At 40.7% G+C, this 461,373-nt stretch carries 409 protein-coding genes, 3 tRNA genes, 2 pseudogenes and 1 riboswitch (1 of these 415 running past the window's edge); of the genes and pseudogenes, 246 read left to right on the top strand and 168 right to left on the bottom strand.

The annotated features are described in order from the left end of the window. On the top strand, positions 1 to 337 hold the 3' portion of the coding sequence (locus MTF68_RS12370; protein WP_004588568.1) for an SIS domain-containing protein. It extends 254 nt beyond the left edge of the window; only the last 337 of its 591 coding nucleotides appear in the window; the start codon falls outside the window, past its left edge; it ends in the stop codon at positions 335 to 337. Then, entirely contained in the window at positions 337 to 1,776 is a 1,440-nt protein-coding gene (gene hldE / locus MTF68_RS12365) for a bifunctional D-glycero-beta-D-manno-heptose-7-phosphate kinase/D-glycero-beta-D-manno-heptose 1-phosphate adenylyltransferase HldE (RefSeq protein ID WP_029773562.1), read from the top strand. The genes MTF68_RS12370 and hldE overlap by 1 nt, the downstream gene beginning before the upstream one ends. A gap of 98 nt (positions 1,777 to 1,874) precedes the next feature. Here hldE and MTF68_RS12360 read toward each other — a convergent pair whose 3' ends face one another. Further along, positions 1,875 to 3,380, bottom strand: a complete 1,506-nt coding sequence (locus tag MTF68_RS12360; RefSeq protein ID WP_248462678.1) for a capsule assembly Wzi family protein — start codon at positions 3,378 to 3,380, stop codon at positions 1,875 to 1,877. A gap of 211 nt (positions 3,381 to 3,591) precedes the next feature. Between MTF68_RS12360 and MTF68_RS12355 the strand changes: the two genes are divergently transcribed. Beyond that, positions 3,592 to 4,665 (top strand): glycosyltransferase family 1 protein, encoded by a 1,074-nt coding sequence (locus MTF68_RS12355; protein ID WP_248462677.1) that lies wholly within the window; start codon positions 3,592 to 3,594, stop codon positions 4,663 to 4,665. Then, the gene (locus MTF68_RS12350) at positions 4,662 to 5,744 is read left to right on the top strand and encodes a glycosyltransferase (RefSeq protein WP_248462676.1); all 1,083 of its coding nucleotides are present in this window, start codon (positions 4,662 to 4,664) and stop codon (positions 5,742 to 5,744) included. The genes MTF68_RS12355 and MTF68_RS12350 overlap by 4 nt, the downstream gene beginning before the upstream one ends. Here the strand turns inward: MTF68_RS12350 and MTF68_RS12345 are convergent. Then, on the bottom strand, positions 5,727 to 6,455 hold the full coding sequence (locus tag MTF68_RS12345) for a 3-deoxy-D-manno-octulosonic acid kinase (protein WP_248462675.1): 729 nt from the start codon (positions 6,453 to 6,455) through the stop codon (positions 5,727 to 5,729). The genes MTF68_RS12350 and MTF68_RS12345 overlap by 18 nt on opposite strands. A 124-nt stretch (positions 6,456 to 6,579) precedes the next feature. On the opposite strand from MTF68_RS12345, the gene MTF68_RS12340 reads away from it, so the two are divergent. From MTF68_RS12340 to glpG, 6 genes are all read left to right on the top strand, one after another. Continuing rightward, on the top strand, positions 6,580 to 7,641 hold the full coding sequence (locus tag MTF68_RS12340) for a glycosyltransferase family 9 protein (protein WP_248462674.1): 1,062 nt from the start codon (positions 6,580 to 6,582) through the stop codon (positions 7,639 to 7,641). Then, positions 7,638 to 8,201 (top strand): D-glycero-beta-D-manno-heptose 1,7-bisphosphate 7-phosphatase, encoded by a 564-nt coding sequence (gene gmhB / locus MTF68_RS12335; RefSeq protein ID WP_248462672.1) that lies wholly within the window; start codon positions 7,638 to 7,640, stop codon positions 8,199 to 8,201. The genes MTF68_RS12340 and gmhB overlap by 4 nt, the downstream gene beginning before the upstream one ends. A 168-nt stretch (positions 8,202 to 8,369) precedes the next feature. Further along, the gene (locus tag MTF68_RS12330; RefSeq protein WP_024034359.1) at positions 8,370 to 9,566 is read left to right on the top strand and encodes a glycine C-acetyltransferase; all 1,197 of its coding nucleotides are present in this window, start codon (positions 8,370 to 8,372) and stop codon (positions 9,564 to 9,566) included. 49 nt (positions 9,567 to 9,615) lie between these two features. Further along, positions 9,616 to 10,641, top strand: coding sequence for an L-threonine 3-dehydrogenase (tdh, locus tag MTF68_RS12325; protein WP_004588559.1), 1,026 nt, complete (start codon positions 9,616 to 9,618; stop codon positions 10,639 to 10,641). A 64-nt stretch (positions 10,642 to 10,705) separates the two neighbouring features. Continuing rightward, complete coding sequence (gene glpE / locus MTF68_RS12320) at positions 10,706 to 11,023, top strand: thiosulfate sulfurtransferase GlpE (RefSeq protein WP_004588558.1); 318 nt, start codon at positions 10,706 to 10,708, stop codon at positions 11,021 to 11,023. Next, the gene (gene glpG, locus MTF68_RS12315) at positions 11,020 to 11,841 is read left to right on the top strand and encodes a rhomboid family intramembrane serine protease GlpG (protein WP_248462670.1); all 822 of its coding nucleotides are present in this window, start codon (positions 11,020 to 11,022) and stop codon (positions 11,839 to 11,841) included. Before glpE ends, glpG begins: the two co-directional genes overlap by 4 nt. A gap of 2 nt (positions 11,842 to 11,843) precedes the next feature. Here the strand turns inward: glpG and MTF68_RS12310 are convergent, their stop codons facing one another. Next, the gene (locus MTF68_RS12310; protein ID WP_024034357.1) at positions 11,844 to 12,242 is read right to left on the bottom strand and encodes a flagellar basal body-associated protein FliL; all 399 of its coding nucleotides are present in this window, start codon (positions 12,240 to 12,242) and stop codon (positions 11,844 to 11,846) included. Positions 12,243 to 12,396: 154 nt separating this feature from the next. Between MTF68_RS12310 and MTF68_RS12305 the strand changes: the two genes are divergently transcribed. Then, a complete protein-coding gene (locus tag MTF68_RS12305; protein WP_004588555.1) occupies positions 12,397 to 12,936 on the top strand; it encodes a chorismate lyase in 540 nt (179 codons plus the stop codon). After that, positions 12,933 to 13,811: a 4-hydroxybenzoate octaprenyltransferase gene (gene ubiA / locus MTF68_RS12300; protein WP_248462668.1), complete on the top strand. Its 879-nt coding sequence runs from the start codon at positions 12,933 to 12,935 to the stop codon at positions 13,809 to 13,811. The genes MTF68_RS12305 and ubiA overlap by 4 nt, the downstream gene beginning before the upstream one ends. A 63-nt stretch (positions 13,812 to 13,874) precedes the next feature. Here the strand turns inward: ubiA and MTF68_RS12295 are convergent, their stop codons facing one another. The 3 genes from MTF68_RS12295 to MTF68_RS12285 form a co-directional block, all read right to left on the bottom strand. After that, positions 13,875 to 14,495, bottom strand: coding sequence for a 2OG-Fe(II) oxygenase (locus MTF68_RS12295; protein ID WP_248462666.1), 621 nt, complete (start codon positions 14,493 to 14,495; stop codon positions 13,875 to 13,877). A gap of 245 nt (positions 14,496 to 14,740) precedes the next feature. Further along, positions 14,741 to 15,625 carry a LysR family transcriptional regulator gene (locus MTF68_RS12290; RefSeq protein ID WP_096042148.1) on the bottom strand — a complete coding sequence of 295 codons (885 nt, stop codon included), beginning with the start codon at positions 15,623 to 15,625 and terminating at the stop codon, positions 14,741 to 14,743. A gap of 446 nt (positions 15,626 to 16,071) precedes the next feature. Then, positions 16,072 to 16,509 carry a DUF2721 domain-containing protein gene (locus MTF68_RS12285; protein ID WP_096740037.1) on the bottom strand — a complete coding sequence of 146 codons (438 nt, stop codon included), beginning with the start codon at positions 16,507 to 16,509 and terminating at the stop codon, positions 16,072 to 16,074. Between the two features lie 83 nt (positions 16,510 to 16,592). On the opposite strand from MTF68_RS12285, the gene MTF68_RS12280 reads away from it, so the two are divergent. From MTF68_RS12280 to tsaD, 3 genes are all read left to right on the top strand, one after another. Further along, complete coding sequence (locus MTF68_RS12280) at positions 16,593 to 16,952, top strand: DUF2007 domain-containing protein (RefSeq protein ID WP_248462664.1); 360 nt, start codon at positions 16,593 to 16,595, stop codon at positions 16,950 to 16,952. After that, positions 16,936 to 17,526, top strand: coding sequence for a YjaG family protein (locus MTF68_RS12275; protein WP_248462662.1), 591 nt, complete (start codon positions 16,936 to 16,938; stop codon positions 17,524 to 17,526). The genes MTF68_RS12280 and MTF68_RS12275 overlap by 17 nt, the downstream gene beginning before the upstream one ends. Before the next feature lie 172 nt (positions 17,527 to 17,698). Further along, complete coding sequence (gene tsaD / locus MTF68_RS12270; protein ID WP_248442934.1) at positions 17,699 to 18,712, top strand: tRNA (adenosine(37)-N6)-threonylcarbamoyltransferase complex transferase subunit TsaD; 1,014 nt, start codon at positions 17,699 to 17,701, stop codon at positions 18,710 to 18,712. Between the two features lie 9 nt (positions 18,713 to 18,721). Here the strand turns inward: tsaD and plsY are convergent, their stop codons facing one another. After that, positions 18,722 to 19,330: a glycerol-3-phosphate 1-O-acyltransferase PlsY gene (gene plsY, locus MTF68_RS12265; RefSeq protein ID WP_138578361.1), complete on the bottom strand. Its 609-nt coding sequence runs from the start codon at positions 19,328 to 19,330 to the stop codon at positions 18,722 to 18,724. A gap of 230 nt (positions 19,331 to 19,560) precedes the next feature. Here plsY and folB point away from each other — a divergent pair, with 230 nt between their 5' ends. The 8 genes from folB (at position 19,561) to MTF68_RS12225 (ending at position 25,721) form a co-directional block, all read left to right on the top strand. Then, positions 19,561 to 19,920, top strand: coding sequence for a dihydroneopterin aldolase (gene folB, locus MTF68_RS12260; protein WP_004588546.1), 360 nt, complete (start codon positions 19,561 to 19,563; stop codon positions 19,918 to 19,920). Then, complete coding sequence (gene folK, locus MTF68_RS12255; RefSeq protein WP_055252923.1) at positions 19,921 to 20,409, top strand: 2-amino-4-hydroxy-6-hydroxymethyldihydropteridine diphosphokinase; 489 nt, start codon at positions 19,921 to 19,923, stop codon at positions 20,407 to 20,409. It begins immediately after the preceding gene. Further along, positions 20,406 to 21,206, top strand: coding sequence for an undecaprenyl-diphosphate phosphatase (locus MTF68_RS12250; protein ID WP_004588544.1), 801 nt, complete (start codon positions 20,406 to 20,408; stop codon positions 21,204 to 21,206). Before folK ends, MTF68_RS12250 begins: the two co-directional genes overlap by 4 nt. Positions 21,207 to 21,381: 175 nt before the next feature. Continuing rightward, positions 21,382 to 22,737: a UDP-N-acetylmuramate:L-alanyl-gamma-D-glutamyl-meso-diaminopimelate ligase gene (gene mpl, locus MTF68_RS12245; protein ID WP_248462660.1), complete on the top strand. Its 1,356-nt coding sequence runs from the start codon at positions 21,382 to 21,384 to the stop codon at positions 22,735 to 22,737. A gap of 1 nt (position 22,738) precedes the next feature. Further along, positions 22,739 to 23,359: a flavin prenyltransferase UbiX gene (locus MTF68_RS12240; protein WP_004588542.1), complete on the top strand. Its 621-nt coding sequence runs from the start codon at positions 22,739 to 22,741 to the stop codon at positions 23,357 to 23,359. Continuing rightward, the gene (locus tag MTF68_RS12235) at positions 23,359 to 24,288 is read left to right on the top strand and encodes an ABC transporter ATP-binding protein (protein ID WP_004588541.1); all 930 of its coding nucleotides are present in this window, start codon (positions 23,359 to 23,361) and stop codon (positions 24,286 to 24,288) included. The genes MTF68_RS12240 and MTF68_RS12235 overlap by 1 nt, the downstream gene beginning before the upstream one ends. Further along, entirely contained in the window at positions 24,289 to 25,056 is a 768-nt protein-coding gene (locus tag MTF68_RS12230) for an ABC transporter permease (RefSeq protein ID WP_004588540.1), read from the top strand. Next, positions 25,056 to 25,721, top strand: coding sequence for an SAM-dependent methyltransferase (locus MTF68_RS12225; RefSeq protein ID WP_054983169.1), 666 nt, complete (start codon positions 25,056 to 25,058; stop codon positions 25,719 to 25,721). The genes MTF68_RS12230 and MTF68_RS12225 overlap by 1 nt, the downstream gene beginning before the upstream one ends. Here MTF68_RS12225 and MTF68_RS12220 read toward each other — a convergent pair. Beyond that, on the bottom strand, positions 25,718 to 27,598 hold the full coding sequence (locus tag MTF68_RS12220; protein WP_248462658.1) for a GGDEF domain-containing protein: 1,881 nt from the start codon (positions 27,596 to 27,598) through the stop codon (positions 25,718 to 25,720). The genes MTF68_RS12225 and MTF68_RS12220 overlap by 4 nt on opposite strands. 274 nt (positions 27,599 to 27,872) lie before the next feature. On the opposite strand from MTF68_RS12220, the gene panP reads away from it, so the two are divergent. Further along, positions 27,873 to 29,501 carry a pyridoxal-dependent aspartate 1-decarboxylase PanP gene (panP, locus tag MTF68_RS12215; protein WP_248462656.1) on the top strand — a complete coding sequence of 543 codons (1,629 nt, stop codon included), beginning with the start codon at positions 27,873 to 27,875 and terminating at the stop codon, positions 29,499 to 29,501. Positions 29,502 to 29,580: 79 nt separating this feature from the next. On the opposite strand, the gene argE is transcribed toward panP, so the two are convergent. After that, positions 29,581 to 30,732 (bottom strand): acetylornithine deacetylase, encoded by a 1,152-nt coding sequence (gene argE, locus MTF68_RS12210; RefSeq protein WP_248462654.1) that lies wholly within the window; start codon positions 30,730 to 30,732, stop codon positions 29,581 to 29,583. A 218-nt stretch (positions 30,733 to 30,950) separates the two neighbouring features. On the opposite strand from argE, the gene argC reads away from it, so the two are divergent. The 11 genes from argC to MTF68_RS12155 all read left to right on the top strand — a co-directional run bounded on the left by argC (position 30,951) and on the right by MTF68_RS12155 (position 40,049). Further along, on the top strand, positions 30,951 to 31,961 hold the full coding sequence (gene argC, locus MTF68_RS12205) for an N-acetyl-gamma-glutamyl-phosphate reductase (RefSeq protein WP_096042143.1): 1,011 nt from the start codon (positions 30,951 to 30,953) through the stop codon (positions 31,959 to 31,961). Then, complete coding sequence (gene argB, locus MTF68_RS12200) at positions 31,961 to 32,728, top strand: acetylglutamate kinase (RefSeq protein ID WP_024034342.1); 768 nt, start codon at positions 31,961 to 31,963, stop codon at positions 32,726 to 32,728. Before argC ends, argB begins: the two co-directional genes overlap by 1 nt. 7 nt (positions 32,729 to 32,735) lie before the next feature. Continuing rightward, positions 32,736 to 33,668 carry an ornithine carbamoyltransferase gene (locus tag MTF68_RS12195; protein WP_024034341.1) on the top strand — a complete coding sequence of 311 codons (933 nt, stop codon included), beginning with the start codon at positions 32,736 to 32,738 and terminating at the stop codon, positions 33,666 to 33,668. Further along, the gene (locus tag MTF68_RS12190) at positions 33,665 to 34,867 is read left to right on the top strand and encodes an argininosuccinate synthase (RefSeq protein ID WP_004588532.1); all 1,203 of its coding nucleotides are present in this window, start codon (positions 33,665 to 33,667) and stop codon (positions 34,865 to 34,867) included. Before MTF68_RS12195 ends, MTF68_RS12190 begins: the two co-directional genes overlap by 4 nt. 51 nt (positions 34,868 to 34,918) lie before the next feature. Next, a complete protein-coding gene (argH, locus tag MTF68_RS12185) occupies positions 34,919 to 36,784 on the top strand; it encodes an argininosuccinate lyase (RefSeq protein WP_248462652.1) in 1,866 nt (621 codons plus the stop codon). Between the two features lie 310 nt (positions 36,785 to 37,094). Continuing rightward, the gene (locus tag MTF68_RS12180; RefSeq protein WP_248462650.1) at positions 37,095 to 37,289 is read left to right on the top strand and encodes a hypothetical protein; all 195 of its coding nucleotides are present in this window, start codon (positions 37,095 to 37,097) and stop codon (positions 37,287 to 37,289) included. A gap of 11 nt (positions 37,290 to 37,300) precedes the next feature. Further along, the gene (locus tag MTF68_RS12175) at positions 37,301 to 37,825 is read left to right on the top strand and encodes a hypothetical protein (RefSeq protein WP_248451705.1); all 525 of its coding nucleotides are present in this window, start codon (positions 37,301 to 37,303) and stop codon (positions 37,823 to 37,825) included. A gap of 112 nt (positions 37,826 to 37,937) precedes the next feature. Next, entirely contained in the window at positions 37,938 to 38,369 is a 432-nt protein-coding gene (locus MTF68_RS12170) for a hypothetical protein (protein WP_248462648.1), read from the top strand. A gap of 204 nt (positions 38,370 to 38,573) precedes the next feature. Then, positions 38,574 to 39,017, top strand: coding sequence for a hypothetical protein (locus tag MTF68_RS12165; RefSeq protein ID WP_054983179.1), 444 nt, complete (start codon positions 38,574 to 38,576; stop codon positions 39,015 to 39,017). Continuing rightward, entirely contained in the window at positions 39,017 to 39,529 is a 513-nt protein-coding gene (locus tag MTF68_RS12160) for a hypothetical protein (protein ID WP_248462647.1), read from the top strand. The genes MTF68_RS12165 and MTF68_RS12160 overlap by 1 nt, the downstream gene beginning before the upstream one ends. Then, a complete protein-coding gene (locus MTF68_RS12155; RefSeq protein ID WP_248462645.1) occupies positions 39,522 to 40,049 on the top strand; it encodes a hypothetical protein in 528 nt (175 codons plus the stop codon). The genes MTF68_RS12160 and MTF68_RS12155 overlap by 8 nt, the downstream gene beginning before the upstream one ends. Before the next feature lie 43 nt (positions 40,050 to 40,092). Here MTF68_RS12155 and coaD read toward each other — a convergent pair whose 3' ends face one another. Further along, positions 40,093 to 40,584 carry a pantetheine-phosphate adenylyltransferase gene (coaD, locus tag MTF68_RS12150; protein WP_004588523.1) on the bottom strand — a complete coding sequence of 164 codons (492 nt, stop codon included), beginning with the start codon at positions 40,582 to 40,584 and terminating at the stop codon, positions 40,093 to 40,095. Positions 40,585 to 40,909: 325 nt separating this feature from the next. On the opposite strand from coaD, the gene MTF68_RS12145 reads away from it, so the two are divergent. Both MTF68_RS12145 and thiI read left to right on the top strand, forming a co-directional pair. Beyond that, on the top strand, positions 40,910 to 41,563 hold the full coding sequence (locus MTF68_RS12145) for a TetR/AcrR family transcriptional regulator (RefSeq protein ID WP_004588522.1): 654 nt from the start codon (positions 40,910 to 40,912) through the stop codon (positions 41,561 to 41,563). Positions 41,564 to 41,660: 97 nt separating this feature from the next. Beyond that, the gene (thiI, locus tag MTF68_RS12140) at positions 41,661 to 43,118 is read left to right on the top strand and encodes a tRNA uracil 4-sulfurtransferase ThiI (protein WP_248462643.1); all 1,458 of its coding nucleotides are present in this window, start codon (positions 41,661 to 41,663) and stop codon (positions 43,116 to 43,118) included. 26 nt (positions 43,119 to 43,144) lie between these two features. On the opposite strand, the gene MTF68_RS12135 is transcribed toward thiI, so the two are convergent. Together MTF68_RS12135 and MTF68_RS12130 are read right to left on the bottom strand one after the other, a co-directional pair. After that, positions 43,145 to 44,047 carry a 2-dehydropantoate 2-reductase gene (locus MTF68_RS12135; protein WP_248462641.1) on the bottom strand — a complete coding sequence of 301 codons (903 nt, stop codon included), beginning with the start codon at positions 44,045 to 44,047 and terminating at the stop codon, positions 43,145 to 43,147. Continuing rightward, positions 44,040 to 44,393 (bottom strand): VanZ family protein, encoded by a 354-nt coding sequence (locus tag MTF68_RS12130; protein ID WP_004588519.1) that lies wholly within the window; start codon positions 44,391 to 44,393, stop codon positions 44,040 to 44,042. Before MTF68_RS12130 ends, MTF68_RS12135 begins: the two co-directional genes overlap by 8 nt. Positions 44,394 to 44,543: 150 nt before the next feature. On the opposite strand from MTF68_RS12130, the gene MTF68_RS12125 reads away from it, so the two are divergent. The 3 genes from MTF68_RS12125 to MTF68_RS12115 all read left to right on the top strand — a co-directional run bounded on the left by MTF68_RS12125 (position 44,544) and on the right by MTF68_RS12115 (position 48,192). Then, the gene (locus MTF68_RS12125; protein WP_004588518.1) at positions 44,544 to 45,026 is read left to right on the top strand and encodes a YajQ family cyclic di-GMP-binding protein; all 483 of its coding nucleotides are present in this window, start codon (positions 44,544 to 44,546) and stop codon (positions 45,024 to 45,026) included. A 267-nt stretch (positions 45,027 to 45,293) separates the two neighbouring features. Next, positions 45,294 to 46,076, top strand: coding sequence for an ABC transporter substrate-binding protein (locus MTF68_RS12120; RefSeq protein WP_248462640.1), 783 nt, complete (start codon positions 45,294 to 45,296; stop codon positions 46,074 to 46,076). An 86-nt stretch (positions 46,077 to 46,162) separates the two neighbouring features. Continuing rightward, positions 46,163 to 46,326: riboswitch (cobalamin riboswitch) on the top strand. Positions 46,327 to 46,362: 36 nt separating this feature from the next. Next, positions 46,363 to 48,192 carry a TonB-dependent receptor gene (locus MTF68_RS12115; RefSeq protein WP_248462639.1) on the top strand — a complete coding sequence of 610 codons (1,830 nt, stop codon included), beginning with the start codon at positions 46,363 to 46,365 and terminating at the stop codon, positions 48,190 to 48,192. 245 nt (positions 48,193 to 48,437) lie between these two features. Here the strand turns inward: MTF68_RS12115 and msrA are convergent, their stop codons facing one another. From msrA to MTF68_RS12100, 3 genes are all read right to left on the bottom strand, one after another. Then, entirely contained in the window at positions 48,438 to 48,974 is a 537-nt protein-coding gene (msrA, locus tag MTF68_RS12110; protein ID WP_248462638.1) for a peptide-methionine (S)-S-oxide reductase MsrA, read from the bottom strand. Between the two features lie 89 nt (positions 48,975 to 49,063). After that, positions 49,064 to 52,171 (bottom strand): efflux RND transporter permease subunit, encoded by a 3,108-nt coding sequence (locus MTF68_RS12105; RefSeq protein WP_248462637.1) that lies wholly within the window; start codon positions 52,169 to 52,171, stop codon positions 49,064 to 49,066. A 3-nt stretch (positions 52,172 to 52,174) separates the two neighbouring features. Further along, complete coding sequence (locus MTF68_RS12100) at positions 52,175 to 53,227, bottom strand: efflux RND transporter periplasmic adaptor subunit (protein WP_054983189.1); 1,053 nt, start codon at positions 53,225 to 53,227, stop codon at positions 52,175 to 52,177. Between the two features lie 246 nt (positions 53,228 to 53,473). Between MTF68_RS12100 and MTF68_RS12095 the strand changes: the two genes are divergently transcribed. The 6 genes from MTF68_RS12095 (at position 53,474) to MTF68_RS12070 (ending at position 59,119) form a co-directional block, all read left to right on the top strand. Further along, positions 53,474 to 54,178: a DUF2982 domain-containing protein gene (locus MTF68_RS12095; protein ID WP_248462636.1), complete on the top strand. Its 705-nt coding sequence runs from the start codon at positions 53,474 to 53,476 to the stop codon at positions 54,176 to 54,178. A gap of 20 nt (positions 54,179 to 54,198) precedes the next feature. Beyond that, positions 54,199 to 54,531, top strand: coding sequence for a hypothetical protein (locus MTF68_RS12090; RefSeq protein WP_024034321.1), 333 nt, complete (start codon positions 54,199 to 54,201; stop codon positions 54,529 to 54,531). A 217-nt stretch (positions 54,532 to 54,748) separates the two neighbouring features. Continuing rightward, complete coding sequence (locus MTF68_RS12085) at positions 54,749 to 56,404, top strand: DUF1566 domain-containing protein (RefSeq protein ID WP_248462635.1); 1,656 nt, start codon at positions 54,749 to 54,751, stop codon at positions 56,402 to 56,404. 9 nt (positions 56,405 to 56,413) lie between these two features. After that, positions 56,414 to 56,932: a DUF1566 domain-containing protein gene (locus MTF68_RS12080; protein ID WP_248462634.1), complete on the top strand. Its 519-nt coding sequence runs from the start codon at positions 56,414 to 56,416 to the stop codon at positions 56,930 to 56,932. A gap of 175 nt (positions 56,933 to 57,107) precedes the next feature. Continuing rightward, positions 57,108 to 58,025: an AAA family ATPase gene (locus tag MTF68_RS12075; RefSeq protein ID WP_004587173.1), complete on the top strand. Its 918-nt coding sequence runs from the start codon at positions 57,108 to 57,110 to the stop codon at positions 58,023 to 58,025. An 11-nt stretch (positions 58,026 to 58,036) separates the two neighbouring features. Continuing rightward, the gene (locus MTF68_RS12070) at positions 58,037 to 59,119 is read left to right on the top strand and encodes a general secretion pathway protein GspB (RefSeq protein ID WP_248462633.1); all 1,083 of its coding nucleotides are present in this window, start codon (positions 58,037 to 58,039) and stop codon (positions 59,117 to 59,119) included. A gap of 49 nt (positions 59,120 to 59,168) precedes the next feature. Here the strand turns inward: MTF68_RS12070 and MTF68_RS12065 are convergent, their stop codons facing one another. After that, positions 59,169 to 60,362, bottom strand: a complete 1,194-nt coding sequence (locus MTF68_RS12065; protein ID WP_248462631.1) for an HD-GYP domain-containing protein — start codon at positions 60,360 to 60,362, stop codon at positions 59,169 to 59,171. 119 nt (positions 60,363 to 60,481) lie between these two features. Next, complete coding sequence (gene putA / locus MTF68_RS12060) at positions 60,482 to 64,285, bottom strand: bifunctional proline dehydrogenase/L-glutamate gamma-semialdehyde dehydrogenase PutA (RefSeq protein ID WP_029773864.1); 3,804 nt, start codon at positions 64,283 to 64,285, stop codon at positions 60,482 to 60,484. Between the two features lie 207 nt (positions 64,286 to 64,492). On the opposite strand from putA, the gene MTF68_RS12055 reads away from it, so the two are divergent. Then, positions 64,493 to 64,975: a winged helix-turn-helix transcriptional regulator gene (locus tag MTF68_RS12055; RefSeq protein ID WP_004587169.1), complete on the top strand. Its 483-nt coding sequence runs from the start codon at positions 64,493 to 64,495 to the stop codon at positions 64,973 to 64,975. Between the two features lie 112 nt (positions 64,976 to 65,087). Here the strand turns inward: MTF68_RS12055 and MTF68_RS12050 are convergent, their stop codons facing one another. After that, positions 65,088 to 65,693, bottom strand: a complete 606-nt coding sequence (locus tag MTF68_RS12050; RefSeq protein ID WP_024034313.1) for a TIGR04211 family SH3 domain-containing protein — start codon at positions 65,691 to 65,693, stop codon at positions 65,088 to 65,090. 215 nt (positions 65,694 to 65,908) lie between these two features. On the opposite strand from MTF68_RS12050, the gene MTF68_RS12045 reads away from it, so the two are divergent. The 3 genes from MTF68_RS12045 to MTF68_RS12035 all read left to right on the top strand — a co-directional run bounded on the left by MTF68_RS12045 (position 65,909) and on the right by MTF68_RS12035 (position 70,635). Beyond that, on the top strand, positions 65,909 to 67,429 hold the full coding sequence (locus MTF68_RS12045; RefSeq protein ID WP_024034312.1) for a CYTH and CHAD domain-containing protein: 1,521 nt from the start codon (positions 65,909 to 65,911) through the stop codon (positions 67,427 to 67,429). Positions 67,430 to 67,592: 163 nt separating this feature from the next. After that, positions 67,593 to 68,402, top strand: a complete 810-nt coding sequence (locus MTF68_RS12040; protein WP_248462629.1) for a phosphate/phosphite/phosphonate ABC transporter substrate-binding protein — start codon at positions 67,593 to 67,595, stop codon at positions 68,400 to 68,402. After that, the gene (locus MTF68_RS12035; RefSeq protein WP_248462627.1) at positions 68,389 to 70,635 is read left to right on the top strand and encodes an ATP-binding protein; all 2,247 of its coding nucleotides are present in this window, start codon (positions 68,389 to 68,391) and stop codon (positions 70,633 to 70,635) included. Before MTF68_RS12040 ends, MTF68_RS12035 begins: the two co-directional genes overlap by 14 nt. A 24-nt stretch (positions 70,636 to 70,659) precedes the next feature. Here MTF68_RS12035 and MTF68_RS12030 read toward each other — a convergent pair whose 3' ends face one another. Beyond that, positions 70,660 to 72,177 (bottom strand): carboxypeptidase, encoded by a 1,518-nt coding sequence (locus MTF68_RS12030; RefSeq protein WP_248462625.1) that lies wholly within the window; start codon positions 72,175 to 72,177, stop codon positions 70,660 to 70,662. Between the two features lie 337 nt (positions 72,178 to 72,514). Here MTF68_RS12030 and MTF68_RS12025 point away from each other — a divergent pair, with 337 nt between their 5' ends. The 5 genes from MTF68_RS12025 to MTF68_RS12005 all read left to right on the top strand — a co-directional run bounded on the left by MTF68_RS12025 (position 72,515) and on the right by MTF68_RS12005 (position 81,504). Further along, the gene (locus MTF68_RS12025; RefSeq protein ID WP_029773860.1) at positions 72,515 to 73,735 is read left to right on the top strand and encodes a response regulator; all 1,221 of its coding nucleotides are present in this window, start codon (positions 72,515 to 72,517) and stop codon (positions 73,733 to 73,735) included. Between the two features lie 221 nt (positions 73,736 to 73,956). Next, positions 73,957 to 74,295, top strand: a complete 339-nt coding sequence (locus tag MTF68_RS12020) for a P-II family nitrogen regulator (RefSeq protein WP_004587162.1) — start codon at positions 73,957 to 73,959, stop codon at positions 74,293 to 74,295. A gap of 12 nt (positions 74,296 to 74,307) precedes the next feature. Continuing rightward, positions 74,308 to 75,537: an ammonium transporter gene (locus tag MTF68_RS12015; protein WP_004587161.1), complete on the top strand. Its 1,230-nt coding sequence runs from the start codon at positions 74,308 to 74,310 to the stop codon at positions 75,535 to 75,537. 149 nt (positions 75,538 to 75,686) lie between these two features. Beyond that, a complete protein-coding gene (mrcB, locus tag MTF68_RS12010) occupies positions 75,687 to 78,029 on the top strand; it encodes a penicillin-binding protein 1B (RefSeq protein WP_096042118.1) in 2,343 nt (780 codons plus the stop codon). Positions 78,030 to 78,483: 454 nt separating this feature from the next. Further along, positions 78,484 to 81,504 carry a TonB-dependent receptor gene (locus MTF68_RS12005; protein WP_024034306.1) on the top strand — a complete coding sequence of 1,007 codons (3,021 nt, stop codon included), beginning with the start codon at positions 78,484 to 78,486 and terminating at the stop codon, positions 81,502 to 81,504. Positions 81,505 to 81,580: 76 nt separating this feature from the next. Here MTF68_RS12005 and MTF68_RS12000 read toward each other — a convergent pair whose 3' ends face one another. From MTF68_RS12000 to MTF68_RS11980, 5 genes are all read right to left on the bottom strand, one after another. Beyond that, positions 81,581 to 83,422: a methyl-accepting chemotaxis protein gene (locus MTF68_RS12000; protein ID WP_248462624.1), complete on the bottom strand. Its 1,842-nt coding sequence runs from the start codon at positions 83,420 to 83,422 to the stop codon at positions 81,581 to 81,583. Between the two features lie 157 nt (positions 83,423 to 83,579). Continuing rightward, positions 83,580 to 84,860 carry a glutamate-1-semialdehyde 2,1-aminomutase gene (gene hemL, locus MTF68_RS11995; RefSeq protein WP_248462622.1) on the bottom strand — a complete coding sequence of 427 codons (1,281 nt, stop codon included), beginning with the start codon at positions 84,858 to 84,860 and terminating at the stop codon, positions 83,580 to 83,582. Positions 84,861 to 84,895: 35 nt separating this feature from the next. Further along, positions 84,896 to 85,912 carry an aspartate carbamoyltransferase gene (locus MTF68_RS11990; RefSeq protein WP_248462620.1) on the bottom strand — a complete coding sequence of 339 codons (1,017 nt, stop codon included), beginning with the start codon at positions 85,910 to 85,912 and terminating at the stop codon, positions 84,896 to 84,898. Positions 85,913 to 86,028: 116 nt separating this feature from the next. Then, a complete protein-coding gene (locus tag MTF68_RS11985) occupies positions 86,029 to 86,463 on the bottom strand; it encodes a CopD family protein (RefSeq protein WP_248442964.1) in 435 nt (144 codons plus the stop codon). 7 nt (positions 86,464 to 86,470) lie between these two features. After that, positions 86,471 to 88,153: a chloride channel protein gene (locus MTF68_RS11980; RefSeq protein WP_055252948.1), complete on the bottom strand. Its 1,683-nt coding sequence runs from the start codon at positions 88,151 to 88,153 to the stop codon at positions 86,471 to 86,473. Between the two features lie 248 nt (positions 88,154 to 88,401). On the opposite strand from MTF68_RS11980, the gene erpA reads away from it, so the two are divergent. Beyond that, on the top strand, positions 88,402 to 88,740 hold the full coding sequence (erpA, locus tag MTF68_RS11975) for an iron-sulfur cluster insertion protein ErpA (RefSeq protein WP_002958911.1): 339 nt from the start codon (positions 88,402 to 88,404) through the stop codon (positions 88,738 to 88,740). Positions 88,741 to 88,788: 48 nt separating this feature from the next. Here the strand turns inward: erpA and MTF68_RS11970 are convergent, their stop codons facing one another. Next, positions 88,789 to 88,977 carry a hypothetical protein gene (locus MTF68_RS11970; protein WP_004587152.1) on the bottom strand — a complete coding sequence of 63 codons (189 nt, stop codon included), beginning with the start codon at positions 88,975 to 88,977 and terminating at the stop codon, positions 88,789 to 88,791. Positions 88,978 to 89,476: 499 nt separating this feature from the next. Between MTF68_RS11970 and MTF68_RS11965 the strand changes: the two genes are divergently transcribed. Next, positions 89,477 to 89,716 (top strand): helix-turn-helix transcriptional regulator, encoded by a 240-nt coding sequence (locus MTF68_RS11965; RefSeq protein ID WP_004587151.1) that lies wholly within the window; start codon positions 89,477 to 89,479, stop codon positions 89,714 to 89,716. Between the two features lie 71 nt (positions 89,717 to 89,787). On the opposite strand, the gene MTF68_RS11960 is transcribed toward MTF68_RS11965, so the two are convergent. The 4 genes from MTF68_RS11960 to MTF68_RS11945 are packed head-to-tail and all read right to left on the bottom strand — an operon-like array spanning position 89,788 to position 93,538. After that, complete coding sequence (locus MTF68_RS11960; protein WP_004587150.1) at positions 89,788 to 91,167, bottom strand: MFS transporter; 1,380 nt, start codon at positions 91,165 to 91,167, stop codon at positions 89,788 to 89,790. Between the two features lie 46 nt (positions 91,168 to 91,213). Further along, positions 91,214 to 91,831 (bottom strand): peptidylprolyl isomerase, encoded by a 618-nt coding sequence (locus MTF68_RS11955; RefSeq protein WP_004587149.1) that lies wholly within the window; start codon positions 91,829 to 91,831, stop codon positions 91,214 to 91,216. 2 nt (positions 91,832 to 91,833) lie between these two features. Continuing rightward, positions 91,834 to 92,394 carry a YajG family lipoprotein gene (locus MTF68_RS11950; protein WP_096042114.1) on the bottom strand — a complete coding sequence of 187 codons (561 nt, stop codon included), beginning with the start codon at positions 92,392 to 92,394 and terminating at the stop codon, positions 91,834 to 91,836. 1 nt (position 92,395) lies between these two features. Beyond that, positions 92,396 to 93,538: a methyltransferase gene (locus MTF68_RS11945; RefSeq protein WP_024034301.1), complete on the bottom strand. Its 1,143-nt coding sequence runs from the start codon at positions 93,536 to 93,538 to the stop codon at positions 92,396 to 92,398. Between the two features lie 42 nt (positions 93,539 to 93,580). On the opposite strand from MTF68_RS11945, the gene MTF68_RS11940 reads away from it, so the two are divergent. The 17 genes from MTF68_RS11940 (at position 93,581) to cyoE (ending at position 110,137) form a co-directional block, all read left to right on the top strand. Further along, positions 93,581 to 94,192, top strand: a complete 612-nt coding sequence (locus MTF68_RS11940; RefSeq protein ID WP_004587146.1) for an alpha-ketoglutarate-dependent dioxygenase AlkB — start codon at positions 93,581 to 93,583, stop codon at positions 94,190 to 94,192. 55 nt (positions 94,193 to 94,247) lie between these two features. Next, positions 94,248 to 94,559, top strand: coding sequence for a BolA/IbaG family iron-sulfur metabolism protein (locus MTF68_RS11935; protein ID WP_029773850.1), 312 nt, complete (start codon positions 94,248 to 94,250; stop codon positions 94,557 to 94,559). Between the two features lie 124 nt (positions 94,560 to 94,683). Further along, the gene (gene fabV / locus MTF68_RS11930) at positions 94,684 to 95,877 is read left to right on the top strand and encodes an enoyl-ACP reductase FabV (RefSeq protein WP_024034299.1); all 1,194 of its coding nucleotides are present in this window, start codon (positions 94,684 to 94,686) and stop codon (positions 95,875 to 95,877) included. A 353-nt stretch (positions 95,878 to 96,230) separates the two neighbouring features. Beyond that, complete coding sequence (locus tag MTF68_RS11925) at positions 96,231 to 97,574, top strand: Na(+)-translocating NADH-quinone reductase subunit A (protein WP_004587143.1); 1,344 nt, start codon at positions 96,231 to 96,233, stop codon at positions 97,572 to 97,574. 3 nt (positions 97,575 to 97,577) lie between these two features. Beyond that, positions 97,578 to 98,780, top strand: coding sequence for an NADH:ubiquinone reductase (Na(+)-transporting) subunit B (locus MTF68_RS11920; RefSeq protein WP_004587142.1), 1,203 nt, complete (start codon positions 97,578 to 97,580; stop codon positions 98,778 to 98,780). Further along, a complete protein-coding gene (locus MTF68_RS11915) occupies positions 98,773 to 99,525 on the top strand; it encodes a Na(+)-translocating NADH-quinone reductase subunit C (RefSeq protein WP_004587141.1) in 753 nt (250 codons plus the stop codon). Before MTF68_RS11920 ends, MTF68_RS11915 begins: the two co-directional genes overlap by 8 nt. Continuing rightward, complete coding sequence (locus tag MTF68_RS11910; protein WP_004587140.1) at positions 99,525 to 100,157, top strand: NADH:ubiquinone reductase (Na(+)-transporting) subunit D; 633 nt, start codon at positions 99,525 to 99,527, stop codon at positions 100,155 to 100,157. The genes MTF68_RS11915 and MTF68_RS11910 overlap by 1 nt, the downstream gene beginning before the upstream one ends. Before the next feature lie 10 nt (positions 100,158 to 100,167). Next, on the top strand, positions 100,168 to 100,776 hold the full coding sequence (nqrE, locus tag MTF68_RS11905) for an NADH:ubiquinone reductase (Na(+)-transporting) subunit E (RefSeq protein ID WP_004587139.1): 609 nt from the start codon (positions 100,168 to 100,170) through the stop codon (positions 100,774 to 100,776). 18 nt (positions 100,777 to 100,794) lie between these two features. Continuing rightward, positions 100,795 to 102,024 carry an NADH:ubiquinone reductase (Na(+)-transporting) subunit F gene (gene nqrF / locus MTF68_RS11900; RefSeq protein ID WP_004587138.1) on the top strand — a complete coding sequence of 410 codons (1,230 nt, stop codon included), beginning with the start codon at positions 100,795 to 100,797 and terminating at the stop codon, positions 102,022 to 102,024. 98 nt (positions 102,025 to 102,122) lie between these two features. Next, the gene (locus MTF68_RS11895) at positions 102,123 to 103,154 is read left to right on the top strand and encodes an FAD:protein FMN transferase (protein WP_248462618.1); all 1,032 of its coding nucleotides are present in this window, start codon (positions 102,123 to 102,125) and stop codon (positions 103,152 to 103,154) included. Positions 103,155 to 103,316: 162 nt separating this feature from the next. Then, the gene (gene nqrM, locus MTF68_RS11890) at positions 103,317 to 103,529 is read left to right on the top strand and encodes a (Na+)-NQR maturation NqrM (RefSeq protein ID WP_004587136.1); all 213 of its coding nucleotides are present in this window, start codon (positions 103,317 to 103,319) and stop codon (positions 103,527 to 103,529) included. A gap of 1,050 nt (positions 103,530 to 104,579) precedes the next feature. Beyond that, entirely contained in the window at positions 104,580 to 104,999 is a 420-nt protein-coding gene (locus tag MTF68_RS11885; protein WP_055016845.1) for a hypothetical protein, read from the top strand. 311 nt (positions 105,000 to 105,310) lie between these two features. Next, positions 105,311 to 106,264: a ubiquinol oxidase subunit II gene (gene cyoA / locus MTF68_RS11880; protein WP_154945878.1), complete on the top strand. Its 954-nt coding sequence runs from the start codon at positions 105,311 to 105,313 to the stop codon at positions 106,262 to 106,264. A 2-nt stretch (positions 106,265 to 106,266) separates the two neighbouring features. Continuing rightward, the gene (gene cyoB / locus MTF68_RS11875; protein ID WP_004587446.1) at positions 106,267 to 108,255 is read left to right on the top strand and encodes a cytochrome o ubiquinol oxidase subunit I; all 1,989 of its coding nucleotides are present in this window, start codon (positions 106,267 to 106,269) and stop codon (positions 108,253 to 108,255) included. Next, the gene (cyoC, locus tag MTF68_RS11870) at positions 108,252 to 108,887 is read left to right on the top strand and encodes a cytochrome o ubiquinol oxidase subunit III (protein ID WP_004587445.1); all 636 of its coding nucleotides are present in this window, start codon (positions 108,252 to 108,254) and stop codon (positions 108,885 to 108,887) included. The genes cyoB and cyoC overlap by 4 nt, the downstream gene beginning before the upstream one ends. Continuing rightward, complete coding sequence (cyoD, locus tag MTF68_RS11865) at positions 108,887 to 109,243, top strand: cytochrome o ubiquinol oxidase subunit IV (protein ID WP_004587444.1); 357 nt, start codon at positions 108,887 to 108,889, stop codon at positions 109,241 to 109,243. The genes cyoC and cyoD overlap by 1 nt, the downstream gene beginning before the upstream one ends. Positions 109,244 to 109,252: 9 nt before the next feature. Beyond that, entirely contained in the window at positions 109,253 to 110,137 is an 885-nt protein-coding gene (cyoE, locus tag MTF68_RS11860) for a heme o synthase (RefSeq protein ID WP_064386876.1), read from the top strand. 55 nt (positions 110,138 to 110,192) lie between these two features. Here cyoE and MTF68_RS11855 read toward each other — a convergent pair whose 3' ends face one another. After that, the gene (locus MTF68_RS11855) at positions 110,193 to 110,786 is read right to left on the bottom strand and encodes an FMN-binding negative transcriptional regulator (protein WP_248462617.1); all 594 of its coding nucleotides are present in this window, start codon (positions 110,784 to 110,786) and stop codon (positions 110,193 to 110,195) included. Next, positions 110,786 to 111,361 (bottom strand): GNAT family protein, encoded by a 576-nt coding sequence (locus MTF68_RS11850; RefSeq protein ID WP_248462616.1) that lies wholly within the window; start codon positions 111,359 to 111,361, stop codon positions 110,786 to 110,788. The genes MTF68_RS11855 and MTF68_RS11850 overlap by 1 nt, the downstream gene beginning before the upstream one ends. 103 nt (positions 111,362 to 111,464) lie before the next feature. On the opposite strand from MTF68_RS11850, the gene MTF68_RS11845 reads away from it, so the two are divergent. Then, a complete protein-coding gene (locus MTF68_RS11845) occupies positions 111,465 to 112,925 on the top strand; it encodes a PLP-dependent aminotransferase family protein (RefSeq protein ID WP_248462615.1) in 1,461 nt (486 codons plus the stop codon). Position 112,926: 1 nt separating this feature from the next. Here the strand turns inward: MTF68_RS11845 and MTF68_RS11840 are convergent, their stop codons facing one another. The 4 genes from MTF68_RS11840 to MTF68_RS11825 form a co-directional block, all read right to left on the bottom strand. Then, on the bottom strand, positions 112,927 to 113,592 hold the full coding sequence (locus tag MTF68_RS11840) for a hypothetical protein (RefSeq protein WP_248462614.1): 666 nt from the start codon (positions 113,590 to 113,592) through the stop codon (positions 112,927 to 112,929). Positions 113,593 to 113,725: 133 nt separating this feature from the next. Next, complete coding sequence (locus tag MTF68_RS11835) at positions 113,726 to 115,684, bottom strand: phytase (RefSeq protein WP_248462613.1); 1,959 nt, start codon at positions 115,682 to 115,684, stop codon at positions 113,726 to 113,728. 11 nt (positions 115,685 to 115,695) lie between these two features. Then, positions 115,696 to 116,670, bottom strand: a complete 975-nt coding sequence (locus tag MTF68_RS11830; RefSeq protein WP_248462612.1) for a metallophosphoesterase — start codon at positions 116,668 to 116,670, stop codon at positions 115,696 to 115,698. A 64-nt stretch (positions 116,671 to 116,734) separates the two neighbouring features. Next, a complete protein-coding gene (locus MTF68_RS11825; protein ID WP_248462611.1) occupies positions 116,735 to 119,029 on the bottom strand; it encodes a TonB-dependent receptor in 2,295 nt (764 codons plus the stop codon). A 285-nt stretch (positions 119,030 to 119,314) separates the two neighbouring features. Here MTF68_RS11825 and MTF68_RS11820 point away from each other — a divergent pair, with 285 nt between their 5' ends. Then, positions 119,315 to 120,232 carry a diguanylate cyclase gene (locus tag MTF68_RS11820; protein ID WP_248462609.1) on the top strand — a complete coding sequence of 306 codons (918 nt, stop codon included), beginning with the start codon at positions 119,315 to 119,317 and terminating at the stop codon, positions 120,230 to 120,232. Beyond that, the gene (locus MTF68_RS11815; RefSeq protein ID WP_248462608.1) at positions 120,216 to 121,214 is read left to right on the top strand and encodes an AraC family transcriptional regulator; all 999 of its coding nucleotides are present in this window, start codon (positions 120,216 to 120,218) and stop codon (positions 121,212 to 121,214) included. The genes MTF68_RS11820 and MTF68_RS11815 overlap by 17 nt, the downstream gene beginning before the upstream one ends. A 22-nt stretch (positions 121,215 to 121,236) precedes the next feature. Here MTF68_RS11815 and MTF68_RS11810 read toward each other — a convergent pair whose 3' ends face one another. From MTF68_RS11810 to ettA, 3 genes are all read right to left on the bottom strand, one after another. After that, on the bottom strand, positions 121,237 to 122,145 hold the full coding sequence (locus tag MTF68_RS11810; RefSeq protein WP_248462607.1) for a histone deacetylase: 909 nt from the start codon (positions 122,143 to 122,145) through the stop codon (positions 121,237 to 121,239). Positions 122,146 to 122,207: 62 nt separating this feature from the next. Then, positions 122,208 to 122,564, bottom strand: a complete 357-nt coding sequence (locus tag MTF68_RS11805; protein WP_029773844.1) for a PilZ domain-containing protein — start codon at positions 122,562 to 122,564, stop codon at positions 122,208 to 122,210. 119 nt (positions 122,565 to 122,683) lie between these two features. Continuing rightward, positions 122,684 to 124,357: an energy-dependent translational throttle protein EttA gene (gene ettA / locus MTF68_RS11800; RefSeq protein WP_029773845.1), complete on the bottom strand. Its 1,674-nt coding sequence runs from the start codon at positions 124,355 to 124,357 to the stop codon at positions 122,684 to 122,686. Between the two features lie 331 nt (positions 124,358 to 124,688). Between ettA and MTF68_RS11795 the strand changes: the two genes are divergently transcribed. The 9 genes and pseudogenes from MTF68_RS11795 (at position 124,689) to MTF68_RS11760 (ending at position 134,749) form a co-directional block, all read left to right on the top strand. Beyond that, positions 124,689 to 125,336, top strand: a complete 648-nt coding sequence (locus MTF68_RS11795) for a porin family protein (protein WP_248462606.1) — start codon at positions 124,689 to 124,691, stop codon at positions 125,334 to 125,336. A gap of 221 nt (positions 125,337 to 125,557) precedes the next feature. Beyond that, a complete protein-coding gene (metA, locus tag MTF68_RS11790) occupies positions 125,558 to 126,505 on the top strand; it encodes a homoserine O-succinyltransferase (protein ID WP_121637124.1) in 948 nt (315 codons plus the stop codon). Then, a complete protein-coding gene (locus MTF68_RS11785) occupies positions 126,495 to 127,568 on the top strand; it encodes a homocysteine S-methyltransferase family protein (RefSeq protein WP_248462605.1) in 1,074 nt (357 codons plus the stop codon). The genes metA and MTF68_RS11785 overlap by 11 nt, the downstream gene beginning before the upstream one ends. 8 nt (positions 127,569 to 127,576) lie before the next feature. After that, positions 127,577 to 130,207 (top strand): methionine synthase, encoded by a 2,631-nt coding sequence (metH, locus tag MTF68_RS11780; RefSeq protein ID WP_248462604.1) that lies wholly within the window; start codon positions 127,577 to 127,579, stop codon positions 130,205 to 130,207. A 208-nt stretch (positions 130,208 to 130,415) separates the two neighbouring features. After that, positions 130,416 to 131,042 (top strand): DUF2971 domain-containing protein, encoded by a 627-nt coding sequence (locus tag MTF68_RS11775; RefSeq protein WP_096042096.1) that lies wholly within the window; start codon positions 130,416 to 130,418, stop codon positions 131,040 to 131,042. A gap of 10 nt (positions 131,043 to 131,052) precedes the next feature. Then, positions 131,053 to 131,808 (top strand): hypothetical protein, encoded by a 756-nt coding sequence (locus tag MTF68_RS11770; protein WP_248462603.1) that lies wholly within the window; start codon positions 131,053 to 131,055, stop codon positions 131,806 to 131,808. Positions 131,809 to 131,993: 185 nt separating this feature from the next. Further along, positions 131,994 to 132,491, top strand: coding sequence for a (2Fe-2S)-binding protein (locus tag MTF68_RS11765; protein ID WP_024034278.1), 498 nt, complete (start codon positions 131,994 to 131,996; stop codon positions 132,489 to 132,491). 34 nt (positions 132,492 to 132,525) lie between these two features. Further along, a pseudogene (locus tag MTF68_RS19765) lies at positions 132,526 to 132,579 on the top strand (hypothetical protein); the annotation flags it as partial. Positions 132,580 to 132,607: 28 nt separating this feature from the next. Then, the gene (locus MTF68_RS11760; protein WP_348983622.1) at positions 132,608 to 134,749 is read left to right on the top strand and encodes a molybdopterin cofactor-binding domain-containing protein; all 2,142 of its coding nucleotides are present in this window, start codon (positions 132,608 to 132,610) and stop codon (positions 134,747 to 134,749) included. Positions 134,750 to 134,838: 89 nt separating this feature from the next. On the opposite strand, the gene MTF68_RS11755 is transcribed toward MTF68_RS11760, so the two are convergent. The 4 genes from MTF68_RS11755 to MTF68_RS11740 form a co-directional block, all read right to left on the bottom strand. Next, positions 134,839 to 135,282 carry a hypothetical protein gene (locus tag MTF68_RS11755; RefSeq protein WP_248462599.1) on the bottom strand — a complete coding sequence of 148 codons (444 nt, stop codon included), beginning with the start codon at positions 135,280 to 135,282 and terminating at the stop codon, positions 134,839 to 134,841. A 9-nt stretch (positions 135,283 to 135,291) separates the two neighbouring features. Beyond that, the gene (locus MTF68_RS11750; RefSeq protein ID WP_248462598.1) at positions 135,292 to 135,804 is read right to left on the bottom strand and encodes a M15 family metallopeptidase; all 513 of its coding nucleotides are present in this window, start codon (positions 135,802 to 135,804) and stop codon (positions 135,292 to 135,294) included. Between the two features lie 66 nt (positions 135,805 to 135,870). After that, complete coding sequence (locus tag MTF68_RS11745) at positions 135,871 to 136,191, bottom strand: peptidoglycan-binding domain-containing protein (RefSeq protein WP_248462597.1); 321 nt, start codon at positions 136,189 to 136,191, stop codon at positions 135,871 to 135,873. A gap of 271 nt (positions 136,192 to 136,462) precedes the next feature. After that, a complete protein-coding gene (locus MTF68_RS11740; protein WP_002958133.1) occupies positions 136,463 to 136,660 on the bottom strand; it encodes a CsbD family protein in 198 nt (65 codons plus the stop codon). 272 nt (positions 136,661 to 136,932) lie between these two features. Between MTF68_RS11740 and hrpB the strand changes: the two genes are divergently transcribed. Next, positions 136,933 to 139,359 carry an ATP-dependent helicase HrpB gene (gene hrpB, locus MTF68_RS11735; RefSeq protein ID WP_248462596.1) on the top strand — a complete coding sequence of 809 codons (2,427 nt, stop codon included), beginning with the start codon at positions 136,933 to 136,935 and terminating at the stop codon, positions 139,357 to 139,359. A gap of 94 nt (positions 139,360 to 139,453) precedes the next feature. After that, positions 139,454 to 139,918, top strand: a complete 465-nt coding sequence (locus MTF68_RS11730) for a nuclear transport factor 2 family protein (protein WP_154944839.1) — start codon at positions 139,454 to 139,456, stop codon at positions 139,916 to 139,918. An 82-nt stretch (positions 139,919 to 140,000) separates the two neighbouring features. Here the strand turns inward: MTF68_RS11730 and MTF68_RS11725 are convergent, their stop codons facing one another. Continuing rightward, entirely contained in the window at positions 140,001 to 140,216 is a 216-nt protein-coding gene (locus tag MTF68_RS11725) for a hypothetical protein (RefSeq protein ID WP_004587424.1), read from the bottom strand. Positions 140,217 to 141,089: 873 nt separating this feature from the next. Here MTF68_RS11725 and MTF68_RS11720 point away from each other — a divergent pair. From MTF68_RS11720 to MTF68_RS11685, 8 genes are all read left to right on the top strand, one after another. After that, positions 141,090 to 142,817 carry a DUF4856 domain-containing protein gene (locus MTF68_RS11720; protein ID WP_248462595.1) on the top strand — a complete coding sequence of 576 codons (1,728 nt, stop codon included), beginning with the start codon at positions 141,090 to 141,092 and terminating at the stop codon, positions 142,815 to 142,817. Positions 142,818 to 142,902: 85 nt separating this feature from the next. Continuing rightward, on the top strand, positions 142,903 to 144,177 hold the full coding sequence (locus tag MTF68_RS11715; protein WP_248462594.1) for an imelysin family protein: 1,275 nt from the start codon (positions 142,903 to 142,905) through the stop codon (positions 144,175 to 144,177). Between the two features lie 8 nt (positions 144,178 to 144,185). Next, positions 144,186 to 146,420, top strand: coding sequence for a TonB-dependent receptor (locus MTF68_RS11710; protein WP_248462593.1), 2,235 nt, complete (start codon positions 144,186 to 144,188; stop codon positions 146,418 to 146,420). A gap of 10 nt (positions 146,421 to 146,430) precedes the next feature. Continuing rightward, positions 146,431 to 147,471: a sterol desaturase family protein gene (locus tag MTF68_RS11705; RefSeq protein ID WP_248462592.1), complete on the top strand. Its 1,041-nt coding sequence runs from the start codon at positions 146,431 to 146,433 to the stop codon at positions 147,469 to 147,471. A 110-nt stretch (positions 147,472 to 147,581) separates the two neighbouring features. Continuing rightward, positions 147,582 to 149,489, top strand: a complete 1,908-nt coding sequence (locus MTF68_RS11700) for a DUF1800 family protein (protein ID WP_248462590.1) — start codon at positions 147,582 to 147,584, stop codon at positions 149,487 to 149,489. A 9-nt stretch (positions 149,490 to 149,498) separates the two neighbouring features. After that, a complete protein-coding gene (locus tag MTF68_RS11695) occupies positions 149,499 to 150,839 on the top strand; it encodes a DUF1501 domain-containing protein (protein WP_248462588.1) in 1,341 nt (446 codons plus the stop codon). A 256-nt stretch (positions 150,840 to 151,095) separates the two neighbouring features. Next, positions 151,096 to 151,809 carry a DUF1499 domain-containing protein gene (locus tag MTF68_RS11690; protein ID WP_055252973.1) on the top strand — a complete coding sequence of 238 codons (714 nt, stop codon included), beginning with the start codon at positions 151,096 to 151,098 and terminating at the stop codon, positions 151,807 to 151,809. Positions 151,810 to 152,012: 203 nt separating this feature from the next. Then, on the top strand, positions 152,013 to 153,062 hold the full coding sequence (locus MTF68_RS11685) for an NAD(P)-dependent alcohol dehydrogenase (protein ID WP_004587419.1): 1,050 nt from the start codon (positions 152,013 to 152,015) through the stop codon (positions 153,060 to 153,062). Between the two features lie 69 nt (positions 153,063 to 153,131). Here the strand turns inward: MTF68_RS11685 and MTF68_RS11680 are convergent, their stop codons facing one another. Continuing rightward, complete coding sequence (locus tag MTF68_RS11680) at positions 153,132 to 154,334, bottom strand: MFS transporter (protein WP_004587418.1); 1,203 nt, start codon at positions 154,332 to 154,334, stop codon at positions 153,132 to 153,134. A gap of 370 nt (positions 154,335 to 154,704) precedes the next feature. Between MTF68_RS11680 and MTF68_RS19705 the strand changes: the two genes are divergently transcribed. Further along, on the top strand, positions 154,705 to 156,006 hold the full coding sequence (locus tag MTF68_RS19705) for a PAS domain-containing methyl-accepting chemotaxis protein (RefSeq protein ID WP_282448270.1): 1,302 nt from the start codon (positions 154,705 to 154,707) through the stop codon (positions 156,004 to 156,006). A 98-nt stretch (positions 156,007 to 156,104) separates the two neighbouring features. Further along, positions 156,105 to 158,240, top strand: coding sequence for a TonB-dependent receptor (locus MTF68_RS11665; protein WP_248462586.1), 2,136 nt, complete (start codon positions 156,105 to 156,107; stop codon positions 158,238 to 158,240). A gap of 42 nt (positions 158,241 to 158,282) precedes the next feature. Here MTF68_RS11665 and MTF68_RS11660 read toward each other — a convergent pair whose 3' ends face one another. After that, a complete protein-coding gene (locus tag MTF68_RS11660; protein ID WP_248462584.1) occupies positions 158,283 to 158,456 on the bottom strand; it encodes a DUF2986 domain-containing protein in 174 nt (57 codons plus the stop codon). Positions 158,457 to 158,671: 215 nt separating this feature from the next. On the opposite strand from MTF68_RS11660, the gene MTF68_RS11655 reads away from it, so the two are divergent. Further along, positions 158,672 to 160,159 carry a dipeptidase gene (locus MTF68_RS11655; protein WP_248462583.1) on the top strand — a complete coding sequence of 496 codons (1,488 nt, stop codon included), beginning with the start codon at positions 158,672 to 158,674 and terminating at the stop codon, positions 160,157 to 160,159. Between the two features lie 74 nt (positions 160,160 to 160,233). Here the strand turns inward: MTF68_RS11655 and MTF68_RS11650 are convergent, their stop codons facing one another. Beyond that, complete coding sequence (locus MTF68_RS11650) at positions 160,234 to 161,019, bottom strand: putative porin (protein ID WP_248462582.1); 786 nt, start codon at positions 161,017 to 161,019, stop codon at positions 160,234 to 160,236. 238 nt (positions 161,020 to 161,257) lie between these two features. On the opposite strand from MTF68_RS11650, the gene MTF68_RS11645 reads away from it, so the two are divergent. Beyond that, a complete protein-coding gene (locus MTF68_RS11645) occupies positions 161,258 to 161,446 on the top strand; it encodes a 2TM domain-containing protein (RefSeq protein WP_248462581.1) in 189 nt (62 codons plus the stop codon). A gap of 58 nt (positions 161,447 to 161,504) precedes the next feature. Here MTF68_RS11645 and MTF68_RS11640 read toward each other — a convergent pair whose 3' ends face one another. The 3 genes from MTF68_RS11640 to MTF68_RS11630 all read right to left on the bottom strand — a co-directional run bounded on the left by MTF68_RS11640 (position 161,505) and on the right by MTF68_RS11630 (position 163,731). Further along, the gene (locus tag MTF68_RS11640) at positions 161,505 to 161,942 is read right to left on the bottom strand and encodes an OsmC family protein (RefSeq protein WP_126008718.1); all 438 of its coding nucleotides are present in this window, start codon (positions 161,940 to 161,942) and stop codon (positions 161,505 to 161,507) included. A gap of 147 nt (positions 161,943 to 162,089) precedes the next feature. Further along, positions 162,090 to 162,227: a DUF2256 domain-containing protein gene (locus MTF68_RS11635; RefSeq protein WP_024034255.1), complete on the bottom strand. Its 138-nt coding sequence runs from the start codon at positions 162,225 to 162,227 to the stop codon at positions 162,090 to 162,092. A 1-nt stretch (position 162,228) separates the two neighbouring features. Then, positions 162,229 to 163,731, bottom strand: coding sequence for a deoxyribodipyrimidine photo-lyase (locus MTF68_RS11630; protein WP_248462580.1), 1,503 nt, complete (start codon positions 163,729 to 163,731; stop codon positions 162,229 to 162,231). 84 nt (positions 163,732 to 163,815) lie between these two features. Here MTF68_RS11630 and MTF68_RS11625 point away from each other — a divergent pair, with 84 nt between their 5' ends. The 4 genes from MTF68_RS11625 to MTF68_RS11610 all read left to right on the top strand — a co-directional run bounded on the left by MTF68_RS11625 (position 163,816) and on the right by MTF68_RS11610 (position 168,825). Continuing rightward, positions 163,816 to 164,424: a flavin reductase family protein gene (locus MTF68_RS11625; protein WP_248462579.1), complete on the top strand. Its 609-nt coding sequence runs from the start codon at positions 163,816 to 163,818 to the stop codon at positions 164,422 to 164,424. A gap of 71 nt (positions 164,425 to 164,495) precedes the next feature. After that, positions 164,496 to 166,424, top strand: coding sequence for a prolyl oligopeptidase family serine peptidase (locus MTF68_RS11620; RefSeq protein WP_248462578.1), 1,929 nt, complete (start codon positions 164,496 to 164,498; stop codon positions 166,422 to 166,424). 262 nt (positions 166,425 to 166,686) lie between these two features. After that, entirely contained in the window at positions 166,687 to 168,141 is a 1,455-nt protein-coding gene (locus MTF68_RS11615) for an ATP-binding protein (RefSeq protein ID WP_248443043.1), read from the top strand. Positions 168,142 to 168,150: 9 nt separating this feature from the next. Continuing rightward, positions 168,151 to 168,825: a response regulator gene (locus tag MTF68_RS11610; RefSeq protein WP_029773415.1), complete on the top strand. Its 675-nt coding sequence runs from the start codon at positions 168,151 to 168,153 to the stop codon at positions 168,823 to 168,825. Between the two features lie 18 nt (positions 168,826 to 168,843). On the opposite strand, the gene MTF68_RS11605 is transcribed toward MTF68_RS11610, so the two are convergent. Then, positions 168,844 to 169,698 (bottom strand): PA4780 family RIO1-like protein kinase, encoded by an 855-nt coding sequence (locus MTF68_RS11605; protein ID WP_024034251.1) that lies wholly within the window; start codon positions 169,696 to 169,698, stop codon positions 168,844 to 168,846. 254 nt (positions 169,699 to 169,952) lie between these two features. Here MTF68_RS11605 and MTF68_RS11600 point away from each other — a divergent pair, with 254 nt between their 5' ends. Both MTF68_RS11600 and MTF68_RS11595 read left to right on the top strand, forming a co-directional pair. Continuing rightward, on the top strand, positions 169,953 to 170,228 hold the full coding sequence (locus tag MTF68_RS11600; RefSeq protein WP_004587403.1) for an EF-hand domain-containing protein: 276 nt from the start codon (positions 169,953 to 169,955) through the stop codon (positions 170,226 to 170,228). 11 nt (positions 170,229 to 170,239) lie between these two features. Next, positions 170,240 to 170,692: a hypothetical protein gene (locus MTF68_RS11595; protein WP_248462576.1), complete on the top strand. Its 453-nt coding sequence runs from the start codon at positions 170,240 to 170,242 to the stop codon at positions 170,690 to 170,692. Between the two features lie 128 nt (positions 170,693 to 170,820). On the opposite strand, the gene MTF68_RS11590 is transcribed toward MTF68_RS11595, so the two are convergent. The 5 genes from MTF68_RS11590 to MTF68_RS11570 all read right to left on the bottom strand — a co-directional run bounded on the left by MTF68_RS11590 (position 170,821) and on the right by MTF68_RS11570 (position 176,513). Next, entirely contained in the window at positions 170,821 to 172,122 is a 1,302-nt protein-coding gene (locus MTF68_RS11590; RefSeq protein ID WP_096739964.1) for an MFS transporter, read from the bottom strand. Between the two features lie 4 nt (positions 172,123 to 172,126). Further along, positions 172,127 to 174,067 (bottom strand): bifunctional diguanylate cyclase/phosphodiesterase, encoded by a 1,941-nt coding sequence (locus MTF68_RS11585; RefSeq protein WP_029773418.1) that lies wholly within the window; start codon positions 174,065 to 174,067, stop codon positions 172,127 to 172,129. Positions 174,068 to 174,213: 146 nt separating this feature from the next. Then, on the bottom strand, positions 174,214 to 175,053 hold the full coding sequence (yghU, locus tag MTF68_RS11580) for a glutathione-dependent disulfide-bond oxidoreductase (RefSeq protein ID WP_004587400.1): 840 nt from the start codon (positions 175,051 to 175,053) through the stop codon (positions 174,214 to 174,216). Positions 175,054 to 175,143: 90 nt separating this feature from the next. After that, positions 175,144 to 175,725: a rhomboid family intramembrane serine protease gene (locus tag MTF68_RS11575; RefSeq protein WP_248462574.1), complete on the bottom strand. Its 582-nt coding sequence runs from the start codon at positions 175,723 to 175,725 to the stop codon at positions 175,144 to 175,146. A gap of 104 nt (positions 175,726 to 175,829) precedes the next feature. Beyond that, positions 175,830 to 176,513 (bottom strand): type 1 glutamine amidotransferase domain-containing protein, encoded by a 684-nt coding sequence (locus MTF68_RS11570; protein ID WP_248462572.1) that lies wholly within the window; start codon positions 176,511 to 176,513, stop codon positions 175,830 to 175,832. Positions 176,514 to 176,677: 164 nt separating this feature from the next. On the opposite strand from MTF68_RS11570, the gene MTF68_RS11565 reads away from it, so the two are divergent. Next, a complete protein-coding gene (locus MTF68_RS11565; protein WP_024034243.1) occupies positions 176,678 to 177,601 on the top strand; it encodes a LysR family transcriptional regulator in 924 nt (307 codons plus the stop codon). A 12-nt stretch (positions 177,602 to 177,613) separates the two neighbouring features. On the opposite strand, the gene MTF68_RS11560 is transcribed toward MTF68_RS11565, so the two are convergent. The 5 genes from MTF68_RS11560 to MTF68_RS11540 form a co-directional block, all read right to left on the bottom strand. After that, a complete protein-coding gene (locus tag MTF68_RS11560; protein ID WP_248462570.1) occupies positions 177,614 to 178,348 on the bottom strand; it encodes a dienelactone hydrolase family protein in 735 nt (244 codons plus the stop codon). A gap of 77 nt (positions 178,349 to 178,425) precedes the next feature. Further along, positions 178,426 to 179,757, bottom strand: a complete 1,332-nt coding sequence (locus tag MTF68_RS11555; protein WP_248462568.1) for a glycerophosphodiester phosphodiesterase family protein — start codon at positions 179,755 to 179,757, stop codon at positions 178,426 to 178,428. 55 nt (positions 179,758 to 179,812) lie between these two features. Continuing rightward, on the bottom strand, positions 179,813 to 180,676 hold the full coding sequence (locus MTF68_RS11550) for a carboxylate/amino acid/amine transporter (protein ID WP_248462566.1): 864 nt from the start codon (positions 180,674 to 180,676) through the stop codon (positions 179,813 to 179,815). Positions 180,677 to 180,779: 103 nt separating this feature from the next. Continuing rightward, complete coding sequence (locus tag MTF68_RS11545) at positions 180,780 to 182,915, bottom strand: M3 family metallopeptidase (protein WP_248462564.1); 2,136 nt, start codon at positions 182,913 to 182,915, stop codon at positions 180,780 to 180,782. A 212-nt stretch (positions 182,916 to 183,127) separates the two neighbouring features. Further along, positions 183,128 to 183,334, bottom strand: coding sequence for a hypothetical protein (locus MTF68_RS11540; RefSeq protein WP_004587392.1), 207 nt, complete (start codon positions 183,332 to 183,334; stop codon positions 183,128 to 183,130). A gap of 197 nt (positions 183,335 to 183,531) precedes the next feature. Between MTF68_RS11540 and MTF68_RS11535 the strand changes: the two genes are divergently transcribed. The 6 genes from MTF68_RS11535 (at position 183,532) to yegD (ending at position 190,482) form a co-directional block, all read left to right on the top strand. Further along, positions 183,532 to 184,395, top strand: a complete 864-nt coding sequence (locus MTF68_RS11535; RefSeq protein ID WP_024034237.1) for a mechanosensitive ion channel domain-containing protein — start codon at positions 183,532 to 183,534, stop codon at positions 184,393 to 184,395. Between the two features lie 410 nt (positions 184,396 to 184,805). Continuing rightward, positions 184,806 to 187,064, top strand: coding sequence for a TonB-dependent receptor (locus tag MTF68_RS11530; protein ID WP_248462562.1), 2,259 nt, complete (start codon positions 184,806 to 184,808; stop codon positions 187,062 to 187,064). A 106-nt stretch (positions 187,065 to 187,170) separates the two neighbouring features. Further along, positions 187,171 to 187,470, top strand: coding sequence for a hypothetical protein (locus tag MTF68_RS11525; protein ID WP_004587389.1), 300 nt, complete (start codon positions 187,171 to 187,173; stop codon positions 187,468 to 187,470). Positions 187,471 to 187,523: 53 nt separating this feature from the next. Further along, positions 187,524 to 188,180, top strand: coding sequence for an HAD family phosphatase (locus MTF68_RS11520; RefSeq protein WP_248462560.1), 657 nt, complete (start codon positions 187,524 to 187,526; stop codon positions 188,178 to 188,180). 33 nt (positions 188,181 to 188,213) lie between these two features. Continuing rightward, a complete protein-coding gene (locus MTF68_RS11515; RefSeq protein WP_248462558.1) occupies positions 188,214 to 189,056 on the top strand; it encodes a DNA ligase in 843 nt (280 codons plus the stop codon). Positions 189,057 to 189,117: 61 nt separating this feature from the next. Then, positions 189,118 to 190,482 carry a molecular chaperone gene (gene yegD / locus MTF68_RS11510; RefSeq protein ID WP_248462556.1) on the top strand — a complete coding sequence of 455 codons (1,365 nt, stop codon included), beginning with the start codon at positions 189,118 to 189,120 and terminating at the stop codon, positions 190,480 to 190,482. A gap of 11 nt (positions 190,483 to 190,493) precedes the next feature. On the opposite strand, the gene MTF68_RS11505 is transcribed toward yegD, so the two are convergent. The 3 genes from MTF68_RS11505 to MTF68_RS11495 are packed head-to-tail and all read right to left on the bottom strand — an operon-like array spanning position 190,494 to position 192,850. After that, positions 190,494 to 190,958: a methylglyoxal synthase gene (locus tag MTF68_RS11505; protein ID WP_004587385.1), complete on the bottom strand. Its 465-nt coding sequence runs from the start codon at positions 190,956 to 190,958 to the stop codon at positions 190,494 to 190,496. 60 nt (positions 190,959 to 191,018) lie between these two features. Beyond that, the gene (locus tag MTF68_RS11500; protein WP_248462554.1) at positions 191,019 to 191,660 is read right to left on the bottom strand and encodes a LysE family translocator; all 642 of its coding nucleotides are present in this window, start codon (positions 191,658 to 191,660) and stop codon (positions 191,019 to 191,021) included. Further along, complete coding sequence (locus tag MTF68_RS11495; RefSeq protein WP_248462552.1) at positions 191,657 to 192,850, bottom strand: multidrug effflux MFS transporter; 1,194 nt, start codon at positions 192,848 to 192,850, stop codon at positions 191,657 to 191,659. The genes MTF68_RS11500 and MTF68_RS11495 overlap by 4 nt, the downstream gene beginning before the upstream one ends. 183 nt (positions 192,851 to 193,033) lie before the next feature. Between MTF68_RS11495 and MTF68_RS11490 the strand changes: the two genes are divergently transcribed. Beyond that, positions 193,034 to 193,507: a hotdog fold domain-containing protein gene (locus MTF68_RS11490; RefSeq protein WP_029773430.1), complete on the top strand. Its 474-nt coding sequence runs from the start codon at positions 193,034 to 193,036 to the stop codon at positions 193,505 to 193,507. Between the two features lie 7 nt (positions 193,508 to 193,514). On the opposite strand, the gene MTF68_RS11485 is transcribed toward MTF68_RS11490, so the two are convergent. From MTF68_RS11485 to MTF68_RS11475, 3 genes are all read right to left on the bottom strand, one after another. Beyond that, a complete protein-coding gene (locus MTF68_RS11485) occupies positions 193,515 to 194,006 on the bottom strand; it encodes a polymer-forming cytoskeletal protein (protein WP_004587381.1) in 492 nt (163 codons plus the stop codon). After that, positions 193,996 to 195,159, bottom strand: coding sequence for a M23 family metallopeptidase (locus MTF68_RS11480; protein ID WP_029773431.1), 1,164 nt, complete (start codon positions 195,157 to 195,159; stop codon positions 193,996 to 193,998). Before MTF68_RS11480 ends, MTF68_RS11485 begins: the two co-directional genes overlap by 11 nt. 138 nt (positions 195,160 to 195,297) lie before the next feature. Next, on the bottom strand, positions 195,298 to 195,612 hold the full coding sequence (locus tag MTF68_RS11475) for a YebG family protein (RefSeq protein WP_248462550.1): 315 nt from the start codon (positions 195,610 to 195,612) through the stop codon (positions 195,298 to 195,300). 345 nt (positions 195,613 to 195,957) lie between these two features. Between MTF68_RS11475 and MTF68_RS11470 the strand changes: the two genes are divergently transcribed. Beyond that, positions 195,958 to 196,254 (top strand): ComEA family DNA-binding protein, encoded by a 297-nt coding sequence (locus MTF68_RS11470; RefSeq protein ID WP_054982150.1) that lies wholly within the window; start codon positions 195,958 to 195,960, stop codon positions 196,252 to 196,254. A gap of 11 nt (positions 196,255 to 196,265) precedes the next feature. On the opposite strand, the gene MTF68_RS11465 is transcribed toward MTF68_RS11470, so the two are convergent. Both MTF68_RS11465 and dsbB read right to left on the bottom strand, forming a co-directional pair. Continuing rightward, a complete protein-coding gene (locus tag MTF68_RS11465) occupies positions 196,266 to 196,568 on the bottom strand; it encodes a DUF6170 family protein (protein WP_248451076.1) in 303 nt (100 codons plus the stop codon). 1 nt (position 196,569) lies between these two features. Beyond that, on the bottom strand, positions 196,570 to 197,088 hold the full coding sequence (gene dsbB, locus MTF68_RS11460; protein ID WP_248462549.1) for a disulfide bond formation protein DsbB: 519 nt from the start codon (positions 197,086 to 197,088) through the stop codon (positions 196,570 to 196,572). Between the two features lie 520 nt (positions 197,089 to 197,608). Between dsbB and fadR the strand changes: the two genes are divergently transcribed. Both fadR and MTF68_RS11450 read left to right on the top strand, forming a co-directional pair. Beyond that, positions 197,609 to 198,322, top strand: a complete 714-nt coding sequence (gene fadR, locus MTF68_RS11455; protein ID WP_004587375.1) for a fatty acid metabolism transcriptional regulator FadR — start codon at positions 197,609 to 197,611, stop codon at positions 198,320 to 198,322. A 235-nt stretch (positions 198,323 to 198,557) separates the two neighbouring features. Then, entirely contained in the window at positions 198,558 to 199,163 is a 606-nt protein-coding gene (locus MTF68_RS11450; RefSeq protein ID WP_004587374.1) for a peroxiredoxin C, read from the top strand. A gap of 87 nt (positions 199,164 to 199,250) precedes the next feature. On the opposite strand, the gene MTF68_RS11445 is transcribed toward MTF68_RS11450, so the two are convergent. Next, the gene (locus MTF68_RS11445; protein ID WP_024031815.1) at positions 199,251 to 201,842 is read right to left on the bottom strand and encodes a TonB-dependent receptor; all 2,592 of its coding nucleotides are present in this window, start codon (positions 201,840 to 201,842) and stop codon (positions 199,251 to 199,253) included. Between the two features lie 378 nt (positions 201,843 to 202,220). Continuing rightward, entirely contained in the window at positions 202,221 to 202,700 is a 480-nt protein-coding gene (smpB, locus tag MTF68_RS11440) for an SsrA-binding protein SmpB (protein ID WP_004587371.1), read from the bottom strand. A gap of 145 nt (positions 202,701 to 202,845) precedes the next feature. Between smpB and MTF68_RS11435 the strand changes: the two genes are divergently transcribed. Continuing rightward, positions 202,846 to 203,283, top strand: coding sequence for a type II toxin-antitoxin system RatA family toxin (locus MTF68_RS11435; RefSeq protein WP_055253005.1), 438 nt, complete (start codon positions 202,846 to 202,848; stop codon positions 203,281 to 203,283). Then, positions 203,283 to 203,600 carry an RnfH family protein gene (locus tag MTF68_RS11430; protein WP_029773434.1) on the top strand — a complete coding sequence of 106 codons (318 nt, stop codon included), beginning with the start codon at positions 203,283 to 203,285 and terminating at the stop codon, positions 203,598 to 203,600. Before MTF68_RS11435 ends, MTF68_RS11430 begins: the two co-directional genes overlap by 1 nt. 66 nt (positions 203,601 to 203,666) lie before the next feature. On the opposite strand, the gene bamE is transcribed toward MTF68_RS11430, so the two are convergent. Beyond that, positions 203,667 to 204,026: an outer membrane protein assembly factor BamE gene (bamE, locus tag MTF68_RS11425; RefSeq protein ID WP_004587368.1), complete on the bottom strand. Its 360-nt coding sequence runs from the start codon at positions 204,024 to 204,026 to the stop codon at positions 203,667 to 203,669. A gap of 107 nt (positions 204,027 to 204,133) precedes the next feature. On the opposite strand from bamE, the gene MTF68_RS11420 reads away from it, so the two are divergent. After that, complete coding sequence (locus tag MTF68_RS11420; RefSeq protein ID WP_004587367.1) at positions 204,134 to 204,448, top strand: GIY-YIG nuclease family protein; 315 nt, start codon at positions 204,134 to 204,136, stop codon at positions 204,446 to 204,448. On the opposite strand, the gene MTF68_RS11415 is transcribed toward MTF68_RS11420, so the two are convergent. From MTF68_RS11415 to ilvC, 3 genes are all read right to left on the bottom strand, one after another. After that, positions 204,434 to 205,612 (bottom strand): tetratricopeptide repeat protein, encoded by a 1,179-nt coding sequence (locus MTF68_RS11415; RefSeq protein ID WP_248462547.1) that lies wholly within the window; start codon positions 205,610 to 205,612, stop codon positions 204,434 to 204,436. The genes MTF68_RS11420 and MTF68_RS11415 overlap by 15 nt on opposite strands. Positions 205,613 to 205,691: 79 nt before the next feature. Beyond that, on the bottom strand, positions 205,692 to 207,611 hold the full coding sequence (locus MTF68_RS11410; RefSeq protein WP_024031820.1) for a methyl-accepting chemotaxis protein: 1,920 nt from the start codon (positions 207,609 to 207,611) through the stop codon (positions 205,692 to 205,694). Positions 207,612 to 207,775: 164 nt separating this feature from the next. Beyond that, positions 207,776 to 209,248 (bottom strand): ketol-acid reductoisomerase, encoded by a 1,473-nt coding sequence (gene ilvC / locus MTF68_RS11405; RefSeq protein WP_029773436.1) that lies wholly within the window; start codon positions 209,246 to 209,248, stop codon positions 207,776 to 207,778. A gap of 139 nt (positions 209,249 to 209,387) precedes the next feature. Between ilvC and ilvY the strand changes: the two genes are divergently transcribed. The 6 genes from ilvY to MTF68_RS11375 all read left to right on the top strand — a co-directional run bounded on the left by ilvY (position 209,388) and on the right by MTF68_RS11375 (position 214,796). Next, positions 209,388 to 210,293, top strand: coding sequence for an HTH-type transcriptional activator IlvY (gene ilvY, locus MTF68_RS11400; protein WP_121637162.1), 906 nt, complete (start codon positions 209,388 to 209,390; stop codon positions 210,291 to 210,293). A 121-nt stretch (positions 210,294 to 210,414) separates the two neighbouring features. Next, a complete protein-coding gene (locus tag MTF68_RS11395) occupies positions 210,415 to 211,461 on the top strand; it encodes a GGDEF domain-containing protein (RefSeq protein ID WP_248462546.1) in 1,047 nt (348 codons plus the stop codon). Between the two features lie 165 nt (positions 211,462 to 211,626). Then, positions 211,627 to 212,436, top strand: coding sequence for a MipA/OmpV family protein (locus tag MTF68_RS11390; protein ID WP_248462544.1), 810 nt, complete (start codon positions 211,627 to 211,629; stop codon positions 212,434 to 212,436). Between the two features lies 1 nt (position 212,437). Further along, positions 212,438 to 212,818, top strand: a complete 381-nt coding sequence (locus tag MTF68_RS11385) for a DUF3019 domain-containing protein (RefSeq protein WP_024031825.1) — start codon at positions 212,438 to 212,440, stop codon at positions 212,816 to 212,818. Between the two features lie 14 nt (positions 212,819 to 212,832). Beyond that, positions 212,833 to 213,525: a response regulator transcription factor gene (locus tag MTF68_RS11380; protein WP_024031826.1), complete on the top strand. Its 693-nt coding sequence runs from the start codon at positions 212,833 to 212,835 to the stop codon at positions 213,523 to 213,525. A gap of 23 nt (positions 213,526 to 213,548) precedes the next feature. Beyond that, positions 213,549 to 214,796 (top strand): ATP-binding protein, encoded by a 1,248-nt coding sequence (locus MTF68_RS11375; RefSeq protein WP_064386818.1) that lies wholly within the window; start codon positions 213,549 to 213,551, stop codon positions 214,794 to 214,796. A gap of 313 nt (positions 214,797 to 215,109) precedes the next feature. Here MTF68_RS11375 and MTF68_RS11370 read toward each other — a convergent pair whose 3' ends face one another. Both MTF68_RS11370 and MTF68_RS11365 read right to left on the bottom strand, forming a co-directional pair. After that, entirely contained in the window at positions 215,110 to 215,331 is a 222-nt protein-coding gene (locus MTF68_RS11370; protein WP_004587357.1) for a DUF3820 family protein, read from the bottom strand. Positions 215,332 to 215,736: 405 nt separating this feature from the next. Then, positions 215,737 to 217,311, bottom strand: a complete 1,575-nt coding sequence (locus MTF68_RS11365; RefSeq protein WP_096042058.1) for a cation:proton antiporter family protein — start codon at positions 217,309 to 217,311, stop codon at positions 215,737 to 215,739. A 266-nt stretch (positions 217,312 to 217,577) separates the two neighbouring features. Here MTF68_RS11365 and MTF68_RS11360 point away from each other — a divergent pair, with 266 nt between their 5' ends. Further along, entirely contained in the window at positions 217,578 to 218,321 is a 744-nt protein-coding gene (locus MTF68_RS11360) for a sporulation protein (protein ID WP_004587355.1), read from the top strand. A gap of 58 nt (positions 218,322 to 218,379) precedes the next feature. Beyond that, complete coding sequence (locus MTF68_RS11355) at positions 218,380 to 218,829, top strand: GNAT family N-acetyltransferase (RefSeq protein ID WP_004587354.1); 450 nt, start codon at positions 218,380 to 218,382, stop codon at positions 218,827 to 218,829. 101 nt (positions 218,830 to 218,930) lie between these two features. Here the strand turns inward: MTF68_RS11355 and MTF68_RS11350 are convergent, their stop codons facing one another. The 6 genes from MTF68_RS11350 to MTF68_RS11325 all read right to left on the bottom strand — a co-directional run bounded on the left by MTF68_RS11350 (position 218,931) and on the right by MTF68_RS11325 (position 225,090). After that, on the bottom strand, positions 218,931 to 220,283 hold the full coding sequence (locus MTF68_RS11350) for a sodium-dependent transporter (protein ID WP_248462542.1): 1,353 nt from the start codon (positions 220,281 to 220,283) through the stop codon (positions 218,931 to 218,933). Between the two features lie 471 nt (positions 220,284 to 220,754). Continuing rightward, positions 220,755 to 222,047, bottom strand: a complete 1,293-nt coding sequence (locus MTF68_RS11345) for a HAMP domain-containing sensor histidine kinase (protein WP_248462540.1) — start codon at positions 222,045 to 222,047, stop codon at positions 220,755 to 220,757. Between the two features lie 17 nt (positions 222,048 to 222,064). Continuing rightward, a complete protein-coding gene (locus tag MTF68_RS11340) occupies positions 222,065 to 222,772 on the bottom strand; it encodes a response regulator transcription factor (RefSeq protein ID WP_248462538.1) in 708 nt (235 codons plus the stop codon). A 196-nt stretch (positions 222,773 to 222,968) separates the two neighbouring features. Then, positions 222,969 to 223,352, bottom strand: coding sequence for a DUF3019 domain-containing protein (locus tag MTF68_RS11335; protein ID WP_004587350.1), 384 nt, complete (start codon positions 223,350 to 223,352; stop codon positions 222,969 to 222,971). Then, the gene (locus tag MTF68_RS11330; protein ID WP_004587349.1) at positions 223,342 to 224,199 is read right to left on the bottom strand and encodes a MipA/OmpV family protein; all 858 of its coding nucleotides are present in this window, start codon (positions 224,197 to 224,199) and stop codon (positions 223,342 to 223,344) included. The genes MTF68_RS11335 and MTF68_RS11330 overlap by 11 nt, the downstream gene beginning before the upstream one ends. A gap of 87 nt (positions 224,200 to 224,286) precedes the next feature. Then, a complete protein-coding gene (locus MTF68_RS11325; RefSeq protein WP_248462536.1) occupies positions 224,287 to 225,090 on the bottom strand; it encodes a hypothetical protein in 804 nt (267 codons plus the stop codon). A gap of 115 nt (positions 225,091 to 225,205) precedes the next feature. Here MTF68_RS11325 and MTF68_RS11320 point away from each other — a divergent pair, with 115 nt between their 5' ends. Then, positions 225,206 to 226,351 carry a serine hydrolase domain-containing protein gene (locus MTF68_RS11320; RefSeq protein WP_039972217.1) on the top strand — a complete coding sequence of 382 codons (1,146 nt, stop codon included), beginning with the start codon at positions 225,206 to 225,208 and terminating at the stop codon, positions 226,349 to 226,351. Between the two features lie 135 nt (positions 226,352 to 226,486). On the opposite strand, the gene yhbY is transcribed toward MTF68_RS11320, so the two are convergent. Beyond that, positions 226,487 to 226,783, bottom strand: a complete 297-nt coding sequence (gene yhbY / locus MTF68_RS11315) for a ribosome assembly RNA-binding protein YhbY (RefSeq protein WP_248462534.1) — start codon at positions 226,781 to 226,783, stop codon at positions 226,487 to 226,489. An 88-nt stretch (positions 226,784 to 226,871) separates the two neighbouring features. Here yhbY and rlmE point away from each other — a divergent pair, with 88 nt between their 5' ends. The 8 genes from rlmE (at position 226,872) to MTF68_RS11275 (ending at position 234,947) form a co-directional block, all read left to right on the top strand. Then, entirely contained in the window at positions 226,872 to 227,501 is a 630-nt protein-coding gene (gene rlmE, locus MTF68_RS11310) for a 23S rRNA (uridine(2552)-2'-O)-methyltransferase RlmE (RefSeq protein ID WP_004587345.1), read from the top strand. A gap of 66 nt (positions 227,502 to 227,567) precedes the next feature. Further along, positions 227,568 to 229,511, top strand: a complete 1,944-nt coding sequence (gene ftsH / locus MTF68_RS11305; RefSeq protein ID WP_064386937.1) for an ATP-dependent zinc metalloprotease FtsH — start codon at positions 227,568 to 227,570, stop codon at positions 229,509 to 229,511. Positions 229,512 to 229,581: 70 nt separating this feature from the next. After that, positions 229,582 to 230,427: a dihydropteroate synthase gene (gene folP, locus MTF68_RS11300; RefSeq protein WP_039972216.1), complete on the top strand. Its 846-nt coding sequence runs from the start codon at positions 229,582 to 229,584 to the stop codon at positions 230,425 to 230,427. Continuing rightward, positions 230,427 to 231,767 carry a phosphoglucosamine mutase gene (gene glmM, locus MTF68_RS11295; RefSeq protein WP_004587342.1) on the top strand — a complete coding sequence of 447 codons (1,341 nt, stop codon included), beginning with the start codon at positions 230,427 to 230,429 and terminating at the stop codon, positions 231,765 to 231,767. The genes folP and glmM overlap by 1 nt, the downstream gene beginning before the upstream one ends. A gap of 80 nt (positions 231,768 to 231,847) precedes the next feature. Next, entirely contained in the window at positions 231,848 to 232,597 is a 750-nt protein-coding gene (gene tpiA / locus MTF68_RS11290; protein ID WP_055253015.1) for a triose-phosphate isomerase, read from the top strand. A gap of 1 nt (position 232,598) precedes the next feature. After that, complete coding sequence (gene secG, locus MTF68_RS11285) at positions 232,599 to 232,946, top strand: preprotein translocase subunit SecG (RefSeq protein ID WP_004587340.1); 348 nt, start codon at positions 232,599 to 232,601, stop codon at positions 232,944 to 232,946. A gap of 81 nt (positions 232,947 to 233,027) precedes the next feature. Beyond that, positions 233,028 to 233,112, top strand: a tRNA-Leu gene (locus tag MTF68_RS11280). A gap of 209 nt (positions 233,113 to 233,321) precedes the next feature. After that, positions 233,322 to 234,947 carry a methyl-accepting chemotaxis protein gene (locus MTF68_RS11275; protein WP_024031841.1) on the top strand — a complete coding sequence of 542 codons (1,626 nt, stop codon included), beginning with the start codon at positions 233,322 to 233,324 and terminating at the stop codon, positions 234,945 to 234,947. A 225-nt stretch (positions 234,948 to 235,172) separates the two neighbouring features. On the opposite strand, the gene MTF68_RS11270 is transcribed toward MTF68_RS11275, so the two are convergent. From MTF68_RS11270 to MTF68_RS11260, 3 genes are all read right to left on the bottom strand, one after another. Next, a complete protein-coding gene (locus MTF68_RS11270; protein WP_096042052.1) occupies positions 235,173 to 235,580 on the bottom strand; it encodes a phosphate ABC transporter substrate-binding protein in 408 nt (135 codons plus the stop codon). Positions 235,581 to 235,592: 12 nt separating this feature from the next. Continuing rightward, positions 235,593 to 236,747: a porin gene (locus MTF68_RS11265; protein WP_248462532.1), complete on the bottom strand. Its 1,155-nt coding sequence runs from the start codon at positions 236,745 to 236,747 to the stop codon at positions 235,593 to 235,595. A 294-nt stretch (positions 236,748 to 237,041) separates the two neighbouring features. Continuing rightward, a complete protein-coding gene (locus tag MTF68_RS11260) occupies positions 237,042 to 237,632 on the bottom strand; it encodes a LuxR C-terminal-related transcriptional regulator (protein ID WP_248462530.1) in 591 nt (196 codons plus the stop codon). A gap of 413 nt (positions 237,633 to 238,045) precedes the next feature. Between MTF68_RS11260 and MTF68_RS11255 the strand changes: the two genes are divergently transcribed. Then, a complete protein-coding gene (locus MTF68_RS11255; protein WP_029773462.1) occupies positions 238,046 to 240,268 on the top strand; it encodes a TonB-dependent receptor in 2,223 nt (740 codons plus the stop codon). 278 nt (positions 240,269 to 240,546) lie between these two features. Here the strand turns inward: MTF68_RS11255 and MTF68_RS11250 are convergent, their stop codons facing one another. Beyond that, on the bottom strand, positions 240,547 to 241,311 hold the full coding sequence (locus MTF68_RS11250; protein ID WP_024031852.1) for an outer membrane protein assembly factor BamD: 765 nt from the start codon (positions 241,309 to 241,311) through the stop codon (positions 240,547 to 240,549). Positions 241,312 to 241,452: 141 nt separating this feature from the next. Here MTF68_RS11250 and rluD point away from each other — a divergent pair, with 141 nt between their 5' ends. The 3 genes from rluD (at position 241,453) to clpB (ending at position 245,835) form a co-directional block, all read left to right on the top strand. Next, positions 241,453 to 242,430, top strand: a complete 978-nt coding sequence (gene rluD, locus MTF68_RS11245) for a 23S rRNA pseudouridine(1911/1915/1917) synthase RluD (RefSeq protein WP_004587336.1) — start codon at positions 241,453 to 241,455, stop codon at positions 242,428 to 242,430. Further along, positions 242,430 to 243,161 (top strand): peptidoglycan editing factor PgeF, encoded by a 732-nt coding sequence (gene pgeF / locus MTF68_RS11240; protein WP_248462528.1) that lies wholly within the window; start codon positions 242,430 to 242,432, stop codon positions 243,159 to 243,161. Before rluD ends, pgeF begins: the two co-directional genes overlap by 1 nt. Before the next feature lie 97 nt (positions 243,162 to 243,258). Next, positions 243,259 to 245,835, top strand: a complete 2,577-nt coding sequence (gene clpB, locus MTF68_RS11235; RefSeq protein ID WP_004587334.1) for an ATP-dependent chaperone ClpB — start codon at positions 243,259 to 243,261, stop codon at positions 245,833 to 245,835. Between the two features lie 46 nt (positions 245,836 to 245,881). Here clpB and MTF68_RS11230 read toward each other — a convergent pair whose 3' ends face one another. Beyond that, the gene (locus MTF68_RS11230; RefSeq protein WP_248462527.1) at positions 245,882 to 247,429 is read right to left on the bottom strand and encodes a methyl-accepting chemotaxis protein; all 1,548 of its coding nucleotides are present in this window, start codon (positions 247,427 to 247,429) and stop codon (positions 245,882 to 245,884) included. Between the two features lie 600 nt (positions 247,430 to 248,029). On the opposite strand from MTF68_RS11230, the gene gshA reads away from it, so the two are divergent. Next, positions 248,030 to 249,616, top strand: coding sequence for a glutamate--cysteine ligase (gshA, locus tag MTF68_RS11225; RefSeq protein ID WP_126006354.1), 1,587 nt, complete (start codon positions 248,030 to 248,032; stop codon positions 249,614 to 249,616). Between the two features lie 133 nt (positions 249,617 to 249,749). Then, positions 249,750 to 250,361, top strand: a complete 612-nt coding sequence (locus tag MTF68_RS11220; RefSeq protein ID WP_024031857.1) for a transglycosylase SLT domain-containing protein — start codon at positions 249,750 to 249,752, stop codon at positions 250,359 to 250,361. 61 nt (positions 250,362 to 250,422) lie between these two features. Here MTF68_RS11220 and MTF68_RS11215 read toward each other — a convergent pair whose 3' ends face one another. Together MTF68_RS11215 and ccsA are read right to left on the bottom strand one after the other, a co-directional pair. Continuing rightward, positions 250,423 to 251,691, bottom strand: coding sequence for a CNNM domain-containing protein (locus MTF68_RS11215; RefSeq protein ID WP_004587330.1), 1,269 nt, complete (start codon positions 251,689 to 251,691; stop codon positions 250,423 to 250,425). 61 nt (positions 251,692 to 251,752) lie between these two features. Next, entirely contained in the window at positions 251,753 to 252,559 is an 807-nt protein-coding gene (ccsA, locus tag MTF68_RS11210; protein ID WP_024031858.1) for a cytochrome c biogenesis protein CcsA, read from the bottom strand. A gap of 253 nt (positions 252,560 to 252,812) precedes the next feature. Here ccsA and ffh point away from each other — a divergent pair, with 253 nt between their 5' ends. From ffh to tyrA, 6 genes are all read left to right on the top strand, one after another. After that, complete coding sequence (ffh, locus tag MTF68_RS11205; protein ID WP_024031859.1) at positions 252,813 to 254,192, top strand: signal recognition particle protein; 1,380 nt, start codon at positions 252,813 to 252,815, stop codon at positions 254,190 to 254,192. A gap of 250 nt (positions 254,193 to 254,442) precedes the next feature. Beyond that, positions 254,443 to 254,691 carry a 30S ribosomal protein S16 gene (gene rpsP / locus MTF68_RS11200; RefSeq protein ID WP_004587327.1) on the top strand — a complete coding sequence of 83 codons (249 nt, stop codon included), beginning with the start codon at positions 254,443 to 254,445 and terminating at the stop codon, positions 254,689 to 254,691. Positions 254,692 to 254,708: 17 nt separating this feature from the next. Beyond that, positions 254,709 to 255,245: a ribosome maturation factor RimM gene (rimM, locus tag MTF68_RS11195; protein ID WP_004587326.1), complete on the top strand. Its 537-nt coding sequence runs from the start codon at positions 254,709 to 254,711 to the stop codon at positions 255,243 to 255,245. Then, positions 255,245 to 256,012, top strand: a complete 768-nt coding sequence (trmD, locus tag MTF68_RS11190) for a tRNA (guanosine(37)-N1)-methyltransferase TrmD (RefSeq protein ID WP_004587325.1) — start codon at positions 255,245 to 255,247, stop codon at positions 256,010 to 256,012. Before rimM ends, trmD begins: the two co-directional genes overlap by 1 nt. 33 nt (positions 256,013 to 256,045) lie before the next feature. Next, positions 256,046 to 256,405 carry a 50S ribosomal protein L19 gene (gene rplS / locus MTF68_RS11185; protein WP_004587324.1) on the top strand — a complete coding sequence of 120 codons (360 nt, stop codon included), beginning with the start codon at positions 256,046 to 256,048 and terminating at the stop codon, positions 256,403 to 256,405. Positions 256,406 to 256,656: 251 nt separating this feature from the next. Further along, positions 256,657 to 257,790: a bifunctional chorismate mutase/prephenate dehydrogenase gene (tyrA, locus tag MTF68_RS11180; RefSeq protein WP_029773468.1), complete on the top strand. Its 1,134-nt coding sequence runs from the start codon at positions 256,657 to 256,659 to the stop codon at positions 257,788 to 257,790. A gap of 104 nt (positions 257,791 to 257,894) precedes the next feature. Here the strand turns inward: tyrA and MTF68_RS11175 are convergent, their stop codons facing one another. Next, entirely contained in the window at positions 257,895 to 259,052 is a 1,158-nt protein-coding gene (locus MTF68_RS11175; RefSeq protein WP_054982179.1) for a chorismate mutase, read from the bottom strand. A 358-nt stretch (positions 259,053 to 259,410) separates the two neighbouring features. Between MTF68_RS11175 and MTF68_RS11170 the strand changes: the two genes are divergently transcribed. Further along, a complete protein-coding gene (locus MTF68_RS11170; RefSeq protein ID WP_248462526.1) occupies positions 259,411 to 262,425 on the top strand; it encodes an EAL domain-containing protein in 3,015 nt (1,004 codons plus the stop codon). A gap of 12 nt (positions 262,426 to 262,437) precedes the next feature. On the opposite strand, the gene MTF68_RS11165 is transcribed toward MTF68_RS11170, so the two are convergent. Continuing rightward, positions 262,438 to 262,767, bottom strand: coding sequence for a translation initiation factor SUI1 (locus tag MTF68_RS11165; RefSeq protein WP_029773471.1), 330 nt, complete (start codon positions 262,765 to 262,767; stop codon positions 262,438 to 262,440). Positions 262,768 to 262,896: 129 nt separating this feature from the next. On the opposite strand from MTF68_RS11165, the gene MTF68_RS11160 reads away from it, so the two are divergent. The 4 genes and pseudogenes from MTF68_RS11160 (at position 262,897) to MTF68_RS11145 (ending at position 266,837) form a co-directional block, all read left to right on the top strand. Further along, complete coding sequence (locus MTF68_RS11160) at positions 262,897 to 263,202, top strand: STAS domain-containing protein (RefSeq protein ID WP_004587319.1); 306 nt, start codon at positions 262,897 to 262,899, stop codon at positions 263,200 to 263,202. Next, positions 263,202 to 264,851 (top strand): fused response regulator/phosphatase, encoded by a 1,650-nt coding sequence (locus tag MTF68_RS11155; RefSeq protein WP_029773472.1) that lies wholly within the window; start codon positions 263,202 to 263,204, stop codon positions 264,849 to 264,851. The genes MTF68_RS11160 and MTF68_RS11155 overlap by 1 nt, the downstream gene beginning before the upstream one ends. Before the next feature lie 56 nt (positions 264,852 to 264,907). Further along, positions 264,908 to 265,566, top strand: a pseudogene (locus tag MTF68_RS11150) (GAF domain-containing protein). An 80-nt stretch (positions 265,567 to 265,646) separates the two neighbouring features. Further along, positions 265,647 to 266,837 carry an amino acid aminotransferase gene (locus MTF68_RS11145; RefSeq protein WP_248462525.1) on the top strand — a complete coding sequence of 397 codons (1,191 nt, stop codon included), beginning with the start codon at positions 265,647 to 265,649 and terminating at the stop codon, positions 266,835 to 266,837. Positions 266,838 to 267,110: 273 nt separating this feature from the next. Here MTF68_RS11145 and MTF68_RS11140 read toward each other — a convergent pair whose 3' ends face one another. The 9 genes from MTF68_RS11140 to MTF68_RS11100 form a co-directional block, all read right to left on the bottom strand. Next, positions 267,111 to 267,956, bottom strand: coding sequence for a Tim44-like domain-containing protein (locus tag MTF68_RS11140; RefSeq protein WP_248462524.1), 846 nt, complete (start codon positions 267,954 to 267,956; stop codon positions 267,111 to 267,113). 160 nt (positions 267,957 to 268,116) lie between these two features. Beyond that, positions 268,117 to 268,869, bottom strand: coding sequence for a DUF3379 family protein (locus MTF68_RS11135; RefSeq protein ID WP_248462523.1), 753 nt, complete (start codon positions 268,867 to 268,869; stop codon positions 268,117 to 268,119). Beyond that, positions 268,869 to 269,426, bottom strand: coding sequence for a sigma-70 family RNA polymerase sigma factor (locus tag MTF68_RS11130; protein WP_039972214.1), 558 nt, complete (start codon positions 269,424 to 269,426; stop codon positions 268,869 to 268,871). The genes MTF68_RS11135 and MTF68_RS11130 overlap by 1 nt, the downstream gene beginning before the upstream one ends. A 63-nt stretch (positions 269,427 to 269,489) precedes the next feature. Continuing rightward, complete coding sequence (locus MTF68_RS11125) at positions 269,490 to 271,154, bottom strand: BatD family protein (protein WP_248462522.1); 1,665 nt, start codon at positions 271,152 to 271,154, stop codon at positions 269,490 to 269,492. Further along, positions 271,148 to 273,058, bottom strand: coding sequence for a VWA domain-containing protein (locus MTF68_RS11120; RefSeq protein ID WP_248462521.1), 1,911 nt, complete (start codon positions 273,056 to 273,058; stop codon positions 271,148 to 271,150). The genes MTF68_RS11125 and MTF68_RS11120 overlap by 7 nt, the downstream gene beginning before the upstream one ends. Further along, the gene (locus MTF68_RS11115; RefSeq protein ID WP_248462519.1) at positions 273,058 to 274,044 is read right to left on the bottom strand and encodes a VWA domain-containing protein; all 987 of its coding nucleotides are present in this window, start codon (positions 274,042 to 274,044) and stop codon (positions 273,058 to 273,060) included. The genes MTF68_RS11120 and MTF68_RS11115 overlap by 1 nt, the downstream gene beginning before the upstream one ends. Further along, positions 274,037 to 274,471, bottom strand: a complete 435-nt coding sequence (locus MTF68_RS11110; RefSeq protein WP_029773479.1) for a DUF4381 domain-containing protein — start codon at positions 274,469 to 274,471, stop codon at positions 274,037 to 274,039. Before MTF68_RS11110 ends, MTF68_RS11115 begins: the two co-directional genes overlap by 8 nt. Positions 274,472 to 274,473: 2 nt before the next feature. After that, the gene (locus tag MTF68_RS11105; protein WP_004587308.1) at positions 274,474 to 275,418 is read right to left on the bottom strand and encodes a DUF58 domain-containing protein; all 945 of its coding nucleotides are present in this window, start codon (positions 275,416 to 275,418) and stop codon (positions 274,474 to 274,476) included. Between the two features lie 3 nt (positions 275,419 to 275,421). Further along, on the bottom strand, positions 275,422 to 276,378 hold the full coding sequence (locus MTF68_RS11100) for a MoxR family ATPase (RefSeq protein ID WP_248462517.1): 957 nt from the start codon (positions 276,376 to 276,378) through the stop codon (positions 275,422 to 275,424). 329 nt (positions 276,379 to 276,707) lie between these two features. On the opposite strand from MTF68_RS11100, the gene fadI reads away from it, so the two are divergent. The 3 genes from fadI to MTF68_RS11085 all read left to right on the top strand — a co-directional run bounded on the left by fadI (position 276,708) and on the right by MTF68_RS11085 (position 281,037). Further along, entirely contained in the window at positions 276,708 to 278,018 is a 1,311-nt protein-coding gene (gene fadI, locus MTF68_RS11095; protein ID WP_024031879.1) for an acetyl-CoA C-acyltransferase FadI, read from the top strand. After that, positions 278,018 to 280,240: a fatty acid oxidation complex subunit alpha FadJ gene (gene fadJ, locus MTF68_RS11090; protein WP_055253032.1), complete on the top strand. Its 2,223-nt coding sequence runs from the start codon at positions 278,018 to 278,020 to the stop codon at positions 280,238 to 280,240. Before fadI ends, fadJ begins: the two co-directional genes overlap by 1 nt. Positions 280,241 to 280,527: 287 nt before the next feature. After that, the gene (locus MTF68_RS11085; protein WP_248462515.1) at positions 280,528 to 281,037 is read left to right on the top strand and encodes a GNAT family N-acetyltransferase; all 510 of its coding nucleotides are present in this window, start codon (positions 280,528 to 280,530) and stop codon (positions 281,035 to 281,037) included. Between the two features lie 37 nt (positions 281,038 to 281,074). Here MTF68_RS11085 and MTF68_RS11080 read toward each other — a convergent pair whose 3' ends face one another. Continuing rightward, positions 281,075 to 281,461, bottom strand: a complete 387-nt coding sequence (locus tag MTF68_RS11080) for an MmcQ/YjbR family DNA-binding protein (RefSeq protein WP_004587303.1) — start codon at positions 281,459 to 281,461, stop codon at positions 281,075 to 281,077. A gap of 194 nt (positions 281,462 to 281,655) precedes the next feature. On the opposite strand from MTF68_RS11080, the gene yeiP reads away from it, so the two are divergent. After that, entirely contained in the window at positions 281,656 to 282,228 is a 573-nt protein-coding gene (yeiP, locus tag MTF68_RS11075; RefSeq protein WP_004587302.1) for an elongation factor P-like protein YeiP, read from the top strand. Positions 282,229 to 282,633: 405 nt separating this feature from the next. On the opposite strand, the gene MTF68_RS11065 is transcribed toward yeiP, so the two are convergent. After that, a complete protein-coding gene (locus tag MTF68_RS11065) occupies positions 282,634 to 284,892 on the bottom strand; it encodes an EAL domain-containing protein (RefSeq protein ID WP_024031884.1) in 2,259 nt (752 codons plus the stop codon). Between the two features lie 55 nt (positions 284,893 to 284,947). After that, a complete protein-coding gene (locus MTF68_RS11060; RefSeq protein ID WP_248462511.1) occupies positions 284,948 to 287,671 on the bottom strand; it encodes an insulinase family protein in 2,724 nt (907 codons plus the stop codon). A gap of 183 nt (positions 287,672 to 287,854) precedes the next feature. Between MTF68_RS11060 and sixA the strand changes: the two genes are divergently transcribed. After that, positions 287,855 to 288,325, top strand: a complete 471-nt coding sequence (sixA, locus tag MTF68_RS11055; protein ID WP_004587298.1) for a phosphohistidine phosphatase SixA — start codon at positions 287,855 to 287,857, stop codon at positions 288,323 to 288,325. Positions 288,326 to 288,340: 15 nt separating this feature from the next. Then, on the top strand, positions 288,341 to 288,691 hold the full coding sequence (locus MTF68_RS11050) for a RidA family protein (RefSeq protein WP_004587297.1): 351 nt from the start codon (positions 288,341 to 288,343) through the stop codon (positions 288,689 to 288,691). A 6-nt stretch (positions 288,692 to 288,697) separates the two neighbouring features. On the opposite strand, the gene MTF68_RS11045 is transcribed toward MTF68_RS11050, so the two are convergent. After that, the gene (locus MTF68_RS11045) at positions 288,698 to 289,630 is read right to left on the bottom strand and encodes an AEC family transporter (RefSeq protein ID WP_055253036.1); all 933 of its coding nucleotides are present in this window, start codon (positions 289,628 to 289,630) and stop codon (positions 288,698 to 288,700) included. A gap of 15 nt (positions 289,631 to 289,645) precedes the next feature. Beyond that, a complete protein-coding gene (gene smrB, locus MTF68_RS11040; protein ID WP_024031888.1) occupies positions 289,646 to 290,203 on the bottom strand; it encodes an endonuclease SmrB in 558 nt (185 codons plus the stop codon). 151 nt (positions 290,204 to 290,354) lie between these two features. Here smrB and prmB point away from each other — a divergent pair, with 151 nt between their 5' ends. Then, positions 290,355 to 291,290, top strand: coding sequence for a 50S ribosomal protein L3 N(5)-glutamine methyltransferase (gene prmB, locus MTF68_RS11035; protein ID WP_248462510.1), 936 nt, complete (start codon positions 290,355 to 290,357; stop codon positions 291,288 to 291,290). A gap of 58 nt (positions 291,291 to 291,348) precedes the next feature. Next, positions 291,349 to 292,446, top strand: coding sequence for a chorismate synthase (aroC, locus tag MTF68_RS11030; RefSeq protein ID WP_064386798.1), 1,098 nt, complete (start codon positions 291,349 to 291,351; stop codon positions 292,444 to 292,446). 49 nt (positions 292,447 to 292,495) lie between these two features. Here aroC and MTF68_RS11025 read toward each other — a convergent pair whose 3' ends face one another. Next, positions 292,496 to 293,641 carry a lipase family protein gene (locus tag MTF68_RS11025; RefSeq protein WP_138577464.1) on the bottom strand — a complete coding sequence of 382 codons (1,146 nt, stop codon included), beginning with the start codon at positions 293,639 to 293,641 and terminating at the stop codon, positions 292,496 to 292,498. Beyond that, on the bottom strand, positions 293,638 to 294,282 hold the full coding sequence (locus MTF68_RS11020; protein WP_138577462.1) for a DUF6795 domain-containing protein: 645 nt from the start codon (positions 294,280 to 294,282) through the stop codon (positions 293,638 to 293,640). The genes MTF68_RS11025 and MTF68_RS11020 overlap by 4 nt, the downstream gene beginning before the upstream one ends. 333 nt (positions 294,283 to 294,615) lie before the next feature. On the opposite strand from MTF68_RS11020, the gene MTF68_RS11015 reads away from it, so the two are divergent. From MTF68_RS11015 to MTF68_RS10985, 7 genes are all read left to right on the top strand, one after another. Then, entirely contained in the window at positions 294,616 to 294,996 is a 381-nt protein-coding gene (locus tag MTF68_RS11015; protein WP_248462509.1) for a DUF4112 domain-containing protein, read from the top strand. Positions 294,997 to 295,113: 117 nt separating this feature from the next. After that, the gene (locus MTF68_RS11010; RefSeq protein WP_248462508.1) at positions 295,114 to 295,761 is read left to right on the top strand and encodes a glutathione S-transferase family protein; all 648 of its coding nucleotides are present in this window, start codon (positions 295,114 to 295,116) and stop codon (positions 295,759 to 295,761) included. A gap of 1,207 nt (positions 295,762 to 296,968) precedes the next feature. Then, positions 296,969 to 300,664: a S8 family serine peptidase gene (locus tag MTF68_RS11005; RefSeq protein ID WP_248462507.1), complete on the top strand. Its 3,696-nt coding sequence runs from the start codon at positions 296,969 to 296,971 to the stop codon at positions 300,662 to 300,664. 466 nt (positions 300,665 to 301,130) lie between these two features. Further along, positions 301,131 to 301,685 carry an elongation factor P hydroxylase gene (locus MTF68_RS11000; RefSeq protein ID WP_248462506.1) on the top strand — a complete coding sequence of 185 codons (555 nt, stop codon included), beginning with the start codon at positions 301,131 to 301,133 and terminating at the stop codon, positions 301,683 to 301,685. After that, a complete protein-coding gene (locus MTF68_RS10995; protein WP_248462505.1) occupies positions 301,675 to 302,805 on the top strand; it encodes an ATP-NAD kinase family protein in 1,131 nt (376 codons plus the stop codon). The genes MTF68_RS11000 and MTF68_RS10995 overlap by 11 nt, the downstream gene beginning before the upstream one ends. A 4-nt stretch (positions 302,806 to 302,809) precedes the next feature. After that, positions 302,810 to 303,085: a YfcL family protein gene (locus MTF68_RS10990; RefSeq protein WP_004587288.1), complete on the top strand. Its 276-nt coding sequence runs from the start codon at positions 302,810 to 302,812 to the stop codon at positions 303,083 to 303,085. A 151-nt stretch (positions 303,086 to 303,236) separates the two neighbouring features. Beyond that, entirely contained in the window at positions 303,237 to 304,793 is a 1,557-nt protein-coding gene (locus tag MTF68_RS10985; protein ID WP_121637194.1) for an AbgT family transporter, read from the top strand. Between the two features lie 80 nt (positions 304,794 to 304,873). Here MTF68_RS10985 and MTF68_RS10980 read toward each other — a convergent pair whose 3' ends face one another. From MTF68_RS10980 to MTF68_RS10970, 3 genes are all read right to left on the bottom strand, one after another. Continuing rightward, positions 304,874 to 305,464 carry a hypothetical protein gene (locus MTF68_RS10980; protein WP_248462502.1) on the bottom strand — a complete coding sequence of 197 codons (591 nt, stop codon included), beginning with the start codon at positions 305,462 to 305,464 and terminating at the stop codon, positions 304,874 to 304,876. A gap of 132 nt (positions 305,465 to 305,596) precedes the next feature. Continuing rightward, positions 305,597 to 307,414: a DEAD/DEAH box helicase gene (locus MTF68_RS10975; RefSeq protein ID WP_004587284.1), complete on the bottom strand. Its 1,818-nt coding sequence runs from the start codon at positions 307,412 to 307,414 to the stop codon at positions 305,597 to 305,599. A 162-nt stretch (positions 307,415 to 307,576) separates the two neighbouring features. Further along, the gene (locus tag MTF68_RS10970; RefSeq protein ID WP_004587283.1) at positions 307,577 to 307,840 is read right to left on the bottom strand and encodes a GrxA family glutaredoxin; all 264 of its coding nucleotides are present in this window, start codon (positions 307,838 to 307,840) and stop codon (positions 307,577 to 307,579) included. 264 nt (positions 307,841 to 308,104) lie between these two features. Here MTF68_RS10970 and MTF68_RS10965 point away from each other — a divergent pair, with 264 nt between their 5' ends. From MTF68_RS10965 to MTF68_RS10925, 9 genes are all read left to right on the top strand, one after another. Then, on the top strand, positions 308,105 to 309,133 hold the full coding sequence (locus MTF68_RS10965) for a response regulator (RefSeq protein ID WP_096739920.1): 1,029 nt from the start codon (positions 308,105 to 308,107) through the stop codon (positions 309,131 to 309,133). A gap of 21 nt (positions 309,134 to 309,154) precedes the next feature. Beyond that, positions 309,155 to 309,751: an isochorismatase family cysteine hydrolase gene (locus MTF68_RS10960; protein ID WP_004585874.1), complete on the top strand. Its 597-nt coding sequence runs from the start codon at positions 309,155 to 309,157 to the stop codon at positions 309,749 to 309,751. Beyond that, complete coding sequence (locus MTF68_RS10955) at positions 309,744 to 312,563, top strand: PAS domain-containing hybrid sensor histidine kinase/response regulator (protein WP_248462500.1); 2,820 nt, start codon at positions 309,744 to 309,746, stop codon at positions 312,561 to 312,563. The genes MTF68_RS10960 and MTF68_RS10955 overlap by 8 nt, the downstream gene beginning before the upstream one ends. A gap of 539 nt (positions 312,564 to 313,102) precedes the next feature. Continuing rightward, a complete protein-coding gene (locus MTF68_RS10950) occupies positions 313,103 to 313,393 on the top strand; it encodes a hypothetical protein (RefSeq protein ID WP_054982201.1) in 291 nt (96 codons plus the stop codon). A 298-nt stretch (positions 313,394 to 313,691) separates the two neighbouring features. Beyond that, entirely contained in the window at positions 313,692 to 314,513 is an 822-nt protein-coding gene (locus tag MTF68_RS10945; protein WP_235207553.1) for an EAL domain-containing protein, read from the top strand. An 87-nt stretch (positions 314,514 to 314,600) separates the two neighbouring features. Continuing rightward, positions 314,601 to 314,972 (top strand): Hpt domain-containing protein, encoded by a 372-nt coding sequence (locus MTF68_RS10940; protein ID WP_138577442.1) that lies wholly within the window; start codon positions 314,601 to 314,603, stop codon positions 314,970 to 314,972. 11 nt (positions 314,973 to 314,983) lie between these two features. Continuing rightward, positions 314,984 to 316,378 carry a sigma-54 dependent transcriptional regulator gene (locus MTF68_RS10935; RefSeq protein WP_024033792.1) on the top strand — a complete coding sequence of 465 codons (1,395 nt, stop codon included), beginning with the start codon at positions 314,984 to 314,986 and terminating at the stop codon, positions 316,376 to 316,378. Positions 316,379 to 316,636: 258 nt separating this feature from the next. Continuing rightward, positions 316,637 to 317,167, top strand: coding sequence for a peroxiredoxin-like family protein (locus tag MTF68_RS10930; protein WP_248462498.1), 531 nt, complete (start codon positions 316,637 to 316,639; stop codon positions 317,165 to 317,167). A gap of 247 nt (positions 317,168 to 317,414) precedes the next feature. Continuing rightward, positions 317,415 to 317,861 carry an Hsp20 family protein gene (locus MTF68_RS10925; RefSeq protein WP_004585880.1) on the top strand — a complete coding sequence of 149 codons (447 nt, stop codon included), beginning with the start codon at positions 317,415 to 317,417 and terminating at the stop codon, positions 317,859 to 317,861. Positions 317,862 to 317,919: 58 nt separating this feature from the next. Here the strand turns inward: MTF68_RS10925 and MTF68_RS10920 are convergent, their stop codons facing one another. Both MTF68_RS10920 and MTF68_RS10915 read right to left on the bottom strand, forming a co-directional pair. Beyond that, positions 317,920 to 319,476, bottom strand: a complete 1,557-nt coding sequence (locus tag MTF68_RS10920; RefSeq protein ID WP_248462496.1) for a cryptochrome/photolyase family protein — start codon at positions 319,474 to 319,476, stop codon at positions 317,920 to 317,922. Between the two features lie 90 nt (positions 319,477 to 319,566). Beyond that, the gene (locus tag MTF68_RS10915; RefSeq protein ID WP_004585882.1) at positions 319,567 to 320,028 is read right to left on the bottom strand and encodes a globin; all 462 of its coding nucleotides are present in this window, start codon (positions 320,026 to 320,028) and stop codon (positions 319,567 to 319,569) included. Between the two features lie 376 nt (positions 320,029 to 320,404). Here MTF68_RS10915 and MTF68_RS10910 point away from each other — a divergent pair. From MTF68_RS10910 to MTF68_RS10790, 25 genes are all read left to right on the top strand, one after another. Further along, positions 320,405 to 320,481, top strand: a tRNA-Met gene (locus MTF68_RS10910). A gap of 280 nt (positions 320,482 to 320,761) precedes the next feature. Next, positions 320,762 to 321,217: a ribosome maturation factor RimP gene (gene rimP / locus MTF68_RS10905; protein ID WP_004585883.1), complete on the top strand. Its 456-nt coding sequence runs from the start codon at positions 320,762 to 320,764 to the stop codon at positions 321,215 to 321,217. A gap of 38 nt (positions 321,218 to 321,255) precedes the next feature. Beyond that, positions 321,256 to 322,755: a transcription termination factor NusA gene (nusA, locus tag MTF68_RS10900; protein WP_004585884.1), complete on the top strand. Its 1,500-nt coding sequence runs from the start codon at positions 321,256 to 321,258 to the stop codon at positions 322,753 to 322,755. 25 nt (positions 322,756 to 322,780) lie between these two features. Further along, entirely contained in the window at positions 322,781 to 325,438 is a 2,658-nt protein-coding gene (gene infB / locus MTF68_RS10895; protein ID WP_004585885.1) for a translation initiation factor IF-2, read from the top strand. Positions 325,439 to 325,547: 109 nt separating this feature from the next. Then, complete coding sequence (gene rbfA, locus MTF68_RS10890; RefSeq protein ID WP_004585886.1) at positions 325,548 to 325,955, top strand: 30S ribosome-binding factor RbfA; 408 nt, start codon at positions 325,548 to 325,550, stop codon at positions 325,953 to 325,955. After that, complete coding sequence (gene truB / locus MTF68_RS10885; RefSeq protein ID WP_054982205.1) at positions 325,955 to 326,899, top strand: tRNA pseudouridine(55) synthase TruB; 945 nt, start codon at positions 325,955 to 325,957, stop codon at positions 326,897 to 326,899. The genes rbfA and truB overlap by 1 nt, the downstream gene beginning before the upstream one ends. 109 nt (positions 326,900 to 327,008) lie before the next feature. Further along, positions 327,009 to 327,278, top strand: a complete 270-nt coding sequence (gene rpsO / locus MTF68_RS10880; RefSeq protein ID WP_004585888.1) for a 30S ribosomal protein S15 — start codon at positions 327,009 to 327,011, stop codon at positions 327,276 to 327,278. Between the two features lie 500 nt (positions 327,279 to 327,778). Continuing rightward, positions 327,779 to 329,905, top strand: a complete 2,127-nt coding sequence (gene pnp, locus MTF68_RS10875) for a polyribonucleotide nucleotidyltransferase (RefSeq protein ID WP_024033789.1) — start codon at positions 327,779 to 327,781, stop codon at positions 329,903 to 329,905. Positions 329,906 to 330,045: 140 nt separating this feature from the next. Continuing rightward, the gene (gene nlpI, locus MTF68_RS10870; RefSeq protein ID WP_029773956.1) at positions 330,046 to 330,924 is read left to right on the top strand and encodes a lipoprotein NlpI; all 879 of its coding nucleotides are present in this window, start codon (positions 330,046 to 330,048) and stop codon (positions 330,922 to 330,924) included. Then, a complete protein-coding gene (locus tag MTF68_RS10865; protein WP_248462494.1) occupies positions 330,908 to 332,041 on the top strand; it encodes a hypothetical protein in 1,134 nt (377 codons plus the stop codon). The genes nlpI and MTF68_RS10865 overlap by 17 nt, the downstream gene beginning before the upstream one ends. A gap of 154 nt (positions 332,042 to 332,195) precedes the next feature. Next, positions 332,196 to 334,988 carry a monovalent cation/H+ antiporter subunit A gene (locus MTF68_RS10860; RefSeq protein ID WP_024033786.1) on the top strand — a complete coding sequence of 931 codons (2,793 nt, stop codon included), beginning with the start codon at positions 332,196 to 332,198 and terminating at the stop codon, positions 334,986 to 334,988. Further along, positions 334,988 to 335,341 carry a Na+/H+ antiporter subunit C gene (locus tag MTF68_RS10855; RefSeq protein ID WP_004585893.1) on the top strand — a complete coding sequence of 118 codons (354 nt, stop codon included), beginning with the start codon at positions 334,988 to 334,990 and terminating at the stop codon, positions 335,339 to 335,341. The genes MTF68_RS10860 and MTF68_RS10855 overlap by 1 nt, the downstream gene beginning before the upstream one ends. Further along, positions 335,338 to 336,855 (top strand): monovalent cation/H+ antiporter subunit D, encoded by a 1,518-nt coding sequence (locus MTF68_RS10850; RefSeq protein WP_248462493.1) that lies wholly within the window; start codon positions 335,338 to 335,340, stop codon positions 336,853 to 336,855. The genes MTF68_RS10855 and MTF68_RS10850 overlap by 4 nt, the downstream gene beginning before the upstream one ends. After that, on the top strand, positions 336,855 to 337,391 hold the full coding sequence (locus MTF68_RS10845) for a Na+/H+ antiporter subunit E (RefSeq protein WP_029772199.1): 537 nt from the start codon (positions 336,855 to 336,857) through the stop codon (positions 337,389 to 337,391). The genes MTF68_RS10850 and MTF68_RS10845 overlap by 1 nt, the downstream gene beginning before the upstream one ends. Further along, positions 337,385 to 337,654, top strand: a complete 270-nt coding sequence (locus MTF68_RS10840; RefSeq protein WP_004585896.1) for a K+/H+ antiporter subunit F — start codon at positions 337,385 to 337,387, stop codon at positions 337,652 to 337,654. The genes MTF68_RS10845 and MTF68_RS10840 overlap by 7 nt, the downstream gene beginning before the upstream one ends. Before the next feature lie 9 nt (positions 337,655 to 337,663). Continuing rightward, positions 337,664 to 337,996: a Na+/H+ antiporter subunit G gene (locus MTF68_RS10835; protein ID WP_004585897.1), complete on the top strand. Its 333-nt coding sequence runs from the start codon at positions 337,664 to 337,666 to the stop codon at positions 337,994 to 337,996. A gap of 291 nt (positions 337,997 to 338,287) precedes the next feature. Next, a complete protein-coding gene (locus tag MTF68_RS10830; protein ID WP_054982209.1) occupies positions 338,288 to 338,785 on the top strand; it encodes a DUF2059 domain-containing protein in 498 nt (165 codons plus the stop codon). A gap of 150 nt (positions 338,786 to 338,935) precedes the next feature. Continuing rightward, on the top strand, positions 338,936 to 339,373 hold the full coding sequence (locus tag MTF68_RS10825) for a MerR family transcriptional regulator (RefSeq protein ID WP_055253052.1): 438 nt from the start codon (positions 338,936 to 338,938) through the stop codon (positions 339,371 to 339,373). Continuing rightward, positions 339,370 to 341,613 (top strand): heavy metal translocating P-type ATPase, encoded by a 2,244-nt coding sequence (locus tag MTF68_RS10820; RefSeq protein ID WP_248462491.1) that lies wholly within the window; start codon positions 339,370 to 339,372, stop codon positions 341,611 to 341,613. The genes MTF68_RS10825 and MTF68_RS10820 overlap by 4 nt, the downstream gene beginning before the upstream one ends. 10 nt (positions 341,614 to 341,623) lie before the next feature. Continuing rightward, positions 341,624 to 341,974, top strand: a complete 351-nt coding sequence (locus MTF68_RS10815) for a cupredoxin domain-containing protein (RefSeq protein WP_024033779.1) — start codon at positions 341,624 to 341,626, stop codon at positions 341,972 to 341,974. A gap of 101 nt (positions 341,975 to 342,075) precedes the next feature. Continuing rightward, on the top strand, positions 342,076 to 342,291 hold the full coding sequence (locus tag MTF68_RS10810; RefSeq protein WP_024033778.1) for a TIGR02450 family Trp-rich protein: 216 nt from the start codon (positions 342,076 to 342,078) through the stop codon (positions 342,289 to 342,291). A gap of 539 nt (positions 342,292 to 342,830) precedes the next feature. After that, positions 342,831 to 343,043 carry a calmodulin-like protein gene (locus MTF68_RS10805; protein ID WP_004585903.1) on the top strand — a complete coding sequence of 71 codons (213 nt, stop codon included), beginning with the start codon at positions 342,831 to 342,833 and terminating at the stop codon, positions 343,041 to 343,043. A gap of 419 nt (positions 343,044 to 343,462) precedes the next feature. After that, a complete protein-coding gene (locus MTF68_RS10800) occupies positions 343,463 to 343,666 on the top strand; it encodes a hypothetical protein (protein ID WP_064386783.1) in 204 nt (67 codons plus the stop codon). Between the two features lie 73 nt (positions 343,667 to 343,739). Then, complete coding sequence (locus MTF68_RS10795) at positions 343,740 to 343,946, top strand: EF-hand domain-containing protein (protein ID WP_248462489.1); 207 nt, start codon at positions 343,740 to 343,742, stop codon at positions 343,944 to 343,946. A gap of 232 nt (positions 343,947 to 344,178) precedes the next feature. Beyond that, positions 344,179 to 345,123 (top strand): EAL-associated domain-containing protein, encoded by a 945-nt coding sequence (locus MTF68_RS10790; RefSeq protein WP_248462488.1) that lies wholly within the window; start codon positions 344,179 to 344,181, stop codon positions 345,121 to 345,123. 52 nt (positions 345,124 to 345,175) lie between these two features. Here the strand turns inward: MTF68_RS10790 and MTF68_RS10785 are convergent, their stop codons facing one another. After that, positions 345,176 to 346,798, bottom strand: coding sequence for a M28 family metallopeptidase (locus MTF68_RS10785; RefSeq protein WP_248462487.1), 1,623 nt, complete (start codon positions 346,796 to 346,798; stop codon positions 345,176 to 345,178). 155 nt (positions 346,799 to 346,953) lie between these two features. On the opposite strand from MTF68_RS10785, the gene MTF68_RS10780 reads away from it, so the two are divergent. Next, positions 346,954 to 347,106 carry a hypothetical protein gene (locus MTF68_RS10780; RefSeq protein ID WP_171046485.1) on the top strand — a complete coding sequence of 51 codons (153 nt, stop codon included), beginning with the start codon at positions 346,954 to 346,956 and terminating at the stop codon, positions 347,104 to 347,106. A 108-nt stretch (positions 347,107 to 347,214) separates the two neighbouring features. On the opposite strand, the gene MTF68_RS10775 is transcribed toward MTF68_RS10780, so the two are convergent. Then, a complete protein-coding gene (locus tag MTF68_RS10775; protein ID WP_024033770.1) occupies positions 347,215 to 347,454 on the bottom strand; it encodes an RNA recognition motif family protein in 240 nt (79 codons plus the stop codon). A 215-nt stretch (positions 347,455 to 347,669) separates the two neighbouring features. Here MTF68_RS10775 and MTF68_RS10770 point away from each other — a divergent pair, with 215 nt between their 5' ends. Beyond that, positions 347,670 to 348,947, top strand: a complete 1,278-nt coding sequence (locus MTF68_RS10770; protein ID WP_248462486.1) for a VCBS domain-containing protein — start codon at positions 347,670 to 347,672, stop codon at positions 348,945 to 348,947. On the opposite strand, the gene MTF68_RS10765 is transcribed toward MTF68_RS10770, so the two are convergent. Next, positions 348,936 to 349,874 (bottom strand): LysR family transcriptional regulator, encoded by a 939-nt coding sequence (locus MTF68_RS10765; RefSeq protein WP_096042013.1) that lies wholly within the window; start codon positions 349,872 to 349,874, stop codon positions 348,936 to 348,938. The genes MTF68_RS10770 and MTF68_RS10765 overlap by 12 nt on opposite strands. Before the next feature lie 148 nt (positions 349,875 to 350,022). On the opposite strand from MTF68_RS10765, the gene MTF68_RS10760 reads away from it, so the two are divergent. Beyond that, positions 350,023 to 351,255, top strand: coding sequence for an efflux RND transporter periplasmic adaptor subunit (locus MTF68_RS10760; RefSeq protein WP_248462485.1), 1,233 nt, complete (start codon positions 350,023 to 350,025; stop codon positions 351,253 to 351,255). Between the two features lie 2 nt (positions 351,256 to 351,257). Then, a complete protein-coding gene (locus tag MTF68_RS10755) occupies positions 351,258 to 354,386 on the top strand; it encodes a multidrug efflux RND transporter permease subunit (RefSeq protein WP_248462484.1) in 3,129 nt (1,042 codons plus the stop codon). Positions 354,387 to 354,450: 64 nt separating this feature from the next. Here MTF68_RS10755 and lipA read toward each other — a convergent pair whose 3' ends face one another. The 13 genes from lipA to leuS form a co-directional block, all read right to left on the bottom strand. Then, positions 354,451 to 355,416, bottom strand: coding sequence for a lipoyl synthase (lipA, locus tag MTF68_RS10750; RefSeq protein WP_004585911.1), 966 nt, complete (start codon positions 355,414 to 355,416; stop codon positions 354,451 to 354,453). After that, positions 355,413 to 356,066, bottom strand: a complete 654-nt coding sequence (gene lipB / locus MTF68_RS10745) for a lipoyl(octanoyl) transferase LipB (protein WP_004585912.1) — start codon at positions 356,064 to 356,066, stop codon at positions 355,413 to 355,415. The genes lipA and lipB overlap by 4 nt, the downstream gene beginning before the upstream one ends. 19 nt (positions 356,067 to 356,085) lie before the next feature. Beyond that, a complete protein-coding gene (gene ybeD / locus MTF68_RS10740; protein ID WP_024033764.1) occupies positions 356,086 to 356,364 on the bottom strand; it encodes a DUF493 family protein YbeD in 279 nt (92 codons plus the stop codon). Between the two features lie 340 nt (positions 356,365 to 356,704). After that, positions 356,705 to 357,865: a serine hydrolase gene (locus MTF68_RS10735; RefSeq protein WP_004585914.1), complete on the bottom strand. Its 1,161-nt coding sequence runs from the start codon at positions 357,863 to 357,865 to the stop codon at positions 356,705 to 356,707. Positions 357,866 to 358,176: 311 nt separating this feature from the next. Beyond that, a complete protein-coding gene (locus tag MTF68_RS10730; protein ID WP_054982217.1) occupies positions 358,177 to 358,941 on the bottom strand; it encodes a septal ring lytic transglycosylase RlpA family protein in 765 nt (254 codons plus the stop codon). Continuing rightward, positions 358,941 to 360,047: a rod shape-determining protein RodA gene (gene rodA / locus MTF68_RS10725; protein WP_054982218.1), complete on the bottom strand. Its 1,107-nt coding sequence runs from the start codon at positions 360,045 to 360,047 to the stop codon at positions 358,941 to 358,943. The genes MTF68_RS10730 and rodA overlap by 1 nt, the downstream gene beginning before the upstream one ends. Further along, positions 360,044 to 361,924, bottom strand: coding sequence for a penicillin-binding protein 2 (mrdA, locus tag MTF68_RS10720; protein ID WP_004585917.1), 1,881 nt, complete (start codon positions 361,922 to 361,924; stop codon positions 360,044 to 360,046). The genes rodA and mrdA overlap by 4 nt, the downstream gene beginning before the upstream one ends. A gap of 9 nt (positions 361,925 to 361,933) precedes the next feature. Beyond that, a complete protein-coding gene (rlmH, locus tag MTF68_RS10715; protein WP_004585918.1) occupies positions 361,934 to 362,404 on the bottom strand; it encodes a 23S rRNA (pseudouridine(1915)-N(3))-methyltransferase RlmH in 471 nt (156 codons plus the stop codon). Between the two features lie 36 nt (positions 362,405 to 362,440). Then, positions 362,441 to 362,758: a ribosome silencing factor gene (rsfS, locus tag MTF68_RS10710; protein WP_024033760.1), complete on the bottom strand. Its 318-nt coding sequence runs from the start codon at positions 362,756 to 362,758 to the stop codon at positions 362,441 to 362,443. 54 nt (positions 362,759 to 362,812) lie between these two features. Continuing rightward, the gene (gene nadD / locus MTF68_RS10705; RefSeq protein ID WP_248462483.1) at positions 362,813 to 363,448 is read right to left on the bottom strand and encodes a nicotinate-nucleotide adenylyltransferase; all 636 of its coding nucleotides are present in this window, start codon (positions 363,446 to 363,448) and stop codon (positions 362,813 to 362,815) included. 11 nt (positions 363,449 to 363,459) lie between these two features. Next, positions 363,460 to 364,497 carry a DNA polymerase III subunit delta gene (holA, locus tag MTF68_RS10700; protein ID WP_004585921.1) on the bottom strand — a complete coding sequence of 346 codons (1,038 nt, stop codon included), beginning with the start codon at positions 364,495 to 364,497 and terminating at the stop codon, positions 363,460 to 363,462. Beyond that, positions 364,497 to 364,988: an LPS assembly lipoprotein LptE gene (lptE, locus tag MTF68_RS10695; RefSeq protein WP_024033758.1), complete on the bottom strand. Its 492-nt coding sequence runs from the start codon at positions 364,986 to 364,988 to the stop codon at positions 364,497 to 364,499. The genes holA and lptE overlap by 1 nt, the downstream gene beginning before the upstream one ends. Next, positions 364,989 to 367,577, bottom strand: coding sequence for a leucine--tRNA ligase (gene leuS / locus MTF68_RS10690; protein WP_029772179.1), 2,589 nt, complete (start codon positions 367,575 to 367,577; stop codon positions 364,989 to 364,991). It abuts the gene before it with no gap. A gap of 174 nt (positions 367,578 to 367,751) precedes the next feature. Here leuS and MTF68_RS10685 point away from each other — a divergent pair, with 174 nt between their 5' ends. The 3 genes from MTF68_RS10685 to MTF68_RS10675 all read left to right on the top strand — a co-directional run bounded on the left by MTF68_RS10685 (position 367,752) and on the right by MTF68_RS10675 (position 371,188). Beyond that, positions 367,752 to 368,210, top strand: coding sequence for a hypothetical protein (locus tag MTF68_RS10685; RefSeq protein WP_004585924.1), 459 nt, complete (start codon positions 367,752 to 367,754; stop codon positions 368,208 to 368,210). Positions 368,211 to 368,287: 77 nt separating this feature from the next. Then, positions 368,288 to 370,711: an ATP-binding protein gene (locus tag MTF68_RS10680; protein ID WP_248462482.1), complete on the top strand. Its 2,424-nt coding sequence runs from the start codon at positions 368,288 to 368,290 to the stop codon at positions 370,709 to 370,711. Beyond that, a complete protein-coding gene (locus tag MTF68_RS10675; protein ID WP_248462481.1) occupies positions 370,712 to 371,188 on the top strand; it encodes an FKBP-type peptidyl-prolyl cis-trans isomerase in 477 nt (158 codons plus the stop codon). A gap of 137 nt (positions 371,189 to 371,325) precedes the next feature. Here the strand turns inward: MTF68_RS10675 and MTF68_RS10670 are convergent, their stop codons facing one another. Then, a complete protein-coding gene (locus tag MTF68_RS10670) occupies positions 371,326 to 371,778 on the bottom strand; it encodes a DUF302 domain-containing protein (protein WP_248462480.1) in 453 nt (150 codons plus the stop codon). A 453-nt stretch (positions 371,779 to 372,231) separates the two neighbouring features. Here MTF68_RS10670 and MTF68_RS10665 point away from each other — a divergent pair, with 453 nt between their 5' ends. Next, positions 372,232 to 374,367, top strand: a complete 2,136-nt coding sequence (locus tag MTF68_RS10665) for a TonB-dependent siderophore receptor (protein WP_248462478.1) — start codon at positions 372,232 to 372,234, stop codon at positions 374,365 to 374,367. Positions 374,368 to 374,396: 29 nt separating this feature from the next. On the opposite strand, the gene MTF68_RS10660 is transcribed toward MTF68_RS10665, so the two are convergent. The 7 genes from MTF68_RS10660 to MTF68_RS10630 form a co-directional block, all read right to left on the bottom strand. Beyond that, positions 374,397 to 375,476: a mechanosensitive ion channel family protein gene (locus tag MTF68_RS10660; protein ID WP_248462477.1), complete on the bottom strand. Its 1,080-nt coding sequence runs from the start codon at positions 375,474 to 375,476 to the stop codon at positions 374,397 to 374,399. A gap of 169 nt (positions 375,477 to 375,645) precedes the next feature. Continuing rightward, positions 375,646 to 376,047 (bottom strand): DUF6691 family protein, encoded by a 402-nt coding sequence (locus MTF68_RS10655; protein ID WP_029772173.1) that lies wholly within the window; start codon positions 376,045 to 376,047, stop codon positions 375,646 to 375,648. 5 nt (positions 376,048 to 376,052) lie between these two features. Then, the gene (locus tag MTF68_RS10650) at positions 376,053 to 376,466 is read right to left on the bottom strand and encodes a YeeE/YedE thiosulfate transporter family protein (RefSeq protein ID WP_064386769.1); all 414 of its coding nucleotides are present in this window, start codon (positions 376,464 to 376,466) and stop codon (positions 376,053 to 376,055) included. A 1-nt stretch (position 376,467) separates the two neighbouring features. Beyond that, positions 376,468 to 377,727: an outer membrane protein transport protein gene (locus MTF68_RS10645; protein ID WP_024033748.1), complete on the bottom strand. Its 1,260-nt coding sequence runs from the start codon at positions 377,725 to 377,727 to the stop codon at positions 376,468 to 376,470. Positions 377,728 to 377,948: 221 nt separating this feature from the next. After that, the gene (locus MTF68_RS10640; protein ID WP_248462476.1) at positions 377,949 to 379,379 is read right to left on the bottom strand and encodes a sugar porter family MFS transporter; all 1,431 of its coding nucleotides are present in this window, start codon (positions 379,377 to 379,379) and stop codon (positions 377,949 to 377,951) included. 36 nt (positions 379,380 to 379,415) lie between these two features. Continuing rightward, on the bottom strand, positions 379,416 to 380,510 hold the full coding sequence (locus MTF68_RS10635) for a FecR domain-containing protein (protein WP_248462475.1): 1,095 nt from the start codon (positions 380,508 to 380,510) through the stop codon (positions 379,416 to 379,418). After that, entirely contained in the window at positions 380,503 to 381,075 is a 573-nt protein-coding gene (locus tag MTF68_RS10630; protein ID WP_024033745.1) for an RNA polymerase sigma factor, read from the bottom strand. The genes MTF68_RS10635 and MTF68_RS10630 overlap by 8 nt, the downstream gene beginning before the upstream one ends. A 356-nt stretch (positions 381,076 to 381,431) precedes the next feature. On the opposite strand from MTF68_RS10630, the gene MTF68_RS10625 reads away from it, so the two are divergent. The 5 genes from MTF68_RS10625 to MTF68_RS10605 all read left to right on the top strand — a co-directional run bounded on the left by MTF68_RS10625 (position 381,432) and on the right by MTF68_RS10605 (position 388,446). Next, positions 381,432 to 384,725, top strand: coding sequence for a TonB-dependent receptor (locus MTF68_RS10625; RefSeq protein WP_248462474.1), 3,294 nt, complete (start codon positions 381,432 to 381,434; stop codon positions 384,723 to 384,725). A gap of 71 nt (positions 384,726 to 384,796) precedes the next feature. Next, entirely contained in the window at positions 384,797 to 386,353 is a 1,557-nt protein-coding gene (locus MTF68_RS10620; protein WP_248462473.1) for a tryptophan halogenase family protein, read from the top strand. Positions 386,354 to 386,391: 38 nt separating this feature from the next. After that, positions 386,392 to 387,132, top strand: a complete 741-nt coding sequence (locus tag MTF68_RS10615; RefSeq protein ID WP_248462472.1) for a SapC family protein — start codon at positions 386,392 to 386,394, stop codon at positions 387,130 to 387,132. Beyond that, positions 387,125 to 387,844, top strand: a complete 720-nt coding sequence (locus tag MTF68_RS10610; RefSeq protein WP_248462471.1) for a DUF6445 family protein — start codon at positions 387,125 to 387,127, stop codon at positions 387,842 to 387,844. The genes MTF68_RS10615 and MTF68_RS10610 overlap by 8 nt, the downstream gene beginning before the upstream one ends. A gap of 182 nt (positions 387,845 to 388,026) precedes the next feature. Further along, on the top strand, positions 388,027 to 388,446 hold the full coding sequence (locus MTF68_RS10605) for a GNAT family N-acetyltransferase (protein ID WP_248462470.1): 420 nt from the start codon (positions 388,027 to 388,029) through the stop codon (positions 388,444 to 388,446). A gap of 293 nt (positions 388,447 to 388,739) precedes the next feature. On the opposite strand, the gene MTF68_RS10600 is transcribed toward MTF68_RS10605, so the two are convergent. Then, a complete protein-coding gene (locus tag MTF68_RS10600) occupies positions 388,740 to 389,234 on the bottom strand; it encodes a dual specificity protein phosphatase family protein (RefSeq protein WP_248462468.1) in 495 nt (164 codons plus the stop codon). Between the two features lie 89 nt (positions 389,235 to 389,323). On the opposite strand from MTF68_RS10600, the gene MTF68_RS10595 reads away from it, so the two are divergent. From MTF68_RS10595 to MTF68_RS10585, 3 genes are all read left to right on the top strand, one after another. Beyond that, on the top strand, positions 389,324 to 391,561 hold the full coding sequence (locus MTF68_RS10595; protein WP_248462466.1) for an exonuclease domain-containing protein: 2,238 nt from the start codon (positions 389,324 to 389,326) through the stop codon (positions 391,559 to 391,561). A 135-nt stretch (positions 391,562 to 391,696) separates the two neighbouring features. Continuing rightward, complete coding sequence (locus MTF68_RS10590; RefSeq protein WP_248462464.1) at positions 391,697 to 392,599, top strand: hypothetical protein; 903 nt, start codon at positions 391,697 to 391,699, stop codon at positions 392,597 to 392,599. 61 nt (positions 392,600 to 392,660) lie between these two features. Then, positions 392,661 to 393,614, top strand: coding sequence for a hypothetical protein (locus tag MTF68_RS10585; protein WP_248462463.1), 954 nt, complete (start codon positions 392,661 to 392,663; stop codon positions 393,612 to 393,614). Here the strand turns inward: MTF68_RS10585 and MTF68_RS10580 are convergent. Then, on the bottom strand, positions 393,598 to 394,944 hold the full coding sequence (locus MTF68_RS10580; protein ID WP_248462461.1) for a S8 family serine peptidase: 1,347 nt from the start codon (positions 394,942 to 394,944) through the stop codon (positions 393,598 to 393,600). The two genes, MTF68_RS10585 and MTF68_RS10580, sit on opposite strands and share 17 nt — an antisense overlap. A gap of 139 nt (positions 394,945 to 395,083) precedes the next feature. Here MTF68_RS10580 and MTF68_RS10575 point away from each other — a divergent pair, with 139 nt between their 5' ends. The 5 genes from MTF68_RS10575 to MTF68_RS10555 all read left to right on the top strand — a co-directional run bounded on the left by MTF68_RS10575 (position 395,084) and on the right by MTF68_RS10555 (position 402,454). Beyond that, positions 395,084 to 395,575 carry an RNA polymerase sigma factor gene (locus MTF68_RS10575; RefSeq protein WP_054982238.1) on the top strand — a complete coding sequence of 164 codons (492 nt, stop codon included), beginning with the start codon at positions 395,084 to 395,086 and terminating at the stop codon, positions 395,573 to 395,575. Beyond that, positions 395,572 to 396,312: a hypothetical protein gene (locus MTF68_RS10570; RefSeq protein WP_248462460.1), complete on the top strand. Its 741-nt coding sequence runs from the start codon at positions 395,572 to 395,574 to the stop codon at positions 396,310 to 396,312. Before MTF68_RS10575 ends, MTF68_RS10570 begins: the two co-directional genes overlap by 4 nt. Positions 396,313 to 396,337: 25 nt before the next feature. After that, positions 396,338 to 396,850, top strand: a complete 513-nt coding sequence (locus MTF68_RS10565) for a hypothetical protein (protein WP_054982240.1) — start codon at positions 396,338 to 396,340, stop codon at positions 396,848 to 396,850. Positions 396,851 to 397,351: 501 nt separating this feature from the next. Next, the gene (locus MTF68_RS10560) at positions 397,352 to 399,706 is read left to right on the top strand and encodes a TonB-dependent receptor (RefSeq protein ID WP_248462459.1); all 2,355 of its coding nucleotides are present in this window, start codon (positions 397,352 to 397,354) and stop codon (positions 399,704 to 399,706) included. A 351-nt stretch (positions 399,707 to 400,057) separates the two neighbouring features. Then, entirely contained in the window at positions 400,058 to 402,454 is a 2,397-nt protein-coding gene (locus tag MTF68_RS10555) for a TonB-dependent receptor (RefSeq protein ID WP_248462458.1), read from the top strand. A 514-nt stretch (positions 402,455 to 402,968) separates the two neighbouring features. On the opposite strand, the gene MTF68_RS10550 is transcribed toward MTF68_RS10555, so the two are convergent. The 4 genes from MTF68_RS10550 to MTF68_RS10535 are packed head-to-tail and all read right to left on the bottom strand — an operon-like array spanning position 402,969 to position 407,519. Continuing rightward, entirely contained in the window at positions 402,969 to 403,823 is an 855-nt protein-coding gene (locus MTF68_RS10550; RefSeq protein WP_248462457.1) for a hypothetical protein, read from the bottom strand. Beyond that, positions 403,820 to 404,923: an ester cyclase gene (locus MTF68_RS10545; protein ID WP_029772152.1), complete on the bottom strand. Its 1,104-nt coding sequence runs from the start codon at positions 404,921 to 404,923 to the stop codon at positions 403,820 to 403,822. The genes MTF68_RS10550 and MTF68_RS10545 overlap by 4 nt, the downstream gene beginning before the upstream one ends. Positions 404,924 to 404,932: 9 nt before the next feature. After that, the gene (locus MTF68_RS10540) at positions 404,933 to 405,898 is read right to left on the bottom strand and encodes an ester cyclase (protein WP_054982244.1); all 966 of its coding nucleotides are present in this window, start codon (positions 405,896 to 405,898) and stop codon (positions 404,933 to 404,935) included. A gap of 10 nt (positions 405,899 to 405,908) precedes the next feature. Continuing rightward, positions 405,909 to 407,519 (bottom strand): sodium/solute symporter, encoded by a 1,611-nt coding sequence (locus MTF68_RS10535; protein ID WP_248462456.1) that lies wholly within the window; start codon positions 407,517 to 407,519, stop codon positions 405,909 to 405,911. A 238-nt stretch (positions 407,520 to 407,757) separates the two neighbouring features. On the opposite strand from MTF68_RS10535, the gene MTF68_RS10530 reads away from it, so the two are divergent. Then, complete coding sequence (locus tag MTF68_RS10530) at positions 407,758 to 408,771, top strand: ester cyclase (protein ID WP_055255210.1); 1,014 nt, start codon at positions 407,758 to 407,760, stop codon at positions 408,769 to 408,771. A 55-nt stretch (positions 408,772 to 408,826) separates the two neighbouring features. Here the strand turns inward: MTF68_RS10530 and MTF68_RS10525 are convergent, their stop codons facing one another. Genes MTF68_RS10525 through hisD form a run of 5 tightly spaced genes read right to left on the bottom strand, consistent with a single transcriptional unit; the run spans position 408,827 to position 413,610 of the window. After that, positions 408,827 to 409,849 (bottom strand): ester cyclase, encoded by a 1,023-nt coding sequence (locus MTF68_RS10525; protein ID WP_248462455.1) that lies wholly within the window; start codon positions 409,847 to 409,849, stop codon positions 408,827 to 408,829. Beyond that, positions 409,836 to 410,615 carry an aldolase/citrate lyase family protein gene (locus tag MTF68_RS10520; protein WP_248462453.1) on the bottom strand — a complete coding sequence of 260 codons (780 nt, stop codon included), beginning with the start codon at positions 410,613 to 410,615 and terminating at the stop codon, positions 409,836 to 409,838. The genes MTF68_RS10525 and MTF68_RS10520 overlap by 14 nt, the downstream gene beginning before the upstream one ends. Further along, a complete protein-coding gene (locus MTF68_RS10515) occupies positions 410,612 to 411,313 on the bottom strand; it encodes an alpha/beta hydrolase (RefSeq protein WP_248462452.1) in 702 nt (233 codons plus the stop codon). Before MTF68_RS10515 ends, MTF68_RS10520 begins: the two co-directional genes overlap by 4 nt. 14 nt (positions 411,314 to 411,327) lie before the next feature. Beyond that, complete coding sequence (locus MTF68_RS10510) at positions 411,328 to 412,335, bottom strand: LacI family DNA-binding transcriptional regulator (protein ID WP_024033720.1); 1,008 nt, start codon at positions 412,333 to 412,335, stop codon at positions 411,328 to 411,330. Continuing rightward, positions 412,336 to 413,610 carry a histidinol dehydrogenase gene (gene hisD, locus MTF68_RS10505; protein ID WP_024033719.1) on the bottom strand — a complete coding sequence of 425 codons (1,275 nt, stop codon included), beginning with the start codon at positions 413,608 to 413,610 and terminating at the stop codon, positions 412,336 to 412,338. It lies immediately after the preceding gene. Positions 413,611 to 413,739: 129 nt separating this feature from the next. Here hisD and MTF68_RS10500 point away from each other — a divergent pair, with 129 nt between their 5' ends. Together MTF68_RS10500 and MTF68_RS10495 are read left to right on the top strand one after the other, a co-directional pair. Further along, complete coding sequence (locus tag MTF68_RS10500; RefSeq protein WP_248462451.1) at positions 413,740 to 414,480, top strand: SDR family oxidoreductase; 741 nt, start codon at positions 413,740 to 413,742, stop codon at positions 414,478 to 414,480. A gap of 18 nt (positions 414,481 to 414,498) precedes the next feature. Then, entirely contained in the window at positions 414,499 to 415,497 is a 999-nt protein-coding gene (locus MTF68_RS10495; protein ID WP_248462450.1) for a cupin domain-containing protein, read from the top strand. A gap of 29 nt (positions 415,498 to 415,526) precedes the next feature. Here MTF68_RS10495 and MTF68_RS10490 read toward each other — a convergent pair whose 3' ends face one another. Next, positions 415,527 to 416,411, bottom strand: a complete 885-nt coding sequence (locus MTF68_RS10490) for a DMT family transporter (protein ID WP_248462449.1) — start codon at positions 416,409 to 416,411, stop codon at positions 415,527 to 415,529. 105 nt (positions 416,412 to 416,516) lie between these two features. Here MTF68_RS10490 and MTF68_RS10485 point away from each other — a divergent pair, with 105 nt between their 5' ends. Beyond that, the gene (locus MTF68_RS10485) at positions 416,517 to 417,041 is read left to right on the top strand and encodes a hypothetical protein (RefSeq protein WP_024033714.1); all 525 of its coding nucleotides are present in this window, start codon (positions 416,517 to 416,519) and stop codon (positions 417,039 to 417,041) included. A gap of 2 nt (positions 417,042 to 417,043) precedes the next feature. On the opposite strand, the gene rsmS is transcribed toward MTF68_RS10485, so the two are convergent. The 7 genes from rsmS to MTF68_RS10450 all read right to left on the bottom strand — a co-directional run bounded on the left by rsmS (position 417,044) and on the right by MTF68_RS10450 (position 423,678). Continuing rightward, positions 417,044 to 417,196 (bottom strand): pleiotropic regulatory protein RsmS, encoded by a 153-nt coding sequence (gene rsmS, locus MTF68_RS10480; RefSeq protein WP_024033713.1) that lies wholly within the window; start codon positions 417,194 to 417,196, stop codon positions 417,044 to 417,046. Continuing rightward, complete coding sequence (locus MTF68_RS10475) at positions 417,180 to 417,461, bottom strand: late competence development ComFB family protein (protein ID WP_004585951.1); 282 nt, start codon at positions 417,459 to 417,461, stop codon at positions 417,180 to 417,182. The genes rsmS and MTF68_RS10475 overlap by 17 nt, the downstream gene beginning before the upstream one ends. A gap of 49 nt (positions 417,462 to 417,510) precedes the next feature. Then, entirely contained in the window at positions 417,511 to 418,407 is an 897-nt protein-coding gene (locus MTF68_RS10470) for a histone deacetylase (protein WP_248462448.1), read from the bottom strand. Then, a complete protein-coding gene (locus MTF68_RS10465) occupies positions 418,407 to 419,015 on the bottom strand; it encodes a primosomal replication protein (RefSeq protein ID WP_248462447.1) in 609 nt (202 codons plus the stop codon). The genes MTF68_RS10470 and MTF68_RS10465 overlap by 1 nt, the downstream gene beginning before the upstream one ends. Continuing rightward, positions 419,016 to 419,792, bottom strand: a complete 777-nt coding sequence (locus MTF68_RS10460) for a TSUP family transporter (protein ID WP_024033710.1) — start codon at positions 419,790 to 419,792, stop codon at positions 419,016 to 419,018. Continuing rightward, positions 419,792 to 421,867, bottom strand: a complete 2,076-nt coding sequence (dinG, locus tag MTF68_RS10455) for an ATP-dependent DNA helicase DinG (RefSeq protein WP_248462446.1) — start codon at positions 421,865 to 421,867, stop codon at positions 419,792 to 419,794. The genes MTF68_RS10460 and dinG overlap by 1 nt, the downstream gene beginning before the upstream one ends. Before the next feature lie 83 nt (positions 421,868 to 421,950). Further along, a complete protein-coding gene (locus MTF68_RS10450; RefSeq protein WP_248462445.1) occupies positions 421,951 to 423,678 on the bottom strand; it encodes a sulfotransferase in 1,728 nt (575 codons plus the stop codon). Between the two features lie 70 nt (positions 423,679 to 423,748). On the opposite strand from MTF68_RS10450, the gene MTF68_RS10445 reads away from it, so the two are divergent. The 3 genes from MTF68_RS10445 (at position 423,749) to MTF68_RS10435 (ending at position 430,902) form a co-directional block, all read left to right on the top strand. Next, complete coding sequence (locus MTF68_RS10445) at positions 423,749 to 426,091, top strand: DNA polymerase II (protein WP_248462444.1); 2,343 nt, start codon at positions 423,749 to 423,751, stop codon at positions 426,089 to 426,091. Positions 426,092 to 426,335: 244 nt separating this feature from the next. Continuing rightward, complete coding sequence (locus tag MTF68_RS10440; protein WP_248462442.1) at positions 426,336 to 429,194, top strand: TonB-dependent receptor; 2,859 nt, start codon at positions 426,336 to 426,338, stop codon at positions 429,192 to 429,194. 58 nt (positions 429,195 to 429,252) lie between these two features. Then, positions 429,253 to 430,902: a tetratricopeptide repeat-containing sulfotransferase family protein gene (locus MTF68_RS10435; RefSeq protein ID WP_248462440.1), complete on the top strand. Its 1,650-nt coding sequence runs from the start codon at positions 429,253 to 429,255 to the stop codon at positions 430,900 to 430,902. 624 nt (positions 430,903 to 431,526) lie between these two features. Here the strand turns inward: MTF68_RS10435 and MTF68_RS10430 are convergent. Both MTF68_RS10430 and MTF68_RS10425 read right to left on the bottom strand, forming a co-directional pair. Next, positions 431,527 to 433,314 (bottom strand): putative 2OG-Fe(II) oxygenase, encoded by a 1,788-nt coding sequence (locus MTF68_RS10430; RefSeq protein ID WP_248462439.1) that lies wholly within the window; start codon positions 433,312 to 433,314, stop codon positions 431,527 to 431,529. A 55-nt stretch (positions 433,315 to 433,369) separates the two neighbouring features. Next, a complete protein-coding gene (locus tag MTF68_RS10425; RefSeq protein WP_248462438.1) occupies positions 433,370 to 434,548 on the bottom strand; it encodes a DUF547 domain-containing protein in 1,179 nt (392 codons plus the stop codon). Positions 434,549 to 434,955: 407 nt separating this feature from the next. Between MTF68_RS10425 and MTF68_RS10420 the strand changes: the two genes are divergently transcribed. The 3 genes from MTF68_RS10420 (at position 434,956) to MTF68_RS10410 (ending at position 440,133) form a co-directional block, all read left to right on the top strand. Beyond that, positions 434,956 to 437,748 carry a TonB-dependent receptor gene (locus MTF68_RS10420; protein WP_248462437.1) on the top strand — a complete coding sequence of 931 codons (2,793 nt, stop codon included), beginning with the start codon at positions 434,956 to 434,958 and terminating at the stop codon, positions 437,746 to 437,748. Between the two features lie 152 nt (positions 437,749 to 437,900). Beyond that, positions 437,901 to 438,203, top strand: a complete 303-nt coding sequence (locus MTF68_RS10415) for an H-NS histone family protein (RefSeq protein WP_004585960.1) — start codon at positions 437,901 to 437,903, stop codon at positions 438,201 to 438,203. 178 nt (positions 438,204 to 438,381) lie between these two features. Then, positions 438,382 to 440,133 carry a DEAD/DEAH box helicase gene (locus MTF68_RS10410; RefSeq protein WP_248462436.1) on the top strand — a complete coding sequence of 584 codons (1,752 nt, stop codon included), beginning with the start codon at positions 438,382 to 438,384 and terminating at the stop codon, positions 440,131 to 440,133. 16 nt (positions 440,134 to 440,149) lie between these two features. Here the strand turns inward: MTF68_RS10410 and MTF68_RS10405 are convergent, their stop codons facing one another. After that, positions 440,150 to 440,485: a ribonuclease E inhibitor RraB gene (locus MTF68_RS10405; RefSeq protein ID WP_024033700.1), complete on the bottom strand. Its 336-nt coding sequence runs from the start codon at positions 440,483 to 440,485 to the stop codon at positions 440,150 to 440,152. A gap of 213 nt (positions 440,486 to 440,698) precedes the next feature. Here MTF68_RS10405 and MTF68_RS10400 point away from each other — a divergent pair, with 213 nt between their 5' ends. The 3 genes from MTF68_RS10400 to MTF68_RS10390 are packed head-to-tail and all read left to right on the top strand — an operon-like array spanning position 440,699 to position 447,011. Further along, a complete protein-coding gene (locus tag MTF68_RS10400) occupies positions 440,699 to 442,426 on the top strand; it encodes an autotransporter assembly complex family protein (protein ID WP_248462435.1) in 1,728 nt (575 codons plus the stop codon). Then, complete coding sequence (locus MTF68_RS10395) at positions 442,426 to 446,109, top strand: translocation/assembly module TamB domain-containing protein (protein WP_248462434.1); 3,684 nt, start codon at positions 442,426 to 442,428, stop codon at positions 446,107 to 446,109. The genes MTF68_RS10400 and MTF68_RS10395 overlap by 1 nt, the downstream gene beginning before the upstream one ends. Positions 446,110 to 446,129: 20 nt before the next feature. Next, positions 446,130 to 447,011 carry a peptidylprolyl isomerase gene (locus tag MTF68_RS10390; protein WP_248462433.1) on the top strand — a complete coding sequence of 294 codons (882 nt, stop codon included), beginning with the start codon at positions 446,130 to 446,132 and terminating at the stop codon, positions 447,009 to 447,011. 65 nt (positions 447,012 to 447,076) lie between these two features. Here the strand turns inward: MTF68_RS10390 and queF are convergent, their stop codons facing one another. Further along, positions 447,077 to 447,922 (bottom strand): NADPH-dependent 7-cyano-7-deazaguanine reductase QueF, encoded by an 846-nt coding sequence (gene queF / locus MTF68_RS10385; protein ID WP_054982267.1) that lies wholly within the window; start codon positions 447,920 to 447,922, stop codon positions 447,077 to 447,079. A 59-nt stretch (positions 447,923 to 447,981) separates the two neighbouring features. On the opposite strand from queF, the gene syd reads away from it, so the two are divergent. Further along, the gene (gene syd, locus MTF68_RS10380) at positions 447,982 to 448,521 is read left to right on the top strand and encodes a SecY-interacting protein (RefSeq protein ID WP_248462431.1); all 540 of its coding nucleotides are present in this window, start codon (positions 447,982 to 447,984) and stop codon (positions 448,519 to 448,521) included. 225 nt (positions 448,522 to 448,746) lie between these two features. On the opposite strand, the gene MTF68_RS10375 is transcribed toward syd, so the two are convergent. The 3 genes from MTF68_RS10375 to MTF68_RS10365 form a co-directional block, all read right to left on the bottom strand. Then, a complete protein-coding gene (locus MTF68_RS10375; RefSeq protein ID WP_024033695.1) occupies positions 448,747 to 449,520 on the bottom strand; it encodes a Zn-ribbon-containing protein in 774 nt (257 codons plus the stop codon). Between the two features lie 13 nt (positions 449,521 to 449,533). Continuing rightward, complete coding sequence (locus MTF68_RS10370) at positions 449,534 to 449,797, bottom strand: hypothetical protein (protein ID WP_004585969.1); 264 nt, start codon at positions 449,795 to 449,797, stop codon at positions 449,534 to 449,536. A gap of 270 nt (positions 449,798 to 450,067) precedes the next feature. Next, positions 450,068 to 450,307, bottom strand: a complete 240-nt coding sequence (locus MTF68_RS10365; protein ID WP_004585970.1) for a DUF2789 domain-containing protein — start codon at positions 450,305 to 450,307, stop codon at positions 450,068 to 450,070. Between the two features lie 206 nt (positions 450,308 to 450,513). Here MTF68_RS10365 and MTF68_RS10360 point away from each other — a divergent pair, with 206 nt between their 5' ends. Further along, a complete protein-coding gene (locus MTF68_RS10360) occupies positions 450,514 to 451,158 on the top strand; it encodes a GNAT family N-acetyltransferase (protein WP_096041967.1) in 645 nt (214 codons plus the stop codon). Between the two features lie 740 nt (positions 451,159 to 451,898). Here MTF68_RS10360 and MTF68_RS10355 read toward each other — a convergent pair. Then, on the bottom strand, positions 451,899 to 452,198 hold the full coding sequence (locus MTF68_RS10355) for a DUF3301 domain-containing protein (protein ID WP_004585972.1): 300 nt from the start codon (positions 452,196 to 452,198) through the stop codon (positions 451,899 to 451,901). After that, positions 452,198 to 453,226 carry a DUF3549 family protein gene (locus MTF68_RS10350; protein WP_248462429.1) on the bottom strand — a complete coding sequence of 343 codons (1,029 nt, stop codon included), beginning with the start codon at positions 453,224 to 453,226 and terminating at the stop codon, positions 452,198 to 452,200. The genes MTF68_RS10355 and MTF68_RS10350 overlap by 1 nt, the downstream gene beginning before the upstream one ends. A 105-nt stretch (positions 453,227 to 453,331) precedes the next feature. Here MTF68_RS10350 and MTF68_RS10345 point away from each other — a divergent pair, with 105 nt between their 5' ends. Genes MTF68_RS10345 through MTF68_RS10335 form a run of 3 tightly spaced genes read left to right on the top strand, consistent with a single transcriptional unit; the run spans position 453,332 to position 454,858 of the window. Continuing rightward, a complete protein-coding gene (locus MTF68_RS10345; RefSeq protein WP_248462427.1) occupies positions 453,332 to 453,652 on the top strand; it encodes a YqcC family protein in 321 nt (106 codons plus the stop codon). Then, positions 453,645 to 454,409: a tRNA pseudouridine(65) synthase TruC gene (gene truC, locus MTF68_RS10340; RefSeq protein ID WP_248462426.1), complete on the top strand. Its 765-nt coding sequence runs from the start codon at positions 453,645 to 453,647 to the stop codon at positions 454,407 to 454,409. The genes MTF68_RS10345 and truC overlap by 8 nt, the downstream gene beginning before the upstream one ends. Then, positions 454,409 to 454,858, top strand: a complete 450-nt coding sequence (locus MTF68_RS10335; RefSeq protein WP_024033689.1) for a flavodoxin — start codon at positions 454,409 to 454,411, stop codon at positions 454,856 to 454,858. Before truC ends, MTF68_RS10335 begins: the two co-directional genes overlap by 1 nt. A 273-nt stretch (positions 454,859 to 455,131) precedes the next feature. Here the strand turns inward: MTF68_RS10335 and MTF68_RS10330 are convergent, their stop codons facing one another. Both MTF68_RS10330 and gloB read right to left on the bottom strand, forming a co-directional pair. Beyond that, positions 455,132 to 456,709: a LysM peptidoglycan-binding domain-containing protein gene (locus MTF68_RS10330; RefSeq protein ID WP_248462424.1), complete on the bottom strand. Its 1,578-nt coding sequence runs from the start codon at positions 456,707 to 456,709 to the stop codon at positions 455,132 to 455,134. 184 nt (positions 456,710 to 456,893) lie between these two features. Further along, positions 456,894 to 457,667 (bottom strand): hydroxyacylglutathione hydrolase, encoded by a 774-nt coding sequence (gloB, locus tag MTF68_RS10325; protein ID WP_248450995.1) that lies wholly within the window; start codon positions 457,665 to 457,667, stop codon positions 456,894 to 456,896. A gap of 53 nt (positions 457,668 to 457,720) precedes the next feature. Here gloB and MTF68_RS10320 point away from each other — a divergent pair, with 53 nt between their 5' ends. Further along, positions 457,721 to 458,497 carry a class I SAM-dependent methyltransferase gene (locus MTF68_RS10320; RefSeq protein ID WP_248462422.1) on the top strand — a complete coding sequence of 259 codons (777 nt, stop codon included), beginning with the start codon at positions 457,721 to 457,723 and terminating at the stop codon, positions 458,495 to 458,497. Positions 458,498 to 458,575: 78 nt separating this feature from the next. On the opposite strand, the gene rnhA is transcribed toward MTF68_RS10320, so the two are convergent. Then, entirely contained in the window at positions 458,576 to 459,040 is a 465-nt protein-coding gene (gene rnhA, locus MTF68_RS10315; protein ID WP_004585980.1) for a ribonuclease HI, read from the bottom strand. Positions 459,041 to 459,108: 68 nt separating this feature from the next. On the opposite strand from rnhA, the gene dnaQ reads away from it, so the two are divergent. The 3 genes from dnaQ (at position 459,109) to MTF68_RS10300 (ending at position 461,373) form a co-directional block, all read left to right on the top strand. Next, the gene (gene dnaQ / locus MTF68_RS10310; RefSeq protein ID WP_004585981.1) at positions 459,109 to 459,822 is read left to right on the top strand and encodes a DNA polymerase III subunit epsilon; all 714 of its coding nucleotides are present in this window, start codon (positions 459,109 to 459,111) and stop codon (positions 459,820 to 459,822) included. A gap of 8 nt (positions 459,823 to 459,830) precedes the next feature. After that, entirely contained in the window at positions 459,831 to 461,201 is a 1,371-nt protein-coding gene (locus MTF68_RS10305) for a TIGR03503 family protein (RefSeq protein WP_248462420.1), read from the top strand. 98 nt (positions 461,202 to 461,299) lie between these two features. Beyond that, a tRNA-Asp gene (locus tag MTF68_RS10300) sits at positions 461,300 to 461,373 on the top strand.

Raw genomic sequence — 461,373 nt, 5'->3', positions numbered from 1 at the left:
CACAGATACCTCAATATTAACTGCGCACAGTAACGACTACCACTTTGATACGGTTTTTGAACGCCAAGTTCAGGCTTTATGTAAACCAGAAGATTTAGTGATTGGTTTAACAACCTCAGGTACCAGCGCCAATATTAATTTAGCACTGGAAGCGGCTAACAAAATTGGCGCGTTTACGGTTGCCTTAACTGGACGCGAGGGCGGTAAAGTAAAAGACATTGCTAAATTGCCCATTATTATAAAAAATGATGAAACAGCCCGTATCCAAGAGGCACATATGTTTATTGGCCATTGGTTATGTGAAGCTATTGATATGGTTGTTGCGGAGCAGCAGTAATGGATTTATCGCTATTAAAAAACTTATCTAAAGCGCGTATTTTAGTTGTCGGCGATGTCATGCTAGACCGATACTGGTACGGCGATACAGGGCGTATTTCGCCTGAGGCCCCAGTACCCGTTGTTAAAGTAAGCAAGTTTGAAGATAAAGCGGGTGGTGCTGCAAATGTTGCAAAAAACATTGCTAGGCTTGATGCCAAAGTGGGCTTACTTGGTTTAATTGGTGAAGATGAAAGCGGGCAAATCTTAGAAACCATTTTAAAGGGTGAAAAAATACATTCACAGCTTGTTAGTGTATGCGATTTACCCACTATTTCTAAAATGCGTGTAATTAGCCGCCATCAACAACTTGTGCGCCTAGATTTAGAAGAGACCTTTAGCGAGCAGCATAGCCAGTTGTTATTAAACCGTTTAGAGCTGGTGCTTGATGATTACGACTTTGTGGTATTTTCTGATTACAGCAAAGGCTCGCTGAGCTTAATTAAAGAAATGGTTAGCGTTGCTAAAGCGGCGGGTAAAACAGTGCTTATAGATCCTAAATCGCCCGATTTACACTTATACGAAGGCGCAGACTATATTACCCCTAATTTACATGAATTTAATTTGGCTGGGGGTAAAACAGGCTCTGAAGAAATATTAGCACAAAGCGCGCGTGAGCTAATTAGTAAAAATGGTATTAAAGCCATGCTACTTACACGCTCTGAGCAAGGTATGTCATTAATTAACGCTGATGAAAAACACGACTTTGCAGCGCAGCAGCTAGAAGTAAGTGATGTAACTGGCGCAGGCGATACTGTTATAGCCACGCTTGCGGTGATGCTCGGGGCAGGTATGGAGCCTAAAGATGCGGTAGAAATTGCTAATTTAGCCGCAGGCATTGTAGTAAGTAAGTTGGGGGCGGCAACGGTTTCACCAGAAGAGCTTAGCCAAAAGCTTGGCCAATACTTACACACCAATGGCGAGCACTACCAAACTCCGTTTGACGATGTGCTGCAACACATTGAGTTTGCTAAACAAAATGGCGAAACGATAGTGTTTACCAATGGCTGTTTTGATATTTTACACGCAGGCCACGTACGCTATTTAGCCCAAGCCAAAGCGCGTGGAGATAGACTCGTTGTTGGTTTAAATAATGATGATTCAATTACGCGTTTAAAAGGCCCTGAGCGCCCTATAAATCCGCTTGATGAGCGCGCAATGGTATTAAGTGCACTCGCCTCTGTAGATTGGGTAATTCCCTTTGGCAGCGCGGACGAAAACGACACACCTGCTAAATTAATTGAGCAAATAAGCCCCGATATTTTAGTTAAAGGTGGTGATTACACGGTAGAGCAAATAGCTGGCGCCGATCATGTGCTACGCCATGGCGGCAAAGTAGAAGTGCTGACATTTTTAGATGGTTGTTCAACCTCTAAGGTGATTAGCAAAATAAAGCAGTAATATTTGCTGATTAAATAAAAAAGGGTTGAAAACGCAGTTTTCAACCCTTTTTTGTTATAAATAGCTGGCATTTAAAATGCTATTTTTAAATATACGGTTTAAAAATTATATTCGTACTTAGCAAACGCTGATGTGTCGTTTTCTGCGCCATCGTTGTTTGATGCAAAAGCGCCGAGCGTTAAGCGCCCACCCATAGCCAGCTGCCTGTAGCGTAGCTCAACTTGTTTCGAGTTATAACCGGTTTTGGTAATTGTATTACCTAAATCGGGGTTACTAGGGTAACGGTCGAGATTATCGCTGTTGTAATCCACACTACGTAGTTTTACTTGCCAGTCATCACCATTTGAAAGCTGACCTAAAAGTGTTAATACCACTGACTGCGCATCATTATCAAAGGTTGAGCCAATAGTGCGGCCGTGGTAACGATAGCCCGATTTATAATCGGAGTGTTCGTAGTAGCAGTTTTCACTGGTTGATTCGGCCGAGCACGATACACCTGTGTCTATGTATTCAACGTTAACGAGCACATTTTGATTGTAAATGCGCTGCGTAGTTTGTACGCCAAATAAGTACGCTCTGTCGGCTGGTTTGAATTGCGAGCTGGCATCTTCGCCAATTGTACTTGCGTAGATTGCATAGGGGTGACTAAATAAAGTGTCAGACCAACGCACATCTATGCCAGCAAGCTGATTACCAATTTTAGTCTCTAGTGAGCTATCACAATTTTCATTGCCATCAATACAACTAGTTTGCCCAGTAATAACATCAATAAAATCACCTGCTGAGCTTGGTTGGCCTTCACCGGCCCACTGCGCAGACCAACTTAAAGCAATTTCAAGCTGTTGTATTGGGCGAAAGTTAACACGGCTACTCCAAAGCAGCGCATCAGGAATAACGCGGGTCGATTCTAACTTTGCCATTTGCGCGGTAAAGCTCCATTGGCCAAGCCAACTTAACCAAGGTGTTTCAAACGCTGTGCTTTGCTCACGGGTTACACTTAGTGCCGGCAGTGGCTTTGCATTACCTGACATAATTAAACTGTTATCAACACCTGGGCCCCAAAACTGCTCTACGGCACCGGCTCTAAAAATCCAATTGCCCAAGCGGTAGGCTAAATAGCTATCGTCAAATGAGGTATCGTTACAATCTTCAAGCGCTTGTTCGTTAGTGGCTATATCATCGGTTGTTTTGCCATCAACTAAGCATTGCTTACCATCGTTACGGTAATTAATGGCTACCTTCGCCGCAAAGTTATCGCCAAGGTAGGCGTAGGCCGCAGAAAGCTCAGATTCTTGTGTGTTGGTTGCCCCAAAGCTGGTGGCTATAATTGGGTCTGATGCGGCAAACGCTGAGAGTTGTACACTGTGTGAGCTGCTGTTTTCTGACTTATAACGATGTTTTACACGAAGCAGTGCATCTTGCAGGCTGGGAGATAAAAGTTCAAGCTTGCTCGATTCTAGCTCGCCAATAAAGCTTTTCCACATTAGCGGATAGGTGGTTACAGGCGCTAAAATAACACCGGCATCGGCCAGTTGTTGAATGTCAGCTCGTAGACCGTAATCGTCCGGCTTTACCCAGGGCTCTGCCGTTACTGATGCGCTCATAGCGCAAAAAAGAGAAGAAAGTAGAAAGATTCTGTTTCGCAAAGTTCAGATCCTTGTGATTAAGATTGCGGCTAAGTTTACCAATCTAACATGGCTATTGCAGTAAATAATCTATTTTATGGCATTAAATTTGTGTATAAAAATGTAACCTAGCTATCGTAAAAACAATGGGGTTGATATACTGCTGCGCAAATAGGAAATAGAGAATGCAATGAGCAACAAACGACTTTTATTTATACCCGTATCATCGCCACAAGGAATAGGTGAATACATGCGCTCGTTGTTGCTAGCCCAAAGCCTTGAGAGTGAATGTCTAGGTTCACTGACCATCCATTTTGTTTTAAATAAACACGCGAACTACGCTAAAAACTGCCCATATGATACAACCTTGCTTGAGCGCTCTGCGACTAAAGAGCGCGATAAAGTGTGTGAAGTTATAGCCGATTTTAAACCTGACATTGTAATATTTGATTGTGCAGGGCGCGCTGCTCACATGAAAGCTGCAAAAAAAGTGGGTGCCAAAGTGGTGTTTATTTCTCAGCATGCGAAAAAGCGAGCGAAGGGCTTAAAACTTAACCGTATCAACTTAATTGATAGCCATTGGGTGGTACAGCCCGATTACTGCATTGAACCGCTGAGCTGGGCTGAAAAAGCTAAAATAGATATGTTTTCTTTAGCTATGCCTAAAAATGTGGGCCCTTACATAGCATTTTCATCAGCGAACGATACCAAACAGGTATTAAAAAAGTATCAGCTTGATGAACAAGGCTACTTTATTGTGAGTGCAGGCTCTGGCGGTCATGTGCTAAATAATCAAAACTGTGCAGATGTATTTTTTGCTGCCGCAGAGCAAATTTCATTGGAAACAGGGTTAAAGGCGGTGGTGGTATTTGGCCCTAATTATAATAAAGCGTTGCCAGTATCAAATACGGTTATAAATTTGGATACGTTAGAAAATAGTGAGTTTTTGTCGCTTATGGAGCAAGCTAAATTTGCGTTGTTAAGTGCTGGCGACACGCTATTGCAGGCGGTTGCTGTTAAAACGCCTGCTGTGGCATGTGCTATTTCAAAAGATCAAACACAGCGCCTAGCAAGTTGCGCCACAACTGGCGTGGTAATTAAAGCAAACTTTGAGATTGAAGACATAGTAAATAAAGCCAGCGCTTTACTAATAGAGCCGCATTTTAACCAGCTACTAGAAAAATACTCTTTGCTTGAAAGCGCCCATAGCTATGAAGAAATAACGCAAGGGGTTAAAAGCATGCTGATGGTTGCCGATAGATGAATATAGTGATTGTAATAGACTCGTTAGCGGGTGGTGGCGCCGAAAAAGTGATGCTAACCCTTGCTCAGCAGCTAGTAAAAACGCATAGCGTTACTATTTTATCGTTGGCTAATAAATATGAATACACGATCCCTGCGAATATAAAGGTTGAAAGTTTATTCAGTGATAAAGCCACTAAAGTGGATCGCTTTTGGAAAATAAACAAAAGTGTAGCAAAACTAGAGGCGTGGTTTAATAACAAACAAAAACAAATTGGCCCCATAGATTTAGTGCTTAGCAATTTAGATAGAAGCAATAACTTATTGGCTAAAAGCCAAATTAAAAATGTTCACTTTGTTATGCATAACTCTGTTAATGCAGAGCTGGCGAGGCAAAAAAAGTTAGGCCCGTTTTCTTATCACTATCTTAAAAAGTCAAAGCAAAACTTAAACGGAAAATCCTTTGTGTGCGTGTCTAAAGGGGTAGAGCAAGAAATTACCCAAGGGCGTTTAATTAGCCCAAGCGCCATCACAACTATTTATAATCCCTTTAATTTAGTGGATATAAAGCGGCTCTCAAATGAGGTTAATACGCAAATTCCACAATCGCCGTATGTTATTCATGTAGGGCGATTAGCTAAACAAAAGCGCCACGATATTTTATTTGCGGCATTTGCAAAGCTTGATAAAAAATACAAATTAGTCCTTTTATGCAATAAGCCTAGCAAAGCATTTAAGCTTGCAAAAACGTATGGCATTGAGGGACAACTTATAGTGCCAGGATTTGAGCAAAATCCGTATAACTGGATTAAGCAGGCTGAGGCATTAGTATTAAGCTCTGATTTTGAAGGGCTCCCTACAGTGTTAATTGAAGCATTAGCTGTTGGCACGCCTGTAGTAAGTACTAATTGTACGTTTGGGCCGAGCGAAATTTTAACAAACGACTTGGCTAAATATTTAGCGCCTGTAGGGCATAGCGATGAGCTAGCGGCTAAAATTGAGCTGGTTTTAAACACTAAGCCTAATGTAGATAATGCCGATATTTTACAAAAGGTAACGGCCGAACAAGTTGCTAAGCAATATCTAGCTTTGTGTGGTTAATTGCTCTTTATAAATAGCAAATAAAGTTTGCCAGTCATTACTTTGCCAATAAAAAGCGTTGTTACGTCCTTGCTCTTTTAAAAATGAGCGCTCTAAACGTGCCATATTACTTTGTTGCCATTGCTTGTTAGGTGGTTTTATTTCGCCGCGATCAAAGTCGATAATATAAACCTCGCCCGTTTCATTAAATAAAATATTATTTATATTCAAATCAGCGTGGTACACACCTTTTGAGTGAAATAGCGCAACAGTATTGGCAATGCGCTTGAGCTCATCTTCTGTTAGTGGGCGTTCAATTAAAATATCAAGCAGGCTTTTAGCCCCTTTTACAGCCTCTGTAATTATATCGCCACGATAAATTAAGCCAGCGGTTGTTACCTTGGCGGCAATGGGTTTTGGCACATTTAAGCCAAGCTCAATAAGCCTTATCATTAAGCTGAACTCTTTATACACACGGGTGTTTTTAAGCCCAGGGTAGAGGTACTGATCGCTTAACAACTTGCCAACTAAACCGCCACGCCAATAGTGCCTAAGTACAGCGGTTAAATCATCGTGTTTAAAAAACCAGGCTGTGGCGCGGCCTTTTTTAGCACCGACTATTTTATTTTGCTGTTGCCAATAATCTGCATCAAACCAGTTTAAATCAACCTCGTTAAAATAATCTGGGTGGCTTAAAATAGTGTGCTTACCTTGCGTTAGTGTTTTAAACATAGCTCGTTAAAATAATTCAATAATGCGTGTATATTAACGTGTTTTATAGCGCAGCATAAGTGCTTGCATTAGTGCGAGTATAATTTAAGATCGCAGTCTATTATTTAAAGCCAAAGTGGAACGCGTGACTCAAGTGCCTAATTACTCCTCAATTTGTATTTTAAGACTCTCTGCCATTGGTGATGTGTGTCATGCCGTTAGTGCTGTACAAGCCATTCAAAAAGCACACCCCAATGCAAAAATAACGTGGGTAATGGGTAAAATAGAAGCCATGTTACTTGCCGATTTACCTGGGGTTGAGCTGGTGGTTTTTGATAAAAAACAAGGTAAGGATGCACTTAAAAAGTTAGCACATTCTTTTAAAGGGCAGCAGTTTGATGTGCTGCTTAATATGCAAGTCGCATTAAGAGCTGGCTTTGTTGCGCGCTGTATTCCGGCTAAAGTAAAAATAGGCTTTGATTGGGCACGTTCAAAAGAATTACATAGCTTGTTTATAAATAAACGAATAGCCCCACAAAAAGAAGCGCATGTGCTAGAGGGATTTAAAGGCTTTGCGGGTGCCATTGGGGTTAAAGACTATTCACCTACCTGGGATATGCCTTATACCTTAGCGGATGAGAACAAAGCAGATGCATTATTAGGGCCTGCATATTTGGCAAATAAGTTATTGGTAATATCTCCTGCGGCCAGTAAAGCACAGCGAAACTGGTTGCCAGAGCGCTATGCTGCCCTTGCTGATTACGCGCATGAGCAGGGCTTCAACGTGGTACTAACGGGCGGCCCAACTGAGCTTGAGATTAATTTAGCTAATCAAATTATAAAACACAGTCACTGCACTATTTTAAACTTAGTCGGTAAAACAAAACTTAAAGAGCTGCTATGTGTGCTTAAGCGCGCTGATTTAGTATTAGCCCCCGATACCGGCCCAGCGCATATGGCGGTAACGGTAGGTACGCCGGTTATTGGTTTATATGCGCATTCTAATCCTGCACGTACAGGGCCTTATTTATATCAAGACTACGTAGTTGAGGTGTATCATCAAAACCTGCTAAAGCAAACGGGTAAAACAGCTCAACAATTGCCTTGGGGTACGCGCGTTAAGGGAGATGACCTTATGAGCCAAATAAGCGTAGACAATGTTAAAGCTATGTTTGATCATGTGGTACAAAAAGAGTCTATAAAATGAGTGTAACAGAAAAAAACAAAGCGCTTTTTTTAGACCGTGATGGCGTGGTAAATATTGATCATGGCTATGTGTATCAAAGTGAAAAATTTGAATTTATAGACGGTGTGTTTAGTACCTGTAAAGCATTTTATGATGCAGGTTATAAAATTATCATAGTGACTAATCAATCAGGAATAGGGCGAGGTTACTACACTGAAGATGACTTTTTAGCTTTAACTCAGTGGATGAAAACACAATTTAGTAAGCACAATATTAAAATTACAGATGTGTATTTTTGCCCGCACCATCCCAAAAAAGCGATAGCACAATATTTAAAACAGTGCCAGTGCAGAAAGCCAGCTCCAGGTATGCTGTTACAAGCTATGCAAGAGCATAATATTGACCCTTCGAGCAGTGTTATGGTGGGTGATAAACTTAGCGATATGCAAGCGGCACAAAAAGCGGCTATTTGCACGCGAGTGCTAGTTCGCTCTGGCCAACAATTTGACGAAACCGCAAAACAATACGCCGATTTAGTGATTGACTCTATTAACGATTTACCAGCACACTACTTGGCATAAAGTGCGTTTATATTTTCGCAACTAAAGTGTTAAGTATTGCTGCCATTACCTGTATTAGCGACGAGCTGCAAACAGTGCATTTTACTTGTTAAACTTTTACAATACACCTCAACATAAACAGTGGCTTTAATGTTGTTGTTTACCCGTTCATTTAATTGGAGACTACAGATGAGAGCATCTGCTTTTTTTAGCCAACTACAAGAGCAAATTGAAGACGTTAAAGCGCAAGGTTTGTATAAAAGTGAGCGTATTATTACCTCGCAGCAACAAGCTCAAATAGAAGTTGCATCTGGCGATAAAGTTATTAATTTTTGTGCTAACAATTACTTAGGCTTAGCAAATAGCCCTGAGCTAATTAAAGCAGCGCAAGGTGGTTTAGATGACCATGGCTTTGGTGTTGCCTCAGTGCGTTTTATTTGTGGCACGCAAGATATTCATAAAACACTAGAGCAAAAAATTAGCGCGTTTTTAGAAACCGAAGATACAATTTTATACTCGTCTTGTTTTGATGCTAATACGGGCCTATTTGAAACTATTTTAGGCGCTGAAGATGCTATTATTTCTGACTCTCTAAATCACGCATCAATTATTGATGGCGTACGCTTATGTAAAGCTAAGCGTTTTCGTTATGCTAATAACGATATGGAGGATCTTGAAAAGCAACTTATTGCAGCTGATGAAGCGGGCGCTAAAACAAAATTAATTGCCACCGATGGCGTGTTTTCTATGGATGGCGTAATTTGTAACCTTGAAGCTGTGTGTGACCTTGCTGATAAGTATGATGCATTAGTGATGGTTGATGACTCACATGCGGTAGGCTTTGTTGGAGAAAACGGTAAAGGCACGCCTGAGTACTGTAATGTGCTTGACCGTGTAGACATTATTACCGGTACGCTAGGTAAAGCGCTGGGCGGTGCATCAGGCGGTTATACATCAGGTAAAAAAGAAATTGTTGAATGGCTACGTCAGCGTTCGCGCCCTTACTTATTCTCAAATTCATTAGCCCCTTCAATTGTAACTGCGTCAATTAAAGTACTCGAAATGCTTGAAAATGGTGGCGAGTTACGCGCTAAACTTTGGTCAAATGCTAAATATTTCCGTGAGCAAATGGAAGCCGCTGGCTTTACGTGTGCGGGTAAAGATCATGCCATTATTCCTGTAATGCTTGGCGATGCTAAAGTTGCTTCATTAATGGCAGACAAACTACTCGCTGAAGGCATTTATGTAACCGGTTTTTCGTTCCCTGTTGTGCCAAAAGGCCAAGCGCGTATTCGTACACAAATTTCTGCTGCGCACAGTATTGAACAACTAGACACCGCAATTGCTGCCTTTACCCGTATTGGTAAAGAAATGGGCGTTATTTAATTTTTTATAAACCGAAGTATTGCTTCGGTTTTTTAGTTGAGTGTTAACTATGAAAGCTTTATCAAAATTAAAAGCCGAAACCGGCATCTGGATGACCGACGTACCCAAGCCTGAAGTAGGGCATAACGATCTACTCATTAAGATTCGTAAAACTGCGATTTGTGGCACCGACGTTCATATTTATAAATGGGATGAGTGGTCACAAAAAACCATTCCGACCCCTATGGTCGTAGGCCATGAGTACGTGGGTGAAGTGGTTGATATGGGCCAAGAAGTACGTGGCTTTGCAGTAGGTGACCGCGTATCTGGCGAGGGGCATATTACGTGTGGGCATTGTCGTAACTGTCGTGCTGGTCGTGTGCATTTGTGCCGAAATACAACCGGTGTAGGCGTTAACCGCGAAGGCGCATTTGCAGAATATTTAGTTATTCCGGCCTTTAATGCGTTTAAAATTCCTGACAATATTTCTGACGAGCTTGCGTCTATTTTTGACCCGTTTGGTAATGCTGTGCACACCGCTTTATCGTTTGATTTAGTGGGTGAAGATGTGCTTATTACAGGGGCAGGACCAATTGGTATTATGGCGGCGGCCGTTGCTAAGCATGTGGGTGCTCGCCATGTTGTGATTACCGATGTTAACGAATACCGTTTAGAGCTTGCGCGTAAAATGGGCGCTACACGAGCCGTAAACGTTGCGAATGATAAGCTTGAAGATGTAATGAATGAGCTAGGTATGACTGAAGGCTTTGATATTGGCCTTGAAATGTCAGGTGTGCCAAGCGCCTTTAATTCTATGTTAAATAACATGAACCATGGTGGCAAAATTGCCATGTTGGGTATTCCACCATCAGATATGGCCGTAGATTGGAATAAAGTTATATTTAAAGGCTTAGTGATCAAAGGTATATATGGTCGCGAGATGTTCGAAACGTGGTACAAAATGGCAAGCTTGATTCAATCAGGCCTTAATTTAGACCCTATTATTACGCATCAATATTCGGTAGATGACTTCCAAGCTGGCTTTGATATGATGATTTCAGGTCAATCTGGTAAAGTAATTTTAAACTGGGAATAGTTTAAAGTTTGCATACAGAGGCGGCTTAAGCCGCCTTTTTATTATATTTTTAAAAGAGATTTCAATGGCATTTAAACATATATCTATAGCACAAACGCACGAATTGCTTGATAAAGAAGATGTAGTGATCGCAGATATACGCGATCCTAACTCGTACCAAGCAGGGCATATTCCTGGCTCTGAAGCGCTTTCAAATGCCAATATAGCTCAGTTCATGATGGAAAAAGAGTTCGATCAGCCCATTATTATTGTTTGCTACCACGGCATGAGCTCACAAGGTGCGGCTAGTTATTTAGTAGAGCAGGGCTTTGAAGATGTATATAGCATGGATGGTGGCTTTACGGCTTGGGAAGCGGCTTACAGCGAGAAAGTGGAACGATGATTGAGCTAGGTAGTTTAAGTAATCCTCGTGCCGCACAGGGCTTTATAGATTATTTAAAAAGCCAAGGCTTAGAAGGGCAACTGCGCAGCGCTGATGGCAATAATGTTATTATTTGTGTTGCGGGCGAGCACTTTCATCAAGTGCAACCTTTGTGGGCTGAATTTGTACAAAACCCCAATCATGAGCGTTATCAACAAGCCTCTTGGGATGTGGGCAGTACGCAATCTGGCTTAACGTATCAAGGACAATCGCTTAATTTAGTGGCGCGCTTTAAAGCACTAAGCTGGCTAAATAAAACCGTAAGTATTGTAAGCGTTGCTATTTACTTTGCATTTTTATTGGGTGGCTTTGAGCAAATTTATACTGCTTTGCAGTTTAACCCGAGCCAACCACTGAGCTGGTTAACGCCGGCACTTGTTCATTTTAGCGCAATGCACATTGTATTTAACCTAATTTGGTGGATGTCGTTAGGTGATAATATTGAAAAGCAATGCGGCAAGCTGAGCTTAGTAGGGCTATTTGTGGTTACTGCACTTATTAGTAACTGGGCTCAGTTTTTAATTGTGGGGCCTAACTTTGGCGGCTTAAGTGGTGTTGTGTATGGTTTATTGGGTTTTTGTTGGATCCACAGCTATTTAAATCCTAAGCAGCCTGCGCTAGTAAGCACTGCCATTATTGGCTTTATGTTAATTTGGCTGGTACTCGGTTTTGCTGATGTGTTGTTTGTTGGTATGGCTAATTGGGCGCATTTAGGTGGGCTTTTAAGCGGCATGGCTTATGCCGTAACCGCTAATTTATTTAATGCTAAAAAAGACTAAGCTTAGTGGTATAAATACTTAGTAAATAATACTTCACGAATAATCTCTTGGCCTGTTTCTTCTTTTAACAGGCTTTTTAATTTTTCGGCACACTTTGCTCTTATTTCTTCACGCCCAGTAAGCGACTTTATTTTTTCTTCAGGTTCTTTAGATAGTATTTCTACTAACGCATCGCGTAAAAGCGGGGTATGGTGCTCTACAATAGCAATATCTGCATTATTGCTAAGCATTAAATCTATAGTCACGCGTACATAGCCCATTTTTTTACTTGAGGCGCCTATGTAATTGGTAATAATGTCTGGCTCAAAACCAAAATAGCCCACTGTCGATTCCGCTTTTGCCGAGAAGCTAAAACAGTTTAGGATCAGTGCTAAAAAACCTGCGTATACTATTTTTTTCATCTTTAGTGTGTTTCCATTTTCTTAATACAAATAGTTTATACTTAATAGCGCCTAATAAACAGCTCCTGCAATTATTTATCGGCAGTAAAACATCACTTTTTCAAATGCTTTGGCAATGTTATCATCGTCTCGGTTTTAATTTTATTGAGCTATTGTGATTACATTTCCGCTTTCTATATCTGCCAATTGGCAATGTGCTTCTTTGGTAAATAACTTATCTGCGTTAGAGCAAGAGTGGCTATTTGAGCCACATTCATTAACCGCTAAATTAAAAAGTAATGCACAAACTTTTAGTGTAAAAGTGCTTAATGAGCAAACTTTTACTCTAAGCGATGCACAGCAACAACTACTTGGCTCAAATACAAATAAAGCACTTAATCGCGAGGTGCTTTTATTGTGTGACAATACGCCCATGGTGTATGCCCAAAGTTGGCTGCCCAGTACACAAACGCAAACAACACTACATAATATGGGCGCGCGCCCTTTAGGTGATGTTATTTTTCAGCACCCTGAACTTACCCGAAGTAATATTGAAGTAGGGCGCTTTGACTCAGAACATGCGCTGCAGTCACTTGTTAAAGAGTTGAATTTAACTACGCACCCTTTATTAGGTCGTCGTAGTGTGTTTTCTATTAATGATTATCACTTTTTAGTGTGCGAAGTATTTTTACCCGGAGCCTATTTGTACTCATGAAATTAGCCCCTTTGCAATTACAGCATAGCCCTTTTTATATTCAGCTCATGCGCATTGACAAACCTATCGGTACATTACTATTACTGTGGCCTACTTATTGGGCTCTATGGCTTGCAAACGCTGGTATGCCAAGCCTAGTTAACTTTATTGTATTTACCTTAGGCGTAATTGTTATGCGCAGTGCTGGCTGCGTTATTAACGATTTTGCAGATAGAAAAATAGACGGCTCAGTTAAGCGTACAGCAGGGCGGCCTTTGGCCACCGGACAAGTAAGTGCAGGTGAAGCACTGAGTTTATTTATATTACTGATAGCCATTGCTTTTGTATTGGTATTACTACTTAGCATCAACACTATTTTATTGTCATTTGGGGCGTTGGCACTGGCATTTTGCTACCCCTTTATGAAACGCTATACACATCTTCCGCAGGTAGTCTTAGGCGCGGCATTTGGTTGGGCGATACCTATGGCATATATGGCATCAATAGAGTCATTACCGCTGCAGGCGTGGCTGTTATTTGTTGCAAATATTTGTTGGACGGTAGCGTACGACACTATGTATGCCATGGTCGACAGAGATGACGATTTAAAAATAGGGGTTAAATCTACTGCTATTTTATTTGGTAAATACGACCGCCATATTATATTTTTATTAAACGCTAATTTTATAGCGTTGTTGGCGCTTATTGGCTTAATTAATCAGCTAGGCTTAGCGTTTGTTGCAGGTTTATTTACTGCCGCTGGGTTACTTATTTATCAACAAGTGCTTATACATAAACGTGCGCGTGATGCATGTTTTAAAGCGTTTTTAAATAATCACTATGTGGGATTAGCTATTTTTGTTGGCTTGTTCTTGTCATTTGTATTTGCGCGTTAATTTCATCTCAACGCTATTAATTTAACCGCAGCATAGCCACTAGTTGTTGTGGCTATGTTGGTTTTATCGTGGCGGGTCAATTACTCCACTTATTGAGGCGTTCTTTCTAAACCAGCCAGCAATAGAGTAGCGCTCATTAATGGCAGGTAATACCTCATGTGCAAAACGCTCGCTTTCAAACATAACGAGTGTCCCCGCGGTGGGTTTAATTATTATCTCTACTTGCTTACTTTTTGGCTTGAAAATAACAAGCTCGCCACCTTGCTCGGGCGTATTTAAATAAAGGATTGTTGTAAATACGCGGTTAGATCGCCCTTTAAATGCATCAAAATGCTTTTTATAAAAGTCGCCTTGGGTGTATTTAGCGTAGTGGCACTCATAATCAAATAAGCCCATAAAAAACTGCCGATTAAGTGTGGTTTTTATACTTTCCATTGTTGCTTGATAAGTTAGCTGTGCTTGTGAGCTGCCATCAAACCAATAGGTTTTATCTTTACGAATGGTTTTATCTATTTGTAAGTCATTTAAACGGCCAATACCTGCAGCGCTAAAATGCGGGTTAATACGGTGGCAATCGGTGATTAAACTCTCTACTAGCTCGCTAATAAGTGCGTTAGGAATAACAACATAACCATGGATTTCTATTGCATCTAAATAAACATCAGAACTAAAAAGTGTGTTCATTTATGTCTGTTGATTAAAAAAGGTGCGACAGTGTAGCCTAAAAAAATTTAATAGCTAGTGGTTTGTGCTCCGCTATTTAAGCAAATAAAAACCTAACGCGTAAGCATAAAAACTAAAAGGGCTTTTTAGGTTAAGCTGCTGTGCTGCAGGTTTTGGTAACAAGAAGAGTAAATCAGTAAGGGCTATCTAAATTGGTTGCCCTTAAAAGATTTAAGGGCAATGCGGTATGCTATTTTTATCTTGGCTTAAGTAATAGTCGTAGATGCTTTTTTGATAAGAGATAATAAATGGTCAATGTGTTCGCTAACTGCTGCTTGTTGGCTTGTTTGTATAACAAGTTGTTCGTGACTTAAGTCTTTATTTGTTTTTAGCTGTACAAGCTCTGTGTGCTCTGCAAGAGTGCTCGCGTGTTCAATACTTGCAATAGCAAAGTGATCTGATTTAACCAGCCCTGACATTACTTGCTCAATGCTGCCTACCTTAATGCTAGCCGATTTATTGAGCATATCGATGGCTTCGTTAAGCATGCTTTGTACTTGTTTAGACTGAGAAAAACAGCCGTACATAGGGTAGCTATCTAAATCGTGTTTGCTGATATCGCTTTTATTTGCTAACGGATGATGTTTAGAAACAAACAATACCAGTTGGTCTGGCAGGTGTATGTCGCTGCCGATGCTGTTAATTGCCTGCGAATAAACACTGATATCAATCTCGCCCTCTTGCAGTTTGCGTGCAAGTTCGTGCTGCTCTTGCAATTGCATTTCTATTTTTACATGGGGGTATTGTGCTAAAAATTGCCCGCATGAGATAGGCACTACACTGCTGGCTTTGTTGGTATAGCCAATGACTAACTTTTCGTCAGTATTGCCGTTAACCGATTGAGAAATTCGTTTTTTTGTATGCTCAAGTTCGGCAAGGGTGTTTTTGGCGTAATCAAGGAATAGCTCGCCTTCGGGTGTTAACTTTACTGAACGTGTTGAGCGTTTCACCAGTTCGTACCCCATTTCGTCTTCTAGGGTTTGAATGCTGCGCGTTAGCGCTGATGTGCTAATTTGAGTTTGTTCGGCTGCTTGTCTGAAGTGGCGTAACACACCAAGCGCTACAAATTGTTCTAACTGTTCAAATCTCACTTTATAGTCCCTTTTTATAAGTAAGTCGCGTGTGCCGCGAACATCAATAATATTAGATTCGAGCTTTCAAAAAGCGAAGCCTAATATGTAACTGTGTTTGCAAATTTATGACATATTTGCCTCAGCATATCCCTCTTTTAGTATTATTTAAAGAGAAGACGCATTTAAAAGTATTACCAATTAGGCTTATTTATAGTGATTTATTACTCTATTTAAAACTAAGCTATGTTAGCAAGTAAGAACAAATACAATGACTTAGGCGCTTTGATGCTTTTAAAAGTAATACTTTAGACATAATTTAGCATTAATTAATAAAAAAGTATGCCAGAAAAAAGGCTATAGGAAAATCCTACGTAGTGATTTGTAATGAAGTGAGGCATAAACGCTTATAGTTTTAGGTTATGCCATCGCTTTATTATTGTTTAAGATTTTAGAAAAATAAGCCGCTAAGGCTTATTACTTTTGTTAGTAAAGTTTTTAGTAATGCGGTTACTTAAGGGTTTGTCTTCAATACTTTGTAGCTCTATTTCTATGGCGTCGCACGAAATATGAATTTCAAATAACGATGTTAATAACGAAAGGCTTAAGCACGCTAAGCTCACCCCAAACAAAATAATGCCTGTGGTATTAAATTCTATAAATAAGGCAAACATTGATAGCGTACACAATAAAAAAGAGGCCACCCCATACACTTGCATGGTACGTATTAGCTTAATGCGCTTTCTTAAGTTTGTTATTTGAGCCACAACAACGGGGCGAATAGATTCACCTTCTCGTGAATTTAATTCTCGGATTAATTGCGCTAGTACTAAAAAGCGGTTTGTGTAAGCAAGCAGCAACAGTGAGATTGCTGGAAAAAGTAAACCTGGGGTAGTAAGTGTCATTGTTTTATCCTAAAAAGTTACCTGCTATACACTTTAGTAGAGTATCGTAGGATATTGTAAACACAAAATAATTGAGGTGATAATTGCAAAATATTAATACTCATAGTACTCAGCAAGCTTTTCAGTGGGTAACGCTCTACAAAGCAGATAACACATTAGATGCAAATATAATCAAAGGGCTGTTATTAAGCGCGGGAATTGAGTGCCAAATTCAAGGTGAAATGCTTCAAGGCGCCTTAGGCGAAATCCCATTTGAACAAACCCAAGTACGTGTGCAGGTTTATTCGATAAAAGAGCGCCACGCGCGCGAAATATTGGTAAACTACCAACAAGTAAAACAATCCGCTCCAGATTGGGTATGCCCTAACTGTAATGAGCATAATGGATCAACATTTGATTTTTGTTGGTCATGTGAGACGTTAAGAAATGACAAAAGCGAATAACTTTCAACGTATTAGAGAGCTAAACTACTTACAAAAAGCGGTGTTAGCAAGTGCTTTAATTGAGCGTATGTTACCTAATTATGGTTTATTTAGTGAAGCCACCGGTTTTGGTGATGAAGCCTTATTACGCAGTGCGTTAAATGTTTGCTGGGAAAAAATATTACTACCAAAAAGTAAAATAGATCTCGAAAAACAAGTAGAAAAAATTGAGCCAAATGTACCTGAACTTGCCGACTTTGATATGTTTGGTACTTACCCTGCAATAGACGCTGCAACGTCGCTTTTGAGCCTAATGCACGGCTTGATGGGGCAAGACGAGCAAGAATTTATAAGCGTTAGTAAAATATCGCAAGCAACAGTGGCGCGTTTTATTGAATACCAAATGACGGTTGAAGGTGAAGTGGCTGACAATAAAGCCGTACGAGAACACCGATTAATGCAATACGAAATTGAAGTTTTGAGTGAGCTAATCGACTTTGTAGAAAATATGGGCCGAGTGACTTCAGAAAACGTTAAGGCACTTAAAAAGCAGGCCGTTGCAGATGGACAAACCAATATTGGTTTGGCGTTATAGTTGTAATTAATTAACTGTGGTTAATTGCTCTCTAGCAATTTTTAGCGTTTATTACGTTGAACTTAGTAAAAACCTTAGCTAGAGAATGATAAAATTAAATAGTTTTAAATATGTGTGTAAATCTCTTAACCACAGTGCAGGTTAAGCAGTAAATAAAGGCAGGAGAAGTAAAGTGCGAATTTTAGGCATTGAGTCATCGTGTGATGAAACCGGTATTGCAATTTACGATGATGAAAAAGGCTTATTGGCTCACCAGTTATACAGCCAAGTAAAAGTACATGCAGATTATGGCGGTGTTGTACCTGAGCTTGCATCGCGCGATCACGTTCGTAAAACCCTGCCACTTATTGACGCTGCGTTTGCTCAAGCCAGTTGTGGCCCAGAAGATTTAGATGGCATTGCATACACCGCAGGCCCTGGTTTAGTCGGGGCGTTATTAGTAGGCACCTCTATTGGCCGCTCTTTAGCCTATGGCTGGGATATTCCAGCTGTTGCCGTGCATCATATGGAAGGGCATTTACTTGCTCCTATGCTTGAAGAAAACGTGCCTGAGTTTCCCTTTATTGCTTTGCTAGTGTCGGGCGGCCATACCATGATGGTAAAAGTAGCCGGTATAGGCCAGTACGAAGTATTGGGTGAATCTGTTGATGATGCCGCAGGTGAAGCATTTGATAAAACAGCTAAACTGCTAGGGCTTGATTACCCAGGCGGCCCTCGACTAGCTAAAATGGCTGAGCAAGGTGTTGCAAAACGGTTTGTTTTTCCACGCCCTATGACGGATAAGCCAGGCCTTGATTTTAGCTTTAGTGGCTTAAAAACAGCGGCTTCTATAGCGATTCGCGAAAATGATGATGACGCACAAACCAAAGCAGATATCGCCCATGCGTTTCAAACAGCAGTGATTGATACATTGGTTATTAAGTGTAAGCGTGCTCTAAAACAAACTGGGATAAAACGTTTAGTGATTGCCGGCGGAGTAAGTGCAAATACACAGCTGCGCTTACAGCTTGAGCGTGTTATGCAAGGGATGAAAGGACAGGTTTACTACCCACGTACTGAGTTTTGTACTGATAATGGCGCAATGATTGCCTATGCTGGTATGCAGCGCTTAAAAGCAGGCCAGTTCGCCACACTCGACATGAAAACCAAACCGCGTTGGCCAATAGACAGCTTAGAAGCGATTTAGCATCAATAATTATTGATTTTTTTCATTAGTGGGTGCTTTTTTGGCGCCCACTTTTGGTTCTTCACCTTTAAAAAGGCGCATAATATTAGTGCGATGACGAAATATAATTAGCACGGTAATAAAGGTTACCGGTAGGGTGTAAAGCGGTTTAATCAACCACGTATACAGTGGAGCAAGCGACACCGTGACCAAAGCGCCTAATGAAGAAAAGCGCGTAATAGCAACCACAATAATCCAGGTACTTATTAATAGCCCCGCCAGTGATAAACCAATCGGCAATAAAGAACCAAACGCAGTGGCTACCGCTTTTCCGCCTTTAAAACTAAAAAATAGTGGGTACATATGCCCTAAGCACGCGGCAACAGCGACCAAACCAAGTGCTAAAGGCGTTAGGTCTAAAAAATACGCCCCCCATACGGGGATGGTGCCTTTTAAAATATCAAACACTAATACTAAGCACGCAGGAAAGGCTCCACCTAAACGATACACATTGGTGGCACCTGGGTTATTTGAACCGCTGCTGCGAGGGTCTGGCAGTTTGAATAGCCGAGACACTAATATAGCCGATGAAATCGACCCTAATAAGTAGGCTAAAACAAACAGTAAAATGGCTAACACAAAGTCCCTTATTTTTTAATTGCTATACCCATCGATAGCACTTTTACGCTATTATTGGCGGCACAATTTATCGTGAAAATTATTAACTGCTGTATTTTGCAGTTAATCTAGCTATTTGGCTATTGTAGAAGTAATTTTTACATATTTAAACACTGCTTAAAGCATATACAGTATTAATTTAATCAATGCATTGTATGCTTTGAGAGTGCTTATAGTTATTTGGAGTATCAATGGATAAGGTTTTTATATCTCAACTACACGTCGACACAATTATTGGAGTGTACGACTTTGAAAAAGAAAGTAAACAAAGCCTTTATTTTGATATTGAAATGCTCAGCGATATAAAGCCTGCAGCAGCAAATGATGACATTAATTTAGCACTCGATTATGCAAAAGTAAGCGAGCGAGTGATTGAGCACACTACGGCTAAGCCGGTTGAGTTACTTGAAACCTTAGTAGAGCAACTAGCAACTATTATATTAACCGAATTTAATACACCACAAGTAACAATTAGAGTGAGCAAACCGGCCGCTGTAGCGCAAGCAAACACCGTAGGTGTAGAAATAACACGCACAAAGGCTATGAGCTAAATGGCGCAAATTTATATCAGCTTAGGCTCAAATATAAATAAAGCGCATTATATTCGCTGTGCGCTTGATGCACTTGAGCAACACTTTACAGATATTGTGCATTCATCTGTTTTTGAAAGCGAAGCAGTAGGGTTTAAAGGTAATAACTTTTATAACTCGGTGGTGGCTGCTACCACATCAATGCCGCTTGAGCGTGTTTGTAAGTTATTAAAACAAATAGAGCGAGATAACGGGCGTAAAGCGGATGATAAAAAATTTAGCCCCCGTACATTAGATTTAGATCTGCTCTTTTACGATGACGTTATTTGCGACTCGCCTGCACAATTACCTCGCGATGAAATTACCAAAAACGCTTTTGTACTTCAGCCTCTTTGTGAAGTCGCCCCCAATTTTTATCACCCCGTTGCTAAGCAAACTATTGCTGCGCTATGGAGTGCGTATAACAACCCTCAACAAAAACTATGGAAGGTGGAGTTTTCTAACCCATGAGTATTTTAGAAATAATTATTTTAGCCCTGATACAAGGATTTACTGAGTTTTTACCTATTTCGAGCTCAGCTCACTTAATTTTACCTTCGCAAATTTTGGGATGGGAAGACCAAGGCCTTGCTTTTGATGTGGCTGTGCATGTTGGTACGTTAATAGCGGTTGTTATTTATTTTCGTAAAGAAGTGGCTGATATTCTTAGCGCCTGGTTTAAATCGTTTGGCGCCCAAGGCACCACCGACGACAGTAAACTTGGCTGGTGGATTATATTGGGCACTGTACCTGCTGCGTTATTAGGCTTATTGCTAAAAGACGTTGTTGAGCTGTACCTGCGCAGTGCGTGGGTTATAGCAGCTACGACTATTATTTTTGGTTTATTACTTTGGTACGCCGATGCCAAAGGTAAGCAAATGAAAACAATTTATCAGCTTAACTGGAAAACAGCGCTGCTTATTGGCTTTGCTCAAGCGGTGGCTATGATCCCAGGTACCTCTCGCTCTGGCATTACCATGACAGCGGGTTTATTGCTGGGCATGAACAAACAAAGCGCAGCGCGTTTTTCGTTTTTACTCGCTATACCTATTATTTCTATGATGGGTCTTTACTACACGATAGAGCTGGCTTTAGGCGATCATGTGGTTGATTGGAGCACATTAATTTTAGGTGTAGTCCTTTCGTTTTTATCGGCGTACGCCTGTATTTTCATGTTTTTAAAAGTGATAGAACGAATGGGCATGCTGCCGTTTGTAATTTACAGACTTTTACTTGGCGTAGGCTTAATTGTATTTTTAACGCTGTAATTTAGCTTATTACCAGCAAGCCCTCTTACTTAGGTAAGAGGGCTTTTTTATTTTATTAACGCTGTTTTAGCATCAGTGAATTGACGAGACGCGCATAGTCACGAAGCCTAAAATTTGGCATTATAGCGCCATTAAACTTCACAGACGTGCGAAGTACGAAAGGATTTAAAAAGTTATGCATATTCATATATTAGGCATTTGCGGCACCTTTATGGGCGGTATAGCGGCTATTGCTAAATCGCTTGGCCATAAAGTGACGGGCTCTGATCAAAATGTTTACCCGCCGATGAGCACTCAACTTGAGCAGCTGGGCATTGAGCTAACCCAAGGTTACGACGTAAAACAGTTAGAGCCAAAGCCAGACATGGTGGTTATTGGTAATGTAATGAGCCGAGGTAACCCCTGTGTAGAGTATGTATTAGATAAGGGCTTGCCGTATACATCGGGGCCAGAGTGGCTTAAACACAACCTATTGCAAAATGCTTGGGTACTTGCGGTGGCAGGCACACATGGCAAAACCACCACAGCAAGCATGCTGGCGTGGATTTTAGAGTATGCAGGTTTAAAACCCGGGTTTTTAATTGGTGGCATAGTTCAAAACTTTGGTGTGTCAGCGAAAGTGGGCGAAACCCCATTTTTTGTAATAGAAGCGGATGAATACGATACCGCTTTTTTTGATAAGCGCAGTAAATTTGTGCATTACTTACCACGTACGCTCATTTTAAATAACCTTGAGTTTGACCACGCCGATATTTTTGACGATTTAAACGCAATAAAAAAACAATTTCATCACTTAATGCGTACATTACCTCATACTGGCAAGGTAATTTGGCCAAAAGACGATATCGCACTTGATGATGTTATTAAGCAAGGGCTCTGGAGCGAAAGTGAAACCCTAAATGGTGATTGGCATTATGACTTGTTAAGCGCTGATGGCAGCCAATTTAATGTGCTTTTAAACAATGAACTTCAAGGTACGGTTAATTGGCAAGCAATAGGCGAGCATAATGTTAAAAATGCCATTATGGCTATCGCGGCAGCGCGCCACGTAGGTATAGCCGTTGAGCATAGCATTGCAGCGCTTGAAGAGTTTATTAGCCCTAAACGGCGTATGGAGCTTAAAGCCGACATAAATAACATTAAGGTGTACGACGATTTTGCGCACCACCCAACAGCCATAAAAACTACGCTTGCGGGGTTACGAGCAAAAGTGGGTGATGAAAAAATTATTGCTATTTTAGAGCCTCGCTCAAACACCATGAAGATGGGTGTACATCAAAATACGCTACTTGCTTCGTTAAGTGATGCCGATGACGTGCTGTTATTTGAGCCCGATAACCTAAATTGGTCTCTTAAATCGCAAGCCGATAATGCCGGTATGCAGTGTTTTAATAGTACGCAAATGATTATTGACACTGTGCTTGAAAATATAATGCCAAATCAGCACATATTAATTATGAGCAATGGCGGTTTTAATGGCTTACATCAACACTTAGTTGATGGTTTAGCTAAAAAATACAGCGGAGAATAATGTGCAGTTTAAAGATAAAATTACACTGGCGTTTAGTGGTGCTTCAGGCGCGCCTTACGGTTTAAGATTGCTTGAAGTATTACTCGCGCAGCAATTTCAAGTGTATGTACTTATATCAAGTGCTGCGCGTGTGGTGCTAGATACAGAGTCAAACATTAAACTCTCAGCTAATGAAGATAAAGCAACCGAGCAGTTAAGCGCTTTATTTAATGCCAAGCCAGAGCAGTTAAAAGTATTCGGTAAAGATAACTGGTTTAGCCCTGTAGCTTCAGGCTCTGCAGCCCCTAAAAAAATGGTAGTATGCCCGTGCAGTGCAGGGTCTGTGTCTGCTATTGCGCTCGGTGCATCAGATAACCTACTCGAGCGTGCAGCCGATGTGGTTATTAAAGAGCGAGGGCAATTAATTTTAGTGCCACGCGAAACTCCCTTTAGCGAAATTCACCTTGAGAATATGTTAAAGCTTGCGCGTTTAGGGGTCACTATTATGCCCGCTGCGCCTGGCTTTTATCACAAGCCACAACGTATTGAAGACTTAGTTGATTTTATGGTGGCGCGAATTTTAGATCATTTAAACATTGAACATAACCTAACTAAACGTTGGGGTTATGGTGAGGGTAAATAATGAATAAGCAAAATGTTGCTTTAAATATAGAAGGCCTGACCAAGGTTTATAAAAACGGTGTAGAGGCCGTGAAAGGTGTTGATTTACAAGTTTTTGAAGGCGACTTTTTTGCCTTACTTGGCCCAAATGGTGCCGGTAAGTCGACCACTATTGGTGTTATATCGTCCTTGGTAAATAAAACACAAGGTAAGGTGGAAGTGTTTGGTCACAACATCGATACCGACCTTGAAGCTGCTAAAGCGCATTTAGGCCTTGTGCCACAAGAGTTTAACTTTAGTCAGTTTGAAACGCTTGGCCAAATATTGGTAAATCAAGCAGGCTACTACGGTGTTACTCGCGCAGAAGCGCATAAGCGTGCCGATAAATATTTAACTCAGCTTGGCTTATTAGAAAAAAAAGACAAGCAAGCACGTACGCTTTCTGGGGGCATGAAACGCCGTTTAATGATTGCCCGTGCATTAATGCATGAGCCAAAGCTACTAATATTAGATGAACCCACAGCAGGGGTTGATATAGAGCTGCGCCGCTCAATGTGGGACTTTTTACGCCAAATTAATGAGCAAGGCGTAACGATTATTTTAACCACGCATTACCTTGAAGAAGCTGAGCTTTTATGTAAAAACATCGCGATTATTGATACTGGTCGTATTGTTGAAAACACCACTATAAAAGCGTTACTAGCTAAGCTTGATAAAGAAACCTTTGTGCTTGATTTAAAACAGCCAGCACAGCCAGTCACCCTTGAGGGGTACTCGTTTAGCATGCCTGATGAGCACACCATAGAAGTTGAAGTGGCTAAATCTCAAGGGTTAAATGCAGTTTTCAGCGCGCTAACCGAGCAAGGTAACACTGTTTTGAGTATGCGTAATAAAGCAAACAGATTAGAAGAGTTATTTGTAGGATTACTAGAGCAAGGGCGGGGCGAATAAATGTTTAAATATGGCGTAGCCTTAAAGAGTTTATGGATTAAAGAGTGTATTCGTTTTTTACGTATTTGGGTGCAAACCTTAGTACCGCCGGCGATTACGATGAGTTTATACTTTGTTATTTTTGGTAATTTAATTGGCTCACGTATTGGTGAAATGGGTGGTTTTAGCTACATGGAATTTATTGTTCCGGGGCTAATAATGATGTCGGTTATTACCAACTCATATTCTAATGTTGCTTCTAGTTTTTATTCAACCAAGTTTCAAAAAAGTATTGAAGAGCTATTGGTTGCGCCTGTGCCTAATTACATAATTGTACTTGGTTATATGGGCGGCGGTATGACCCGCGGCATGATGGTGGGCTTTATTGTTACCTGTGTATCGCTGTTGTTTGTGGATATTCAAATACACAATATATTTGTAATTATGGCAACGGTAATTTTAACCTCAGCGGTGTTTGCACTAGGTGGTTTAATTAACGCTATTTACGCCAATAGTTTTGACGATATTAGTATTATCCCAACCTTTATTTTAACGCCACTAACATACTTAGGCGGCGTATTTTATTCAATTACGCTACTGCCAGAGTTTTGGCAAAATGTATCGCAAATAAACCCAATTATTTATATGGTTAATGCGTTTCGTTATGGCTTTTTAGGCGTGTCGGATGTTGATTTAAGTGTCGCGCTTGGCGTTATATTAGTATTTATTACGGTGCTATTTACTTTAGCGCTAACGTTAATTAAAAAAGGTGTGGGGCTTAGACATTAATGAGCGATGCAAATTCACGCAGTATTGTATCTAATCAGGCGGGTATACACGAAAAGCTTGATGAAATCGTTAACAAGCATTTAAACGCAGAGTTTAAAAAGCCTATTGCTGAACACACTCAACAAGCGTTCGATGAAGTCAATGAGCAGGTTCAAGCTTTTAATGGACCGCTTATTATAGACTCATGTTGTGGAGTAGGGGAGAGCTCGGCTAATTTAGCTAAGCGCCACCCAGATGCATTAATTATTGGTATTGATAAATCGTCACATCGCTTAGATAAGCACGATGTTGAATATAAACAAACAGACAGCGGCCAGTACATTTTGGTCCAAGCTGACTTAAATGACTTTTGGCGTTTAGCTGTGGCTGCTAATTGGCAGCCTACTCATCATTATTTGCTTTATCCTAACCCATGGCCTAAATCTAAGCATATCCAGCGTAGGTGGCACGGCGCGGCTATTTTTCCGTTTATTGTTAAGCTAGGTGGTCGCTTAGAGGTGCGCAGTAACTGGGATATTTATGTAAAAGAGTTTGCCAGAGCGCTTGAACTAACGGGTCATCCTTGTGAGGTAACGCTGTATGAGTCAAACGAAGCAATTACTCCGTTTGAGCGTAAATACTGGGCCAGCGGCCAACAAAGCCATCGTTTAGTGATAGATCTTTAAACTGCCACTTCCTCTTGGCTTGATGAGTTAACATGTGGCGCTGGGTAAGCAAAGTAATTGCCTTGCATCAGCGCCACATCTACATTTTTAAGCGCATTTTCAATACTTACATTTTCTACCGATTCTGCCATGAGCGTTAAACTAAGTTGCTTTGCAGCATGAACTGTATGCTCAATAAATAAGGCTATATTTTCATCACTTACTGCTTGTTTTACTAATGCGCCGTCGAGTTTTATACCGTTTACTTCAAGCTTTAGCGCATTCGAAATATTTGAATAACCACTACCAAAACCAGTAATAATGACATTCACCCCTTTGGTTTTTACCATAGAAATAAACGTTTTAACCTCTAAAAAATTAGTAATAGCGTGTGACTCTAAAAGGCCAAGCGTTATGTTTTCTGGGTGCGGGTAGCGCTTAAGCTCGCTAGCAATGTATTCACTCAAACTAGGGTCGAGTATATCTTTATCGCTGATATTTAAGCTCCAGCATATATCTGTTTTTCTAAACCGCTCTATACACTGGCTAAATAGCGTGCGCGTTAGCAGTCCGCCCATTCTTGAGCGGCTCACTACATTTAAAAATGAGTCGGGTTTTAAAATTTCGCCATTTTTAGTCACCATTCTGGCTAAGCATTCGTAATGTACAACTTCATTATTGGTGGTGTTAAACATAGCCTGAAAATAAGGCACTATGCGGTTGTTATCAAATGCTTCTTGAACCTCTTTGGCAAGGCTTACATTGTATTGATACTGGTTTTTTACATCGCTCATTACTTTTGAGTAGCTAACAACCTTACCGCGGCCGTGTTTAGCCTGAAGCGTTGCAATGTGCGCGTTTTCAATCAGTAGTGATTTATTACCACTGGCGATACCTGCGCAGTAAGTTATATAAATAAATGGGTTTGTTAATACAGGGCTGTTTGCGTTATACGACTCAACTAAATCGCTCAGTTCGCTGCTTTTAAAGCTTTTAGGGGTAAGTACGGCAATTTTATTAGTAGCAAGGCGATACACCTTACAGCTTTGCGGGCTGCGACTTTGATAATGACTGAGCAAGTTTTTCATTACGTTGTCGCCAACTTGAGTGCCATAAAAGCTATTAATATCTTCAATTTCGTTCACCCAAATAATGGCAAGCTGCATGTGGTGTGAATTACTCTTTTTGATAAAGTACTCAAGCGCAATATGATTGGCAAAGCCCGTACTGGCATCTGTTGCTAGGGTACGCTTTAACAAATATATATAAATAGCTGCAACCAGTACCGCAATAAAAAAGAAAAAACACGCCGTTATTATGGCTTTAGTGACGCTGTATTGAAGCTTTTTATTTAAATCATCTAAGGTTATGTCGGCACCCGTAATGTAGGTGGTACCATATTTATCTACAAAGGGAATAAAAACAGTTTTAAAATCACCCCATTGGTCGCTAGATTGCTCAAAAACAGGCTCGGTAGAATAAAACGCGCCCCTGTTAATGTCGGTGGCCTCTGGGTATAAATCAAGAAATTGTGTAACACGTGCGTTTTCTTGATCGTCTTTAGTGTAGCTGGATGAGGTAAAGTAAACTTTGTTATCGCGCATGATCATCGAATAGACGTAAGCTATATCAAGCGCTTGCGCAAGCTCTGAGAGTTGTTTGCTTTTAGTTTGGTAAACCGAAAAACCAATATCGTAACCTTGGCTAATTCTATCGTGGTAACTTTGCCCTAAGATATGTTTTACGCTGGTGGCGGCATTTAGAAGGCGCTCATCGACAGCGTGCATTATTTCGCTACGCGCTGAGCTATAGGTGTAATAAACATAGACTAATAAACTGACCAAAAACAATGTAAAGCCAGCTATAAACCACTTCCCTTTTAATTTCCCTGTGAGCATACTTGTCCCTTATTGTTACACATATTAAGTATACGCATAAATGCAATTTGCCCAAAACTAAAATGTGACTTTTTAATAAAATCCTATTATTGAAATTTTTTTACAATATTTGTCATCCGTTTAGTCGCTTTTATGGCTTAAAGGGAGACATTTTACTTATATTGCAGTAAAGTTAGCGCAATTTTTAAAAGAAGCACGCCGCTTATAATAGCGCCATAGTTTGGCATTTTTAACTGTTAAACGCGTGTTTTAGCTACACACACTAGGTATAAAGATGGATCAAAAGCGTTGTGCCGTCGCCTCTAAAGAAAGCCTTAAGCGTATATTTACTGTACCTGAAGCGCCAGACTCAACTTTAAGCAAAATTGAGCTTGAAATTTCGAGTAATTTAGCAGGGTTTTTAAACGAAAATATAGCGGCAATTGAAAAACCATTACACGAAATTGAAAAAGATTTTCAGGCTGCGGTGATCCCAGAAAACCCAACGTTTGTATCTGCTTACGCCCAAGATATTATGGAGCAGCTAGTTGCCCATTCGGTACACACGGCTGCGCCTAGCTTTATTGGGCATATGACATCGGCTCTTCCGCATTTTTTACTACCGCTTTCAAAATTGATGGTGGGACTTAATCAAAACCTAGTAAAAATAGAAACCTCAAAAGCATTTACGCCCCTAGAGCGCCAAGTGCTAGGCATGATGCATCATTTAGCTTACTCGCAAGATGAGTCGTTTTATTCTAAATGGATGCACAGTGCTAAAACATCACTCGGTGCTTTTTGTTCCGGTGGTACAGTTGCAAACATAACGGCATTGTGGATTGCGCGTAACCGCTTATTAAAACCCGACGGCAGCTTTAAAGGTATTGCCACTCAAGGGCTCGTAGCCGGTATGCTGCATTATGGCTACAAAGGGCTGGCCGTTTTAGTGTCGGAGCGAGGGCATTACTCTTTAGGTAAATCAATTGACTTACTAGGCATCGGCCGTGAAAATTTAATTGGTGTAAAAACCTGCGAAAATAACAAGGTTGATGTGAATGCCATGCGCGAAAAAGCTTTAGAGCTTGAATCGCAAGGCATAAAAGTTATGGCAATTGTAGGGGTTGCTGGCACAACCGAGACCGGTAATATCGACCCTCTTGATGATATGGCCGATTTAGCGCAGCAAATAAACTGCCATTTTCACGTTGATGCAGCGTGGGGTGGGGCAACGCTTTTATCGCAAACGCATCGCCCATTATTAAAAGGAATTGAGCGCGCAGATTCAATTACCATTGATGCACACAAACAAATGTATGTGCCAATGGGCGCAGGCTTGGTGTTATTTAAAGACCCAACCGCTACGGATGCAATAGAGCACCATGCAGAGTACATATTACGTAAAGGTTCAAAAGATTTAGGAAGCCATACACTTGAAGGCAGCCGCCCAGGTATGGCTATGTTAGTACATGCTTGCTTACGCGTTATTGGCCGCAAAGGCTACGAAATGCTTATTGATCGTAGTATTAAAAAAGCACATTACTTTGCTGATTTAATTAAAGCCGATGAAGACTTTGAGCTGATTTCAGAGCCTGAGCTGTGTTTGCTTACATACCGCTATGTGCCTAAACAAATTAAACAAGCCATAGCCCAAGCAGATGCCGCAACACGGTTAGAAATTTTCGCGTCGCTCAATCGCTTTACTGCCAGTATGCAAAAACGCCAACGTGAATCAGGACGCTCGTTTGTATCGCGTACTCGCTTAACCCCTTCAAAGTACGATAATCAGCCGACGGTGGTATTTAGAGTGGTATTGGCTAATCCGCTCACATCGGGTGTTATATTAAAAGAGATTTTAGCTGAGCAAAAAGAGCTTGCTAAAACAGACCCTGTATTTAAAAAGTACTTAAGTAAGTATATGCAGTAACGCCTAGGTATAAACTAAAACAAAGGCGCCAATGGGCGCCTTTGTTATTTTTGCTGTGAGTTTTAATACAGTCTTCTTTTTAAGCGTTAAAGCAGTTTGCCCTAATAATGTCAGTTATAATTTTTTGCGATGGGTTTATTTTCTCCATTGCTAAAAATTCATCAGGTTGGTGGGCTTGATTAATTGAGCCTGGCCCCATGACTAGTGTTTCACAGCCAAGTTGCTGAATAAACGGAGCTTCTGTGCAATAATTTACTGCAACGGCTTTTTCTCCTGCAATTTTTTCTGCCATTTTAACGAGTGCGCTATCAGTGCTGCCACTAAAAGCTGGAATGGGCTCGTGTAAATCAATTACGCTCACTGCGCTTGGGTATTGCGCGTTTATATCGCTGGTGGCATCAATAAGTAAAGCTTGTAAGTCTTTAATGCTTAACCCTGGGAGCGGACGCATGTCTATATGCATTTCGCAGCAGCCACAAATTCGATTTGCGTTGTCGCCACCATGAATATTACCTAAATTTAAGGTAGGGTAAGGTATTTCAAAATGTTCAACTGAATATTTATTCTTTAACTGCTCTTTTAAGATCAGCAATTTTGTAATCACTTTATGCATGACTTCGATGGCGTTAAGACCACGTTCGGGATCGGAACTATGACCTGAGCGGCCAATCACTTTTATAGCCGTGCTCATATGTCCTTTGTGAGTAAATACAGGAGTCATATCAGTAGGTTCACCAATAATACAACGCGCAGGTTTTAAATTAGGATGCTTACAAATTTGCTGCGCTCCCGCCATGGTGGTTTCTTCATCGGCAGTGGCGAGTATTAAAATAGGTTGTGTTTGCTGTTTTATATCAAGCTCACTAATAGCTTGTAATACAAAAGCAAAAAAGCCTTTCATATCAATACTACCTAACCCATATAAGTTATTATTATGTTCAGTGAGTTTAAACGGGTCGTGGTTCCAGCGGCTATCGTCAAACGGTACGGTGTCTGTATGGCCTGCAAGCATTAAGCCGCCATCGCCTTGCCCCCGCTTTGCAAGTAGATTGTATCGGCCTTTCCCACCTTCTAACTCTATAATTTCGCAAGTAAAACCTAAACTTTCGCACCAACGTGCTAGCAACTCTATTACCCCTTTATTACTCATACAAAGTTCATCTTCTATTGCACTAATAGAGGGGGCTGCAATGAGTTGTTGGTACATAGAGATAAATGACGGCAAAGACATAAAAAAATCCAAAATAATTATTCAATTTAATTGCATAACAATATAAAAGTATTTATGATGAATATCAATTCACTTTTTAAGCATAAATATATTAAGTATAGCCATGAAGATAATGCGACGATAATCAACAATTCATTGAGAAAAGTATTAGCTAGCATCTAAGCTAGTGTAAGCGAACACCACACCTATTTAGTAGTAAATTTATAAACGAGTAACAAATGAATGTAGCGATTATTGGCGCAAGCGGTTATAGCGGCGCAGAATTAGCAAGCTTAGTTGCTAAGCACCCTAATTTAACGTTATCGGGCTGTTATGTCTCTGAGGGAAGTTTAGATAAACATAAATTATTAAGTGATTTATACCCAGAGCATAGAAATCTTCTTGATATTCCTCTACTACCACTGAGCGAATCAGCGTTTGATGACATAAATTCGAGTGCCGATTACATCTGCTTATGTACTGATCACAAAGTAAGTGTTGATTTAGCCCCGCAGTTTTTAGCAATGGGTAAAAAAGTATTTGACCTATCAGGTGGTTACCGCCTTGCTAACAACGACGACTATGTTACTTACTATGGTTTTGAGCACCAACATCCTGAGTTGTTAAACGAAGCAGCCTACGGGTTAGCCGAATGGAATAGCAGTGCAATTGCCAATGCAAATCTTGTGGCAGTAGCCGGCTGTTACCCAACCGCTGCGCTTAATGCATTAAAGCCGTTGCAACAGGCAGGCTTGTTGAGTGATGAAAAAGTGATTATTAATGCTGTTTCAGGTGTTACTGGCGCAGGGCGTAAAGCCAGCGTAGGTACTCATTTTTGTGAAGTATCGCTTGCCCCGTATGGTTTATTTAACCATCGTCATGGGCCTGAAATTGAACAACACCTTGGCCACAAGGTGTTATTTACACCGCACTTAGGTAATTTTCCGCGTGGAATTTTAGAAACTATTTATGTACAGCTTAAGCCAGGCGTTACCAAGGAAAACGTATCTGATGCTTATCAAGTACTTAAGAACGAGCCGTTGATTCGTTTGTTAGCTGATAAAGTGCCATCTATTAAAAGCGTGGTAAAACAACCGTATGTTGATATTGGTTGGCAGCAGCAAGGCTCTCAACTGATTGTTATGGCAGCGATAGATAATCTATTAAAAGGCGCTGCGGGCCAAGCCTTGCAATGTATTAACTTATCAATGAATTTAGATCACACCACTGGCTTAAAAGGAGCCTTTTAATGAGCACTAAAACGTGGGTAATTAAATTAGGTGGTGCTGTACTTAATACAGAAAACGCGGCAAAAGCTTTGTTTGACGTATTAAGCGCTGATCAAAATAATCAGTTTGTTATTGTTCATGGTGGTGGCTCGTTAGTTGACACTTGGCTAAAACAAGCAGGCTTTGCTAGTGCAAAGCACCAAGGGCTGCGTATTAGCCCAAGTGAGCAAATGCCTTACATAGTGGGGGCGCTGGCTGGCTGTGCAAATAAGCAGCTGGTAAGCCAAGCTATTAATGCAGGCCATAAACCTGTTGGCCTTTGTTTGTATGAAGCCGGAGTTATGGCGTCTCAAAAGTTAAAAGCGCTTGGGCAAGTAGGTAAGTGCGAAAGTAATGATGATTCAATTGTTAACGATTTACTTAAGCTTGGTCGGTTACCTATCGTGAGCTCTATTGGGTTTGATGAGCAAGGTAACTGGTATAACGTTAATGCTGATGAAGCTGCCGCAGCGATTGCTAGCAACTTAAATGCAGAACTTATTTTTATGACAGATGTAGAAGCGGTACTTGATGCAAACAAGCAGCCGTTACATCAACTTGACACAAAACACATTGATACTTTAATTGATGAAGGGGTAATTTTGGGCGGAATGGAGGTCAAAGTTAAGACCAGCCTGCACGCTGCCCAACATTTACGACGCGGTGTGTATATTTCCAGCTGGCAAAAGCCAGACAATTTAACTGCTTTGCTACAGGGCGAGCATGTTGGAACAAAAATTACACCATAGGGTTATCATGTTAGAGAATTTTTTAACGGGTCTAGAATTAGACCAACAAGGCGCACTAAATTTACTAAAACTAGCGCGTGATTTAAAAGCAAAGCCAGAAAAGTACAGCCAAGTATTAGCGGGTAAGTCAATTGTTACCTTATTTGAAAAGCAAAGTTTACGTACGCGTTTATCGTTTGATATTGGTATTAACCGTTTAGGCGGCCACGCTGTGTATTTAGATCAGCAAAACGGCGCTATGGGGGCACGTGAATCTGTAAAAGACTTTGCACTTAATATTTCTACGTGGGCTGATGGAATTGTAGCGCGCGTAAACCAGCACAGCACGTTAACCACCTTAGGTGAATACTCTAGTGTACCTGTCGTGAATAGCTTGTGTGATTTATATCACCCGTGCCAGGCATTGGCTGATTTTTTAACGCTACAAGAAGTACACGGCGATGTGAGTGAGCTAAAAGTGGCTTACTTAGGTGAAGGTAACAACGTTACTCATTCACTTATGCTATTAGCGGCAACGCTAGGTACTGATTTTGTTGCTGTTACACCAAAAGGCAGCTCGCCTGATTCGCAAATTCTTAAAAAGGCAGAGCAAATTGCTGCAATGAACGGCGCATCAGTAATGGTAAGCGACCGTGTAGAAGCCGCTGTAGGCGCTAATGTGGTATATGCAGATACGTGGGTGTCTATGGGTGATGATACGCCTCTTGAGCAAGTTAAAGAAAAATACATGCCATATCAGCTAAACCAAGCATTGCTAGAACAAACAGGTGCGACTACGGTATTACATTGCCAACCGGCACACCGTGAGTTTGAAATTACCTCTGAGGTAATGGATGGCCCAGCATCAAAAATTATTCAACAAGCAGAAAATCGCATGCATGCGCAAAATGCTCTGCTAGTTACATTACTAAATCCAAATTTTGTTAAGGAACACCTATGAGTTCAATTAAAAAAGTCGTTTTAGCCTATTCAGGTGGTCTTGATACTTCAGCTATCGTGCCATGGTTAAAAGAAAACTACGGTTGTGAAGTAATTGCCTTTGTTGCCGATGTAGGCCAAGGCGCTGAAGAGCTTGAAGGCGTTGAAGAAAAAGCCATCGCATCAGGCGCATCTGAGTGTTACGTAGTTGACTTAAAAGATGAAATGGTAAGTGAGTACATTTACCCAACGCTTAAAACGGGTTCTATTTACGAAGGTACTTATTTATTAGGTACGTCTATGGCGCGTCCTATTATTGCTAAAGCGCAAGTTGAAATTGCACGTAAAGTAGGTGCCGATGCACTTTCGCATGGTTGTACTGGTAAAGGTAATGACCAAGTACGTTTTGAATCATGTTTTGCAGCGCTTGCACCCGATTTAAAAGTAATTGCACCATGGCGTGAGTGGGATTTATCAAGCCGTGAATCATTATTAGATTACTTGGCTGAGCGTGATATTCCGTGTTCTGCTTCAGCAACAAAAATTTACAGCCGTGATGCTAACGCATGGCATATTTCGCACGAAGGCGGCGAGCTTGAAGATCCATGGTGTGAGCCTAGTGACCAAGTTTGGACCTGGACTAATTCACCAGAACAAGCACCCGATAAAGCTGAGCATGTAACGCTTACGGTTATTGAGGGTGAAGTGGTTGCCGTAAATGGCGAACAGCTTAAGCCTTACGACTGTTTAGTTAAATTAAACGACATTGCTGCGCCACATGGTGTTGGCCGTGTAGATATTGTAGAAAACCGTTTAGTAGGCATGAAATCGCGCGGCTGTTACGAAACACCAGGCGGTACCGTTATTATGGCGGCACTGCAAGCCATTGACGAGCTAGTGCTTGATAAATCAAGCCGTAAGTGGAAAGAAGTACTGGGCGGTGAGTTTTCGCACTTAGTTTATGATGGTCGTTGGTTTACACCTCTAAAAGATTCTATTTTAGCCGGTGCAGAAGCACTTTCTACACTAGCAACGGGTGAAGTTGTACTTAAGCTTTACAAAGGCCAAGTGACAGCCGTTCAGAAAAAATCACCTAATAGCTTATACAGCGAAGACTTTGCTACATTTGGTGAAGACGACGTATATGACCAGTCACATGCTGAAGGCTTTATTCGTTTATTCTCGCTTTCGAGCAGAATTTCAGCAATGGCTAAAAAGTAAATTATTTATAGCCCCTTGTATAAGGGGCATTACAGGGTTTGGAGAGATTTCATGGCATTATGGGGCGGACGTTTTTCTACGGGTCCAGATGAGGCGTTTAAACAATTTAACGACTCACTTCCGTTCGATTATCAGTTAGCAGAGCAAGATATTATTGGCTCTGTGGCATGGGCAGGTGCGCTTGAGCAAGTAAATGTACTTACAAGCGATGAGCACACCAAGTTGGTTGCAGCACTAAATGAACTGCTTGAAGAAGTAAAAGCAGATCCACAAGCAGTGGCAACCTCAGGTGCAGAAGACATTCACTCGCACGTAGAAGCTGCACTAATCGAAAAAGTAGGTGATTTAGCTAAAAAGCTACACACAGGCCGAAGCCGTAATGACCAAGTAGCCACTGACTTTAGATTATGGTGCCGCGATACTGCTGATCATTTGCTTGGTGCTATTGCCGGATTAAAAGCTGAATTTGTTGCCCTTGCAGAGCGTGAACTAGGCACTATTTTGCCGGGTTATACTCACTTGCAACGCGCTCAACCTGTGTTATTTAGTCATTGGTGTATGGCTTATGTAGAAATGCTAGAGCGTGATGAAAGCCGCTTGCAAGATGCCAAAGCGCGTTTTAATTTTTGCCCTCTAGGCAGTGGTGCACTCGCAGGTACTGCCTACCCAATTGATCGCCAAGCTTTGGCGCAAGGCCTAGGCTTTACTGGCGCAACTAAAAACAGCCTTGATGGCGTATCTGACCGTGATTTTGTAGTAGAGCTTTTAAGCTGTGCTTCTATTTCTATGATTCATTTATCACGTATGGCTGAAGATTTAATATTTTATAATTCTGGTGAAGCCGGGTTTATAGAGCTTGCTGATAATGTTACCTCTGGCTCATCGTTAATGCCGCAGAAAAAGAACCCTGATGCACTAGAGCTTATTCGTGGTAAAACGGGCCGTGTATTTGGTGCGTTTAGTGCCATGATGATGACCTTAAAAGCACTCCCTCTTGCGTACAATAAAGATATGCAAGAAGACAAAGAAGGTCTTTTTGACGCTATGCCAACTTGGCTTGCCTGTATTCACATGGCGCAAGCGTGTATTAAAGGCGTAAAAGTAAACGGCGATAAAACGCTTGCAGCGGCAAAAGGCGGCCATGCTAATGCGACAGAGCTTGCAGACTACTTAGTAGCTAAAGGTGTGCCATTTAGAGAAGGCCACCACATTGTGGGTGTACTTGTGCAGCTTGCTATAAGCGAAGGTAAAACCTTAGAGGAGCTTTCGCTTGAGCAGTACAAGTCAGTTAATGACGTATTTGAAGATGACGTTTACCCAGTACTTGAAATAGATGCCTGTATTAAAGCTCGTCAAGCGCTTGGCGGTACATCTATTGAACAAGTTACTAAAGCGGTTAAAGAAGCCAAAAAAAAACAGCAAATAACGGTTCGTGATGCAAATTTAGATGATGTTGAAGATATTGCTAGGCTGATACAGCACTGGGCTACGGTAGGTGAAAACTTGCCGCGTGCTAAAAGCGACATGGTGCATTCAATTAACGAGTTTGCAGTAACAGAAATAGACGGCAAAGTGTCGGGATGTGCATCGTTATACATTTACGACACGGGGCTTGCTGAAATACGCTCTTTAGGCATAGATCCACAAAGCGCGGTAACTGGGCAGGGTAGGCAGCTTGTAGAGCACTTATTAGCAAAAGCCAAAAAATTGGCGCTTAATCGCGTTATTGTATTAACCCGTGTGCCAGACTTTTTTGAACAGCAACGTTTTACTTTTTGTAGTAAAGAATCGTTACCAGAGAAGGTAATGAAAGATTGCGAACTTTGCCTTCGTAAAGAAAACTGTGACGAAGTAGCAATGGAATATATTTTAAAGCCAAGTACACGTGCGGAGATCCCGTGTAAATACGTGGCTTAAATTCCCTGGATATAAAAAACGTACGGTTACCCCTGTACGTTTTTTTATGTGTATAATAAGCTGGTCAGATGAGTTTGGGGTGCGAGTTTTCACTTTAGTTGCAAGGGTTAACTTAAGGCTTAGTGTGAATAAAATACCTTGTTAGCATATATTATGGGTATGTCAAAAAATCTTGGCACGCTGGTTGCTTTGTATAAGTCAGATAGCAAAATAGCTATCACTGCTTAAAACAGGTAATGCAATTACCTACATGATGGTGTGATTAAAAGTTGCGCCAAATAATATTAAAACTTATACAAGGATCAATCACATGCAAGTTTCAGCTAATAGCCAATTACAAATGCAAGCATACAATAAAACACAACAATTACAGCCTGCAACGGAACAAACTGCTAGCCCTAAAACCCTACAATCTGATACAGTAAGTTTTTCTCAAGAGGCGATGAGTGCTGCGAGTGCTGATTTACAGCGTGGTGGGATTATAGTTCCAATTAGACCTAAATAATAAGGTAATGAATGTTTTTAACTGAGTTTTTTGGCTTTTTTTCCTTATCAGCATTTACGATGTGGGGGTTCTTAATGGCCTTCTTATTCAATGTATTTGTTTATTCAATTGGGGTAAAGAGAAAAACTACTCTATTACTCAGTTCAGCAATTATGATGGTATCTTACACAGCTTCAGATTATTTTTTTAATTGGTTTTCGCTTAAAAGTACTGTCTATCTTGATTGGGCTTTATACGACTATGCGACAGTAGGCGCTTTATTATTGGCGTATAAAGCTTCTAAAAATAGTACACCCTCTTTTCTCTACCTTATAACAGGCCTTATTTTAAACTCTATTTTCAGTTTGTTAATTTACTGTGATATTTATATTTACCAAACTAAAGAGCCATGGTTTTTGTGGGATTTTTATACCTTTTCTGTGAATATAATAGATTTCACCATGATCGTTGCTCTAATTGTAGATCGAGACTTTCTTGGCATTCATAAACTTAAGACATTCACAAGCCAGCTTTTTATGAAAAGTTCAAAGCTTTAATAAGCAAATAAAATTTAAATTTAAAAGCTTCACATCATTGGGTATATTTATCTTAATCTCTAACTTCGATTTCGCTTATATATTAAGCGCTATTGTGCAGTGGGGGTTTCTCATGGCCTTTTTATACTCATTCGTATCCTCTATTAATAATCCCTTTAAAGGCTTTGTTGTACTTTCGAGTATTATGGCGATAGGTTATTTGCCTTGGATATTCACAAACTTTCAAACGGTTACTTATTTAGATTTTGCCCTTTTAGATATCGCTATTTTAGTTGCTGTGTATGTAACTCAGCGTTATTTTATTAAAGAGAAAACGACAGCTTATGTCTACTTAATCTTCGGCCTTAGCGTTAACACCTTTTTAGCCCTATGCATGTATCTAGATACCAATATTCTATATAATTACACCTACTGGTGGTTTTGGCGCTTTTATTCATCGGCTGTTATGCTTTCTGATTTGTGTATGATCGCCGTACTAATTATCAATAGAGACTTTTTAGGCTTAATTAAGCTTAAAAGGTGGCTTTTGCAGCTAGCATTTTAAAGACGAAGTATCGATACGTTTATGGCGATGAAAGTTATAGTTTGGATAAGTAAAATACTAAGCTAGGTGCTCAGTTAATGGTGTTGTTTATTATTTTTGAGGTGCTTATTATTAGCGTTTACTTTTAAGATGGATATCATCTCTTTTTTATTAGATGTGAGAATTGCCCATATAATCGGTGTGGTATTGCAATGGGGGTTCCTCATGGCATTTTTATATTCTTTAGTCTCATCTATCAATTCACGCTTTAAAGCGTTAGTTATACTTTCATCGATTATGGCTATTTCGTATTTTCCAGGTGTTTTGTTCAATTACCAAACCATTACTTACCTTGATCTCGCTATTTTAGATGCTATCACCATTGTGGTTTTAATTATTGCCCAATACTTTTATATTAAAGAGAAAACTGTTGCATTTATGTATCTTATGCTTGGGCTGAGTATCAACATGTGCTTTGCTCTAGGTATGTATTTAGACTCTTATATTTTACATAATTACACCTATTGGTGGTTTTGGGGGTTGTATTCATCAGTGGTGGCCATTTCTGATCTGAGTATGATTTTAGTGCTGTTTATTAATAAAGACTTTTTAAAAATTATTTATTTCAAAAACCTTATTTACTCGTTCTTTGCTAAGAAACCACAATAGTGAATAATGTTCTAATCCCTCCTGAAGTGTCAGTTTATATCGGTGCGTTAGTGCAGTGGGGGTTTTTAATGGCCTTTTTATATTCACTAACAACTAGCATTAACAACCCATCAAAACAGGCAGTATGGCTATCTTTAGTTATGGTAGTTTCTTACTGCTTAAGTACAGTTATAGATATTTACAACATTAGTTACATAGAACTGTTTTGCTATGATGTAGGCACTTTATTTTTTATTTTATTTCTGCGGTATTTCCTACCTGAAAAGCGCATATCTACTTACTTATTATTTGGCTTGAGCATCAATTCGTTATTATTTTTAGCTATGCACATAGATGTGTTTGTACGTGGTAATTACGAACCGTGGTGGTTTTGGTCTGTTTATACAGTTGTTATTAATATGATGGATATCATCATGGTTGGTATTTTTTTCGTTAAAAAGGATTTTTTAATGTTAGTGCATGCTACTGATAAGTTGGTGAACGGTGTTATGAGGTTGAAGCAAAGTGGCTGATGTTCTTTGGGGACTGGTCGATTTAGGGTACAACGTAGGTATTTTGTTTACGTGGTTTTTTCTTATTGCCTTTTTGTATAACTTATCTGCAAGTATTAATAAGTCAGATAAGAGCAGGGCACAACTTTCATTTGTAATGATGGTATCCTACATAGCTAGTTTGTTTATGGATCCAATTATAGAAACACCGCACTTAAATTATTTTTATTATGATGCTGTAACTATCTTGGTTTTACTTCTGTGGCGTAATTTCACCAAACAAACTATACCTACGCCCTTTTATTATTTAATTGTAGGGCTGAGCTTTAATGCCTGTTTATTTTTAGGTATGCATTACGACATTGTTATACAAGGTACACTTTACTATTGGTGGTTTTGGGCGGTATATATTTTTGGGATGTATTTTAGCGATTTCACAATGGCAATAGTACTAATTACAGACAAAGATATTTTAGGCTTGGTAAAGCTTAAACGCACTTTATTTAACCGCAATGAATTACAAGTTATGGCTAAAAAGTAGTTAGGTATATTAGCGCACCTAAAGTGCGCTAATTGTGTTTTTTTTAGCTTGCGTCGCAGCCTAACTTTTGTTTTAAAGCATCCACTACAAGTGGGCTTACAAATTCGCTCACATCGCCATTATGGCGGGCAACTTCTTTTACCAAGGTTGATGATATAAACGAGTTGCGCTCAGAAGGTGTTAAAAACACGCTTTCTAAATCTGGATTTAGGCGGCGGTTCATATTTGCGAGCTGAAATTCGTAATCAAAATCAGATACCGCTCTAATACCGCGAATAAGCACATCAGCTTTATGATCAAAAGCTAAATCGGCTAGCAAGCCTGAAAAGCCAATCACTTTTACATTACTCAAATGCCCTAAAATAGTGTTGGCTAAATCAACTCGCTCATCGAGACTAAAGCACGGCTTTTTAGAAGGGTTATGAGCAATAGCAACAATAACCGTGCTAAACATTTTAGCTGCGCGCTGAATTAGGTCGGTGTGGCCGTTGGTTAACGGGTCGAATGTACCAGGATAGATTGCCGTAACGTTCATAGATTTCACTAACTATTATTTTTTAAGTAGTCTATCAGTGTTTGTTCTACAAATCAGCCTAGGAGATCAGGTTGAGCTTTTATGTTTGATATTTAATCAGTAAAAGCACTGTAAATGCGTTACCATTTTTTAAAGTGTAATTACGCTGCTTAGGCTTTGCGTTAGCTAACAGCACTACATTATTGCAAATGTCTGCGTGGAGCATAATCAGACTTCGTTTTTAAAATAGTAAATTATGATGGTATTTAAACCAGCCCGATTTGTTTATACTGCAAGGCTGATATTTAGTGTAATGTAGTTTATAAGTTAATTTGAGTCGTCGCATATGAATACTAAGGATAAAATAATACACACCAGTATTTCGTTATTTAATGAACATGGTGAGCGTGCAATATCAACCAATCATATTGCATCACATTTAGGGATGAGCCCGGGTAATCTTTACTATCATTTTAAAAATAAAGAAGACATTATCCGACATATTTTTGCGCTTTACAGCGAGCATTTACATACTCATTTTAAACCCATTGAAGCAAACGATGATGCGTTTGATCATTTAACTGCTTATTTAGATTCATTATTTGAGCTAATGTGGCGCTATCATTTTTTTTACGACAACTTAGGCGACATCCTCTCAAGGGATGAAAGCTTAAAACAAGCCTACATTGGTTTTCAGTCAACTTTATTAGAGCAGGTTCGCCAAGTTATTTTAGGCCTGCGCGATAACGAAATGATTGCCATAGAAGAGCAAGATGCGCTCGAACTTGCCCATACTCTTAAACTAACCGTTAGTTTTTGGACTCCGTATATTAAAGCGCGTAGGCTCAGTGGTAATTTAGCCGAGCAAGATATTTATCATGGCATTTTAAAAGTATTAGCATTATTTAGGGCTTACAGCACCGAAAAAAGCATACTTAAAATGAATCAGTTACGTGAAAAATACACCCAACTTGCAGAGCAAGCGCCAGCGCTTGCCTAACTGCTGTTAGTTGGTTAGTTCCTAGGCGCAAAAATTTTTGCTATAATCGCGCGCCCAATGCCTGGGAGCGCGAATTCCCGCAGTCTAAGAGTGAACTATGCTTAAATTTATCGTCAAACTACATCCTGAAATTGCCATTAAAAGCCGTTCGGTACGTAAACGCTTTACTAAAGTGTTAGAAAATAACATTAAAATTGTATTGCGCCGTGTTGACGAAAAAGTACAAGTAAGAAACAACTGGGATAATATTTCTGTTGTAACTAAGCTTGATGATGCACAAACACGCCTAAACTTTATCGATAGCTTGCAGCGCATTCCTGGTATTGTGCAATTTATTGAAGTGACCGAAACTGACTTCACAACGCTTGACGATATCTATAAAAAAACCATAGACCTAGTAGGGCATACCATCGTTGGTAAAACGTTTTGTGTACGCGCAAAGCGTATTGGTCAACACGACTTTACTTCTACGGACTTAGAGCGTTACGTGGGTGGTGGTTTAAACCAGCACGTTGAAGGCGCTCGCGTTAAGTTAAGCCGCCCAGAAGTAACTATTCGCTTAGAAGTAAAGGACGATAAAGCCTACATAGTTACGCAAACTCACCTAGGTATGGCAGGCTTTCCACTGCCAACACAAGAAGACGTGCTTTCATTAATGTCAGGCGGCTTTGACTCAGGTGTAGCAAGTTACCAGATGATCCGTAAAGGCGCTCGCACGCACTTTTTATTCTTTAATTTAGGTGGCGCAGCACACGAAATTGGTGTTAAACAAGCCAGCTACTATTTATGGAAAAAATTTAGCTCTACTCATAAAGTTAAATTTATCACGGTTGATTTTGAACCGGTTGTAGCCGAAATTTTAGAGAACGTTGAAAACAGCCAAATGGGTGTTGTGCTAAAACGCATGATGATGCGTGCTGGCAGCCAAGTAGCCGAAAAATTAAATATTCAAGCCTTGGTAACTGGTGAGAGTATAGGTCAGGTTTCTAGCCAAACCTTAGCTAATTTAAGTGTGATTGACCGCGTAACAGAAACCCTGATTTTGCGCCCACTTATTCAGCACGACAAACAAGAAATTATTAATATTGCCCGTAAAATTGGCACCGCAGAAATGGCCGAAACCATGCCTGAGTACTGTGGCGTAATATCTAAAAAGCCAACGGTTAAAGCTAAACTTGACGTTATTAAAGCCGAAGAAGAAAAGTTCGACTTTGATGTGCTTAATACTGTTGTTGAAAACGCTCGCATTATGGATGTGCGTGATATAGACGTAGAAGCTAAGCAAGAACTTAAAGAAGCTGAGTCGGTAGTTGATTTACCAGCGGGTGCAGTGGTTGTTGATATTCGCTCACCAGAGGAAGAGGATGCAGCGCCGCTTGAGATTGACGGTATAGATGTAGTGCATTTACCGTTTTTCCGCTTAGCGACTAAATTTGGTGATCTGCCAAAAGATAAGGATTACTACCTGTATTGTGAAAGAGGGGTTATGAGCCAGTTACAGGCGCTTATTCTTCATGAAGCAGGCTTTACGGGTGTAAAAGTTTACCGCCCGTAAAGGTTAACCGTAATTTAGAGCGTGGTTTATACCACGCTTTTTTTTGCCTTAATTTTAGCAAGTAGAGCATCGTTTAGCGGGGTGCTGATATTTAATCGCTTACCTTGTTGGCTAATATAGCCACAAATGGCGTCTATTTCGGTTTGTCGGTTATGCGCTACGTCTTGATGCATTGATGAGTAGTTTTCAGCGGTTAGCATCATTACGTTATAAGCGTTGTTAAGCGCATCGGCAAGTTTAATATCAAGCTTTAAAGCATGAGCTATTTGGCATGCCTCAGTTAATAAGTTAAAAATAATGCTATTAAAATAAGGGGCACGTAACTGACCATTTTTAATATCATACAGTGCGCTTAATGGGTTTATGGCAATATTTACTAATAGTTTTTCAAACCGTAGCTGCTCAATATTAGTACAGTAGCTTAGCTGCGGCACGTTTTGCAATTGCTCACACATTGCTTGGCAATAACTGTGCGCGCAAGGGTTGCAGGCACCTAATACGCTTTTACCTTCACCGGTGTGCTGTACTATAAAGTCGTTTGTTTTAAAGCCAGCCATGCTGGTGGTTAAAAAGTACAACGCTTGTTGCTTATCGAGTTGCTCATTGAGCGTTTCAACATTACCCATACCGTTGTGCGATACAATAAGTACACTACTTGGCGATAAAAAGGGCTTAATTTGCGTAAAGGCCGATTGCACCTGAAAAGCCTTTACAGCAAAAATAACAATATCAAACGCGGGCTGTTCATTAATTTGCTTAAGCGTAATAAACCGCGCATTAATTTTTTGCGAAGGCTGTTTTGCTTTGCAATAAAAGCGTGTATTTGCAGTGGCTTTGCGTGTTAACACATGAACAGTGTGAGCTTTAGATAAAAAATGGCTTAGCAATAAACCAATAGCGCCGTCGCCAATAATAAGAATATTAGCCATAAGGGTTCTTTTTTCGAGGAGTAAAAATGGTTCTTAGTAAAAAGTACGTGGCTGCACCGGCAAAATCAGCAACAAAATCACCTAACGAGGCCTGCCTGTAGGGAAGCGCATCTTGCATTATTTCTATTGCTGCACCGTAGCCCGCAAGCAAAAGTACTTGCGTGTACAGCGGTAACTTAAAGGCTTTATCCATAATGATGGCAAGTATAAAAAATATCCCAAAGTGGGCAACTTTATCAACATGTGGAAATAAGTTCGTAACGCCGCCTTTTATTTCTTTGGCAAATAAGAGGGTAAACACCACAATACTAATCAAAAAAACTGCTTGGTAAACACGCCTTGTCACGATAAATCCTAAAACCGCTTAAAAAAGAGGCTGCAGTATATCAAACTAAATTAGTATCGCACCTGAACAACTGGCAGAAAAATGTAAAGATTTATAATTTTAGCGTTATAATCGGCGCATAAATTTAGATTTAATAGTTAGGAGAACCCAATGCCTTCATTTGATATCGTATCAGAAGTAGAAATGAACGAAGCTAAAAATGCAGTAGATAACGCCAACCGTGAGCTAGAAACGCGCTTTGACTTTAGAGGTGTTGACGCATCAATTGAGCTAAACGACAAAACAATTAAACTAAAAGCTGAAGCTGACTCACAAGTTATGCAATTGTTTGATATTTTAGCAGGTAAAATTTCTAAGCGTGGTATGGACGTAGCAAGCTTGGAGCTGCAAGACATCACTCGTGCTGGTAAAAACGTGTTTCGTAATGTTGCACTTAAACAAGGCATTGAGAAAGACATGGCTAAAAAAGTAGTTAAAGCCATTAAAGACTCAAAAGTAAAAGTACAAGCTGCTATTCAAGGTGAAGAAGTACGTGTAACGGGTAAAAAGCGTGACGATTTACAAGCTGCTATGCAAGTCGTTCGCACTGCAGATTTAGGTCAGCCTTTCCAGTTTAAAAACTTTCGCGATTAATTAGCTAAGTGTCTTTAGTATTTTAAAGTGAAAATTTAAATGTGTGGTTATTGAATATATTAGCCACACATTTTACCCCGCCCTAATTACAGCCTTTACTTACCCGCAAGCCTAAACCCCTTTTACCTGTGTAAAATTAGACCACTGTTATTCCATATTCTTTTAACGTTATTTAAATGCATTATTAAACCTGCTTATCACGCAGTTGCGTATATTAGGCTATTCTTAATATCAATATTACTTAATAGCGACTGTTAAAGGCTTTGAATGCTTAAGTTTCTTGTTTTTATACTTATTATTGCGTGCAGTAAGTTTAGCTTTGCCAAGCCAATAAATGTAGATGTGTTGGTAGAGGACGGTTACTTTCCAATTATTATTAATGCCGAAAAAGAGCAAGGGTTAGCGCCTGAGTTTGTAAAAATACTCAATGACTCTCAAAGCGAATATAAATTTACTCTTAACTCTTTGCCTGTAAAAAGGCTCAAAAAGTGGGTCGAATGGGGGGAATTCGACATGTTGTTTTTAATGGCTATGCAATGGGTGCCTGAAGTAGCAAGAAGTGCCTTACAGGAAACGAGCTTTTATGTTATTGCTAAAAATGAGTTGTATACGCTGGCACAAAACGCCCAAAAGCAAAGCTATTTCGATGACTTACATGCTTTAACAAAAGCGGGAGTATTGGGGTATTCCTATCGTTTTGCTGATTTTAAAACCGATGCACAGTATTTAAGTGAAGAACACCAAGTTAGTTTAACAATCGATGAGTTTAACGTTGTTAAAATGCTGCTATTAAAGCGTGCCGATGTAGGGGTGTTAAATAACATAGCTTATCAATACTTTAAAAAGAACAACATTTTTAATATGAACCTGCTTTATAAGAGTAATACCCCAGATGCTATATACGATACTCATTTTTTAGTTAATCCTGCGCGCAGTAAAGTTACGGTAAAACAAATGGATAAGCTTTTAAATTCGTCTGAAATAAAACCTAAAATCACAGCGCTTTTAAGTTCATACGGCGTAACATCCAGCTTTACTGAAAATAAATAATATAACCTTTAGCTATATAGACGTCCGTTGACATTTGTAAACAAACTGCTCACAATAACCGCCTATTTTCAAGGTGCTTGCTGGTTGCTAAATACAGGGTTTAAAGTATTAAAACTAACAGCGAGATAATCGGGAAGTTGGTGCGCCTTTATGACAAAAGCAATCCCAACACTGCCCCCGCAACGGTAAAGTATTAACGCATTTATGTGTTTACTGAGTCCGGAGACCGGCCTTGAAGTAATCTTACTTACTTAAATCTTTGCGGTGGGCAAAGATAGGGAACATCATGCTAAATAAAACAACTCTTGGCGTTGCAATTACCGCTGCGCTGTCTTTTTCTGTGTCTGCTACAGATAATTCAATCGAAAAAATTACCGTTACTGCTAATAAATTTGAGCAATCAATTAACGATGTTTTAGCCAGCGTTAATATTATTGAGCGCGCTGAAATAGATGCAAGCAATGTACGCGATTTACCAACCTTACTAAGCACACAAGTGGGTTTTCAAATTAACCCTAATGGTGGTTTTGGGCAAACAGCGGGTGTGTCATTACGTGGTACGGGTTCTGGCGATACATTAATTTTAATTGATGGTGTCCGTACGGGCTCGGCAACGCTAGGCCAAAAAGCACTTAATAATGTACCTTTAAACAGCATTGAGCGTATCGAAATTATTAAAGGCTCACGTGCAGCAGTTTATGGCTCAGACGCACTTGCTGGTGTAATCAATATAATAACGCGTGATGCTAATAACTTGTCGCTTGATGCTACATTTGGATCAGATGATTATCAAAACTATCAAGTAGCGGGCTCTGTTAACTCAAAGGATGTGACAACATCGTTTAATGCAGGATATGAAAAAACAGATGGTTTTGACGCATTACAAGGTGTGGCTCCTGATGACGACGGTTATGAAAATAAAAACTTAGGCTTTAAAGTAAATTACAGTGATGAGCACTACGGCGACTTTAAACTACTCGGTCAGTACAGCGAAGGTTACGCAGATTACGATAGTAGCTTTAGCCCTGCAACGAGCACCGTTGAAAGAGGGGATTTTAAAAACTATCAGTTATCTGCAGGCTGGAATAAACACTACACTAACCAATCTCATGCTATAAATGTTGCTTTTGCAACTGATGATTCACACGATACTTCAGCATTTGGCGAAAATGATTTTATAACTAAACGTGTGCAATTGGATTATAACGGTCAGTATAATTTATCAGAGGTACTTAATATTAGTGGCGGTGTTAACTGGTACAATGATGATGTAAGCCACAGCTCAACACAGTATGATGTACAAGAGCGTGATGTGTTAGCTGTATTTATTGGTGCATATTACAACTCTGAGAAAGTGTTAGCTAATTTAACTGTTCGCCAAGATGATGATGAGCAATTTGGTGACGAAACTACTTACACTGCGGCAGCTGGCTATCACTTATCTGAAGATGCAACCTTTAGAATAAGTCAAAGTACTGGTTTTAAAGCACCTACCTTTAACGATTTATATTTTCCAGCCTTTCCAGGTTTTCCGCCTTCATCTAACCCTGAATTAGAGCCTGAAAAATCATTAAACCGAGAGATTGGATTAAATGTAGATTTTGATGTAGCAAGTGTTGATGTTGCTATTTTTAGAAACGATATTGAGGATAAAATTTCTTTAGATACTAACTTTTTTCCAGTTAACGTAAGTGAAGCACGTTATGAGGGGATTGAGTTTAGCCTTACACAGCAAATTTTAGGTTTTGATAGCCACTTTAATTTTGCATATTTAAGTGCCGAAAACAAAGAAACCGGCGATGAGCTACGCAATGTTGCCAAGCGCACTGTTAATTGGGAGCTCGCAAAGCAATTTGGTGATTTTGATGCTCGCATTGATATGCAATACCGCAGTGATCGCGAGGGGGCAGTAACGCGCCTAGGATCGTATACACTTTGGAACCTAGCGGGTAACTATCATGTAAACGATAATATTGAGCTGTCGCTTCGTGTAGAGAACCTATTTGACAGAGATTACAATGTGGTTGACTCAAGAGCTGACTTTATAAGCGGTGAAGTATATTACTACAACACCCCAGAGCGCCGCTTTTTTGTAGGTGCAAGCTATCAGTTTTAATAGCGTTTTTTAATATACAAAAGCCCGATTTATATCGGGCTTTTTAATGTGTATTTATACCAATTCGCATTAATACTTAATCATTTTCAGGGGCTAAATGTGTCGCTATCTGCGTTAAAAAATTCTCATTTAGAACAACTAAATAGCGAATTTTTTGCCTTGCTATCAACACGTTTATCCATCCTCAAAATAGATCACTTAATTATGCGGATTGGTATTAGAATTATTTTAACAACGAAAATTAGCTAGTTAGCTAAGAATTCTTTAAATACAGTTTCAAACTTGTGTAATTTAGGCGCAATTAAAATACTACAGTAACCCTGCTGTGGGTTTTCGTTGTAGTAATCTTGATGATAATGCTCCGCTGGGTAATATGTGGTAGCAGGGCTAACCTCTGTCACTATTGGTTCGCTAATATGTTTTTGTAGCTGGGCTATCATCTCATTGGTTTGATTTAATTGTGCATCGTTGTGGTAATAAACAACACTTCTATACTGTGTGCCAATATCGTTACCTTGGCGATTTAATTGCGTGGCATCGTGTAACGTAAAAAACATGCTAAGCAGTGTTTCAAAGCTTACTACAGCGCTGTCAAATTCCAGTTGCACAACCTCAGCATGGCCTGTTGTACCAGAGCAGACTGATTTATACGTGGGGTTGTCGGTATGGCCGCCGGTGTAACCTGAACTTACGTTTAGTACACCTTTTACTCGTCTGAATGCAGCGTCTATACACCAAAAACAGCCTCCACCAAATGTTGCTAGTTGTGTTGATGTGCTCATAAGTTGTCCTAATTATGTCTGTTACAGTATTAAGGCGAGCATAAATTGAATACGCCGTAACAGCAAGTTACGGCGCAGTGTAAGCTCAGTTAAATTTCTTCGCTGTCTTTTAACGGGTGAAAGTCGGCTTGCTTATTTAATTTTTGCTGTAAAAATTCTGGCGACTGTGTGTTGCGGGCTAGGGCATAATACGCCGCAGGCACAACATAAAGCGTTAGCAATGTTGATACAATAACCCCTGTAAATACCACCACACCAATTACCATGCGGCTCTCTGCGCCTGGGCCTGATGCCAATACTAAAGGCACTGCGCTCATTACCGTAGTCAGAGAGGTCATTATTATTGGGCGCAGGCGCTGAGTGGCCGCTTGCAAAATAGCCTCGCTAAATTCTACGCCTTTATCGCGCAGTTGGTTGGTAAATTCGACTATTAAAATACCATTTTTAGCGCTTAAACCTATCAGCATTACAATACCAATTTGGCTATAAATATTAAGCGTTAAGCCGGTTGCCCATAGGCCAAACATGGCGCCCATTAGGCCAAGTGGTACTGTTAGCATAATGACAAACGGGTGCATAAAGCTTTCAAATTGGGCAGCTAAAACTAAAAAGGTTACAGTTAGGGCAAGCACAAATACATAGGTCATGGCCGATGCGCCTTCGTAATATAATTGTGATTCACCTTTATAATCTACAGCGCCGTCAATGTCGTTTTCTTCTGCGGCTACTTTGTTTAAAAAGTTAAGTGCTTGTTCAAGTGTATAACCGTCCGCAAGATTAGCGCTTAGTGTAATGGCGCGCATTCGGTTATAACGGTTTAAGCGCGATGCTGTGGCCTCTTCTTTTAAGCTTATAAGGCTATCTAGTGGGACCAGCTCACCACTGCGTGATTTAAGGTAAATATTTGAAATGTCAGTAGGGTTTGTAAAGTCTTGTTTAGTGCCTTTTAAAATTACATCGTATTCTTCACCACGGTCAATAAAGGTGGTAACACGGCGCTGCCCTAACATGGTTTCAAGCGTGGTGCCTACATCTGATACCGACACACCTAAATCGGCGGCTTTGTTTTTATCTATGCTGACTAAAAATTGTGGAAAGGTTTCTTTATAGTCGTGATCGATTCTTACCAAGCCTGGATTTTTTTCTGCGCGCTCTATAATGCGGTCGCGCCAATCAGCAAGTTGCTCGTAATCGTTACCTTGTAGTACAAACTCAATCGGGCGAGAAGAGCCACCACCGCCAATACCACGGCGCATAATAGCAAAGGCACGTACGTCTGTTACTTCGGTCATTTTGGCGCTTATTTCGTCCATAACTTCCCAGGTAGAGCGCTTGCGCTTATCCCAATCGGCCATACCAACGATAGCAACACCGCCACTGCCGCCCCAGCCCGGTACGCGTACTAAAACACGGCTTAATTCGCCAGCTTCTGAGTAAGGAAGCAGGCGCTCTTCTATTTTGGCCATGTTGGCTGCGTTATTTTCATAACTTGCGCCTTCAGGGCCGCTCATCATAATAAAAAAGGTACCGCGGTCTTCTTTTGGCGTAAGCTCAGAGGGCACTTGTAAAAACAACGAGTAGCTAACAAAACCAGCAAGTACTAGGCTTATCATTAAGCCCCATTTTTTGGTCATATTTGAGGTAAGCGATTGGCGGTAACTGTTTTCAACTTTGCTAAAAACACGGTCCATCCATTGGCTAAATTTACTTTCTTTTTCTGACGCTTTTAAAACTTTAGAACACAGCGCCGGCGAGAGGGTAAGGGCAGTAATACTAGAGAAAAACACCGCGGCACTTACAGCCATTGCAAACTCTGTAAACAAGGCGCCAATTCGCCCATCCATAAATACTAAAGGTACAAACACCGAAATAAGCACAAGCGTTGTCGCAATAATTGCAAAGCCTACTTCGCGGGCGCCTCTAAAGGCTGCTAATAAGGGAGGCTCGCCAAGCTCAATACGACGGTGAATATTTTCAAGCATTACAATGGCGTCATCTACGACCAAACCAATTGCTAATACCAGCGCAAGTAAGGTTAATAAGTTGATTGAATAACCCATGGCAAGTAAAAACATAAAGCTGCCAACAAGTGCTACAGGCACCGTAACGGCGGGGATAAGCGTAGCGCGAATATTACCTAAAAAGATAAATATTATTAACACCACTAACCCCATAGAAATGGCAAGCGTGCTATATACTTCGTTGATTGACTCTTTAATAAAAATAGACGAGTCGTAGCTGTCTTGAATAGTGGTGCCCTCTGGCAAATTACGTTTTATTTTTTCAAGTTCACTGCGGGCGTTGTCTACCACTGTTAAGGTGTTTGCTTTAGCTTGCTTTACTATGCCAAGGCCAATCATGTTACGGCCGTTACCACGGAACAGGCTTTCATCGTCGGCGGCTTCTAAATGTACATCGGCAACTTCACCTAAACGCACAAGGTAGCCGTCTTCACCGCGTTTAATAACTAAGTTTTGAAAATCACGTTGGTCTTTATAGCTACGCGCTGTACGTACGGTAAAATCGCGGTCGATAGATTCAATTTCACCTGCTGGTAGCTCTACGTTTTCGCTGCGTAGGGTGTTTTCGATATCACTTGAAGTGATCCCACGAGCAGCCATGGCCTGGCGGTTTAGCCAAATTTTCATGGCGTATTGGCGCTCACCACCAATACGTACATTTGAAACGCCATCTACAACGGCTAATCGGTCGACAATAAAGCGCTGTGCATAATCGCTCAATTGCAGCGAGTTCATGGTTTCACTGTTAAGTACAAACCAGGCTATAGGGCTCTCGTCGCTGTTTGACTTAGATACCTCTGGTGGGCGTACTTGCTCTGGTAGGTTATCTAGTGCGCGGGCAACTCGCTCTCGTACATCGTTTGAGGCTGCGTCAATATCACGGCTTATATCAAACTCAATAACGATATTAGAGCGCCCATTTCTGCTTGAAGAATTAATACTTTTAATGCCTTCAATACCCGATATCCGGTTTTCTAATATTTGCGTTATTTTTGTCTCGACTATTTCTGCCGAAGCACCAGTGTAGTCAGTACTAATACTGACAATAGGAGTTTCAATATCTGGGTATTCTCTAAGTGGTAGCATCGAAAAAGCCACCAAGCCAAATGTTAGCAGTAGTAAGTTAATTACTATGGCAAAAACAGGGCGTTTAACACTCGTGTCTGTAATTTTCACCGATTAACCCTCAACACTTACTTTGCTACCAGGGCGAATTTTAATAATGCCTTCGGTAATCACTTGCTCGCCATCGCTAAGGCCTTCATCAATCGCTACCCAGCCGTTATTTCTGCCAGCAACATGCACTTCTACCTTGTTGGCAATACCCTCTTTTACTTGGTATACAAAATGTTTATCTTGCAGTGGGATCACGGCTTTTTCTGGCACCATAAGCGCCTGATTACTACTAAGCTCCAAAGCGGTGTTTAAAAGCATACCAGGGCGTAATAACCCGGATTTATTAGCAAAGCTTGCGGTTACTTCTACACTGCGAGTAATCGAGTCGATACGAGAACTAATATGGGTCACTTTGCCGGTAAAAGTGCGCCCTGGGTAGGCATCGTTTTGAGTATGTACTTTCATGCCTAGGTTAAGTTGAGATAAATATTTTTCAGGGACTTTAAAGTCAACTTTTATAATACTAATATCATCAAGTGTTGTAATAATTGTATCGCTACTTACATAAGCACCAACCGACACTTCTCGTTTGCCTAATAAGCCAGAAAACGGTGCGGTAATTAGCATTTCATCAAGTTTGGTTTTAGCGCTTTCTAGTTGAGCTTGCGTGGCATCTACGCGAGAAAGCTGCTCTTCTAATAATGATTTCGCGGTAGATTGCGTACGAGAAAGCTCAGTAAGGCGGCTTAACTGACGTTTTTCTTCTTTTAAGTTAATGCCTAGCTCTTTTACAGCGTATTGTTCTTGCTGATTTTGCAGCTGCACAAGGCGTTGGCCTTTACTTACTAAGTCGCCATCTTCAAAATATATGTGTGTAACATAATCGCTTTGTGCGCTTTTTATATAAATTGCTTGGTTTGCGCGTGCACTGCCTATGGCTTCAATCATAACGGTGTTTTCTTGAGACGATACCGTATGAGCCATTACCTGTGTGGGTGTATCACTTGAATTAGATTGTTCACCATGGCTAGATGGCAAATATAAGTACACACTTAAAATAACAAGAAGCGTAATTAAAAATGGAAAAAGAGCTTTACCTGACTGTTTTGAATACATCGTTTTCATACCTGAAAATAAATTGTAAGTATTGTACGAAATAAGACCGTGAAAAGGCGGTTATGTGTCTCATAAATTTGTGCGTTAGGCGTAAAAATTTATGAGACTAATTACTTGTTCCCATTTAACACTAAAATTATGATAAAACGATGAAGCAACCACCGCAGTGTAAAACCTGTTTAACAATGAGAAAAATAATACTTTGGGGTATTGTTATGTTTTTATTTTATATGGCTTTTTACCAATATGGGTAAGCTAAGTTCAATAATAAAATACAGGGCGCAAGGGGCGCGCAATGGCATTGAAGTACTTACTGTAGGCAGCGTAGGTTTAGTATTTATTATGCTGTTTAATTTACTGCGCCCGGGTGAAATTAGCTTAATAGAAATTTTTTTAGTAAGCATGTGCATAGCTGCTATTTTTATTGGTTTTTTAAAAACACAGGAACCTTATTACAGTTTAGTGCTTAGTGAGTCCTTACTTGTGTATCAGCATAAGTATGGCCAGTGGCAGTTACATGTTAGTAACTTACACCACAGCGGTATTCCTAAGGTGGCTGACGGCCTTGAATACCTTGAATTAAACGCAGTAGGTTTAAAACTCAATGATATGGACAAATTTTTAAGCGCTATACACCCACGCATTGCCGGAAAACTACTGATAGAGCAGCGTAATTTATTTATGCAAGCTGTTCAAAAACATTGCAAAAATGGCAATTGCCCATCAGAATGGTTAATAGAAGAGACACAATACACCTCACCTAAAGGATTTAGCTATACTGGACTTATAGCTATGTTTGCTAACAGAGCCAAGCACCTTGAGTTGTTAACGGGATATAATTTACTGTTACCCGCAAGTGTATTAGAGACAGACATTTGGTCGTTCAGTGCCGATTTAAATAAATGGAAACGCGCACCTGAACGGTTTATAGCATCGCAAGTTGGACACTAAATGCGATAGTAGGAAAAATAATGAGCCAAGAAAGATCTTTTATAAAGAGTGGTCGCAATACCATCATCCATAAAGATAAAAAGCTTGATCTAGTCATTGTAAATGCAGAGCAGCACCCACGTATAAAGGTAACTCAAAATGGTTTGGAGCCATTTAAAGAGGACCTACCTAAAAACCGGCGTGATGCCAAAGAGCGTTACCTTGAAATTGTTAATGTAAGTAGCGCTGATATTTTTGGGGAAGAAAAACAGCTGTTGTTTATTCAGGCGCTTGATGGGCGTGAATACAAAGTAGATTACTCAAAAATAGGCACTAAGCTGTTTGTGCGTATTCATCAAGATACGTATATGTAATACCAATCCACAATAATGCTTAATCATTTTGTGAGGCTAAACGTGTTAAAAAGTTCTCATTTAGAACAACTGACTAGCGAATTTTTCGCCTAGCTACCAACAGGTTTTCCAGCCTCAAAATGGAGCACTTAATTAAGCGAATTGGTATAACTCTAAATGGCACCTTTATTGCTAGTGATTACACTATAGTAATTATTTGACATTATAGGTGCGTTTTATGAAAGCGTTTGCTTTTACTCCCCTTATATCTTGTTTTTTATTGGCTGCCTGTGGCGGTGGAGGCGGCGGTAGTGAAGACTCTACTGTTGAAACCTCGGTTAATGCCGGAACCGATCTTCAAGTTGTAGAAAAAACAGAGTTTACAATCACTGCACAAGGCTCACCAGCCGACGGTACCTTTACTTGGCAGCGCGTTAGCGGCCCATCTGTGGACGGCTTCCCGCTTGAAGGTGCAGAGCAAACAATTACTGCGCCCGATGTTAAAGCCGACAGTGAACTTGTACTATCTGTAAGCTATCAAACAGATAACGGCAGCTTAGTTAGTGACAACGTGAGCATATTTATTACCTCAAGTAATCAATTACCGCTTGCTGTTGTTAGTCAAACAGCCCCAGAAACACTGCCTTCAACCTATAACGACATCGTAACGTTAAGTGCTGAAGAGTCGAGCGACCCTGATGAAAATGGCCAAATTAATAGCTATCAGTGGCAATTAATTTCAGGCCCAGATTTAGATGTAACCGACTTTGACAACTCTACGGTAAGTTTTAGCCATCCGCTGCTTGAATCAAATACAAATTTAATATGGCAATTAAGCGTTACCGACGACGAGGGCGGCGAGGCAAGTACTGAATACAGTATGACATTAAATAAAACAGACGAGCTGGTTGTGGCCAATGCCGGAGATGACCAAAACGTTGAAGAATTTGAGGAAGTGATCTTAGATGCAAGTGAAAGTGACACCCTAACAGATACGTTTTCATGTAGCTGGCAACAATTAACAGGCAATGCCGAAACGCTGGCAAGTACTAGCCAATGTACCACGACATTTTTTGCCTCCGACGTTGATTTAGATACCACATTGAGCTTTGAAGTCACTGTTACTGATTCTAAAGGGCGCACTGACACCGATACCGTATTTATTGACGTATCACCAAAAGCATTAGGGTTAATTAACGACAGTGGCCTAGGCGAGTGTTATAACAATACCCAGCGTATCAATTGCCAAAGTAGTGACTTTCCGGGTCAAGATGCAGAGCTTGGTCGAGACAGCTTTGCCAACCAACTCGATAAAGCAGGCCAAGGTAACCTTGCGTTTGACTACACTAAGCTAAATCAGTTTGCCGATGAAGTGGCTGATGATAGTGACGATTTTACTTGCATACGCGACAACGTAACGGGGCTTGTATGGGAAGTGAAAAGTGTAGAATCAGGTACATTACCTAATACCACCTTACGCGATGGCCAAAATCATTACTTTTGGGATTTAGGCACGACAACCTTTACCGATACCAGTACCGCTAATACCACCTGCCCAGATGATACAAGCTGTGGCGTGCAAACCTATATAAATGAAGTGAACGACTTAGATTTTTGCGGCGGTACCAATTGGCGCTTACCAACTTACACTGAGCTGTTGAGCTTAATTGATTATGGCAAGCAGGGCGAAAACGTATTAATTGATGAAGCGTTTTTTCCAAATATGCCAGAAGCAGGCGCTATAGATGATGTGAATTTACCGTACTGGACATCGCAAACTGCAGCAGATGGTACCAGCTTATCGCAAGCGTACATTATCGATATGAGCAACGGGAATGACTTAGCCTACCCGAAAGAAAAATACGCGTATGTACGTTTAGTCAGAAGCCGATAGGAGAAAATCATGAAAACATGCTTACTATTTTCAATGGCTGTATTTAGCGCAAGCTTTCAACTAGCCGCAGCGCAAACGTGTTACGACGGGGCGGATACAACAACACCAACCACTCGCTTCACCCTTAATGAGGATGGCACAGTGTTAGATACAGAAACAGGCCTAATGTGGCAACGTTGTAGCTACGGACAAGTTTACGATAGCGACACTGAAACATGTACAGGCTCTTCTCCGTCACTTAATTGGCAAGAAGCACTCACAGGCGCAGAAAACGACACCACTGCTGATTACGACGATTGGCAGGTGCCTAATATTAAAGAGCTTGCCAGTATTTTAGAGCACAGCTGCACCGAGCCAAGTATTAACGAAGAGGTGTTTTTAGGCACTAAATTGCAAAACTACTGGAGTAATACCTCAGGGGTAAGCACGATGAGCTCAGCATGGGTTTACCAGTTTGATAGCGGGCTTAATAGCTTACATGCTAAAACCAGTGACGTGTATTTACGTTTAGTGCGTTACGAAAACTAAGTAAAATAAAATAGCCAAGCACTTAACTTTAATACAAAAGCGCCGCTAAATTTAGCGGCGCTTTTTTGTTTTACATAAATTTACGTTATTTCAATAATAAAGCGCATACAACGTTGTTACTTTGTCGTTTTTTTTGCCATTATAGGCCGAGTTTTAATGACGAAGGAACATTGCGGTGTATTTAAGCTACTTTGGCTTGAGCGAAAAGCCATTTTCGATCTCGCCCAACCCCCATTATTTATTTTTAAGCGAACGCCACAAAGAGGCACTTGCTCACTTAACCTATGGTTTAGGCGAAGATGGCGGGTTTGTATTGCTAACCGGCGAAGTGGGAACAGGCAAAACCACCATTACCCGCAGTATGTTAGAGCAACTGCCAAAGAACACTCAAGTTGCAATGATCCATAATCCGGCGCTGTCGGAGCTTGAGCTTTTGGCCAGTATTTGTGATGAGCTAAACATTACTTACGATGCCCAAAATGCCACCCTTAAAAGTTTAACCGACATTATTAAGCAGCACCTAGAGGCTAATAACAAAGCGGGCGGGCACACAATTTTAATTATTGATGAAGCGCAGCTCCTTGCCCCCGATGTGCTTGAGCAATTACGACTATTAACCAACATAGAAACTGATCATAAAAAACTGTTACAAATAGTCTTAGTGGGTCAACCAGAGCTTCAGGCATTATTAAAACGTACTGAGCTTAGGCAGTTGGCGCAGCGAATTACAGCACGGTATCATTTATTACCGCTCACCCAAGGGCAAACAGTTGCGTATATAAAGCATCGTTTACATATTGCCGGGTGTGATAAAGGCGTGTTTTCGCTCGATGCTATGCAAGCTGTACATCAGTTAACTGGCGGCATTCCACGCTTAATGAATTTAGTCTGTGAGCGCGCGTTAGTCGGGGCTTTTTCTAAGCAGCAGCTTATTGTTGATAGTGATATTATAAAACAATCAGCCCAAGAATCACTGCCTATGGATTTTGTGGCTGCGCAGAATAATGCGCCTAAATCCACTGGCCGTGTTTATTATTACTTAGCATTTGCTGCTTTGTTTGCAGTAGGTGTTGGCATGTCGTTTATTATATAGTTAGGTAATTTATGTCTTATTTATTAGATGCATTAAAGCAATCTCAACAAGCAGATATGAGCGCCGAGCAATATGATTTGCAGTCAGCGCAGTTAAAACAGCAGCAAGCACTTACGCGCTATAAAAAAATGGTGTGGCTACTTGGTGGCGCAATTGCAGCATTTATTGCCATAGCGGGTGGCTTTACAGCGGGTAAGTGGTTTCAAAGCAGCGCACTATTAAAAACAAGCCAGCCGGTTGACGTTGTTAGCACTGATAGCAAAAAACAAAAACAAGCAGTAACAGATGAGCCAACTACAGCGCAAAATAAAGCCGAAAAGCCTGTAACATCACCGTCTTCAGAGGCTGAAAAAAATAGTAATAAAGCAACGATTGAAGGGCAGTTGGTGTATGTACAAACACCTACCGGGGTACAAAAAATGTTGCTTACCCCACAAGGGCAGTATATCCCTATTAATGATAATCCGGCGCAGCAGCAACCAGGTTACAATGTGCAAACCCCTATAAATGCTAACGGGTATAATCAAAATGCGTTTAATCAGCAAACTTACAATGCACAGCTACCTAATACGCAAAGCTATAATCCACTTGCTTATAATGCACACGGCCAAAACACGCAATTTATGCAGCCGCAAGCACAAAATACAAGCTCAGCAGGTTTAGATATGAGCAAGTACAAAGTGCTTGGAAAACCACTGAATGGTGAAAATACCCCAAGCACGCAAGCGCCGCAAAGTAGTCCGGAGCTTGATGCTGTACCGAGTAAATTAAAAGATGCCTTTGCGCAAGCGATAAAAGACTCGGAGCAAGAACAAGATTACGAAGTAACGCAGGCCTCACGCAGTTCATCTCGAGTTAAACCGGTTGAGCTATTACCAGATGGCTTACAAGCCATGCTGCCAAGCATTAAATACCAAGCACATATATACTCTTCAAGTGCAGATAAACGCTGGATAAAGCTTAATGGCAGAGAGCTACACGAAGGGGAGAGCATTGGGGCACTAACAGTGCGCGAAATTACCCCAGAGCAGAGTGTACTTGATTTTGATGGTTATGAATTCAGTATTAAAGCTTTGCAGGATTGGCCGCAATAAAGCGCAGCTAATAAAGTAAAGCCGCAAAACTGCGGCTTTACTTTTTAACTCAAGGTAAAATAGCGTTTTTGTAAAAGCGCTCTAAATCAATGTTGTAGTCGGTCGGCTTAACGGTTGATTCGAGTTTGTCAGTTGTTTTTTTATTTGCCAAGTTTATATCTTGCATTTCCGTGTAGCGACCGTGTTTAGCACTATAAAATGTTTTAACCACCGGCTTTAAAGGTGTTTCAGGGTTACTCTGTGTAACCAAGCCTACTTTTTGGCTAGATAAGCGCACTAAGGTGCCTACAGGGTGAATGCCAATACATTGGATAAACTTAGTAAGTAGTTCACCATCAAAGCTATCAGGGCAACCATCTTTTAAAATTTTAAACGCTTTTATAGGCTCCATACCTGCTTTATATACCCGCTCTGCCGTGAGTGCATCATATACATCTACAATTGACGCCATACGTACGTATTGGCTTATCTCATCGCCTTTTTTGGCAAACGGATAGCCTTTTCCGTCTAAGCGCTCATGGTGTAGGCCGGCAATGTCTACAGAAATCCCCGTTAACCCCGCTTCTTCTAAAATTTGCTTAGAATACAGAGCATGGTTTTGCATAATTTTAAATTCGTCATCACTAAAGCGGCCCGGTTTATTGAGCACTTCGTCAGGAATTTTAATTTTTCCTATGTCATGTAACAAAGCACCTGTAGTGAGCTCTACAATAATGTCGCGCTCTATGCCTAAGTGCTTTGCAAAAATACCCATTAAAATAGAAACGTTGATAGAGTGCTCTAATAAGTAAGCATCTTTTTGACGCATTTGGGTTAAGCAGGCTAGGGCATCTTGGTTTCTAAAAATAGAGTCCATAAAGCCACTGGCAAGCTCTTTAAAAGGCGCTATGTCTATATCTCTACCCGCTTTTATATCGCCAAAGGCCTTTTGTTGAAGTGTTTTAGCTTCGTCGTAGAGCTTTTTAGCTTTGCCCATTTCTTGTTCGCTACTATGAACTTTAAGCCAAGGGTCGCGTTTTTTAATCTCAGCCTTAGGCGCTGGGGCTTGGGTGTCGGGCTCGGGTGTAGTTAATGTTTTATCTGGATCTATCTCTATTTCTAAAATGCCCGCTTTTTTAAGCTTATCGATACTCGCCTGAGTTTTAACCCAGCCTTGGTTTTTAATTTTAATGCGCCCAGTTTGTTTTGTAACACTTTGAACAAACATGCCAGGCTGTAATTGCGAAATAGAGATAACTTTCAATTTTTTTACTTCTGTAATGGGTCTTTGTTTAAATTAGCATCATTATACGTTGCAGGGTAAAAAAAAAGGCACTTTTAAGTGCCTTTTTTTACATTTTTAGTTAATTAGTACTAGATGGGCTATTCGTCATCTTCTACTAGGGTCATCAGTGAAGTATTACCACCAGATGCGGTAGTATCTATACTGATCGTTTTTTCAGTAATTAAGCGCTTAATTAACGTATCGTAATACTCTGAAGTAATTACTGGCAAAATAGCACCTTTACGCTGTGCAAGTTGTTGGCTGAAGTAACCTAAACGAGACGAACGTGCAGCAACCACTGCACCCGCTAAGTGAGGGTGAGCTAAAATAGCTTGTAGCTGATTAGGTTTTGCAACCTGGAACACGCCCTCAGCAACGCCTGTGGCAATAAACTTATCTTTAAAGGCTACCGCTTCATCGTAAAATAGCTCTGATGCTACGGTAATTACTGTATTACCTGCAGCAAGTGCTGTAATGATTGAAAGCGCCCAAAAGTTAAATGACGTGCTTTTATCTGCATAACATACTACACAACCACGTGCTTCAAGGTGCAAGGTGTTTGATTCACCAGTAGGCCCAGGCAAAGTAGTAAACTTACGCATGTGTTTTTCTAAACGGTTAAGTTGTGCACGCGCTTCTGAAAGCGTTAATGCCAAATCGTCCGCTAGGTCATCAATAATTTCGACCGTTGCTACTTTAGCAAGCAACTGACGAACAGCCGATACACGGTCATTTAGCGGTGTTGCACGCCAAATTTTCTCATCGCGCATTGAGTTAGCCATTAGCTTTTCAACTTGCTCGTTTGCACCGCTGTAATGGTGTAAATCAAGCTCATCTGGCGTTAGGTTAGTCATTTGCACGTTATCAGGTGATGCTTTCTCTTTTACTAAACGCTGCAGGTAGTTAGGGCCACCGGCTTTAGGGCCAGTACCAGATAAACCACGGCCACCAAATGGTTGCACACCTACAATGGCACCAATCATGTTGCGGTTTACATATACGTTACCCGCACGCGACATTTTAGCTAGGTACTCACAACGCTCTTCAATACGTGAATGAACACCCATTGTTAAGCCATAACCTGTGTTGTTAATTTGGTCAATCACGTTGTCGATATCATTCGCTTTAAAGCGAACAATGTGCACACATGGACCAAATACTTCACGCTTAAGTACTGATAAATCTTCGATTTCGTATAAACGAGGGGCAAAAAAGTAGGCGCCATTTTCGGTGTTATCAGGGATCTTACACTCGTAATGAAGTGTTGCATTACCTTTTAAGTATTCAACATGATCATTTAGCGTTTTAAGGGCTTTTTCATCAATTACTGGGCCTACATCGGTAGAAAGTAATGACGGGTCGCCAATATGCAGCTCGGCGAGTGCGCCTTTAAGCATTTCAATAATGCCATCGGCTACATCTTCTTGTATAAATAATACACGCAGTGCTGAACAACGCTGGCCAGCACTTTGGAAACCTGAGCTTATTACATCATCAACAACTTGCTCTGGCAGCGCTGTTGAATCCACAATCATACAGTTTTGGCCACCGGTTTCTGCAATTAACGGTACTTGAATATCGTTACGCGCAGCCAGTGTTTGTGAAATCAGTGTGCCTGTTTCTGTAGAACCGGTAAACATAACAGCCTGAATACGCTCATCAGGTACAATTGTTTTACCTACCTCAGAACCACGGGCAATCACCGGCTGTACTACATGCTCTGGTAAGCCAACCGAAAGCATTAACTCAATAGCGCGAAGTGCAATTAAGCTTGTTTGCTCTGCAGGTTTTGCAATAACAGTATTACCAGTCACAATGGCAGCGGCCACCTGACCTAAGAAAATAGCAAGCGGGAAGTTCCACGGGCTAATACATAAAATTACACCGCGTGCTTCAAAGCGCTCATCGCTTGCAAGTTCTTCTGCACGTGCCGCGTAATAACGACAAAAATCAACGGCTTCACGTACTTCGTCAATACCATCTTGCGCAATTTTACCGGCTTCTTTAATACATATAGCTACGAGCTCATCGTGGTGACGCTCTAGAATATCTGCCACGCGGCGTAATAAATTAGCACGCTCTTTTACAGATGTTTGCGACCATGATTCAAATGCCGCTTCTGCATTGGCCAAAATGTCTTTCATCTCATCGCCAGATTGCAGTTTAACGTGGCCGATGATTTCGTTGTGATTAGCTGGGTTTTTAACTGCTAATGCGCCTTCAGGTACTTGGCTTTGATCAATTAAGTGATCGTTAAACCAGTTTTCAAGGTTTTCTTTGAATGGCGTAATTACATTAATATCGGTTAAGTCCATGCCTTTAGAGTTAGCACGTTCATCGCCGTATAAGTCGATTGGCATTTTAATTTGCGTATTGTACTTATTACGTAAACCTTGCAGTGTTTCTACTGGATCAGGTAATAGCGACTCAACAGGTTTAGTGGTATCTACAATGGCGTTTACAAACGATGAGTTAGCGCCATTTTCTAGTAAACGACGTACTAAGTAGGCAAGTAGGTCTTCGTGCTGGCCAACGGGTGCATAAACACGGCATTGAATTTTTTCTTCATTTACGATTTGGTCAAATAAAGATTCGCCCATACCGTGTAAACGCTGGAATTCAAACCCGGTGTTATCGCCTTTAGCAACTTCTAAAATAGTGGCTGCAGTGTAAGCGTTGTGTGTTGCAAATTGCGGGTACAGTACATCGCGTGCTTCTAGCATTCTAATAGCACAAGCTTTGTAAGATACATCGGTAGTTGCTTTACGCGTAAATACTGGGTAGTGCTCTAAACCATCTTGTTGCGTGGTTTTAATTTCTGTATCCCAGTAGGCACCTTTTACAAGGCGGACCATCATTTTACGGCCTACACGAGTAGCAAGTTCAGTTACCCATTCAATAACAAAAATAGCGCGCTTTTGGTATGCTTGTACGGCTAAACCAAAACCTTGCCAGTTACCTAAATCTTCATCGCTAAATACCGCTTCTATAACATCTAGAGAAATATCTAAGCGGTCAGCTTCTTCTGCATCAACTGTAAAGCCAATGTCGTATTTTTTAGCAGCAAGCGCGAGTTCTTTTAGTTTAGGTACAATTTCGGCCATTACGCGGTCTTTATGCGTGAATTCATAACGTGGATGAATAGCAGAAAGTTTAACTGAAATACCTGGGCTTTTAACTGGGCCACGGCCATTTGCCGCTTTACCAATTGCATGGATTGCGTTCATGTAGCTGTCGAAGTAACGCTTGGCATCTTTCATTGTGCGCGCGCCTTCGCCTAGCATGTCGTATGAGTAAACGTAGCCTTTTTGCTCTTTTTCAGCAGCGCGTTCAATGGCTTCGTCAATGGTGCGACCCATAACAAACTGCTTACCCATAATTTTCATGGCAAAGTTTACAGATTTGCGAATCACAGGCTCGCCTAAACGACCTATGGTCTTTTTAAGCATGCCAAATTGCTGTTCTTTGGTTTTATCTGTGTAGTTAACCATTTTACCGGTTACTAATAATCCCCACGAAGAAGCATTAACGAATAAAGAATCGCTGCTGCCTAAATGAGAACTCCAATCACCTTTAGCAAGCTTGTCACGAATTAACGTATCTTGCGTGGCTTTGTCTGGTACGCGAAGTAGGGCTTCGGCCAAACACATTAACACTACACCTTCCTCACTAGAGAGTGAGAATTCATTTAAAAGTGCGTCTACACCGCTTTGACCGTCTTGATCTTTTCGAATGTTTAAAACAATCTGGCGAGCTCTTTCCCATGCACGGCTTCGTGCTTTAACACCCACTTCTGCAAGTGGTAAAATATGATCAATAACAGCATTTTCATCAATGCGGTAAAAATCACGAATTTTCTGTCTTGTAGGACAGGTTGTTGTCAAATCGCCATTGAATAACATAAGCAACCCTTAGGAATGTTAATATGTAAATAGTAGAACAAAATTTATGTGCTTGGGCTGTTGAGCTAAAGCAACTTTGCTACCAATAAATTACCAGTGATGTAATGCGTGCATTCTAATTAAATTTCAGCAGAATATGCTGGTTAAATTTCACGATTTACGATAATTTACAGGGCATATTTTCAACTTATCCGTATAAAATTCTGTATGACAAGTCCAAATAGATTACGCCTGCTTGATCGTATCGATCTAGCAATATTAGACGTTCTTCAAAAGAACGGCAGAATTTCTAATGTTAACCTAGCAAAACAGGTTAATTTAAGTCCTAGTCCATGCCTTGACCGTGTAAAACGTTTAGAGCAAGAAGGCTATATAGAAGGGTACTTTGCAAAGCTTAGCGAACAAAAGCTGAATCAGAGCTTAGTAGCGCATGTGCAAGTATCGCTGGTGACATCTAACACGGCTGTTTTTAAAGTATTTAAAGAGCATATACTTAAAATTGAGCAAGTTGTAGAGTGCGATATGGTAGCGGGAGGGTACGACTACCTGCTAAAAATTAGGGTCTCGGATATGGATGAGTATCGACAGGTGCTAGGAGATTTGGTCGATATTCCGGGAGTAGGTACTCACCATACTTACATGGTAATAGAAAAAATTAAGCAGGATCCTGGTTTACGTTTGGATGTTTAAAAGCCAAATGCTTATTGCAATACATTACACACACATTAAAAAAGCACCTAAGGGTGCTTTTTTAATGATTAGCCAGCGGCTATTAAACTTAGTTAACCAAGGTTTAGGTTAATTAAGCCCACCCTTCGTAGCGCTTACGGCGCGAAAGTACAACGGTAAGTATAATACCTAAAAACAAACCTATAAAAGCAATAGCGCCACCATAAGTAAGTAGTTGGCGTTTTTCTTTTGCAGTGGCTGCTTGTTTTTGAGCACGTTCTTGCTCAAGTGTTGTTTGCAGCTCAGTAATTTGTTGATTAAGCAATTTGTTTTGATTAGTTAAGCTTTGATTATGTTCTTGTAACTGAGGTAGCTCAACTTGTGCTTGGCGTAGTTTGTTTTGCACTGTGCTCATTTCGCTACTGAGTGTTTGATACTGCTGATGAAGCCCTGGCGTTTGCGATATAAATTTAGACTCAACCCAACCTTCACGGTCTTTATCGTCTTTTATTTTTATAAAGCCGTTTTCTTCTTTTGATAGCACGGTTAATTTAGTACCCGCATCTACAGAGCCAAGTAAGCGGTAGTTTTTACCTGCGCCAGAGCGCATAAAGGTATATAGATTATCGATTATATAAGCTGAATTTGCATCTGATGAATTGGCTGTTTGAGCTTCTTGTGCTTGGCTTATAAACGAGGTGGCTGTTAAAAGTAGCCCTAGTAAACAGTGTTTTAGCATTTATCTACCTTGTTAGTCTATCCGTGTCCGTTGTGGTTGTGATTGAGATTTTCACATAAGTAGTGAGATAGTATGGATTAAACGCGTTAATAGCAAGGTTGATATTGTAACCCAGTGCGGGCGTTGCTCAGCCAAAAAGGTTAAAAAATTTGCAAAATGAGGTGGCTTTGTTTATTTTGAGCACTTATTTATTTTAAAGGTAATCCTCAACCCTAATGGATACTGAGATAGAACTGAAGTTTTTGGTATCAGATGCCGTTGTTCCACTGATCCCCTCGCTAATCACACAATTTGCTAAAACGGTTATTAATAAACCTTCACGTAGTTTGCAAAATGCCTATTACGATACCCCAAGTAGAGAGCTTAGAGCCCTTGATATAGGTTTTAGAACCCGCTGTGCCGACAGTAAATGCGAACAAACAATAAAGCTTGCTGGCGAAGTTGTGGGTGGGCTACACCAACGTCCTGAATACAACTTACCCATTGAATCAAGCCGCCCTGATTTATTAGCATTTAATAATGCTATTTGGCCTCATGGTATGCAAGTAAATGCTATTAGCGATAATTTATATCCTATTTTTAGCACTAACTTTATTCGTCGTACTTGGTTAATAGAAACTCCAAATGGCGCAAAAATTGAAGTCGTGCTAGATAAAGGCGAAATAGCAGCATCGGGTAAGGTTGATATTATTAGCGAGCTAGAAATAGAGCTTGTTGAGGGCAACAGAGACGAGCTATTTGCTTTGGCAGATAAACTTGTTAGCCAAAACTGTATTCGTTTAGGGCTTTATTCAAAAGCAGCTAGAGGCTACCGACTAGCCGATGAAACACCGCTTAAACCAAGTAAGTCTATTGGGTTTGTAAAATTAAAAAAACAAGCAACTCAAGAGCAAGCACTAATAGAGGCCATGAACTTTGGTATTCGTTTTGTGCAAAAGCATGAGCAGTGTTACTTTGACAAGCCAAGTTTAAAAACGCTCAAACGTGTGACTGATGGCATTAGTTTAATTAGGCATAATTTTTGGTTGTTTGACGATATTGTAAGTAAAGACAGTACTGAGCAATTAAGAACAGAGTTAAAGTGGCTGTTAAGTGAATTAGCTTGGGTTGAAAATGCAATTCAGCTAAAAACTTATACATCTAAACGCCATGCATTTTATAAAAAAATAAATGCAGCGCCTGCATTAGCGCAAGTTATTAACGATTTAAAAGAGCTACAGCCAAGCATTGATGATATTAATGCTTTGTTTCAAAGCGCGCGATACAACCGTTTATTGCTGTCGTTGACTACTTGGTTGGTAGATAAACAATGGCGTAAGTTTTGGGGGCAAACTCAACTACAGGCGGCAGAGCAGCCAGTAGCTAAAATTGCTAAACGTTTATTTAATAAAGATTGGCAAAATTTAGATAAGCTACTTCCCAAAGAGCAAACGCTTACAGCACAAGATTATTTAAGCTTACGCACCCAACTAGAAAACAGCTTATTAAGCGGTAATTGCTTAGGGTCATTGTTTGACAAAGAAGAGCGCTTAGAATTTAGACTACCGTGGCTGGATATTTCTCATGGTATGTACGAGCTCAGCACGCTGGAATATTTAAAGCAGCTTTGCGGCGGGCAAGAAGACGAGCAGTTGGCTAAAATTCAACAGTGGCTAGATCAAAAGTCAGATTACTTAGTTAGTGCAATGGAGCAAAGCCGTTTAGCGTCTTTTGATATAGAGCCGTACTGGCAGTAATATATTTAAGCAGGTGTGTATTGGCACCTGCTTTAATCTTTTTGTTGAAACTTTCTTAAACCTCCTTAATTAAATAACCTCTTAATTTCTACGTAATAAAAATGGTGCGTTAGTCACTCGTTAACTATGCTTATAGTCATAAACCTACAACGGTAAGACTAATATGAAGTGTAGTGTTGTTTTGCTTTTTTTATTCAATAGTATGGGTGTCTATGCTCAAACCTTTACTTTTGGTGTAGTTCCGCAATATGAGCCTCAAAAACTCACTGCAATATGGCAGCCCTTTCTTAATAAAGTAACCGAAAAAACAGGCGTGCAACTAAAGCTTGTTACCGTGGAATCAATCCCGGTTTTTGAGCAAGGTTTTGCAGATGGCGATTACGATTTTGCTTATATGAACCCATGGCATAGTGTGATTGCTTTCGACAAGCAAGGCTATTTACCTATAGTGAAAGATGCTGCGCGCCATTTGCAAGGCGTATTAGTGGTCAATAAAAACAGTAATATTGAATCCGTTAAGCAGCTTGAAGGCGCCGAAATTGCTTTTCCTGCGCCTAATGCGTTAGGCGCTTCTTTATTAATGCGGGCGGAGCTTGCCCTATTGTATGGCTTAACAATAAAGCCTGTATATGTACAAACGCACTCATCTGTTTATTTAAATGTGGCACTTAACGCAACGCCTGCCGGCGGCGGGGTAATGGGCACATTAAAGCAACAGCCTCAAAATTTGCAGCAAAAGCTAAAAGTTATTTACAAAACGCGTAAGGTTAGCCGCCACCCCATTGTGGTTCACCCTAGAGTAAATAATCAGGTACAAGCGCAAGTTCAACAAGCAATTATAGAAATAGGGAGCGACCCTAAACAAAAACACTTATTAGCGGGTATTCCTATAATTAACCCAAGTAAAGCAAGCATTGACGATTACAACCAATTAACGCAATGGGGTTTACGCTCGTTTTATGTTGAAAATTAACTGGTGGCGCAGCCTAAGGGTTCAAAGCTTTATTGCGGTAATGGCATTTGGCTTTTTATTAATATGCTTATTTATTTTTTACGCTTTGCCAGAGCAAGCTAGGTGGGTAAACGATGGCCTTTCTAGCGCAGCGCAGCGCTCTTTACAGCAACTATCTACATCAATAAAAACCCCTTTATTAACTCGCCAATACGCACAGCTGTATGAGCAAATAGACGCGCAACTTAATACAAACCCTAATTGGAAAGCAATTAGAGTAGTAGAGCCGACTACAGGTAATCAGTTATATCCTTTAGATGAGTGGCAGCTGTTAGCGCAGCAGGGCAATGTTACGTTAAATGAGCGCATCACTTTTTTAGATAAACCTTTGGCTGAAATAACGTTAGTCGTTAATTTTGAAGACAAAATAAACGAAGCAGCCAAGCTACATTACACGTTAATTTATATTCAGTTTTTTATACTTGTGGTGTTTTTTATTGGCTTAGCTTGGTTGGTCGATTATAGAATTACCAGCCCTTTACGGGCGCTCGAAGTCGCCTTTTCTAAACTGGCTAAAGGGAACTTTGATTGCCACGTTAGCGTTCAGCAAAAAAATGAGATTGGCAGCGTCATAAATGCATTTAATAAAATGGCCGGTGAGGTTGCTACTAATCATCAAAAAGTAAACGCGCTAAGAATTCAAGCCGAGTCGGCCAGTAAGGCTAAGTCTGACTTTATGGCGAGTATGAGCCATGAGCTTAGAACGCCGTTAAATGCGATTTTAGGGTTAGCGCAGCTTTATCAATATGACAGTAAAGCAACCGAGGTACACAAAGACAATGCGCAAAGTATTTACCAAGCTGGGGAGCATTTACTTTTACTAATAAACGACGTGCTAGATTTAACTTCTATTGAGTCGGGGAATATGCAGTTTAATTTTGAATATGCCCCCGTGAAAGACATGCTACAGCATAGTATTGAAATGGTGAGCGAACTTGCCAGAGTTGAGCTTGTTACTATAGACACACACAATATTGACTCCCTTGAAGGTATTTACTTATATGTAGATAAGCGCCGTTTTAAACAGGTACTGCTTAATTTACTTTCCAACGCAATAAAATATAACAAAGTGCGAGGTAAAATAGATATACGCTGCGAGATTGCTGATTCAAGCCGCTGTAATATTGATATTGAAGATACAGGGTGCGGTTTTTCAGAAGATGATATTTTAAGGCTTTTTAAGCCCTTTGATAGACTAGGGGCAGAGACCAGTAAAACACATGGTACGGGCATAGGTTTAGTTATTACTAAAGAGCTTGTAGAGCGTATGCAAGGGCAGCTACAAGTAAATAGTCAAATAAATAAAGGCGCGTGTTTTACCATTAGCTTTAATAGTTTTAAAGAAAGCGCTTTAACCACTATACAAGCTGATGAGCCGATAAGTCACCCCAGCAGTGAGTCCGCAGGCTCTGCCACAGGTAAGCTCCCAGTATTAAATGTGCTGGTGGCAGAAGATCAACTGACTAATCAGCAGGTTTTAAAGCAGCAACTGACCATGCTTGGTGTTAATTCAACGTTTGCAAATAATGGCGAACAGGCCTGGCAAATGCTCCAAGATAAGTCCTTCGATATGCTACTTACCGATATTCAAATGCCGTTGTTAAATGGCCTTGAGTTGGCTAAAAAAATCCGAAAAAACACACAGTTCAATGAGCTAATAATTATTGCTGTTACTGCCAATATAATGAAAAAAAACATACAAGATTGTTACAGCGCTGGGATGAACGGTTTTTTAACTAAACCGATAGAGCTTGAAAGCCTAAAAGCACTGCTGATGAAACACTCGCAAGGCATTGTTCTTTCGGATACACAGCCGCTGCAAATTACAGCGCAAGCAAGCTCTATGTACAGTCAATTAGATATGCCTTTATTGTTTTCGATGTTAGGAAAAGATACGCATGTACATTGTTTAGTCTTTCAGGCGTTTTTACAAACCGCTTATGAGCAAGTTAAATTAATTGAAGCGTATACACATAGTTTAAATTACGCCGATTTATCTTTTCAAGCGCATGGTTTAAAGTCATCTGCTAAATCGGTTGCAGCGTTAAAGTTAAGTGATACCTGCCAGCAGATAGAAAGCTTAGCCGCGCAAAATAAGGTCGATGAAGCGTTATTATTTGCACTACAAACAGGATTTAATGAAGTGGTTACACAGTTAAAAGTGTACTGTAATAAACATGAGGCATCTTCTTAATGCCTCATGTAATGGCCCTTTTAATTAATATTTAGCGGCCTGCCCTTTAGCGGGTAGGGAGCTTAAAATGAAGTCGCGTAAGTCGTTATTAGAAAGCTTAAGATCTTCATGTCTTAGGTACATCATATGGCCGCTGCGGTACCCTTTAAAGCTTAACCTGTCTTTCATTTTTCCACTTGGGTCAAGCTGCCATAACGTGTATTTAGCATCAAAGTAATTTGTTGCGCCATCGTAGTAACCCGCTTGAATCATGACGTTTAAATACGGGTTTTGCGCCATCGCTAAACGTAAGTTTTCGCCGGTATTATTTTTACTGCGATCCCATGGGTGAACATTGCCAAATAAGTTGTATTTTACATCCGTTTTATAGTTGAGCTCTTCACGCAGGTAATAGTTAATTGCAGGCGTAAATGAGTGCAGCCAAGAGGTAAGCTCAGCCCAGTAATCAGGTGATTCGCCAGCATCGCGTTTATCAATACCTAAATAGCGCGAATCTAGACGCCCGACAGTTTGTCCGCGCTCACGTAAAAGTTCTTTCCAAAAAAATCGAGTGGGAATATCTAAGTTGTTTTGCGCTACAAACTGCTCTGAAAGGCCTGCATATTCGGCCATCTTCTTTATTATTTGGCGTTTTTTATCGGCATCGATAAAGCCACCTTTAGCGAGGGCAGGAATAAGCTCATTAATAGTGAACTGTTCTACCTCGGGTAAAAGTTCATTGAGATCTTTTTCTTGCAAGTTTTTATTCAGTGCTTTGTGATACCACGCAGTTGCAGCAAAATAAGGTAAGCGATTAGCCGCTTTTATAGGGCCGTCGCGTTTTATACCAATATCGGTCGGCGATACTAATACCACCCCATTAATGTACATCCATTGACTGTTTTGTAGTTCATGGGCAAGGCCTGATACACGAGTAGTGCCGTAGCTTTCTCCAATTAAAAACTTAGGTGAGCGCCAGCGCTCGTTTCGGTTAACAAAGGTATTTAGCCATTCAGCTAAGTATTTTATGTCGGCATTCACACCAAAAAAGTGCTCTTTTTGTTGCTCTTTCGAAAGCATTTCACCTTTGGCGTTTTCTACTACGCGTGAATAACCTGTATTTACCGGATTTACATAAACAATATCTGCTACATCTAATACTGAGTAGGGGTTATCTTTTACGCCATAAGGCTGAATGGGGTAGCCTTCGTCATCAATTTTTAATACGCGTGGGCCAGTATAGGCTAAGTGCATCCATACAGATGCAGAGCCAGGACCACCATTAAACGATATCAGTAATGGGCGAGCTGCGGTGTTATCGACTTTATCTCGTGTGTAATAGGTATATTGTAATGTGGCAATGGTATCGCCATTATCATTCCACACCGGCTGAGTGCCTGTTTTAACGGTGTAGCTAAAGCGTTCACCATTAATTTTTGCTTTATGCTTAGTGACTACGTGGCTATCAATGTCTATTTTTCGTTGGTTTTCTGCTGTTGCAGTACTGCTAAGCAATACGATGGCAAGCGCTAAGGTGTAACGAGTTAATTGGACAAGCTTCATTGTCGTTCCTTATTTTTGTTTAGATGCTATTTAAAATAAAAAACACACAAATAACAAAAGTATTGAGATTAATGGTCGATAATACTGGTTAAGTCTAAACTTATACACGGCGTGTTTGTTTATTTAGGGTTAATTTATCCTAGCGTGTTTAGCTTAGCTAAAAAATCAAGTATATTTGGTCGACTTTGTATTTGAATTAAATACAAGCCTTGCGCTTACATTAATGGACCTAGCCTACTTACTGGCTACATAAACAGAACTTTACTGGATGTTTTTCATAGCTTGTCGCTTCAGTGCAAGTTTAAGTACGTAAAATAACAAGATTAAAGAGAAGTTTATGCAAAGAGTATTAGTGGTTGAAGACAGTAAAGTAGTGCAGCAGGTGCTACGCCACTTAACGGCTCAATATTTAGATGTCGCTGTCGATTTCGCATGGTCATTAAATGAATGCCAAGACTATATTGAGAAACATAAATACTCGCTGGCTTTAGTTGATTTAACTTTGCCTGATGCACCTAATGGCGAGGTCGCTAAATTTACACTTTCACACGCTATTCCTACTGTGGTACTTACCTCAAAAATTGATGAATATAAGCGCCAACAAATGCTAGAGCTTGGTGTTATTGATTACGTAATTAAAGACAATCGCGATTCATACCATTACGCTATCAAGTTAGTGGCTCAGCTTCTGAGGAATCAAGGCTGTAAGGCCTTGGTTGCTGATGATTCGGTGTTAAGCCGCTCCTTAATGAAGCAAATGCTAGAAAAGCAATTATTTGATGTAACCGATGCGCAAGATGGTCAGCAAGCACTCGAAATAATAAAAAGTAACCCTAATATAAAATTGCTCATGACCGATTATGCGATGCCATTAATGGATGGCTTTGAACTGGTTAAAGCGGTGCGTAATTTTAGAGGGCGCGATGATTTGGCCATTATCGGGCTTTCGGGTGCAGGTAAACATGGGTTATCGGCTCGGTTTATTAAATACGGTGCCAACGACTTTTTAACAAAGCCATTTATGAATGAAGAGTTTCATTGTCGTGTTATGCAAACAATGGAGCAGTTGTCACTGATTGCGGATATTAAAGAAAGTGCTTACAGAGACTATTTAACGGGTATGTATAACCGCCGTTATTTTTACCAATATGCAGAGCAACTATTAAAAAAACAACAGCAAAATACGCTTGCATTACTCGATATAGATTTTTTCAAAAATATTAATGACACCTTAGGCCACGAAGCGGGCGATCAGGCACTAAAGCAGGTAGCCACGCTAATTAAAACTACGTTTTCTAAGTTTACCGTTGCGCGGGTGGGCGGCGAAGAGTTTGCCATTATATTAGATGATATAGACACGGCGCGTGGGCGAGAGTACTTAGAAGGCTTTAGAAAAAAACTCGCTAAACATGAGTTTTTAATCGATGAAAAACCGTTTTCTATCACCATTAGTATTGGTGTTGCTGATTTTCAAAACACTGATTTAACTCAGGCCATGCGCATCGCAGATGCGGCCCTTTACGAAGCCAAAAACAATGGCCGAAACTGTGTTGTGTAAATATAAAAAATAACACTAATTACAAGCTAGTAGGGCATCACTTTTGGTGATGCACCAATGTAGCTAAGTTGTTAAAAAAGCGCACCTTGATGGTGCGTTTTTTTTGTTTTAAATTTACTATTTACGTTTATCTTATTGATATTAAGTGTTTTTTAATAGTGGCACAAAGGTTGGATTATGTAAGCCAACAGGATAACAATAAAGCGTCCGAGGGGGCCACTATGAAAATGATTAGTGCAATCATAAAACCATTTAAATTAGACGATGTGCGTGAAGCGCTCGCTGATTTAGGTATTGAAGGGATGACCGTAGTTGATGTTAAAGGTTTTGGACGTCAACGAGGCCATACAGAGCTGTATCGTGGAGCAGAGTATCAGGTAGATTTTATTCCTAAGATCAAACTTGAAATTGCTACTCGTACTGAAAATTGCCAACGCGTAGTTGAAGCAATTACCAAAATTGCATCAACAGGCAAAATTGGTGACGGTAAAATTTTCGTGTACGACTTAGATCAAATTGTGCGTATTCGTACGGGCGAACTTGATGAAGAAGCAATTTAAGGGGGCTGATTAATGGAAAACACAATTGTAGAACTCAAATTTTCACTCGACACCTTTTATTTTCTGGTGTCAGGTATATTAGTAATGTGGATGGCAGCAGGTTTTGCCATGTTAGAAGCGGGTTTAGTTCGCTCTAAAAACACCACTGAAATTTTAACTAAAAACGTGGCGCTGTATTCTATCGCATGTACCATGTTTTTATTAGTTGGCTACAACATCATGTATGTAGACAACGCTGAAGGCGGCATTATCCCTTCAATTGGCGCATTAATTGGCACGCAAGCGGCCGATGCTGACCACTCTTTAGAATCTGACTTTTTCTTCCAAGTAGTATTTGTTGCAACGGCTATGTCGATTGTATCGGGTGCTGTGGCTGAACGTATGAAGTTATTTGCTTTCTTAGCATTTGCAGTTGTTTTAACAGGCTTTATTTACCCAATGGAAGGTTACTGGACATGGGGCGGCGGTTTCTTATCAGAAATGGGCTTTGTAGATTTTGCAGGCTCTGCCATTGTTCACGGTGCTGGTGCTGCAGCTGCTTTAGCAGGTGTTATTTTACTTGGCGCTCGTAAAGGTAAATACGGTAAAAACGGTGAAATTTACCCAATTCCAGGCTCTAACCTACCACTTGCTACATTAGGTACGTTTATTTTATGGATGGGTTGGTTTGGTTTTAACGGTGGTTCGCAATTACTTCTTTCAGACAAAGAAAATGCAACCGCTGTAGGTCAAATTTTACTTAACACCAATGCCGCAGCGGCAATGGGTGCAATTGCTGCACTGTTTGTATGTAAAGTGTTGTGGGGTAAAGCTGATTTAACTATGGTACTAAACGGCGCATTAGCAGGTTTAGTGGTTATTACAGCAGACCCACTTTCACCATCTCCATTAATGGCCTGTTTACTAGGTATTTTAGGTGGCTCACTGGTTGTATTTAGCATTGTAGCTCTAGATAAAGCGAAGATTGATGACCCAGTAGGTGCTATCTCTGTTCACGGTGTATGTGGCGCGCTAGGTATTATGTTAGTGCCTGTATCTAACGGCGATGCAAACTTTGTAACACAGCTTATTGGTTTAGTGACTATTTTAGCCTTTGTTTTTGTAGCTTCATTTATTGTGTGGGCTATTTTAAAGCAAACTATGGGTATTCGCGTAACCGAAGAAGAAGAGCTAAGCGGTATGGACCAACACGATTGTGGTGTTGATGCTTACCCTGAGTTTGTATCTGTTCGCAGTAACTAATATTAAATAGATTAATCATTGTGTTCACAAAGCCCTACCTTGGTAGGGCTTTTTTTCGTTTCAGGGAAGGTTAACTTTTCAGGTGTTAGGCTATAGCCAATATGCTAAGCTCACACTCGTGAATAAACCTTGGAATAAATTACACTTAAATGGCTGACAACAAAAAAACACCCAGTAGTAAAACCACTCCTAAGCGTGCACCTAAAGCTACCAGCTCGCCACGTAAAGCTAAATCAAAAACGACTAAAAAAACGTCAAGCACTGTTGTTAAACGCACATTTATGCGAAAAACATGGTCTGTTTTTTGGAAATTGAGCTTAGCTGTTTTTATTGCTATGGCCATGTATCTTATTTATTTAGATTCAAAAACAACACGTATATTTGAAGGTAATAAATGGCAGTTACCTGCCCAAGTATACGCACGTTCAATGGAGTTTTACCCAGGGCAGTTTTTATCTAGTCAAGAGGTTGTGTGGGAGCTTGAGCGCCTAAATTATTCATCAGTTAATAGGCTAAGCCGCACGGGGCAGTTTGTAAAAACAGCCGATAGCATAAAAATTTACCGACGCGACTTTGAGTTTTATGATGGCCTTGAAGAATCGCACATTATTGAGCTACGTTTTGCGGGGCAAAAGGTAGCAACCATTAAAGATAAATTTGGCAGGCGCCTAAACAGCGCTCGCCTAGAGCCTGTGCAAATAGCCCGTATTGGAAATGATTCAAAGCAAGATAGAGAGTTTGTACCGCTTGATAAGTTTCCGCCTATGTTGAAAGACACGTTATTAGTAGTAGAAGATCGGGATTTTTATCAGCACCATGGTGTGTCGGTATTTTCTATTTTGCGTGCGCTTTATTCAAACATTAAAGCAGGGCGTACCGTTCAAGGTGGTAGCACCTTAACGCAGCAGCTTGCAAAAAATATATACCTAACGCGTGAGCGTTCTTTAGTGCGTAAAATAAATGAGGCATTTATTGCGCTTATTCTAGATTACCGTTATTCAAAAGATCAGATTTTAGAAGCCTATTTAAATGAAGTTTACCTAGGTCAATCTTATAACCAAGGCGTGCATGGCATGGGCTTGGCCTCTGAGTTTTATTTTTCAAAGCCTGTTGATGAGCTGGAATATGACCAAATAGCGCTGCTGGTGGCTATGGTCAAAGGGCCTTCGTATTACAATCCTCGTCGCTATAAAGAACGCACTATGGAGCGTCGCGACCTAGTACTGCGCTTAATGGTTGAAAACAAGCTACTAACTACAAAAGAATACCGTGCATCACTTAAACGCCCAATTGATATAGCGCCTATGAAAGCAAGTTTACAAAAGTCATACCCTGGCTTTTTAGAACTTGTAAACCGTGAGCTTAAGCAGTTATTACCTGATCAAAAAACACTAGATGCCGGTGTGCGTGTATTTACTTACTTTGATTTGCAAAAACAAACGGCGATGGAAGAGTCCATTCAAAAAAGTTTACCGTATTTAGAAAAACGTCCTAACACCGATAAACTCGAAGCAGCCATGATCTCAGTTAATGTAGAAAAAGGCGGTGTGTCGGCTTTAGTGTCGGGGCGCGATGTTCGCTACTCAGGTTTTAACCGAGTGCTCGATACTAAACGAAATATTGGCTCTTTAGTTAAACCCGCGGTGTACTTAACAGCCCTGCAGTTACCACATTATAACTTAGCCACATTACTTGATGACTCCCCTGTGCAGGTAACAAATGAGCAAGGTAAAGTGTGGCAACCTGAGAACTTTGATCACCAATACCGAGGTGCATTGCCACTTTATAAAGCCTTTAGTAACAGTATTAATATTCCTGCAGTAAATTTAGGCCTAGATGTAGGTGTTGATAAGGTAGCAAATACGCTCAAAGGATTAGGCGCAAAAGGTAATATAGATGAATACCCCTCGCTGCTACTTGGTGCAGTAGAAATGTCGAGCTTTGAGGTTGCTCAGCTTTATACCACTATCGCAGCAGATGGCGAGTATAGAGAGCTTACCTCTGTATCTGCCCTTACAGACTCGGTAGGTAACGTTTTGTATAAGCATAAAGTTAAGTCTGAGCCGCGCTTTGCAAAAGACGCTGTATATATGACTAAATATGCCATGAAGCGAGTGACAAAAGACGGCACCGCTAAGCGTTTAAATTTACACTTTCCATCAATTCAGCTTGCCGGTAAAACAGGCACTAGTAATGATTTACGTGATAGCTGGTTTGCAGGGTTTGATCAAAACACAGTGACCGTTGCGTGGCTTGGTAGAGACGATAATAGAAGCACCGGTTTAACCGGTAGTGTGGGCGCGTTAGAAGCTTATATTCGTTACTTAAAACCGCTCAACCCTGAAGCAATAGCAGATACACGTCCGCCATCAATTAGATGGGCTTTCGTCAATGAAAGAACGGGTTTACAAGCACCGCCCGGATGCGGAAAAGTTATTCAGTTACCACTAAGAGCCAGTGAGTTTGAGCCTAGGCCGCAGTGTATACGCTAATAAAATAAAACCTTAATAATAAAACCGCTAACTCAGCGGTTTTTTTATATTTGCTTCACTATCTAGCAATCAAAATTTGAAACTAAATAAATTTTAATTACTTTTATTAGCTTGTTTTCTTATAAATAAATTAAAAAGCTGTGAGTATAATTAGAGTAAAATAGCACTTTGCGAGATTAAAAATAAGATCATTGTAACGAGTATGTTAATAGTTTAATTAACTGAATTGTTGTTAATTAATTGTCTGTTTTTGTTTCTTTAAATTAACATTGAGAATCTTATATTTCACAAATAAACATGTAAAAATAAATTTAAGTTATTGTTTTTAAATTATTTTTATTTCTATTTTATCTTTATTTAATTAACATATTTACAATTTGTACCCTTTTGTTACCCTCTGTATGCATTTTGTATAAAGTGCAAAAATAATTATAAACTTAACAGGGATAAGAGTATGAAAAATATTTTCAAAAAAAATCTTACGGCAATAGCGGTTCTCGCTTCACTAGGTGTAGCGCTTCCAGCAGTGGCATCTGATGTTGTAGGTTCTATCGATAATATTTCTACTACAGCAGGGTATACCGTAACAGTAAAAAATCCTGCAACAGGGTTAGAAAGAACATTAAATATTTCTGAAGACGGTTCATTTCGATTTGCTTCATTGCCTTCAGGTAGCTATCAAATACAAATCTTAAAAAACGGCGCCGTTGTAGCTGAAGATAGTGTGCGCGTTTCATTAGGTGCTAATGCAAAAGCGAGCTTTGATTTAGCACAAGTCAGTGATTCCGGTCCTGAAGTAATTCAAGTATTAGGCGCTCGTATTTCTTCGATTGATTTAACAACTGCCGATTCTGGCCTAGTTATTACAGATGCTGAAATAGACCGTATGCCGATAAACAGAGACCTTACCTCGGTTGCATTGTTGGCACCAGGAGCTGTTAAAGGAGACAGTGCTTTTGGTAATACTGCGTCGTTTGGTGGCTCATCAGTAGCTGAAAATGCATGTTATATTAATGGCTTAGAGGTTACTAATACACGCCAAGGCCTTGGTTGTGGTGAAGTACCGTTTGAGTTCTATGACCAGTTCCAAGTTAAAACGGGTGGTTACTCTGCCAAATTTGGCCGCGCAACCGGTGGTACCATAAATACAACTACTAAAAGTGGTACAAATGAGTGGGAATTTGCGGCAGTTGTGCAATTTCAACCAGACTCTTTGCAAGAAGAGGGAAGTATTTCTCGTGGTAACAATGGCGCAGGTCAAATATTTAGAGATGAAAGCTTAGACACTGATAGCAAAACAGATGTGACTATTTCTGCTGGTGGTCCTCTGATTGAAGACACGTTGTTTTTCTATGGATTAATTAACCCAAGAGATACTGAGTCTACATACACGTGGGGTGGAGATGAATTTTCGCCAAACGATCAATACCGAAATGAATCAGCTTCTGGTGGCGATAATTTATTTTGGGGCGGTAAGCTTGATTGGGATATTAATGAAAACCATAGGTTAAGCTACTTTGCCTACTCTAATCGTCGTGATATTGAGCGTTCAGTGTACGAATACAATAACGGTACTGTGGGCGATCGTATCGATGGTGCCATTTTAAAGCGTGGTGGTGAAGCGCAAAGCTTAAGTTATACGGGTGTTTTAACCGAAGACCTAGTTGTTACTGCTATGGCTGGTAATATTAAAACAGAATATGAAACGCAATCAGAAAACTTGGTTTGTCCATCTATTACCGACTCTCGAGGTACTGCTAATCCAATCACTGGCTGTGGTGCAGGCGGTAGCTTTGGTGCCAATAATGATGAAAATACCCAATACCGATTAGATGTTGAATATGTATGGAATGACCATGAAATAACATTTGGTATCGATTACCAAGAGCGTAAGTCTGAGAATATAAGTAGTCCTATTGGTGGCCACAGCTATGATTACAGAACTCTTGCAGATAATGGTAGTTGGCAAGCCGATAATGGCGCACTAACAAATAACACTGGTGCCGCGCTTGACTATGTTGAAGACCGTATCTTTGATGGCGGCGGCAGCTTTGAATCAGAGTTAACAGCTTACTACATAGAAGATCAGTGGCAAGTAACAGAGGATTTCTCAGTTAAAGTTGGCTTACGTATTGATGAGTTTGATAGCTGGGGTACGACTGGTAAGTTACTAACTAGCTTTGAAACAGATATTGCACCTAGACTAGGCTTCACTTGGGATCCTACAGGTACAGGCGACACTAAAGTTTATGGTACATATGGGCGTTATTACTTACCCGTAGCCAATAATACTATTTTTAGAGCCGCATCAGGGGTTAGTGATATAACCACAGCTTATACGTATACTGGTGTTGATTCACAAACTGGCGCACCAACAGGCCTAACGCCATTAGCTGACACGCTTGGGAATGGTGGTATTCAAAACTCACAGCAAGTGAGTGGTGTACCGGTTATACCTGAAAAAGATATCTTCCAAGCGCAAGAGGCTGATCCATTCTCTAAAGATGAATATATTATTGGTATACAGCAAGCTTTAAATGATGAATATACAGTAGGTGTTAAAGGTATATACCGCGAAGTTGCAACAGCATTAGATGACTACTGTGGGCGATATGCATACCCTTACTGCGTAATGATAAACCCTGGCGATTCGTCTAGCTGGTACAGTGACGGTTACTACTGGAATGGAACCGATTGGGGAGATTCATCATTCAATAACGACGGTGTTCCAGATAGTGGTTCTTTAACTACCTATTCAGCAGAAACAATAGGCCTACCTAAAGCAAATAATGAATACACCGCTGTAGAGTTTAGCCTTGACTATAAAGCTGACACTATTCGTTATCAGTTTGGTTATACATGGGCTAGAAGTGTAGGTAATTTTGAAGGTGCTGTTAAATCAGATATTGGTCAAGCTGATGCGGGTATTACCCAAGACTTTGACTTCCCAGCAGTTATGGATGGATCTCAGGGCTATCAACCTAATGATAGACGCCATACATTTAAATTCTTTGGTAGTTGGGAGCCAATGGAAGACTTAACTGTAGGCTGGAATGCTACTTTACAAAGCGGGCGTCCTAAGAGCTTATTTGGTCAAGGCTATCCATCTACCGATCCAAATTTAAATGGCGGTTGGGGTGATACTTTCTACATTTATACTAATGAGTGTCCAGATACAAATGGCAACGGCGACTGTGATCAAGATGAGAAAATCTATGAAAAACATAGCCGAGGCACAAATGGCCGTACACCTTGGGTATTTAACTTAGATTTATCTGCTGCATATGATTTCACAGTATCTGATATCGACATGCGTGCATCGGTTAATGTATTTAACATTTTCAACTCGCAAACAGAGTCATCACTGAATGAACACTATGAGCAAAATGAAGGTGAAGTAAATGCGTACCATGATGCTGCATACTCTTGGCAAACACCACGTTACGTTCGTATAGGTTTGGAAGCTCGCTTTTAATACTTATTAATAACTAACCTTAAAAACCCTTCTTAATCGAAGGGTTTTTTGTAATTTAAAAGCACTTTTATTATTTTCAAGATTTAAAAAACTGCATTGATTTAGTTAAGTCATCAGAGAGCTGACTAAGTTGCTGTGCGTCTTGCAGTGTAGATTGCGCAGAGAGAAGAGTTTGATCAGCTAAGTTACTTACTTCTTGTGCATCACTTAATGCTTGGGTGGTTGCGTTAGATTGCTCTTTAACCCGCAGTGCTATCTCTTCGCCTTGATGTTTTATATCGCCCATGCTTTGCTCTGCACTTTGTAAAATATCGTTTGTTTCGGTGGCGGCTTTTACCGATTGTTCCATCTTCTGGACACTTGAGTGCATTTTTTGTTGTGTATCGTCAGAAGCTTGTTGGAGTGAGCTAATTATTTGGTGAATTTCTTGGGTTTGAGTTTGTGTACGCTGGGCAAGGGTTCTTACTTCATCAGCCACCACGGCAAAACCACGGCCATGTTCACCGGCTCGTGCGGCTTCTATTGCTGCGTTTAGGGCTAATAAATTAGTTTGATCGGCTATTTCGCTAATGCCTTTACTTACTTTACTAATTTCTTGGCTATCTTGAGCTAGTCTATCTAAGGCTTGTTGGCTTTCGGTAAATTCAACTTGAAGGTCTTGCATGTATTTGGCAAGTTCCATGGTGTTGTTAGAGCCTTGCTTTACATGCTGCGCGGCATCTTGCGCTGTTAACATCGCTTGATTAGCAGACTCTTCTACACTCACTGCACTTTGCTCCATATTACTTAGTGCATCATGAATAGCGTTTACCCGTATTTGCTGTTTTTCAACATCGTTACTCGTTTGGCTGCTTGCCTGTGAAAGCGATTTTGTGGCGCCGCATAGCTCCACAGTACTTGCTTTTACATTATCTAAAAGTTTTGAAAAGGCATTAAGAAGTGCGTTATATCGCGCTGCAATAATATCCATTTCATCATTAGTACTTGAATTGATAACCGCATTTAAGTCGCCATTTGCTGCTCTTTGCGCAGCTTCGGCAAAGCGATTAATGGTATCAACTACCGCAAAATAAAAACCAACCATTAAGTAAAATGCAATCAATAAACTAATTAATGATGCAGCTAATACAGTGTTTCTAGTCAAGCGTTGCGTGTTCAGTTTTTCATTTATTAGCGATTCAAGGGTAGGGATGCTTTTATCAATTAGTTGGCTAATACGACTAAGCACTTGGCTGGTAAGCCCTGCAAATTCGTTTTGTGTAAGCTGTATATCATCTGGTTCAAGCAGCTTTTTATCAATGGCTGTTTTAAAAGCGGCTATGGCGTTATGTAAATTAGTGAGAGAGGGCGTCAGTGCTTTATTTACAGATGCATCGGCCGTGGTGGCAATTGTAAGTATTTTATCGAGTTGCTGCTGGTACAAAGGTAGCGACTTACTTAAGTTTGAAAGCGCAATAAAAGTCTCTGGTGTAAAACGCTGATTAGTAAGAACAGTATTAGCGCTTTGCGCTGTCGCATTTATCTGCATGATAAGCGCAGGTATAGGTGTAACTAATGCGCGATTAACATAAGCACTCGCAAGTTGGTTATCTAAGGCCAAATTAGACTGTATTGAAACCAGCTCAAGTACGTCATTCATTTGCTCATCTTTTACATTAAAACCACGTGCTTTAGCTACTTTTACATTTTTATAGGTTTCACCCTGCATTTGATTTGCAAGAATGTCTCTGTAGCTCAGTAAACCTTGTTTTTGCATTTGAGAGACGCTTATACTCTCGCTTAATAAAGAGACTAAAAAAAACAAACTAAGCGCAAGGGGTAATAATAAAATACCAAAAACTAAACCAATTTTCGTTTTATATTTTAAGTTGCCCATTAATGATATAGCAGGTGCTGCTAAGTGCCTTAAGCTCGTCATACGTTTCTCTTGTGGGGTAAAAGTGAGTCTAAAAAGTGAGACCGTATAAAGGCTAAAAACCATTCAATTATAAATACGCACAAATAAAAAAAGCCCGTAAGGGCTTTTTTTAACTTTAGAGTTAATAACGCACATTATTAACACATGTGTTGGATGCTTATAGCTTAGCGAAGGCGCGCTCTGCAGCTTCTATAGTCGCTTGTACTTCTTGCTCTGTGTGCGCAGCACACACAAAGCCTGCTTCAAATGCAGAAGGTGCTAGGTATACACCTTCTTCAAGCATTAAGTGGAAAAAGCGTTTAAAGCGTTCTAAATCACATTCTGTAGCTTGTTTATAAGTGGTTACTTTTTCAGCTTCAGTGAAGAAAAAGCCATACATACCGCCAGCGTAGTTAGTGGTTAAAGGAATGCCTGCTTTTTTAGCGCCTGCTTCAAAACCTTCACAAATTGCTTTAGAAATAGCTCCTAACTTATCGTGCAAACCTGGTTCACTTAATAGCTCAAGCGATTTTAAACCCGCAGCCATTGCAATAGGGTTACCAGAAAGTGTACCGGCTTGGTAAACCGGCCCTACTGGCGCAATGTAATCCATAATTTCGGTTTTGCCGCCAAAGGCACCAACAGGCATGCCGCCACCAATGACTTTACCTAAACATGTTAAGTCAGGTTTTATGTTGTAATACGCCTGAGCGCCACCTAAAGCAACACGAAAGCCGGTCATTACTTCGTCAAAAATAAGCACCGATTTGTACTCATCACATACTGCACGCAAGCCTTCTAAAAAACCTTCTACAGGAGGAATACAGTTCATGTTACCCGCTACTGGCTCAACGATGATACAGGCAATGTCGTCTGCGTATTTTTCAAATACAGCTTTTACTTCATCAAGGTTATTAAACGATACGGTAAGTGTGTGCTTTGCAAAATCCTCAGGGATACCAGGTGAATTTGGCACACCCATGGTTAATGCGCCAGAGCCTGCTTTTACTAATAATGAGTCGGCATGGCCGTGGTAACAACCTTCAAACTTAAGGATTTTATCACGCCCTGTATAGCCACGGGCTAAGCGAATGGCGCTCATTGTTGCTTCGGTACCCGAGCTTACCATACGTACTTTTTCGATTGAGGGAACAAGCGCTTTTACTTTTTCGGCCATTAAAATTTCAGCTTCAGTGGGCGCCCCATAACTTAAACCGTTTTCTACCGCTTCGTGAACAGCTTGCTTTATAGCTGGGTGGTTATGGCCCATGATCATCGGGCCCCATGAACCTACATAATCGATATAACGGTTACCATCGGCATCAAAGGTAAAGGCACCCTCGGCTTTGGTAATAAATAGTGGCGTACCACCAACACCGTTAAATGCACGTACAGGCGAATTTACGCCACCAGGAATTGAAGTTTGTGCACGATTAAATAAATCTTGGCTTATTGTCATGAAAAATCCTATTAGTTGTCGCTTGGTAAAAGTGTTTAGCTGTCGCGTTTGCGGCTAAACCAAGGTACGTCTACTTCATATTGCTCGACTTTGTTTTCTACGCCGAGGGTTAAAGCAAACAGTGCCATACGAATTAACACGCCATTTTGTACTTGGCGGAATATAGCTAAATTGTCGTTACTGTTTAAGTCGTTATCAAGCTCATTAGCTTCTAAACGGCTATCGCGTGGGAGCGGGTGCATAAGCACGGAATTTGGCTTACAGTGCGCGTTATAAATTGATTGGCTAATTCTAAAGCCGCCACGGTATTTATTGGCTTCTTCTTGTGAAGGGAAGCGCTCTTCTTGAATACGTGTTTGGTACACAATATCGGCTGCTAAGTTCCCTTCCATTTTGTTGACTAATTGTATTTTATGGCCTGCATTTTCTACCGCATCTAAAATACTCGTTGGCATTTGCAGGCCATCGGGGGACACCATCGAAAATTTTACGTTTTTGTAATGGCACAATAATTTAGATAATGAATGTACTGTGCGGCCATATTTTAAATCGCCAACTAAGGCGATATGCATGCCATCAATGTTTTGGTCAAATCGGTTGAGTTCGCGCTCAATAGTAAGCAAGTCAAGTAGTGCTTGAGTAGGGTGCTCGTTTGGGCCATCACCACCATTAATTACCGGTACGGTACAACCGTCTGCAAATTCGCTTACCGAGCCTGCATCAGGGTGGCGCATAGCGACGGCATCAGCGTAAGCCGAAATAACGCGCGCAGTGTCGTAAAGCGATTCGCCTTTAGCTAGGGCTGAGCTTTGCATGCCGGTTGTTTCGCGCACGCCACCGCCTAGTAAATTAAAGGCAGTACCAAAGCTTACACGCGTACGCGTGCTTGGTTCAAAAAACAAATTAGCTAAAATAGCGCCTTCTAGCACTGTTGTTTGCTTTTGTTTTTTAGCATAAGGCTCCATTTTTTTCGCTACTGCAAAAATACGCTCAATGCAGTCTCTGTCGAGTTGATTTACCGACAGTATATGTTCACCTTGGAAACTTAACATGGGGTTTTTCCTAATCAATCAAAGGGGCGCGATAATCCATAAAAATGGGGCACGCAATCGCGCGTGTTATAGCAAGTATTGTAAATTGCAGCGCAGTTTAACATGCGCTACACAGCTTATAAATTAGGTTTTATTACCGCAAGCGCAACAATAATTAGCAGCGCAATAACTGGGAGCTCATTAAAAATACGATAAAAACGGTCCGTTTTGGTATTTTTGTCGTGTTTAAAGTCGCTCAGTAATTTAAAGCAGTAGCCGTGATATAGATATAAAATAATGACCAGTACCAGTTTGTAGTGCAGCCACATGCTGTATCTAAACCACTCACGGCCATATTCTACAATAGTGAGTACACCAAAAACGGCCGTTAAAATAGCAAACGGGGTAACAAAAAAGAGTAGCCGGCGTTCCATCACTTTAAGCATTGAGTTACAGGCTTTTTCTTCGCTCATTGCGTGGTATACAAATAACCGAGGTAAATAAAAAATACCGGCAAACCAAGCAATCATAAAAAAAATGTGCAGTGTTTTATAAATTAGTAAAGCGCTCATAAGAATCCTAAAGTAGGCTGTTACGAATAGTTAAAATATTATTTATTTGATCCCAGCGTAATAGCCCCATTATTTGCTGATCATCTAGCAAGTTGTATACATACAGGGCGCCGCTGCGTTTATCTTTTAAAATATCAAAGGCATCAGCTAAGGTCGACTGGCTGCTAATGCCTTGTAAACTAATGTAGTTTATATTTATGTTTTCGCCCGACATCAGGGTAAGGTCGTACTCTGCTAGGCGATAGCCGTTTTCTTCATCGTAAACTATTAAAGGGGTTTGGCTGTCCATGGCGTCTAAGGTGTTTTTAATTTGCTCTTTATCGTCTGAATAAAGCAGTTTAAAGTCCTCATCCATATCATCCATTATGCCCACTTTTTGTAGCGCCTCCGTTGCGGGCGATACATGATAGGGTAGCCCCTGAAAATCGAGCTGTTGCAAAAATATAGACCGATTGCCAAATACTTGCAGCGCCGTTACATAGGCGGTTGTTATCACTAACATGGCCGGTACAATAATCTCTGGCGAGGACGTAAGCTCCATCACAGTTGTTAATGCTGCTAAAGGCGCATGTAATGTAGCCGCGAGTAACCCTGCCATTCCTAATACGCCGTATGTGCCTGCAATGTCAGCACCTGGGCTTATAAATTGAGCAAAAAAGGCCATTAAAGTACCTGTTAATACACCTAGCCCAATAACGGGACCTATTAAGCCACCCGGTATTCCTAGGCCAATGGCAAACAGGGTCGCCAGCAGTTTAGCTATTAAAATAGTGGTAAGTAGCTGCGCGTTTTCAGGCGATTCAACCGCAATAGTAATCGCACTCATACCCGAACCCATCGCTTGGGGCACTGCATAGGCAATAATACTCGCAATACAACCTGCAATGAGTAAACGAGGAAACATGCTTAAAGGTTTAAATGTTTTTATGATCAGCATTAAATTTTGATTAAAGCTATAGGCAATTGCCCCTAAGGCCATGCCACATAAAATTAAATATGGGTAATGCCAACCACTCAATGGCGTAATGCTAATAAGTGCAAGCTCTGAGCCTTCACCAAACACAAATTGAGTCGCTAATGCACCAGTTAGTGCGGCAAGCATAATTGGTACAAAAATATGCACTTTGTACTCACGTAGCACCACTTCCATTACAAAAATAACCGCAGCCAGTGGGGTATTAAACGAGGCCGCAATACCAGCGGCGACACCACAGCCACTTAATGTACGCATGGCGTTATGCGGTAAATGAAGTTTATCGGCTAATATACTTGCGCCAGTTGCGCCCATATGAACAGATGGCCCTTCGCGGCCCACCGAAAAACCACTAATAAGTGCCAGTGCACCACCAACAAATTGGTTTACGGTGTTGTAAAGCGGCATTTGCCCGTAGTGGCGTTTAATACGATGAATAACAAAAGGAATGCCTAATCGGTAGTGCTTAAAGCCAGTAAATGCAGCAAATGTAGCAATCAGTAGCGCAGCAATCAACGGCATTAAAACTCGTTCAAGAGTGGGGATAGTAGTAAAATTATCGGGAGTGTCTAAAAATAAGCTTTGAAAAAACAGAATCGTTAAGCGAAATAAAATAATAAAAAATGCAGCAATTAAACCAGCACTTACGCCTAATAAGCATAATTGCACAGAGGTTTTTGGTTTTGCTAATCGACGCCTGAGTTGCTCAAGCCACATGCTGTATTCCCCGCCACATTTTTTCAGCGAGCAGTTTAACAAAAGTGTGCAGGTAAGTCCTTGTGATTTTGCAATTTTAAACACTTATATTAACAAATATTACAGCAATCACTGAAAACACATTTTGCTATCGTATCGGCTAAAGCAATAGTTAAAAGCCTAAGATAGCACAAGAGATGTTTGACTATACTTGATTAAAACACTCGGGTATTAGATAATCACGCCATTGCGATATTGAGGGTTTTAAAATGTCTGAAGAATTACCAATAAAGTTCAGCGATGCAGCTGCTGTTCGTGTTAAACAGTTAATCGACGAAGAAGAAAATCCAGATTTAAAACTGCGTGTTTACGTAACAGGTGGTGGTTGTTCTGGTTTTCAATATGGTTTTACTTTTGATGAAAAAGCAAATCCTGGCGATTTAGAAATAGTTAAAAATGGTGTAACCCTGGTTATTGACCCAATGAGTATTCAGTACTTAGTTGATGGCGAAGTGGATTACACCGAAGGGTTAGAAGGCGCACGCTTTTTTGTATCTAATCCTAATGCAACGACTACCTGTGGGTGTGGTGCAAGTTTTAGCGTTTAAGCAATTTACGCTTAGCTATTAAAGCCGCGTTAGCGGCTTTTTTAATGCCTAAAATTCAATTGGGCTGTAATGGGTAAACTGCATTATTAATACAAAAAAGCCTAATACAAAAGCAGAAAAGGCAAGTATGTATAAAAAGCCTTTTTTACCTTGTTTAATGGGTACTCCGTAGTGACGTAAAAACAAAAACCATAAAAAGCATAGTAAAATAGGCAACAAAAATAAGACTCTAAACATACTTCCTCTTTAGTCCCTTAGTTAGGGAAAAACGTTATTTATGGGAACTTTTTTACCCTTACTGTTGTTTAAACATCAATACAGCAAGGTTATTCGCACGTTAATTTGTAACAAAGTGCTTTTATCTTACAATTAATTTTTTAGGAAAAAACTTAATATTTTTGGTACGTTAACTTAAATATTCAGTATAAGTAAAGGTTAGTGGTTGGGTAAATTTATGCAAACTATGTAATTAATTATTTAACCGAACTGTTAATAGTATATAATGTATCCAAGAGTGAGACGGGCAAAATTTCACTCTTAATAAAAATAAACCTATATCCTATTTTTGCGGGTTAGCACTGAATAGATTGGTAGGTTGAATAAGTAGCAATACCTTTGCTTATTTAAGCAATAGCTTGCTATTGAATAATGTAGTGGGTATCTGCTTATATGCCTCCAATCATTGTGTGACTACTGCTTTGACGGGTATGTCATATCATCTAGTAGGAGATGTAAAATGATGGGCAAGACTGTTTCTTCTGAAGAAAACGAAAAGCTAACTAAATGGCTTAAAACAAAACGCCATGAAAAGGGTCATACAATGCGTAGCCTGGCACAAGTGCTAGGAACACCTCACTCATTTATCGGTAAGATTGAAAATCAAGAACGCCGCTTAGATGTTATTGAGTTTGTACGTTACTGTAATGCACTTGAAGTTGATCCGCATGAAGCGCTAGGCTTAATTAAAGCGGATTAATATTGTTTTGCTTAGGGTGTTATAAGGGGCACTTGAACGGCCTAAGCAAATCACGTTAATGCAGGGATGCATTACATATTTTTATGGTAATTTTGCTCTAACTGATAGAGCTTATGCCTAATCAAATATAAAAACACCAGCGAAGGTATTACCATTAATGCCGTTAACACAAAAAATAATGCCCAATTTCCCATTAGCCAATCATCAATAACCACACCACTGTAACTTGAAAGCAATGTACGCCCTAAATTCCCAAGCGAAGCCAGTAAAGCATAATGTGTTGCACTAAATGCCCGGTCACATAACATCGATATAAATGCCACCATAGCGACTAACGACCAAGCCTGAGTAAAGCCGTCAATTACAATAGCAAAAGCGTATAAGCCTAAATTAGGGCCAACCAGCGCAATAGCCGAAAATGCTAAATTAGACCCCGCCATAGCTACACCACTTATAAATAGCCCTTTTACAATGCCGTACTTTTGATTAAACAAGCTGCCCACAAAGGTAAAAGCAATGGTGAGTACTGCAGTGCCTACTTTTGAAAAAGTGGCTATATCGCTGTTGCTAAAGCCTATTTCTTTATAAAAAACAATCGACATACGCCCTAAAAAAGCTTCGCCTATTTTAAATAAGAAAATAAATGCTAATAAGGCAAGGGCTGTTTTAACCCCATTTTTAGCAAAAAAGGTTTTAAAGGGATCAACCACTGTAACGCCAAGCCAAGCAATCACTTTAGTAAAGGGCGTTTGCTTAATGCTGGCTAGTTTTTCAAGGTATACGCGCTCAAGCTCTGCGTGAACAGCTTCTCGGTTTGATTTAGGCTCTTTGGCAAATAACACGCCGCTCATTAGTATCAACATAACAGCGGCTAAAAAGTAATACACTTGTGGCCAATCTAAAGAGGGGATATCGGCCATGTAAAAAGGTATAGCCCCTAGTAATGCATAACCTGTCCACCAACCTGATGTGGCCATAGCAGCAGCTGCAGTGGCTTTATGAGATTCGTTTTCGCTTAACGTGTCTATTCTAAAAGCATCAATTGCTATGTCTTGTGTGGCAGAGGCGACTGCGATGAGTAAACACAAGCCGGCGGCAATCGCTAAGTTTGCTTTTAAATCAAGCCCCGCTAAAAGCAGGGTGCCAATAAACATAAAGCTTTGGCAAAATAAAATCCAGCTGCGACGTTGCCCAAACCATTTGTACAATAACGGCAGTTTGGTTCTATCAATAAGCGGCGACCACATAAAATTAATGCTATATGCGCCAAATACAATACCAAATAAGCCAATCATACTGCGGCTTAGGCCTTCATCTTTTAGCCAAGCCGACATCACAGAGCCAATCAGTACCCATGGAAAACCACTGCTCATACCAAATATAAAAATATTGATTAAACGTTTATCTTTAAAATACGAGAAATATTCGCTTACTGAGAGGGTTTTGCTCATAGGGCCTTCATTGGCGTTGGGTGCAACTTAGTTGCACCTCAGTGATTTATAATGGGGTTTGCTCAAGTACTTTAATATTTAAAATAACAACAGGCGTTTTTGGTACAAAGTCGTAGCCAATTTTTTCATTAAAGCCGGTTTCTACAGCCATAATTTTATCTAGCGTGTCGTAACCATCCATTACATTGCCAAACACGGCAAAGCCCCAATCTCTACCTGGGTTTAAATGATCGTTATCATCCATATTAAAAAAGAACTGGCGAGTTCCTGAATGCGGTTCACGGTCTTGATACGCCATAGCGATGCTGTACATATCATTTTTTAAACCATTGCCACTTTCGTTAAATATAGGGTCGTTTTCGTGTAAGCCATCAAGGTCTTTATCGTAGCCACCACCTTGTATTACAAAGTCACGGTCGTTTTCAACATCACGTTCTACACGGTGGAATATACTGCCTTGGTAACTTTTATCCATTACGTAGGTTAAAAAGTTATTTACCGTAATAGGGGCTTTTGAGCGGTCTAGCTCAACCACAATGCTACCCAATGACGTGACTATTTCTACACGCGGAAAAATATTGTCTTTTTGAACAAAACGGCCTTCTTGCGCGGCAAAGGTGCTTACACTAAATAGTAGGCTTAAGCAGATTAAAAATCGTTTCATTGTTAACCTTCTAAAAATTCAATTAATTCTGGGTCCGATACAATGCGGGTTATAATTTGTTCCGTCAACTTATTGAGTTGACCTTCAATTTTGGCGCGATCGTGGCTCAGCGGCCCTTCTAAATTAGCACTGCCACGATACACTTTACTAAAATTGCTGGTAGAGCGAATGACCCGTACGCCTAGCTCAATGTGCGCTTCGCTGGTATGGCTCATGAGCTTTTCAGTCACCTGTGCTTGTAAGGCATGAATGTCTAGTTCAAAGCGGGTTGTTGCTAGGTTAGAAATGCTTGCCCCGTTACGGTTTAGCGCGCTATCTAATACGCTTTTAACAGAGGTTACAATATCTTGGCTGGCAAAGGTTTTGGTTTTGTCCGACTCAACAAGCTTAAGGGTGGCGCTATCACCACGTAAATCAATAACGCTGGTACTTAAACTGGCTGAAATAACGCTAATTTGGCCACTTTTATAAACCGGGTTTAATATCACTTGGTTTGGCTGGTTACTGCATGCGCTAAACACCAGCATGGAGCAACAGGCTAAAATAAATTTAGTTAATTTCATTTTATAGCATCCCACTATTTTTAGTTGCGCTGAGCACTACAAACTTTTTGTTTGAACCTAATAGCTTACAGTTACCAAACATACGATTTAATTTATCGTGATAATCTAAATGACGATTACCAATAATACGCAGCTCGCCACCTTCTTTTAATGTATCTTTTGCTTGTTTAAACATTTGCCACGCAATGTGGTCGGTAACAGCTTGGGCTTGGTGAAATGGAGGGTTACACAACACCATATCCACACTGTCTCTTGCAAAGCCGGTTAAACAATCGTTTTCTATAAATTGGCAATCATCAAATTTATTTGCTTGGTTAAGTTCTACATTTAAACGTGCAGATTCGACCGCCATGTACGACTCATCAACAAAGGTTACCGACGCATTTGGACAGCGTGATAACGTCATTAAACCCACCACACCATTACCACAACCTAAGTCGATAATGCTTTTTGCTTTTGAGGTTTGCGGCAAGTAATTAAAAAAGAACCGTGCACCTATATCTAACGAATCGCGCGAAAACACATTGGCATGGTTCGTTATATTAAAATCAGTGCCTTCCAGCTGCCAACTTACCGGGAAGTTAGCTTCTTTATAACCGCCTTTAGCTGTACTTAATATTAAACGCGACTTTTTAACGGCCAAGCTTGTTTTGGTCTCGCCAATAAATTGCTCAAACGCCTTTATAGTTGAGTTATGAATTTCCTTTGTTTTACCCGCGGCAATAACCGGTGTGCCAGGGGCAAGTACTTCACTCAACTCGCTTAATTGAAACTGTAAAAACCCGACGTTACGCGGTATTTTTATAAGTACTAAATCAACCTCTTCAGGCAGCGCAGATAAGCTATCTAACTGTGTAAATTGGGCTGTTGATAGTTTATTTTCTTTTAAATTATAGGCTGCAGCTTGGTGGCTAATATAAGAATCGTTAACTGAACAAACCGTTAATTCACTAAAATAACAGGCAAGGGCACCAAACGCGTCGTTTAAAATTAGTAATGAGCGACAATCAGGGTGATGTTCGTTAACATAATTGATAAGGTACTCGTCGGCCGAATCCCACGCTTGTAAACTGCGGTTTTTTTGATCCAAAGGGAAACGTTCAAGAGTAAATGTTTTATCGCCTAGCTGGGCTTGCGTCGTCATAATGGTTTGTTGATCAGTAATCTAATGTAGGTAAATTCTAACATGCAACGGCAAAACGCCAACCCCCAACAGTTACCAAACGGCTTTTCTTATCAAAGTAAGGCGCTTAGTGCGCAAAAAAGCCTCGATTTATTTTATTATTTACAAAAAAATCTTAATTGGCAGCAGCCTAATGTCACTGTGTATGGCAGAACAGGGCCCATTCCACGTTTGCAATGTTTTATGAGCGACTTAAATATTGAATATGGTTACTCACACAGTAAACAAATAGTAGAGCCGTGGGATGAGGTGCTTTTAGCAATGCGAAAACGTTTAGAGCGACATTTAAATAAGCCGCTTAATTCGTTATTAGTTAATTATTACCGTGATGGTAACGACACCATGGGCTGGCACAGTGATGATGAAATAGAACTAGGCCCTGAACCTACCATTGTATGTATATCACTTGGTGCTGAGCGCGTACTCAAATTAAAACAAAAAGCCACCAATAAAGTCACCGACTTAAAATTACAAAGCGGTAGTTGCTTAGTGATGAGTGGGCATAGTCAGCGCGACTACCAGCACGCAATCCCCAAACAAACAACGCTTGCTCACCCACGGATCAGCTTAACGTACCGCTTTATTGAGCACATTAAACAAAAGCAATTTAGTTAGTTAAATTAACTTGTTATAGTAGCTGCACAAATCAGTGACTAAATATGGTGTTTTAATGTCAATGCAACAACAAATTCAAGACAAGCTTAGTAGCGCGATTGCCTGTAAGCATTTAAACGTAATTAACGAAAGCCATATGCATAGCGCCGGTAGTGAGTCGCATTTTAAAGTAATTGTGGTAAGTGAAGAATTTGCGGGTAAACGATTACTACAGCGCCACCGCCAAATTAACGAAGTACTAAAAGATGAGCTAGCAAATCATATTCATGCCTTAGCGATTCATACGTACACGCCAGATGAATTTTCAGAGCAGGGTGGCGAAGCACCTGACTCTCCAAATTGTATGGGCGGCTCAAAGCTAAATTAACCACAATGTAGGTTAGCCAATATAAATAGGGGTATTTGATCAGCTTTAACTGATCAGATCAGTGTTTTTAGTATTAGCCTTTAAACTAGCGCTAATTTTTATTGTAAAAGATATAGGATGATCAATGGTCATTAAGCCTAAAATTCGTGGATTTATTTGTACTAACGCACACCCTGTAGGATGTGCAGAGCATGTTCAAGAGCAAATTAACTATGTAAAACAACAAGGCGAATTAAAAGATGCGCCTAAAAATGTACTCGTAATTGGTGCATCTACTGGTTACGGCTTAGCGTCTCGTATTACGGCGGCATTTGGCGGTGGGGCTAAAACACTGGGTATTTTCTTTGAAAAAGAAGGTACAGAGCGTAAAACAGGTTCTGCTGGTTGGTACAATACAGCAGCATTTCAAGACGCTGCAGATGAAGCTGGGCTTTGGTCAAAAAATATTAATGGCGATGCGTTTTCTAACGAAATTAAGCAAAAAGCAATCGAGACAATCAAAGCAGATTTAGGCAAAGTAGACTGTATTATTTACAGCTTAGCATCGCCTCGTCGTACCGATCCAAATACCGGTGAGGTGTATTCATCTACACTTAAACCTATTGGCAGTGCTGTAACTACAAAAAACTTAAATACGTCAAAGCGCGAAATTGACGAAGTAACAGTAGAAGCCGCAAGCCAAGATGACATCGACAACACCATTAAAGTGATGGGCGGTGAAGATTGGGAAATGTGGATTGATGCATTAAAAGAAGCAGACGTACTAGCCGATAACTTTAAAACCACGGCTTATACTTATATAGGTAAAGAGTTAACGTGGCCAATCTACGGGCACGCAACTATAGGTAAAGCAAAAGAAGATTTAGACCGAGCAACTGCTGCAATTAAAGAATCGACAAAAGATTTAAATGGTCAAGCCTATGTGTCGTCGTTAAATGCTGTTGTTACTCAGGCAAGCTCTGCTATTCCTATTATGCCGCTATATATCTCTGCTTTATTTAAAGTAATGAAAGCCGATGGCACTTATGAAGGCACCATTGAGCAAATTCATGCTTTATTTAGCGAAAACCTATACGGTGAAAACCCACGCTTTGATGAAGGCGGCCACTTATTTCAAAACTACAAAGAGCTAGAAGACGATGTACAAGCACGTGTGCAAGCTGTTTGGGATAAAGTAGATACGAGCTCAATTGATGAGCTAACCGATTATGTAGGCTACCATAACGAATTTTTACGTTTATTTGGTTTTGGCATTGACGCTGTTGACTATGAGCAAGATGTAGATGCAGTGAAGCCAATTGCAAACATGATTGACTAATCATACTTTGTAATTATAAAAAGTCGCTTATTGCGGCTTTTTTGCTTTTAGTGTTTTAGATATTTTGTGGCAGTTAGGTGCTTAGGCTACCACTTTGGTCTACCTTGATTTTTATTTAAAACACTTAACAAAACTAAATAAGCGTTTCTGTCGTATAATTTTCATAAATACACTCGCATAGTCGTACATAATGATGTTAAAATCGAAGCAATATGTGAGGAGTTTTACTGCGTTGCTTGTTTGATATTCCTAGCAAGTTGTTCTTTTGTACCTTGATATATCTTGGATAACTCAAGTGGCGACGTGGTTGATACGATTTTTCAGTTTCTTTCCGTTAATTAATGCAAGTGCGTATGATCAACATAAAAAAAGGTCTGGATTTACCCATAGAGGGCGCGCCTCAGCAAGTTATTCATGATGGTTCTGCCATCAAACGTGTAGCTGTGCTAGGTGAAGAGTTTATCGGTATGCGTCCAACCATGCATGTTCGTGTGGATGACCAAGTCAAAAAAGGCCAGGTACTTTTTGAAGACAAAAAGAACCCAGGCGTCCTATTTACTGCACCAGCTTCTGGTACAGTAAAAGAAATTAATCGTGGTGCTAAACGTGTGCTGCAATCTGTTGTTATTGAAGTAAACGGCAGTGAGCAAATCACCTTTGACTCTTTCAATGCAGATGAGCTTGCAAGCTTATCGCGTGAAAAAGCCAAAGAAGTACTTGTTCAGTCAGGTCAATGGACAGCACTTCGTGCTCGCCCATTTAGCAAAATAGCTGCGTTGGATGCAAATCCTAGCTCTATATTTGTAACCGCTATCGACACAAACCCTCTTGCTGCAGATCCTGCAGTAATTATTGCCGAAAATGCAGCTGCATTTGAAGCGGGTCTTGCTGTTGTTTCGCGTTTGACCGATGGCAAAGTATTTGTATGTAAGCAAGCTGGCAGTCAAGTTCCTAGCTCGTCTATCGCTCAAGTAGAAGTACATGAGTTCGGTGGCGTGCATCCAGCAGGCTTAGTTGGTACTCATATTCATCACCTTGATGCAGTATCTGTTAATAAACAAGTTTGGCATATTGGTTACCAAGACGTTATCGCGTATGGTCACTTATTCCTTACTGGTGAAATCAACACAGACCGTGTTATTTCGCTTGCAGGTCCTCGCGTTAAAAACCCTCGTTTAGTGAAAACACAACTAGGTGCTTCATTAGATGATTTAGTGGCAGGCGAATTAGAAGACGGTGATAACCGTGTTATTTCTGGTTCTGTTTTATCTGGCGCTATTTCTTCAGGTCCTCATGCATTCTTAGGTCGCTACCACGTTCAAGTATCTGTTTTACTTGAAGGTCGCGAAAAAGAGCTGTTTGGTTGGATTGCACCAGGTAGTGATAAATTCTCTGTAACGCGTACATTCCTTTCTCACCTTGCACCGAGTCGTTTATTTAAAATGACAACGTCTACAGGTGGTTCAAAACGTGCCATGGTACCAATTGGTAGCTACGAGCGCGTAATGCCGTTAGATATTTTGCCAACTCTATTATTACGTGACTTAATTTCACGTGACTTAGACAGTGCAATTTCATTAGGCGCGCTTGAACTTGATGAAGAAGATTTAGCGTTATGTACCTTCGTTTGTCCGGGCAAATACGAGTATGGTTCTATCCTACGCGATTGCTTAACAACGATCGAGAAGGAAGGCTAAGAGATGGGTTTAAAGAAATTTTTAGAAGACATTGAGCCGCATTTTGAACCAGGTGGTAAACACGAAAAATGGTACGCCCTGTATGAAGCAGCCGCGACTATTTTTTACACGCCAGGTTATGTAAATAAAGGCGCAACTCACGTTCGCGATAATATCGACCTAAAACGCATGATGATTTTAGTGTGGATGGCGACGTTCCCAGCTATGTTTTTTGGTATGTTCAACATCGGTCATCAGGCCGCAGGTGCTTTAGCACAAGGTTTTGAACTAGCAAACTCTTGGCAGGTTGGCTTGTTCCAGTTATTTGGTGGTGAATTAACCGCTGAGTCGGGCTGGGGCGCAAAAATGTTCTACGGGGCATGTTTCTTCTTACCAATATACGCCGTTACTTTTGCAGTAGGTGGTTTTTGGGAAGTACTATTTGCTTCTGTGCGTAAGCATGAAGTTAACGAAGGTTTCTTCGTAACCTCTGTATTATTTGCACTTATTTTGCCTGCGACTATTCCTTTATGGCAAGTGGCGTTAGGTATTACGTTTGGTGTTGTTATTGCTAAAGAAATCTTTGGTGGTACAGGCCGTAACTTCTTAAACCCTGCATTAGCGGGCCGTGCGTTTTTATTCTTCGCATACCCTGCACAAATTTCAGGTGACACAGTATGGACTGCAGTAGACTCGTTCTCTGGTGCAACTATGCTAGGTCAAGCGTTTGTAGGCACTCTTGATTACAGCAACATGGAGCTATGGTGGAATGCGTTTTACGGTTTCATTCAAGGTTCTGTAGGTGAGACATCTACGCTTGCTGTGCTTATTGGTGGCTTATTCTTAATTTACGTTCGCATCGCTTCTTGGCGCATTGTACTAGGTGTATTCCTAGGTATGGTGGCAACTGCATTCTTATTAAATGCGGTTGGCTCTGAGAGCAATCCTGTATTTGCAATGCCTTGGCATTGGCATTTAGTACTGGGTGGTTTTGCGTTTGGTATGTTCTTTATGGCTACTGACCCTGTATCAGCTGCATTTACCGATAAAGGTAAGTTCGCATACGGCGCGCTTATTGGCTTTATGGTAGTTATGATCCGTGTAGTAAACCCTGCTTTCCCAGAAGGCATGATGCTAGCAATCTTATTTGCTAACTTATTTGCTCCACTGTTCGATCACTTTGTAGTGCAAGCTAATATCAAGCGGAGGTTGGCACGTAATGTCTAGTAATAACGAATCAATCGGCAAAACGTTAACGGTTGTTGTAGCACTATGTTTAGTGTGTGCAATTATTGTATCGTTTGCTTCTGTACAGCTTCGTCCTTTACAGCAAGCTAATAAAACTCAAGATATTCAACGTAATATCTTAGCAGCAGCTGATATTGAAATCGCAAACTCTGTATCTGACACATTCGATGGCAAAATCGAAGCACGTGTTGTTGATATGGACACTGGCGAATTTGTTGAAGATGCTGATCCAAACTCATTTGATTTCGAAAAATCGAAATTCGACCAACAAAGAAGTTTTGCACTTAAAGCAGAAGGGATTAAGGACATCGCTGGTATTCAGCGTATGACTAAAAACTCACCTGTTTACATCTCTAAAAAAGAAGATGGCTCTACAGATGCAATCATTTTACCTATCCAAGGTTACGGCCTTTGGGGTGTAATGTATGGTTTCTTAGCGCTTGAAAGCGATGGCGAAACAGTTAAAAACATCAACTTTTACAAGCATAGCGAAACACCAGGCCTGGGTGGCGAAATTCAAAACCCACAATGGACAGCTAAATGGCAAGGTAAAGAGTTACCTATTAACATTATGAAAAGCGGTGCTAGCAACGAACATCAAATTGATGGTTTATCAGGTGCTACACTAACTTCTAATGGTGTTGATCACACAGTTGACTTTTGGACTGGTGAAAACGGCTTTGGTCCTTTCCTTGCGAAGGTACGTGAAGGAGCGTTGAAATAATGGCTGATACTAAAGAAATGAAGTCGGTCCTATTTGGTCCGGTTTTAGCTAACAACCCAATCGCATTACAAGTACTTGGTATTTGTTCTGCTCTGGCGGTAACGTCTAGCTTAAAAAATGCCTTAATCATGTCAATTGCTTTGACATTAGTAACGGCGTTTTCTAGCTTGTTCATTTCAAGCATTCGTAACCACATACCTTCATCAGTACGTATTATCGTACAGATGACGATCATTGCTTCACTAGTAATTGTTGTAGACCAAGTATTACAAGCATTCTCTTACGCTACGGCGAAAGAGCTTTCTGTATTCGTTGGCCTAATCATTACTAACTGTATTGTAATGGGTCGTGCTGAAGCGTACGCAATGAAGTCGCCGCCACTTATGTCATTTTTAGATGGTATTGGTAATGGCTTAGGCTACTCAGTGGTATTACTTACTGTTGGTTTCATTCGTGAGCTATTTGGTAAGGGAACACTATTCGGTGTTGATATTATCCCATTAGTACAAGATGGTGGTTGGTATCAACCTATGGGTCTATTGATTTTACCACCGAGTGCATTCTTCATCATTGGTTTATTCATATGGGTACTTCGTACTTATAAGAAAGACCAAGTAGAAGCTAAAGCGTAAGGGGCAAGCAGTGGAACATTATATTAGTTTATTTGTAAAAGCGGTTTTTATTGAAAACTTAGCTTTAGCTTTCTTCCTAGGTATGTGTACTTTCTTAGCAGTATCTAAAAAAGTAACTACATCAATTGGCCTAGGTGTAGCCGTTATTGTGGTACTGGGTATTTCTGTACCAGTAAATAACTTGGTTTACCATGCCGTACTTGCACCGGGTGCATTAGAGTGGCTTGGTTACCCCGAAGCAGACCTTAGCTTTTTACGTTTCTTAACGTTCATTGGTGTTATTGCAGCACTCGTGCAAATTTTGGAAATGGCATTAGATAAGTTTTTCCCTGCACTTTACAACGCATTAGGTATCTTCTTACCACTAATCACAGTTAACTGTGCGATTTTTGGTGCGGTATCATTCATGGTTGAGCGTAACTATAATTTCGGCGAGTCTGTTGTTTATGGTGTTGGCGCTGGTGTTGGTTGGGCGCTTGCAATTACATTACTTGCAGGTATCCGTGAGAAAATGAAATATTCAGACGTGCCAGATGGCCTACGTGGTTTAGGTATTACCTTCATCACTGTTGGTTTAATGGGTCTTGGCTTTATGTCATTCTCTGGTATTTCACTATAAAGGTAGCGAGGATAAATCATGAGTTATGAGATTTTCTTAGGCGTTGGTGTTTTCATCGCTATCGTTGTACTACTAGTTTTAGTTATCATTGGTGCTAAATCTAAGTTAGTTGCAAGCGGTGACATCATCATCGGTATTAATGGCGATCCAGACAAAGCCATTAAAACATCAGCAGGTAGCAAGCTTTTAGGCGCGCTATCTGAATCAGGTATTTTCGTATCATCTGCGTGTGGTGGCGGTGGCTCTTGTGGTCAGTGTCGTGTACACATTAAAGAAGGTGGTGGCGATATCTTACCAACAGAACTTGATCACATTTCTAAAGGTGAAGCCCGTGAAGGCTGTCGTTTAGCGTGTCAGGTAAATGTTAAAAACGACATGGAAATTGAACTTGAAGAGTCAATTTTCGGTGTTAAAAAATGGGATTGTGAAGTTATCTCTAACGATAACAAAGCAACGTTCATTAAAGAGCTTAAGCTACAAATTCCAGATGGCGAATCAGTGCCTTTCCGTGCGGGTGGTTACATCCAAATCGAAGCGCCTGCTCACCATGTTAAATACGCAGATTTCGATATTCCTGAAGAGTATCGTGGCGACTGGAATCACTTTGGTTTCTTCGACCTGGAGTCAAAAGTAGACGACGAAACAATTCGTGCATACTCAATGGCTAACTACCCAGAAGAAGAAGGCATTATCATGCTTAACGTGCGTATTGCTACGCCGCCGCCAAGAAACCTGAGCCTACCATGTGGTAAAATGTCATCGTACATTTGGTCACTTAAAGCAGGCGACAAGGTAACTATTTCAGGTCCATTTGGTGAGTTCTTCGCTAAAGACACCGACGCTGAAATGGTATTCGTAGGTGGTGGTGCAGGTATGGCACCAATGCGTTCACATATCTTTGACCAACTTAAGCGTTTAAACTCTAAGCGTAAGATTAGTTTCTGGTATGGTGCACGTTCTGAGCGTGAAATGTTCTATGTTGAAGATTTCGATGGCTTAGCAGCTGAAAACGATAACTTTGTATGGCATACCGCATTGTCTGACCCACAACCAGAAGATAACTGGGAAGGTTACACAGGCTTTATCCATAACGTACTTTATGAAAACTACTTGAAAGATCATGAAGCGCCAGAAGATTGTGAGTTCTACATGTGTGGTCCTCCAATGATGAACGCGGCTGTTATCGGCATGCTTAAAGACCTAGGTGTAGAAGACGAAAACATCTTACTAGATGACTTCGGTGGCTAACACCCATATCAAAACAGCTTAGTTTTGGTTAAAATACGGGCCTCGTCGCACATTGTGCAACGGGGCTTTTTTTATTTTATTTTACATGGGCTAATTTAATGAACAGAGTAAGCAGTTCTCAAGGCGCTATCAGTATTTTTTTATTAACTATAATGCTATTTATCTCTGGCTGTGGGGCTGATAAAACACCTCAGGAGGTATTTTTAGAAGGCAAAACGATGGGCACCACCTATCATATTAAATACTTTGCCGACGATAAAAGCGTTGATGCCACTAAATTACAGCAGCAAATAGATACGCAATTGAAAGCGGTTAATCAGTCTATGTCTACGTATATCCCCGATTCTGAAATTAACACATTTAATAAATTACCCGCCAACCAGGTTATGCCAATTAGTGAAGACTTTAGGGCTGTGGTGAGTGAATCGATTCGTTTAGGTAAGTCGACCAAAACGCTTGATGTAACGATGGGCCCGTTAATAGATTTATGGGGCTTTGGACCTGATAAAAAACCAACTAAGCGCCCAAGTGATGAAGCACTTGCTGCAATGATTGAAAAAATTGGTGTAGATAAACTAAATCTTACTGAGCAGGGCCTTGCTAAAACAGTTGATGGTTTAGAGCTGTCGTTTTCGGCCACAGCGAAAGGGTATGGCATTGATAAAGTAGCGCAATTACTTGAAAGCCAAAATATTAGTAACTACATGGTAGAAATAGGTGGGGAGCTGCGCATTGGCGGTGAAAAGCCAAATAACCAAGATTGGAAAATCGCGATAGAGCAGCCAGATGCGCCACCAGGCGAGCGAAAAGTTCACCGTGTATTAGCGCCCGGTACGAATGGCATTGCAACATCAGGTGACTACCGTATTTTTTATAAAATGGATGGCGAAACTTACACTCATTTAATTGACCCAGTAACAGGCATGCCAATCAAACATGACTTAGTGTCGGTTACTGTATTACATCCTAGTGCAATGACCGCAGATGGCTTAGCAACCGCATTAACGGTTATGGGAATGGAGAATGCTAAAGCATACGCTGAAAAGCACGATTTACCTGTGTACTTAATGGCTAAATCAGATAAAGGCATTGTGACTTACGCGAGCACTGCATTTAAGCCTTATTTGTAATATAATGGCGTTTAGCTAAAGCTTTATTAGTGCTAAACGCATATTACAACCGATTTTTTGAAATAGACTTCTCTCGCATCTATGTGGGTTTTGGGTGTATAATTTAGCGGTCGCTCAACAATGTTTGAGCATAATTTATTGCTGATCAATAGGGGCTAAGCAATGTCACTTTTTCTTCTTACATTTGGTTTATTAATTTTAATCGTGATAGCTATGGCTGTTGGTATGATCGTGCAAAGAAAATCTATGGCAAGTAGTTGCGGTGGATTAGGCTCGGTAGGTATTGATAAAGCCTGTGATTGTGACGATCCATGTGATAAGCGTAAAAAGCGTATGGCTAAAGAGCAAGCCTGGAAAGAAAACCAAATTATTTAAGCCGTAGCTTAATGACAAAAAGCGCCTTATGGCGCTTTTTTTGTACCTGTGTATTTATTGTCCAACCTCTGTTTTAAATAAACGCAAGCTTAATGTATTAGACCAAGGTCTATAGTTTAGTTTTTTTCACCTATTAGGTTTATTTTTCTCGTTTGTCAAATTGGAGCTAACACTCTAAAGTTTAACCATAGACACAGAGCAAGGCTCTAGTCATAAGCTTGAGGCATAAAAGTTAGCCTCGCTTAAAAGAATCTTTATATTGTGTGTGAAGATGTTGTCAGTGTGAAAGGCAACTCAAGTTCGGTGGTGACTTAGCTTGAGTTGTTTTTATTCCCCTACAATTGCCACGCAGTGTAAACCAAGAATCTTTATATTGTGTGTGAAGATGTTGTCAGTGTGAAAGGCAACTCAAGGTCGGTGGTGACTGGTTTTGAGTTGTTTTTATCCCCTACAATTGCAACGCAGTGTAAACCTAGAATCTTTATATTGTGTGTGAAGATGTTGTCAGTGTGAAAGGCAACTCAAGGTCGGTGGTGACCGGTTTTGAGTTGTTTTTATTCCCTACAATTGCCACGCAGTGTGAACCAAGAATCTTTATATGTGTGTGAAGATGTTGTCAGTGTGAAAGGCGGCTCAAGTTCGGTGGTGACTGAATTTGGGCTGTTTTTGTTTGTGCGGCTTTATTTTTAACTTCATTAATCCCCCTTATCTCTACTCCTCACGCTTCCTAAATATAAAATATTTATAAACTAAGTCTTTATTTTTATTATGTTATTTTTTATTAACAAAATAGCTGCGAAAGCTTAACGCAAAACTTTATATTTTTTGTTGAACCGAAAACTGTCTTTGTTATACTCAGCATCGAACTTTCAGTAAGTTTTGAAAGTTTATTTGATACGGATCAATTCTCACTAGGTAAATGTGTGCTAGCCGGGTTTGATTGTATTTAGCACCTCGTTTTAGGGCTTACAGCAGCAATGTTTTTTAATTTTTCCGTTGCGCGCTTTATTACTCTAATTTTGTTATTAGTCATTTAGTAGGTTAATGTCTTTGAACACACTTTCTTTGCATCATACAAATACGGCTTTTGCTTCTAGCAAACCGCAAACGTGTGAGCGCTTGAATAAAGCGGGCAAGGGCGTGTGTGTCGCTATAACATTATTAGTGTTTAATACGGTAATGCTGCTAAGTGGTGCATTAGAGGATGCCTTTCAGCTTGAAGCGTTGTTTAGCAATGGCTCTATTGTTGAGCCTGTTTTGCTGCACATTACGCAATTTTTAGCTCATCCGATCATATCTAGTCAGTTACTCATTGGCCTTTGCTGGTTATTGTTCCATATTTTTCCGGCGCGTCGTGCTGGAATAATCCTTCGTAAAGCCGCTTTCGCTTTTCGCGAGGCAAAAGTACACCAACCTGTGTCCGCTGCACATGGTTGTCGTGCTCCACCTAGCTTTACAGGTTGTCTGTAAGGCTTCACTTGTTGCTGGTTTTAATTATTTTTTCTTGCTGTAAATAATTAAAGTTTGCATTAGCAATGTAGCCGCGTGTTTTAATCACGTCAGCCAACCAACACTCACCCAAGTTAACTTTTATTACGTTATATAAATGCGTTTAGAAGCTGGGTTTGTTGCTAGGTATTTTTTTGCATCCATTTGCAGCGGGTTCAGTCCCCTTTATTTTTATAATTTAGTTCTAGTTAACTTGGGTTTTTATTGAAAAATCGTTGCTTAATTTTTATTCAAAGCAGCAAATTAAAACTCTAGGTTTGTAGGATACTCCCTTGTTAATTCGTAACCTTTGTAATATTGCTTTAGCTAGTACGGTGCTGGCGTTGTCAGGCTGTAAAGGCGGGATACTCGATCCAAAAGGCCAAATAGGTATTGATGAGAAAAACTTAATCATCATTGCTACTGTCCTTATGCTACTCGTAGTAATCCCCGTTATTGTGATGACTTTGTATTTCGCATGGAAATACCGAGACACACAAGATCATGAAATTTATGCACCAAAATGGGCTCATTCAAATAAGATTGAAGCCGTTGTTTGGGCTGTTCCTATTGTTATCGTTATTATTTTAGGTGTTATTACCTGGCAGTCTACCCAAGACTTAGACCCCTATAAACCTATTGAAGGTAAAGGCGAGCACCTCACTGTAGAGGTGGTTTCATTAAACTGGAAGTGGCTATTTATTTACCCAGAACAAGGTATTGCAACGGTAAATGAATTGGTATTTCCGGCAAATGTGCCGGTGGAATACAAAATCACTTCAGAAAGCACAATGAACTCGTTTTTTATTCCTCAGCTAGGTAGTCAAATTTATTCTATGGCAGGCATGGAAACCAAGCTTCATTTAATCGCAAACGAGCCGGGCACATTTAAAGGCTTTTCTGCTAATTACAGTGGCGCAGGTTTTACCGGTATGAAGTTCAATGCCATTGCCACCCCAACACAAGCTGATTTTGACACGTGGGTAACAAGCGTTAAAGCCAATGCTAATAACCTCACCCATGCCAATTATGTTGAACTTGCAAAAGCCAGTGAAAACAATCCTGTTGCCTATTATGGCAAGGTCGACGACGGCCTATTTCATACCATTGTTATGAAGTATATGCAGGCACATGGCGATATGAACAAAAAACATCAAGCGATGAGCGATCATGGGCAAATGAGCAAAAAGCACCATGAAATGAATGAACACGCAATGCCTTCATCTCACAGCCAGGGCGAGGAATAATAATGTCGTTTTTAGGTAAACTTTCACTCGACGCAATTCCGTTTCATGAGCCAATTATAATGGTTACCATGACGGTGATAGCGATTGCCGGGCTTATTATTGCCGGGCTTATTACTAAATATAAAAAGTGGGGCGTGCTTTGGCACGACTGGATCACCTCTGTTGATCATAAACGCTTAGGCGTAATGTACATCTTTTTAGCATTAATAATGCTGTTTCGTGGTTTTTCTGATGCCATTATGATGCGTGCGCAGTTAGCACTTGCTACTAGCGGTGCACCAGGTTATTTGCCTCCTGAGCATTACGACCAAATATTTACAGCGCACGGCGTTATCATGATCATATTTATGGCTATGCCATTTATGATTGGCCTAATGAACATTGTATTGCCACTACAAATTGGCGCACGCGATGTCGCTTTTCCATTTTTAAATAACCTAAGTTTTTGGTTTACTGCCAGCGGTGCCATTTTAATTAACTTGTCGCTTGTATTTGGTGAGTTTGCAAAAACAGGTTGGGTGGCGTATCCGCCGCTTTCGGAGCTGACCTTTAGCCCTGGGGTGGGGGTTGATTATTATATTTGGGCCTTGCAAATTTCCGGACTCGGTACGCTTTTAACTGCAGTAAACTTTTTAGCGACTGTGTTTAAAATGCGTGCCCCAGGTATGACCCTAATGAAAATGCCAATTTTTACATGGGCATGTACATGGGCAAATATCTTAATTGCAGCATCTTTCCCTATTTTAACTGCTGTGCTTGGCATGCTAACGCTTGACCGTTACCTTGACTTTCACTTTTTTACCAATGCAGCGGGCGGCAACGCCATGATGTACATCAACCTGTTTTGGGCGTGGGGTCACCCTGAGGTTTATATTTTAGTACTGCCTGCTTTTGGTATTTTTTCTGAAATTATCTCAACCTTTGCCGGTAAACGTTTATTTGGTTACAAATCGATGGTGTATGCCAGCGGTGCAATCTCTATTTTAGGTTTTATTGTTTGGCTACACCACTTTTTCACCATGGGGTCGAGCGCCAACGTTAATGCGTTCTTTGGGGTAATGACCATGGTTATTGCCGTCCCAACTGGCGTTAAGCTATTCAACTGGTTGTTTACCATTTACCGCGGCCGTTTACGTATTAGCGTTCCTGTACTTTGGACATTAGGCTTTATGGTTACCTTTACAGTAGGCGGTATGACCGGCGTACTACTGGCTATTCCGGGTGCCGATTACGTGTTGCATAACAGTTTATTCTTAATTGCGCATTTCCATAACACAATTATTGGTGGCGCTGTATTTGGCTACCTTGCAGGTTTTGTATTTTGGTTCCCTAAAGCAATGGGCTTTAAGCTTAGCGAAAAATGGGGTAAAGCGTCTTTTTGGTGTTGGATAGTTGGTTTCTTCGTGGCGTTTATGCCGTTGTATGTACTTGGTTTCTTAGGTATGACACGTCGCTTAAACCACACTAATAACCCAGATTGGAACATGTGGTTATACATTGCCGCAGGCGGTGCTGTCATTATTATGTTTGGTATTATTTTCCAAGTCGTGCAGCTATTTGTTAGCTTTAGAGACCGCGAAGCACTTGACGATACAACCGGCGATCCGTGGAACGGCCATACACTAGAATGGGCAACTAGCTCACCTCCACAAGTGTATAACTTTGCAACTATTCCTCACGTTGATGACATTGATGCCTGGACCGAAGCGAAAGAAAAAGGCCAAGCGTATCAAACAAAAGCAAGCTACAGCCCAATTCATATGCCTAAAAACACAGCATCTGGGGTGTTAATTGCAGCAAGCTTAACTGTATTTAGCTTTGCCATGATCTGGCATATCTGGTGGTTAGCTGCCGTTGGTTTTGTTGGCGCAATTGCCTTATTTATCAAGCGTTGTTACACCAGCGATGTTGATTACTATATACAACCTGATGAAATCGCACGTATTGAAGCTGCGTATAATTCTAGTGGAAATAAGGAGCTAAGCGCGTGAGTACACTATCTGCGAATGTAGAAACTGCCCATTTAGACTCAGTTTCGCACGATGCTCATGCACATGAGCATCACGATACCTCTGGCGATACAATCTTTGGCTTTTGGTTATACCTAATGACCGATTGTCTATTGTTTGCCTCGTTTTTTGCCACTTACGCCGTGCTGTTTATGAACACAGCCGGTGGTGTATCAGGTAAAGACATTTTTGAACTCGACTTTGTTGCTGTAGAAACAGCGGCGCTACTCATTAGTAGTATTACTTTTGGCTTTGCCATGATTGCCGCACAAGGGCAAAAAAAGGCACTAACACTCACCTGGTTGTTTATTACCTTTTGTTTAGGTGCTGTGTTTATAGGCATGGAAATTTACGAATTTCATCACCTAATTGTACATGGCAATGGTCCACAACAAAGTGCCTTTTTAACCTCATTCTTCTCGTTAGTAGGCTTACATGGTTTACACGTAACTGCGGGTCTAATTTGGATGAGTATTATGATGATAGAAGTGGCTAAACGTGGCTTAGGTAAACAAACAGTGACACGCTTAAGCTGCCTAAGCCTATTTTGGCACTTCTTAGACATTGTTTGGATTTGTGTATTTACCGTTGTTTATTTAATGGGAGCAATGTAATGAGCCACAGCGAAGCGCACGCGTTAAAGCAAATGCAAAACGAGCACCATGATGAGTCTCATGGCAGTGTTAAAACGTACTTAATAGGCTTTGTGCTATCAATAATTTTAACCGCGATACCGTTTTACATGGTAATGGAAGGCGACTTTTCAAAAGTAACTACGCTTTGGAGCATTGTTACTTTAGCTATTGTACAAATTTGGGTGCACTTAAAATACTTTTTACACCTTAATTTTACGACAGAAGATGGCCGTGCAAGTACCTTCTCATTTTTATTCAGTGCCCTAATTATCGTCATGGTTGTTGGGTTATCGGTTTGGATAATTTACGAATCTAACGCAATGATGATGTACTAGGAGTTGAAGATGTTTCGTCGTTATTTATCAGTGACTAAGCCAGGCATTATTATGGGCAACCTTATCAGCGTTGCAGGCGGTTTTTTACTTGCCTCACGCGGGGATATAGACCCATGGCTAATGGTTGTTACGCTTATTGGCTTGTCACTTGTGGTTGCATCGGGCTGTGCTATCAACAATGTAATTGATAGGGACATAGATGTAGCCATGGCACGTACTCGTACGCGGGTTACAGTAACAGGCGAAATGTCGGCCTTTGCTGCACTAAGTCACGGGGTTTTATTGGGGGTTGTAGGTTTTGGTTTACTCATTGCTTACACCACACAAGCCGCGGTATTTTTTGCAGCGTTTGGCTATATCATTTATGTTGGGGTTTATAGCCTTTACATGAAGCGCAACTCAGTTTATGGCACGTTTGTAGGTAGCCTTTCTGGCGCAGTGCCTCCTGTTGTAGGTTACTGCGCTGTAACCGGGCAGTTCGATATAGGTGCATTAATATTATTAGTTATGTTTAGTCTGTGGCAAATGCCACATTCATATGCCATTGCTATTTTTCGTTTTAAAGATTACCAAGCCGCAGGTATTCCCGTATTACCCGTAGCGCAAGGTATTGATAAAGCGAAGCGCCATATTGTACTTTATATTGCTGTGTACGCTTTAGTCGTCATGCTATTACCAATAAGTGGCTACACTGGCGCCGCCTTTATGGCAGTGGCGTGTATTACCAGTTTTTGGTGGTTACTTATGGCCCTGCGTGGCTATCGCCGTAATGTTAATTTAACGAGCTGGGCACGCCAAGTGTTTGCTTTTTCTATTATAAATATTACAGCACTCAGTATTGCTATGGCCGTTGACTACCACAGCGCAGCGCCACAACTGCTTACACTGATATAATTTTTTAAAGCTTTATATTTCCAAAGTTAATCCAAAGGCTCGAAAGGGCCTTTTTTCATGTTTGAAATAAAGCGGCAATAGAGTGTTTATGAGCTTGCTTTAGGTTTTCTTTTATTTGGGCTCTAATTTCTGCTGATTTATTTTGGCTTAGCTTAAAGTTTCCACTCCAGTGAGTGGGAGTAAACTCTATAAAGCTTAATTGTTGATACATTGCTTGGCGACTGCGTGTAGGCATATCATTAATATTCCACATGGGCTTAAAGGTTTGCTCAAAATGGGTTGTTAATTGACTCATTATTTTTTCTTTCTCGCTGTCGCTTTTAGTAATCACTACCTTTGCAGTGACTTGTACTGATGAGTAAAGCCAGCTTGGCAGTGTTTTATTATTACTATACGAGGGAGATAGATAGCAGCTATCACCATTAAAGTGTAATTTTACAGAGCGTTTATCACATTGTGTTAGTGGGTTATGTTTAGCTATGTGTGCAATGAATACATTACGAATGGGATCATATAGTACAGGTACATGGCATATATTATTTAAATCACTTTGCGAGCTGGGCGTTAAAATACTCGCTAGCGGAAATTGCTCAACCAATGCCTGCAAACGTTTAATATCATGCTCTTGAAAATGCGAAGGTGGGTACATTAGAGCTTCTCCTCTAGTTGCAATTTTATGTTCGGCCATTGCTCATCAACTATGCTAAATTTTGCTGTGTTTCTATAGCTACCATTGCTGAGCTTTCTATCTTTATAAGCGAGTCCTTCAAAACGTGCACCTAAACGTGCAATAGCATTACGTGATTTTTGATTATATTCATGAGTATTAAATGTAATTCTCACTAAATTAAGATCATCAAATGCGTATTTGAGCAGTAAAAATTTAGCATGTGTATTTATGTAAGTTCGCTGCCAGTCATTACTAATAAAGGTGTGGCCTATTTCAGCACTCAGGTTGTGTTTATCTAATTTAAATAATCGTGTTGTACCTACTATTTGCTGTGTATTTGTGTCAATAATCGCAAAAACAATCTGTTCGTCTTTATTAAATTGCGCCTGTGTTAAAAACCACTCTTTTAGCATTTCAGGGGTTTTTGTGTAGTTAAGTAGTACCCATTGCCATACTTTAGGGTGCTTACCTGCTTTGTATAATCCATTTAAGTGTTTATGGTTTAGTGGTTCTAAAACAACCTTGTTTGTTTTATGTATATGCTGAGTGAACATTATTCGCTCCATTTTTTGCTATTAAAGAACAATAAATGTACGCTTATTTGGTGTAGTAAAAACAACCAGAATATAACTTTTACCTATACCAGATAGAAAATACATGCAGCCACTTAATATAAAATTTAATAAGCAATATAAGGCAAAGTATTTGCAGCTAGCGCAAGCTATTCGTACTGCAATTATTGAAGGTGATATTGCGGTTGGCGCTAAGTTAAGTTCAGCTAGAGAGATGGCGAAAGCTTATCAATTAAATCGCCATACAATAATGAATGCTTTACAACTATTAGTGGCTGAGGGATGGTTAGAGTCTCATGAGCGTAGCGGTTATAAGGTAACGCAAACCTTACCTATCCAAGGCAGCGCTAATACTAAGCAAGTGCCAGCCTTAACACCTAAAGCCTATAAATTTGCCAAAGAGTTAGCAGTTCCAGCTCCTGCAATGAATTTAAATAATTATAAGTATAATTTTGCAGGTGGGCTTCCCGATCTTAATAGCTTCCCATATAAAGAATTTAAACGCTCCTTAAGTCATGTTTTTAACCATGTAGATACCAGTAAATTTCATTATGGTGATATAAGCGGTGTGAGTGAGTTAAAAGTGCAAATAAGCAATTACTTATATAAAGCGCGTAACTTAAAAACAAGCGACCTACTCGTGTGTAATGGCTCACAAGAAGCACTATTTTTAATCTCGAAAGCATTTATTAGCACTAACGATTTTGTTGCTGTAGAAACGTTAGGGTATCCACCAGCCCGTAAAGCTTTTGCGGCTTGTGGCGCACAATTAGTAGATATAAAACAAGATGAATATGGTTTATGTATTGATGATTTGAAAGCGCAACTTAGCCGCTTCTCAATTAAAATGCTGTACTTAACACCGCTGCATCAGTACCCGACAACTGTTACTTTATCGCCTACACGGCGTATGCAAATTTATCAGTTATGTTACCAACATGGCGTAATGATTATAGAGGATGACTATGACCATGAGTTTCATTACCAATGTCACCCGTTACAACCAATGGCGGCGGATGACCCTGCGGGTATAGTTATTTACCTTTCTACATTCTCTAAAATTATGTTTTCCGCAGCCAGAATCGGTTACATTTGCGCTGCCCCTGATGTTATCGCACAGCTTAATGCGTGGAAGCAGTTAATGAATCACAAAAATGATGTGGTTATGCAATTAGCTTTAGCGTACTTTATGAAAGAAGGCGCATTTGAACGTCATTTAAAGCGAATGACTAAGCTATATAAGCATAGGTATGAAGCTATGGATAACTCATTAAGAGCACTGCAGGTGAAAGGTTTACCTATTGAGTATAAAAAGCCCGATGGTGGGATGGCAATGTGGGTTAACTTAAACATAGATACGGCTAATATTAAAAAGCATCTACATAAGCGCAGTATTTATTTGCAAACAGAATCAGAGTTTTATTTCTGCGACTCTTATAGAAGCTTAAAACCTAAACACTTTAGTTACTTGCGTCTAGGCTTTGCTGGCCAGTCAGTGGAAGTCATGCAAGAAGGTATAAACATAATTGCTGAGTATGCTTATTAAGCTATTTATTTAAATTTTCTGCTTCGTAAAACAAAGGTTTTAGGGTGCCGCAGTTTATAAATTTATACGTTAACTCATTCTGGCTAGGAAGGAGGGTTGAGGTTCTAAACTTTTGCATACAGGCATTTACCAAATCTACAAAAATTAAGTGGCTGAAACTAGGTGCTTGGCTAATTTTATGTATGTAAATTCGCTCTGTGCTACCTAGGTCTATCATGTCGTATTCTTGCCACTGGCTAGGTTTAGCTAAATCTTTTAATTGGCGAGCATATAGCTGCTTACTCATTTCTATTGTTCTGTTTGTGTAAATTAGGCTGCCTGCTTTTTTGTAATTGCCTTCGTACACATCTGCGGTAATGGTTATTTCTTCACCGCGCATTAAGCGTTGAATATTAAATGGTTTGGGCTTTAGCGTTATAAGCTCTGCGTTGCGTACAACATCTAAAAAAGCCACATCGGGGTTTTTAATCCTATACACCACTTGTACATCGTGCGGTAATTTATAGCCGGGTAAGTTAAACGCATAAATTCCTGAACCTTTATTCACCAGTGCTATTGCATGCTCAGCCTTGTATTTGGGGTTGAGCGGGGGCAATTCAGCTGCCTCTTCCTCAGCAAAAGCGTATCCGCTTATAGTAATGATCAACAAAGTAAGAAGTAAACGCATAATAATCTCAATTAATTTATGAGCTTAAAGTGTAGTATATAGCTTTAATAACTCTAAATTTACTAGGTTTATTTTAAATACACATAGTAAAAAGGCTCGTAAGAGCCTTATTACGTTTAAATATGGTAGGTTTTTACTTAATCGCTTTTTTTACTTCACGCCAGTCAATAATTTTAAAATTTTGTGGTTGTAGTGGCATACGGTTGTAGCCGTCTTGCACTATAAGCATGCCTTCAGGATAGCCTGGTAAAGGCTTTGCTGTAACGGTTAAGCCGTCTGTTTCACCTGCGCCATCAATGCCTTTATCTAGATTAGCAATCACATTAAACTTACCTGCAAAGCTTAGGCTAGGCTGTGTATTATCTGATATTTTATAAAGCACATAGCTATTATCGCCTTGGCTTGATACTACTAAATAGCGCTTACCATCAGCATGATAGATTTCCATGCCTTCAACATCTGCCACAAGTTGCTCATTTATACCTCGTAGCATGACCGCTTTGTTGCCAGAGGTTGGCTCTGCACCGATATACCAAATGCCTGCATCTTCTTCGCCGGCAAATAATTGGCCTAGTTTATCATCGGCACTACAGCCTTCTGGTTGGCTTGGTAGGGTAAACTCTCTAACCAGTTCACCGCTTAAGTTACCTTGCTCACCGGTGAGTTTATATTGCTGGAATAAACCTGATTTATCATTAACAAATACGTATTGACCAGATTCAGACGAATACATACACATACCATAAATCTCAAGCAGGTTAGTCGCTACTTCTGTTACATGGTTTACTTTGTTCTCGCTATCGACAGTAAACACGCTAATACTGTTAAGCGTGCGGTTGCTGGCTGTGATCCAAGTATGGGTTTCGTTGTTTATATCCTGATGCTGGCGTACATCAACATTATTTAAACGCCCTACATTAAGTGATTGTATTTTGTTGCCATCAAGATCATAAACCATCAAGCCGCGGCGTTTGTCTGTGCCTAAAATTAAGCTGCTTTTAGCGTCGTGTTCATTTATCCAAATTGCAGGGTCATCTGCTGCATCGCCAAATGCTGCAACTGGCGTTGTTTGTGTGCTGGCATAAATGTGAGTCATAGCGACTTTGTTTTGTGAAGTAGCTGTTTGCGCCGTGTAGTTAATATTTGCTTGAATGTAGGCACCTGTTTCATCATCAATTAAAACTAGCTGCGCTTGATTGTTATTGAGCAAACTCGCTGCAACAGATTCAATTGTGTGATCGCCAGAAAGTGACCACTGACTTAGTTTTTCAGTATTTTCGTGGTAAGCATAGATCATATTGCCATCAGTGGCAGTAAGCCATAAAGTACCATCTTGTGATACTGATAATGCCCCGATTTCAGCTTTTAATTCACCGTAAGGCTCAACTAATGCCACTGGCTGTTTATTGGCATCGGATTCAGCATCAGCATTGATAGCCCAAACGCCGAGTTCAGCTTCGCCCACATACAAGGTTTTTGTTTCATCATTAACAGCACAGCCTGAAGCCTCAGTGACTGCAGAGAACTCACGCACTGCAATATTTTTAGCTTGCTTAGTGGCTAAATCATAAATGATGGTTTCGCTGATCAAGCCGCGAACATCTGGCACAAATGCTGATACAGTTGCATTATTATCGTTTTTAAATAAACACACTGCATCTGGTTGTGCTTGTGGTGAACTGATACGTGTAAGCTCAGTTAGCTGCCAAGATGAATCCGTTTTCAGTAATTTAAAAATAGCCACATTGTCTTGATTGTTATCTAGGCTAGCCAATAAAAATTGTTGCTCTGTGATTTTCTTTAGTGAGATAGATTCAAAGTTACCCGCTAATAACACACTGCTTTGGTCTTTATCTGCCACTAATAAGCCCTGGCTTTCGCTGGCAATCAACCATTGGTTATTACCCAGCGCTGCTGCCTGTGAGCCTTGCATATTTTGTTGAGGGCCAAATTTTTCCACAGCTATTGCTGCTTTTACCATAGCTGCGTTGCTTTGGCTGCTAGGTTCCTCATTACTTGTACAACCGCTTATTACAGTAATTAGGAGTGCACTGCCAAGCACCGCTGAAATTGTATTTAGTTTAAAGTTCATTATTTTATCCTTTACTTATCTATGTGCTTTTCAGTGCTAAAACGTACTTCACCAAGGTGATTAATCGCACTTACACTGAATGTTTCGCCATTGATAGATACACTTAAAAAACCAGGTGTTGCTTCTGCGTAGCGGGTAAATTCACGTTGTTTTACAAACCGTGCTTCACTGCCTCCACCAGAGACAAAGTGAGCAACCTTGCTATTTTTTGGTTGGTTGTATTGCAAGTCGTGCTCGTGCCCTGCGATATAAGCATGCACGTTATGACGCTCCAAAATAGGTTCTAAAATGTCGCGAAGCCCTTGGTTACGGCCAAAGCGTTTACCACTTGAATAAAGCGGGTGATGGCCTACCACAATTTTCCATTTTGCTTTACTGACTGCAAGTTGGGTTTCAAGCCAAGTAAGCTGGGCTTTATAGCCTTGCCCTTGGGTTGAGCGGTATTTATCACGGTCTCTGTATTGCGGCTGAATCGGGTTGGTATCTAAAAAAACCATTAACACTTGCTCGTTGTTTTCAAGTGTAAATGTTTTACTGTAGTACCTTGCAGGTAACTGCCAACGCTGGCTTTTTTCTGTGTAGTCAATTTGTGCTTGGGCATTACCCAAGTAATCGTGATTACCTAACACAACATACCAATCTTCAAATGTGTGAGGGCCGTGGTATATGTTCTCAAAGGCTGATTGCCAAAGCGGATCGTTAACGCTTGCCACACCATTTGGGTAAAAGTTATCGCCAGTTGAGACGATAAAGTCAGCATCAGTTTGGTACATGGCTATTTCTAATTGGTGTGCGACTTCTTTTTGATAAAAGTGGCCGTTATGTCCCCAGTCGCCAATTACCATAAAGTTAAGGCTATCTGGTAGCGTATTTAACTTGGCAATTTTTTGCTGTTGATAAAGCTCATCTTTATAAATAACAGGCTCGACAGCACTGAGCGCTGAGGAGCTCAGTAGGGCGGCCATTATGAAAGACAATTTAAACATGTTCTAACTCCAAAAAGGCACGTACTAGCAAGCGATTACGTGCCTAAAATGATGATGCCTGCTATTAAAATGCGTAACGCAACATTAGTTGAATCACAGGACCTGCTTCTTCAGACTCAAGCTCGTACTCATCAAAGTCACGGCTATTTTGGTCATCAAGTGAGTCAAATTTGTTAAAAACTTCATCTTTACTGGCATCAAGTAGGTTTGAACCAACTAGGCGAAGGGTTACGTCATCCCAGCGCTTTTCAACGAAAAGCTCTAAATCAGCACCGTAAGAGGTGGTAACTTCTTCACCTACAAAGCGTCCGTATGCATCACCTTGGTTACGGTAAGTTGCACCAAATGATGCACGCAGTATTGGTAAATCTTGGATAAAGCCAATGTTATAAACATAATCTGATTGGTCGTTAAACTTACGTTTACCAAAGCTGTCTTCAACTTCACTATCAAGCCAAGAGTAGTTTAAGAAAATACCAGTATTTGGCATGTTGATTGCGCTCAGTGGCGTTGATAAATCAAACTCAATACCTTGAACTGACCCATCGCCGGTATTTTGAGGTTGCAGTACAAATGTACCTTCGCCTTCTGAGCCTTCAACACCGGTACTGGCAATTTCAATTAGGTCGCTAACGTCACGGTAAAATACGTTTACACCGACAACGCCACTTTTACCTAAACGGTATTCGTAACCTAAATCGATACCCCAAGAAGATTCTGGCTTAAGATTTGGGTTACCTAAAAAGTCATTATCAGCGAGTTCTTCTTCAAGTAGAGCCGGTGTCATGTAATCAAAATCTGGGCGGCGTAAGCTACGAGCAACAGAGGCGCTGACTCGGCCGTTATCACTGACACTGTAACGAAAGTGAGCTGAAGGTAAGAAAAAGTCATAGTCATTTTTTGCAGTAACGCCTTCATTGGTATCGGTAATGTTTGAGTCAGTTGACTCCCAGCGCACACCCATCTCCCATGAGAACACATCTGCTTCGTGTTTGATTAATGCAAATAAGTCAAAACGGTCTTCTTCGAGGGTGTTCACACCGCCGTCTACTGCTTCAAATTCGTTGTTAAATACAGCTAAAGACATAGGTGTTTGGTTAAACTGATCCCAGCCAGTAAGTGTTTGCTCACTTTCCTCTTCAGCTTCAAAAATTGCTGTGTCTCGCTCTTTTCCTTGAACAAAAGCACCAAATTGAACTTCTTTTGAGTCACCGAGCAGTAAGCTATGTTGCCATTGTAATGACCATTCTTTATCGTCAATCTCAACAGTTTCTTCTGCTTCCTCAAAAACCATTGGGAGCTCAGATGTATCAAGCTCAACTTCTTGCTCGTATACAGATTCTTCAAAGCTGGCATAGCCTACTTTAAACTTGCTGGTACCGCCTAAAAGCGGTAATTCATAACCTGAGTTAATGTTGTAGTTAGTTTGATCAATATAAGCGTCGTTCGCGTTATCTGAGAGCAAGTTGCCACCTTCAACAAGCGATCCTGAGGTTGCAGATGCATCATCATATTCAAAAGAACGCTCGTCTTCGGTACGGTCTGTATCAACCCACATAGCGCTAATATCAAACTTGCCACCGTTATCAAATACCTTTTCAAAGCTGGCATTTAATGATGTGTCATCGCCATCACGAGTATCAGATTGATCTTCACGGTTATCAAAATCATCAGTTGCGTAATTAGGGTTATTTTCAGGGCTATCACCATAACGTATGCTTGATTTTTGTTTTGGGTTATAACGACCTTGAAAATTAGCGCCTAGTAGTAAACGTCCACCTGCAAACTCAGTACCGTAAACGCCCGCAAAGCTTTCTTTTAGTTCACCATCATCATAGCGTAATCCTCCTGCGCGAATATAACCGCCGTCTAAGCTGTAGCCATCTCGAAGTACAATGTTAAGGGTGCCCGCAATTGCATCGGCAGAGCGGTTGGCACTTGATGAACGAATTATTTCTACACGCTCGATTAATTCTGCTGGAATACGGTCAACAAAAAATGAGCGATCAGCACCAGCGCCTGGAACTTCTTCGCCATTGATCAGTACTTTTGTGTAAGCAGGGCTCAAACCGCGCATACGTGCGCCGTCAGACTCAAGCACATCTGATAAAAACGTCACACTAGGAACACGCTTTAGTGCATCACCTGCTGTTAGTGGTTCAAAACGCTGAAAGTACTCTTGTGAGTATTCAAGTGTTGGGGCTAGTTCTTGTGAGCGGTTGCGATAGCCTATTTCGCCATAAACTACTAACTCTTCAGATATTTTTACATCAGTTGTGTGTTCTTCTTGTGCTGCATGTACTGCTAAATTGCAAAGTGATAGCGCTGTTACCAGTGCTTTAAGTTTAAAGTGTGCCATGTAATTTGCTCCTGTTGCTGCTTGGTTTGAAAGCAAACTAATTAAATTAAATGACGCAAATGTGACAACACCCTATTTAGATCAGCAGGTTATTAAGGTTTTAAAAGCTTTACCTTGGCGTGTGAGCTAATCGCACTCCCAAGCAATATAGCGTTAATGGGCCATGTGCAGCTTATAAGTAAGTGCTTATCATTTAGCTGTCACATCATTGAGCTAATATGACCCTGCTACAAAAAATGCACTTCGGGTAGCATAAATACATACGCAATTTAAATAAGACAAACTATGCGATTTAATCCCTTTATTAGCCATCGGCTTTTAACAAACAGTATTATAGCTATGGCGTTATTAGCCATATTTTTATGTGCCTATTTAGGGGAGCTCAAAGAGCTGCAACACATACAATGGCTCGATATTATTGGTGAGGGCGGCATAGTGATTATGACCCTAACTTGGATTGTCGCCTTACTTATTTCGCGCCCGCCGGGCAAAGTTACTCGTTATTTGGTGCTTGGGCTTGGTTTATTTATGTTCTCGGCCACGCTCGATTTGCTCGATGAGTGGTTAATGCAACCTGCGCAGCAGTGGCTAAGCTGGATAGAGTCACTGCCAGCCCCCGTTGGGATGCTACTAACCAGTTTAGGTTTATACCATTGGCACCAAGAACAATATGTTTTAAATAAACAGCTAAGGCGCCGTGAAGCACATTTACGTGAACACGACAAAGTATGCCCCGTTACCGGCGTTTATACAGCCGAATACTTACAAAGCGTTTTAAACACGCAGCTTAAGGCGCCGCAGCCAGTTTTATTAGCCGCTATTGATATACGCGACTTCGCTAGTTTTAATAATGAGTTTGGTTTTAGCGAAGGGGATCGACTGCTACGCGAAATAAGCGAGCTTATACTAATGAACTGTCGGTTAAGCGATGTGGTATGTCGTTATGCGGGAGACTGTTTTATGGTGCTAATGCCAGCCACATCAAAGCAGCAAGGCCAAGAGCTTCTTAGGCAAATAACAGCCGCATTAAAACATTGTGCTTTTAAAGTAGAAGGCTCTGGGCTTGCTAAGTTTCAGTGTGTAACTACCCACATCATACAAGCGCAAAAAAGTGATACAGCTCACATTCTAATGCAACAATTGCACAGGGGCCTACAACTACAAAAACAACAAAGAGCCACCAGCAGTGAACAGTTATGTTAGCTTAAGTGACAAGTATTTAACTGCACAGGGGCTTATAACTGCCGTTGTAGAGCTTGCGCAAAGTAGAGGGGTTGCCTTACATAAGTTGTTACGCGGCACCGGGATTTTTGAACAAGACTTACTCAGCGTTGAACATTGCTTTAGTTTAGAGCAGCAAGTTAAATTACTAAGTCAATTTAAACGCCTAATGAACACCCCCGACAGCGGTTTTTTACTAGGTAGTCAATTAGTTAACGATTCAAGTAGCGCAGCACAAAGTGTATTGTTCAGCGCTAAACTAGGGGCGGCACTGTTACAAATACAGCGAGCGCGTTTACAGCTTTGCCCTTTGTTTTTTAGTCAGCACTATGTAAGTAATCAGCAATTTTATATTTTTTTAAATGCTGCTACAGGGCTTGATGACGACCTACATAACTACATTTTAGAAATTTACAGTGCTGCGTTTTATAGTTTATTAAAGCGTTTAAGCCCGCACTATCCGCAATGTGAGTTCGACTTTAGCTTTAAGCGACCGCGTCATATTCATCAGTACGAGCAACATTTAGGTTTAAAGCTGCGTTTTGAGCAGCCAACGACTCGTTGGGTTATTAGCAAAACATTACTTCGCCAAGCTAACCCGTACGCCAGCGAATTACGCTTTATGCAAGCACGCGCTCAATTGGCTGTAAAATCTCACGAAAAATACACCTTTATAGAGGCTGTTTGGCGCTATTTACACACTTACAACGAGGTAAGTTTAGAGCAAACCGCCCAGTATTTTGCCATGAGCCCAGCCACGTTTAAACGAAAACTAAAATGCCATAGTATGCGCTTTTCGAGCTTAGTTGATGAGCAAAATAAACATAAAGCCATTTATTTACTTACCTTGCGCGCTAAGTGCAATGAGCAAGTTGCTGAGCGTTTGTCATTTTACGATATTCCTAACTTTAGGCGGGCATTTAAACGTTGGACAGGGTTAACCCCAAGCCAGTTAAAAGTATAAAGCGCACAGGTTAATACTTATTTTAAAAACCAGCAGCCTGCTCAATCACTATTGCATGGCGCTGCGCTAAACGCGTATGGTCTCTGTCGTAGCCGCCACCAATAACACTGGCAATAGCGGTGTTATGTTCAAGGCAGCGCTTAAACACTAAATGGTCACGCTGTTTAATGCCGTCCCAGCTTATATCTAGTTTGCCTAAGCCATCGTCTTGCCAAATATCTACACCCGCATCGTATAGGACTAAATCGGGGTTGAGTTCTTTTAGTAAAAACTGCAGCGTATCATCCACAACGCCTAAGTATTCTGCGTCTTGCATATTGTTAGCAAGGCCTATGTCTAAATCGCTGGGGGATTTTCTAAACGGGAAGTTTTTTTCGCAATGTATAGAGCATGTATACGCATACGGTTGATGCGCAAGCATTGCAGCTGTGCCATCGCCTTGGTGTACGTCTAAATCAAAAATGAGCACGTTGGTCACTTCACCGCTTTGTATTAATGTTTGCGCGGTAAAGGCTAAGTCGTTCACCATACAAAAACCTGAGCCAAAATCAGTGTGTGCATGGTGTGTACCGCCTGCTAAATGACAGGCTAAGCCATACTTTAATGCTAAGCGTGCAGTGTGTAATGTGCCTTGTGGGGCGGTGAATGTACGGTTCATTAGCGGTTGCGACCAAGGTAAGCCAATGCGGCGCATAGCTTTTTCGTCTAGACGGTTATGCCATAAATCGTGAATGTAGTTTTCGCAGTGTACCAGTTCAAGTGGTTCAGGGGAGCCCAAAATAGGCTCTACTAAATTATTACCTGCAATGCCTAAACCTTTAACCTGCTCATATAAATGAGCAAATTTACTCATTACAAATCGGTGCTTAGGGTCAAAGCTAAACGAATAATTACTGTGATAGACCAAAGGTAAGTGAGGGTTTAGGCGCATAACCGTATCAATAATAAAGTTTGCGCTATGGTAATAAACTTAACTAAGGGAGTCTATTGCCGCTATTCAATCAATGAGGCAAGCTCGCGATGAAGTAATTGTTCATCGGCTAAATTAAGTTCAACTAACCGTTTTAAATAGGTAATGCTGTTTATATCTATATGGTGGCAATTAAGGCCGATGTGTTTATCTTCTATGTGGCAAATAAACACCTCCATTTTTATTTCTATATCGCTTTGTGGCAAGGTAAAGCGCAAGGTGGCTTCGCTATTTTTTGTGCCACTAAACGCCGCGCATTTAGTAATGAGTGCGCCATGTAAAGATACATCGAGTAATTTGCATGGGTAGCTCTCTCCTGCAAATTCTAACTGGGCCGCGGTTGAAAAAAGAATACGCGAGAATTGACGTCGATTTTCCATAAAACGAGTTGCCTTTATTGTAATATTTAAATCAAGCATAGCGGGAAATAGCCCATAGCGATAAAAAATGGCATAAAAAAACCCCGCATAAATGCAGGGTTTGTTATATCAGTTAACAATTAACCAATTTTTTTATACTTAATACGCTTAGGTTGTGCAGCTTCTGCGCCTAAGGTCTTTTTAAGCCACTCTTCGTATTCAGTGTAGTTACCATCAAAGAAGTTAATTTGGCCTTCGTCGCGGTAATCTAAAATGTGTGTTGCAATACGGTCAAGGAACCAACGGTCATGCGATATACACATTACACAGCCTGGGAACTCTAAAATAGCGTTCTCAAGGGCGCGTAGTGTTTCAACATCAAGGTCATTGGTTGGCTCATCCAGTAGTACTACGTTACCACCCGCTTTTAAAAGCTTAGCAAGGTGTAAACGGTTGCGCTCACCACCTGATAAGTCTTTTACAAACTTTTGCTGATCGTTACCTTTAAAGTTAAAGCGGCTAACGTATGCACGGCTTGGGAACTCAAAGTTACCAATTTTTAGCACGTCTTGCCCGTCAGATATTTCTTGGAATACAGTTTTGCTTTCGTCCATATTGCCACGGAACTGATCAACCGTTGCAAGCTCTACAGTTTCACCTACGCTAATGCTGCCGCTATCAGGTTGCTCTTCGCCGCTTAGCATTTTAAATAGGGTTGATTTACCCGCGCCATTGGCACCGATAATGCCCACTATCGCGCCTTTTGGCATACTAAAGCTTAAATCGTCGATTAATACGCGATCGCCAAAACTCTTGCGTAAGTTATTAACTTCAAGTACTTGGTCGCCTAAACGCGGACCAGGTGGAATAAATAGCTCGTTAGTTTCGTTACGCTTTTGGTAATCAGACTGCTGTAGCTCACTAAACTGCGCCATACGCGCTTTAGACTTAGCTTGGCGACCTTTAGGGTTTGAACGCACCCACTCAAGCTCTTGAGCAATTGATTTTTGACGTGCTTTTTCAGATTTTTGCTCTTGTTGTAAGCGCGCATCTTTTTGCTCAAGCCAAGAAGAGTAGTTACCTTCCCACGGAATACCTTCACCACGGTCAAGCTCTAGTATCCAGCCAGCTACATTATCAAGGAAGTAACGGTCATGCGTTACCGCCACAACAGTGCCTTCGTAATCATGTAAGAAGCGCTCAAGCCAAGCAACCGACTCAGCATCTAAGTGGTTAGTAGGCTCATCGAGAATAAGCATATCTGGTTTTTCGAGTAATAAACGACAAATAGCAACACGGCGGCGCTCACCACCTGAAAGGTGCTCAATTTTAGCATCCCACTCAGGTAAACGAAGTGCATCTGCAGCGCGTTCTAAAACGTTATCGATGTTGTGACCATCGTGCGCTTGAATGATTGCTTCAAGCTCGCCTTGCTCTTTTGCTAGGGCGTCAAAGTCAGCGTCTTCCATTGCGTACTCGTTGTACACTTCGTCAAGGCGGTTAAGGGCATGTTTTACTTCGCCAACAGCTTCTTCAACTATTTCGCGTACTGTTTTGCTTTCGTCCAGTACTGGCTCTTGCGGTAAGTAACCAATTTTAGTACCAGGTTGAGGGCGGGCTTCACCTTCAAAGTCTTGGTCAACACCGGCCATAATGCGAAGTAATGTAGATTTACCAGCACCATTTAAACCTAGCACACCAATTTTAGCGCCAGGGAAAAAGTGCAACGAAATATCTTTTAAAATTGTGCGCTTAGGTGGCACAACTTTAGATACTCGACTCATCGAGAATATAAACTTATCAGGTAAAACCATGGAGGAAAGCCTTCAAATAATAATAAAAATTTCAATGTTGTATTGTAGTGGCTCACGGGTGAAACAGTCAACGAGTGGCGTATAGAACAATACGCTAATCTAAACGGTACTTTATTTTCTTGCCCATTTAAAACACCACTATGACAGGATTTCTATTGTGTAAAATTCTGTAATCTATTGTTTTATATTGTTCAAACACATTTTATTTTTAACAAAAGTGGTACAGTATATTTACAAGCTGTAAAGTATAAGCAAATTATACAGACAGACCACTCTTAGTCGTTGTAAAACATCGCATAATTAAATATTACAAAGGTTTAAAGGAATGAACATGAAAACAGTTACAAAGTTAGGGGCATTACTTTTAGGTTTATACTCATTTTCGAGCCAAGCAGACATACTCCAGGTAAATGGTTATTACCAAGGAGTAGGGATAGGGTCTACGCAAATTGATGTATACGAGAGTGATAGCATACGATTTACAACACTATACGGCCAGTTTGGCTATCAGTTTTCGCGATACTTTGCGATAGAAGGTCGTGTAGGTTTTGGTTTAAATGACGAATCAACGCCTCTAAATGGGCTTGTTTATACTCAAAACCCGCAGGATGGTTCGTTAACCTCAGAATCTATTAAGAGCGAAATTGACTCAAGCCTTGATTTGCAAACAAGTATATTTGTGAAAGCTAATTATCCCATTTCAATTCGGGCAGATGTGTTTTTATTTGGTGGCTATGGTAGAAATAAATTAAGTTACAATGAAGGTGAAATAAGAAACCTTGCAGAATCAATAACTGGCTCAGATACAAATTCTACGTTAATCACTGAGCAAAATTATGACGAAGGCGGTGTAACGTACGGTACTGGGATTGACTATAGGTTAACTCAACGCTGGCAAGTAAGCGCTGAGTACCAATATTTTGATACAGACAAAGGTGATATTTACGCTCTTAATTTATCTGTAAATTATCGTTTTTAATTGAAATAGCGCTACTGGTTTTAGTAGCGCTACCTCAATACAGTTAAACAAAATATTTCAATATAAATGCATTCCTCCTGATCTATAACTTTTTGTAAATCTGATAAAATCATGAATAAATTTCATTTAGACATCTATACATCTAGAGGTTGATATTTTTAGCGTACTGTTCATAATGAGAGCGTATAAATTCTCGGTTTTTATGAGTAGGAGTAAAAAATATGCCAATTACAGTGAAAGACGAGCTACCGGCTATTGCCCGTTTACGTGAAGAAAACGTGTTTGTAATGCCAAAAAGTCGCGCAAAAACGCAAGAAATTCGTCCTATGCGTTTGGCTATTTTAAATTTAATGCCTAATAAAGTAGAAACCGAAGTGCAGTTTATTCGTTTGCTTGCTAATTCTCCTTTACAAGTAAATGTAGAGCTACTGCGCCTAGATACGCACCGTAGCAGTAGCAATTCAGAAGAGCACCTAGATACCTTTTACCGTTATTTTTCAGAAGTGAAAGACAATAACTACGATGCGTTAATTGTTACCGGCGCGCCACTCGCACACCTTGAATACGACGATGTAGCCTACTGGGATGAGCTAAAAGTGATTATTGATTGGGCAGAGCAGCACGTTACCTCTACGCTGTTTTCGTGCTGGGCGGCGCATGCTGCGCTGTATCACCGTTACAATTTAAAACGCGATTTAAAAGAAGATAAACTATGTGGCGTGTTTACTCACCAGTGTTACTTTGATCATGGGGCACTTACTCGTGGCTTCGACGACAACTTTTTAGTGCCGCACTCACGTTATGGCCACATAGATATAAATAAAATAAATGCCTGCGACGATATAGTGGTATTGGCAGGCTCTGAAAAAGTAGGCGCTTACTTAATGAAAAATAAGTCGGGCAGCCAAGTGTTTATAACCGGCCACCCAGAATACGATGCCGACACATTAAAAGCAGAGTACGAGCGCGATTTACAAAAAAGTCCTGATGCGCCAAAACCCGAAAACTATTTTCCAGATAACGATGCAAGCAAAAAGCCGTCAAAAACGTGGCAAAGCCATGCTTTTTTGCTGTTTTCGAACTGGTTAAATTACTACGTGTACCAAACGACCCCTTATGATATTAATTTAGTTAGCCAAGATGTGAGGACTAACAACTATGCAGAATAACGTGCAAAACAATAATAAACACAGCGAATTAAGCGCTGCATTAAAAGAGCGTATTTTAATTTTAGATGGCGCCATGGGCACCATGATCCAAACTCACAAGCTTGAAGAAGAAGACTACCGAGGCGAGCGCTTTAAAGACTGGCACGTACTAATTAAAGGCAATAACGATTTATTAAGCCTTACAAAACCTGAGTTAATTGCCAATATACACCGCAGCTTTTTAGCCGCCGGTGCAGACATTATTGAAACCAATACCTTTAACTCAACCACCATTTCGATGGAAGATTACGACATGGCAAGCATAAGCCGTGAGGTAAACTTAGAGTCGGCCAAACTCGCACGCGCAATATGTGACGAGTTCACCGCTAAAAACCCAGAAAAACCACGCTATGTAGCCGGTGTGTTAGGGCCAACCTCTAAAACCTGCTCAATTTCGCCAGATGTAAACGACCCAGGCTATCGCAATATTACCTTTGATAAGCTGGTTACTGCCTATGTTGAGTCTACCCTTGCATTAATGGAAGGCGGCGCTGATTTAATACTTATCGAAACCATATTCGACACCCTAAATGCAAAAGCTGCCTCATTCGCAGTAGAAGAAGCATTTGAGCAAGCAGGGCGCACATTACCCGTAATGATCTCGGGCACAATTACCGATGCCTCTGGGCGTACGCTTTCGGGGCAAACCACCGAAGCATTTTATAACTCTATTCGCCATATTAAGCCGCTTTCTATAGGCCTTAACTGCGCTCTAGGGCCAGATTTACTTCGCCAATACGTAGAGGAGCTTTCGCGCGTGTGCGAAACCTTTACCTCAGTACATCCAAATGCCGGTTTACCTAACGAATTTGGTGAGTACGACCTAGAAGCAGAGGACATGGCGAAAGAGATTATAGACTGGGGTAAATCGGGCTTTATAAATATTGTTGGTGGTTGCTGCGGCACCACGCCTGCGCATATTCGTGCGTTTGCCAAAGGGCTTGAAGGCGTTAAACCTCGCGCGTTGCCAGAGCTTGATGTTCGTATGCGTTTATCAGGTCTTGAAGCCTGTAACTTAAACTAGGAGCCAACATGACCCAGCAAATTGCAGTATTTACCAATGTTGGCGAGCGTACCAACGTAACCGGCTCTGCCATGTTTAAACGCCTAATCATGGAAGAAGATTACGAAACCGCCCTGAATGTGGCTCGCGAGCAAGTAGAAAACGGCGCCCAAGTTATTGATATAAACATGGACGAAGCCATGTTGGACTCAAAAGCGGCCATGGTTAAGTTTTTAAACTTAATTGCCTCTGAGCCCGATATTTCTAAAGTGCCCATTATGGTCGACTCCTCTAAATGGGAAGTAATAGAAGCAGGGCTTAAATGTATTCAAGGCAAGGCTATTGTTAACTCAATATCGCTTAAAGAAGGGGAGGAGCCGTTTAAACGCCAAGCTAAAATTATTAAACGTTTTGGCGCCGCCGCTGTTGTAATGGCGTTTGATACCGACGGCCAAGCCGACACCGCAGACCGCAAATACGAAATCTGTGAGCGCAGCTACAAAATATTAGTCGAAGAGATTGGTTTTCCGCCGGAAGATATAATATTCGACCCCAATATATTTGCCGTAGCCACCGGTATAGAAGAGCACGACAATTACGCCGTAGAATTTATTGAAGGCACACGCCGCATTAAACAAAACTTACCACACTGTAAAGTGTCGGGCGGGGTGTCTAATGTATCGTTTTCGTTTAGGGGTAATAACCCCGTACGTGAAGCCATTCACTCGGTGTTTTTATACCACGCGATAAAAGCGGGTATGGATATGGGTATTGTAAACGCAGGCCAGCTTGCCGTTTACGACGACATCCCCGAGGAACTTCGCAAAGCCGTAGAAGATGTAATCCTTAACACCGACCCTGGTGCAGGTGAGCGCTTAGTAGAAATAGCCCCTAAGTTTTCGGGTATGGCACAAGCTGAACGCGTAGAAGATTTAGAGTGGCGCACATGGCCTGTTGAAAAACGCCTAGAGCACGCCCTTGTAAAAGGCATTACTACTTTTATAGATGAAGACACAGAAGAATGCCGCGCTGCTGCCGATAAACCTATTCACGTAATTGAAGGGCCATTAATGGATGGCATGAACGTGGTAGGGGATTTATTTGGCGCAGGTAAAATGTTTTTACCGCAAGTTGTTAAATCGGCCCGTGTAATGAAACGCGCAGTGGCCTACCTAGACCCATACATAGAAGCCGAAAAAGAAGAAGGCGCCACTAACGGTAAAGTAGTTATGGCCACCGTAAAAGGCGACGTGCACGACATAGGTAAAAACATTGTAGGCGTAGTACTGCAATGTAATAACTACGAAGTAATCGATTTAGGCGTAATGGTACCTGCCGAAAAAATACTGCAAACCGCCATTGACGAAAAAGCCGACATAATCGGCCTTTCGGGTTTAATTACCCCATCGCTAGATGAAATGGTACACGTAGCCAAAGAAATGACCCGCCGAGGCTTTGAATTACCACTTATGATTGGCGGCGCAACGACCTCTAAAGCGCATACTGCCGTTAAAATTGAGCCGCAGTACGACAAAGGCGTAGTGTACGTAAATAACGCCAGCCGTGCAGTGGGCGTGGTATCGAGCTTATTATCTAAAGAGCTAAAACCGGCCTTTTTAGAAAAAACTAAAGCCGAGTACGAAAAAGTACGCGAGCAACAAGCGCGCAAAAAGCCACGTTCAAAACCAGTTACCATACAGCGCGCCCGCGATAACGCCGCCAAGCTTGATTGGGATAACTATACGCCACCCGTGCCTAAAAAGCTGGGCGTGACCGAATTTAAAAATGTATCAATAGCCACGTTACGTAAATACATAGATTGGACCCCGTACTTTATGACGTGGTCAATCGCTGGTAAATACCCGCGCATAATGGACGATGAAGTCGTTGGCGAGCAAGCACGTAGCTTATTTAAAGACGCTAACGACATGCTCGACGACCTTGAAAAGTCAGGTGTTTTGCAACCTTTAGGTGTAATTGGTTTATTCCCTGCAAACCGCGTGGGCGATGACATAGAAATTTACACCGACGAAACCCGCAAAGAGCTGTTAACTACCTCATGCCATTTACGCCAGCAAACCGAAAAAACCGACTTTGCTAACTATTGTTTAGCCGACTACATTGCACCAAAAGGCACACCAGATTACTTTGGCGCGTTTGCAGTAACGGGCGGTTTAGAAGAAGACGACCTAGCCGACGCGTTCGATGCCAAGCAAGACGACTACAATAAAATAATGGTAAAAGCGGTTGCCGACAGGCTCGCAGAAGCGTTTGCAGAATACTTGCACGAACAAGTGCGCAAAGAGTATTGGGGTTACGCAGCCGATGAAAACTTAAGTAACGATGAGCTAATCCGCGAAAACTACCAAGGCATTCGCCCAGCGCCGGGTTACCCAGCGTGCCCAGAGCACACCGAGAAAAAGAAAATTTGGCAGTTACTCGATACCGAAAAACGCATTGGCATGCAGCTCACCAGCTCATACGCCATGTGGCCAGGAGCTGCGGTTTCGGGCTGGTATTTCTCACACCCAGAGGCAAAATACTACGCCGTAGCATCTATTCAAAAGGATCAGGTAGAAGATTACGCCAAGCGAACTAATATGACGCTCGAAGAGGCTGAAAGATGGCTGTCGCCTAATTTGGGGTATGAGCCGGAGTAAAAGAGCAGCGGTCAGTTTTTAGCTGTCAGCTATCAGTAAAAACAAAACGAGCCAAATTTGGCTCGTTTTTTTATATTAAAGAAAAGAAGTAAAAATTGGTTCATATGTATTCAGTGTTTATTTAGTATAAGTAGTAATAAAAAGCTGAGTAACTTGATTTTTACTCAGGAAAATATTCTTTTCTAAAAATAATAGGATTATAGATTAAATGAAGCTTTATCATTACATGGATGAGGTGTTTGGCTTAAAAAATTTATCAAATAGGAGGATTAAGGCTTCAACTTTTGACAATTTGAATGACCCTTTTGAGTTATTAGGTATCGAAACTAGCACACCTTATATACGTGCAAGCTTAAATAGGATGAAACTAGGTGTTTCAAGAGAATTTGGAATATTGTGCTTTAGTAAAATTTGGTCTAACCCTGTTCAGTGGGCTCATTATGCTAATAACCACAAGGGCATATGTGTGGAACTTGAGCTATCTAATAAAGAGGATGCTCAAGAAGTAAAATATTATTCTGAAAGATTTAAAAGTAATTTAATAGATGATCAAAGCTTCCCACTAAAGTTATTACTTTCTAAATTCAAACATTGGGAATATGAAAAAGAATATAGAACAATTCGGAACCTTAATAACTTTGAAAAAGAAAATGGTCTTTATTTTCAGCCATTCAATGAGGACATGAAACTATCTAAAATAATTATTGGATGCCAATCGAAGTTAACTAGAAGCGAGCTAGAGAAGTCCCTCTGCATTCAGGATAGAGGTGTTGAAATTATATATGCTAGAGCTGCTTTCAAGTCATTTAAGATTGTTAAGTATCAGAATAAATAAAGGACTATTAATGAAGTATCTAAATTACATATTGCTTTGCCTATCCCTATTTTTCACATCGAACACATTTGCGCTTGAGCAGAAGTATCACGAGAGTGTTTTACCTGTTATTGCTGCTTTTAAAGCGGAGGATAAAACTGCGATTGCTGCGCATATTCGCTACCCTCTAAAAAGGCAATATCCATTGCCCGACATTAAAAATGAAGCTGAGTTTATTAACCGCTTTGATGAAGTGTTCGACGATGAACTAGTTGCCGTTATTGGCAGCTCTAATATTAATACCGATTGGGATAAAGTTGGTTGGAGCGGCATTATGCTAAATAACGGCGTGATGTGGGTTAATACTGACGGTAAAATTATCGGTATAAATAGCCACACAGCCAAAGAGCAGGCATTTGCTAAACGCTTAATTGAACAAGACAAGCAATCACTCCATTCAAGTATTAATACGTTTGAAGAGCCAGTGCTTGATTGGAAAACGGCTAGCTACCATATTCGCGTTGATGATTTAGGTGATAGAAATTACCGTTATGCAGTGTGGAGTAGTGATAAAAGGCCAAAGGATAAGCCTGATCTGGTTTTATTTAACGGTGATATTACCTTTGAGGGTAGCGGCGGCAATCACCACTATACGTTTATAAACGGACGCTATAGTTACATATTACACGTTACTATTATTGGCTGCGATACATCGCCACCTGGTTGGCTTGAAGTATATAAAGATGATGAGCAGTTATTAAATGAGCCTGTTATAAGTGCCAAGTAGAGTCAATAAACCCTTCTTATCTCTATCTAATAAAGCTGCCACTTAATAACAGCTATAGATTGGCGGTTCGCCGATAAAAATTTCAATAAACCAATCCTAAGTGGTAGGCTAAAAAAGTAGCAATTATTCAAACCGTTCTCGCGCAACAAGGCATTCCTTTAAAGCGCTTTGCCAAGGAGTTAAATATGATCACGCTTACCGTTAATGGTAATAAACATGAGTTTACAGGCGATCCGTCAACGCCGGTGCTTTGGTATCTTCGAGATGAATTAAATTTAACCGGGCCTAAGTTTGGCTGTGGTATGGCGCAATGTGGTGCGTGCACCATACACATTGATGGCGTAGCGCAGCGCTCGTGCATATTACCTGTATCGGCTGTGGCAGGGCGTGCTATTACCTCTATTGAAGGGTTAAGCGAGCAAGGCGATCACCCAGTGCAAAAAGCCTGGGTTGAGCATAAAGTGCCGCAATGTGGATTTTGTCAGTGCGGGCAAATAATGCAAGCGGCAAGCTTATTAGCCGCAAACCCAAATCCCACTGATGATGAAATAGTGAGTAATATGTCGGGCAATATTTGTCGTTGTGGCACGTATCCGCGTATCCATAAAGCGATTAAGTCGGCGGCTAAAACCATTGCGGGCGTTGAGTATTTTGACCCAAATGAACAAGGGGAAGAGGTATGAAAAACGACAATACGTACTTTGACCTAAACCGTCGCCAATTTTTAAAAACCAGCGCAATAGGCGCATTAGTATTAGGCACTTATTTTGTAGGCAGCGCACCAAAAGCGTTTGCAGGCGTGTTAGAACAACCGTCTGAGCAAGCAAAACGTGCTAACTTATTTATAGCGCTGCGCCCCGATGGCATGGTTGAAATAACCTGTCATCGCTCTGAAATGGGCCAACAAATTCGTACCGCCATTGCCCAAATTGTGGCAGACGAAATGGAAGCCGCGTGGGATAAAGTCGTCGTTATTCAAGGTAAGGGCGACCCTAAATATGGGGATCAAAATACCGATGGCTCGCGCAGTATTCGCTACAACATGCAACGCCTGCGCGAAATGGGCGCAAGCGTACGTTATATGATGCAGCACGCAGCTGCTAAATATTGGAAAGTTGAGCCGCAAACCTGTACAGCTAATCAGCACGTGGTTACCCACAGCTCAGGTAAAACGCTTGCCTATAAAGACTTAATTGACCTCGCGCTTGGTATTACCCCGCCAAAGCCTGACAAGTTAACACTTAAAGCACGTAAAGAATGGCGTTATATAAATACCGGTATGGCGCACATAGATTTAACCGATTTAGTAACCGGTAAAGCCACATTTGCTGCTGATGTTCGCGAGCCAAAAGCGCTGGTGGCTATGATTGAGCGCCCGCCGGTAGTAGGTGGTGTGGTTAAATCGTTTGATGCCAGCGCCGCTAAAGCAATTAATGGCGTAGTTGATGTTATTGAAATGCCTGTACCAAAAGGTGCGCCGCAATTTCAGCCCAAAGGCGGCATTGCTATTATTGCTAAAAATACCTGGGCTGCATGGCAGGCGCGTAAAGCACTAAAGGTGGTGTGGGATGATGGTAAAAACGGCGATTATAATTCAGAAAACTTTAAAAAGTCGTTATTGCAAACAGTGAGTGAGCCGCAAACGCATGTACGTGAGAAAGGCGATGCAGCCAGCGTATTGGCTAAATCAAGCAATAAGTTAGTAGTCGATTATTACGCGCCGCATTTGGCCCAAGCACCAATGGAGCCACCTTGCGCCACTGCAATGTACAATAAAGACAGGGTAGATATTTGGGCAGCAACGCAAAACCCGCAAGCCGATATGAAAACCGTAGCCGCACTACTTGGTATGGACGAGAGCCAAATTAACGTGCATGTAACCATGTTAGGTGGCGGGTTTGGGCGTAAATCAAAACCTGACTTTTCAGCAGAAGCTGCTTACATTTCAATGAAAGTAGGACAACCTATACGCGTACAGTGGACGCGAGAGGATGATATTCAGCACAGTTTTTATCATGCGGTATCGGCTCAACATATTGAAGCTTCACTCAATGAAAAAGGTAATATTGAGGCTTACTTACACCGTACGGCGTTTTCGCCAATTATGTCGACCTTTCAAGAAGGGGCAACGTCGCCTGCAGGTTTTGAGCTGCGCTTAGGCTTTACCGATAACCCTATAAACTCACCTAACTTAAAGCTAGAAAACGGCGAGGCAGCCGCTAAAACAAGAGTAGGCTGGATGCGCTCGGTATCAAATATTTTTCATGCTTTTGCTATTCAGTCATTTATTGCTGAAGCTGCGCACAAAGCAGGGCGCGACCAAAAAGACTATTTACTTGAAACCATAGGCCCTGATCGCATTTTAGATGTAACCGAGCAAAATGCCTCGTACGATAACTATGGCGCCGATAAAGACGTTTACCCATTAGATATTGGTAAATTACGTCATGTTATTGAAAAAGTAGCCGATATAAGCAAATGGGGCCGAAAGCTTCCAAAAGGGCGCGGGTTAGGCATTGCTGCGCACCGCAGCTTTCTAACGTATGTGGCTACTGTGGTTGAGGTAGAGGTATCGGATGCTGGTGATTTAAACGTGATTAAATCGTGGGTGGCTATTGATGCAGGTACGGTTGTAAACACCGATACCGTTAAAAATCAAACCCAAGGTGGCTCTATTTACGGTATTACAACAGCAATAAGCGATGGTATTACCTTTGATAAAGGCCGCGTGCAGCAAAGTAACTTTCATGATTATCGTGTACCGCGTATGAGCGATTCACCACTAGAGGTAGAAGTAGAAATAATACAAAGCGATGCACCACCAGCAGGTGTAGGGGAGCCCGCAACACCGGTTTACGCCCCTGCATTGTGTAACGCTATTTTTGCCGCTTGTGGTAAGCGCATTAGGCAACTGCCTATAGGTAACCAATTAAAAGCGTAAATAAACGTACTTTTATTAAAACACTAAGCTATTAAACAAAAAAACCGCCAAATGGCGGTTTTATCCGTAAGTCTATGTATTTTAAAGACTCATAAATTACATATTTTGCTCACAAAATTTGTATTGATCTGTTCAGGTTTAAAGGCATTAATATGTTTAGGTATATTGGCTTGAGTATATTCTAGAAGGACGTATTCATAAGATTGTGGCTCAATAACTTCCTCAAGTAGGTAGTTCTGCTTAGACTTTTTACTGAATAATACTGAGTAATTTTTTAAATCTGTATGTTTAAATTGGCTGGCTCTATATACATGTAAAAACTCATTGTTTGCGATAACAAAGCTATTGAGGATTGATGACCAGTCTGCATACCACTCAGAATCTTCAAATGGTGTATTTCCTATAATAATAATAGCTTTATCATTATTATAGTCATCGCATAGCTGTTTCTCTGAAGATGTTTGTACAGCAGTTACTACCCCAGTGCAGCCGATTACGCTAAAAGCAAAGCACCCTAATAGGATTTTTTTCATTTTAGTATCCTATATAAAAAGTGGAATCATCTGATTGTTTGCAATTGATGATTGGTTAAAAAAATGCTTGGCTTCATAGTCGAATGTTGAAGCTGAGAGCTGCTTATCGAAGTGAGGAGAATCCATCCTGGTAAAGTCGCCTCCCCATCGAAGCCCTCTTTTTTTCATTATATCAATAAATTTAACCGCTGAAGTCGTAGCACTTTTAGTTTTAAAGGCGGTTGAGTTGTTCCAATTAGAGCCATCAACAATATTTAAATCTAAAGCATGCCCAATATAATGTTGGCTGCGTTTTGCTGGCGTTACTACAGCGCCACTTGGAGAAATTCCAAGCTGTCTTATTGTCTGGTTTAAAACCAATTTTAAGCCTAGTTTTTTTGCTTCAATGTTCATTGCTTTTATCTCAGTAATTAAGGTAGCTGAAACTACAAACTCACCTTTCAATACATTTTGGTTCGCAATTAATTTGAAGTTAGGATTAAGCTCTATATTAGTAAAAGTTGCTTCTCTTAACCTTAGCAAGTCACCTGTACATCGAAAATTGCTAGCGGCCCAGATATTAAGCTCTCGACGAGTTGCTTTGTCAGTTTATCCAGAGGTACTTCCCTTAAAGGTGGGCAGTTGATTAATAACCCTCAAATTTTTTAATCGATACGGTGCTGATTTGGCGTTCCATTGGAATAACTTTAATGCGAGCGCAGTTTTTAAGCCAAAATCACCATCAATTTTTGATTTATATGTTCCTAATTTATTGAGCAATATTTGTAATTCGGATACAAAAGAGTGATTAGCTATGTGACTTTTTCCTTCCCAGATTTGTTTTTTGTCATTGTCTCCTCTTTGAAGAGAAAACCCACCAAATAAATCCGTCACACCACTTAAAGCTGACACTACAGCATTATTATTCATATAAGCTCCTTTAAATTTATAGTTAACCGCATTCATTCCATCGCGATTGCAATATTACCTATAAAAGAATATAACTAAAGATAAAAAATAGGAACAATATTTTTCGTTAAGTCATTATGGATACACCGTAAAATTGTAAAATAGATAGAGTCAAAGCCGTAATTTAAACAAATAATTTTAAATTATTTAAGGAAAGCTTTATTCAATTTAATTTAGGTCGTTACTAGTAAACAAAAAACCGCCAAATGGCGGTTTTTTTAGAAGTTAGCGATTAGTGAGTTTTTTCAAACTCATCTACTTCACGCTCTGCTTCTTCTTTAGATTTACCGTACTGTTGCTGGATTTTACCCACTAGCTCTGTACGGCTACCTTCAATTTTGTCTAAATCGTCGTCAGTAAGATCGCCCCATTTTTGTTGCGCCTTACCTTTAAGTTCGTTCCAATTACCTTTCATACGATCGCTGTTCATAAGTATCTCCTTACTTAGTTTTAAATAACGTTCAGTATAAAAGGAGCAAAGCGTGTACCAACCAGTCAAATTTTTATTTTGTGTTTATAATCATTAATTTATATATTTAAGCGAGGCGTTACTTTTATTGCAGCGCGTATGTTCTTAAAAAATGTACAGAGCGGTCTGTAATTATTTCTGATTATGGATACGCGTAAACTCATCTGCTTTTGCGGCGCGTTTATTATTGGTTTTTGTTACAATGCCTACAAAGCAATTTTGGGTAAATAGCAGTGCTGCCGGTTCAAAACATATATCAACAACTTCTAACTACATTACAAAGTAACCCCATAACGTTATTACAAGCACCGCCTGGGGCGGGTAAATCAACCTGGTTGCCGCTACAGCTTATGCGCGACGGCCATTTTAAACGTATTGTAATGCTTGAGCCGCGCCGCTTAGCTGCACGTAATATTGCCAATTACTTAGCACAGTGCCAAAACGAAAAAGTGGGGCAGAGTGTTGGTTTGCGAGTACGCGGCGAGAGTAAAGTAAGTAGTAATACGCGCCTTGAAATAGTCACTGAGGGTATGCTTACCCGCATGCTACAAAACGACCCCGAATTAAGCGATATAGATTTACTGATATTTGATGAATTTCATGAGCGCTCAATTGCAGCCGACACTTCACTGGCCTTTGCTTTAGAGACCCAAAGTGCGCTGCGCGACGATTTAACCATACTACTTATGTCGGCCACCCTTGATACCGAGCGCTATACGCAATTTTTTGATTGCCCGGTTATACAATCAAGCGGGCGTAGTTACCCAATTGACGAAGTATATATACCAATAAAAGATGAGAGCCGCTGGTTAGATGCCATTCCTAATATCGTTAAGCAAGCACTCAATGAGCAAAGCGGTAGTGCATTAGTCTTTTTACCTGGGCAATTTGAAATAGTACGTGTGCAGCAGGCCCTTAATGATTTACCAAGTAACTGCCTAGTTGCCACGTTATTTGGCGAGCAAGATAAAGCCAATCAGCAAGCGGCGATTGCCCCTGCGCCTGAGGGGATGCGCAAAATAGTGCTTACCACCAATGTAGCCGAAACCAGTTTAACCATTGAAGGCATTCGCATTGTTATTGATAGCGGCAAACGCCGCGCGGCGAGCTATAACTTGAAAACAGGCGTAACTGAGCTTACAACACAAAGTATATCGCGCTCCTCTGCTGTGCAGCGAGCGGGGCGTGCAGGGCGAATAGAGCCAGGGGTTGTTTACAGGCTTGGCTCTAAACAAACATTTGAGCGACGTAATAGCCACGATAGCCCGGAAATACTCACCTCAGACATAAGCCAACTTATGCTGGAGGCAAAACAGTGGGGCGCAAATATTAGCGAACTCACCTTGCTTGATACGCCAACAGCGCAGCAATGCACGCAAGCGGCAAACTTACTAACCATGCTTGAAGCCATCGACTCTAAAGGTAAGCTCACTAAATTGGGCAGCAACATGCTGGGTTTTGGGGCAGATATTCGTTTAGCGCATATGCTTTTAAAAGCGCAAGCGCTTGAGGCAGAACTCCCTGGTATTTATCGCTTAGCACTTTATTTAGTGGCGCTGCTTGAGAGCCGAATAAACAGTGCCAACGAGCTAAGCTTGGCGCTACATAGCCAACAGCAAAGGCCACACCCAGTATTTAAACAGCAGTTAAAATACTGGCAAAGCCGTTTAAAAGTAACCGACAGTAACAGCGAGCTAAACACCGAGTATTTAGGTTTGCTGGTGGCATTAGCTTACCCCGATCGCATTGCAAAAAAACGCGGCAATGGCTACTTACTTGCCAATGGTGCGGGCGCTGATTTAAACACCGATTACTGGCATAACGATGACTACCTTGCTATTGCAAGCATGGGCGGTCATAAAGGCACGCGTATTTTTGCAGCCACCGCACTTAGCCCATTTGAGCTACAAGATTACTTACCGCATTTGTTTACTACGCTTACCCGCTGTGAGTTTGATGAAAAAACCGCGCGGTTTATCCATCAAGACGAAGTAAAGCTCGGCGCCATTACCCTTACAAGCCAACCAAGTAAGCAAAAGCTTGACAAAACCGAGCGTGCCAAAGCGTGGCTTAATTTATTTACCAAACATGGTTTTGCATTATTTAATGAACAACCCGATGCGCAGCAATTATTAATACGCATGAGTTTAGCCAGTCAGTTTATGCCAGATACGTTCCCGGCAATAAGCGAGCAGCAACTTATCAAAACAGCTGATGATTGGTTAGGCGTATATTTACAGGATATAAAAACGCTGGAGCAGCTTAAAAAGTTTAACTACTTTGAAGCACTGCAAAATTGTTTTGACTGGACACAGCAAACAGCCCTAAAAACGCTGTTACCGCTTAGGTTAACGGTACCGAGTGGCTCAAATATAAAAATTAATTACCAGCTAGATGGCCCCGCAAAACTTAGCGTGCGCATGCAAGAAGTGTATGGTTTAACAAGTACGCCAATGCTTGCAAATGGCAAGCTGCCACTGCTTATGGAGTTACTCTCTCCAGGTAAGCGCTCATTACAGCTTACGCAAGATCTTGCGCACTTTTGGGCTAGTAGTTATCGCGATGTACAAAAAGAAATGAAAGGACGTTATCCCAAGCATTTTTGGCCCGACGACCCAGCCAACAGCGTGGCAACCAATAGAGTAAAAAGCAAAATGTAGGTTTATTAACTTAAAAATATTTGTTTTATTTTTGAACATGTGAATATAGTGTACCTATAAATAAATCAATACTTTTAACTACAAGGAAGAAGTGATGAAACGACTATTTACATTAGCTTTGCTATTAGTGAGTACCTTTTCGGTTAATGCTGAAAAGGCACTGGACTTAAACAAATTTGCACAGCATTACTACAACACAATGACCGCCACGCAAGCGCCTAACGCAAGTGAAAAAGAGCTTGAAGCTTACCTTAATTTATTAACAGACGATGTAGGCAGCCAGCACATACCGTATCAAGTAGATGACTCTCGCACTGCAGAGGGTAAAAAACTAATGCGTAAGGGCATGCGTTTTTATTTAGGCGCGCACACCTTATACGAAAGCGAGCTGCTTAATACCTTTGTATTTAACGATAGCGGCTTTGCGATTCGTTATAAAAACCACGCTAAGGGCATTCATCCGCAAAGTAAGCAGCCAATCGAGTACACATCAGTAATGATGGAAGTAATAGAAGTTGAAAACGGTAAAGTGGCGATGATCCGTAAATATCACGAATAAAACGTAAAGTGATAAAACGCGCTAGCCATTAAAGCAAAGTTAATGGCTAATTGGGCTGTAATAGCTTTTTGTTGTTAAGTGCTTAAACTTCTTTACCACCGTGTTGCTCTGCTAAATCATCTAGCTCGGCAGAGGTGTAATCAAACCCGCTTTCATCATACTCGTAAGTGACTTTTACACTGTCGCCGCCATTAAATAGGCGAGTTTTAACTTGGTTTACGGGCCAATCTTTTAGTACATGCACAAAGCGGTTAGCAACTTGCGAGGTTTCAAAGCGGTAGCGAATTTCTGTTTTCATAAAAAGGCTCTGTTATTGTATGGCTTAGCTAAAAGTGAGTAGTAAAATTACACTATTTAATGCATTACCACCTCTCATAATCTCTTGGGTGTGTTGATTTTGGTCGTTGAATTTGCAGCCGTATGTTTGGTTTTTAGGCAAGGCAGAGCCTATGAAACTTGGTTATTCCCCATAAATAGGCGATAACGCAGTATAAAAGCCAAATATGGGCTGCCCGTTGGTTTCTTTCTAGGGCGGTAAGCTCTGTTTATTGGTTTTTACTTATTCTTACATGGATGTAAGTCATTAAAATAACGCAGGAGCCGTTATCGATCCTACTAAGCTACAAACCACGCGCTGCGATTTAATCGCCCCTAGATTGAACAGATTTTATCCGCCAAGGTCAACACGCCCTAGTATACCTTTAATCAATACGCCGATATAAGCCTCTAAAACAGTAAGTGAAGCAAAAAACCACACTTAAACGCTATAAGTGGTGCGTTTTTAAAATAAATAATAATTATTACAAATAGCTTTTATATCTAAAAAGTTAATGTGATTTTATCTTTACGTAATGTTCGCATTTTGCTTTAAGGCGCAGTGTTCCTTTCTAAAAATACTTATCTAGTACAAACCAAGCGTTGTTATAGGCCATTGATAGTAAATTACTTTAATAAGTAGATTAGCTTTGTACAGCGAATGTTTTGCTAAGCAATTTACGCACAGTTTAGCTATGTTAAATAGTATTTTTGCCGATCTCCCTTTGTTCTAAAAACTAAAACTATTTTAAAAATAAAACAAAAAAGCAACATTTAGGTTGATTGTTAGGTATTTGTAATTAGAATAGTCGCTATTACAAATAAGAATGATTCACATACAATATTAGGATTCAACATGAATTTGCGTAAATCTCTCCTTGCTAGTGCAGTAATTACTGCAACTATGGGTTTAACAGCGTGTGGCGGCTCAAGCTCCAGCGATAGCACCGAAACACCAACCACTCCAACTGTGACTAATTCGGCACCTACCGCTATTAGCTTATCAACAGCGGCTGTAACAGAAGATGAAGTAGGCGCAGTAGTCGGTACTTTAAGTGCAACCGATGACGATGCAACAGGCATGGTATTTACACTTTCTGATGATGAACAGTATTTTGAAATTAATGACAGCAATGAGCTAACGCTTAAAAGCACGTTAGCGCTTAATGCTGAGCAAGTAGAAACAGTTGATGTAACAGTTACTGCAACCGATGCTGGCGATTTAAGTTTTACACAAACACTGAGCGTATCTGTAACTGATATTGAAGCGCAAGATGGCGTAAACGTTTACGAATTTGCCTCAACAGTTAATGCTAGTAATTCTGCGGTAAGTTACACAGGCCAAGTGGCTCGTCATGCACTTTCGGCGCAAATTAAAGCTTACATAAGCTTATTAAGTGTTGATTACATTGAAAGCGAAGGCTTAACGGGCGATGCCGTTAAAGCGCAGTTAATGGCTTATTGGAGCGATTACGAAGCCGTAAAAGATAACAGCTTTTTGTTTATTGATGGCGCAACTACATTGCAACAGTCGTTTGCAGAAATTTCGAATTCAGGTAAAACCTTAACAGGTAAAATTGCTGGTAACGATGCGTCTAAAATGGAAGAAGATTGGCTAACAGAAGGTACATTTGAAGGCTGGAGCGACTTCGGCACTCAAGCAAAAACACCAGAAGGGCTTATTTTTCATTACTTTGATTTACTTGCCGCTAATGTAGATGCAATTGCAAGCGGTACGCAGTCTGAAGATGTAAACGGTAATGACATTACTGCGGCATACATCACAACAAGTGGCCTTGATTTAAACCAGCTTATTCAAAAGCACACGCTAGGTGCGTTAATGTTCTCGCAAGGCACTGACGATTACCTAGACGAAGGGCTTGATGAAGATAACACCGATGCAGCAGCCGATGGCACTTACAGTACTTTAGAGCATCAATACGATGAAGGTTTTGGTTACTTTGGCGCAGCACGTCATTATTTAGAATTTAGTGACGAGGCTATTTCTGATGGTAGCGCAAGCGCTGATATTGATGGCGATGGCAAAATTGACTTAGCGAGTGAATACAATTGGGGTAACTCTACCAATGCAGCTAAACGTGATAAAGGCGCGGTAGTAGCAACTGACTTTAGCAGCGCAGCAATGACGGCGTTTATTGCGGGTCGTAAAATTATTAACGATGCTGCACCAAGTGCATTAACCGATGATCAAAAAACGCAGTTATTAGCACAACGTGATATTGCTGTAGCCAATTGGGAAAACGCAATTGCAGCCACCGTTGTACATTACATCAACGACACATTAGCCGACATTGATACAGTACAAGGTACAGAGGCAAGTGCTGACGATTTTGCTAACTTAGCTAAGCACTTTAGTGAAATGAAAGGCTTTGCACTGAACTTTCAATTTAACCCATTTTCACCTTTTTACAGCGACGATAACGCAGGTAAATTTGCCGAGCTACATACATTGCTCGGTGAAGCGCCACTGCTAACAGATGCATACAAAGCGCAGTTAGTAGAGGCACGTGATTTGATGCAGGAAGTTTACGGCTTTGATGCTCAAAACGTTGAAAACTGGTAATAACCACCCGTTTTAGCACCAAGGAAGGTCAGCCCACGGGCTGGCCTTTTGCCGTTTAATTTTCAAAGTTTTTAGGGTTGAAATAATGATCAATTATGCAAAAAAAGGGGTTGTGGTTGCAGCTACTGTATTAACCCTTAGTGGGTGTGGTGAAAGTAGCTCAAGTAGCACAGGTAGTGATTTTCAAAGTAGTGATAGCGGGCAAACTACGACGCCTGCGGTTACAGAGTTTGATGAAGCACAACTCGTTGCTAACTTAGTCGATAATGTAATAACACCGACGTTTGTTTTGTTTAATCAACAAGCACAAACACAAACACAGGCCGTTGAAAATTACTGCCAAGCTGAAATACAAAGCGTACAAGAAAGCTCAGAAGAGGCCATTGCGCTGCGTGCTCAAGCACAACAAGCATGGCTTGATACCATGGCGGGTTGGCAACAAGCCGAAATGATGCAAATGGGGCCGCTTCTTGATAACGCAGGGCAGTTACGTAACCAAATATATTCATGGCCTACTTTTAGCCGCTGTGGGATAGACCAAGACGTGGTGTATAACCAAGACGGTGTTATTAACCAAGATCAAAATCGCCCGTATGCCATTAGCGAAAGAACAGCAACACGCCGTGGCTTATTTGCAATTGGGCATGTGTTGTTTAACGAGCAATTAGCGCATCACTGTAGTGTGGCAAATGATGCCCTTGCAGATTGGAATAACCGCACAGATTTAGCGCGTCGTCAGGCTCGTTGTGAGTTTGCTGTGGTGGCAAGTGAAGATGTTTTAAGTTCGTCAGTACAGTTATTACAAGCTTGGCAAGGGGATAGCGGTTTTGCTAACGAATTAAAAAATACTGGCCAAAGTGGCTCTCGCTTTAGCACAACTCACGAAGCACTTAATCATATTAGCGATGCACTGTTTTATATCGACACAATAGTAAAAGATAAAAAATTAGCAGAGCCGATTGGTATTTTTTCAAATTCGTGTGGCGCATCGGCGTGCCCTGAAGATGTAGAAAGCCTAGATGCAAAAAGTTCTTTAGATAATATTCGTAATAACTTAGCGGCGTTTGAAGCGTTAATTATGGGTAATTTAGACGCTGAGCAAGCAGGCACTGGCTTTGATGACTTTTTAGATGCAGAGCAAGCACAGGCTACTAAAACACGTTTAGTTGAAGGAATAGCAGCCCTTAAAGCCACTTTAAATAGCATAGATAGCTCGCTGGCTGATTTGCTAATTGATAACGAGCAACAGGTACGTGATGTACATGGGCAAGTGAAAGTGCTGACCGATGAGCTAAAAAATGACTTTATTAATGAGCTAGCACTTGAGCTACCCACCACCTCTGCAGGCGATAACGACTAAGGGCGACAATGAAATACAATAAACTTACAATTGCATTGCTTATGGCCGTAAGTTGCCAAGCAGTGGCAGAGCAAAAAAACGAATTAGAACATATTCAAATTATTAGCCATAACGATAAATTGCGCACCGAAGCAGGCTCGGCAACTTTAATTGGCGAAGCGCAACTTGAACAATTTGAGTTTGATGATATTCATCGTATTTTATCGCAGGTGCCTGGGGTAAACATACGCGAAGAAGACGGCTTTGGGCTAAGGCCTAACATTGGTTTTAGGGGCGTAACCCCTGAACGTAGTAAAAAAATAACCATTTTAGAAGATGGTGTTTTAATTGGCCCTGCGCCGTATTCGGCACCGGCGGCTTATTATTTTCCGCTTACTACACGCATGACCGCAGTTGAAGTGTTTAAAGGCCCAGCAGCCATACATTATGGCCCGCAAACGGTGGCGGGTACGCTTAATTTAGTGTCGCGCCAAGTGCCTGATGATGCCAGCGGTATGCTTGATATTTCAGCAGGCTCCGATGGCTATAAAAAAGCGCACGCGTATTATGGTAACCGCGAAGGGCAGTTTGGCTTTTTAGTTGAAGGCGTTCGCCTAGAAAGTGACGGTTTTAAAGAGCTTGATGGCGGACAAGATACTGGCTTTGAAAAAGACGATTTATTAGTTAAATTAGATTACACACTTAATAGCGAGCAGTTTAAGCAACGCTTTGAGTTAAAGCTGGCCTATTCAGATGAGCTTTCTAACGAAACCTACCTTGGGTTAACCGAAGAAGATTACCAGCAAACACCGTATCGCCGTTATGCCGCCAGTGGCCCTGCAAATATGGACACTAAGCATACGCAAGTGATGTTTACCCACCAGCTTAGCAGCGACAATTTTGCCCTTACAACCCGCGCCTACCGCAATGATTTTGAACGTGCATGGCTTAAACTCAACGCGGTTACTAACAGCAGTGGTAGTTTGTCGGATATTTTGGCAGACCCAACACGCTTTGAGCGTGAATACAGCGTTATTAGTGGCCAAGCCGATTCGGTTCAAAGTGGTGAAAGCAATGTGTTTTTAACCATGGGAACGAACGACAGAGCCTTTTTCTCGCAAGGCATACAGTTTGATGGTGATTGGCAAGTCGCTGCGTTTGGGCTAGAGCACTCACTCTCATTCGGGGTGCGTTTTCATCAAGATGAAATAGAGCGCGATCATTTTGAAGACACCTACGCCATGGTTAACGCGGTTAATACCCGTACAGACACCGCGAGTGTATTTACCACACAAAATACCGAATCTACCGATGCGTGGTCGTTATATATTGAAGACAAAGTAACCTTCGATAAGCTAACTCTTGGTTTGGGCGTGCGCGGCGAGTTAATGGATATGTCGTATCAAAATGACGCCCCTGGACAAGCAAACGATTGGCAAGATAAATCGAGCCGTATTTGGTTACCTGGGTTAAGTGGCTTTTACCAATTATCGGCCAATGCAGGGTTACTTTTTGGTGTACACCAAGGATTTGTGCCCTCAAGCCCATCTAGCCCTGTACGTGAAGGAGATGAAGAGTTCGAAAAAAGCGTAAACTATGAATTTGGCGGCCGTTACAACAACGGTAACAGCCAAGTGGAAGTAGTGAGCTTTTTTAATGATTATTCAAACTTAGTAGAAAGCTGTGGCCAGTCAAATTGTGGAATCGAAAACGAAATTGACCGCGAATTTAGTGGTGGGGAAGTGGATGTATGGGGCGTTGAGTCTCAATTTGCACACACTTACGCATTAAATAAGCACATTGATGTGCCAGTACGCTTAACTTATACCTACACGCAAAGTGAGTTTAAAGAAGAGCTATTTAGCGAATTTACGCAGTGGGGGCATATTCGCCCGGGCGATCATTTACCGTACTTGCCTAACCATCAAGCTGCGCTGAGCTTAGGCCTTGCACATAACGATTGGTCGGTTGATGTATTAATAAAATACACCTCAGAAATGCCAGAGGCCGCTGGCGTAGCTTATACCGCTGGCGAGCTTGGTAACACCACAGGGAATGATTTTTCATTACCGTTGGCAGGTGTCGAGGTACCCGCTACAACCGTTGTAGATATTGCTGCGCGCTACGAGCTTGATCAATATGGGCATATTTACGCTAAGGTAGATAATCTGTTTGACCAAGATAACATTGTTAGTCGTCGCCCATATGGCGCGCGCCCGGGTAAACCGCGTAGCGTAGCCGTTGGTTACAAATATCAATTTTAAGAGGTAAGTTATGCTCGAGACTATATGGCAAACGCTTCTTCAAACGCCAAATTATTTGTTTGATGCCAATAAACGTATTTTTATTGGCTATAGCATTGCGGCGTTAGTGATTGCAATGTTGCTGTATTTCTCGGGCCGTGCGCACCAAAAAAAGCGCACGTGGCGTGGGCTGGGGCGCTATTTATTTAGTAAGCGTATTTGGCTGAGTAAAAGTGCCAAGCTCGACTACCAATTATTAATTATAAACCGCTTACTTAAAGCCGCGCTGTGGGTGCCTATAGTGTTAACTATGGTGCCTGTTGCTATTGGCGTAAGTGATGCCCTGCAATGGCTTTTTGGTGAGCGCGCAGTATGGCAGCTGCCAAGTACTGTGGTGTTAGTTATTTTTACCGTTTTATTGTTTATATTTGATGATTTAACACGGTTTTTATTACATTTAGCACTGCATAAAGTGCCGTTTTTGTGGCATTTTCATAAGGTACATCATAGTGCGTTAGTGCTCACCCCAATGACCATTTATCGCAGCCACCCGTTTGAAAGCTATTTATATGCCTGTCGAATGGCGTTAGCCCAAGGTTTTGTAGTGGGCGTTTGTGTGTATTGCTTTGGCCGAAATTTATCAATGTTAGATATTTTGGGGGCTAATGTATTTGTATTTGCCTTTAATGCTTTAGGCGCTAATTTACGCCACTCACATGTGTGGTGGAGCTTTGGTAAAAAAATAGAAAATTGGTTAATTAGCCCAGCTCAGCACCAAATTCATCACAGCGATAACCCAAAACATTTTGACCGTAACCTAGGCTCAGCGTTAGCCATTTGGGATAGAGCCTGTGGCACACTGATAAAAGCGCATCAAGTAGGTAAAATTACTGTAGGCGTTGGCAATAACGACCGGGGGCACAACAGTGTAATGGATGCGTATTGGCGGCCAATTTACGAGAACCTACAAACGCCTTGGCAACGTGTGGCTAAAGCCGCTAATAAGGTGAATGTTTTTAATAAAAAAAAGCCCATTATTGAGGTTAATATTAACGACAAAACAGTTAAATAGCGCTCGGTTACAAAAAATAAAAGGTTAAATTGTAAATTTTGTGTTTCAATAATCGTATCAAACTCGGTACATACACGCGTACCTTCTTTAATTTACGATGACGATTTAACATGCATTACAAATCAGTTTTATTAGCAAGTTGTGCTTTATTGCTAAGCGCCTGTGGTGGCTCAGGCGGCGATGACACGCCCACCGTCAATTCAAATAAAATTCCTACATTGTCGGTTGCCGACATACCTAGCGAATTAACTAAAGGCCAAACCATTGAGCTAATTGCAACAGCAAGCGATGAAGACGGCACAATAAGCAGTGTGGTTTGGCAACAAACTGCGGGCACCACGTTATTGAATGAACCATTAGATGCGTTAAGTACCCGCCTTACTATACCCGCTGCGCAAAGTTATGAGCCTATAACGTATTCATTTAGCGTAACAGCCACCGATAATGAAGGGGCAACAAACACTCAAACCGTTACATTTGTAGCCAAAAACAGCATGGACATACACAGCGCCGCTAGGTTATTACACCAAGCTAGCATGGGGCCAACGCTTGCTGAAATAAACAGTGCTCAAGGTTTAAGTGAGCAACAATGGCTCGATAACCAAATAGCACTGCCAGTTAGCTACCATCGAAACTACTTGGTAAAACTTGAAGATGACGAAGACTTTAAATATATAAGCCGAATAGATGCATGGTGGAAAGCGGTGCTAAAAAGTGACGATCAACTACGCCAACGCGTTGCATTTGCACTGAGTGAAATATTGGTTGTATCGGATGAAAATAGCGATTTGCGTGCACAACCAGAGGGCATGATCACTTACTACGATTTATTACTTAAACATGCGTTTGGCAATTTTAGAGAGTTACTCGAAGAGGTAACGCTTTCGCCAATTATGGGCACGTACCTAAGCCATTTAGGGAACGAAAAAGCTGATGAAGCACTTAATATTCGCCCAGATGAAAATTACGCCCGTGAGGTTATGCAATTATTTACCATTGGCCTAGATGAGTTAAACCTTGATGGCACCGCTAAACTAGATGCAGACGGTAATAGCATAGCAACTTACGGACAGGCTCAAATACAGGGGTTTGCGCGTGTATTTACAGGCTGGACATTTGCCGGCAGCGAAACCTTTAAACGCAAAAGCCGTGATTATATAAACCCTATGCAAGCTTACAGCGAATACCATTCGGATAAAGAAAAAGTTCTATTAAATAATGAGGTTATACCGCCTGGTTATGGCCCAGAGGAGTCGCTAAAAATAGCCCTCGATAATTTATTTAATCACGATAACGTAGCGCCGTTTATTTCTAAGCAGCTTATTCAGCGGTTAATTACCTCAAACCCTACTGCGCAATATGTAGAGCGCGTTGCACGTGTATTTAACGATAATGGAAGTGGTGTGCGAGGCGATTTAGCCGCAGTTGTTAAAGCTATTTATTTAGATGACGAAGCACGCCATTTTGGCAGTGTACTTAGCTATCAAGGTAAAATTAAAGAACCACTTTTAAAAACTGTGCAGTTTTGGCGAAACCTTAACGCGAAGTCGCAGCAAGGTTATTATAAAACGTGGAACTTAGTCGATAGCTACGGGCAAGGCCCCATGCAGTCGGGCTCTGTATTTAACTTTTTTAGACCCGATTACCAAAGTGCGACTTTGCGCTCCCAAGGGCTTGTCGCCCCCGAATTACAAATAGCCAACGATGCGACTTTAATAGGCACAATGAATGCCTTATTTGCAAGTTTGGTTTGGAGTACAGCCGAAGCGCATACCGAGTTAAACCCTGCAGGAATTTATGTTTATGTACAAAGCGATATGGATTACTTGGCGCAAAATGGCATTAGCGCACTGATAGAGCAATATAATACCCTGTATTTTGCCGGCAATATGAGCGCTGACACTACACAAGCTTTACTTGATTTAGATGCCTATTTTGATGAGGATCAGTACCGCGTGAGGGTTTCGTACTTGTTATACATGATTGCTATTTCACCTGAATTTAACGTGCAGTATTAGGAGCGTATAATGAGCCTAAATAGAAGAGACTTTTTGTCATTATGTTTAAAAGGCGGGGTATCGGCAGCCGCTTTAACCAGTTTGCAGCTACAAGCGTTAACGGGGGCAACTAATGCAACAGAACTCGGTGATTATAAAGCCCTAGTGTGTGTATTTTTATACGGCGGAAACGACTCACTTAATATGTTGCTACCACTTGAGGGAGAGCAGCGTAGTTTATACGAGCAAAGCCGGCAAAACCTCGCAGTAGACAATCCGCTAGCGTTAAGTGTTTCTCAGCAGTTTGCAGGTGGCGTGGGTATTCATCCCTCACTTGCGCCTTTACAGAGCGTGTTTGAGTCGGATGATTTAGCCTTTGTTGGTGGCGTAGGCACTTTACTTACCCCCACCACATTAACAGATTACAAAAATAACGCGGTGCCTTTACCTAAGCATTTATTTTCGCATAACGATCAGCAAGCATCATGGATGTACGGCCGAGAAAAAGCCTCTTTAAACAGTGGGTGGGGCGCACGTATGCTAGAGCGATTAGCTGTAGAGGATCAGTTTGCGGCAAATATCTCTCTCGATGGCACTAATTTATGGCAAGCAGGCACAAATACCAGTGCCTTTGCGCTTAACAAAAGTGGCATAAGCACAATTAACGCCTTTGGAGGTTATCAGCCCCGCACTGAGCACGTTACTAACATAATGAACCGCTTGCTAGGCAATGCAAGCCATGTACTAGGGCGTGAATATGCGAATGGCTTAAATAGCGCAATTACCAACACGCAAACGATGAACAGTGCGCTTGAACAAGCCCCAGCGCTTACTACCACCTTTAGCGATACTAGCTTGAGTGAGCAATTAGCCGCGGTGGCCAAAGCTATTAGTGTGCAGTCGTCGTTAAGTACACAGCGCCAAGTATTTTTTGTCTCTATGGGGGGATTTGACACCCACGATGATCAGCTTACTGCGCACCCTGCGTTATTAAATACGCTAGCTCAAGGGCTCAGCGAGTTTAACAGTGCCATGAAAGAGCTAAACATGAATGATAAAGTCACCACGTTTACTATGTCGGACTTTGGCCGCACGCTCACCTCAAACGGCGATGGCACCGACCATGGCTGGGCGGGGAATCAAATAGTAATGGGCGGCGCGGTAAAAGGCCGTTCTATTTATGGCCAGTTACTTACTCAGCAATTAGAGGGCGAATACGATACCGGAGGCGGGCGGTTAATTCCGCAAGTGGCTAACGAGCAATACTTTGCAACGTTAGCGCAGTGGTTTGGGGTGCCTGTTTCTGAGCTGGTTGATATTTTTCCTAATTTAAGTAACTTTAACAGCGCGACCTTAGACTTTTTTGTGTAATGATACTGACACGCCAGCCTAGGTACGTTAGTTTAAGGTTAAAGCGCCGCTGCTTGATAATAAAAATGCGTTATTTAGTTGTTTTAATTAGCTTATTTTAAGGTTTTTGAACAAAGCTTATTATTTAAAGCACTTAATTATCACTATACAGTGGCGTGAGCTGTTAATTGTAATCTAAACCCAGTGCTTGGCAGTATAATGTACTGGTTTCAAATACTTAAAATTAAAGATCACACATGATAAAGGAATCATAATAATGAAAATTTTAGTGAGCTTAGTAAGTTTAATCGCTTTTTTACTCGTTTTACTGCCAGGGCCTTTATATAAGTATGGGGTTGTTGAACTAAGTACTGCGTTTGCAGGGTTTAGATTTGGTGTGTATGTGGGTGGCGCTGCATTAGTGCTGCTTGTTATACAGGTTATTTTTATGCGTAAAACGCTTAGCATGGGCAGCACTTTAATGGCATTGGTGTTTGCAGCCATCGCGATTGCAATGCCACTGAGCATGATGAGCAAGGCTAAAAGTGTACCCGCGATCCATGATATTTCGACCGATTTAATTAACCCGCCAAAATTTGTGGCAATTGTACCGCTGCGAGCGGATGCTAAAAACCCAGCTGAATACGCAGGAGAAGAAACAGCCACGCAGCAACGCAAAGCTTACCCTGAGCTAAAAACACTAAATTATGCACAATCAAAAACAGACTTATTGGCTGCTACCGAGCAAGCGGTTAAAAATTTAGGGTTTGAGCTTGTTAATGTTAATGCGGCTACGGGCATTGTAGAAGCAACGGATACCACCACATGGTTTGGTTTTAAAGACGATGTAGTTGTGCGTATCAATGATGAAGGCAGCCAGCGCTTTGTCGATATACGCAGTAAGTCACGCGTGGGGCGAAGCGATTTAGGAAAAAATGCTGAACGTATACATTCACTCATTGATGAGATAAATACGTTACTGGATAAGTAACCAACATTTAAGTTAAAAAAGCCCAACCTTGTTGGGCTTTTTTGGTCAGGGTGCATTCACAGCGCCAGCGTTAGTGTAAACCATATCAAAGTGCATACCGGTATTATTTTTAGAGGCAGCCCTTATGGGGTTGGCTTTTAAATAAAGCACTTAAATAAGCAAAAAGGTAGACGACTTAAATTTTTACAGACTATGGAGTTGTTATGAAAACAGTAGGATATGCAGCAAAAAGCGAAGGTGCGCAACTAGGTGAATATACTTTTGAGCGCCGCGATTTACGCGATAACGATGTAGAAATTGAAATTTTATATTGTGGCGTATGCCACTCTGATTTACATGCAGTGCGCAATGACTGGGGTGGCAGCCGTTACCCGTTAGTCCCTGGGCACGAAATTGTAGGTAAAGTAAAAGCCATTGGTAGCGCTGTTAAAAACTATGAAAAAGGTGACACAGTAGCGGTAGGCTGCATGGTTGATTCATGTCAAAGCTGCAAACAGTGTGATAACGGCGAAGAGCAATTTTGCCAAGAAGGCATGGTAGGCACATACGCAGGTAAAGACAGAGAAACCGGCGAGATGACCCAAGGTGGCTATTCTAAACATATTGTTGTTCGTGAAGAATTTGTACTATCAGTCCCTGAAAACCTAGAGCTTTCGCGCGTTGCCCCTTTATTATGTGCAGGTATCACTACTTACTCTCCATTACATAAGTGGGGCGTTACAAAAGGCAGCCGTGTTGCCGTTGTAGGGCTTGGTGGCTTAGGTCACATGGCTGTTAAAAATGCCGTAGCCATGGGCGCGAGTGTAACAGTGGTTGGGCGAAGTGAGTCTAAAAAAGATGACGCAGTAAAACTTGGCGCGCAGCATTATTTAGTGTCGACTGACGAAGATGCAATGAAAGCGTCGCAGTCGGCTTTTGATATTATTATTGACACCGTACCTGTTAAGCACGATTTGTCTATTTACACACCCTTATTAGACATAGATGGGACGCTAGTTATTGTTGGGCAAGTTGGCCCCGTAGAAGAGCTAAACACTGTGCCTCTTTTAATGGGTCGTCGGCGCATCGCAGGCTCACTGATTGGTGGGATAGAAGAAACCCAACAGATGCTAGATTTTTGTGGCAAAAATAACGTATTGCCAGAGTGCGAAATGATTAATATTGACCAAATAAACACCGCGTATGAGCGAATGGAAAAATCAGACGTACGCTATCGTTTTGTTATTGATATGGCGTCGTTAGAGGCCCAGTAAGGTGGGTGATTAAATCCCCTTGTTAAAGTAAAAGAGCGGCTAATTGTATTAGCCGCTCTTTTTATATGCTTAACACGTTTGTGCTGCGGGTTGTTGTTTATTAAGTTGCAAGTAGCTTAAAAACCACATTACTAAGCCGCCTAAAAACAACGCTGCTGCGACATAACCTGTTTGGTTAGGCGCTGCACCTTGTGCAATAACAGCCCCGCCAACCCAAGGGCCGATAGCATTTGCGGTGTTAAATGCGCATTGTACTAATGCACCAATCATTGCATGGCCCTCTGGGGCTACATCCATTAATAAAGATTGAATAAGCGTTGCCAAACCCACACTGCAACCAATAAAAAATATAACCGCATACAGCATCCAAATATTGTAACTTGCGCTAACGTAGGCAATTGCAAATACGATGGTGCACACCAGTGCAAGGCCTGTGGTTTTAATGGCCGATTTATCGGCCGCTTTGCCTAATATGTAATTACCTAACGTACAACCAATACCAAACATCACCATAGCGATAGAAATAGTGTAAGGGGCTGTTTTAGTTACATCTAAAATTGTATCGGCAATGTATGTATAAATACAAAACACGCCGCCAAAGCCAATAATAACAATACCTAAAATAGACCACACCAGTTTATTTTTAAGTACGCCAAACTCGTTAAGTAAGTTAGATGGCTTAGCGTTATCGATATTTGGCACTACTTTGTATACAAATATAAACGCAATAAACGCTAAAACCGCAGCGCCACCTAAGCAATAACGCCAGCTTAGGTTTTGCCCCACCAAGGTAACAATAGGCACGCCTACGATGGTTGCAATGGTTAAGCCCATAAATACTTTTGACATAAAGCTTGCGCGTTTACCCGAAGGGGCAATATCGGAGGCAAGCAAAATAGCGGCACCAAAGTAAGCGCCGTGAGGTAAGCCACTTAAAAAGCGAAAAATAACGAGCTGCTCTAATGAGGTTGCTAATGCACTCAAACCATTAGAAATACACATTAGGCTTAAAAAAATCAGCAAAGCTTTGCGTTTTCGCATATTGGCCGTTGTAAGCATTAATACCGGCGCGCCTACCACAACACCAATAGCATAGGCGCTAATTGCATAGCCACTTTGCGAAGGGGTTGAGCCAAACGTTTCACTGATCAGCGGTAGCATAGGCATCATTGAAAATTCTGATAACCCTAAAATAAACGTACCTAGTGCTAACACTAATAAAATAGCAGCTTTATTTAACTGATTAGATGCCGACGCAACATCTGCACTCATAGAAGATCCTTTAACTTTGATTTTAAAAATAGTGAATAGCCACACATTAACTGTGTGGAGAGTAAACATATACTAGGTGTGGAGTGTGTCAGTGAGATGGCTATTTTAAGTTAAAAAGTGTACTACGTCATGTATAAAAAATAGTATTTTTGGCTTGTTTTACTTTTGTTAATTGCTATAAAGTGTTACTTATTAGATTAATTTATAAAAAGTTTTTACAAAGCAACTCACTAGCAAGCTTTTAATTGCTCGCAGAAAAACTAAAAAACACCTATATTTACAAAGTTATTACATTTATTGCTAGCTTACATATTATTTTTATATTTGTTTGTTATTGTCATCCTATTATTATTCCCTAAAGGTTTAACACATGTTTGGTCTACGAAAAGATAACGCCAAAGTTGAAGAATTGGAACATCAACTCAATGAAAGTAAATCAGTACTATCCGCTATTTATAACCATGTAGCGTATATTGAATTTACACCCGAGGGAAAAATTTTAGACGCTAATGAGCTTTTTTTAGATACCGTAGGCTACAAAAGAGAAGAGGTAATAGGCAAGCACCACCGGATTTTTTGCGATTCAGACTACGCTAAGTCGAGTGAGTACAGCCAATTTTGGCAAGCGCTGCAAGGGGCAAACTCAACAAGCGGTACCTTTATGCGCTTTAACGCTAATGGCGAAAAGCTATGGCTAGAGGCTACTTATTTTCCTGTTGAAGTAAACGGGGTGGTTACTAAGGTTATTAAAATAGCGTCGGATATTACAAAAAATTATGTACAGCGAAAATCTCAAGAAGCGCTCACCGAAGCGCTTGATAAGGCGCTGGCTACAATAGAATTTAACCCCGATGGCACCATAATTAAAGCAAATCAAAACTTTTTATCTACGGTGGGTTATTCACTTGCAGAAATTGTTGGCAAACATCACAAAATGTTTTGTACTGACTCTTTTTATCAAAATAACCCTCGGTTTTGGGAAGAGTTAAGCGATGGGCAGTTTAAGTCGGGTAAGTTTAAACGCATAACCTCTGATGGCTCGCAAATATGGCTAGAGGCAACTTACAACCCAATTTTAGATAATAAAGGCAAAGTGACAAAAATAGTGAAGTTTGCCTCTAATATTACCGATCGCATAAAAGACAACGAAGCCGTTAGTGAGGCCGCACAAATTGCGTATGAATCGGCGGTGTCGAGTGCGCAAACGGCTAAAAGGGGCTCAGATATATTACACGATGCAATTGCAAACTCAGATGCAATTGTAAGCCAAGTACTTAAATCGGTTGATTTAATTAAAAACCTGAATGAGCAGTCAGCAGTTATCGGCTCTATTGTGTCGACCATAAGCAGTATTGCCGATCAAACTAATTTATTGGCGTTAAATGCAGCCATTGAAGCCGCCCGAGCGGGCGAGTACGGGCGAGGCTTTGCCGTGGTGGCCGATGAAGTTAGACAGCTTGCAGCAAGCACCAGCAGTTCAACCAACGAAATTGCAACCGTAGTTAAAAACAACCAAGAGCTGACTAACGATATTTCAAAGCAAATCACCTCCGTCTCTGATTCCTCAGAGCAAGGCCGAGAGCTAATAGCGAAAGTCTCAGAAGTAATTCAAGAAATAGAACGCGGCGCAGATGCTGTTTCTGCTACAGTGTCTAAGCTTAACGCGAGTTAAGTGGCAGTAAGTTCTCAAAGTGCGACATTTTGTCGCGCTCTAAACTTGTAACTACATTATATAATTTATGCCATATATAACAGTGGCATAAATTATAAATGGCTCATATTCAACATATCCAACACACTTATTTATTCTCTCCTTTAGCACTTTTATTAACTGGCCTTTTATCTCCTGCAGTATTTGCAGATGATAACACTTTAGAAATTATTGAAGTGCATGGGCAGGTACACAACAAGCACTTATCGCTTGGTTCGTCAGAGGCAATGCTTAGCAATTTAGGTGTTGATTTTTCGGCTGCGGGCGGGGTGTCTAACTTACCTATTTTAAATGGTTTAATGGGCGATAGAGTAAAAGTACTGGTTGATGGCGCAGAGGTTACTGCAGCGTGCGCTAATCAGATGAACCCACCTCTTTCTTATATATCAGCTAATCAAGTAACGGCTTACAATGTAGTTGCTGGTGTTTCGCCAGTGAGTGCTGGTGGCGATAACATTGCAGGTGTAATAAGCGTTAACTCAATTTCACCACAATACAGCGAAAATACTGAGCTTGCATGGCATTCAGGCTATGTCTCGGCTAAGTACAGCAGTGTTGATAACGGCCAAAAACTAGGTTTGGGAGCACGTTTAGCAAGCGATACTGTGAGCCTTAATTACCAAGGGTCGTTTAGTGATGCCAACAGCTACAAAGATGGAAAGGGTAATGTGGTACTTGATACATTATATCGGGCTCAAAACCACAGCCTAACTGGCGCGATACGTGACGATAAACAGCAAGTTGTGATAAAGCTTACGCATCAAAAAATACCGTATCAGGGTTTTGCTAACCAGTACATGGATATGACTGATAACACCAGTTATGGCGCTATTGCCCAATATAAGCGCAGTTTTGAAAACAGCGAGCTACAAGGGCAAGTTAATTGGCACAGCGTTAAACACGAAATGGGTTTTTTTAGTAAAGAAAAAACCGGCATGATGCCCATGAAAACAGATGCAAAAGACATAAGCACACAGCTTAAATGGCGCCTTACACTTGATCAAAATAGCTCATTACTACTTGGACAAGAATATTATAATTACCGCATTGATGATTGGTGGCCGGCGATTGAAGGCTCAACCATGATGGGGCCAAATGATTATATAAATATTAATAACGGTAAGCGTGAGCGTATTGCCTTATTTGCAGAATATGCAAGCCAAATCAATAACAAGCTCTGGTTAAATACGGGTATAAGGGTTGAGCGTGTTAATACACAGGTTGATGAAGTACAAGCCTATAACGATGGCATGAGTATGATGAATATGGGCAGTTTGAGCGCAATGACAACTGCCAATAATGCGCTAGCTGCCAATAACTTCAACAATGCTGATAGAGACAAAACCGACACCTTAGTTGATGTAAATGTATTAGCTAATTATCAAATTACACTTTATGACGAGCTGCAATTAGGCCTAGCCCGCAAAAACAGAGCCCCTAATTTATATGAACGTTACAGTTGGGGTGTAAGTAATATGGCAAGCACTATGATTGGCTGGTACGGAGACGCTAATGGTTATATTGGTGACCCAAACCTCAAAGCCGAAACCGCTCATACCATCAGTACAACGTATTCAAAAACAGCAAAAAATGATGCGTGGCGGGTAAGTGCTAATGTGTGGTACACCGATGTAAACGACTACATTGATGCAGATATTGTACGTAGTTTTAATAGTTATGGATTAGCAAATACAACACGTAACATTTTAAGCTTTACTAATGTCGACGCCACACTTTATGGCGCAAAGCTTGATATAAGTAAGGCACTTTATCAATCAACACAGTTTGGCGAATGGGTATTAACAGCAAACATAACGAGCACTCGTGGTAAGCGCCGCGACACTAACCAACCGCTTTATCAAATTAAGCCGTTACATACAGCGCTCTCATTAAGCCAGCAAATAGGATTATTTGAAAATGCGCTGTCGTGGGAGTGGGTAGATACAAAATCACGCGTTGATGTTAACCGCTTAGAAAACCAAACCGTTAGTTACAGCTTAGTTAATATAAGCTCTAAAGCTTCTTTTGATGCGCTTACGCTGGGTATTGAGGTGGTAAACTTATTTGATACGTTTTACCAATTACCCCTAGGCGGGGTAAGTATTGCAGCGCTTAAGCAAGGTAACAGCACGGGGCTTACTCAATTAGCTGGGCAAGGGCGCTCATTTAATATAAGTGCCAGTTACGCATTTTAAACCCATATAAAGCGTTGAGAATAGGTTTCTTGGCGCTTAAGTTTAATCTGATGTTGGCGTAACTTGCTCGGCGTTGGTTGCTTGCTGCGCCTCTAAAGCTAGTTTTTCACGCTCTGCTTTTGATACATACGCCGGTTTATTACTTTTATGCAATTTAGCATTAGCACGTTTATCTTTTTTCTGAAATTTGGTGACGATTTTTTTGCGGCGGTTCATTAGTACTAATATTCTGATTAATTAAGGTCGCACATTATACAACCAATGCAATGTAAGCCGCTATCTAAATTTAAAGCGCGATTGTTGTAACCCTGCCGCAAAGGTCTATTTAATACTATTGCTTGGCGGTATAATTTAGCTTTAATACCAATTTAATTATTTAAGCGATTTATTATTGCGCATTGGTAGTAATGATTCATACAAAAGGATACGTTTTGAAAAAGTTAGCTTTGCTTTGCAGTGCTTTATTTGCTTTTAGCTCACATGCACAATTACATACAAATATTGATAATGTTGCCGATTACGCTGTTAATACTTATCAACAATCACAAATTCACACGTTAACTAATTTAGTGGCTTTTCCTACGGTAAATAAAGAGTCGATACCCGCGCCACAAAATCCTGACTTTATTAATTTTAAATCAGTATTAAAAATGAAAGCGGCAGAGCTTGGGTTTGATTACCAAGACCTAGGCTACACCGTGCTTATAGGCATGGGAGATCAAAACGAAAAGGTTACCGTTGTAACCCACGGTGACGTACAACCGGCCAATGCCAGTAAGTGGAAACAAAGCCCATTTATTATCGATACCTCAGAGCCTGGAAAATTAGTCGGGCGCGGCACAGAAGACGACAAAGGCGCAATAGCCACCGCACTATACGCCATGAAAGCGATTAAAGATAAAGGCATAGAGCTTAATAACCGCATAGAGCTGATGATTTACCTAGCCGAGGAGTCAGATTGGGGCCCGCTTACTGAATTTATGAAAACCTACGAGCAGCCAAAATACGCCGTAACCATTGATGCATCATACCCAGTTGTAGTAGCCGAGAAAGGCTGGAGCTTAATTGCTCCTACTTTTAATGCTACCTCAAAACAAACCGGTATGTATGTGAGTGATTTAGCGGGCGGCGCGTTTAAAAGCCAAATACCAGAAGATGCAAGCTTAGTGCTGCATAACGCAAGCGCTGTCGTTATTAACTCATTAAAAGCTAAAGCTAAAACACTTAGTGAAGTTGAGTTTAACTTTGAAGAGCTAGCTGAAGGCTTAAAAATAACTGTAAAAGGGGTGTCTGCGCACTCTTCAGAGCCAGAGTCGGGCGTTAATGCTATTGCACACCTGAGCGAGCTATTTAAAGACGTAGCACTTGAAAATAATAGCGATGGGCAGCTTATAAAATTTGTAAATCAATTAATTGGCTTAGATATTCATGGTAAGCAATTTGGTAATATTGCCTACGAGCATGAATTCATGGGCCCAATGAGCGTAGCCCCAACCGTAATTGAACGCGATGGTAACGCACTAACGTTAGCCATTAACGCGCGCCGCCCAGTTGGTAAAGATGAAAACTTACTTAAAGCGCAAATAAACAGTGCGATTAAGGAATGGGAAACGGTAAATAACGTAACGCTTACTAATGTCGAGACCATTATTGGTACACCCATGCTGTTAGATAGCGCGCCGCACGCACAAAAGCTGCTTGATATTTTTAAACATTTTACAGGTGACGAACAAGCTGACTTTGTATCAATAGGGGGCGGCACTAACGCAAAGCTATTTGATAATGCCGTCTCGTTTGGCCCTTCAATGCCAGGCAAACGTTATACCGGCCACTCAGAGCATGAATTTATTACGCTTGAGCAATTAGCGCTTAATTTACGTATGTATACCGCAATGATGATAGAGCTAGGTAATATGTAAGCTATAGCTGTTTTAATATAAAAGCCGCCTTGTTTAACTGAAGTGACTCCAGCAAGGCGGTTTTTTTGTATTTACTAAAACTGAGCTACAAAACTGAGATTGTATATATCGTAGTCATCGTTATCGGTGTAATTAGCTGTAAAATAGTAGTTATCGTTAATAAAGTATTTACCTTCAACAACTAAATCTGAGTCATATAAACCAACGCCTACTGCAACATGCTTATTAAAGTAATAATTTGCCAACACATTAAAAATTGAATCATCGCCAGCATCGAGATAGTCAGCATTTATAGTAAAGTAGCGTTCATCGTAAAGGTGAGCAAAGTAACGTGATGATAAGTCCCACGATTCTATTTCATCATCCGTCTCAACAGTAAAACCAATGTAGTCGGTGTCATTAATTTGGTGATTATATTGCGCTTTAAACAAATAAACTGTGTCACCATATTCGTAATCTACCATGCGTGCAGATACTTTTAACGAATCAGCAAATAAGTAACCTATGCCAAGTGAATAGGTATCAGTATCGCCAATATTAGGCAGCTCTATGGTTGCAAAAGCATTACCGTAAAAGCCTTCTCCAAAAATCCCTTTGCTACTATAACCATCTGAATTAAAGTAATTTAAGCCTATATTACTATCTGTATCTAGGTAGCCATAATCATCCCATACTCCCGAGCTTTGTTGCTCTTCAAAGTAATAATGCGTAGATAATCCGTACACATTATCGCTGTAATAGCGTGAATCAATTTTTGCGTAGTTGATTGTATTAAACCATTGCTTTGATGCTGATTGTTCAGCGTTTACTGATGCTGTACAGATAAGTGCAAGCAAAGAGAGTGGCATTAAGTAGCGCATAAGTATCCTTTCTTATAATTAAATAGGTGTATCTAGAAAAGGTATTATATTAAATACTCTTTAAAATACATTTAAATAATTGTAAGTAACTGTATGTTTGTATAAGTATTTGTAGAGATGCGCTTGAAGGGGCTGCTATAAATTGATGACTAATGTCATATTAACTAATGACAAATAGCACCTTTCAGGCTTAAAAATTAAGGCAATAATAACCTTACATTTTAAGAGGAGAGCAAACATGAATACACCAGCATTTTTTGATAATTTAAAACGTTACTTTGTGGCTTTGGTATTTTTGACCGCGATAAACTTAATTACATCGCCAAATTATTTATGGGTAGTATGGCCTGCTTTAGGGATGGGTATAGCACTGCTAAAAGAGTTGTTAAACTCAAATAACTCAAAAAGGGTTAGGGATGAGTGTTAAGCCAAGTAACAGGTTACCCGGCTTAACGCGAAAAACCGTAAGGTTTAAAAATTACGTTTTATGCGGTTGAGTCGAGCGTTGCTTTTAGGGAGATTTCGGTATTAAGTAGCTTTGAAATAGGGCAGCCTTTTTTAGTTTGCTCACACAGTGCCTGAAATTGCTCGTTAGCAATATCTTTAATACGTGCGTTTACTTCAAGCGCTATATGGGTGACTGCAAAGCCGTCATCAACCTCATCAAGGCTTACGGTGGCTTTAGTATCAATTTTATCGGCTTTAAAACCGGCATCGCCGAGAGCAAGCGAAAGCGCCATACTAAAGCAGGCACTGTGCGCAGCTCCAACTAATTCTTCTGGGTTAGAACCAGGCTCGTCTTCAAAGCGAGTATTAAAACCAAATGGTTGTTTATCAAGTGCGCCGCTTTGTGTAGAAATACTGCCTTTACCTGTTTTAATATCGCCTGACCAGGTTGAGTTTGCCGTTTTTTTAATCGTCATCATCTTCTCCTTGCGTTGCATGTAAGCTTTTCAGGCTGAGTAAGTGCTATTTACTTAAAGCACCTAAATACAGCCTTAAAAGCCGAGTTATTCATACCATTGCAAAATAGACGCCAGCTCACGCATAGCATAAAGGATTAATACCTTTTACTTTTTATTACGTTTACAGCGCTCTGAGCAGTAAATAACGTTATCCCAATCGCGCTGCCATTTTTTACGCCACGCAAAAGGCTTGTTGCAAACAGGGCACATTTTTTGTGGTAAGTGACTTTTTTTATGTGCCATATTAATTACTTTTTGCGGTGTTTTTGTGTGTACGAGTAAGCCCTACATGCTTTTTTAATATGTTAGGAATTGCACGTTTAACATCGGCGCGCTCGCGGTATTGCCATAAACGTTCGCGCGCTTGTTTGGAGGCTTGAGTTAAATCAAGCATTGGCTCGGGGTAGTCTTCACCAAGTTTAAAGTCGTTAAACAGCGCTTCCATTGGTGTTTGTTGCCAAGGCTCGTGTAAATATTCTATCGGCAGCTTTTCAAGTTCGGGGCACCATTTTTTAATAAAGGCGCCGGTTGGGTCTTGATCTTCAGATTGCTTAATTGGGTTGTAATGCCTAATGGTATTAATACCCGTAACTGAGGCCTGCATTTGTATTTGTGGGTAATGAATGCCAGGTTCAAAGTCTAAAAAGTAATTTGCCAAAGGTAAGCTTGCCTGCTGCCAGCTTATATTTAAATGATGCGTTACAAAGCTAACCAACATAGCGCGCATTCTAAAATTAATATAGCCCGTGGTGTTTAAACAGCGCATACAGGCATCAATAATGGGTATACCCGTTTGGCCTTGTGCCCAGCGCTCAATATCGTGTTGTACGTTGTCATCGTTTCTATATGGGAACTGATGATACCCCGCATTGAGCGCTTTAAATTCCATCGTACTCTCACTTTCAAATTTTTGCATAAAATGGCAGTGCCAATGCAAACGCGATACAAATGCAGCAAGCGGGCGCTTCCAGCCTTTTTTGCTTGGGTGTTTTGCATGGTATGCATCAATAGCGGTTTGATAAACCTGTTTAAGGCTAATATTACCCCATGCTAAATAAGGCGAAAGCCTAGAGCAGTGAATACGGCTTAAGCTGGGGCTAGATATGCCTTTTTGATACCCCTTACCGCGCTCAGCAAAAAAGCTTTGCAATATTGTGTGCGCAGTTAAAGGCCCACCTACTTGAAAGTTGTCATCATTTTGCGTGTAGCTGTCGGGTAATTTAGGTGTTTGGTAGTTATTAAGTGTAATGGTTTTTATGTTTTTCCAATTGGGAATAGCAATAGGAGCCTGCATTGTTTGTTGCCAGCGTGCGTTCCAATCTTTACGGTTTTTTTTGCCACGAATAACGCCGCCCGTTTGTGACTCAAGCCAGTTAACTTTGTTAGCTTTACACCATATAGCCACGGCTTTATCGCGCTCAAAAGTATTGTTTAAGCCAATTTCTTGATGGCTAAATATGTTTGCTATTTGGTATGTTTGATTAAGCGTGTTTAACAGTGTCAGCATGTCTTGGTTAAAAATATACAGCGTTGCTTTGTAGCGAGTTAGCTGCTGATTTATTTCGCCTATTGATTGATAAACAAAACGCCAATGGCGCGCATTATAATGTGCATCCTCAAGCATTAGTGGCTCAAAGTTGTATAGCAGTAACGTGGGTAAATCATCACTAAATGCATTTTTAAGTGGTTGATGGTCGCTAAGGCGTAAATCGCGTTTAAACCACACTATGTTTATTTTTTCGCGCATGTTTAAAAAAGTGGCTGCAGTTATGAAATACTGTACGCAATACAGCGCTTTTACGATTTGCAGTACGACGTATAAAGGAAAATTATGTTTTTAGATTTAACGCAAAGCACGCAGCACAATGTTTACTCGTATTTAGTAGGGGGTATTAGCCCGCGTCCTATTGCTTGGGTAAGCACACTTAGTAAGGAGGGGGTTGCTAATATTGCCCCGTACTCTTTTTTTACAGTGGCCAGCTGTAACCCGCCAGTGCTGAGCGTGACCCAAGTAAACCCACGCGACAAAGCCAATAAAGACACGCTTTTAAACCTTCAAGCCACTAACAACTGCGTGGTTAATATTGTTAGTGAAGAGCTAGTAGAGAAAATGAATCAAAGCTGCGCTAATTATCCACATAATGTGAGTGAATTTGAGGCGGCAAATATTGAAACAATCGCCAGTACACACGTAACATCCCCAGGCGCCGCAGCGGCTAAAGTAAGATACGAGTGCACCTTAAGAGACGTTATTCAGATAAGCGACGAACCAGGTGGCGGCAAAGTTATGCTACTTAACGTGGTGGGAATTTATATTGACGATAACGTGTTAGTAAATGGCTATATAGATCCCACGCGTTTAAACAGCATAGGTAAAATGGGTGGAGACTACTTTAGTTCTACTAAAGATAAATTTGTACTAAAGCGGCCACAATTGTAAAATAACAGATTAACTTTATACACTTACTGTTAACTCATTAAGCGTTACTTATAAAAACAAATGGATATTTAATGTCTAAACTTTACCTCACTTTAGTATTTGCCCTACTTAGTTTTAGCTGCCTATCAGCCTCTGATAAAAAGCTACCCATAGAAGCGTTTGCAGGCTTAAAAAGCATAAGCCAAGTTAAGCTCTCACCAGATGGAAATAACATTGCGTATGTTAGAAACCTTGATGGCGATTTAGTTTTAATGGTGCAAAGCCTTACAACAGGCAAGGGCAAGCCGATTATTAAATCGGATAACCACACTGTATTTTTTGACTGGTTTAGTTGGGCAAATAATGATGTTTTGTTATTGGGCGCACGATACATTAAATATCAATTTGGTGGGGTTAAGTATGCGTCTACATTAATGTATTCGTATAATCTAAGTGATGATAAAGGAATAAAACTGGCTTTTAGAGCAAACAACACGCGTGATGAAAAGCAGCCTCAGTTTTCTGACCGAATTATTAGCTTTTTACCGGAGCAAGAAAATAAAATACTCGTGCAGGGCGATTTTAAAATAGCCAATACCCCTGCGGTGTATGAACTTGACCTAACTACCTTACGCAAAAAACAAATACAACGTGCTCGTGCAGATGTAACCAGTTGGTTTGCTGATAGACAAGGCAAGGTTCGTATTGCTAAAAAAATGGATGAAACACAATTTACTTACGAGCTGTACAACGAGCAAAATGAGTCGTGGCAAACACTATTTAGCTACGAAGTATTTAGTGAGCAAAGCATTTCGATACTTGGCTTTGATAAAGACCCTAACTTTTTATACATCACTGCGCTACATGAAGGGCGTGATGCATTATTTAAGCTTAATCTATCAACTAACAAACGTGAGCTCATTTTTAGCGACGACAAGTATGATGTAGATGGCGATATTTTTTACTCCCGTAAAACTGGCGAAGTGGCAGGCTTTACGCATTCGCATTTAGAAGATGGTATTGCGTATTGGGATGAAGACTTAGACAAGCTACATCGCTCTTTACGAGCATCATTACCTAAAGATTCATTTGAAATGGATATTGTTAGCACCAGCGACGATCAGCAAAAATATGTACTGTATGTCAGCTCAGATAAAACATCAGGCGCCTACATGTTAGGTGACAGAAAGCGAGGTGATTTAACATTTTTTGCAGACGTTTACCCACACATTAACGAAAGCGTATACGCCGGTAAAGAACACATTAGCTATAAAGCACGTGACGGGCTTATTATAGAAGGCTACTTAACGCTGCCTGTTGGCTATGAGAAAGGCGATAAGTTACCCACTATTATATTTCCACATGGTGGGCCTATGGCGCGCGACTATGCAGGCTTTGACTATTGGACGGCGCTACTGGCATATAATGGTTATGCCGTGTTACAGCCTAACTTTCGTGGCTCAAGTGGTTATGGTTATGACTTTTTAATGCAGTCGATCCAAGGTTTTGGTTTAGCCATGCAAGATGACTTACAAGATGGAGCTAACTGGTTAATAGACCAAGGGATTGCTCAGGCTGATAAAATTTGTATTGGTGGCGCAAGCTATGGTGGATATGCCGCCTTAATGGCTGTTATTAAACACCCTGAAACATTTAAATGTGCGGCAAGTTTTGCAGGGGTAACTGACCTTGAGCATATTGTGAGTAAAGCCCGACACTTTACAAACAAAGACATAGTACGAAAACAGTTTGGAACAAATAGCGATAAGCTAGAGGCTAATTCGCCGGTCAATTTTGCTAAATCAATCAACAAACCTGTTTTACTTGTGCATGGTAGCGACGACAGTGTTGTCCCTATTTACCATAGTCGAGAAATGGAAGATGAATTAGATGACGAAGATAAAGATGTTACTTACATTGAGCTAGAAGATGGCGACCATTACTTGTCTTATCAGCCGCATAGAATTAAAACGTTACAAGCGTTTCTCGATTTTTTTGATAAGCATTTAAAAAACGATTAATAACAAAGGCGACTTAGGTCGCCTTTTTTGAGCGTAATTTTTCATATAATGCACATTGTTTGCACTTTTACTTGTTAACGTTATACGTTGTTATTAAAGGCGCTATTTATAAGTCGCTATAATAGCACACGCAATTAATACAATTGGTATTACAGGCTATTCTTGAAAGTGCTTAGAGCTTTTAATAATACGTTTTAGCAGTAAAAAAATACGCAATAAATAACAGCTCAAATGCTTTTAGAGTCAGGTTTATAAAAAATAAATGAAAATTCATAACAAACTTTTTTTAATATTATTTAGCTTCACCTTTAGCATTATTGCGGGGCTAGTTGTGCTTATTCAGTACAGTATTGGCCAAGGTATTATTGATTTTGTAAACGCCAAAGAAGTAAAAGCATTAGAGCCATTAGCGGTACAGCTGGCTAATAAATACGCGCAAACTCCCTCGTGGGATAAAATTATAGGTAACGATCAGCGCTTTTTAAGGTTGGTTGAATCGCAATTGCAATCAAGTCAGTTTTTACCTAGTTTACGCGATATGCCACAGCGCCCAGAAATTCGCGGCGAACGCAGACCCAGACCCCCACAGCATATGGCGCAACGAGATCGACGGCCACCGCCCGAGCATGCCGCGCACTATGCACTACTTGATGAAAACCAGCAGCGTATTTTTGGTAAATTATTTGAGGATTTAAAGTACATTAAAACGCCCATAGAGCTTGAAGGTAAAACAATTGCTTACCTTGCTGTTTCAAAAAGAAAAAGCTTAGCAGATGGGTACGAGCTGGATTTTTTAAAGCAACAAACTAACTATTTATGGCTTATTGCGTTAACCGCAGGGCTACTTACCTTAATGTTGTCTTTTTTACTGGCAAGGCATTTAGTTGGCCCTGTAAAGCAAATTGCCAGTGGTATGCATAAGCTAACCAAAGGGCAGTACAGCACCAAACTTTTATTAGATAGAAAAGACGAGCTGGGCCAGCTTAGTGAAGATTTTAATACCTTGGCCTTTACGCTCGCTAAAGATGAGCAAGTACGCAAACGCTGGTTAGCTAATATTTCTCATGAACTAAGAACGCCAATGAGCATTTTACTCGGTGAGCTCGAAGCTATGTTGCTTGGGATACGTGAACCAAATAATAAAAATATTAGTTCTGCTAACGATGAAGCGCTGCATTTAAAACGCTTGATTGACGACCTGCACATGTTAAACAGCGCAGAACTAGGCGGCATGCATTACACCATGCAACCTACCGACGTAGGCTTTTTACTTAACTCCATAGAGCAAAAGTATCACGTTATTTTTGAGCAGCACGCTATTAATTTTTACCTTCTTAATAGTGCTAACAACACCACAGTAAACGCAGATAAAACACGTATACTGCAATTGCTAGATAATATATTAATGAATGCGGTGCATTACGCCCAGTGCTCAACTATTTCTTTAAGTGCCAATAACGTAAATATTAAAGGCCAAGCCTATTTAGAGCTTATAATAGAGGACAACGGGATAGGCGTTGAGCAAACGCATTTATCGCACTTGTTTGAATATTTATACCGTGTAGACAGCTCTCGCAATCGCCAAGAGGGGGGCTCTGGTTTAGGTTTGTCTATTTGTCAGCATATTGTTAAAGGTCATAATGGCGAAATATCAGCCGAAAAAGCCAGTATTGGCGGGCTTGGCATTGTTATTAAATTACCCTTATTAGTTCAGTAGAGGATAAGTATGAGTGAGCAAATACTCATTGTTGAAGATGAAATAAAACTTGCCAATTTAATGAGCGACTTTTTAACAAGTCATCATTATCAAACGCACCTTATTCATCATGGTGATGAAGTACTTAGCTGGCTTGAAAGTAATAAGCCAAGTGTTATTTTATTAGATATTATGTTGCCAGGGCAAAGCGGTATAGAGCTGTGCAAAGCGATAAGAAAGTTTTCTAATGTGCCCATTATTATGGTTTCGGCAAAGGTGGAGGAGATTGACCGGTTACTCGGACTTGAACTGGGCGCCGATGACTATATTTGTAAACCGTTTAGTTATGCTGAGCTGGTGGCGCGAGTAAAAGCAATTTTAAGGCGTGTGAATACCACAAAAGAGCCGGTAAATAATGCCATGACACTGGACGAAAGTACTTACAGTGTTAACTATAAAAATAGCAGTATAGAACTAACTAATTTTGAATTTCAGCTATTTAAGCCTTTGTATTCAAACCCTAACAGAATCTATTCACGCGATAGCTTAATGGACACCATGTACGCAGACCAACGTATAGTTAGCCACCGTACTATAGACAGCCACATAAAAAAGTTACGTAAAAAGCTTGATGAAGTAACGCAAACCGACAGCGTTATTCAGTCGGTTTACGGTGTGGGCTATCGGTTTGTTCACCCTCAATAGCTAAACGTGAGCGCAGTTTTACTCATCGTCAGCGTTTTTAATACGCTCTAAACGGTCGAACTCTTCGTATTCGGCCGCTTGTATTTCATCGAGTACCGCATCTACGTCTGCAGATTCGTTACTGTCTTCAAATTCTCCGCTGAGCACAGTGTTTGGCGTTAAGCTAGCCTCTTCAAACAGTGCCCACATTTCTTTAGCGTAATGGGTGTTTAATAGGCTAGGTGCAAACTGCGCATAATAACGGCGTATGTTGTTTACATCGCGCGTAAACATTGCTTGCGCACTGTTATTGGCTGCGGCGTTTACAGCTTGTGGAAGGTCAATAATTACAGGCCCTTTACTATCAACAAGTACGTTAAATTCCGATAAGTCACCGTGGATAATACCAGCGCACAGCATTAATTTAATATAATGAACCATCATACTGTACTGCTCAATAGCGTCCTGCTGTGTAAGGGTCACATGCCCTAACTGTGGAGCTACATCACCGTCTTCATCGCACACAAGCTCCATTAACAACACGCCATCAATACAGTAATAAGTATCAGGAACTCTGACGCCAGCGCGTGATAAACGTGAAAGCGCGTCTACCTCTGCATTTTGCCAAATTTCCTCTTCTAGTTGCCGCCCATAACTAGAGCGTTTACCCATGGCGCGGGCTTGGCGTCCGCCTCTTACTTTTCGGCCTTCTTGATACTGAGCTGCCTTTTTAAAGCTGCGTTTAACGGCATCTTTGTAGACTTTAGCACAGCGAATTTCGCCACCGCTGCGCACCACAAATACATCCGCTTCTTTACCGCTCATTAAGCGGCTTATCACTTCATCAATTAGGCCATCATCAACGAGTGGCTGGAGGCGTTTAGGTATTTTCACTGCGATACAACTAGAAAAATTGGAAGATTAAACATGTATGTTAATAAGTCCTTAGTATGTTAGCTCTCAAAACAGGTGTTGAAAGTGGTTTTAAGTAATTAGTTATCACAATAACCGAAATACCGAATAAGGTAAAAATAACATGATAAAAATCGGATTTATTTTTATTTCCTTATTGTTTGCACAATGTTTGCATTTTTTAAGCGTACTTTATATTCATACCCTTTATTAATATTTAACCCAAGGTGACCACGATGAAGCATTTTTCTACTTTTGCCGTTGCTGCATTATTATCAATGGCTTTTTCAGCCAATGTTGCAGCCAGAGGCGGTGATAACCCACCACCTAAACCTGATTTTTCAAGCATAGATGCAGATGGTGACGGTGTGATTAGCCTTGCAGAATTTAGCGAAAGTGCGCCACCGCAAGGCGATGCGCAAACTATTTTTGACGAAATAGATGCCGATGGGAATGGCGAAATTAGCGAACAAGAATTAAGTGAACACAAGCCACCACGCCGCGCACGTTAAAGGAGAAAAATATGATCAACAGTATTGGTAGCTCAGCGAGTTTTATGACTCAACAATCTAGCCAAGTAAGCGCTTTAACTTCAGAGCAAACTGAGTTTGTTAAAGAAACACTTGCAGAATTTGATGCACAAAACCTAAGCACGGAAGATGCGCAAAGTATTCAAGCCGCATTTGAAGAGCAGGGGATCTCGCCTACAAAAGAGTTGGCTGATTTGATGAGCGAACTTGATTTTGACGCTAAAAGTATTGGCGATGCAGGGCGCCCTGAAGGGCAGCGCCCGCCACCGCCGCCGCAAAACTCTTTAGAATCTGTTGATACTGACGAAGTGGTTAGCTACTTAGATGAGTTATTTACTGAGTATTCAAGCCAGCTATCTGATGAAGATAAAGAATCAATTCTTTCATCGGTACAAGAAAAATTTGGTTTAAGTGAAGGCGATTCACTGCTAAATGTAACTGCTTAGGTGTTATAACTTGAGGTAAAGCTGACTGTTTATCCTTAGGTCTTAAGTCCAAAGCCCGGCAATTATTTTGTTGGGCTTTTTTATTATACCAATTCGCTTAATTGATTACGTATTATTGCGCATTGGTATTACTCTGCTTGAGGCAAAAAAATCGCGCTAATAGCACCTAACAAACCGAGCAGGCTATACAACAAAATAAGCTGTGCGGTTGATAAAAATGCTTCTAAAAGCCCTATACTCCCTAACATTAAAAGCAAAATGCCAATTACAGTATTACTAACCGACACATAATCAGTGCGTTTATTGCCTTGTGCCATATCTACTAAATAGGTTTTACGCCCGAGCCGTACGCCTTGATGAGCAATGCAAAGCAAAAAATAAAAACCAGGTATTACCCAAGCATATTCAAACAGCTGGCTATACCATGTAGCTATTACAAACACGCTCACGCCGTTTATGGTGACAAGCAACGCACTGATCACAAGCACCTTTTGGCTAGAAAAATCGCTGAGTCTTCCCCATATTGGCCCAGAAATTAAACTTGCTAAGCCAGACACGGCTAAAAATACTGCCAATAATGAAAATTCAAACTGCTGAGAGCTTGCTAAAATAATATAAAAAGGCGCGCTTAGGGCTGAGCAAAGTAAAAAGGCGCGGGTAATTACAAAGTGTGCAAATTGTTTATCTTGATAAAGCAGCTTTAATTTACTTAGCGCATTTAAAAAGCCATTTTTACCGCCTTGTGTCGCGCCTTTGTATTCGTTTATGCGGCTATAAAAAAGTGCAGCAACAACCCACAAAACGGCGCCTAAACACAGCGCAATTAATACCGTATTTTGCTCTTTTTGCCCCGAAAAAAACCACATCATTAAACCAAAAGTGAGTGTTGCAAAGCCAGCAATACTTGCCGCTAGGCCACTAATATTGCCCCGCTTTTTTTTAGGAATAACTTTACCTAATACATCTTTAGCGGCAATAGAATTAAACCCGCGGGCGAGACTAAAGAGCACCAGCAGAGCTAAAATTGCATAGCCAGCCTGAGCGCCTTCTAGCAAAAATGAAACACCAACCATAGCGCCAATACATACAGCTTGGGCAAATGCACCGCAAACCCATACCCATTTTCTTACAGAGAGTTTACGGATAATATTGGCTATCGCTAATTGTGGTAATAAAGAGCCCGATTCTCTTATAGGCACCAGCCACGCTATAAACGCGCTTGGCACGTTTAAGCTTTGCATTAACCAAGGCAGAGTGACTTTAGGGTTGAGGAGGGCATCGGCAAATTTACTAAAAAGCTGACTTGTTAATAAAAGAATAAAGTTACCGGCCACTTCTTTGCAGTCATCTTCGTTTATGTCTTTACAGGCGCGTGCGTCTTCATCGTTGTTAAGGCGTTTATAGACTTGCTCTTTAGTGAGTTTTTTCATACTGCTAGCTACACAATTTGTTTTGCTCTTTGAGGTACGAATCTACAAAGTGTTGTTCCATAGGTTTAGAAAAGTAATAACCTTGTAGGTGAGACACGCCAATTTCTTTTAGCATGTTGGCTTGCTCTAGGGTTTCTACACCTTCGGCGACTACTATAAAATCAAGTGTTGAGGCCATTTGCACAATCGCATGAATTATGCTTAAGCCTCGCTTATCCATGTTTTGAATGAAGCTTTTATCTATTTTTACTATGTCTACACCAATATCTAACATGCTCGACAAGGATGAGTACCCAGTACCAAAATCGTCAATAGAAATACAAAATCCTTGTTTTTGCAGCTCTTTTACTGCTGCTAAAAAGGTGAGCTTATCTTCAGCAAACACAGATTCAGTGATTTCAAGGTGCAGGTTTTCTGGCTTTACGCCGTATTGATCAACGATATTTACAACCTTAGTGACAAAATCAGGGTCTTGAAGTTGTATTACAGATACATTAACGCTCACAGCAATAGGGGGTTGTACGTTTTTAAACGTGCAAGCTTGCACACACGCTTGTTCAATCACCCATAAGCCAAGTTCGGTTATGAGGTTGTATTGCTCGGCAATGGCAATAAATTCATCAGGAAATATCGCTTCGTCATTTAATTGCCAGCGTAAAAGTGACTCAAACGAGGTCACCTTCGCTGTTTGGCTATCCACAATAGGCTGAAACACTAACCGCAAGCCGTTGTCTTTTATTGCACTTGCCAAGCGCTTACTGAGCAATTGTTCGCGTTCTTGTTGGCGCTTTAAGTCATTGTTGTAAATATTTACGCAGCCTTTGGCAATACGTTTTTGATGGTACATAGCTAAATCTGCTGAACGAATTAACGCGCTTAAATCGCCCTCATGCTCAGGAAATAACGCTATGCCAATAGTGGCAGATACCCAGCTTTGGTATTTATATCGTTCATGCTCGGCACGAATGCTTTTAATAACCTTTTTGGCAAAATCAAATAAGTCTTGTTCATCCTCATAGGTTGTTAAAATTAAAAATTCATCTCCGCCCCAGCGGCATTTGTATAAGTGGCGGGTGCAAACGTTAGTGAGTCGCTCGGCTATTTCTTTAAGTACTTGGTCGCCAACTTTATGACCCATAGAGTCATTAATTTGCTTAAAGCCATCTAAGTCTACAAACAGTAAAGCGAGTTTTTCCTCGGGGTGATCTGCCAGCTGTTTATTTGCCACTTTTAAAAAAGCGGTGCGGTTTAACAAGCTTGTTAGCGGGTCAGTATTTGATAAACGGTAAATTTCTTCTGTGCGTGTTTCTACTTTGCTTTCCATTTCGTTAAGTAGTTCGCGGTTTTGATTTCGTAATTTTATGGCTGTTTGGGTAAATGTGGCCGACTTATAAGAAGAGGCGACCATAATTGCCGAAAAAGTAATGCCCAAAAAGCCTAATACATAGTGGTAATAGTCATCAGATAAGGTTAGTACTATAGAGTAAGGCATTAATAAAATAATGCTGTAACACACCGAGGTAAAGCGACTACCCGAGAGCAAATTGGCTGAGCCTCCAGCAAATGCCGACAAAATAGCTATTGTGGTGGTAATTTCAACGGTGGATGAGCTTTTATGAAACCACAGTGCGTAACATGACCACGAAATCGCGGTCGCTATACACCCCACCGAAAAGCGTTTTAAAAAGCTATTTGCATTAAAAGGCTGGTTAACTTCTTTGGTGTAGTTAAAGTAAATAACATCCATTAGCCTTGCTGCTAAAACAACCAGCATAAAAAAAAGCCAAATTATTTTTTCTTGATTTGTTCTCTCATCCGTTAGGTCAAATGCAAATACAAGTACAAAGCTAACTAACGCCGAAACACCAATGCCAGATAAAGCATTAGAATATAAAAGTTTTACGGCTTCTCTGCGTTCATCACTATTTAAATTTTTATATTGCACTCATTAAAGCCTTATGAAAAGTAATGCGGGTATAGCAGGTTACATTTTATAAAAACACAATAATAAATATAGTTTAATGACAGGGAAAATGCAGATTTTAAATAAAAAAATGCCCATAACACAATGTCTTGTTATGGGCTGTTAGATTAAAAGTCGCTGGCGTTATGTCGTTCGCTAAGTTGCTCTTCTTCAGGGCCCCAGGTGCGATTAACACGTTGACCGCGTTTAACAGCGGGGCGTTTTGCTATTTGCTCTGCCCAGCGCATTACATGAGTGTAAGAGGCAACATCTAAAAACTCAGCGGCGTCGTATAATTTTCCAAGCACCAACGAGCCATACCAAGGCCAAATGGCAATGTCGGCTATAGAGTATTCACTACCCGCCATGTATTCGTTTTCACTTAAGTGGCGATTTAATACATCGAGCTGGCGTTTAGTTTCCATAGTAAAACGGTCTATTGGGTATTGCATTTTTGTTGGTGCGTAGCTGTAAAAATGACCAAATCCGCCACCTAAATAAGGCGCTGAACCCATTTGCCAAAATAGCCAATTACGGCACTCGGTCTTGGCTTTAAAATCTTTTGGGATTAGCACATCAAATTTTTCTGCCAAGTATTGTAAAATTGAACCCGACTCAAAAATGCGTGTTGGTGGCGTGGTAGAGTGATCCATTAGCGCAGGAATTTTAGAGTTTGGATTAATATCAACAAAGTCTGAGCCAAATTGGTCGCCTTCGCCAATGTTAATTAAATAGGCATCGTAGTCGGCATCGGTTAGGCCAAGCTCTAATAACTCTTCAAACATAATGGTCGCTTTTTGGCCATTAGGCGTGGCTAATGAATAAAGTTGAAAGGCATGCTTGCCAATGTCTAAGGTTTTGTCATGAGTAGCGCCGGCAATAGGGCGGTTAATATTAGCAAATTTACCACCACTTTCGCTGTCCCACGTCCAAACTTTAGGCGGCGTGTATTCGTGTTCATTACTCATAAATAACCTCAATTTAAAAATGTAATTAATTTATATACTCATAGATAACAAGCTGGGGGCGTAAAAAATTAATTAAAGGCAATGAAAAAATTATCGTGCTTTTAATTTATCTGCTTTGGCAAGTTTATACCCTAAAAAGAAACCACTTAACGCACCAAAAAGGTGACTTTCGAACGAGACATGAAAGCGTTGTGGTAGCACGCCCCAAATAAATCCGCTGTAAAGCACTGCCACTACTAGGGCAATAACAATAGACTTAAACGAGCGCCTAACCACGCCATAGCACAGTATAAATCCCCATAAACCATAAATAACGCCGCTTAACCCAACATGAAAACTACTTCGTCCAAAGGCCCACACTAATAGCCCGCCAATTAACGCTGTAAATACAAACACGGTATAAAAGCGTTTTACACTGTATTGGCAAATTAGCCAGCTAAGTACAGCAAAAGGCAACATGTTGCTAGCAAAGTGCCACCAGCTGCCATGTAAAAATGGGGCGCATAAAATGCCGATTAACCCTTGAACGCTGCGAGGGTAAATACCTAAACCATTAAGCGTAATGCCAGGTAAACTATTGATCACCTGTAGTATTAGGCATATAAAAACTACGCTAAATATTGCAAATCGCGTACTGGTTATCAGTGAATATGATGATGGGGTAGTTGGCATATAAACGCTTTAGTAGGATTGTTTTGTACCAGTATAGGAGTATGTTTTCGCTATTAAAAGCGATTTAATAAGCGCGGCGTTATACGCCGCGCACAGGGGTTATTTTAACCTAGTTTAGTTAATAGTTTTTTCGCAGCAAGCTCTGAACTTGCTGGGTTTTGGCCTGTAATCACTAAGCCATCTTCAAGCGCTAATACGCCCCAGTCGTCGGTTTTTTGATAATCGCCGCCTTTTTTGATTAGCTCGTCTTCCACTAAAAATGGCACTACGTCTGTTAATTGCACGGCGGCTTCTTCTGAGTTAGTAAAGCCTGTTACTTTTTTACCTGCAACTAAGGCATTGCCTTGTGCATCTTTAACATTTAAAAAAGCGGCACTTGCGTGGCAAACAGCCGCTACTGGCTTTTGCTCTTTTACAAACTTTTCAATAAGTGAGATTGAATCTGTGTTATCTACTAAATCCCATAGTGGGCCGTGGCCGCCTGGGTAAAATACCGCGTCAAAGTCGCTGGCGTTTACTTCACTTAACTTTTTGGTGTTTGCCATAAGTGTTTGTGCTGCGCTGTCGTTGTCATAGCGCTTTGTTGCATCGGTTTCAAAGTCAGAAAGCGTGCTAGTTGGGTCAATCGGCGGTTGGCCACCCGCAGGGGATGCAAGTGTTACCTCTGCACCAGCATCAACAAATGCGTAGTAAGGTGCTGCAAATTCTTCTACCCAAAAACCTGTTTTTTCGCCTGTGTTGCCAAGCTCTGAATGTGAGGTAAGTACCATAAGTATTTTTTTAGCCATAACAATATTCCTTCGATTAGTGAGTAAATTAAAGCTTGGTGTTAACCAAGGTGCTGTAATAACTATATGCACTTAAAAGGATTTAAACAACGATGATAAATTTAACTTTATTGGTTTAATTATTGATACAATTATTGAGTTGAATAATCATTGGTGGGTTTGTGATGAAAGTGTCGTTTGAGCAACTTAAAAGCATGGTGGTATTTGCGCAAATTGTCGAGCAGGGCAGTTTAACCGCGGCTGCAAAGCAGTTGGGGTTAACGCGTGCGGTGGTAAGTTATCACCTTAAAAAATTAGAAACGCAATTAGAAGTTACGCTACTAAATCGCTCAACCCGCACTATGGCGCTAACTGAGGCGGGCATTGCGTATTATGAGCGCTGTAGAGTGATCACAGAACAAGCAAACGCAGCTAATCAGCAAATAGAAAACATTAAAAGTGAGCCACAAGGAGTATTAAAAATTAGCTGCCCTGTTAATGTAGGCATGCAACTAATTGTGCCAGCAATTAATACGTTTAAACGCCAATACCCCAAAATTGAAATAGACCTGCAACTAACCGATGATGTGGTTGATATTATAAAAAACGGCTTTGATATTGCTATTCGTGGGGTCGCTTTAAGTGACTCAAACTTACAAGCCACTAAACTAACCACCATGAGTACCTGTATTTGTGGCTCAGCTGAGTATTTTGAACACTTTGGCAAACCTAAAACGCCAGCTGAATTAGCCTTGCATAAATGGGTGGTGTACCAACTTAGCAGTAAAACATTAACCCTTAGCAAAGAGGGCAAAAAATACGATGTAATACTTCAAGGCGGCATTAGCACCAATAATGCCGCGGCGCGTACCGCGTTTGTAGAGGCCGGGCACGGGCTTGGGCGCATTCCGTTGTATGATGCGTGGCCTAAAGTGCAAGCAGGGCTGTTAGAAATAATACTTGATGATTATAAAACAAAAGATATTGAGCTTTATGGTGTGTTTCCACCTGGGGCGGCAGGCTCCAAAAAGCTCAGGTTGTTTATTGATTATTTAAAAGCCTATTTTGTTAAACAGCATACTGCACTGGGCATGCTAAAAAGCACGTAAAACCGCACTTAATTACAAAGTACGATTAAATAATGCAACCGCTTGTTGGTACATAGTAATTGCAAGCGCGGCATCGTAACGCTCGCCCTCATCACGCATAAACGCATGCTGTGCGTTTACTTCTTGCCAGTGATAGTTAATACCCGTGGCTACACATTGCTGGTAAATTTTACTTCGGCCTTGTTGCGGTACATGTGGGTCTTGCTTACCCCAAATAAAGTGTATTTCACCTTGAATATCAGCCATGCGTTCAAACGAATTGTTACCTGCATTAGCAGTTAAGGTATCACTATGAATATCGGTGGCGTATAAACAAAATGCGGCTTTTATGTGTGGGTTTAATGCGGCTCTGTAAGCTAAATGCCCACCAATGCACACACCCATGGCGCCTACTGTGCCAGTGCAGTAATCTTGGCTTTGTACAAAGTCGATGAGTGCTTGTGTGTCGCTGTCGTGGTGCTCAAGTGGCTTTTGCCATTTATCGGCATTGCCTTTATCTTTACCCGCGTCATCGTACGCAAGTGCAGTACCAATCGGGTTTAGCTCATGAAATACCTCAGGCACTAACACAACAAAACCGTGGCTTGCTAAAATAGCAGCGCTGCGCGCAATAGGCGCGGTTTGCTGAAAAATTTCAGAGTAAAAAATAATACTTGGGTATTGGCCAGCTGCTTGTGGGCGGTAAACGGTAGTACGCATTAAGCCTGTTGGGGTGGGTAGGTCGGTATTATGGTGTTGGATTATCATAAAAGCGCTCAGTTAAATAATTAATAAGGTTATGGTAACTGAGCGCAAAAAAATAAACGACCACTGATACTGGTTTTTTAAATGCTTGCAGGCATTTTATTACAACTTGCGTAGTAGCTTACGGTCGCAGGCCAATCCGAAAATATACCCATAACCCCAACATCCTGCGCGAGTACATCAACCACCGTCATCATGTCGCCATCGTTATCGATAACATCGGCGATTGATTGATAGTAGTAGCCACCGCCCTCGTTAAGAGGCCCCGAGCGCTCAAGGCTCCATGCTATCAGTTCAAGCCCTGCAGCTTTTGCGTCAATGGCGTATTGTGAGGGGACAATATTACTTTCGTTGTCTATGGTGAGCATCATCCAAATAGGGGGCGCTAATATTTTAACGCCATCGGCTACTAGCTCTTCCATACTTGGTTGCCACGTTGCAGGGTTACTTGGATCAAAGCCCGCTTCGCTGTCACGGCCATCTAAATATACGCTTTGATTTGCAAAGTCGGGGTTGTTATTTATCCAATATTTCACATCATCAAGATTAAACGATTGCGGGTACACATCACTGCTTGGTACGTCCAATTGCGTGTATTCATCAAGCATTTTTTGCGCGTATTGCTGTTGTGTCATTCCCTCAAAAGGCATGCTAACTTGCGGCGATTTTAGCTCTGGGGTCATTTTTACACCCAGGCTTTTAAATAACTCAATACTTTGTTTATGGGTTACTAATGTTCCACTTGTGGCGTATAAATCGGTGCGCCAGCTGGGCGTGCCTTGCATATATTCACCAACAGTAGTGGCTTGGGTGTTGGCGCCATCCATTTTACCTTCAAGCGTTAAAAATTCGCTCAGGCTGATATCGCTTGTGCAGCATTTAGCGGTGGCAGGCGTGCCGCTGGCTGCGTTAGCTGGAGTAAAAGGCACACTGCATTTAGCGGCAAGTTCAGGAATGGCTAATATATTGGTGGTGGTGTGCAAATCGCACTGAGAGTGGCGACACACGAGCTCTTTGTCGCTGGTAAAGGTTACATCGCACTCGACAATACCTGCGCCCATACGCGCTGCAGCTATATAAGACTCCTTTGTATGCTCAGGGTATTGCATTGGCGCACCACGATGGCCAATAGAAAAATCTGTACGGTAAAATGGCCCATCCGTACACGATTCTAATTTTGTTTTTAAATCGCTCTGTGCCATATCGTTAATTAAGTAGTCGGCACGAGTACCTAATTGAATATCAGGCGCCTCGCCTTTTGCAACTTCAACAATTACAGGCGTCGGTACTTCAACAACCTCAACGGTGGTATTGGTAACGACTACGTCTTTTTCTACAACTTCGACATCGTCGTCGCAGCCGCTCAGTAGTGCAAGTATTACTGAGCTTGTTATTAGGGTGAGATGTTTCATGTTTGTTCCTTAACGTTATTTTATTCAACCCTAATCGCATTCAATGACAAATTAGCTACAAGGATGTGACGTTCTGTTTATTTGTCCCTATTTGATTAATTACCAGTGCCGCTAACATAATTGCACCCCCCATACTTAAGCGCATAATGTCGGCATTTTTATTCCATATAAGCACGTTAACAATAATACCGGCAGGAATAAGCACGTTGTTCATAACGGCTAATGCTCCCACATTTACTTTTGTTGCCCCTTTGTTCCATAAAAAGTAACCAAGGCCTGAGGCTACAATACCTAAATATATTAAAATACCCCACTGGGTAGGTGTACTCGGTAATTTGCTTGTATTGCCAAATAAAGCGTAGCAAGCACTCGCCACCACTAAGGCGCCAATAAAAAACCAACCAAATACGGTTTTGTCATCCAACTGATTAGTGGCCATTAAACGTTTATAAGTTACTTGTCCGGTGGCAAAACTAATATTGGCACCCTGAACCAGTAATAAACCGATGATGAAATGACTATTGAGGCTTTCCCAGCGAATAGCTACCGCGCCCAGTACGGCAATAAGCGCAACCGCAAAAAAGCGAGGGTTAAAATGCTTATTAAATGCATCGTTTAAAAGCGTTATATAAAGCGGCGTCATAACGGTAAAGAGCAACACTTCGGGTACGCTTAAAAATAAAAAGGAGTGATAGTAAAAGCTGTACATAACACCCAGTTGCACAGCGCCTATCAGCATCAGCTTAAGTGCGAGTGGTTTTGAGGTAAGTTTAGGTTTTAAAAAGGGTAAAAAAACCAACGTGGCTAATGCAACTCGTATTAATACACTAAACCACGCATCAACTTGGCCTGCTAAGTACACACCAATTAAACTAAATGAAAAAGCCCAAAGTAGGGTAACTGCAAATAAATAGCCCATAATTGTCGTTTTTTATAATTTATAGTGTGGTTAGTTTATCTGTTATAAACAATAAAAGCCCGCAAGCGGGCTTTTATAAGGTTAAAATTAATAAACGAGGTTATTAATCAACTAAACCACGGCGCTTAAGAAGTGCGTCTGTTGTTGGTTTTTGGCCTCTAAACTCAATGTAGCTTTGCATTAAGTCGCGGCTGTTACCTTTTGATAGGATTTCTTCACGGAACTTGTCACCGTTTTCACGGGTTAGGCCACCGTTATTTTCCATATGTGCAAACGCATCGGCTGCAAATACTTCAGTCCATAGGTAGGCGTAGTAACCTGCTGAGTAACCACCGGCAAAAGTATGGCTAAAGTAGTTTGATTTATAACGCGGTGGCACTGGGTAGTAATCAATACCGTGTGCTTTTAGCGCATCGCTTTCAAACTTTTGAACATCACTGATTTTTTTATCAGAACCAAATGAGTGCCATTCCATATCAAGTAAAGCAGCTGCTAAGTATTCAGTAGTACCAAAGCCTTGGTTGAATTTTTGCGATGCTAATACTTTATCAAGTAATGCTTGTGGAATTGGCTCACCCGTTTTGTAATGCTTAGCGTAGTTAGCAAGTACGGTAGGTTCAATCATCCAGTCTTCGTGTGCCTGTGAAGGAAATTCAACAAAGTCACGTGCTGTAGCAGTACCCGCTAGGCTTGGGTATTTAACATTTGAGAATAAACCGTGCGCAGCATGACCAAATTCATGGAACATAGTCGATACTTCGTCGAAGGTCATTAGCGTTGGCTCACCTTCAGCTGGTTTTGGAATGTTTTGTGCGTTGTAAATAACCGGTTTAGTGCCTTTTAAGCCGCTTTGGCTTACATATGCACTCATCCATGCACCGCCACGCTTACCTTCACGTGCGTATGGGTCCATGTAAAATAAACCAATAGCGCTGCCATCTGCGTTAAATACTTCGTACGCTGTTACATCTTCGTGGTAAACAGGTAAGTCTTTACGCTCTTTAAAGGTGATACCGTAAAGCTTGTTCATTGCGAAGAATAAACCATCATGGATCACAGAGTTCATTTCAAAGTAAGGCTTAACTAGCGCAGGATCTAGGTCGTACTTTTCAGCACGTACTTTTTCTGCGTAAAACGCCCAATCCCATGGCTTAAGCTCAAAGCTTTCGCCAGAATCGTTAATTACTTTTTGGATAGCGGCCGCTTCTGCTTTGGCTTTTTCAACAGCTTTTGGTGCAAGGTCATCTAAAATGCCGTACACGTTGTCGGTTGTTTGTGCCATACGCGAAGTCATTACATACGATGCCCAATCTTTAAAACCTAACAGCTCTGCTTTTTGTGCTCGCAGGTTAGTTTCTTCAATAATGATAGGCCCGTTAGTTTTAGCGGCACGGTTTGTAGAAGCTTTAAAAATTTGCTCGCGTAGCTCACGGTTTTCAAGGCTTGATAAGATAGGCTGCTGAGTGGTATTAACCAGGGTGATCATGTAGCCGTCTTTGCCTGCTTTTTTAGCTGCGGCTGCAAGGCCTGCAATTTCACCTTCAGATAGGCCAGCAAGTTTAGATTTGTCTGTAACAACAATAACGTCTTCTTTAAACGATTTTAAAATGTTTTGAGAGAACGCAGTAGATAGCTCTGCAAGCTGAGCGTTTATTTCACGCATTTTTGCTTTTTCAGCATCGCTTAACTTAGCACCGGCTTTTACAAATTGCTTGTAGTAGAAATCAACTAAGCGTTGATCTTCAGCGTTAAGCGCATCTTTATTGTCGTAAATAGTTTGTACACGCTTAAATAACGGACCATTTAGGTAAATGTCATCAGAGTGAGCAGATAATACCGGCGCCATTTTTTTGCTTATACGTTGGTATTCGTCATCTGAAATTAAACCCGATAGGTTGTAAAAAGCAGCAGATACGCGGTTTAACAACTCACCAGATTTTTCCATCTCAACAAGTGTGTTTTCAAATGTTGCTGGTTCTGGGTTGTTTGCAATAGCTTGAACTTGCGCAGTGTGCTGAGCAATACCTGCATCAAAGCCTGCTTCGTAGTCTTTTGTACCAAACTTATCAAACTCTGGTGCCATGTATTGTAATGGGCTTGGTTTGAATAATACATTGTTTGCGTTCATATCTTGCACTTGTGCTGCGCTCTCTTTAGCTGTGTTCTGAGTTTCGTTAGATGAACAAGCAGATAGGATTAGGGCACTAGCAATAGTAGTGGCGATCAGTGTTTTACGCATAATAACTCCATAAAAAGATGAGCCGAAATAGGCTTTTCGAGTCGAAAACCCAGTTAACTTATCAAATTTTGGCGTTTATACAATAAAGTTTATCGGTATTAAGCGGGATTTAAACGCAAATTAGCTACTAAAAATGCGATTTGGAGGTAAAAGTAGCCTTAAAAATAAACGTAAGGCTACTTAAATATTGTATTGTGTGTGTTTTTTAAAGGCTAGTTATAGCCAAGAACAAAGCGTTTTTCAGAACCAAAGCTATTAGATTGCTGGCCAAATTCTTTATTAATAGTAGCAAGTGTTTGTTCTTGCTCAGCAAGAAGGCACAAAATTTTATTGCGGTAATCTAGGCTGCTTTCAAACAAATTTAAATCTACCTGCGGCTGCAAAGTAGCGAGTCTTTGATTTAGAGTAAGTTGTGACATATGTAATCTCCAGTGCTTGTACACTATTTATATAGCACTCGGTGCAATAAAGAGTTAATAAATTGTTTAAACAAAAACGTTAAACCTATTAACTTAGCGTTTTAACACTATTATGCCGTGCTAAGCTTAGCGAAGACTGAACCACACTCATTTTTACTGAACAAATAACAAACAATAAATAATACTTTGGAAAATACATGACGCTCGAACACATTCAACATTATCTCAGCTTGGTTATTTTTACCTATAACGACGTACACATCACTGTGGCTAAGGTTATACAAGTTCCTTTAATTTTATTTGCTATGTGGTTTGTAGTAACGCGCATTGGCAAACTTATTAAAAAAACACTGCTGGCAAAAAAAATCAGCCAAGACGCGGTTCATCTATTTACGCGCATTTATTTTATTTTGAGTATCGCAATATTAATTTTCACCTCGTTAGAGGTTTTAAGTATTCCGCTTACGGCCTTTGCATTTGTATCAGGGGCCATAGCCATTGGGGTTGGATTTGGTGCGCAAAACATTATTAATAACTTTATTAGTGGCTGGATTTTAATGTGGGAGCGGCCAATTCGTATTGGGGACTTTTTAGAAGTAGGTAATGCAAAGGGCGTAGTAGAAACTATTAATACGCGCTCTACCCGCATTCGCCGTAACGATGGTGTGCATATGTTAATCCCTAATTCGCAACTATTAGAAAACACAGTGACTAACTGGACCTTAATAGACGGTAATGCCCGCTCCTCGGTTAGCGTAGGTGTTGCTTATGGCAGCGATGTATTGTTAGTTAAAACGTTAATTCAACAAGTGCTTGATGATCATGATGCGATACTAACAAATCCAAAAGCCTCTGTTTTATTTGACGACTTTGCTGATAGCTCACTGGTGTTTAATGCAATTTTTTGGGTTTGTGCAGAGTCAGAAACCATGCTCAGAAAAGTACGTAGTGATATCCGTTTTAGTATCTATGCTGTTTTTGAAAAACACGATGTGGTGATTGCGTTTCCACAGCGCGATATTCACATTGATGGAGAAATTGCGTTAAAGCGTACTCAATGAATTTAGCCTTTAAAAATTTAGCAAGCATTAACGGGTTTTAACTGCGCGTTTCTAGTTTGGGTTTATTTGTAAAAATACGCAGTTTGCTACTTTAAAGCGGCTTTTGAAAGAAAGGACATATGTCCGCATTATTAGTCTTTTGCATCTAAAAGCGGGTAAAAAAGCTATAAAATGAGGTTAAATGTTGCAAAAAAGTTTACTTTTTTGTACATATTTATGCAGTAAATTTGTAATACGATGGTATAATCTTCATCGTTCGTTCAGCCTCATTACTCCGTTTTTGTACTCTCGGTGATGAGGTCCGCGCGCCATAAAGCTAGACGCGAAAAATTGTACGAGCCCGCAATGAATACATTGCGCAACACAAAAAACCGTTGAACAAGAGTGCATACAAAAGGTTTATACCCGACATGAAAGCAATCAAAAAAACTGCAATAGCGACCATAATTAATGCTGCTTTTTTATCTGCAGCTGGTACCTCTGTTTCTACTCTTGCTGCTGAAGAAGAAACTGCAAAAAAAAATAACCAATTAGAAGTTATTCAAGTTACTGCTCGTAAACGTGTAGAAAATGCACAAGAAGTGCCTGTTGCTGTATCTGCATTACAAGGTGATAACCTTGATGCTTATAGTTCTGCTGGTATGGATATTCGCTTTATGAGTGCGAAAATCCCAAGTCTTTCAATCGAATCATCGTTTGGACGTTCTTTCCCTCGTTTTTATGTTCGTGGTTTGGGTAATACCGATTTCGATCTTAATGCTTCACAACCTGTTTCATTAGTTGTTGATGAAGTGGTTCAAGAAAATGCCATTTTAAAAGGCTTTCCAGTATTTGATGTTGAGCGTGTAGAAGTACTACGTGGTCCACAAGGTACTTTGTTTGGCCGTAATACGCCGGCTGGCCTAGTTAAATTTGATACTGTTAAACCAAGCCAAGAATTTGAAGGTTACGGTGCTGTTTCTTACGGTAGCCGTGGCGCTGTAGATACAGAAGGCGCTGTAGGTGGTGCATTAACTGACCGTTTATCTGCACGTGTTTCTTTGCTATGGCAAGATAAAGATGATTACATCGACAACCAAGCGCCTGGCTTTGAAGCGAAAGACGAGCAAGGCGGCTACACAGAAAAAGCAGCGCGTATTCAATTTTTATACGAAGGCGATGACTTTACTGCTCTTCTAAACTACCACACGCGTGACCTAGACGGCTCACCAATTGCGTTTCGTGCAAACGTTATTGAATCAGGCTCAAACGATTTAGTAGACAACTACGAACACGATGTTGTTTATCAAGATGCTGCTTCACGTTCAACACAACAAGTTGAATCTGAAGGCGCAAGCTTGAAGCTTGAGTGGGATATTAGCGATGAGTACACTATTACCTCTATCTCAGGTTGGGAAAGTGCAGAAATATACTCACGTGCCGACATTGATGGTGGTTGGGGTTGTGGTTTTTGCCTGCAAGAGAATGGTCCAGGCGATGTACCATTTGAATCTGAAAGTGCGGATGGTATTCCTGAGCAAGATCAATTAACGCAAGAGCTTCGCCTTGCTAGTAACTTTAGTGGCGATTTTAACTACCAAGTTGGCCTTTTTTACTTTGACGAAGAACTAACAATTGAAAACTTTAGTTATAGCACTCCTGATAGCGGTGCTTTAAATGGTTACGTTCAACAACAGCAAGATACAACTGCATGGGCTATTTTTGGCTCAGTAGATTACATTTTCTCAGATAAATTAAAAGTAACTGCGGGTCTTCGTTACTCTGATGACGAAAAAGATTTTGTTGCAGACCGTACTATTAGCCCAATTGGCGGTGGAGCTTTATACGTAGAGCGCAGTGTTAGCGACAGCCATGTAAGCTGGGACTTATCTGCAAACTACAAAGTTAATGACGATGTAAACTGGTATAGCCGTGTTGCCAACACATTCCGTGCGCCTAGCTTACAGGGTCGTATTTTGTTTGGTGATGACGTAACAACTGCTGATTCAGAAACCGTGACTTCATTTGAAACCGGTATTAAATCAGACGTTCTTGACGGTCAAGGTCGTGTAAATGCAACTGTATTTTACTACACAATGGATGACCAACAGCTTACAGCTGTAGGTGGTGGTGCTAACTTTAACCGCTTAGTTAATGCTGATAAAACTACAGGTTATGGGTTTGAGCTAGATACTGAGTGGGTATTAAGCGATGAGTTTAATGCAACATTTAACTTAAGCTACAATAAAACTGAAATTAAAGATAATGATTTAGCAGTGGCTGCTTGTTTTCAATGTACAGTTACTGACCCAATTAATGACTCTGGTTTAGCTGTACTAGATGGCAACAGCTTACCGCATGCGCCAGAGTGGATCTCTAACTTTACCCTTCGTTATACGAAAGAGCTTGAAGATGGTAACTTCTTCGCATTAGGTGATATTTCTTACCGTAGCGAAATTAACATGTTCCTATACGATTCAGTAGAATTTGAAGGTAAAGCATTAACAGAAGTAGGTTTACGTGCAGGCTACGAGTGGGCTGAAGGTGACTACGAGTACCAAGTATCTGCATTTGTTCGTAACTTATTTGATGAGCAACAAGCAATTGGTGCGGTAGACTTCAATAACAATACGGGTATTGTTAATGAAGAGCGCTACATTGGTGCTGAATTTAAAGTTAACTTCTTCTAAAGATAACCTTAAATTTTATTAATTTTTAAAAGCCTGCCTAGTGCAGGCTTTTATGTTTTTATAAAGCTGGTAAAGTAGCGTTAATTAACTTTGATGAGATAGAAAAATGGCTGGATTTTGGAACTACCGTGTAATTTTTTGTGAAGCAACGAAAGATGAAGCAGCGCAATATCAAATACACGAAGTAGAATATAACTTAAATGGCAAAGTAACTAATTGGTCAGAAACAGGCGCAGCACCTTTTGGTACAACGCTAGATGAGTTAGCCGCTGATGCCGATCGTTTAAAAACGGCGCTAGAAAAACCAGTACTTAAGGTTGTGCGCAAAGCCCGAGGCTACGAGCTGGTTGATGTTGAAACCGGTGAAGAAGCATTTGCTGAGCCACCTGCAGGCTTAACAGCATAATATTATAAAGGCGCCTAGGCGCCTTTTTTAACGTTAAAATTTAAGGAATGAGGATGAGCTTAAACGCAGTATTGTTTGATATGGATGGCACGCTAGTTGACTCTGAAAGCATGCACTTTGAGTGTTGGAGCCAGCTGCTTGCACCCTACAATGTAAGTTATAACGAAGTGGAGTTTTGTCAGCGCTTTTCAGGGCGCCCAACGTTAGAAGCAGCAATTAATATTAAAAATGAGCATAATTTAGACGTCAGCGCACAGTTTTTAGCAGATGAAAAATATCGGTTATTTGGTGAATACGTAAAAACTAATTTACCGCCTGTTATGCCTTTTACTGAGCAAACCTTACACGCTGTTAAAAACAGTGGGCTAAAAATGGCGTTAGTTACCGGCAGTGCTCGTAGCGAAGCTATGCCTATTTTAAAAGGGCTAGGTTTTTATGAGTTATTTGATACTGTAGTGACAAAAGACGATGTAACAAATCCAAAGCCAGCAGGCGATCCTTATCTTTTAGCGCTTGAACATATACATGTAGCCCCAGAGCATGCAATTGCTGTTGAAGACACCTTTACGGGCGTTTGTGCTGCAACTAATGCACAGGTTAGAGTCGTTGCGATTGCAAATCATCATACAATTGACCATGATTTTAGTAAGGCGACGTACAAAATGGCTGACCTAGGTGAGTTTTGGCAGTGGGTTGAATCTCAACTATAGTTAAAGCCTTATTTTATTTGCAGGGATGCAGTAATGGCTCAGCTAAAGTACTTACTTTTCATTGTCAGCTTAATTGGCTCATCGCTTGTTTTTGCGGCGCAGCCTCAGGTCTTATTGGCAAAAGTATATGATGAATCTAAACATGGCAATATTAGTGAATACCTCGTCAGTGAAAAATTTGATGGTGTAAGAGCAATATGGACGGGCGATAAATTTATTACCCGTAAAGGAAATGCGATTAACGCCCCGAGTTGGTTTACGGCGCCATTACCAAATGTTTGGTTAGATGGGGAGCTGTGGATAGCGCGCACTCAATTTTCTTTGGTCAGTGGGATTGTAAGAACCAAACGCCCCAGTAATTCAGATTGGCACGCTATACGCTATCAAATATTTGATATGCCAGACTCAACCCTTCCTTTTAGTGCGCGTTATAAAAACTACCAAGCCGTGGTAAAACAAATCAATAAGCAGCATATAACTGCAGTTAAGCAACACCGCTTTACTAGCACAGCCCAATTAACAGCGTACTTTGAAGATTTAACTAAGCAAGGGGCTGAAGGGGTGATGCTGCATTTAGCCAATGCTAAACATAAAAGCGGGCGCAGTAATACATTATTAAAGTTAAAGCCCTATCTTGATGCTGAAGCGGTTGTGATTGCACATTTACCGGGCAAAGGAAAATACACCGGTATGTTAGGTGCATTAAAAGTAAAAACACCTTATGGGCAAATATTTAAAATAGGCACGGGCTTTAGTAATAAACAGCGCCAAACACCTCCGGCTATAGGCAGCACGGTAACGTATCGGTACCACGGGTTAACAAAGCATGGCTTACCACGTTTTGCGAGCTTTTTAAGGGTGAGGGAGGGTCATTAGCGTTTATAATTTTGGCAAAGTATGCTAAATTGCGCGGCCTTTTTCTAATGTATGGTGAAGTATGTTTGTAGGTTTTGATTACGGTAGTTCTAATTGTGCTATGGGTGTTATGGAGCAAGAGGAAGTACAGTTAGTGCCACTTGAGCAAGGAAAGCATTATTTACCTTCTACTCTTTATACGCACCATAGCGCATTAGTTGTCGACTTTGTGGCAAAGCATGTAAAAGGCACAGCCCACGAGCATAACTTTTTAACGCAGCGCCAAGCTTTATTAAATACACTCCCGCGTATTAAGTCAGATCTTGATTTACAACCTACAGATGAAACGCTTTTTATTGGCCGTGAAGCCATTAGTGAATATGTGCAGTTTCCTGAAGAAGGCTACTTTGTAAAATCTCCTAAATCGTTTTTTGGTGCCACAGGCTTAAAGCAAGGGCAAATTAATTTTTTTGAAGATATTGCTACCGCAATGATTTTAAAAATAAAGCAACGCGCAGAGCTTTCACTTAAAACCCCCCTTACGCAAACGGTTATTGGTCGTCCAGTTAACTTTCAGACCGTTGGCGGTGAGCAGTCAAATCAGCAAGCTGTAGGTATTTTAGAGCGCGCTGCTAAGCGTGCGGGCTTTAAAGATGTGGAGTTTTTATACGAACCGCTTGCAGCAGGGATTGATTACGAAAGCAGTTTAGTGGAAGACCAAAAAGTGCTGGTTATTGATATTGGCGGTGGTACCAGCGATTGCTCGTTTGTACAAATGGGGCCAAGCTTTAGAGGTAACAGTGAGCGCGATAATGACTTTTTAGCCCACAGCGGTAAGCGAGTTGGCGGGAATGACTTAGATATAGCGCTTAGTTTTCATGGTTTAATGCCATTGCTTGGTTTAGGCAGTACCTTTAAATCGGGCCTACCTTTGCCAAACCAACCTTTTTGGCAAGCCTGTAAAATTAATGATGTAAATTTACAAAGTCAGTTTTATAGTGAAAGCCACTATCGAGAACTCACTGCCCAATTACGCGATGTCAGTGCACCTGCGCTTTTCAAACGCTTAATTCATCTACAGCAAAATAAACAGGGCCATCAGTTAGTACAGCAAGGTGAGGCGGCTAAAATAGCGCTTTCATCGGCAGATGCTTTTGATTGCGATCTTCGCTTTTTAGATAATGACCTTAGTAAAAACCTATCGGTTAGCGATTTAGCGGTTGCAGTAGAAAGTAGTATTAGCCAAATAGTAACGTTAGCAAAACAAGCAATTACCGATGCAGGAACCACCCCAGACGTTATTTATTTAACAGGGGGGAGTGCACAGTCACCACTTATTAAAGCGGCGTTAAGTGAGCATTTAGGTGATATTAAAATGCTGAATGGCGATCACTTTGGTAGTGTAACGGCTGGCCTAACAAAGTGGGCCAGCATGCTTTATAAGTAGCTTAAAAGGCTTTAAAGACTGATTTGTCGGGTTGCGAGGTATTTTTCGTAATCTGGCAAAGTACGTTCAAGCTCAGTGTCCATTAAGGGCGAGCTTAATAACATGTCGGCGCTGACTTCATTACAGGCCACAGGAATATTCCAAACAGCAGCTAAACGCAGTAATGCTTTAACATCAGGGTCGTGTGGTTGCGATGCCAACGGATCCCAAAAAAACACCAATACATGAATTTCGTGCTCAGCAATTTTAGCACCTAGCTGTTGATCGCCCCCCATAGGACCACTTAATAGCTGAATAACCTCTAGCCCGGTGGTTTTTTCGATTAAATGGCCTGTGGTGCCAGTACCGTATAAGGTGTGTCTGCTTAAGGCTTCTTTGTGTTTTTCGCACCATAATTTAAGCGCGGCTTTTTTACCATCATGCGCAACTAAGGCAATATTTTTATTAGCGGGTAGCGATTGTTTTTTTTGTTCCATGCTGCATCTTATTTTGTTGAGTAACCAAGGCTTTGGTTAAGTAATACCAATTTAGTGTAATTAGTATAATAAATTAATGGCCAGTGCAATAAATACCATGCCGGTCACTCGGTCTATCCAAAGCTGGCTATGTGGGTATTTTTTGAAAAATTGCGCTATTTTGTCGCCAAAATAAATATACGTACAGTCAATTGGGAAAGCAAAAATGGGGTAGAGCAGGCCAAAAAATGCTAATTGAAACGTTGCCGATGATAAGCTTGGGTCTACAAACTGAGGGATAAAAGCAATAAAAAACAACGCGACTTTAGGGTTTAATACCTCGGTCATCATGGCTTGAAACATGACATTTGGCTTTTTACTGGTGCTTACATGGGGCTTATCATCACTAGCGCAATCCATGGTATTTTGCTGCGAAAAAGTGCTTTTAATCATCACAAACCCTAAATAGCACAAATACGCCGCGCCTAAGTACTGTACTGCACTATAAGCGGTGGGCGAGGCTTTTAATACCGCGCTTAAACCAATAACAGCAAAAAATGTGTGTATTACTCCACCTAAAGCAAAGCCAAATGCGCTTTGCATACCTGCCGCTCTGCCATTGGCAAATGTTTGCGCCATTAAAAATGCGTTTGATGGCCCAGGGGCCACCGCCATTAAAAAGCTCGCCAGTAAAAATGATGCTAAAAAATCAGGGTTGATCATGTATTAACCGGGTGCAATGTATGGGCTTTTTTACTCATTAAAATTAGCCAAAGTGGTGCCAATAACAATAAATGAAAAGCAATTAGCCAAGGTGTGCTAAGGCCTAAATATTGCGTTAAAAACACAAGCACACTAGCGCCACTCATTTGCATAGCACCAATTAAGGCAGAGGCTGTACCGGCTTGTTTTGGAAAGCGCGATAACGCCATACCAGCCGCAGAGCCTAAGCTTAGGGCAAAACCAAGTGCTGCAATTAAAATTGGTAGCATAAGCGCAATGGCCGATTCTATATGGCTAAGTGCAATCATTAATATGCCAGAGGCCACCAATACTGTAACCCCAACGCGCAGGGCTTTTTGGCTATTACGTTTAATATAAATGGGCGTAATAAAGCTGGCTACAATACTTAATACGGCATTGAGCGTAAACCAAAAAGTAAAGTCGGCAACGGTGCCCCCTAAGTGCGTAATTATCCACCCAGGTGCCAAGGTGACATACACAAGAATCGCCGACATGGCGACCATACACAGTAAGCTATTAAATAAAAATATCGGTGTTTTTAATATTGGCACAAACCGGCGTAAGTCCAATATATGCCCTTGGTAGTGACTATCAGCAGGGCGGGTTTCTCTAAATAAGGTGAGCGTAATGACCAGGCCCGCTAATGCAAACAAGGTTAAAAACATAAAGTTCATGCGCCAGCCAAATTGCACGGTAAGCCAAGCACCTAAAATAGGCGCAAGCGCAGGAATAAAACACACAATTCCATTTAAATAGGTAATCATTTGCCCGCTGCGTTCGCTGCCGTATTTATCACGTACAATAGCAAAAGCAACCACAAACGTAGCACATGCGCCTAACCCTTGCAGAGCGCGTGCAAACATTAATACAGCAAAAGAGGGCGCCATGTAGGCAAGCAAGGCAGAGCCTGCATACAAGCTAACACCTACAACCGCTACCGGCTTTCGGCCAAACTTATCAGCAAGCGGCCCTGCAATTAATTGCCCTAAACCCACAGTAAGCATAAAAATAGCCACTGTTTGCTGAACCTGTTGTTCGGTTACGTTAAATTGCGTGGCAATAGTTGGAAAAGCGGGAAGATAAATATCAATTGCCATAGGGCAAAATATTACGAGTAACGCTAAGATGAGCAATAAAATTAAGTTAGGTTTAGCGGGCTGTTTTTGCATTAGGTCTCCTTTTGCTGGCTATTTTAGGTGCCCGCATATAAAAAAGAAAGGGCTTATGAGTGAGCCACGCTTTATTGTGATAAATATTTCATGACATTAGGATTAACAGCGCGGTGAATTGCGCTTTTTTTAACTGGTCTGATGTGTTAATTTGAATTTATAAACACAAAATGGGAAATAACAATGAGTAATAAATCAGCCCTTTTAAAAACCTGGCTTAAATTTAAACGCTTACCTTTTGGCAATTGGTTGTTTAGCAAAGCGGTATGCATAAAAGCCCCGTATTTTGGCTCAATGAAACCTTACGTGCTCGATTTAAGAGAAGGGCACTGTAGCGCTGTCGTAAAAAACCGCCGTAGTGTGCATAACCATATTGGGACTATTCATGCTATTGCACAATGTAACTTAGCTGAGCTGTGTGCTGGTGTAATGGTAGATGCCACCGTGCCTTATAAAACGCATCGCTGGATCCCAAAAGGAATGACGGTACACTATTTAGCAAAGGTTGATACCGATGTAACTGCTATTGCAGAAATCGACTTGCCTCGCCAATGGGTAGATAAAGAAGATTTAGTGGTGCCAGTTAAGCTTTACAATACCCGCAATGAACTGGTGTTCACTGCAGATATTACGATGTACATAACCGAAAAAAAGTAATGAGCGCTTAATTAGATTTGGCTTTATCAGCGGCTTGCTTATTAACAAACGACAAGTCGCTATCAGCATCATCAAGCAAAGTTTTTACTTCTTTAGCCGGCTTTAAATCTTCGCTAATAAGTTCCGGTTCTTCTTTTTCAAAGCGCTGTTTTAAGCTGCCTTCAATAATGGCTCCAGCATCAATACTTAGTGTATCGTGAAAAACATCGCCATGTACGTGAGCGCTGCTTTGAATATTCACTTCACTTGCGTTTAGTGAGCCAATAATTTTACCTTTTACAATGACACTTTTAGCCTCAACCACACCTTCAACAATGCCGGTAGAGCCAATTACCAAGTGCTCTGCCTTTATATCGCCATCAATTCGGCCATCTAGCTGAACTTCGCCTTGGCTGGTGAGTGTGCCAGTTAAGCGCACATCTTCAGAAATAATAGAAGGGGTATGATTTACTCTTTTTAACGTAGTTTGACTACTTGGTTGCTTTTTTTTACCGAACACGAGAAAGCGCCTTTGTTATTTTTAGAGGATTGACATGTTTGCCATCGAGTAACACTTCATAGTGTAAGTGTGTGCTGGTACTTCTGCCAGTACTGCCCATTAATCCAATTACCTCATTTTTAGCAATTGTTTGGCCTTTTTTCACTTTAATTTTATTTAAGTGGCCAAAACGGGTGACCAAGCCATTTTTGTGCTCTAGCTCGATAAAGTTACCATAGCCGCCATTTTTACCAGCGCGCAATACACGTGCATCAGCAGGGGCAAAAATTTCGGTTTTATGCCAGCCGGCTAAATCAACACCTTTGTGAAAAGCGCGGCGGTTGTTCATCGGATCTTTACGTAACCCAAAGTTGCTCGAAATATAGTATTTAGCCGCAGGCAAGGGCAGTGAGTTAGGCAGCTCTGTTAAAAAGTTTTCAAGGTTGTTAAGTAATAATAGCTTATCAACAATGGCTAAAAACTGCCCTGGTATTTTAGTTTCGTCAAATACATCTAACGGGCCACCTTGCGCACTGGTTTGTGCGCCCAGTGCTAAATGTTGTTCAAGGGCTGATTCTAAGCCTGCGCCTTTTAACATCGCTAAAATTGCATCATGGCGTTTATTAATTTGCGCATCAATAAGCGCAAAATTGTGCTCGTAGTATTTATTTAAGCGCTCGTAACGTGCGGCAAAAGTGATTGGCGTTAGAAGGCTGGCATGTTTGTCTTTCGGCTCTTCATCTACAAGTGGTTCATGAAACTCGCCTTTGTCTTGATTAACAGGCGACTCAAGTTGTTCTTCTAGTTTTATTGTCTCTTTACTAATAGATGCGGGGAGGGATTCAATCATACCTTGCAAAAGTGCTTGCTTTTGCTCTAGTACAGCAAGTTGTTCTAATTGCTTAGCGTGCAGTGCTTTTTGTTCTTGGACCTGTTTTTGCCACGCTTGTTGTTTGTCAATTTGGCTTTGTTCTATGTCGGTAATTTTATTTGTTTGGCTATAAACACGAAAACTAGAAATACCGACCCAAGTAATAGTGCCTAAAATAAGCAGTACTGTAAAAAGCTGAAACCAAGGCGCCAAAACAACATGCTTAACTTCGCCATTTTGACGAATAAGCAACTGACGGGCTGGGAAAAATTTTTGGTAAAAAGACTTAATAAATACTGACATGGCACATAAACACTCGCTATTAACCGGATTAATGTATCAATTTCAGTCTAAAAAGCCAGAAAAAATTTGTAACTGTTCAAAAATTAATAAAAAAGGGCTGCTATTTAGTAGCAGCCCTTTATTTAAAATAGTCACAAATTAGCTAGCTTGTTGCTCATCGTTATCTTTTATTGATGCTACGTTGTCGGCTTTTTTAGCTTTAGCTGTACCTTTTGTTGTGGGCTCTTTTGCGCCTTTTAACACTGCCATAAAGTCATCTTTACTCTTTGCAATTTCAAGCGCAAGCGATTCAACCTGTTGCTCGCTCAGTGGCACATCTACTTTTTCCAGTATTACTTCAAGCGATTCTGCTATATCGAGCATTTTGTCATAGGCATCCGCTTCTTTTTTAGTAGTAAACGTCATTCGCTCAACTCCGTTTCGTTCTACAACATATTTAACAACAACAGCCATGATCTCTCCTGCTTGATTGCGTGGTAATGTGGTTACTGACCCGTAGGCCACTGTTTTTATATACAGTAAGTGTTTGTGTGTAAAATTGCAAGTATTCGGTGCATTTTTAGCTTGTCATCAATTTGACAAAAAAGCGTAACTTTACTTTAGTTAAGCAATCACTTGTTGTACCAGCTGCATTTTAGGTTTTCGGATTTAGGTGATTATGCACTGGAAATAATATAAGTGATGCGCGTTGCACCTTATTTAGCATTATTTCCTCAAATAAAAATTAAGCACATGTTTAAAGCCAAATTAGCCGTTTAACTATAACGCTTTGGTATAAACAAAAATAAGGAATAACAAATGAAAAATCTATTAACGCTACTTATTATTAGCTTTTTAAGCTTTAGCGCGTTTACCCACGCTAACCCTGTTGAAGATAAGCCTATGGTTGAAATGCCGCAAGCGCCGGTTATTAATATTAATAGTGCCGATTCAGAAATGCTGGCCAAGTTGCCTGGTATTGGTAAGAAAAAAGCGCAGGCTATTGTTGATTACAGGGTTGAAAATGGCGAATTTGACCAGCTGAGCGATTTAGCTAACGTAAAAGGAATAGGTAAAAAGCTTGTAGCTAAACTAGAAGGAAAAGTGTCTTTATAATAGGCAGGGCGCTAAGCGCCCTGTGAATACTGCTCAAGTGCTTTGGCTAAATATTTTTTAGCGAAGTTTATTTCAATCGGGGTTGTTAAAAGCGGGTAACACAGGCCACCTAAAATTAAAAAGGGAATGAGTTCCCACCCTTTAAAAACAGTAAATAATAAAAACAATGGGCTGAGCAATATCAGCTTTACTATTCTTAATAACACTCTATCGGTAGCAGGTAGCATACTTAGTGCAATAGCAACAATGGCTTGTCGCTGCCTCACTTTAAGGTGCTTTAGTTCAGGCAGCTGACTGGTAAAAAACGTAAACATATTAAATAGTCTTTTTAGTAAGTAAGCGAGTGGTAACAATTACAAAAAGCGTGATAGTAAATAACGCAAATAGTATTTCCATCCATGCTGGCATACTTAATCCCGCAAATTGCCAATCGATATTACCGCAATCCCCTGTGGCTTGAAAAAAGCTTGGGATCCATTCATGCAATGGCATAAATGAAGGAAAGTTTGGCTCAAACTCACAGCTAAATGCAAAGGGATCGGTGGTTGTTTGCATTTCAATGTGTTCACGTGCAATAAAGTAGCCCCACACACTTGATACACCCCACACTAAATAAGCGATAGCGCGTACTAATTTACTTTGTGGTTTAGTTGCGCCAATAATGCCTGCCCCTAATAAGCCTAATACCGCAGTTCGCTGGTAAATACACATAATGCATGGAGCAAGGCCCATCTGGTATTGAAAAAACAGTGCGGTGACTTCTAAGAAAAATACAATGCCTGTAAATAGTAGCCATGGAGTACGTTGAGTAGGGAGTTGTGCTAGCCAGTTCATAAAAAATCCGCATTGAAATAAGACGTTGAATTATGTACTAGGATAAAGTAACGAGCAACAAAAAGGGTAAAAAAGCTACCGAAGTCGCTTTTTTTAAGATGAAATTAATAAGCGGTTATGGCCAATCCTATTTAGGGAAAGGTTAAGCTTTTTTGCTAAGTAAACATGTAATATAAGATTGGTTCGCTAAAAAGGCTTGATTAAACGTTACAGTTAACAGGCTCTGCTGTATGCGACTTTTGAATGTGCTTGTTGCCGCACACGGGAATTATTGTAGTAATGTAATGGTTAAGCAAAAACAGCAATAGTATTAATGTACCTACTATGAATAGGATTAATTTATTTAGCTAATTAGGCCTAATTTAAGCATGTTGAATTTTATTATTTACTATTGCGAAATTTTCAGCGGTTGGTTGGCACTTATATCAACGAGTTTACTTGTTAGTTATATTTCATCTGGTACAATCTGTCAGTTATTCGTATAAAACGATGAGTTGTGATTAATTCGAGTGGGAATTGAATGAGAATTTTTAAAGCTAAAAGCCCAGCAGGATTTGCTGAAGAGTATATAGTTGAATCTATCTGGAACGGCGATTTCCCTCCAGGTTCAATTCTACCTGCAGAGCGTGAGCTTTCTGAGTTAATTGGTGTAACCAGAACAACCTTACGTGAAGTACTGCAACGTTTAGCACGCGATGGCTGGCTAACTATTCAGCACGGCAAGCCAACCAGAGTGAATAACTTTTGGGAAACATCGGGTTTAAACATACTCGAAACGCTGGCACGCTTAGATGAAGACAAAATGCCAGAGCTGACCGATCAGTTATTATCTGCACGTACTAATATTAGTGCTATTTATACCCGTGCAGCGATAAAGCTTAACCCTGAGCGTGTTATTGAAATTTTATCAAAAAGCGATGAACTTGAAGACACTGCGCAAGCTTTTGCAGATTACGATTACAAAGTACACCACGAATTAGCTGTCGCTGGTAATAACCGCATATACGTACTTATACTTAACGGTTTTAGAGGGTTTTACTTTAAAATTGGTTGTCATTATTTCTCAGACGCAGGCACTCGCCAGTTAGCACGTCAATTTTATAAAGATCTAACAGTATTGGCTGAAAACCGTGAGCATGATGGCGCGATTTCAATGATGCGTAAGTTTGGCCATCAAACCGGTGAAATCTGGCAAAATATTAAAGGCGATATGCCTTCCGATATCATGGATTAACCCATTTTTAAAACCTGCAAATGCAGGTTTTTTTATAGGCGTAATAAAGTTTTAATATCTGTTCGGTATTTTCGATTGTGCACATCGCTAAATACGATTGTTCTTTTTTCCTTATTAAATTTAAAATGCCACGTAATTATGTGTTGGCGCTATTGTTTTTTTATTTTTAGCGCCCATATAAGTATCAGCATTGCGTATGCAATCGACAACAAACTCAAAATATTTGGAGAATAAAATGGGTGTATTAGTAGGCCGCCAGGCACCAGACTTTACCGCTGCAGCTGTACTAGGTAATGGTGAAATTGTAGATAGCTATAACCTTCATGAAACAATTAAAGGTAAAAAAGCAGTAATCTTCTTTTACCCACTAGATTTCACGTTTGTATGTCCTTCAGAACTTATCGCATTTGATAAGCGTTACGAAGAATTCCAAAAGCGTGGCGTAGAAGTAATTGGTGTTTCTATCGATTCACAATTCTCACACAACGCATGGCGTAACACTGCTGTAGCAGACGGCGGTATTGGTAAAGTTCAATACGCACTAGTTGCAGACGTTAAGCACGAAATTTGTAAAGCATACGACGTTGAGCACCCTGAAGCGGGCGTTGCATTTCGTGGCTCTTTCCTAATCGATGAAGAAGGTAACGTACGTCACCAAGTAGTGAACGACTTACCACTTGGTCGTAACATCGACGAAATGATCCGCATGGTTGACGCGCTAGCATTTCACAGCGAAAACGGCGAAGTATGTCCTGCTGGCTGGGAAGAAGGTAAAAAAGGTATGGACGCAAGCCCTGAAGGTGTTGCTAAGTTCCTATCTGAAAACGAAGGCGAGCTATAATTTAGCCCCTACGTTTTAATAAAAAAACCGCCATATGGCGGTTTTTTTGTTTTTAGCATAGCCCATTTAATAATGGGCTATATTAAATTAAAACGAGAAGGTTACTTTAGTGTAGAAGTAACGACCTCGTGGGTTGTGTACGCCCGATGCATACCCGTAAAGGTCGGCATCGCCATCACCAATGGCAAATGGTGGCTCTTCGTCAAATACGTTATTTACACCAAGCGACACTTTAGTTGCATCACTTACACGGTAAGATGTTTGTAAATCTACCAGTGCTTGCGAGTCAACCATACGCGATGTATTGCTATCAAAGTCTAAATTACCGTCAAAGTCTATATCTGGGGTATCTTCAAACTCGCCTACGTAGCTAATATTTACGTTGGTATTAAATTGGCCAATTTCCCAGTTAGTAGAGAAAATCCAGCGGTGCTCTGGGTAATTGTATTCACCCGTGTAATCGCGGCCGTCTTTTTCAAACTTGTTTTGGTACGCCCATTCTAAGTTAAATTTAAGCAAGCCTAAATCATCCAGCGAATGGTTGTAATTTGCTGATAAATCAACACCTGACACTTCTTGCGAAGAGACGTTTTCAAAGGTGCTGTATATTTTTTGAATGGTGCCTAAGCTATTACCACCACTAGGTGCTAAGCGTACACACACCGTGCTATCTTGGTTATTACACTCAGAGTTATAAATTGGGCCAAATTCTTGTTCATCAATTTTATTATCTTGGGTAATACTCCACACATCTACGCTTAAACCAAACTCAGCAGAAGGTGCCCAAATAAAGCCAACGTTCCATGATTCTGACTCTTCGGCTTCTAAGTCAGGGTTACCCGCAAATTCAATGTTGTAATCTAGCGCGTCACAATCAAGGCCAGTAGCTTCACAGCGATAAGTATCTACAAAAAACTGACTTTCTTGTGATGGACCTAAACCTACTTGTGCAAGCGATGGCGCTCTAAACCCTTGTGCCCACGAACCACGAATGGTTATTTCGTCGGTAGGTGCCCAACGTAAAGCGACTTTAGGGTTTGTTGTATTACCAAAGTCGCTGTAATCATCGTAACGGCCAGCGAGTTGTAGCTCTAGGTTTTCAGCAAGTGGGATTGAAAATTCCACATAGGCTGCGTATTGGTCGCGCTCTGCTGCAGCAGACACAGACTCAGTACCAAAAATTAAACCGCGCTGAAATTGGTCATCCGGTGTATCGGTTACATCTTCTTCACGGTATTCAATACCCGCGGCCATCATAACCACATCATCACCAAAGCTAAATGCTTCACCAGAGATGTTAGCGTCGAATGAGGTCATATGAGACTCACCGCGGCGAACTAAGCTTGTGGTAATTCTGTCAATAACTTCTGGGCTGTTATAGGTGCCACCAAATGGGTTGTAGTTACCGGCATCAATTTCTTGTTGTAAAAAGTCGGTGCGAACCCAACCTTGCGAGCGATCGCCTGTTTGAAGTGATTTACTACGGCCTTTTTGAACTGCAGCTTCCCAGCTCCATTCGTTAATTTCGCCTCTTAGGCCAGCTACAAAGCGAAGCGTGTCTGATTCAATATCCCATTGGCGAGCGCCCGCATCAACCGTACGGTAACGGCCAATTTGAATATCTTCACCAAACGGGTTGTTAGGGTGGCTAGCGGGTACTGTTAAACCTGCATCTTCATCTAGTGGAGTAGGGGCACCGGCTGCAACTGAGGTATTATGTTGCACTGCCATTTCTAAAAAGCCGGTAATACCATTATCAAAATTGTATTCAAATTGAGAAATAGCACCTACGCGCTCAGACTCAGGGGCGATGTAGCCAAATGGGCCGTAATCAAATAAACAACTACCGCTTGATGTGGCGTTTTCAGCAGGGCAATCTGGGTCAATTGTTTTTACACCATCAACATAAAAGTAGCCTGGAAAGCCACGAGAAGAGCGAAAGTCTTCGCCGCCATAAGGCGATTGATTAGCGGTGCCTAAGCTGCCCATTTCATCTGACGAAAGCGAGGTGTTTTTAAAGTAATCAATAATAATTGAGGCGCTGCTTTTTTCGCTAGTTGTACCCCATACTAAACTTGCTGTTGTTTCTTCGTAATTAGGGCCATCGGTACCACCGTAGCCTAAGTTTAGTTCAACGCCATCTATGTCTTTTTTCAAAATAACGTTGACTACGCCCGCTACTGCATCAGAGCCATAAATTGCTGATGCGCCATCTTTTAAAATATCAATGCGTTCAATCGCCGATACCGGAATACTATTAATATCGACAAATGAGTTTGTAATACCTTCGGCAAAGGCACTAATTGCAACACGGCGGCCGTTGATTAGCACCAATGTAGCATCAGCACCTAAACCACGTAGGCTGACCGCGGCAGATCCATTTGCAGTTGAATCTTGGTTGTTGCCGCGTGTTGAGAAAGTACCGCTGCCTGCCACAGGCATTCTTTCGAGGAGTTGTTGAAGGTTATCGTAACCCATGTTTTCGATATCTGCTCTGCCAATAGATTGTACTGGCGAAGGCCCTTCGATATCGGTGCGTTTTATGCGCGAACCTGTTACTTCAATGCGTTCTACTTTTTTTGCTTCTTCAGCAGCATAAGCTGTTGTTGTAAACCCTGCTGAAAGTGCGATTGTAGCACCTGCAATTATGCTAGGTGTAAATGCAATTGATTGCTTCATCCTTAAGTCCTTGTTGATATGTTATAAATTTAGTTGCTTAACAAGCGCTGACATTAATATCATGTAACTTAAGTGTTATCAATCTACACCCTTTGCGATTTTAGTATGAGTTTTTGTAGAGTATTGAGGGAAAAATATTCAATAATAGAAACAACGAAAAGGGATAGACAAGGCTAAATTACTCGCTTTGTATCATAAAATTTGCGCACTAAAATGGACAGGCATCTAAAGAAATTAAAAAAATAAATAAAGTGTAATAATTTATTTATATTACGCACAGGGATGAATTGAATAAAGCTGAGGGTAATTTGATCAGGTTGTTTTAAATTTAACCGGTGAGAAATTAAAAAAAACGCCTAAATAAATTAGGCGTTGTGTTTATACTTTATGTTTCATGAGGCGTTCTTTCTCACGCGACCAATCTTTATTTTTGCCGTCTTCACGTTTGTCATGCATTTTTTTACCTTTTGCTAAGTGAAATTCAAGTTTCACCCAACATTTTTTCCAATACATGGCAGTGGCAACAAGTGAGTAGCCATCTCGTTCAGTGGCACCGACTAATCTATCAAGCTCTTTGCGGCTTAATAACAGTTTACGGTATCGCATTGGATCGCAAATAACATGAGTCGAGGCGCTATTTAAAGGCTGAATTTGACTGCCTAATAAAAAAGCTTCGCCATTTTTAAGATGAATATAAGTTTCTGAGATGTTTACCTTACCAGCTCGGATACTTTTTACTTCCCAGCCCTGTAGTTCAACACCTGCTTCAAACTTGTCGTGTAAAAAATACTCATGACGCGCTTTTTTGTTAAGCGCGATGGTATTACTGTTCGATTTTGATGATTTGTTCTTAGCCATAGTGCCCTATAATATACGTATTAAGAGATGTTTTACATCGATTTTTTATATGTGCCTTTAAAATAATCTGGTGAACTTAAGACCATGAAAATTTGGGGAAACGCGCAAAGCTTGCTAAAATTCGCCCACACAGTTGGGAGTGAGTATGCCACAAATAGAAAAAAGTGCGCTGGTTATGTACAGCACTAAAGAGATGTTCGACCTAGTTAATGATGTAGAAGCTTATCCGCAGTTTTTACCTAATTGCTCAGACTCTAAAATAGTTTCGCAGCACAATAATAACATGACCGCGAGTTTAGAAATATCCAAGGCGGGTATAAAAAAGTGGTTTACCACTGAAAACACCTTTATTGACGAGCAAACCGTGCAATTAAGGCTGGTTGATGGCCCATTTAAAACTCTTAAAGGGCGTTGGCATTTTCAAGCGTTAGATAAAAAAGCCTGTAAAGTTGAGCTTAAGCTTGAATTTGAATTCTCTAGCAAGCTTATAGAGTTGGCGTTTGGTAAAATATTTAATGATGTAGCTAAAAATATGGTTAGCGCATTCACGCAACGTGCAAAAGATGTATACGGAGCAAGATAATGATTAGCGTTGAGATAGTTTTTGCATTACCGACTAAAGCAACCACATTAACAGTGGAAGTAGCGCAAGGAACCACAGCCGAACAAGCTGTTATTCAATCGGGGATCATTGAAAAGTGCCCTGAAATAGACCCAACTGCGCTTACTTTAGGTGTATGGAATAGAACAGTAAAAGCGCATTATGAATTAAAAGATGGCGACAGAATAGAAATTTATCGTCCACTAATTGCAGACCCTAAAGATGCTCGAAGAAAGCGTGCTGAAAAAGCAAAAGAGGAAGGCCGAGCAAATAAAGTTACCGGTGGGCGTCCTTTATAAAGGTCATTAATGTAGTTATTAAAAAAAAGGTGAGCTATGCTCACCTTTTTTTAATAACTAAAGCGTTTACTGCTCTAGCGGAGTATCAAAGTTTTCTGGTTGATCATAATCACCCGAAACAGCAACTAGTTGATCATTTTCAAATTTAACCAGCAACTCTTTATGCTGCTCATTATCGCGACCTTTGTTAAAGCTGTACACATAACGCCAGGTACTATTATCAAACGCATCTTCTGCTATTGGACGACCTAATACATAAATAACTTGCTCTCGTGTCATGTTTACACGAAGCTTATCTACATCTGATTGCTCTAAAAAGTTACCCTGTGGGATATTGATTCTATATACCCAGCTAGAACAACCTGCTAAAGAGCTGAATGTGAGAGCAACGATAAGCCAAAGAGAAAAAGTTTTTAACGACTGCATTGTTAGTTGTGATCCTTATTTTTTATAATCTGCATGATACCGATTAGTCACTGAAGGTAAAACCCTTTTAAGAAATTGTTTTTAGTTACGAGGGTTAGGGCAACGTTTTGACCACAAACACACAAAAAAGTTTAAGTATAAATATAAGCAAAGCACACAAAGTACCCTCAACGTGGTATTTGTATATAGTGCAAACGCGTTTAGGCCACTGGTATACAGGTATAACAACCAATGTTGATAAGCGCTTAGCCACGCATCAAGCGGGTAAAGGCGCAAAAAACTTAAAAGGCAAAGGCCCTTTAGTTTTAATTCATCAACAAAAGGTGGGCTCAAAAAGCGAAGCCAGCAAGTTAGAGTGGCAAATTAAAAAATTAAGTAGGGCCCAAAAAGAGCACTACGTACAACAGCTAATGACTAAGTGAAGCTGTGGCATTTTTTAATGCTTTTAATTTATTACGATAGCGGGCTTTGTCATAGCTAAACTCGGCGTTTATACCCGCTAAACGCATATAATGTGTTGCCTGCTTTATATTGCCGGTAAAATAATATGCTCGCGCAAGGCCAAAGTGGCTTTCGTGTAACTTAGCGTCAATTTTATAAGCGCTTTTAAAATGCTTAATCGCTTGAGAGTAACTTTTAAGTACCAGTTCACTATTACCCAATGATATATGGTAATACGGGTTAGCTTGGCGCTTTTTATTGAGCTGTTTTAGCATTTGCTGACCTTGTTTAGCGCGGTTACTTAAGGTGTACAGCACAGCGAGATTACCTATGGCAGTATGGTTATTTTTATCAAGCAATAAAGCATAGTTATATGCCTGTTCAGCTTCTTTTAAATAATTAAGCTGCCTAAATACAATACCTAAATTCCCCCAGCCACCACTGTATAATGGGGCGGCTTCAACGGCGGCACTAAAATAGCTATAAGCTAAATTATAATTTTTATTTACTAAAGCTTGAGCGCCTTTATTGTTATAAAACATAGCCGTAACAAACTCTTTGCTTATTGGGCTGGTTTTAAAGCGTTGTTTTCTTATATTCGGGTCGAAGTCTATGGTTAACTGTTTATCACGTTGATAAACCATTGTGGCTGGTATTGTTTGCATAAGCGCATTGTCAATTGATAAATTAATATGCCCTGTCAGTAAATTAACCCCTTTATTCATTGCCCAATATTCAGGAATATGAACCTTTTGAAAGCGCGCTTTTATACCTAAATAATCGGCTAAGCTATACGCTAATATCGATAACGACAGGCAATTAGCATTTAAATTAGCGTAGGTTTGCGATGCACTCAATGTGGCGCCACTTTGATAGGTTAATGAGTTATCGCCGTTTTTTAATAAAAAACTTAAAATACTGTTCGCTAAGTAATGCGCGCTTCGCTTACTGGTTAAGTGGGCATCAAGTTGGGAAGTGATTGTTTTGTCGAGCTTAAATATGTCTTGCTCGGTTTCGACGTTAATACGGTTAAATGTTGGATGGTTTGCTAGGGCAAGCGGCGGCGGTTCACGCACCGTGGTGTTACATGCGCTTAAATATAAGCAACTACTTAGTAATAATGCGTTAAAACAAGATATGTTCATAAACCACCTCCAACATATTACATCTATAAGTGTAGATGCAATATGCGCAGGTGGTTTATTAAAGTGTTACAAAACGTGTTTAGTGGTGTTTTTCAAAGGTGGCTACGAGTGCATCAAGGGCTTGAGCGCTATTTGCTAAATCGCGAATTGCTTGCTCGGTGTTTATTTGCTCATTCATAGCACGGTCACTAATTTCACTTATTTGCTCAATATTACGTCCTACATCAGCAACCACGTTACTTTGCTGCTCAGTTGCGGTGGCAATTAAAGTAGCCATGTCGTTTATTTGATTTGCTGTTTCGCTTATCGCATCAAGCAATTCAACAGAGCTTTGCATTGCGCCTACGCTTTGTTGGGCTTTTTGCTTAGATTGACTAATATCGTTTACTACATCTTCAGAAATAGTGGTTAGCTCTTCAATCATTGACTGAATTTCGGTGGTTGATTGCGAGGTACGATTAGCAAGCGCGCGTACTTCATCGGCCACCACTGCAAAGCCTCTACCATGCTCACCAGCCCGTGCCGATTCGATGGCTGCGTTTAAGGCCAGTAAATTAGTTTGCTCTGAAATGCCGCGAATAGAGTCAACAATACTCGCTATATCAATTGTTTTTTTAGAAAGCAGTGTTACTTGTTCGGTAATGCCGTCAATGTCAGTGGCAAGCGCTGAAATTGTAGCTTGGCTTTGCAGTACTTGCTGATGGCTTTGGCTGGTGTTTTCTTGACTGCTTTGCGTTAACTTGGCTGCATTAGCCGCACTTTGTGCTATTTCTTGTACAGTTGCGCCCATTTCGTTAATGGCTGCAGCTACCGAAATGGTTTGCTCTTTTTGATTATCAATAGACTGCGAGTTGTTTTTTGCTTGTTCAAATACATGATTAGAACTTTGGCGTATTTCTGTACTTTCGTTGGCGACTTGCTTTATGGCAGTTTCAATTTTATGAATAAATTGGTTAAAGCCATGGCTTAAATTGTTTAGCTCTGGCTGATTAGACTCTGGCAAACGGTACGCTAAATTAGCATCGCCTGATCCTAAACGTGAGAACAGCTCGGCCATATCCGAAAGCGGTGACGCTAAAGAACGTGCTAACAAGTAACTTAGCATGCTAGCAACGAGGGCTATCACTAGCGTAAAGGTAAATATTTGCCACTCCAATGTACCTACAGTCGCAAACACCTCACTTTTAGGTACTTGGGCTAATACGTATAAGTCGGTATTGGCTATTGGCATGGCTGCTAAAAATGTGGCTTCGTTATTAAGTGATAATTCTGTAATTGCAAAACCAGAGGGGTTATATAAAGTACTATGAACATTACTGCCATAAAGTGTGTCTATGTTTACTTTAGCCACTTTATTTGCATCTTTATGTAACTGAATTAAGCCGCTTTTATCTGCAATAAACACAAAGCCTGTTTGCTCAATTTTAAATTGTTGTAATAGCTTTTGCATGTCGGTGATGCTTTTTGCAAGCCCCGCTAATCCAAGCCCATTTGTTTGTTGATGATTTACAAACATTTTTACATCAGTCGGGGATTCTTGATAAATACTGATTGAGTACGGATTATTTGAGTTGGTAAAGCCAAAAAACCACCCATCAGCCGCGTCGTTTTTAAGCACGCGTAAAAATCCGTGTTGGTTCCAATATTGTGCTGTATCACGGTTAGCCCACGACGCCGTTGCTAAATCAAACTGCTTTGCTACGCGGTTTAATTCTTTAAGCAGTAGTGTGTCGTCTTGGTTATTTGAGCGCGCCCACTCTAAGATAAATTCATTTGATGATAGTTGCTGTGCAGCACCTAGTAGTTCGTTTATTTCGCCACCAATTTGATTGCTAATACTATGTAATTTGCTGGGTAGCTCAGATTCAATCATACGTCGTTCTATAATATCTTCAGAGCTATATAAAGACGTTAAACCAATTAATGCAGCGACACAGATTGCAATGGTACTGCCTAAAATGGTGATTTTTTGAGTGATAGTTAGGTTTTTTATCGTCATATTATTTAACTTTACAACTAGGTAGATAGCCATGTTAGCACATTATTAATTAAGCGCTAATTATTGCAATATATCTAAAAGGGTATACTCGCTTTTTATTATTACTAGCACGAAAAAGCCCACAGCATATGCATGTGGGCTTGGTTTCTAACAAGCGAAACTAGTTATACAATTTTCTTCATTGCTGACATGTAGCCGCGTAGTCTAGCGCCAACAATTTCAACAGGGTGCTCACGTAGTGCAGTGTTAATTTGAATCAGTGTTTGGTTATCTACTTGGTTACTTTGCTCATTTAAGCCTTTACCAATAACATCGGTGTCGATGTTTTTCATAAAATCGGCCAATAATGGTAAACACGCATGGTTGTATAAGTAACAGCCGTATTCTGCAGTGTCAGAAATAGTACGGTTCATTTCGAATAACTTTTTACGTGCTATTGTGTTGGCAATTAACGGTGTTTCGTGTAAAGACTCATAATAAGCCGACTCGTCAATAATGCCTGCTGCAGTCATGGTTTCAAATGCAAGCTCAACGCCCGCTTTAACCATAGCAACCATTAAAATACCGTTATCGAAAAACTCTTGCTCAGAGATTTCTACATCACCAGCAGGGGTTTTTTCAAAGTTAGTTTCGGCAGTTTCTGCACGCCATTTTAGTAAGTTTGCATCGTCGTTTGCCCAATCTTCCATCATTACGCGTGAGAAAGTACCGTCGATAATGTCATCTTGGTGCTTGTTATAAAGCGGGCGCATAATAACTTTAAGTTCTTCGCTTAGTTCAAACGCTTTTACTTTTGCAGGGTTTGATAAACGGTCAAGCATGTTAGTAACGCCGCCGTATTTAAGGGCTTCGGTAATTACTTCCCAGCCGTATTGAATTAGTTTTGATGCGTAACCCGCATCAATGCCTTTTTCAATCATTTTATCAAAACATAAAATTGAACCGGTTTGTAACATGCCACAAAGAATTGTTTGCTCGCCCATTAAGTCTGATTTAACTTCAGCGATAAACGATGACTTAAGTACACCGGCACGATGACCACCGGTACCCGCAGCGTAGGCTTTAGCTTGTGCTAAGCCGTGACCTTGTGGGTCATTTTCTGGGTGAACAGCAATAAGAGTAGGTACACCAAAGCCGCGTTTGTATTCTTCGCGCACTTCAGAGCCAGGACACTTAGGAGCAACCATGATTACCGTAATGTCTTCACGAATTTGCATGCCTTCTTCAACAATATTAAAACCGTGCGAGTAAGCAAGTGTAGAGCCTTGTTTCATTAAAGGCATAATGGCAGTTACAACGGCCGTATGTTGCTTATCAGGTGTTAGGTTTAATACTACGTCAGCGCTCGGAATTAGCTCTTCGTACGTGCCTACAGTAAAACCGTTTTCAGATGCATTTAGGTATGATTGACGACGCTCATCAATTGCTGATTGACGTAACGTGTACGATACATCTAGGCCTGAGTCACGTAAGTTTAAACCTTGGTTAAGACCTTGTGCGCCACAGCCAACAATAACCAGCTTTTTACCTTTAAGTGCATCAACACCATCGGTAAATTCACTTGGGTCCATAAATTCACATTGCGCTAATTGAGCTAACTGCTCGCGTAAAGGTAAGGTATTAAAATAATTCGCCATGTTAGTGTCCTATAATTCGTGTTTGTTAGATGCAAAGCGTATTTGCTTTGCTTAAACACACCATAAAAAAAAACTTTGCTTGCGTAAAATGATATATTTGCACTAAAGTATTTCAAAAAATGAAACGTATAGGCGTGTAATGGATCATAAGCATTTAAATTACTTTTTAGCGTTAGCTAAAACGCTCCATTTTGCCCGTGCGAGCGAGCTGTGCCATATAAGTGCACCTACATTAAGTCGCAATATTAAGCAGCTTGAAGATGAGGTGGGCGTTGCTTTATTTATACGCGATAACCGAAGTGTAAAATTAACTAAAGAAGGGGAGTCGTTTATTGATTACGCCACCTCTACACTGGCTAATTGGCAGCGCTTTAAAGCGAATGTGAAAGACCCAACCCAGCATATTTACGGTAATGTGAGTATTTATTGCTCAGTCACCGCCTCGTATAGTTTTTTGCATCAAATATTAGAACAACTCCGCGCGCAGCATCAGCATATAGAAATAACGCTCAATACCGGCGATCCGGCGTTGGCAATAAACCGAGTACTGGATGCCCATGAATCAATGGCTATTGCTGCACGGCCAAGTAAACTGCCTGCCCAAATTGCTTTTGTTAATATAGGCCACTCTCCACTGGTTCTTATTGGCCCTAAAATTCAATGCCCGATCAGCGAAAAAATAGCGAAAAATGCCCCACATATCGATTGGTCAGAACTGGAGTTTATTGTACCTGAGCAAGGTTTTTCTAGGCAGCGGTTAGAGCAGTGGTGGCGAAAAAATAACGTGCATGGAAAAATTTATGCACAAGTGGCTGGGCACGAAGCTATGGTGTCTATGGTGAGCCTAGGATTAGGTGTCGCCATGGTTCCCAAAATAGTGCTAGATAATAGTCCGCTACAAGACAAGGTACACGTACTGCCCAGTGAAAATTACCAGCCAGAAGGGTTTGATATTGGTTTGGCGGTGCTAAAAAAAGAGCTTAACGACCCTGCAATCAGTGCATTATGGAATATTGCACAAACTTTAGGCGCAAATGTTATTTAAGCTTTTAACGATTAATATAATTCAGTAAATAGTATGATTAACAGTTGCGTATGAGTTTACTATTACTTAACATGAAAGCTTAATAATAAAAAATAATGACGCACGAGAGTTTATAATAATTATGGATCATGCTGTATCGCTCGCTCATTCTGCTCAATGTTTAAAAAAAGCAATTCCTCTGATGGTAAAATACCGAATGCCGGTAACGCCTATCAATTACGCTATTTGGTATTGCTATGTGCAAGGCAGTAAACCAGCATTAAATGCTGAGCTTGATCACGTCATTGCTGAGCAACAAACATGTACTCAAAATAAAGCAAAAGAAATTTTTGATAAGCATTTGAGCGAAGATGACTTAGTGTTTTTTCAAGAAATGGCAGATCGCTTCCATGGCACTATGGAGCAAGTACAGCATGATATAAGCGTTACCCTCGATCATTCTAAAAGCTTTACCACGTCGTTGGTAGATTCTCAAAATGAGTTAGCAAGTTTAGCTAATGTAAATTCGTTTAACGAAATACTCGGTTGTGTTGAACGCTTAACTGACGAGTCGGTGGCTATGCAAGACTATGCGCGAGAATTTCAAACTAAGCTTGCGGTAGCCTATAACGAAATTAAAGATTTAAAAGAAGCACTTAACCTTTCTCAAGAAGCAGCCGATACAGACCCCCTGACAGGCTTTTTTAATAGAAGAAAGTTTGATGATGATATTCAGCAGTTTTGTCAAACCTATTCAGAGCAAGCTGACGAGAGCGTATTGGCGGTACTAATCATGTTTGATATTGATCACTTTAAACGTTTTAACGACGATTTTGGTCATCAAAAAGGCGATGAAGTACTTAAATTAGTAGCCAAAAAAGTTTCGCAAAATATTTCCGATAGCCTGAATGTTTACCGCTATGGTGGTGATGAGTTTTGTATTACCGGGTATTTTGACAGCATCAACGAGATTATGGTGTTTGCTGATAAAATTCGTTTAGATATTGCCTCATTAACTATCCGTAAAAAAGACGATGTAAATTCTAAACGTGCAATTTCTGCAAGTTTTGGGCTCGCTATTTTACGTCCATTCACGAAAGGTTCGGTACTTATTGAGCGCGCCGACCGTGCTTTATATATAGCTAAAACACATGGTCGCAACCGTATTGAAATAGCCTCTGATATTTAAATGTGATACGCATGTATAAAAATTGTGAATGATTGTAACCAGGTGGCGCACATTTGTGCTTACCTTGCTAGTATGGGTTACTTACTTATTTTACTCATTTAGATTAGGTTAATGCGGCTCAATACTTTTATTTACATTTTTTGCTTTGTGGTGTGTCTTGTTTGCGTGCCTAGCACAGCTTCGCAGGCCTACAACGAACAAGAGTATGCACAGCAACATATTACTGTTAAGAAGTGGCATGTAAATCTAAGTGTCGGCGCGGGTGTTATTACCAACCCTCTGCATGGCGGAAAAAACGTCCCGCTCCCTGTGATCCCGCGAATTGCTTTTTATGGCGAGCGTTGGTTTTTCGATAATGGTCGCCTTGGCTTCACACTTGTAGAAAATCAAAAGCATCATTTTAATATCGTTTCAGAACTTAACGCAGAGTCACGCTTTTTTATTGATTGGCATCCTAATAACCTCTTTGTTTTACCAGCAACCGCAGGTGCTTCTGCATTAGCGCAAAATAATCCCCAGCCTAAAAAAATAAATATCGATAATATTGATAATCGCCATTTAGCCCTAGATGCCGGGGGAAGCTATCATTATGTGCAGAAAAACCATGTGCTATCGATACAGTTATTACACGATATAAGTAATGTTTATAACGGTACTCGGGGCGCTATACAATGGCAGTACCACAGTGAAGTAGGGCGTTTAAAGTTAAAACCAACACTTGGGGTTAACTATAAATCAGCTGAATTAAACAGCTACTATTATGGTTTAAAAGCACACGAAACCTCATTAGGTAAAATTGACGTTGGTAGTAGCTGGCAACCTTATGCTAAAATCGACGCCAGTTGGCCATTGAGTGAGGCTAACAGTCTTCGTTTTCATGTAGCATATTACGACTATTCAGCTATGGATGGCAGTCCGCTTTTTGAACGTAACTATTCAATGACTGCTTTTATAGGATTCGATCATACTTTTTAATATGAAGTATTTAATGTTGATTGTGCTTACAGTTTTTCTGTTTAGCCCTCCCGTTGTAGCGCAAAATGCGTCTTTAAAGGTCTCTCCCAAAGTGTGTGTTGTGTCTGAGCAGCAAGCGTTTTGCGATCTCGATTTAAAGTTTAATTGGCAGCAACCATCGCCGAGCGATGCATGCCTGTACCAACAAAACAAACTGATTAAATGCTGGCAACAGCAGGCTGTTGGTGAGTTTGAGTATAAAGCGCGTGTTCAGGTAGAGACCATATACTCCTTAATCAATCCTCATACCGGTGTGTTAATTGCTAAAACACACGTTGAAGTGCAAAGTGCTGATGCTAAAAAAAGTAGGCGCAGGCTTCGCTCTCCATGGAGCTATTTTTAATTTAGGAGCAACTCATGCCAAAAATTTTACTTGTTGAAGATGACCTAGGTTTACAACAACTAACAAAAGATTATCTTGAACATAATGGCTTAGAAGTAGACGTATTAAGCCGTGGTGATGAAGTATTTAGTTATCTTGAGAATAACGCTGCTGATTTAATGATTTTAGATATTATGTTGCCAGGTAAAGATGGCTTTAGCGTATGTCGACAAGTACGTGATAAGTTTTCGTTGCCAATTTTAATGCTTACTGCAAAAGGTGAAGACTTTGACCAGGTGATTGGCTTAGAGCTTGGCGCAGATGATTATGTGGTAAAACCTGCAGAACCGCGTGTTTTACTGGCGCGTGTAAATGCATTACTGCGTCGCGGGCAACCCGTGGTTAAGGCCGCAGAAGAGATTCAGTTTGGTGATTTAGTCATTGATAAAACCAGCCGAATTGTTAAATTAAACGAAAACGAAATAGTACTTACATCGCATGAGTTTGAGCTACTATGGCTACTTGCCTCAAATGCAGGCGAAGTACTAAGCCGTGAACATGTTCATCAACATATGATTGGTCGTCAATACGATGGGCTTGACCGTACCGTTGATGTACGCGTGTCACGAATTCGTAAAAAGCTAGGTGATAACAGCGATAAACCTTACCGTATAAAAACCGTGTGGGGGCAAGGTTACTTGTTTGTATCAGACGCCTGGGAAAAATAATATATGAAGGTAAATAAGGAATAATGGGCAAACTATTTATAAGTTTATATGTTTATATCATTGTTTCTTTATTTATTGTTAGTGGTGTTATAGAACAAATTTGGCCTTACGAAGAGACGCAGCAGCAAGTGCTGTTAGATGATGAGTTTGGCCAAGCACTTTGGTTATTATCGCAAACCGATGATGGGCTAGATAAGCTAAAACACAGCTTTGAAAGCCAAGTTATTGCCCGCAAAGATCTTATTTTACCCCTTAAGCAGCAAGCCTCATTAGATAAAAATCATTACCTGTACCTGTATGATAAAAAGCAGCGCATAGTGTGGTATGTTGAGCTTGGTGATAACAAGCTACTTCAAATTGGTCCAGTAGGCGTTATAAAAGCACCTGAAAGTTCTGTTATCCCGTATTTAATGTTACTGGCTATTGTAGGGTTACCTGTGGGGCTGTGGAGCTTTTTACTATGGCGTGATTTTTCTAAATTAAGCCATGCGTGCGAAGCGGTAGATGGCTCGCAAGACTTTAACTTAAGCAGTCCTTCTAAATCGTTTTTTTTACCCGTTACTGATACTCTAAAAGTAATGCAGCAGCGCATAGAGCATCTTCTTAGTGCGCAACAAGAACTTACCTCCTCTGTATCTCATGAATTTAGAACGCCCCTTGCACGATTAAAATTTGGTATAGCCATGTTAGAAGAAACACTGCAATCGGAAAAAGGGCAACATTACCTAACTAATATGCAGGCAGATATAAGCGAACTTGAAGCGCTTGTGTGTGAAATGCTTGAATATGCTCGGCTTGATTCGCAGCAACCAAGCTTAGCTAGAAGCGACGTTGATTTGGCTGCCTTAACACAGTCGGTCATTAATAAGCTAAATTTTGCAAGCGGCATAGAGTTTAATGCGGTGTTACCACAGGCTTTAGTGTACAAGTGTGATGCGCACTTTATTGCGCGTGTAATGCAAAACCTAGTGGGCAATGCGTTAAAATACGCTGTTAGTCGTGTTGATGTCACACTCAAAGCGCAGGGTGATGCAATTTACTTTATTGTGGAAGATGACGGAGAAGGTATTTTAAAAAGCGACAGAGAAAGCGTATTTAAACCTTTTACTCGTTTAGATAAAAGCCGTGATAAAAGCACAGGGGGCTTTGGTTTAGGCTTAGCAATAGTGGCAAAAATTGTATCGTGGCATAAAGGGCACTATTCAATCACTGACTCATCGCTTGGTGGCGCTAAGTTTATAGTTACCTTACCTAATACCTATCCACAATAATATTTAATCATTTTGTGGGGCCAAATGTGTCGCTAGCTACGTTAAAAAACTCCCATTTACGACTGCATGAATGCAGAAGGTAGAGCAATGCAGGAGCAATTGCCGAGAACAACTAAATAGCAAATTTTTTGCCTAGCTATCAACACGTTTTTCCATCCTCAAAATAGATTACTTAATTATGCGGATTGGTATAAAAGCAATTCACCTAAAAACGCCAGACATAAAAAAAGCGCCTAAGGCGCTTTTTGTGGTTAAAAACCAAAATCAACAAGTAGCAAAATAGTAGACCCGGCTACGTGGAAAAAGTTCTCAATTATTTTTCATTTTTTTTAAGTAGGGGCATCAGCATTTGCTCAAGCCCATTTAATTTAACCTCGTACATCATTGCAAGCTGCGCCCCGAGTTTACTTTCTGGAAACCCTTGCTGTTTAAACCACACTAGGTAGGGCTCTGGCAAAAGCAACAGGGGTCTGCCTGCGTATTTTCCAAAGGGCATAATTGTATTAATGGCGAGCTTGAGTTCGGCTGTATCCATAATAAGTCAGTAATTGATAAAACGTATAATAGTAATACTACTGCTTATTAATAATAAACGCATTAAATAGCGGCTGGGTAAGCGGGCAAGTAAACAGAAATAAAATAGGCTGTGACGGGCAAGAAACAGCCTATTGAACGAGGGAGTAGGCCCTCTGATTGAATAAATTTGTGTTGATAAATAAATGCTTACCTTGCATTAATTAGCTGGAGTCTAATTATGTGACACAGGTGCGAAGGCGTTTATTTAAACAACACCGGTAGTTTATCTGTTTTTTTTACAGATAGAGAGAAGTAATGTAAAGGAATGTAAATAAAATGAGTTTTTAAACTAAAACTAATAAAAAAGCCTTATTAAAAATAAGGCGTTTTCATTTGGTTGCTTTTATTGGTTAGTATAAAAGTACTATTTTTCGAATAGCTCTTGCTTTACGTGCTCGGCAAAACCACTTCCTGCTTCTAAATAAAAGTTATAGGTCGAGTTTACGCCCATTTGTTCAAGCTCTTTTTGTTGATCTGGGTAATTGGCGATAGCCGTTACTTGGCCGTTATAGCCTGAGGCTTGTAATTGCTCTAGTGCAAAAATATTTTGCATATGCTTTGGCATAGCTAACATGACCATTTCAACATGAGAGTGGTTAACGCGCTGCCAAAAGTCAGGGTCGGTGGCATCGGCAAGGAGTACCTTTCTATTGCGTTTAATATGTTTTTCTACCACCTCTGGTTTAATATCAATGCCCGCCACTACATTAGGGTGAGTCGCATTTATTGTTTCGTAGGCACCTGTACCTATGCGGCCCATACCAAATATAACGATTTTAGTGTCGTTTAAATTAACGGGTAGCTCTTCAGCTAAGCGGGTTTTGCTTTCGAATTTTAATAACCAGCGCTCAATTTTTACGTATAACTCGTTTGAGCGTTTATTAAGAGGCGATGCAATAACAAAGGTAATAGACACCGCAATAGCCATTACCGCCAGCCACTCTGAGGTGATCATGCCTGTAGAGGCTGCCACAGCACACACAATAAGGCCAAACTCACTAAAATTAGCAAGGCTAAATGCAGTGAGTAACGAGGTGCGCGCTCTGAGCTTAAAGGTATTCGTAAACACATAATAAAGTAAGGTTTTAACTGGCAGAACAAATATAAGGATTAACGCTACAATTAATGAATTAGCTGTAAGCTCTGCGTTTAAACCAATGCTTAAGAAAAAACCGACCAGCAAAATATCTTTTAAATTAAGCAGCGACTTTGAAAGCTCTCCCGCCTTTTTATGTGGGGCAAACATCATCCCCATAATGAGCGCGCCTAAATCGCCCTTTAAACCTGCAAAATCAAAAGCGTTATAACCGGCTATCAACGCAAAGAAAAAGCCAAATAACGGCAATAGCTCACCATGTTTAGAGCGGTTAAGCACTGCATACATAAGTGGGCGCACTAAAGGGAGTGCAATAATTAAAGCAAGAGCCCACATATTAGGTACTTTGCCAGTGCTAATGGCTAAAAATATAACCGCAAAAATATCCTGCATAACTAAAATGCCAATGGCTATTTTTCCGTGTAGGCTTGCCATTTCACCGCGCTCTTCAAGTACTTTTACCGCAAATACAGTGCTTGAAAAGCTTAGCGCAAACCCAACTAATAAAGCACTTTGCCAGCTTAAATCAACAAACATAGGCACAGCAAAAATACCTAGCAGTAACATAAAGCCACTAAATAATGCACTGCTAAAAATAATGTGTAGGGTAGCGGGTGCCCATACTTGGGGCTTGATTAAGCTGTTTACTTTAAGTTTTAAGCCAATACTAAATAAAAGAAGTGTTACACCCAGTGCCGCAATGGTATCGAGTAGTTCGGTGCTTTTATAGCCAGATAAATTTAATGCAAAACCGGCAAGTAAAAAGCCAATAAGGGGAGGAAGTTTTAATTGATAAACACCAAAGCCACAAACAAACGCGGCGGCAAAATAGATTAGTTCCATAATTCTTAATATCACTTCATTTGGGATTGCAGTGTAGCGAAAATTTTATACCATTGAAAATAAAAATAGCCCTAAAAATGAGCGCGTTTAATCAATTACTTGCCCAGCTACGTATAAAAAATGCACATTAAACACGTATTTAATCGTAAATAGCATGTAAATAACATTTTTTCACTGACATTGGCTTTTAAATATGGTTAAGATGCTTTAACGAAGGAGTTTAAGCTTGAGCAACAAACTGAGCCGCTCAGCTTAAGGAGATAGAAATGTTTAAAAAGATTTTAGCGTCGGTAGGTATTGGCGCTGCAAAAGTAGATACAATTTTAGAAACTGAGCATCTTCAGCCAGGGCAACTTTTTAACGCTAATATCGTTATAACTGCAGGCGATGTGGCTCAAGAAATTGCAGGCCTTGATTTGTTTTTAATGACTCGCGTTAAAGTTGATGGCGAAGAAGGTGAGTACTTTACTAATCACGTAATTGATCAGTGGCGCATAACCGACATAGGCACTGTTGAGCCAGGTGAAGTTAAAAGCATTCCATTTGAAGCGCGCCTTCATCCAGAAACCCCAATTACTGAAATTAATGCCGGCTACAACCAATCACATGTATGGATTGAAACAGGCCTTGATATTGATTTAGCACTAGACCCTACAGATAAAGACCACTTGCATATTTACCCTAACGAAGCTGTTAAAACCTGTATGCAAGCAATGGATAAATTAGGGTTTAGTTTATTAAAAGCAGATGTTGAAAAAGGCCATTTACGTGCGCCTACTTTTCAGTCGGTATCGGGGTGTTATCAAGAGTTAGAGTACAAGCCTAATAGCCGCAGCTTATTTGGGATTCAAGAAATTGAATTATCGTTTGTACCAGAAGCACACAAAACGCATGTTTTAATTGAGCTGGATAGAGCATTTAGAGGCGATGGTTATGTTGATTTGACCATAGAGCACGACCATGTGAATTTATCGCAGTTGTGCGACCAATTAGAGCGTTTGTTTGCCTAAGTGATGCGTAATTTAACTAAACCCAGCTTAGGCTGGGTTTTTTATTTTAGGATTTTATATGTCGTTTAAATGTGCGCATTTTGATGCGCTTGATACGCGTACTTTATTTACGATAATGCGCGGCCGTGTTGACGTATTTGTAGTAGAGCAAACATGCCCTTACCCTGAACTAGATGAGGTAGACATTAACCCTAGTACTCAGCATTTATATGCAATTGCAGATAATAGTTTATTAGCTTATGCCCGCTGCTATGAAAAAAACGAGCAGTACAGTGCAATAGGCCGTGTACTGGTTTGCAAAAGTGAGCGAGGTAAAGGGCGGGCAACTGAGCTTGTAAATGCGGCCATAGCATGTTGTAAAAAGCAGTGGCCACAGCGTCATATTTATATAGGCGCACAAACCTATTTATTAGCATTTTATCGCTCTTTTGGCTTTACAGAAGTAGGGGAGCAATACCTAGAAGATGGCATCCCTCATCAAGATATGGTGTTAAATACACTAAGCTAATTTATTACGAGTAAATTTAAGCTATTAAAAAGCCCACTTAACGCGTGGGCTTTGCTTAATTTAGTACTTAACCTGAACTCGGGTAAGTTAAAAATAACGTTTTAACTTAACACCGAATGTAAAAACACAGCACCAATAGCTATAGGGCACACAAACTTAGTGTATACAGGCCATACTTTCCAAAATAGTGTGTTATGAACCTCAGGGTTACCTTGCTGTATTGCTTTTAGTAGTGAGCCACGGTACCAAATCCAGCCAACAAAAATACAACACATTAAGCCAAGTAAAGGCTGAGCAACTTTAGTTGTTAGGGTGATCACTAAACCAAATAAGCTTCCTAAGTTACATACTATGGTAATGCTCACTGCGCTTATTAGCGCGCCAATTAGCCATGTAGCCTGCAGGCGGCTCATTGCAAAGCGCTCCACAGTATACGATACCGGCGCCTCTAACATTGAAATAGAGGAGGTAAGTGCGGCTATACTCATTAGGGCAAAAAATGCAAAGCCTATAAATAAACCCACAGAGCCCATACCATCAAACAATGCTGGTAGCACTTGAAACACCAGTGTGTCTTCAGAGAGAAGTTTGCCTGTAGATGAAAAAATTTCTACGCCTTGAGCTTGTGCGACATACATGGCAGGTATAATTAAAAGGCCCGCTACAAACGCGATAAACACATCTATTAATGTTACATATGCGCCTAGCGTGACTAGGTTTTCTTTTTTACTTATGTAAGAGCCATAAATAATCATCACGCTGGTGCCTAATGATAAAGAGAAAAACGCTTGGCCGAGTGCACTTACGAGTAAATTTGCATCAAATATAGATGAAAAATCAGGCACTAAATAGGCTTTAAGCCCTTGCATAGCACCTTCTTGGGTCATAACGTAAGCAATTAGGGCAAATAAAATACCTAAAAGAGCAGGCATCAGGCGCTTAGACCATTTTTCTATGCCGTTTTCTACGCCACGACTAATAATAGCCACGGTGAGTATAATAAATATCACTGTAAAAATGATGTTTCGTGAAAGTGACTGCTCACTTAACCACGTTGAAGCTTGGTTTGCACCAGCTAATGTAGTGAGAGGTTCGATTGTTGCGCTGAGCATCCAGCCTGCCACAATGGCATAAAAACTTAAAATAAAGCCCGCACATAAAATCCCGCCAAAACCCACGATAAAAGCAAAGCGCTTTTGCCACGCGTGTGATGTTATTTTTGTTAAAGAAGACACCGCATTAGCTTGTCCGTGGCGGCCAATTATAAGCTCAGCCATAAGTGCGGGGTATGCTAAAAAGAACGCGAGTACCAAATAAGCGACTAAAAAAGCGGCACCACCATTACTTGCTGTTTGGGTAGGGAAACCCCAAATATTACCTAAACCTACTGCAGAGCCTGCGGCGGCCATTATAAATCCAAAGCGAGAGCTAAACTCACCTCTAACTGCGCTCATATTGTTGTACTTCTCTATTTTTTGACGGCGCTGACAATCTACTGGAATTGCAAATAAATAAAAAGTACTTATTTGCTCAATTGTGACAATAATTATCGTCTGGTGTGTCTATCATGCGATGCATTTAATTAATGTTATCAACAGGTTTAGAATAAGGAGTTGATTTTGTGTAATAAATTTTAGGGCCTGTTTACCTTTTGAGGTTAAATTTGCAGCAGTCTGTTTGGTGTTTAGGCAAGGCAGAGCCTATGTAGTGTGGTTGTTCCCCATAAATAGGCGATAACGACGTATAAATGCCAAACAGGCGCTGCCCTAAGGGTTCTGCCTAGGGGCTATTTACTCTTTGTTACTCGGTTTTTACGTAGCCCACTAGGTTACAAACCTCGCGCCGCGATTAAACAGCCCCTAGATAGAACAAATTATAACCCTAAAAGGCCAACAGGCCCTAATTACAGTTGTGTAAATAATATTTTACGAATCGTGATGCTGGCCAATTTTAAGGGTAAAACACGCCCCTTGAAGCCGCGCACTTTTACTAACGCTTACACTGCCGTGATGCCAATCTGCCACTTTTGCAACAATGGCTAAGCCTAAGCCATAGCTTTTATCAGCACGGTTACGGTGGCTTTCTTCTCTAAAAAACGGGCTGAAAACGTTATTAAAGTTCTCTGGTGCGATGCCTGGGCCATCATCTTCAACTGTAATATATAAATAATGCTCATCGCGCTTTGCACTGACATAAATAGTGTCTTTTGCAAAGTCGCAGGCATTGCCAATTAAATTACTAATAGCCCGAGCAAGCCAATGTAAGTCAGCAAAAACCATATCGTCACTACTGTTTAGTTGTATTTTAAGTTGGCTGGTTTCAATTTTAGGCGAAAGCTGTGTAAGTAAATCCTCAAGATAGTGCGATAAATTAGTTTGCGAGTAGGTGAGCTGGTTGGCATTTTGCTCTAGGGTTGCAAAGGCTAAATAGCTTTTAAGCATTGATTCCATATGATCAAGATCGTTTTCCATACGCACAAGGTATTGCTTAACTTTAGGCATATCTGCGCTGTCGAGCGCAGCATCTAAGCCAAAGCGTAAACATGCGATAGGGGTTCTAATATCGTGCGATAAGCTCGATGCCATTAATTTGTTTTCCGCCAGGAGCTTTTCTATTTGGCTAGCCATGCGGTTAAATGTAAGCTCAACATCTCTTATGTAGGTAAAGTGAGAGACCTTTATTCTCGCTTGTACATCACCTGCGGCAAACTTTTTAGCTGCATCGTTTAATACTGTTAAGCGTTTAGCAAGTGGGGCAATAATAAAGCCCATAAAAATGCAGAGCCCAGCATAAAACAACAAAGTTAAAATAATATCGTTGCGCTGATCTGTTTCAAAGCCTTTATCTAGGCGCATGGAAAGATGATAAGGCGACAATACTTCGCTACTGTAGAGCATATAAAAACCTTGCTGGTCTTCTAAAATAAGACCGCTTTGGGTATGCATTTGTAGTATTAATGACGGCGGCAGGGCTAGGGATTCATTATTTTTGTAATCAAGCTTTACATTAAAGTCGTTTGCCAATTGCTTTACATAAGCTGCGCGCTCTGAGGTCGCTACACTACTCAAATGTTTACTAAAGCCGTTGATCATTTGGCTTTGAAGGCTAAATTCATCATGCGGTGTTTGAGTTTGTTGGCTAAATGCATCGATTAGCCAGCCCAATACAACAATAGAAAGCAGCGCACTACCGAGTAGTGAAATGTAAAATTTTTTCATTTAAACCGCCACGGTTACTATTCCCACGCAGTGGCAACAAGTAAATAACCACGCCCCCAAATAGTTTTAATTTTTTCTGGGTTTTGCGGGTCATCATGAAACTTTTTGCGCAGCGCAGATATTAGTACATCAACACTTCTATCAAGCCCATCGTATTCACGGCCTTTGGTTGCTTTAAACACAGCATCACGCGAGACTACTTGGCCTGCATTACTGGCTAAATAGTGCAGTAGGAGGTACTCAGCACTAGAAATAGCCATATCTTGATTATTAAGCGTTACACTGCGTGATTGAGTATCAATACTGAGTGCGCCTACAGTAATCACACTCTCGTTAGTGGTTACTTTAGTCGGTTCGCTGGTAAGGCGCAGTGCTACTTTTATACGGGCAAGTAATGCACGAGGGCGCACTGGCTTCATGATGTAATCACTCGCACCTACTTCTAAACCAATTACTTCATCCATTTCATCATCGCGGGCGGTCAGCATAATAATGGGCGCAGTGTAAAAGCTACGTAGCTCTCTGCACACACTTATACCGTCTTGGCCTGGCAACATAATGTCAAGCAACACTATGTTAGGGTTTAAGTTTTTTACCTGGCTTATTACTTCATCGCCGCGGTGGCAAACATGGGTGGTATAGCCTTGCTCGGTTAAGTACTCTGCAACCCATTGGGCTAAAGAGGTGTCATCTTCAACTAATAAAATAGTGCCGTAATTATCCATAAAGCTTCCTTAGTGCTAGTGGGTTGCCGTGTGTGGATTGAAACTCGCCCTTAAATAACCCTAAGGGCTGCATAGGTTTGGGATTTATGCTGCATTAGTGCCTATATAGGTAAACAACCACACTTTATAAGCGCTGACTTACTTAATTACCAAACACACATTGCTGTAAAATCAATCACGAAGGTCACACCTCTAATTAGAACAAGCGCCAGCGGCGTTTTTTTTGTCTATTTTGATAAACCCACTGCAGTTTAACCTCTGTTGTGGCAATAACTTGGGCTGTATTACTATCAAACAATTCAAAAGAAATACTTTGCTGGGAGTCGAAGGTATATTCAAATACGCCTTGTTGCTGCTTTAACCAGCATTGCATTATATATTTTGATGTTGCGTCTCTTAGGCAGTAATTACCAATAGTTGGTTGCTGCCAGCTAAGCGTTACATCAGCGTAGCAATTACGGCCCTCACGTAGTGCAACACAAGTGTCGGGCAGCGCAATTAATGGGGCCGTTTTATCTGTTGTTTTAGCAGATGAAATAGCAGGGAAGATCAATAATAAACAGATCCATCTAAAATACATAACGTAGGCCTACCTTGGCTTTATGTTGATACCCTTGAGAAATAATGGGGCTGTCGTCTATTTCTTTTGAAAACCACGTTGTTAACCAGCCAGACAAAAACACCCAATCTTGAGAAATAGGGTACTCAGCATGAAACTCAAACATAATACTGGTGCTGCCATTAGGGGTGTAAATAGGGCGATTAGCGGTGGCTTCGTCTGCATCTATACCAAAGTAATAGTTAGTAAAACTGCCCGAATAAGCGCTAATACCCACCCCAGATCTAAACTCCCAATTACGCCATGGCAAAATATGGCTAAAAAAGGTGTTAAACACCCAGCCATTATGTGTACCTGTAATATCATGTAAAAACTCAAACGAAATTTGCGAGTTTTCAAAGCGGCGCGTTAATCTTAGCCCAGCATCAAAATCGTAATTACGCGATTTTATACCCGCAAGCTCTTCTATTACACCGTGGTTGTAAAAACCTAAACCTTTGTCATCAAAGCCAGCCTGAGTATTGGTGCCTAATATATCCAAGCCCCAATCAAATTTATCTATAAGGCTGTAACCCACAACTAAGCCGCCGCTTAATTGGTTATGATCAAAGTCGAGATAAAAGTTTTCGTAGGAAATAGCCAGGCTTAAATCGAGTTCAATGCCATCGTCATAGGAATCAAGGCCAATTAGGTAAGAGTCTTCTACATAATAACCAGCCCCAGCGCTCCAATCCCACGCAAAGCCTTGGGTGGGCTCTAGCGTGTTATCAGCATAGTATCGATTGCTTGCCTGGCTTTGAAAGCTCAAAAAACTGGCGCAAAGCAATACGCTATTAATAAAAGTATGCTGTAAGAAAGCGTTTTTCATCCCTGGGGACCTAATTATTATTTGTTATTAAGCGTATTATATTGGTAAGTGAATCCTTGAATCTGTAAAAAAATGTAGTTTTTCACGTTATTGCACTTTTATTTTGTCAATTAAAATACTGCTTAAGTAATATTGCATCATAGGCGTTAAGGCACTCACCTCTGTACGCGTACATGGGCCTTGTAGTTTAGTTAAGCTGCTTAATTTAGTAATGGTTTTAAAGGGCGGTACAGTTACTTCCTTACCTGCGCGCGCTATACGGGCTTGCTCGGTATTTTGTTGATGTACAAATGTTGCCACTTCTAACTCATTAGTAATTTTTTGCTCTTGGGCAAAGCTAAACAATAAAGGCTCACGGTGGAAGCTTGCGCTGTCTATTGATGATTTTGCAAACCACACCACATCGCCAGAGGCGCGGTGCGTAATGCGCATGCTCACTTGCGCTAGTATGGTGGCGCATTGTTGAGTAGGGTATTGCTGCGCTACTTTGGCAAATAAAGGGTACGGGTTTTCAGGTTGAGTTAACGCATATTTTGTATCGTCAGTAAATGCTAAATCTAACTGATGAATAGCTAACGTGTAGTCACTGTTTTTACTATCAATCACTTCTAAGCCTTTATCGTTCAAGGCTTGGGTTATTTGCTTTAATAGCGTGTCAGTTACGCTTGCTTTATCGGTTGTAATACGCACTGTTTGGCCGCGTGTTACTTTGTGCGCCGGTAACTGTACAGACTTAACTTTTGGCGATGCGTGCTCTGTTTTGTACTCAAGCTGGTAAGTTTCGCTCTTTAATGTTGGCTTTAACGGTAAAGCCAAAGGCTCGGCCGGCTGTTTGGTAATTGCACAACCTGCTGATAATAATATAAAAAGTGATACAACTATAAAACGCATAAATACTTAACATCCACTTAAAAAGCCAATAATCGCAACATTGTACGTTAGTCCTATCAAAACTTCATGATATTATGCACATAGATGTAGTTAAAAAAGAATAAATTTGTAACGAATGAAGTATCTCACTAATTTTATGTATGTTTGGGTCGCTATTTGTCTATCTTTACCGCTTCAGGCAATAGCTAAAGCAGACTCAAGCTGGGATGGATTCGTAAAACAGTATGGACGCTACGCAGAAAAAAAACTCAACAGTAAAGGTATTCCTGGCGCTGCGCTTTCGATAGTGAGTATTGGTAACGCTGATTATATCCACACCATGGGCCGCACTAAGGCAAGAAGTGGCACACAGGTTAACCGCCACACCCGCTTTAGGTTAGCTTCTGTGTCAAAAACATTTGCAGGGTCGTTAACTGCAAAGCTTGCAAGTGAAGGGTTAATAGATTTATTTAAACCGGTAAGTGAGTATATACCTGCCTTTAAAGGCACGGTTTATAAAGATAATTTAAAAGTGTTTCACTTATTAAGCCACTCCAGCGGTTTGGTTCCTAATGCGTATGACAATTTAATCGAATCAAGAATGAATTACCCCGATATTGTCGAAAAGCTATTAACAGTAAAGCCCATTTGCGAACCAGGCCAATGCTATGGCTATCAAAATGTGATGTTTAGTTTAATTGATGATGTCATTTACAGCAGTACCAATAAAAAATATGACCAGTGGCTGCAAGAGGGAATTTTTACACCATTAAAAATGAGCGATACCAGCTTAGGCTACGATGCAATGGTGCAGGATAAAAATTATGCGCTGCCGCACGTTAGAGGCAAAAAACGTTGGTACACAGCCAAGCTGAAAAAAAACTATTATAAAGTCGGCCCTGCTGCGGGCGTAAATGCAAGTGCCACCGATATGGCAAAATGGTTAAATGCGCAATTAGGGCAAAACCTAGATGTACTTTCTTTAGATGCACTTGCTACACAAACACGTCCTTATACACTTACAAAAAAAGAGCGTTATAGACGAGTATGGAAAAAGGAATTAGAACAAGCTTATTATGGATTAGGCTGGCGTGTTTATAACTATAACGATGAAACGCTTTATTATCATAGTGGCTGGGTGCAAGGCTATCGCAGTGACTTAGTGGTTATACCGCATTTAAATGTGGGTTTTAGCTTGATTGTTAACGCGGAAACAGGCGTGATAAATGAATTAACTACTGAATTTTTAGACCGTTTATTAAAATACAAACGCACTAAATAAAACAGGCCTAAAATTGCCTAAAAAGCGCCGTGCTTTAAATTTATTGTTTAAAGGTAAAAAGCATAAATAAGTACATATAATAAAAAAACCAGCTTAATGCTGGTTTTTTTATAAAAAGCTCACTGCACAATTAACTTATGCGCGTGGTAATTGAATCTTTTTTTCTGCACTTTGACGATACAATACAACAGTGTGACCTATTGTTTGTAGCCTAGTAGCGCCGGTTTCACGAACGATTGCATCAAAAATAAGTGCTTTTGTTTCACGATCGTCAGTAGGTACTTTTACTTTAATCAATTCGTGAATTTCTAATGCACTTTGAATTTCGACTACTACGCCCTCGGTTAAACCGTTAGAACCTAGTAAAACTACAGGCTTAAGGCTATGCGCCTGACCTTTTAAAAACTGCTTTTGTTTGTTTGATAATGTCATGTTTATACAAATTTTGCTGAATATGGCTTGAATTAAGGGTATTCTAACGCCATCTAAAGAATATTACTAATTAGTTGCGTGTTAATTTATGACAAATAAAAAACATTCAGCCAGTTCAAAGCGATGGCTGAAAGAACATTTTGATGATCAATATGTTCAGCAAGCGCAAAAAAAAGGCTGGCGTTCTCGAGCTGTTTTCAAATTAGATGAGATCCAAAATAAAGATAAACTGCTTCGCCCTGGTATGACCGTTGTTGATTTAGGTGCTGCACCTGGCAGCTGGTCACAATACTTAGCCGAGAAAGTATCTGATAAAGGTCAGGTTGTTGCGTGTGACATATTACCTATGGACTCACTTGCGGGGGTTGACTTTTTACAAGGCGATTTTCGTGAAGAAGCCGTACTTGATGCATTGTTAAAACGCATTGATGGTAAAAATGTTGATGTGGTACTCTCTGACATGGCACCAAATATGAGCGGTAATAACTCGGTAGATCAAGCGGGTAGCATGTATTTGGTAGAATTAGCACTTGATATGTGTCATCAAGTATTAAAGAAAAATGGTGCATTTGTTGTTAAAGTGTTTCAAGGTGAAGGCTTTGATCAATACTTGCAAGACGTTCGTAATAGTTTTAAAGCAGTGAAAATACGCAAACCTGATGCCTCACGTGCCCGTTCTCGGGAAGTATATATAGTAGCGACCGGCTACAAACTGTAGTACAGTTGCTTGGCGTTTAGTTGAATTTAAATTAATTGGATACAAGAGGTTAACCCCTTGAGCGATATGGCGAAAAATCTAATACTCTGGCTGGTTATTGCAGTTGTGCTAATGTCAGTATTTCAGAGCTTTAATGGCGGCGATCAAGTTGATCGTCAAACAAGTTACACTCAATTTGTAAAAGACGTGCGTAGCGGCTCTTTACAAGAAGTTATTATTGACCGTGGAACGGGTAATATTACAGGTACTAAAAGCAGTGGTGAGCGTTTTCAAACCACAATGCCAATGTACGATGAAGACTTAATTAATGATTTACTTAAAAATGATGTAAATGTGAAAGGCGTTCAGCCTGAAGAACAATCGTTTTTAGCAAGTATTTTTATCTCTTGGTTCCCAATGTTGCTGCTTATAGGTGTATGGATATTCTTCATGCGTCAAATGCAAGGCGGTGGCGGTAAAGGCGCAATGTCGTTTGGTAAAAGCAAAGCGCGCCTGATGAGCGAAGACCAAGTTAAAACAACTTTTGCTGATGTAGCAGGTTGTGATGAAGCAAAAGACGACGTAACAGAGTTAGTAGACTTTTTACGTGACCCTTCTAAGTTCCAAAAACTTGGTGGTAGTATTCCTAAGGGCGTACTAATGGTAGGTCCTCCTGGTACAGGTAAAACATTACTTGCAAAAGCCGTAGCCGGTGAAGCAAAAGTACCGTTTTTCACCATTTCAGGCTCTGACTTTGTTGAAATGTTTGTTGGTGTGGGCGCATCGCGTGTACGTGACATGTTTGAGCAAGCTAAAAAGGCTGCACCCTGTATTATCTTTATAGATGAGATTGATGCTGTAGGTCGTAAGCGTGGCGCTGGCATGGGCGGTGGACACGACGAACGTGAACAAACACTAAACCAAATGTTAGTAGAAATGGATGGTTTTGAAGGTAACGAAGGTATTATTGTTATAGCGGCAACTAACCGCCCTGACGTACTAGACCCTGCATTACTTCGTCCTGGTCGTTTTGACCGTCAAGTAGTGGTTGGTTTGCCTGATATTCGTGGCCGTGAGCAAATTCTTAAAGTACATATGCGTAAAGTGCCATTAGGCGATAACGTAGAAGCGGCAGTTATTGCACGTGGTACGCCTGGTTTCTCTGGTGCTGATTTAGCAAATCTTGTAAACGAAGCCGCACTTTATGCCGCACGTGGTAATAAACGTGTTGTAAGTATGGCTGAATTTGATGCTGCTAAAGATAAAATCATGATGGGTGCAGAGCGCAAGACCATGGTGATGAGTGAGCAAGAGAAAGAAATGACGGCTTACCATGAAGCGGGCCATGCTATTGTTGGCCGTATGGTGCCAGAGCACGACCCAGTTTATAAAGTGTCGATTATTCCACGTGGCCGTGCCCTTGGTGTAACTATGTACTTACCTGAACAGGACCGTGTTAGCCATTCTAAAGAGCTTTTAGAGTCAATGATTTCAAGCCTTTACGGTGGCCGAATTGCTGAAGCACTTATCTATGGCGAAGACAAAGTAACAACGGGTGCGAGTAACGACATTGAGCGTGCAACAGATATTGCACGTAAAATGGTAACGCAGTGGGGCTTGAGTGAAAAACTAGGTCCGTTACTTTACGCTGAAGATCAAAACGAGATGTACATGGGTGGCGGCGGTGGTCGCGCAATGAGCATGTCTGATGAAACAGCTAAAGTAATTGATGCCGAAGTACGCTTATTCTCAGACCGTAATTATCAAAGAGCAGAAGATATATTAAAAGAAAATATTGATATTCTTCATGCGATGAAAGATGCATTAATGAAATACGAAACAATTGATGCTAAACAAATTGATGATTTAATGGCGCGTCAGCCTGTGCGTGAACCACGTGATGCACACGACCGTTTAGACGATAAGCCAACTAAAACAGTCGCACCTCAAGAAAAGCCGGTTGATGAAAGCCAAAAATCGGATGATTCATCGAAAAAAGATGAAACAAACCTTGATGATAAAGCTGAATAATCGTTAAAATAATACTTTAAAAGCCCCGTACTTCGGGGCTTTTTTGTATCAAATAACTAAAAGGTTGGCGATGACTAACATAATAAACCTTCCCCGTGGGCGTAAACTTAATTTAGAAAAACCGTGTGTGATGGGTATTTTAAATGTGACCCCAGATTCATTTTCTGATGGTGGAAAGTTTTTAGATACAGCGCACGCGGTGCAACAGGCAATGCAGTTGCTAGACGAGGGTGCAACTATCATTGATATTGGCGGGGAGTCTACACGCCCAGGCGCGCCAGATGTTAATTTAGACGATGAACTTAATCGTGTGATACCTGCAATAAAAGCAATTAGAGCTAAAAGTGACTGCGTTATATCGGTAGATACCAGTAAAGCGCAGGTCATGGAGCAGGCGATTTTAGCAGGTGCTGATATAGTTAACGACGTACGTGCATTACAAGAGCCCCACGCCCTTAGCACACTCGCTAAGTATCCCGATGTAGCAATTTGTTTGATGCATATGCAAGGGCAGCCACGGACAATGCAAAGTGAACCCACTTATACTGACTTGCTAGCGCAAATTAACCTCTTTTTTGAGCAGCGCATAAGCGCATGCGAAACAGCGGGTATTAAGGTGGAGCAACTTATCCTCGACCCAGGTTTTGGCTTTGGCAAAACCCTAGAGCATAATTTTGAAATACTTGCTAAATTTAATGCATTTAATAAATTTGAACTACCGCTTTTAGCAGGTCTTTCACGCAAGTCGATGATAGGTAATTTGCTAAACAGAAAAACAGATGAGCGATTAGCGGGCAGCTTAGCCGGTGCGCTAATTGCCGCGCAAAATGGCGCAAAAATTATTCGTGTACACGATGTAAAAGAAACAGCAGATGTGCTTGGTGTACTCCAAGCTTGCGAAAAAGGAGCTTTATAATGAGCGAAAGAAAATATTTTGGTACCGATGGGGTACGTGGTTTAGTGGGCACAGCTCCAATTAACCCTGAGTTTGCAATGAAATTAGGCTGGGCCGCAGGTCGAGTTTTGTCTCTAAGTGGAACAAAAAAAGTAATTATAGGTAAAGATACCCGTATTTCAGGTTACATGCTAGAAACCGCGCTTGAAGCTGGTTTAATTGCCGCAGGAATAGATGTCGTACTACTTGGGCCAATGCCAACGCCCGCTGTTGCATATTTAGCGCAAACGTTTAGAGCCGAAGCAGGTATTGTAATTAGTGCATCGCATAACCCTTATTACGATAACGGGATTAAGTTTTTTAATGGCCAAGGCTTAAAGTTGGATGACGACGTTGAGCTACAAATTGAAGCGATGCTTGATGAACCAATGACCTGTGTTGCCTCAGATAAGCTTGGTAAAGCCTCGCGCTTAGTAAGTGCTGATGGGCGCTATATTGAATTTTGTAAAAGCCAATTTCCACAAGGCTTATCACTTGAAGGTTTAAAAGTTGTACTAGATTGTGCCAATGGCGCAACCTACCATATTGCACCGTCGGTAATGCGTGAGCTAGGCGCTGAAGTGATTACTCATGCATGTGAGCCTAATGGGGTGAATATAAACCATGAATGTGGTGCTACACACGTTGATACGTTAAAGCGCAAAGTGCTAGAGCACAAAGCTGATGTGGGTATTGCTTACGATGGCGATGGTGATCGCGTAATGATGGTTGATCACAACGGTCGCGTATTTGACGGTGATGACTTAGTTTACATTATTGCCTGCCAAGCGGCTGAAGATCATATGCTAGGTGGTGGTGTTGTTGGCACGGTTATGTCGAACATGGGGCTTGAAAATGCATTAAAAGCAAAAGGAATTGAATTTGCGCGCAGTAAAGTTGGCGACCGTTATGTAATGGAAATGCTGCAGCAAAAAGGGTGGAGAATTGGCGGTGAAAGCTCAGGCCATGTATTAAACCTCGATTTAATCACCACGGGCGATGGTATCATTTCAAGCCTTCAGGTATTGGCTGCAATGGTGGCTCAAAATCGCACATTACAAGATTTAGGGGCTGGTTTTACAAAGTACCCAATGAAAATGATTAATGTACGTTACACACCTGGCACAGACCCTACACAAGCACCAGAAGTACAAGATGCAGTTGCGCAAGTAGAGCAAGCTTTAGGCGAAAAAGGCCGTGTTTTACTTCGTAAATCAGGCACTGAACCGGTAGTACGTGTTATGGTTGAAGCCGAACAAGAAAAAATAGTCATAGACAGCGCGCAAAAAATTGCAGCAGTTGTCGAATCTATGAGCAAATAAACTGATTGAGAACAATAACCTCTTGTAACTTAGGGCGAGAAAAGTTAATATCTCGCCCGCTTTCTAATCTGGAGTGGAAAATGGCAATACGTAAGGCAATGGTCGCAGGCAACTGGAAAATGAATGGCTCTTTAGAGCTTGTCACTCAACTGTCTGATGCCATTAACAGTGTTAAATCAAATGAGATAGACATTGTTTTATTTCCTCCATTTCCATTAGTATCAGCACTGGTTGACAGTGGTGTTACCACGGGTACCCAAACGCTAAGTGAAAATACCCCAGGCGCCTTTACCGGTGAAGTGGATGCTCAGCTTATTAAAGATTTAGGTGCTAAGTACGTACTCGTAGGTCATTCAGAGCGACGCAGTATTTACAAAGAAAGCAATGCAACCGTAGCCGCAAAATTTGCCCGTGCGCAGCAAGTGGGACTAACACCTATCTTGTGTATCGGCGAAAGCGAGAGCGAACAAGAAAACGGTCAAACCGAACACGTGGTTGCTGCACAAATTGATGCAGTAATTGAGAAATTAGGTGTAGCAGCACTGAAAGATTCTGTGATAGCATACGAGCCCGTTTGGGCCATAGGCACAGGTAAGACTGCATCGCCAGAACAGGCACAAGCTGTTCATAAATTTATCCGTGACAAAATTGCATCATTAGATAGCGATTTAGCACAAGGGCTTACCATCTTGTATGGTGGTAGCGTTAACGAAAAAAATAGCGAATTATTATTTGCACAACCAGATATAGACGGCGGCCTTATTGGCGGTGCTAGTCTAAAAGCAGATTCGTTCACTGCAATCTGTAACAGTGCAAAAGGGACCGTATAAGATGTACGAAATTTTATTAGTAGTTTATTTAGTTGTTGCTTTAGCTTTAGTTGGTATGGTTTTAATCCAGCAAGGTAAAGGCGCAGACATGGGTTCTTCATTTGGCGCCGGTGCTTCGGGCACAGTTTTTGGCTCATCAGGTGCAGGTAACTTCATGACCAAAACAACAACAAGCCTAGCAACAGTGTTTTTTGTTTTAAGTATTGTGTTAGGTAACTTAACTGCCGGTCAAATTAAAAAGACCGATGAGTGGGAAAACCTTGAAGCTGCACCTGCAGTAGAAACTGTAGCGCCAGCAGAAGAAGACGTACCTGTTACTCAACAGCAGAGCTCTGACGTACCAAACTAATTTAGCGTAAAGCTAACGTTAAACGACTTATACTCCTCAAGTAAGTCAATAAGTTTAACACCTAAGCGAAAGCTTAAAAATGCGGATGTGGTGGAATTGGTAGACACGCTACCTTGAGGGGGTAGTGCTTTCGGGCGTGGGGGTTCAAGTCCCCCCATCCGCACCAAATTATAAAACCAGTAGCAGCAATGTTACTGGTTTTTTTACGGCAAATTTTCAATTTGCTCACTTATTAATCGTTTGATCCTTTTTGCGTTTATTAGTTGTTTAAAACTCGCTGTATTTGTAAAAAAAACTAGAAATATTACAAATTTAGTTAACACTTATAGGTAATAAGCCGATAATAGATATAGACAACAAAATAAGGTATACACAATGGCTTCAGGCTTCTCTTTTCAAAACCTCAGCATAAGTAAAAAAATACATGCGATTACCAGCATTGCGGTTGTAGCATTTTTAGCAATCGTTTTGATTAATTACTTTGCAATGAATGACAATAGAATCGCACTTGATGAAATGGAAAAGTCTTCATATCAGGTTGTTAAGTTAACATCAGCAAATGTAAGTCTTTTAGAAAAGCTCGATGAGCTTTATACGCAAGCAGTTACATTTGGAGAGCAGGAGTTAGTAGAGAAAGCAGCTGATACATACAATGCACTAAGCAACAACATAAATGCGGTTGAGCAAATAAACGCTTCGTATATTCATAGTGACACGAAAGTTCAGTTAGCAAATTACGAAAAAATATCAGCCAGTATTGCCAATGGCATGGTAAATGGAACAGCTGACTTCAGTAAAATTCAGCAACAAGCACAAAGAAAAACAGCACTGTATAATGATGTGCTTGAAAAGTTTAAAACCGCTCAAGCAAAAGCTGACGATCGCTTTTTTGAGTTAGTTGCAAGTACTAAAGAGCGTTCTGATCACGCACTAACACTTATGTTGGTGGTATCTATTGTTTCGTTAATTTTACTGCTATTTATGGCTATTTGGATTGCTAAACGTATTGCTGCCTCTGCAAGTGATGCCGCTAATAACCTGAGTCTGCTCGCAAACGGTAAAGGGTCGCTGAGCACTAATTTGAGCGTAAACTCAGAGGATGAAATTGGTCAAGTATCAATTAACTTCAACTCCTTCATCGCTTTGCTGAAAAAAACAGTACTTGAAGTAATCGCGGTATGTGAGCCACTAATGGAGAACTCAACTCGCTTAGTGCAAGGTATGGAGCAGGCTGAACGCGCAACCACAAAGCAAACAACAGAGGCTGAGGTGGTTAAACAGTCTATGGAAGAGATGAAGCAAAGCGTGGGTGATATTTCTCAATCGGCGGCAAGTGCATCAAATGCAGCGCAAACAGCAGAAAAAGAGGTAGAACAAAGCAGAACTCAAGTTCAAATGTCAGTCACCGCCTCACGTACGTTAAGTGATGAAATAAATCAAGCTGCCTCAACTATCAATAAGTTAGCTGATGATACAAAAAATGTGTCTCAAATTCTTAATGTGATCACATCTATTGCTGAACAAACTAATTTATTAGCTTTAAATGCTGCTATAGAAGCGGCTCGTGCAGGTGAGCACGGTAGAGGCTTTGCCGTGGTTGCGGATGAAGTAAGAGAGCTGGCATCACGTACAGCACATTCAACGAACGAAATTCGAGAGTTACTAAGCACCTTGACTGAGGCTGCAAATGAGTCTGTGACGGCGATGACATCAGCGCGAGATATGGCCACAGATAACGCAACAGCCGCAGAGAAAACTGGGGTTTCGATAGAAAAAATTGCAGAGCAAATGCTAGAAATAAATGGTATGAACTCACAAATCGCCGCTGCAACAGAAGAGCAAACATCGGTTGCTGCGATGGTTGTAGAAAATGTGACGAATATGCATGAATCGTTTGAAGACACCATGGACTCACTCGCGGCGGTAAGGGATGTAGCGAAAAATCTACACTACCTTTCAGATAACCTTTTAGATGCCACTGCGAAATTTAAAATTGAGTAATATTACCTGTAATAATACTTAATCATTTTAGAGGCTAAGCTAGGCGCTCGCTGCATAAAAAAATCGTTATTTAGAGCAACTAAATAATAATTTTTTGCTTAGCTTACTACACACTTTGTCTGCCTCTCAATTGCTTATTTATTTAAGGGTATTAGTATAAAGCCGTAATATTTAGATATAAAAAAACCACCTAATCGGTGGTTTTTTTATATCTAGCTACCGCGCTTAAAACGTAGCAACTACCTTAACTTTATCTGTTGCCTTACTGCTGTCTATGTAACCAATTGAGTCGCCATTACTAGCAACAAAATCAATAACAGCCTGGTCAGAATCAAATTTCTCTGGTGGTGTACCTTTACCGGTAAAAACAAGTTTTGACCAATAGGCATTTAATTGGCTACTTGATTTACCAACTACTTTAGAATTGAATTCATCAGCAACAGCGGTACCATTTTGAGTAGCTGGGTTCACTTTATTACCGTTAGCAAATGACTTTGCTTTTCCTAGGTAAATCTTTTTAATAGTATCGCCATCAAGTGCACTTGCATTGCCAGGGTTTACTATTACCGCAACTTCAGCATAGGCGCTAAACGCACATACCGACAGTACACTGGCTAGGATTAATTTTTTCATATTTCGCTCCAATTAGAATACTAAGTCAACGCCGACAGCTACTACATCAGTTTCAATGTTTGTTATGTCGTCATCTAAGCGACTAAAGTCGATTTTAAATGCAGCTGACGGGTGGAAGTCATAACGGGCGCCGATGGTGTATACATTGCTTTGCGCACGAGTACTTTCTAAGGCTCCATTTATTGCAGCATTTAGAGTCGGCACTGACTCTATAGCATTAAACCTTGATGAGTCATGCTTGTCGTCATTACCTTCATAAGTAAAGTGAGCTATGACGTCATCCATACGATACCCAACAGAAGCGTAATATTGAGATTGCTTAGCTAATATACTGTTTTTAACTTCAAATTCGGTATATTCAGCATCAAATAGAATATTGTTGTAGTCTATTGAAATGCCAAAACCTAAGAAGTAGCTATCATCTTCATTTATCGAAATATCGTCTGCTTGGGTTGTGAGCCCATTTTGGCGCAATACATTTTCTAGGGCGTTTATTTGAACTCCCGCTAGATCATTCTCATCTTTTTGCCCAAGTTTCATCGTAGTGTCTGTTACAAGGTAAGCTGCACGAGCACTAAACCAATCATAAGATAGTGTCCAGTTAATACCGGCTACATCATTTAACTCTGCCTGATCGTTATAGGTTACAGCTACTACATCACCCTCAAAGCCACCGTAGATAACCTGTAAAGTTGAATCCCAATCACCTAATTGTGAAGTGTATAACAAACTCAACCCTTCATAGGTTGAAAAAGGCAGTCTGTAAACGGATTGCGGTGGACGAACCCAACGATAGGCATAGCCAACATCTAAAAAATCAGAATAGCGAAAAAATGGTGCGCGCATTTTACCGGCGCTTAGTTGTAGCTCATCAGAGAACTCGTATGTTATGTATGCCCATTCAAAATCAGCGTCAAAATCATTTTCGCCACGAGCTACTATTTGCGCTGTAGCGGATAACTTCTCTTGTAGGTCAGCGGTCAGCTGAAGTGCAAATACGCTTTCATTTTTAAATGAGATATCGTCATCATATCCGTATAAAGTTTGATCACTGTCTAGACTTTTGCCACCCACTATAGATGCAAAGCCATTTATACGAACTTCAGCACTCGTGTAACTAGATGCAAGTGCGGCACATATTGCTACTGCTACAGATAGCTTTTTCATATGTATTTCCTATTTGTTATTTAGATGTTGATTTCATGCGCATTATAGAAGTGATTTTAGTTTTTATCTAATAATTTTAGGAAGTTAGTTAAAAAAAGTTTACCGACCGTGTTTTTCTTTTGGTTACAAGTGTTAAATCATAGAAGTTATTATCTAAAGCAGTATGATTTCATTAGATATTTTTTTATTTCGGTACTAAATGATGATTAAAGAGTGGAATACTATTTTATTAATATAAGCTTATTGCGCATATAAAAGCCTAAAAGCATTTGTCGTTATGCTACATCTTTAAGCTTAATTATTTACTTTATTAAGATTGGCTTGACACCATAACAAGGCCTGCTGCTTGTTTTTAACAGAAATTTTTTGATAAATTTTATGCAAATGTACACGAACTGTTGCTTCGCTAATAAATAAGTTGTCTGCAATGGCGCTGGAGTGTAGCCCCGAGAATAACAAGTTTAACACTTTTATTTCTTTGCTAGTTAAGTTGCTTGATTGAACCGCTGACTGCTTCTCAGTGGCTAGCATTTGCTTCATCCAACAATCAGAAATATCTCGTGGAAACCAGAGCTTCCCTTTTTCAATTGCCTCAAGGCCTTTTTGAAAATATTTTTCATCGGTATTTTCGTAAAATAACCCTTTTAGATTAGGCCACTCTTTTAAAGAAAGTGCATTGCAATTTTTAGGGACATCAAAAATAACTAACCCTTGTTGCTTATTCTGCGCCATAAATTGCGTAATTAAATCATGGGTAGTAATTATGTTAAGTGCTTGGTAGTTAACCAGTAAAATATTGTATTTCGCAGCTACGCAAAATAGCGAGGTGTAATCAGGGCTATTAAAACATTTAAGACTTTTATTACTAGTATTGTCTGATTCCATAACGATTCAATCTATAAGGTTGATAATTATACTATATTGTTATTTATTGACGATTTCAATGAAGTTTAAAGCCGTTATTTGAAGCAACTATTACTATAAAGAAAATTAGTTCACCTATATGTATTACACTGTTTTGCTATGTATTTGAATAAGTTGCTTAAAAGTGAGGCCTTATGGCCTGCCTTAATTATTTATAATGTAAGTAATATTATCCAACAATAATCAAAAGTTATAATTAATTTGTACTTGTATGTTTATTAAATGAAAATTTTTATACATTTCTTCACAAATATGTAATATAATGCCCCTCCAGAGGAAAGATGCTATTAGGCGTCTTTTTTTATGCCCAAAACTTATTGCCCAAGCCAATAAGTTCGCATAACTAAATTATACGGTATCCTTTGGAGAATATTTTGAAACTACGCAAACTCTCACAGTTAAGCCTCGCAATTGTCGCTGCATTAACTACCTCAGTAAATGCTGAAGAAGCTAAAACAACAGCAAAACAAGACGCGTTTGAAAAAATCGAAGTTACAGCTCGTAAACGTACAGAGAGCTTGTTTGAATCTCCAACCGCTATCACATCAATTGGTGCTAACCTAATTGATAAAGCCAATATGAGTAACCTAGAAGATATTGGTAAATACGTTCCAAACTTAAATATCACTCGCTACGGTGTAGGTAATGCGGCGCATGCCTCTGTGTTTATTCGTGGTATTGGTCTACAAGATCACATAATTACAACCGATCCGGGTGTAGGTGTTTATTTAGATGGTGTTTACTTAGGCCGTCAAATGGGGTCAAACTTATCGTTACCAAATGTAGAGCGTGTTGAAGTTCTACGTGGACCACAAGGTACATTATATGGTCGTAATACCTTAGGTGGCGCAGTAAATGTAATTACTAAGCAACCAGGTGATGAAGGGATTGTTTCAACTACAGCTAAAATTGGTAGCCGCGGACGTATTGCTGGCGATGTATACTTTAATAACTCGCTAACAGATGAAGTAAGTATGTCTGCAAGTGCATCATACAAAACGCGCGATGGTGTGGGTGAAGCTGTCAATTTAGCTAACCCAGAAAAAGAAATTGGTGAAGAAGAAGAATTTAGCGGTCGCGTAGCCCTTAAATGGCAAGCCAATAGCGATTTAGCGTTTACTTTTTCACTTGACGGTGTTGATAATGAGTCGGGTCAATCGCCTTACACTATTGAGCTAACTGAGCCGCTTGATGCAAATGATGTATTTAATGGTGACTTTCCTTTATTAACACAGGATATGATCCCATCTGACCCAGATGATTTAGGCACTACCGTTGCTGGTATTGAATCTACGTCTTACTCAGGGTGGGGTACGTCATTTACTGCTGATTGGGCAATTGATGATACGTACACGGCTAAATTTATTTCAAGTTACCGTACTTCTGAATACGAAGGTGGACTTGATGATGATGCCTCACCACTTAATTTATCTGAGTTCCCAGAAGAGGGTGGTGCAGACCAATACTCGTTTGAAATTCAACTAAATGCGACTTACGACAATATGGACTTTGTATCAGGTCTTTACTTCTTTAATGAAGATGGCTTTACACGTTCAGGTCCATTTGTATTTAGCCCATTCAATACTCCTAATGGCTTATTAAACGATGGTGTTACACCTTCATTTGGTGGCTATGGCGATTTTGAAATTAACCAAGAAACAAACTCATACGCTGTATATTTTAATACAAGTTACGATTTAACAGATGATTTAAGTATTGGCGGTGGCCTTCGATACTCAAAAGATGAGAAAGATGCCGATGCGATTTTCCCAACATTTGCTGAACGTAAATACGTAAGTGCAGAGTTTGACGCTGTAACATGGGATGTAAACGCATCATATCAAATCAGCAATAACATGAATGTATATGGTCAAATTCAAAAAGGTTACCAAACAGGCGGTTTCCCTCCACGTCCATTTGGTGGCCCCGATCAGTTTGTATCGTTTGATGAAACTAAAGCAATTAACTACGAAATGGGCTTAAAAGGCCAAGTACATGAAAATGTATCTATGATGTTAGCTGTATTTGTAACAGATTACACTGACCTTGCTTTACCATTTTCTGACCCTACTGCAGGCGGTGGTTTTGTAACGATTGTTGAAAATGCAGGTGAGTCTAAAGCGCAAGGTATTGAGCTTGAAACTACCGTTGCCATTACAGACGATTTCACAATTCGCAGCTCTGTAGGTTACTTAGATTCTGAAATTACAGAAGTAGATGCAGGCGTACAAGGTATTGGTAAAGGTGATTCACCAGCATTAACACCACGTTGGACTGTAATGATTGCCCCTTCTTACTTTATGGATTTAGACAGCGGTGCAACCGTCGCATTTAACGCTAACTACTCTTTCAGAAGCGAAATGCAAGGCCAGTCGGTTTACAATGAAAGCGAGACTATTGATTCGCGTGAATTAGTTGGTTTTAATATTTCTTACACTAACCCTTATGGCGATATGGAAGTAACCTTATACGGTGAAAACGTATTAAATGAGGTTTACGATGTAGGTCGTTTACAACAGTCAGGTTTTGTTGGTGTAATGCGCAGCAATGACCGTAGCGAGTTTGGTTTAAAATTCAAAAAAGACTTTGAGCTTTAATAACCCGCAATGAGTTAATTAAAAGGTAAGCTTAGGCTTACCTTTTTTTTCACCTGTAAAAAGCAAAACTTAGATCCACAGCGAATCTTTTTGTAACAAGCGCTATACAAGCATGTAGTGCAATTGCTATTGATATATTTAGTGTGGTGCGAAGGCTAATCGCTAAGTATTAAAAAGCGCCACAGGCATCAACTAGCCTTATTTTCAGGCAATAAAAAAGCCCTCAGAAAGGGCTTTTCAACAATCAACATAGGTTTAAATAAAAACCTCTGCCATTCTTATTTGTTAGATTCATTGTATTCACGCGTTAGTCTTGCGTGCTCACTTAAATCTGTCAGGCCAAGCTTTTCGTAGCTTTTTTCCATCATCTCAAGTGCAGGCTCTAAATAGCTGCTTTGCGAGTAATGCTCAACAACGTACTTACCACGATTAGCGGCCGCCAGGTAAGCTTCACGTTCGTAGTAGTAATTAGCCACTTTTAGCTCGTAACGCGCCATGCGGTTTAAAAGCCACACTAAGCGACGTTTAGCCTCTGGTGCGTAATCACTCTTTGGAAAGCGTTTTACAAGCGTTGATAAATCGGTAAATGCAACACGTGTACGGTTTGCATCGCGGTCAGCTCTGTCTATGCCAAAATACTCTTGGAAGGCATTTTTATCTGCTTTAATGTTAACCAAGCCACGCATGTAGTACATGTAATCTAAATCTTTGTGGTTTGGGTTTAAACGAATAAAGCGGTCAATGGTCGCTAATGCTTGCTCTGTATTACCTGATTGGTAATGGGCATACACTAAATCCATTTGGACTTGCTTTGAGAAAGGGCCAAATGGGTAGCGTGAATCAATAGCGGTTAATAGCTCAATTGCTCGGGCGTATAAACCTGAGTCGAGTGTTTGTTTTGCATCTTCATACAAAGCGTGTGCAGATTTGTTAGGAACGCGTTGGATATCTTCTTGGTCAGGCGCAGAAGAACAGGCCCCTAAAGTAAGTACAGAAGCTGAAAAAACAATGGCGAATGCACGTTTCCCTATTTTATTTATCATTTTATTTGTTACCTTCGATGTCTTCGGCTAGGCCACGGCGGTAAAACCGAGTAAACTATGCGTATTATATTATGCTTTTATTAAAAGCGATTCTAACCCAGTCAGGCACAGCTTGCACTGGTAAATTGGGTAAAGTTACTAATGTCAGAACAAATTTCACTTCAAGCCGAGGTTCCTACCGAGTTAGGTGGTAAACGTCTAGACCAAGTATTAGCGCAATTGTTCCCTGATTATTCACGTTCACGTATAAAAACATGGATATTGGATGATAAAATCACCGTTGACGGTGAAATCTATAACACACCACGAGAAAAACTACTCGGTGGTGAAGTTGTAAATGTTGAAACCAGCATTGAAGCACCACGCGAATACGAAGCACAAGATATCAAATTAAACATTGTTTATGAAGATGATGATATTTTGGTTATCAACAAACCTATGGGCCTAGTCGTTCACCCAGGTGCAGGTAACCCAGATGGCACAGTGCTAAATGCATTGCTGCATCATTTTCCGGATATTATTAACGTACCGCGTGCTGGTATTGTGCACCGTCTAGATAAAGACACCACAGGCTTAATGGTGGTGGCTAAAACTATTCAGGCGCAAACACATTTAGTTAAAGCACTGCAAAAACGCGAAAACTTTACGCGTGAATACGAAGCTTTATGTAATGGTACTATGACCGCAGGTGGCATGGTTGAAAAGCCGATTGGCCGTCATCCAACGCAGCGTACACACATGGCAGTTCACGAAATGGGTAAGCCTGCCATTACACATTACCGTGTTGCTGAAAAATTCCGTGCTCATACACGTTTACGCCTTCGCCTAGAAACCGGACGTACACACCAAATTCGTGTTCATATGGCGTATATAAACCACCCGTTAATTGGTGATAGAGCCTACGGCGGGCGTCCTCGTCCACCTAAAGGTGCTACGCCAGAGCTGTTTGAAATGTTACGTACATTTAATCGCCAAGCCTTACACGCAGTAAAATTGAGTATTGCGCACCCTATTACGGGCGAGATGATGACCTGGCAAGCGCCTATTCCAGATGACATGGTGGCAATGACTCAGGTGCTTAGAGAAGATACGAAAGCTAACCCTAACATAGAGTATTAATGGCTTTTTTGTCAGCCCCTTGGCCTAATTTAACCTCGGTAGGTACGCTTAGTACCACCCGAGAAGGCGGTGTGTCAAAGCCGCCTTTTAATAGCTTAAATTTAGGCCTACATGTTGATGATGATCCAGAGCACGTGCTAAAAAACCGTGCTTTGGTTGAGCAATCCCTGCCAAACCCGCCACTGTGGCTTAATCAAGTGCACAGCGCCGATGTGCTCTGTGTTGATGCAGATTTTAATTTTCAAACATTACACAGTGCTGATGCGTTGTATACAAAAGTTAAAAATCAGCCTCTTGCTATTATGAGTGCAGATTGCCTGCCTATTCTGTTTGCAAGTCATGATGGCCATGAAGTTGCAGCAGTGCATGGTGGTTGGCGCGGCCTTGAAAAAGGGATCATAAAAAATACGCTTGCCTGTTTTAGCGCGCCTAGTAAGCAAATATATGCGTGGCTTGGGCCTGCTATTGGTGCTGAGCAATTTGAAGTGGGCGCCGAGGTTGCTACGCAATTTATTGCAAAATCCCCGTTGTTTAAACAGGCGTTTAAATTACAAAGCAATAATAAATACTTGTGCGATATTTACCTAATCGCTCTCATTGAGCTTGAGCAATTAGGCGTTATTAATATTAGCGGAGGCGATTATTGTACTGTTTCTCAGCCATCATTGTTTTTCTCTTATCGGCGAGAAGGTAAAACAGGACGTATGGCCAGTTTGATCTGGCGCAAATAAAACACTATTTCCCCACAATATTCTTCTTAACACCTTGAACAATTCTATTAACATACCCATTTATTAAGCAATTAGTTTATTAAATAGGTAAACCCTCATGCGTTTAGATAGATTCACAAGTAAATTTCAATCTGCGCTTTCAGATGCTCAGTCGCTAGCATTAGGGCGCGATCATCAATTTATTGAACCCGTACATTTAATGTATGCGCTTTTACAGCAAAATGGCTCTAGCGTGCGCGCCTTGCTTGCACAAGCAGGCGTGAGTGCGGATGAGCTCAACACCAAGCTTTCTCAAGAAATAGAAAAGCTGTTTAAAGTTGAAGGAGTCGGGGGCGACGTACAGCTTTCTAATAACATGGCTTCGCTTATTAACTTATGTGATAAGTACGCGCAAAAGCGTAAAGATAAGTATATTTCGAGCGAATTATTTGTATTAGCGGCCTGTGACGACAAAGGCCCTTTAGGTGATATTTTTAGAGCGCTTAATATCACTGCAACTAAAATAGAAAGTGCCATAAAAGCAATTCGCGGTGGCCAAAAGGTCGATGACCCTAACGCCGAAGAAACCCGACAAGCACTTGAAAAATACACCATTGATTTAACCGAGCGCGCAGAGCAAGGTAAGCTCGACCCCGTTATTGGGCGAGATGACGAAATTCGTCGCACGATTCAAGTTTTGCAGCGTCGTACTAAAAATAACCCCGTGCTTATTGGTGAGCCAGGGGTAGGTAAAACGGCCATTGCTGAGGGGTTAGCGCAGCGCATTATAAATGGCGAAGTGCCAGAGGGCCTAAAAAGTAAGCGTGTTTTATCGCTAGATTTAGGCGCGCTGGTGGCGGGTGCTAAATACCGTGGTGAATTTGAAGAGCGTTTAAAATCGGTGCTCAACGAGCTGGCTAAAGAAGAAGGCCAAGTGATTTTATTTATTGATGAAATTCACACCATGGTGGGCGCAGGTAAAACCGATGGCGCTATGGATGCTGGCAATATGTTAAAGCCAGCGCTTGCTAGAGGGGAGCTACACTGTGTGGGCGCCACTACGCTTGATGAATACCGCCAATACATAGAAAAAGATGCCGCACTTGAGCGTCGTTTTCAAAAAGTATTGGTTGAAGAGCCCTCAGTTGAAGACACCATTGCCATTTTACGCGGCTTAAAAGAGCGCTACGAGTTACATCACTCGGTGGATATTACTGACCCGGCAATTGTCGCCGCTGCGCATTTATCGCACCGTTATATTAGTGACCGACAATTACCAGATAAAGCCATTGATTTAATTGACGAGGCTGGCTCGTCAATTCGTTTGCAAATAGATTCTAAGCCTGAGTCTTTAGATAAGCTTGAGCGCCGTATTATTCAATTAAAACTTGAAGATAACGCTTTAGCTAAAGAAAAAGACGATGCAAGCCAAAAGCGGCGCAGCGAAATGCAGCAGCTCATTACCGACTTAGAAGCGCAATACCGAGAGCTTGATGAAGTATGGAATGCAGAAAAAGCCTCGTTACAAGGCACGCAAGTAATTAAAGCTGAGCTTGAACAAGCGCGCCTTGATTTAGAGGTTGCCCGCCGAGCAAGCGATTTACAGCGTATGTCGGAGCTGCAATACGGAAGAATTCCAGAGCTTGAGCGAAAACTTGATTTAGCCTCGCAAGCTGAAATGCAAGAAATGAGCTTACTAAAAAACCAAGTAGGCGAGGACGAAATTGCAGAAATACTTTCTCGTTGGACCGGGATCCCAGTATCGCGAATGCTGCAAGGTGAGCGAGAAAAACTGTTAAAAATGGAAGAGCAACTTCACAGTAAAGTGATAGGGCAGGACGAAGCAGTTGTTGCGGTCGCGAATGCGATACGACGCTCTCGTGCGGGGCTTGCCGATCCTAATCGACCAATAGGATCATTTTTATTTTTAGGACCCACTGGGGTGGGTAAAACAGAGCTTACTAAAGCGCTTGCAGGTTTTATGTTCGATACAGAAGATGCCATGGTGCGTATCGACATGTCAGAGTTTATGGAAAAACACGCTGTAGCACGTTTAGTGGGCGCGCCTCCCGGTTATGTTGGTTACGAAGAAGGCGGTTATTTAACCGAAGCCGTTCGCCGTAAGCCTTATTCTGTAATTTTGCTTGATGAAATAGAAAAAGCGCATCCCGATGTATTTAATATTTTATTGCAAGTACTCGATGATGGCCGCCTTACTGATGGACAAGGGCGTACGGTTGATTTTAAAAATACGGTTATTATTATGACCTCAAATTTAGGCTCAGATATTATTCAAGAGCAAGCGGGTACAAACGACTACGCAACGCTTAAGAGCAAAGTTATGAATGTGCTCGTTAATGAATTTAGGCCAGAATTTATAAACCGTATTGATGAAACCGTCGTATTTCATCCACTTGCCAATGAGCATATTAAAGAAATTGCCGATATTCAGCTTGTTAAATTGCGCGAGCGTTTAACAGAAATGGGCTACTTATTAGAGATCAGTGATGCGGCGCTTGAAAAAATTGCCTCTAGCGGGTTCGACCCTGTTTACGGTGCTCGCCCATTAAAACGAGCTATTCAGCAAACAATTGAAAACCCACTGGCTCAGCAGCTATTAGGGGGAGAATACAACCCTGGCGATATTGTCGTGATAGATGCAAACGAGCAGGGCCTGATTTTTTCAAAACGTTAATATAGACGCACAATAAGCCGCCAAGCAGGCGGCTTATTGCCTTGCTTTATACCTTAAATGTATAAAGTAGGTTGTTTACTTTTTGAGAGCCGGCAACTAATTCTGCGGCATCTTTAGCAACGTCATAACTTAAAGCTAAGTTTTCGTTACTCACCTCTTTTATATTATCTACATTATTAGCAATATCATGGCTCACCATCTGCTGCTCCTCTGCAGCCGTCGATATACTATTTGTTAGCAAAGCTATTTCACTAATTTGATTGAATATACTATCGAGCTCTTGGTGTGTTTGCTCGGTTGTTTGTACGCAGCCCTCAGCTTGTAGTTTTGTACTTTGCATTACCTTTGACCAATTAACCAATGTATCCTGTATATCTTTAATCGAGCTGTGAATTTGCCCCGTAGCACTTTGCGTACGAGAAGAAAGAGCACGCACTTCATCAGCAACTACGGCAAAACCACGGCCATGCTCGGCCGCTCTTGCGGCTTCTATTGCTGCATTAAGCGCTAGTAAATTGGTTTGCTCAGCAATACCTTCTATCTCATTCATTACTTGGCCTATTTTATCTGCTTCCTGCGCGAGGTTATTAGCCGTATTGGCAGCATGATCTACGTGAGTTGCCAGCTCAGATACCATTTTTTTGTTATCAGCAATATGTTGTTTTATATCCGCGCAGCTGTGCTGAGTAGAATTAACTTTGTCGGCGGTAGTTGTTGTACTATTCGAAATCTCACCAATAGTGGCGGTCATTTGCGCCATAGCAGTGGCGATTTGTGTAAGCTGTGTGCTTTGCGCCTCAATGCCTTTTTCGGTGAGCGTCGATTTATCATCTAGGTTTTCAGCAATGTTATTAAAGGCATAGGTGGCATCTTTTACGCGGCCCAATACAGTTCTGAGCTTAGCAAGTAACATTTGCTCTTTATAGTCACTCACACTTAGCGGTGAGTTATCGCAAAAAACATAGCGCGAGATAGAGTCAGAATGCTGTTTATAGGTGTTTAATTTAGCAGGGGTTGCCACAAGCTCTTGATAATTTAAGGCCAAAATAAGCACGCAAATTAATACGTTGATAACCGCTGCGATGGTTGAAAAGGCAAACCCACTCATTATTAGCCAGCTAAATACAATGGCTAACGTAAGCATTTGGCGCAAGTGTGTGCGTTCTTTAAAATTAAAAGCGGCTTTACCGCTATTTAATTTTTCGTATAGTTTATGGGCTGTTAAAACATGTTTTTTATCTGGTTTTGTACGTACAGATTGATAGCCAACTAACTGATCACCTTCAAAGATAGGGGTTACAAATGCATCAACCCAGTAATAGCGCCCATCTTTACATCTATTTTTTACTATGGCGCGCCATGAGTGGCCGCTTTTTAGCGTACTCCACATTTCTTTAAATGCTGCTTTGGGCATATCTGGGTGGCGCACAATATTATGATTTTTACCAACGAGCTCCTGGGCACTAAAGCCTGCTACATCGCAAAATGCCTTATTTGCATACGTAATGACTCCTCGTAAATCGGTCGTGGATACCAATTGCTGAGTATCACTAAAGTGAACCTCTTCATTTATTAAGCTTTGATTATGACGCATGTTAGTTTTAACCATCCTTTTTAATTAACTTGTCATTGTATTGGGTAAACAAAAAGAGGTGAAGTAAAGGCGCTGCGCTAAATAAAATTGTCATCAAAATTGCGACTTTTTATGATCTATATCAAATACTGCGTTTAAAATGTTAAAGCTTATGAAGTGTAATCTATTAATTCAGGGTCTTTATGTTTGGGGCGTGAGGGTTTTTGGTGGCTGAATTTACAGCAGTATGTTTGGTTTTTAGGCAAGGGGTATGAGCAGGAAGCGAAAGCTTTGTTCGGTTTTTACTTATTCTTACATGGATGTAAGTCATAAGAATAACGCAGGGCAGTTATCGAGCCCATTCGGCTACAAATATCGCGCTTAGTTCTAACAAATTTCAATTCACAAAGGCCAACACGCCCTAGCAAAGCGATTGTATATTAGCGTGAGCAGTGGCAAGATTAGCTTGCTGGTTGATGCTTATTGTATCAAGCGCATGCTCAACAGGGTAAATAGCTAAAAATTTTGAAAAATTATATTGTTCTTAACAATTTAATCTTGAGTATGGGCAATTAGCCCCCATAACCCTAAGATTAAGCCACGTGGCCGAGGAAGCATTTTTTGACTATACATGATTTATCTAGCGCGCTAAACGCGTTATCAGCAACACCGCATCAGCACGCAATTAAAGGGATCAAACGTGGTATTGAGCGAGAGTCGTTGCGTATTAAAGGTAATGGCGCCATTTCCACTTTAGGACATCCTAAAGGCGTAGGTAGTGCATTAACAAACGGACATATTACTACCGACTTTTCAGAGTCATTACTTGAATTTATTACCCCTGTTAGTGAATCAGCGACAGAAACCTTAGCGCAATTAAAAGACCTGCAAAAGTTTACACTTGAGCACATGGGTGATGAGCTTTTATGGCCCATCAGTATGCCATGCTTTATTGAAGATCAAGATGACATCGTACTGGCTCAATTTGGTAACTCAAATACTGCGCGTATGAAAACCCTATACCGTGAAGGATTAAAAAACCGTTACGGTAGTATGATGCAAGCGATTGCGGGTGTTCATTTTAATATTTCTTTTCCAGAAACACTTTGGCAATCTTTACACACCTTAAAGCAAAGTGAGCAAAGCCTAGAAGCATTTATTTCGGATGGTTATTTAGCGCTTATTCGTAATTTCAAACGCGAGCTTTGGTTAATTAGTTACTTGTTTGGTGCCTCACCTGCATTATGTAATTCTTTTTTACAAGGTCGAAAAACTGACCTACCGTTTAAAAAACTAGGTAAAGGTACACTTTATTTAGAAGTAGGAACCGCGCTACGCTTGGGTGATTTAGGTTACACCAACAGTGCGCAATCTTCATTACGCGTAATGTATAACTCGCTTGATGAGTACGTTGCTGGGCTTAAAAAAGCAATCAACACGCCTTCTGACTTATACGGCGATATTGATGACTACACCACAGCAACACCTAAGCAGCTTAATAAAAATATTCTGCAAATCGAAAACGAATTTTATTCGCCGATCCGCCCTAAACGTAATGCTAAAAGTGGTGAAAAACCAACGGATGCATTATTAAGAGCAGGCATTGAGTATGTTGAAATTAGAGCGCTGGATGTAAACCCGTTTAGTGAAACGGGCATTGATATAGAGCAAATTCATTTTTTAGATGTGTTTTTAACGTATTGTTTGTTGAAAGACTCTCCAGAAATGCAGTGGAAAGAGCAAGCCCGCAGCACTGAGAATTTAGACACAGTGGTTAATCAGGGGCGTCAGTTAGGTGTTATGCTTAACGACAACAACCAACAGCGTACGTTACAAAGTTGGGGGAGAGAAATTTTTGACCAACTAAGTGAAGTCGCTGAGCATATGGATAAGGCGTATGGGGTGACCTATTACAGCGAAACCATCGCACAAATGGCTACTTGGGTTGATAACCCTGCGCTGACTTTTTCAGGGCGTTATGTGCGCGAGCTAGAAAGTGCGGGTATAGATAACGGTTTATTTGCTATTCAATTGGCTAATAAATATAAGCAAAGCCATGCACAAGCCAACTACAATGTGTTTTCTAAAGAATGGCTCGAGCAACAAGTTGTTCTCTCGGATAAAGCGCGAGAAGAAATAGAGCGCGCCGACACGCTAAGCTTTACTGACTTTTTAGATGAATATTTTAATGCCAAAGCATCTGCTTAAGTTTTTTTAAGCAAAAAAAACGCAGCCCAAGGTGGCTGCGTAAATATTCTTCAGGGATGAAACAATGCTATACTGCTGCATTCATATACTCAGACCCACGCTTTTTTAAAAAGTTCAGTGAGATCTTATAAAAATGAAAAAAAATGCAATTATTTTATCTTTTGCCCTCTCTTTAGCTGGGTGTGCCACTGCGCCGCCAAAGCAACCTAATGATCTTTGTAAAATTTTTGAAGAAAAGTCAGACTGGTACTTTGATGCAAAAGACGCACAAGAAAAATGGGGCTCACCTAAACATGTTCTTATGAGCATGATGTACCAAGAAAGTTCGTTTCGTCATGATGCCGCACCACCCATGGAGTATTTTTTATGGATAATTCCAACTGGGCGTGCCAGTGATGCTTACGGGTACTCACAAGCAAAAACTCCAACTTGGTCTGACTATATTCGTGAAACGGGTAACAGTGGGGCTGATAGGGATGATTTTGACGATGCAATCGACTTTATGGCATGGTTTGTTTATAAAACACATAAAGTAAATGGTATCTCTAAATGGGATGCTTACGCCCAATACTTAAATTATCACGAAGGGTGGGGCGGTTATAAACGCGGTACCTATAAAAAGAAAAAGTGGCTAATGAGTGTTGCTAATAAAGTAAAACACCGCGCAAGCCGTTATGGTGCGCAGCTTAAACGTTGTGAAGAGGAGCTTGATAAAGGCTGGTTTGAGCGACTGCTTTTTGGCTAACTACATATCTTAAAAGCAAAAAAAGGAGCCAAGGCTCCTTTTTTTAATGCATTATTTACACTTACAACTTACGTTGATTTGGCTTAATTTTTACCTGTTTTATCATATTCTCTTTTACTTCTAACACCTCAACAGGGTAGCCGGCTATTTTAAGGCTTAAATTAGCATCTGGAATATCTTCTAGGTATTCCACAATTAAACCGCTGAGTGTTTTAGGGCCATCAAGAGGAAACTCCCAGCCCATCTCTTTGTTTAAGTCGCGCACGTTAGCGCCGCCATCAACAAGGTAAGAGCCATCGCTTTGTGTGGTCACTTCTTCACTTGGCGTACGTGTTTGCGTGGTAGTGAAATCGCCAACCACTTCTTCAAGAATATCCTCAAGGGTTACGAGACCTTGTATGTCGCCATATTCATCAACCACTATACCAATACGCTCTTTTGATTGTTGGAACTTTAATAGCTGGGTATTTAGGGACGTCCCCTCAGGAATAAAGTAAATCTCACGTACAGCACGCAATAATGACGGTTTATCAAATTGCTCTTTGGTTAAAAGACGAAGAGCGTCACGCGAATGGATAAAACCTACCGCGTCATCAATATTGTCGCGATAAAGTAATACACGGGTGTGCTGAGCATGAGTTAATTGGCGGCTAATGAGCTTCCAATCGTCGTTAATATCAATCGCCACTATTTCGTTACGAGGGATCATAATATCTTCAACGGTCACTTGCTCTAAGTCTAAAATAGAAGTCAGCATGCTTTGGTGACGAGCTGGCAGTAATGCGCCTGACTCATTCACCACTGTTTTAAGCTCTTCTTTACTCATGCTGTGTTCATCTATTTGTGCTGAGCTGATACCAAATAGACGTAAAATACCGTTGGTCATCCAGTTAACAACAACCACAAATGGGAATAGTATTTTGAGTAACCCTTTTAGAATAATAGAGCTTGGAAAGGCTACTTTTTCAGGGTACAACGCAGCAAGCGTTTTAGGGGTTACTTCTGCAAATATTAGTACCACTAGCGTTAACACACCGGTTGCAATACCAATACCTAAATCACCGTATAAACGAATACCAATGATAGTGGCTACCTGGGCGGCAGCGATATTTACAAGGTTGTTACCAATTAATATTAGGCCAATGAGTCTATCAGGACGGCTAAGTAATTTACTGACTCGTTTAGCTGCGCGATGTTCCTCTTTTGCAAGGTGGCGCAAGCGTATACGATTAATTGACATGATCCCGGTTTCTGAACCCGAGAAATAAGCAGAAAAAAGCACCAATAAACCTAAAATGATAAACAAGGTACTTGTCGATATGTCGTCCAACGATGGATCCTTTTTTTATAAACCAATGCGTATTAAGCTAGAGTGAGCTGACAGAGTCAAGTTAAAACTTATTTAACACCACTTCTTGTATAAAACGGCTGCCAAAATAAGCAAGTGTGAGGATAAATGCAGCGACCATGATGGTAATAACCACAGGTTTACCACGCCAGCCTTTTTTCATGTGCCCAAGCGCAACAGTGACAAAAATAACCCATGCGACAAGCGATAAAATGGTTTTATGGATAAATTCTTTTGCAAACATCCCATCTAAAAACACAAACCCTGTTAATAAGGCAAAGGTAAGTAACACTGTACCTAAGTTTAATAGTTGATAGAGCTGACGTTCTACCACCATTAATGGTGGCAAATGGCTATGCACAATTGCTAAATCTTTACGTTTTAAGCGTTTATCAATAAAGTAAAACTGCACGCCGTATAAAGTGGCAATAATTAACACGCAATATGCTAACAGTGATAGCGATATATGTGTAATAAGGCCTATTTCAATATTAAAGCTTTGTAATAAAATATGGTGCGGTATAAACAAACTCGCAATGGTGAGTAGGGCTGCAAAGCCATAGACAACCGGTAACAGTAATGTAGCAGGGAACTTTAACGACACCGCAGTAACCGACACCACAATAACCCAGCAGGTCAGCAGTGCAACATTAACAATACTTAAATCTTGCCCGTCGGAGCGAAACACCGAATTAACCAACAGCAGCATGTGCGCTAGTATAGCCACGGTACTTAAAATAACCGTTACCTTTTGGCTAGGACCTTGTTGATGAAACAGGCGTGTTAACACGTGAGACGTTGCTAACACATAAAATAAACTGGCAATAATAGTTAAACTAATAATCAGCATTGTGCTTGGGCCACTTATAATTAGAGTCAAATAATTCTTGTTGTTATAAGCACATTGTATTTTATAGCAAAGCAATTGCATAGACCTAAAAAAAGAAACTCAATAAGCTGTGCTTCAATACTGTATTGTGCGCCATCATTTACGGTATACTGTTTTTAATTGAAATTTAATACTATTGCTCCCATCTAATAAGTAAAATGCAAATAAGCGTGAGCTTATTGGGTCAATATAAACGTCTTATCGGAACCGTTACATGTTTGAGAACCTCCAAGAACGATTAGGTAAAACCTTAAAAAATATTAGTGGCCGCGGCCGTTTAACAGAAGACAACATTAAAGATACGTTACGTGAAGTACGTATGGCGTTTTTAGAAGCTGACGTTGCGTTGCCTGTTGTTCGCGAGTTTGTAAAGCAAGTTAAAGAACGTGCCGTAGGTGTTGAAGTAACTAAAAGCTTAAGCCCTGGCCAAGTATTTATAAAAATAGTGCGCGAAGAGCTTGAAAAAGCGATGGGTGAAGCCAACGAAGAGCTTAGCCTAAATGCACAGCCGCCAGCCGTTGTTATGATGGCTGGTTTACAAGGTGCGGGTAAAACAACCAGTGTTGGTAAGCTTGCTAAGTTTTTAAAAGAGCGTAAGAAAAAGTCAGTGCTAGTTGTTAGTGCCGATGTATACCGTCCGGCGGCTATTAAACAGCTTGAAACACTTGCCAGCGAAGTTGACGTGGATTTTTTCCCAAGTGATATTTCGCAAAAGCCAGTAGATATCGCCACCGCAGCTATTTCTCATGCTAAAAAGAAATTTATAGACGTTGTTTTAGTCGATACCGCCGGCCGTTTGCACGTAGATAACGAAATGATGGGCGAAATAAAAGACCTTCATAAAGCAATCAACCCAATCGAAACATTATTTGTGGTTGATGCAATGACGGGTCAAGATGCGGCGAATACCGCTAAAGCATTTGATGAAGCGCTACCTTTAACCGGTGTTATTTTAACTAAAACAGATGGTGATGCACGCGGTGGTGCTGCTTTATCTATTCGTCATATTACCGGCAAGCCAATTAAATTTATGGGTGTGGGTGAGCGTACAGATGCACTAGAGCCGTTCCATCCCGATCGTATCGCATCGCGTATTTTAGGCATGGGGGATGTACTTTCATTAATCGAAGAAGTCGAAATGAAAGTCGATAAGGAAAAAGCAGCTAAGGTCGCCGAAAAAGTATTTAAAGGCAACGGCTTTACCCTTGATGATTTTGCAGAGCAATTAAAGCAAATGAAAAATATGGGTGGCATGATGTCGATGCTAGATAAGCTGCCTGGTATGCAAAACTTACCCGATGCTGTAAAAGGCCAAATGGGTGACAAAACCTTCATTCAAATGGAAGCAATCATCAGCTCTATGACCAAACAAGAGCGTGCGCGTCCTGAGATTATTAAAGGCTCTCGTAAAAAACGTATAGCCGCAGGCTCTGGTACACAGGTACAAGAGATAAATAAACTGCTAAAACAGTTTACGCAAATGCAAAAAATGATGAAAAAAATGAAAGGTAAAGGCGGCATGCAAAAAATGATGCGCGGCATGAAAGGCATGTTACCACCTGGAATGATGGGTGGCGGTGGCCCTAAATTTTAATGTAGCGCTTAAATAGCCGCTATATAATGTATAACAAAAGGGCTAATTGGCCCTTTTTTGTTGAATAAATTATGCGCGTGGTGCATGATAATCTATTAATTGTGGCTCAGATCACAGTTTAACCTACTAAAGTGGCTTTTTGCTTCACTTCTTACTTGCATTGTTGCTAAAAACTCGTACAATTCCCCAGCTCCCCATACTGGGGAGTAAATCTTATTAATGAAAACAGTCAATCTATTTAGAGGACGGTATGGTAACTATTCGTTTGCAACGTGGTGGCGCTAAAAAACGCCCTTTCTATCAAATTGTGGTTGCGGATAGCCGTTTCTCGCGTGACGGTCGCTTCATCGAGAAAATTGGTTTCTTTAACCCAATTGCTTCAGGTCAAGAAGAAAAACTTCGTTTAGATTTACCTCGTGTTGATCACTGGGTAGGTCAGGGCGCAGGTCTTTCTGATCGTGTAGCTAAGTTAGTTAAAGACGCTCGTAAAGCGGCTTAATAGGCGTAAGTGTAACCATGAGTCAAGAGAACACCTCATCAATTATTGTCGTAGGAAAGCTCGGTGCCCCATATGGTATAAAGGGCTGGCTTAAGGTACATTCATTTACTGATGATCCCCAAGGGATCTTCGATTTCAGCCCGTGGTTGATAGGGCAACAAGGTAAATGGCAGACCTTAGAAGTGGTCGACTGGCGTCGCCACAACAAAGGCTTTATCGCTAAAATTGCGCAAGTAAACGACAGAGACGAAGCAATGGCTTATACCCATGCAGAAATATCTGTTGATTCAGCGCAATTACCAGAACTCCCGCAAGGCGAGTTTTATTGGCGAGATCTCATTGGCATGTCGGTTGTAACTGATAAAGGTTATAATTTAGGCACTGTTGATGACCTGATGGAGACAGGATCGAATGACGTACTGGTTGTTAAGGCAAACAGTAAAGATGCATTTGGTCAAGCTGAGCGTTTGATTCCTTTTTTAACTGATTCAGTAATTAAAGAAGTTAAATACGAAGCGAGAGAAATTACCGTAGACTGGGATCCTGGGTTTTAATGACTCAAACTAGTTCATTATGGGTAGGGGTGATAAGCCTTTTCCCAGACATGTTTGATGCTATTACACACCAAGGTGTCACTGGTCGCGCAGTGAAAAATGGCTTAATTGACTTTAACTGTTGGAATCCACGTGACTATGCTTTAGATAAGCACAGAACCGTAGATGACCGCCCTTACGGGGGCGGCCCAGGTATGTTAATGATGGTTGAACCATTAAAACAAGCCATTCTTGACGCTAAAAAAGCGGCAGGTGATGGCGCAAAAGTAATTTATATGTCCCCGCAAGGGCGCAAATTAGATCAGCAAGGGGCTAGCGAACTCGCAAACTCTGAAAAGCTGATTTTGATTGCCGGTCGCTATGAAGGTATAGACGAGAGAATAATAGAGTCATACGTTGACGAAGAATGGTCAATTGGTGATTTTATTTTGAGTGGTGGTGAATTACCTGCCATGACATTAATTGATGCAGTAGCGCGATTAGTGCCAGGCGTGTTAGGTCATAACCAGTCAGCAGAGCAAGACTCATTTTCGGATGGCTTGCTAGATTGTCCTCACTATACACGGCCAGAAACACTGGACGACAAACAGGTGCCTGCTGTACTACTCAGTGGAAACCACCAAGAGATTGCAAAATGGCGGCTTAAGCAGTCATTAGGCAGAACTTGGCTACGACGTCCTGACTTGTTGCATAACCTAGCTCTGACTGAGGAGCAAGCGGTATTACTCGCACAATTTCAGCAAGAGTACCAAAAAGCTTGTGGCTAGAAGACAGTTACACCTAGGAAAGTGAGAAACATAATGGCAAAAGTAAACCAAAATATTATTAAAGCGCTTGAAGAAGAGCAGCTTAAAACAGACGTACCAGCATTCGGCGCTGGTGATACAGTAGTTGTACAGGTACGTGTAAAAGAAGGTAACAAAGAGCGTCTACAGGCCTTTGAAGGTGTTGTAATCGCTAAGCGTAATCGTGGTCTTCACTCAGCATTCACAGTTCGTAAAATTTCGAGCGGTGAAGGTGTTGAGCGTGTATTCCAAACGCACAGCCCTCTTATTGATAGCGTAACAGTTAAGCGTCGCGGTGCGGTTCGTCGTGCTAAGCTTTACTACCTACGTGAGCGTTCTGGTAAATCTGCACGTATTAGAGAAAAACTTAACTAATACGCGCTGTTTATCAACGCAAAGAAAACGGGTTGCAGCCTCACGGTTGCAACCCGTTTTGGTTTCTAAGCATTAAATAACATACTACCTCTTCACAAAAGCATCCCTCTGTATTAAGTAATCTTCACTCGCGTTGCTACATTAGCCTTTTAACCCATACTTGATCCTGTTAGTATTTAACGTATTGATTAGTTTACTTAAATGTAAATATATATTTACGAAATGAGTTGTTTATAGGTGGAATGAGAAACGTGGCTGAATTAAGTGATTTATCACAATTACGAGATGGCATTGATGAATGCGATGCGCAATTAGTTGCTTTACTTGCAAAGCGAAATGCAATAACCCAAAAAATTGGTGCTATTAAGCAGCAAAATGGCGCCCCCCTGCATGCCCCTGAAAGAGAAGCTGCTTTGCTCGCTGCTCGTCGTGATGAAGCGATTAAACAAGGAGTCAGCCCTGAACTTGTTGAAGACATATTAAGGCGCATGATGCGCGAAGCCTATCAAAACCAACAAGCTAAACTTGCCTGTGCAGCTCCTGATTTATCACCTATTGTAATTGTAGGTGGGCAAGGGGCAATGGGCCAGTTATTTGCTCAGCAGTTTATTCGTTCAGGTTATGAAGTTAAGATTTTAGATAAAGATCAGCAAAACGATGCTAAAGCCATTTTAGCTGGCGCAAAATTAGTGATGATCAGTGTGCCTATCAATGCACTTGAGGCCGTTGTTGCTAAGCTACCTAAACTTGATGATGACTGTTTGCTTGTTGATATTACCTCAGTTAAGCAATCACCCATTAAGGCATTAAAGGCGGCGCACTCTGGGCCCGTTGTTGGCCTGCACCCTATGTTTGGCCCTGATATTTCTCACTGGGTTAAACAAACTGTTGTTGTTTGTGAAGGCCGAGCGCATGATGCTGCGAAAGGCTTACTACAGCAGTTGCAAGTATGGGGTTGCCAACTTGTTGAGCTAGATGCTAAAAAGCATGATGAAGCAATGCAAATAATACAAGTAATGCGCCACTTAACGACCTTTGTTTATGGGCAGTTTTTAGCAAAGCAAAGCCATACGCTTGAGGAACTAAGAAGCTGCTCGTCTCCTATTTATCAGTTAGAGCTGATGATGGTAGGGCGCTTATTTGCGCAATCTCCTGAGCTATACTCTGATATAATGTTGGCCCAGTTTGATAATGTTGAGAGTTTATTAGCGCAGTATCAAGAGACCTTTGCACAAACTCTTGAAAAGCTAAAAGCGGGAGATAAAGGCGCACTCATCGATGCATTTGCTGATGCTAAAGCGTATTTTTCAGACTCTACCGCGCACTTTTTGACGCAAAGCCGTAGCCTGCTAAATAAAGCAAATGACGCCAAGGTATTAGATTAAAAGGGTTAAAAATGTGTAGTTACTTAAGCTATACGTTGAAAGCATTTTAAATGAGCGATTAAAAAAGGGCCTACTTAGGCCCTTTTTAGTATTTGCGTGTTAGGTTAGGTATTAACACTCACAGCTTGTAAAGACTCACTTTGATAACAGCCTAAAACGCGCACATATTGAGTATGCTCTTTTAGCTCCTCTAAGGCATGTTGTACTTGGCTATCGGCAAGGTTTGCTTCTAAGTCCACATAAAACACTTCTTCCCACGGGTTACCCGGTACAGGACGAGACTCTAGTTTAACTAAGTTTATTTGATGTTGCTTAAACACCATTAACGCATCAGCCAATGAACCTGCTTGTTGTTTAGTAGCCATTATAAGGCTGGTTTTAGTCGGTATTTGTTTAGATACTTGCAGAGGTTTGCGCGCCACAACGATAAAGCGGCTGTGGTTTTCACTTTGATTCGCAAGGTTTGATTTAATCACTTCAAGGCCAACGTTTTTACCTGCCTGCGCTGAGCCAATAGCCGCACTATTTGGCGTATTTAAAGCTGACTGTAGAGCACTTGAGGTTGAATCACAGGTTTCATGTTGTAAATCACCGAGGCCTTGTAAAAAGCGACTACATTGAGCAAATGGCTGAGGATGAGCATAAATTTTGGTTAATTGGCTTAATTCAGTATCTGGGGTAGCAAGTAAGCAGTGCTCTACACTGTGTGTAACTTCACCTACAATTGATACTTGAGCATGTTGTAATAAATCAAATACTTCGTTAATACTGCCCGAGCTGGTGTTTTCTATAGGCAGCAAACCAAAATCTGCTTGGCCATTTTCTACTTTGCCCGTAATTTCATCAAACGAGGTACAGCCAATTTCGACTAACTTACCAGGGCGGCGGCTAAAGTATTTATGACATGCTAGTTGACTGTACGAGCCTTGCCCGCCTAAGTAAGTAACGCGATGTGTTTCGCTTAATGCATCGGGGTTTAAGTTTTTTTGCAGCATGGCTTGCTGATGCAGCACAGAGTCTTCCAAAATGGTTTGAAAAACGTTATTTACATAATACGCATCTAGACCAAGCGACTTGCCATAACCAATCAGCTTTTCGAGTAAGGCTAGTTCGCGCGCTTCATCACGAATCGGTTTGTTATTCGCAATTTTATACTCAACAACACCATGGCTAATACGGCGGCGCTTAGCTAATAACACCAATAGATCGGAGTCTATTTCGTTAATATCGTGTCTGAGCGCGTTTAAAACATCGTTGGTCATTTTGGTTTCCTCATTCCAAAAATAAGTTGCTTAGTGCAACTAAAACAAAAAAGCCTCCCAAGTGGGAGGCTTTGCTATTCGATTGATTTTATCTCACAAACAGTTCAGCCTCTTTTATATAAAGAAGCTAAAAAAAGAAAAAAAAGTGCAAGATAAGATAATTTTCATGCTGTTAATGTATGAGGTGTTACTAGCAAAGTCAACAAGCAAGCCAGTTTAAATAGACATAATGAATAATTATCAGCTCCTAGCTAACATTTAGATAAAATTTACAAATAGTTTATAAATATGAATAGGGATCTGGTATATTTCAGGTATTAGCTAAAAATAACAACAACTAAAATAGTAAGGTTGGCCTGTGGTGTATAGACGCCCTCCATCGCGTTTTGGACTAAATTCTTTAAGTGTAAAGCTGTCGTTGCTTATATCTGCAATTTGTTTAATTGCCGGTGTGTGCGCTGCCGCGCTGATGCTTAAATCTGAAGAAAAACAATTAGTTTTCGAAGAGCATGAAGTACTTAAAAGCTCCACCGAATTACTTATCAGGCAATTTGACGCACTAATCAAAACAAAATCAGCCGTTGCCAAACAGGCTAATAATGTTGTGTCAGAGCAGCTATTTAGTGATAGTTCAGCAATCAATTTATCTAACAAAACCCAGTTACAATTTAATAGCGACGGCACTATACGCAGTGCATCGAGCGACGGCCTTTCAGCCGCATTTCTTCCTCAGCAGCATTATTCTCCTTTTTATAAGCGTTTATTTAATAACTCAGAGTCGTTATGGAAAGTCATTTCACCAACCTTAATTCACGACTTTTTTAATTTTTATATGATCACCAAAGACGATTTCATCCGTGTCTCGCCTCCCAATTGGGCGTTAAACGCACCGGCTGAACTCAGAGGCTCTAATGGTGCAACATTTAAGTATGTACAAAGTGATTTAAACCCCAGCAGAGAACCCGTTTGGTCTAAGGTTTATTACGATAAAGTGTGGCATAAATGGGTTATTAGTTTGCTTGTCCCTTTGTATGTTGAAAATGAATTTTTAGGGGTGACCGGCAGCGATATAGATTTAAACACGCTGATTTCATTTTTACCTGTGGGCGATAAAGAAAAACATTTACTGGTATTTGATAAAAAAGGCCAACTGCTTGCTCACCCGAGTCTCAACCCCGCGCTACAAGCAAGTTATGGCAGCAAAGATAAAACAATAACAACAAACGAATTCGTTAATCCGCAATTGCAAGCCATTATAAATGAAGCAATTACCATGAAATTACCAGAGTATGCTAATTCGTTTGTACAAAACGATGAAGCACACATTATTAATATTCGTAAAATTGATAAATTAGACTGGTATATTGGGGTTTATAAAAAACGCTCATCAACGCTCTCTGCTCTGCAAGATTTAAAACTGAAGTTTTTTGGCTTGTTTGTGCTTTATGCGGTCTTGGTTGCCTTATTGTTACACCAAGCGCTGTATCAGCTAGTGCTTCGCAGAATTCACACATTAGTACATGCAGTTACTGGATTTGGTAAAGGGCAATTACTAACCGAATTCCCGCCAGAGAACAAAGACGAAATAGGCACGCTAAACGGCTCATTTAGAGATATGACCGTAGAAATTCGTAAGCTTATAGATGGGTTAAACCAGCGAATTACAGAAAAAGAAATTGCCGAGAAAGCCGCTAATAGGCTCTCTAAAGCCGTTGCCTTCTCAGGAACCGGCGTGGTGATCACCGATGAAAACTTTGTTATAGAATACGTTAATCCCAAAATGCTTGAGATGACAGGCTACCCAGAGAGCCACTTTAACCGCGCGCCGCTGTTGAATATTATCGCATCTGAGATGGCCATTTTGGTTGAAGATATCAATATCGACCTTCGCAGTAGAAACTACTGGCGTGGTGATACCTTGATTCAGGGCAATGATAAACAGCCTATTTGGGTATCGTTAAGTGTTTCTCCTATTCGCGAAGATGGCGGTGAGATCACCAGTTATGTAGCCTCCGCACAAGATATTTCGTTTGTTAAAGAAAGCCAGCGCAAAATGGAGCAGCTTGCGTACTTTGACACGTTAACGGGCTTAGCAAACCGAACATTTTTTAGAATGCAGCTGCGTAAATCAATGGCTTTGGCTGAGCGCGGCCATTATGCGTTTGCACTTTTTTACTTTGATTTAGATGAATTTAAGCGCATTAACGATACGTTAGGCCACGATGCAGGCGATCAGTTACTAATTGAAGTTGCTAACCGCCTTAAAGCACGCTTACGCGCCGAAGATACAATTGCCCGCCTAGGGGGCGACGAATTTGCTGTATTACTCAGTGGTATTGAAAGCCAAGAGCATGCCAGTGATGTCGCAAATACTATTCAAAAAACACTTAATGTGCCTATAAAGCTTGGCAATAACGAAGTAATAGTCAGCGCTAGTATTGGTATTACAATGGCCCCTTACGATAGCCTAGAAGAAGATCAGCTTTTAAAACATGCTGATTTAGCAATGTATGAGGCAAAAGCCAAAGGGCGTAATACTTACCACTTTTATAGCCAAGAGCTTAACGCGGCTGCCAATGAAAGGCTGTTCATTGAAAACGAATTACGCCATGCGATTAAAGAAAAACAGTTTGAGGTTTATTATCAGCCGCAAATAAACTCTTTAACTCAGCACGTTGTAGGCTATGAAGCGCTACTACGCTGGTTCCACCCAGTAGAAGGGCTTATATCGCCGACCAAGTTTATTCCTATTGCTGAGGCAACAGGACTTATTGTTGAACTCGGTGAGTGGGTACTACAGCAATCGTGCGAGTTTGCCGTGCGTTTAGCGCAAGATGGACGAGATAACAACGTATCTATTAATTTATCGGCACGTCAGTTTAAAGACGCTAATTTAGTGCCCATGCTCAGCAGTATTATTAAACAAACAGGGGTAAGTGCTAAGCGGTTACACTTGGAGCTTACCGAAAGTATGCTAATGGGCAATGTTGAAGCTGCCATTACGCAGTTACACGAACTAAAAGCACTGGGTATTTCAATATCGATTGATGACTTTGGTACTGGCTATTCGTCGCTAAGTTACTTAAAACGATTCCCGGTCGACATATTAAAAATTGACCGCTCGTTTGTAAAAGATATCCCTGCTGATTCTAATGACATGGAAATTACCGCCGCTATTATAGCCATGGCGCAAAAGCTTAAATTAGACGTAGTTGCAGAAGGGGTTGAAACGATTGAACAAGTAGAGTTTTTGCAAAATAATAATTGTTATATTGTGCAAGGGTTTTATTACAGCAAACCGATTGCTGAGAGCGAACTGCCAGCGTTATACAAAAAATTAAACGATGCGCCTAACATTGCTAGTAGCAAATAAAAGGTTGCGGGTTTAGCCACCCGCAATTTTTACTTTAAATTTAAGGGTTTCTAAAATCCCTTTTAATTTTTCGCGATCATCGCCTTGAACTTCAATAATACCTTCTTTTACCGCGCCACCTTGGCCCATTTTACTTTTTATGGTTTTAGCTAGCTTTTTTAGCTCGTGCGCTTTTGGATCTATACCCACAACCAACATCACACCTTTACCTTTTCGGCCCTTAGTTTGGCGCTCTATGCGGATAAAGCCATCTTTAAATAGTTTTGCGGTGGGTTCTTGCTCAACCTTTGGCTGGCTAATTCGGCCCATATCGGTTGAATATACTAAGCGGTTATCACTCATAATTTACCTAAATAAACGTTTTTATTGATGTATTAAATAATAACAAATTTGCTGGCGAGTGTTTTTATTTTTGCTAAATACTTTTAACAGGTTATATTTAGGTCAAAGGAAATATTATTGGAGTTTATAATGAGTTTAACAAAGAGTTTATCGGTTGATGAAAGTACTTTAACGATACAAATTAAAGGCAAATTTGACTTTAATTTAGTGCAATCATTTCGCCAAGCCTATGCCCAAATTGAGCCTAAAACAAATAAAGTGATTATCGATTTAAGAGAGACCGACTACATGGATAGCTCTGCTCTTGGTATGTTGCTTAACATGAAAAAAACCATTGAAAGCCAGGTACAAACAATAGAGATCAGTAATTGTCAGCCTCAGCTTAAAAAAATACTGCAAATATCACGTTTTGATAAGAAGTTTGATATTAACTAATGACCCACGTACTTATTGTTGACGATCAGGCGCTTAATCGCATCCTGCTCGAAAAAATGCTGCTCGAAGAAAACTATAAAATATCAATTGCGTTTAACGGCCTAGAAGCACTCGAGGTGTTAGAAAAAGAAGCGATTGATATTGTTCTACTCGATGTACTTATGCCGGTAATGGATGGCTTTGAAGCAGCAAAGCTGATTAAGCAGCGATACAACGACGTTTATCTACCCATTATTTTTATTACTTCACTTGAAGATCAAAGCAGCTTTGAGCGTTGTTTAGAAGTAGGCGGGGATGACTTTATTCAGAAGCCGTTTGAAAAAGTAATTTTAAACGCAAAAATTAAAGCGCACAGCCGTACACGCGAATTAAGTAAAAAAGCCCATCAACAAAACACCTTACTTGAGTATCATCGCAATCAAATAGAGCGCGAGCACGAAATAATTGAGCACATTTTTAATAACTCGCTCGAAAACCAAGATAAGTTTAAAGACCATTTAGACTTTAGCCTTTCTCCTGCTTCTATGTTTAACGGTGACATGTTTTTAGTCGCGCAAAGCCCAATAGGCAATTTATATTGCATGTTGGGTGATTTTACCGGGCATGGGTTAGCGGCCGCGATTGGAGCATTACCTGCATCACGGGTGTTTTACACTATGGTGCAAAAAGGCATGGCTGTTAACGATATCGCCTCTGAGATCAATATATTACTGCATAATTTACTGCCAGAGCACATGTTCTGCGCGGCGACTATTATTGAGCTCAGTGCCTCGGGCAAAAGTATTTCAGCATGGCTTGGTGGCTTACCAGATGCGTACTTAATAAATACCGATGGTGAAGTAAAGCAAACGCTTGAGTCGCAACACATGGCACTGGGGATTTTAGACCGCGATGAATTTGAATATGAGCTAATTAATTTAGAAGTTGATAAAAACACCCGCTTGGTGCTTTCAACCGATGGCATAATAGAAACTAACAACGACGCCGATATTTTTTATGGTGAGCAGCGCTTTTTAGCAGCACTTAAAAGCAAGCCGATGATCAGCAGTCAGCGTGTTATAGATAATGTAAATACCTTTGCCAATGGCAGTGAGCAATTGGACGACTTAAGCTTAGTGCTGCTTAATTGTTTGCCGCTAACCCCAGAGCCTGAGGCCAAAGAGGCGTATTCTAATTTGGCATTTAACTTTTCACTTAGCTTGAACGCGCAGCAAATTAAATGCACAGACCCTGTGTATGATGTTGTTAATGTATTAAGCAGTGTTGAGGGGCTTAGGTCGCATCGCTCAAATATATTTTTATTGCTTTCTGAGGCGTATAACAATGCACTTGATCATGGTGTGTTAGGCCTTGATTCAGACATAAAAAAACAAGACGATGGCTTTTTTAAATACTATGAATTAAGAGAGCAAGCACTGAGTAAAATGAAAGAGGCGATGATTATTATTGATATGCGTTATTGCCCAGATACCTTGTGCTTATACTTTATTATTTGTGACTCGGGTAGGGGGTTCTCAAGTGACTCTTCTACACGTACCGAACTCAACGCAGAGTTTGGTCGTGGCTTATCGTTACTCGAAGAAGTGGCAGAAAAAGTCACGTATAACGCAAGTGGTAACCAAGTCGAAATGTGTTACAAGTTGCTATAGCTCAGAAAAAATTTCCATGTTATTATCTAAAAAATTTTAGATGTATGGATGGCCAAATGATTTCTTCTTACCTTGATATTGCGCAATTAAATATAGACCCACAATTAATTGCCAAAGAGCTAGAGCAGCTAGAACAGTATATTGCTGCAAGCGCGCTACCGTCTGTACGTTGGGAATATCAAATTCCTGAACTCGGTGAAGGCGGTGCGTGTAGTTTGTTTGGTTATTTACAAGATGAGCCATTTAAACTTACTGATCACGTGAGCGCGACTTCACAAAACGAGCAAAAACTAGCAAACCTACAAAATATAGTAAATTACATAGAGCAGCAAACACAGGTCGATTGGTATGGTATTTATCAAGCGGTTGACACTGCTCAGGGTCCGCAATTATTAAAGCTGGCGTATCAAGGTGCGCCAAGCCGTCCACTGTTTCCTCTTACTGAAGCATTTGCAGCAGGCAGCAATAATGTACAAGTTGCATTGTCTAAGCGCGGGCGTGTAATTAACAACGTAGAAAACTATTTAGCACAAGGTGGCGAGTATTATACGTGCGACCCTAAAGTGAAAGCTGAAACCTGTTTACCCTTATTTAATGAGCAACATGAATGCGTCGGTATTATAGATGCAGAGGCATTTAGTAACGACTTTTTGATAGCCGTACACTGGCTGTATTAGTTGCGTGCTGCATTAAAATTCCTCACTTTCTAGTGTAAATATCACTAGCCAAGAAGGTAAGCTTTTATGTTAAGCTTACTACAACAGCCAACCCCTAATTAATGATAAGAGATAGCTAATGTTCTCAGAATTAAAACCATTACCAACAGATCCTATTCTTGGCCTTATGGCAGCCTATAAACAAGATACAAACCCTAACAAGATTGATTTAGGTGTAGGTGTCTATAAAGATGAGCAAGGCAACACACCGGTATTAAAAGCGGTAAAAAAAGCTGAAGCATTTCGTTTAGAAAACGAAACAAGCAAATCTTACATTGGTTTAGCGGGTAACTTAGACTACTGTCAAAAAATGGAAAACCTATTACTAGGTGAGCACCAAGCTCTTTTAGCAAACCGCGTACGTACTGCACAAGCACCAGGTGGTACAGGTGCACTTCGCGTTGCGGCTGAATTTGTTAAGCGTTGCAATAAAGAGGCAACAGTGTGGGTAACTACGCCAACATGGGCAAACCACATTAGCTTGTTTGAAGCTGCGGGCTTAAACGTTAAAGAATACCCGTACTACGATTACGAAAACAAAGATCTATTGTTCGACGACATGATAAACACCCTTAAGCAAGTACCAAAAGGGGATATTGTGCTACTTCATGCATGTTGTCATAACCCAAGTGGTATGGACTTAAACGAGACACAGTGGAACACAGTTGCTCAGCTTGCAAAAGAAGTTGGCTTTACACCACTTATTGATATTGCTTACCAAGGCTTTGGCTCGTCACTTGAAGAAGATGCACGTGGACTGCGCATTTTAGCTGATGCAGTAGAAGAGCTAATTATTTGTTCATCATGTTCTAAAAACTTTGGTTTATACCGTGAGCGTATTGGTGCGTGTTCAATTATTGCAAAAGACACTGCAACCGCTGATATTTCAAATTCAGTGCTATTAAGCGTTGTTCGTAGTATTTACTCAATGCCTCCAGCGCATGGTGCTGACATTGTAAACACTATTTTAAGCAGCACAGAGCTTACACAAATGTGGCACAGTGAGCTTGATGAAATGCGTAATCGTATTAATGGTTTACGTAGCTTAATTAAAGAAAGCTTAGCAGCAAAAGAGATAGAGCAAGACTTTTCGTTTATTGAACGTCAACACGGTATGTTTTCTTTCTTAGGTATTAATAAAGAGCAAATTGCGCGCCTACAAAAAGAATACGGTATTTACATTGTTGGTTCTAGCCGCGTAAATGTAGCGGGTATTAGTGATACTAACATTGAGTATTTCGCAAACGCCGTTGCTGAAGTTTGTAAATAATACTACTACATAACAGTAATAAAAAACCGCCCAGCCTAAAGTTTAGGCTGGGCGGTTTTTTTAGCTGTTATTTATACCAATTAGCCAGCGTTTGCCACCAATACCAATCCGCAATAATACTTAATCATTTTACGGGGCTAAACGTGTCGCTACCTGCGTAAAAAAACTCTAAATTAAAACACCTAAATAGCGAATTTTTTTGCCGAGCTCTCAACACGTTTATCCACCCTTATAGTAGATCACTTAATTAAGCGAATTGGTATAACTACAGAACTATTCGCTATCGATTAAGTCTTCTACGCCTACAATCAGCCACGGTGCATCTGAGGCGGTAGCACGCTCAAGGTGCCAAATCTCTAAAATAGGCTCTTCTTTTTTATCGTCTAAGTCGCGGTATTTGCCTTTAAATTGCACACTTACTTGCCACGAATTTGCTGTTGTTTCAGCGCGCACAAGCTCGGCATTAATAAACATCACCTCAGTCGCTACCCGTTCAATCGCTTCGCGCTCAGTTTTAAACTCTTGAGCTAACGATGGGCTTAAATACTCAGCCATCGTGGCGTAATCTGCATTATTCCACGCAGTTTGCATAGTGTGATAGTGGCTACGCGCGCCTTGTAAAAAGCCATTTACGTCAAAATTAGGGGGTAAATTGAAAGGTACTTGCTCAGTGTGTGCGCTTTGCTGGGTAAAACCACTGCTGGTAGGTTGCTCTGGGGCTGCTTGCTTAAAAGCAGAGTGCCCCGTAGCGTGAGTACCGGCTAATTGCGGGGAGTTGCGAGCGCGCATAAACCCCGTAATAAGTTTAAACAAAATAAAGGCAACGCCTGCTAATAAAATAATTTCTAATAGCTGCATGCCCTCAAAGTTATCTCCTAGCATAGCGGCAATTAAACCGCCGGCTAACAATCCGCCTAATACGCCGGCCATAATGCCTTTTTTACTGCTTTTTGTCTTAGCTGCAGGTGCTGTGGTATCGGCTTTTTGCTTTTGTGTGGTTTGTTGTGTTGCTGGGGTTGTACCGCGTTTACTACTACCAAACTTTTTGCGTGCGTGTGCATCAAAACTTGCTGTACACAGTAGTGCAAGTAATGAAAATATAACGATGATGTTCTTCATGTAATTCCCTAAGTTAAACTGAGCGGTGAGTATAATTAACTTTTCAGTAAAAATTAATAATTACATTTAAAATCAATTGTTTTGGATGAAAAATGAGCGCTGAATAGGCACAAAAAAACCGCTCAGTGTTACTCAGCGGTTTTTAGTCGTTAAGCGCTAGTTACAGCCAGCGAATGGCATTGGTAACCCGTTCGTTGTACACATTAATTGGCGCGCCGGAATTAGCCACTAAAATAGTATCGGCTTTGTCGCCTCGATTAATATGACCAGCAAAGCGCGCATCATGAAAATCATCTTCGCCAAACCCAAACGACTTATTCTCAGAAGGAACAATAAAGACCGTCATGGGGCCAAAATCCGACTCAAAAATTAAGTGCAGACCTTTTTCACCTTTAAAGTCGCAAAACATCGCATAAGTAATTTTACCTGGCAGCTCTTCTATATGAGCGCCTAGTAGTGCAAGCTTATCGTTAACGCTTTGTAGGCTAATAGCATTGGTTTTTTTTAGGGCGGTAATCTCATGGTAAACATGGGTTAAAGCATGTTCGCCTGCTTCATGAGCAATGTGTTGCTCTGTGCTAAAAAAGAATGCGCCAATAGCTACAAAAAAAGACGCGGCTAGGGCTAAGTGAACACGGTCAAACTTAAAACGTGAGCGTGCATCTACAACGTTATCCCCAGTTGCTTGCTCTTCTTGCATTGCTTTTTCTTTTAACGAGGTGTTTAAAAGAATACGCTCAGCAAGGTTGTCAGGCACAGGCACATCTAACGCATCTTGAATTTGTTTATCAAAGTCTTTCATATCGCTTATAAAGTTTTGTCGCTCAGAGCTCTCTTTAGCAAACTCTAAAAGCTCCTTATCTAAATCGTTTGGCTGCGCAATAGTGCGTCGACGAAACTCAAGTTCATCCATTATTTTGATGCCCCTTTAAGTTGTTCATCATCACGGCTTAAAGCCTCTTTAAGTTGGTTTCTGGCACGGTACAAACGAGTCATAACCGTGTTTTTATTTAAATCGAGAATCTCTGCTATTTCTTCACCAGAGCACCCCATAACAACTTGCAGAAGTAAGGGTTCTCTGTATTCATCAGATAGCAGCGCAATTTGGCGTTGGATAACCGTTTGCTCCATTTCATCATCTAACGAATGGCTGGTTTCATCGACAAGTGTATCGTTTTCCACATCGCTGTAGTCAAACTGCTTGCGCTCAAAGCGACGTGCATTTTCTCTGCGCAAAATAGTCAGCAGCCACGGCTTGGCGGCTTTTTGATCCAATAATGAGTCAAGCGAGCGCCAAGCACGTAAAAACGTTTCTTGTACTAGGTCATCTGCAATATGTGGGTCACGGCATAACCAATAAGCAAAGCGATAAAGCTCCTTATTATATACATGGACCAAGGCTTCATAGCGCTTTTGTTTCTCTGCCATATCAACTAAGACCTGATTATTTGATTTTTTCTTTCCAAGCATAAGTACTTTTTTAATTAAAATTTATTATTTAATGCATGAAAAGACCTAAATTTATCAAACTAGTTAATAAAGGTCTTTTAATACAGCTTGTTGCGACTTTGTACGTTGAACTTGGTGCTGCTCAATTATGTTAATAATAGCATTAAGATCGACATCCGCACTGCTATTTGCATAAAGAGCTGACTGTAAACGGTTAACCTGAGTCGCCAGTTCATCATTATTGATGTTGTGTATTAACGTATCTATCGCAGTCACTTTTTTGCCCGTTAGCTTAATCGCTACCGCATTTAGTTCGCTATAAAATGCATTGAGATTATTTGATTTAGCTGCATTTTTAAGCGAGTTTAATGAAAGTGGCTGGGCTTTATTTACAGATACACTGTTATTTTTTAGCTCATTATTAGTAGAACGGCTTAACCAATAAAAAATTGCAGTGATTATCCAAAAAATATACCCAAGCACAGCAACAATAATTAACCAAAGCGGAATAACACTTTGTGGCGCGGCTATTGCTGTATTGGGCTGCTGTGTATTACTTACTTTATTAGCAGGCAAAGTTGGCTCACCTGTATTAAGGTTGTCGTTTGCAATAGCACCTGGGTTTATAGCATTGGCGCTTGGTGTTACCGTTATAGTGCGCTCAGGCAATGTAGCGTAGCTAATGCGGTTCATTTTGGTGTTATACCAAGGCAGTGTTATTTCTGGGAGGGTATAAGTGCCTGCTTTTTGTGGTAATAACGCAAATGACGCTGTTTGCTGAGATACAACCCGTCCGTTTCTTACGGCATTGTTTGTTTCTACATCATCGGGGTAACTGCGAATTCCCGCAATGGTTTTCATATCAATTTCAGGCAGTTGCTCTTTAGTAACCCCTAATGCGGTTAAGGTAATAGTGCGTGTAATAGGCGTGCCAACTTCTACTGTATTTTCATCAGGCTGCCACTGCTCATCAATATTAACTAACTCACTGGGTAGCCATGCGCCTTTATAGTTTGCCGGGATAGGTTTTATCTCAAGTTGCTGATCATCCCCTAAAGCCGACACCTCTAATTGGCGGTAATTTTGCTGTACACGGCCTTGAAACGTAGGGCCAACAATGGTGTATACACCACTTTTTTGCGGTTGTAGTAAGTATTCTCGGGTGATCACTAAATAACGTTTACCATCTACAAGCTCATAGCTTTCGGTTTGTTTACCTAATTGAGTAAGCTGTGCATCTTGCATACTGGGCGTACTTAGGCTGCCATCAAGCAGCTCTTTTGCTAGGTAGAGTTTAATCGTATATACGCCAGCTTCTTGAACAAACAACGAGTCACTTGAGAGCGATGTTTTTAAAAAAATATCGTTATTTTTATCAGCATCGGCAGCGCGTTTTGCCACTTTTAATTTTATTGGCTGCGAGCTTAAACCGGCCACGTTAAAAGCCGGAATGGTGTATTCACCTTCATTACGGGTCATTAACTTAACAGACCAGGTTGTTTGCTTGTTAATGCTGCCATTTATAATGTTGGTGCGCGTACTTAAACTTGTTGGCCCAACTACAAAGTCTTTAAGTAACACCGAGGTGTCGGGTTGCTCGCTTTTTATTGTGTCGTCAACTGAAATGTTAAGCATAAAAAATTCGCCAGCAAGGACTGGGTTTTTATCTACACTTGCCTCTAATTTGGTGGCGGCCCATGATGGCATCGCACTTAATAGCAATAAACAGCAAAATAATCGCATTACCATGATTTTTCTACTCCTGTAGGGCGACGTTGATATTGTCTTTTTTGGGCTTCTAATTGCATTTTATTCCGTAATAAAATTGCCGGATCGTCCGGTACTTTTCTTAATAACTGGTTAAGCTGCTGGGCTTTTTCTTTCTCTTCGTTGGTGAGCTCACGCGTTTGTGCTTGCGCGGCTTGTTGTTGAGCGTTTTGCTTTTGCTCATCTGTTAACGTTTGCTGCTGCGCTGTTTGCGGCTGAGTATTTTCAGCTTGTTCTTCGTTTGTTTGCTCAGGCTGTTTTTGCTCTTGGTTAGTTTGCGGCTGAGTTTGTAGTTCTGGCTCATTTTGTTTATCTGATTGTGAACCCGACTCAGCACTTTGTTGGTCTTGCTCAGTGTCAGACTCATCACTTGGCTCACCTTGCTGATCTTGTGATTGCTCGCCTTGACTTTGCTCTGATTGAGAATCGCTATTTTCACCTTGTTGGCTTTGATCTGATTGCTGATTGTTTTGTTGCTCACTTTGATCAGATTGTTGCTGATTATCTTGCGAATCACCCTCTTGCTGTTGCTGCTGTTGCTGCTGTTGCTCGAGCAACTGCTCAACCAAAGCTTGGTTATCAGCGGCTTCGCTAAAGTTAGGTTGTAGCGTTTGTGCTTGTTTGTAAGCATCTATGGCTTGTTCTAGCTGTCCTGATTTGGCAAGCGCGTTGGCATAGTTATAAAAACCAGTGGCTGATTTATCTTTACTAAAGGCTTCTAGTGCGGCATCAAAATTACCTTGTTGGTACAATGCAGACCCTTTTAAGCTGCTTGAGTCGGCATTGACGGCCCGTTCAAAATCTTTATTTTTATAAGCATCAAGCGCTTGCTGATCAGTGTTTTTTAAAAAAGAGGGGAGCTCTAATGCACTTGCCTGTTGGGTTGGCAAAACGCTGAGTACTAAAAAGGCACCTACAAATGCTGCACTTCTAAATAAATAAAGGCCTAAGGGCAGTAAAATAAGTAACCCATATATACCTGCGTCTATGCGCCACAGGGCATGGCTTTGTTTTTCATCTTTTAATAACTCACTATTGGCACTTGGTGCAAAAGTGGCTATGTCACTGCTGCTTGGTTGGTAAAGGGCAAACTTTCCACCACTGCGCGTCGCTAGGCTTTTTAAGCGGCTTATGTTAATGGTGGGGATGACTATTTGACCGTAGCTGTCTTTTAAAAAACCGCCTTCAGGTAATTTAATTGGTGCGCCTTGCTCTGTGCCTACGCCATAAATATTTAGCCGATAAGAAGAATTACTGGTAAAGCTAGTAATATCGCTTTGCTCTTCTTGGTCTATGCCATCGGTGACTAATATTATATCGCCATCAATATAGCCTGCTTGCGTTAAAAGCTCTTTTGCCATATCAAGGCCAGCTAAAACATTAGAGCCTTTGTCGGGCATAATGTTGGGGCTTAAACTCGGAATTAAATTAGTAAGCGTAGTGGCATCATTTGTAAGTGGCGAAATAGTAAATGCACTGCCGGCATAGGCAACTAAAGCGGTGTCGCCTTCTTTAAATAGCTCAATCATATCGAGTGCTTTAAAGCGTGATTGCATTAAACGATTTGGTGCTATATCGGTACTGTACATTGAGTACGACATATCCATTACAATCACACGGGCACTTTTACTTTGAAATACAGGGACCTGTTTTTCTTCAAAACTAGGGCCTGCACTAAAAATAATAGCTAAACAGCAAAATACAGCGACCAGCCAAAGTGGTTGGCTGGCTTTAGTGTTTGACTCGTTCATAATAAACGGCGCCAAATGAGGGGCAATTAGGTTATCTGCGCTTTGTTTTTTATGCTTAATAAAGGCTATAAAAAACAACGCAAGTGCAGGTATTAAAAGCCACAAAACAGCGGGACGAATAAATGTAAAGTCCATTAGTTAGGCTCCTTTAATGCACGTAAGGTGCTTAACATTACTTTTAAACTAATGAGTAAAATAGCAATAAGTAGTGGGTAGTAAAACAATGAGCTTTGCGGGCGAAATGTTTGCTCATCTGCGCTAATTGGCTCTAACTTATCAAGCTCTGCGTAAATTTGCTGAAGGCCAGCTACATCTTTGGCTCTAAAATATAACCCACCGGTTTGTTCGGCAATGTCTTTTAACAAGCTTTCATCTAAGCTGCCTCCACTCATACCACCCATATTAAATAGGCTAAATCCACGGGGGTTATCTGAGCCAACACCTATGGTATATACTTTTATGCCTTCCTCGCGGGCAAGGAGTAGGGCATCTTCAGGTTTTAAATTACCTGCGGTGTTTTGGCCATCGGTTAATAGCACCACAATACGGTTACTTTTATCTTTGTTGGCAAAACGCTTTACTGATAAACCTAGCGCATCGCCAATAGCAGTGGCACGTCCAACTAAGCCTATTTGAGACTCACTGAGCATTTTACTTACGGTTTTAACATCGCGAGTCAGTGGCGTTTGTAAAAATGCGGTGTCGCCAAATAATATTAGGCCTAACCTGTCGCCTTGGCGCTGCTCTATAAAGTCACTCAATACCGCTTTTACCATAGTGAGGCGATCAACATATTGGCCGTTGTAAGCCATGTCTTGTTCGGTCATTGAGCCAGATAAATCGACCGCAAGCATTATATCGCGCCCTTCGTTTGGTAATGAAATAGGGTCGTCTAACCATGTCGGGTTGGCTGCAGCAGTGACCAGTAATAGCCAAAGTAGCCATTCAAAAATAGTTAGTTTACGTGCGCTTTTTTCAAGGCTTTGGCTGGCTAAATTATGTTTGGCAAAGCTTGGAATACGTAACCGGGTATGGGCGTTACTGGCAGTAGGTTTTAATAATAAAAGTAATAAGGGCAGAGGTAGTAATAAAAACAACCATGGCCAGCTAAATTCAAACATGTACTGGCTCCTTTAGTTTAAATTGCTTTATGCCTTGGCGTAATTTTTCGTTAAGCGCGTCATTGGTTTGCTGCGCATTATACAGGCTTAAAAGCTCATGCTCGGTAAAGCTTAAACCGGTTAAGGTATTAAGTGTGTTACACCAGTTAGCTGTTGATTGCGTTGCTAGGCGTTTATCGTAATACTCTATTACTAGGCGCTTTAAAATAATATGAAGTGTTTGCGCGCTTTGCTCGTTGTGGCTTAAATCGATTGCGTAGCGCTTAGGCTTTTTAAATTTATAATTTTTGTAAAACCAAAAAGCAGCTGCACACAGTGCTATAAACAACAGGGTAATAATAACCCACCAAGCAGGGGCGAGTGGCCACCAACTAACTTGGCTTGGCGCTATTATATCGTGCAGGCCATCGAGTGGATTGGTTTGCATGGTTATTTTCTCACTAATTGCAGCTCAAGCGGGCTGGCTGCATTGAATGATATTAAGTTAAGACCCGATTTAGTTAAGCGATTTAGACGTGTGCTAAATGCTTGCTCGGCGTTTTTTGCAAAGCGTTCTCTAAAGCTTTTATCCATAAGCGGTAGCGCAAAATCTTGGCCGTTGGCATTAACCGTGACAGCGTTTTTAAACGCGGGGAGCGTATGTTCAAACGGATCACTTATATGACAGCCTATCAGCTCACAGTGGCGGCTTAGTATTTCTAATTGTTTAAAGCTTGCATCATCTAAGGCATTAAAGTCAGAGACTAAATACACTAAGCTGCCAGGTTTAGCTAAGTGGTTAAGGCGTTTTAAATTATCGCTAAAGTTGTTGGTTGCTTGTTTATCTATATTGTTAAGTGCTTGCTGGTGGCTGTCGCATAGATTATGACACAGCTTTAATACCGCTTTTTCGCGGGCGCTGGGCTTTAGTTCTAAATGCGAGTGTTGATTAAACACAATACCGCCAATTCTATCTCCGCGTTGACACGCCGACCACGCAACTAGCGCGCTAATGTGCGCAGCCTGTACCGACTTAAGCAGCAGCTTTGAGCCAAATAGCATAGAGTTTGAAAAATCAGTAAATACAAAAACAGGGCGCTCTTTTTCTTCTTGAAAAAGCTTTGTATGGGTTTCGCCGGTACGCGCTGTTACTCGCCAGTCAATAGAGCGAATGTCATCACCTTGCTGGTAATGACGCACTTCGGCAAACTCCATGCCTCGGCCTTTATGGGGCGCAAGGTATTGCCCAGTTAAACTGTTTTTAATTTTAACCTTAGGTGCCAGCTCTAATAACTGTGCTTTAGCTTTGTAATACAGCAGTTCTTTTAGCGCTAAATTTACACCGTGGCTGTGGCTTTCTTTTAGCCACGCCTTTGAGTCTAATTGTGTTTGCATAACTTAGGGTACGGCTACAAGTTCAACAATGCGGCTTATAACCTGATCTTTAGTAATGCCATCAGCCTGTGCTTCGTAGCTTAAAATAATACGATGGCGCAGTACATTATGTACAACGGCTTGAATGTCATCGGGTGCTACAAAGTCGCGGCCATGTAACCAAGCGTGGGCACGGGCACATTTATCAAGTGCAATGGTGGCACGCGGACTTGCGCCAAACTCAATCCAACGGCCAAGTTGATCATCAAACTTAGCCCCTTCACGAGTGGCAATAATAAGCTGTACTAAATATTGCTCAAGCGGCTCGGCTAAATACAAGCCTAAAATAGCTTGGCGAGCGGCAAATAAATCGCTTTGGGTAATTTGTTGCATAACCGCTTGTTGTTCATTAAGTGCTTCACCACGGGTTAACCGCAGTATGTCTAGCTCGTGCTCTGCACCTGGGTAATCAATGCTTAAATGTAATAAAAAGCGGTCTAATTGTGCCTCTGGCAGCGGGTAAGTCCCTTCTTGCTCCAGCGGGTTTTGGGTCGCCATTACCATAAACAAATCGCTTAGCGGGTAGGTATTTTTGCCTACCGTTACTTGGCGCTCTGCCATGGCTTCTAGTAGTGCTGATTGTACTTTTGCTGGGGCACGGTTTATTTCATCGGCTAAAATAAGGTTATGAAATAAAGGGCCTTTCTCAAACACAAACTCGCTGGTTTGTTGGCGGTAAATATCGGTGCCGGTTACATCGGCAGGTAATAAGTCGGGCGTAAACTGTACGCGCTGGAACGAGCCTTCAATACCTTTAGCAAGGGCGTTAACAGCACGGGTTTTTGCAAGCCCTGGCGGGCCTTCTACTAATAAATGGCCATCAGCTAAAATGGCAATAAGGAGTGCTTGAGTAAGCTCTGGCTGGCCAATAATTTGTGTATCTAAGTACGTTTTTAATTGTTTGAATGCGTTAGCTGCCATAATAAATAGACTTCCTCGTCAGCTGGGTTTGTACCTAATTTATTTTAGGTGATTAATACTGACCTAGTTATAAGGTTTATAAGTGAGTAACTCAAGAGTTAGACTGTATTTTTAAAAATAGTTCGTTATTTTTTAACGGTTTTTAGCGTACCACAAAACTTTGTAAAAACGCGTAAAAAAGCCTATTGTGGTAGTCAATATTAAGCACTATGTATATATCTACCTTTAGTGCTTTTGTATAAATTTGTGTTTATCTATTGGCTTTAGCACACGGGTTGTTTAGAATCGAGGAAAACAAACAGGTCAGACCTGTCAGCGGGAGAGCATAAATGTCTGAGCAAAACATACTAAAAACACCAAAAGGCGACCGTATTGCCATCGTTAGCGGCTTACGTACTCCTTTTGCAAAACAAGCAACAGCGTTTCACCATGTACCAGCCCTTGATATGGGTAAGTTGGTGGTTAACGAAATGCTTGAACGATTAAATTTCGACAAGTCAGAAATCGATCAACTTGTATTTGGTCAAGTAGTACAAATGCCAGAAGCGCCAAATATTGCACGTGAAATTGTTTTAGGTACGGGTATGCCAGTAGGCGTAGACGCGTATTCAGTATCGCGCGCGTGTGCTACCAGCTTTCAGGCCATTGCTAATGTAGCTGAGTCTATTATGGCAGGCTCTGTAAATGTAGGTATCGCCGGTGGCGCCGACTCATCTTCAGTATTACCTATTGGCGTAAGTAAAAAATTGGCAGGTAGCTTAGTTGATTTAAACAAAGCACGTACCTTAGGCCAGCGTTTACAAATATTCTCAAAACTGCGTTTAAAAGATTTATTACCAGTACCGCCTGCGGTTGCTGAGTACTCAACAGGCCTTTCAATGGGGCAAACTGCTGAGCAAATGGCTAAAACACATAATATAAGCCGTGAAGATCAAGATGCACTAGCGCATCGCTCGCATTCACTTGCAACCCAAGCATGGGCCGACGGCAAGTTAAAAGATGAAGTAATGACGGCGCACTTACCGCCATATAAAAGCTTTATTGAAGAAGATAATAACATTCGTAAAAATTCTACAGTTGAAGGCTACGCTAAGCTTAAACCAGTATTTGACCGCCAACATGGCTCGGTTACCGCTGCAAATGCAACACCATTAACCGATGGTGCAGCCGCCGTACTGATGATGAGCGAAAGCAAAGCAAAAGCACTAGGCTACGAAATTTTAGGTTATGTACGTAGCTTTGCGTTTTCGGCAATTGGTGTAGAAAAAGACATGCTAATGGGCCCAGCGCATTCAACGCCTATCGCACTTGATAGAGCAGGAATTACACTTGCTGATTTAGATTTAATTGAAATGCACGAAGCCTTTGCATCGCAAACACTTGCCAATATGAAAATGTTTGCATCAGATAAGTTTGCGCAAGAGCAACTTGGTCGTAGCAAAGCAATTGGCGAAATTAACATGGATAAGTTTAACGTTAACGGCGGCTCACTGGCATATGGTCACCCATTTGCTGCAACCGGTGCTCGCTTAATTACGCAAAGCTTACACGAGCTTAAACGTCGTGGTGGCGGTTTAGCATTAACAACAGCGTGTGCTGCTGGTGGTTTAGGTGCAGCCTTTGTATTGGAGAGCGCGTAATGACAGATTCAGTATTTAATTTAACGGTAGATGAAAACAAAATTGCCGTAGTAACCATTGATGTGCCGGGTGAGAAAATGAATACCCTGCGCGACTCATTCGCTGATGACTTAAAAGCTTTACTTGAACAAGCAAAACAAGAGTCAGTAAAGGGAATGGTATTTATAAGTGGTAAAAGCGATAACTTTATCGCGGGCGCTGATGTAAAAATGCTTGATAGCGTGCAAAAGCGTGAAGATGCGTTAGCAATTAGTGAACTTTGTCATCAAGCCTTTTTTGATATGACAAAACTACCTTATACAACAGTAAGTGCAATACATGGTGCTGCGCTTGGTGGTGGTTTAGAGTTTGCTTTAGCGTGTGATTACCGCGTAGGCACAGATAGCGATATGACTAAAGTAGGCCTGCCAGAAGTACAACTTGGTTTATTACCAGGTGGCGGCGGTACGCAGCGTTTAACTAAAATTGTAGGCATTCAAAAAGCACTTGAATGGATGCTAACTGGCAAGCAAATTCGCCCTAAGCAGGCTAAAAAAGCAGGCGTATTAGATGATGTAGTACCACAAAGTGTATTGCTAAAAGTCGCTAAAGAATTTGCAGCTAAGAAAAAGCCAGCAGATAAAGAGCCAAAGCTTGATAAAGTAAGCAAATTATTAGAGTCAAACCCGTTTGGCCGCAACTTTATCTTTAAAAAAGCCAAAGAAAACGTCCTTAAAAAAACCGGCGGACATTACCCAGCGCCGCTTGCAATTATTAAGGCTGTGCGTGCAAGTGTAGAGCTGGATAAATTAAAAGCATACAAAACAGAAGCTGAAAGCTTTGCAACACTTGTAATGAGTGATGAATCTAAAGCGCTTCGCGGTATTTTCTTTGCAACCACTGAAATGAAAAAAGAGTGGCGCAACGACGATGCGCCAGCAATCAGTAAAACCGCTGTTTTAGGTGGCGGCCTAATGGGGGCAGGTATTGCGCATGTAAGCGCAGTAAAAGCCAAAGTCCCTGTACGTATTAAAGATGTAGCAGAGCAGGGCATTAGTAATGCCATGAACTACACCTACAAAATTTTAGATAAGCGCCTTAAACGCCGCATTATGTCTAAAGCTGATATGCAGTTAACAATGAACCGTATTACCGGTACTACCGACTACAGTGGCTTTAAACACATTGATTTAGTAGTAGAAGCTGTATTTGAAGATTTAGCCTTAAAGCAAGGTATGGTTGCCGATATAGAGCAGCAATGCCAAAGCAATACTATTTTTGCAAGTAACACGTCATCACTGCCTATTTCACAAATTGCAGCACAGGCACAGCGCCCTGAAAACGTGATTGGCCTGCATTACTTCTCGCCAGTTGAAAAAATGCCATTAGTGGAGATTATTCCGCACGAAGGGACTTCACAAGAGACTATAGCGCGCGTAGTTAACTTTGCACGTAAGCAAGGTAAAACGCCCATTGTGGTAAAAGACATGGCAGGTTTTTACGTAAACCGTATTTTAGCGCCTTATGTAAATGAAGCAGCTAATTTAATGCTTGCCGGTGAGCCAATTGAAAAAATTGATGCAGCCCTTGTAGAGTTTGGTTTCCCAGTAGGGCCGCTTGCTTTACTGGATGAAGTAGGGATTGATATAGGCTCTAAAATTGCCCCAATTCTTGAAAAAGAATTAGGCGAGCGATTTAAAGCGCCTGATGCATTTTCTCGTATGATTGATTCAAAACGCCTAGGCCGCAAAACGGGTCGTGGCTTTTATGAGTACGATAAAAAGAGCAAAAAAGTTGACGAGTCAGTGTATGAGCTATTAGGTGTAACCCCTGCACCGCGTTTAAATAAAAGCGAAATTGCTAAGCGTTGTGTATCACAAATGCTTAACGAAGCCGTGCGTTGTTTAGACGATGGCATTATTGCCAGCCCACGTGATGGCGACATTGGCGCTATATTTGGTATTGGCTTCCCACCGTTTTTAGGTGGACCGTTTAGCTATATGGATAAATTGGGCGCCAGCAAGGTTAGCTCTGAAATGTCTACATTAGCTAATAGCAATGCAAATTTTGCCCCATGCGACACGTTAGTAAGTATGGCTGAATCAGGCGCTAAGTTTTATCAAACGCAGCCTGTTGCAGATGAGCCAAGCCCAGCACCTGTTGCTGAACAAGCAATAGAAGCAGAGCCTGCTGATGAGCAACCTCAAGAAGAGAGCGTTGACTCACCAAAACAAGACTCGTAAAACAGCTTGATTAAAAAAACCGCATTATATGCGGTTTTTTTATATCTGCTATTTGTAAATATAGAATTCTAGGGCGCAATAATACCAACCCGCAATAATACTTAATTATTCTGCGGGGCTAAACGTGTCGCTACCTGTGTTAAAAACGTGCATTTATAAAACCTAAATTGGCAGTTTTTATTTAGTTATCGACAGGTTTTTACCCTCAAATAAGTCTTATAATTAAGTGGCTTGCTATAAAGTATGTTAGCTTATTTTGCAGCTAAGCAGATAAGAGGTAAACCATTATGCAGTTGTTTACAGCACGATTGGCAATGCGCCCGCTTCAAAGCAGTGATTGGCCATTATTTTTGCAGTTACATCAAAATCCTACCGTGATCCGTTATTGCTACGATATGCCCAGCGAAGCGTTTGTACGCAGCCGCTTTGAACAACGTTTAAAAAGCTGGGATAGCACTTCTACTCATCCACTTTGCCTTGTGGTATTTGATAAGCATTCAAATGAGCCCATGGGTGTAACGGGGTTTACATACGAACTTGAGCAAGCTGAGCTAGGCTATTTGTTTTTACCCGCGTATTATAATCAAGGCTTTGCCAGTGAGTCATTGCGTGCCGTGATTGAGTGGGCATGGCAACAATGCGGTATTACACAGTTTAAAGCCGTGGTTACAAAGGGGAATATAGGGTCTGAAAAGGTATTACAAAAGTGTGGATTAACGTTAACTGGCATTAATACGCAAGCGCACACTATTAATAATACACGTTATGATGATTTGATATATACATTAAAATTGTAGCAAATAGGGCTAGCAAGCTAGCCCGTGATGGTGGTTTCTATAGATGTGCTTCAATTGCTTTACGGTCTTTTTCTGGCATATTCTCAACAACTAATTTGAACGAATTATCGATCATTCTTTCAATTTCGCCTTGTGGAATAGAGCCATCTAATATCACCGTATTCCAAAGCCGCTTGTTCATATGATAGCCAGGGATCACCGCAGGAAAAATATCACGCAATTTAAGTGCTTCATCGGGATCGCACTTTAAATTAAGCCACCAAATAGGATCTCCATCATCATTTACGTCTCCATCATTACCTAAGGCAAGGGTGGCAAACATTTTATGATTTACTTTATAAACATCAACCTCTTGAGCAAATGGTTTTGTCACTTGCACCAAGGGCTTCTTTACTAAATACTCATGTACTGTGTTTTGGTCCATGATCCAATCCTTGAAGTCATACTCGGTAGAGATACCATAGCAGTTTTTTTCGCTTTTGATTATAGGTATTTAGTTTTAAATTAAAAATTTGCAAGTCTATATCAAATGCAGCCCCAAATTAACGTATTTTTAGTTGAACAATACCCAGTTCGTGGTATGTTTCTGGCAATCAAAAAAATAATAGGAAAACCCCCATGCCAAAGGCGAGTGAAGTTAAAAAAGGAACCGCGATTGAGTTTAATAATCGCGTGTTGGTAGTTAAAGATATTGTACGTTCAGTTCCACAAGGCCGTGCAGGCGGTAGTTTGTACCGTATGCGTTTATACGATGTAGTAACAGGTGCAAAAGTAGACGAAACCTTCAAAGACAGCGACATGCTAACCCTAGCAGATTTAACTCGCCGCGAAGCAATGCTTTCGTACATTGATGGCGATGAATACGTGTTTATGGATAACGAAGACTACACGCCGTATAACTTAAACAAAGAGGCGATTGCAGAAGAGATTCAATTCGTTAACGAAGAAACGCAAGGCGTACACGTTATTGTGATTGATGGCTCGCCTGTAGGTTTAGATTTGCCATCAAGCGTAGAGCTGGTTGTTGAAGAAACAGACCCTTCAATCAAAGGCGCTTCTGCCAGTGCACGCTCTAAGCCTGCACGCCTGAGCACGGGTTTAACCATTTCGGTGCCTGAGCATATATCTACGGGCGACCGTATCCGTATTAATACGGTTGAGCACAAATTTATGGGTCGCGCTGAAAAGTAACCCAAGCTATACAATAAAGCTGGCGCTATGCCGGCTTTTTTTATGGCTAAATTTTTAAACTAGGTAATAGTAATCTGCATCGATACTTAACTTATATGCGCTGAAAACTAAAATGGCGACTCATTGGCTTATCAAGCCTGCTGCTTTAAAAGTGTGTTATTTGCCGTTAAAATGCGCAGCGTTGTTTTGAGCTCAGTTGGGGTGATGTTTGCTTTTCGTTTTTATTAACGCTCTATGTGCTTTGGTCATTTACATTCAAGCGCTTAAAAAAGGTATGCCAATTAAACGGTGGATTTTATTAGGGGCACTAATCGGCCCTGGCGCATGGTGCTTATTTGGTTTGCATTACAGGCGTGCTTTTATACGCAACGTAGGCGCTGGTGTGTGTATATGGCGCCCGTAACATTACCTTATTTGCGCTAAATGTTTATTAGCACTAATAAGGCTTGGCGTAGAGTTGCTTTGTTGCTGTTTCAAAAAGGCCGTAAACTCATCTTTTGAAAGCGGTTTTGAATAGAAGTAGCCCTGTACGGTTTCACAATTTAGCGTTTTTAGTATGTCAATTTGGCTTGCTTGCTCCACACCTTCAGCAACCACATGTAAATCGAGGTTTTGCGCAATCGTCACGATAGAGTCAACCATGTTGCGGCCACGTTCGGTTTTCATGTCATCAATAAATGCTTTATCTACTTTTAAGGTATTCAGCGGAAATTGTTTTAAGTACGCTAAAGATGAATAACCTGTACCAAAATCGTCCATGGCTAAATGAATACCACGGGCACTTAGCGAGCGCATAATTGCAATGGCTTCTTGTGGGTCGTCCATTACCGTGCCTTCGGTAATTTCCAGCTCTAAAAAGTAAGAAGGTAGCTCGTTTTTTTGCAATATCACGTCAATACGGGTCGTTAAATCTGGCAAGCTAAACTGCTTAGCCGATAAGTTAACTGCAACGCGGCCGCTAAATAGCCCATCGTCTAGCCATTGTTTTACATCGCGACACGCTTTGTTTAAAACCACTTCACCAATTTCTATTATTTGGCCGGTTTCCTCTGCAATAGGAATAAATACACCGGGGCTAATAACGCCTTTTTTAGGGGTTATAAAGCGCACTAATGCTTCCATTCCGGTAAGTTTACCTGTGCGAATATTCATTTTTGGTTGGTAATACACTTCAAAATGGTTTTCTTTTAGACCAAAGCGCATTAGGTTTTCTATTTGTAAGCGTTTAACCGCTTGGCGGTTCATGGTGTCGTTAAAAAACAGGTAACTATTGCCTTTCTTTTTAGCATGATACATTGCGGTATCTGCGTTTTTTAATAACAGCTCTGGGGTACTGCCATCTTCAGGGAATAACACTATGCCTACGCTTGAGGTAATAGCGAGCTCGTGGCCTGCCATTTTAAATGGGGTCGCAATTGCAGCTAAAAATTGCTTTGCCATGCGAGTAATAACATGGATATCATTAGTATCTGCCATAACTAAGGCAAATTCATCACCCCCTAAGCGGTAAAAAACATCATTCTCACGGGTTAATTTATTTAATCGCATAGCCAGTTTTGCTAATAGGCTGTCGCCTAGCTGGTGGCCTAATGAATCATTAATCTTTTTAAAGTTATCTAAATCAAATACCAAAAGGGCATGGTGGGTATTTTGTTTTACTAGCTTTTGTAGGTCAGTAAAAAATAAATTTCTGTTAGGTAAACTGGTCGTACGGTCTCTATTTGATAAATTATGCAGTTGCGATTGTGCATTTTTACGTTCGGTTAAATCTGAATAAACCACTACATAGTTTGTTATTTGGTGTTGATCGTTTTTTATCTCATCAATAGAAATCTCTATGGGCAGTAACACTCGCTCACTATTGCGCAGTTTTACCTCTTGTTGAATTCGCTCCCGCTCTCGTACTATATTTTTAATGTTTTCTGTGTAGCTTTTATCGTAACCAGGTAAGTTAAAAGGCTTTTTGAGATATTGCTCTCTAACGCCACCAAAAAGCGTTAAAAAGCTGGGATTAATATCAACTAAGTTAAAGTTTTTATCATATATAGCAAGTGCATCAGTGAGTGATTCTACACACTTAGCAAATAAATTGAGGCGCTCTTGTGTTGATTTTAACACTGAAATATCGCGCACTGTGCCGGTCATTCTCAGTGGCGCTAAGTTGGCATCTTTTTCTATTATTTTTCCGCGGTCTAATACCCAGTGCCAGTGGCCAAAGGTGTCTTTAATACGGTAAGTGGCTTCAAAAAAAGCAGACTTTTGAGCAAAGTGTTTTTTTAATAAATGCTCTACTGAGGCAATATCGTGTGGGTGGATCAAGCTTTTGTTTGGCGGAAAACCCATTAACGTTGTTGAATCCATCATGTATTTATCGTTAATACGAATAACTTCGCCAGTTTTTATATTCCAATCCCAAAGCGTATCGCCACTGCCTTCAACCGTGCTTTTTAAGCGCTTTTCCGAGAGGCTGTGCTGTAACCGAGAGCGCTTTAATTTATAAATTACAAATAATAGGTATGGCAAAGCCAGCGCAAGTAGGGCACTGGCAATAATTAAAACGGTGTTGGTATTTATATTAAAGGCGTGTTCAAAGGCAACCGCTGCGGGTGCTAGGCTTAGCAGCAACCAGTAAAAACCACATTTTATTGTTGTTATTTTTATCATTTGTTTTATTACTACTAATTAACAAATGATAATTTAAATCATGCCACTTGCAGAGTCAAAGAGATTGCGAGCAAAGCGGCATTTTTTGCGATTTATTTACTTTTGCGCTACTTAATAACTCATACCTTGGCCTATCTTTAGAAAAAGTAGCTATGGCATAGCTTTTCATTTCTTCTAGGCTGAGGGCGTGCAGTGCCTCTAGGAGGCGTTTTTGCATATGAAAGTCATGATCTTTATTGCCTATTGCCAGCCAAAAGCGCTGTGAACGTAACCGTAAGTTTTTATCTTTTTCAGCAATATGAGTTGTCAAACCTTGTTTATGCTGCTGCCATGTTGTTTCATCCAGGGAGTCTAGGTTAGCAATAAACTGGCTTACAAAATGATTATGCCTGTGCAGTAGAGTCTGAGCTTCAAATTTTGGTGATTGAATATAAAAAGCAATACCGGCGCGGGTGTTAAATGGTGCATAGCCAGAGCCAACTAAGTAACCTAGCTGTTGTGTGGTTCTCAGCTCGTTAAAATAGTCTTGGTTAATTATATGATTAAGTGCCATTAATTTAACTTTTTCATCCACTTCTGCACTTTGTGCTTGGTAGTAAATGACCATGGCGTTATCACTGCATGGCAGTTCAAGTTCGCAGCGAGTCACTTGGTCTATCTCGTGCAGCGGGCGTGTTAAATCCTCAATAGCCGTGGCGTTTTTTAAATGCTCTGCCACTTTTTTATGAAATACCTTCGCGTCTGTTTGTTGCCAATTACCGTGTAAAAACGACTCAACATGTAAGGCTTTAAAAAAATCGGCTCTAAATTCGTTAAATTGCTGAAAACATGTATTTTTAAGTGCAGTGGCTAACTCATCGGGTTGTGGGTTCCATGGCATTATTTTGGCACCTAACACGCTAAATAATTCACTCACGGGTTTATTTTGGTTGCTGTTACGCCAGTGCCTTACCAGTTGCTTTTTGTATTCGGCAAAGCGGCGTGCGCAAATATCAACATTAAACAGCGCATCAAGTAATTGCTCCACCAACTCTAGCTGACTAGTCGATAGCCCAGCAGTGTGCAACGTAAGCCCGCCTTGATGAGAGGTTAAATGATAACTTAAACCTGCCAATTCTGCGGGGTAAAATTGCTCGCCAACACTGTCCATAAATAAGTCACTAAAAAGGCGCGTTAATGCCATGTGCTTTACATCTTTTACTGCAAAGTGCGAGTCCATTGCTAAATAAAAATGACCTTTGGCCACTCTAAAGGTGTTGTCTTGTTTAAACCAAAAGTCAAACCCAGGCTCTTTAACTAACAGTAAAGGCTTGGTTTGAGGTTTTTCGACTTCGTATAGCACCACTTCTTTTGTTAAATAGGGGTTTGCTGTGGGCAGCAGCATAGTGCTCAGCGGTTTATTTATATGCGCAAGCGACTCCAGCCAATGCGGCGAAATTGGCTCAACTTTGTAAGGGGTGTTGTACCACGCGGTGGTGTGCTCTGCCTCTACGCCTGGATGAATAAGTACTAAGCGCATATTATGCGGGGTAAGCCATTGCATCGCCATTTCGTGAGTGGCTTTATTAAAGCCCTCCATTAAGTAATCGCCTTGCACATAGTTAGCTTCGTCGTAGTGTTGCATATTAATGCTTAGGTTACTTACCCAATCTATTAAGCGCGATTTTTCTTGGTTATCAAACGCAATTTGTAACAGGTTTTTTTTATCTTGATACAGGCGCGGTAGTTTGTCGGTGTTATCGTTGATTAGGCAAATATACTCAAACACAATTTCTATTATGTCTTCAAAGTATTCAATGCCTTCATCGGTAAGCGCCATGCTAATGTTAAAATCTTTAAAGTTACTGCCATTTATACCGCCGCCGGCAGAAAGTGCGTTAATCCACCCTTGTTCTTTTAAAATAGAGTACAACGAGCCTGCGCCTTCGTAGCCTAGTAAGTGGGCTATAAAGCTGACGGTTTTGTGGCGATAAAAGTCATCGATATTTGGCATAGCAAAACTAATAATGAGTTTTTGCATGTGCTTGTGTGGTTCAATGTGCAGTACTTTGCCAATATCTTGCGCGCGATATAATGGCTCCTCAATAGGGGCTTTAAGCGCACCTTTATGGCCATTAATGCCACTAAAATAACGATGTGTCCACTGCGCGAGTGTATCAAGCGGTTCGTTGGCACAAATTACCAGTGTCATCCACTGCGCTTGATAGTGCTTATTAAAAAAATCTCTTAACTCCTCACTTATACAGCGCTCTCTATCGGCGAGGGTATGTAAATTACCCACCGAAAATTTAGCAAAGGGGTGAGCTGGGTTTACGGTTTCTTTATGAGCTTGATAAATACGACGCCCATCATCTTTTATTTTTAATTTAAACTCAGCCTCTATGGCATTACGTTCTTTTTCGGTTTCCGCTGGGTTTAATAATGGGGCAATAAAAAAACGGCTAAATTGCGCAAGGGCTTTTTCAATGGCTTGATTATTAATATCAAAGTAATAGCACGTGTGCTCAGTGCCGGTCCAGGCGTTGGTGTTACCGCCCGATTGAGACACAAAATTATTAAAGCTTCCAGAATCAGGGTATTGGTCGGTACCTAAAAAAAGCATATGCTCTAAAAAGTGTGCAAGGCCTTGCCTGTCAAGGGGGTCATCAAAATGGCCAGCGTTAACCGCCATAGAAGCAGCGGCTTTAGTTGAATCTTTATCTTGCACTAATAATACTTTTAGCCCATTGTCGAGTGTAATGGCGCGGTATGCTCTGTTATCATTGCGGCTGATATTCAAATGATGCTCCTGAAACTAGACGTTTACTTGTTAACAACAGATGATAGCTTCAGGACAGCGAAAAAATAGCGAAAAGATTTACCTGAATATCATGAGAGAATTATTCTTTGGAATAATAGTTAATATAGCGGACAAATGGGCAAACTGGCTACTGTTTTATATTCATTAATCGGTTGATTTTTTATGAAAACAATCTTAATTATGCGCCACGGCGAAGCGACACCGATGCAAGCTAACGACGCAGCAAGAAACCTAACACCGAAAGGCCATGCAGAAGCAGAAAAAATGGGCTTATGGCTACACAAACACTTTTCTGTTGATGCGTTATTGGTAAGTCCTTACTCGCGCGCGCAGCAAACGGCTAAAGAAGTTGAAAAAAACAATGTATTTAAATTTAGTGAAACCTGTAGCGACATAATCCCCGAGGGAAAGCCACAAATAGCAGCTGATTATTTAGAAACACTTATTGCCATGCATCCTCAGTGTAATACCTGGTTAGTGGTCGCCCATATGCCCATAGTGAGCTATATAGTTGATCAGCTCAGCCCGGGTAATATGCCTATTTTTAACACCGCAGCGGTTGCTGTAATTCAGTATGATGAAACCTCACAGCGCAGTGAATATGTAAATATTAACGCGCCTGCCAACATATAGAGAAAAGAGATAACAATGAGTATAGAACGCCTTGAAACGGGTGCGCGCATGAGCCGTATAGTTAAACATAATGGAACCGTTTATTTATGCGGACAAGTATGCAGCGATGCAGAGCAAAACATTACAGAGCAAACGCAAACTATGCTCGACAAAGTAGAGGCCTTACTTGAGCAGGCGGGGAGTTCTAAAAAGCATATGCTAAGCGCAACTATTTACGTTAAGAGCATGGAATATTTTGCCGATATGAATGCTGTATGGGATGCGTGGGTGCCAGAAGGTTATGCACCAGCACGCGCCTGTGTTGAAGCTAAAATGGCGCGCGATGCGCTATTGGTCGAAATTTCGGTAGTGGCCGCACTTAAATAAGCGATTTTATAAAAGCACAGCAAGCCAAAACGAAAAGCTTACAACACTAAGCACCGTTGAAAGCACCACTGCACCGGCGAGCGTAACTTGATGCGTATTTAATTGGCTTGCAATTAAATACGCATTAACGCCAACAGGCGAGGCGCTCAGCAATACCAGTACGTTACGAATTTGCGTATCTAGTACAAACACCCACGTAGCTGCTACACACACAGCAGCAGGTAAAATCAGTATTTTTAACAGTGAAGAAATAAGGGCCGGCTGCCAATTTGCTGCCACCTTATAAAACACCAAATTAGCGCCTAACACAAATAAAGCACATGCAATAGCAGGGCTGGCGAGTAGCTCTAAGGCATTGGCTAAATTCGCAAATAATGTAATTCCCGACACATTTAAAAGTAATCCACAGCCAATACTTAACACTATAGGGTTAAGGACCATGTTTTTAGCAAATTTTGCCCACGAGAAGTCAGCTGTGTTTCCTTTCGCGCCTATTAAATAAGTTAACGCAAAAAGCAGCGTGCTATGAAATGTGATGATCATAAAGGCGATAGCAATCATGTCTTTGCCAAGTGAAGCAATAACAATGGGTATACCCACTAACACCATATTTGAATAACTACCGGCAAGACCAAACACACTATGCTGTTGATAATTTCCAGCATTGGCTTGTTTAGTTAAATAGTACCTATCAATAAGTATGCCCAAAGCAAATACCGCTAATACAGGAATATAAAAGCTTAAAAATGCTTCGAGGCTAATACTTTGATGCAAATTTATTTGCGACATATTGAGCATTAAAAAGGCGGGTAAGCTCACATAAAAAGTAAATTTACTTAAGCCGGCAATATGCTGCTGATTAAAAAACTTAAAATAACAACAGGTGTAGCCCAGTGCGACAATAAAAATTAAGGGAAAAATAATCGAAAAAATTTGCACGTATTCTTCCTTTAATTAACGTCTAAACTCATCGCTTTGTGGTAAATCAATTAAAATCAGCACGGCACCGCGCCCGCCGTATTCTAGCGGTGCTTGATGCATGGCAATTACATCGGGGTGCTGTACCAAATACTGCGGTACTTTGTGTTTTAAAACACGCTCGCCAATGCCATGCACTATGCACGCGCAGTAATAATGCTGTTTTTTGCACTCGTGAATAAGCCCCGCGAGTTCATCTTTTGCACGTTCTTTATTAAGCCCGTGCAGGTCGAGTGTTAAATCGGGCGCAAAGTCGCCGCGTCGTAACTGTTTTGCTAAAAAAGAGTCGTGGCCATTTTGCACGTAATTAATGGTGCTATTTGTGTCTATATCGGGAATATATTCGTCAGAGAAGAAAAATTCAGACTCAACCTGCTTTTTTTGCTGGGCAAATTGCTTCGCTTGTGACACCTTAGGTTTTGTATCAAACCTATGGGTATCTTGTTTAAACACCTTAGCGCCTGTAATTGTTTGGCGAAAAAGGTCAATGTCGTCATTGCTTAGGGACGATTGTGATGAGATGTCTTTTTTCATAAATTTTACCTAAACAAAAAAACGTAAAAACGCAGCGCAAAAGGCGGTACAATATAAAGGTGAGGGGCAATTGTAATTTGCTCAGCACAGTTAGGCAATGCAATCGTCGCAAAGACTCAAAACAGTCAGTTAGCTAAAACAGGTAAAAAATATGAGTGATTTACAAATAGAAGAAGCAACACTTGATGAAGCTGTTGCAGAACTGTCAACGTTACATGACTGGTTACGCTGGACTACAAGCCAATTTGCAAGTAGTGGAATATTTTTTGGACATGGCACAGATAACGCGTGGGATGAAGCAGTTAGCTTATTACTTCCTGCGCTAAGTTTACCTATTGATGCTCCCAAAGAGTTAATGCATGCGCGGTTAACAAGCACAGAAAAAAACCGCCTAGCAGGGTTAATCGCAGAGCGTATAAACGACTGCACGCCGGTTCCTTATTTAACAAACATTGCTTGGTTTGCGGGCATGCCATTTTATGTTGATGAGCGTGTGCTTATTCCGCGCTCGCCGTTTGCTGAACTTATTGCTAATAAGTTTTCACCGTGGCTTGAGCAGCCGCAAAGCGTTAACCGTATTTTAGATTTATGCACAGGCTCTGCTTGTATTGCTATTGCGCTTGCTCAGGCGTTTGAAACGGCGCAAGTAGATGCGGTTGATATTTCGTATGAAGCGCTTGAAGTAGCAGATATAAACATAAACGACTATATGCTAGGTGACCGCGTACTGCCTATTCAGTCAGATGTATTTAGTGGAGTGCCAGGGCAAAAGTATGACCTAATAGTAGCCAACCCACCGTATGTTGATGCTGAGGACATGGCTGATTTACCACGAGAATTTCATCATGAGCCTGAGCTTGGTTTAGCATCTGGGCATGATGGCTTAGACGTTACACGTACTATTTTAGAGCATGCTAGCAATCATCTAACTGATAACGGTTTGTTATTTGTAGAAGTTGGTAACTCTATGGTACATATGGATGCTTTGTATCCGGGCGCACCATTTGAGTGGGTTGAGTTTGAGCAAGGCGGCTTAGGTGTATTTGTAATAAGCAAAGCGCAGCTTGATACGTATTTTGCAAAATAAATTTTAGGCCGAGCGTATGCTCGGCAACTTTTGTAGTCATTAGGAATGAGGAAAGTTAATGGCAGGTAATAGCATAGGGCAGTTGTTTAAAGTGTCCACCTTTGGTGAGAGCCACGGCGTTGCCCTAGGCGGTGTTGTAGATGGTGCTCCCGCAGGCCTTGAGATCACAGAGGCTGACTTACAAATTGATTTAGACCGTCGTAAACCTGGGCAAAGCCGCTATACAACGCAGCGCCGAGAAGACGATCAAATAAAAATTCTTTCAGGCGTTTTTGAAGGTAAAACCACAGGCACAAGCATTGGTTTACTTATCGAAAATACCGATCAGCGCTCAAAAGACTACGGTAAAATTAAAGATGTGTTTCGCCCAGGTCATGGCGACTACACTTACTGGCACAAATACGGCCTGCGCGATTATCGCGGCGGTGGTCGCTCTTCTGCGCGTGAAACCGCAATTCGTGTAGCGGCAGGCGCAATTGCTAAAAAATACTTAAAGCAGTTTCATGGTATTGAAGTAAAAGCATGTTTAAGCCAACTTGGGCCAATAAAAGCCGAAAGTTACGACTGGGATGAAGTTGAAAACAACTTATTCTTTTTCCCTGATGCAAGTAAGCTAGAAGCGCTTGATGAATACATGCGAGACCTTAAAAAGCAAGGTGACTCAGTGGGCGCTAAAGTAAAAGTAGTGGCTAGCAACGTACCGGTAGGATTAGGCGAGCCTGTATTTGATAGGCTAGATGCTGAAATTGCGCATTCACTAATGAGCATTAATGCCGTTAAAGGTGTAGAAATTGGCGATGGCTTTGATGTGGTTGAGCAAAAAGGCTCAGAGCATCGTGATGAATTAACCCCAGAAGGCTTTACCTCAAACCACGCGGGTGGCGTACTTGCTGGTATTTCTACAGGGCAAGATATTATTGCCTCTATTGCGCTTAAGCCTACATCAAGTATCACTATTCCAGGTAAAAGTATTAATACTGAAAACGAAGCAGTAGAGATGATCACCAAAGGGCGCCACGATCCGTGTGTTGGTATTCGTGCAATTCCTATTGCTGAGGCAATGATGGCTATTACATTAATGGACCATTTACTGCGTCAACGCGGTCAAAATCCGCATGTAAACCACGAACATGGGCCGATAAACGGCTCTGTTTAAGTCATTTCTGGGAGCGCGGTTAGGTTTTACGAACCGCGCTCATTTTAATTTAAATAAGATCAATTGCCTGTTTTGCTACCATATAAAGCTTTTTGATCATCAAACCGAGCACCCACCTGATGAACTGTTTGCTTAGTTCTTTAACCTCGTAAGTTTTTTTTCCTACAAATGCAAGCATATGACCAATTAAGCCTTTTAACTCTTCAGTTAATTCTACAAATTTGACTACAGAATCAAATAAACATCGAGCAAGCGTATCATAGAAAGTTAGGCCGAGGCCTAAACCCGCTTGGACGGAAATAAAAGCGTATTGTCCTGTTTTCTTTAAAAAAGTTATTAAGCCGTCTGTAATTATTCGTTGCCATTTAAGTGAAAAGGTTACGTTATAACGCGATGAATACTTTAGAACAGTATGATTATGATGTAGGGTCTTCAAAGAATTTTCCATACTTGCATAATCACTGTATGCAGCGACGGTATTGACGTAACCAGGTTCACTTTTTTCCATAGAGTGTGCGGCAAGACTAAAAAAAGATCCTTCATTCATAGCAGTTTGGTATTCATTAGAGGTATGGCTGAATGGCCAGGCAGGTACACAAGGAACAGGGTCGGCGCCATGAGTAACTCGATATTGACCGATATTATTTGCTGCTGAATGTATTGAATTACTTAATACCACCCTAGGCGCACCAAACGTATATAAATTAGTAGGTATACCTTTTTTGCTAGCCCAAATAGCAGTAAGCTGAGCAATTGCACCACCTAAACTGTGCCCTACAATATGCAAAAATTCTGGTTTATGCTTTTTTATATAAGAATTAAACATGGGTTCCATACTAGTGAAGGCTTTCTCGAAGCCTGAATGTACTTCCAAATTTTTAGGACCAAGGGTAGTTGCAACATTTAAGTTAGTTAGCCAATCTGCACAAGATGAGAAAACGGTTCCACGAATGCCAATAATATGGTGGTTTTTGAATTGTGATGAAACACCTTCAGCAGTTAAAGCGAAGCCTGTCGTACGGTTCAAAAGCTGATTTATTAGCCCACCACTAACCCCCTGAATTTGATTGTTAGTCACTTTAAAGTTTCTCACAAAGTCATTATGAAACTCTCCGCTGAAGTCATAACTTTTTCTTATATCATAAACTCTATTCGCGACAGAAGCAGCTGTGCTTGGTGATATTGTTTTATTCATAGTTCAACCTTCTTCCCTGTAAAACGTTCTGTTAAATCATTTAAATCGCCATTATGGATTTCGTACTTTTCTTCACCGTTTTCCATAACCCATGTAGGATTGTAATCTTCATCCCATCTGCAAATGCTTGTTGCAGTTCTATTGAGGTATTTATTGGTGTTATTTTTAAATTCAAATCTGACCAATTGATTAGTTATTTCACACTTTAAAAAATCAAGCTTTTTGGTGAATTCAGGTAACTCTGAAATGCCTGGTTGTGTGGCCCCCCACAAACCAATAACTAAGTTGTTATCTTTACGAATAAAAATCTTCTGGTGGACACGGTCTTCGGAAATTAATTTATTCGGGATAGAAGAAAGTATAGTTTTCTTTGATAAATGAAATCGTCCGTCATCTCCTGTCATTACAGAATCAAGTCGTTCAACGCCATCAATATATGTTAATGAACGTATTATTTCTAAATCAGCAATTGGTATGCCATTTTCAGTGACGACGCCGTTGACTTCAGGGCTTAAAAATACTTCTTTCTTTTTTCTGAACCAGCTAAACATATCTTCTCCTTGACTAAGGGCCGGAAAAACAATAGCACAAAAAAGAATCAATAGGATGGCTAATCGAGGTAAATAAATAGATTTATTCATAGGCAATCCTTGCATAATTTTCTTAGATTTTAACTAAGAAAAAAATGTATGTAAAGTGAACTGTACCTGTTTTTATAAGGTGCCTTAATTGCTTATAAAAGTACGCAATTCTTCCTCTAGCACTTTTCTTTTATATAAGTAGTCTTTATAGATTATTAACTCCCAAGGGTACTTTATATTTTGGGCAGATGTTTCCGTATTTATTCTGTAGGCGTACTAATATTTTTTATATTAAATTCATCGTTGAAAGTATTCCATTAGTTTTTAATAATTCATTAAGTATTAATATCCTTAGTGTTTATATATTACAACCTCACATAAAAAGTAGCTATTATGAGTAAAAATATTCAAACTAACCTCTCGCATGCTGAATATGAATCAACATTAAAACGTTTGGAAAAGTTTAGTCATTATACCGATAGCAGCATTGGCATCCCTTTTACTAAATTTAACATAGGGCTAGAGGCGGTGATTGGCTTAATACCCGTAATAGGGGATGCTGCAGGACTTATTTTATCAAGCTATGTGCTAATAGAAGCGCAGCGCTTAGGTGTGAGTAAACATATAAAGAGTAAAATGATTATTAATATGCTCATTGATTTTATAGGTGGCTTAGTGCCATTTTTTGGCGATATATTTGATGCATTTTTTAAAGCCAATACCCGTAACACGCGGCTTTTAAAAAAATACTTGAATAGCCAGTTAGCTAACTGATACTAAACATATTTTTTAGTAATTTAAGTTTTAGCATCAAAAATGAAAAACAAAGTGTTGTTGGTTGTTTAATCACCTAGTAAGGTAGGAGCGTCTATTCACTTTGGTATTTACAATATGCAATTATTTATCGGTAATAAAAACTACTCTAGCTGGTCATTACGCGCATGGTATTTAATGAGTAAATTTGATGTTAAATTTAGTGAAACCCAACTCGTACTCGACACGCCTGATTTTTACAATGAACTAAAAAATATATTTGCTGTACAAAAAGTGCCAGCGCTAATTGATGGTGATTTACAGGTATGGGATTCGCTATCAATTTGTGAATATATTAATGATGCACACTTATCTGGTGCTGCCTGGCCAAAATACATTACCCAAAGAGCTAAAGCACGCGCGTTAAGTGCTGAAATGCATTCAGGCTTTATGGCGCTTCGTAATGAAATGCCAATGAACATACGCGCAACCCGTAAAGTAGAACCATCAAGCGAAGCACTAAAAGACATCGCTCGCATAGATGAGATATTTGCACAGCAACAAGATGTGTTTCCCAATGAATGGTTTTTTGGCGACTTTAGCATTGCAGATGCTATGTATGTGCCTATTGTACTGCGCTTAAAAACCTACCAAATAACGCTATCACCAGAGGCGCAGCAATACTGCGATTTTGTGATGCGCTGCCCCGTATTGCAAACATGGATTACTCAGGCGTTAACCGAGACCGATATTGTAGAATGTGATGAAGCAGGCACGCCAGCATAACTATTGCTTTTATGTGATTTACTTTTTATTATTAAAATCATGATCTTAAAGTAGGCGAGCTGATGTACCTTAACCATCCTAGGTATGGTGATAAACCAATTATTACCAATACATCTTCGACTATTGAAGCAATTGAGAATGCGCACTGGCGTTACTCGAGCCTTAAATACTTCCCTAATACGGTAATATTGGCTGATATAAAAAAGCAAAACTATGCTATTTATCCTCGGGCACTTTATGTTGATATTGAAGAGAAGTGCGGGACTTGCTCTAAGGCATTTATTTTTTTGCTCAAGAGCAGCAATATTGGTTTGAGGTACTTTGTTTTTGGGTCGATTCACACTGTACTCATTACTTTGAATGCCGTAAGCATGCCAGATATATACTAACTCTTCGTAAACGATACGATATGTTAACTAGCTTAGCCAATAAAACCTCAAGTGAAAAAACACAGCGTAAAGAACTTGGTAATACACTTTACTGTTTAGGTATTATTAAAAATATCAATAAAGTGAAAGATTAGTCCGCTTATATTTTACTCTCACGCCTTATTTTTACTTTAGTTGTAAAAAACTATACAATTCATCTCGTTTTTAGTGCGGAAAATAACGGATCTCATTTCTATTTTTTTACAAAACCATAACACAATACTTAATAAGGTGATGTCTACACTCTATTTTGTGCCAGTGCCCTACATGAAATGATAGTAGACGATAACCAAAGATAACTCGAAGGTTATTGTTCTCCTAGAACTATTGCCGATCATTGTTGATGTGTTTTTCAAATCGAATATACTCAAACACTGGATAAAAATAAGCTAAAACAGCAAATAAAAAATATATTAATATAAATTCAATCTTGAAGGATAGACTATGGTTTTCTCTCTCTCGTAATGTTAATGTTAATTAAGTTCGGTTTTTTATTATCAAAAAACCAGTGCTTAATAATTATACAAAGAATTACTCTTTAAATAAGAAATTGATTAGTATATAGAAGTATTAGCTTAACTATATTAAATACTAATCATAGCAACAAGGAAGTTGCACCTCGTCTTCACCATGAACTGTAACTTCCTGCCGCAATCAATCTATTATTTACTCTCGCTATTTTAGCGTGTTTCTATGAGGATTTATCTATCTTTATAGAGACGTAAAATCGTTTTTATTAGCTAAGTAAATATTTATCATGGATTTAAAAAGGAGCAGGAATGCGACAAACTAAATTTGGATTAAATACAGAAGTTAAATATTTTAAAAAATTACTACTTGCGATCACTATAACGTCTTTGGTTGGGTGTGGAAGTGATGATAAAAGTGTCGAACCAACAGCATTACAAAATAAGCCTCCAGCGTTAGTAATGGGAGATGATCAAAGTGTTGATGAAAATACTGAAGTTGTTTTAACTGCTCAGGGAACAGACCCTGAAGGCAGTGAGTTATCATATGAATGGTCTCAAATTGATGGGGCAAGTGTTGAGTTGAACACATCAACAACTGCTTCGACCTCATTTATAGCGCCAGATGTCTCTGAGCAAGCAAATTTAGAGTTTCAGTTATCAGTCAAAGACTCTGCAGGTGAGGTGGTCACTGGTAGTGTGATTATTACAGTTAATCCGGTATTTGCACAGCTAAGCAATACCGCAATTAGCTTTAGTTCTGTGCCAGTACAAAACCAAGAAGTGGCTATTAATTTTATTTCTGACGATGACTTAGGTGAAATCAACTGGCAAGTGGAAATGCAACCAGAGACTTCAGCATTAACGTTAACTAAATCTGAAGATCAATCAGTAACTCTTACTCCAACTGCCGTTGGTGAGTATAAATTAATTGCGCAGTCAAAAGATAATGATAGCGTTAAAAGTACAACATTTAGTATTACTCCAAGTTTTGAATTTGATGTGTTAAAAGTTTCTGGTAATGATGATACTACTGAAGTTAACGAGCTAATAGGGGCGATATCAAATCAATCTTGGGTTTACTCGTCTTCACTTGATAAGGATGCACTTAAAACGCTTGTGGCTAATTATGAGCAGTTAGTTGTAAAAGGTTATGACGAAACACAGGGCTTATTAGTTGAATATGATGAAAGTGATTTAAAGACTAAAGAAGTAATGGAGCTGTTAAAGCTAGAGCAGGGCGTTTCAAGTGTTGATAACCGTGTTTTTGAAGGGCAGAACGTATTACGACAAGAAGATACAATACCAAATGACGGTAGTGACTTCACTGATGGCGGCGATAACTGGCATCTAGAGAAAATATTAGCAACGGCTGCATGGGACTTTTCAACGGGTAGCACTGATGTTTTGGTAGCAATTTCTGATGGTGGCTTTGATACAACCCATCCAGAGCTAAAAGGACGCTACTCTGAAGTATTGACGTCCCAAGTTTCTGACCATGGTACAGCTGTAGCAGGTACTATTGGTGCCGCTACCAATAATGGGTCAGGCATGTCTGGGATTAACTGGTCTTCTCAATTAATCTTAGGTAATTGGGGTAAAGAAAGCCTTAAAGCTTTATTATCAAAAGCAGGTGTTGTGACGGTAAATAGCTCATGGTCAATCCCTGGTTATATTCCAGTTTCTTTCGACCCATCGAACATTGTTAGCTTAGAAGAGCGAAATACGCTTGCTCTAGTCGCTTCTAGACCCTACCGAAAAATAGCAGAAAGTAATTTAGATAAGTTGTTAGTGTGGTCTGCAGGTAATGGCATCGGCAATGGTGCGGGCAACAGCAACAGTGTTTACGGTGTGGATGCACGCTTACATAGCTCAGCTCTTCACTTTACTAGTAACGGTAATTTACAAAAGCAGCAGAACGTGATGTTTGTTGCCGTTGTTGATGATGATAACCGTTTACCTTTTTATAGTAACTATGGGAGCTCAGTAGATATAGCAGCACCGACTTCTTATAAAACCTTGAAGTCAAATTTTCAATATTATACAGATAGTCAATATGGAGATGGTACAAGTGCTTTTTCGGGGACATCTTCAGGTGCTGCTATAGTAACAGGGGTGGCTTCACTCATATATTCTATTTACCCAGATTTTACAGGCGAAGAGGTAAAAAATATATTAATTGATAGTGCAACAGAGTTTGTGACTGAGCGTTATATTACCCCATCAGATAGTGTGGATGAGGGGACTAATATTGCGACGTTAGCTCACCAAATTCCAATTGTTAATGCACAAAAAGCTTTAGAAAAAGCACAGGCAATTATTGATAGCAAAGTGATTATTTCAAATGCTATACCTGATCCTTTTACGGCTAAAACACAACTATTATTTGGCTCTATAGATACTGATTTACAAATAGAAAATATTGATTGGGAACTGCAGTCTTTTGGTGCCTCAGCTAAATGGCAAACGGTTAAATCTAGTTCAACAACTGAAAGCGAATTACTAGTTGATCTTGATACGAGCGCTTCAAGACATCGCTTGCTTGCAACTATTAACTTGCTTAACCCTACGAGTGGATCAGAGGTTACTGTGGTTAAGGAGTATGAATTTGAGTACTCAACAGTCATATTAACCGCAAAAGACACCGTATCCCTTGAGCCGCAAGTGGGCGTGCAAATTAGCCTTGAATCTGACACAGGGCAAAGCTTTGAAATGTCTAGCTACACAGATTCGTTAGGTGTTAGTAATATGTACTTAGAGGCGGGATCATATAAAGCATATGGCACTCAAGAAGGTTACCAAACAGCCGTTATCTCAATCATCGTTAATGATGAAAGTACAATTCAAACAACCTTAAATTTAGCATCTGCTGAAGTTGGTGCTGTTGGCTCTTTAAGTGGTTTTGTTGTTGATGGTAACGGTAATCCATTAGAAGGTGCCTCTGTAAGGATTTCTGGTGGTGAGCAAACAAATGGTTTCTTTGCAGCTTCAACTACTGATAGTAATGGTGAATTTTCTATTTCGAATATTTCAAAAAGTGATTCGGGTGGTGGTGAAATTGAATCTTTCATAATGGAAGTTTCTGCATTTGGTTATACAACCTCATTGCGTGAAGAAGTTATCATATTGGCAGGTAAAGAGCGTCTAGAGAATTTCACACTTGTTAGTCAAAACTTAGAAGAGCAAATAATATTTTCTGATGGCTTTGAAGAAGGTGAAAATAGTTGGCAATTTACAGGGTTTTGGAGTCGGGTTGACCTCGCAAATAATAGTATTACTAATATCCTAGTTGATGGAGGGTATACTTCTCTAGCGCCAGATGAGGAAGGTCCAAAAGCCTTATTACCTAAAGCATCGAGTGGTAACAGTGCGTGGTGGTATGGCCAGGCAGATACGGGGACGTTCATAGGTACACAAGATAGTAATGATTACCTTCTTAGTGGTGGGCGTTCCGAGCAGTCTAATTCAGGACAGCTTGTATCGCCTGCGATTGACTTGACATCAGTTAGTGCCGCGCTTCTTAAGTTTAGAACATGGTGGGAAATTGAATCAGTAAATCCGAATGAGAATGGATTTGATATCATGGAAGTACAAATAAGTACTGATAGCGGTGAAACCTTTGAAACACTTAAGAAGCTAAACCCTTTTGTTGATCCAAATGAGGCAGACCGTAAGGCAAAACCATTCTCATCGGGTGGTTATAATCGTAAACCTGTTTGGGTGCTTGAAGAGCTAGACCTAACTGATTATGTAGGTCAATCAGTTGTCATTCGTTTTGACTTTCAAACGAATGATGGGCTCTACAATGGCTTTAGAGGCTGGATAATTGATGACTTTGAAATGCTTGGTTTTGCTTCTGATTCTGAGCTACTACAGAGCACTAAAGTATTAACACCTTTTTTAACCAAATCAGCTGCATCAGACACATCGGATGTCAGTGAAAATTTTGTAGAAGTACATAAAAAACCACAAGTTTATTCACTTAAGGTAACACCAACTCGCGATTAATAAATACGAAATGGCAGGCAGCCTTTATTAAGGCTGCCTATTTATAGTCGTGCAGCAGAGATACAATAGTCACTTATTTTACTTTTCAACGTAATCAAATTAATACGTAGCTCTTGAGGAATAGAGGAATAGAGGAATAGAGGAATAGAGGAATAGAGGAATAGAGGAATAGAGGAATAGAGGAATAGAGGAATATCAATATAGTTGATACTGATACTTTTTGCTATTAGACATAGCAAGTAATCTTAAAAAATCAATGCGCCGTAGCAAGCAAATAGGTTTGCTTTATGATCGTGAGGTATTGTGTTTTCTATATATGTGTGAAAGCGGTTTGTTTGTAAGCACTGTTGTTTAAGTGGTAAACACTATGGGCTTATTTTTACTTTAGCTCTAAAAGCCCGTACAATTCGTCTCGTTTTTAGTGCGCTAATTTTGCGCTGTAACCGAGACGAATTAATCAGTTTTTATGCATCACATAGCCGATCTTATATCTATTTTCGATAGTGTTTTTTATCAAAGCCATAACACTCGCTTAGTAAAAGGCGATGATGAGCCTGTTTATCTACCTGCCAATAATACCCATGGTTTTAATCAAATTGTATTTGCACACGGCTTTTACGCCAGTGCCCTACATGAAATAGCGCATTGGTTAGTGGCTGGCAATAAACGCAGAGAGCTTGAAGATTATGGGTATTGGTACTGCCCAGATGGGCGAGATAAACACCAGCAGGCTGAATTTGAAAAAGTAGAAATAAAACCACAAGCCATAGAGTGGCTGCTCAGCACCGCTGCTGGCTTTGATTTTAATGTGTCGGTAGATAACTTGAACGGTGAGCAAACTTGCCGGTTTGACTTTCAGGCGCGAGTACACCAGCAAGTATTAATGTTATTAGAGCAGGGAGTTAACGCACGTACCCATGCATTATTAAAAGCGTTAAGTGATTTTTATAAAACACCGTGGCCGTTAACCGCTCAACAATTTAATTGGCACCACCCTCAGGAGTTACAAAATGCAGTTTAAGTTAGGCTTAATTATTAACCCTGTTGCAGGACTTGGTGGCAGCGTTGCTTTAAAAGGCAGTGATGGCGAAAACACTGCTGCAAAGGCAATTGAGCTGGGTGCGCAAGCCAAAGCTAACAGCCGCACACAGGCTGCCCTAGAAGTACTTGTACCCTATAAAGAGCAGTTAACAATTTATACTGTAAATGGCGATATGGGCGAAAAAGCAGCACGCGCACTAGGCTTTAATGTTGAAGTAATTTATACCGCCAATACCGTAACAAGCGCGGATGATACAGAGGCTAGCGCAAGGCTACTTAAAAATTTAGGCGTAGATTTAGTCCTGTTTGCTGGTGGCGATGGTACTGCGCGCAATATTTGTCATGCCATAGAAGATACCGTACCAGTGCTGGGTATACCTGCTGGCTGTAAAATTCACTCTGGCGTATATGCAATTACACCTAAAGCAGCAGGGCGCGTAGTAGAAATGCTAGTAAAAGGCGAGCTAGTTACACTTGCAGATGCCGATGTAATGGATATTGATGAAGAGGCGTTTAGGCAAGGCACCGTAAAAGCTAAGCGCTACGGTGAAATGCAAATACCAAGCGAAGTACGTTATGTACAAGCGGTTAAAAATGGTGGTAAAGAAACAGACGAATTAGTACTTGCCGACATTGCCGCGCATGTGGTGAGCGAAATGGATGAAGACACCTATTACATTATGGGTAGTGGCTCAACTGTTGAAGCAATAATGCAAGAAATGGGGCTGGATAATACTTTATTAGGCGTAGATTTAATTAAAGATCAAACCCTAGTTGCTCAAGACTTAACTGCTAAACAGCTACTTGAGTACACGCACGGGCAAGCTACTCAATTAGTTATTACATTAATAGGCGGGCAAGGCCATATTTTTGGCCGAGGGAATCAGCAGCTAAGCCCTGAGCTTATTCGCACTATTGGCAAAGAAAACATTATTGTGGTGGCAACTAAAACCAAATTACACGCGTTGAATGGGCGTCCACTTATTTGTGACACCGGCGACAGCGCTTTAGATGATGAATTAACAGGTTACATTAAAGTAACCACCGGCTATAACGACCATATTATGTATGCTGTCGGTTATGAAAACCAGGAGAAGTAACACAATGAGTTTAGTGAATTATATTGATGCTGCGCAGCAATACTTTGATGATTTAGTGATTAAAGCAACAGATGATGAGTTGTTCGCTGGTGGTTACTTGCGCGGACATTACGACCTTGCAGTAGGCTATGCAGAAGTAGAAGAGCTGACAATCTCTATTGATGAGCTCAACGAAACCGTGGAGCAAAGCTTAGTAAAAGCATATCGCAATGGCGAGCTAAACGAAGAAGATAAAACCTTGGTTGTTAGGCTTTGGGAAGAAGTGAAAGCCCTCGCTTAACCAATGTTTAGTTCACAATTATAAAAACGCGGCGACGATAATTGAGCCGCGTTTTTTTATGCTCTATTTGTGCCCATAATAGATTTATTGGTTAATTTACTGTTACACATTAATAGTATATTGTTACTTAAACCTATTTTGGGAGCTTTAAATGAACAATAATAATCAAGCTGCGGTACCTACAGGGTTAATCGCGCGTTTTTTAAACTTTGTGGAGCGAGTTGGTAACAAACTTCCCGATCCGGCGATTATTTTCTTATTCGCTATGTTACTTATTTGGTTGTGCTCGTGGTTACTGTCGGGGGTGAGCTTTGACGCGTTAGACCCACGGACAGGCCAAGCCATTGTTGTAAATAACCTATTAGAGGGCGACTCACTCGCCTCGTTTTTATCTTCCATGGTAAAAACCTTTACAGGCTTTGCACCGCTAGGGGTGGTACTGGTTGCCATGTTAGGTGTGGGAGTGGCTGAGCACTCGGGTTATATCAATACGGGCCTTAAGCTAATGCTTAAAGTTACCCCAAGGCAACTGCTAACCCCTTCAGTCATTTTGGTAGCTATTGTAAGCCATACAGCAACCGATGCTGGCTACGTATTAGTGATCCCATTAGCGGGTGTTATTTTCTTTGCCGCAGGGCGACACCCATTAGCGGGTATTGCAGCCGCATTTGCTGGTGTGAGTGGTGGATTTGGCGCTAACTTTATCCCATCAGGAATAGACCCATTACTGCAAAGCTTTACCCAAAGTGCAGCGCAAATTATTAACCCCGATATGTCGATTAACCCCCTTAATAACTGGGCATTCACTTCTGCCTCGAGTTTATTTATTGTGTTATTAGGCTGGTATATCACTGACAAAATAATAGAGCCTCGGTTAAAAAACACAGCACTTAATGAAGACACCCAAAACTTACCCGCGTTTGATGAAGCTAAAAGTGATGAAAAACGCGCTTTTTTTATAGCCAGTAGCGTAATGATTGCAGGACTTGCTTTACTTGCGTTTGTATCCGCTCCTGCCGATTCAGCAATGCGCAGTGCCGATGGCTCACTGACTAATTTTAGATCGCCCCTGATGCAATCTATCGTGCCTTTAATCTTTTTATTATTTTGGATACCCGGTGCCGTGTATGGTTTTACCGTTGGTACCTTTAAAACCTCAAAAGATATGATAGATGCGATGAGTACCGCGATGAGTGGCATGGCCTATTACATTGTAATGGCGTTCTTTTGTGCGTTATTTATTGCTGCGTTTTCTAAGTCTAACTTAGGGGCATTAATGGCCATTGAAGGGGCGCAGCTTTTAAAAGCAATGGAGTTACCCAGCGCCGTAACGGTTGTGGGTATTATATTTTTAACCGGCTTCGTAAACTTGTTCGTTGGTTCAAGCTCAGCAAAATGGGCATTACTAGGGCCTATTTTTGTACCAATGTTAATGCAACTAGGTATATCACCCGATTTAACCCAAGCGGCTTACAGAATCGGAGACTCTAGCTCAAACATAATTACGCCACTTATGCCGTATTTCCCATTGGTTGTGGTGTACTGCCAAAAGTACGTAAAAGATACCGGTATAGGCACGCTCATCGCGCTTATGATCCCTTACTCAATCGCGTTTATGATTGGCTGGAGTATTTTCTTGCTAGGGTATTGGGCACTCGGTATTCCGTTAGGGTTAGATGCGAGTTACGTTTATCCGGCGTTACCTTAACTTAAACCTTAATTTATGAACCTCACTCACTTGAGTGAGGTTTTTATATAAAATTGCTGCAATGTAAAAAGTAGTGTTAATTACCTTTCTAATTCTCTCACTATATAGCCAAACAAACTGGCCTCTCCAACAATATACACATAATCGTTTTTGTTATTCATTATTGTAGATTTATCGTCGTACCATCTAAAATCGTGCGTTTTGTTAGTTGTAGGGTCTTTAAAGTATAAACGAGTACAACTATCTTCATAATCAGACCCACATTCTTGTACATCAGTGAGGATATATTCCTTATACCAATAATCGCCTTGCGTGTAGTAAGCCCATAACTCAATGGGGGCAGAGAGTAAAAAATAGAGAGTTGCATAGATTAACAAAGGGAGTAATGGGTAGATGAAGATTAATGATAACTTCATTTTTGTATCTGAAAAGCTATCTTTAAGGTGCTCTCTATAGTCACTGCAACGTCTATTTTTTTTGATTACAAGTACATGGAGATAGATAAATGATGCCCCGCAAAAAATAGGCAGCGCTATATAAAAAATAGCCTCATAAATTTTATTTTCGATAAATGGCGGGTCGGTAAAATCCATTAACATAAGCATGGCAATGCTCAGTATTGGAAAGCTTATTATTGCTGCAAAGAGCAAGTTGTCATTATATTTTTTCAATTTTAATTCATCCGTGAATTATAGTTTTTTCTTAGTTTACAGAATTTTTATTTTTTACAAAAGCAGTGGCTTTAAAACAAAAAAACCTTGGCACTTTCGTGGCAAGGTTTTTTATAACGTAAGCTATAAAGCTTAGTTAGATGTGAAGCTCACAGGGCGACGTTCTTTACGAGGACCGCCACGCTTATCACCGCGTTGGTTGTCTTTGTTAAAGCTACGCTTTTTATCACCACTTGGGCGCTCAGCGCGTTCACCACGTGGCTCAGCTGGGCCTTGATCTTGTGTTAGTGTCATACCCATTGGGCGTTTACAAATAAACACTTTTTGGAAGTGATCAAGTACATCTTTAGGCATGTTTTGCGGTAATTGAACCGTACTGTGACTGTCGTGTAGACGAATGTCACCAATAAACTTGCTTGAGATATCAGCTTCGTTAGCAATCGCGCCAACAATGTTTTTAACCTGTACACCGTGCTCACGACCCACTTCGATACGGTAAGTATCCATAGGGCCTGCATCGCGGCTGTTACGCTCGCGAGGTTTACGCTCAGGGCGGTCACCACGTTCGTTACGTCGACGGTCATTACGATCGCCACGCTCGTTACGTGTATTACGCTCGTTGCGAGGTTGAATCTTAACTTCTTCAACTTTAATTGGCGACTGTTGCTGTGCTAAACACAGTAACGCACCCGCTAGGTCTTCTAAAGATAAGTCTAGTTTTTGCGCCATGCTAGCAGCAACTTCATTGAAGAACGTAATGTCTTTGTTTTCAAGAGCAAGCGTAAGCTTTTCTTTTAACGCATTAATACGTTTTTCTTCAACTACTTTAGCTGTAGGTAGCTCAACTTGTGCAATTTCAGACTTAGTATGGCGAATAATATTTTTAAGCAAGTAACGTTCGTTATGCTTAACAAATAAAATTGCTTTACCAGTACGTCCAGCACGACCTGTACGGCCGATACGGTGAACGTAGGCTTCTGAGTCTTGTGGAATATCGTAGTTGATAACTAAGCTTAAACGGTCTACATCAAGACCACGTGCTGCTACGTCTGTTGCAATAACAACGTTTAGCATACCGCTTTTTAAGCGATCTACCGTGCGTTCACGTGCTTGCTGGTTCATGTCACCATTGAGTGGCGCAGCAGAGAAACCTTCGCGCTCTAGTAACTCAGCAAGTTGCACAGTGTCGTTACGTGTACGTACGAAAACAATAGCACCTTCGTATTGCTCTGCTTCTAAGAAACGAACAATGGCTTTGTTTTTGTGTACGTGTGCATTCCAAAACACTTGCTCAACAGATGATACAGTTGAGTTACGCGCAGATATATGAACCTGTTCAGGGTTATTCATATATTTGCTGCTGATGTTTTGAATTTGCTTAGGCATGGTCGCAGAGAAAAGACATGTTTGCTTTTCGCGCGGTGTTTTTTCCATGATGTTTTCAACATCATCGATAAAGCCCATACGTAACATTTCATCGGCTTCATCAAGTACAAGTGCTTGTAAAGCATCAAACTTGATAGTGCCACGGTTTATGTGATCGATTAAACGACCCGGAGTAGCAACAATAATTTGTGCGCCACGACGAAGTGCGCTTAATTGAATGCTGTAGCTTTGGCCACCGTACAGTGCTAATACTTCAACACCACGAGTACCTTTTGCATATTGTTCAAATGCCTCAGCAACTTGGATCGCAAGCTCACGTGTTGGTGTGAGTACAAGGATCTGTGGCTGTTTCACAGACGGGTCAATATTGTTTAGTAACGGCAGTGCAAATGCTGCAGTTTTACCTGTACCCGTTTGTGCTAGTCCCAGTACGTCCTTTCTTTCTAGCAATAACGGTATACATTGAGCTTGGATTTCAGATGGTGTCTTGTAACCCAACTCTTCAACTGCCTTTAAAATTGCAGGAGAAAGATTTAGAGATTCAAACGTGACTGGTTCTGACATTAATACGCCTCAACGAATTTAAAGAGGCGCGCATTGTATAGGAAATACGAGGCAATTGCTTGTATAAATTACAACTAATTTGTATGTGGTTGATGTTGGTCGAAATTTAACCAGTTTAAATATTTGATTTTTTAAACTGGTTAACAAGCTATATACAAAGCGTTATTTATATAGGCCTAGATTTTCTTTTGCGTAAGCTTCAAATTCAGTAAATCCACCAATGTGAGTTTGATCTACAAAAATTTGTGGCACAGTTGGGCATGGTTTTCCTGCAGACTTTTCTAAATCCGCTTTGCTAATGCCTTCTTTGATAATATCGATGTAACGAAACTTAAAATCATCACGCTCATTTGATAGTTGCTCGGCAACATCTTTAGCACGTACACAAAATGGGCAGCCTTCGCGGCCAAAAATTACTGTAAGCATAATACTCTCCTCAATTTAGTTGGGTTCATATTAAACGATTAATTAATAATTTAAAGCGCAAAAAATCGATTGGTTAATTCTGTTTTACTGTTAACTTGCTTAATTACTCATTTGCCATGCATTTTGAATTGCAATTTGCAAAAGCGCATTAATGCAAAAGATGTATAATTTTTAAATCTAATGAATTCATCGTATTAGTAAAGGCGCTGCAAGTGGCATGTAAATTGATATTTAACTACAGAGCCATTCTTATTAGGAACGTTGATGAGTAATAACAGCCATGTTTTAGAAATTATTCAAGGGGTAATTGCCCGCTTTTGCAAAGCAGACAACACAAATGTGGCAATTACACTCATCAACAAATTACAGTGTAATTATATTTGTTTACAGGTGTCTCCTGAGCAAATGATTATCCAGTGTGAAGCGTTTATTTTACCTTCGCTAAAAGCCGCTAAAAGCCATTTTGTGCTAACAGTAGAGGCCAATTTACAGGGTATTAATTTAAATTACTGGGTAGATTCGAATCCTGAAATGCACACCATTGATATACACGGTTTACTTGCAACCCGTGAGCCAATTTCATCGGTAGATACAAACAAAGAGTTTATTAGCGCAGCCAATAGTAAAGACGACTTAGAGCAAAGCATTCATTACCTAGTTAATTTAAGTGCGCAAAACTATGGTTTAAAACTCGCCGACAGCAACCACACCAACGCTTTAAAAATTGAAGATTCGCGTCACCTATCTGCAGAGCAACTTGCGAGTAACTTTTTAAATAATGGGGCGTCTCAGAGTATAAAAATTTGCGCATTTGATGCGCTCAGTGAGCTGCAAAGCCATCACGCTATTTCTCAACCTGTATTGGCGTGGCCGTTTTTTGATACTGACTTAGTTAATGCGGTTAATAATTTAAATACCCACAGCAAATTATCTGTATTGGTTGCTGATGACAGCTTGCCAAGCCAAGTTGCGACCAAAGTCATGCTTGAAATGCTTGGCTGCGCAGTAACCTGTGCAGAAAATGGCTCAAGTGCCTTACTTATTGCCCAGCAAGAACCTTTCGATTTACTGCTGTTAGATGAGCGTATGCCAGGTATGTTTGGCAGTGATGTGGCTCAGCAGCTCATTAAACAAAACACCCCAAACGATAACACGCCAAAAGTTATTTTAACGGGCATTACTGAGGAGCAACAAATTGCTCAGTTGTTCGAAAAAGGGGTGACGCACTATCTTCAAAAACCGGTAACAAAAGCTGTATTAGAAGAGTTTATTAAGCCTTGGCAAGCTGCCTAAAGGCCCGTTTAGGAGGACGTTATGAACGATTTATCAAAAACAGCTTTGCTGCTCATTGGTTTTCAAAATGATTACTTTTCGCCTGATGGCATTTTATACCAAGTGGTTGAAGAGTCATCAAGAGTAACCGGCGTGGTAAATAACACGTTAGCGCTGCTCGACAAATACATAGATAAATTTGCATTAGTGCTCAGTACGCCTATTCACTTTACACAAGATTATAGCGAGCTTAAAAACCCAATTGGTATTTTAAAAGTGATTGCTGAAGTAGGGGCTTTTAAAGCCGACTCTTATGGTGCTCAAGGCATTAAAGAGTTTGATAAATATGGCAAACGTATTATGCAAATACCCGGTAAACGCGGGTTAAATGCGTTTACTCATACAGAGCTTGCAAATGTGCTTAATAAAAATGGCATCACTAACATTGTTTTAGCAGGCACGGTGACCTCTATTTGCATTGACTCTACGGCGCGTTCTGCGGTAGAGCTTGGCTTTAATGTGACGGTACTTAATGACTGCACATCAAGCAGAACGCCGTTTGAGCAATCATTTTACTGTGAAGAGGTTTTTCCGCTTTATGCCAAGGTGTGCAGCCATACAGAACTAGTAAATGAATGAGGCGCATATGGAAGAAAAAGACGAGCTACAAGTACAAGTTCATTACGCGCTAATAGAGCAGCTTTCTGCAAATACCCGCAGGCAAACTAAGTTACTTGCCTTACTTGATGAATGTGTATTTGAATGTGATAAACATTTAGTGTTTAGCTACGTGAACGAAGCATGGCTTAATAAGTTGGGTTTTACGCCGGCCATGCTAATAGGTAAAAAAATCACATCACTGTTAGAGACCAAAGATTCGTTAAAGCTGTCAGCGTATATTGAGTCTATTTTTGAAGGCGTTTTTAGTGCCAGTATAGAGCTGCAAGTAAAAAATAATGACGGCCTTACTAACTGGTTTGAAATGCGCTTGGCCTGGGACGATAGCGGCGGGTTTATTGGCTCGTTGCATGACATTCAACGACATAAAGATTACCAATACTTACTCACCCAGCAACAAGAGTACGCTAAGCGACTTTCTTTAGTGGCAAGCCACACCAATAATTTAGTTATAATTACCGACCGATTTGGCAAAATAGAATGGGTTAATAAAAGCTTTGAAACGCTTACTAGTTATAAATGTGAAGAAGTCATCGGGCTTAGCCCCGGTAAACTGTTGCAAGGGCCTAAAACAAGCCTAGAGTCGCGCCAGTTAATGGCTAAAGCGATTAAAAATGCCGAGCCTTTTCAAATAGAAACCGTTAACTATGATAAAAATAAAAACGAATACTGGGTTGCTATTGATGCCACCCCCGTAAAAGATGATGACGGTAATGTTAAGCATTTTATAGCCATAGAAACCAACATTACCCAGCGTGTAAAAGCTGAACAAGCCATGGCTGAAATAGAATATAACTACCACTCTGTGGTCGATAACATCCCTGATATTGTATTGAGGTTAGATGCGCAGGGCGGGTTATTGTTTATGAACAAAGCATGGCAAAATTTTTTCCAAACAGACATAAATAAACACCTTGGCTTACCCATTGCTAATTTTGTAATGGGTGAGGATGTGGAAAAGCTAAACACAGCTCTTACAGGCTACAGTAGTGGCAATCGAGAAGTTAAACGTTTGGATATTAGGTTAACCAACGCGCTTAATGAGCCAAATTGGGTTGAAATGACCCTCACACCCATTACCTCATTTAATGGCACACACTTAACGTCTATAGCGGCGACCGTGGTTGATATTCAAGAACGTGTGATAGCTGAACAAATACTCTTAGATGCTAAGCACCAGGCTGAATCGTTGGCTGAGTCTAAAAGTCGCTTTATGGCCAATATAAGCCATGAAATACGCACACCTTTAAATGCAGTGATTGGCTGTGCAGATATCTTACACGACACTGGGCTTACAACAGATCAAAAACGTTACACCCAAATGATTAAAACAAGTTCAGATGCATTATTGAGTATTTTAGATGACGTGCTGACCTACTCACGCTTTGAAGCGCAAGCAATCTCAATAGATAATCAGCCATTTAGCCTCGATATTTGCTTAGAAGAGGCTATTGATATTGTAAGTGAAAGCGCCGTGCAAAAAGGCCTCGAACTTATTTTTGATCTGCACCCTGATGTTCCTGCGCAGGTGGTGGGCGATCATGGTCGTATAAGGCAAATTGCAATAAATTTACTCTCAAATGCCATTAAGTTTACTCAAAAAGGTTCACTTATAGTGACAGCACAGTGTATTGAGTTTGAAAATAATAAATTTACGTTGCAGCTTAGCTTTAAAGATACAGGAATAGGCATTGCGCAAAACAAGCTCGAGAGTATGTTTAAGCCGTTTATACAATCGGATAACTCTATCACTCGGGAATATGGCGGAAGTGGCTTAGGCTTAGCCATATGTAAGCAAATATGTGATGCTGCAGGGGGCAGTATTACGGTTAACTCGCAGTTTGGTAAAGGGAGTGAGTTTATTGTGAATTACCCTTTATTAATAGATACAAGCGAGCAGGTGCAAAGAGAAGGCTTTTCTGCCAGAGCTAAAAAGCCCTATGTATGTGTGAACAGCAAAAACTTGCCATTAAACAATGCGATAGAGCATATGCTTACTCGCCATTCGATAGATTTTTCACGCCTTGAAAACATCGAAAAGCTAGACAGTATCAATACGCCCGACGCTATTGTTACCATTAACAAAGCCGATTTAGACGCAGCGCAACAATTTTTAAAAAGTCACAAGAGCCTAAATAAACCGTGTTTATTACTCATAGACCTACTGGGTAAAAACCAAAAAACAGAGGCGCCGAGCTCTGGTATGTTGATGTTTAATGGGCCTTTTAAGCCTTCGCATTTACCCAGAGCGATTGCTGCGCTTGAGGAAGAGCTTTTTCATCTTGATATTATTTTTACTAATAAAAAAGAAACTACACTAAACACAACCACTATTAATGCTCAGCCATTTAAAGGTACGCACGTACTCGTGGTTGAAGACAATAAAAATAACCAAATTGTGATTCAGCAATTTTTAGAGCAGCAAGGGTGCTTAGTTAAAATAGCCAGTAATGGGCAAGAGGCGATTGAAAAAGTTAAAACGCAAACAATAGATTTAATATTTATGGATATTCAGATGCCAATTTTAGACGGTATTTCTGCCACTAAAAAAATCAGAGAGTTAGCTATTGTCACCCCTATTATAGCGTTAACAGCGAATGCGATTCATGGTGATAAAGAGCGTTTTATTAAAGCAGGAATGAATGACTATTTAGCTAAACCAATTATTAGCGAAAAACTCAATTTGCTCTTAAATCAATACTTACCAAAACTTAATGACGCTAAACACTCTAAGTTAGAGCGCATTAACGAAATTTGGTCATTATTAAAGTAACAAGCAATGCAACCGTGCTTTTAGGTAAATAGTTATAGATGGCCTTAAGGTATTTATGATTAAAGTTTTTAGTTGTTAAGTAAACAAACATAAATAGTGGGTTTAGCAAAAATTTAACCTCAAAAGGTTAAAATTGACTGTTTTCTCAAAAAAAGCGATGGCATTGAGTAATACGTAGTCAATTACTTTTACTGCCTAAAAAGCCTTAATGTATTAAGCAAAACTGTAAATAATGCTGAAATACTAATCCTTTTTAATTGATTGGGTTGTGTAGGTTGGTTCTTAATAATTATTTTTAAATTGGTTTGCATTTTGCAAATCAAAATGAAATTGAATCTCATAATGCAAATATCCGCTCAGCTATTTTTTATTATCCCTATCAAAGTAATTCATTTACCCATTGATTTATAAAGACTTAAATTTTTTATCATCATTAAATTTATTATGGCATGGCTTTCGCAATATAAACACCAAGTAGAGCGAAGTTATCATTGATATAAATTTGCTAAGTAGTTAAATAAATTTTAAGGGTGTCCATTATGCAAACTAATACTAAAGTTAAACAGCAACCAAAAAAAATGTCTTTTGTTCTTACTCCAGAGTTAATGGTGCTGTCTATTATTATTGTTGCAGCTGTTATTGTTGGTGCAACAGCACTGCGAGGCACCGTTACTATTGAACCTGTTAATAAAGGTAATACCGAGATGTTCACCAATAAATTTAGTAATAGTGATTTAGATAATGCCACTATTGAAAGCAACACATTAAACTACGCTCAAAACATAGATGAGCAACCTGCCCAATCAGGCACACAAGGTTTAAACAACTAAACAATACTTCTCCTTTAGTATTTATTTCGGCTGACTCTAAGCAATTAGGTCAGCCTTTTTATTTTTAAAGCCACTTTATACCCAAACCATCGCTTACTCCTGCTCCCACTTTAAATCAGCTTGCGTGTCAGTGTGATTTGCAAAATGCAAATATACCCATCAATAATTTTTGACTAACAGCCCGCTTTTAACTAATTGAATTTTATGTATTTATTTTTTATTTTGACGGGGCGTTTTGGTCTGCAATTTGCAATTTATGTAACAAGCTTACGGTGAGCCCTTATTTGTGGAGAAATTTATGAATGCTTTTAAAAGTTTAGAGCCTATCAATACGGTCAACATTGCACGCTGGCATGAACTTGAGCAAATTATGGCTCATGCAATGAAAAACCATTGTTTTAATATGGTGTACCAGCCGCTTGTATCTTTAACAAGTGGGCAATTAGTTGGCTTTGAATCATTAGTGCGCTGCGAATCTTCACGCTATGGTGTTGTTGGCCCAGATGAATTTATTCCGCATGTAGAACAGTCAGGTATGATTTTAGATTTAGGTGATTGGATTTTTAAGCAAACCCTAAGCGATTTAAGCCAAATGAGAAAAATAGGTATGAATGATATAACTATTTCATTGAATATTTCGCCGGTACAAATTATTGAAGGGGATGTGTTTTCTAAAGTAATGAGCTTACTTGATAAGTATCAAATAGACCCCGCAGCCATAAAAGTAGAATTAACAGAAACAGCATTAATAAAAAGTCCGCAGCGTATTGCTAAAACATTTGAGCATTTTCATAAAGAAGGGGTAAAAATTTGGCTAGACGATTTTGGAACGGGCTATGCCTCTTTAGGCCTTTTACGGCAGTTTAATATTGATGGGCTAAAAATAGATCGCAGCTTTATAAGTGGCATTACAACGAACAATGAAGACTTTACCCTGTGTAGCGCAATTATTGCTATGGCGCAAAGACTCGGGTTAGAGACCATTGCTGAGGGGATTGAACAGCGCGAGCAATTACAAATATTAGAGCAGCTAGGGTGTGATGTAGCGCAAGGTTACTTACTCGGAAGACCAAGCAGTTTAGCTAATAATACGGCGACATGGGTAAAAATGTACACTTAACTTAATGTTTAGATTTGCAAAATGCGAAAAACGACTTACTCTAAAAGTATAAAAGCTTTGTATCACAATAATAAATAAAGGCCTAATATGCCAATACCTGAAGAATATATTGATAACACCATCACTCAAGCTCATGTGCTAGCGCAATTAGAGCAAGATGTTGGCTCACTCACTTTAGTAAGGCTGGTAAACTTATTTATTAATGAATTAGAAGAAATGCGAGTTCGTCTTAAAAATGCAATTGATGAGCAAGATGAAGATAATATTAAAGATATAATGCACGTACTTAAAAATTCTGCGGCGCTATATGGCGCATTAACTTTGGCAGCCCTTGCCAGTCAATTACATGATTACCCCCCCGTTACCATTGAAGAAAATATTCACGCTGCTCAGATCGTTCAACATAATCTAGAAAAAACCCACGCTGCATACCAAGTTATTGCTAATAATATTACTTAAAAGGCTCTGCCATGAACGATTCTCAAAAAAAATCACTGGTTTATATAGTAGAAGACAGCATTGCAAGCGGGGCTCTTTATGCGAGTCAATTAGAGCAAGCAGGGCACGAATGTAAACACTTTACCGATGGCTACTCGGCCTTGGTAGGTATAAAAGAGATGATGCCTGATGTCATTGTCCAAGATGTTTGTTTACCCGATATTAGTGGCTTAGAAGTGCTGCAGTTTGTTAAAAAGCAAGAAAAGCCCGCTAACGTAGTCATGATCACCTCAAATAGCTCTATTGATGTTGCAGTAGAGGCAATGCGTTTAGGTGGTTTTGATTTTTTAGAAAAACCGTTTTCAGGCCAGCGCTTAGTGAGCGCCGTAGATAGCGCGCTTTCGCAAAAAGCTCCTCCTGCAGTTAAAATTCAAGAACAAAAAGCGCAAAACACTTCCGGGTTTATTGGTGAATCGTTAGCAATGCAAACGGTGTTTAGGCTTTTAGATAGTGCAGCGCGAAGCAAAGCATGTGTTTTTATTACCGGTGAGAGTGGCACAGGTAAAGAGGTGTGTGCGCAAACTTTGCACGACACTAGCCCACGAAGTGAAGGGCCGTTTATTGCAATTAACTGTGCTGCTATTCCAGGAGAGTTATTTGAGTCAGAGTTTTTTGGCCATGTAAAAGGGGCCTTTAGCGGAGCGCTAAGTGACAGGAAAGGGGCTGTAGAAGTTGCAAACGGCGGTACTTTATTTTTAGATGAGCTGTGTGAAATGGAGCTCAACCTACAGGCTAAGTTATTGCGTTTTTTACAAACGGGTGCGTTTAATCGGGTAGGTAGTAGCGAGGTTTTACACAGTAATGTAAGGCTAGTGTGTGCAACAAATAGAAGCCCTGTAGTTGAAGTTGCCGAAGGGCGTTTTAGAGAAGATTTATACTATAGGCTTAATGTTATTCCTGTAAAGTTACCTCCGCTACGCGAGCGAGCTGGCGATATAATGTTGCTTGCAAAGCATATTTTAAAGCAAAAAAGTGAAAGTAACGCTAAGTTATTCCATCGCTTTTCAAAAGAAGTTGAAAACCTTTTTTGTAACTACGATTGGCCCGGTAATATCCGTGAGCTGCAAAATGTTATCGAAAATATCGTTGTTATCAACGAGGGTGAGGTAGTTGAGTTAGATATGTTGCCAAGCTCATTTGGTGTTAATTCTGCTATTCCAATCAAAAACAGCAGCTCGTCTCAATCTGCGGAGCAAATACAAACTAACTCGCTTATGGGAGTACACGACATAGAGCCCCTGTGGCAGGTTGAAAAAAGGGCAATAGAGTCGGCAATAGCCGTATGCGATGATAACATTCCACTTGCTGCGGCCTATTTAGGCGTAAGCGCCTCGACTATTTACAGAAAAATAAAAGGTTGGAGTTAGCTTTACGCTTCTTGCTCACATCTTCTTGGTGTTTATACTGTGCTAATGCTACTTAAAAAGAGCAAGATGCCTGTTTTATCTAACATTTTATTATTCTGCTTACAGCTTATAATTCTCCTAATCATATTAAACAAGGCTACTTAATAAAAGCGAGTCGCCTGCCATTTCGTTCTCAGTTACATTTTCATGGTTGAAATAAACAAAGATACCCTAAGCTCTATTACTACACCCTAAGTTTAATAGTAAAAGGAGATCATAATGAGTAACGTTAATTTACAGCCAGCGAGTGTAATGCAGCCTTTAGTGGTAAGCGATTTAGATAACAATGACGTGAATTTAGTTGACCGCGTAAGCGACAAACCTTGGAAAATGATAGTGGTGTACAGAGGCCAGCATTGCCCTAAATGTACCGAGCAACTCAACGAGCTTGCAACAATGCATGACGATTTTGCCAGCGCAGGTGTAGAAGTTGTAGCAGTAAGTGGCGATAGCGAAGAGCAGCTTAAAAAGCATCTTGAAAAAATAGACGTAAATTTCCCTCTTTATTACAATTTAACCATTGAGCAAATGACTGATCTAGGCTTATACATTAGTGAACCGCGCAGTGATGCTGAAACAGATCACCCATTTTCTGAGCCTTGTATTATTGTTTTAAACGAAGATAACCAAGTACAGATGCTTGATAAATCAAATAGTCCATTTGTTCGCCCAAGCCTTAAACAGCTGCTAGGCGGTATTAAATTTTCACGCGAAAACGACTACCCAATTCGCGGTACTTTTATTAAGTAACGTGTATTGAGTAATTTGATGAATATACGAAGAGGGCACTTTTTTGTGCCCTTTTTTATTTTTTTTCACTTTTTTTAATTTAATTACTTGAAAACTATTTTACTGCCCATAAATAGTTTAGTGAGGACGCCTGATGGGTCCCAAAAAATACAGAAGTTATTGAAATTTATATTATTAATTTAATTATGTTGTACTTGTTCAAACGAAAAGTAACAACATTATATCGCTTAAATATGAGGATATTATTATGCGTACAGTAGACTTATCACCACTTTATCGTTCATTCATCGGCTTTGATCATTTAGCATCTTTAATGGATGCGGCAGCTCGTACAGACAAGCAGCCTAGCTTTCCTCCTTACAATATCGAAGCACTAGATAAAGACAAATACAGAATCACTATGGCCGTTGCTGGCTTTAGTGAAAATGAACTCACCATTGAGTCAGAGAACAACACTTTAAAAGTTGCAGGCACTAAACCAAACAAAGATGAAAATGAAGAGCGCAAGTTTATTCATCAAGGTATTGCGGAACGTAACTTTGAGCGTAAGTTTCAACTTGGAGATCATGTAAAAGTACTCGGTGCCGATTTAGCCAACGGTCTGCTTAGCATTGACCTAGAGCGCGAAATTCCAGAAGCACTTAAACCTCGTAAAATTGAAATTGGCGGTGGAAACCTAATCGAAGGTAAATAATCGCTAATAAACATTTTCCCTGATTGTAGCCGCCTCAACTGAGGCGGCTTTTTCGTTTTTATAACTCGTTTATATGCGTTAAATAATAATTTGCTTGGGCTAAGGTCTGCTGTTGAAGTTGAGGTGTTTGTTTATCCCAGTTTCTATAAACCATGCCAATGCGTGGGTTTTTTTCAAGTAATGCGCGGTGTTTATCCATAAACTGCCAATATAAGCTGTTGTAAGGACACGCCTTCTCACCTACTTTTTGCTTAACATCATAATGACAGTTTTTGCAGTAATCGCTCATTTTATTGATGTAATTACCACTGGCTGCATAGGGTTTAGTGGCGATAATAGCATCATCTGCAAATTGGCTCATGCCACGGGTGTTAGGCATTTCAACCCATTCAATGGCATCAATATAAACCCCTAAATACCACTGGTCGACTTCATTAGGGTCGATGCCTGTTAATAAGCAAAAATTACCAATGATCATTAATCTTTGAATATGATGAGCGTATGCGGTGTCTAAGCTCTGCGTTAATGCGTGGCTTAAACAGTTCATTTTTACATTACCCTGCCAAAAGTACCCCGGTAACGACTGGTTAGCCTGTAATTGGTTTTTTTGTGCATAGTCGGGCATGTTTGCCCAATATATACAGCGAACATATTCACGCCAACCTAGGATTTGCCTAACAAAGCCCTCTACTTGAGAAATCGAAATTGTGTCGGGATGAGCATTAAATTCGTCAATTACACGCCTAATAACGTACAGCGGGTGGATTAACTTGGCGTTTAAAGCAAATGATAAACGGCTATGGTACAAGCTGGGGTTATTTGTAACTTGGTCGGTCATTGCATCTTGAAACTGGCCGAAATTTTTTAGTAGGTGGATACAAAAATACTCTAAACACGTTTTGGCTTGTTTGCGAGTGAGCGGCCATGGCAGCTGCTGAGGATTTATTTCACCAAAGTAATTTACGTTATGTTTTTTAAGTCTGCTAATGATAGAGCTTACATCGTTATTAAATAATTTTGGCGGGGGGATAGCGTTTAAATCTGCTTTTTTAAATTTGTTTCTGTTATTACTATCAAAGTTCCATTGACCTCCTTGCGGGCTACTCCCATCCATAAGAATAGTGTATTGCTTGCGCATAGCGCGATAAAAGTGCTCCATAGTCACATGTTTGTTTTTTTCAAACCGCTCGTTAATACGTTCAAATGGCAGCATAAAATGCTCAGTGTCATAGGCTTTAACAAGAAAACCAGACTCTTTTTTAAATTTACTTAGCTGTGCTTTGAGACGAAATTCATCAGGGTATTGATAATGTATTTCACTGCAACGATACTGTTTAGCTATGCGCGTGAGTAAATCAGGTAAGGTTTTGTCTTGGTGGGTATCATCTAGGGTAAGGTGAAGTGTGCTGTAATCCGCGCTTTGTAAAGCTGTAGCAAAACGCTCCATCGCATAAAAAAAAGCACATAACTTTTGCACATGGTGCTTAACGTAATTGGTTTCTTGTTTTAACTCGGCAATTAAATAAAGCGTATCAGGCTCTTTTTCTTTAAACCACGAATGCGAAGCATTGAGTTGATCACCTAAAATTAGGCGCAACACTTTATAATGAGCCATAAACCACCTAAATTTAGTTGTACGTAAAAAGCGACAACGTGGATCTAGGTAGTTTGCTCATACGTGCATAAAAGCTAAAGCTTGTATTACTTAAAGCTTACTTGTGCGAAGTTGAGTGATTTTTTGCTCAAGCGAAATAACATTTGTTTTGTTAAACAAAGTTGTATTAGCAAAACTTTCAAAATAACGAAGCGCTTTTTGCCAAGCAAACTGTGTTTGTGCGGTGAATAAACGCCCTAAGTGCTCGTTTAAGGTATCGTAAAAGGCATCGCACAGTAGCGATATTTCTTTTGGTGTAACGCCCATCTTTTTTAAGTATTGCAAGTGAAAGGTTAAAAATGGGGCAACAGAAGATGGGTTATCTAAATGCCTAACTATACGTTCTAAAACACAATATAAAATATAACTTTTTTCGTTAAAATAAGCGGCACTTGGGTACTGCATTGTTATATTTGACTCTTCAAGCTTTGCATGAAAGCGCGCGGTAAACGCATGAAAGTTTGGCTTAACTATATGCAAACTTTTAATTAACTGTGGCTGATAAGTATTCATTAGCAATCTCATTAAATTTTGTAATTTTTATTTTTATCCACATCGGTGAGCTTTTAGTATAGTGCGTTGCTCAAATATCGCACGTAATCTAAACGTAAAAAGCACAAAATTGTATCAGTTTTATGAATTTTAGATATTTTATTTATGAATATATGGCTTTTTACGTACATATTAGTGACGTTACGATTACCATTTTAACGTCTGCATAATCATAGTACATACTGGTGAAGCTTAAAATGGGGGGTCACTGATTTTATCAAACTTATTAGTTATTATGGTTGCTAATTACCCCGTATATCCTTATAATAGCCGCCATTGTTTAGCGGTTGATTAACCACTAACAGCGATATTGAATTTTAGGTTTAATATCTATTGGCGCGGGATGGAGCAGCCTGGTAGCTCGTCGGGCTCATAACCCGAAGGTCGTCGGTTCAAATCCGGCTCCCGCAACCAATTTTTATAGTAGGTATATCCTTACTAATTCTATATCGCGCATTCTAAGTAATGCGCGTTTTGCGTTTAAGCTAATGTAGTTTAATTTGGTCAGTGTATTGACCCGCAGCCAAGCTTGGCCTGAGGCCACACAGTTTTATGCTTTATTGGTGTGACGCCCCGCTTGGTTCGGGGCGTTGTTGTATCTGCACCATTGATTTATGGCTTTGTCATTAAATCAAAACTTAAACTCAGTATTTTAGGGCTATAAGCCCTTTTTTTGTTTGTATGGAGGATTTTCGTGACAAAACTTGAGCAAGATTTATTAACCATGCTTACGCCTGCAGTAGAAATGTTAGGCTTTGAATTACATGGTCTTGAGTTTGTACAAGCAGGCCGCCATTCTACCTTAAGGGTTTATATTGACCATGAGGATGGAATATCTGTTGATAATTGTGCGGATGCGAGTCGCCAAATTAGTGCGATTTTAGACGTCGAAGACCCAATTACAAACGAATATGATTTGGAAGTATCGTCTCCTGGTGTTGATCGTCCATTATTCAAACAAGATCATTACGAGAAGGCGCAAGGAGAGGAAGTACGCGTGCGTACTAAGCTTCCACAAGACGGTCGCCGTAATTTTAAAGGCGACTTAGTAGCAGTTAGCAGTGATATGATCACACTTAAAAGCGATGGCGAAGAGCACTTAATCATGCTTAGCAATATCGAACGTGCGAACATCATCGCAAAGTTTTAATTCGAGTGCGAAGGAATAGGGCAAGCGAGGCATTACCCATGGCAAAAGAGATATTATTGGTTGCTGAAGCCGTTTCCAATGAGAAAGCGGTTCCAAAAGAAAAGATTTTTGAAGCGTTAGAGTTCGCTCTAGCAACAGCGACAAAGAAAAAACACGATGGCGAAATTGAAGTACGTGTATCAATCGACCGTAAAACCGGTGATTACGACACGTTCCGTCGTTGGCAGATTGCAGAAGTTCAAGAAGATGGTTCTTTAGAAAACCCTTACAGCGAAATCACATTAGAAGCAGCTCAAGTTGAAGAACCTGACTTGCAACTGGGTGATTATGTTGAAGAACAGATTGAATCTATCAAATTCGACCGCATAACTACACAAATGGCAAAGCAAGTTATCGTACAAAAAGTACGTGAAGCTGAGCGCGCTTTAGTTGTAGAAGCTTATAAAGATCAAGAAGGCGAGCTAGTAACAGGTGTCGTTAAAAAAGCAACACGTGATGCAATCGTACTTGATTTAGGTAACAACGCAGAAGCGGTTATTTACCGTGACGATATGCTGCCACGTGAAAACTTCCGTCCAGGAGATCGTATCCGTGGTCTTCTTTACGAAGTTAAACCTGAAGCTCGCGGCGCACAGTTATTTGTAACGCGTTCAAAACCAGAAATGCTGATGGAATTATTCCGCATTGAGGTGCCAGAGATTGGCGAAGAAATGATTGAGCTTCGTGCTGCAGCACGCGATCCGGGTTCACGCGCTAAAATCGCCGTTAAATCTAACGACAAGCGTATTGACCCAGTAGGTGCGTGTGTTGGTATGCGTGGTGCACGTGTTCAAGCTGTATCATCAGAACTTGGTGGCGAGCGTGTTGATATCGTACTTTACGATGACAACCCAGCGCAGTTTGTTATTAACGCAATGGCACCGGCTGAAGTAGCTTCAATCGTAATGGATGAAGACACTCATTCAATGGATATCGCTGTAGAAGCTGATAACCTAGCACAAGCAATTGGTCGCAATGGTCAAAATGTTCGTTTAGCAAGCCAATTAACTGGCTGGGAACTAAACGTAATGACTGTTGAAGACATGCGCGCTAAAAACGAAGCAGAGTCCGATAAGTTAATTAACTTATTTACTGAAAACTTAGATATTGATGATGAATTTGCATCATTACTTATCAACGAAGGTTTCTCAACACTTGAAGAAGTAGCGTATGTGCCAGCTTCTGAGTTTTTAGAAATCGACGGCCTAGATGAAGAAACGGTTGATTTACTGCGCTCACGTGCAAAAGATGCATTAACCACTAAAGCGCTTAAAACGGAAGAAAGCTTAGAAGGTGTAGAGCCTGCTGAAGACTTACTTGCGCTTGAAGGCTTAGAGCGTCATCTAGCATTTGTTATGGCAAGCAAGGGTGTAATTACACTTGAAGACTTAGCTGAGCAAGGTATTGATGAATTGGTAGATATTACAGAGCTAACACCTGAAAAAGCAGGTGAGCTAATTATGGCTGCACGTAATATTTGTTGGTTCGCAGACGAGTAATTTATTAACGGAGGTATTACACACTATGGCAGAAGTAAATGTTGAAAAACTAGCCGGCGATATAGGTACAACTGTTGATAAATTGCTTCAGCAATTTTCACAAGCGGGTATCACTAAAAAAGCAGGTGATAATGTAACTGAAGCTGAAAAAGCACAGTTACTTGATCACTTAAGCAAATCGCACGGTGGTACTGGTTCAGATGGCCCAGCACGTATGACTTTACAACGTAAGAGCAAAAGCACGTTAAGTGTAACGGGCTCTACGGGTAAGGCAAAAGCTGTTCAAGTTGAAGTTCGCAAAACACGTACTTACGTGAAAAAGAGCGCAATGGAGCAAGAGCAAGAACAGCAACGTCTAGCCGCTGAAGAAAAAGCGCGTATCGAAGAGCAGCAAAAAGCTGCACAAGAAGCCGCTGAATTAAAAGCGAAACAAGAGGCAGAACGTAAAGCAAAAGAAGACGCTGATCGTAAAGCCAAAGAAGAAGCTAAACGCAAAGCAGATGCAGAGCGTAAAGCTAAACAACAGCAGATGACCCCAGAGCAAAGTGCTAAGTCTGAGAAAGATCGCATCGAAGCTGAGCGTCTGCAGAAAGAAGCAGAAGAGGCCGCATTGAAGAAAGCTGAAGAAGAAGCGAAACGTCAAGCAGAAGAGGCAAGAAAGCTAGCTGAAGAAAATGAAGCTCGCTGGAAAAAAGAAGAAGAAGAACGTAAGAAACGCGAAGAAACCGCGGATCACCATCTTACGACTTCTACTTATGCACGTGAGGCAGAAGATGTTGCCGATGCACGTGATGAGCAAGGTTCACGCCGCGCGAAGAAAAAGAAAAAAGCCCCAGCAAAAGATAAATTTGCAGGCGCTAAAGGCCGTAAAGGCAAGCTAAAAGCACCTACATCATTGCAACATGGTTTCCAAAAACCAACTGCCGATGTTAAAAATGAAGTGCGTATTAGCGAAACAATTACAGTAGCTGAGCTTGCATCGCGCATGGCTGTTAAAGGCGCTGAAGTTGTTAAAACAATGATGAAAATGGGTGACATGGTTACCATTAACCAAGTGATTGACCAAGAAACAGCACAACTTGTTGCTGAAGAAATGGGTCACAAAGTTATCATCGTTAAAGAAAACGAATTAGAGCAAACAGTACTAAATGACCGTCATGAAGATGGTAAGTCTGAGCCGCGTGCGCCAGTAGTAACTGTAATGGGTCACGTTGACCATGGTAAAACATCAACGCTTGATTACATTCGTTCAGCTAAAGTTGCATCAGGCGAAGCCGGTGGTATTACACAGCACATTGGTGCATACCACGTTGAAACTAACGGCAACATGATCACTTTCTTAGATACACCAGGTCACGCCGCGTTTACATCAATGCGTGCACGTGGTGCTAAAGCGACAGATATCGTAATCCTAGTGGTTGCAGCTGACGATGGTGTAATGCCACAAACTAAAGAAGCGGTACAGCATGCTCGCGCAGCTGGCGTTCCTTTAATCATTGCTGTAAACAAAATGGATAAAGAAGGCGCAGATCCAGATCGCGTTAAAAACGAGCTAGCTCAGTTAGACGTTATCCCTGAAGATTGGGGCGGCGATACGCAGTACGTTCATATCTCAGCTAAAACAGGCTTAGGTATTGATGACTTACTTGAAGCTGTTCTTATGCAATCTGAGCTTTTAGAGCTTCGTGCTCCATCAGAAGGCATGGCAGCAGGTGTTGTAATTGAATCTCGTCTTGATAAAGGACGTGGTCCGGTTGCTTCTATCTTAGTTCAATCAGGTACCCTTAACCAAGGTGATATCGTACTGTGTGGTCTTGAATACGGCCGTGTTCGTGCAATGAAAGACGAAAACGGTAAAGACATTAAATCAGCGGGTCCTTCTATTCCTGTTGAGATTTTAGGTCTATCTGGTATTCCGGCTGCAGGTGATGAAGCGACTGTTGTTAAAGATGAGCGTAAAGCGCGTGAAGTTGCTTTATACCGTCAAGGTAAATTCCGCGACGTTAAATTGGCTCGTCAGCAAAAAGCGAAGCTTGAAAACATGTTTACTAACATGGCTGAAGGCGATGTATCAGAAGTTAACGTGGTACTTAAAGCAGACGTTCAAGGTTCAATCGAAGCAATTTCAGACTCACTAACTAAGCTTTCTACTGATGAAGTAAAAGTGAAGATTGTTGGTTCTGGCGTAGGTGGTATCACCGAAACTGATGCAACACTTGCTGCTGCATCTAACGCAATCGTAGTTGGCTTCAACGTTCGTGCTGATGCATCTGCACGTAAAGTGATTGATACTGAAAACTTAGACCTTCGCTACTACAGCGTAATCTACGCGCTAATCGAAGAAGTTAAGCAAGCCATGTCTGGTATGCTTGCTCCTGAGTTTAAGCAAGAGATTATTGGTCTTGCTGAAGTACGTGACGTGTTTAAGTCTCCAAAAATTGGCGCAATTGCTGGTTGTATGGTTACTGAAGGTACTATTAAACGCAGCGCACCTATTCGTGTACTACGTGATAACGTGGTTATTTACGAAGGTGAGCTTGAGTCACTACGTCGCTTTAAAGATGACGTTCAAGATGTTCGTAACGGCATGGAATGTGGTATCGGCGTTAAGAACTACAACGATGTTCGCGTTGGTGACCAAATCGAAGTATTCGAAACAGTTGAAGTACAACGTACACTTTAATTGCTCGTAAACTAAGATTGTAAATGGGGGCTTTGCCCCCATTTCTGTATCCATTATTTAATTAACTTATTATTTTAATTCAGTAAGTTATGATTTTAGGAAAACAATCATGAGAGAATTTTCTCGCACTGATCGTGTTGCTCAGCAAATTCAAAAAGAAATTGCTGTAATTTTACAACGCGAAATTAAAGATCCGCGCTTAGGCATGGTGACAGTGTCTGCGGTAGAAGTATCGCGCGATTTATCTTACGCAAAAGTTTTTATTACGGTGTTTAATACCGAAGATGAAAACAAAGCAAAAGAAAGCGCAAAAATACTTAACGAAGCAACGGGCTATATCCGCTCGTTACTGGGTAAGCGTATTCGTGCTCGTATAATGCCTGAGCTTAAATTTGTAGTAGATAACTCACTAATGGAAGGGATGCGTATCTCTAACTTAGTGGACTCGGTTATTCGCGAAGATAACGCTAAACATGTTGATGATGAAACTGATAGCGAAGAAGGCACTAAAGACTAATGGCAAGACGCAGTAAAGGCCGTCCGATTGATGGTATTTTGTTGTTAAACAAACCTCAAGGCATTTCATCGAACAAAGCCCTACAGCAAGCTAAAGGTATTTATTTTGCCCAAAAAGCTGGCCATACCGGTGCGCTAGACCCACTGGCCACTGGCATGTTACCTATTTGCTTTGGTGAAGCGACCAAGTTTACCCAATTTTTGCTCGATACAGATAAAACCTATGTGGTAAGAGCAAAGCTAGGTGAGCGCACAACGACCTCTGATTCAGATGGCGAAGTGGTTGAAACCCGTGATGTAAACGTTACCACTGAACAGTTAGCTGCAGAAATTGAAAAGTTTTTAGGCGAGTCAGATCAGTATCCATCAATGTACTCAGCGCTTAAATATGAAGGTAAGCCTTTATATAAATACGCGCGTGAAGGCATTGAAGTACCGCGTAAATGCCGAAAAATAAACGTGTTTAGCTTAACGCTTGATGAGTTTGATGAAGCAAATAACGAAGTACAAATGACCGCCCATGTATCTAAAGGGACCTACATTCGTACTATTGTTGATGATTTAGGTGAAAACCTAGGCTGTGGCGCACATGTTATTATGCTGCATCGCTCAGCGGTTGGCCATTACCCTAAAGATAAAATGGTATCGCTTGAGCACCTTGAAACCTTGTTAGCTAAGGCTAAAGAAGAAGAGGTTGCCCCTTCTACATACCTTGATGAATTACTATTGCCAATGGATAGTGCATTGGTTGATTTACCCGTTGTAGAAATTAGCAAAGAGCAGGGTGTTTCGTTTAGCCATGGCCAAGCAGTAGTACTAGGCACTGATTTACCCGAAGGGGCAATTAAAGTTCTTGCTGATGGTGTGTTTATTGGCACCGGTGAGCGCAACCCTGACGGGCATTTAAAATCAAAGCGTGGCTTGTCTAATCAGCAACCCGAGTAAACTTTAACTTGTAGTTATTCTCATAGTTGGTAGAATACGCCCGCTTAATCGTTTTGGCTGAATTAGTGATCGGCTAAAGCACCTATTAAATTTAACTTTTGGAGTTATTATGTCACTAAGCAATCAAGAAAAAATCGATATCATTGCTAAATTTGCACGTGCTGAAGGCGACACTGGTTCACCTGAAGTACAAGTAGCTTTACTTACTTTTGATATCAACAAGCTTCAAGGTCACTTTGCTGACCACAAGCATGACTTCCACTCACGTCGTGGTCTGCTTCGTAAAGTAAGTACTCGCCGTAAATTGCTTGATTACCTTAAAGGTAAAGATATCTCGCGTTATACTGCGTTAATCCAAGAGCTTGGCCTACGTCGCTAAGAACTTGATTACGAGAAAAGGAGCTTTATAGCTCCTTTTTTTGTGCCTAAATTTAACGCTTCACACCCCATCGTTAACTTAACCTCCCTTTAATATAAATAACACCAACCTTGTGCTAGCACTTAACAATTAAGGGTAGGCAACGCTTGCAACAACTGCGTTAAAATTATCTTTAAGAACAATTTAATAGCGAATTATTCACCTAGCTATCTAAAGGTTTTTCATAGCTAAAAATTACACGCTTAATTAAACGCTTTGCGATAAAACAATTAAAAAATAATGTGGCAAAAGCGATTACGTTTTATCTTTGGGTAGGCTCGCAATTTTACGTCGCTTTGGTATATACTATGCGCGTAGATAAATAGGTTATCTGCAGTCATTAAAAATTTTGCCAATTGTAGTACTTAATTGATTTCCAACTGAATACAATTATGTACTGTAATTGGCCCTTTTAATGACACTTATTAATGAAATATAAAAACATTTAAGGAATATTTTAAGTGCAAGCAATTATTAAAGAATTTCAACTAGGTCAACACACAGTTACCCTAGAGACAGGTGCAATCGCACGTCAAGCAGACGGCGCAGTATTAGCAAGCATCGGCGACACGTCAGTATTAGTTACTGTCGTTGGTAAGCGTGAAGCTCAACCTGGTCAAGACTTTTTCCCACTAACAGTTAACTACCAAGAGCGTATGTACGCTGCGGGTCGTATCCCGGGTGGTTTCTTAAAGCGTGAAGGTCGTCCTAACGATGGCGAAACACTTATTGCACGTCTTATTGACCGTCCAATTCGTCCACTTTTCCCAAATGGTTTCGTAAACGAAGTACAAGTTATTGCAACCGTTGTATCTGTAAACCCTGAAATCCAACCAGATATGGTTGCGATGATTGGTACATCAGCAGCACTTGCTATCTCTGGTATCCCATTTAGCGGCCCAATTGGTGCGTCACGCGTTGGTTACATCAACGGTGAGTACGTACTTAACCCAACACTAAAAGAGCTTGAAGAAAGCCAACTTGATTTAGTTGTAGCGGGTACTGATAACGCAGTACTAATGGTTGAATCAGAAGCTGACGTACTAGCTGAAGACGTAATGCTAGGTGCGGTTGTATACGGCCATGAGCAATCTCAAGCTATTATCAACGCAATTAACGAATTTAAAGCAGAAGCGGGCAAGCCTACATGGGATTGGTCTGCACCTGAGAAAAACGTATCGCTTGAAGAAAAAGTAGCTGAACTTGCTGCTGATAAAGTAGGTGAAGCTTACCGTATTACCGATAAAGTAGCGCGTAAAGAAGCATTAACTGCAGCAAAAGACGCTGTAATTGAAGCGCTTACAAGCGAGCTTGCTGAAGATGAAACACTTGATAAGCAAGAAGTAGGTAAAGTATTTGGTTCTTTAGAGAAGAAAATTGTACGTGGCCGCATCACTGCTGGTGAAAAACGTATCGATGGTCGCGAACCAGACATGATCCGTGCACTAGACGTAATGACAGGCGTATTACCACGTACTCACGGCTCTGCAATCTTTACTCGTGGTGAAACTCAAGCATTAGTTACAGCTACACTTGGTACAGAACGTGATTCACAGTTAATCGATGATTTAACGGGTACTCACAAAAACCACTTTATGCTTAACTACAACTTCCCTCCATTCTGTGTAGGTGAAACTGGTTTTGTAGGTTCTCCTAAGCGTCGTGAAATTGGTCACGGTAACCTAGCTAAGCGTGGTATTTCTGCTGTAATGCCTACACTTACTGAGTTCCCTTACTCAATTCGTGTTGTATCTGAAATCACTGAATCTAACGGTTCGTCTTCAATGGCATCTGTTTGTGGTACGTCACTAGCACTTATGAACGCGGGTGTACCAATTAAAGCATCTGTTGCGGGTATCGCGATGGGTCTTGTGAAAGAAGGTGAGAAGTTTGTTGTTCTTTCAGATATCTTAGGTGATGAAGATCACTTAGGTGACATGGACTTTAAAGTAGCAGGTACTACTAACGGTATCACTGCATTACAAATGGATATCAAGATTGAAGGTATCACACAAGAAATCATGCAAATTGCGCTTAAACAAGCAAAAGCTGCACGTTTACACATTTTAGGTGTGATGGATGAAGCGATTTCTGCTCCTTCTGAAGAATTATCAATGTTTGCTCCTCGCATCTACACTATGCAAATTCCTGCTAAGAAGATTGCTGAAGTAATTGGTAAAGGTGGCGCTACAATCCGTCAACTTACTGAAGAGACAGGCACAACAATTGAAATTGAAGACGACGGTACAATTAAGATTGCTGCAACAGACGGTGAAAGCGCGCAAAACGCAATTACACGTATTGAGCAATTAACAGCAGAACTAGAAGTGGGTACTATCTACACTGGTAAAGTTGTACGTATTGTTGACTTTGGTGCGTTTGTAAACATTCTTCCTGGTAAAGATGGCCTAGTGCATATTTCTCAAATCAGCACAGAGCGTGTTAACAACGTAACTGACCACTTAAGTGAAGGTCAAGAAGTCAAAGTTAAAGTACTAGAAGTAGACCGCCAAGGCCGTGTACGTCTAAGCATTAAAGAAGCAATGGAATCAGCAGCACCTGCAGCTGATGAGTCAAAAGACGCATAATTGCTAAACTTTAACCCGTTAATATACGCGGGATAATAAAAAAGGGGCTGTTTAGCCCCTTTTTTTATGCTTTAATGAAACCTTATTAGACAAGGTCTGTCTTATTTTTATTGCGATATATCTTGGTATTAAGGATTTTAATGATACTCAAACATTTAGCTTTGGCATCTTTTGCTATTTTGTCTTTAAGCGCTTGCCAAACCACGACTGAATCAAAACCTACGCCGATTGTTAATGTGCCTTTTACTGCACCCCTTGCATCTGACTTTAGAAGTGAAATTGCGATTGCACGTTACTCTGAGCTATTAAATAGAGCCGATTTAAGTACTGAGCAACAAGCTAAGCTTTATTATGACCGTGGGGTATTATTTGATAGCTTAGGAATGACCACGTTATCGCGCATTGATTTTAACCGCGCTATAAAACTAAAGCCTGATTTAGCCGAGGTGTATAACTTTTTAGGTATTCAGCACACTTTAATGCAGCAATACGAAAAAGCGTATGAGTTTTTTGACTCAGCCCTTGAGCTTAATGAAGAGCATGAATACGCTTATTTAAACCGTGGCATTGCACTGTATTATGGTGAAAGAGCAAACCTGGCGCAAAGTGACTTTGATGAGTTTTTAGCGCGTTCACCAAACGATCCTTATCGTGTGTTATGGCTTTACCTTGCACAGTCACAAGAGGATAAACAACAAGCATTAGCGGCTCTTAAAACAAATGCTGCAGCCCTTGATGAATCGCAATGGGCATATCAGTTAATTTCGCTTTATACCGGCGATATGAGTGAGCATACGTTTTTATCGGGTATTAGCGAGGGCGTTAAGTCAGAGCAAGAATACGCACAGCGCTTGTGCGAGGCGTACTTTTATTTAGCCAAAATGCACCAAGCAGCCGGAGAGCAGTTTTTAGCTGCTGATTACTTTAGGTTGGCATTATCCACTAATGTGCATGAGTTTATTGAATACAAATATGCACGTTTAGAGCTTGAGCTTATGGCTGGTGCAGACGCTAGTTAAATACCCGTGTTATCTGATTGGTTTGCTATTTAGCCTGCTTATTGCAGGCTCTAGCAACCAGTTAAGCAGCATTAGCTTTTGGCATGTACTTCACGCGCAGGCTAATCCGCTGCAAAGTTATTGGCAATTTCCCCGTTACTTTTCAAATAATATTGCACATCTTCCCGAGCTGACCTTAGGCTTTTTAGCGCGTAAAAATATCCCATCAGCTCAGTACAATTATTCTTTAAAGCTGATTAATGCAAGCAAAAACGAGCAAGCAAAGTTATTTTGGCTACAAAGTATTGAGCATGTTGGGCACAACAAGCGCCAACAACTCGCGGATGCTCTTTTAAAGCAAGGGCGCTGGAATGATCTTCAACTATTGTTAGCCCAAAACTTACTGCCTAGAGGCGCGGCATTTAACCATCTAGCGCTGCACAAAGGGAGTGACTATGAGCAAGTTTCGCCTTCCTTTTTACATCAACTTGGTTTTGCAGCGTTAAATACACGCCCGCCAATTAACAATAGCTGTAGTTACAATGTGCTGCTATTAGGTGTAAATAGAGAAGCCTTGTTTAAGTTATCAAGTTTTGCCGCGCAGTATAATAAAAAACCTGAGCCGCAAAGCGGGGCGTATTGCTTAAGTAAACCGGTTTACGCTGGGGGCACAATTGACTGCGCTACCACCTCGGGCATGGCTAATTGCCTATGGCAAAACGCGCACTTAAAAGCGCAGTCTACTAACGGCTATGACTACACTGTAATTATGGGTACGAGCGGCAGCGCCAATGTAACAGGTAAAAAAATGCAGCTAAGTACCCAAGCAAACTATAATGTATTTTTGCATGAGCTCATGCACTTTAGTGGTTTTGAAGATGAATATACGCTGCCTATTTCTAAACAGCGCTGGTTGTGTAAACGCCAAGGATACGTAGCCCCAAATTTATATATTTCGCAAGGTGAGGCTGCGCCAAATGGATGGCACAAAAGCTTAAGTTGCCAGCAAGGCGGCGTGGCATATAAGCCAACTAAGCAATGGTCAATTATGCAGTATCAACAACTAGGTTTATCAAAGCGGTACAGGGCTTTGTGGGTTGATCAAATCAATGCTGCTAAAACCGCTCAGCTTGATTAAATTTAAATCGATTAGGCTTGCTATCTATAGACAAAATGGCCGTTTATAAGTATAACTGTACGTATTAATGTCGTTTAAAAACAGACAGTAAAAGCATCTTTTCGTGATGTATAAAACGTAAGGATAAACTTATGATTATAAAAGGCCCTACATTATGACTTTGCTCTGGATACCTTTGTTATCCTTAATTGGCAGTGTTATTTCTTCATGCACCGGCAAACTATCCCGTACGCAAGCTGCAGCTGTCACTGTACTTGCCCCTTTAGCAGCATTAGGTATTACGCTATACCACACCCCCGCTATTTTAGCAGGTGAAACGATTCGTTATGCTGTAACGTGGATCCCCGCTGTTGGACTGGACTTATCATTTCGTCTTGATGGCTTGAGCTTACTGTTTATGTTTATGATTTTAGGCATAGGCATACTGGTAATTACCTACGCACGTTATTATCTGAGTAAAAACGACTCCTTAGCTAAGCTGTATAGTTACTTATTGCTGTTTATGACCGCAATGCTGGGCATTGTTATGTCTAACAATGTTATTCAGCTTTGGCTGTTTTGGGAACTGACCAGCATTAGCTCGTTTTTATTAATTAGCTATTGGTGGCATAAAACAGAAGCACGAAAGGGCGCTCGCATGGCGCTAGCTGTTACCGGTGCTGGTGGCTTAGCATTGCTGGCAGGTTTAATGTTAGTGGCCGATATCGTTGGCAGTTACGACCTAGATGTAATTTTAGCTAGCAAGGCAATTGTTCAATCACATGATTTATACGAAACAGCACTGGTATTAGTTTTGCTAGGTGCATTTACTAAATCGGCACAGTTTCCATTTCATTTTTGGCTACCTCACGCTATGGCAGCCCCAACCCCTGTTAGCGCGTATTTACACTCTGCGACTATGGTAAAAGCAGGTATATTTTTATTAGCGCGTTTTCACCCAGTACTTTCAGGTACAGATACTTGGTTTTTACTGGTTGGTTTAACCGGTTTAACAACGCTTTTATTTGGCGCTTATATCGCCTTATTTAAACACGATTTAAAGGGCCTGTTAGCGTACTCAACCATTAGCCATTTAGGGTTAATTACCCTGTTATTGGGCCTAGATACTGAGCTCTCTACTGTGGCGGCAATATTCCATATTATTAATCACGCCACGTTTAAAGCCTCGCTATTTATGGCAGCAGGTATAATTGACCATGAAACCGGCACTCGTGATATGCGTAAGCTTAATGGTATGTGGCGGTATTTACCGTATACGGCCACACTTGCCATGGTTGCGGCTGCTTCAATGGCGGGTGTGCCATTGCTTAACGGCTTTTTATCTAAAGAAATGTTTTTTGCCGAAACCTTACATCAGCAAGTGCTTGGCTCTATGTCGTGGTTAATCCCGGTGTTAGCCACTATTGCAGGGGCGTTATCGGTGGCTTATTCGTCGCGTTTTATTCACGATGTATTTTTTAATGGCGAACCAATTGATTTACCACGCCAGCCGCATGAGGCTCCGCGTTATATGCGACTCCCTATTGAAGTATTGGTTGTGCTGTGTGTGCTGGTTGGTTTGTTCCCGCATTTTTCAGTCGATGGCATTTTATCTGCTGCGTCTTTGGCTGTACTTGGTCAAAAGGTACCAGAGTACGAACTGGCTATATGGCATGGTTTTAACTTACCGCTATTAATGAGCGCCATGGCGGTAGTGGGTGGTTTGTTTATTTATATAAATCGTAAATACCTATTTCAATTTCAAGCATCATTACCGCCACTTAATGCTAAAAAAACCTTTGAGCTAATTGTGCTTAAGGTTATTAATTGGTGCCAAAGCAGGGTAAACACTATCGAAAACGGCTCATTACAACGCTACATTTTTGTAATGCTGGCGGTGGTATTGTTATGTGCCGGTTGGCCATTATTTGAAATGCAACAATTAGCGGGAAGTATGCCGCGTATTCCGGTTGATGTGCATAACGCAATAGGTGCAGGCCTACTGATTATAGGTGCTTTTGCTACCGTTATTTGGCATCGCTCACGCGTAGTTGCGTTACTAATGATTTCTATTGTAGGACTCATGGTGTCGGTGGCGTTTACGCGTTTTTCTGCGCCCGACTTAGCGCTTACGCAATTAACGGTAGAAGTAGCAACCGTTATTTTATTAATGTTGGCGTTGTTTTTCTTACCACAACATACGCCTAAAGAGTCTAGTTCGTTACGAGTACTCAGAGATTTAGGGATAGCCTCAACATTAGGTGTTGTGGTGGCAAGTATATGTTATGCATTACTTACACGCCCACTCGAATCGATATCAGATTTTTTCATAGCCAATGCCAAAACAGGAGGTGGCGGTACCAATGTAGTAAACGTTATTTTGGTTGATTTTAGGGGCTTTGACACCCTAGGCGAAATAACCGTATTGGGTATTGCAGCGTTGGGTATATTTAAAGTGCTTTCTCGTATTCCATTGTTCATGCCAGCAAGTGATGGTGAAGGGCGCCCATGGGCACGCGAGCGACACCCTATACTACTTGCCAGTATTTCGCATAGCTTATTACCGCTTGCACTATTAGTATCGGCTTATATTTTCTTACGTGGTCATAACTTACCTGGCGGTGGCTTTATTGCAGGGTTAGTAACATCAATTGCCTTTATATTGCAGTATATGGCTCATGGCTCAGCTTGGATAAGCGAGCGCTTTGCAGTCAACTACCGGAAAATTATTGCATCAGGTATCGGTATTGCCTTGTTTACTGGAGTCGGTAGCTGGTTCTTTGAACGGCCGTTTTTAACTACGTGGTTTGATTATTTCGATATCCCATTTATTGGCAAAACAGAACTTGCAAGCGCAATTGTGTTTGATTTAGGCGTTTATTTAACAGTGGTTGGAGCCACGTTAATGATATTAGCAAGCCTTGGCAACATGACAGCAGATACCCAGAAAAAAGAGGTAAATATTTAATGGAGCTATTGTACGCATCTTGCGTTGGTGTATTAGTTAGTTGTGGTGTGTTTTTACTGCTAAGGGCCCGTACGTTTCCGGTAGTGCTTGGCCTTACTATGATTTCCTATGCCGTTAACTTGTTTTTGTTTTCTGCGGGACGCTTAACCATAAATAAAGCGGTTGTACTTGGTACAGGGGCTGAATATGCCGACCCTTTACCTCAAGCACTAGTGCTTACTGCAATAGTGATAGGATTTGCAATGACTGCGTTTGTGGTTATTTTGGCTATACGTGGTAGAGCCGATTTAGGGAGCGATCATGTTGATGGGCAAATCATCAAAAGCGCAGCCGATAGCAAGGAGCAAAAATGATTCAACATTTAACCTCTTTGCCTATTTTATTACCTATGTTGGCAGCGGTAATATTGCTTTTGCCACCCTGTGGTAAAAGTTTACGTATTCGCCGTATTGCCTCATCAATTATGGCGGTGATCACATTTGTTGTTAGTGCATTGCTGTTAATCCATATATGTAACAGTGGTATCAATGTATACGCTATTGGTAATTGGTCTGCTCCTTTTGGCATAGTGCTTGTTGCCGATATGCTTTCTACTTTATTGGTTGCACTTACATCCTTTTTAGGAATGGGAGTCATTTTATATGGCTGTGCCGGCGATGATGCAAAAGGAAACTTTTTTCATCCATTAGTTCATTTTTTAATATTAGGTGTTAATGGGGCATTTTTAACGGGTGACTTATTTAATGTATTTGTATTTTTTGAGGTGTTGTTGATTGCCTCATACTCACTACTTATGCATGCCGGAGATAAACAAAATACCCGTGCAGCGCTCCAATATGTAATATTAAATTTGGTTGGCTCGAGCGTATTTTTAATTGGTTTAGGTATTTTATACGGCGTACTGGGTACATTAAACATCGCTGATATGACGCAAAAAGTAGCCCTGTTGACTGGCGATGATGTCTATTTGGCGAAGGCCGGCGGCTTACTGCTGTTAGTTGTATTTGCTTTAAAAGCCGCATTGCTCCCTTTGCACTTGTGGCTACCAAATACTTATGCCAGTGCAAAGCCTGTGGTTGCCGCTTTATTTGCTATTATGACCAAGGTGGGTGTATACGCCATGCTGCGCGTTTATACCGTTATTTTTGGTGAGCAAGCCGGTGAGCTTGAACATATGGCGCAATCGTGGTTATGGGGCTTAGCCATTGCTACTATAGTGGTTGGTGCAATTGGCGTAATGGCTGCGCAAGATTTACGTAAGTTAACGGCAAATTTAGTTGTTGTATCAGTGGGCACGTTAGTCGCTCTAATTGCACTGCAAAACGTAACCGCAACAGCTGCACTGCTTTATTATTTAGTACACTCCACATTAGTCAGCGCTGCACTATTTTTATTAGCTGATTTAATTGCCACACAAAGGGGCAAAGTAGGGGATAGACTGGTTGCCGGACGAGCCGTAAACCAACCTTACTTATTAGGAGCATGCTTTGTAATTGCTGCATTAACCGTAGTAGGTATGCCGCCGCTATCGGGGTTTGTTGGAAAAGTTTGGATCCTCAAAACAACCTTAAATAGCGAGCAAGCCTTACTATTTTGGCCTGTCTATTTAATTGCTAGTTTTGTTTTATTAGTTGCACTTTCTCGTGCTGGTACAAGTCTGTTTTGGGAAAGAAAAGGCAATAAAACAGAAAGCGCCGAGGGCGAAAATGCTCCCCCATTACAAGTGATGATAATTGTAGGGCTACTTGCGTGCTCACCTTTGTTAGTTGTTTTTGGCGGACCAATAAGTGAATACATGGTTAGTGCTGCTACGCAATTGCATGACATAAGTGGTGGCATTAATGCAGTTATGAAGGGAGGTGAGTAATGAGGTTACAAGCCCGTTATCGTTGGTTGCCAACGCCGTTTCGTAGTTTGTTTTTATTTTTAATTTGGTTGTTGCTTAATAATAGTGTATCCGCAGGGCATATAGTATTAGCTACGTTTTTTGCGATATTTATTCCGCTATTAAGTGTTTCATTACGTGATCCGCAACCTTTAATACTAAAACCAGGTTTGGCACTAAAACAATTGCTCATTGTACTTTATGATATAGTGGTTGCTAATTTACAGGTAGCCTTATTAATCATTGGTCCAGCTAAAAAGTTACGTCCTGCTTTTGTTAAAGTGCCTATAGATTTAATACACGATATGCCCATTACTATTCTTGCCAGTTGTGTATCTCTTACACCTGGTACAGTAAGTGCCGAGGTATATCCTATTCCTGAGTCACTAGATGAAGGCGAAAAGCCTAAACAGCGCTATTTACTTATACATGTGCTTGATTTAAAAGATGAAGAGGCACTTATTAAACAAATTAAACAGCGCTACGAAGCTCCCCTAAAGGAGATATTTCAATGTTAGATACTGTATTACTTATTGTATTTGCCATGATTGGTTTATCGTTACTGTTAAACCTATGGCGATTAATTATAGGCCCCTCAGTGCCTGATAGAGTTTTAGCCCTAGATACTATGTACATTAATGTTATCGCGTTAATTATTTTATACAGCATTAGTATGGGCACTGGTTTGTACTTTGAAGCCGCGTTATTAATCGCGATGCTTGGCTTTATAAGTACTGTTGCAGTATGTAAGTATTTACTACGCGGCGACTTAATTGAATAGGATATTATAATGATAAGCGAGTGGGTTGTATCAATATTACTACTTTTTGGTGGGCTATTTATTTTAATAGGGTCGCTGGGCTTAATTAAATTACCTGATTTTTACATGCGCTTACACGGCCCAACTAAAGCAACAACATTGGGTATGGCCAGCATATTAATTGCTGCAATGGTGTTTTTTGCAACGTCGGTGCACACCATAAGCGTAAAAGAGATTTTAATTACCGTGTTTTTATTAATTACTGCCCCTATTAGTGGGTATATGTTAATAAAATCAGCGATTCATCATAAGCTTAAAGCAAAAGAAGGCACAAAAGGGCTCGATAACGTAGAAGACGATTAGCCCCAGTGCACTGATAAAAAGGCCAAATAAACATGTTTTATTTGGCCTTTTTAGTATGGGTTTACACATGTACAAACTATTTTATACCCGTTCGCATAATTAAGTAATTTATTCTGAGGCTGGTAAAACGTGTTGATAATTTAGTAAAAAATTAGCTATTTAGTTGTTCTGAATGAGCATTTTTTAACGTAAGTAGCTACCCGTTTAGCCCCGTAAAATGAGTAAGTATTATTGCGGATTGATATTAATCATGTGAGTATGGTCTTACTTTTTATATTTAAGGATATGACAATGGCTAAGGCACTATTACTTTCGTTACTTATATTTTCTGGCAGCGTATTGGCTGACGAGGCAACTAAGCAGCAAAAAATAGATGAGCTGATAAACGTGATGAACATGGATGCTATGGTTGACTCTATGTACGGGCAAGTTGAAGGCATGATGAAAAATATGTCTGCACAAATGGGTGTTAAGCCCTCTGAGCAAGCTATTTTTGATAAATACTATGCAGATATGACCAACGTACTTAAAACCGAAATGAGCTGGAAAAAAATGCAGCCGATGATGGTTAACGTTTACGACAAACATTTTAACGAACAAGAAATTGCCGACATGCTGGCGTTTTATAAAACTGAAACAGGGCAAAAAATTCTTCAAAAAATGCCTGTAGTAATGCAAGAGTCTATGCAAATGTCGCAAAGCTTAGTGCAGGATGCAATGCCAAAAATTCAGCAAATAGCCGGTGAGCTAAGTGAAGAGCTAAAAGCCTCTCGCCAACAAGAAAATTAATCTCTCTGCCTCTTTTTAAGCGCGCTCATTAGCGCGCTTTTATTTTATCAGCTCCAGTAAATTTAAATTATGCTTTAATACTCCCCTCTATTGACCTGTGTGTCACACATAGGTTTACAATTGAGCTCTAAAATCTAAGGGGGCTAAATTATGTATGTTAAGCAATTAGCGAAGTTAATGGGTGTAACGCCTGATACAGTTCGTCATTACACACGAATAGGCCTTTTATCGCCCATACGTAGCCAAAGTAATGGCTATCAACAATATACAAAAGCAGACCGCCAACGTTTACAGTTTATTATAAGCGCCCGAAAGCTCGGGTTTTCCCTAAAAGATATACAGCATATCATTGGCGAGTCAGAACAAGGGCATTGCCCATGCCCCCTTACACGGCAAATTATTGCAAAACGTTTAGAAGAAACCGAAGCCTTGTTTCAAGAAACCCTTAAATTACGAGTGCGTATGCAAGCGGCGTTAAAACAGTGGGAAACATCGGCAGACGGCGCTGTTGCAAGTGATGTGTGTAGCTTAATAGAGACGTTTGTTGACCCACTTGTTGAGCCAAATAAAAGCGGAGATGTGCAATGAGTAGCAGTAAAACAACAGAGCAAAACTTTATTATTGAAGGTGCTAATTGTGGCAGTTGTGTAGCCAAAATAGAAAAAGCCCTCAATAGTGTGCAAGGCGCAAACAATGTCGAAATGAACTTTGCAGATCGCACCGTACGAGTAGAGGGCAGCGCGCAGCAAAGCACATTAATTAGCGCCGTTGAAAATATAGGTTACGGCGCAAAACCTATGGATAACACATCAGAGCAAGATGCGCTTGATGAAAAAGCCAAGTCAGACGAGGCACATTACAAAAAGCTAATGCGCAACATGATGCTGGCTTTAGGTGTGGGCGTACCGCTTATGATTTATGGGCTTATTTTTGATATGAGCGTGACAACCACTAACCAGCGAATTGCATGGGGTGTGGTCGGTATTATCACGTTTGTCGTTATGGCTGTAGCAGGTAAGCAATTTTATAAAGGTGCTTGGCAGTCATTTAAAAATCATGGGGCTAACATGGATACGCTTATTGCTTTGGGAACGGGCACTGCGTGGTTATATTCAATGTTTGTTGTGCTTGCGCCTAGCTTACTACCTGAGGTTGCAAGGCACGTTTATTTTGAAGCTTCTTCAATGATAATCGGGTTAATTAGTTTAGGCCTGGCTTTTGAAGTGAAAGCGCGTGGACGTACTTCGCAGGCTATTAAGCGTTTAATTGGCTTACAAGCAAAAACAGCCCGTGTAATACGCGATGGCGCAGAGCAAGATATAGACATTAGTGATGTGCAAAAGGGCGACCATGTAAGGGTACGCCCAGGCGAAAAAATCCCGGTAGATGGTGATGTGCTCGAAGGTAGCAGCAGATTAGATGAATCTATGCTCACGGGTGAGCCTATGCCAGTGAGTAAACAAGCTGGCGATAAAGTGGTTGCTGGCAGCATTAATAAAAGTGGTACATTATTATTTGAAGCCACACATATAGGGCAAGAAACAACCCTTGCCAATATCATTAATATGGTAAAACGCGCGCAAAACTCTAAGCCTTCAATAGGGCGATTAGCCGATGTTATATCGGGCATTTTTGTGCCCACAGTAATGATAATTGCGATACTAGCAGCCCTTGCATGGTTGAATTTTGGCCCAGCTCCTTCAATTGCTTATGCAGTGGTAGCGTTAACCACCGTGCTGATTATTGCATGCCCATGTGCGCTGGGTTTAGCAACGCCTATGTCGGTAATGGTGGGAATAGGTAAAGCCGCCGAGTTTGGCATATTAATTCGCAATGGCGAGTCACTGCAAACGACCTCTAAAATTACTACCATGATTTTAGATAAAACCGGCACTATCACCCAAGGTGCACCACAGGTAACAGATGTTGTAACGTTTAATAACGCAGATGAAAATAACGTAATGCAATTAGTTGCAAGCCTCGAGAGTAGCTCTGAGCACCCACTTGCGGAGGCGATTACACAGTACGCTCAAAAACAAAATGTAACCTTGAGTAAAGTTACCGACTTTGATGCCATTACCGGTAAAGGTGTAAGTGGAGCGGTGAATGGGCAAACACTGTTATTTGGCAATAAAGCGCTTATGGATAAATACGAGATTGCAGTTGATGACGCCACAGAGCAAGCACACACCTTTGCAAATGATGCAAAAACCCCGATGTACTTTGCCTGTAATAATCAACTAATGGCCTTAATTGCGGTAGCGGACCCGCTAAAAGAAGACTCAGTACAGGCAATCAAGCGCCTGCAAAATGAAGGTATTCATCTAGTAATGCTCACTGGCGATAATAAAGCGACCGCACACGCTGTGGCTAAAAAAGTCGGTATTGATGATTTTATCGCAGAAGTGTTGCCAGAGGATAAAGTAAACGAAGTCACTAAACGTCAGCAGCAAGGCGAGATTGTAGGCATGACGGGTGATGGGATCAATGATGCCCCCGCGCTTGCTAAAGCAGATGTCGGTTTTGCAATTGGCACAGGTACAGATGTAGCCATAGAAAGCGCCGATATTACTTTAATGCGTGGCTCACTTCATGGCCTTGCCGATGCTATTGCCATTAGCAGGGCAACAATTAAAAACATTAAACAAAACTTGTTTGGTGCCTTTATATATAACGTTGCGGGCATCCCTATTGCAGCCGGTGTGTTGTATCCGTTTATTGGTGTACTACTAAACCCAGTAGTGGCGGGCGCAGCTATGGCGCTTTCATCACTGACAGTAGTCACCAATGCTAATCGCTTACGTTTTTATAAACCCAATAAGCGCTAAGGAGTCGATAATGTTAATGATAAATTTACTTGGTGCAGTATTAATAGTGGCCATTATTTATTGGTTTTGGCTTTATAAGCCAAAGCAAATACACAGTAATGATAATACGCAAACCATAGTGGTAGATAACGGCGTTTATCAACCAAGTCATATAAAGGTGGCGGCCAATAAAAAAGTAACACTTACATTTGATAGAAAAGACAGTGCACCGTGCGCCGAAACTATGGTGTTCCCGCAGCTTGATGTAAGTGAAAGCCTTGCAATGGGAGATAATAAAATCACTTTGCCTGCACTTAAAGCAGGTGAGTACGACTTTCATTGCCAAATGAAAATGTATAAAGGTAAGTTAATCGCTGAGTAACCAGTGAGTTGATGAAGTAACATTAATACGGCCTAACTTTATGTTGAGCTAAACAACGGGTTATGTCGTATTAGTATTAATTAAGCACACTAGATTATTTAATGAATAACTTAAACCCTAAAAAATTACTAAACAGTAAGTGGACTGCCACTCCAGCTATCAATAAAGAAAAACACTTTATCATTGTAGAAGTAGAATACGATGAAGAGGGTAATGTAATTGAATGCATTACCGAGTCGGTATTTTCTAAAAATCAGTACTCAATACGCTGGCGAGATTTAAAAGACACACAAAAATGGCGTCAAGGCTGGAAGTAGTCAAATTGTTTTTATACTTTAAAAACGCCAATTTGTTATGCCCAACAAAATGCAATGCGCTCCCTTTTTAATCCCTTCCTTTTACTAAATTCGCCATTTGGCAACAAATGCCTGTTTTTTACAGGCTTGCCATGCTTTTAAAAAATAAACGCTAAAAATTTTATAAATATCAATATATTTCAATTGGTTATGTTTTAGGTTTTATGACGTTTAATTGTTTTAATTAAGTTGTTCAGCTTTAGTTTATTCTTAAACTTCCCCACGTTATGTTTTTAGTTAGCTTTTAGCTCGTGTGTGGCTTTTTTATAAATCATAAGCTGTTGATTCTAATGGTTTATTTTAAGTAGCTCATCTAGCTGTTGCTAAAAAGCAACAAAAATACCCCTCGAAACTTAATTTTTTCATATACTTATCGTATAACTCATTGTTTATTAGGTGAAAATAAAACATGGCACTGAAGTTGTAATAGCTAAGCTGTATTAAGCAAAACGTGGGTAACGCCAATTGGCTACTCCCCTAACCCTATGAAGGATTTCATTATGAAAAAGGCACAATCAACATTGGTATTAATGGCTTTAGCCTCTTCATCAGCGGCTTTTGCAGTAACAGATTTTGACACACTCGATAAAGATGGCAGTGGCACATTAAGCCCGTTAGAAGCATCTGCTGATGCTGAATTAATGAGTCAGTTTACAAAACTTGATACTGACAAAAACAACGAGCTATCTAAGAGTGAGTTCGACAAAGCATAAGTGAGTGCTTTGAGTAGTTAACGCCCAGTGGCACGTTAATTCTGAGTTGCCAAAGACAACCTAAGTAGGCAAGGGAGCTTACCATAAAGAATAACAAGGATAGTGTAATACACAGGGCACTTTATTATAAACACATAGCGAAGGAATCGTTATGTAAAAGCGATACCCAACTTTGCTTGCAATAGCGCTGGTATTTTCTGGCACATTTGCAAAGTTTGACACCACAAACGGTAAACTTTTTAAAGCAGAGGTTTTACAAGCGTAGACGATTAATGCGCTGTGGTGTAAGCATAATTCTGAGTTGCCAAAGACAACCTAAATAGGCAAGGGAGCCTATTAAAAAGAATAACAAGGAAGTGAATTGTAACCACCTCAGTGCAAATTTATACAGGTAATGCATATTATTGAAGGATTACATTATGACTAAGCTGAAAACAACACTTGTACTTATCACCTTGGTGTCATCATCGGTGGTATTGGCAAATACAGAGTTTAAAACACCTATGCAAGGCGAAGGTGGTTTAACAAACCAAAGTGATCAATCAGCAGAGCAAATAATGCAGCAATTAAATATGCAAAGCCGAAATAGCCTAACCGAAAACGATTTTTTTGAATACAAATAACCGATTCTCCCTTTATGGATCTCAGAAAAGGATTTCTTCCCCTTTGCCAGGCACTTAGCCTAAGGAAATGATTATGAAAAAATTTATCGCACTTCTAGCCCTTGCCTCTTCATCAGCGGCGTTTGCCGCGGTCGACTTTAACAGTTTTGATGCCAATGGCGATGGCGTAATTAGCAAAATAGAAGCACAAGCCAACGCACAGTTAGCACGGTTATTTGATAAGCTCGATACAGATAAAAATGGTGAGCTTTCACAGGAAGAGTTTTCTAAAGTACAATAATTTTATGGCGTAGTTTTACACGCTTAAAATTTATCAGGTCATACTCACAAAGCAGTTAAGTAACATTTACTTAGCTGCTTTTTTTGTGCGTGGCGCAGGCATAACTGCTTTTTCACCAAATAGGTGCAAATGAGCACAAGTTAAAACCTTAACCTTATGAATAAAAACACTTTTTATACTTGGTTTTAAACTTGCTTAGTTAACGCTATAGCAACTGAGTGAGTACACAATTATGGCGCGAATGAGTTATATAAGTAGTGTTGAGCGCTACCATGAATATGAGCAAGTAATACACAGCTTGCTTGACTCTATTTTAATGAGTATTGAAGATGGGCTTAACAAAAATCGAGATACGCGTTTTTTAGTAAAGCAATATCCCTTTTTAGAGCTGCAATACTGTTTAAACGAATCTGGGCTTCAGCAAGGCAATAACGTTTGCTTTAAGCGTGCCTATAAAAAATTAGCCGAGCAAGGTAATCAGCAAGATTTAAGTGAGCGCCCTTACTTTTTACAATCTAAACAAACCGATTCGGTGTGCTTTACCGATCCGTATATTTCTATCGCAACTAATCATTTATGTATTTCGGCTATTAAAGAGCTAAAAAAGCCAATTAACCAGCAGCATTATTTAGTGTTAGACGTATGTTTAACCCAGTTAATTGAGTTTGTAATGGGAGACAGCGCGCGTGCCGGTATTTCGCCTTATTTTAAAGCGGGTTATGGGGTGATTGTGGCGTGTTTATTTACTTTGGTACTCTTTTTACTGAGCATAGTATTTAACGATATATATGCATTATTTACCCACTTTGACTCAGCGTCTGATCCCCTCGAGCCCTTTAGCATTATTATATATATTACTTTAGCGTTGGCCGTGTTTGATTTAGGAAAGACCATTCTCGAAGAAGAGATCTTAATGCATAAGGATATATTTAGACACTCTTCTACACGGCGCACAATTACCCGGTTTATATCTACCGTGCTAATTGCAATATCTATTGAAGCGCTATTAACCATGTTTAAGGCAGCGTTGGGGCAGGCTGAATACTTATTACCGGCCATTGCGATGATGCTTGCGGTGGTAGGGCTTTTAATAGCCTTGGCTATTTATGTGTATTTAGGAGCAAAAGCCGAAACCTTACTAATGCGGGCGCGCTCAAAATTAAAATCCTCCAAGTAGGAGGATTTTAATGCGATTGGTATGATTATTATTTAGCTTTAAACTTTACCTGCTAATGCGGCTTATCTTGCTCGCGCTTTGCTTTAAAGTCTGAGTCACTCGTCCATGTAGGCCAATCGCCATTGTTAGCAAGCTGTGTGGCTATATCAACAATAAGCTCTATGTCTTGCTTTACGCCACCTAATGACCACTGCGGCGAGTAATCGTCGGCTTCTTTATGGTATTTATGCGCAATGTAATCAGGGTCGGTATCGCCAAGGCTCATAAATAATAAACTCGGCACACCTTGCTTAGCTAAAGAAAAATGATCTGATCTAAAAAACAAACCGTTTTGCGGGCGAGGGTCCATTTTAACAACGCGACCTTGCGCTTTTGCCGCGTTTGCTAGGTAGTTTTCTAGGGTGGATAAATCGTTACCGTATTGCAAAATGTAATCGGTGCCATCTAGCACGTTCATTCCGTCAATATTTAATAGCCCGACCATTTGTTTAGTGGGCACAACGCCACCGGTTGCAAACTCTTGCGAGCCAATGAGGCCAGTTTCTTCTGCGGTAAAATTAGCAAATAAAATAGAGCGTTTAAACGGTGTTTGTTGGTGGATTTGATTCATAATGCGGGCAATTTCAAGTGTGGCCGCTGTGCCAGAGGCATTATCCACTGCACCGTTATAAATTTTAGGGCCGCTGTCGGTTTGCTTGGTACCAAAATGATCCCAATGAGCACCTATTACCACGTATTCATTAGGGGCGTCGCTTCCTGTAATTTGCGCAACTACGTTATGTGATTTGGCATGCGATACTTCGTTTTTAAATGAAAGGTTGGCTGTTAAATTAAGCGCTGTGGCTTTAAAGTCATCACTTAAAGCCTTTTGTTTTAAATTTTGGTAGTTAAGCTGTGCGGCATTAAAAATTTGCTCAGTAGTATTAAGTGTTAGCCAGCCCATAACTGGGAGCTTAGAAGCGTTTAGGTTATTGTCCATCAGGGTGTATTTAGTTCCTGTGTTTGAGCTTTCAACCACGCCCCAAGGGTAAGCCGCAGGGGCAGTTTCGTGCACAATAAATACCGCTTTGGCACCTTGGCGTGCGGCTTCTTCGTATTTGTAAGTCCAGCGGCCGTAGTAGGTCATAGCATTACCTGTAAATAACGCATCGTTTTGTGTAGCAAAGCCAGGGTCGTTTACCAATACAATAACGGTTTTACCTTCAACATTAATGTTTTCGTAATCGTTCCAGTTGTATTCGGGGGCATTAATACCGTAACCCACAAATACAATGTCAGAGTTTCGTACATCTATTACTGGCTGTAATTGCTCTGTACGGGCGGTAAAATCGTTACCTGCTTTAAACTTTAAGTCGCCCACCTGCAATTGCATATTTTGGTTGGCCGTGACCATTGCCATCTTTACCGGCTGTAAAAACTTGCCATTATACGCCCCAGTTAAACCCATAGCTTCGTATTGCTCGCTCAAGTAACCCACGGTTTTTACTTCACCATGAGTAAGTGGGCCGCGACCTTGAAAGTCATCAGAGGCGAGCGTTTTTATATGCTGTTTAACGTTATTTAGGCTTACGTCGGGCGTATTTTCTAAAGAAGAATGCTCGCTTGCAGGTTCAGAGCAACCAAAGAGAGCGACTAGCAGGCTTAGGCTAGCGCTTTTAAAAAAAGTAGAGGCCATAGTTTTCTGAATAGTTTTAAAAATTGGCTTTTAATATAAAGGAAGCACTGATGTGAGTCGAATATTTATCATCTTGCCAGTTCTATTTTTCAAAAATTGAAAATTGCCGGTGTAGGGTGTATAAATAATCGACAACAATAAATGGAGCACACACAATGAGCCAATCTAAAAAAAGCGGATACCTGTTTATAGGCAGCGGCGTAGCATTTTTTGCAGCAGCTTTGCTCGCACAGCAAGCGATGTTTTTTGCTTTAGCTGCATCTTTTGTAGTGTTAGGTACAATTAGTATAAAAAAAGCGGCACCCTAGGCGCTTAATATTTTAAAGCGCCGCGCTAATATTAACCTGTTCTATAGCGTACCTTAAAACGTAAAAAACCAGCAAATAGCTGGTTTTAATCATATAGCAAGTAACTAATTACTCATCTGCGTATTTTACGCGAATTTTGCTTTTATCAACGCTTAATTGATTAAGTGCTTTAATAGCGCTTCTACTTTCTATGTCGTTTGGCATTTCTACAAAGGCAAAACCTTTTGATAAACCAGTATCTTTATCAAGCACTAAGTTACAGGTAGTTACTTTACCGTGTGCTGCAAACAACGTGCGAAGGTCTTGCTCTGTGGTAGCGCGAGACAAATTACGAACTAATAATTTCATATATAACCTAAATAAGGGGTTCGCTGAGGATTATCTCAAGTAACTTGGTTTTAACCTAATTTTATTTTTACCCTTTTATTTAAAGTTGTTTTTCACAAATAGCTCTGCTAACAATTATAAAACCATACTGGTAATAAAGATCTAGTTATTAAAACAAATAATTGGTAAGTTATATTTTACTTTATTTACTTACCATTAACCTGGGCTGGTTGTTTATGTCAAAGTTTGGCTTGCGTATTTTAACTATTACTTCTGTTTGTTCTTTGGGTATTTTAGCTGTAGGGTGCGGTAGCTCAGGGTCAAAAAGTGAGCCTGTAAATGCATCGGTTGTAGCGCAAAGCGCCGCGGTTATTAGCGGTCAAACATTTGTAAGTATTGAAAATACCCGCGATATAGCAATTTCAGGTGAACTATCTATAACTGATGCACAAGCCAATGAGGAAGTATTTAAAACGCAAAGCAATAACACCACAACTTATGGTTCATTTAGCTTAACTGAGGATGGTAATTGGTCATATACACTTAATGGCGAGCATGCCACTGTGAGTGCATTAAACGAGGGCGAAACCTTACTTGATGAAATAACCGTCACATCGGCAGATGGCACCGAAGCGACAGTGTCTATAACCATTATAGGCACTGCAGGCCGTGATGATTTTATAGTAACGCAAGAAACAACCCTCAATGCCGATGGCGAAAACACAGGGCTAAGTGCTTATACATTAATAGAAAATGCGTTTAGTGAAGGTGCAATTGAATCGCCTGATATGTATAGCGGTAATCATCAAGATGTTGTGCATATTATTGAAGATACTGACTCAACTGTAGGTAATCACTTTGTGTTTTTAGCACATCGTGATGAAGACCAAGATAAAGATAAGGGTGCAACCGACCGCCAGCGCAACGAAATAAAAGCCTTTGATAAATCGCCCGCCGCAACACTTGCCTTTAAAGACGAAACCGTACAATACAGTTGGAAGTTTAAAGTCTCTAGCGAGCTTGAGCTGAGCAGTAAATTCAGTCACTTTTTCCAAATAAAAGCCCGTAACGACAGCAACGACAATACCAATGGCAACGACGACCAACCTATTATTACGCTCTCTGGTGCACAAAAAAACAGTACAGGTAATCAGCTGCAAGTACGTTATAGCGCAGGCTTTGATGAAAACGGTAACAGTACAGGGCTTGATAAAAACCTTATCGAAACCGACTGGTCACTCATTACTGATGAATGGATAGCGGTATTTGTACAAGCTACTTTTAGTGAAGCGGGGCAATTTGAAATGACCCTAACCCGCTTAAGTGACAACGAAGAGCTATTTAGCATTAGCGAGCAAAACATAGATATGTGGCGTGGCTTTAGCGATGATGACTTTGCCCGTCCTAAATGGGGTGTCTATCGTTCAATAGTCGAAACCGATAGCCTTCGCGCTGAAGAAGAGCAGGTACGATTTGCTGATTTTGTGATTAAAAAAGGCGTTTTAGCGCAGTAAATATTTGCCTAGTTTTTTATCGTGGCTACTTACACGTTGTTGAATAATAGCCACTATGTGGCGGCGTATCCACTGCAAACCGGCATCGTTGTCTTGGCGCTTATGCCAAATAACAGAGACAGGCGTTGGTGGCGTATCAATAGGGCTTTTTAAAACCACGAGCTTATTGGTAAATATTTCCTGCTCAAGCGCTATTGATGGGAGGACACAAATAAGATCGGTATTTTTAAGAATATTAGGTACATTTGCCGCGTTATTTACCGTCATCGCTACTCGGCGTTTTAACCCTAATACTCTTAGTGCTTGATCAGATGGCCCTAAAATATCGCCCGTAATTGATACTAATAAATGATCTGTATTAGCAAAGTCAGTAATACTTAAAGGGGCATTAGCAAGCGGGTGGTCAGGGCGCATAAGTACAACATATTTAGGCTTTAATAAGTGCTCGGCTCTAATAACGTTTTCAGACAGGGTGTAGCGATTAATTGCCAGTTCGGCTTCGGCGTCTTTAAGTACATTGGCAGCCTCTACCGCCCGATTAGGGATTGCATGGATATTAATGCCTGGGGCCTGCTGCTCAATAATTTTACGAAGAGGCCCCCATATCATTTCTACAAATATATCAGCGGCAGAAATACGAAAAGTGCGCTGCGCTGTCGCTGGGTTAAATTCACTTTGGTTTATAGCATGCTCTAATGATCCAAGTGGCCCCTGTATTTGCCCCCATAAATTGTTAGCAAATGCAGTAGGTTGAATATTTCGGCCATCTTTTATAAATAACTCTTCTCCCCACGCTGCGCGCATACGTGCAAGCGCATTAGATACCGCAGGTTGTGTCAGCGATAATTGCTCTGCTGCACGAGTGATACTGCCTTCAGTCATGATGGCATCAAAAATCATTAGTAAATTAAGCTCTTGAGGACGCATATAGCACCGTTATAAATTTTAAATGTAAGATTATTTTACATCATTTTTAGTGATGTGTTTTATACAGTAATATAATTATTTTTATGCTTTTACCGCGTTCATAATATAAGCAGATTTTAACACAACTCGTACAGCAAGAGAGTTAACCATGTCAGCTATATATAAATTTACATACACGTTTATTATTGCGCTATTAGCGATAATACTGGGTGCATGCAGCGATAAGCCAAGTTCTATTCAAAGTAATGATGATTCTACGCAAGGGGTGGCCGTAGAAGTGGCCGAAGTAATAAGTCAGCGAATAACCGAGTGGGACAGCTTTACAGGGCGGCTAGAGTCGCCGCAAATAGTGTCTTTGCGTCCTCGCGTATCTGGTTATATTGAAGCGGCAGTATTTGAAGAGGGTGAGCTGGTAAATAAAGGCGACACCTTATTTTTAATTGATAGCCGCGAATTTAATGCACAAGTAAACCGCCTAACAGCGCAACTTGATGAAGCAAAAAGCCGCTTAAAACTAGCAAAGCAAGATTTTAATCGAGCTAAAGAGCTATTTAAAAGTAAATCAATATCTAAAGAGTTATTAGAGACCCGAGGCGCAGAGGTTGACCAAGCAAATGCCTACGTAGCACAAAGTAATGCATCCCTTGAGCTTGCACAGCTAAACAAAACCTTTACACGCGTAGAAGCGCCTATTTCTGGGCGAGTGTCTCGTGCGTTAATTACCGAGGGCAACTATGTCAGTGCAGGGCAAACTGTAATGACCTCTATTGTCTCTACAGAGCAAGTATATGCCTATTTTGATATTGATGAAGCAACATGGCTTAACTATCAACAAGCGCACCTTGATAACAATCAATCTACCGCGTTACCTGTGGCGATGCGTTTAGCGAATGAGCAAAATTACCAACACTGGGGCAAGCTTGATTTTGTTGATAACCAAGTAAATACCCAAACCGGTACATTACGCGTGCGGGCTGTATTTAATAATCAAGACGGCGCGATTTTACCTGGGTTATTCGCCCATTTAAAATTAGCAGGGGGCAATACTGAGCAAGGTATTTTAATTGCTGAGAAAGCCATTGGTACCGATTTAAATAATAAATACGTTTTAACGGTTGATGAGCAAAATAAAGTGCAATACCGTGCCATTACTTTAGGCGACAAAGTGGGTGAGCTACGAGTTATTAAACAAGGTTTAAAAAGCGGCGAACGCATAGTAGTTAATGGCTTGCAGCGCGTGCGCTCTGGCGTACTCATTACGCCAGAGTTAATTAATATGGCAAAGCAAAGTACTTTAAACGAGTTACAAGCTTGGCAGCAAAAGGTTGATAATCAAAACCGCTTAGCCAATGCCGAGCCAACACTTGAAATAGGCATGTAATAATGAATTTTTCTCAGTTTTTTATTCATCGACCTATTTTTGCAGCGGTTTTATCTATTCTTATTTTTATAGGGGGTGCCATAGCCATATGGCAATTACCTATTACAGAATACCCAGATGTAGTACCCCCAACAGTTGTTGTTACAGCTAACTACCCAGGTGCCAATCCTAAGGTAATAGCCGAAACCGTGGCCACAGTGCTTGAACAAGAGATAAACGGCGTAGAAAACATGCTGTACCAGTCATCGCTTGCAAACTCTGCCGGCACCATGACATTAACAGTCACCTTTGCGATAGGGAGCGATCCTGACGAAGCAACTACTTTGGTACAAAATAGGGTAAATAGAGCAATACCTCGCCTACCAGAGGAAGTACAAAGGCTAGGTGTGGTCACCGAAAAGTCATCACCTAACCTTACCCTCGCGGTACACATAACTTCGCCTACAGGGCGATACGACAGTTTGTACCTGTCTAATTATAGCGATCAATTTATAAAAGATGAGCTAAAGCGCATTAATGGCGTGGGCCAAGTACGTGTATTTGGCGCAGGCGATTACAGTATGCGTGTGTGGCTAGAGCCTAACAAATTAGCGGCGCTCAATTTAAATCCAAGTGATGTAGTCAATGCTATTCGTTCGCAAAATCAGCAAGCTGCGGCAGGAAGCCTAGGCGCACAACCCATAGGCAACAGTGAGTTTCAATGGCTTATCAATGTAGAAGGGCGCTTAATAGAGCAAGATGAATTTGAAGAAATCATCGTAAAAACGGGTGATAACGGCGAAATTACACTGCTAAAAGATGTTGCTAGAGTAGAGCTAGGTGCAGATAGTTATACCCTTAGGCCACTTCTTAATAATGAATCCATTGCCGCTGTGCCTGTTTTTCAAGCGCCAGGCTCTAATGCATTACAAATTTCTGACGATGTGCGCGCTAAAATGGCTGAACTGTCGGCGCTATTTCCAGAGGGCATGAGCTATGAAATAGTGTATGACCCTACCGTATTTGTAAGGGGCTCTATTGAAGCTGTAGTCGATACATTATTTGAAGCGGTTTTATTAGTTGTGTTGGTCATCGTGCTGTTTTTACAAACATGGCGAGCATCTATTATTCCGCTGGTGGCAGTGCCAATTTCATTAGTGGGCACCTTTGCTTTTATGCACTTAATGGGATTTTCACTTAATGCGTTGTCGTTATTTGGCTTGGTGTTAGCAATCGGTATTGTTGTTGATGATGCCATTGTTGTGGTCGAAAACGTTGAAAGAAACATCAGTGAGGGATTAAGCCCTATTGATGCAGCCACTCAAGCAATGAAAGAAGTAACAGGGCCTATTATTGCCACTACTTTAGTGCTTGCTGCGGTGTTTATTCCTACTGCGTTTATGAGCGGTTTAACAGGGCAATTTTATCGTCAATTTGCTCTTACAATTACTATTTCAACAGTGCTTTCTGCCATTAACTCGCTTACGCTAAGCCCCGCGCTGGCTGCGTTATTACTCAAACCTCATGGGCAAGACAACGATTGGTTAAGCCGTGCCATTAATAAATTATTTGGCCGCTGGTTATTTGCGCCTTTTAACAAAATGTTCGATAAAGCCTCGGGTAAATACACTGGAGCCGTTGGCCGAATAGTGCATAAGGGCGGCATAATTGGTGTGCTATACGTTGGTTTACTGGCCTTAACGTGGCAGCAGTTTGAAAATACGCCAACAGGATATGTTCCGCCGCAGGATAAAATGTATCTCGTCGCTTTTGCGCAATTACCTAATGCAGCATCGCTAGATCGCTCTGAAGCGGTGGTTCGCCAAATGTCAGAGATAATCAGGGCGCACCCAGGCGTTAGTGACGCCGTCGCCTTTGCAGGTTTAAGCATTAATGGTTTATCTATAAACCCAAGTTCGGGGATGATGTTTACACCGTTAGAGCCGTTTTCAAAGCGGCAGGGCCCGCGCATGTCGGCAGCTGAAATAGCGGAAGATTTAAATAAACAACTTAGTCAAATAAAAGGCGCTAATGTTGCTATATTTCCGCCTCCTCCAGTAAGGGGAATGGGCACTATTGGTGGCTTTAGGCTGCAGCTTGAAGATAGAGGCTCATTAGGGTTTGACACCTTGCAGCAAGTAACAAATGAAGTGATTGCTAAGGCTAAAGCCGACCCCGCCCTTGCTAATGCGTTTACCAGTTTTACAACCGACGTACCACAGCTAGATGTAAAAGTAGACCGTAAAAAGGCACTGAGCTTAGGGCTTGAAATAAATACCTTATTTGAAGCGATGCAAGGCTATTTGGGCACAGTTTATGTGAACGACTTTAATTTATTTGGTCGCACGTATCAGGTAAATGTGCAGGCAGATGCACCCTACAGGGAAGATGTAGAGCAAATTAAGCAATTAAAAGTGCGCAATAAAAATGGCGATATGATCCCCCTTGGCGCAGTGCTTAGTATTGAGCATAGTTTAGGGCCAGATAGAGTAATGCATTATAACGGCTATGTTACGGCTGAGGTTAACGGCGTACCCGCACCAGGGTATAGCTCTGACCAAGCTAAAGCCGCAATAGAAAAAATACTCGATGAAACACTGCCAATGGGTATTGCGTATGAGTGGACAGACATAACCTATCAGCAAATTTTAGCGGGCGATACTTCAATGTATGTATTTCCACTTATTGTATTGCTTGTATTTTTGGTTTTAGCAGCGCAGTACGAAAGCTTACGTTTGCCTGTCGCTATTATTTTAATTGTGCCTATGACATTGCTAAGTGCGCTGATTGGTGTGGCTATTTATGGTGGTGATAATAATATTTTCACCCAAATTGGCCTAATCGTGTTGTTTGGACTTGCCACTAAAAACGCTATTTTAATTGTTGAGTTTGCAAAAGAGCTACAAGATACAGGTATGGATGCATTTAATGCCATTAAAGAGGCGAGCCGGTTGCGATTACGCCCAATATTAATGACCTCAATAGCATTTATTATGGGGGTTGTACCTATGGTGTTTTCATCGGGAGCAGGCTCTGAAATGCGCCAAGCTATGGGCGTTGCGGTATTTTCTGGCATGATAGGCGTAACGGTATTTGGCTTAATACTTACACCTGTGTTTTATTATATACTTAAACGCAGTGGTAAAAATTAAAGCGACAAAAAAGCCCTTAGCAACTTAATTGCTAAGGGCTTTTTTAATGCGTTTTAAAAAGTAATTATTTTACTTCTTTACCTGCAGCTTGTTGGTCAGCGTGATAGCTTGAACGAACAAATGGGCCAGAGGCAGCATGCGTAAAGCCAATTTCATCAGCGTATTCTTTCAGTGCGTCAAATTCCGCTGGTGGCACGTAACGTTTAACTGGCAAGTGATGCTTAGAAGGCTGTAAGTATTGGCCAACGGTAAGCATGTCAACGTTATGTGCACGTAGGTCACGTAATACTTCTTCTATTTCACTAATTTCTTCACCTAGGCCAACCATTAAGCCAGACTTAGTTTTTACCTCTGGGTGCGCTTCTTTAAAGCGACGAAGTAATTCTAACGACCATTTATAATCGGCACCCGGGCGCGCAAGCTTGTACAAACGCGGGGCAGTTTCTAGATTGTGATTAAACACATCAGGTGGCGTTTCAATTAAAATCTCCAGTGCGCGGTCCATACGACCACGAAAATCTGGCACTAAAATCTCAATAGTAATGGTTGGGTTGTGTTTACGGATTTCGCGAATACAATCGGCAAAATGCTGTGCGCCGCCATCACGTAAATCATCACGGTCAACCGAGGTAATAACCACGTAGCTAAGCTTCATGTCTTTAATTGTCAGTGCAAGCTTTTCAGGCTCTGCTGCATCAGGTTTTAGTGGGCGACCATGGGCAACATCACAAAATGGGCAACGACGAGTACAAATAGCACCTAAAATCATAAAGGTAGCTGTACCGTGGTTAAAACACTCAGAAAGGTTAGGGCACGAGGCCTCTTCACATACTGAGTGTAAGCCGTGCTTGCGCATAGCTTGTTTTATACCGTCGATACGCTCGGTAGATTTTGGTAAGCGAATTTTAAGCCACTCTGGCTTGCGCAACATTTCAGTTTTTTCTGTAGGTAAAACTTTAACGGGGATCAACGCCATTTTTTCTGCGTCGCGTAGTTTTACACCTGGTTCCATTTTGACTGGTTTATTCATTCGTTTTCAAACCCTTCAGTATGCTTAACCTGTGTTGCATTAAGCTTCTTTATCATGTGTTTTACCAGCCCTTCACCTGCTTGTGCTAAGTTTTGAGGGCCGTTTAATTCTTTCGTTTGCACCATGTTCATGCCGGCATAACCACACGGGTTGATGCGTAAAAACGGGCTTAAGTCCATGTTAACATTTAATGCTAATCCATGAAACGAGCAACCACGACGAACACGTAATCCTAATGATGCAATTTTACTGTCGTTTACGTATACACCGGGTGCATCGGCTTTTGCGTAGGCTTTTATATCATACTCATTAAGGGTATCAATAATGCACTCTTCAAGCCATGTAACAAGCTCGCGCACACCAATTTTTAAGCGGCGCAAGTTAAATAATACATACATCATTTGTTGGCCGGGGCCATGGTAAGTAACTTGCCCGCCACGGTCTACCTTTATGACTTCTATGTCACCAGGGGCGAGCAAATGCTCATCTTTACCAGCTTGGCCTTGTGTAAATACACTCTCGTGCTCTACAAGCCAAATTTCATCTGGCGAGCTGTCGTCACGGGTGTCGGTATAGGCTTGCATTTTTTGCCAAATTGGCATGTAACGCTGACGGCCTAGTTGGCGTACGATTAAAGTGTTTTCGTTCACAACAAGTCTCAACTATGGCTTAAAGCATATGGCGTACGTCATCAATGTTGCTGATCACGTTGTAAATTTCTTCTATGTGTTTACCGCTTGTCACTGTGGCAACAAACGTTACCGACTCATAATTGCCTTTACTGCTTGGCTTTACTTTTGGTGCGTAGTCACCAGGTGCAATAGGTTGTAATTTAGCTAAAATTTGTTCCGTAAGGTTAACGTTTGCTAAACCCATAACTTTAAATGTGAACGGACATGGGTACTCAAGGTACTCATCAAATTTAGTATTTTTAACAGGTTGAACCACGACGGTGACTCCTCAAACAAAAATGTTGGCTACGTGAGATAATATCAATCCGCAATAAGACTTAATCATTTTGCGGGGCTAAACGTGTTGCTACCTGCGTTAAAAATGCTCATTTAGAACAACTAAATAGCGATTTATTAGCCAAGTTATCAACACGTTTTTCCAGCCTCAAAATAGATTACTTAATTAACCGAATTGGTATAACGCTAAGCGTGACTGGCAGGTTTAGGGTGATCCTGCTTATATGGGGCGCATTCTAGCATTTTTCAAGCAAAAAAAAACGCCTCATAACAGAGGCGCTTCGTTTAACAACCCAACGACTGTCGGGTTATTTTTACGTTTACATAATTTGTAAACGTAAGTAGTCGTAAATTTTGCTAAAGAAGCTGCCTTCTTCCACTTCTTCAAGTGTAACTAGTGGGTATTGTGCAATGTCTTCGCCCTCTAGTTGTAAGAATAACGTACCTACTTTAGTGCCTTTCGCTAATGGTGCTTCAAGCGTGTTGTCTAGCTCAAAGTTAGCTTTAAGGTTTTTATGTTGACCACGTGGAATGGTAATTGGGGTATCTTCTAAAATGCCTAACGATACATTTTCTTTATTACCCATCCAAATACGTTGCTCTGCAAAGCTGTCGCCTGCTTTGTAAGGTGTAATTGTTTCAAAAAAGCGAAATCCGTAGTTAAGTAGTTTTTTGCTTTCTACTTTACGTGCGCGCTCGCTTGATGTGCCCATAACAACCGCAATTAAACGCATGTCGTTTTTAGTTGCAGACGTTACTAAACTATAACCTGCCTCTGATGTGTGACCCGTTTTAATACCATCAACATCTAGGCTTTCATCCCATAACAAAGAGTTACGGTTATATTGTTTAATACCGTTGTAAGTAAACGATTTTTGCTTATAAAGTGCGTACTCATCAGGTACATCACGAATAAGTGCAGCACCTAGCGTCGCCATATCACGTGGGGTAGTGTAATGCTCGTCTGTATCTAAACCGTGGCTATTAATAAAATGGCTGTTGCTCATGCCTAATTTAGCGGCATGGGCATTCATTAAATCAGCAAATGCGCTTTCGCTACCTGCAATGTGCTCAGCCATGGCTACACACGCATCATTACCAGATTGAATAATAATACCGTGATTAAGCTCATCAACACTTATTTGCTTGCCTACTTCAATAAACATTTTTGACGATTCAGGGAAGTTTTTAGCCCAGGCTTTTTCGCTCACTGTAACCATATCGGTTGGTGCAATGTTACCGGCGTTTATTTCTGTACCAATTACATAACTGGTCATCATTTTAGTTAAGCTTGCAGGGGCTAGCTTTGTATCAGCCTCACCTTCAGCAATAACTTTACCTGTCGTAAAGTCTACTAAAAAATAACCTTTTGCATTAATTTGAGGTGGAGCCGGAATAATTTGGGCGCTGGCTGAAAATACGGCGGCTGTGCAAACTAAGCCGCATACACCTTTGAGGATTTTATGTTTAATTGATTTCATCATACTCATTAATGGTTAAAGTTAAAAATTCGCGTTAGTCCATCTTATACCCAAACTACCCCGAGATGCGAGCGTCGTTGGAATTAAAAACAACTTAGACAAGGTATTGATTGTCAATAATAGTCACTCTATTGTTCAAATCAATAACGCAGTATAAATCGTTTTTAAACCACGCTTCAGGGCGTTTCACTAAGGCTGATTTTCTGTGTTGTTATTTTTTAAAAGGGATTGCCATTTAAAAAATAATACCTAGATTTTAAGCCCCAATACAACGCTGAATCCTACATTTTGGCGTGGTTTAGGTATTTGTCTTACTGAGTGTAAAGCAAGAACGCGTTTTGAAATTGGTTTTGTTTTAATTTTTTTAATACGTCTTGTGCATGCTGGGCATCTTTAATCGGGCCCAAATGCAAACGATAAATGTTGTCTGCTTTTACTATATTAGTAGGTACTTGATACTGCAGGCGTAATGTAGAAGCTAATGCTTCAATATTGCTAAGCGTACTACCCGCAGCTACCTGTATATATGTTTTACGTGCAGGAATGCTGTCGAGCGTAATCGCCTCTAGCTTAACCTTGGCTGTACCGTGAGTGTAATAGCCTAATTTATAAGCAGCAGCATACGAAAGATCTATTATTCTGTCATCATGAAACGGCCCACGGTCGTTTACACGTACAATCACCGATTTATTGTTGGCAGTATTAGTAACGCGTACAAAGCTTGGCAGGGGTAAGGTTTTATGTGCCGCGCTCATGGCAAACATATCGTAAATTTCACCGTTTGAGGTATGGTAACCATGAAACTTACGGCCGTACCACGAAGCGATCCCTTCTTCTGTATACCCTTTTTCATCAAGCATTGGGGTATAACGTTTGCCTAATACCTCGTACGGGCGACTTGCACTGGCACTTTTTTTAACATCCACCACAACGGCATCTTGCATCTCAAGTGCGGTTGGCGCGCGTAAAGGTGCGGCATCGTGCTCCATATGATAACGACTATTAGAGCCGCTACTACATGCGCTTAACATAAATATTAAGGCTGAAATAAATAACAGCTGGGTAGGCTTATTCATTATTTTAAAAGCATCCTTTTATCTGTCGCAATTGACATAATAATGCCAAATCCGGCCATTAACGTCACCATAGAGGTGCCGCCATAACTAATAAGGGGTAAAGGTACACCTACAACAGGCAACAAGCCCGATACCATGCCTATATTTACAAAAATATAAACAAAAAAGGTGAGGGTAAGGGCGCCGGCCAATAATTTACCAAACGCATCTTGCGCGTTTACCGCAATGTATAAACCACGGCCGATAATAAATAAGTACAGGCTTAATAAAACACATACACCAAATAAGCCAAACTCTTCACTTAATACCGAAAATATAAAGTCGGTATGGCGCTCTGGTAAAAATTCGAGTTGTGATTGCGTGCCTTGCAACCAGCCTTTACCTTCTATACCACCTGAGCCGATGGCTATTTTGGATTGAATAATATGATACCCCGAGCCAAGCGGATCGCTCTCTGGGTCTAAAAACGTTAATACGCGCTGCTTTTGGTAGTCGTGCATACCGTAGTGCCAAAATGGCCATGCTGCCAGTGCGACAATCGAGCTTAAAAAGCCAATTAAACGCCAGCTTAAACCCGATAAAAACAACACAAATATTCCTGAGCTGGCAATCAAAATTGAGGTGCCTAAGTCGGGCTGTTCTTTAATTAATAAGGTAGGCAGCATCACGATGACAAAGCCAATAATTAGGTGTAATGGACGTGGCGGAAGTTGGTTTCGGCCAATATACCAAGCCACCATCATAGGGACTGCCAGCTTCATAAGTTCTGAGGGCTGAAAGCGAGTAATACCTAAATTTAACCAGCGCTGAGCGCCTTTTGAGCTCACGCCAAATAGCAATACGCCCACCAACATGAGTAACCCAACACAGTAAAGGGGGATCACTAAGCGTTTAAGAGTCGCGGGGGAGAACTGTGCAAGCACTATCATGCCTATAATAGCGCCGCCCATACGGGTGATATGGCGGATCATCATGGCCGAGTCTTGGCCGCTTGCGCTATATACTATGGTGATACTGCCTGCCATCATAAGTAATAAGGCAATTAGTAACGGTAAGTCTAAATGCATGCGCATCCATATCGAGCGCTGGGTGTTTAATACGGTCATTGCGCTGTATTCCTAGCAACTTCTATTGGGTTTGCTGCAAAATAGTAATCCATTAGCTCACGTGCAATAGGGGCACCCACAGAGCTGCCGCCACCGGTGTTTTCTACCACAATTGAAACCACAATTTTAGGGTCGTCATACGGAGCAAAACCAATATAAATCGCGTTATCGCGTTGGCGCTCCTTAAGTGATTTTGCATCGTAACGCTCACCTTGGGCAATACTCACTACTTGCGCTGTGCCTGTTTTACCCGCAGGGTCATAATTAGCGCCTTTAAAAGCACGGTGGGCCGTTCCTGTTACTTTTTTTACGGTATTGTGCATGGCATCGAGCGCGATACGCCAGTTATCAGGGTTATTAAGTACCACAGGCGGTTTTTCTTCGTTATTAATTTGCGTCACTTGGTCTTCTTTTTTAGCCACTTGTGCTAAATGCGGCGGGTGGTTTATGCCTTTATTAACCAATATGTTAGTCGCGTTAGCAATTTGAATGGGGGTGGCAGTCCAATACCCTTGGCCAATCCCCACTGAAATAGTATCGCCACGCCACCACGACTCTTTAAAGCGGCCTTCTTTCCACTCTTTTGAGGGCAATATGGCTGTGGTTTCTTCGTGTATGTCTATTCCCGATAAATCACCAAAGCCAAAGCGGGCCATAAAATTACTAATTTTTGTTATGCCTAAGCGGTATGCCGCATCGTAAAAGTAAGTATCGCACGACTCTTCAATCGCTTTGTAAACATCTACGTGGCCGTGGCCCCAACGTTTCCAATCGCGCCATTTATGTTCAACATTCGGTATTTGAAAAAAACCAGGATCCCACACCGAGGTGCTTTCACTGACAATGTTTTCTTCAAGTGCCAGTATAGCCATATGCGGTTTTACTGTGGAAGCTGGCGCATAGCGCCCTTGAGTGGCACGGTTAATTAGAGGGCGGTCGGGGTTTAGCAGTGCTTTATAATCTTTACTGCTAATACCATGGACAAATAAATTAGGGTCGTAACTTGGGTTTGAATAAAGTGCTAATACGCCGCCATCTTTGGCATCCATTACTACAACCGCGCCGCGCATATCTTTAAGCGCATGTTGGGCTATTTGTTGTAAACCTATATCTAAGGTAAGCACTAAATCACTGCCCGGCTGCGGGGGGGTCATACTTAATGTGCGAATAACACGGCCGCGGTTATTTACTTCAACGCGTTGAGAGCCGACTTGGCCATGCAAAAGCTGCTCGTAATATTTTTCTATGCCAAGCTTACCAATATCGTGCGTAGCGCGGTAATTTGTGGCTTGGTCTTCTTGTTCTAACTTATTAAGTTCTTTGCGGTTTAGTTTTGCAACGTAGCCTAATGCATGGGTTAGCGTATCGCCATATGGGTAAAAGCGTGCAAGGCGCGCTTCAATGCTAAAGCCCGGAAATTTATGCTGATTAACCGCAAATTGAGCCACTTCGGTTTCATCTAAGCGGGCTTTTAGTACTTGCGACTTAAAACGACGCGTATGCTTTATGTCATCAATGAAGTCTTTTTTTTGCTGCTCGGTAATCGTAATTATTTTGCTAACTTGCTCAAGCGATTTAGCTAAATCATCGACCTCTTCAGGAATAACCTCGAGGTTATAAACGGGTTTGTTTTCAGCAAGCAGTACACCGTTGCGGTCGTAAATGAGGCCACGGTTTGGCGCAATAGGAATGACTTTAATACGGTTATCGTTAGAGCGGGTTTGATAGTCGGTGTGTTCTTCTACCTGAATGGTATAAAGATTAGAAAGCAAAATTGCCACTAAGCCTAAAACAAAAATAAAACCCACAAATGCGCGCCGTGCAAATAAGTTTGCCTCAGCGGAATGGTCGCGTATTGTGGGTCTTTGCTTAATCATAACAAGGCGTTACTCGCGATGATAAGGATGGTTGTTATTTAAGCTCCAGCCTCGGTATAGGCTTTCGGCAACAATAATACGCACTAAAGGGTGCGGTAACGTTAAGTTAGATAACGACCATTTTTGCTCAGAGGCGGCAATGCACTCAGGGGCTAACCCTTCAGGGCCGCCAATAAGCAAACTAACGTCGCGGCCATCGAGCTGCCACTTTTCCATATTTTTAGCAAGCTGGTGAGTATCAAGTGGTTTACCTGTTACCTCTAGGGTAACAATGCGATTGCCTTTTGGAATAGCGGCTAAGGTTTTTTCACCTTCGGTGTGCAAAATGCGTTTAATATCGGCATTTTTACCGCGTTTACCGGCCGGAATTTCTATTAACTCAAGCGCCATATCTTTAGGAAAACGGCGTTGGTACTCTGCAAATCCGGTTTCTACCCACGCTGGCATTTTTGTGCCAACGGCAATCATTTGTATTTTCACGTAATACTTCCAAGCTCAATTAAAAAATAGTGGCGCTTAGCCCCACAGTTTTTCTAGATCGTAATAGCTACGTGCGTGATCTTGCATCACGTGTACAACTACATCACCTAAATCTACCAGTACCCATTCGCCTTCGTCTTGACCTTCGTAACCTAAAGGTTCTTCGCCAGCGTGGCGAGCTTCTTTTGCTACGTTATCGGCAATTGATTGCACATGACGCTTAGAAGTACCCGAACACACAACCATGTAATCGGTAATGTCTGAGCTGTCACGTACGTCTAGTTGTACCACGTCGCGTGCTTTCATATCGTCAATTTTGTCTAGTGCAAAGGCAAGTAGTTGTTTCGAATCCAAGGTATTGTCTCAATTTTAAATTTAATAGCGTGCATTTTAACATGCTAGGGGGTTTTAATCATCACTTTGATAAAGCTGGTGTTGCTTAATGTAGTGACTGACTGGTTCGGGTAATAGTTCATTATTTTTATTGGTTTTTTTTAATTGCTCTCGAATAGTGCTTGAAGCAGCATCACGGGTCTCACCAGATAAAAAATAAAGCTTACCAAAGTTGTTTGTGGCAAGTTGCTGTGGCGCTTCAGTGTGGGCATTACTGACATAGCTTTTAAGCGCCTTATTTGGGTTACATGTTTGCCCCGGGCGATGATAAACCACTATATGGCATAGCTGTGTAATTGCTTGCCATTCATACCATTTGTCGAGGTTATTAAATGAGTCCATGCCCATTAAAAAAAGAATTGGCGTATCTGGGTGCTCAGCTCTTAGTTCTTGTAAACTCAACAATGAGTAAGAAGGCCCAGTACGATTAAGCTCTCTTAAATCAAGTGCAAAATGAGGGTAAGGGGCAATAGCGGCATTGAGCATATTAATACGGTGCGCTGTACTTATACCTGGCGCAGCTTTGTGCGCGGGAAGTGCACAGGGCATAAAGTACAACGTGGATAAGTTAAATGTATTTACACACTGTGTGGCCATATTTAGGTGGCCTAAATGCACAGGGTCGAAGGTGCCGCCAAAAATTGCAATCATGTTAAAAATCTTTAGTTAAGTGCGTGGCAAGGCATTGGAATATCAAGCGGCTGGCAAAACTTAATACAAATATGGGCAAGCGCTTGGTAAGGCGCAATTAAGTTACCTTGTTTGTAGCTTGAATCAAACAGTGCAAGCTCACTGCTTATTTGCTCAAGGGTATTAATATTTAAGCGGTTAATCGCATTTTGCACTGGGCCTTGCTGGTTTTTCCAAATACCATTTTTTTTAAATAACTGTGCGATAGGCTCGCCATTTAAAAGCCCTTGCTGAATAGTGAGCAAACTGGTGAGCTCTTTATTTATAGCCCATAAAATACTCACCACTTCGGTGTTATCGCTGGCCAGTTTATTAAGTACCTTAATTGCTTGCTTGGCGTGGCCATTTAATAGGGCATCACTTAAGTCAAAAATATCAAACTTGGCTTGATTTAATAGCCCTTGCATCACGAGTTGCTGGGTTATTAAGGCATTACCATGCAGTAGCGAGAGCTTTTCGAGCTCCTGAAAACACGCTAATAAATTGCCTTCGGTAGCGTTAATTAAGCTCAGTTTTGCTTCGTTTTGCATATTTAGAGAAAGGCGCGCTACTTGTTCATCTAACCAGCGTTTTAAATGATTCCCTGCAAGCGGGTAGCACGGTACAAATACACCGTGTTTATCGAGCGCTTTAAACCAAGCGCCACGTTGTACGTCTTGGCTGGCTTTAGCCCCTTTTACAATTAAAATGGTATCAGGGTTAATTAACTCGACTATTTTTTTAAAGGTATTACTTCCTGGGGTGCCAGGTTTTTGTTGGTTTAAATCAAGCTCAATTATAGTGCGCGCACTAAACAAAGACATGCTTTGATATTGAGCTATAATTTCTTGCCAATCAAACCCTTGCATTAGGGTAAATTTAATTACCTCATCAAAGCCTTGGGCTTTTGCCGTGTCGCGTATTTGCTGCACACATTGCGCTTCCTGAAACGGTTCTTCACCAAACACTAAATAAAAGGGTTTTAAACCTTTATTTAATTCACTCGGTAACTGATTAGCATAACAGCGCATTATAGTTGCGACAGCTCTCTAACAATACGACCACTGGCTTGCTTACGAATTTCGCTAATAAGCAGCTCAAGCTCTTTTGCTTTTGCAAGAGCGTGATCGGGGTCGTCTTGGTAGTTACGATAAAGCTCAAAGCGTTTTTCTATGGCTTTTTCGCCTGGGCGTTTAACAACATAGCTTACCCCGTAGGCAAGCTCGTATTCAGCCACCTGACCATTTTGAAACAACGACAAGGTTTGGCGCTCAATACTTTCTTTGCGTAAGTAAAGCTGGGCAACATTTTTAGCCGAAGGCGTCAGTTCTACGTTACTGGCTTTAAGCTCTTTTTTAAGGTTTAAAAATAACGATGATTTTTCATCATCACCTTTAAGTGTAAGCGTTTTAAGGTTATCTGGCAGGCTAGAGGCTTTCTTTAAATGAAAGCCACAGCTAGATAACACAAAACACATTAGCACTAAGGCTAATGTGTTTTTAAGGGTGTTAAAGCTAACCATTTAGTTAGCTACCACGTTAAGTAGTTTACCCGGTACGTAAATAATTTTACGAATGGTTGCGCCATCAGTAAATTTAGTTACGTTAGACTCTGCAAACGCAAGTGCTTCTACCTGCTCTTGTGTTGCATCGGCGGCTACAGTTAGCTTAGCGCGTAGTTTGCCGTTTACTTGTACGATGATTAATTTTTCATCTTCAACAAGGGCAGACTCGTCAACTTTAGGCCATGCTGCATCTAAAATGTCACCCTCTTTACCTAGCTCTTGCCATAACTGGTGCGATAAATGCGGCGTAATTGGCGCAAGCATAATAAGTAGGGCTTCTAATGCTTCGTTAGCAATAGCAACATCTTGTGTATCGTTTAACGGCGCTTTTAATAACTTATTAGAGAGCTCCATAATGGCAGCAATTGCAGTGTTAAACGTTTGACGACGCTCAATATCATCGCTCACTTTTGCAATGGCTTTGTGTAGCTCACGACGCAGTACTTTTTGTGGGTTACTAAGCGCTGATTTATCAAGTGCTTGGTAGCCAACTGTTTTCACATCTACTGCGTATTTCCAAATACGTTTTAAGAAGCGGTGCGCGCCTTCAACGCCTGAGTCTGACCATTCAAGCGTTTGCTCTGGTGGTGCGGTAAACATCATAAATAAACGCACAGTATCTGCACCGTATTGGGCAATTACTTCTTGTGGATCTATACCGTTGTTTTTAGACTTAGACATTTTGCTCATGCCCGATGAGAACACAGGTTCACCATCTTCTTTGTGCCATGCTTTAGTTACGCGGCCTTTTTCGTCAGTTTCGGTATTTACATCGCTTGGCGAAATCCATACGTCACCGCCTTTTTCATCTTTACGGTAGAACGTTTCGGCAAGTACCATGCCCTGACAAAGTAAGCGATCGAATGGCTCGTCTGAATTTACTAAACCAAAATCACGTAATAACTTATGGAAAAAACGCGAATACAATAAGTGTAAAATAGCGTGCTCAATACCACCTATGTATTGGTTTACTGGTAACCAATAGTTAGCTGCTGCTGGGTCTAGCATGCCTTCGTCGTGACGCGGGCTACAGTAACGTGCGTAGTACCAAGATGACTCCATAAAGGTGTCAAAGGTATCTGTTTCGTGTGTTGCTGGTACGCCGTTTACCGTTGCTTTTGCCCATTCTGGGTCTGCTTTGATTGGCGAAGTAACGCCATTCATAACTACATCTTCTGGTAAACGTACTGGCAGCATTTCTTCGGTGGCGGCTAATTCGTTACCGTTTTCGTCGCTCAGCATTGGGATTGGTGAACCCCAGTAACGCTGGCGGCTAACACCCCAATCACGTAAGCGGAAGTTAACTTTACGCTCACCCACACCCAGTGCTTCTAGTTTGTCGGCAATAGCGTTAAATGCGCCTTCAAAATCAAGGCCATCAAATTCGCCAGAATTAACTAACACGCCTTTTTCAGTGAATGCTTCTTCTTTTAAATTTACTTCAAGCTCTGAGCCTTCAACCGGTGCAATTACTTGTTTTATGTCTAGGCCGTATGCTGTGGCAAATTCATAGTCGCGTTGGTCGTGTGCAGGTACTGCCATCACCGCGCCTGAGCCGTAATGCATTAATACAAAGTTAGCAACCCAAATTGGAACTTGCTCGCCCGTTAATGGGTGAGTCGCGTAAAAGCCTGTTGCAATGCCTTTTTTCTCCATAGTGGCCATGTCTGCTTCGGCAACTTTGGTGTTTTTGCATTCTTCAACAAACATTGCAATTGCATCGCTGTTTTTAGCGGCTTCTTGCGCAATAGGGTGGCCACCGGCAACGGCTAGGTAAGTTACACCCATAAATGTATCTGGACGTGTAGTGTATACGCTAAACTTTTCGTTGTTGTCGGTACGCGTAAACTCAATGTCTAACCCTTCAGAGCGACCAATCCAGTTACGCTGCATGGTTTTAACTTGCTCAGGCCAGTCTTCTAATTTGTCTAAGTCATCTAAAAGCTCTTGTGCGTAGTCAGTAATTTTAATAAACCACTGTGGAATTTCTTTTTGCTCAACCACTGCACCAGAGCGCCATCCACGGCCATCTATAACTTGCTCGTTAGCAAGTACAGTTTGATCAACTGGATCCCAGTTAACCGTTGACATTTTTTTGTACACTAAGCCTTTTTCGTACAGCTTAGTGAAAAACCATTGTTCCCATTTGTAGTATTCTGGGTGACACGTGGCTATTTCACGATCCCAGTCGTAACCAAAGCCTAATTGCTTAAGTTGGTTACGCATGTAATCAATGTTTTCGTATGTCCACTTAGCTGGCGCCGTTTTGTTTTTGATAGCGGCGTTTTCTGCAGGTAAACCAAACGCATCCCAACCCATTGGTTGCATTACGTTTTTGCCTTGCAGGCGCTGGAAACGAGAAACAACATCACCAATGGTGTAATTACGCACATGACCCATATGCAGTCGGCCACTTGGATACGGGAACATAGAAAGACAGTAATACTTTTCTTTGCTCTCATCTTCGGTGACTTTAAATACCTGGTTTTCTTCCCAGTAACTTTGGACTTTTGACTCTATGTCTTGCGGGTTATATTGCTCTTGCATCTATGATTCCAGACTTCTTGCAAACTAATAAAAAATTGCCGATAGGATACCCCAAATAAAAGCCTAATCACAGCGTATAAGCACGGTTTTGTTAAAATCTCACTTTCAGTGCAGGTTAACCTATACTTATCTATGTTAAAGGCCAACACGCCCTTGATTTTGATGGAGTATAAAATGGCAGATTATAAAACATGGCTTAGCGATTTAACTAATTGGCTAAAAGATGTAAAAGATCACGAAGTAAAAGATGCAATGACCCGATTTGTTGAATCTGAGCAAGCACTTAAAGACCTAGGCAAAGAAAAATACGGACTCTATAAAAGTTATTTGCAGCGCGACATAGAACACGTTCAAGAAAACGAATCGCACTATAATTCGCTTGCATGGCAAGAGCTTAAAGAGTCGTTATGGTATGAGCTTTCACACATAGAGGACAAAACCCAGCTTGAATGGCAGTCTCTTAGTCAAGATTTTAAGCACAATGGGATGTATCACGCAGGCGAATGGATAGCCATGGGCACATTAGTATGTAAGAATTGCACCCATAGTTTTGATATTTATCACGCTACACAAATTACACCGTGCATTGAATGTGATGGTATTTATTTTAGCCGTAAGGCATTACAACCCTAAATATATGTATTAAGTGGCTTGTAGGCCACTTAATACGCCCAAAGCCAGCGAGTATGTTGGTACAAAAAGAAGTTAGAATGACGAAAAAACTGCTGCCATTATCTGTTTCACAGCTCGCACCGAGCATTTCTACTAATCACGTTAGCACGTGTATGAGCAATCCATACCCAGAGCAACTTACCTTTATAGGCCAACAACGTGCCCAAAGTGCCCTCGACTTTTCACTTGGGATGGAGCTGCCAGGCTACAATGTTTATGTAATGGGTGAGGCCGCGCATGGCCGATTTACACTCGTAAAAGACAAACTTAAACAACACGCAAAAGATCGCCCCACACCTAACGAGTGGTTGTATGTTAATAATTACGACGACCACCGCGAGCCAATTGCGCTATTTATGCAAGCAGGGCAAAGCAAGCAATTAAGTGACGATATAGACTCATTTTTAGATGAAGTACTCGACACATTTCCGGCAGCTTTTGATAACCCAGCTTATCAACGCAAAAAAAAGTCAATCGAGAGCGAATTTAACGACGCTTACGACAGCGCTATTACCGCAGTAGAAGAAATGGCGCTTGAGCAAAGCGTAGCGCTAATAGAAGAGAAAAACGCCGTAGGTTTTGCGCCTTTAGTTGAAGGCAGGCAGTTAAGCGATAACGAATTTGCCGCCCTAGATGAAGAGCTTCGTGATGAGTTTTTTGAAAAAATAGAAAAACTAGAAGATGCCTTAATTGAAGCGCTGATTGAGCTGCCACGCTGGAAACGCGAATCAAAAGAAAAACAGCGTAATCTAAAAAAGGCCACAGCCGAGCAAGCTACAAAGCCGCTATTAAAAGACTTAGAGCATAAATACGCTGCACATATTGGAGTGCTACGCTACTTAAAAGACATTCGCGTAGAAATAATTGATGCAGTACTTGAGTGGCTAGACGATGAAGATGAAAGCGAAGAAAGCAAAGAAGACTTTGACCGTAAAGGCATGCTTACCGACTTTTTTGCGCCTAACATTTTAGTTGAATTTAAAGAAGACGATGCCGCACCTGTGGTGTATGAGCCAAACCCAACCTTTGGCAATATATTTGGCAAAATTGAGTATTCAACATCGCAAGGCTCGCTTATAACCAGTTACCGCTCTATACAGCCTGGTGCATTGCACCGTGCAAATGGCGGTTACTTAATTATGGATGCCGAAAAAGTAATGGCCAACCCGCAAGTGTGGGATGGTTTAAAGCTTTCGCTTAAAACGCACCAAATTAAAAACGACCTACCGTATCAAGACAGCTCAGTAGGCAGCAGTTTTACACTGCGCCCGCAATTAATTCCTCTTGATGTAAAAATTATTTTATTAGGCTCGCGCGATTTGTATTACACCATAGGTGAGTACGATGAAGAATTTGCAGAGCTGTTTAGAGTACTTGCCGACTTTGATTACTATTTACCAAGTAGCGATAAGCTTCAGTACCAATTTATTACTAAAGTGAGTGAGTACTGCCAACAAACGTTAAAGTGCACTACCACAGAGGCCGCCATGGTGCGGTTACTTAAATTTAGCTACCGCCAAGCAGAGCACCATAATAAATTATCGGCGCGCTTTGCCGATGTGCTTGAACTGGTGGCTGAGGCCAGCTTTTACGCCAAGCAAGATAAGCAAACACTGATTGATGCGCATCATATTGATGAAGCCATTGAAGGTAAGCAGTACCGCACCGGCCAAATAAGCGAAAACATGCTAAGCGATATAAAAGAAGGCCACACACTTATAGCCACACAAGGTCAAGCCATTGGTAAAGTAAACGGCTTAACAGTGCTGCACATTGGCGATACGTCGTTTGGTACACCCGCACGCATAACCGCCACCGTATATGCCGGCGCCGATGGTGTAATAGATGTTGAGCGTGAAGCCGAACTAGGTAAAGCAATTCACTCAAAAGGTGTAATGCTACTTACCGGTTATTTAGGCAACAAATACGCCCAGCACTTTAGCTTAACGCTAAGTGCTAACATAGCTATAGAGCAAAGCTACGGGTATATAGATGGCGATAGCGCCTCACTTGCTGAGTTATGTGCGCTTATATCGGCTATTACCAGTTTGCCTATTAGCCAGTCTATTGCCCTTACTGGCTCTATTAACCAACACGGTGATGTGCAAGCCATTGGCGGTGTAAACGAAAAAATAGAAGGCTTTTTTAAGCTGTGTAAAATGCGCGGCTTAACAGGCGAGCAGGGCGTTATTATTCCTAAATCTAACCAAGTTAACTTAGTACTTGATGATGAAATACTTGAAGCGGTTGAGCGCGGTAAATTTAATATTTACGCAGTAGAAACTGTAGACCAAGCACTTAACTTATTAATGGATATTGATGCCGGCGATATTATTGACGGCGAATACCCAGAGGATTCTGTTAACGGTATTGCTTTAGCACGCTTAAAAGACATAGCCGACATAGTTAATGGCGATAGCGAAGAAGATAAAGAAGCCGAAGAAGATGAGGAAAAACACTAAATGATCAATATAATTTTAGCGGTGATCATCGCTATATTTTGTTTTTTAATTTTTCAAAATAGTAAAAAAGCAAAGCAACAAGCTGGCATTAACGCGCAAATTGAAGCCGACTACCTTGTCGCTAACGCAAAAGTAGAGGGCGTAATAGAAACCGCCTCAGGCTTACAGTACAAAGTGCTGCACAAAGGTGAAAGCGAAAATACACCTAACCCTACTAGTAAAGTAAACGTGCATTACCACGGCACGTTAATAGATGGCACCGTATTTGACAGCTCAGTAGAGCGTAAAACGCCAATAAGCTTTGGTTTAAATCAAGTTATTAAAGGCTGGACCGAAGGCTTACAACTTATGAGCCCAGGCGATAAATACATATTTTATGTACCGCACCAATTAGCCTATGGCGAAAAGCGAGTGGGCAGTATTCCACCTGCATCGCTGCTTATTTTTGAAGTAGAGCTTTTGGCTATTGAGTTTTAATACACGCGTAAAAAAGTGTTAATAACTTTATAAAAAAACCCGTTAGCTAACGGGTTTTTTATTGCTTGTCTTTCAGTTATTTAATATTAATACCAATTCGCTTAATTAAGTATTATTGCGGTTTGGTATAACTTTAATTATTTGGCCACTGTTGCCATAGAAAGCTTATTAAGCACCACAGCTATTTTATTAAGTACTTCTTCGCAGCCTTTTATATTGTGGCGTTCTTGCAAATAAGTGGGGCTGTTGTAGGTAAGCCAAACTTGGCCATTGTTGTCTTGAGATATATGTACTTTTTGCGGTAAGTCTATCGCCACACTTTGCTGACACTGCATTAACGGTGTGCCTACCTTTGGATTACCAAAAATAATCACTTCACTTGGGGCCAATTCCATATCAACATTTTGAGCGTTTTTTTGATGATCTACCCGCGCAAAAATGGTTATCCCTTTGTTACTGGCTATTTTTTCAAAACGGTTAGCCGTTTCTTGAACAGAATAATTACTTTGAAAACGTACTAAGCTGTCATTCGCACTCGCCACGGCCGTGGCCGAGAGTAAAATAACCCCTAAAAATAGTCGGTTTAACATGGTTTGCTCCTCATAAAAAGGCTGATACCAATTCGCTTAATTAAGCGGTTTATTTTGAGGCTGGAAAAACGTGTTTATAGCTAGGCAAAAAATTCGCTATTTAGTCGTTCTCGGCAATTGCTCCTGTATTGCGCTACCTTCTGCATCCATGCAGTCGTAAATGAGCATTTTTTAACGCAAGTAGCGACACGTTTAGCCCCACAAAATGATTAAGTATTAATGCGAATTGCTATTATAAAGCGTATGAAAAATACACACTATCTGAGTTCTTTATTTGGTTCAACACTACGCAAAGGGAATAAGTATAAAACGTGAGCATAAACGTCTTTAAGTACCTATTTTAGTTGCGATTAATTCGAAAAATAAGGATGAATATGAAATTATTTGCATTGCATATAGTAATGATAGTCGTTATCATTCGCGGCGTTTTATACACCTCTTTTCAGGATCAACATGTTTAACCAAAAATACTTGGCGCTTAGTATTGCTGCGTCTTTTTCTGCTTTTTCTAATGTGGCATTTGCCGAGCAAAATAACGAAATTGAAACAATAGAAGTAACAGGCCGCGCTCAGCAGTTTTACCTAGAAACCGAAAGTAAAATTGGGACTAAAACGGATTTAGATCTTATTAAATTACCGCAATCTGCGCAGGTATTAACCGAGCAGCTTATTATTGACCAAGCCGCGCGCGATATTACCGATTTATACCGCTCAATAGCCGGGGTAAGTGAGTACAGTTATTCGGGTGTTACTTTTCGTGGATTTAGAGACGATGCCAATGTATTTTACGATGGCGTACGCGGCGACCCTTACTCGGGCTTTGGTGTACCGCAATTATTTAATGTAGCGCGTGTAGAAGTATTAAAAGGCCCAGCCTCTGCGTTATATGGTGGTGGTGAGCCAGGCGGTATGATCAACTACGTGACTAAAAAGCCAAGTTATACGCAAAGTAAAGAGCTAAAACTAACGCTTGGTAATTACAACACACATGGTGCCTCACTTGATATGACCGGCGGTTTAACCGACACCATGGCATACAGAGTAGGTGGTTATTACGAAGAGCAAGACAGCTTTCGTAATAATGCAGATTCAAAAAACAGTGAGTTTACCGCTGGTTTATTATTTGATTTAACCGATTCAACCACACTAACCACCACTGTTGATTACATTAAGCAAGACTTAGGCGGTAACCGCTTACGTGGTGTACCGGTAGATGACAACGGCAACTTTTTAGTTGACCCTAGTTACAACGCAAATGAAGCATTTGACTACCAAGACATGGAAGCGTTAGTGCTGCAAGCCGAGTTAAAGCATTACTTTAATGATGATTTTTCTGTAAGTAGCACACTGCGTTACATGGATAACGAACGCGACCAAGCCTACCATGAGTCGCAAAGCTGGGTAGATGTAAACGGCGATGGTGAAGCAAACATTGATGACGAAACCATTAAACGCGAATACCGAAAGCAATACCGCGCCAACGAAGAAACAAGTTTAACCACCGACTTTGTTTATAGCTTTGAGCAAGGCCAATTAGCACACCAAGTATTATTTGGTGGCGACTACCACATAGTTGATACCGAGTACGATTACTTACGCGCCCGTTATGAAGCGGACGGCGTGGCTAACTTAAACATATTTGACTTAAATTACGGCGAAACCGACCCAAGTACTTATAACCTTACCGACATGAACCGCGATGGTGTTGAAACCGACCGTTTTGGACTATACGTACAAGATGTTGTAAGCATTAACGAGCAATGGACCGTGATTGCCGGCCTGCGTTACGACTATTTTAAAGAGCTAAATAAAGAAACCGGTTACAGTTACTCAGATAACGATGTAACACCGCGCGTGGCCGTTACATACCAACCTGTTGAAAATACCTCGTTATACATAAATTACTCAGAAAGCTTTAATCCAGCATCATCGGGTGACCAAGAAGATGTAGAAGGCGAGGGCAACTTAACCCCAGAAACCGGTAAACAAACCGAAATTGGTATGAAAAACCAATGGCTAGATGGCAAAATTATGAGCACCTTTGCTATTTACCAAATTAATAAAGAAAACGTAGTAATGAGTAACCCCGACGACACGGGCGCGGGTGACGGCATTGCAGCACTTTTAAATATTGGTGAGGTAGAAAGCCGCGGATTTGAAACAACGCTGGTGGGCGATTTAACCGAGCACTGGACGCTAACCGCTAACTACGCCTACAACGATACACTAGTTATTGAAGGTGTGACCGGTGATACTATTTCAAGCACCTACGGTGATGGCTCTCGCTTTGCTAATGCGCCGCGCCACCAAGCAGGTTTATGGTCGCGTTTTGCGCTTGATAGCATCGACTCGTCTATAGCATTTGGCGCAAATTACGTAAGCGAGCAAATAAGCCAAGATGGCCAAAAAGTTAAACCCTTTACTGTATTTGATATGAGCTGGACTACGCGCTTTGACGATGTGTTATTAAGCGTAAATATTAATAATATATTTGATAAAGAATACGCAGTAAGTGGCTTTAGTGAGCGTAACGGTCACTTCCCGGGCAGCCCACGAGAAATAGTAGGCCAAGTAACCTATAAATTTTAAAGCAATTTAAGCGCGAGCTTATCTCGCGCTTAATTTTTATCGCTATTAAAATTAGCGGCTTCTTGCGCTGTGTTAATAGCTGTAATAGGGAAGGGGATCACAATACCTTCTTGGTTATAGCGTTTATGTAGCGCTTTAATAAAAGCAGATTTAACCCAAAACCGATTAAAGTACTCTTTTGCGCGCAGCATTACGGTAAAATTAATGCTTGAGTTATCAAAGGTGTGATACACCACAAAGGTATTGTAATCATCAACCCCCCACTCATGGTCAATTAGTACTTGGCGCGCAACTTCAAGCGTTACTTGCTCTACAAAATCTAAGTCTGAGCTGTAGTGAACGCTTACATCAACAGGTACACTCAGTTCTTTTTCGGGATAAAAGTAATTAATAATACGCGATTTAGAAAGCTGACTATTAGGAATAATAATCATATTATTTGGCAGCATTTTAACCCATGTAGAGCGCCAACCAATTTTCTCTACAAAGCCTTGCTCCTTTGACTCAAGCTCAATAAAATCCCCCACCCGTATGGGTTTATCTATAACAAGTTGTACGCCCGAAAAAAAGTTTTCAAGGGTGGGCTGCAGGGCAAGTGCCACCGCTAATGACGTAATACCTAACGAGGCAATTATAGGCGTAATAGAAATACCCAAGGTGCCTAACAGCACTAAAGCCCCGACCGATAAAACGCTTACCCTAATAATGCCTTTAATAATACTTTGCGAATTAAAAATTACCGCCGACTCTTTGCTGTAGTAATTAATGGTGCCCACAAAAAAGCGGTCAAAAAATAAAATAATAGCCACTAAGCCCAAAATAATATTAATGGTCGAAAACGAAATATAGCTCGCAACCGGCTCGCCTTGTATTAACAACCCTTGCTCTATAATGGTGAGTAGCACAATAATTGTGCAAAGGGTGAGCGGTTTAGAGATAGAGGCGATAAGTAAGCTATCGAATATAAATTTAGTGTGAGAGGTCCACTTTTTAAGCCAGTACATTATAAAAAAGCGGATGCAAAACAAAGCTATAGTTATAGAAACTAAACAAATAGCAATAACAACCCAAGGTTGCTCTGTTAGGTTGTAAAAAGTAGTAGCAGACATTACTTACCTCTCTTTTATAAACTTAAAAGAGTAAGCAGCAAGTTATGTACCTATATGAATAGTTAGCCAAGGCAAGTAAGTTGAGGCTATTTAAATAGCGTTAAACTGGCAAGCTAATACCTGCCAGTTTAAATGAAGGACTAAGGCCGTATATCTTCCGAGGTTAAATTTATACTTTTTTAGCTATCCACATACCGCCAAGTACGGCTGCAAAAAATAACCAAAATTCCATTTTAAGTGAAGTAAGTTGCACAAGGCCAGGGCCTGGGCATATGCCGCTTAATCCCCAGCCTAAACCAAACAGTACAGAGCCAGTGATTAGCCGAGGGCTAATGTTTTTAACATCACTTAAAGTAAACGTTTCACCAAGCAGTGGTTTATCTTTTTTGGCAACCCAAAACCACGCCAGCATCATTATTCCCATAGCCACAGCCATTACAATAATTAAACTGCCATCCCATTGGTTTTGAAAATTTAAAAAGTTAAGTACTTTGTCGGGGTTTGTCATACCACTAATGATAAGCCCTAAACCAAATATAAATCCTAAAATAACATGAATTACTGCTGTCATTTTTTTTACCCTACTAGGTTTGCTGTTATTATAGCCACGGCCATAAATGTACATGTCGAAACCCACGAACGGGTAGAAAAACGCGACATACCACATACGCCATGGCCACTTGTACAGCCATTAGCTAATGAGGTGCCCATACCGACAAGTAGCCCAGCTATCACTATAAGCACAGGCGATAAGCTCAGCTCACCTTCTAATAAAGACGGCGCAAATATACGCACCGCAATACCGGCTAATAATAGCCCTGCAATAAAGTATAATTTCCAACGCGACTCAGCCGTTTGCTTATTAAAAACAGATTTAACAATGCTTGATATACCGGCTATTTTTCCGTATAAAACCAGTAATAGTGCGCACGCTATTCCTATTAAAGCACCCCCTATAGCTGCCGCTATTGGTGTAAACTCTGTAACCATTTTATATTCCCCAAACAACCGACACACCTAGGCCTGATTGCTCCATTTCAATTGATACTTGTTGGTTTGGCGCTAAGTAGTTAGCACCCGATACTTTTTTAGCTGGCGAGTAAAAAGCCATTGCATTTAATTGTACCGTGTTACTAATAGAATGGCTAAACCCCGTAGTAAAATGCCATTCTTGTACACCTGGCGCTAAAATATTAAGTAAAACGTTTGATGAAGGAATAGGTTGCTCTGTATACGAAATACCAAAGCGAATTTTTTGTTTTGCTGTACGCTGCCACTGATAGCCAAGTTTATAAATGGTCATATCGTCCCAACCAAAACCTGCGCCTGCATCGGCACCTAGTGGAGCCGACATTAAATTATCAATCGGGTTAGCAATGCTGTTTACTTCACTGTAATTAATTTTTTGCCAATCAAATACAAGCTGGTTGTTTGGCGTAATTTTATAAGCTGCGCCAATTTGAAGCGAACTAGGTAAATCAAATCCACCTTGCTCAGCAAACAAACCTTTATAGCTATCAAACTCTTGCATAGATACTGATGAGCGGTAACTTGCTCCCCAGCTTAATGACGAGTTTATATCTTGGCTAATACCTAATTGAATACCTAAGCCTGTGCTGGTGTCGGTACCATTATTGGTAAGGGCTTGGGGCGATTGCGAAAAAGGCGCAAAGTTTCCTAGGCCTGTAGCTTTAAACTGCTGCACTGCATAAATTGGTGATACACCAAGGCGTATTTGCTCGTTAAGTTTGTAGCTTATTGTTGGGCTAATAAACATTTGCTTTAAATCAACACCCGTAGTGCCAGCATAAAATGTGCCTTCAGGCTCTGAATCGGCGCTGTAGTCGGTGTTCATACCGCCATTACCATAAACTAATAAGCCAATACTTACTTTGTCATTAAGCTGGTGGCCAATAGCAAATTCAGGAATAGCAAATAAAGTGTTATCACTTTTTTGGGTTTTTGCTTGCAGGTAGAATGCGTCAGGGTAAAAGGTATCTACATCGGATGCTGAGTATTTTCGATCAGGCGAAAAAAGCTCCAAGCCCACAGATAATTGCGTGCCATTAGCTAAAAAGGTAGCAGGGTTATTAGCGCCAGACATTAACTCTTCAGATAGCGCAACACCCGCACCCGCCATGCCTTTGTGGGTCATGCCATAACCATGAGTAAAATACCCATTGGTAGCAAATGCGTTAAACGAACCTAAAGTGAGGGTTAGGGCCAAACCAGATACTAACTTATTTTTCATTTTGGTAGACATACGTAGTGGGAAAACGCGGACAATAGCTAATTTTCTATATTCAAAAAAGGAATTTAAATCGATTACTTATAGTAAAAAGGAATACTGAACGCGAGAGGTAAGCCAATGTTTAGCGCAGTAATTATTAGATGGTTTAATACTGCTATTAAATCAATCACTTACCTAAAAAACACAAAGCGGTGAAATGGGTTCACCGCTTTCAGGGCTAATTACATAGACTCAAGTGTTTTACCACGGGTTTCTGTAATGTATTTGGCCACAAAAAATATGCTAATAAGTGCAGATAAAGCATAAAAGCCGTACGCACCTGCAAGGCCAATGTTAGCCAGCATAATAGGGAAGGTCATGGTAATGGCAAAGTTAGCAATCCACTGCGCGCTTGCAGCAACAGCAAGCGCTGCCCCACGAATACGGTTATTAAACATTTCGCCTAATAACACCCACACAACGGGGCCCCAACTTAAACCAAAAAATACCACAAATAAGTTAGCCATAATAAGCGCGAACGTACCCATGTTATCGCTAAGTGCAAGCTTGCCTGCTTCATCAAGGCCCGCACTGCCAAATATATAAGTAAGCGCGCTTAAGCTGATAAACATACCAATACTGCCTACTAATAGCAGTGGTTTACGGCCAATTTTGTCAACAAGGGCAATAGCAATAAAGGTCGATACAATATTAGTCGTACCCGCTAATACATTTATAAATAACGATTGCGACTCATCAAACCCAGCAGCTTGCCAAAGCTCAGAGCCGTAATAAAACACCACGTTAATACCCACAAATTGCTGAAACACACTCAGCGCAACACCCGCCCATACAATCGGGTGTACTTTTTTACTGCCATCAATGAATAAATCGCGAATACTTGGCTTTTTATCGCTACGTAAGGAGCTTTTAACATCGCTTATTTGCGCAGCAACGTTGTCGTTCGAAATTTTACTAAATACTGTTTTTGCATCGTCCACTTTACCTTGCGCCACTAAATAACGAGGCGACTCAGGAATAAACAACACACCCACTAAAAATAGTATTGCAGGCACAAGCTCAGCCCAAAACATCCAGCGCCAAGCAGCTATATCAAGCATTAAAATATTTTGCGCACTACCTGCTGCATCAGCAATTAAATAGTTACTTAAAAATGCAGCAAATAAACCCAATACAATAGCGAGTTGTTGTAATGTAGCTAAACGACCACGAAGGGCAGGTGGCGCAACCTCTGCAATATAAGCTGGCGCCAATACCGATGCAGCACCAATACCTAAGCCACCAAATAAGCGGTAAAAAATAAACTCGGCCGAGCTTTCGCTAATGCCTGAGCCAAACGCACTAATGGCAAAAATAATCGCGGTGATGATCATAATTGCGCGGCGGCCAAACTTATCAGCCAGCGGCCCCGCAGCAAGTGCCCCCACGGCGCACCCTAATAATACCGAGGCAACATTAAACCCCGTAGCCACACTGCTTGAATCAAACGCATTACCGAGTGCCGACACCGTGCCGTTAATAACACCCGAGTCAAAACCAAATAAAAAGCCACCAATAGCAGCCACGGCAGAGATAAAAATTACGTAAATAAGAGAGCATGTGCCCAATGTGTGCGCCGAGCTATTACTGCTCGGCGAGAGAGGTGATGTCATAATTGTGTGTCCTGGTTTTTATTATTGTGTACTTTACTATATTGAGACGTGTGGTGCTGCGTATTTTAAACGAATTTTATCTGGGCTAACTCTTTCATAATCAATATTAAAATTATTGTTTAATACTTCTAGCAGTCCTTTAATATCGCCCGTTTTGAACATGCCAGCTACTTGTACTTTTTTGAGACGGTCATCCTCTGAAAGCTCGAAATCTATATTGGTATAGCGGCTGATTTCAGCCATGGCTTCAGCAAGTGATTCACCTCTAAATATTAAGCTACCTTTACGCCACGATAATCTAGCGGCCACATCCATAGGATCAACTTTTTCGACCGCTTTAGCAATTTTGCCTTTGAAGCTTAAATCAAGTTTTTCTCCCTTTGACACCGAAGTTGAACTATTTGATAAATACTGACCTTGTTTATTAGTCCCTTGGGAAAGATTTGGTAACGGTTTGGTACTTTGCTCTGCAACAAGGACTTTGCCATCTGTCACAATCAGTTCTATTTGCTTTTGACCTACTTCTACATTAAATGCAGTACCAACAGCCTGAATAACTTTATCACCAGCGATAACACTTAAAGGGCGCATTTTATCGTGAGCTACGTCTATATGAATTTCGCCACGCAGTAAATTTATTACGCGAGCGTGTTGGGTATACCTCACTTGAACAAAGCTATTTGTGTTTAAGGTGATTTTACTTTTATCAGAAAGCAGTATGTCCTTACTTTCACCTACGTCGGTTTGAAAATTAAGCTGTTTAGCAACCACAGCTGATTGATTAACCGGGTAAAAAAATGAAAAGTTAAACGCTTCTTGAAAAAAGCTAAGTGCAACAGCTAATAAAATAGATGCAGCTGTTGCACCTAACCACACAGGGAGGCGTTTTTGTTTTACTGGTGTTTGTGGAAACAGATCTGACAAGCGGCTGAGGTCGTCCATTTTGTCCCACAGCTGTGCTACTTCAAGTAACACCTCTACATTTTTATAAGATTGTGACAACCATTGCTTTAACGCTTGTTCTTCGAGCTTAGACAGTCCACGATCAAGTTTAGCCAGCCACTCACTTGCTTTATCAAGGCGCGCATCGTCGCTAGTGTTTCGCTCGTTTATATGATGAACATTACTCATTCCTCCCTCCTGCATTTAGCTGCGAAGAAGTATTTGGTTGCCCATAAACACTTTTTGTAGATTGACGCATAAATTGCGTACAACGTTTCATGCCTGTTGCTATATGTTTTTCCACGGTACTTTCACTAAGGTTTAATTGAGCAGCAATTTCTCGCTGCGAATAACCATACACTTTTTTTAATACAAACACTTTACGGCACTGCACAGGTAAAAGCCGTATGGCTTCACAAAAATTAGAAAATTCACTATCGGTGAGTGCTTTTTCGTACATTTCGTCTTGCTGGTGTTCCGCTAAGAGTTGCTCTAACGCTTCCATGTTGTCGATCCCATCGACTAGGCGTATATTGGCTTGCTTTTGGTAATCGAGCGCTAAATTTCGCGCCGTTTTATAAATAAAAGATTTTGGTGAGCTTATGTTTTCAGTGTTTTTAATCTGACAAATTCGCACATAAGTTTCTTGCACTATATCTTCAATTTCATGTGGCGGCACTATACGTGCAACTACATTTGAGAGACTTTTGCGCGAGGCCAAATAGACCTTATAAAAAAGTGTGTCTTTCGTCATTTAGTGTGTGTCTCGTGTGTGTGTTTACGGCAATTATTGTTATTGTTTTGCCAATACAAACTAAGACGAATGGTAAGAAAAAATCCGCCATTAAATTTAAAAAATAAATAAGTTTTTTTATTTTTAAATTTAATGTTCACTAACCGCAAAGGGCATAAAGCTTGTAATGTAAAGGCGAAGTGTACTACAGTTTTTGCCATTATAAATACCTTACTAGGTACTGACTCTGTACTTTAGAAACTTTAACTTTTTAATTAATAAGTAAAAAACTGCAATGTGGACTGTATTTTTAATTGTTTAAAAATACAGTTAAAAGCGCAAACAATAAAAATAATAAAGGCATAAAAAAAATTAGCATGGCTAGTCAAAAAAATAATTTATTAAAAAAAAATAAAAAAAATTTATGGAGGAAAATAAAAAGTCACTCGTCTTTGTTCTGTGTATGGCCAAAAACTATACACAAGGAATATTTACATTTGCCGCTTTGTTTACCGCTTTATGCGCTGGTTTTTAGCTTACTCACCACCGAGGTAAAAGCGAGCGCTGTAAACGATAAAGCTGTGTTTAATATTCCAAGACAAAGGGCCGATTTATCGCTAATAAATTTTGCCGAGCAAGCCGATATTACTTTGCTTTTTCCGCTGGATAAAATTCAGCAGTTACAAACAAATACTATTGCTGGCGAGTATTCAATAATAAACGCATTACAGATTTTACTCGATGGCACAGGGTTGCAACCGCATGTTAGCGAAGATGGGCAAATATCTATTTTAATAGACCCAAGTTTCGAGAGAACTGACAACATGGCTAACTATAAAAAAAATGGCGTGTCCAGTGCTGTACTAGCTGTACTAAGCACAATGGCAACGCTCCCTGCAGTGGCAGAGACAGCAGCACAAGAACCAGAAATAATTGAAGTACGCGGGATCAGAGGCTCGCTTGGCCGAGCTATGGATGCCAAAAGAGAAGCGGGCGGCGTGGTCGACTCCATTTCAGCAGAAGATATTGGTAAATTCCCTGACACAAATTTAGCTGAGTCTTTACAGCGAATTACGGGGGTTTCAATAGACCGTTCAGGCGGTGAAGGGCAGCTTATTACGGTGCGTGGTTTTGGCCCGCAGTTTAATACTGTGCTTGTAAATGGTCGCCAAATGGCCTCTGAAAATCAAAGCCGTGCTTTTAGCTTTGATACTATTGCATCAGAGCTAGTTAAAAGCTTAGATGTATTTAAAACCTCAACAGCCACTATGCAATCTGGTGGTATTGGCTCAACAGTAAATGTAAATACAGCGCGACCATTTGCGATTAGCGGTTTTAAAGTGGCAGGTAGCGTTAAGGGTATTTACGATGAAAATAGCGAAGAAACCACACCTGAAATTTCTGGATTAATTAGTAATACATTTAATGATGACACATTGGGTGTGTTGTTCGCTGTTTCTCGCCAAGAGCGCGAAACACGCTTAAACCAGGCGCAGGTAGACGGCTGGTTAGAAAACGTGGGCGTCCCAAACCCGCAAACTCAAAGCGGGCAAGCATACACCGGTAATATTTTTTCGCCGCGTAATTACGATCATAAAGTAACAACAGAAACACGTACACGTACCAATGCAAACTTAGTAATACAGTACGCACCTTCAGATGATTTAGTTATCACTGCTGATGCGCTCTATTCTGATTTTGATGTAGAAGCAGACACAACGTCTTATGGGCATTGGTTTACAGCGCCAAACTTAGAAGGCTTTGGCGGCGCTGCAGGGCCAACTGTTGATGAAAATGGCACTGTGGTTGATTTATATCAAGAGGTAGGCCTTGCCACCGATATGCACGCTAAAAAGTTTGATCGTTTAACTAACTCTAGCGCATTAGGTTTAAACTTTGATTGGCATGTAAACGATAACTTAAATATGAAGTTTGATTTAAGCCACTCAAAAGCTGAGCGTGAGGCTAATAATGGTGGCGGGGATCAGTTATCGTTGATTGGCTATGCTAACCGAGTTCGATTTGAAGTGGATGGCGGTATTTTACCTTATGCAAGTGAGTTTGCCTCTGCTAACCCTAACATTTATAGCGGCCAGCAAGAGCTGGACGGTGTTGCTTATAACCCTGCAGTTACACCTGATGGCGTATCAAACCATTTAGATACAGCCAATAGCCGAGCACATGTAATGCTACGCCGTGGTTGGGCTGTAGAAGATACCGTGGATCAGTTTCGTTGGGATAGCATTTGGCATAACGATGGTACATCAGGCCTAGTCTCGGTCAATTTTGGTGCTATGTATTCAACTGAAACAAAAAATCTTGATCGTTGGGATAACGAAGGTGTTGGTATTCACTGTACTTTTTGTGGTTACCCAGATGACCCAAGTATGGATGGCTTAGCGCAATTTGTATTTGACGCAGGAGATGACTTTTTATCTGATGTGAGCGGCAGCGGTCGTATGCCAACGTCATGGCTTGCACATGATGGTGAGGCAAACTTTGCGTACCTTGAGCAAATAGCTGCAGCGAATGGTCAGCCTATTAGTTTTGATGCAGTTAAGCGTAATAAGTCGTTTGAGATAACTGAAGATACTTTCTCGTTTTATACAGAATTTGATTTTGAAGCTGAACTTGCAGGCATGCCTTTATACGCAACAGCCGGCTTTAGATACGAAAGCACCGATGTAGAAGTAAAAGGCACAGACGAGCCAGTTAGTGCATTAACGATCTTAGATAAAACGGAAATGCTTGCTAACTTTGGCGCCGTAGAAAATATTTCAGCAAGTTCAGATTACGAAGCGATTTTACCTAACTTTAGTGTAAAGCTTGAAATAAGTGATGAGCTAATAGCACGTGCTGCTGTATCACAAACAATTACACGACCAACACTCGATAGTATGTCGCCTGTAACTGTAATCGAAACAACTCGGCAGGGGGGCAATTTAACATCAAGCTCTGGTAACCCTGAACTTGAACCGTTTACCTCTGATAACTTAGATTTATCATTAGAGTGGTATTACGCTGATGCCAGTTATTTATCCGCTGGTTACTTTAGAAAGAATGTTGCTAACTTCATTATCAATACCACTGAAGATTTAACCTTTGAATTGTCTGGTGGCGGATTGTTGACTGACCCTTCAACAGGTAACGATGTAGATAACCCTGATGCAGCCGACTCAACGGCTGTATTTACAAACACCTTACCAAATAATAGCGAATCGGCGATTGTTGATGGCTGGGAAATAGCCTTACAGCATAGTTTTGACAGTGGCTTTGGCTTTATGGTTAATGCAACATTTGTAGACAGTGATGCAGAGCTAGACCCTGCAGATATAACTCAAGTATTTGCATTAACAGGCTTAAGCGACTCTTATAATGTGGTTGGCTTTTATGAGAATGGACCATTTCAAGCGCGTTTAGCCTATAACTGGCGCGATAGCTTCGTACAGTCACTTACACAGCTAAATGGTGATGGTGTGACAATTGTGGAAGATTACGCACAACTTGATGCTAGCGGCAGCTATGACATTACCGAAAATGTGTCGGTATTTTTTGAAGGTATTAACTTAACCGAAGAATATGTGCACAAGCGTGGTCGTTTTTCTAATCAATTATTATTGGTTGAAGATAGCGGACGACGTTTTGCGTTAGGTATTCGCGGTAGTTTTTAACTTTAATTAATAAAGTGGCTTTTACATTTAGTATTAGCCACTTTTTAAATATGCCTTTATAGGTAACAAGTATGAACCAGCAAAATAAAAAAATAAAAACAGTGGTTGTCGTTGGTGGTGGTATAGCGGGCTGGCTAACAGCCGGACGATTAGCGGCGCACCATAAAAGTAATACCCCCGATGGCCTTAATGTTGTGCTAGTTGAATCTCCAAATGTACCAATTATAGGTGTTGGTGAAGGCACTTGGCCTACCATGCGTAGTACATTAATAGCACTTGGTATTAGCGAAACCGACTTTATACGTGAGTGCGAAGCAAGCTTTAAACAAGGTGCAAAATTTGCCAAATGGGTGGATGGCAGCAATGATGATTTTTATTATCACCCATTAGTTTTGCCACAGGGCTTTTCAAAAACAGATATGGCAGGGCATTGGTTAAATAATACCGCTGAGTCAACGTCTTTTTCTAATGCAGTATGTTACCAAGAAGCTATTTGTGAGCAAGGGCTTGCTCCTAAAACAATTCGCACCCCAGAATATGCTGCCTTAGCCAATTATGCCTACCACTTAGACTCGGCGAAATTTGCCGTTTTTTTACAAAAACATTGTACGCAGGAGCTTGGCGTTAAACATTTTTTAGCTGATGTAACACAGGTCAATAGTGCTAAAAATGGCGATATTGCAAGTGTTACCACAAAGCAACAAGGTGAAATTAGCGGTGATTTATTTGTCGATTGTACCGGTTTTTCATCATTGTTATTAGGCGAGCATTATAAGGTTCCTTTTATGCCTTGCGATGATGTGCTGTTTATCGATACCGCCTTAGCAGTGCAAGTCCCCTATGAGAATGAAGATGAGAGCATTGCGTCTCACACAATTTCAACAGCGCAAGAAGCAGGCTGGATATGGGATATAGGGTTACAACACCGCCGTGGGGTAGGTTATGTGTACTCGAGTAAATACAGTAGCGAAGCACAAGCACGAGAAAAGCTTAAAGAGTATGTTGGCGATAAAATAGAGTCGTTAACAATTAGAAAAATCCCTATTAAAAGTGGCCATCGCTCACACTTTTGGCAGAACAACTGTGTTGCGGTAGGGCTTTCGGCTGGCTTTTTGGAACCGCTTGAAGCTTCTGCATTGGTATTAGTAGAAATGTCAGCGCAAATGATAAGCGAACAACTCCCCCACACCCGCGATATTATGGATATTACCGCCAAGCGCTTTAATGAGACGTTTAGCTACAGGTGGGAAAAAATAATCGACTTTTTAAAGTTACACTATATTTTATCAACCCGTGACGATAACGCATTTTGGCGTGATAACAGAGACCTAAAAACGATTCCTCAAAGCCTACAAGATCTAATGAAATTATGGCAATACCGCGCCCCTGCTGACCACGACTTTACAAGTAACAATGAGGTGTTTCCAGCGGCGAGTTATCAATATGTTTTATATGGTATGGGCTTTAAAAGTGACTACAGCACAACTTCCTATATGCTTAAAGACACTGATTTTGCTAAAAGTCAGTTTGATAAAAATAAAAGCATGATAAACCAAGCAGTCACTAACTTACCTAGTAACCGAGAATTGTTAAATAAAATTAAGAGTCATGGCTTTAGCACTATTTAGCTTAAAAATTTACACATAAAAACAATAAAGAGACACGCATGGAAAATTTAGTCGCATTAGAGCAAAGTGCTCATCAGCATATAAAAATAGACACACAAAAAGCACAATCACACGCTGAAAACATTAATATGATCCCTGTTGTTATGGCAGAACTTAATCAAATTGCCGTTCAGCAGCCTATAGTTTTTGCAAAAAACTCAGAAACAGGGGAGTTTACACTCAATGCTTTATTAGGCTTTGAGCAACATGAGAACTTGTTTTATCAGCACTCGCAGTGGCAGGGAGTATATTTACCGCTTCAGTTACAGCGTCAGCCATTTTTTGTTGGTGATACTCATGCAAAGCAAACTCAATACCCTGTGTGTATTAATTTAAATAGCCCAGCAGTCATTAATAACCAAGCGCAAAGCCAGAATGATTTAGAACCAATTTATACCCAAAACGCAGAAGAAAGTGGTTATTTTAAAAAAATAAAGCAGTGTTTAGGGCATTTACTACAAGGCGAAATAGACAATAAAAAGTTAATAGATACCTTGTTACAGCATGAGCTACTGCAGCCATTATCGCTTGAGGTAACGTTTCAGAACAGTCAAAAAACAAAGTTAAACGGCTTATACACTATTAATCAAGAAAGACTCGCACAACTTGATAGTGATCAAATTACGCTTTTACATCAACGCGCTTTATTACCCGCTATTTATACTGTTATAACCTCACTTGGCCAAATATACTCATTGATTGAGCGTAAAAATGCGGTGCTTAATTTAGCCGATGATTGATTTTACACTTAATAAAAATATGGTGTTACAGATACACACTGTTGGGGAGGAGCAAACCCCAATTATTGTTATTGATGATTTTGTAAATAATGTAGATGAACTTATTAATTTTGCTGTGTTTTCTCAAAACGCCAGAGAAACATTTTGCGCACAAGAAAGTGATTTTTATCCAGGAGTAAGAAAAGCAGCACCGCTTAGTTATATCGAGCGGTTAAAAGACCTTGCGCCAATTATTAATTCACACTTTGATATGACAGATAAAAGCGAGTTTGATGTAATACTTTCTGCTTTTTCAATTGCATGCACTGAACCTGATGAGCTAAGGCCAATACAAATGCTCCCTCATTTTGATGCACCTAATATGAATCAACTTGCTATGGTGCACTTTTTATGTGATGAAACGCATGGTGGCACTTCATTTTATAAGCATAGAGCCCTAGGGTATGAACGCATAACAAAAGAGCGACTTATGCCATATAGGCAAACTATTAAGCAGCAAGCCATGGCGCAAAAGCTTCACAAAAACCCACATTATATAAATGGCAGTACAGCTTTGTTTGAGCAAGTTTACAGTGTAGAAGCAAAGTTAAATCGGGTTGTTATATACCCAAGCAACTTATTGCACTCTGGTAATATAAATGCGGCTAACGATTATGCACGCGATCCAATTAATGGGCGTTTAACTATTAGTAGCTTTGCTGTTTTACGTTAGCTTTTTATTAACTGCTAAAACTTTCAAAGTATTCTTTTAAGTTAAAAGTTGAATATGTCCCCTGAAAGCTGGTTAAAACTAATTAACCAATTAGCACGCGTAATTTATAGCACAGTTTAGCTTATTCAATTAAAGTGGCTAATTAGTTTATTGAGTATTAATTCTTTTTTGAGGCTAGATGGATGCTAGAGATTGTTGCTACTGAAGACCTAAAGACTGCCGCACAGTTTACGTTTAACAATATGAAACCCTATTACGAAATGTATGCGGTAGATTGGGATGTAGAAGACGTTTATCAAGCTACCAAAAACCTTAAAAATTTTGATATTTTGTGTAAGGAGCAACACATAGGTGTCGTGCGCTTATCGTTTGATGAAGGGCGTTGTCAACTTCGCGATATTCAGATTGCAGCTACTTATCAAAACAAAGGTTATGGTGCTCACGTTATTGCTAAAGTAGTTGATATAGCTCGACAACACAGCGTCAAATTCATAGACCTCAAAGTATTTCAGCGTAGCCCAGCATTTAAGTTATATAGCCGTATTGGATTTGCAGTCGATAGAAAAGATGATCGTTTCTACTACATGAGCTTGCGAGTCTAATAGCAACAGTATTAAGAGGCGTAAAGTACTTGGTTTCACTACTCTTTAGCTAACTTTAGTCAAGTCCGACTGTATTGCCTTATGCAGGCATTAGTTTTTAGGAGAGCGAGGTGTTCTTAATTGCTGTGTGGTTTGCTCAAAAATTTAAAAGTACATTTAGGCCTGCAGGTTTTGGCTCATTCCTATTTGGTGTTTTTTTGGTTTACATAATTACGATTAGTTACCGCTAATAAGTGGCTAAGCTTACCAAGGGTAACTAAGAATGAGCGTTAACATATTCCCCCGTTTCTCCCTCACACCTCAAAGTTATTAAAGTATTCTTTTTGCAATTCTATAGTGAGTGCTTTAGGGCGAATACCTTGTACTAAGCTGTATACCTCTTCTTTTGTGTAACCTGCCGAATTTAAAATAAGCGCAGCAACCAACCCTGTGCGGCCAGTGCCGCCTTTGCAATGTATGGCAATGGTTTGTTTTTGCTGTATGGCTTGTAGTATATCTGTTTTGTGGGTGTTCCAGCTTGATGTAAAAGGCTGTTTGGGTGCTTCGTCGTCATTTATTGGTAAATGAAACCAGGTTATATCGTGCTTTTTGCACTCATTATTAATTGTTTCTACGTTGTTTTTTTCAAGCTCCTTTTGCGGCATAAGCGATAACAGCATGTGAGTGCCAGCCGCTTTTAATGTAGCGATTGAATCCGCTAGGTTTTGCGTTTTTGTACCAGGGCAAGGCGTAAAAATAATATTTGCGCCGTTATTGAGTGATAAAACATCGTATGGGTGCGCGCTCATGGTAAGTCCTTTATTTTTAATAAATTTACTTTTATACGCTCACTATAGCGTGTTTTAGTTACAAGTTTAAGATTGAATAATAAGCACAAATGCTAGATACTGTTTTTATATACAGTTGTGGCGATGTTATGAAAAAAGAATTACCAGCAAAATACTATTTAGCGCATTTTAGAGAGCTTATTGAGTTTGTAACAAGTAAATGTATGCATTTACTTGAGCCTAAACATAGTGAATTTATTAGTAAAATTAACCAGCTAGATGAGCAAAGCCAATGCATGTTGGCGCGTGTGTATTCGCGCAAGCCTTATTTAGTGCAGGCGCAATCGCTTAATTATGAAGAAATAACTTCGCCGCATCAGGCTATTTATACGCTAAAAACAGCGGGTATTTTATATGAGCCAAACGCACAGCATTACAAGCAGCTTATTGCGCATTTAACCAAGCCCATGTTGGTGGAGTTACTCAGTAATTACAGTGAGCAAGTAAGCTTTAAGAAAAGCGCAGCTAAAGGGGAGTTGGTCACTATTGCATGTCAGTTTTTTAGTGATCGCGCAGATGATTTAGCCCCTTTATATAGCCAATATGTGATAAATAACCGTGAAGTTTATTACGAGTATTTTGAGTTTTTATTTGCAGGGCGCTTAAGTAGTGGCGATGTAAACCATCAAAACCGCTTTGTTATGCGCGATTTAGGGTTAACCGCTACCCGCGAAGGGCACAGCGAGAGCTTATCGCGCTTTAATACACTCGCTGAGGCGCAATCTAATTACGTTTTAAATCGTTACCGTTTAGCGTTTAAAAACATTGGCAAAACAGCCGGTAATACAAAAGATGAAACCTTTGATGACAAAGCCCCTTACACCGAGCTTGCGTATTTAGTATTGGCGCAACCGGCGCACGGCGCACAAGCGCACGACATTAAAAACAAACTGCTGGTTAGGCTGTATAAACAACTTAAAAATACCGATAGCGAACTTGCTTTTAGCTTACTTGAAGGCTGCACCGATTACGCCGAAGCCCAAGAAATTCAAATAAGAGAGCAATACCGCCTAGGTAATAAAGCGTGGGTTAAAGCGCAGCTAGAGCAAATTATAGAAAACCCGCTCACCGACGATTTACTGTACTTTGCTGATGACTTTTTAATGCGTAAGTTTAATAAACAAACGCGTTCGCGCTTAAGTACTATGCTGGCCGACACCCAATGTGTACTTGAAATTGACGAAATTTACCGAGGCGATGTAGAGCAAGGCGTAAATGAGTATTACAGTGCAAAAGGGTTAACGGTTTTTAATACCGAAAACACCTTATGGCAAAGCTTGTTTGGCTTAGTATTTTGGCACGAGTTATTTATTGAGTCGCCATACCCGCCGTGTAATGAATTTGATATTTACCCGCAAGTTTTACAGCTTGGTAATTTTTATGAAGCACAAAGCACGCAAATTGACGCACGTTTAAAAAGCTGTAGCACTAATCAGGCGCTGCTTAATTTGGTATGTAAACATGCCGCGCAGTATTTTGAGCAGCCCAATGGTTTATTTAGATGGCGCAGCAATTTATTAGAGCCACTAGAGGCACTTATTTTAAACAGCCCGCTTGAAGCGTTAATTGCGCACTTAACGGCTATGAGCAAACACTATTTACAGCTAAAAGACGGCTACCCCGACTTAATGGTTATTAATAATGGCCAAGTACATTTTGAAGAGGTAAAAGCCCCAGGCGATAAGCTTAGGCGCAACCAACTTACCACTATTGATAATTTAAAAAATGTAGGCTTTACAGTACATATTGCTGCAGTTAAGTGGTTTGTAGACCCTAACCGTATTTACAGCGTGATTGATATAGAAACCACGGGTGGCTTAAAAGGCGGTAACCGCATTACCGAAATTGGCATTGTTAAAGTGCAGCACGGTAAAGTAATTGATACCTGGACGACACTTATTAATCCGCAGCGCCATATCCCAAGCTTTATTACTAAATTGACCGGCATAAGCGATGGCATGGTTTACAACGCGCCTGTATTTGCCGATATAGCACAGCCACTACTAGATAAACTCGCAGGCAGTATTTTTGTAGCCCATAACGTAAACTTTGATTACGGTTTTATAAAAAAAGAATGCGAGGTTGCAGGGCACTTTTTTAAAATGCCAAAAATGTGCACCGTGGTCGAATCGCGCAGAGCGTTTAAAGGGCTAAAGTCGTATTCGCTTGGTAACCTTAGCGCGCATTTTAATTTAAATTTAACCAGCCATCACCGCGCATTGGCCGATGCTACCGCCACTGCCGAGCTGTTATTGCTGATCCAAAACAGTGAAACGCTTACGCAGTAAACGAGTAATTTATATTTAAGAGTATGAAACTTAAATAATTAAGTAACGTTATTATAATTTTTAATTATTTTTGGAATAAAGTGTTTTTGTAAATCGTCTTCTTTATGTCAATCCGACAAACTAGAGGACAAAACAATGACTAAATTAAATAAAATTGTAAGCGTAATGATGTTAAGCGGTGTGTGTACTTTTACAGGTGCAGTGCACGCCGCTGATATTGAACTATCTCAGTCAACGTCGGCGCAGCAACAAACATCTACATCTATTGTGCTTTCACAAAACGGTTTAACAGCCAGTGGTAGCAACGAGTCAAACGTATCTAACGATACACAAGTATCGGCTGATGATTCGCAAAACACAGATTCGACGGCGAATAACACGCAAACTCCAGCGCAAGAAAGCAGTGAGGCCGCAGAGCCTGCAAATACATTAGTTGCATCTGCAAGCGGATCTTTAAATAATGCATTAAATGCATTGGCCTCGTCTTTAAATACCACAGGCAATTCCACAAGCAATACCACAGCCAATACAGCGCTCGATGCAACAACACAGTTAACTTCATCGGCGGGTAATTTAACAACCGCTGTGAGCCAGTCATCATTACTTTCTGTTACCTCTGAACAAGGCGCTCAGCCAGATACTACCGACGCACCAATAGACGCCTCTTTACTTTCAAATGTGGGCAGCGCTACCGATTCAGTTACACAAGCTGATGCAACTAATGCAACTAATGCGCTTAATACCGGTGAGCTTACAAACCAATTAGCAATTACTAATACGGCTGCAAACTCAGTAAGCTCTGCACTGCAAATGGGTGATGCAATTAACACCAGTAATGAAGTAGTAAGCAGTGTTCAGCAATCTTTAATTGACAGTGTGCAAGACAGTACGGTTAGTAGTTTACAAAGCACGGTACAGCAAAGTGTTAGCGGGCAGGTGAGTGCAGCGGTTACTGATCAAATTAGTAACGATGTAGCACTTAGCACCGCAAGTGAAGTAGTAACCAACATTACTAACGATTTAGATCTAGGGCTTTAATACGCCAAGTGCTTGCACAAATGCCGAATGGGGAAACCTATTCGGCCTGTTGGAGAAAAATATGAAATCAGTTATAACCGCCACAGTGTGTGTTTTTAGTGCCCAAGCGGTGCTTGCACAAACCAACCACGTTAAAACAGCTGAGCAAAATAAACCCTTTAAAAGTAGCTTTGAGCTAAATGCAGATGCAGAAGTTGGGGTATTAAGTAACTCGGCGCTCTCTGTTCAGGAGCTTGACGATATTTCGTCGCAAAGCGACAGCGGCATCAAAACCGCAGCCGGTGTTAATGCAAAATGGCAAGTAACCAAAGGCGCTAAATTAACCTCAAGCTATAAGTTTGAACAACAAGACTACGATGAGTTTGATCAATACGATTTAGACCTGCATCAATACGGTTTAGATGGCAGTTATAGCTTTAATAGCCATGAGCTAGGGGTTCGTTACGATGGCGCAAAAGCAAATGTAGATGGCGATACATTTTTACATTTTAATCAAGCTAGCGCCTACTATGGTCATTTTTTAAACCCGCATACGTATTTGCGTATGAGTGTAAAAACCAAAGCTAAACGTTTTGCTACTGCAAAAGCACGTAATGCCGACGGCGTAGGTGGCGATGTAGCGCTTTATCATTTTATAAATAATGGGCAAACCATGCTAATGGCATCGCTAAGTGCCGATAAAGAAAACGCCGACGACAACCAATACGACTTTAACGGCTACGGTTTTACTACTAAAGTTACGCACAAATTTACGGCCTTTAATGTGGCTAACAAAGTGGGAGCTGGCTGGCGTTATCAAAATAAAGATTACGATGAGCAAACAACGGATGATTTTTTTGAGCAAATACCGTCGCGAGATGAGCACCGAAATGTCGTTAATGCGTTTTATAACCTAGCTGTGTTTGAGCACGTAACACTCATAGCCGAGGCTGAATATGGCGATTATCAATCAAAGCTTAGTAGCAATACCTATACGCAATCGGTTTTATCGGCGTCAGTTAAAGTGCACTTTTAGGTGGGTAAATGGCACCATAACCAAAGGTGGTGTCTTTGCCATGCTCGCCTAAGTCGATGGCAAGCGATGTAAGCTCGTTAAGTGCTTTGGTTTTATTATTACCATGCTTTAACAATAAACAACTTAATGCCGCGCTTACATGCGGCGCCGCCATTGACGTACCCGACTCCCTTCCAAATTTTCCATTGCCTTGGCTTGTAACAACATTTACACCAAGGGCTGCAAAGTCTATGTAATCGCCTTTATTTGACCATCTATAAATTTGGTTTTGTGAATCAATAGCACTTACCGCTATCACGCTTTTATACGCACCTGGGTATAACGGCTGCGACGCCGGCCCTTGGTTACCTGCAGCAGCTACAATTAATACGTTTTGTTTTATTGCTGCAGTAATACTTGCTTCTAAAACTGCGTTATTTGGCCCTGTTAGGCTCATATTTATTACGGGTATTTTATTACTGACTAGCCAGTTAAGTGCTTCTACTATGGCAAATAATGTAGCTCCTTGAGCATATTCAGATTGCCTATAAAACACCTCGGCACTGTAAAGCATGGCACTGCCTAAAAGCGGGTTAAGTTTTGCGCCTTTACCTGTAATTAGCCCTGCAATGGCGGTGCCGTGTAAATTTGGCGAGCTTAACCCTTGTGGTAAAAAGCTTTGCGTAGTGATATTTGCACCTTCAAAAGCACTGTGTTTGGTATTAATGGCGCTGTCGATCATGCCAATTTTTACGCTTTGTGTGCAGTAGGGGGCAATAGAGTTATTTGGTGTTACTTTTGCGGTAGGCTCGCCAGTTTGCGCTTGGTATATGTGGTTTCGGTCAAGTATTGCAGACTCATCTATGTTAAGCGCTTTTAATAACTCACTTTTAGAATTAACACCTTGGGGGGCGTTAAAGCGTACTAAGCTCATGTTAAGTGCGTTGTAATTTTTTACCGATACAATGGTTACATTTTGCTGCTTTAGGGTATTAAGTTGTTGGCTATTTGCCATTAATAACCATTGGCGCTCTATTGCTCTAAAGCCGTTTTCTAGCTCTACTTCAACAAATGCGGTGTTTTGGCTATTTATATTAATGTTAAGCACATTGGGTAAGCTGCTAATTGGCTCACTAATTTGCGCTTTTAGTTCATCAATCGAAACTTGTGGTACAAGCACCGGAAGCGGCAGGCGTTGTGCGCGCTCTATAGTTTGCTCAATACGCTGCTCTATTGGGTTTAGCTGCCCAAGCACTTGATCGACTCTCACTATATTGGCTGAGCTCGTTGCGCTAAATATGCAAAGCGAAGTGGCTATTATGTGTTTAACGCGTGTGTTTTTGATATTCATAGTGGGTTACTTCTATTAAATTTATCATGCTTGTAGTTAACGTGTAACACATAGAAATATTTCATTATTCAAATTATTTTGATTCTTTGGGAATAAATGTTTTTTTGAATCGTCTTCTTTATAAAAGGGGTAAAAATCAATGAACGAAACATTAAAAACCTTATTGCCCATGCTTAGGCGTTTTGCCTATTCGCTAACGGGTAGTAAAGCAGATGCAGACGATGTAGTGCAAATAACAATTGAAAAACTATTAGTAAAAGGCATTCCGGATGACGTTGAGCCTGCTAAATGGGCGTTTAAAATTTGCCGCAATGTGTGGATAGACGAATACCGCTCACGCAAGGTAAGGCAAAATACGGCCCAGGCCGATGTTTTACCAGAGCCAATTACAAGTAATGAGCACCAAACACTCGAAAACAAACAAATGCTTAAAAATGTAAATACAGCACTTGGCCAATTACCCGAAGAGCAACGCGCCATTGTATCGTTGGTGGCAGTGCAGGGCATGGCCTATAAAGAAGTAGCACATACACTCGATATTCCTATAGGCAGTGTAATGAGTAAATTATCGCGAGCACGCAGTACACTTTATAACTTAATAAAACCCGACTTTAAAAAGGAGCAAGTATGAACATTAACGACGAAACACTTAGCGCCTTTTTAGACTCAGAGCTAAGCGAGCACGAAATGGAGCAAGTGCGCAAAGCCCTTGAAACCGATGATGAACTAGTAATGCGACTTGCAGAGCTAAGCGAAGTAGACATGCGAGTAAAAGAGCACGCAACAAGTATTGATGATGCACCCCTTAATGAATCATTAGCTAAAACGGTTGCAAAGCTTGATACAGCAACGACAAAAAACACGTTAAATAGCAATGTAGTAACGTTAACGCCTTGGCAAAGGGTTAAGCAGTCGGCTAATAAAAGCTTAGCAATAGCTGCAAGCGTTGCCGTGGTATTTGGTATTGCAATGACTAGTTATTTACAACCCAATGAGTCGCAAAATTTAGTAGCCAGTAACATAGCCTCTGCCCTTGATACACAGCTAAGTAGTGGTGAGTATAAGCAAAGTGATGGCTCAGTATTTAGCGCGCAGCTTAGCTTTAAAAATCAGCAAGGTGAGCTTTGTAGGCAGTATGCGCTAAGCTCAAACAATACCATGCAAACAAGCATTGCTTGTAAAACGCAAAGCGGCTGGCAAATAAAAGCGCAAACAGCCGCGCAGCAAAGTGATAATGGCGCGCAATATCAAACGGCCTCTAATAGCAGTGAGTTAGATGCTGTTATAGACAGCATGATCAGCGGCGCACCACTAGATAGAGCGCAAGAGCAGCAAGCAATTAGTGCAAAGTGGCAGTTAACCCAATAATAGTTTTTATAAAACGAGGTGAATAATGAAAACATCTATTTTAATTATCAGTATTTTACTTATGGCGGGTTGCGCATCTAAACCCGACTACCGCCCAGCTAATAATGGCTCACAAGGTTATAGCGAGCAAAAAATTAGTGACGATCAATACCGCGTCGAGTTTAAAAGTGTGTCAAACAACGTAGCCGACGCCGGTGACTATGCATTGTTACGCGCGGCTGAACTTACCCAAGCGCAAGGCTACGACTGGTTTGTTGTAACAAATAAAGAAACCTTTGTTGAGTCTAAATCGCAAGCGCCCGCGTCATCTATTAGTGCATCACACAGCCAGCAATATGAGCGAAACTGCGGTTTATTAACCTGCGAAACACGCGTACGCCCGAGCAATAGCGTAGGCGTACAAGTGAGCAACAATGATAAACGAAAAGAAGTACACACCCTGATTGACATTAAAATGGGTAAAGGTATTAAACCCAGCGACAATAGCTATAGCGCACAAGACTTAATTGAAAACTTAAGCAAAAAGACACAAAACTAATTATGAGAATAGTTATTAGCTGTTGTTATTCTACATGTGATTATATTTCAGCTACACACTTACGGTCTAACCTTTAGAGACAGTGGGCACTTAATTATTAGTCGGTTAGGTGCCTACTTTAAATGTGATTACACACCCCCTTGGACTTCGAAGTCTTTTAATCTGTATTTTCTCTACCATACTTCTTTCTTTGGTTGTTATTGTTAAATTAAACAGATCAAACCAGTGCTTTAAAGAATAAACTTGTAAAATAACTTTATAATTTTAAAGAGTTTATTTTTGTTTAAATACGCTGCTTCGTTTTTAGTGTTATGAACATGTAAAACTTTTACATAATCTTTATTGCATTCGAATGCAAAAAGCGATAGTTTTTATAAGTCGAAAAAATAGGCATTTAAACGCGCTTTTAATCATTATAAATACTTAAAATTCGGTTGCGGGTTATTTAGCCCTTAAATGCTTAATAAAATAACTTATATCAACAGGTGGAGAATTAATCTCATGGCCGCACATATTTTACGTAAAACACTTATTTTTGCTGCAGTAAACACGGCGATATTGGGCTCAGTCTCGGTATACTCGCAAGAGGCAAAGTTAAACCCTAACAAAGAGTTGGAGGTTATTTCGGTTACCTCTACTAAGCGTGTTAAAAGTATTCAATCAGTGCCGTTGGCTGTGACCGCTGTATCTGCTAAAGATTTACTAGAAAATGGCGTTACTGATATCTTAAACCTTGATAGCTTAGCGCCAGGGTTAAAGTCGGGTGTGTCGGGCAGTGATGCTCGCCCAGCTATGCGCGGTGCTAGAACAGAGCAAGTAGAGGCTAACGATGTTGCCATCGCGTTTTATTCTAACGGTGTTTATCGTCCTCGTCACGGGCAGGCGCTTGCTGGGTTTGTTGATTTAGAGCGTGTTGAAGTATTACGCGGGCCACAAGGTACATTGTTTGGTCGTAACTCATTTGGTGGTGCGATTGATGTTATAGCTAAAAAACCAGAGCTAGATATTACCGAAGGCGGTATGGCCGTTACATTTGGTAATTATGGTCATTTACGTGGTGAGGGCTTTTTTAATGCAGCGCTTACTGATGATACCGCGGTGCGATTTACTGGCGTTCGAGAAATAAGAGATCCCTACGTTGAAAATACATTTAATGAAGATGCAGGCTTAAAAGATGCTGATATGTATTTTTTACGTGGCCAAGTTTTTACTGAAATTAACGACGATATAAATTTAAATGTAAAAGTAGAAACGTGGCAGGATGAATCAAATGGCGGCGGTGCTTTTGGCTACCATATTTTAGGCGTTCCTATAAACCCTGCAACGGGTAAAACAAGTTTGTCGGCACCATTAACTGAGCGAATTGGTCGTGACGATGTGTGTGGCAGTAATTGTGGCCGCTTTGGCGCAGGTTTAGATAACGCTGCAACACCAGGGCTTGATACAGCACAGGCGGTATCGTCAGACCCATTTACTCAGCAGTTTGACTATAAACCATCGCGTGATGTAAGTGATGTAAGCATTAGTGCAGAGCTTAACTGGTCATTAGAGTCGGTAGATTTGAAAGTGATTGCAGCCTCAATGGATTACGAAGAAACGCGCCTTACTGATGGTGATTTTTCGACTTATGCAACCACGGTTGATGGCAATGCGATTGAATCAAAAACAAACTCGTTAGAAGTGCAGGTTAGCTCAACGTATGAAAGCGACTTTGAATGGGTAGCGGGTATTTATTTGCTTTCAGAAGATTTAGACAACGCATTTTTAAATGGCAGCTATGGGGCTGTGGTTGATAATGTGCCAGATACAACGCAACCCCAAGAATTTCAGTACGCGTCGTGGTTAAATCAAATTCAGTTAGAAACAAGATCAGCTGCTGCCTACTTTCAAGGTAATTACACATTTAATGATGATACACGCGGTATAGCCGGCATTAGGTATACAAATGACAGCCGTGAGTGGGATATTTACGGCCAAAACCCAGATGATTTAAGCACGCTTGATTTTTCTGTACTTGAGGTTGATAACGCAGACGATGATTGGAGTAAAGTAACCTGGAAGCTAGGCCTTGAACACGATTTAGCAAGTTCTCAACTGCTTTATGCTACCGTTTCTACAGGCTTTTTAGCGGGTAATGCACAGGGCGCTTTTAACGGCGAAGATAGCTACGATGAGCAAACAGTAACGGCTTACGAGCTTGGCTTTAAAAGCATGCTGCTTGATAATTCATTAAGATTTAACGCTTCTTTATATTACAACCAGTACGAGGACCTACTTTCTACTCGTTTTCAAAACGTGGGTGGTACGGCGGTGTCGTTTTTTGGTAATGCCGGGGAAATTGATGCTGCAGGTCTTGAGTTAGAAATTGATTGGCAGGCAAGTGATGCATTGCGCTTAGGGGCACGCGCCGCGTTTACAGACTCAACGTATGGCGACTTTGTTACGCCAAATGTATTTGAAGAAGGTGGAGAGACCATTAATGGCGTAGATAACTTACTGCAACTAGATGGTAATGACGTACAGCTAAGCCCTAAATACAATATTACACTATTGGCCAGTTATGAGTTTGATTTAGGTGATAAAGGCCGCGTTGTGCCTGCTACCAGTATTCAATTATCGGATTCGTATACAACCAACGATTTGCCTTTTTCATTTGGTACTCAAGAAAGTTACCAAAAGTACGATGCTAGCCTTGCATGGTATTCGGCAGATAATGAGTGGTCTGTACGTGCGTATGTTCAAAACGCAGGAGATGAGCTTATACTACTTAGGACAGTCCGCTTTGGTGGTAATGTGGCTGCGGCCGATTATGCTAATCCTCGCACTTATGGTGTAAGGGTAGGCTATAACTTTTAGGCATTTTTCAATAATGTATTTTAAGGTTTGAGTAAAAGTGTAAGTTTGTGCATTTTGCTAAAATATAGCATTGAAATTTTAAATTAAACAATCGCTTACATAGAGCCAGTAATAAATTATTACTGGCTTTTTTTGTGTTTCGAAATCACTTTATTTTCATTTTAATATATTGTTTTATTTAGGTTAATTTCGATAAGGTTATTATTCGAGCAAAAAGTTGTTGATCTTTTTGACTTCGAAGTCTATTTTAGAACCATGCATTTTCAATTGATACAACTTGTTTACTGTAATAATTGAAAATGTAGGTTTGGGGAGAACTAAATACGTTTTATACTGGGGAGAATAACTATAATGAAAGCTAAATTTACACGGACTCTCGTTCACTTTGCTGTAACCACCGCTATTGCAGCAACCACAATGAACGCACACGCTGCGCAAGAGCCAGAACAAGCACAAGAACAAACCGCAGAGCCCGCGATAGAGCGTATAGCGGTAACGGCAAACCGTCGCTCACAAGACCTACAGGAAGTATCATCATCAATAACAGCATTAGGGGAAGGGGACATTGCCCGTGCTGGTATTATTGATGTTACGGGTCTTGAACAAGTGGTACCAGGCTTACGTATGGGTTCGTCGGGTGGTGAAGTTAGGCCCGCTATGCGCGGCGCTCGCACTAACGAAGTAGGTGTAGCAGGCACCGGTATTGCTGAGCAAATTGTAGGTATATTTCAAGATGATATTTATGTGCCGACTACCTCATCGGGCTTAGGCGCGCTGGTGGATGTTCAACGCATTGAGGTATTACGCGGGCCGCAAGGTACGTTATATGGCCGAAACACGTTTGCGGGCAGTATTAATATTATTACTAATCAACCTGTTTTTGACGATTTACTGGGGAGTATAAAAGTTGAAACAGGCAGTTATAACCGCAGCGCTTACGAAGGAATTATAAATATTCCAGTAAGCGACACCGTGGCAACCCGTTTTGTAGTGGCCTCTGATCGTCACGATGGTTATATCAATAATTTAGTTGTTCCAGGCCCTTCAGATGACTTGCGCGAGAAAAACCAGTTTTATATGCGTAACGTTACTAAGTGGGAGCCAAACGAAAAGTTTAATGCCACAGTACGCTTTGATTACTCGCGTAAAGACTCTAACTCAGAAGCTATTTGGGGTTACCAACAAATAGCGGGCTACCAAATTGAAGAAACCTCGCCGGGGTCGGGTGTATTTAACACTACGCCTACAATAACCGAGGGGCATATTTATCAGCCAAGTGATGCACAGCACGAAGACCTTGGCCCGTATGATGTTTACCGCAATGGTTTTTCACTTGATAAGCAAGAAAGCTTTTCGACCACATTAGCACTTGAATGGTATACCGACTTTGCTGATATTAAATGGACCACCAACTACTCAACGCTTAGTGGTAAGCAATATTACGATAACGACTACAGCGACGGTGGCATTGATTTTGTAGGTGGTTTTGGCCGTGAGGATGACCAAAAAACACTCTCATCTGAGCTGCAGTTTTCATCTAACGATGAGGGTGATTTTTCGTGGATTGGTGGCCTTTACTACTTTGACCAAGAAGCAGATTGGAGCTGGTTATCGCATGCAGATACCACAGGCGATGGTGTGTCAGATTCTGTTGTAGTGCCTTCATGGGGGAACCCGGATTACGACCCGCATACGGCAAAATCTATTGCGGCGTATGGGCAATTACGCTACCAAGTAACAGAAGATTTGCGCGTGGTAGGTGGCTTGCGTGTAAACCAAGACGACAAAACATTTACCGGCGATACAATTCCTGATTGGGATGACTCAGCGCTACTTTATAAAGCGGCTGCCGAGTACGACATTAATAACGATATTATGGTGTATGCAAGTGTAGCGACAGGCTACAGAACCGGTGGCGCAAACGACTCGCGCGTTGTAGCCCGCGGTGCTGACCCACTTTACGATAACGAAGATGTTATCTCTTACGAAATGGGTATGAAAAGCTATTTGCTTGATGGCGCAATGCGTTTAAACCTTTCGGTATTTATGAACGAATACGAAGATGTAAAAGCACAGTTATTTGCAACCTCATGTAACGATACGACCACTGGCGATACTGTTTTAGAGTGTGTTGCAGCAGGCACTGCTACCACCTTTGAATACTACGAAAACGGCGGCGATGTAGAAACTGTGGGCCTAGAAGCTGATATTCAATGGGTGCCAATTGATAACCTAACACTAACCGGTACTTTATCTCTGCTTGATAGCGAATTTGCTGATGGTTATGCGGTAGGTAATGAGCAGCTTCGCCCATTATTAGCATTAGGTAACTTAGAAGGTCGCCAAGATATAAACGACAGCTCTAGTCAGTTTAGTTTTGAAGGCTGGAGCCCCGCTATGGCGCCTGAGTACAGTGTTGGTTTTTCAGCTCGTTATGAGTTTAGCTTAGGGGGGGATTCGTACTTAGTACCGTACATTCAACTAAATTACTTAGATGATTACTACGCGTTTGATACGAACATCCCAGAGGTGCAAGTAGATGCGCACTTAATGGCTGATGCACGTTTAACCTGGTACATAAACGACAGTGTGCAAGTAGAAGCGTACGTTAAAAACATTGGTGATAAAGCGATTTTAACTCGTGGTGTAGTGCACTCACAAATTGTTGATGGCTTACCTGCAAACTCAGTACAAGCTAACTGGAACAACCCACGTACGTGGGGCGCAAGCTTAAAATATCAGTTTTAAAATTTCCTAAAATGGCCGCTACGGTCATTACTTTCAGCCAGCTATTTATTAGCTGGCTTTTTTTATTTTAAGCTTGTTAATTAGCTCAAGTTAGCTCCCATTTAGCCTTACAGTTGTATTTACCCCACCTTTGCTGGCATTTATTAAGTGCGCTTTTATTGGCTTTAGATTGCAAGCTTAACCCCTCTAACCAGCCCTTCATTTAAGTTTGCTAAATGCATAAGTGTATTCAAGCCATAAGTGCGTAACTTACAATGTGGGGGCTTGGCTGTTGGTTGTATACTCGGGCTTTAGTAAGGCGAGGCTGATACTTTATTTATTGCCTTTAACTATTTTAAAGCGTTATTTTTTAAATAAGTAATACCCACTCGCTTAATTAAGTGAGCTATTTTGAGTTATAAAAGCGAGTCATTAACAAGGTAAAAATTGCTTAAGTATGATTACAGGTTGCTACAAAGGCCATCTATAAAAAAAGCGCTCAGTGAGCGCTTGAAGGGAAGTGGAAAAGGTGACCTTATAATGCAAATTGCTGGTTAAGTGCCAGCGTGTCGAATTGCATTACTTCGTGGGTTATTTGATTATCGCTGATGCTAATAACGCTAATTAGTTGTTGGCGTACACGTACGTTTTTAGCATTAAAGCTGCCATCGAGAGTCCAGCATAGTGTGGCTTGGTTTTGCGTACTGTCATACTCAACGGTTTCTAGCTGGGCATAGCGTCTGCTTAGCGATTGCGTAAAATCTAAGTGGCAATCAAGCAGCGCGCTAATAGATTGTGGCTGTGTGTTACCTGCAAGTACAGCCGTAGCGCTTGGAGTATAAAGGGTTTCAAACTGAGCCAGGTTGTTAGTTTGCCAAATTTGCCACCAGTTATCTAAAGTACGAGCAGTGTGAGAGGGCAGCTCGCAAATAGCGCTGGGGGTTGCATGAAAAGTAGTAGGGTGCAGCTGGTTATCTAAATCGCTAACGATAATTGGGTCACTTTTTGGTAGTTTAGGAATAACCGAGCTGTTATTTACCGTTGTATTTACATACTCGTTATTGGCTAGCGACAATGTATCAACCACACATTTTACTGACTTAATAAAAGTCCCGTTGTGTTTTATTACAAACGTTAAACGCACTGGTTTTTTAAGCTTTTTAGGCTGTAAAACCAGCTGTAGCGTTTCACGTTCTGCGCCTACACTATGGGTGTGCGATACACACTCAGACACACCATATTGAGCTAAAAAGCTAAGCCACAAAGGCTGCGCCTGCAAAGCACCCATGGCGGTAAAGTGGTGCTGCTGCCAACGGCTACTGCGAAGCAACTTGCTGCTTAGGCCTTCAATGTCGGCTTTAGTGTATAAATCGATAATAGCGTTGATCATGCATTTTCCTCCCACTGTGATTTGTTGACTAATGCATGTGCTTTAAATAAGTTTGCATAAAGTGCTACTTCATCAAAAACGGTGATCTCTTCGATGATTTTTTTGTTTTTAATACGCAAATGCGATGCGCCTAAAATAAAGTAAGGCTGCTGTTTAAGCTCACTTAGCTCGCTATTTTGCGGGTTAAAGTGGCCGGCGAGCGACCAACGTATCGCTACATCTGTCGTGGTTTCGTCAAATGGGGTAATAGCTATATGATCAATCGTTAATTTGGCGTCGGGGCAGGTTGCAAAAAATTGTATAAATACGCCATTAATTTGTGCAAGTCCGGTGGCCATTCTGCCGCTAGGCCATTGTTGTGTTGCCGTTAAACTGTAAAATTCGTGTACTTTAGCAAACTGTTTTTGATTAAATAGCGTGTCTAACCAAGTGTGGGCAAATGCCGCAAGCTCACCCTCTACAATGGGCGTACTTGCTACGCGGTGATCTATGGCAATTACACGGTTAAATTCATCGTTTAGCCACTGCGTGTGTTTTTCTTTACTCGGAATGTTAGCCATGTGTTTGGCTACATTAATAATGTTTAAGCCAAGCTGCTTAACTAAAAAGCCGTTGTCGCGCACTAGCCACTCTTTAACTATTTTGTTTTCAAAGCATACGCAGTCGGCAATGGTTGTAACACGGCCTGTTTTATGTGTTGCTGGGCCAAACTCAGAGTTACCAGTGTTGGTCATTACACTGCTAATTAAATGTGATGAGTAATAGTGCTCGTTGGCTTCTTCTGAAAACACCACGTTTTCGCCAATTAGGCTCCTGTCGGGGAAGGCGGCAATAGTTTTAAGGGTGCCTTGAATAACATCTTCTATGTTTTCGCCATAGGCGCCAAGGGTAAAAACAGGACATACATCGGCGTAATAGCGATAGCATAAGCCAATGTTTTTTTGCTCCCAAATACGGTGCGTTATGCGTAAAATGTAATCAACGATATCAACAAATTCGTCATCAAAACCGATTAAAGGCTGTTGTTTGTCACCTTGCGGGTTTAACACGCTCGATAATGGCAGCCAGTAAGGTTGGGTCATATTATTGTGTTTGTTCATGCTCACCTCTTAATTAGCTGCGGCTATTTTGCGTTGCATTTGCTCAAAAATATCAATGCCCATTCCATCTAATAAATGAGGGATATCAATAGCGACCCAGTTTTCTTTTAATATGCCGTTTTCGCAGCGCCAAAAGTCCATGACACGCGGGAACAGCTTATTGCCAGAAGGCGGTAAACCTAACCAGTCTTCACCGGTATGAGTGCCATACATGTGAGGCCAGCCGCCGGTAGCAACAAAGTTATCGTGACTTACTAAACACAGTGTTTTATTAATACCGCGATCAGGAAAGCCTTTTAAAAACGGCCCTTGATGGTGCTCTCTAAAGCCGCTAATTCCGCGGGTTGTACCAATGCCTGCTGGGCCATACCAAATAAAATCTGGGTGCCAGTATTTTTCTAAATTAATGCTGTATAAGTCTTTACCGTCATAGCGGCCAAGCTCTGTGAGCATATCCACTACAAGTTGCTCGTTGGTTTTGCTAAGCGTTTCGTTTTTATCACCTGTTGGTACGCCATCAAGTGTGGTGGGGGGCATAACTAAACCTGGGTAACCTAAGCTTGGGCGTAATGGGTTTACGCCTACTTGGTTCATTACATCAATTAAATCTAAAAAAGTGTAAACATTAACCACTTGGTTGTTTTCTATTTGCGCCATTTCGCTGTAGCGAATAAACACACTTTTGCCACTGGCAGGAATACCCAATAAAGGCTGTGTAAATGTGCCGGTAAAATACCCTGTTGCACACACCCATTGCTCACCTTTGTAGTCGCCCTGGATAGAGATAAACGGTTTGCGCTCTATGTCAGGTAACGAATGTTTAAGTACGCCAAAGTAATCATTAATCACATTTTGCTTTGTGCTAATAGGCTCAAAAGGGTGGCTTACCTGCCATTGAACGGAGTCTGCAAGCAATGCTTGATTTGGCAATTCTGCAGCGCTGAAGTTTTCGAAAAGCTGTTCTAAAATATTCATTTATTTCACCTTACACAAAATATTCAAATAACATGAGAGAGGCAAAGCTCAGTACAAAAAAGCCAAGTAACCAGTAATTGATTGAGTCAAACTTACCCGGAATTAAGTACCAGCCGTTTTCTTTTTCTGGACGTTTTTGAGCTTTAAATGCTTTTAACTGACCTTTAATGGTGTATTCGTTGTAATCCTCTTGATAGCCATCAAATGCAATACTTAACGCAATGCTAAATACAAGGCAGGTTATTGCCCCTATGGCGCAGTACCATGGCCATGCAATGTCGGTAAACAGTGCGCACACAGCAACGGTAATAAACGATACTAAGGTACCTATTAATAAGCCTTTTTCGGTGGTGTGCTTAGAGAAAAACCCAAGGGCAAACATGCCAAGCTGAGCACCTACAAAGTACGAGCCTACTTTAGTGAGTATTTCTAAAATTGAGCCTTCGCTGTATAGGTGATACATAATGGCCGGAATAATAATGATCACCGCCCAACCTAGCGTAAATAAGCGAGTAACATTTAAATAGTGAGCGTCGTTTTTTTCAGGCGCAAAGTACTTTTTATAAAAATCGATAGTACTTATGGTTGAAAGTGAGTTAAGTGCTGAGTCGAGGCTCGACATAGATGCTGCCATTACCGCCGCGGCAATAATGCCCATTAATCCCGGTAAACCATAATCAGCTGCAAACTGTAAAATAATTAAGTTGTCGTTTTCAAAAGTGCGCCCGCCGTAGTAGCTATAAAACAGCACGCCCATAAATATAAAAAACAAGTAAATAAAGAACGCGATAAAGCCCATTAGTAAGTAGGATTTTTTAGCATCGCCAATATTTTTAGCGGCAAGGGTGCGTTGCACCATCATTTGGTTAGTGCCATACACCGTAATGTGATAAAGCGACATAGCCAGCACGCCAGACCACACGGTAGTTACTTGGGTAAAGTCGAGCGAGAAATTAAGTGGGTCTAATTTACCTTGGCTTTTTAGCTCGCTCAGTGTTGAGCTAAATGAACCATCCATAGAGGTAATAAGGGCATACATAATAATACCAGCCCCTATAAATAAGATGGCTGACTGAATTACATCAGTCCATATAACGGCGGTTATGCCACCTAGCATGGTATAAATAAGGGCGATTATGGTAACTAAAAATATCGCAGTTATAACATTTATATCGATAATAAAGGCCAACACTAAGGAGGTTGCATACAGCACTGCGGCTGAACCCATAGTTTGCGATATTAACCAAATAGTAGAGATAAGTAAGCGGGCCTTTTTACCAAAGCGGCGCTCTTGGTATTCGTAAATAGAGGCCACACCCGCGTTGTAAAAAAACGGAAAAAACAAACACACCACCGCCACAATAACCAGTGGGTAGTTAAGGTGTATGGCAATAACCGAGAGCCCCTCTTTGTAAGACCACGCTGGCGCACCTAAAAAGGTGAGCGCACTTACATAAGTAGCAACAACCGATATACCAATAGCCCACCAAGGTGTTGTTTTTCGACCTATGTAAAAGTCGTTAGCACTACTGATCTTTTTACTAATTACAAACCCAAGTATTAGGTTGGCAATTATGTACCCGATGAGAATGCTCCAATTCAACAATCCAAAATCATTCATAATTAATCCTGTTAGATTAGGTTTTACGGGCTTGAGAGCCTATTTGTATTTTTTATTTTGAATCATCATGAATCACTTTGACTTCGAAGTCAATTCTCATTAGTATTATTTTAAAGCAATTTATAACTTACTATTCACAGGCTTTTAATTACTCTTTAAATGCAATACATTTTGTTAAAGTGTGTTTAACGGCGGTTTGAAGACATTAATTTGACTGCGCAAACAATGAGGAATAATCATGGCAGATATACTTAAAGATAAACAACTAGTTCGTCAATTTCATACTGCACTAGAAAAAGCACAAGGCAATGATTTACAAGCCGTATTTAATGAGTTTATGGCCAGTGAATACAGCTTTAAAGGGGTGCATCCGTTTAATGAGCTTGAGTGTGCGAATGATGTAATTGCCCAAGTTTGGCAGCCATTATTTAGCTCGTTTAGTGCGCTGCAGCGCCGTGAGGATATTTTTATTGCAGGGCAAAGCGAAGCCGACGGTGGCCAGTGGGTGATGAGCATGGGCCATTTTATGGGCTTATTTGATAAAGATTGGCTAGGTATTGCGCCAACCCATAAGCTTGCCACTTTGCGCTATGCCGAATTTAACTGTGTTAAAGACGGAAAAATAATTCAGACGGGCTTTTTCGTCGATATTATTGGCCTTATGATGCAAGTAGGTTTAAACCCGCTGCCGCTCTCTACTGGGCAATATTTTACGTATCCTGGGCCGCGTACGCACGATGGTATTCGTTTGGGTAAAAGTAGCGATGAGCAAAGCGAAAAAACAATGGCGCTGGTAAATCAAATGATTGATAACCTAACCGCGCTTAATAAAAGTGGCGTAGATACGTGCCCGCCCGAAGTGCTTGGTAAAACCTGGGATGAAAACATGGTGTGGTATGGCCCAGCAGGCATTGGCGCAACTTACACAATTAAGCGTTATCAGCAGCAGCACATGTATCCGTTTAGAGAAGGGTTAACGGGTAAAGTATTTAACGGCCATATTTGCCGTTTTGCTGAAGATGAGTTTGCCTGCTTTTTTGGCTGGCCTAACTTAACTAACACGGCCATTGGGGGCTTTTTAGGCCTACCGGGTGCTAATACCCCAGCAGATATGCGCGTGGTGGATGTGTATCACCGCGAGGGCGATAAATTAGTAGAAAACTGGGTCATTATTGATATTCCTTATTGGTTAAAACAACAAGGCCTAGATATTTTAAAGCGCACGCAAAGTATTGCGAACCCTGGCGCATAGTCTATTTAAGTAATAAAAAAGCTCTGTTTTACAGAGCTTTTTTTGTTTATACGCCCTAGGGCGCAAAGTTTAAATAGCGCGCTTTGGTAAGCTCTTTCATGCGTGCGAATACATCTACCCCAATTTGATGGTAGACATCGAGTATATCTATTAATACCCAGTTTTCGCGAATTAAGTTATTCTCGGCGCGCCAAAAGTCGAGACTACGCATGGTTATTTGCTGATTTGCAGGCGCAATACCTAACCAACCATCATTACTAATAGTCATGCTCATACCCGGCCACGCGGTAAAGCCAACATAGTTTTCATCGGCAAATAAATAGCCTTTACTTGCATCACCTACTCGGTTTGGCAGTGCATTTAAAAACGGAATTTGATGCCAGTTTCTAAACCCTTTTATACCTCGTGCAGTGCCTATGGTACTTGGCCCATACCAGCTACAGTGCGAGTGCCAAAATTGCTCAAGCTTCATGGCCTCTATACCGCCAGTGGCATAAAAACCAAGGTGCTCACACATGTCGCCCACAAGTTTTAAGCTTTGTGCTGCGTGCTCTTCATTGTATGCGTTTGTGATTAATCCATCTTGCGTTGCAGGGCCTGGTACATGCCACTCTTTACCTAAGCTCACCGAAAGCGGCCATACTTTAGCTTGCATCATTACTTCGGGAATATCCCAAATAGCTTGTACTTCTACCACTTTGTTATTTTTAATACGGTAAAATTCATGAAAACGCATGCTAACTTGGTGCCCTGTAGGGGGGATATCAAGCCATGGCTTTTCAAACGAACCGGTATAATAACCGCAACAACCTACCCAGTCTGAGTCGTTAATTGAGCTACCTGCCATAACGATTGTATCGCGGCGCTCTAAGCCTACAAATGCCTCGCTAAGTGGTAAATAAACTTGCTCAATAAGTGCATTAGGGTTGGCAAGTGTTTCAAACGGGTAACACAGCTGAATGAGCGTGTCATCGCTAAACACGGTATTAATTTGTGTATGCAAGGCGTTTATATCAAAGTTATACAGAGCCTGTCTAAAGTCGTGTATTAACGCTTTATTTTTATTATGAATGTTCATTGTTTTGGGCTCCTGTTGCTGTTTCAAATTGGTCTCGCAATTGCTTAGCGCCGCTTAATAAAAAGCTGTGATCTGAGCCTAATAAATAAAAGCTCACGCCTAATGATTGCCAATGGCTCAGCTCGCTCAAATTACCTACAAACATGCCACAGCATTTATTATATTTAGCCGCTGCCTTGGCTATTTTAGTGACTGCCTCAAGTACAATAGGGGCACTTGGGTTGGTTTCGCCAAGGGAAATGGTTAAATCCATACGGCCTATAAAAATGCAGTCTATTTCATCTATTTGGCACAGTTGTTCTATGTTATCCAGTGCATCGGCATCTTCTATTTGCGCAATAATACAGGTTGATGACTTATTGCTTGCTAGGTTATCGGTTAGGGCATGGGTTGTGTAACCAGCAAAGCGGCTTGAACCGGCATAGCCTCGGCCGTTATTGCCATAAAAGCAGTTTTTAATAATTGCTTTTGCTTGTACGGGGGTTTTTATATGCGGCAGCACAAGGCCATCAGCGCCTATATCTAAGCTACTTAATAAAGTGGCGTGGTCTGTATTACTAACACGTATAAGCGTGGGCATGTTTTTGGTACGTGCTGCCATTATGCAGCTATCTAAATCGCCTCTATCAAAGGGCGCATGCTCTGCATCAAGGCACAGAACATCAAGGTTAGTGTGAGCCAATACTTCTGTATTATGATAATGCGTGCTTTTAATAAAAGTACCTAGCAGTAGCTGTTTTGCATTTAACTTTTGCTTTAAATTCATGATAAAGACTCCAACCAGTCTAATAAAATTGCGTTTACCGTATTACTTCGCTCAAGCGGGGCAAAGTGAGCGCAATGACCAAGCAGTACAAGGTCACTATTAGGCGCTGCTTCATGCATACTTTGCTGAACACTTGCCGGGCATAACGGGTCATGCTCGCCCCCAATAATGAGTAGTTTTTTTGTACTTTGCTTTATTACGCTTAACGTATCTTCGCGGGTGGCAAGTGCACTCAGCTGGGCGTCAAAGGCGTTAATCCCCAGATCGTTTGCCATGCTAAGTACGGTCTCTTCATAGGCTTTACTTGGTTGGTAAAAGTAGTACGGCAAAAAGTCACGTTTAAGCAGGGCTTCTAAACTGCTGCTTTTGGCGTGTTCAATTTGTTTGAGTCTAATTGCAGGGCGCTCAGGTTTATCGGCTAAATAATTGCTCGATATTAAACACAAGGAGGTAACAAGCTCAGGGTTTGATTTTAACAGGGCAAGCGCAACAATTCCGCCCATGGAAAAACCTATAAATGGGCCCGGCTCTTGTGCAATTTTTTTGCAAAGTTCTACCATTTGCAAAATGCTAGATTGCTCGGTGAAGGGTATTACACACGGTGTATAACCTGCATTTTGCAGAGCGTTAATTTGCGCTGCAAACATGCGGTCATTACAGAGTGTACCAGGTAAAATATAAACAGGATTTTTGGCCACAAAAATTCCTTAATTTAACGTTTTTTAATAGAGTTCCCTTCAATTAATGAACCAGTAAATACCCGAACTTCTGCAGCCGCTTGAGGGTTTTCAATGCGCTCCATTAAAATATCAACAGCGGCTTTAGTAAGCTGTTTCATTGGCTGTTGTATTGTGGTTATTTGATAGTTGTACCACGAAGAGGCATTAATACCATCAAATCCTACAACCGACATGTCGTCGGGCACTTTAATGCAAAAGTTTTCTTTTAGTTCATCAATTACGCCAATTGCCATAGCATCATTACTGCATATTATGGCATCGGGCTTGGGGTGTTTTTTTAACCATTTTTTAAGTGCGTCGCGTGCCGATTTATACCCATAATCACCATAAATAACCGGCGTGTCTTTAACGCCTAGGGTTTGTAAATAATTTTCGGCTATTTCTCTGCGCTCGTTTGCAACATCTGAGTCGGTAGGGCCGGAGATAATTAAATACGATTTATGGTTAGCTTCGTGTAATAAATCAATTAACTGTTTAATGCCTTTGTCGTGATTACAGCAAACGGTGTTTGCATTCGACTCAGGCACATGGCGGTTATAAAGCACAATAGGCGTACTGTGTTTAGCAAATAAGTTTAAGCTTTTACTATCAAAGTGAGCAGCTAGGGCAATTACACCATCAACCTGAAAGGTCCATATGTTTTCGAGTAATTCATCTAGCTCTTCTGCGTTATCAAGTGTAAAGAGCAGCACACGTTTATTGTGCAATGCCAGCTCTCTGTTTAGCTCAGAAAGCACCTCTGGGTAATTCAGGTTTGCTTGCGATGACAATATAACCGCAACCATACCCGATTGTTTGGTGATCAACATACGGGCAATAGCATTCGGGCGATAGCCCATTTCATTGGCCGTTGCGATTACTTTTTCACGGGTTTTTTTAGACACACTAAAACCGGGTCTAAAAACACGTGATACCGCCGACTGCGATACGCCCGCTACACGGGCAACATCGTATGAGGTGACTCTTTTTTGCTTCAAGATTTACTTCCTATATCGTCTTACACGAATGTCTGCTTGTTCTTTGTGGCCTGCGAACCCTTCTGCAGCACATAATCGTGAACAATACTCACCAACAACCACCGAGGCTTGCTCTGTTACTTGCTGAAAAGTACATGTTTTTATGAATTTACCTACCCATAGTCCGCCAGTATAGCGCGCAGCTTTACCTGTGGGTAGTGTATGATTTGTACCAATGCATTTATCACCATACGAAACATTAGTTTGCGGACCTAAAAATAAAGCGCCAAAGTTTTGCATGTTCTCTTTAAAGTAATCGGTATTGCTGGTCATCACTTGCACGTGTTCAAACGCTAAGTCGTTAGCAACTTGCAGCATTTCTTCGTAGGTGTCACATACAATTACTTCACCGTGATCTTCCCATGCTACGCCTGCAATATCGGCAGTGGGTAAAATAGTAAGCTGTCTTTGCACCTCAGCTATTGTATCTTTAGCTAGTTGCTCTGAGTTGGTGAGTAAAATAGCCGGTGAAGTCGGGCCGTGCTCTGCTTGGCCGAGTAAATCTGCCGCACATAGCTCGCCATCTACACTGTCATCGGCAATAACTAGGGTTTCGGTAGGCCCTGCAAATAAATCAATACCAACACGGCCAAATAGCTGACGTTTTGCTTCGGCTACAAACGCGTTACCTGGTCCAACTATCATATCTACCGGCGCAATAGTTTGTGTACCAATTGCCATTGCAGCTACTGCTTGCACGCCGCCTAAACAATAAATTTCATCAGCACCGGCCATATCCATCGCGACTACAATTTCAGGTGATGGCTTGCCATTAAACGGTGGAGCCATGGCTATTACGCGTTTAACACCCGCTACTTTAGCGGTTAATACGCTCATGTGCGCAGAGGCTAATAGCGGGTATTTACCACCAGGCACATAACAACCTACGCTATCCATAGCGATATGTTTATGACCAAGGGTTACGCCGGGAAGAGTTTCTACCTCTACGTCTTTCATTGAGTCACGTTGTATTTGTGCAAAATTACGTACTTGGCTTTGCGCCCACTTAATATCGTTAATTAATTGCTCATCAAGTTGTGTATAGCAGGCTTTAATTTCGTCTTCTGAAAGTTTGAAAGACTCCGGAGTCCAGTTGTCGAACTTTTCAGAGTACTCACGAATGGCTGCGTCACCTTCGGTTTCAACATGCGCTAAAATATTCTCTACAATATCTCTTACTGATTGATTTTGTTTTTGTTTTGAGTCAATTGGTTGACCCTTTTTTAAATGCTTTATCATTGCTAGTGTCCTTAGTGAGTCGTTGTTATATACACATTTGATGAGACGTATTGGTTAAATAATGTCTTGCATCTAACTGCACTCTAATTAATAATGACTTCGAATGCAATATAGAATTTAGGTGAACAAATGGGATTTGATAAAACGCTTTTAGTGGGTAAAACCATTTTAGTGACAGGTGCAGGCAAAGGTATTGGTAAAGCATGCGTAGAAAAATGCGTAGATGCAGGGGCCCAGGTTATTGCAGTAGCACGTACCCTTAGTGATTTACTAACACTGCAGCAATACGCGCCTGAGCAAATAGAAATTTGGCCACTAGATATAAATAGCGATGCTTTTTTTGAGCGTTTAAAGGCGCTAAAAACACTTGATGGGCTGTTAAATAACGCTGGTATAAATCGGGTTGCGCCAATGCTTGAGCAAACAGATGAAAATATTGATGACGTAATTGCGATGAATATTCGCAGCGTTTACAAAATTAGCCAAGCGGCACTGCCAGCGCTAATAAATTCTGGCGCTGGGGCGGTGGTTAATATGTCGTCGCAAATGGGGTTTGTTGGTTCACCTAAACGTACTTTGTATTGCATGAGCAAACATGCGGTAGAGGGATTGAGCAAAGCAATGGCGGTTGAACTTGCCGATAAAAATGTGCGTGTGAACACCGTAGCCCCCACCTTTGTAGAAACCCCAATGACCAAACCCATGCTAGAAGATGCGACGTTTAAGCAGTTTGTTTACGACATGATCCCACTGAAAAAAATTGCCCAAACCGATGATATTGCCAATGCTTGTGTGTTTTTACTAAGCGGCCTTTCAGCAATGATCACCGGAACAAGTATTAAAATTGATGGCGGTTGGACCGCACAGTAACCAATTTAGGAGAGAGTAATGAGTGTATTTTCAGATAGGTTAGTACGATACGATGATTTAATTGCGTGTAAAAATGCCTTTATTGATACACGCTCGCCGGGGAGCGATCAAAAAGAAAACTTTACAATTATTGGCCCAGGCGTTGCCGAAAACCCAAATCAACATGTACATATTTCTATTCCTCATGGGTTTAATATTGGTGGTGCGCGCCAACCTGCAGGGTGTTTAAATTCGCAGCATAGCCATTTAACTGAAGAAATTTTTGTAGTACACAGTGGTACGTGGGCTTTTTACACTGGTGTTGACGGTAAAGATGCCAAGGTAATTTTAAATGAAGGCGATATTATTTCGATCCCGATGGATATATTTAGAGGGTTTGAAAATGTTGGCGACGGCGTAGGCTATTTATATGCGGTACTTGGAAGTGATAACCCCGGTAGAGTACTTTGGGCTCCGCAAGTATTCGACATGGCAAAAGAATACGGACTAATTTTGCTAGAAAATGGCAGCTTAGTAGATACCACGTTAAATGAAACCATTCCCGATGGCGTAAAGCCAATGGCCGTGACCAGCCAAGAGCAAATAGCGCAGCACAGAGTAATAACCGATGAAGAGCTGGCACAAACAGTGGTTAAAGCCAGCAACTTTAATTGGAATAAACGCTCGTACCTTAGCCAGTTTGATGGCGTATATGAAGCGCCATTAGTCGGTAATTTAAACGCCAAAACATGTATTCAAACACAACTAAATTGGCCTCATGGCTTTAATATTTCTGCGTTAAAGTTACAACCTGATGCACAGGTTGCGCCTCATATTCGCTTTGAAGAAGAGGTTATATTTGTTCATCAAGGAAGCGTAACAATAGACCTAGGTGATGAAGTATTAACGCTTAACCAAGGTGATACTTTTTCAGTGCCTATTGAGCACGTAAGAGCCTATAGCAATAATAGCCAAACTGACTGTGTGCTTTATATAACGCGCCGCCACGACGCGCCAAAAGACCCACAATTTGTTTAAACTTTAATGCTATATAAAATTTTAGGCACTTAGCTTGCTTTAGCTAAGTGCTTTTTTCGTGGTAAAAAACCAGTAACCAGCATAGTGCCCACAATTACAAATAATGCGCCGAGTAACGTATTTGGCCCTATTTGCTCATCTAAAATTAAATGCCCCCAAAAAATGCCAAATAGCGGAATTAAAAACGTGACCGTTAAAGCTGAGGTTGGGCCTATATCGTCAATAAGTTTAAAAAATAAAATATAAGCAAGTGCGGTACACACCACGCCAAGTGCTAATACGCCGAGCATAACGTTGGTACTAGGTACTTCGCGTATTGGCATAAAAAGTATAAGGGGCAGTACTATAAAACTGGCTGCCCACATAGAGCCGTGTGCGTTATCGAACGGGGCAAGCTTAGGGGCATTTTTTGTATAATGGGATGCAATGGCATAACACAGTGAGGCGCTTAGCGCTGCTGCAATCGCAATAAGTGACTGACTATTTAATACAAAATGATTTTGCCCAACTAAAATTGCCACGCCTATTAAACCCAACAGCAAACCTAACACCATGCTTTTAGTCGGTTTGGTTTTGCTCCAAATTATACCCACCACCGCGCCCCATATGGGCGTTGTAGAATTTAAAATAGATAAAGTAGAGGCGCTAATCGTTTGCGCGGCATAAGCAAACAGTAAAAAGGGTAGGGCGGAGTTAAGTGCGCCAATTATAAAAAAGTGCTTTGTGTGCTTAGTAAACGCCAAGCGGCGTTTTAAGTACAGCGCCACAATAAAGAGGGTGAGTGCGGCAAAGCCAACTCTAAACTCTATTAACACCGCTGGGCCTAAGCTGTTTGCTGCCATTCGCATAAATAAAAATGACGCGCCCCAAATTGCAGCCAGAAAAAATAACCGAAGTAAACTTGCTAAGCTCATGATAGTATTTTAATTATACAAATTAATTTACAGAGTAACAGGCTTTGCATTAACTGTAAGCCAGATTCGGTACTCGCATATAAAAATAATAAAAAAGGAATAGTAATGAGCCGATATTTACTGATCACAGCAATAATGGGAGTGGGTTTATTAAGTGGCTGTGGGTCTACGCCTATTAATTTATATGATGACATAACCATGAAAAAACATGAGTACAATGGCATAAAAGCGTATAAAAAAGGTGATTATAAACAAGCTTTTATGTACCTAAAAGACCCTGCAGCACTTGGCTATAAAAGCGCGCAATACACATTGTCGTTTATGTTTTTAAAAGGGCAGTACTTAACACAATCCACTAACATGGGTATGGGGTGGCTAGGCGTTGCAAAAGAGGCTGGAGTTGAAAGTTGGCAGGCGCAATATAATACCTTTTATAACGCAGCCACTTCGGCGCAACAGCTTAAAATAGACGAAACCGTTGCGTTGTACATAAGCCAATATGGTAGTAAAGCACAAAAAATGACGTGCCGTCGCTCAACAACCCCAAGACGCACGTTTGGCGAGATTAAAATTGATTGTAACAAACACGATGGCACTGTGACTAAATACGAAGTGCAAACAAAAGAGTAATGCTAAGCGGTGGCTTGTTTTTGTTCAAAGTCACTTTTTACAATTTCGAGCGCTTTTAATACATCCTCTGGAGCAACCTCGTGCTGCTCCAAAAGCATAATTAAATCTACTGCCAGTTTTACATGTGTAGGGGCGTTATCAAGTGGGCTGGTCATCTAAATCTTTCTTTTTTGAAATTTGGCTAATAGCAACGTCTATAGCGGTTTGTACGCGCTCTTCCATGTGAATACGTTCACTTTGTGGTAAATAAAAGGCCATATCTACATCGTATCTAATATAACGTGGCGGCAATTGATTAAGTACCGTGCAACAAAAATCGGCCATTACATCTTCACTGTAAACTTTATCTAGTTTACGTTTAATGATTTCTTCAACTACAATTTTTTCGTAAAAGTTATGTATGTCGTCGTGCAGTCGCATCGTGCTAGCGCCTTTTATAGAGTCCGTTTATTTGAGTGTATACTAAGCACTAAAATAAATCGATAACAGCTTTAAATAGTTGTTTATGAACATTAATTAACGCATTTAAATTACGCTGATAACCGCCACCTAAAGCGCACATAAGTGGGATGTTATGGGCTTTGCAGTAGTTAACAATAAAATGATCGCGCGCATAAACCCCTTCAAGCGATACGTTAAATAACCCTAGCTCGTCTTTTTCGTAAATATCAGCCCCTGCGTTATATAAAATAATATCGGGTTTATGAATACGCACGCAAAATTCGAGGGCTTGTTTTAGCGTTGTTAAGTACTCGGTATCTGATGTGTTGGCAGGTAGGGCGAAGTCGTAATCGGAGTGTTGCTTTAGGCGCGGAAAATTTTGCTCGCAATGGATAGAGCAAGTAATTATAGCGTTATTATGTTGCGTAATTTGTGCCGTGCCATCGCCTTGGTGTACATCACAATCAAATATTAATACGGTATCGGCTTGGTTTGTATTGATTAAATGCGCGCCAGCCACAGCCAAGTCGTTAAAAATACAAAAGCCACTGCCGTAATCGCTATATGCATGATGATAGCCACCACTTAAATTAGCGCAAAAACCATATTTTAGTGCGTATTCGCTGCCTTGAATACTGGCCCCGACTGAAAGTAGCGTACGCTCTACTAATTCGCATGAATACGGGAAACCCATTTTTTTAATTGCTTTATTACTGAGCGTGGCGTTTAAAAAATCATTTATGTAGCCTTGGCTATGGCACAGTGCAAGCTGCTCGGGCGTTGCTTTGGTTGGTGTATTAAACTGTGTAGTCCCAAAGCCTAAGCGTTCTATTTCTGCTTTTAGCATTTGGTATTTTTGAATAGGAAAACGGTGGCGCTCAGGAAGCGTTAAAGCACTGTAAAGCGGGTGGTAAAAAAGCTGCATTAGCGTAATTGTTGTTTTTCGACTTGTTGAATTTTATCTTCGGTGGCCGAAATAGCTTTACGGCAGCGGCCTAAACGCGCATGCGTGGTTAAAATTTCCATATTAAGTTTTTGTGCTTGCGCTGGGCTGGCTTTTTCCATTTGTAGTTTACGCTCTTCAATCATTAACACTAAGCGTCGTTCAAACTCGTGGTTTTGTTTAAGCTCGTCGTATAGCTCGTGCGACGATTGCATTATTTTTTTTACGGCTTGCTTATAAACCGTATTTTTGGGTCTAGGTTTGTACTGGCTTTTGTTTTCTTTTGCCCAGATGGGGGTCGATTTAATAACACTAAATACAGCTTGTACTTGATTACCTATGCGCTCGAGTGCATAAGCATAAGCATGGCGATGATCACTGGGTGGTAAGCTGGTAATTTCGTCTTCAATTTCTGTTACGTAGTCAGTTAAGTTCATGCTTTTAGTACTAAATACGCCGCGGTCAAATAAACTTGGCTGCGCCTGCATATAGCGGTTTTTAGAAAACAACTTTGCGCTATCAAATTGCTCAGCTTGTTGTTTAAGCGTAGCAACTTGTTGGCGTAATTTATCTAACGCGTGGGTTTTCATTTACAAATAAGCCTCGTAAATCAGTTTTAATGCTAGCAGTATAACCATAGTGTTAAAAACAGGGCGAATAAACTTACCGCCAAAGCGAATGGCTGAGTGAGCACCAATCCAAGCACCTAACATAATAAAAAAGCCCATGATAAGGCCTAATAAAAAGTTTACATGACCAAGTGCCACAAAGGTAATAAGCGATATAAAGTTAGATACAAAGTTCATTGAACGGGCTAAACCACAGTTAAGCAGTAAGCTCATTTTATAAAATAAACTATTAGATGCTGTCCAAAAAGTACCGGCGCCTGGGCCTGCTACGCCATCAAAAAAACCTAACGCTAAGCCCTGTAACCACTGCTTTAGTTTAAGTATTGGTGTTACTTTTGGTAAATCATCGCCCTGTGTGGTGCTTAAACTACCAAACAAGCTATAACAGGCCACCATAATAATAATGATAGGCAAAAGCTTATTTAAAAATTCAATACTTAAGTGATCGACTATTAACGTACCAATCACAGCGCCTATGGCTGTAGCAAAAATGGAATTTGCCCAAAATTTAGGACTAAATAGATTTTTTTTATAATACGTGTAGCTGGCCGTTAATGAGCCAAAGCTTGCCGCAAGCTTGTTGGTGCCAAGCGTTACATGCGGTGGCAAGCCAGCGGTGAGTAGTGCAGGGACTGTTAATAAGCCACCGCCGCCGGCAATTGCATCAATAAAGCCAGCAGCAAGGGCCGCGGCACATAAAACTGCCAGTGTTGTGGGATCTAAAGCAAGTTCAAACATTAATAATCTATTTGTCTTTTAAAAGGTGGTAAGGTGTCGAGCATGGCTTTGCCGTAGCGCTTGGTAATTAAGCGTCTATCGAGAATGGTTATACGGCCTTCATCGCTCTCTTTTCGCAGCAGTCTACCACAGCTTTGTACCAATTTCTTTGCTGCATCGGGCACCGTTATAGACAAAAATGGATTACCGCCTTTACTTTGTACAAATTCGGCTTGGGCTTCTTCTATTGGTGATGTAGGTACTGCAAACGGTATTTTTGTAATTATTAAGTTTTCTAAATATTTACCAGGTAAATCAAGCCCTTCTGAGAGGCTTTGCGTACCAAATAAAATACTACCTTTACCGCTATCAATATTTTGGGTGTGTTTTTTTAATAATGCCTCGCGCGACATTTCGCCTTGTACTAATAAGTTAAAACCTTTTGTTCTAAGAAACTTAGCCACATGGTCCATTTGCCAGTACGAGGCAAACAATACCAAATTAGCTTTTTTTGTATTTAAGTACTCAGGCAAAGTTTGCGCTATATGGTCACTAAATGCTTTGTCGGTTGGCTCAATTTTACTTACCGGGATACGCAAGGTTGCTTGTTTAGGGTAATCAAACGGAGAGGGCACTTTAATAAACTTAACGCCTTCTTCTTTTGCTAATCCGCTTTCATAGGCAAAGTGGTCAAACGAACCGAGAGCACTTAAAGTCGCCGAGCATAGTACCGCCCCTGCGCATTCATTCCATAGCTTGTCTTTTAAGTAGTAGCCAACTTCGATAGGGCAATCACTTAATAGGTGATCGTGATGGTTTTTATATTCTAAACGCTTGATCCACCTTGCATGAGGTGTGCCTTCGCCTTTATTTGCATAGCTATACCACAGCTTATTTAATTGCTCTAAGCGGTTTATATAGTGTCCGCTTTCGGCCAAAACAGGGTCGGCAACGTAGGGTTTTATATCGCCATCGCTTACATCTTGAGTGAGGGTATCGTGCATTTTATTTAAACAACGCAGTGCATCTAGTGTGGCGTCACTTATATCTTTAGCTTTGTTGTGCAATGATTTTGGTATTTCGCCATGCTCAAAACGGTATGTATCGTCTTTTGAGTATTCAAAGTCGGCGTTATCAAGAATATCACGCACCACTTTTAAGTCTTTATTCGCATCGTTAATGCTATCGCATAGCTTAAAGTTTTGCCCAATGGCTTTTTGACCCACTAATACCTTAGACATTTTGCCACTAAATTTGGTGAGCTTATCGAGCCAATCAATGGTGCCTTTAATAGTGGCCGCTGCCGATGAAAAGTCGCGGGTAATATGCGCAAGGTGGTGCGCTTCATCTATTACATAAATGGTGTTATCGGGTTCGGGTAAAATTTTACCGCCCCCTAAATCCAAATCTGCCAGTAGTAGTGAGTGGTTAATAACAAGCACATCCATTTGCATAAGCTGATTACGGGCAAGCTGAAACGGGCAGGTTTGATGGGCTTTCATTTGGCGTTGGCAAGCGTGTTTATCGCATGCGATTAAGTTCCACACTCTATCGGGTATGGTGTCGGCCCAACTATCTCTGTCGCCTAGCCATTTTTTATTTACATAGGCATCGTAAAGGCCTTTTAAGCATTTAGTTTCCATATCACTTAGCGGCGAGGTAAGTGTGGGCATAAACTCCATTTGCGTTTGGCTATCGCCATTAACAGCGTTATGTAATTTATGGGCACATATATAGCGTTGCCTACCTTTTACTAGGTCAAACTTAAAGTCGAGCCCAGAGTGTTTTTTAAAAAAAGGCAGCTCTTTTGCTATTAATTGCTCTTGAAGGGCCACGGTTGCAGTAGAAATAACCAGCTTCTTTTTTTGAGCAATGGCAAGCGGTAACGCGCCTAAACAATAAGCAAGCGATTTACCAGTTCCTGTGCCAGCCTCAATAACACATATTCGCTGCTTTTTATGGTATTCGCCAGCCAGTGTTTTTGCTATTTCGGCAACAAGGTAGTTTTGGCTACTGCGTGGGCGGTAATCAGTAAGGTTACTAGCCACATGCTGGTGTACTTGCCTAATTGTTTTTTTTAGTTGGTCAGAAAGCATGGGGAGATAAACCTAAAATATGTATATAATTACAGTGTATGGATTTTAGAGTTATAACCGTGTAACTACAAGCAAGGATGAAATTAATTTAGTAATTTCATCAGCGGCTCTAGATAAGGCCTGTAATTTTCCCACTCCTTTAATGCGGAGGTATAAATAGGCTGCCTTACTTGTTCTGAGCTCGGAGTTAAGACAGGGCGTTTAGTAGCATGAAAAGAATAACAACTTTGTTCTATTTCTATAGCGCAAAATTCAGTGATTTTTTTAAGTGCAGAATCAAAACCTTCGACAACCTGTTCATATTCAAGCGTTAAAATATGGTTTGGATATAACTGCTTCCAATGATCCATAAGTTGGTAATATTTCTTTATATACGTCGCTAAATTTTCAAAACTATATGTATATGCATGCCCTTCTGAAAATATATGTTTATAAAGACTCCAAGCTGTTGCTCTATTATCGCGTCTAACGTCGATTATTTTAGCGTTAGGAAATAAAGACATAATTAACCCAATATGCTGATAGTTAGCAGGTAGCTTATCAACAAAAATCGGCTTATTAGTTCTCAAAGGCTCAATAAATTTTAGGTAACGGGCTGATAGTTTGGAAAGCTTTTGCTGTGAAAGGCTATCTAGGCCATATGGAACTTGTGACTTGTTTTGTTGCTCTAAAAAGCTCGCTATAGATATTATTTCTGTTAATTCATAGCTGGTATCAACTTTAGAGTGGCTAGCAAGAATTTGCTCTACTAAAGTTGAGCCACTTCTGGGCATGCCCACGACAAAGACTAATTGTATAGAAGAAGGTTTTACTCTGGGCAAACTGTTTATTAAGTCTTTAGTCAAAAACTTAATACAGCGATAGTCAAATTCACTTTGAGTATATTTGATGTGGTTATTTTTTATTTTATTGCCTGCAGCATAGTGCTTATAAGCAGTGTAAAAGTTGTTTTGCTGCTCGTGGGCTTTTCCCAAAGCAAATTGACCCAGTGCTTTTTTATTTTGGTTTGTTAAGTTACAAATCGAGGCTTGTAAATTTTTTATTTCGCTTTCACTGAATTTATAGGTTTTAAGATTTGCTAGATTCCAGTATGCCTCAGTATTCGTTTTATCTTTTTCGAGAGCCTTTTTATATAACTGCACCGCAGTGGTTGGCTCGCCAATAATTTTTTTTATATTGCCCATTCTTAATAGGCAAGTAGAGGGGTGAAAACTCTTCCTTTCTAAATCAGCGTATAAATTAAATGCTAAATCAAAATTCATTTGTTTTACATGGCATGCAGCTAATAAACTGATAATATGGTTGGGGAGTGTTTTGTTGTCTTTTTTATTAGCTAATTCTATGAATTCATTAAAATGTTTAGTGTGAAAAAGTGCTTCAAAATAACAGTTAACAACAGCAGGTGAGCTCGGGTTACAATGGTAATTGTATTGAGAAACGTTAAGGAAAGTATGCATGTCAGCTGCTTTAAACGCTGCTTTACTAAGCAACAAAAGGCATCGTTTTTCGTTTGGTACTAATTTTAACAATTTCTGGATTTTTAGCTGAGTATTATGAAAGTCTCCGAGTAACAAATCCTTCTTAGCGCAAGATAATTGCTCGTTAAACCATGCTATCATTTCAAATTGGTCATAGGCTGCGGTTTGTTTTTTTAATTCACCAATTTCTTTATAGCATTTTGATAAGTGGAACCAAGCTTGCTCTATCTCTGGATATTGAGATGTTATTTTAACTAACTCAGAGATGGCTAGTTTATATTTTTTTGTACTGATCAAAGCTAATGCTTCTTTTAGAATCGGCTCGTTTATCATTTTTACTCATTTTTTATTGATTAAACTTACATTTTAAAAGCTTACTGTAAAAGCTCATAAAGGTTCCATTTTGTATTTAACATCAGGTTTTTTACTATCAGCTAAGGCTAATGATACCGCACAAGGTGTGCAATATGAAATTTGGTTAAGTACTAAACATGGTCCGGTTAAAAGCGTTTCTTCAACGCAACCTGTTCTTTTTTTTATAAAAAATACGGATGCAAATACAGTAAATGCTATTTTAGCTGCTGAGTCTATTCTTCATGAAATAAAACCGCTTAAATTAAAAAACTTTCAGCAGCAAGATATGTGTGGCTGTTACTTTTACTCACTCAAACACTTTTATAGCGCGAGCAAAGCGTTAAAAAGTCGCGGTGTTACACTTTATGAAGATGATATAAGGCCCATTGAGCGCTATTTAATGGAGCGCTTTATTAAAGGCGGAGCGTGGATCACGGGTAAACGAGTGGATCATGCACATTACACTGAAATTTTAGATGCTAAATTAAAAACCAATGCCGAATATACGCCTGTGCTTTCTAAGTTGTCACTTGATATAGAGTGCAATGAAAGTGGGGTGTTGTTTTCTATTGGCTTGGTAGGCTGTGGTTTAGATTCCGTAATAATGATTGGAGAGCCTGAGCATCACGACCCAGTGATTGGTTATACTATTATATGGTGCGCAGACGAGGTTGCACTATTACAGCAACTTGTAACACTTATTAAGCATTGCGACCCAGATATTATTATTGGGTGGAATGTTATTGAGTTTGATTTTGCAGTTATATATGAGCGCTCTGTGGCACTTGGAGTAAAACTATTACTAGGAAGAGGAAACCTTCCTTTATATGTTCGAAAAGGCCATTTTACACGGGTTTCTATTCCCGGGCGCTGTGTAATTGATGGCATTGATACTCTAAAAAATGCCACTTATAGTTTTGAAAATTTTTCACTTGCTAATGTAGCTAAAGAAATTTTGGGCGAGTCTAAATTAATTGAATCTAGTAACAGCTTACAAGAAATTATTCGTCAATTTAATGAAGATAAAATCGCGCTTGCTAACTACAATCGCCAAGACTGCATACTCGTTAATAAAATCTTCGATAAGCTAAAACTTCTCGATTTTGCTGTTATTCGCACACAATTAACAGGCCTTGAGCTGGAAAAACGCGGCGGCTCAGTGGCGGCTTTTGTAAACATGTATTTGCCTTTATTACATCGCAGCGGTTATGTAGCACCTAATATGGGCGACCATGGGCTGACGTTTGAAAGCCCAGGTGGTTATGTTATGGAGTCGGTACCGGGGCTGTATAAAAATGTCATCGTGCTTGATTTTAAAAGCCTGTACCCCAGTATTATGCAAACCTTTTATATAGACCCGCTTGGACTAATAGAAGGGATTGAAAACCCTGAAAATAGTATTGAAGGTTTTAATAACGCATTATTTTCAAGAGAGCAGCACCATTTACCAGCGCTTATAAAAAGCCTAGCGCTACAGCGCCAAAGAGCAAAAGATAATCACGATTTAATGCTATCTCAAGCGATTAAAATAATAATGAACAGTTTATATGGTGTATTAGGCTCACAAGGCTGTCGCTTTTATGACCCTCGACTCTCAAGCTCTATAACTTTGCGTGGCCATGAGATAATGCAGCAAACTAAAAAGTGGATTGAAGAGCAAGGTTATAGTGTTATTTACGGAGATACCGATTCGACCTTTGTAAAACTAACGGATGATTTAAGTGTTGAGGCGTGTAATAAAATAGGTAAACAGCTAGCTAAACACATAAACACGTTGTGGCAGCAAAACATACACGCTAAACATAATTTAACTAGCCATTTAGAAATAGAGTTTGAATCGCTTTACAGCCCATTCTTTTTACCCACTATAAGAGGTAAAAGCGTGGGGTCTAAAAAACGCTATGTGGGGCAGTTAATAAAGCCGGATGAATCAAAATTGGTTTTTAAAGGCTTAGAAACCGTAAGAAGTGACTGGACTAAACTGGCCCAACAGTTTCAATTTGATTTATTTACCCTCCTTTTTGAGCAACCAGAGCAAATAAATGACCTTGTAAACGATTACATTAGTAAACTTTTACGCGGCGAATTTGATCATTTGCTGGTTTTTAAAAAACGTTTAGGCCAAAACTTAACCGACTATCAAAAAAATATCCCTCCACATGTGCAAGCAGTAAAAAAGTTTCAGAAACAAAATAGTGAATTTACGCTAAAAAGAGGTGAATTTGTTACATTTGTTTACACAACCCACGGTGTTGAGCTGTATCAAGGGCTGCATAGCTACGACTATCAAATGTATTTAGATAAACAGATTATACCGCTTATCGGGATGGTTTCGTTTATTTGTAATATTGAAGTATCAAGATTGCTTCCTAGTCAGTTGCCTCTAATTTAATTGTACCAAATTCCTGTCCAGAAAGCCTGAATATCTATTTTATGTTATAACATTTACTTTAAAAGCCTGTTTTGTACCTACTTTGTTTACATTTGGAATTTAATTTTAAAAAAACATTAACATTAGTTGGCTTTTAAATTGTTTTTGTTTAGTATTTGTATCAGTTATGGTTAACATGCTGTAACAATAATAAATAATTAAATAATAAGTCGCTTCTAACAAGTGGTGACCCAGGGAGAATCAAATGTTAAATAATCAAGTTACAAAAGCAGTGCGCCTAGCCCTTGCTTTTGGTGCAGCGTCTACTGCTGCTTTCTCTGCAAGTTCATTTGCCGCAGAAGAAGAGTCAGCTGAAAAAGTTGAACGAATCGAAGTTACTGGTTCACGTATCAAGCGTACTGATATGGAAACAGCTAGCCCAGTACAAATTACAACAGCAGAAGAAATTGCAGTTTCAGGCTTTACACGTGTTGAAGACATGTTAAACAGCTTACCTCAACTAGAGGCTTCTTCTACTGCTTTCCAATCTAATGGCGCTACAGGTACAGCAACATTAGACTTACGTGGTATGGGATCGCAACGTACTCTAGTTTTAATCAATGGCCGTCGCGCACAAGCAGGTGGTATTTACACTCAATCGGCTGATGTTAACCAAATTCCAGCCTCTCTAATACAGCGCGTAGAAGTATTAACTGGTGGTGGTTCATCTACTTACGGTGCTGATGCAGTAGCCGGTGTTGTTAACTTCGTAATGGACGACAAATTTGAAGGTTTTGCTGTTGATGTAGGTGCTACGGCTTACCAACATGATAACGACAACGACTACATCCAAGGCCTAATGGATGACAAAGATTTTGATTACCCAACGGGTAGCTCTGGCCTTGATGGTTCATCTTTTGATTTTAGTGCTACTTTAGGTGGTTCTTTCGACGGTGGTAAGGGTCACGCTGTAGGCTACATTACTTATAATAAGCAAAACGAACTTCGCCAAGGCGCTCGTGATTACTCATCATGTGCTCTAAATGCGGCTGGTACGTCATGTGGTGGTTCAGGTAATGCTGTTGTTCCAAATTTCTATGTATCTTCACCAACTGCTGATGGTGCTTTTGATTGGTCTGATTACGACTACTGGACGCTTGACGGTACTGGTGGTTTTGAAGATTCAGTAGGTAACTTATATAACTATGCTCCAATAAACCACTTTATGCGTCCTGATGAACGCCATACGTTTGGTTTATTTGCTGATTATGAAATTAATGATAACTTTCACCCATACGTAGAAGCTATGTTCATGCGTGACCGTACTACAGCACAAATCGCTGAATCAGGTACGTTCTTTAATGAAAACTATAATATTGACTTCGACAGCCCACTTTTAACTGACCAACAGCGTCAAGACTTAACTGACCGCTTTGGTTTAACGTCGGGTGATCAATTTGCTACATACATCGGTAAACGTAACGTTGAAGGTGGTGCTCGTGCAGACCAATTAGAACATAACTCGTTCCGCTTAGTACTTGGTACAGAAGGCGAGATCAACGATATGTGGTCATATGATGCATTTGTTCAATATGGTTCAACGTCTTCTTCTTCAGCTTACATTAATGACTTCTTTGGTCCACGTATAGCCACAGCTCTATCTGCAAATGGTGAAGATTGTGCAACTAGCGATGGTTGTATACCTTATGAAGTATTTGAGTTTGAAGGTATTACATCAGAAGCGGCCGGTTCTTTAACAGGTACAGCTATTCTTAACGGTGTAACAGAGCAATTTATTGTTGGTGGTTATGTAACTGGTGAATTTGACTTTGGCCTTCCTAGTTCAGATTACCCAATTGCAGCAGTATTTGGTACAGAGTACCGTGAAGAAACATTTAGCCGTACAGCTGATGAAGTATACGCACAAGGTTTATTACTAGGCCAAGGTGGTACTACTAAAAGCTTGAATGGTGAATACGATCTAACTGAGTTCTACACAGAAGTTAGCTTACCTATTCTTGAAGATGCACCTTTTGCTAAGAGCATTGCTGTTGATTTAGGTTACCGCTGGTCTGATTACAGTACTTCTGGTGCTGAGCCTACTTATAAACTAGCGCTTGATTGGAATGTTACGGACGATTGGAAAATCCGTACAAGCTATAACCGTGCAGTTCGTGCCGCAAATAATGGTGAATTATTTGCTAACCAAAGCACAGGCTTATGGGGCGGTACAGATCCTTGTGCTACTGATACTCCTTCATTATCTGCTGCACAGTGTGCTAATACAGGTGTTTCTGCATCTCAGTACGGTAATGTTTCTGCGAGCCCAGCATCTCAGTACAATGGTTTCTTCGGTGGTAACCCTGACTTAGACCCTGAAATTGCAGATACAATAACGTTTGGTATTGTTGCTAACCCATTTGAAGGGTTCAACTTCTCAATTGATTACTGGGATATTGAACTTGAAGATGCGATTGGTGCTATCAATCCTGAAGAGATTGTAACTAACTGTGCACTTACTGGTGATGCTGTTTTCTGTGATAACGTACAAAGAACATCTGGTAGCGGTAGCTTATGGATTGGTGATGGCCAAGTTGTAGCAACTAACGTTAACCTTGGTAAATTACATTGGGAAGGTGTCGATTTAAGTGCAAACTATGACTTTGAAGTAGCCGGTGGCATGTTAAAAGCTAACCTAATTGGTACTTACATGCTTAGTAAAGAGTACGATAATATTCCAGGTGTAAGTGAAGCATATGACTGTGTAGGTACTCTTGATAACAGCTGTTTTGCTCAACCTGAATGGCGACATGTTTTAACTCTTAGCTACGACATGGATACTTACTGGCGTGCAACTGCTAAATGGCGCTACTTCGGTGAAGTAAGCGATTACAGCGGTGATGATACGCTTGCTCAAGGCGGTATAAGCTCACAAAGCTACCTTGACCTTAAAGCTAGCTTCACTATTAATGAATACACTTCATTATTAGTAGGTGTTAATAACGTTTTAGATAAAGAGCCACCTCTTTTAGGCGGTAGTTTATCAACAAATGCTAACGCTATTGCTGGTTACTACGACACGCTGGGTCGTTATTTCCATACAACTGTATCATTTAAATTCTAATTATTTGTGATATAAATAAAGCGAGCTTAGGCTCGCTTTTTTATGGAGAAATTTAAGAATGACGCAAGTTAGCTTATCGCAAGCTTTAAAGGAGCTAAACAGTGGTCAAATCAATAAAGGAAAAGCAACACTTAATATATTAGCTGCTAATCAAAATACGGCAGAGCAGGCCCTTATTCTATTATTCAAGGTTTCAATGAGTGAAAAAAACCTTAATGAGGCTAAGTTAATTAGTGAAAGGTTAGTTTCGATTGTTCCAAACAAATTTGATTACATCAATACATTAGTTCAATTGTATTTGTCGAGCGGTGATTCTGATACTGCAATCAGTAAATTAAAAGCATTTATAAGCCAAAACTCTAATCACGCGCATGCTCATTTCTTGCTTGGCAGCTTAGCTAGAAAGTTAGGTAATGGATTTTTAGCTAAGCAGCACCTTTTAAGTGCGCAAGAAAATCAATTTCCCGATATTTATTTGGTAAAATTAGAGATAGCGTTAGTTTATTCTGATTTGTTAAATGACCATGAAAGCGCAATATATTGCTTAGAAGAAGCAATAGAAATTCAAAAAAACAATGTAAATGCTTATTTTAATTTAGCTAATATCTATGAGCAAATGGGCAATAAAAGCAAAAGCTTAGAGCTATTCCAGCAAGTGCTAGTTATAAACCCTAAGCATGGCTTAGCGCATGCTAGGCTTGCTGACATAGTTACATTTAACCCTGCTTTGGCGCTAGAATATGAGCAAGTGAGCCTAAAAATTATTAAGCAAGAAAAAGATAATTCGATAGTGGCTGATTTATATTATGCCCTTGGTAAAGTATTTAATGATATTGCTGATTATGAAAAAGCTTGGGAGTATTATTTTAGTGCAAATACAGTTAATCGTTCATATATACCGAAATACAATAAATATGAGATTGAAAAACTAACCAAATTAACTTTAGAACGAAGGGGGAAGCCAGTCACTAGCAATGAAAATAGTGAGTTAACACCAATCATAATTTGTGGCATGTTCCGCTCTGGTTCTACTTTAATTGAGCAAATACTTGCTGCATCTGATTATATTAGTGCTGGTGGCGAAATTGACTATATTCACAAAAATTTATTTAACTTAATTGCTAATCCAATTGAGCTCGAAAATACAGCCAGTACAAGAGAGTTTAAAGAGGGTTATAACCGTGAGTTAGCGCTTAGAGCTAATAAGAGGGCATTCGTTACAGATAAAAGGCCTGAAAACTATCTCTATATTGACCAAATCAAACGTATTTATCCGAACGCTAAGATTATATGGACGGAGCGTGATATTCGAGATAATAGTTTGTCGGCATATTTTCAACATTTAGGGCCTAGCTTAAATTATGCTACTAATCTTAGCGATACACTACATTACTATACAGCGCAGCAAAAAGTTAAAAGCCATTGGTTAAAAAAATATACCAATGATATTTTTACGGTAAACTATGATGAATTAGTTTCAAATCCTGAAAAAGTTCTTATACCGTTGTTTGATTTTTTAGGTATTGAATATAAAGATGAAAACAGCACATTCCATGAGAAAAGAAATATTGTAAGTACAGCGAGTGTGTGGCAAGTTAGAAGGCCCCTCTATACTTCTTCATCTGGTAGATATAAAAACTTTAGTGAGTACATTAAGCAAAATATATCTGAAAAGGAGTTTGAAGCGTTTTATGACTTGTCGCTTTAATACTTATTTACAATTTACAGCTCTCAGTAGAGAGCTGATATAATCTAATTCTGCGTTGGCAAATCTTTCATCTCCACCGAGGCTCTGCTTTTTCTCTATTAACTTCGAGGCTTATAAAGCTTGCTTAGAACAGTCGAACAAAATTGCGTTTGAGACTCTATGTTCTCTGAAAAAAACTTGCTAAATAGCTCCCATTAACAGCACCAGCACATTGCACAGCACTATGGGAAGTCCACTGAATTAGCTTTTCAATCATGGCAATATTATATAAGTTTAACCAATAGGCGCGCTGTTCATCTAGGCTGAGATCGTTCAGAGAGCCTTGAACTGGGACATTTTCTAGACTTAAACGAATTTTTTAAACCCACTTTTAAGACCTGTTTCTATAACCTCTTCAAAATAAAAGCGAGTGGCTTATAATGCTTTACGCTTATTTCTAGTTGATCTTATTCTTGTACCTATAGACTCCATTGACTTTAAAGCCGTTCTGTCCGACATCCATCTACAACTGTTAAATCGAGGTGCTGGTTAAATCAGTATAATAAACCTTTATATCCCTATTTAAGCTCAAGTCAGAAAACTCTTCTGGAAGTATAAAGCCATCAGCTAATACTGGATTTTAATCTAAAGTATAGGCATAACATCGCATGGAACAGTTAAACGTGGCTGTGTACTTTTTAAAGGATATGTACCGTGCCATATATAGCTAGGAAATATAATCATTTGACCTGTTTTAGGGCAAATACTTCGCGCTATATCTTCTCTTTCTTTAAGGTTTAAACACGTTTCCCCTAGTTTTAACCAGCCACTTTTATTAGTGTCATTTTCATTTAATTCCTTGGGGAGAGAAATATAACTTGGTGCCGATAACCAGCCAGCAGGGTGTATATGGTTTGCATGAAACCCTTTGTTACCTAACTTGACTGACCAACTTCCATTCACTTTAAATGCATTATTATTTCTTGAACACAGAGGGTGTTTTTGGTCTTTTGGCAGATTAGCTAAATAGCTTGTTATGCAATTATTCATAGAATGCTTAAAGTCGCTTATTAGCTTGTTACTTCTAAATAAGAGATGCCCCTCTGTTTGGGTACCACTTCTTACACTTTGATCAATCAATTGTGTACTGTGTGCGTGTAAATTGAGTAATAGGTCAGTTAAATTTTCTAAAAATTGTCCGCTAGTGCTATACCCTTTTGGTTTTTGAAGCTCAAAAACTTTTACGTATTGATCGTAATTCGTCAGCCAATAATATTTATCGTTAGCTGATAAGCGCCACGCGGTGCTTAAGTAAGCCCAAACTTCTTGATTAAAGTAATCGTATTTTAAAGCACTTTCTAATTGTCTAATTGCTTCTATGTAGTCTCCATTTAATATAAGGTAGTGTGCTAAATCTATTCGGTACCTGCTTTCATGAGGTACTTTTTTAACTAATTGATTCAATAAATTAAAAGCTTTTTCATGGTCATTAAGTTTTCCTAATACCACGCTATGCGCATGAACTATTGCATGATCATTCGGAAATAGTTTTAATGCATTAGTTGAAACATCTAAGGCAGACTCATAGCTATCAGATTTAATAAGCTGTGATATAAAAGAATGTTCAATTACAGGGTGAGGTTCGTACTTCTGCTTTACTAATTTATAGCTACTTAAAAACAATTTTTTGTTTTTCGTTGAGTAGTAAAGTTTATTAAGGCTTTCATGTGCAGGAACATAATAAGGCGCAATTGCTAAGCATTTATTTAAATAGCGTTCACACTGTTGGATATTATTTAAATCTTTATAAATACAGCCTATTAAAAATAATATTTCTGGTTTGGTACTTTCCTTTTTTTCTATATTTAGTAGTAAACCTAAAGCCTCATTAAAGCGTCCCATACTCCTTAAATTACAGGCTCTTTTATAGCTTATATAAAAGTTATTCTGCTGTGCTTCAGGAAGCGTATTAATAATATTCTCAATTATATCTAACTCACCTAACGCCTCATGTAGCTCTATTTTCAACCATAGAAACCTAAACCCTAAATTAGTTGGTGTACTTATTAATTTCACTAATCTTTTAGCTTCAAGTAAGTGATTTAATTTTATTAATGCTTCTAGTTTATTTAAGGAGAGCTTAACTGAAACGGTTGTTGCTATTGTGTTTAATAGATTTAAACAACTCATAAAATCGCCCAGCTTACAAAGTAGTCCGGTATAGTTTTCTAGTAATGAAGTACTTGTAGGGTTATTTTTTAGTGCGCATTGATATATTTCAATGGCTTTATCATTTTTATTCAAAGCAGTTAAGCTAGCTGCTTTTAGTAAATGGGCGTCTAGATTTGAAAGTTTAAATTCATCAATTATATCAAGAGATTTTTGGAAGTTTTTTGTATTGTACGCAGTAAGAGCAGCTTTAAAGTTCTGCATATAAATTACATCCTGTTTATTTTTATATTAACAGGATGTAAAATACATTTGAATTTTAATTTTCGCTTTTATCAGTCGATAAGTCTTTAATGTTGACTGTACCCGAATTCTGCTCATTTTTTAGTTTTAATGCTTTTAATTTTTCAATTTGATCAGCAGAAAACCGACCAAAATCCATTGTTTTATTGGTGATTGAGTCAGAAATAAAGTTGAGGTTTACAGCTCCAACACCAGAGCCACTTCCATCGGCGCCCTTTGGATAAGTAGAGTTACTTACTACCGCATTAAGCATAGCTGCGTTATTAGTTGCTGAAGAGCCGCCGATAACTCTCTCAGTTCCAAATATATCTGTAATGCTCCAATCTTCAATTTTAAACCTTATCGACTTAGCATTTTTTACGTCGTATCGCATACTTGTATCTACATATTTTTCTAGGTGGTAATGCAGATCACTCTCGAAATTTTCAAATAAAGGTTTTGTTTGCTCGAAATATTTTGAGACGTAAAGTTTATTTTTTTTCCCAATGTATAAACCTCTGTTGGAATTAACAAATTCGTCACCATTATCTTCAAGCTGATGAAATACCTTTTTGCCGGAGTATGCTTCGGCTCTTAAATTAGGACTGCCAATATTACCCTGGTAAAAGCCATACATAACAATAGGCTTATTAGTGAATTTTTTAAAAACTATTTTTTGAATATCATTTAGAGACAATGCATGTCCTGAGACATATAAAAACTTTTCTTCTAAAATGCTATTTTTACCAAAGAGTAACTTTTCAGTGTCTCTAACAGGGTAGTGTTTGAGTAGTTGTTCAACTACTGCGGTGTTGTAAAGGTTTAGCCAATAAGCCAACTGTTCATTTAGTGATAAGTTATTTAAAGCTATCTCATTGGGTAAGCTTTCTAGGCTTATACGTATTTTATTAAATCCTTCACTTATTTCAGACTTACTAACTTCTTCAAAGAAAAACCTGTTAGCTTCGTTTTTTGTATTTTTCTTTCTTGACGAACGCATTTTTGTGCCAATCAACGCTTGCGATTTAGACGCTTTTTTTCTATCCGAACGGCCAGTATCTAAAACGGTCAATTTTAGAAGTTGGTCCAAATCGTCGTAAGAGACGGTAATATCATTATTGATACTAAAATCAGCAAACTCCTTATGTAAGCCTTCAACACCTGCAAAAGCAAAACCGCTAGTGGTAAGGCAAAGTAGTAATAGCCATTTATACATTTTTTTTTCCTTTCTAATTAGATTAATTATTCAAAGTACAAATTTCACTCTAAATACATTTTATACACTTAATGCAAACAAGGTGAAACTAATTGTTAACTAAGGTTGGTTTTTATCGTTGGTTTTTGTTGGTTTGCCGTAGTGTTTTTTAAGTCTATGCGAGAGGCCTGAATTCAGCAATAATGTATATTTCGCAATAGTGATAAAATAGGTACGTGTAAACGGAATGAAAACGCAAGCTTTTGTAAATAAAAGGTATTTTTGGTTATCGCTTTGTTGACCTTGTGCTTGAAATGATATTAATATTTGCGAGCTGGTTAATTTTAAGTATTAGCTAGGTGTATAAAAATAAACTATTAGAAGTATTCAGGGAGAATCACATGTTAAATAATAAAGTTTCAAAGGCAGTGCGCTTAGCAATTGCTTTTGGTGCAGCATCTGCAGCTGCGTTTTCAGCAAGTTCATTTGCTGCAGAAGAGGGTGTTGCTAAAGTAGAACGTATTCAAGTAACTGGTTCACGTATTAAGCGTACAGACGTAGAGACACCAGTACCTGTTACTATCATCGGTAGAACTGATATAGAGCAAATGGGTGCATTGAACGTAGCTGACGTTTTAAACCAATCACCTGTTGCTATTGCTGGTGCAGATCAATCTAACTCTTCATTCAGTACTTCTGGCGTAGGTTTAAACACAACTTCACTGAGAAACTTAGGTGAAGCGCGCACTTTAGTATTGGTCAACGGCCGACGTTTTGTATCTGGCCGTTCGCCTTCAAGTGGTTATGCCGTTGATTTAAATGCCATTCCTGCCTCAATGATTGAGCGTATCGAAATCTTAAAAAGTGCTTCTTCGGCTATATATGGTACAGATGCTGTAGCCGGTGTAGTAAATATTATCACTCGTGACAACGTAGAGGGTGTGGAAGTTAATGCTCAAACTGGTATATCAGGCGAAGGCGATCGCGAAAAGTACTCGCTAAACTTGACCGCCGGTAACAGTTGGGATTCTGGTAACGTAACCGTTGCTATTGGTTATGATGATGACAAAGGTCTAAAACCTTCTGACCGTGCATTTTCTGAGTTTGATGAAGCGATACTACTTGATGAAAATGGTAACGAGTATGTAGGGAAGGTATTCTCTTCGTATACTCCTCAAGGTAGAGTAGGCTCATATAATGCTGATGGCACCCCTTATACAGGGCTTGAAGGTGGTGATGCGTTTAACAGAGCGGATTATCGACAGCTTGTCACGCCTCTTGAAAGAAAGTACGCTGCCCTTAACATCAAGCAAGAAATTAATGATGAAGTTGAATTTTTTGCTGAAATGAACTGGAATTCATCAAAAACTTATAACTCGACTATTGAGCCAACACCATTTTCTACTAATGATGTATTCTTACCAGAGCGTGGCGGAGAAGGTGGGATAAAACTAAGTAATCCTATGGTTCCGGAGTTACTTCGTGAAAATCTTCTTAATGACGGTTATGGACTAGATGATAACATTCCTGAGCTAGTTCGCCGTATGGTTGAGTTCGGTGCTCGTTCTACTGATTTAGAGCGTGATACTGTTCGAATTGCGACTGGTATAGATTGGATGATCAATGATGACTGGTCATTAAATACATATGTATCTTGGGGTAAAACGGATCAACGTCAAGACAGTGGTGGCCAAGTTAACATTGAAAGAGCAGCACAAGCTTTTGATGTAGTGCAAAACGACGATGGTTCACTTCAATGTGCAAATGACCTAGCTGTTTTACAAGGTTGTGTGCCTTTAAATTTATTTGGTGAGGGTTCTGTTTCAGCAGAGGCTGTTGATTACGTTAAAGTACCTGCCAAAATTGCTGGCCAAACTGAGCAATTTATAGTTTCAGCTTCTTTAGTTGGTGAGTTACCTGTTGAACTTGCAGGCGGTCGAATTGGGGTAGCTATGGGGGCTGAACATCGCCTAGAAAGTGGTTTCTTTAACCCTGGTGATTTAGCCCAAACTGGTGCGTCAAGTACTAACCGCTCACTACCAACTGATGGTAGTTACTACTCTAACGATTACTATGTAGAAACAATATTACCTATTTTAGATAATCTTGAGCTTGACTTAGCTGCTCGCTATTCAGATCACGAAATTGTTGGTGGTCAAACAACATGGAATGCGGGTATTCAATATTCACCAATTGATACATTGAAATTTAGAGCTTCAGCAGCAACAGCTATACGTACACCAAACATTGCTGATTTATTTGGTGGAAGAGGCGAAACTTTTGCTAATGTTACTGATCCATGTAGCGGTGTAACGGCTTCTTCGACAGGTAATGTAGCTCAGAACTGTTTATCAATTCCTGAGATTGCAGCTCGCGTTGCTGCAAATGGCTCGTTTGAATTAACACAAACAGAAGCACAAAGCACTGGTGGTTTCATTGGTGGTAATGAAGAAGTTCAAGAAGAAACTGCAGACACATATAGCTTAGGTGTTGTGTGGCAAGCAACTGAAGAGTTTGCTTTAACAGTTGATTACTATGATATCTCTGTGGAAGATGCTATTTCAACGACAAGTCGTACTACAGTACTAAATCGTTGTTTTGATGTAAGTGCTGCTGACTTTGATTCAACTTGTGGTGGAAATTCTTTACGTGACCAAAATGGTGCTTTAGTTGAAGTTAACTCAGGAACAAGTAACGAAAATAATATTGAAACTGCTGGTGTAGATATTGAATTAGCGTACAAGATTGATACTGAGCATGGTGAATTTGGTGCAAATCTGATTTGGAATCACCTGATAAAATATGATGAAACAGGAATCATAAGTGGTGAAACAGTTGAAAAAGCCGGTCAAGTATTCACACCAGATAACAGAGCTAATCTTAACTTAAGCTACGGCCTAGAAGATTTAAACCTTTCGTGGCGTATGCGTTACTGGGATCGTTCAAAGGATAGTGTTGATGGAGGTAACTTCAACTACACAGACTTTACTCCTCTAGAGAAGTATAACGAATTCCCATCAGTTGTTTATCACGATATTTCAGCGGGCTATAGCTTCTCTGATAGTACAAATGTGACATTAACTGTTCGTAACTTATTTGATAAGCAACCACCAGTTGCTAACCAAAGCTCTTCTAGCGGTGGTACAGGTATTAATACAGTTTCTGAAGCATATGATGTAACTGGTAGATACTTACAATTAAGTCTAACTACTAAGTTTTAATTAGTTATTAAATATTAAAGCCGTGATTTTAATCACGGCTTTTTTTTAAACTCTAAAAAGTAGCTAATACTTTCTTCTCGTAGCCTATTTTCTATTTTAGGCTTATACTAAAAAGGAATTAAAATCTAACCCTATAATTTAGCGAGATATAAATGAAAGAAGTTCGATCTTTTATTAAAACAGCATCATTAACTGAGCTAGAAAAAGCACAACAATTAATCACTGATGCGATTGCAAAATATACTGAGCAGCTACAAGCTAAACAGGAAGTGTTGGATCTTTTAAAAGAAAAAGGACTTACGTTAGAAGATTTACAAGACGGTACTGCAGATAAACGTACTAAAGTAAAAGCTAAGTATCGTATTGAAGTAGATGGCGAAGTGATTGAATGGACCGGTCGTGGTCGTCGCCCTAAAGCGTTTGAAGGTGTTGATTTACAAAAGCACTTAGCTTAATAAAGTAACAGAGAAGCCACGGCTTCTCTTTTTAATGGCGTATAACTTAATAACTAAACCTTAGGCTAAGGCTTACGCTTTGTACGCGAGATTTAATTGGCCAAAACTTACCTTAAACTCCCCGCAGTCGCTTAGTATTTGTTAAACTGCATTTCTGGTTATTCTATTTACTATTTTCATGAGCTATAAATTAAGGCCGTATCAGCAAGAGGCCGTAGAGCGCACCGTTTTACATTTTCGAAAAACAAATGATCCTGCCGTGATTGTACTGCCTACCGGTGCGGGTAAAAGCCTTGTTATTGCAGAGCTTGCGCGAATTGCTAAGCAAAAAATTTTGGTGCTTGCACATGTTAAAGAGTTGGTAGAACAAAACGCACAAAAATATAAAAGTTTTGGTTTAGAAGCGAGTATATTTTCAGCAGGGTTAAAAGAAAAATCACTCAGCCACCAAGTTACCTTTGCCAGTGTTCAGTCTTTATCGCGTAATTTAAATAAATTAAATGAGCATTATTCTTTGCTTATTATTGATGAGTGCCACAGAGTAAATGGTGATAAAAAAAGTCAATATGGAAAGGTTATAAATACGCTCAAAGAATATAATCCTCAGTTAAAAGTATTGGGTTTAACGGCCACACCTTATAGATTAGGAATGGGGTGGATATACCATCATCATTACCATGGTTTTGTAAAAGGTAATAAAGAAAGTCCATTTAAAAACTGTATATTTGAATTACCGCTCAGGTATATGATCAAACATAATTACTTAACGCCGCCAAATGAAGTGGACGCGGCAATTAGTCATTATGATTTTTCGTCCTTGGCTACTAATGCGTTTGGTCAATATACGACTGATGACATGAATGCGCTTTTAAAAAATAGCGAGCGCGCAACGCAAGCTATACTGAAGCAGGTAATACAATACAGTGAAACCCGCCAAGGCGTGATGATATTTGCGGCAACGGTGATGCACGCGCAAGAAATTTTAACTTATTTACCCGCAGAGCAAAGTGCCCTTATAACTGGCGATACCCCAAATGCAGAACGCGATAAATTAATAAATCAATTTAAACAAAAAAACATAAAATACCTCGTTAATATTTCTGTTTTAACTACCGGATTTGATGCGCCGCATGTCGATTTTATCGCTATTTTACGCCCCACCGAATCGGTTAGCTTATACCAGCAAATTGTTGGCCGTGGGCTTAGGCTAAATGAAGGAAAAGCAGACTGCTTAGTTATAGATTACGCAGGCAACGGCTTTGATTTATTTCACCCTGAAGTGGGCGATAAAAAAGGTGATAGCGATAATGAGCCCGTTCAAGTGCTTTGCCCTGGGTGTGGGTTTGCAAATATTTTTTGGGGAAAAACCGATGCTGATGGCAAAGTAGTTGAGCATTTTGGCAGGCGCTGCCAAGGTTTATTAGAAGATGACGAAGGCCATAAAGAGCAATGCGATTATCGGTTTAGGTTTAAAGAGTGCGAACAATGCGGCGCTCAAAACGATATAGCAGCTCGTAAATGCCATGATTGCGGCGCAGTAATGGCCGACCCCGACGACAAGCTACGTAACGCCCTTAATTTAAAAGATGCGTTAGTACTGCGTTGTAGTGGGTTATCAGTGGTAAAACTTAAAGATGATTTAATTAAAATAACCTACTTTGATGAAGATGGTGCAAGTTGCGATGAGGTCTATAACCTTGCTAGTAAAGGCGGGCAGTATATTTTTAATAAACAGTTTGGTAAACGCCTAGGGCAGGGGCAAGCGCCTGTCGAATTTAAAAGTGCTGAGCAGGTTATTAAGGCACAGTTTGATTTAGTGCCCCCCGATTTTGTTATCGCGCGTAAAAGTAAAAAGTATGGCTGGAAGGTATCTGATAAATTATTTGATTACTCTGGCAGCTTTAGAAAAGCTAATCAGTTAAGCGGCTAAGCTTAACTGATTTTTGTTAAGCGGCGTCTTCGTCCATTAAACCCCAGCCATCGCCATAGCCATTGTAACTATTAGCAATACTTTCAAGGTATTGCTCTGCTTGGCCAAGCAATGTGTGCTCTGGCACCATTTGTACATGAGTAATCACTTCCCACACGCCAGTGTCTTTACACTTTTCAACGTTTGCGCTTTGTACTAATGCATCAGAGATTATTTCTTTGGCAAATTTTTCAGCATCAGCTTGTTGTTCAAATAAAATGAAAAAATCGATTTGGTGCATTTTGCTTAAATCAACGCCAGCAGCGGCTATTTCGGCTAAAAGTTGGCCGTTATCATCATCAGGGAATTGCATTAAAAACTCATTTAAAATTAATTTTGTATTCGTAGCCACTATTGTAACCAAAATATTGCTTTAAAGCGTATTAATTTTAACTTTATAGGCTTTAAAAGGGAGTGTAATTTGGTGCAAGATTACCATTAAGTTAATGTGTTGCTCATTATGGCTATGGTAGTATGCAACTCATTAGTGGTTAAATTTTAAAGAATAAAAAGTAAGGATATTTACTTGTTCAAACAGTTATTACGTTTTGTGTTTTTTTTAGCTTTTTTTATAAGCACTCAAGCCAGCGCTGAGCAAAGGGTAATTGAAGATTACGAAATTAAAGGGATTAGTGGCGAGTTAGAAAGTAACGTTGAGCTCTATTTAAAACAACTGGTTGGCGAAAAACCCACCAGAACCTTGCGCCGCTATGCTAAAAAACAAGTGCAAAGCAGTATTAAAGCGCTGGGGTATTACAACCCAATGGTAGACATTGAGTTTGATAAAGACGACAAAGAGCTTATCGTTAAAGTAGAGCGCGGCCCTGCAACGCGCATAGAAGCTATTAATATAACGCTTAATGGTGAGGGTAAAAACGACTCGCAATTACAAAACGTTATTAAAAACTTAAATTTAACCCAGGGCGATGTTCTTAATCATGGCAGGTACGACTCAGCTCATAAAAAAATAGAGTCAATGCTATTAGAGTTAGGCTATTTTGATGCTAAATGGCCGGCCCGAAAGCTTGCTGTATCAGTGCAAAAAAACAGTGCCGTTATTACATTTAATATAGATACCGGCGTGCGCTACACGTATGGCAATATAATCATTGCCAGCGAAACCCCCGCAGAAAAATACATTCGTTCACTTGCACCTTTTACCCAAGGGCAAGCTTATAAAGCCACACAAATTGCCGATTATAACCTTGAGCTCTCAAGCACACCGTATTTTGCAAGCGTGCGTATTTATGCCGATATACCAGCCAGAGCCAACGGACAAGTGCCTATAAATATTGATGTGCTACACAAACCTGCTAATAGCTACGAAGTAGGCGGTGGCTTTAATACCGAGCTGGGCCCGAAAGTGCGTTTTAAATGGAGTAAACCCTGGATCACAGAAGACGGGCATTATCTGGAAAGCAATTTAAATGTAGCTGAGAAACAGCAAGATATTTCTATGGCGTACACCATTCCGGTAGATGACCCTAACGACGATTTATGGCGTTTATCAGTGGGTTACAAGTTAGAAGATGAACTTGCCGATGACATATACAGTGAAATACTGACCGGCCAACTGCAGCGTCAATGGTTAACTGAAGATAAATGGGTACGCACGGCCTTTTTACGTCGAGACCAAGAAACATACCGCATTGGTGATGAACCAGAAGAAAGCACCGAAATGCTTATGCCCGGTATTAGCTATGCCCGTAAAAAGTCAAAAGGAGGCACAACGCCTTATTGGGGTGAGCAGTGGCTAATTTCGGCTGAGTTTGGTTTAGATGATGTACTTTCAACCACAAACTTAGTGCGGGTGCAGCTGCAGCATGCGTGGCTGCGAACCTATTTAGATAAACACTTAGTTTTTTTAAAAGCAAACGTGGGCGCCATGCTGGTCGATAATATTGAAAACGTACCTTACTCGCTGCGCTTTTATGCCGGTGGTGATCAAAGTGTACGTGGTTTTGCTTATCAGTCTATTTCACCTGAAGATGAAGACGGTGATTTAATTGGTGGTAAATACTTACTAACCAGTACTATTGAATACAATTACCAATTTGCACAAAATTGGCGCGCAGCTTTATTTGTTGATGGCGGTACTGCCACAAATGACTTTTCGGACGACTTTGAAGTGGGCGCAGGTTTTGGCTTTCGTTATTTAACACCCATTGGCCCCGTAAAAGTAGACCATGCATGGGGGCTTACTAAAGAAAGTAAAAGCACACGTTTAAGCATTACCATAGGGCCAGAAATTTAATGTCAGTATTTAAAAAAATATCCGCCGCCGTCATCGGCGTTTTAATCACGCTTGCCGTTATTATATTTTGTTTGTTATTTACTGCGCCCGGTAATCAATTTATTGCTTATAGTGCCAATAAAATGGTGGACGGCTTACATATCGAGATTAAAAAAGGGCGCTTTTTATATAACAACCCGTTTAATGTGAGCTTTAAAAACCAAAGTACAGATTTTAAAGCGCAGCAGCTTAAAATAGATTTATTTTGGTGGCAGTGCGATGGCCTATGTATTGAAAATGTAAGTGCGCGGTCAATCAAACTTGCCCTTGGCAATGCACCCGAAGCCACACAACAGAGCACCTCAGAGCCATTAACTAAAATTACGTTTCCCTTTAATATTGCCGTTAAAAATGTAGCAATAAACAAATTTGTATTAAATCATCCCAGTGCTGATGTAACCGTAAATAACTTTACCCTTGCAGCGAAAGCTGAGGATGCAACCTTAGCATTAAAAAGCCTAACTATTAGTGATGTATTGGTAAAGCTTAAAGAGCAACCCGCCTCATCTAATCAAGCAGCGGCTAATCAAGGCCAGGCGCTAACAGCGCTACCTGCGTTACCAGATATAGAATTTACATCGCCCCTTAATTTACGGGTAGAGCAGTTTGACGTTAAAAAGGTGGATATTGAGCAAGGTGAGCAAACTCACACAATCGAAAATATAGCGCTTGTATTAAATGTAGAAGATGAAAAAGTTAACTTACAAACGCTTAGCGCGCAGTACCAACAATGGCAATTAAATACAGAGTTAACTAGTGAGCTTGCAGGTAATTTACCAATAAACGCTAAAGTAGCGCTAAACAGCGACTTGCACCAAGCGAATTTAGCGTTAAGTGGTGATCTATCTGATTTAAATATAAATTTACACACGACTGGTCAGTACCCATTAAATTTAACGGCAACGGCTAATTTAAAACAAAAAAATTATCCGTTTGAACTTACCGGTAAAGTTGAGCAATGGTTGATTGACGCTCAAAGTAACGAGCTAAAAGTAAATAATGTTGATTTATCAGCCTCGGGTAATGCGGATGATTACACGCTAAGTTTAAAGGCGCATAGCCAATTAGGTGCCTATCCAGCTGTAGTATTAAACACGCAATTAAACGGCTCGCTTAGCCAAGCGCAGCTAAGTACCTTAAGTCTAAAAGCAAACGACAGTAGTGCAATATTTAAAGGTAATGTTAATTGGCAAAAGGGCATACAAGCCGACTTTACCGGTTCGTTAAATAGCTTAAAAGCGCAATACTTAACAGATGCGCTTACAAGTAATATTTCTGGCCAGCTAGAAGGGCGCTTTAATAGCGAAGGGCAAAACTGGCACTTGCAAATGGATAATACACAACTTGCAGGTACACTGAACCAAACACCGCTTGAATTTGCCTCAAACTTTACACTTAACAATACGCTAAAAGCCAACATAGACAGCTTATATTTAAGTAGCGGTGCCAATAAACTAACCTTGAGCGGGCAAGTTGACGACACCTGGCAGGTTGACGGAAAAGTAACACTTACCGGAAATGAGCAAACTAATCTGCCATTCGTTGCAAAAGGTAAGGCCGATTTAAAAGTTAGAGGACCCCGTTTAACCCCCGCCGTTGATTTATCGTTATTACTCGATAACTTTATTTATAACGACATAAACGTTAACAAACTCGCCCTTAACGGTCAGCTCGATACAGCCGCAGATTGGCAAACCGATGTGAGCTTAAACGTAGGCTCAGCAATGGTTGCTGATCAGGTAATTAATAGTGTTGAGCTAACTGCCACTGGCGATAAAACCGACCATCAGCTGGTGGCCGCCATAGATGCAGAGCAAGGCGCTGCTGAGCTTGAAGTAACCGGTAAGCTCAATAATGACGTGTGGAATGGCTCGCTCAGTAACATAACGCTAAGTGACAAAAAGCTTAGCTTTAGTAATAGTAAAAAAATTGCGGTGATGTTTAATACCCAAACCAGCGATTTTGATGTGAGTGCGCATTGCTGGCGCTCAAACAAAAGTGAGCTATGTATTAACACCCTTGCGCAAACTAAAAACTTGGGCCAATTTAATGCCACGCTGCGCAATTTAGCGCTTGAAGAGCTTAAACACTTTTTACCAGATAACATGCGTACGCGTGGCGATATAAGCGGCGACTTTGCTGCAAATTGGAACGAGGGCGCATTAAAAACACTTCGCGCTAATTTAAATGCGCACGACCTTGTTGCTGTTCTTACCTCTGAGGAAGACCGGTTTAGATTACCCATCGAAACGCTAAAAGTCAGTGCCTACACTGATTCACAAACGGGTAAACTAGAGGCCGATTTACGCTCAAGTGTGCTAGGTAAAATAGCCACCGAGATTAATATTGATGATATTCAAAATCAGCAAACATTAAACGGTCACCTTAATATAGATAAAATATTGCTATCAGACTTACATCCATTTCTCGAAACCCTTGAGCAATTAAAAGGCGATATTACAGGTAACGTGGCAGTTGCCGGCACCTTGCAAGACCCTCTATTAAATGGTGAGCTAAATGTCAGTGATATCAATTTAGAAGGTGAGCAGTTGCCGGTGGTGTTACAAAAATCTAATGTAAACATTTTATTTGATAAAACCACCGCCACAATTAAAGGTAATTTAAACGACACCCAAGGCGGTAAAATCAACCTAACCGGCGACGTAGATTGGCAAGACGCCCAGCCTGAGGTAAATGTAAGCGTTAACGGCGAGCAGTTTTTTGTACGCGCGCAGCAAGGCGTGACGTTTAAAGTATCGCCTGATTTAACTATTGGACTTGCAAATAATGCATTAAAGCTGTCTGGCGAAGTGATTGTGCCTTATGGCAGGGTAATGATTGAAGAGCTGCCAGAGGGCGCCGTTCAAGTGAGCGACGATGAGATTATTGTTGATCAACAAACTGAAACAGCAGAAAACGTGCCGTTTGATTACGATGTAAATTTAAAAGTGATTGTTAAAAACGATGTAAAAATAGAATCGTTTGGTCTTGAGTCGAAAATAGCGGGCGATTTAGCCATCAAAATGAGCCAGGGCGCCCCTATAATTGCTACTGGTGAGCTAAATTTAATTGATGGTACGTATTTAGCTTTTGGCCAAGATTTAATTATTAGTACTGGGCAAATAGGGTTTAGTGGCTCAATTGAGCAACCATTTTTAAATATTAAAGCCATACGTAATCCAGACACCACAGCAAACGATGTTGTGGCAGGTGTTACGCTTACTGGTAACGTTGAGCAACCTACCTTAAAAGTATTTTCTGAGCCAGCAATGGATCAAGCACAAGCGCTGGCCTATTTACTCAATGGGCAGCCGCTAGGCGAGGGCGACAGTTCAAGCGATGCTATGCTTACTCAGTTATTGCTCTCACAAGGGGTGAGCCGCAGTGAAGGCGTTGTATCTAAAGTTGGCGAAACCATTGGTTTATCTGATGTAAGCTTAAGTTCAACGGGCTCTGGCGATAACACTAAGCTTGAAATATCTGGCTATGTAGCGCCTAGCTTACAAGTTAAATACAGAGTAGGGGTATTTGACTCGCTCAGCGAGGTCGCTATTCGCTATCAGCTGCTTTCGCAATTTTATGTAGAGATCACCAGTGGTTTAAATCAAAATGTTGATTTACTCTACAAATTTGATTGGGACTAAATAGGCAGTATAAGGATTATATGAAAGGATTATATTTAGCAGCACTAATAACAGGATTAACTGGCTGCGCCCAATACACAGAGCAACACGCGGGCACTCAACAAACTCCAATCCGTAGCGCAAGCGAGGTAATAAAGCACGCTAAAGCGCACGAATGGCGAAATGTAGATAGGCAAAATGTTTTAAAAATTACGCTGCCTACAGGGGCGGCTTATATTGAGCTTAACCCGCAGCTTGCAGCTAAACATACTGCGCACATAAAACAACTTGCACGAGAAGGCTTTTATAAAAATACCCGTGTTTATCGTTTTGTTGAAGGGTTTGTAGCCCAAGGAGGCGACAGCTCAGGCAATAAAGCAATTAAAACGGCTAATAAAACTGTGCCTGCAGAGTTTTACCATAGCACCGCACAGCCGCTTAAAATTACAGAGCTACAAGGCGATGGGTACGCGCCTGTAACGGGGTTTTTAAACGGTTTTGCTGTCGCACAAAACGCCTCTAATACACAAACTTGGCAGGTACATTGCCACGGTGTGTTTGCCATGGCGCGTGGTAATGAGGTAAACAGTGCAAGCACTGAATTTTTTGTCACCATTGGCCAAGGTCCGCGCTACCTTGATAAAAATATTACCGTATTTGGAAGAGTGCTTGAAGGTATGGAGCACTTTAATCGTTTACAGCGTAAGCCTGTTCCTAATACGCCATTTAACCCAATTACAAACATTGAGGTATTGGCCGATATTAAGCGTGATAAAAGCACCTTTAATGTTATGAAAACAGACTCGCAATCATTTAGAGAATTGATTGAGGCGCGAAAAAATCGTACCGAACCTTGGTTTGTATACGCCCATAATTATATTGATGTGTGCGCAATGCCTATTCCGACTAAGCGCATTGATTAGCTTATAACGGGTATAAAAAAGGAGCTTAAGCTCCTTTTTTATGGTGATATTTAAGTCAATTGGTATTACTGGCGATTAATTTTTACCGCAAAAGGCGTATCGTTATAGTGCGTTGAACGATACGGATTTATATCCAGCCCACCGCGGCGTGTATAACGCGCATAAACTTCAAGCTCTTTAATGTTTAGCTGCGTGGTTAAATCACTATAAATACGCTCTACACATTGCTCATGAAACTCATTGTGGGTTCTAAATGAAATTAAATAACGCAAGAGTGCCTCATGGCATATTTGCTCACCAGTGTAACGAATAATTATACTGGCCCAATCTGGCTGCGAGGTAATTAAGCAGTTAGATTTAAGCAAATGACTGTGCAGGGTCTCAGTAACCAGGGTGTCACTTTTTGATTTAAGTGAGTAGGCGTCAATATCGTAGTTATCTATTTCAATATCTAAATCGTCAATACATTGCCCTGGTAATGGCGTGCAAGGTAAACAGTTATAGTCATCAGGTGCGTATAACGTTACCGCTACATCGCTATTTACCGCATTTGATAAGTCTTCAATTAAATGCTGTCTTACCACCTCAGTACTTTCAAAGCGGGTTTGATTAAAGCTATTTAAGTAAAGTTTAAACGACTTAGACTCAATAATATGGCTGCTTTGGCACGCAAAAGTAAACAGCGCCACGGCAACCTGCGGTTTACCTTTAGCGTTTAACCACGAAAGCTCATAACCTGTCCAAATATCTTGGCCTTTAAAGGGCAGCTCGGCTTCGTCAATATTTAAAGCATCACGATTTAACTTGCGGGCAATAGGAAAAAGCAAGCTAGGCGAATATACATCTACATATTCAGTAGATTGTCCTAACACACTACCTTTAAGGTCTGGAGAATTGCTGTAATCTGTCATGTTTGCTCTTAAATAGTTACAATAGGGACATTATATCTAATTTAAATGAGTTTCGCAGTATGTCTGTTGCAATGCAAATGGCCCAACTTCACACGCAATTTTGTGAAAAAACCGTTAAAAACACCGCTAAATATCCGCTTATGGCACACGATGAACAATGGCCTAGCCCTTGCGAGTTCGGCGAGGTAGACGCACAAGGCAATATTCAATGGAAAAGTGCTTTGCAAACCCCCGCAGGTTCATTATCAGACTTAGCTAGCGCGCTTGAGCTGAGCTTCCCAGCAGGGCTTGATGAGTTTTATGGGCACATGTATGGCGGTAGCATTTTAGCCAGCATTGATGGTCATCGTGTGGAGTTATTACAAGCTTGGAATAAAGATGATTTTGACCTGCTGCAACAAAATATTACCGGTCATGTATTAATGAAACGAAAATTAAAGCAGCCAGAAACCCTATTCATAGGTTTAACTGAGCAAGATGACTTACTGGTTACCGTGCAGGTAAAAACCGGTGAGGTATGTTTAGAGTACGTAGGTAAAAAGCCTCATCATGTACTTGCACCCAATATAGAATCTTTTTTAAAAGCGCTTGAGGTTTAGATTAATTAAACCAATGTGCAGTAATCGTTAATTATTGTGCAGGATAAGCCCTTTGCAAGATGCGTTAAAGGTTGCTTAGTTATTACAGCGAAAAGAGCGATATTGTAGCCTTACTCGCCGCCTTTACTTAATTTAATTGAGCATTAAAAAATCAGCTTAGTGCAATGCATTAAGCTGATTTTGTATAAGGTGTGTAACTTTATTTTGCAAAGTGCAGGCTTTTAGTTACTGAAAATCCCACGAAACATTAGATACCAACCCACAAGGCTCACACCTAAAATCAAATAACCCAAACCACGGCTCTGGTAATTTCCACTCACTATTGCAGCTAGGGCATTTACGCTCAAGTTCTGAGGCTTTATCTACACCGCCTACACGGTATAAATAATAATAAACCGGTTTTTGAGTTAAAAAGCGAATACGTTTAGCAATGTCTTTACCGCGGCGGTATAAGTCACTTTGTGTGCTTGATATTTCTTCAAGCGCTGGAAATTCGCAGCGAGTAGCGCCGTTAATTTGTATTTGATCGCAGGCTTGCCAATCTTCTTGCCATTTTATGAGTGTTTTATAATCCCCATTAGCAATGGCCGGAATAGTAAACAATGGCACGGGTAAAAAGTCATCACCACAATACAGTGGGCTACAGGTATGCACATAGGTTGTGTATAAAATATAGCTTGAAGGCGATTTACAGGTATCGGCACCGTTTGAGTGAATGTCTTGGCCGATAACTTTTATTTTAGGAGCAAGTAAACCTGCACTGTGCAGCTTCTCAATACTGTGTTTTACAAAAGGGCTATTATTTAATGGGTGCATGGCGTCTTCGGTTGGGCACATTACACGGGTAATAAAATAGCCATCTTTTAGTACAGTTGGGAATTCTTCACCCATAATTTGGCCGTTAAAACGCAGTGCATTAACTAATCGGTTAATGGCTTGCTCGGCTTGCTCTAGGGTGGTGTCTTGGTAGCAGTCAAACGTTAAATCAACAACGAACATTTATAGTCTCAAATTATTTTTGCTCTAACAGGGCTAGCAACCTATCGAGTTTTTTCTCAATGCGATCGAGTTGAGATGTTTTAGGCTCAACGATGCTCTGCTCAGGGTTTTTCATTAAATTATGAATTGAATCAGGGTTATTTTTATATTGGCTTACTGCGGCAATAATAACCGGCATAGGCACAGGTTGTGCTAAACGGCTTTTAGTTAGGGCAACAGTAGGGGTTTTGCCTTCATCAAGAAGGACTTTAATTGCATCAAATACAACTGCATTCATTAGATTTGTAACTCTTTAATATATAAGCGCAGCAAGTGTTTGCTGCGCGGGTGCTATAGTAGCAACAATACCAAGGCGCATAAAGCCTTGGTATAAGCAGAGGGGGGATTATACCAATTCGCAATAATACTTAATCATTTTGCGGGGCTACACGGGTCGCTACCTGTGTTAAAAACTTTTCATCTAGAACAAGCAAATAGTTAATTTTTGCTTAGCTATAAACACGTTTATCGAGCCTCAAAATAGGTCGCATAATTAAGCAAATTAGTATTACTTACCTTCTTGGCGAAGCCTCACATCAAGTTCATCAATTACTTCGCTCCACGCGCCATCTTCTGCTAGCGATTCTGCTAAAAAATGCTGTTGTGATTCATCCCAAAAAGGAGCTTGTTGTAAAAGCGTTGTGTCTTCTAGTGAGTGAGAAGCAATAAAATCGTCAATCTGTTGTTCTGAGCTAGGTAAACCCAATTGTGCAAACAACGTTTTCATATCGTGTTTTGTCGTATCCATATTATTACTCCATCTGATTAAACCAAGCTTAGAGCCAGACTATAGGCTTTGCTAGTTAAACTCTCGCTGAATTGACGGTATTTTTGCTTTAGGTATATAGTTAACTTGCAGTATAGATAAACATTTTCGCCATACAATTACCAATTACTTTATATACGGTAAATAGTTTGGCAACGTTGAGGGTAGTAAAGCAAAAAGGATACACAATGACAGTCACCTCTAATGAGCACACATTAAGCGTACAATACCTTGCCCCTGAAGATATAAGCACTGCAGGGAGTTTAATCTATCAGGCCTATCATGATGATCCGCTACTTCAAAATTTATTAGGTTATGATCAACATAATATAGCTGCCTACGAGAAAAAATTACGCTCAGTGATACGCGAAGAGCTCAGTGCTTTTTGGCAAGAAAAACTGCCATTAATAGGCTTGTACCGCGATGATAAATTAAAAGCGGTGGCGTGTGTATTTGAGTCAAGCAGCCAATTACAACCAGAGCGTTATTGGCATTGGCGCTTAAAGTTAATGCTGAGCGCAGGGTATTTGCAAACCAACCAACTAATAGAAAAAGAGCAAACAATACGCACTGCGCTTAATGAGATTGGCGATTACTACTATTTAGCGTTTATTGCGGTAGACCCGCACGTGCAAGGCCACGGGCTTGGGCGCTACCTGTTACGAGGCTTAGATGATTTAGCAACTAAAAACACAGGAGCTAAAGGGCTTGCCGTTTTTGTTACACGCCAAGAGCATAATACGTTTTTTAAATCAGAAGGATTTAGCACTTATAAAGCACTTGCCTTTAATAAAGTATCCGGAGAGCTTCTTTTTAAACCATATGCAAAGTAAGTCTGTAAGCGATAAGCGCCATTACGGACATATGCCCGTGAGATATATCTTACATTGACGTGCGCATTATCAGTTGCGGTCGTTCACAAATGCAGCTTCAAAAGGGTAAGTTTTTGTTTTATATAGTGTTTTATATTTTTTCATATATATTACGAAAAATTAATTTTGTTTACCTAGTAGGATGAAACCCAAACTCGCGTAGTATTTAACTTGTCAAGACGACATAGCTTAATGACTAAGCTACTGCCAAGGATACGGAATAGGCAACATAGCAGATGCTAGCAGGAAGCATAAAGGACAAGTTAAAAAGGACGCAAGGACGAACTAGGAAGTGCATGAAGCGCTTAGTAGTTGGAACTACTTAAGGATATTTACGGATGAGGCTACAGGAAGTAGCAGGAGCGTTAGTTTACGCAGGATGGCCAAGCGGCAAGTGGAAAATGCAGGATGCATTTAAAGTGGCAGGAGCTACTTAAAAGGATGACCAAGGATGATGCTACAGTAAGTAGCCAAGCGTTAGTTTACGTGGGTTAGCCAGGATGGTTATGGATTTTGCAGGATGCAATGTTGAGGGTAAATAGGGTTGTTTACTCGTTCAGGGGATGATAATACGGATTTTGGGTCAAGGATAACAAGCAGGATGCTGTAAGAGTGGGGCGTAACTTTTGTTACGCCTTAGTTTTATGTATTAACTTATTTTAGTGGTTTCACTTTAACCCCACCGGTTTTAACGATTAGAGTTAAATTTTGTGTGGCGGCACAACAACGCTTTTTAGCATTTCATTTTCCATAATTAAAATACCTTGATAGGCATTTTCGCCATCACTTGAAAACTCAAACATAAATTCGCTTTTGATCCCCGGTTTGCCATTTTTTAAAATGCCAAAGCGGCGTTTTGTGCACGCTACGCTCATTAACTGAACCTGTAATTGCTCAGCTTGGCGCGCGGCATGACTGTTAGCAGCTTCTGCTACTTTTCGGTTTAGCCAAAATAAGTAAATTACAGCGCCAATGGCGATAAACGTCCACAAAGTAGCCATTAAGAGAACAACCTTCCAATTGCGCGAGCGAGCGTTTCGCTGCGGTTTTCTTTACGTAATAAGCCTAATAAATGTGGGCGTATAGTGGGTATTGCAACTAAATCAGCAAAGATACTGGGAAATAGCTCGGCAATTTGCTGGTGGTGCGCACAATTATCCATAAAAATATGTAAGCGCTCAGGCTCTTCTAGTTGAGAAAAGCATCGCCCTGCAATCGTTAAAAGTACATCTGAATCAGTGCCAACAGATGAGCTTAATGCAGCATCTACTAGTTGTGTACACAGCCCTTGGGCTTGGCCTTTTGAAAGCGAGCGCAGTGCGGCAGTTAGTGCAATTGTATCGTTATTTTCAATGGCAGTGTGGCCATAGGCGACTAAAAGCTCACTGAGTGATGGCGGTATTTCTACATGTTCAAGCATGGCGCTCAAAGGCTGCAATACCTCTAGTGGTAAATGCGGCCAAGCTTTTTGCAAGTTTGCTAAGTTGTTGTCGCTATTTAAGCGCAGTGCAAAATCGGCAATCCCTTGTAGCGCAACGCTTTGCCAATCATCAAAACCTAAAGTGCCACTAAAGTACAGCTGCGTGTGCTCGTAATATTTAGAGGCTGGTTGCTTTAACAATACTTTAAGTTGGGCGTTAAAAGCCGCTAATTTATTTGCATTAGGGGTAAACACATAAGGGTTATTATCTAGCTTACCATCGGCTTGCTCGCCGGTAATTTCGCTGCCTAGGGCCTCAATTACCATATTAGCGAAATGATCGCGGCTCGCGCTCACTAATTTACTTTGCTCATCAAGTGGAAACTTTAAAAACCATACATATGGTTCTTTACTTGCTTTGCTATCCCAAAATTGAATAGCCAGCCATGCATGCCCCGCAAGCGGATAAGGATAAGGAACTTGTGCTTGCTCAATAGCTAAAAACTGTTTTTTATCAAGCTTAGTAATATGCCTGCCAATATCAAAAGCACGCCATTGTGTACCGGCGCCATCTAAAAGTTGGCCAAGTGTCGCTATGTGTTCGCTCATCGTTATCTCAATTGTTTTTACTGCAAAATTGCCTCAATTATACGCCATAGCAGGCATTGAGGGAACAGGGTATAATTGCCCTATAACGTAAAAAGAAGAGTGGTTATGTATCAGCAAACGCAGGCTTATTTAAACCAATTAAGCATACTTTTAAAAAAACATAAGTTGTGGCAAAGCACGCCAATAGAGGCGCATAAATTACAATCTCAAGTGCCTTTTTGTCACGATACTATGGCATTTGAGCAATGGTTACAGTTTGTATTTATTGAAAAAATGCAGCAATTAATAACGCTCAGCCATCCATTGCCGCAAAATTTTGCCATTGCGCCTATGGCAGAAATGGCGTTAGTGGGTAAAACCGGCAGCGGCGAAATTATAACGCTACTTAGTGAACTTGATGCTTTTTTAGGTAAACCCCATGACTGAAAAGGGTGAACCTGTAGAGTACGGCGAGCTTAATATTCTCTACCAAGACGAATACTTTGTTGCCATAGATAAGCCCGCAGGCTTATTGGTTCATCGCTCTTTTTTAGATAAACACGAAACTCAGTTTGCAATGCAGATGCTGCGCGACCAATTAAGGCAACATGTATTTCCGGTGCACAGGCTAGATAGACCAACATCAGGTGTGCTGCTATTTGCTTTAAGTTCAGAATCTGCCCGAGACATGAACAAGCTATTTATTGAAGGCACTATTACAAAGCGTTATTTAGCGCTTGTACGTGGTTTTGCGCCTGAATCGGTGTTTTTAGATAAACCGTTAAAAGAAGAGCTTGATAAAATAGCTGACAAATTTGCCACGCAAGATAAAGCGCCACAAGCGGCGCAAACGCAATTTAATTGTCTGCATCAAGCCACGCTACCAATTCCTATTGGTAAATACCCCACGGTGCGTTACTCGCTCGTAGAGTGTTTTCCAAAAACGGGGCGAAAGCATCAAATTAGGCGCCACCTTAATCATTTATCAATACCTATTATTGGTGATGTAAATCATGGTGATAATCAGCATAATCAATTTTTTAGGGAACATTTTGCACTGCGGCGGTTAATGCTATTTGCAACGCAGCTTAGTTTTGTGCACCCTTACACGCATAAACCCATCGTAATTAAAGCGCCACTAGGTGAAGACATGCTTAGTATATGTAAGCAACTAGGTTGGCCACAGCAAGAAAAGGATTATTAATGGCACATATTAGTATTTTTGTAGGCAGCGTTAACGGCGGCGCAGAGCGTTTAAGCTACGACGTTGCAAATACAATTGAAAAAGCGGGGCACACTGCGAGCGTTATTAGTGAGGCCTCACTTGATGATATAAAAAACGCCTCACATATATTAGTTGTTACCTCTACCACAGGACAAGGCGATGTACCTAGCAATTTAGCAGGGCTCTACTTTGCTATGAATAGCACATTTCCGATGCTAACCGATAAGCCATTTGGTGTTATAGCCATGGGCGATAGATGCTACGGCGATACGTTTTGCGGTGCAGGGCGCAGCTTTGATGAGCTACTACGTGACTTGCAAGCTAAGCCGGTAGGAAACCGTTTAGAAATAGATGCCTGCGAAGACTTTGAGCCATGGCCTGTAGCAGAGCCGTGGTTAAAAGCATGGCTTGAAAAATTACCTGCTTAGTAACACCAATGCGCAATAATGCTTAATCATTTTGCGGGGTTAAACGTGCCGCTAGCTGCGTTAAAAAATGCTCTTTTACGACTGCATGGATGCAGAAGGCAGAGCCATGCAGGAGCAATTGCCGAGAACAACTAAATAGCGAATTTATTGCCTAGCTATTAACACGTTTTTCCGGCCTCAAAATAGAGCATTTAATTAAGCGAATTGGTATTAACTGCTTATATGTACAAAAAAGGAGCGCATGCGCTCCTTTTTTAATTATTAAACCGTTGGTTAACTACTTCTTACATCAACCTTAAGCTTTAACTTTTGGCCTGGCTGTAAATACTTTTGGCCGGCTAAGTTATTCCACTTAATAATTTCGTTTACGGTTAAATTAAATTTAGACGCAATACGTGCAAGCGAGTCACCACGGCGTACTTTGTACGTAATGGTGCGATTAGTACTTGCAGTTGCTTGTGGTTTACTCGCTGATTTATAAACAGTGAGCTGTTGATTTAAGCGCAATACTGAGTTTTTCTTCAGTTTATTCCACGAGGCCAGCTCATCCATGGTGACATCGTATTCGCGACTAATGTCCCACAGGGTGTCGCCACTTTTAACCGTGTGCGACAGCTTAGTACGGGTGGCTTTATTAGCAGCTAAACGCATTTGCTTAGGTAAATGTTCGCTATTAATTGCCCCATCGGTTAAGGGTACTAATAACTGTTGGCCAATACGTATGGTGTTTGACTTTAATTTATTAAGCGAGCGAATAGCACTAGTGCTGGTGGTAAACTTTTTAGCAATAACCGATAGGCTATCTCCGCGCGCCACAGTGTATTGCTGCCAGCGTAAGCGGTCTTTAACATCGGTTTGCGCCAGCTTTTGGCTGAATTGTTCCGCTTTATCGGTGGGTAATAGTAAAAAGTGCGGACCGTTAGGGTCGGTCGCCCAGCGGTTAAAGCCTGGGTTTAACCTGTATAGCTCAGTAAGAGTCATATCGGCCATATCTGCGGCCAGTGCTAAGTCAATCTGCGTGCCTACATCAACCACTTCTACAACTTGCGCGTTGATAACCGGTTTCCACTTTACATTAAACTCATCCGCGCGTTTTAATAAATCGGCAAGGGCTAAAAGCTTTGGTACATACGCGGTGGTTTCGCTTGGTAAGTCGAGAGACCAAAAGTCTGTTGGTAAATGCTTTTTACGATTTTTCTTAATCGCACGCATTAAACGCCCTTCGCCTGAATTATAAGCGGCAATGGCGTTTAACCAATCGCCTTCAAGGGTTTTGTGTAAATACGATAAGTAATCAAGGGCAGCACGCGTAGATTGCACTATGTCGCGTCGGCCGTCGTACCACCAGTTTTGTTTTAAATCAAAACGCTCGCCAGTGGCTGGCATAAATTGCCAAATACCCGAAGCACTGCGATTAGAGTAGCCAAATGGGTCAAACGCGCTTTCTACAATAGGTAAAAGGGCAATTTCGATAGGCATTTCGCGCTTTTCTACTTCTTCAACAATAAAGTGTAAGTAAGGTTCTGCGCGTTTTGAAATACGGTCTAAATAAGCTTGATGACGCGCATAGTAATTTCGCTCGGTAACAACAGGGCGGTTTTGCGGTACATCAATAGACAGTTGGTAGCGAATGCGCTCCCACACATCGTCAAAAACGGGGGCGTCTTCGCTCTGCTCAACGTGTTGATATTGGGCGTTTACCATCAATGCATTGTTAATATCGTTAGGGCTTGCGCCTTCTAAGCGCTTATTTACTTGGGTAGCAGCTTGTGCGTCTGAATCTACGGTTGTTAATGTTTGACAACCACTTAGCGCAAGCGCCAAGGCAATTAATAGAGGAGATTTATTCATATATACCAATACATCAGGTAAAAAAACTCGGCGAATACTACCCGTTATGAGTCAACATTGCCACTTAACGACCAACTTTAACATGTTGATAAAACCATTCGCTATTTTTAAACCAATGGTTTTACCTAGGATATACCTAACCACGATGCTGCAAAATTAATTACAACAGGTCAACATATCTTAACTAAAAGTTGTCTTTGAATCGTCTCAGACTTGCAAAGTTTTCCCATGGTTCATTGTTTTTTGTAACCAACACAAATTCTTTTGGAATTAACTCTGTAATAGTAGGTAGGTCGCTGCGCATAAATGGATTAACTTTAAGCTCTTGGCCTATTGTACTTGGCAGTGTAATTTCGCCCTTAGCACGCTGTGCATCTACTTTGTCGCTGTATTGGAGTAGCTCAGGGTTACGCGGCTCAACGGCTTTTGCAAATGCTAAATTAGCTTGTGTATATTCATGCGTGCAATACACTTTACAGGTTTTAGATAGCTCACGCAGCTTATTAAACGACTCCCACATTTGCTCAGGCGTCCCTTCAAATAATCGCCCGCAGCCCCCACTAAAAAGCGTATCGCCGGTAAAAGCCAACTCTTCATGAATATAACAAATGTGATCAAGCGTATGGCCAGGGGTGGTAATAATGTTAAAACGCGTACCCAATACCGCAATGCTATCGCCATCAACCAGTGTATTAGTGATCCCCGCAAACGGACTGTTAATAGGACCGTACACTGCAATGTTAGAAAACTGTTTTACAAGCTCGGCTACGCCACCGGTATGATCGCTATGATGATGGGTAATTAAAATGCCACCAAGTTGTAAGTTATGCTCTGCTAAATGCGCCATAACGGGCTGTGCGTCGCCTGGGTCAACCACCCACGCTAGGTCGCTATTATGGGTAGTTAAACACCAAATATAATTGTCAGAAAATGCTTTAATTGCTTTAACTTGCACCATATTAATTTGCTCTATAAAGTGACGGGTAACACCTAGTATAACGAGCTATAAAAATGAAACCAGCCCTTAGTTTTCAAGAAGGACCCAAACCGCTGTCATGGCAGCAGTTCCCTCATGGGGATTATTTACGTGCTGACATTGAACAAAAAATGGATCAATGGCTGCCGCGTATGTTTGGTTACCATATGCTTAAATTAGGTAATTTAAGTGGCGAGCTTAATACCAGCGTAAGCACTATAAAACACCAAGTATGTGTTGCCGAAGAGGGGCCTTACACAGGTGTAATAGCCGATATAGACGAACTGCCTTTTTATGAGCACAGTGTTGATGCGTGTATTTTAAGCCACTGCTTAGAGTATCACTCAGACCCACATCACATATTACGCGAGGCGCATCGCACACTTATACCCGGTGGTTACATTGTTATTACCGGATTTAATCCGTTTAGTTTATGTGGATTGGCGCAAATGTTGCCCTTTAGCGGCCAAAAGCTGCCGTGGACGGGGCGTTTTTTTACGCCTGCGCGGGTAAAAGATTGGCTTAATTTATTGGGGTTTGAAATTATTAGCGATGAGCGCTTTATTTACTCATCTCTTGCACGAGGTAACAGGCTTTCGCGGTTTGCATTTTGGCGCAGTTTTGCCAAACAGTATTTAAAACCTATGGGGAGTGTGTATATGCTGGTGGCGCGAAAACGCGTGGCTCCGCTTACGCCTATAAAACCTAAGTGGCATGCAAGGCCGCAGTTTTCACCTGTAAAAGGGGCAGGGCTTAGACAAACCTCAAAGCAGCACTTTAAACAGTGTGAGCAAAAAAGTAATAATAGTTAAAAAATGTAAGTAGGCACTTTTTAACCCAGCCATGAGCCTTACACTCATGGCATTAAAAAGTGCGAAAGCTTTGACGGGTTAAGGCTGATACCCTACATCATCAAGTAGGTTGCTACTGCCTGCAGCGTCACGTGCTAAATCGTCAACTATTTCGTTATATTTATGCCCGCTATGTCCCTTTACCCATTTCCATGTAACCGTGTGCTCGCTACAGGCGCTATCAAGTCGCTTCCATAAATCAACATTTTTAACCGGTTTTTTTGCCGATGTTTGCCAGCCCCGTTTTTTCCAATTTGCAATCCACGACTCAATACCCTGCTTAACATATTGGCTATCTGTGGTGAGGTTAACGGTGCAAGGGCGGGTAAGTGATTCAAGGGCAACAATGGCAGCGAGCATTTCCATACGGTTGTTTGTGGTGAGCTTATACCCTTGGCTTAATTTTTTTTCGTGGCCGTTGTAAATCATAAAAATACCATAACCACCAGGGCCCGGATTACCTAAACATGAGCCATCGGTGTAAATCTCTACGGTTTTTTGCACTGTTTTACCTTGATATTATGTACAATAAAGTGATTATAGAAAGATACCAGAGTCAGGCTAAATTCGATATGGCACGTAGACAAATAGTTTTAGATACAGAAACCACCGGCATCGACCCCAAACAGGGGCACCGGATTATAGAAATTGGGTGTGTAGAATTAATAAACCGACGTTTAACCGGTAATAATTTTCATGTTTACATTAACCCACAACGCAGCATTGAAGAAGAAGCAATAGATGTTCACGGTATTACCAACGAGTTTTTACGTGATAAACCACTTTATCGCGATATAGCGCAAGAGTTTTTTGACTACATTAAAGGTGCAGAGCTTGTAATACATAACGCCCCGTTCGATGTGGGCCATATGGATAACGAGTTTGCGCTGCTTAACCAAGGCTACCCAAATACGCACGAGTACTGCCAAGTTCTCGACACCCTTAAAATGGCGCGTGACTTGCATCCTGGTCAAAAGAACAACCTAGATGCTTTGTGCCGCCGTTACGATATAGACAACGCAAAACGAACATTACACGGCGCATTACTGGATTCTGAAATTTTAGCCGATGTTTACCTTGCCATGACTGGCGGGCAAACCAAGCTAAACTTAAACCAAAATAAAGATGACGGCAGCGAGCAGCAGACTGGTGGCATAAGACGCTTAAGTAGTGACCGAGCACCTTTAGTTGTATTGCGCGCAAACGACGCTGAGCAAAGCGCACACGAAGCACGACTCGATCTTGTAGACAAAGAAGGCGGCCACTGTTTATGGCGCGCTGAATAAGGCCAACTATGAAAACGATGTATTTTATAACTGTACTGTGCGCCACCTCGCTGTTTAGCGCCAGTGCGTTTGCCGTTAAGCAAGTAGAGCTACTTAAACGCGACGGCGAACAAAATGAAATACCGCTGCTAGATAACCGTTTTCGTATAGACAGCCAATTAGACGAAATAACCTTACTATTTTTTAGAAAGCCAGGTTCGCCCGCGGTTATTTTAGTCAGGCCCGATGGCAGCAAGTACTTTGCCACTAACGCCGTTAAAGATCCCAACCTCGATTGGTTTGATGAGCTTAGTTACGACTTAATCACCATAAAAAAACCGATGGCTGGCCCATGGCAAGTTATTGGCCGCATTTTGCCCGACAGCCGCATTGTGGTGTTAGGGGAAGTGTCTTTAAAAGCACAGCCATTACCTCCTATGTTATTTAGAGGCGAGACAATAAAAATAACGGGCGAAATTTTAAATGATGATGAGCCTATCGATGCTAACTTATTCACAGATGTAGTTAGCCTAAACGTTGACTTTGTAAGTACCAACGATGAAAGCTATGCAAACTTTGGTGCAGGCACTCAAGAAGTTGCCGAATTTAAAGACGATGGCCGCGGCTTTGATGAACGCCCTAACGATGGAGTGTTTACTGGCGAATTTAAATTAGACTTTCCTGCAGGGCAGTGGACACCAGAACTCTATATAGCGACCCCCTTATTACAGCGACGCATTGTGCAAGACCCTATCATTGTGCATGAACCGCCATTTAAATCTGAGGTCGCACTGGCAGAGCTTGATACTGACGATCACCAGCTAACTATTAATATAGATAGCAACATAGTTAAACCCGAAACCGTTATTGTGCAGGGAAAAATTTATTACCCTAACAATGAAGAGCAAATGTTTACAATTGACGCGCAAGCGGGTGATACACGCCAACTAGCAATTAAAAACTATGATTGGGGAAGATACAGCGTTGAACTGTCTGTTTTTGGCACTAATATAAACGGTCGTGAGTTTATGGCCACAATACCAACATACAAATTTGAGATAGAAAGGCCAATAGAAGCAGTGCCCGAAATAGACCCTGCTACGCTTATTGATCAAAATCTGGCCTCGGAAGCTGAACCCGTTGAAGAAAAAATGGCCACTTCTACATTAGTGACTTTAATCGTGGGCTGTAATTTGCTCATTTTATTGTTAGGGTGGTTAGCAATTCGTATTTTTGTACAGAAAAAGCCAATCAAATTTAACTTTAAACTGCCTTTTTTAAACAAAAAGAAAGTAAACGATGAGAGCAACGCCGATGAAGAAAAAAATCAAGTCGGCAAAAATGGCTCAAAAAGTGACAAATCAGGTGAAATTTTAAACCTTTCGATGTCAGATGACTAAAAAACCTATAAAAAAACAAAAAAGCCCTTGACGAAGTAGGGGCTGATTCGTATTATTCACGCCGCTGCAAAGGGAGACCTAAGCAGAAACGAAAATGCGGAGTGGTAGTTCAGTTGGTTAGAATACCGGCCTGTCACGCCGGGGGTCGCGGGTTCGAGTCCCGTCCACTCCG

It is taken from the genome of Pseudoalteromonas sp. 2CM37A (assembly GCF_023161885.1).
GTDB classification, from domain to species: Bacteria; Pseudomonadota; Gammaproteobacteria; order Enterobacterales; family Alteromonadaceae; genus Pseudoalteromonas; species Pseudoalteromonas atlantica.
Note: the sequence above shows the minus strand (reverse complement) of the source record. Positions and strands in the feature narration are given on the sequence as shown.

What these genes read in the sequence shown, in the direction of transcription:
- hldE (WP_029773562.1), top strand. Translation starts at nt 337, where the DNA reads ATGGATTTATCGCTATTAAAAAACTTATCTAAAGCGCGTATTTTAGTT.
- MTF68_RS12360 (WP_248462678.1), bottom strand. Translation starts at nt 3,380, where the DNA reads ATGAGCGCATCAGTAACGGCAGAGCCCTGGGTAAAGCCGGACGATTAC.
- MTF68_RS12355 (WP_248462677.1), top strand. Translation starts at nt 3,592, where the DNA reads ATGAGCAACAAACGACTTTTATTTATACCCGTATCATCGCCACAAGGA.
- MTF68_RS12350 (WP_248462676.1), top strand. Translation starts at nt 4,662, where the DNA reads ATGAATATAGTGATTGTAATAGACTCGTTAGCGGGTGGTGGCGCCGAA.
- MTF68_RS12345 (WP_248462675.1), bottom strand. Translation starts at nt 6,455, where the DNA reads ATGTTTAAAACACTAACGCAAGGTAAGCACACTATTTTAAGCCACCCA.
- gmhB (WP_248462672.1), top strand. Translation starts at nt 7,638, where the DNA reads ATGAGTGTAACAGAAAAAAACAAAGCGCTTTTTTTAGACCGTGATGGC.
- MTF68_RS12330 (WP_024034359.1), top strand. Translation starts at nt 8,370, where the DNA reads ATGAGAGCATCTGCTTTTTTTAGCCAACTACAAGAGCAAATTGAAGAC.
- tdh (WP_004588559.1), top strand. Translation starts at nt 9,616, where the DNA reads ATGAAAGCTTTATCAAAATTAAAAGCCGAAACCGGCATCTGGATGACC.
- glpE (WP_004588558.1), top strand. Translation starts at nt 10,706, where the DNA reads ATGGCATTTAAACATATATCTATAGCACAAACGCACGAATTGCTTGAT.
- glpG (WP_248462670.1), top strand. Translation starts at nt 11,020, where the DNA reads ATGATTGAGCTAGGTAGTTTAAGTAATCCTCGTGCCGCACAGGGCTTT.
- MTF68_RS12310 (WP_024034357.1), bottom strand. Translation starts at nt 12,242, where the DNA reads ATGAAAAAAATAGTATACGCAGGTTTTTTAGCACTGATCCTAAACTGT.
- ubiA (WP_248462668.1), top strand. Translation starts at nt 12,933, where the DNA reads ATGAAATTAGCCCCTTTGCAATTACAGCATAGCCCTTTTTATATTCAG.
- MTF68_RS12295 (WP_248462666.1), bottom strand. Translation starts at nt 14,495, where the DNA reads ATGAACACACTTTTTAGTTCTGATGTTTATTTAGATGCAATAGAAATC.
- MTF68_RS12285 (WP_096740037.1), bottom strand. Translation starts at nt 16,509, where the DNA reads ATGACACTTACTACCCCAGGTTTACTTTTTCCAGCAATCTCACTGTTG.
- MTF68_RS12275 (WP_248462662.1), top strand. Translation starts at nt 16,936, where the DNA reads ATGACAAAAGCGAATAACTTTCAACGTATTAGAGAGCTAAACTACTTA.
- folB (WP_004588546.1), top strand. Translation starts at nt 19,561, where the DNA reads ATGGATAAGGTTTTTATATCTCAACTACACGTCGACACAATTATTGGA.
- folK (WP_055252923.1), top strand. Translation starts at nt 19,921, where the DNA reads ATGGCGCAAATTTATATCAGCTTAGGCTCAAATATAAATAAAGCGCAT.
- MTF68_RS12250 (WP_004588544.1), top strand. Translation starts at nt 20,406, where the DNA reads ATGAGTATTTTAGAAATAATTATTTTAGCCCTGATACAAGGATTTACT.
- mpl (WP_248462660.1), top strand. Translation starts at nt 21,382, where the DNA reads ATGCATATTCATATATTAGGCATTTGCGGCACCTTTATGGGCGGTATA.
- MTF68_RS12235 (WP_004588541.1), top strand. Translation starts at nt 23,359, where the DNA reads ATGAATAAGCAAAATGTTGCTTTAAATATAGAAGGCCTGACCAAGGTT.
- MTF68_RS12230 (WP_004588540.1), top strand. Translation starts at nt 24,289, where the DNA reads ATGTTTAAATATGGCGTAGCCTTAAAGAGTTTATGGATTAAAGAGTGT.
- MTF68_RS12225 (WP_054983169.1), top strand. Translation starts at nt 25,056, where the DNA reads ATGAGCGATGCAAATTCACGCAGTATTGTATCTAATCAGGCGGGTATA.
- MTF68_RS12220 (WP_248462658.1), bottom strand. Translation starts at nt 27,598, where the DNA reads ATGCTCACAGGGAAATTAAAAGGGAAGTGGTTTATAGCTGGCTTTACA.
- panP (WP_248462656.1), top strand. Translation starts at nt 27,873, where the DNA reads ATGGATCAAAAGCGTTGTGCCGTCGCCTCTAAAGAAAGCCTTAAGCGT.
- argE (WP_248462654.1), bottom strand. Translation starts at nt 30,732, where the DNA reads ATGTCTTTGCCGTCATTTATCTCTATGTACCAACAACTCATTGCAGCC.
- argC (WP_096042143.1), top strand. Translation starts at nt 30,951, where the DNA reads ATGAATGTAGCGATTATTGGCGCAAGCGGTTATAGCGGCGCAGAATTA.
- argB (WP_024034342.1), top strand. Translation starts at nt 31,961, where the DNA reads ATGAGCACTAAAACGTGGGTAATTAAATTAGGTGGTGCTGTACTTAAT.
- MTF68_RS12195 (WP_024034341.1), top strand. Translation starts at nt 32,736, where the DNA reads ATGTTAGAGAATTTTTTAACGGGTCTAGAATTAGACCAACAAGGCGCA.
- MTF68_RS12190 (WP_004588532.1), top strand. Translation starts at nt 33,665, where the DNA reads ATGAGTTCAATTAAAAAAGTCGTTTTAGCCTATTCAGGTGGTCTTGAT.
- argH (WP_248462652.1), top strand. Translation starts at nt 34,919, where the DNA reads ATGGCATTATGGGGCGGACGTTTTTCTACGGGTCCAGATGAGGCGTTT.
- MTF68_RS12180 (WP_248462650.1), top strand. Translation starts at nt 37,095, where the DNA reads ATGCAAGTTTCAGCTAATAGCCAATTACAAATGCAAGCATACAATAAA.
- MTF68_RS12175 (WP_248451705.1), top strand. Translation starts at nt 37,301, where the DNA reads ATGTTTTTAACTGAGTTTTTTGGCTTTTTTTCCTTATCAGCATTTACG.
- MTF68_RS12170 (WP_248462648.1), top strand. Translation starts at nt 37,938, where the DNA reads ATGGCCTTTTTATACTCATTCGTATCCTCTATTAATAATCCCTTTAAA.
- MTF68_RS12165 (WP_054983179.1), top strand. Translation starts at nt 38,574, where the DNA reads ATGGCATTTTTATATTCTTTAGTCTCATCTATCAATTCACGCTTTAAA.
- coaD (WP_004588523.1), bottom strand. Translation starts at nt 40,584, where the DNA reads ATGAACGTTACGGCAATCTATCCTGGTACATTCGACCCGTTAACCAAC.
- MTF68_RS12145 (WP_004588522.1), top strand. Translation starts at nt 40,910, where the DNA reads ATGAATACTAAGGATAAAATAATACACACCAGTATTTCGTTATTTAAT.
- thiI (WP_248462643.1), top strand. Translation starts at nt 41,661, where the DNA reads ATGCTTAAATTTATCGTCAAACTACATCCTGAAATTGCCATTAAAAGC.
- MTF68_RS12135 (WP_248462641.1), bottom strand. Translation starts at nt 44,047, where the DNA reads ATGGCTAATATTCTTATTATTGGCGACGGCGCTATTGGTTTATTGCTA.
- MTF68_RS12125 (WP_004588518.1), top strand. Translation starts at nt 44,544, where the DNA reads ATGCCTTCATTTGATATCGTATCAGAAGTAGAAATGAACGAAGCTAAA.
- MTF68_RS12120 (WP_248462640.1), top strand. Translation starts at nt 45,294, where the DNA reads ATGCTTAAGTTTCTTGTTTTTATACTTATTATTGCGTGCAGTAAGTTT.
- MTF68_RS12115 (WP_248462639.1), top strand. Translation starts at nt 46,363, where the DNA reads ATGCTAAATAAAACAACTCTTGGCGTTGCAATTACCGCTGCGCTGTCT.
- msrA (WP_248462638.1), bottom strand. Translation starts at nt 48,974, where the DNA reads ATGAGCACATCAACACAACTAGCAACATTTGGTGGAGGCTGTTTTTGG.
- MTF68_RS12100 (WP_054983189.1), bottom strand. Translation starts at nt 53,227, where the DNA reads ATGTATTCAAAACAGTCAGGTAAAGCTCTTTTTCCATTTTTAATTACG.
- MTF68_RS12095 (WP_248462636.1), top strand. Translation starts at nt 53,474, where the DNA reads ATGGGTAAGCTAAGTTCAATAATAAAATACAGGGCGCAAGGGGCGCGC.
- MTF68_RS12090 (WP_024034321.1), top strand. Translation starts at nt 54,199, where the DNA reads ATGAGCCAAGAAAGATCTTTTATAAAGAGTGGTCGCAATACCATCATC.
- MTF68_RS12085 (WP_248462635.1), top strand. Translation starts at nt 54,749, where the DNA reads ATGAAAGCGTTTGCTTTTACTCCCCTTATATCTTGTTTTTTATTGGCT.
- MTF68_RS12080 (WP_248462634.1), top strand. Translation starts at nt 56,414, where the DNA reads ATGAAAACATGCTTACTATTTTCAATGGCTGTATTTAGCGCAAGCTTT.
- MTF68_RS12070 (WP_248462633.1), top strand. Translation starts at nt 58,037, where the DNA reads ATGTCTTATTTATTAGATGCATTAAAGCAATCTCAACAAGCAGATATG.
- putA (WP_029773864.1), bottom strand. Translation starts at nt 64,285, where the DNA reads ATGTTATTCAATGGCGATTTGACAACAACCTGTCCTACAAGACAGAAA.
- MTF68_RS12055 (WP_004587169.1), top strand. Translation starts at nt 64,493, where the DNA reads ATGACAAGTCCAAATAGATTACGCCTGCTTGATCGTATCGATCTAGCA.
- MTF68_RS12050 (WP_024034313.1), bottom strand. Translation starts at nt 65,693, where the DNA reads ATGCTAAAACACTGTTTACTAGGGCTACTTTTAACAGCCACCTCGTTT.
- MTF68_RS12045 (WP_024034312.1), top strand. Translation starts at nt 65,909, where the DNA reads ATGGATACTGAGATAGAACTGAAGTTTTTGGTATCAGATGCCGTTGTT.
- MTF68_RS12040 (WP_248462629.1), top strand. Translation starts at nt 67,593, where the DNA reads ATGAAGTGTAGTGTTGTTTTGCTTTTTTTATTCAATAGTATGGGTGTC.
- MTF68_RS12035 (WP_248462627.1), top strand. Translation starts at nt 68,389, where the DNA reads ATGTTGAAAATTAACTGGTGGCGCAGCCTAAGGGTTCAAAGCTTTATT.
- MTF68_RS12030 (WP_248462625.1), bottom strand. Translation starts at nt 72,177, where the DNA reads ATGAAGCTTGTCCAATTAACTCGTTACACCTTAGCGCTTGCCATCGTA.
- MTF68_RS12025 (WP_029773860.1), top strand. Translation starts at nt 72,515, where the DNA reads ATGCAAAGAGTATTAGTGGTTGAAGACAGTAAAGTAGTGCAGCAGGTG.
- MTF68_RS12020 (WP_004587162.1), top strand. Translation starts at nt 73,957, where the DNA reads ATGAAAATGATTAGTGCAATCATAAAACCATTTAAATTAGACGATGTG.
- MTF68_RS12015 (WP_004587161.1), top strand. Translation starts at nt 74,308, where the DNA reads ATGGAAAACACAATTGTAGAACTCAAATTTTCACTCGACACCTTTTAT.
- mrcB (WP_096042118.1), top strand. Translation starts at nt 75,687, where the DNA reads ATGGCTGACAACAAAAAAACACCCAGTAGTAAAACCACTCCTAAGCGT.
- MTF68_RS12005 (WP_024034306.1), top strand. Translation starts at nt 78,484, where the DNA reads ATGAAAAATATTTTCAAAAAAAATCTTACGGCAATAGCGGTTCTCGCT.
- MTF68_RS12000 (WP_248462624.1), bottom strand. Translation starts at nt 83,422, where the DNA reads ATGACGAGCTTAAGGCACTTAGCAGCACCTGCTATATCATTAATGGGC.
- hemL (WP_248462622.1), bottom strand. Translation starts at nt 84,860, where the DNA reads ATGACAATAAGCCAAGATTTATTTAATCGTGCACAAACTTCAATTCCT.
- MTF68_RS11990 (WP_248462620.1), bottom strand. Translation starts at nt 85,912, where the DNA reads ATGTTAAGTTTCCAAGGTGAACATATACTGTCGGTAAATCAACTCGAC.
- MTF68_RS11985 (WP_248442964.1), bottom strand. Translation starts at nt 86,463, where the DNA reads ATGAGCGCTTTACTAATTTATAAAACACTGCACATTTTTTTTATGATT.
- MTF68_RS11980 (WP_055252948.1), bottom strand. Translation starts at nt 88,153, where the DNA reads ATGTGGCTTGAGCAACTCAGGCGTCGATTAGCAAAACCAAAAACCTCT.
- erpA (WP_002958911.1), top strand. Translation starts at nt 88,402, where the DNA reads ATGTCTGAAGAATTACCAATAAAGTTCAGCGATGCAGCTGCTGTTCGT.
- MTF68_RS11970 (WP_004587152.1), bottom strand. Translation starts at nt 88,977, where the DNA reads ATGTTTAGAGTCTTATTTTTGTTGCCTATTTTACTATGCTTTTTATGG.
- MTF68_RS11965 (WP_004587151.1), top strand. Translation starts at nt 89,477, where the DNA reads ATGATGGGCAAGACTGTTTCTTCTGAAGAAAACGAAAAGCTAACTAAA.
- MTF68_RS11960 (WP_004587150.1), bottom strand. Translation starts at nt 91,167, where the DNA reads ATGAGCAAAACCCTCTCAGTAAGCGAATATTTCTCGTATTTTAAAGAT.
- MTF68_RS11955 (WP_004587149.1), bottom strand. Translation starts at nt 91,831, where the DNA reads ATGAAACGATTTTTAATCTGCTTAAGCCTACTATTTAGTGTAAGCACC.
- MTF68_RS11950 (WP_096042114.1), bottom strand. Translation starts at nt 92,394, where the DNA reads ATGAAATTAACTAAATTTATTTTAGCCTGTTGCTCCATGCTGGTGTTT.
- MTF68_RS11945 (WP_024034301.1), bottom strand. Translation starts at nt 93,538, where the DNA reads ATGACGACGCAAGCCCAGCTAGGCGATAAAACATTTACTCTTGAACGT.
- MTF68_RS11940 (WP_004587146.1), top strand. Translation starts at nt 93,581, where the DNA reads ATGCAACGGCAAAACGCCAACCCCCAACAGTTACCAAACGGCTTTTCT.
- MTF68_RS11935 (WP_029773850.1), top strand. Translation starts at nt 94,248, where the DNA reads ATGTCAATGCAACAACAAATTCAAGACAAGCTTAGTAGCGCGATTGCC.
- fabV (WP_024034299.1), top strand. Translation starts at nt 94,684, where the DNA reads ATGGTCATTAAGCCTAAAATTCGTGGATTTATTTGTACTAACGCACAC.
- MTF68_RS11925 (WP_004587143.1), top strand. Translation starts at nt 96,231, where the DNA reads ATGATCAACATAAAAAAAGGTCTGGATTTACCCATAGAGGGCGCGCCT.
- MTF68_RS11920 (WP_004587142.1), top strand. Translation starts at nt 97,578, where the DNA reads ATGGGTTTAAAGAAATTTTTAGAAGACATTGAGCCGCATTTTGAACCA.
- MTF68_RS11915 (WP_004587141.1), top strand. Translation starts at nt 98,773, where the DNA reads ATGTCTAGTAATAACGAATCAATCGGCAAAACGTTAACGGTTGTTGTA.
- MTF68_RS11910 (WP_004587140.1), top strand. Translation starts at nt 99,525, where the DNA reads ATGGCTGATACTAAAGAAATGAAGTCGGTCCTATTTGGTCCGGTTTTA.
- nqrF (WP_004587138.1), top strand. Translation starts at nt 100,795, where the DNA reads ATGAGTTATGAGATTTTCTTAGGCGTTGGTGTTTTCATCGCTATCGTT.
- MTF68_RS11895 (WP_248462618.1), top strand. Translation starts at nt 102,123, where the DNA reads ATGAACAGAGTAAGCAGTTCTCAAGGCGCTATCAGTATTTTTTTATTA.
- nqrM (WP_004587136.1), top strand. Translation starts at nt 103,317, where the DNA reads ATGTCACTTTTTCTTCTTACATTTGGTTTATTAATTTTAATCGTGATA.
- cyoB (WP_004587446.1), top strand. Translation starts at nt 106,267, where the DNA reads ATGTCGTTTTTAGGTAAACTTTCACTCGACGCAATTCCGTTTCATGAG.
- cyoD (WP_004587444.1), top strand. Translation starts at nt 108,887, where the DNA reads ATGAGCCACAGCGAAGCGCACGCGTTAAAGCAAATGCAAAACGAGCAC.
- cyoE (WP_064386876.1), top strand. Translation starts at nt 109,253, where the DNA reads ATGTTTCGTCGTTATTTATCAGTGACTAAGCCAGGCATTATTATGGGC.
- MTF68_RS11855 (WP_248462617.1), bottom strand. Translation starts at nt 110,786, where the DNA reads ATGTACCCACCTTCGCATTTTCAAGAGCATGATATTAAACGTTTGCAG.
- MTF68_RS11850 (WP_248462616.1), bottom strand. Translation starts at nt 111,361, where the DNA reads ATGTTCACTCAGCATATACATAAAACAAACAAGGTTGTTTTAGAACCA.
- MTF68_RS11845 (WP_248462615.1), top strand. Translation starts at nt 111,465, where the DNA reads ATGCAGCCACTTAATATAAAATTTAATAAGCAATATAAGGCAAAGTAT.
- MTF68_RS11840 (WP_248462614.1), bottom strand. Translation starts at nt 113,592, where the DNA reads ATGCGTTTACTTCTTACTTTGTTGATCATTACTATAAGCGGATACGCT.
- MTF68_RS11835 (WP_248462613.1), bottom strand. Translation starts at nt 115,684, where the DNA reads ATGAACTTTAAACTAAATACAATTTCAGCGGTGCTTGGCAGTGCACTC.
- MTF68_RS11830 (WP_248462612.1), bottom strand. Translation starts at nt 116,670, where the DNA reads ATGTTTAAATTGTCTTTCATAATGGCCGCCCTACTGAGCTCCTCAGCG.
- MTF68_RS11825 (WP_248462611.1), bottom strand. Translation starts at nt 119,029, where the DNA reads ATGGCACACTTTAAACTTAAAGCACTGGTAACAGCGCTATCACTTTGC.
- MTF68_RS11820 (WP_248462609.1), top strand. Translation starts at nt 119,315, where the DNA reads ATGCGATTTAATCCCTTTATTAGCCATCGGCTTTTAACAAACAGTATT.
- MTF68_RS11810 (WP_248462607.1), bottom strand. Translation starts at nt 122,145, where the DNA reads ATGCGCCTAAACCCTCACTTACCTTTGGTCTATCACAGTAATTATTCG.
- MTF68_RS11805 (WP_029773844.1), bottom strand. Translation starts at nt 122,564, where the DNA reads ATGGAAAATCGACGTCAATTCTCGCGTATTCTTTTTTCAACCGCGGCC.
- ettA (WP_029773845.1), bottom strand. Translation starts at nt 124,357, where the DNA reads ATGGTTTTACCTGATAAGTTTATATTCTCGATGAGTCGAGTATCTAAA.
- MTF68_RS11795 (WP_248462606.1), top strand. Translation starts at nt 124,689, where the DNA reads ATGAAAACAGTTACAAAGTTAGGGGCATTACTTTTAGGTTTATACTCA.
- metA (WP_121637124.1), top strand. Translation starts at nt 125,558, where the DNA reads ATGCCAATTACAGTGAAAGACGAGCTACCGGCTATTGCCCGTTTACGT.
- MTF68_RS11785 (WP_248462605.1), top strand. Translation starts at nt 126,495, where the DNA reads ATGCAGAATAACGTGCAAAACAATAATAAACACAGCGAATTAAGCGCT.
- metH (WP_248462604.1), top strand. Translation starts at nt 127,577, where the DNA reads ATGACCCAGCAAATTGCAGTATTTACCAATGTTGGCGAGCGTACCAAC.
- MTF68_RS11775 (WP_096042096.1), top strand. Translation starts at nt 130,416, where the DNA reads ATGAAGCTTTATCATTACATGGATGAGGTGTTTGGCTTAAAAAATTTA.
- MTF68_RS11770 (WP_248462603.1), top strand. Translation starts at nt 131,053, where the DNA reads ATGAAGTATCTAAATTACATATTGCTTTGCCTATCCCTATTTTTCACA.
- MTF68_RS11765 (WP_024034278.1), top strand. Translation starts at nt 131,994, where the DNA reads ATGATCACGCTTACCGTTAATGGTAATAAACATGAGTTTACAGGCGAT.
- MTF68_RS11755 (WP_248462599.1), bottom strand. Translation starts at nt 135,282, where the DNA reads ATGAAAAAAATCCTATTAGGGTGCTTTGCTTTTAGCGTAATCGGCTGC.
- MTF68_RS11745 (WP_248462597.1), bottom strand. Translation starts at nt 136,191, where the DNA reads ATGAATAATAATGCTGTAGTGTCAGCTTTAAGTGGTGTGACGGATTTA.
- MTF68_RS11740 (WP_002958133.1), bottom strand. Translation starts at nt 136,660, where the DNA reads ATGAACAGCGATCGTATGAAAGGTAATTGGAACGAACTTAAAGGTAAG.
- MTF68_RS11730 (WP_154944839.1), top strand. Translation starts at nt 139,454, where the DNA reads ATGAAACGACTATTTACATTAGCTTTGCTATTAGTGAGTACCTTTTCG.
- MTF68_RS11725 (WP_004587424.1), bottom strand. Translation starts at nt 140,216, where the DNA reads ATGAAAACAGAAATTCGCTACCGCTTTGAAACCTCGCAAGTTGCTAAC.
- MTF68_RS11720 (WP_248462595.1), top strand. Translation starts at nt 141,090, where the DNA reads ATGAATTTGCGTAAATCTCTCCTTGCTAGTGCAGTAATTACTGCAACT.
- MTF68_RS11715 (WP_248462594.1), top strand. Translation starts at nt 142,903, where the DNA reads ATGATCAATTATGCAAAAAAAGGGGTTGTGGTTGCAGCTACTGTATTA.
- MTF68_RS11710 (WP_248462593.1), top strand. Translation starts at nt 144,186, where the DNA reads ATGAAATACAATAAACTTACAATTGCATTGCTTATGGCCGTAAGTTGC.
- MTF68_RS11705 (WP_248462592.1), top strand. Translation starts at nt 146,431, where the DNA reads ATGCTCGAGACTATATGGCAAACGCTTCTTCAAACGCCAAATTATTTG.
- MTF68_RS11700 (WP_248462590.1), top strand. Translation starts at nt 147,582, where the DNA reads ATGCATTACAAATCAGTTTTATTAGCAAGTTGTGCTTTATTGCTAAGC.
- MTF68_RS11695 (WP_248462588.1), top strand. Translation starts at nt 149,499, where the DNA reads ATGAGCCTAAATAGAAGAGACTTTTTGTCATTATGTTTAAAAGGCGGG.
- MTF68_RS11690 (WP_055252973.1), top strand. Translation starts at nt 151,096, where the DNA reads ATGAAAATTTTAGTGAGCTTAGTAAGTTTAATCGCTTTTTTACTCGTT.
- MTF68_RS11685 (WP_004587419.1), top strand. Translation starts at nt 152,013, where the DNA reads ATGAAAACAGTAGGATATGCAGCAAAAAGCGAAGGTGCGCAACTAGGT.
- MTF68_RS11680 (WP_004587418.1), bottom strand. Translation starts at nt 154,334, where the DNA reads ATGAGTGCAGATGTTGCGTCGGCATCTAATCAGTTAAATAAAGCTGCT.
- MTF68_RS19705 (WP_282448270.1), top strand. Translation starts at nt 154,705, where the DNA reads ATGTTTGGTCTACGAAAAGATAACGCCAAAGTTGAAGAATTGGAACAT.
- MTF68_RS11665 (WP_248462586.1), top strand. Translation starts at nt 156,105, where the DNA reads ATGGCTCATATTCAACATATCCAACACACTTATTTATTCTCTCCTTTA.
- MTF68_RS11660 (WP_248462584.1), bottom strand. Translation starts at nt 158,456, where the DNA reads ATGAACCGCCGCAAAAAAATCGTCACCAAATTTCAGAAAAAAGATAAA.
- MTF68_RS11650 (WP_248462582.1), bottom strand. Translation starts at nt 161,019, where the DNA reads ATGCGCTACTTAATGCCACTCTCTTTGCTTGCACTTATCTGTACAGCA.
- MTF68_RS11645 (WP_248462581.1), top strand. Translation starts at nt 161,258, where the DNA reads ATGAATACACCAGCATTTTTTGATAATTTAAAACGTTACTTTGTGGCT.
- MTF68_RS11640 (WP_126008718.1), bottom strand. Translation starts at nt 161,942, where the DNA reads ATGACGATTAAAAAAACGGCAAACTCAACCTGGTCAGGCGATATTAAA.
- MTF68_RS11635 (WP_024034255.1), bottom strand. Translation starts at nt 162,227, where the DNA reads ATGGCACATAAAAAAAGTCACTTACCACAAAAAATGTGCCCTGTTTGC.
- MTF68_RS11630 (WP_248462580.1), bottom strand. Translation starts at nt 163,731, where the DNA reads ATGCGCGAAAAAATAAACATAGTGTGGTTTAAACGCGATTTACGCCTT.
- MTF68_RS11625 (WP_248462579.1), top strand. Translation starts at nt 163,816, where the DNA reads ATGTTTTTAGATTTAACGCAAAGCACGCAGCACAATGTTTACTCGTAT.
- MTF68_RS11620 (WP_248462578.1), top strand. Translation starts at nt 164,496, where the DNA reads ATGTCTAAACTTTACCTCACTTTAGTATTTGCCCTACTTAGTTTTAGC.
- MTF68_RS11615 (WP_248443043.1), top strand. Translation starts at nt 166,687, where the DNA reads ATGAAAATTCATAACAAACTTTTTTTAATATTATTTAGCTTCACCTTT.
- MTF68_RS11610 (WP_029773415.1), top strand. Translation starts at nt 168,151, where the DNA reads ATGAGTGAGCAAATACTCATTGTTGAAGATGAAATAAAACTTGCCAAT.
- MTF68_RS11600 (WP_004587403.1), top strand. Translation starts at nt 169,953, where the DNA reads ATGAAGCATTTTTCTACTTTTGCCGTTGCTGCATTATTATCAATGGCT.
- MTF68_RS11595 (WP_248462576.1), top strand. Translation starts at nt 170,240, where the DNA reads ATGATCAACAGTATTGGTAGCTCAGCGAGTTTTATGACTCAACAATCT.
- MTF68_RS11590 (WP_096739964.1), bottom strand. Translation starts at nt 172,122, where the DNA reads ATGAAAAAACTCACTAAAGAGCAAGTCTATAAACGCCTTAACAACGAT.
- yghU (WP_004587400.1), bottom strand. Translation starts at nt 175,053, where the DNA reads ATGAGTAATGAACACGAATACACGCCGCCTAAAGTTTGGACGTGGGAC.
- MTF68_RS11575 (WP_248462574.1), bottom strand. Translation starts at nt 175,725, where the DNA reads ATGCCAACTACCCCATCATCATATTCACTGATAACCAGTACGCGATTT.
- MTF68_RS11570 (WP_248462572.1), bottom strand. Translation starts at nt 176,513, where the DNA reads ATGGCTAAAAAAATACTTATGGTACTTACCTCACATTCAGAGCTTGGC.
- MTF68_RS11565 (WP_024034243.1), top strand. Translation starts at nt 176,678, where the DNA reads ATGAAAGTGTCGTTTGAGCAACTTAAAAGCATGGTGGTATTTGCGCAA.
- MTF68_RS11560 (WP_248462570.1), bottom strand. Translation starts at nt 178,348, where the DNA reads ATGATAATCCAACACCATAATACCGACCTACCCACCCCAACAGGCTTA.
- MTF68_RS11555 (WP_248462568.1), bottom strand. Translation starts at nt 179,757, where the DNA reads ATGAAACATCTCACCCTAATAACAAGCTCAGTAATACTTGCACTACTG.
- MTF68_RS11550 (WP_248462566.1), bottom strand. Translation starts at nt 180,676, where the DNA reads ATGGGCTATTTATTTGCAGTTACCCTACTTTGGGCTTTTTCATTTAGT.
- MTF68_RS11545 (WP_248462564.1), bottom strand. Translation starts at nt 182,915, where the DNA reads ATGCGTAAAACACTGATCGCCACTACTATTGCTAGTGCCCTAATCCTA.
- MTF68_RS11540 (WP_004587392.1), bottom strand. Translation starts at nt 183,334, where the DNA reads ATGTCACAACTTACTCTAAATCAAAGACTCGCTACTTTGCAGCCGCAG.
- MTF68_RS11535 (WP_024034237.1), top strand. Translation starts at nt 183,532, where the DNA reads ATGACGCTCGAACACATTCAACATTATCTCAGCTTGGTTATTTTTACC.
- MTF68_RS11530 (WP_248462562.1), top strand. Translation starts at nt 184,806, where the DNA reads ATGAAAGCAATCAAAAAAACTGCAATAGCGACCATAATTAATGCTGCT.
- MTF68_RS11525 (WP_004587389.1), top strand. Translation starts at nt 187,171, where the DNA reads ATGGCTGGATTTTGGAACTACCGTGTAATTTTTTGTGAAGCAACGAAA.
- MTF68_RS11520 (WP_248462560.1), top strand. Translation starts at nt 187,524, where the DNA reads ATGAGCTTAAACGCAGTATTGTTTGATATGGATGGCACGCTAGTTGAC.
- MTF68_RS11515 (WP_248462558.1), top strand. Translation starts at nt 188,214, where the DNA reads ATGGCTCAGCTAAAGTACTTACTTTTCATTGTCAGCTTAATTGGCTCA.
- yegD (WP_248462556.1), top strand. Translation starts at nt 189,118, where the DNA reads ATGTTTGTAGGTTTTGATTACGGTAGTTCTAATTGTGCTATGGGTGTT.
- MTF68_RS11505 (WP_004587385.1), bottom strand. Translation starts at nt 190,958, where the DNA reads ATGGAACAAAAAAAACAATCGCTACCCGCTAATAAAAATATTGCCTTA.
- MTF68_RS11500 (WP_248462554.1), bottom strand. Translation starts at nt 191,660, where the DNA reads ATGATCAACCCTGATTTTTTAGCATCATTTTTACTGGCGAGCTTTTTA.
- MTF68_RS11495 (WP_248462552.1), bottom strand. Translation starts at nt 192,850, where the DNA reads ATGCAAAAACAGCCCGCTAAACCTAACTTAATTTTATTGCTCATCTTA.
- MTF68_RS11490 (WP_029773430.1), top strand. Translation starts at nt 193,034, where the DNA reads ATGAGTAATAAATCAGCCCTTTTAAAAACCTGGCTTAAATTTAAACGC.
- MTF68_RS11480 (WP_029773431.1), bottom strand. Translation starts at nt 195,159, where the DNA reads ATGTCAGTATTTATTAAGTCTTTTTACCAAAAATTTTTCCCAGCCCGT.
- MTF68_RS11475 (WP_248462550.1), bottom strand. Translation starts at nt 195,612, where the DNA reads ATGGCTGTTGTTGTTAAATATGTTGTAGAACGAAACGGAGTTGAGCGA.
- MTF68_RS11470 (WP_054982150.1), top strand. Translation starts at nt 195,958, where the DNA reads ATGAAAAATCTATTAACGCTACTTATTATTAGCTTTTTAAGCTTTAGC.
- MTF68_RS11465 (WP_248451076.1), bottom strand. Translation starts at nt 196,568, where the DNA reads ATGTTTACGTTTTTTACCAGTCAGCTGCCTGAACTAAAGCACCTTAAA.
- dsbB (WP_248462549.1), bottom strand. Translation starts at nt 197,088, where the DNA reads ATGAACTGGCTAGCACAACTCCCTACTCAACGTACTCCATGGCTACTA.
- fadR (WP_004587375.1), top strand. Translation starts at nt 197,609, where the DNA reads ATGAGAATTTTTAAAGCTAAAAGCCCAGCAGGATTTGCTGAAGAGTAT.
- MTF68_RS11450 (WP_004587374.1), top strand. Translation starts at nt 198,558, where the DNA reads ATGGGTGTATTAGTAGGCCGCCAGGCACCAGACTTTACCGCTGCAGCT.
- MTF68_RS11445 (WP_024031815.1), bottom strand. Translation starts at nt 201,842, where the DNA reads ATGAAGCAATCAATTGCATTTACACCTAGCATAATTGCAGGTGCTACA.
- smpB (WP_004587371.1), bottom strand. Translation starts at nt 202,700, where the DNA reads ATGGCTAAGAACAAATCATCAAAATCGAACAGTAATACCATCGCGCTT.
- MTF68_RS11435 (WP_055253005.1), top strand. Translation starts at nt 202,846, where the DNA reads ATGCCACAAATAGAAAAAAGTGCGCTGGTTATGTACAGCACTAAAGAG.
- MTF68_RS11430 (WP_029773434.1), top strand. Translation starts at nt 203,283, where the DNA reads ATGATTAGCGTTGAGATAGTTTTTGCATTACCGACTAAAGCAACCACA.
- bamE (WP_004587368.1), bottom strand. Translation starts at nt 204,026, where the DNA reads ATGCAGTCGTTAAAAACTTTTTCTCTTTGGCTTATCGTTGCTCTCACA.
- MTF68_RS11415 (WP_248462547.1), bottom strand. Translation starts at nt 205,612, where the DNA reads ATGAACATATCTTGTTTTAACGCATTATTACTAAGTAGTTGCTTATAT.
- MTF68_RS11410 (WP_024031820.1), bottom strand. Translation starts at nt 207,611, where the DNA reads ATGACGATAAAAAACCTAACTATCACTCAAAAAATCACCATTTTAGGC.
- ilvC (WP_029773436.1), bottom strand. Translation starts at nt 209,248, where the DNA reads ATGGCGAATTATTTTAATACCTTACCTTTACGCGAGCAGTTAGCTCAA.
- ilvY (WP_121637162.1), top strand. Translation starts at nt 209,388, where the DNA reads ATGGATCATAAGCATTTAAATTACTTTTTAGCGTTAGCTAAAACGCTC.
- MTF68_RS11395 (WP_248462546.1), top strand. Translation starts at nt 210,415, where the DNA reads ATGGATCATGCTGTATCGCTCGCTCATTCTGCTCAATGTTTAAAAAAA.
- MTF68_RS11385 (WP_024031825.1), top strand. Translation starts at nt 212,438, where the DNA reads ATGAAGTATTTAATGTTGATTGTGCTTACAGTTTTTCTGTTTAGCCCT.
- MTF68_RS11380 (WP_024031826.1), top strand. Translation starts at nt 212,833, where the DNA reads ATGCCAAAAATTTTACTTGTTGAAGATGACCTAGGTTTACAACAACTA.
- MTF68_RS11375 (WP_064386818.1), top strand. Translation starts at nt 213,549, where the DNA reads ATGGGCAAACTATTTATAAGTTTATATGTTTATATCATTGTTTCTTTA.
- MTF68_RS11370 (WP_004587357.1), bottom strand. Translation starts at nt 215,331, where the DNA reads ATGGATACAGCCGAACTCAAGCTCGCCATTAATACAATTATGCCCTTT.
- MTF68_RS11365 (WP_096042058.1), bottom strand. Translation starts at nt 217,311, where the DNA reads ATGGAACTAATCTATTTTGCCGCCGCGTTTGTTTGTGGCTTTGGTGTT.
- MTF68_RS11360 (WP_004587355.1), top strand. Translation starts at nt 217,578, where the DNA reads ATGTTTAAAAAGATTTTAGCGTCGGTAGGTATTGGCGCTGCAAAAGTA.
- MTF68_RS11355 (WP_004587354.1), top strand. Translation starts at nt 218,380, where the DNA reads ATGTCGTTTAAATGTGCGCATTTTGATGCGCTTGATACGCGTACTTTA.
- MTF68_RS11350 (WP_248462542.1), bottom strand. Translation starts at nt 220,283, where the DNA reads ATGAGCGCAGTTAGAGGTGAGTTTAGCTCTCGCTTTGGATTTATAATG.
- MTF68_RS11345 (WP_248462540.1), bottom strand. Translation starts at nt 222,047, where the DNA reads ATGAAAAAATTTTACATTTCACTACTCGGTAGTGCGCTGCTTTCTATT.
- MTF68_RS11340 (WP_248462538.1), bottom strand. Translation starts at nt 222,772, where the DNA reads ATGGATAATTACGGCACTATTTTATTAGTTGAAGATGACACCTCTTTA.
- MTF68_RS11335 (WP_004587350.1), bottom strand. Translation starts at nt 223,352, where the DNA reads ATGTATTTTAGATGGATCTGTTTATTATTGATCTTCCCTGCTATTTCA.
- MTF68_RS11330 (WP_004587349.1), bottom strand. Translation starts at nt 224,199, where the DNA reads ATGAAAAACGCTTTCTTACAGCATACTTTTATTAATAGCGTATTGCTT.
- MTF68_RS11325 (WP_248462536.1), bottom strand. Translation starts at nt 225,090, where the DNA reads ATGCGTTTTATAGTTGTATCACTTTTTATATTATTATCAGCAGGTTGT.
- MTF68_RS11320 (WP_039972217.1), top strand. Translation starts at nt 225,206, where the DNA reads ATGAAGTATCTCACTAATTTTATGTATGTTTGGGTCGCTATTTGTCTA.
- yhbY (WP_248462534.1), bottom strand. Translation starts at nt 226,783, where the DNA reads ATGACATTATCAAACAAACAAAAGCAGTTTTTAAAAGGTCAGGCGCAT.
- rlmE (WP_004587345.1), top strand. Translation starts at nt 226,872, where the DNA reads ATGACAAATAAAAAACATTCAGCCAGTTCAAAGCGATGGCTGAAAGAA.
- ftsH (WP_064386937.1), top strand. Translation starts at nt 227,568, where the DNA reads ATGGCGAAAAATCTAATACTCTGGCTGGTTATTGCAGTTGTGCTAATG.
- folP (WP_039972216.1), top strand. Translation starts at nt 229,582, where the DNA reads ATGACTAACATAATAAACCTTCCCCGTGGGCGTAAACTTAATTTAGAA.
- glmM (WP_004587342.1), top strand. Translation starts at nt 230,427, where the DNA reads ATGAGCGAAAGAAAATATTTTGGTACCGATGGGGTACGTGGTTTAGTG.
- tpiA (WP_055253015.1), top strand. Translation starts at nt 231,848, where the DNA reads ATGGCAATACGTAAGGCAATGGTCGCAGGCAACTGGAAAATGAATGGC.
- secG (WP_004587340.1), top strand. Translation starts at nt 232,599, where the DNA reads ATGTACGAAATTTTATTAGTAGTTTATTTAGTTGTTGCTTTAGCTTTA.
- MTF68_RS11275 (WP_024031841.1), top strand. Translation starts at nt 233,322, where the DNA reads ATGGCTTCAGGCTTCTCTTTTCAAAACCTCAGCATAAGTAAAAAAATA.
- MTF68_RS11270 (WP_096042052.1), bottom strand. Translation starts at nt 235,580, where the DNA reads ATGAAAAAATTAATCCTAGCCAGTGTACTGTCGGTATGTGCGTTTAGC.
- MTF68_RS11265 (WP_248462532.1), bottom strand. Translation starts at nt 236,747, where the DNA reads ATGAAAAAGCTATCTGTAGCAGTAGCAATATGTGCCGCACTTGCATCT.
- MTF68_RS11260 (WP_248462530.1), bottom strand. Translation starts at nt 237,632, where the DNA reads ATGGAATCAGACAATACTAGTAATAAAAGTCTTAAATGTTTTAATAGC.
- MTF68_RS11250 (WP_024031852.1), bottom strand. Translation starts at nt 241,311, where the DNA reads ATGATAAATAAAATAGGGAAACGTGCATTCGCCATTGTTTTTTCAGCT.
- rluD (WP_004587336.1), top strand. Translation starts at nt 241,453, where the DNA reads ATGTCAGAACAAATTTCACTTCAAGCCGAGGTTCCTACCGAGTTAGGT.
- pgeF (WP_248462528.1), top strand. Translation starts at nt 242,430, where the DNA reads ATGGCTTTTTTGTCAGCCCCTTGGCCTAATTTAACCTCGGTAGGTACG.
- clpB (WP_004587334.1), top strand. Translation starts at nt 243,259, where the DNA reads ATGCGTTTAGATAGATTCACAAGTAAATTTCAATCTGCGCTTTCAGAT.
- MTF68_RS11230 (WP_248462527.1), bottom strand. Translation starts at nt 247,429, where the DNA reads ATGCGTCATAATCAAAGCTTAATAAATGAAGAGGTTCACTTTAGTGAT.
- MTF68_RS11220 (WP_024031857.1), top strand. Translation starts at nt 249,750, where the DNA reads ATGAAAAAAAATGCAATTATTTTATCTTTTGCCCTCTCTTTAGCTGGG.
- ccsA (WP_024031858.1), bottom strand. Translation starts at nt 252,559, where the DNA reads ATGCTGATTATTAGTTTAACTATTATTGCCAGTTTATTTTATGTGTTA.
- ffh (WP_024031859.1), top strand. Translation starts at nt 252,813, where the DNA reads ATGTTTGAGAACCTCCAAGAACGATTAGGTAAAACCTTAAAAAATATT.
- rpsP (WP_004587327.1), top strand. Translation starts at nt 254,443, where the DNA reads ATGGTAACTATTCGTTTGCAACGTGGTGGCGCTAAAAAACGCCCTTTC.
- rimM (WP_004587326.1), top strand. Translation starts at nt 254,709, where the DNA reads ATGAGTCAAGAGAACACCTCATCAATTATTGTCGTAGGAAAGCTCGGT.
- trmD (WP_004587325.1), top strand. Translation starts at nt 255,245, where the DNA reads ATGACTCAAACTAGTTCATTATGGGTAGGGGTGATAAGCCTTTTCCCA.
- rplS (WP_004587324.1), top strand. Translation starts at nt 256,046, where the DNA reads ATGGCAAAAGTAAACCAAAATATTATTAAAGCGCTTGAAGAAGAGCAG.
- MTF68_RS11175 (WP_054982179.1), bottom strand. Translation starts at nt 259,052, where the DNA reads ATGACCAACGATGTTTTAAACGCGCTCAGACACGATATTAACGAAATA.
- MTF68_RS11165 (WP_029773471.1), bottom strand. Translation starts at nt 262,767, where the DNA reads ATGAGTGATAACCGCTTAGTATATTCAACCGATATGGGCCGAATTAGC.
- MTF68_RS11160 (WP_004587319.1), top strand. Translation starts at nt 262,897, where the DNA reads ATGAGTTTAACAAAGAGTTTATCGGTTGATGAAAGTACTTTAACGATA.
- MTF68_RS11155 (WP_029773472.1), top strand. Translation starts at nt 263,202, where the DNA reads ATGACCCACGTACTTATTGTTGACGATCAGGCGCTTAATCGCATCCTG.
- MTF68_RS11145 (WP_248462525.1), top strand. Translation starts at nt 265,647, where the DNA reads ATGTTCTCAGAATTAAAACCATTACCAACAGATCCTATTCTTGGCCTT.
- MTF68_RS11140 (WP_248462524.1), bottom strand. Translation starts at nt 267,956, where the DNA reads ATGAAGAACATCATCGTTATATTTTCATTACTTGCACTACTGTGTACA.
- MTF68_RS11135 (WP_248462523.1), bottom strand. Translation starts at nt 268,869, where the DNA reads ATGGATGAACTTGAGTTTCGTCGACGCACTATTGCGCAGCCAAACGAT.
- MTF68_RS11130 (WP_039972214.1), bottom strand. Translation starts at nt 269,426, where the DNA reads ATGCTTGGAAAGAAAAAATCAAATAATCAGGTCTTAGTTGATATGGCA.
- MTF68_RS11125 (WP_248462522.1), bottom strand. Translation starts at nt 271,154, where the DNA reads ATGGTAATGCGATTATTTTGCTGTTTATTGCTATTAAGTGCGATGCCA.
- MTF68_RS11120 (WP_248462521.1), bottom strand. Translation starts at nt 273,058, where the DNA reads ATGGACTTTACATTTATTCGTCCCGCTGTTTTGTGGCTTTTAATACCT.
- MTF68_RS11115 (WP_248462519.1), bottom strand. Translation starts at nt 274,044, where the DNA reads ATGTTTGAATTTAGCTGGCCATGGTTGTTTTTATTACTACCTCTGCCC.
- MTF68_RS11110 (WP_029773479.1), bottom strand. Translation starts at nt 274,471, where the DNA reads ATGCAAACCAATCCACTCGATGGCCTGCACGATATAATAGCGCCAAGC.
- MTF68_RS11105 (WP_004587308.1), bottom strand. Translation starts at nt 275,418, where the DNA reads ATGCAAACACAATTAGACTCAAAGGCGTGGCTAAAAGAAAGCCACAGC.
- MTF68_RS11100 (WP_248462517.1), bottom strand. Translation starts at nt 276,378, where the DNA reads ATGGCAGCTAACGCATTCAAACAATTAAAAACGTACTTAGATACACAA.
- fadI (WP_024031879.1), top strand. Translation starts at nt 276,708, where the DNA reads ATGTCTGAGCAAAACATACTAAAAACACCAAAAGGCGACCGTATTGCC.
- fadJ (WP_055253032.1), top strand. Translation starts at nt 278,018, where the DNA reads ATGACAGATTCAGTATTTAATTTAACGGTAGATGAAAACAAAATTGCC.
- MTF68_RS11085 (WP_248462515.1), top strand. Translation starts at nt 280,528, where the DNA reads ATGCAGTTGTTTACAGCACGATTGGCAATGCGCCCGCTTCAAAGCAGT.
- MTF68_RS11080 (WP_004587303.1), bottom strand. Translation starts at nt 281,461, where the DNA reads ATGGACCAAAACACAGTACATGAGTATTTAGTAAAGAAGCCCTTGGTG.
- yeiP (WP_004587302.1), top strand. Translation starts at nt 281,656, where the DNA reads ATGCCAAAGGCGAGTGAAGTTAAAAAAGGAACCGCGATTGAGTTTAAT.
- MTF68_RS11065 (WP_024031884.1), bottom strand. Translation starts at nt 284,892, where the DNA reads ATGATAAAAATAACAACAATAAAATGTGGTTTTTACTGGTTGCTGCTA.
- sixA (WP_004587298.1), top strand. Translation starts at nt 287,855, where the DNA reads ATGAAAACAATCTTAATTATGCGCCACGGCGAAGCGACACCGATGCAA.
- MTF68_RS11050 (WP_004587297.1), top strand. Translation starts at nt 288,341, where the DNA reads ATGAGTATAGAACGCCTTGAAACGGGTGCGCGCATGAGCCGTATAGTT.
- smrB (WP_024031888.1), bottom strand. Translation starts at nt 290,203, where the DNA reads ATGAAAAAAGACATCTCATCACAATCGTCCCTAAGCAATGACGACATT.
- prmB (WP_248462510.1), top strand. Translation starts at nt 290,355, where the DNA reads ATGAGTGATTTACAAATAGAAGAAGCAACACTTGATGAAGCTGTTGCA.
- aroC (WP_064386798.1), top strand. Translation starts at nt 291,349, where the DNA reads ATGGCAGGTAATAGCATAGGGCAGTTGTTTAAAGTGTCCACCTTTGGT.
- MTF68_RS11025 (WP_138577464.1), bottom strand. Translation starts at nt 293,641, where the DNA reads ATGAATAAAACAATATCACCAAGCACAGCTGCTTCTGTCGCGAATAGA.
- MTF68_RS11020 (WP_138577462.1), bottom strand. Translation starts at nt 294,282, where the DNA reads ATGAATAAATCTATTTATTTACCTCGATTAGCCATCCTATTGATTCTT.
- MTF68_RS11015 (WP_248462509.1), top strand. Translation starts at nt 294,616, where the DNA reads ATGAGTAAAAATATTCAAACTAACCTCTCGCATGCTGAATATGAATCA.
- MTF68_RS11010 (WP_248462508.1), top strand. Translation starts at nt 295,114, where the DNA reads ATGCAATTATTTATCGGTAATAAAAACTACTCTAGCTGGTCATTACGC.
- MTF68_RS11005 (WP_248462507.1), top strand. Translation starts at nt 296,969, where the DNA reads ATGCGACAAACTAAATTTGGATTAAATACAGAAGTTAAATATTTTAAA.
- MTF68_RS11000 (WP_248462506.1), top strand. Translation starts at nt 301,131, where the DNA reads ATGCATCACATAGCCGATCTTATATCTATTTTCGATAGTGTTTTTTAT.
- MTF68_RS10995 (WP_248462505.1), top strand. Translation starts at nt 301,675, where the DNA reads ATGCAGTTTAAGTTAGGCTTAATTATTAACCCTGTTGCAGGACTTGGT.
- MTF68_RS10990 (WP_004587288.1), top strand. Translation starts at nt 302,810, where the DNA reads ATGAGTTTAGTGAATTATATTGATGCTGCGCAGCAATACTTTGATGAT.
- MTF68_RS10985 (WP_121637194.1), top strand. Translation starts at nt 303,237, where the DNA reads ATGAACAATAATAATCAAGCTGCGGTACCTACAGGGTTAATCGCGCGT.
- MTF68_RS10975 (WP_004587284.1), bottom strand. Translation starts at nt 307,414, where the DNA reads ATGTCAGAACCAGTCACGTTTGAATCTCTAAATCTTTCTCCTGCAATT.
- MTF68_RS10970 (WP_004587283.1), bottom strand. Translation starts at nt 307,840, where the DNA reads ATGCTTACAGTAATTTTTGGCCGCGAAGGCTGCCCATTTTGTGTACGT.
- MTF68_RS10965 (WP_096739920.1), top strand. Translation starts at nt 308,105, where the DNA reads ATGAGTAATAACAGCCATGTTTTAGAAATTATTCAAGGGGTAATTGCC.
- MTF68_RS10960 (WP_004585874.1), top strand. Translation starts at nt 309,155, where the DNA reads ATGAACGATTTATCAAAAACAGCTTTGCTGCTCATTGGTTTTCAAAAT.
- MTF68_RS10955 (WP_248462500.1), top strand. Translation starts at nt 309,744, where the DNA reads ATGAATGAGGCGCATATGGAAGAAAAAGACGAGCTACAAGTACAAGTT.
- MTF68_RS10950 (WP_054982201.1), top strand. Translation starts at nt 313,103, where the DNA reads ATGCAAACTAATACTAAAGTTAAACAGCAACCAAAAAAAATGTCTTTT.
- MTF68_RS10945 (WP_235207553.1), top strand. Translation starts at nt 313,692, where the DNA reads ATGAATGCTTTTAAAAGTTTAGAGCCTATCAATACGGTCAACATTGCA.
- MTF68_RS10940 (WP_138577442.1), top strand. Translation starts at nt 314,601, where the DNA reads ATGCCAATACCTGAAGAATATATTGATAACACCATCACTCAAGCTCAT.
- MTF68_RS10935 (WP_024033792.1), top strand. Translation starts at nt 314,984, where the DNA reads ATGAACGATTCTCAAAAAAAATCACTGGTTTATATAGTAGAAGACAGC.
- MTF68_RS10930 (WP_248462498.1), top strand. Translation starts at nt 316,637, where the DNA reads ATGAGTAACGTTAATTTACAGCCAGCGAGTGTAATGCAGCCTTTAGTG.
- MTF68_RS10925 (WP_004585880.1), top strand. Translation starts at nt 317,415, where the DNA reads ATGCGTACAGTAGACTTATCACCACTTTATCGTTCATTCATCGGCTTT.
- MTF68_RS10920 (WP_248462496.1), bottom strand. Translation starts at nt 319,476, where the DNA reads ATGGCTCATTATAAAGTGTTGCGCCTAATTTTAGGTGATCAACTCAAT.
- MTF68_RS10915 (WP_004585882.1), bottom strand. Translation starts at nt 320,028, where the DNA reads ATGAATACTTATCAGCCACAGTTAATTAAAAGTTTGCATATAGTTAAG.
- nusA (WP_004585884.1), top strand. Translation starts at nt 321,256, where the DNA reads ATGGCAAAAGAGATATTATTGGTTGCTGAAGCCGTTTCCAATGAGAAA.
- infB (WP_004585885.1), top strand. Translation starts at nt 322,781, where the DNA reads ATGGCAGAAGTAAATGTTGAAAAACTAGCCGGCGATATAGGTACAACT.
- rbfA (WP_004585886.1), top strand. Translation starts at nt 325,548, where the DNA reads ATGAGAGAATTTTCTCGCACTGATCGTGTTGCTCAGCAAATTCAAAAA.
- truB (WP_054982205.1), top strand. Translation starts at nt 325,955, where the DNA reads ATGGCAAGACGCAGTAAAGGCCGTCCGATTGATGGTATTTTGTTGTTA.
- rpsO (WP_004585888.1), top strand. Translation starts at nt 327,009, where the DNA reads ATGTCACTAAGCAATCAAGAAAAAATCGATATCATTGCTAAATTTGCA.
- nlpI (WP_029773956.1), top strand. Translation starts at nt 330,046, where the DNA reads ATGATACTCAAACATTTAGCTTTGGCATCTTTTGCTATTTTGTCTTTA.
- MTF68_RS10860 (WP_024033786.1), top strand. Translation starts at nt 332,196, where the DNA reads ATGACTTTGCTCTGGATACCTTTGTTATCCTTAATTGGCAGTGTTATT.
- MTF68_RS10855 (WP_004585893.1), top strand. Translation starts at nt 334,988, where the DNA reads ATGGAGCTATTGTACGCATCTTGCGTTGGTGTATTAGTTAGTTGTGGT.
- MTF68_RS10850 (WP_248462493.1), top strand. Translation starts at nt 335,338, where the DNA reads ATGATTCAACATTTAACCTCTTTGCCTATTTTATTACCTATGTTGGCA.
- MTF68_RS10845 (WP_029772199.1), top strand. Translation starts at nt 336,855, where the DNA reads ATGAGGTTACAAGCCCGTTATCGTTGGTTGCCAACGCCGTTTCGTAGT.
- MTF68_RS10840 (WP_004585896.1), top strand. Translation starts at nt 337,385, where the DNA reads ATGTTAGATACTGTATTACTTATTGTATTTGCCATGATTGGTTTATCG.
- MTF68_RS10835 (WP_004585897.1), top strand. Translation starts at nt 337,664, where the DNA reads ATGATAAGCGAGTGGGTTGTATCAATATTACTACTTTTTGGTGGGCTA.
- MTF68_RS10830 (WP_054982209.1), top strand. Translation starts at nt 338,288, where the DNA reads ATGGCTAAGGCACTATTACTTTCGTTACTTATATTTTCTGGCAGCGTA.
- MTF68_RS10825 (WP_055253052.1), top strand. Translation starts at nt 338,936, where the DNA reads ATGTATGTTAAGCAATTAGCGAAGTTAATGGGTGTAACGCCTGATACA.
- MTF68_RS10820 (WP_248462491.1), top strand. Translation starts at nt 339,370, where the DNA reads ATGAGTAGCAGTAAAACAACAGAGCAAAACTTTATTATTGAAGGTGCT.
- MTF68_RS10815 (WP_024033779.1), top strand. Translation starts at nt 341,624, where the DNA reads ATGTTAATGATAAATTTACTTGGTGCAGTATTAATAGTGGCCATTATT.
- MTF68_RS10810 (WP_024033778.1), top strand. Translation starts at nt 342,076, where the DNA reads ATGAATAACTTAAACCCTAAAAAATTACTAAACAGTAAGTGGACTGCC.
- MTF68_RS10805 (WP_004585903.1), top strand. Translation starts at nt 342,831, where the DNA reads ATGAAAAAGGCACAATCAACATTGGTATTAATGGCTTTAGCCTCTTCA.
- MTF68_RS10800 (WP_064386783.1), top strand. Translation starts at nt 343,463, where the DNA reads ATGACTAAGCTGAAAACAACACTTGTACTTATCACCTTGGTGTCATCA.
- MTF68_RS10795 (WP_248462489.1), top strand. Translation starts at nt 343,740, where the DNA reads ATGAAAAAATTTATCGCACTTCTAGCCCTTGCCTCTTCATCAGCGGCG.
- MTF68_RS10790 (WP_248462488.1), top strand. Translation starts at nt 344,179, where the DNA reads ATGGCGCGAATGAGTTATATAAGTAGTGTTGAGCGCTACCATGAATAT.
- MTF68_RS10785 (WP_248462487.1), bottom strand. Translation starts at nt 346,798, where the DNA reads ATGGCCTCTACTTTTTTTAAAAGCGCTAGCCTAAGCCTGCTAGTCGCT.
- MTF68_RS10780 (WP_171046485.1), top strand. Translation starts at nt 346,954, where the DNA reads ATGAGCCAATCTAAAAAAAGCGGATACCTGTTTATAGGCAGCGGCGTA.
- MTF68_RS10775 (WP_024033770.1), bottom strand. Translation starts at nt 347,454, where the DNA reads ATGAAATTATTAGTTCGTAATTTGTCTCGCGCTACCACAGAGCAAGAC.
- MTF68_RS10770 (WP_248462486.1), top strand. Translation starts at nt 347,670, where the DNA reads ATGTCAAAGTTTGGCTTGCGTATTTTAACTATTACTTCTGTTTGTTCT.
- MTF68_RS10765 (WP_096042013.1), bottom strand. Translation starts at nt 349,874, where the DNA reads ATGCGTCCTCAAGAGCTTAATTTACTAATGATTTTTGATGCCATCATG.
- MTF68_RS10760 (WP_248462485.1), top strand. Translation starts at nt 350,023, where the DNA reads ATGTCAGCTATATATAAATTTACATACACGTTTATTATTGCGCTATTA.
- MTF68_RS10755 (WP_248462484.1), top strand. Translation starts at nt 351,258, where the DNA reads ATGAATTTTTCTCAGTTTTTTATTCATCGACCTATTTTTGCAGCGGTT.
- lipA (WP_004585911.1), bottom strand. Translation starts at nt 355,416, where the DNA reads ATGAATAAACCAGTCAAAATGGAACCAGGTGTAAAACTACGCGACGCA.
- MTF68_RS10735 (WP_004585914.1), bottom strand. Translation starts at nt 357,865, where the DNA reads ATGAAATCAATTAAACATAAAATCCTCAAAGGTGTATGCGGCTTAGTT.
- MTF68_RS10730 (WP_054982217.1), bottom strand. Translation starts at nt 358,941, where the DNA reads ATGAATAAGCCTACCCAGCTGTTATTTATTTCAGCCTTAATATTTATG.
- rodA (WP_054982218.1), bottom strand. Translation starts at nt 360,047, where the DNA reads ATGACCGTATTAAACACCCAGCGCTCGATATGGATGCGCATGCATTTA.
- mrdA (WP_004585917.1), bottom strand. Translation starts at nt 361,924, where the DNA reads ATGATTAAGCAAAGACCCACAATACGCGACCATTCCGCTGAGGCAAAC.
- nadD (WP_248462483.1), bottom strand. Translation starts at nt 363,448, where the DNA reads ATGATTGCAATTTTTGGCGGCACCTTCGACCCTGTGCATTTAGGCCAC.
- holA (WP_004585921.1), bottom strand. Translation starts at nt 364,497, where the DNA reads ATGCGCTGTTATGCTAATCAGTTACCGAGTGAATTAAATAAAGGTTTA.
- lptE (WP_024033758.1), bottom strand. Translation starts at nt 364,988, where the DNA reads ATGGTTAGCTTTAACACCCTTAAAAACACATTAGCCTTAGTGCTAATG.
- leuS (WP_029772179.1), bottom strand. Translation starts at nt 367,577, where the DNA reads ATGCAAGAGCAATATAACCCGCAAGACATAGAGTCAAAAGTCCAAAGT.
- MTF68_RS10685 (WP_004585924.1), top strand. Translation starts at nt 367,752, where the DNA reads ATGGCAGATTATAAAACATGGCTTAGCGATTTAACTAATTGGCTAAAA.
- MTF68_RS10680 (WP_248462482.1), top strand. Translation starts at nt 368,288, where the DNA reads ATGACGAAAAAACTGCTGCCATTATCTGTTTCACAGCTCGCACCGAGC.
- MTF68_RS10675 (WP_248462481.1), top strand. Translation starts at nt 370,712, where the DNA reads ATGATCAATATAATTTTAGCGGTGATCATCGCTATATTTTGTTTTTTA.
- MTF68_RS10670 (WP_248462480.1), bottom strand. Translation starts at nt 371,778, where the DNA reads ATGTTAAACCGACTATTTTTAGGGGTTATTTTACTCTCGGCCACGGCC.
- MTF68_RS10665 (WP_248462478.1), top strand. Translation starts at nt 372,232, where the DNA reads ATGTTTAACCAAAAATACTTGGCGCTTAGTATTGCTGCGTCTTTTTCT.
- MTF68_RS10660 (WP_248462477.1), bottom strand. Translation starts at nt 375,476, where the DNA reads ATGTCTGCTACTACTTTTTACAACCTAACAGAGCAACCTTGGGTTGTT.
- MTF68_RS10655 (WP_029772173.1), bottom strand. Translation starts at nt 376,047, where the DNA reads ATGACAGCAGTAATTCATGTTATTTTAGGATTTATATTTGGTTTAGGG.
- MTF68_RS10650 (WP_064386769.1), bottom strand. Translation starts at nt 376,466, where the DNA reads ATGGTTACAGAGTTTACACCAATAGCGGCAGCTATAGGGGGTGCTTTA.
- MTF68_RS10645 (WP_024033748.1), bottom strand. Translation starts at nt 377,727, where the DNA reads ATGAAAAATAAGTTAGTATCTGGTTTGGCCCTAACCCTCACTTTAGGT.
- MTF68_RS10640 (WP_248462476.1), bottom strand. Translation starts at nt 379,379, where the DNA reads ATGACATCACCTCTCTCGCCGAGCAGTAATAGCTCGGCGCACACATTG.
- MTF68_RS10635 (WP_248462475.1), bottom strand. Translation starts at nt 380,510, where the DNA reads ATGAGTAATGTTCATCATATAAACGAGCGAAACACTAGCGACGATGCG.
- MTF68_RS10630 (WP_024033745.1), bottom strand. Translation starts at nt 381,075, where the DNA reads ATGACGAAAGACACACTTTTTTATAAGGTCTATTTGGCCTCGCGCAAA.
- MTF68_RS10625 (WP_248462474.1), top strand. Translation starts at nt 381,432, where the DNA reads ATGGCTAGTCAAAAAAATAATTTATTAAAAAAAAATAAAAAAAATTTA.
- MTF68_RS10620 (WP_248462473.1), top strand. Translation starts at nt 384,797, where the DNA reads ATGAACCAGCAAAATAAAAAAATAAAAACAGTGGTTGTCGTTGGTGGT.
- MTF68_RS10615 (WP_248462472.1), top strand. Translation starts at nt 386,392, where the DNA reads ATGGAAAATTTAGTCGCATTAGAGCAAAGTGCTCATCAGCATATAAAA.
- MTF68_RS10610 (WP_248462471.1), top strand. Translation starts at nt 387,125, where the DNA reads ATGATTGATTTTACACTTAATAAAAATATGGTGTTACAGATACACACT.
- MTF68_RS10605 (WP_248462470.1), top strand. Translation starts at nt 388,027, where the DNA reads ATGCTAGAGATTGTTGCTACTGAAGACCTAAAGACTGCCGCACAGTTT.
- MTF68_RS10600 (WP_248462468.1), bottom strand. Translation starts at nt 389,234, where the DNA reads ATGAGCGCGCACCCATACGATGTTTTATCACTCAATAACGGCGCAAAT.
- MTF68_RS10595 (WP_248462466.1), top strand. Translation starts at nt 389,324, where the DNA reads ATGCTAGATACTGTTTTTATATACAGTTGTGGCGATGTTATGAAAAAA.
- MTF68_RS10590 (WP_248462464.1), top strand. Translation starts at nt 391,697, where the DNA reads ATGACTAAATTAAATAAAATTGTAAGCGTAATGATGTTAAGCGGTGTG.
- MTF68_RS10585 (WP_248462463.1), top strand. Translation starts at nt 392,661, where the DNA reads ATGAAATCAGTTATAACCGCCACAGTGTGTGTTTTTAGTGCCCAAGCG.
- MTF68_RS10580 (WP_248462461.1), bottom strand. Translation starts at nt 394,944, where the DNA reads ATGAATATCAAAAACACACGCGTTAAACACATAATAGCCACTTCGCTT.
- MTF68_RS10575 (WP_054982238.1), top strand. Translation starts at nt 395,084, where the DNA reads ATGAACGAAACATTAAAAACCTTATTGCCCATGCTTAGGCGTTTTGCC.
- MTF68_RS10570 (WP_248462460.1), top strand. Translation starts at nt 395,572, where the DNA reads ATGAACATTAACGACGAAACACTTAGCGCCTTTTTAGACTCAGAGCTA.
- MTF68_RS10565 (WP_054982240.1), top strand. Translation starts at nt 396,338, where the DNA reads ATGAAAACATCTATTTTAATTATCAGTATTTTACTTATGGCGGGTTGC.
- MTF68_RS10560 (WP_248462459.1), top strand. Translation starts at nt 397,352, where the DNA reads ATGGCCGCACATATTTTACGTAAAACACTTATTTTTGCTGCAGTAAAC.
- MTF68_RS10555 (WP_248462458.1), top strand. Translation starts at nt 400,058, where the DNA reads ATGAAAGCTAAATTTACACGGACTCTCGTTCACTTTGCTGTAACCACC.
- MTF68_RS10550 (WP_248462457.1), bottom strand. Translation starts at nt 403,823, where the DNA reads ATGATCAACGCTATTATCGATTTATACACTAAAGCCGACATTGAAGGC.
- MTF68_RS10545 (WP_029772152.1), bottom strand. Translation starts at nt 404,923, where the DNA reads ATGAACAAACACAATAATATGACCCAACCTTACTGGCTGCCATTATCG.
- MTF68_RS10540 (WP_054982244.1), bottom strand. Translation starts at nt 405,898, where the DNA reads ATGAATATTTTAGAACAGCTTTTCGAAAACTTCAGCGCTGCAGAATTG.
- MTF68_RS10535 (WP_248462456.1), bottom strand. Translation starts at nt 407,519, where the DNA reads ATGAATGATTTTGGATTGTTGAATTGGAGCATTCTCATCGGGTACATA.
- MTF68_RS10530 (WP_055255210.1), top strand. Translation starts at nt 407,758, where the DNA reads ATGGCAGATATACTTAAAGATAAACAACTAGTTCGTCAATTTCATACT.
- MTF68_RS10525 (WP_248462455.1), bottom strand. Translation starts at nt 409,849, where the DNA reads ATGAACATTCATAATAAAAATAAAGCGTTAATACACGACTTTAGACAG.
- MTF68_RS10520 (WP_248462453.1), bottom strand. Translation starts at nt 410,615, where the DNA reads ATGAATTTAAAGCAAAAGTTAAATGCAAAACAGCTACTGCTAGGTACT.
- hisD (WP_024033719.1), bottom strand. Translation starts at nt 413,610, where the DNA reads ATGATAAAGCATTTAAAAAAGGGTCAACCAATTGACTCAAAACAAAAA.
- MTF68_RS10500 (WP_248462451.1), top strand. Translation starts at nt 413,740, where the DNA reads ATGGGATTTGATAAAACGCTTTTAGTGGGTAAAACCATTTTAGTGACA.
- MTF68_RS10495 (WP_248462450.1), top strand. Translation starts at nt 414,499, where the DNA reads ATGAGTGTATTTTCAGATAGGTTAGTACGATACGATGATTTAATTGCG.
- MTF68_RS10490 (WP_248462449.1), bottom strand. Translation starts at nt 416,411, where the DNA reads ATGAGCTTAGCAAGTTTACTTCGGTTATTTTTTCTGGCTGCAATTTGG.
- MTF68_RS10485 (WP_024033714.1), top strand. Translation starts at nt 416,517, where the DNA reads ATGAGCCGATATTTACTGATCACAGCAATAATGGGAGTGGGTTTATTA.
- rsmS (WP_024033713.1), bottom strand. Translation starts at nt 417,196, where the DNA reads ATGACCAGCCCACTTGATAACGCCCCTACACATGTAAAACTGGCAGTA.
- MTF68_RS10475 (WP_004585951.1), bottom strand. Translation starts at nt 417,461, where the DNA reads ATGCGACTGCACGACGACATACATAACTTTTACGAAAAAATTGTAGTT.
- MTF68_RS10470 (WP_248462448.1), bottom strand. Translation starts at nt 418,407, where the DNA reads ATGCAGCTTTTTTACCACCCGCTTTACAGTGCTTTAACGCTTCCTGAG.
- MTF68_RS10465 (WP_248462447.1), bottom strand. Translation starts at nt 419,015, where the DNA reads ATGAAAACCCACGCGTTAGATAAATTACGCCAACAAGTTGCTACGCTT.
- MTF68_RS10460 (WP_024033710.1), bottom strand. Translation starts at nt 419,792, where the DNA reads ATGTTTGAACTTGCTTTAGATCCCACAACACTGGCAGTTTTATGTGCC.
- dinG (WP_248462446.1), bottom strand. Translation starts at nt 421,867, where the DNA reads ATGCTTTCTGACCAACTAAAAAAAACAATTAGGCAAGTACACCAGCAT.
- MTF68_RS10450 (WP_248462445.1), bottom strand. Translation starts at nt 423,678, where the DNA reads ATGATAAACGAGCCGATTCTAAAAGAAGCATTAGCTTTGATCAGTACA.
- MTF68_RS10440 (WP_248462442.1), top strand. Translation starts at nt 426,336, where the DNA reads ATGTTAAATAATCAAGTTACAAAAGCAGTGCGCCTAGCCCTTGCTTTT.
- MTF68_RS10435 (WP_248462440.1), top strand. Translation starts at nt 429,253, where the DNA reads ATGACGCAAGTTAGCTTATCGCAAGCTTTAAAGGAGCTAAACAGTGGT.
- MTF68_RS10430 (WP_248462439.1), bottom strand. Translation starts at nt 433,314, where the DNA reads ATGCAGAACTTTAAAGCTGCTCTTACTGCGTACAATACAAAAAACTTC.
- MTF68_RS10425 (WP_248462438.1), bottom strand. Translation starts at nt 434,548, where the DNA reads ATGTATAAATGGCTATTACTACTTTGCCTTACCACTAGCGGTTTTGCT.
- MTF68_RS10415 (WP_004585960.1), top strand. Translation starts at nt 437,901, where the DNA reads ATGAAAGAAGTTCGATCTTTTATTAAAACAGCATCATTAACTGAGCTA.
- MTF68_RS10410 (WP_248462436.1), top strand. Translation starts at nt 438,382, where the DNA reads ATGAGCTATAAATTAAGGCCGTATCAGCAAGAGGCCGTAGAGCGCACC.
- MTF68_RS10405 (WP_024033700.1), bottom strand. Translation starts at nt 440,485, where the DNA reads ATGCAATTCCCTGATGATGATAACGGCCAACTTTTAGCCGAAATAGCC.
- MTF68_RS10395 (WP_248462434.1), top strand. Translation starts at nt 442,426, where the DNA reads ATGTCAGTATTTAAAAAAATATCCGCCGCCGTCATCGGCGTTTTAATC.
- MTF68_RS10390 (WP_248462433.1), top strand. Translation starts at nt 446,130, where the DNA reads ATGAAAGGATTATATTTAGCAGCACTAATAACAGGATTAACTGGCTGC.
- queF (WP_054982267.1), bottom strand. Translation starts at nt 447,922, where the DNA reads ATGACAGATTACAGCAATTCTCCAGACCTTAAAGGTAGTGTGTTAGGA.
- syd (WP_248462431.1), top strand. Translation starts at nt 447,982, where the DNA reads ATGTCTGTTGCAATGCAAATGGCCCAACTTCACACGCAATTTTGTGAA.
- MTF68_RS10375 (WP_024033695.1), bottom strand. Translation starts at nt 449,520, where the DNA reads ATGTTCGTTGTTGATTTAACGTTTGACTGCTACCAAGACACCACCCTA.
- MTF68_RS10370 (WP_004585969.1), bottom strand. Translation starts at nt 449,797, where the DNA reads ATGAATGCAGTTGTATTTGATGCAATTAAAGTCCTTCTTGATGAAGGC.
- MTF68_RS10365 (WP_004585970.1), bottom strand. Translation starts at nt 450,307, where the DNA reads ATGGATACGACAAAACACGATATGAAAACGTTGTTTGCACAATTGGGT.
- MTF68_RS10360 (WP_096041967.1), top strand. Translation starts at nt 450,514, where the DNA reads ATGACAGTCACCTCTAATGAGCACACATTAAGCGTACAATACCTTGCC.
- MTF68_RS10355 (WP_004585972.1), bottom strand. Translation starts at nt 452,198, where the DNA reads ATGGCTACTTTGTGGACGTTTATCGCCATTGGCGCTGTAATTTACTTA.
- MTF68_RS10350 (WP_248462429.1), bottom strand. Translation starts at nt 453,226, where the DNA reads ATGAGCGAACACATAGCGACACTTGGCCAACTTTTAGATGGCGCCGGT.
- MTF68_RS10345 (WP_248462427.1), top strand. Translation starts at nt 453,332, where the DNA reads ATGTATCAGCAAACGCAGGCTTATTTAAACCAATTAAGCATACTTTTA.
- truC (WP_248462426.1), top strand. Translation starts at nt 453,645, where the DNA reads ATGACTGAAAAGGGTGAACCTGTAGAGTACGGCGAGCTTAATATTCTC.
- MTF68_RS10335 (WP_024033689.1), top strand. Translation starts at nt 454,409, where the DNA reads ATGGCACATATTAGTATTTTTGTAGGCAGCGTTAACGGCGGCGCAGAG.
- MTF68_RS10330 (WP_248462424.1), bottom strand. Translation starts at nt 456,709, where the DNA reads ATGAATAAATCTCCTCTATTAATTGCCTTGGCGCTTGCGCTAAGTGGT.
- gloB (WP_248450995.1), bottom strand. Translation starts at nt 457,667, where the DNA reads ATGGTGCAAGTTAAAGCAATTAAAGCATTTTCTGACAATTATATTTGG.
- MTF68_RS10320 (WP_248462422.1), top strand. Translation starts at nt 457,721, where the DNA reads ATGAAACCAGCCCTTAGTTTTCAAGAAGGACCCAAACCGCTGTCATGG.
- dnaQ (WP_004585981.1), top strand. Translation starts at nt 459,109, where the DNA reads ATGGCACGTAGACAAATAGTTTTAGATACAGAAACCACCGGCATCGAC.
- MTF68_RS10305 (WP_248462420.1), top strand. Translation starts at nt 459,831, where the DNA reads ATGAAAACGATGTATTTTATAACTGTACTGTGCGCCACCTCGCTGTTT.